Raw genomic sequence first — 461,373 nt, 5'->3', positions numbered from 1 at the left:
CGCCTTTTGAATCATTCAATTCTGCGAAATCTCGCGTTCTATGCGCTCATGTTCTTCGTCGTCTGGACGGTCGCCGACTACATGTCGGGCAGCCATCAGACGGCACAGGCAACGGCGCTGGGATACAGTGATTTTACCGAAAAAGTAACGGCTGGGGACGTGGACAAGGTCGTCATTGTCCAGAACAACATCCGCGGTACGCTGAAGGATGGGACGGAGTTCACGACGATTGCGCCGGATGCCCCGAGCAACGACCGCGACCTCTATACGCGCCTCTCAGAAAAGGGCGTGACGATCTCGGCGGAGAATCCGCCCGAGCCGCCGTGGTGGCAGACGCTCCTCACCTCGCTGATCCCGATTGCGCTCCTGATCGGCTTCTGGTTCTTCATCATGCAGCAGTCCCAGATGGGCGGCGGGCGTATGATGAACTTCGGCAAGTCGCGCGTGCGCCTCATGGTGAGCGATAAGAAAAAGGTGACCTTTGCCGATGTGGCAGGGGCGGACGAAGCGAAACAAGAGCTTGAGGAAGTCGTCGAGTTCCTCAAGACACCCGACAAGTTCAACGAACTCGGCGCACGCATCCCCAAGGGGGTACTGCTCTTCGGCCCTCCGGGCACGGGCAAGACGCTTCTCGCCAAGGCGGTCGCCGGTGAGGCGGGCGTTCAGTTCTTCACGATCAGCGGCTCCGACTTCGTCGAGATGTTCGTCGGCGTCGGCGCATCCCGTGTGCGTGACCTCTTTGAACAGGCAAAAAAGGCAGCTCCGTGCATCGTCTTTATCGACGAGATTGATGCCGTTGGGCGTCAGCGCGGCGCGGGGCTGGGCGGTGGACACGATGAGCGTGAACAGACGCTCAATCAGCTCCTTGTCGAGATGGATGGCTTTGCCTCAAATGAGGGGATCATCATCATCGCGGCGACCAACCGCCCCGATGTGCTAGACCCTGCGCTCCTGCGTCCCGGCCGCTTCGATCGTCAGATCGTGGTGGATAAGCCCGACGTGCGCGGGCGTGAGGCCATCCTGAAAGTACATACAAAGGGCAAGCCGGTCGCCGACGACGTTGATCTGGACGTCCTCGCGCGGCGCACGCCCGGCTTTACGGGAGCGGATCTGAGCAACCTCGTCAACGAGGCGGCACTCCTTGCCGCGCGCCGTGACAAGAAGAAGATCACGATGGCGGAGATGGAGGAGGCGATCGAGCGTGTCCTCGCAGGTCCGGAGCGCAAGTCTCATGTCATGACGGATGAGGAAAAGCGCCTCACGGCATATCATGAGGGCGGACATACGCTCGTAGGACTCCTGCTCGAGCACGCCGATCCCGTGCACAAGGTAACGATTATCCCGCGCGGACGTGCGGGCGGCTATATGCTCTCCCTGCCAAAGGAGGATCGTTCCTATCGGACGCGTTCCGAGCTCATCGACCGCATCAAGGTCGCACTCGGCGGACGCGTGGCCGAGGAGGTCGTGCTCGGCGAGATCAGCACGGGCGCATCCAGTGACATCCAGCAGGCGACGCGTATCATCCGCAGCATGATCATGGAATACGGCATGAGTGATGTGATCGGTCCGATTGCCTATGGCGAGGAGAACCACCAGGTCTTTCTCGGGCGCGATCTCAATCGCGAGCGCAACTACTCCGAAGAAATTGCGGGTGAGATCGACCGTGAGGTGCGCCGCTACATCGAGGAAGCGTATGAGGCTTGCCGTACGATCATCGTGGAGAATCGCGACAAACTCGATCTGATCGCAAAGGAACTTCTCGAGCGCGAGACGCTGAGTGCGGCAGAGCTTGAGGAACTGATGACGAAGGGCGCGATCAGCGAAAAGGACAAGCAGAACGACGATACGGATGATACGGGGAAACCCGCACCGATTCCCGTCGATGTTGTGATCGACGACTCTACACAGACCAGTGAGGAGGCAGAGCGCGCCGCTGAAAAGCGTCCCGCACCTGTCGCTGCGCCGGAACCGAAGTTCAACGTAACCCAGTGGGATAAATGATGGAAAGGCATTGCCGCGAGGAAAGATGAGCGGCAGTGCCTTTTTCTTTAGCTTATGTATGATTTTTCCGATAGTTATAATATAGGAAAAAGGGTTCAGCAGGGAGTCAGAGAGAGGTTTGTATGCAGTGGTATGAGGAGATCATGGACACAGCGCGGGAAGCTGTGGACTACATCGGCAGTATGCTTTCCACAGACGGCAGCATGGAAGAACCGACGCGTCAGGTGTTGACGGATTTTGCTGTGGCGATGAACGGTGTTGCGGAGCGTCTATCCCAGGAGAAGGGAACGCTCATGGAAAAGTGCCGTCGCTATGCGCTGAATGCTGCGTGGAGTGGACAGAAAGCGTTGACTGCGGAGGACGCGCGGGATGCGTGGAAGTATTTTTTCTACGAACTGCGGCCACTCTTTTTGGATCTGAGCTATCAGTTGGATCTGGAATACCTTGTCCTGCAGCATCCGGAAGTACAGGATGCCTATCTGGCGCAGACGATTGCGGCATTTGAGGCAGCGCGGAAGAGGCCGCGCCGGACGGACTTAAAGTACCGCGTGTCGATCATCGTCCCTGCCTACAACAAAGTGGAGTATTCGCGCTGTGCCATCGACAGCCTCCTTCGCCATACGGACTTTTCACATGGAGATATTGAACTCATTACGATCAACGATGGATCATCGGATGGGACAGAGGCATATTTTAACAGCCTGCCTCACGAGAAGAAAATCAATCTGAAGTACAACGTATACAATCACCTCGGGTGGGGAATTGCCCGTCATATCGCAGAGGGCGAGTACGTCGTCTATTTCTCCAACGATGCCGTCGCCACACCGCATTGGCTGGAAAATCTCCTCGCCGTACACCAGGCGGAGAAGGATGTCTTTTGGGTCGTTCCCACATGCAATGAGAACTGCATTTCCAATCGCCAAGGAATTCCGGTAGACTATGAAAATCGGTTTGAGGCAATGCCGGAAATGGAGGCGTTTGCCGCCGTGCATAATGTGTCGAACCCGCTCCTCTGGGAGGAACGGGCTGTTCTTATGCCCTTTGTGAGCGTTGTGCCGAATCTTTTTGATGTGCCTGAGATACGTGCGGACTATCGCTATGTCCTCTGTGATTTTGAGGACGATGATTTTTCTGCAACACTACGCCGGTCAGGTTTCCGCCAAATTCTCGCCAAGGATACCTTTGTCCATCATTTCGGGGGCGTAACACTGAATGAAGTCCGCACGACTCATGGGAATTATAAGACCATTATAGAAATGCGCCCTGTATTCCAGCATAAGTGGGGCATTGATCCATGGACATCACGTGGACATCTCGTGTTTTTAGATCAGATACTTAAAGATTTTTCCACCGGAGAAACTCCGTCACGCGTTTTGTTTATTGAACCGATGTTTGGGGAGGGGCTTCTGACGGTTCGCAATCATTTTCGACGTCTCCAAACACCTGTTATTATTGACGCCATTGTTACGCGTGAGCAATATATGATGGAAGCAGCGTACATGGCGGATTCTGTCATACGGTTGACGTCACTCGATCACTTGCCGGATCGAGTAAACGGGACGTATGATATGGTCATTTTAGGTGCGTTTCTTAATGTCGTGCCGATTTCGGATATTATCTCTTTTTTTAAGGAAACGTATGGCTTATTGAACGCCAAGGGGGTTCTCTATGTATCCTTACTGAATTACAATAGTTTCGAGCATGTGATGGAGAATCTTCCGAATGATGTTCCTCATTTAATATATGATAGCATTTTGCCGTTGAATGGAGAGCGTGTTTTTCCTGTTCCTCGTCTTGTTTATGCGCTGAAAAAAGAATTTTCTAATAAGAGCGTGTGGGTCGGGTACGGTGTCCAGTCACATTATTTCGGAGATATTTCTCTCTTCGAGCAGACCACGAACGAGATTCTTGGTGCATCCGATGATCTGCATTATCTTCTGTCAGGTGATATGGTCGCCTTATGTATTCGGTAATCTTAGGGAAGCATTGATAAATTCAGCACTGCCATCTTAACGCATCTTTTTCACGCGCACTTCGGTGTAAAATCTAGTTTGGAAAATATTCTTTGGTCGGTATAAATGGAGCTCTAAGAGCTTTTGTGAATAGGAGGAAGATTTTATATGAAGGTTGTAATCTTAGCCGGCGGCTATGGCACCCGTATTACTGAGGAGTCTGTATTTCGCCCAAAGCCCATGATCGAGATCGGCGGGCAGCCGATCCTCTGGCATATTATGAAGATTTACTCCCACTATGGCTTTCATGAGTTCGTTATTTGTCTCGGCTATAAGGGCTATATGATTAAGGAATACTTTGCTGACTACTATTTGCATACGTCGGACGTCACCTTTGATTTTACACAGGGAAATCGCATGACCGTGCACAACAATGTATCAGAGCCGTGGAAGGTAACGCTTGTCAATACGGGGCTGGATGCACAGACAGGTGCGCGTATCAAGCGGATTCAGAAGTATATTGACAATGAGGCCTTTATGCTGACCTATGGCGACGGGGTGAGCAATGTAAATCTTCAATCATTGCTTGATGCCCATCAGAATCACAAAAATGCCATTGTGACCATGACAGCGATTCAGCCAGGGGGAAGATTCGGTGTCCTCGATATCGATCATGGATCAAATGAGATCAATCGTTTTGTTGAAAAGGCGAAGGAGGATGGAGGCTGGATTAACGGCGGATTTATGGTTGTTGAGCCATCGGTGTTTGACTATCTACGTGATGACAATCAGTGCATCTTTGAGACGACGCCGCTTGAGAGTATTGCACGGGATGGCGGCTTATTTGCCTATAAGCATGACGGCTTTTGGCAGTGCATGGATACGCAGCGAGATAAAGTCCGATTGAACGATCTTTGGAGTCAGGGCGATGCACCGTGGAAGCTGTGGGCATAGCGGAGATTGTGAGGTAATCAGGTGGCAAAATTAAGCATTATCATTCCGGTTTACAACATGCGGGAAAAGCTGGAACGCTGCCTCTTTTCTGTACGAAATACGGTGCGTATTCCGTATGAAGTGATCATTGTCGATGATGGTTCGTCGGCAGATGAGCAGATTTTTACGTCTGATGCGATGGACCATGTTCGTATACTTCGCAGTGAGGAGCATCATGGCTATGCACATGCGGTGAATGAGGGGATTCGAGCCTCAGAGGGGGAGGTTCTTCTCTTCCTTCATGCAGATGTGATGCTCGCGCCGCATACGGTGGAGGATATGTTGGATGTGCTTATTGCAGACCCAAACGTTGGGGCAGTGACTGCCGTTGCCCCTGTGACATATCGGAGGGCGCAGCTGATTCCGCCGAACGACTATCTCTCATGGGATGACTATGTGCATGTGGCGGAGGAGATTCGTGCGCAGGCAGCGCTTCCTTGTCCGGAAATTCTTGCGGAGATGTTTGCACTGATGGCGAGGAGAGATGCCGTATCGGCGGCAGGAAAGCTCGATGAGCGATACTCTTTTCCCGCACTCGCGTCCTATGACTTTACGGTGCGTATGACACGGGCAGGCTATGGGGGAGCGACCTTGCCGAGCACCTATGTGCATCGTGATGGAGAAAATCCCGATACGACGTCGGACAGCTATCGACGGGAATGCGATTTCTTCCATGAAAAATGGGGCGTTTCACTGGACTATTCATTTTTCCCGCGCAGGGATATTATGTCTTTGATGGACTTCTCAAAAGCTGGTTTGCGTGTCCTAGAGATCGGCTGTGCCTGTGGGGTGACCTTGCGGGAAATCGGTGCACAAAATCCATCAGCACGACTTTATGGTGTGGAACTGAACGAAAAGGCGGCAGAAATTGCGGCGCCGTACGCAACGATTCTGTCGATGGATGTAGAGCGTCTTGATCCATCACAAGTTGCCGAACGTTTCGACTATATCGTCATGGGCGATGTCATTGAACACTTACAGAATCCATGGAAAGCAATTGAGAATATGCGGGAGCTGCTCGCTCCCGGCGGAGAAGTTATCGCGAGTATTCCAAATGTTGGACATATCAGCAACCTATATGAAGTTCTTTCAGGCAACTGGACGTACAAGAGTATGGGCTTATTAGATCGTACACATCTTCGTTTTTTTACGAAAAAAGAGATTATTAAACTCTTTCAGGAAGCCCAATTTGATATCCAGGACATGAGATACGTAACAGTTCCATATCCTGACATAGGAGAGCGGCTGCGCGAGGAACTTCTGTCACTCCAAACGATCTCTGTGGATGCGGAGGACCTCGATGCCTATCAGTGGCTTGTTCGGGCGAAGCGTGTTTAGAGATCGGATGTATCGTTCAATGTTTTTGTAGCGTGGAAAAGTGATCTGCTGTATAATGGGGCAGATCACTTTTTGTTTGGAGGTGCGGCGATGCGGAGCGATGTATTGGAACTGCTGCGTGAGGCAGGGGGCTGTGTTTCGGGGGAGAAGATTGCGGCACGGCTCGGTGTGACGCGCGCAGCAGTGTGGAAGAAGATTGCGGCACTGCGTGAGGCGGGCTATGACATTGCAAGTGCACCGCGCAGCGGATACATCCTGCGGGCTGCTCCGGATCGGCTGATTGAGGCGGAGATCGCAAAGGATCTGGGAACGGCACTCGTTGGGAAAAAGATCATCTGCTATGATGCTGTGGATTCGACGAATCTTGTCCTGAAACAGCTGGCACATGAGGGCGCAGAGGACGGCACGGTCGTTGTTGCCGACAGCCAGGGGACGGGACGCGGGCGTATGGAGCGGCATTTTTTCTCACCGCCGGGCAAAGGAATTTGGGTAAGTATTCTCCTGCGCCCGACGTTTCTGCCGCAGGATGCACCAAAGTGTACACTGATGGCGGCGGTTGCCGTCGCACGTGCGATGGAGCATTTCGGCCTGCGTGCCGCCATCAAGTGGCCGAACGATATTCTCCATGAAGGACGCAAGCTGGTCGGCATCCTGACGGAGATGAGCGCGGAGATGGATCGCGTGGACTATGTCGTGATCGGAATCGGCATCAACGTGAATATTGCACGTGAGGATTTTCCCGAGGAACTGCGGGACACGGCGACATCGCTGATGCAGATGAAGGGGACGCCGCTGCCGCGTGTGGCATTTTTGCAGGAGCTCCTGCGCGCGCTCGATGCACTCTACCGGGTGGTACAGAGCGACGGATTTGCTCCTGTGCTCGCGGCGTGGCGGACGTACGCCGTGACCCTTGGGCAGACGGTACGCGTCATCGGCCCGGCAGGTGAGGAGTTTGAGGGCGTTGCGGCGGATATTGACGCCGATGGTGCGCTCTTTGTCGATACGGCGACGGGACGGCGGCGCGTGCTCGCTGGGGATGTTTCGATTCGTCCGAAGAAATGAGTTTCGATATGGCTGCATGGAGCAGCCGATAATGAAATGACTGTATGGAGGAAAGAATTTGCTGCTTGTACTGGACATCGGAAACAGCAATATTGTGATGGGTGCCTATGAGGGGGCGAAGCTCCTGCGGCATTGGCGCATTTCGACAGATCGTCAGAAGACAGGAGATGAATATGGCATCCTGATCAATGAGCTCTTTCACTATCAGGGGCTCTCTCTGTCGGATATTCAGGCCGTCATTATCTCGTCGGTTGTACCGCCGCTGGTCGTCCCACTGCGCAAGATGTGCGAGCGATATTTCCACATCCGCCCGCTCATCGTCGGTCCCGGGATACGGACGGGGATTCGGCTGAACTACGAGAATCCGCGGTCCATCGGTGCAGACCGTATTGTGAATGTCATCGGTGCACATGAGCAGTACGGCGGCCCGCTGATCGTGATCGACATTGGAACGGCGACGACATTTGACATTGTGGCAGAGAACGGAGATTTTCTCGGCGGCGTGATTGCACCGGGACTTGGCTCAAGTGCCGAGGCGCTCTTTCAGCGGGCAGCGCAGCTCCCGCGCATCGAGCTCGTACCGCCCAAGACGGTGGTCTGCCACAGTACGATTCAGGGCATGCAGGCGGGCATCATCTATGGCTACGTGGGTCAGATTGATGCAATCGTGCGCCGCATCAAGGCGGAGCTCGCGATGGAGATGAAGGTCGTTGCCACGGGCGGGTTTGCTCGTATGGTAGCAAAGGAGTCCCAGACCATCGACAAGGTCGATCACTTTCTGACGCTGACGGGTCTGCGCGTCCTCTATGAGAGGAATCTGCCGTGAACCCGATGAAACTCGGCGCGTTTGCCTTTGACGATCCGATTTTTCTCGCGCCGATGGCGGGGGTCACGGATACTGCCTACCGCGTGATTGCGCATGGAATGGGCTGCCCGCTCGCCTTCGCGGAGATGGTCAGCAGTCAGGGGATCCACTATCGCAATGAGCACACGATGAACATGCTGCGTACGGAGCCGGATGAGCGTCCGATTGCGATGCAGATCTTTGCCAAGTCGGCGGCGATGGCAGCCGAGGCGGCGGCGTATATCGAGGAGCTTGGAACGGCGGATATCCTCGATTTCAATATGGGATGTCCCGCACCGAAGGTCGTCAGGAACGGCGAAGGATCAGCACTGATGCGTGACCCAAAGCGGGCGGAGGAGATTTTGACGGCGATCCGCCGTGCGACGCGTCTGCCGTTTACGGTGAAGATGCGGCTCGGCTGGGACGATGCCTCGCGCAACGCAGTGGAAATCGCACGCATGGCGGAGGCAGTCGGCGTGGACGCGGTCGCCGTGCATGGGCGGACGCGCGAGCAGTTCTACAGCGGCAGCGCGGACTATGCAGCGATTGCTGAGGTGAAGCGTGCGGTCGGGATTCCCGTCATCGTGAGCGGGGATGTCCGCCGTCCTGCCGATCTCAAACGTGCACTTGAGATCACGGGGGCAGATGCAGTGATGATTGGGCGCGGTGCGCAGGGAAATCCATGGATTTTCCCGCAGCTGATTCACTGGCTGCATACGGGGGAGGAGATGCCGCCGCCGACGCTGGCGGAGCGTGCGGCGGTGATTCTGCGCCATCTCGATCTCTTAGTCGGGTACAAGGGCGAGTACATTGGGATCCGCGAGATGCGCAAGCATGCGGCGTGGTACACGCGCGGTCTGAAGGGCAGCGCGGAGCTGCGTGAGCGATTCAACCGCGCGGCGTCGCGGACAGAGTTTGCAGAAATTCTCCATGGGGCATGGGGAGTATAGGTAGAAAGGAACCATTATGAGTGACGATAAGAAAAAGTCTGTTTGGACGGGCTATTCGGCAGAGGAACGCGCAGAGGTGGATGCGCTCGCACGCGGCTATATTGATTTCCTCTCGGACTGCAAGACGGAGCGTGAGAGTGTGCAGGAGGCGGTACGTGCTGCTGAGGCGGCGGGCTACCGCGATCTGGCGGACATTATCGCTGAGGGGACGCAGCTCCGCGCGGGGGACAAGGTCTACGCCGTCAATATGAAAAAGGCGATTGTGCTCTTTCATATCGGCACAGAGCCGATGGAACACGGCATGAATATCCTCGGTGCGCACATCGATACGTGCCGCCTCGATGTGAAGCAGAATCCGCTCTATGAGGACGGCGGACTGGCGTACTTTGATACGCATTACTACGGCGGCATCAAGAAGTATCAGTGGGTGACGATTCCGCTTGCCCTGCACGGTGTTGTCGTCAAGAAGGACGGCACAACGGTCACAATCACGCTCGGGGAGAAGGCGGACGACCCCGTGTTCTGCGTGACGGATCTGCTCGTCCATCTCTCGCAGGAGCAGCTGGAGAAAAAGGCGGCAAAGGTGATCGAGGGCGAGAAACTCGATGTGCTGATCGGCGGAATCCCTCTCGCAAAGGAGGAAAAGGAGTCCGTCAAGGATGGCGTGCTGGCGCTCATTCGTGAGACGTACGGCATTGCAGAGGAGGATTTCCAGTCGGCAGAGCTGACCCTCGTTCCGGCAGGCCGTGCGCGCGAGCTTGGCTTTGACCGCAGCATGGTGCTCGGCTACGGACAGGATGACCGCGTCTGCTCCTATACGGCACTCCGCTCCATGGTTGAGACGGCGGATGTGCGGCGTACGGCGTGCTGTCTCCTCGTTGACAAGGAGGAGATCGGCAGCGTTGGAGCGACGGGAATGCAGTCGCGCTTCTTTGAAAACATGGTCGCCGAGGTGCTCTCTGCCTGCGGCCAGTATACGGAGCTCGCGCTGCGCCGCACGCTCGCGCACTCGCGGATGCTCTCCTCGGATGTTTCGAGCGCCTATGACGCACTCTATGCAGACGCGTTCGAGAAGAAGAACGTCGCCTATCTCGGGCGCGGCATGGTGTTCAACAAGTTCACAGGCTCGCGCGGCAAGTCCGGCTCCAGTGATGCGAGTGCAGAGTATCTGGGCGAACTGCGCCGCATGATGGATGCGGGCGGCGTCCGCTATCAGCTCGCGGAGCTCGGGCGCGTCGATCTCGGCGGCGGCGGAACCATCGCCTACATTATGGCGCGCTACGGGATGAACGTGATCGACAACGGGGTTGCAGTGATGAGCATGCATGCACCGTGGGAGGTTACGAGCAAGGCGGACATCTATGAGATGAAAAAAGGGTATGACGTATTCCTGCGGAATGCGTAACTATCGCATATCGAGGCTGCCGCAGCGTGGGGAGACCATACTGCGGCAGCTTTTTTGTTTCCATGAAAGCTTTGTGAGAGTGCAACTCAATGTGTAGTATTTTTTTTCACAATATGATAGAATAGCATCTGTTTTCACTCACATAGGGGGAGGAGTACGATGGTCTCAGAGGAAATGTATGTGCTCGGGACGAAAAAGTCCACGATTCGCACGATTTTTGAGTTTGGACAGAAGCGCGCGGCAGAGGTCGGTGCGGAAAATGTCTTTGATTTCAGCCTCGGCAATCCGAATGTACCTGTGCCGGACTTTATTCGGGATGCGGCGGTCGACATCCTCATGCACGGCGACCCGACCGAGGTGCACGGCTACACGATTGCACCGGGAAAGCCTGCCGTGCGCGAGGTGCTTGCCGCCGATCTGAAGCATCGCTTCGGCATGGAGGTCACGGGGAAGAATCTCTTTATGACGGCGGGCGCGGCGGCGTCGGTGACGATCACGTTCAAGGCACTCACCGAGCCGGGGGACGAGTTCGTCACCTTTGCGCCATTCTTCCCGGAGTACCGCGTCTTTGTCGAGGCGTGCGGCGGTAAGCTCGTCGTCGTCCCGGCCAAGACGGACGATTTTCAGATTGACCTCACGGCACTTGAGCGGGCACTGACCCCACAGACCAAGGCGGTCATTGTCAACTCGCCGAACAATCCGAGCGGTGCGGTCTACCGTGAGACGACCATTCGACACCTTGCCGATCTTCTCCGCGCGAAGGAGCAGGAGTACGGGCATCCGATCTTCATCGTCGCAGATGAGCCATATCGTGAGATCGTCTATGACGGTGCCTCCGTCCCCTGCATTCCTCTCTTTTACGACAATACGATTGTCTGCTATTCCTACAGCAAGTCCTTCTCCCTGCCCGGGGAGCGCATCGGCTATATCGTCGTGCCGGATACAGCGGCGGACTTCGCTCGCATCTACGGCGCAATCGCGGGGGCAGCGCGTGTCCTCACCCACGTCAATGCGCCCTCACTCTGGCAGCTCGTCGTCGCACGCTGTGCCGGACGAGCCGCCGATCTCAGCACCTACGCGAGGAATGCAGCCCTCCTCTATGACGGCCTGACGGCACTCGGCTTTTCCTGCGTGCGCCCACAGGGGGCATTCTATCTCTTCCCGCAGGCGCTTGAGCCGGACGATGCGGCATTCTGTCGGCGCGCACAGGAATATGATCTCCTGCTTGTACCGGGGCGGGACTTCGGTTGTCCCGGCTACTTCCGTGCGGCATACTGTGTTCGTACGGAAATGATCGAGAAGTCACTGGCGCACTTCGAAGAACTTGCAAAATCATATAAATCAATAAGTGAATAAAATTCATTTAGATCACATTTATTGGAAAGAATATTGACAATCAGTTTCCTTAGAGATATACTGATAATCGATTTGAATATGGGATGGGTTTCATTCTCCATGTGGTAAAAATGGGATTTTCCCACGGCTTGAGAAGATAAGGATGGTGTTTTTGTGACCAGTGCAGAACTATTTGAAAAGGGCGGTCCGGTTATGTACCTGCTGCTCCTGTGCTCGCTGACGGTGGCGGCGATTGCGGTGGACCGCTTCCTGCTCTATCGGCGTGCATCGCAGGGTGCAAGGGAACTTGAGGCGACGGTTGCTGAGTCGCTCCGCAAGCATAAGATGGACGAGGTTGCCCCCGCCGTTGAGGGCAAGGACAACATGGTCGCCCATCTCGTGAAGAGTGCACTGGATGCCCGCAAGGCAGGGGAGGATGTCCCGATGACGCTCGAGGGTGTCTATGGCGAGGCGGCGATGCTCCTGCGTGCACGTCTCAACTATCTCTCGATGATCGTTACGCTCGCACCGCTCCTTGGACTTCTGGGAACGATCTCGGGCATGATCCAGTCGTTCAGCATCTTCAACCTGCAGGCAGGTCAGCCCATGGCAATCACGGGCGGCATCGGTGAGGCGCTGGTTGCGACGGCGACAGGACTTTTCGTCGCGATCTTCTCGCTCGTCGTGCATACCTACTTTGCACAGCGTCTGGATGTGATGCTGACGCTCCTCGAAAAGACGATGAATACCGTCTCGGCAGGGCTCGCGGCGGCGGACGGAGGGAAGGCTCATGCGTCGTAATTTTCATGATGTGCGCGAGCCGCTCGTCATGATCGTCCCGATGATCGACATCATGCTCTTCCTCTTGGTGTTCTTCATGCTGAGCACGATGTATATGGTGAACGCGAGCACGGTGCAGGTCAGCCTGCCGCAGGCGGCGAGCGCACAGCAGGACACACGTCCGCACATCGTCTCCATTACGGTGACGGAGGACGGCAAGGTGCTCTTCGACCGCGATGATGAGCCAACGCGTGAGCTGACCTCACGCGTCAAGGAACAGCTCAACAGCGATCCGGATACGGTGTTCGTCGTGCGCGGCGACAAGAAGGCGGACTATCAGTTTGTCGTCAGTGTCTTTGATGCACTGAAGGAAGCGGGGACGCGTCACGTGTCCATCGCGACGGAGACGGGGGGCGTCTGATGCGCTATCAGACACATTGGCGGCTTGCCTTCCTCGTCGCGTTCTTCTTCCACATCGTCGCTTGGCTCTTTCTGATGGTGCTGATCCCGCACGTCTTTAAGCACATCGAGCAGCCGCCGGACGAACCGATGGAGTGGGTGGAGCTCGCTGACGACGATGGGCCGCCCGAGGAGCAGCAGCCGGAGGAACCACCGCCTCCGCCGCCACCACCACCGCCTGAGCCTGCGGAGGCAGAGGAAGAGCCCGCCGTCGTTGAGGCGGAGATTCCTGAGGAGGCGACGACGACACTGCTGAAGGAAGCCGAGGATTCGGCGAATAAGCCCGAGGAAGAACATGTCCTGAAATCCGGCGACGGAAAGCAGATCGGGCAGCCCGGCAAGATCATCCATGCCGAGCAGCCTGCCTACGGTGTGATTCCGTTCACGGGGCGTATTGCCGTGTCAGCCCATATCGGCACGGACGGACGTGTCGTGTGGACGAAGATTCAGATCAGCTCGGGGAATCTCGTCTATGACCGTCTGGCGCGGCGTATTGTTGAGAAGCAGTGGAAGTTCGAACCGGCCAAGGACATGAATGGGCAGCCGATGGAATCGAATATGCAGTGCCCTGTGTACTTCAATATGAAACCGGCACGTAATATTAAATGATCGAGGAAAGGGGAACGCAGACAATCCAATGAGAAAGCTGTTTGCATTCATTACGGCACTCTTTCTGCTCCTGCCGTCGGCGTCGACGAACGCCGCACAGACATGGCAGCAGATTCACGACCATATCGCGACGGAGATGGACGGTGTCTATGCCATCTATCAGTCGGGGGATGCAGAAGGTGCAAAGGATGCCGTCAACAATATCTACTACGGCATCTACGAGAAAGACGGTCTGGAGAGCGCTGTGCGCAGCAGCATCTCCTCCAAGAGCGCGAACCTCACGGAGTATCAGTTCTACACGCTGAAAAAAGTCATCCGTTCGGGCGCTCCGCAGTCAGAGGTCGAGGCCGAGGGCGCAAAGCTCCTCGATATGGTTCAGACCGAGGTGACGCAGCTCGAGACGGCAGGTGCTCAGTCGGGCGGCTGGGGGATGTTCCTCCAGGCGTTCCTCATCCTCCTGCGTGAGGGTGTTGAGGCGATCCTCGTCCTTGTCGGCATCATTGCCTATCTCGGACGCGCCGGCCACGAGAAGGAGCTCTCGACCGTCTACAATTGGGCGATTGCAGGCATTATCTGCAGCTTTATCAGTGCCTATCTCTTTGCCGAGGTGCTCGACAGTACGACGACGACGGGCGCGAGCCGCGAGATGATCGAGGGCTTCACGGCGCTTTTCGCCGTCCTTGTCCTTCTCGGAACGTCGGCGTGGATGGGCGGCAAATCCAATGCAAAGGCATGGAAGAACTACATCGACAGCCAAGTCAAGATCACACTCTCGACGGGCAAGTCGCGTGCGCTCGGCTTTGCCGCATTCCTTGCGGTTTATCGCGAGGGCGCGGAGGTCATCCTCTTCTATCAGGCGCTCTTTAACAACGCCGTCGGCGATACCGACATGATCTGGGCGGGCTTCGTTGCCGCGTGTGCGGCACTCGCGGTTATCTTCTTCCTCATCCAGCGTGGTGCGCTGCGCATCCCCATCGGACCGTTCTTCAAGGTTACGAGTGCATTCATGTTTGTGCTCGCGGTTACCTTCCTTGGCGGCGGTCTGAAGGAGCTGCAGGAGTCAGATACCATCTCCACCACGATCATTGAGGCCATCCCCATTCCGAGCATCGATCTGCTCGGCCTTTATCCCACCTATGAAACCATTGTCCCGCAGATCCTCTTGGTTCTCGCGGCAGTTGCAATGGTATCATATAAAAAACGCTCTGCTGCGGCAGAGGCGTAAGTCAGGTTCATCTTTCAAAGGAGGATTTTCCCATGAAGAAATCTAGTCTCAGTATGCTCAAAAAGGCTCTCGCCGTCGGTGCAGTCGCGTTCTCTACCTTCGCGATCAACGCGCACGTCAGCGAAGCTGCGTTCGAGGAGTTCCCGATCGGCGATGAGATCGAGGATACGACGAACCACTTCAAGGCGGCGCTCGTCTACTTCCAGCCGGTGACGATGGAGCCTGCCGGTATGAGCCTTCCGGCAGACCAGGCAGATATCCACATCGAGACGGATATCCATGCAACCGAGGGCAATGAGTGCGGCTTCGGCGTCGGCGAGTGGATTCCGAACCTGACGGTGCACTACAAGTTCACGAAGCGTGAGACGGGCGAGAGCATCGAGGGTGTGTTCATGCCGATGAGCGCAGATGATGGCCCCCACTACGGCGCAAATGTCAAGATGCTCGGCGCAGGCACGTACGACTGCGACTTCTCGATCGACAGCCCTGCACGTCAGAACTACCTCCTCCACACGGACAAGGAGACGGGTGTCCGGGGTCATTTCTGGACGGAACCGGTCAAGCTGCACTGGGTGTTCAACTACGTTCCGCGTAAGTGGTAATTACAGCTGCGTATGGGCAGTGGGGATCTCAGCATGTCCTTCTGCCCTCCTAATCACAGAATGGCTGCCGCCCCGGGGGGGACGGCGGCTTTTCTCATAGGAAAGGGTATATCTCATGTTACAGGCATTTCTTCAACAGCTGGTACCGGCATTGGAGGAGAGCATCAAGCTCGCCGTGCCGCTCGGCATTTTGCTTGCAATCATCTTGCCATTGCCCGACCAGAGCATACGGCGTACCTTTACGCGTGTCCTCAAATGGGGCTTTTTCCTCTCGCTCTTTATGACAGCGGTGCGTGTCGGCACGAAGTCGGCAGTCAACCGCGAGATCTTCGAGAGTATGGCAATCACCGTCGATATCATCGGTGCGATTCTTCTCTGTGCAATTCTTTTGCGCAGTCTCCATCGGGAATGGTCGCCGCAGGAGGAGCGTGTCTTTCGTTTCGGCACGGGGGCATTGACGCTGGGGCTGTGCCTTTATCACGGGCTGGAACTCTGGCTGATTCCCGTCGGTACCGTACAGGTCGCGATGGGGAACTATTTAACGTTGACATTTCTCGTCAAGATGCTAGGCTTTTTCGGCGGTATATTCTTCGGCTTCCTCTCGGGCTATCTGGCGTATAAAGCGGCGGCGGCGCTCAATCACGGGCGCCTCGTCTTTGTGTTCACCGTGCAGGTCGTGGCGACCGCCATTCAGCAGGTGATCTTCGTCCTGACGGTGCTGATGGCGCGGCAGATGTTCGGCGCGGAGAACCTCATTCCGTATATGGCATGGTTTATTGACAATCAGGGCAAGGTCATCTATGCGATCTACTTTGTCTCTGTGCTCGTCCCTTTTACACTGTTTCTTCAGCCGCGGCCCGAGCGCCCTGTGTGGGCAAATCCTGCGCAGTACCGCCAGATCGTCTCGAGTGCGATCCGCCGCAAGCGTTGGGGCTCGGGGCTGCTCGCAATGCTCATTGTGACGATCCTCGTATCGAGTGTCGGCGGCTGGTATGCGAATAAAAAAGAGCAGCTGGTACCGGCGGTTGATGTCAAGGCGGAAAACGGGCTCGTGCAGATCCCGCTGGAGCAGGTCTCCGACGGCCACCTCCATCGTTATGCATTCCACGCCTCAGACGGAACAACGGTGCGCGTTATCATTGTGCAGAAGGGCGGTTCCGCATTTGGTGTCGGTCTCGATGCCTGCGATATCTGCGGTGCGACGGGCTACTACGAACGCGATGGGCAGATCGTCTGCCGTCTCTGCGATGTCGTCATGAACAAGGCGACAATTGGTCTGCCGGGCGGCTGCAATCCGATCCCCGTGGAGTACCACGTGCAGAATGGTGCGGTGCAGATTTCTGCTGACACGCTTGAGGCAGCGCGGATTCATTTCCGCTGACGGACAGGATGGCATGAGAGGAGGTAAGCCATGTTTTGGCAAATGGTAAAAGGGGCGCTTATCCGCCAGCGCGGGAGGTTCATCCTCATCGCGCTGACGGTCGCCCTTGGCGTCTCGCTTGCGACTGCCATGCTGAACGTCATGTTTGACATCGGCGAAAAGGTGAATCAGGAGCTCAAGGCATTTGGAGCAAATATTACAGTGACGCCGCGCAACTCGATGGTTCTGAAGGACCTTTACGGTGTGGAGACGTCGAAGAGCGGACATCGCGAGTATCTGGAAGAGGCAGATCTCGGCAATATCAAGACGATTTTCTGGACGAACAACATCGTTGCGTTTGCGCCGTCACTGACGACGCAGGTGACGCTCGGAGATGGTGAGAGTGTGCCGTTCTTTGGTACGTGGTTCGAGCACACGCTCAAGCTGCCGACGGATGAGGTCTACACGACAGGCGTGAAATTCATGAAGTCGTGGTGGCAGGTGGACGGCGACTGGGCGGACGACACGCACACGGATGAGGTGCTCGTCGGCATGAAGCTCGCACAGAAACTTGGCGTCTCTGCCGGAAGTACACTCACCTATCAGAAGCCGGACGGCACGCAGGGCGAGCTGCACGTCACGGGCACGGTCTCGGGCGGCGGCGACGAGGAGAACCAGCTGGTCGGTTCGCTCGCGCTCGCACAGGAACTCGCAGGCGTACAGGGCAAGATCGATCAGGTGGAGGTCAGTGCAATGACGACACCGGAGAACGATCTTGCCCGCAGGGCGGCGGAGAATCCGAAGTCGCTCTCGCAGGCGGAGTATGATATCTGGTACTGCACGAGCTACGTCGGATCGATTGCCTATCAGATCGAGGAGGTCATGCACAACGCGGCGGCGCACCCCGTGCGTCAGATCGCGGAGTCCGAGGGCAAAATCCTCGACAAGACGCAGCTCCTCATGCTGCTGATCACGGTGCTGTCCCTGCTCTCATCGAGCCTCGGTGTCAGCAACCTTATCAGCGCGAACATCATGGAGCGCAGCCGTGAGATCGGCCTTTTGAAGGCGCTCGGCGCGACCAATCTCGCCGTCGTTCTCTCTGTCCTCGCGGAGATCTTTATCGCGGGTATTCTCGGCGGCATCCTTGGCTATGTCGTGGGAATTGGGTTCGCCCAGCTCATTGGGGAGAACGTTTTCGGTTCCGGCATTGCGGTCAATCCGTATGTCATTCCGATTATTGCCGTTTTGATGTCGCTCGTGCTGATCATCGGGAGCGTGCCTGCGATTCGCATGCTGCTGTCGCTGCAGCCGGCAGAGGTTCTGTATGGCAGGTGATAAATGATGAGTCGCTATAAAATGTTTTTTATCATGGTCGCCAACTCTCTGCTGCGCCGCCGCGCACGCATGGCGATCGCTCTCCTCGCCGTCGCCGTCGGTGCGACGATTATCTCGGGGATGATTACCGTATATAAAGAAGTCCCGGAGCAGATGGGACGTGCGTTCCGTGCCTATGGCGCAAACCTCCTCATCCTGCCGGGGAAGGATGCAGGCGTGATTCACGAGGAAGATGTCAGTGCGGTCAGCAAGGCTCTCTCGGACTATGAGGTGATTGGCATTACGCCGTTCCTCTACGACACCCTGCTCATCAATCATCAGACCGTCATGGCGGGCGGCACGGACTTTGCCGTCCTGCAGGAGGTCAGCCCCTACTGGCAGGTGCGCGGCGCGTGGCCGACGCCGGGGGAGAAGGAGATCCTGCTCGGCGCGGAGTTCGCGTCGAAACTGCGCGTGAATCCAGGGGATACGATCAGTGTCTCGGGCGGTGAGGGCTCGATTGTGAGCGACTACCGCGTCTCCGGCATCGTCCGCACGGGCGGCAACGAGGAGAATTTCGTCTTTGTCAGCCTGCCCGATCTGCAGCGCATCAAGGGGCGCGCCGGCGAATTGAGTCTCGCGCAGGTCTCTGTTGTGGCGGGACAGGATGAGCTGGTGCGTGCAGAGACGAAAATCCACGCGCAGGTACCGACGGTGGAGCCGCAGCTCGTCAAGCAGATCGCGAAATCGGAGGGCACCGTGCTCGGCAAACTGCAGGCACTTGTCCTCATCGTGACCATTGTTGTACTCGTGCTGACGCTGATCTGCGTCTCGACGACGATGATGGCGATCGTGACGGAGCGCCGCCGTGAGATCGGCCTCAAGAAGGCTCTCGGCGCGGACAACCGTCACATTGTCGCAGAGTTCTTCGGCGAGGGCTGTCTCCTCGGCGCACTCGGCGGTATTCTCGGGTCGGGCTTCGGCTATCTCTTTGCCCAGAGCGTCAGTATGAACGTCTTTGGACGCGGCATCGAGTTCTCGCCGACGATTGTCGTCGTGGCTCTCGTCATGTCCATCTTGGTGACCGGACTGGCCTCGCTGCTGCCCGTACGTATTGCGACCAATGTAGATCCCGCGATCATCCTGCGCGGCGAATGAGAGGAGAACGAAGCAATGAGTTTGCTTGAACTGAAGCACGTCTCCAAGGCGTACAACGAAAAGGTGCTCGCCCTGGACGATGTCAACCTGAATGTTGAAAAAGGCGAGTGGCTCGCGGTCATGGGTCCCTCCGGCTCGGGCAAGTCGACGCTGATGAACATCATCGGCTGCATGGACAGCCCGACGAGCGGTGAGGTCATCCTCGACGGCGATGTGCTGACGAATGCTACGCGCGAGGAGCTGACGCGCTTCCGTCGCGACAAGATCGGCATCGTGTTCCAGCAGTTCCACATGATCCCCTATCTGACGGCGGTCGAGAACATCATGGTCGCACAGTACTACCACAGCATGCCCGACCGCAACGAGGCAATGGCGGCACTCGAACGCGTCGGCCTCGCCGACCGTGCGAGCCATCTGCCGAGTCAGCTCTCGGGTGGTGAGCAGCAGCGCGTCTGCATTGCGCGTGCGCTGATCAACTATCCCGTCCTCATCCTTGCGGATGAGCCGACGGGCAACCTCGATGAGAAGAACCAGAACCTCGTTATGAAGATCTTCCATGAACTCCACGACGAGGGACATACGATTCTGACGGTCACGCACTCCGCCGAAGTCGGCGACGAGGCGGAGCGCTGTGTTATCATTGAGCATGGACACATGCGGGAAAGGACGGCATAACGATGAAGAAAAAGCTCAGCCTCGGTATAGCACTCCTACTGGGTGTCTCTGTCCTCGCTGCGGGCTGCGGTGAGGAGAAACAGGCACCGAAGGAGCAGCCGCAGAAAACCGCCGCGCTCGATATGACGGGCGTCAAGGACGGCACCTATGCGGCGGACAGCAGTGAGAACGAAAAGCTCGGACATTCGCACGTGGAGCTCACGATCAAGAACGGTGCGATCGAGAAGGTCGTTCACACGAGCATTGACAAAGAGGGCAAGCAGAAGGACGAGCACTACGGCGAGGGGAAGGAGCCGGGCGCGCAGAAGAAGGCACAGAACGCCTACAAGGCGATTGTGTCCTACGGCGAGCAGCTCACCGCGTCCAAGGATCTCGCAAAGGTGGATGCTGTCTCAGGCGCGACCGTCAGCTATGACCAGTTCAAGGAAGCGGTCACGAAGGCGGTAGAGCAGGCGAAGAAGTAAAAGAGACGAATATGGCATAGGGGCTATTGCACGAAGTTTGTCACTTCATGCAGCAGCCCCATTTTTTACGGAATCACTGATAAAATGAGGTCTGCCAGATTGGCGTAGATTTTTTCGTCCGAACGAGGTGGAAAACCGGACGCAGAGTGGTGCTCTGTGGAGGATTTTCCGCCGAAGTGCGGGCAAAAAAGATGCGTCAAGATGGTTGTACCGAATTTATCAGTGCTTCCTTACATTCTGTGTTATAATAGGAAGGAATTTTGATGGGAGGAATTTATGATGGATGATGCAAAGCTGCTGGAAAAGGTCATTTCGGAGTTCGAGGCACTGACGCATATCCCGCGTCCTTCGGGGCACGAGAAGGCGGTCAGTGACTATCTGAAAAAACACTTTGAGGAGATTGGCTGCACGGTGACGCAGGATGAGCACTTCAATATTATCGCGGAGCTTCCTGCGACGAAGGGAAAGGAGAATGCGCCGCGCACGATCCTGCAGGGACACATGGACATGGTCTGCGTGGCTGAGCCGGGTGTTTCCTATGACCCGCTGACCGATCCGATCAAGATGCAGCGGACGACGGAGTATCTCACGGCGGATGGGACGAGCCTTGGCGGAGACGACGGCATCGGTGTGGCGGAGATCCTGACGGCGATGCAGTGCACAGAGGCTCATGGTCCGCTGCGCGCCATCATCACGGTGGATGAGGAACAGGGGATGACGGGGGCGCGGCATCTTTCGGCAGATCATCTGAAGAATGCACAGTATCTGATCAACTGCGACTCGGAGGACTATCACATCATGACGGTCGGCAGTGCGGGCAGTGTCAATCTCGACTATACGCGTGCGCTGACGCGAAAGGAATCCGATCTGCCCGCCTATCGCATTACGGCTGAGGGGCTGCGCGGCGGTCACTCGGGCGAGCGCATCGGCGACGGGCGCGGCAATGCGATCCGCACGCTGGCACTGGCACTTCATGCGCTGGCACAGGAGGGCGACGTGGAACTCGTTTCCCTCACGGGCGGGACGGCGCGCAACGCGATCCCCCCGACGGCAGAGGCAATCGTCCGCACGGCGATGGATGAGCGCAGCATTGCACGTCTGCTGGCGGCGGAGGAGAAACGCTTTCATGCCATCTATGGCGAGGCCGATCCCGCGATGAAATTTACGCTGCATCCTGCACATGCGGCGGGGCGCGTCATCAGCGCAGAGGAACAGCACACCCTCATCGACCTCCTTGTCCTCCTGCGCACGGGGGTTCATGCCATGACACACACGCAGACGGGCGGAGTGGAGACCTCGGCAAACCTCGGCGTTGTCCGCATGGATGAGAACGAGGTACACGTCGCGTTCTTCCCGCGCTCCTCGGTCAACGAGCGGCTGGACGAGATCGTCTGCGAGGCGGAGACGCTGGCGGCACTGACGGGCTTTTCCCTCGTCGTTGGAACGGCATCTCCTGCATGGCGTGAGAACCCCAAGAGCAAATTGCGGACGATCATGGCGGAGGTCTATGCAGCGCAGAACGGCGGTACACCGATGAAGATCGAGAGCATCCATGCGGGGCTTGAGACGAGCTGGCACGCATCGAAGAACCCTGCGCTCGACATGGTGTCCGTCGGCGTGACGGCACATGGCATCCATACGCCCGAGGAGCGCATCGAAATCGCGGCGATCGTTCCCGAGGCAAAACTCCTCATGGAGACGCTGCGCCGCATCGCGGAGTGAGGGCATATCTTCATCGTCTTGTCTGCGACATTTATCATAAAACCATATCTTCATAAACTATGGTAAAAACTTGTACACTGTGCTATACTATTCTCATTGATTGTGATAATACATTGTGACCCACTTGGTGGATCGAGGGGGAAGAGATATGGCAGAGACATATACCATGGAAGACCTGAAGAAGCGGCTGCAGGCGACACAGCGCAAGATGACGCCGCAGCGGCAGATTGTGCTGCAGGTCATTTTGGATCATCCGAGCGAGCATCTGAGCGCGGAGAAGATCTATGATATTTTGCGCGGGACGGAGTCGGAGATCGGGCTTGCGACGGTCTACCGCAGTCTGGAGATTCTGGTCTCGCTCGGCATTCTGCAGAAGATCGAGTTCGGCAAGGAGTTCGACAAGCGCAACAAGGGCTCGTATTCCTACGAGCTGAATCCGATCGACCCGAACCAGCACTTCCATCATCATCTCATCTGCACGGAGTGCAAGGAGATCTCAGAGTTCGAGGAGGATATGCTCGATCATCTGGAACAGGATATTCTCGAAAAGACGGGCTTCTTGGTGGAGAATCATCAGGCGAAGTTCTTCGGCATCTGCAAGAAGTGCCGGGAGAAGCAGAAAAAAGCGTGAAAATACGATCGCTCACCATCAATCATCCCAGCGAGGTCATCGTCAAGGTTGTGCATGAGGTGCTGAACCTCTTCAAGGTGGAGATCGTCGGAAAAGCAGGAGAGGCGGATTACGCCCAGCTGTCGGTGGTGAACCGGCCGTCGGGCAGTGAGCCGCCTTCTGTTATGACGGAGGTATGGCTCTATGCGCTGGACGGGCGCTGTGAGCGCCTTTCGTTCTCCTCTGCGGGGCGGACGGATGAACTGCCGCGTGCAGCGGTGCACCGCACGATCAAGCGGAATCTCTACGAGTTTTTCCGTGTTCGTTTTGGCCTGCCGCCTGCCCCGTGGGGCATCCTGCACGGGGTGCGTCCGACGAAGATTGTGCACCGCTGGCTGCGGGGCGGTATGACGCCCGACGCTGCCATGCAGCGATTGCAGGAGGATTATTTCTGCAGCGCGGAGAAGGCAGGTCTCATGACGGAGGTCGCCGTGCGTCAGCTGCCGTTTCTTGCGCATGAGGACGCGCAGACAGTGGGGGTCTACGTCGGCATTCCGTTCTGCCTTTCGCGCTGCCTCTACTGTTCCTTTCCTTCGCATCTCCTGCCGGGGGAGAATACGCTGCGTGCATTTATGGATGTGCTCGCGTGCGATCTTGCCGCTGCCGCAGAGGATGTGCGCACATTGGGGCTGACCGTCGGGTGCATCTACATCGGGGGAGGGACGCCGACGAGCCTGCCCGATGTTTTTTTTGCCGAAATGCTCAAAATGGTATATAATGCTTTCTATGGATCTTCTGTCCGTGAGTTCACGGTGGAGGCAGGACGTCCCGACAGCATGAGCGCGGCGAAGATCACAGCGATGAAGGCATATCGGGTGACGCGCGTCAGTGTCAATCCGCAGTCGATGCAGGAACGGACGCTTGAGCGCATCGGACGGCATCATACGCCGTCCGATATTGTGCGCATGGTGCAGGACATCCGTGCGTCGATGGACGTGCATATCAATATGGATGTGATCCTCGGTCTGCCGGGCGAAACGGCAGAGGATGTCCGTGCGACGATGACGGCGGTGACGGCCCTCCGCCCGGACGACATTACGCTCCACGCACTTGCGCTGAAGCGCGGCTCGCGGCTGCGCCTTATGATGGAGACGGAGCATGTCGCGCTGCCGTCTGATGCAGAGACGATGCGCATGAGTGCGGCGGCGACGGCTGCCGTCCGCGCGGCGGACTACCATCCCTACTATCTCTATCGGCAGGGCTATATGAGCGGCGATTTGGAGAACGTCGGCTATGCCCGCCCCGGTGCGGAGAGCATCTACAACATCCGCATCATGGAGGAGCGGCAGACGATCATCGGCATTGGCGGCGCTGCCGCGACAAAGGTGATCGGCGTGCGCAGCGGACGCCTGCACTCTGCCTTTCATGCAAAGGATCTCGTGACCTATCTGCGCGATATTGACGTCTATATTGAAAAACGCCGTGCGCTTCTGCGCGCGGAATACGAGGAGGAACAGCACTGATGCTGACGAATGCGCCGCGCGGCACGAAGGATATACTGCCTGACGCGGTCGGTGCGTGGACACATGTCGAGCATGTGATCCGCGATCTCTGTGCCCGCTATGGCTACGGTGAAATCCGCACGCCGATGTTCGAGCACACGGAGCTCTTTCAGCGTGGGATCGGCGATGGTACGGATGTCGTGGACAAGGAGATGTATACCTTCTCCGACCGCGGCGACCGCAGTCTGACGCTGCGTCCCGAGAACACGGCGTCTGCCGTGCGCGCCTATCTGCAAAACAAACTCTATGCGGACGGCGGCCTGCAAAAGCTCTTCTACATCGGCTCGATGTTTCGCTATGACCGCCCGCAGGCGGGGCGGATGCGTGAGTTTCATCAGTTCGGCGTGGAGGCACTCGGCGAGGAGAGCTCTGCGCTGGATGCCGAGGTCATTCTCCTCGCGTATGATTTTCTGACGGCACTTGGCTTGACGGGACTGACGCTGAAGCTGAACTCCGTCGGCTGCCCCGCCTGTCGCCCTGTCTATCGGGAGCGTTTGCAGGCGTACTTTAAGGAGTATCTGCCCACGCTCTGTGATGACTGCAAGGATCGCTATACACGCAGCCCGCTGCGGATCCTCGACTGCAAGCGGGATGCGGAGCAGCCGTTTATGGCGGGGGCTCCCGCGATTACGGACTGCCTGTGTCCTGCGTGTACCGAGCACTTTGCGCAGGTACAGCAGCATTTGACGGCGGCAGGGGTTTCCTATGAGCTCGATCCGCGCCTTGTGCGGGGGCTCGACTACTACACGCGGACGGCGTTCGAGATCGCCTATCCGCCGCTCGGTGCACAGAGTGCCGTGGCGGGGGGCGGACGCTATGACGGACTGGTCGAGGAGCTCGGAGGGAATCCCACCCCCGCCGTCGGTTTTGCGGCGGGATTGGAGCGCGTCCTGCTCGCACTGGAGCAGCAGAATCTCCTGCCGGCACAGCCGCCAGCAGCGGATGTATTCCTCATCGCGCTCGGCGATGCGGCGGCAAAAGCGGCGTTCCCCTTGCTGCATGAGCTGCGGTGCGGCAATGTGCGTGCCCTCATGGACTATGCGGGACGCAGCATGAAGGCACAGATGAAGCAGGCGAATCGATCCGGTGCGCGCTATGCTATCATTCTCGGCGAGGATGAGCTGGCAGCGCATACGGCGCTCGTGCGCGATATGGCGGAGAGTGCGCAGGAGACCTGTGCGCTTGACCGTTTGGTAGAAAAGATGATTTCTGAGGTGAAGGTCTGAGATGGAAACGATGCAGGGAATGAAACGGACACATGGCTGCGGCACACTGCGCAAGGAGCAGGTGGGGGCAGAGGTAACGCTGTGCGGCTGGGTGTCGCGCCGCCGTGACCACGGCGGGCTGATCTTTGTCGATATGCGTGACCGCTCGGGATTTGTGCAGATCGTCTTCGATGAGGCGGCAATGGCAGAGGGGACGTTCCACGAGGCGGAGACGCTGCGCTCGGAGTTCGTTCTCTGTGTGCGCGGCACGGTGCGCGCACGCAGTGCGGAGACGGTCAATCCGAACATGGCAACAGGGGAGATCGAGATCGTCGTCAGCGAGCTGCGGATTCTCAACAAGGCAAAGACGCCACCGTTCTATATTCAGGATGGTGTCGATGTGGACGAGATGATCCGTCTGCGCTATCGCTACCTCGATCTGCGTCGCCCCGAGATGCAGGCAAATATGATCCTGCGTCATCGCGTGACGAAGATCATGCGCGATTTCTTTGACCGCAACGGGTTCCTTGAGATCGAGACGCCGATGCTCTGTAAGAGTACGCCCGAGGGGGCACGTGACTTCCTCGTGCCGAGCCGTCTCAATCCGGGCGAGTTCTATGCGCTGCCGCAGTCCCCGCAGATCTTCAAGCAGCTGCTCATGGTCTCGGGCTTTGAGAAATACTTCCAGATCGTGCGCTGCTTCCGCGACGAGGATCTGCGCGCCGATCGTCAGCCTGAGTTCACGCAGCTCGATATCGAGATGTCCTTTATGGATCAGGACAGCATCCTCACGCTCATGGAGGGGATGGTCAAAGAGCTGTTTGAAAAGAGCATCGGCGCGAAGATCGAGACGCCCTTCCAGCGTATGTCGTGGGATGAGGCGATGGATCGCTTCGGCTCGGACAAGCCCGATCTGCGCTTCGGCATGGAGCTGCAGGACATTACGGACTATGTCGGCGGTTCGGACTTCAAGGTGTTCAACGCTGTCATGGAGGCGGGCGGCCGCGTGAAGGTCATCAACGTCGAGGGCTATGCGAATATCCCGCGCCGTGAGCTGGACGGTCTCGTCTCCTATGTGCAGGGCTACGGCGCAAAGGGACTGGCGTGGATTCAGTACACGGAGGAGGGCGTAAAGTCGCCCTTCAAGAAGTTCTACTCCGACGAGACCTTTGAGACGATCAAGAATGCCGTCGGGGCAAAGACAGGCGATCTGCTCCTCGTCGTCGCCGACCAGCCGCTCGTCGTGGCACAGGCACTCGGCGAGCTGCGCCTTGAGATGGGACGTCGCCGTGGATTGATCGATCCCGATGCGCTGCGGTTCCTCTGGGTCGTGGACTTCCCGATGTTCGAGTACAGTGCGGAGGAGAAGCGCTACAAGGCGATGCACCATCCGTTCACCGCGCCGCGTGATGAGGATGTGCCGTTCCTGAAGTCCGATCCCGGCCGCGTCAAGGCAAATGCCTATGACATGGTGCTGAATGGCGTCGAGATCGGCGGCGGCAGTCTGCGTATCTACAGCAGCGATCTGCAGGAACAGGTCTTTGAGGCACTCGGCTTCACGCCGGAGGAGGCACGTGCACGCTTTGGCTTTATGATGAATGCCTTTGAGTACGGCACGCCGCCGCACGGCGGACTCGCCTTCGGCCTCGATCGTCTCGTGATGTTGATGGCAAAGCGACGCTCCATCCGTGACGTGATTGCCTTCCCGAAGACGCAGAGCGCATCGGATGTGATGAGCGAAGCACCTGCGACCGTCGATGAGAAGCAGCTGCGTGAGCTCTATATCCGTACGGCTGTGCCGAAGAAGAAGGCAGACGAAGCTGCACGGTAAAACGGTACGACGAAGCATTTCGAGGGCGTCCCATGCGGACGCTCTCTTTTCGCGAGACAGAAGGAGGAGTTGCGCTTGGCAGAGCGGGTGAATATCCTGGGGGTCGATGTCGATGCCGTCACAATGGCGGAGGCTGTCGATGTCGTGCGCCGTGCCATGGACACGCGTGCGGGCGTTATGGTTGCGACGGCGAATGCCGAGATGCTGATGCGTGCGACGCATGATGAGGAGCTGCGCCGTATCCTGAATGCGTCGGCACTCGTTGTGCCCGATGGGGCAGGGACGGTCTGGGCGGCACGTCACCTCGGGCACGCGATGCCCGAGCGTGTCGCGGGCTACGATCTGGCGCAGGAGCTGCTGCGCTGTGCCCCTGCCGAGGGGCGGCGCGTTTACTTCTTCGGCTCAGCGCCCGGCGTTGCGGAGAAGGCAAAGGCGAAAGCGGAGCAGCTTTATCCCGGCATCGAGATCGTGGGGGTGCGCAACGGGTTCTTTTCCCCTGCGGACAATGCGGCGATCATCGCGGAGATTCGCGCGGCACGCCCGGATCTCCTGCTCGTCGCGCTCGGTGTGCCGAAGCAGGAGAAGTGGATCGCCGCGCATCTCGCAGAGCTCGACGTCCCCGTCGCCATCGGTGTCGGTGGGACGCTTGACGTCATGGCGGGCGTGATGAAGCGCGCACCGCACTGGATGCAGAAGGCAAAACTGGAATGGCTCTTCCGCGGCCTGATGCAGCCGAAACGTGCAGGCCGTCTGCTGGCACTGCCGAAATTCGTCCTGAAAGTGCACGCATCGCGAAAATAAGAGCCATATCTGTGGACAAAGAATAGGCTTTCCATTATAATGTGAGAGAAAAAGGAGGCGTGTCTGCGTGGTCATTGTCAGTGAGGGCTATAAGTTTATCGGCGCCGCACTCGTTTTGGCGGTTATTTTTGGATACTTTGCGCATCCGTATGCCGCGCTTCCGTTCGTCGTGCTGGCGTGTTATTTTGCCTATTTCTTCCGCAGCCCGACACGTACGATCGCCGCAAACGAACATCATATTCTGTCGCCTGCCGACGGCACGGTGACGGAGATCTCCTCTGTGGGCGTGGATGATTTCGTCGGGGAGCCGTGCAACAAGATCGTCATCTTCATGTCGGTCTTTAATGTGCACGTCAACCGCAGTCCGATCAATGGGGAAATCAAACTGCAGAAATATTACTGCGGCCGTTTTCGTCCCGCCTACAAGGACGAGGTCGGCTTTGAAAATGAACACCATCTGATCGGCATAGACCGCGGCGATCTGCGTATCACGGTAAAGCAGATCGCGGGAATCCTCGCGCGGCGCATCGTCTCGTGGGTAACGCTCGACGACCGCATGAAGCAGGGAGACATCTACGGCATGATCCGCTTCGGCTCCTGCCTTGAGATCGTGATGCCTGAGCGGGCGCAGATCCTCGTGCGGGAAGGCGAAAAGGTGCAGGGCGGCAGGACTGTCCTGGGGAGGCTTGAAGGCGAATGAATTACAGACGATTTCTGCCGAATCTGTGTACGGCGATGAATCTGTTCTTTGGTATGTGTTCCATCCTGTCAACGGCAGAAGGCCATCTTGACTGGGCGGCGATCTTCATTCTGCTCGCGCTGGTCGCGGACGGCATGGACGGACGCGTGGCGCGTGCGCTCGGCGTCTCCAGTGAGTTCGGCAAGGAGATGGACTCCCTCTGCGACCTCGGCTCATTCGGCATCGCCCCCGCGCTGCTCGCGTGGAAACTGGCTCTCTTCTCCTACGGGCTCGTCGGTGCAGCGGCGGCGATCTGCTTTGCTCTCTGCGGGATGTGGCGTCTCACGCGCTTCAATGTGAATGCCAATGTGGTGCACGGCTACTTTATGGGGCTCGCCATTCCTGCGGGCGGGAATCTCGTCGCCATGTCGGCATGGCTCTTTCTCTCGCTCGGCATTAACCCTGCCGACTATGGGCTTCTTTATCCCGCCGCGGTCGCCGTGACGGGCTATCTGATGGTCAGTCACGTCCACTACCCGGATTTTAAGGGCGGCGGGGAACGGATTTACTTTGTATCGAAGCTCGTCGCACTCATCGTGTTTGCCGGCATCCTCTACGTCGGACAGACGGCCGTTCTGCCCGCTGTATTTACGGCGATTTTTGCGGCGTATGCGCTCTTTGGCATCGTCAACCATGTGACTGCGCTGACGATGCGGACGAGGGAAAGCTGATATGACAGAGATCTTTCATGCACTCTCGCCCTATCTGCCGGCACATGTCTTTGACATCATCATGGTGCCAATGCAGATTCTCCTCCTGCTCTTCACGCTGTATTTTTTCTTCATCGGCTTCTGCTGTCTGTGGCGGCATGGGGAGAAAAAAATCCTGACGCCGGAGAAGACATTTGCTGTTGTCGTCGCCGCGCACAACGAGGCGGCGGTCATCGGGCAGCTCATCGAAAATCTGCAGCGGCTCGACTATCCCAAGGAACTGTACGACATCTATGTCATTGCCGACAACTGTACGGACAATACGGGGGAGATCGCGGAGAAGGCGGGCGCCATTGTCTGCACGCGCACGCATCCGACGAAGAAGAGCAAGGGGTTTGCCCTTGAGTGGATGTTTGAGCAGCTCTTTGCGATGGACAAGGAGTACGATGCCGTCGCTATCTTCGATGCGGACAACCTCGTACACCCGAATTTTCTCAAGGAGATGAACAACCGTCTCCTCAAGGGCGACAAGGTCATTCAGGGCTATTTGGATGCGAAGAATCCATACGATACATGGGTGGCAGGGACGTTTGCGATTGCGTTCTGGGTCATCGACCATATCTCGCATCTCGCAAAGACGAACATCGGTCTCTCGGCGTGCCTCGGCGGTACGGGCATGTGCATTACGACGGACGTGCTGAAGCGGCACGGCTGGCGCGCGACCTGCCTCACCGAGGACATGGAGTTCACGATGAAGCTGCTTGCCGAGGGCATCAAGACGACGTGGGCGCATGACGCCGTGGTCTACGATGAGAAGCCGCTCACGTTCAAGCAGGCGTGGAACCAGCGCAGACGCTGGGCGCAGGGACAGTTTGACGTGGCGCACCGCTTTATCCCGACGATGATCCGCGAGGGCTGGAAACGCCGCGACATACGCATCTGGGATGGCTGCATCTATCTTCTGCAGCCGCATTTCCTCATGATCTCGACGTTCTTCATCATCATCAGCTATGTGCAGCTGGCGTTCCCGCCGTTTTATACGAGTATCTACAAATTCCTGCCGTCGCAGCTGATGACGGCGATCATGATCGGGCAGTATCTTCTGCCCATGATTATCCTTATCAAGGTGCGTGCCAAGGTGAAGGCGTGGTTCTATTTGCTCCTCTATCCTGTGTTCATCTATTCGTGGATACCGATCATCTTCCTCGGGTTCATCCATCGAAATGAGCATGAGTGGAGCCATACGAAGCATACGCGCGCCATGAGCATGGACGAAGTGATGAGCGATGTGAAATAATGGCATCGAGAGAGGCTGCTGCACGTGTGCGGCAGCCTTTTGACAAACGAAGGAGAGCAGAATGTATACACTGCGCGTTGAAGGCGCATTCGAGGCGGCACACCGCGTTGTCGGGTATCCTGGGAAATGCGACCGCCTGCACGGGCATAACTGGGTCGTCGAGGCGGCGTTTCGCGGCACGGAGCTCGATGATCTCGGAATGATGATCGACTTTAAGACGGCAAAGGCAGCGCTGATGGCGGTATTGGATGAGTTCGACCATCGCTATGTCAATGAACTCCCGCCGTTTGATGCCGCGATGAATCCGACGGCGGAGAATCTGGCGCGAATCATTTTTGAGCGCCTTGCCGTGCGTCCTGAGGTTACGGCGACAGCGGCACATCTTGCTGCACTGACCGTCTGGGAGACGCCAAAATCATCTGTCACGTATGAGAGGGACTGAAATGAACGAGAATATCATCGAGATTTTCTCGACGGTTCAGGGCGAAGGGAAGTACGTCGGCTGCCGGCAGGTGTTCCTGCGCCTTGAGGGCTGCAATCTTCACTGCAGCTACTGCGATACGGACAGCGCGGTCGGGATGCACCCCGACTGTGTCGTGGAGGAGGGAGCGGGGACGTATCATCTCGTGCCCTACCCGAATCCAATCTCGCCGCAGCGTGCGGCAGAGCTGGTGGAGATCGCAGCGGCGGGCGTACCGCATCAGGCGCTCAGCATTACGGGGGGCGAGCCGCTGCTGCATGCAGCGTTCATCCGTGCACTGGCGCCGCATGTGCAGCTGCCGATTTATCTGGAGTCGAACGGAACGCTCCATGAGGAGCTGAAGAAGTGCATTGACTGTGTGGCAGGCATCAGTATGGACATCAAGCTGCCCTCTGCGACGACGCATCCCGTCTGGGATGCCCACGAGCGCTTTTTGGAGATCGCAAAGGCGAAGGATACGTGGGTCAAGATTGTCGTCGCGGCGGAGAGCCCTGACAGCGAAGTCGATACCGCCATTCGGCTCGTGGCGGATACCGCCCCGGAGTCGATGCTGATTCTGCAGCCCGTGACGCCCTACGGCGGATGTACGAAGCCCTCGCCCGAGCAGCTGCTCGCATGGCAGGAGAACGCGCTGCAGCGCCTTGCACATGTGCGTGTGATCCCGCAGACCCATCGGATGATGGATATGCTTTAGGGGCGCACGGATAAAGATCTTGGTGCATGATTCCCACAAAAACTATTGACGGATATGGTAAACTAAGGAAGCACTGATAAATTCGGTACAACCATCTTGACGCATCTTTTTTGCCCGCACTTCGGCGGAAAATCCTCCACAGAGCACCACTCTGCGTCCGGTTTTCCACCTCGTTCGGACGAAAAAATCTACGCCAATCTGGCAGACCTCATTTTATCAGTGATTCCCTAAAACAAAACGATCACAGAAATTGAGAGGCATTGAACGTATCAGTGATTCTTTTGAGGAAGAACAACAGACGATGAAGATTATTGACGCCCATCTGCACTATGGCAGAGGGGAGTATTTTGATACCGTCGCACGTGCGGCGGGACACGAGAATACGGAGGAGGCGCTGCGGCGCGACTGCCGTGCGGCGGGGATTGTCCACGGCGTTATCATGGGCAATCTCCCCGTGGAGGAGCTCGCGCCGAACTATCCCGATCTCTTTCACTACTGTGTCGGGATCGCGGGCGACGGCGGGCAGACGGAGATGAGTGCTGCGCGCATTGAGCAGCTCTTGCCTGCCCTTGAGCAGCATCTTCGGAGCGCGCGCTGCGTCGGCATTAAGCTCTATCCCGGCTACAATTATTTCTATATCTATGACGATATGCTTGCCCCCGTTTACGAACTGGCATCACGGTACGGAAAGCCCGTTGCCGTGCACACAGGACTGACAGCGACGGAGAAGGCGCTGCTGAAGTATGCGCATCCGAATGTCATGGATGAGGCGGCGACGAAGTTCCGTCAGGTGAATTTCGTCATGTGCCATCTGGGGGAGCCGTATTTCGTCGATGCCATTGCGGTGATGGAGAAGAATCCGAATGTCACCGCCGATCTCTCGGGGATGCTTGAGGGGAAAATTGTGGATTTTGACTGCTTCTGTGCGCGAAAGCATTTCTATATCGAGCAGCTGCGCGGCTGGCTCGCGTACCTGAATGCGTACGATCGGCTGATGTTCGGCACGGATTGGCCGCTGGCAAACTTCGGCGACTATGTTGCATTCACAAAGCTCCTCATTCCCGAGGAGCACTGGGATGCTGTGTTTTATGAGAATGCGGTGCGGATCTATCATCTGCACCTGACATGAGGAATACTATGGCGATACTTGACATCAAGAAGGCGGGGGATCCCGTCCTGAAACAGACGGCGGAGCCGATCGAACGCCTCACGAAGCGGCATCGGCAGCTGCTCGACGATATGGCGGAAACGATGTATGCTGCTGACGGCGTGGGTCTTGCTGCGCCGCAGGTGGGGAAGTCTCTGCGCATCGTGGTGATCGACGTGCAGGATGAGCACGGGCTCTTGGAGCTCGTCAATCCCGTCATCACCATGCGCGAGGGAAGCGTGACGGAGTCGGAGGGGTGCCTCTCCGTGCCGAAGGTCTACGGTGATGTGGAGCGCGCGGAGCGTGTGACGGTGGAGTATACCGACCGCCGCAGCCGCCGCCGTACATTGACAGCGGAGGGGCTTTTGGCGCGCTGCATTCAGCATGAGTGCGATCATCTTGAGGGGCGCCTCTTCATCGATATTGCCGTGCGCCTGCGCAAGGGGGAGGAAGAGGAATGACGCCGATGCGTACCGTCTTTATGGGGACGCCGGATTTCGCCGTGGCGATTCTTGCGGCGATGGCAGAGCGGCGCGATCTCACGGATATCGTCGCCGTTGTTACGCAGCCGGATCGCCCGCGCGGGCGCGGGAAGAAACTCAGCCCCTCTCCGGTCAAGGCGTGGGCCCTGTCACATGATATTCCCGTTCTCCAGCCTGCACGCGCACGTGATGCGGCATTTGCCGAAGCGCTGCGCGCCCTCCGTCCCGATGTGGCGGTGGTGGCGGCATTTGGGCAGATCCTGACGCAGGAGATTCTGGATATCCCCGTGCATGGCTGCATCAATGTGCACGCGTCCCTGCTCCCGCTCTATCGCGGTGCTGCACCGATTCAGCACGCGGTGATGGACGGTGCCGCAGTGACGGGGATTACGACCATGCAGATGGATGCGGGGCTCGACACGGGGGATATGCTCCTGCGGCGCGAGGTTCCCATCCATAGGGATACGACGTACGGAACGCTCCACGATGCTCTGATGGAGACGGGGGCGGCGCTCCTCGTGGAGACGCTGGAGCAGCTTGCCGCAGGGGTGCTCACGCGTACGCCGCAGACGGGGGAGAGCAGCTATGCCGCACGCATTACGCGCGAGACGGCACAGATCGACTGGTCGCGCACGGCACGGGAGCTCGATGCCCTCGTGCGCGGGCTGAACCCTGTGCCCTACGCAGAGACGCATCTGGGGGACGCACGGTATAAGATCGGTATGCTGTCCCTCACAGGCGAGCGGACCGATGCGCCGCACGGCACCATTCTCACGGCAGATCGGCGGGCAGGGCTGCGCGTCGCAGCAGGCGATGAGATCGTGCAGGTGACAGAGATTCAGGCACCCGGGAAACGGATGATGGCGGTATCCGACTTTTTGAATGGCTGTGTACTGACTGCAGGAGCACGTTTTACATCATGAGTACGGAGACATTGACGGTCAACGGCGGCAAGGCGGGGGAGAAGAAGACGATTCTCCTGCCCTCACGGCCAAAGAAGCGGCTCTTCATCGGGATGCTCCTGCTCGTGACACTGCTCGCCGCCGTGCTCCTCTTTGGCATATGGTACATTGGCGTGCCGGGGCTTGAGCGCATCCAACCGCTTCTGCCGTGGGCGATCGGCGCTCTGCTGACAGGCGCGGTACTCCTGTCCTTTTTCGGCATCTTCAACATGGTGCTTGCCGTTGCGGGACTGCCGTATCTCCCGTGGATGAAGCGGCAGACCTATGAGCTGATCAATCTGCTCTTTCCTGCTGCCGTGCGCCTTGGGGCGCTCTTTGGCGTCAAGCGTCGTCGGCTGGAGGGCTCGTTTATCGCGGTCAGCAATCTGCTCTTTCACCGCATGCACATCCGCGTGCCCGCCGACCGCCTGCTCGTCGTGACACCGCACTGCCTGCAGCTCGCGAGCTGCCCGCACAAGGTGACGCGCGATCCAAACAACTGCAAGCGCTGCGGCGGCTGCAACATCGGCGATCTCGTTACGCTCTCTGAGGAGATGGGGTTCCATTTCTTTGTCGCGACAGGCGGGACACTGGCGCGACAGGTCGTCTACAACACGCGGCCAAAGGCGGTGCTCGCGATTGCGTGTGAGCGCGATTTGATGAGTGGGATCCAAGACGTTTTTCCGCTTCCCGCCGTCGGAGTGCTCAACATCCGCCCGAACGGCCCCTGCTACAATACGAGTGTGGATATGGCGGAGGTACGCCGCCAGCTCGAAGAGATTATTGAACCCAACCCAAAGGACACATAGATGCCAAAGCAGTACGATGAGAAAAAGATCGACCGCATCCGCGAGCGTGCGATGCAGGTACTCCTGCGCGTGCACAGCGAGGGCGCATACGCGAATGTAGCTCTCGCCGATGCGCTGCGCGGTGCGGAGATGGCGGAGCGCGACCGCCGCTTTCTGACAGAACTGGTCTACGGCACGGTGAAGGCGGGCGAGACGCTCGACGTCATGATTCGCCGCTATGTCGCCGACCTCAAAAAGGCGCAGCCGCCCATACGAGAGCTTCTGCGCCTTGGCTTTTACCAGATCTTCTTCATGGATAAAATTCCGTCGTCCGCCGTTTGTCATACAGCGGTGGAGCTCGCGAAAAAACACGGCGGAAAGGGCGCGGCGTCCTTTGTCAACGGCGTCCTGCGGACGGCGCTGCGCGAGCCACAGCGTGCGGCTCTGCCAAAGGGGCGCGATGCACGCTCGCTTGCGCTGCGGATGCAGCATCCCGTGTGGATGGTGGAGCGGTGGCTGCGCGATTACGGCTATGAAGAGGCAGAGCGGCTGTGCCGCTGTGACAATGAGAGTGCGCCGCTCACGCTGCGGACGAATACCCTGCGCACGAGCCGCACTGCCCTCATGGAGCGACTGACGGCGGCAGGCGTTCACGCCACGGCGTCGCTGCGCGTTCCCGAGGGCATCCTCCTGCGCACGCACGGGGCACTCGATGCGCTTGCGCCGCTGCGTGAGGGCCTGGCGCAGGTGCAGGACGAGAGCTCGATGCTCGTGGCGTATATCCTTGGCGCAGAGCCCGGCATGACGGTGATCGATGCCTGCGCCGCCCCGGGCGGCAAGACGACGCATATCGCCCAGCGGATGGAAAATCGCGGGCGCATTTTGGCGTTTGACATCTATGAGGAAAAGCTGGGGCGCATCATGCGCAACGCAGAGCGGCTCGGCATCTCCATCATCGAGACGCAGCTCCTCGATGCGCGTGAGATCGGTGCGCACTATGGTGTGTGTGCTGACCGTGTCCTCGTGGATGCGCCGTGCTCAGGGCTCGGCGTCCTGCGGCGCAAACCCGATGCACGCTGGCGCAAAAGCCCGTCGGATGCGAAGACCTTGCCGCCGCTGCAGCTTGCGATTCTGGCGAGTGCGGCGCGGACGGTGAAGCAGGGCGGCGTCCTCGTCTACAGTACCTGCACGATGGAGCGCAGCGAGAATGCCGCCGTGGTGGAGGCATTTCTGCGCGGGCATGAGGACTTCGTCCTCGAGGAGACGGGGGCATTTTTGCCGGAGCAAAAAACAGCAGATCGCATGGTACAGATCATGCCGGAGACGGGCGGGCCGGACGGCTTCTTTATCGCCCGTATGAGACGTCGATGAATATTTTTGGATGGACGAAGACAGAGCTTGCCGATGCCCTCCGCGCCGAGGGGATTCCCCGCTTCCGCGCCGATCAGATCATCCGCTGGATGTATCAGCGCGGCGCGGTCTCTTTTGATGTCATGGACAATCTGCCGAAGGTGCTGCGCGCGCAGCTGGCGGAACGCTTTTCCATTGAGCGGCCACAGGTCGGTGCGCGCCTGACGTCGGCAGACGGCGCGACGATCAAGCTGCTCTATGCGTTTGCCGATGGGCAGACGGCGGAGACGGTGCTCATGCGTCATCCCTACGGCAACAGTGTCTGTGTCTCGACGCAGGCGGGCTGCCGCATGGGCTGTGCATTCTGCGCGTCGACGCTGCACGGTCTGGCGCGTAATTTGACCGTGGGGGAGATCGCCGCGCAGGTGATCGGCATGGCGGATTACCTGCGGCAGGAGGGCGTGCGCGTTGATACCATTGTCGTCATGGGCTCGGGCGAGCCGATGGAGAACTACGATAACGTGATCGGCGCGCTGCGCCTTTTGCATGCGGAGGAGACCATCGGGCTCAGCTATCGCGGGATGACGCTCTCGACCTCGGGGATTGTCCCGGGGATTTTGCGCCTCGCGGAGGAGGGGCTTCCGATCTCGCTCTCCATTTCGCTTCACGCGCCGACGGAGGAACTGCGTTCCTCGCTGATGCCCGTCAACCGCATGTACCCCATGGCGGAGGTGCTGCGGGCGGCAGAGCTCTATGCGGCGCAGACGAAGCGGCGTGTGACCTACGAGTACATCCTCATCCGTGATATAAATGACGGCGTGCGCGAGGCAGAGCAGCTCGCGCGCCTCCTGCGCGGACAGCTGGCAAGCGTCAATCTCATCCCGATCAACCCCGTTGCCGAGCGGCATCTCTTTCGCCCGCCGCGCGAGACAGTGCTCCGCTTTCAGCGAATTCTCGAGGCGCATCATGTCACGGCGACCGTGCGCCGCGAGATGGGGACGGATATTCAGGCGGCCTGCGGACAGCTGCGCAGCCGTCTCATGGAAGCAGGACTATAATTTTTTCAAGATTTATGCTATGATATAGAAGTTGTTTTGTATTTGTATGAAGCATGTGGATTTTCCTGTGCTTTGCGACCAAAGGAGAGCGATGCACGATGATGGATCGCGTGGAATCGTTTCTGGGGGATCACATCGAAGGTTTTTTTAACCGCAAGTTCAGCAGTCATCTGGAACCCGTGGAACTGATCAAGGGGCTGGAAAAAGAGGCGAAGCGCCAGAACAGCGCCTCTCTTGCCAATGCGTATATCATCTCTCTCGGGACGGAGGACTATCAGCGGCTCTGTTCCCACCGTGTGGTGGATGAGCTGGGAACGGCACTCAAGCGCTGTATCATCCGTGAGGATCTCTATATGGAAGGGCGGCTCAGCATTTCGTTTGACGTTGACGCGTCCCTGCGCGCGGGTTCATATCGTCTGGTGGGGCGGATGCAGCAGGATCACGTACCGGAGCCGAGCGACGCCGTTCCGCATGACACGCTCGCGCAGACCATCGTGCTTGAGCGGCCATCCCTGCGCGACGGACGTTGTCTCGATCTGCCGCCCGAGCATGAGCTCGCGGAGCTCACGGTACTCAGCGGGGCGGATGAGGGCGTTGTGATGCCGCTCGGCGAGCGCAAGATCTATATGGGGCGGATGCCGCGCAATGAGTTCATCTTGACGGACAGCAATATTTCCCGCGTGCATGCGTGGGTTTCCTACGAGCGGCATCGGCATGTGCTCTACGATGCGCAGAGCCGCAACGGTACATTTATCAACGGAGAGCGGAGAGAGATGCAGTGCCTGAGGAATGGAGATGAGATCCGCCTCGGGACGACGGCGCTCCGCTATGAGGTGCGCTGATGCCGGCACTGGTTCTGAAAGCACTGCGCGTTGTCCTAGAATACGGTGCGCTGCTCTGGCTCGCCTATGCCGTCCTGCATCTTGGGCGGCAGATGTTCACGGCGCTGCGTGCCGATATACGCGCATCGCACACGCCGGCGCAGACCGCCGGGGCGGCGGCACTTGTCGTGCTTGCCGACGAGGGGCTGGAGGGGCGGCGTTATCCCGTGGGGCATGAGCTGTCCATCGGGCGCAGTCCGGACAATGACATCGTTCTTGACGACAGCTTCGTCTCGCATCATCATGTCCTGATTTATCAGCGCGAGAACGCGTATATCGCAGAGGATCTCGGCAGTCGGAATCACACGTATCTGAACGACGGTCAGCTCAGCGGGCGCGCCTATCTGCGCGCGGGTGATGTCCTGCGCATCGGTGCTGTGTCGCTGCGGTTTGAGAGGTAAATACATGATCGAGGTTTCAAGCGCATCGGACATCGGACGCGTGCGCACATCGAACGAGGACAGCTGCGGCGTCTTTTCGCCCGCTGTCTACGTCGTGGCGGATGGGCTCGGCGGACACGCGGCAGGCGAGGTGGCAAGCCGCATCGTCGTCGCCGCTGTGCATGATATGGCAAATGCCGGAGAGCCCATTGACACGGCAGCGCTCAAGAGTGCCGTCCTGCGAGCCAATCAGCAGGTGCTGGATGCGGCCGCCAAGAACTCCTCCTATGAGGGGATGGGCTCGACGGCGACGGTGCTCCATATCGACGAGGAGGCGCAGACGGCGTGCTATGCACACGTCGGTGACAGCCGTCTCTATCTCCTGCGCGGCGGGGCGCTGCGCAGGATTTCGCGCGACCACTCCTACGTGGAGGAATTGGTTGCCCGTGGGGAACTGAGCGAGGCGGAGGCGCAGCATCATCCGCGCAAGAACTATCTGCTGCGTGCCGTCGGGGTCGAGGAGCGCCTGCACGTGGATGGAGATACGTTCCCCGTGATGGCAGGAGACCGCTTCCTCCTCGCCACGGACGGTCTGACCAATATGGTGGAGGATGCGGATCTGTGTGCGCTGCTCGGCGGTAATCCCGACGATGCAGCGCGGCAGATGGTGGAGCGTGCCCTCGATGCGGGCGGGACGGACAATGTGACGGCGATTGTCATCGCCTGTGATCCGTCATGATGCTCAAGATGAGACTCGCCCCGCTGGGCATCCTCCTCTGCGGGCTCGGTGTTCTCCTGCTGAAGCATGGGGCGGGACAGCCGGGGTGGCATTTTGACTGGCAGCGGGATCTGCCCTATCTGCCCGATCTCGGCTTCCTCGTTCTCTGCGGTGCGGCGGGGTACATCTTGGCGGCGCGGCGTCATCTGGACACGGTACCGCTTGCCCTTGCCTACACACTTCTCGCTGTGGGGCTCATCGAGGTGGCGCGGCTGAAGCCCGATCTCTTTGCCGCACAGCTGCGCTGGGCATGTGTCGGCACCGCCGCGTGGATGCTGGTGCTCCTCTTTTGGGCGCGGCTGCGTCGGATGCTCGCCTACCCCTATGTGCTCGGTGCAGCGACGACCATCGTTTTGCTTCTGCCGCTGCTCTTTGGCGTCTCCATTGGCGGCAATAAGAACTGGCTGGCATTCGGCGCATTCTCTGTGCAGCCCTCGGAGTTTGGAAAAATCCTTCTTGTATTCTTCCTCGCGGCGTATCTTGCCGATCATCATGCCGTGCTGACCCTGCCGGCGCGCCGCGTTGCCTTTCTTCATCTGCCGCCCGTGCGCTTTATCGCGCCGCTCGTGGCACTATGGGGGCTCTCGGTGCTGATGTTTGTCATTGCACATGACCTCGGCGCGGCGCTCTTCTTCTTCGGCATGGCGGTGGTCATGACCTATATGGGGACGGGGCGCAAGTCGTATGTGTTCCTCGCCGGCGTGTTCATTCTGGCTGCGGCGGCACTCAGCTATATGCTTTTTGGGCACGTGCGCGTGCGCTTTGATATCTGGATGCACCCGTGGGCAGATCCCAACGGGATGTCGTATCAGATCGTCCAGTCGCTCTTTGCCATCGGCAGCGGCGGCGTCTGGGGGACAGGGCTCTCCGAAGGACATCCCGGGCTCATCCCTGAGGTGCACACCGATTTTATCTTTTCGGCGATTGCCGAGGAATTTGGGCTGATCGGTGCTGTTTTTGTCCTCATGGCGTATGCGCTGCTCTTTTGGCGCGGCATTCAGATCGCGCTGCGGCAGGCGCGAATGGAGGAGACGCTGCTCGCTGCGGGGGCTGCGGTCGCGCTCCTGCTGCAGGCGTTCATCATCGTGGCGGGCGTCACGAAGCTCCTGCCCCTGACGGGCATTACCCTGCCGTTTGTCAGCTACGGGGGCAGCTCGATGGCGGCGAGTTTTGTCTTCCTCGGGATTCTGACTGCGCTCTCTGCCCCACGCAAGGAGGCGGCATCATGACGGATGGAAAAATGCGCCGCCATATCGCCGCGGCGGCAGCCTGCCTCCTCGTCCTCATCGCCGTCCAGATCCTCTATCTGGTCAAGATTTCCGTGTGGGACGGCGCGTCGCTCGCTGCGCATCCGCTCAATATGCGCTCTGCCCTCATGGAGGAGGATATACGGCGCGGGCGCATCCTCGATCATACGGGGCGCGTTCTCGCGGAGAGCGATGCCGCAGGAAACCGCTCCTATCCCTATGGCGCTGTGCTCGCCCCCGTGACGGGGTACCGCACGGATCGCCATGGGGCGACGGGCATCGAACAGACGGAGGGGACACCGCTCAGCGGTGTGACGAACGATGTCGCGGGCATGGGGCCGCTGCGCACCCTGCTCCGCGCCGATGCGGGCTATGATGTCCGCCTCACCGTCGATGCGGAGCTCTCACAGACCGCATACCGTGCCCTCGGCGAGCACCGTGGTGCCGTCGTCGTAATGGATGCGGAGACGGGGGCTCTCCTAGCGATGGTGAGTACGCCGTCCTTTGACCCGTCCGTGACCGAGCGCTCGTGGGATACGCTCTCGTCGCGTGCGGACAGCCCGCTCCTCAACCGTGCCGCGCAGGGGCTTTACCCGCCCGGCTCGACCTTCAAGACATTGGTCGCCGATGCGGCACTCGCCACGGGCGTCACGACGACGGACGAGATCTTCGACTGCACGGGTGAGCTCGCGATCGGCAGAGACTATGTCCTGCATGAGCCGCACGGCGAGGTACACGGGCGGCTGCGTCTGGCAGATGCCCTGCGCGAATCGTGCAACATCACCTTTGCGACCCTCGCCATGCGCATGGGGGACAAGGGGCTCGGCGATGCCTTTGACCGCTTCGGGATCGGGGCAGAGCTGAGCGCGCCGGAGGTTTCCATGGCGGCAGCACACGTTCCCTCCCTGCGCGGGCTGAGTGATGGGGAGATCGCTCAGCTCGGCTTCGGGCAGGGGCAGCTGCTCGTCACGCCGCTGCAGATGGCACTCGTTGCCGATGCGTTCGCAAACGGCGGGCGCATCATGCAGCCCTACCTCGTGGATGCCGTCCTGACGACGGGTGGAATCGCACTTGAGACATCCAGCCCGAAGGTATGGCGGACGGCGACGACACCCGAGCGTGCGGGCATCATCGACGGGGACATGGCGGGGGTTGTCGCTTCCGGAACGGGTACGGCGGCGGATGTCGCGGGCGTGCGTGTGACGGGCAAGACCGGTACGGCGGAGAACGCCACCGGTACGGATCATGCATGGTTCATCGGGTCGGCCGAGCGCGGCGGACGCAAGATCGTCCTCTCCGTCCTCGTGGAGGAGGGCGGCTTTGGCGGCAGAGCCGCAGCGGGCATCGCCCGTCAGATCATACGTACATATTTCGAGGGCTGACACCCTCATGAATCGAGCCTCCCCTACAGGCAGAGGCGATAGGAGGAACAAACATGGTCGAGCGTGTCTTGGATGGACGCTACGCACTGGAGATGCTCGTAGGCAGCGGCGGCATGGCAGATGTCTATCGGGCGAAAGATCAGCTCCTGGAGCGCACGGTTGCCGTAAAGATTCTGCACCAGCAGTATGAGCACGACACGGAGTTCATCGGACGCTTCCAGCGCGAGGCAAAGGCTGCCGCGCGCATTACGCATCCCAACATCGTCAATGTCTACGATGTCGGCGTCGCCGAAGGGCGTCACTACATCGTCATGGAATATGTGCCGGGGCGTACGCTGAAGGAACGCATCAAGGAAGAGGGCGCGCTGCCTGTGGCACAGGCACTCCATATAGCAAAACAGATTGCCGGTGCACTGGCACAGGCGCACGCGAACAATCTCGTGCACTGCGACATCAAGCCGCACAACATCCTCGTCATGCCCGACGGAAATGTCAAGGTGGCGGATTTCGGCATTGCGCGCGCGGTCACCGAGTCCACCATGACCTACAACGACAACATCATGGGCTCAGTGCACTACTTCTCCCCGGAGCAGGCACGCGGCACGATCATCACGCCGAAGTCCGATGTGTACTCCCTCGGCGTTGTCCTCTATGAGATGCTCTCTGGGCATATTCCCTTTGACGGCAATACGGCGGTGAGCATTGCGCGCAAACATCTTGAGGAGGAGCCGCAGCCGCTTCGCCGCCTCGTGCCCGGCATCCCCCCCGTCGTTGAGGCGCTCGTGGCACGCATGATGGCGAAGGATCCCGCACAGCGGCCGGACAGCAGCACCCTTGCGGCGGATATCGCCCATACGGAGCAGCTGCTGCGCGGCGATCAGACGACCGCCGTCCCCGCCTTTGATCCGGATGCGACGCGCGTCCTCAGCCCGCAGGAGGCACAGGAGATTCACGCCGCCGTGCCGGTGGAGGAGAATACGGAATCCGTACCGGTGAATGAGCGGCCGTTCTATCAGAAAAAGAAGTTTAAGTTCGGCATTGTCCTCGTTCTTCTCTTGGGCTTTTTCACCGGCTTTTTCCTCAGCTTCGGCAAGTTCTGGAGCTCAGTCGAGGTCACTGTGCCCGATGTGACGGGAAAACAGCTGACGCTCGCACGTCAGATCCTCGAGGATCAGCATCTGCGTGTCACCGTGGCGGAGACCTATGATGCGTCTGTGCCCGTCGGCATCGTCGTTTCACAGACACCCGAGGCGGGCATGACGGTCAAGGAAGAGCGCACAGTCACCATCTATGTCAGCAAGGGCGGCGAAGAGATTGAGATGCCGAACCTGCGCGGACTGAAAAAGGAAGACGCCATCAGCAAGCTCGAAAAGATGGGGCTGCGCCTCGGCTCGGCATACGAGACGTATTCGGATGAGGACAGCGGTACAGTCATTTCGCAGGATCCGCGCAGCGGGTCGCGCATCAGCAAGGGGCAGAGTGTTGATATCACCGTCAGCAAGGGGCAGAAGGTCAAGAAGGTCGCTGTTCCCGATGTGCAGGGCGTCCCGCTCGACCGCGCACGCGCGATGCTGGAGGGCAGCGGCCTGAAGATCGGCGGCACGTCGGAGGAAACGAGCACGCAGGCAGAGGGAACGGTCATCCGTCAGTCGCCTGCGGCGGGGGCCGAGACAGAGGCCGGTACAGCCGTGCGCCTGACCGTTTCAAGCGGCAAGGGCGCTGAGACGAAGAGCAGCGGGAAAAACAGCGAACCGAAGAAGGGCGATAAAGACCCTGCGGGACGACGCATCCAGACGGAAAAGACGGAGTAGGGAGGCGGCTGTGCATCAGTACGGACGGATTCTGAAGGTCTACAACAGTGTCGTCCACGTCTCTGTGGATGGTACGGAGATGCTCTGTAAGCTGCGCGGCAAGAGCATGCGCGGGCGGGATGCACTGCTTCCCGGCGATGTTGTGCGCGTAGTGTGCGGCACAGATGGTGAAGGCGTGATCGAGGGGGCGGAGCCGCGTACGTCCCTCCTCGCGCGCCCGCGCGTGGCGAACCTCACGCAGATCGTCATCACTGTGGCGGCGGCGTCACCCGACCCGCATCCGCTCGTCGTCAGCCGCTTTCTCGTGCTCGCCGAGCACAGCGGCATACGAAGCATCGTGCTCTGCATCAATAAGATCGACCTGATCGACGGGGAGGCAGCAGCGCAGCTCTGTGCACCGTACGAGGCGGCGGGGTATCCTGTCCTTCCTGTTTCGGCAGCGGAGGGGACGGGCATTGCGGCACTGCGGGAAAGACTGAGCGGTGAGATCACCGTCTTTGCGGGGCCGTCGGGCGCAGGAAAATCCTCCCTGCTCAATGCGATGGATTCGTCCCTCGGTCTGGCGGTGGGTGCGGTCAGTGAGAAAATCGGACGCGGGCGGCATACGACGCGCCGCGCCGAACTCCTTCCCTTTGTGGGCGGCTATGTCGTCGATACGCCGGGCTTTACGCAGCAGGAACTGACGGGTGTCGCAGCGGACGACCTCGCGGACTGCTTTCCTGAGTTCCTGCATTTTCTGGGATGCCGCTTTACGCCGTGCAGCCACAGTCATGAGCCGGACTGTGCCGTCAAGGCGGCGGCAGAGGAGGGGCGGCTCGCGTGTGAGCGGTACGATGCCTACGTCGCATTGCTCAAAGAAATTCGGTCGGCTAGAAAATAGGAGACAGATTCATGGCACATGAACACGAATACGAAGAAGAGATCATGGAGGAAGAGGAGCATATCCACGTTGAGCGTCCAACGATTGTTGCGCCGTCCATCCTCTCGGCGGATTTTGCGAATCTCGGGGCAGAGGTGCGCCGCGTCGAGGAGGCGGGGGCGGAGTACATCCACATCGATGTGATGGACGGGACGTTTGTGCCGAATATCACGATGGGTGCATGTGTGGTCGAGAGCCTGCGCAAGGTGTCCAAGGCGGTCTTTGACGTGCATCTGATGGTCGAGCACCCCGAGACGCACATCGAGAGCTTTGCGCGCGCGGGGGCGGACATCATTACCTTTCATGTCGAGGCGACGCGTCACGCGCACCGCGTCATCCAGCAGATCAAGGCGGCGGGCTGTCGTGCGGGCATCGCGCTGAATCCCGGCACCTCCATCTACACGCTCGAGGAGCTGATCGACGATGTCGACATGGTGCTGCTCATGACGGTGAATCCCGGCTTTGGCGGACAAAAGTTCATCGAGAACACGCTCGGGAAGATCCATGCCCTCTACCATACGATTGAGGGGAATGAGCTGGATGTCGACATCGAGGTCGACGGCGGCATCAATGCAGAGACGGCGGAGTCCGTCCGCTCTGCGGGAGCGAATGTGCTCGTCGCCGGATCGTATATCTACGGTGCGGCAGATGTATCTGCCGCCATCGCGTCGCTGCGCGGCTGATTGAGAGAGGGGAGGACAGTATGGGAGAACGCGCGGTCATTCTGCTCTCGGGCGGACTGGACAGCTGCACCTGCATGGCGATCGCCCATGCGGCGGGACAGGAGCTCTATCCGATCAGCTTTAACTACCATCAGCGCCACAGTCGTGAGATGGATGCGGCAAAGAGCATTGCCGCTCACTACCATGTGGCAGAGCATCTCATCATCGAAACGAATATGGACGCCATCGGCGGTTCGGCGCTGACCGACAGTGCCATTGATGTCCCTCAGGGCAACGCGGAGCGGACAGACATACCCGTTACGTACGTGCCCGCCCGCAACCTCATCTTCCTCAGCTATGCCGTCGGCTATGCGGAGCGCGTCGGTGCCACGCACGTCTACATCGGCGTGAACTCTGTGGACTACTCGGGCTATCCCGACTGCCGTCCCGCATTTATTGCGGCGTTTCAGCGCGCGGCCGATGCGGCGACGGCGGCATCGGCAGAGGACGGACGGCGCATCGTCATCGAGACACCGCTCCAGCATCTCTCCAAGGGGGAGATCATCCGCCGCGGCGATGAACTCGACGCGCCCTACGCCCTGACGACGAGCTGCTATCGGGGGGGAGATACGGCGTGCGGCGTCTGTGACAGCTGCCTTCTGCGGCTGCGCGGCTTTGCTGAGGCAGGCCTGCACGACCCCATTCCGTATGCTGCGGGGAAGAACTGATGCAGGACGTACAGAGCAGGGAGGACGGGCGCGGCATCGCCATTCAGCGCGTCGGGGTCAAGGACGTGCGCCTTCCCTTTCTCATAAAAAAACAGGCGGGCGGCTATCAGCAGGTGCTGGCAACGATTACCTTCACCGTCTCCCTGCCGATGGAGTTCAAGGGGACGCACATGAGCCGTTTCCTTGAGATCCTGCTTCCGTGGCGTGAGAAGCCTCTCGCCGAGGAGGAGATGGATGCGATGCTCACGGAGGCACTCGATCGCCTCCACGCCGAGGCGGCAGAGGTGCGGCTCGCATTTACCTACTTCCTCGAAAAGAGAGCACCCGTCAGCGGACGCACCTCCCTCCTCGGTGTCGATGCGTCCTTTACGGGGCGCAAAAGGCGCGGGATGCCGATGGAGTTTGAGCTGGGACTGTCCATGCCGTTCACCTCGCTCTGCCCGTGCAGCAAGGAGATCTCCTCCTATGGGGCACACAATCAGCGCTCGCGGGCACGCGTGCGGCTTCGCTTCCATGCGGGCGTGCCGTGCATCTACATCGAGGATCTGGCATCGCTTCTCGAACAGCAGGGCTCTGCGCCAATCTATCCGCTGCTGAAGCGTGCCGATGAGAAATACGTCACAGAGGAAGCGTACGAGCATCCGAAATTCGTCGAGGATATTCTGCGCGATACGGTTCTTGCGCTGCGGCAGCTGCCGGGGCTTGCGTATTTCTCTCTCGCCTGTGAGAACGAGGAGTCCATCCACAGCCACAATGCCTTTGCGGCACATGAAGAGCATTTGGATTAGAAGAAAGGGGAGGAGAGGCAGACGATGCGCAAATTCATACGACGCTTTCTCCTCCTTTTCATTCTCGTTGTCGGCATCTCCACCGCCGTCATCTACACGACGGTGGACATCAATACGCTGCAGAATCTGAACCAATTCCAGCCGTGGTCGCTCGCCCTCGCGCTCTGCGCCATCGCGCTCGGCATGTTCTTTGACGGCAGCCGCCTGATGCACCTCGTCCGCATCTCAAACGAACGGATTACGCTCTATCAGGCGGTGCAGGTGATCTTCGGCAACTATTTTCTCGCGCTTCTGACGCCCGGTGCGACGGGGGGCGCCGTGGCGCAGGTCATGTTCCTGCGCCATGCGGGCGTGCCCACGGGAAAGGCGGCCGTGCTCGTCATCGTACGCACGCTGCTCTCGATTTTCTTTCTGGCACTCTGCATGCCGCTGATCTTCCTGCACGATGAGGGTATTGTCCCGGGGATATCAAATGATGTTCTCATGGTGATTACCCTCACCGCGTTTGTCGGCATCATCCTCATCGTCGTCGGCGCACGGCGCGGCTATCTGGACTATCTCGTCGTACGCCTTGCACGCCGTCTGCGCGACCATCGCCGGCGCAAGCTCTTTGCCTTCTATCGCGACACGAAAAGCGCGATTTCTCTCCTGCTCGACGCGCCGCACCAGATGCTCGTGGTATTCGCCGAGTCAGGACTGAATCTCCTGTGCATCTACGCCGTCGTGCCATGTCTCTTGCTGGGGCTCGGCGTCACGAATGCCGATTGGTACACTGTCATGGGGCGCATGATCTTTCTCAATATGCTCCTCTACTTCAGTCCGACGCCGGGCGGCTCGGGCATCGCAGAGGGCGGATTCGTCCTCCTCTTTTCCTCCGTCGTCCCTGCGGGAACGGTCGGCATCGTTGCCGTCTGTTGGCGGCTCATCGCCGAGTATCTGCCGTTCCTCATCGGTTTTTACTACACCGTCACCGTCTTTGGCCGTGAGTTTTTGCGGCGATATTGAGTGTTCTTTGCTGCACGACATCCGCTCGTGCAGTTTTTTTGTGTTGTGAAATATGTGGGGGGATTCAGCTCGTGACGACCTCTTTTCTCCTATTCCTTTACGATTGCTTCAATAAAATTGACGAATCACATACCTTTCGCTTCAATCAAAAAAATCGCGTCAATCCAGAGACGGAGTTTCGATCTGCAATTCCATAAGAATAAAAATAAACATCTTTACAGCAGTATGAAATATGGATATACTATACTTAACTTACTATGTCGGCCATGGGAGCTGATATGGAAATCGACGGCTTCGGTGCTCTGACCGGAGAATGCTGCATCATTCCATCTTAAGGGGGAAGTATTCGAAATGGGACTTAGAACCAAATCTGTCTTGTTTTTTGATCTGTGTGTGGTGCTGATCTGTGTCTGCATGGCACTGATCGGATGGGAGAGTGCCAACAGCGGCTTTAACTCTGCCCTGCAGACACAGGCAGTATCAAATGTCAAGCTGATCTTTGAAAACATGGATGTCCGCTACCCGGGGGATTGGTCGCTGCAGGACGGAAAGCTCTATAAGGGCGATCACCATTTCGGCGACAATCAGGAGGTTGCCGACAAACTCGGCGAGATCTGTCAGGGCTACGTCACCTTCTTTGCAGAGGATGTCCGTGTTTCAACGAATCTCAGGAAGGCGAACGGCGAACGCAACGTCGGCACAAAGGCGAGTGCAGAGGTTGTCGATATTGTCATTAAAGGGAATAAGGAACACAGCGGTCTGGTGACGATCGACGGCGTCGACTATCTGGGGGCGTACGTACCTCTGCGGAATGCGAGCGGTCAGGCGATCGGAATGCTCTTCGTCGGCATCGGCTCGTATGTGATGGATGATGTGCGCCATCAGTTTCTCACGGTTACGGTCGTCGCCTCCATCCTCGTCATTCTCATCTTGAGTGTGCTCTCCTATGTGGCAATCGGCAGATCACTGAAGCCCATTGAGGAGCTCACTGAAGGGCTCAGCCAGATTGCGAAGGGGGATCTTCGTGTCGCCGATCTGGACGAATCCCGTGCGGATGAGCTTGGTATACTCGCACACAGCGCCAATGCGATGAAGAACCGATTGCGTGAAGTCATGTCGAATGTCTCCCGCTCGGCAGAGACTGTTGCGGCGTCATCGGAGCAGCTGACGGCGAGCACACAGGAGACCCTCGAATCCATTACGCATGTCGCACAGAACACCACCTCGCTTGCAGAGGGGGCGGCAGAACAGACAGATATGATCGATCGCCTCGCTGCTAATGCCGATGAAATGTCGGATAAAATGAATCAGCTCGCTGAGCAGACGGACAGTGTCTACAAGCTCTCACAGAATGGGCAGGAGAGTACGGCAAACGGGCAGAACCAGGTGAACGATGCTGTGAATCGGATTCAGGGCATCGCCGAGCAGGTCAGTGCAGCAGCAGGGCTTGTTGAGGCCCTTGGCAAGCGCTCCGATGAGATCGGATCGATCGTTGACACCATTTCAGGCATCTCTGAACAGACGAATCTTCTCGCGCTCAATGCAGCCATCGAGGCGGCACGCGCCGGTGAGGCAGGACGCGGATTCGCTGTTGTCGCAGAGGAAGTCCGCAAGCTCGCGGAGCAGTCGGGCGAGTCGGCAAAGAACATTGCCGACCTCATTCGCCTCATTCAGAAGGATACAGCAGATGCTGTTGCCGCCATCCGTCAAGGGAATGAGAACGTCGATGAGGGGGCCTCTGTCGTCGCGTCCTCGGGTGAGGCGTTCCGTACTGTGGCGGAGAATTTCACGGAACTTGGCAGGAATATTTGCCTTGCTTCGGACGCTGTTGGTGTTGTCAGTAAGGCAAGGGATGACATGATCGAATCTCTGAAGCGCGTCGAGGACATCTCGCGCAAGGCAGCGGATGATACGCAGACCATCTCGGCAGCTGCGGAGGAGCAGGCTGCTGCGATGCACGAGATGGCAGATGCAAGCAATACGCTTGCGACGCTTGCACAGGAACTCCAGAACGAGGTGCAGAAGTTCCACCTGTAAAAACTGATCGAGAGAGAAATGTGAATGCCGCAGGGCGTCAACGCTGACGCCCTGCGGTATTCGTGTTTTTAAGGAAACACTGATAAATTCAGCATCGCCGTCTTAGTACATCTTTTTCGCCCTGTCTGTGCCCGAGAATCCTCCACATAGCTTCTGCTATGCGTCCGGTTTGTCTCCTAGACAGGACAAAAAATCTGCACCAATCCGACGGAATTCATTTTATCAGCGATTCCTTGAGATATATTTGACAAAAATCAAAAAGTCAAATATAATAATATCAAATATGCAAAGAACACAAAGAAGGTGGTATGATGAGCAACATTGCCGATATGATAGAATCCTATATCCTGCGCCAGCTGGCCGCCCGTCAGGACGGGAAGGTCGAGCTGCGCAGGACGGATATTGCCGATGAGATTTCGTGTGCACCGTCTCAGATCAGCTATGTGCTCTCAACGCGGTTTACGCAGGATAAGGGCTTCGTGGTGGAGTCACGGCGCGGCCTGGGCGGATTCATCCGCATTGTGCAGGTGCCGCTGCGTGATCTGGTCTACCGCGATATGATGTCGAAGATCGACGAGAATACGGACTGCGAGTCCGTACAGTCCATGCTGCGCTATCTCATGCAGCATGGGATGATTGAGACGCGCGAGGCAGCATTGATGCTGCAGATGGTAACAGGGCTCTTTCATGCGGAGTCACTCGATGCGAAGGAGCGCGTCCAAATGTTAAAGACGATGTTTTTGACACTGGAGAAATTTACGTAGCCGTTCGATAACATAGATAGAAGACTGCGGAGAACATTGGGAAGGACACATTGATGATCTGTGAGGAATGCGGCCGCAACGAGGCGATTGTGCACATCGTGCAGATCGGGCCGGGCGGCAAGAGTGAAAAGAATATATGTATGAGCTGCGCCGCGCGCTACGGTGCGTCGATCCTTCGTGCGCAGCAGGAGAATGTTTCGGCGGATGACTTCCTGAAGGGACTGTTTGGCAGCAATCAGGAGGAGAACGCAGAGGAAGAGGATGCACCGCGCATTACCTGTCCGAACTGCGGGATGCACTTTGACGATCTCTCGAAGACGGGGCAGATCGGCTGCTCGGTCTGCTATGAGACGTTTCATCATGAGCTCGCGCCGCTCCTGCGGCGCATCCACGGAGCGAGCATTCACCGCGGAAAGATTCCGCGCCGCTCAGGCAGTGGGATCATGCTGCGCCGTGAGGCGGAGCAGCTCCGCACGCGCCTGAAGGAAGCCGTCGCCCATGAGGAGTATGAAAAGGCGGCAGAGCTGCGCGACCGGATTCGCTCGCTGGAGCAGCGAATGGAGGAGAGCAGTCATGGCGCTTGAGGATCTCCTGCGCGCGGAGCGGCTTCCGTGGTTTGCTGCGGGGGGACAGGATGCCGATGTCGTGCTCTCGAGCCGCGTACGCCTTGCCCGCAACCTCCTGCGCCTGCCGTTTCCGGGGCGTGCCGACGAGGCTCAGCTGGCGGAGATACGGCGCATCCTGGATGAGGCGTTGGCGGATATCAGCACGGCGTTCGGGCAGCCGTTTGAACGCATCGCTGTCGATGCGCTGACGGATGTGGAGCGGGCGGTGCTGATCGAGAAGCGGCTCATCAGTGAGAAGTTCGCTGCGGGGCAGCCGCAGCGCGCAGCCTACATCAGTGCCGATCTGGGGATCAGTATTCTCATCAATGAGGACGATCATCTCAAGATACAGGTGATGACGCCCGGTCTGTCCGTTGCGCAGGCATTTCGCACGGCGGCGAAGGTGGACGACTTTATTGAGGCGAAGCTGGATCTTGCCTTTGATGAGCGCATGGGCTATCTGACGGCGCAGCCGACGAACCTCGGCACGGGACTGCGCGCCTCGGTCGTCGTTCATCTGCCGGGGCTGGTCTACACGCGCAACATCGAGAACATCAGTCATTCGTTTCCACAGCTCGGCCTTGCCGTTCAGCCACTTTATGGGGGCGGTGAGGGCGCGCATCTCTATAAAATTTCCAATCAGCTCACGCTTGGTTATGCAGAGGCAGAGATCATCGAGAACCTGCGCGCTGCCGTGGGAGAGATCACCGCACATGAGCGGCGTGCACGCAAGGCACTTTCCTACGTCGGAAAGGACAGTGTTGAGGACGGCGTTTGGCGTGCATTCGGAATTCTTTCGTATGCAAGGTCACTGACAGAGGAGGAAACACTTGACCTGCTCTCGCGTGTGCGTTATGGTATAGACCGTGGGATCATCACCGGGGTGTCGGGGGACTGCTACGGTGAGATCATGGTTGCGGCGCGCGATGCCTATCTTCGGTATATGGCAGGCGGGGCGGAACAGTCCGCGGGGGAGATCGCTGGCATGCGCGCAGCGCGTGTACGCGCGATTTTAGATCGATACAGAACACAGGGGTAAGGAGGGGAACAGCTTGAACTACCGTCAATTTTTTACGCAGACGGCGATTAAGGCCGTGGAGTTTTCGCAGTATATTGCACAGCGGCGCGGCAAGGGGTATATCGGTACCGGCCAGCTGCTGCTCGGTATTCTGCACATGCGCGATACGATTGCCGCCGAGACGCTGGATAAATTCGGCGTGGACTACGACAGCGCAGAGCAGGTGATTCGGGAGGGGGACGGTTTTCAAGACGTCCTGACCCCAGAGGAGACGCCCTACTACACGCGGCGCGCACAGCGCGTCATGCAGGGGGCGATTGATACGGCGCGTGAAGCGCGCTCCTTCGTGACAACGGAGCATATTTTGCTCAGTCTGCTCTCCGAAGGTGAGGGGACGGCTGTCCGTACACTGGAGGATCTCGACGTCGATATCGAGGCTCTGCAGAGCGAGGTGAGTGCCAAGATGGACGACACGGAGGACGAGGTCAAAGAGAAATTCGCGCGCCGCAAGAGCGGCAAGGACACGCGCAAGGGGCTGCCCGCCTCACTGAAAAAGTTTGGCACGGATCTGACCGCAGCGGCCGGGGCAGGAAGTCTTGACCCCGTGATTGGCCGTACGGCGGAGATTGATCGCGTGATTCAGGTTCTGGCACGGCGGACGAAAAACAATCCGCTCCTGCTCGGTGAGGCGGGGGTCGGCAAGACGGCCATCGCCGAGGGACTGGCACGGCGCATTGCCGCCGGAGAGGTGCCCTTTCTGCTTGAGGACAAGCACATTGTGACGCTGTCGATGACGGCACTCGTCGCGGGTACGAAGTACCGCGGTGAGTTTGAGGAGCGTCTGAAAAATGTGGTGGATGATGTCATCAAGGCGAAGAACATCATTCTCTTCATCGATGAGATTCACACGCTCATCCGTGCGGGCGGTGCCGAGGGCGCACTCGATGCGGCAAACATCCTGAAGCCCGCTCTTGCGCGCGGTCAGATGCAGATTATCGGGGCAACGACGCTCAGCGAGTACAAGAAGTACTTTGCGAAAGACAGCGCGCTCGCACGGCGGTTTCAGTCGGTGACGGTCGATGAGCCGGATGCTGCGGATGCGGAGCAGATTCTCTTCGGTCTGCGCAGTCGCTATGAGGAGTTTCATCATGCGCGCATCGAGGATACGGCGATTACGGCGGCCGTGCGACTCTCGAAGCGGTACCTGACGGATCGCTTCCTGCCGGACAAGGCGATTGATCTGATGGATGAGGCATCCTCCCATGTGCGCATGAAGAGTGCGGGCGGGACGGATCGTCTGGTCGGCCTGCGCCGTGAGATCGCAGGGGTGGTCAAGGAGAAGGATGCCGCTGTCAGTAAGCAGGACTATGAGGCGGCAGCGCACCTGCGCGACCGCGAGAAGGATCTGCGCGCGAAGCTCGATGCATCCCGCAAGGGCGAGGATGCACGCATGGAGATCCGCGTGACGGAGGACGATATTGCGGCTGTGGTGGCTCAGTGGACGGGCATTCCCGTGCAGCGCATCGCGGTCAAGGAATCCGACCGCCTGTTGGCACTTGAGTCGCAGATCGGCCGCCGCGTTATCGGGCAGGACGAAGCGGTGCATGCCGTGGCGCGTGCTGTCCGCCGCGCGCGTGCCGGTGTCAAGGATCCGCGTCGTCCGATCGGCTCGTTCCTCTTCCTCGGGGCGACGGGCGTCGGCAAGACGGAACTGGCGCGGGCACTCGCTGAGTCGGTGTTCGGCACCGAGGATGCGATCATCCGCTTCGATATGTCTGAATACATGGAAAAGCATACGACGGCACGTCTGGTCGGCGCGCCTCCGGGCTATGTCGGCTACGAGGAGGGCGGCCAGCTGACCGACGCCGTGCGGCGCAAGCCTTTTTCCATCATTCTCTTCGATGAGGTGGAGAAAGCTCACCCCGATGTCTTCCACATGCTGCTGCAGGTACTGGAGGACGGCCGCCTGACGGACGGACAGGGGCGCGTTACGGATTTCCGCAATACCATCATCATCATGACCTCGAATGCGGGGGCAGATCATCTGCGCTCGACCCGCGGCACCATCGGCTTTGCCGTCGGCGGGACGGCAGGATCTGACGAGGAGCAGGCGAAAAAGCGCGTCCTCGATGAGGTGCGACAGATCTTCCGCCCCGAGTTCCTCAATCGCGTGGACGATATGATTGTATTCAATGCGCTCGGTGAGCCGGAACTGACGAAGATTGTGGACATTCTCCTACGCGATGTGAAGCTGCGTCTTGCGGAGCAGGAGATCAACATGGAGGTCAGCCCGTCGGCGAAGCGCGTACTCATCACAAAGGGGACGGATGTCAAGTTCGGCGCGCGTCCGCTGCGGCGCGCCATCCAGAAGAACCTCGAAGATGCACTGGCAGAGCGTTTGCTCGCCCGTGACTTTGCGGCGGGGGATGTCATCTCCGTGCGAAAGCTCGGTGATGGATTGGACTTCGTGAAGAAGGACAAGACGCACAATCGACGGACGAAGAAGAATAATAAGAAGGAACCATGCCATGAAACGTGAGGGACGCAACGTACTTGCGCCGCACTCGCGGATGGGATGTTGGGGGGACTTTCTCGTCAACTTCGCATGGTCGCTGTTCTGGCTCGCACGGTCAGTGCGGCGAATGATTTTACTGCGGTGAATGGGGGCTGTTGCACGAAGCGAGGGACTTCGTGCAACAGCCCCGTCTTTGTGCCCCTTCCACCGCTTGCGCGGTCCCCCTTGCTGACCTGTCCAAGAAGCAAGTCCACAAGACGAAGCTGATTGGGTAACAGGTCGTATGGGAAAACGTCCCAAGAACACGAGCGACAGCGATGTGTGATTGGCTGACGTTGACCGCTCCCCGTGATAACGGGGAAGGCTGGGATAACGCCATGTAGCTTCCCCCGCTTGCGGGAAAAGTGGCGAGCATAGCGAGCGATGGGGGGAACAGTCCCTTTTTCGTGTTCTTTCGATGGAGATCTTATGGCAAAGAAGAAAAAGACGATGTACGTTTGTCAGAACTGCGGCTACGACAATACGCGATGGATGGGAAAATGTCCGGGCTGCGGCGCATGGAATACGATGGTGGAGGAGGTCGTTGCTCCGCCGGCGGAGGAGCGGCGCGGTACCGCCTCGTCAGGTGAGCCGCCGCAGCCGATTGCGGAGATCCGCGCAGAGGATCTGCCGCGCTTTTCGACGGGCTCTGGGGAGCTCGACCGCGTTCTCGGCGGCGGTGTGATACCGGGAGCGATGGTGCTCGTCGTCGGTGATCCCGGCGTCGGGAAATCGAGCCTTACCCTGCGCGCATCGGCGGATATAGCGCGGGCAGGACGCCGTGTCCTCTACGTGACGGGCGAGGAAAGCGCACGGCAGATCCGCATGCGTGCCGATCGTCTGCAGGCCGTTGCCGATGAGCTGCTCGTCGTCAGCGAGACGAATCTTGATGCAATCTGCGCACACGTAGAAAATGTTAAGCCCGCGCTCTTTATCATCGACTCCATCCAGACGATGTACCGTCCCGACATCGAGAGTGCGCCCGGCAGCGTCTCGCAGGTGCGCGAGTGCGCCATGGAGCTGATGCGCGTCGCAAAGACGGCGGGGATTGCCGTCTTTGTCATCGGCCATGTAACGAAGGAGGGAAGCCTGGCGGGCCCGCGTGTCCTCGAGCATATCGTCGATACGGTGCTCTATTTTGAGGGAGAGCGAAATGCGGAGTATCGCGTACTGCGCGCCGTAAAAAATCGCTTTGGCAGCACGAACGAGCTGGGGCTCTTTGAAATGCGGGATGTCGGACTGGTCGATGTCCCCGATGCGTCGAAGCTGTTTCTCTCCGAGCGCGCCCCCGAGAGCGGCTCGGTCATTGTGCCGACGGTGGAGGGGACGCGTCCTCTGCTCGTCGAGGTGCAGGCGCTGGTCGCCCCGACACCCTATCAGCCGCCGCGTCGTACGGCGGACTCCGTGGATGTCAAGCGGATCCAGCTGCTGCTCGCCGTCCTCGAAAAGCGCGTACGTCTGTCGATCGGCGCCGCGGACGTCTATGTGAAAGTCGCGGGCGGTATCCGTCTCGATGAGCCGGCGGCGGATCTTGCCCTCTGTGTTGCCATGGCATCGAGCTTTGCAGGACGTCTGCCGCGCCCGCAGATGGTCGTCTGCGGCGAGGTGGGGCTTTCAGGGGAGGTGCGCGCCGTCTCACAGGCGGAGCAGAGAATCATCGAGGCGCAGCGGCTTGGTTTTCACGCCGCCGTGATCCCCATGAAGAACTACCGTCAGCTAAAAGGCAAGTTCGCAGGGATGGAACTCTTCGGTGCAGAGACGATTGGCGATGCCTTAAAGTGTGCGATGCCAAAAAATATTTAAGAAAAGATAAGATTTCCACGATAAAGAGATTGAAGAGGTGATGTGTAGATGAATGCCGGAAATCTTATGGCGGTATCGACCACGGACGGCGCATCGACGGCAGCGGGCGTGCAGGGAGCGCGCAGCGCAGCGGCGGGCAGTCGTACGCAGACAACCTCAGGGAAGAATACGTTCAGCGATACGATGGGCGCACTGCAGAAAAAGGGTATGAGTGCAGATGCGACCAAGATCCAGACCGGTGATTCCTCGCTGTCTGCCGTACAGGATAAGCCTGCGGCGACGGGGACGGACGGGATGGCGCAGAACGCACAGGATGTGAAAAAAACAGCGTCCATGCCTGCGGCAAAAGGGCAAAGCGACGCCTTGAAGGACGTGTCCGCCGAGGACACAGCCATAGCCTCCGCAGTGGCGGCAACCGTGCTCACAGCACTCCTGCCGGCAGATGTGGAGCAGGTTCCCGTGGAGAGCACCCCGGCGGAGGGGGAGTTGCCGCCGGCTCTGGCGGATATTCTCGAACGCTATGGGCTGACCGCTGAGCAGCTGCGTGATACGAAGCTGCAGACGGCGGTCGAGCATCTGCTGCAGCAGATGCCGCAGACCGATGAGAAGGGAAACGCGCTTCTCCGCGCCCTAGCCGGTGAACCGCTGACGCAGGAGACGGCGAATACCGCTGTCATGCTGGCACAGACGGATGCACCTGCCGCTGCGGCGGCGCGTCTCGCAGCGCTCGATGCGGCGATGCCCGCACAGCTGCGTGCGGCACTTCAGGCAGCAGCATTGCCGTCTGCGGAGGATGCAGCGACGGTACCGGCCGCGGTGACGGATGAGACCCCTGTATCGCAGCTCGTCGTGCAGGAGGACCCCGTTCCCGCAGCACCTGCGGAGCAGCCGACGGTTGTGCAGCAGCCCGCGGTACAGGCAGCGGCCGTTTCCGCGATGCAGGAGCAACAGACTCTGCCGCGGGAGAAGAGTGCGGCGGCGCTGGTCGGTGAGCATCTTACCGAGGAAACGCAGCCTGCACCGAGCCCGCTCGATGTTCTCGCACAGCGTACGATGCGCCACGATGCAATGCAGCGTGACATGAGCGGAGAAAACGCGGAGCAGAACCAGCAGCCGATGCAGAGCGGCATCCCCCAGCCAGCACCGACGCATGAGAACGTCTCCTTTGAGACGACAGTGCGCACGGCGGAGACGCCCGTTCAGCTGGCCTCTGTGCAGACGGGGACGCCTCCCGTCCAGACGGAGCAGGCAGCACCCGCCGCAGAAGTGCCGCAGCGCCCGCAGACCGACTACGAGATTCCGCGTCAGATTGTCGAGCAGGCACGGCTTCTGCGTACCCTGAACGACACGCAGATGATCATTCGCCTGAAGCCGGAGCATCTCGGCGAGCTGACACTGCGTGTTGCCGTCGGCTCGGACGGTGCGGTACAGGCGTCCTTCCACAGCGACAACGCCCACGTGCGCAGCGTGATCGAGAACTCGCTCGTCCAGCTGCGGCAGGAGCTGAACACGCAGGGGATCAAGGTGGATCGCGTCGGCGTCTATACGGGACTTGCCGATGGGCAGATGCCCCAGGGACAAGGGCAGGAAGCATGGCAGCAGCATCAGGCAGGGCACAGTGAGACACAGGTCTACGCACGCGGTGATGCCGACGACTATCTCGACGGGGAAATCGTCGATGATGGCGTTACCCCCGCATCGATACAGGAAAGCGTTGGCGGCGTAACGGCAGACGGTGTGGACTATCGCGTCTGACCATGTAAGGAGGAAAAAAAGTGGCAAGTACAAACCCACTGAATACCATCAATGTCGGCGGCGTCATCCAGAAGGTCTCCGACTATGAGGCGGCCCAGAACCAGGCAAAGGCCGGAAAGAAGGACAACAGCGCTCTCGGCAAGGATGCGTTCCTGCAGCTGCTCGTAACGCAGATGCGCTATCAGGATCCGCTTAATCCGCAGGACAATGCGGAGTATCTCTCGCAGCTGGCACAGTTCTCCGCGCTCGAGCAGATGACGAATGTCTCCAAGGGGCTGGAGAAGGTCAGCAAGATTGTTGACAATATCGATTCTTCGGTATTGATCGGACAGCTCAGTTCGATGATTGGACAGCCAATCCAGTGGATTACAGAGACGAAGGGAAAAGATGGTGCTGTAACGAAGCAGAACTTTGAAGGCAAGGTCATCGGGGTCAGCATCACAGACGGTGCACCGAGCATTATCGCCGATGTCAATGGACAGTCGCATAAGGTGCAGATCTCTGAAGTGGTGCGCGTCGGCCGTGTCACAGCCTCAGCAACGTAACCGGAAATACAGGGCAGTTGGCCAAAGATCGGTATCGTACCGCCCTTTTCTTGTTGCATAATGCGTATCCGTCGCTTATAATGGGGACGTAATATCCCAAGGGAATATGGGATGCAGAGAGGAAATGGAGGGATCCAATATGGCACTATCAGCCATAGGAGGGGGCTTCGGTTCAAGTCTTTTCCAACAGTCAAACCGTGAAATCCATCAACTTGGTGGTCGGGCGACACAGGCCAAGATGGACGAGGTTAAGGCGGTTATAGGCGACTCGAAGTTCGGTTCGAGCACGAAGGCAGGGACGAGTGAGTTCCAGCAAACGCAGCGGACCGTCATCCGCACGGGCGAGCAGAGCGCGTCGCGCGCCACACATCAGGCTGCGCAGAACATGGATCCTGCAATGCTGGGCACGAGTGCATTCCAGAAGTCGAACCGCTCGGCACAGCAGATGGGTGCCCAGGCGACGCAGGCCAAGATGGACGAGGTCAAGGCGGTTATAGGCGACTCGAAGTTCGGTTCGGGCACGAAGGCAGGGACGAGTGAGTTCCAGCAGACGCAGCGGACGGTTATCCGCACGGCGGAGCAGGTTACTTCACGCGCCACGCAGCAGGCGGCGCAGAATATGGATCCTGCGATGCTGGGCACGAGCCGCTTCCAGAAGTCCCTTCGTGAAGCACAGCAGTATGGCGCCCAGGCAACGAGCCAGCGCATGGAGCAGGCAAAGGCGGCCTATGCAATCAGCCCGCGTGCGCCACAGCATGTCGGAAGCAATCTCGACATCAAAGCATAAAATGATAAATGATAATGGACTGCCTACGGAATCCTGCGGCTTTGTATGGCAGTCCTTATTTTTGTCTTGACAAGCGTGAATCCATCTGTTAATATAACACCTGTCGCAGAGAAAGCGTGAAGTGAATATGGAGTGGTACTCAAGAGGCTGAAGAGGACGGTTTGCTAAATCGTTAGAGTGGGTAACCGCTGCGAGAGTTCGAATCTCTCCCACTCCGCCATTTTTTATTACCCGGTCTGCGTCGGGTTTTTTTAATTTAAGGAGATGCTTCTATGAAGATGCAGAGCACGCCGCCGTCCTTTGCCGAACGATTTTTTAAAGTGCGGGAAAAGGGCTCGACCGTGCGCACGGAATTACTCGCGGGCATGACGACGTTCATTGCCATGGCGTATATTCTCTTTGTCAATCCAAATATACTTGCGGACGCCGGTATCCCGAAGGAGGCGGCGATTGCCTCGACGATCTGGATCGCGGCACTCGCGTCGCTCGCCATGGGCATTTTTGCGAACTATCCCGTCGCGCTCGCACCGGGCATGGGGCTGAATGCGTTCTTTGCCTACTATGTCTGCGGCGTTCTCGGACTGCACTGGACTGTAGCGCTCGGTGCCGTGTTCTTCTCGGGCGTACTCTTCCTGATTTTGACGGTTAGCGGAATCCGACAGTCGATCATCAATGCTGTCCCGCGTGACCTGAAATACGCCATCAGCGTGGGCATCGGACTCTTTATTGCGTTCATCGGGCTGAAGGGGACGGGGCTGATCGTCGAGAACTCTGCGACCTATGTCTCCCTTGGTCACGTCACCGCGCCGACGACACTACTCTCTCTCTTCGGTCTGCTCCTCACGGCGGCGCTGATGGCGCGCAACGTGCATGGCTCGATCCTCATCGGCATCTTTGTGACGACCATCCTCGCCATGATCCTCGGGATGACGCCGGCACCGAAGGGAATCACGGATATCGTGAGCACCTCGCTCCCGCACATGGGGGAGACGTTCGGGCAGCTCGATCTCGCAGGCGCATGGCACTACGGCCTCGTTTCGATTATCTTCACGTTCACCGTGGTGGAACTATTCGATAATATGGGCACATTGATCGGTCTGACGACAAAGGCAAAGATGGTGCGCCCCGACGGACACATCGAGAACATCGACAAGGCACTGACCACGGATGCAGTCGGGACGATGGTCTCCGCCATATTCGGTACGTCGACGGTCACCTCCTACATCGAGAGCGCGGCTGGTATTGCCGCCGGTGGACGGACGGGGCTGACCGCCGTTGCGGCGGGCGTACTCTTCCTGGCGGCGCTGCTCTTTACGCCGCTGATCGGGCTCGTGCCGGCATTTGCTACCGCGCCTGCCCTCATCCTAGTCGGAGCGCTGCTCATGTCCGAGGTCGGAAAGATTGACTTCTCCGATTTCACGAATGCTCTGCCCGTCTTCCTTACGATCATCATGATGCCGCTCACGTCGAGTATCGCCAATGGCTTTGCCTTCGGCTTTATCAGCTACACGGTCATGAAGCTCTGTGCGGGGCAGTATAAAAAGGTCAGCTGGATCATGTATCTCGTCTCGATTGCCTTCCTGATCAATCTGGCACTTCGTTCGTAGGAGGCTGACGTGCAGATGAAACATCGCATGGCATTTCTCGTGAGCCTTTTGCTCCTGCTCTCCGCGCTCCTTGGCGGGTGTGCAGGAGCGTCGCATGAGACATCCTCGACTGCGCCTGCGCAGCAGCAGGCACTCACGGTCAAGATGCTCGATATTGGGCAGGGGGACGCCATCCTCATTCAGACCGCAGAGCAGAACGTCCTCATCGACACGGGCGATCTGGACGAGCGGGATAAGCTCCGTGCCGAACTGGACAAGGCGGGGGTCAAAAAACTCGATGCAGTGATCCTGACCCATCCCCACGCCGATCACATCGGCGGGATGGAGATGCTGATTGATAAATATCCGATTGGCATGGTCTATGACAACGGGATGCCGTCAACGTCACGTGTCTACATTGGCTATATGAAACAGCTGAAGGCGAAGGGGATTGCGCGCAAGGGGCTCTGTACGGGAGATCGCGTGGATCTCGGCGGCGGGGCAGTCTTTGAGGTGCTCGCCCCGTCGGCGGCACTTGTCCAGCAGGGCAGCGTCAAGGGCTACAAGCACGATCCGAACAACGAGTCCGTTGTCGGACGGCTGGTCTTTGGCGATTTCTCCATGATGTTTACGGGCGACGCAGAAAAGAAAGAGGAGCAGGATATCCTTGCGGGGGCGCAGGGAACGGTGCAGAGCACCGTCCTCAAGGCAGGCCATCATGGCAGCAAGACTTCCTCCTCGGCAGATTTCCTGCGCGCCGTCCATCCTGCGGCGGCTCTCATCTCCTGCGGTGTAAACAACGACTATGGACATCCGCATAAGGAGACGATGAAGAAGTACCATGCCATGAATCTGGACATCTATGTGACGGCGGAGAATGGCACGATTACCCTTACGAGTGATGGAAAGGACTACCATATCACACCGGAGAGAGGGGAAAAACAATGATTTCTGCGTACCTGGATCGATTTGAAGGAGATCTTGCCGTGCTTCTCCTCGGAGATGCCATGGTCAAGGTGAATTTTCCGCGCGTGTTCCTGCCCAAAGATGTGGCAGAGGGCGACTATCTGAAGCTGACGATAGAGCGCGATGCGGCGGCGACGGATGGCGCTGAGGATGAGGCACTGGAGCTGCTGAAAGGCTGAATGGGGGCGAGATTGGCATTGACGATCAAGAACAGGGTTCATCTGTGGATGCGACCGCTGCTTGCCGCAGCGGTTTTTGTCTGTCTGCTCCTTCTGCTCGATGGAGCAGGAGAAGCCGCAGGCAGCCTCCATCGTATTACGGGCATTGACAGCCATGCGGTGGAGGTGGACGGGCGTGCGGCGCAGCGCATAGAGATCACAGTTAAGAAGGCGGGGCTGCACTACGCTCTGTCGGAGCGGTATCATGCGGACAATCAGCTGCTGGTCGAGCTGGAGGATGTTGCGCTGGATGAGCATCTTCCCCATGAGATCGCTCTCGATGGAGCGGTGCTGCAGCGGCTTGTCGTTATTCCGCGCGAGAATCATCGTGCGGCACTGCGAATCTATGCAGGGCATGATCTTCGCAGTGCGGATGCCTATCGTATGTATACTGTCCCGGGGACGGGACGTGAGAAGAACACCGAGCGGCTCGTGATTGAGATCTTTGCGGATGCCGGAGACACGCTCAGCAAGGCGGTCATGGGGCATACGGTGGTCATTGATCCCGGGCATGGAGGCAGTGATACGGGGGCGATCGGTCCATCGGGCGCATGCGAAAAGGATGTCGCCCTTGCCGTCTCCCTGCGTACGCGTGATCTCCTGACCAAGGCGGGGGCGCATGTCGTCATGACGCGGACGGACGATGTGGACGTCGCGTATGCGGGTAGTTCGGCTTCCCGCGAACTGCAGGCGCGTGTGGATGCTGCGGCGGCACATGAGGAGGCGGAACTCTTCCTCTCCGTGCACTGCAATTCCTTTAGCAATCCGGATGCACACGGGATGGAGACCTACTATTATCCCAAGACGGATGCGGATGAACGCTTCGCCACGCTGCTGAACGAGGAACTTGCTGCGGCGGGCGGACTCTATAATCGCGGGGTCAAGTATGCGCACTTCTACGTCCTGAAGCATTCGGATATCCCTGCTTCCCTTGCGGAACTGGGGTTTATCTCGAATCCCGAGGAGGAGCAACTGCTCACGGACCCTGCCTATCAGGAGATACTGGCACAGGCACTCTTTCGTGCGATTGCACGCTATTTTGAGGAATGAGGAGAGAATTGGAAATGTTCCAACACGCGCAACATATTACACGTCTGCTGGGCGCACCGCTCTGCGCAGCACTTCTGCTTACGGCGGGCTGTGCAGAGGAAAAGACGTCTGCCCCGCCTGCCGCAGAGTCACAGCAGACACAGACGAAGGCGGCTGCTGTGGACGACACAGCGGCGAAGGACAAAGAGGTCAAGGTGAATGTCTACTATCCGAAGAATGACGGCATGGGTCTTGTGGCGGACAGCCGTACGGTAAAACTCGGCAGCGAGGATAAGTATACGGCAGCGCTGAAGTCCCTGCTCGCAGGCACGACGGAGAAGGGGCAGACGAATGTCTTCCCGAAACACGTGAAGCTGCGCAGCGTCAAGGTTCAGGACGGCGTCGCCACGGTGGATTTCTCCAAGGAGCTGCAGAAGAACTTCAACGGCGGGTCGACGGGGGAAGAGATGCTCGTCGGATCAATCGTCAACACGCTCACGGATTTCCCTGAGGTGAAAAAGGTGCGCATCCGCATTGAGGGAGAGGATGTGGAAACTCTCTCGGGGCACATGGATCTCTCTGAGCCGCTGCCGCGCATGACAGAGTTGCTGAAATAGCTGTGCTTGTCATTTTGGCTGTTTTGTGATAGGATACTAGTAAAATGGCGGGAATGCTCTCTTTGTATGCCCGCAAATCGGAGGGGGCAGCGCGCCCCCCAATGGAAAGAAGCAGGAGGTTGTTTCATACAATGAAGGTTACGGCAGAGCATGGGGAGAACCGTGAGGTCACTCTGACGATTGAAGTGGATCAGGACAAGCTGGAGCAGGCGACGGACGGCGCGGCAAAGCGTCTTGCGGGACGCGTGAATATCCCGGGCTTCCGCAAGGGAAAGGCACCGCGCAAGATTGTCGAGAATTTTGTCGGCAAGGAGGCCATTCTTCAGGAGGCATTCGAGAGCGTTGCACAGAAGGCGTTCGATGAAGCGCTGACCGAGCAGAACATGGAGCCTGTGACGCGCCCCGAGATCGACATCGTGACACTCGAGGAGGGCAAGGATGTCGTATTTACGGCAAAGTTCACGCAGCGTCCCGAGGTCACACTCGGCGAATATAAAGGGCTCAAGGTCGAGAAGCCTGCCGTCTCGGTTTCCGAGGAGGACATCGATCGTCAGATCGAGGGGATGCGCCAGCATCAGGGCACGCTCATCGACGCCCCTGCCGATGCCGCGGTCAAGAAGGACGACTTCATTACGCTTGATTTTGAGGGCTTTGTGGACGGAACACCGTTCGAGGGTGGCAAGGGCGAAGACTATCCGCTCCAGATCGGCTCGGGCTCGTTCATTCCGGGCTTTGAAGATCAGCTCATCGGTGCGAAGGTCGGCGAGGAGCGCGAGGTGAACGTCACGTTCCCCGAGGACTACCACGCGGAGAATCTTAAGGGAAAGGCGGCTGTCTTCAAGTGCACGGTGCGCAGTATCAAGTCGCGCGAGCTGCCTGAGCTGGACGATGCGTTTGCCAAGAAGGCAAGCAAGTTCGAGACGCTCGCAGAGCTGCGCGAGGACATCCGCAAGAACCTCCAGGAGGGGGCGGAGCGTCAGGCAGAGAATGAGCGCCGCACAAAGGCAATCGACATGGCGACGGACAACTGCACGATGGAGATTCCGCCCGTGATGGTCGAGAACCGCATTACGGCGATGATCCAGGAAATGGCGATGCGTCTTGAGCAGCAGGGAATGAGCCTTGAGCAGTACCTTCAGTACGCCGGGCTCGACATGGCGCGCATCCGCGACGAGTACCGCGAGACGGCGGAAAAGAACGTGCGCACCGATCTCATGCTCGAGGAGGTTGCCAAGGCAGAGGACATCAAGGTCGAGGGAAGGGATCTCGATCAGGAAGTCTACGCAATGGCTCTGTCCTATGGTGCGACGCCGAAGCAGGTTCAGAAGATCATCAAGGAGCAGGGGCGCGTCAGCGATCTTGCAGCGACGGTGTTGCGCAAGAAGACGGCGCAGTTCATCGTGGACAATATCACGGAGTAAGAAAGCTCCTGCGGGGAGGAACGTATGAGTTACTATGTACCGATGGTGGTGGAGACCTCCGGACGCGGGGAGCGTGCCTATGACATTTACTCCCGCCTGCTGAAAGAGCGCATCATCTTCCTCGGTGGACCGATTGACGACAGCGTCGCCAACGTCATTGTTGCGCAGATGCTCTTTTTGGAGTCAGAGGATCCCGATAAGGATATCCACCTCTATATCAACAGCCCCGGCGGTGTTGTGACGGCAGGACTTGCCATCTATGATACCATGCAGTACATCAAGCCGGATGTCTCCACGATCTGTGTTGGACAGGCGGCGAGCATGGGTTCGATTCTTTTGACGGCGGGTGCAAAGGGAAAACGCTATGCCCTCCCGCATGCCCGTATTATGATTCATCAGCCGCTTGGCGGCGCACAGGGACAGTCGACCGACATCCAGATCCAGGCGAAGGAGATCCTGCGCCTGCGTGAGGTCGGCAACGAAATCCTCGCGCATCACACGGGGCAGGATACAGAGAAGATCAACGTTGATACGGAACGCGACAACTTCATGTCGGCGGAGGAGGCAAAAGAATACGGCCTCATTGATGAGGTTGTCCTCCGACCAAAGGATACATCTGCTGACAGCAAGGCCTGAGGGGGTGTCATGCGATGAAATTTGGGGCGGACGACAAGGGTCAGCTCAAGTGCTCGTTCTGCGGTAAGACGCAGGAGCAGGTAAGGAAGCTCGTGGCGGGGCCCGGCGTCTATATCTGCGATGAGTGCATCGAACTCTGCAATGAGATCATTGCGGAGGAACTTGGCGACGATATTGATGTCGGACTCAAGGATATTCCGAAGCCAAAGGAGATCCGCCGCATTCTCGACCAATATGTCATTGGTCAGGATGAGGCGAAAAAATCGCTTTCCGTGGCGGTCTACAATCACTACAAGCGTATTCATGCCGGTCAGGGAAAGAACGAGGATGTGGAGCTGCGCAAGTCGAACGTCCTCATGATCGGTCCGACGGGCAGCGGCAAGACTCTGCTGGCGCAGACGCTGGCACGCATCCTGAATGTGCCGTTTGCCATCGCCGATGCGACCTCTCTCACGGAGGCCGGCTATGTCGGCGAGGATGTCGAGAACATCCTGCTGAAGCTGATTCAGGCGGCAGACTACGACATCGAGAAGGCACAGCGCGGCATCATCTACATCGACGAGATCGATAAGATTGCGCGCAAATCGGAGAACCCCTCCATCACGCGAGATGTCTCGGGAGAGGGCGTTCAGCAGGGACTGCTCAAGATCCTTGAGGGGACGACGGCCTCCGTACCGCCGCAGGGCGGGCGCAAGCATCCGCAGCAGGAACTCCTGCAGATCGATACGACGAACATTCTCTTTATCTGCGGCGGTTCGTTTGATGGCCTTGAGGAGATCATCGAATCGCGCCTCGGAAAGAAGCAGATGGGCTTCGGTGCCGAGGTGCGCTCAAAGCGCCGCGTTACCGTGGGGGCGTCGCTCAGCAAGATCATTCCCGAGGATTTGATGAAGAATGGGCTGATTCCCGAGTTCATCGGGCGTCTGCCTGTCGTAGTCACGCTGAACTCCCTCGATGAGGAGGCACTCGTTCGCATTCTGACAGAGCCGAAGAACGCTCTTGTCAAGCAGTTCCAAAAGCTGCTCGAACTGGACGGTGTGCGTCTGACGTTTGAGGAGGATGCACTGCACCTGATCGCGAAGGAAGCGCTGACGCATAAGACGGGCGCGCGTGGTCTGCGTGCCATCGTCGAGGGGATCATGCGCAACGTCATGTATGAGGTGCCGTCGATCCATGGCGTGACAGCATGTCAGGTCACGAAGGACGTCATTGTCAACCACAGTGACCCGATCCTCACCATCGACGGTGCGGGCGCACAGAAGATGGCAGCCGCCAATTAAAGGTCTCTGTGTTTCCTTTGACACATATCGACATACCAATGAAAGGAGCCTGCAGCGTGCGGTGCTCCTTTTTTCTATAGATGGAAGGAACGCGACCATGTCTGAAAAACAAACACTGCCGCTGCTTCCCCTGCGGGGACTTGTGGTCTATCCCCACATGATGGTCAACATCGACGTGGGACGCGATCGCTCCGTTGCCGCCATCGAGGCTGCGATTGCAGGAGACAGTCGGATTCTCGTCGTCTCACAGAAGGATCCGGAACTGGATGACCCGACGGCGGCAGACCTCTATGATGTCGGTGCAGTTGCGGAGATCCGTCAGTTTCTGCGCCTGCCCGAGGGCGTGCTGCGGATTCTCGTGGATGGACAGCAGCGTGCGGAGATCATGGAGATCCGCGAGGGGGAGACGTATGCGGAGGCGGATGTCCATGTGATTGACGAGGAGAGTGTGGAAACGCCCTCCACAAAGGATATGGAGGCACTCGTTCACGGGGTAACGAGCAAATTCGAGGAGTGGGTGAAGCTCTCTCATAAGATTCCGCCCGAGGCGCTGGTGTCGATCTCAATCATGGAGGACATGGGACGTCTGGCGGATATTATCGCGAGCCATTTGAGCCTGAAGCATGAGGTGCGGCAGGATATCCTTGCCACCATTGATGTGCGCGCACGCCTGCATCGTCTCTATGAGGTGCTCGTCTATGAGCTGGACATCATGGGGATCGAGCAGAAGATCAACCGTCGTGTACGTAAGCAGATGGACAAGGTTCAGCGCGATTTTTATCTGCGTGAGCAGATCAAGGCAATCCATAAGGAGCTCGGCGACGATGCGGATAAGTCCGCCGATGTGGATTGTTATCGCACGGCTCTCGCGGAGGGGGCGTACCCCGATGCCGTACGCGAGACCATCGAGCGTGAGATTCACCGCCTCGACGTCAGCCCTGCGATGAGTGCCGAGGTCGGTGTGATCCGCAGCTATCTGGACTGTCTGATCGAACTGCCGTGGATGCACACGACCAAAGAGACGGTCGATATGAATGCTGCGCGCGCTGTGCTCGAACGCGATCACTACGGACTCGAAAAGATCAAGGAGCGCATCCTCGACTATCTTGCCGTGCGTCAGCTGGCACCGGAGCAGAATGCCCCCATCCTCTGCCTCGTCGGTGCACCCGGTGTCGGCAAGACGTCGCTCGGAGCGTCGATTGCCCGTGCGATGGGGCGGGAGTTCATCCGTATCTCGCTCGGCGGCATCCGTGATGAGGCGGAGATACGCGGGCATCGCCGCACCTATGTCGGCGCGATGCCGGGCCGCATCATCGAGGGGATTCGCCGTGCCGGTACGAAGAACCCCGTTTTTCTCCTCGATGAGGTAGACAAGATTGCCATGGACTTTCATGGCGATCCTTCCGCTGCGCTTCTTGAGGTTCTTGACCCTGCACAGAACTGCACGTTCAGCGATCACTTCGTGGAGCTGCCGTTTGACCTCTCGCAGGTGTTCTGGATCGTCACGGCAAATCACCCCGCGCGCATTCCTGCGCCGCTGCGTGACCGCATGGAGATCCTGAACCTCTCGAGCTATACGGAGATGGAGAAGGTCGAGATCGCACGGCGGCATCTCCTGCCGCGTCAGCGCATACAGAACGGGCTGAAGGCAAAGGACATCCGCATCAGTGCAGGCGTCTATCCTGTGCTCATCCGCTCCTATACGCGCGAGGCGGGGGTGCGCGAGCTGGAGCGCGTCGTGGGTCAGCTCTGCCGCAAGACAGCGCGGCGCATCGTCGAAGGGGAGACGCCGCCCATCGCCGTGACGAAGGCGAATCTTACGGAGTTTCTGGAACGTCCGAAGTACCATCCGGCGCGGCAGGAGAAGAAGCCCCTCGTCGGTGTCGTCACGGGGCTTGCGTGGACGGAGGTCGGCGGCGACGTGCTGCGGACGGAGGTCAACATCCTGCGCGGGAAGGGCAAACTCATCCTCACGGGGCAGCTCGGCGACGTGATGCAGGAATCGGCACAGGCGGCACTCTCCTACGTGCGCAGCCGTGCGGATGCGCTCCATCTGGCAGAGAACTTCTACGAGACGGACGACATACACATCCATCTGCCCGAGGGGGCGATTCCGAAGGACGGCCCCTCGGCGGGCATCACCATGGCGACGGCGATGATCTCAGCACTCACGGGGCGCAAGGTGCGCGCCGATGTCGCTATGACGGGGGAGATCACGCTGCGCGGAAATGTGCTGCCGATCGGCGGGCTGAAGGAGAAGACGCTCGCTGCCTATCGCGAGGGTGTGCATACCATCGTCCTGCCGCAGGAAAACGAACGCGATATCGAGGATATTCCCGATGCGGTGCGTGCGTCACTTGAGTTTGTACCCGTAGCGCACATGGACGAGGTACTGAAGGTCGCGCTGTATAATTAGGAGGTGCAGCATGTCTGAGCCGGTTGTCATTACAAAGGCTGCCTATCTTGCCTCTGCGGTACGGCGCGATCAGTACCCCGAGGAACAGCGTCCCGCGGTCGCCTTCATCGGACGCTCCAATGTCGGGAAGTCGTCTCTCATCAACTCCCTGACACGCATTCGCCAACTCGCCCATGTCTCGGGGAAACCGGGGAAGACACAGACGATCAACTTCTATGAGCTGCTCATGCGCATCGACGGTGGGGAAGAGCGGCATCCTGTACACCTGGTCGATCTGCCGGGCTATGGTTATGCCAAGGCGGCGCGTGAGAGCCGAAAGACATGGGCAAAGTTTATCGAGGAGTACTTTCTCCATGCAGAGAATCTGCACTTTGTCTGTCTCCTGCTCGATATTCGTCATGCCCCCATGCCCTCCGACAGAAAGATGTTTGAGTGGCTCGTATCGCATGATATACCTGTGCTGGTCATCGCCACGAAGGCGGATAAGCTTGGGCGCACGGCACGGCAAAAACAGCTGTCCCTGATGCGCAGGACGCTCGATGTTCCCGATCTTTCGATTCTGCCATATTCCGTGCCGAAAAACGAAGGGCGTACGGAACTCCTTGACGTGATGAAGGAATATCTGTTAGAATAGGCACGTAAAGAAGTGAATCGCATTCATTTTTGTGCCTGTGTCCTATGATACGATTGTCCATGAGCAAGACGATCCGATACCGGTGCATGAAGATGGTGCACGGTATATGGGAGAGACTTCAATGGCAGAACTGACAGAATTTGACAAACGGCTGCTGAACCTCCTGCAGGGCAACCTGCCGGTGTGTTCGCGGCCGTTTGCGCGTCTCGCCGAGATGCTCGGAACGACGGAGGAGCATGTGCTTGAGCGGCTGGACGCCCTGAAGGCGGACGGATTTTTGCGGCGCATTGGGACATTTTTCAACTCGGAACGCCTTGGCTATCAGGGGACATTGATCGCGTTGTGTGTGACACCGGAGCAGCTTTCGTCCGTCGCACAGGCGGTCAATCGCTATACGGGCGTGACGCATAACTATGAGCGCGAGGGTAGGTATAACCTATGGTTTACGCTCATGACATCGTCGCAGGCGACGGAGGAGAAGATCATCGGAGAGATCAAGGCGCTGCCCGGGGTGGAGCGTCTGATGGACCTGAAAGCGAATAAGAAATATAAGATCAACGTGCAGTTTAAGCTGAACTGATGCAGGAAGGAAGGCATATCTATGAGCGAAGCAATCGAGGTCGATGCTCTCGACCGTAAGATCATCCGCCTCCTGCAGGGGCAGTTTCCGCTTGTCGCCGAGCCGTACAAGGCACTCGCGGTGGAAATCGGCATCAGCGAGGAGGAGTTTCTGCAGCGTGTGGAGCGTATGATTGCAGAAAAGAAGATCCGGAAGATGGGCGCGGTTCTCCGTCACCGCGAGGTCGGCTTTACGTCCAACTGCCTCTGTGTTTGGAATGTCCCCGACGCGCGCGTGGACGAAGTGGCGCGGCGGATGGCGCAGCACGAGCGCGTCTCCCATTGCTATGACCGCAATCGTACGGCGGATTGGCGCTATAATGTCTATACGATGATCCATGGTTTCAGCCGTGAGGAGTGCGAGAAGATTGCAGAAGAACTCGCAGCCGCGACGGGCATCGAGGATCGCGCGATGCTCTACACCAAGAAAGAGTGGAAGAAGACATCGATGCAGTACTTTGTGGAAGAGTGATATGGATAGAAAAAACCCGAAGGCTTTTATCTTGAGCCTTCGGGGGTTCTATGTTTTTTAGGGAATCACTGATAAAATGAGGTCTGCCAGATTGGCGTAGATTTTTTCGTCCGAACGAGGTGGAAAACCGGACGCAGAGTGGTGCTCTGTGGAGGATTTTCCGCCGAAGTGCGGGCAAAAAAGATGCGTCAAGATGGTTGTACCGAATTTATCAGTGCTTCCTTAGAGTGCAATCACCTGATCGTGGAGTGACTTGAGCTGCTCCTCGGAGGGGACGTAGAGGATACGCACCTTGTCCATGGCGATCTCGCAGCCGCCCGCCTTCAGCTCGTCCTCGATCTGCTGTATGCTCTGCCCGCCCCAGCCATAGGAGCCAAAGGCGAAAGCCTTACGTCCCTTCGGTGCGAGCCCCCGCATATAGCAGAGGAAACCGCCGATGGTCGGGAGCATCGTATTGTTGAGCGTCGGCGAACCAACGGCGAGATAGCGGCTCGTGAGGATATCCGTCATGATGTCCGCATGGGAGTTCTTCTTGATGTCGTAGTAGCCGACGGAGTAACCCTTGTCGATGAACGCCTCAGCAATCGTATGCGCCATCGCCTCGGTGGAGTGCCACATGCTGTCGAAAACGATGACGGCGCGCTCCTCTGTCTCGCCGCTCGACCACTGCTTATAGCGCTCGATGATCTCAGGGATATGGGAACGCCAGATAATGCCATGTCCCGTGGCGATCATCTCCATGTCGAGCCCGTGCAGTGCCTTGAGTGCCGCCTTTGCCTGTGCTCCGTATGGGAAGAGAATGTTGGCGTAGTATTTTTTTGCCTCCTCACAGAGGATAGCGAGGTCATTCTCGTCGTCGAAGCGCTTGCCCGATGCCAGATGCTGCCCGAACGCGTCGTTCGAGAAGAGAATCTTCTCCTCAGGGCAGTAGGTGACCATGCTGTCGGGCCAGTGCAGCATCGGGGTCGGGATGAACTGCAGGGTGCGCTTGCCGAGCGAGATGCTGTCGCCTGCCTTGACGGTCTCATAGGGGAGCTCTCCATAGTAGGCGCGCAGCCCCTTCAGTCCGTTCGGCGCACTCGTGACGATCTTTGCGCTCGGCGCGAGGGAGGAGATGAGGGAGACACCGTAGGAGTGATCTGGCTCCACGTGATTGGAGATGACGCAGTTGATCTGCGACGGATCGATCACGGAGGAAATGCGCGCGAGCATCTCCTCCTCAAAGCCGTGTTTGACCGTATCAATCAGAGTGATCGTATCGTCGATGATGAGGTAGGCGTTGTATGATGAGCCGCGCTGCGTATCGTAGCCGTGGAAGCTGCGCATGGACCAGTCGATGGCGCCGACCCAGTAGATATTGTCACGGAGTTTGATGGCGTTCATAAAAGACTCCTTTCAACCATAGGATGGATTAACAGAGAATAGACTTAAGCTATAGAAATAATCTATATATTATAAAAGTATTCTAGCGTAAAACCCATTCTTTTGCAACCGCAAATTGCCCTCAACCCTGTGATGATGGGCGTCTTGTGACGCGTTTTCTTGACAGATGATTCCGTCTGTTGTATAATAATCATGACGAAAGCTGTGTATAATTGGGATAAAACAACCAGAAGAAAGAGGACTTTTGATGCAAGAAAAGGTTCTAGTCTTTGATACGGAGACGACCGGCTTTCGCAGTGATGATGAAGTACTGACCCTCGCTGTTGTGAATGGCGTGGGTGAGACGATGGTCGACGGTATGTATGCGCCGGCGCGTAAGGCAGAGTGGCCGGATGCCGAGCGCATCAATCGCATATCGCCGGCGATGGTCGCGGGCTGTGACCCCATTCTCGCACATCGTGAGGAGCTGGAACGTCTCTTCAATGCGCCGGACACACTCCTTGTCGGCTATAACATCGAGTTCGATATTCGCCTTCTGGCGCAGTCGGGGATCCGCATTACGAACCCGAACCGTCATGATGTGATGCTTGCTTTTTCGGCGTTCCGCAAAGTCCCCGATGCACGGCGCGGCGGCTACCGATGGTGGAAGCTGACGGAGTGTGCGGACTACTACCGCTACGACTGGGGAAACACGGTGGCGCACGGCGCACTCGCGGACACACTCGCGACGCTCTTCTGCTACCAAAAGATGAAAGAGCCGGTCTATGAGGAACAGAGCCTGTTTGATTAATTTGATTAATATGCAGGGAGGCATGCTGTATGGCAAAGAAAAAGAGCCAAACGGAGACGCCGATGCAGTCGATGCGCGAGCGCAAACAGCAGGAGTTCGAGGCACGGCTTCAGCGCGTACGAAAAGCGCGCAGCACCTATCAGCGTAAGATCATCGGCGGTATCGTCGTTGCCTTTATCCTCCTCATCATTGTGTGTGCTCTGCTTCCGTCCGGCGATCGAGCCTATGATGGCCGATGGAATAAGGATATCAATGAAGGACAGGCGGGTATTTTGCAGAGTTTGCGGAACAGTTTTAAATAGGTCTTGCTATTTTCTCAAAACCGCGTATTCTTATAGGGTATACGCGGTTTTTTTGTTGGAGGGGTTGTTTGCATGAAATTTCAAGAGGTTATCCTCACACTGCAGGAGTTCTGGTCGGGGCAGGGCTGTATCCTCGCCCAGCCCTATGATGTAGAAAAGGGCGCAGGGACGATGAGCCCGTGGACGTTCCTGCGCGTTCTTGGGCCAGAGCCGTGGAATGTCGCCTATGTGGAGCCCTCGCGCCGCCCGGCGGACGGACGCTATGGAGACAACCCGAATCGTCTCTATCAGCATCATCAGTTCCAGGTGATCATGAAGCCGTCGCCGGACAATATCCAGGAACTTTACCTTGAGAGCCTTGCCCGCCTCGGCATTCACGCGGAGGAGCATGACATCCGCTTTGTCGAGGACAACTGGGAGTCGCCGACGCTGGGCGCGTGGGGACTTGGCTGGGAGGTCTGGCTGGACGGGATGGAGATCACGCAGTTCACGTACTTCCAGCAGGTTGGCGGTCAGGATGTAAAGCCCGTCTCCGTGGAGATCACCTATGGGCTTGAGCGTCTTGCCATGTATATTCAGGGCGTAGAGAACGTCTATGACATCGCGTGGACGGATGATGTGACCTATGGCGATGTGTTCCACCAGAATGAGTTTGAGCAGTCTTCGTATGCGTTCGATCTCTCGGACGAGAAGCTGCTCTTTGACCTGTTCGACAAGTACGAGGCGGAGGCGGTGCGCGTCATCGAGGCAGGCTATGTGCATCCGGCGCATGACTACGTGCTGAAATGCTCGCATACGTTCAATCTGCTCGACGCGCGCGGGGCGATCAGTGTCTCCCAGCGGACGGCGTTCATCGGGCGCGTGCGCAAACTCGCGCGTCTCTGCGCGGAGGCGTATCTCGCCCAGCGTGAGGAACTGGGGTATCCGCTGTTGAAAAAGGAGGGGAAGGCATGAAGCGGGATCTGTTATTTGAAATTGGAACGGAGGAGATTCCGGCACACGTGATGCCACACCTCCTGGAGGATTTGGCACAGCTGGCGGAGACGATGCTGAAGGAGCACCGCCTTTCCTATGAGAAGGTGCGCACGCTCGGCACGCCGCGCCGTGCCGCCCTCATTGTGACGGGGCTCGCAGAGCGGCAGGAAGACGTCAATACGGAGACGCGCGGCCCATCCGTCGCCATTGCCTTTGATGCGGACGGAAACCCGACGAAGGCGGGCGCGGGGTTTGCGCGCGGACAGGGCGTCGATCCGTCCGCCCTCATTCAGCGTGACGGCTATGTCTATGCCTCCGTGCATGAGAGCGGTGCAGCGACGGCCGAGCTTCTGACCTCGCTCCTGCCTGACCTTGTGCGTGCGATTCCGCTGCCGAACAGTATGCGCTGGGGGGATCTGGACTTCCGATTCATCCGCCCGATTCGCTGGTTCGTGGCACTCTACGGGACAGAGATCGTGCCCTTTACACTTGCCGGAGTGACGAGCGGGAATCACTCGCGCGGGCATCGGACGCTCGCACCGGCGGACTTCGTGATCACGTCGGCGGCGGACTACGAGGCGGCGTGCGAGAAGGCGTATATCATCGTCGATCCCGAGCGGCGGCGCGCCATGATCTGCGAACAGATCACAGAGACGGCAAAGGCGTGCGGCGGCACGGCGGAGATCACGCCCGACCTCCTCGAGGAGGTGCTCTATCTCGTGGAGTATCCGACGGCGCTCAGCGGCTCGTTCGAGGAGAAGTATCTGGCGCTCCCCGCCGAGGCGGTGATTACGCCGATGCGCGACCATCAACGCTATTTCCCCGTCAAGGCGGCGGACGGCAGCCTACTGCCCGCTTTTATCACGGTGCGCAACGGTGGGAAGGCACATCTTGATGTCGTGGCACACGGCAACGAGCGCGTGCTGCGGGCACGTCTTGCCGATGCGCAGTTCTTCTTCGATGAGGATCGCAGAAAATCCCTTGCAGAGCATCGGGAAAAGCTCAAGACGGTCGTGTTCCAGCGGGGGCTCGGATCGATGTACGAAAAGACGGAGCGTCTCACGGCGCTCACGACGGCGATTGTCGAGGAGATGGCGGCGGGTGATGCGGATGGCACCGCTCTCGCCGATGCGCGGCGTGCCGCCGAGCTCTCGAAGGCCGATCTCGTGACGGGCATGGTGACGGAGTTCACGGAGCTGCAGGGGATCATGGGACGTGAGTACGCCCTGCTCGATGGGGAGAGCCCTGCTGTTGCGCGTGCCATTGACGAGCAGTATATGCCGCGTTTTGCGGGGGACGAGCTGCCGCAGACGCCGCTCGGCGTTGCCCTCAGTGTAGCAGATAAGATCGACAATATTGTCGGGACGTTCAGCCAAGGCAGGATTCCGACGGGCTCGCAGGACCCCTTCGGGTTGCGCCGTCAGGCGCTCGGGCTCGTTCTCATGTTGATCGAGCAGGAGAGCACGATGCTCCTCTCCGACCTTGTCGATGAGGCGTGTGATCTCTACGACCTTGAAGAATTTCGGGATAAGATGCAGGTCTATGTGGCGGACTTTATCCGTCTGCGCCTGAAGAACGTCCTCAGTGAGCGCGGTGTGCGCTACGATGTGCAGGAGGCGGTGCTGGGCGATGTGGATCTTGTCGCAGATGTCCCCGTGCGCGCCGCCTATGTGGAGCGTCTGCTCGCATCGGAGGGGGGCGATGCGCTCGTGCAGTCCTTTGTCCGTGTCGGGAACATCGCCCGCGGCGTGACGGGCGGCGCAGTGGATCCCGCGCTGTTCCAGGCAGAGGAAGAGGGCGCGCTGCTCTCCGCCTATCAGGCCGCGGCGGCTGCACGCGCGGAGGGTGAGGACACGCTTCCCGCCGAGCAGGCACTCGGGAGGGCGATCGACACATTCTTCGATGCGGTCATGGTCATGGACAAGGATGTGCGCATCAAGGAAAATCGTCTGTCGCTCCTCAAGATGATCGACGACTATCTGCTGGAGATGGCAGACTACAGCAAGATCGTGCTGAACTAGGGAAGCACTGATAAATTCGGTACAACCATCTTGACGCATCTTTTTTGTCCGCACTTCGGCGGAAAATCCTCCACAGAGCACCACTCTGCGTCCGGTTTTCCACCTCGTTCAGACGAAAAAATCTACGCCAATCTGGCAGACCTCATTTTATCAGTGATTCCCTAACAAATAACGCTGCTGTACGAAGGTCTTTCTATCTTCGTACAGCAGTTTTTTATCGGAGGGGTGATGATGGTATGCGGGTGAAGATGTGCGGCATGCAGACCGCAGCAGCGGCACGCGCGGCAGAGGAGGCGGGAGCGGACTACATCGGGTTCATCTTCGCGCAGGGCAGTCGGCGTTATGTTGCGCCGGAGACGGCACATGAGATTGCGCGGGAGATGCAGCGCGTGAAGAAGGTCGGCGTCTTTGTCGATGCACCGATGGCGGAGGTGAACCAGATTACCGATGCCGTTGGGCTGGACTATGTGCAGCTGCACGGGCACGAGACGGCAGAGATGGCACGCATGGCAGAGCGCCCCGTGATCAAGGCGTACCGCTATGGAGACGACTTCGATGCAGAGGCAGCGAACGTCTATCCTGCGGAGATCATTCTCGTTGACAGCTACGTCAAAGGCGCAGCAGGCGGCACGGGACTGGCGTTCCATTGGCAGGAAGCGGCACGGGAGATTGCGCGCGTTACGAAGCCCGTGCTGATCGCAGGCGGCATCACGGCCGCGAATGTCAGGGAGGCCGTCGAGACCTTTCATCCATTCGGCATTGATGTATCGGGAGGTCTTGAGGAGGACGGCGTGAAATCCAAGGCGAAAATCACAGCGTTTATGGAGGCGGTGTGTGCGCTTCGGTAATCCGTTTGTCCCGCACGAACACGAACGGTACAAGTGATCGTGTGCGTCCTCGCATTGACAAATGCCGCATTCTCCTCTAAGATAGACAAATACGCCGAAAGGCGCAGAATGAATCATCTGAAGGAGGTGCACAATGCGCGACATACTTGCTGAAATCGTGGCGAAGAAGCGCGGCATTGTCGCGGCGGCGAAGGAGGCCATGCCGCTCGATGTACTGAAACGGGACCTGTCCTGTGGGACGTTCCGTATGGCGGAGCACTTCCGATGGCATGGGTGGGGGCTGATCGCTGAGTGCAAGCTGCAGTCGCCCGCCAAGGGACGGCTGACAACGGCGCACACGGTCACGGAGCTCGCCGATATCTATACGGCGGCAGGCGCAGCCGTGCTCTCCGTGCATACCGATCCGCATTTTCTCGGCAGCAACGCGGATTTTTCCGCCGTACGTGCACGTGTGGATACACCTCTCCTGCGCAAGGATTTTATCATCGATCCCTATCAGGTCTACGAGGCGCGTGCGTTGGGCGCGGATGCCGTTCTGCTGATTGTGCGCATCCTCACGCCGGAGCAGCTGAAAGAGCTGCTTTACCTGACGTGGAGTCTTGGGATGGACGCTCTTGTAGAGGTGCACGACCGCCATGATTTGGAAACTGCACAGGAAACGCCGGCAGAATTCATCGGCATCAACAACCGCAATCTCGTGACCTTTGAGACGAGCGTGGAGACGACGCTCGCCCTCCTGCCCTACGCAGACAAGAATCGTACGCTCATCAGCGAGAGCGGCATCTTTGCCCGTGCGGATGCGGAACGCGTTCGTGCGGCAGGGTGCAAAGGCGTGCTGGTCGGAGAGGGATTGGTGCGTGCGGCGGATGTCGGGGCGTTTGCAAGAGAACTGGTTGATGTTGAGACGAAGGAGCAATAATATATGAGCAAGAAGGGACGATTCGGCGACTATGGCGGGCAGTATGTGCCCGAGATTGTGATGCCGGCACTGAATGAGCTGGAAGAGGCATATCTGAAATACCGTGACGATGCGGCGTTTCAGGCGGAGTACCGCAGCTACCTCAAGGAGTATGCAGGGCGTCCGACGAATCTTTATTTTGCCGAGCGGCTGACGAAGCACTACGGCAAGGCGGACATCTATCTCAAGCGCGAGGATCTTCTTCATACGGGGGCGCATAAGATCAACAATGCGCTCGGCCAGGCACTCCTTGCACACCGCATGGGCAAGAAGCGCATTATCGCAGAGACGGGCGCGGGGCAGCATGGTGTGGCGACGGCGACGGTGGCGGCACTCTTTGGAATGGAATGCCGCATCTTCATGGGTGCACTTGACGTGGAGCGGCAGAAGCTCAACGTGTTCCGTATGCGTCTGCTCGGCGCGACGGTCGTCCCCGTATCGAGCGGTACAGGAACGCTGAAAGATGCAACGAGCGAGGCGATCCGTTACTGGGCGACAAACATCACGGATACTTACTACGTCATTGGCTCCGCTGTCGGGCCTCATCCCTATCCGATGATGGTGCGCGACTTCCAGAAGGTTATCGGTGAGGAGATTCGCGCACAGGCAGAGGAGAAATTCCACGCGAAACCCGACTATCTCGTCGCCTGTATCGGCGGCGGGAGCAACGCCATCGGTACGATCTATGATTTTCGCAATGATGCCGACGTGAAGAAGTTCTGCGTCGAGGGCGGCGGGCGCAGCGATGCGGACGGCGACAATGCCAAGACGCTCAGCGGCGGCGGTACGCCGGGCATCCTGCACGGAGCGTACAGCAACCTCCTGCAGAATGAGGACGGGCAGGTCATTGAGGCGTACAGCATCTCAGCAGGGCTCGACTACCCCGGCGTTGGTCCGGAGCATTCCTACTTTAAGGACGAGGGCATCGTCACCTATGTCTCCGTGACGGACAGAGAGGCACTCGACGCATTCCAGCGTCTCTCGCGCATCGAGGGGATCATTCCCGCGCTCGAGAGCTCGCATGCACTGGCGTATCTGGAGACGCTGATGCCCAAGACCAAGGCGGGCGAGCGCGTTGTCGTCTGTCTCTCAGGACGCGGCGACAAGGACGTGCAGATGGTGGCAAAGGAGCTGGGGGAGGACATCGCATGAGCAAGCGGATGAATGAAAAACTCGCAAAGCTCCGCGCCGACGGGCGGACAGGGCTTTACATCTACGTGACGGCAGGGTGCCCCAGTGCGGAGGCAACCGTGGACATCGTACGCCGTGCCGAGGAGGCGGGCGCCGATCTCATCGAGCTCGGCCTGCCGTTCTCCGATCCCATGGCGGATGGCCCCGTGATTCAGGCGGCAAGTGTCGAGGCACTGAAGAACGGCATGACGATGAAGAAGGCACTTGAGATCGTCAAGGAGATCCGCAGACACTCGGAGATCCCCATCGTCGGCATGGGCTACATCAACATGGTGAACCACTATGGGTTTGAGCGTTTTGTCACGGACTTCAAGGCAGCGGGGATGGACGGCGTGATCCTGCCCGATGTTCCGCACGAAGAGTCGGAGGAAATGCGCCGCATCTGCGATGTGCATGACTTTACACTGACGGAGTTCATCACGCCGGGAACGACGGAGGCGCGCATGGCGGAGACGTGCCGTCATGCGGCGGGCTTCGTCTACTGCGTCTCGAACTATGGTGTCACAGGCGTCAAGGAGATCGACTACAGCATCATCGGGAAGGTCTGCTCTGCCGCACGCCGCTATACGAATATCCCGCTTGCCATCGGCTTCGGCATCGGTACGCCCGAGGCTGCCGCACGCGCCGCAAAGCAGGCAGATGGTGTGATCGTCGGCAGTGCAGTCGTCAAGCACATTCTCGACGGTGATATCGACGGCGGCATCCAGCTGATCGCTGCGATGCGCAAGGCACTCGATGCTTAAGGGAACAATATTGCCCACCGCTGTGAAGTCGGTGGGCTTTGCCATGTGAAGGGAGATCCTATACCATGAAGTATCTGATTGATTCGGCAAATCTCGATGAGATTCGTGCGCTTTCGGAATATCTGCCGATCGCCGGTGTAACCAGCAACCCGAGCATCGTCAAGAAGGAGGGGAGTGTCCCGTTCTTTGCCCACATGCGTGAGATTCGCTCCATCATCGGAAAGCTTCGCCCCCTGCATATTCAAGTGACGGCGACGGACTATGACGGGATGATGCGCGACGCAGAGGCGGTGTTTCGCCATGTTGATGAGAAGGTATTCATCAAGGTTCCCGTCGACTTTGAAGGGGTCAAGGTCATCAAAGCCCTTCGCCGTCAGGGGGCAAACGTGACGGCGACGGCCGTCTACGGGATGGATCAGGCATTCATGGCTCTGGAGGCTGGCGCGGACTGCATTGCCCCGTACTATAACCGCATGGAGGCGCTTGGCGTCGATGCAGCGTCTGTGATCGGGAATATTGCCGGCATTATTGCCCACTACGGCTATGAGACAGAGATTCTTGCGGCGAGCTTCAAGCAGCCCGCCCAGATCGATCGTGCAATTCTCGCAGGTGCGCATTCCGTCACCGTGGCGCCTGATGTTCTGCGCGGCATCTTTGTCAAGCAGGTCGTTGCAGATGCGGTGCAGGCATTCTCCGACGATTGGACGGGGCTCTACGGCGGGAAGACACTCGCGGAGCTGGCAGACGAATGAGATCGTACCAATAAGGCAAAGAAGAGCGGCTGCACGCCCCCATCGGCTCGCTATGCTCGCCACTCCCTCAAAGTGCGGGGGAAGCTATATGCTGTTATTCCCAAAAGCCTTCCCCGTTATCACGGGGAAGGGGCACAAAGAATGGGCTGTTGTACGAAGTTTTCAGCTTCGTGCAACAGCCCATTGTCAAATTTGCCTGCTTACGCAGGCGGTTCATCGTATTTCTCATACTCCTCATACTGTGCCGCATGACGCAGCTCTGCGCGCGCGGTGGCGGCATGGAGGGTATTGAGCGCCGCAAATGGGGCGAACTGCCCCGCACGGTCGTGCCGTGACATGGGCGGATGGGTGCGGGAGATCGGCCGCGCAAGATGGATGATGTCATCGTAGTCATGGATATTTCGCTGCATGGTCGTGCCTCCTTTTATCCGTGCGTACGCTATGCTTTGTGTCCGCCGATCTGCCCGTTGCGCTGATGCATGGTTGCCCCGTCGATAAAGTTTGCCCCGCGCAGGATGGCATTCTTCCCATAGGCCTGCTTGATGGCAACAACGGCGGCATGAAGTGCCTTTTCCTTTTCCTGTGCACGACGCTCCTTCGCCGTCAACACAGTGCCTGCGGCCTCGTCGGCAGAGAATAGATCCAGCTGCTCCGCATCAGTACTGTGCTGCTCAAGCGTCCGAAGGTGCTGCGCAGAAATCGTGATGCGTCGGATGAGCAAATGCGGGTTCACAATCGTATCGTAGAGATGGGTCAATGCGTTCATCAATGCACGCGGCGGCGCACCGCGCTCCACGGTGCAGTGCCCATGTGACGGCCACGGGACACTGCGGCCGTATCGATCTGTCCGAATACGGCCGTGGTAGAGAGAACGGATCTCCGGGCGGGTGAGGGACTCCACATCGTAGCCGATGGTCAGCTCAATGCGGTCACAGGTGAGGTGCTTTACGGCGAGATCGTGCGCGAGCGCATCCGTCATCTCCCACACGACGAGACGCGCCTTGTCAGTGGCGTATGGCATTTGCAGCACCTGTCCGTGGTGGATGCTGCGCGACTTGGGGCGATAGTGCTTGATGTCCTCCATGCGCGTCGTCTCGATACCCCAAGCGTGGTCGATGAGTAGCTCTGCCTGTACCCCAAAGAGACGATAGAGCAGATCCTCGTTATAGTGCTCAGACGCCTTGCCGAGGGAACAGCGTGCAATATCGCCCATGGTATAGAGGCCGTTTGCCTCGAGCTTTGCAGCGTAGCCCCTGCCGATGCGCCAGAAGTCCGTGAGCGGGCGATGCGCCCAGAGCGCCTGCCGATAGCTCAGTTCATCCAGCTGTGCCACACGTACCCCGTCCGCATCGGGTTTCATGCGCTTGGCGACGATGTCCATGGCGATCTTTGCTAGGTAGAGATTCGTCCCGATGCCGGCGGTCGCGGTAACACCGGTCTCCTGCAGTACCTCGCGGATGAGGCGCAGGGCAAAGTCGTGTGCGGAGATATGCAGGGTGTCCAGATAGCTCGTCGCGTCGATGAACACCTCGTCGATGGAGTAGATGTGGATGTCCGCCGGCGCGATATGCCGCAGATAGACCTCATAGACGCGCACGCTGTATGCGACGTAGAGTGCCATGCGCGGCGGGGCGATGTGGTAGGCGATGCCGAGGTGCGGAGATGCGGCGAGCTCTGTCGCATCCGTTGTCTCACCCGTGAGCCTGTGCTGCGGCGCACGGTATTTCCGCTTGGCGTTTGCGTCCCGCACGGCGCGGACGACCTCAAAGAGGCGCGGGCGTCCGCCGATGCCGTGCATTTTGAGCGCAGGGGATACGGCAAGGCAGATCGTTTTCGTCGTGCGGCTTTCATCTGCGACGACGAGATGCGTCGTCAGCGGATTCAGACCGCGCTCGATGCATTCCACCGAGGCATAGAAGGATTTTAGATCGATTGCGATGTAGGTGCGGTTCGTCATGCGGTATCCCTCCTTAGTTCTATCATAGCACATGTGTTTGCTTCTTGTAAATCAGAAAAAGGGAAAACGTGAGGCGCGTCGAAAATAAAAGAGGATATAGAACGATGCGGAGGAATCAGCCATGAAGATGATCGTTACGGGCGGCGCAGGATTTATCGGCGCCAATTTTGTCTACTATGAACTGCGTGAGCATCCAGAGGATCAGATCGTCTGCTATGACGCTCTGACCTATGCGGGGAATATTGCGACTCTTGCCGAGGCAAGGAAGTCCTCGCAGTTCACCTTTGTGCGCGGCGACATTGCCGACCGCGCGGCGGTCTATGCACTCTTTGCGCGCGAGAAGCCCGATGTGGTCGTGAACTTCGCGGCGGAATCACATGTGGATCGCTCGATTGAGACGCCCGAGATTTTCCTTCAGACGAATATCATCGGCACGAGCATCCTGCTCGACGCATGCCGCAAATATGGCATCAAACGCTATCATCAGGTATCGACGGACGAGGTATATGGCGATCTTCCGCTGGATCGTCCCGATCTCCTCTTTACAGAGGAGACGCCGCTGCACACGTCCAGTCCCTACTCCTCCTCCAAGGCGTCGGCTGATCTGCTCGTGCAGGCGTATGCGCGTACCTATGGCGTTCCCGTGACGATCTCGCGCTGCTCCAATAACTACGGTGCGTTCCAGTTCCCCGAAAAATTGATTCCGCTCATGGTCATCCGCGCCATGAAGGGGGAACAGCTCCCTGTCTACGGCGATGGAAAGAACGTCCGTGACTGGCTGCATGTGGACGATCACTGCAGTGCCATTGATGCGATTGTGCGCCGTGGGGCGGAAGGCTCTGTCTATAACGTTGGCGGGCACAATGAGCGCTCCAATATCGATGTCGTCCGTACGATCCTGCGCGTTCTGGGCAGGGGAGAGGAACAGATCTCCTACGTCACGGATCGCAAGGGGCACGATCGCCGCTATGCCATCGATCCGACCAAGATCGGACGGGAACTCGGCTGGCAGCCGCAGACGAAGTTCGATGACGGCATTGAGGCGGTTGTTGCGTGGTATCGTGACCATACGTCGTGGTGGGAGGACATCCTCAGCGGTGTCTATGAGAAACGTAATGCCGAGGCATGACGCAGTGGCAGCTCCTCTGTGTGGATGCAGGTGTCATGCACGGCGTGCATAGGAGGAAAATGCGTGCTCTGTTTTAAGGATGTCTCTGTGGACTACGGGTGCGGAGACGATAAGGTCCATGCGCTCGCGGATGTGTCCGTACAGCTGGAGCGCAGCACGGTGCTCGCACTGATCGGGGCATCGGGCTGCGGCAAGTCGACGCTCCTGCGCGTTGGGGCAGGACTTCTTCATCCGACATCGGGGCAGGTGACCTGCGGCGGTGCACCCCTTGATCCGCGTGCCCTGCGGATCGGATTTCTCCCACAGAACTATGGGCTCCTTGCATGGAAAACCGTGCGCGAGAATATCCTGCTTGCGGCAGAGATCAAGGGCATTCGCCGCGATGAAGATGCGGAGCGGCTGGACGCATTGGTCGATGAGCTGGGCCTTAAAGACTTGCTGACGCGCTATCCACATGAGCTGTCGGGTGGACAGCAGCAGCGCGTCGGACTGGCGCGCGTATTCTTTCTCGCCCCCGACCTGCTCCTGATGGATGAGCCATTCTCCGCGCTCGACGCGATTACGCGCGAGGCGATGCAGGAGGTGTTCCTCTCCCTCCGCAGGAAGTATGCGGTGACAACCCTGCTCGTGACGCATTACGTGGAGGAAGCACTGATGCTGGCCGACCGGATTGCCGTCATGCGCGGAAAACCCGGCCGCATCGTCCAAGTGATCGACAACGCGTTTGTCGGCGATACCGCGCGCCGCGGATCTCCGGCGTTCTCCGCCATGGGGCAGACACTGCGCGAAAAGATTGCGGGGGAGGGGGCATGATGGAGAAACTCTCACTGCGGATGATCGCCGCCGGGATGCTCGCCTGTATTCTCCTTTGGGCGGGCGCGGCGGAGCTCTTTCAAAAGCCGGTGATCCCATCGCCCGTGCAGGTGTTTTTCCGATTGACAGCGACATTCACAGGGACGATTGCCATTCACGCGGCGTACAGCCTGATGCGGATTGCTGTGGGCGTGCTTGCCGCCGTTGCCGTCGGCTATCCGCTTGGCGTTCTGATGGGCTATTTTCGGCGCGTCAATCATCTCCTTGCCCCGATCCTCTATCTGACCTACCCCATCCCGAAGATCGCACTCCTGCCCGTCGTCATGCTGCTCTTTGGCGTCGGGGAGACGAGCAAGCTGCTGCTGGTCTTTCTCATCATCGTCTTTCAGGTGATCGTCACGGTGCGCGATGCCGTTGCCGCGATTCCGCCGGCCACGTATTTCCCGCTGCGCGTGCTCGGCGCGTCATTCGGACAGATGGTGCGCCACATCATCGTGCCTGCCTCGCTGCCGAAGTTCATCACGGCTGTGCGCGTGGCGATGGCAACGGCGATCTCCGTCCTCTTCTTTACGGAGACATTCGGCACACAGTACGGCATCGGCTACTACATCATGGACGCGTGGCTGCGCGTGAACTACCTCGATATGTACGCCGGCATCGTCGTGCTGAGTGCAATCGGACTGCTGCTCTTCATCCTGCTCGATCTGGCAGAGCGTCGGCTGTGTGCGTGGAATCGACAGTAGACGGTATTAGGGAATTATTAATCGTGTGAATACATTTCTCAATCGCTTTACAATCCACGCTGAAAAATGGTAAGATGGGCGCGTGGTTTTACTGCGTGGACGGGAGAACCCCTTCGATATCTTCTAGGAAAAGGATGGTATGCATGATGAATGAACTTCTCTACAAAATTCCTGCCCATACGCCGCGTGAGGAAATTGTCGCCCAAATGAAAGCACATCCCGAGGTGCGATTCGTCTCACTCGTCGGCATTGATATGGCGGGAAATGATACGGATGAGAAGATTCCGGTACAGATTTTTCTCGACGATATCGACGCTTTCTACAATGGTACGGCCGTGCAGACGGACGGCTCCTCGGTTGTTCTGCCGAAGATTGCAACGATCGAAAACGCCAAGGTGGATCTCCCTGTTGACCCCTCTGTCAATTGGTTTGTGGACTATAATCCTGAGAGCTCGGATGAGGATACGGGGCTGCCGATCGGCACGCTGCGCATCCCGTCCTTCGTCGTGCATGAGGGAAAGCGCGTCGATCCCCGCGCGGTGCTCACGGATACGCTTGTCTATGTAAAGAAGGAACTGCTGAAGTTCTTCCATGAGAATCCGGAAATCTCCGCAGCACCGAGCCTGAACGGTGCGGACATCGAGGATATCGTTTTCACCTCCGCGACGGAGCTTGAGTTCTGGGTCAAGACGCCGCTCGACGACAATGCCTCGATCGAGGAGATGTCGGCGTCGCAGGTGATGAACGAGCAGTATTGGGAGCGGACGCACGGTGCCGTGCGCTCGGCGCTTGAGGAGTGCCTGATCCAGCTCGAAAAATATGGGTTCCACATGGAGATGGGGCATAAAGAGGTCGGCGGCGTGAAGGCGCAGATCGACGATACCGGCCGCATGACCCATGTCTGCGAGCAGATCGAGATCGACTGGAAATATGACGATGCGGTACAGGCGGCGGACAACGAGCTCTTCATCCGTACCTTTGTCCGCGAGATCTTCCGTCTCTACGGGCTTGAGGTGAACTTCAAGGCAAAGCCGCTCATCGGTCTGGCGGGAAATGGCGAGCATACCCATCTGAGCCTCGCGGCCATCACGAAGGACGGCAAACGCCACAACCTCTTTGCAGCAGACGACCAGAATGCACACTATATGAGCGCCGTCGGCTATGGCGCACTCATGGGACTCCTGCGCAACTACGAGGTCATCAATCCGTTCGTATCGGCGACCAATGACGCATTCAACCGCCTGAAGCCGGGCTTTGAGGCGCCGGTCTGCATCGTTACGTCCTTTGGCGCGACGCCTGCGATCCCCGCGCGTAACCGCACGGTGCTCGTGAGCCTCATCCGCGATATCAAGAATCCACTGGCTACGCGCTTTGAGCTGCGTGCGACGAATCCGTACTCGAATACGTACTTCGTCCTCGCCGCCTCGTATCTCGCCATCCTCGACGGCGTTTTGCACACGAAGGGGCGCACGGCAGAGGAACTGCTCGCCGAGCTCTCCAAGCAGCCGGGTGAGCAGGGGCTCTACCTCGAGACAGACCGCGCCTATCGGAGCGAGGAGGATGTCTTTGAGCACTATACGGCGGAGGAGCGCGATGCACGCTTTGGTAAGCCGCCCGCGACGGTCTGGGAGAACATGCTCGGCTTTGAGCACAACGAGAAGAAGCTCGCGGTCATCACGGCGGGCGGAACGCTGACGCCGCGCATCATTGACTCGTTCCGTACCGGTGCTCTCCTGCGCTGGAAGATCGAGCTGATCAGCCGCATCATTCCGGAGAACCGCGATATCGTTCGCCGTATGACGGAGATCAAGAGCGATTTCGTGACGGATCAGGATGCCTATATGTGGAACAAAATTCGTGACCTGCGCGTCTACCTCGCAAAGGATACGATTGACGACAAGGCGCTCTTTACCCTGCTGATCAAGGCACTGAATGACGGCGATGATGCAACGGCATCGGCGCTGCAGCTCGAGATGTACGCGAAGATGGAGGAACTGAAGAGCCTCTACGACATCTACAAGAAGAATATGATCTAGGGAATCGCTGATAAAATGAGGTATGCCAGATTGGCGTAGATTTTTTGTCCGATTGAGGCAGCAAACCGGACGCATAGCAAGAGCTATGTGGAGGATTTGCTAACGAAAAGCGGGCGAAAAAGATGCGTCAAGATGGTCGTACCGAATTTATCAGTGCTTCCCTAAACATCTAAAAAATGGACTCTGCCGCACGTCGGCAGATTTTTTTGCATTAAATGTCAAAAAATCAAAATTTATATTTGACTTTTTGACTTTATCTGTTATAATAATAGACACATAAAATAAGAACAGTGGAGGGATACCTATGGAACAGGATAAATATACTGCACGGACGCTGGCTGCGCTCCAATCGGCACAGCAGATTGCGGCGATGCGCTATCATCAGGAAATCACGTCGGCACATGTGCTGCTCGCACTTGCCAAAGAGCCCGAGGGACTGCTCGCAACGATCTTTGAGGTCTGCGGTGTGGATCTGCCGATGCTCAAGGCTCGTCTGGAGAAGGAGCTCGCCTCTATCCCGAGCGTGCACGGATCAAACCGTCTCGGCATGGGGATGGATATGGTGCGCGTGCTCGGTCGTGCCGAGGAGCTCGCAAAGTCCATGAAGGACGACTACGTATCGACAGAGCATCTGCTGCTCGCCATCGTGACGGACGGCAGTGAGGAGGTGCAGGCGATTGCGTGTGAGTTCGGTCTGACGAAGAGCAGCGTGCAGGATGCCATCCAGACGAACCGCAAGCAAAACGTGACGAGTGACAACCCCGAGGAGGGCTATCAGTCGCTTGAGAAATACGGGCGCGACCTCACGGCAGCAGCGCGTGCGAACAAGCTCGACCCCGTGATCGGCCGCGACGAGGAGATTCGCCGCACGATCGAGATTCTCTCGCGCCGTACCAAGAACAACCCCGTACTCATCGGTGAGCCGGGCGTCGGTAAGACGGCGATTGTCGAAGGACTGGCACGCCGCATTGTGGCAGGCGATGTTCCCGAGTCGCTGAAGAACAAGACGCTCTACTCGCTCGACATGGGCGCACTGGTCGCGGGAGCGAAATTTCGCGGCGAGTTCGAGGAACGCCTGAAGGGCGTACTGAACGAAATCGCAAAGTCTGAGGGGCAGATTCTGCTCTTCATCGACGAGGTGCATACGGTTGTCGGTGCGGGCGCAGCCGAGGGTGCGATGGATGCGGGCAACCTGCTGAAGCCTCTTCTCGCGCGTGGTGAACTGCGCTGCATCGGTGCTACGACACTGAACGAGTACCGCAAGTACATCGAGAAGGATACGGCACTTGAGCGCCGCTTCCAGCCCGTTATGGTCGGCGAGCCGACGGTGGAGGACACCATCTCCATCCTGCGTGGACTGAAGGATCGCTACGAGGTGCATCACGGCGTGCGCATCCGCGACGCGGCCCTCGTCGCTGCGGCGACGCTCTCTGACCGCTATATTTCCGATCGATTCCTGCCCGACAAGGCGATTGACCTCGTCGATGAGGCAGCGGCAAAGCTGCGCACGGAGATTGAGTCCATGCCCGCGCCGCTCGATGAGATTCGGCGCAAGATTCTCCAGCTCGACATCGAGGAGGAGGCGCTGAAAAAGGAGACGGACGAGGACTCGAAGGAAAAACTCGCGGCACTTGTCGCCGAGAAGGAAAGCCTTCACGCGGAGGAGCAGAAGCTCCAAGAGAAGTGGGAAGGTGAAAAGCAGGCAATCCTGCGCGTACGTGCCATCAAAAAGGAGATGGACGAGGTGCGCGGTGAGATGGAGGCAGCCGAGCGCGCCCAGAACCTCGCCCGTGCATCGGAGCTGAAATACGGCAAGATGCCGGAGCTTGAGAAGAAGCTCGCCGACGAGGAAGCGGCACTCGCTGCAAAGGCGGACGGTGAACAGATGCTCAAGGAGGAGGTCGGCGAGGAGGATATTGCCCGCGTCGTCAGCCGCTGGACCGGCATCCCCGTCACGAAGATGATGACGGGCGAGCGCGAGAAGCTGCTCCGTTTGGAGGATGTACTCCATGAGCGCGTTGTCGGACAGGATGAGGCGGTGACTGCTGTCAGCGAGGCGATTCTGCGTGCACGTGCCGGAATCAAGGATCCGAACCGTCCGATCGGCTCGTTTATCTTCCTTGGCCCGACGGGTGTTGGCAAGACAGAGCTTGCCAAGACCCTTGCGGAGTCGCTCTTTGACGATGAGAGGAGCATGATCCGCATCGATATGAGCGAGTACATGGAGAAGCACAGTGTCTCGCGTCTCATCGGCGCGCCTCCGGGATACGTCGGCTATGACGAGGGCGGTCAGCTCACTGAGGCAGTGCGCCGTCGTCCGTACAGCGTCATTCTGCTCGATGAGATCGAAAAGGCGCATCGCGACGTGTTCAACGTGCTGCTTCAGATCCTCGACGACGGACGCCTGACGGACGGCAAGGGGCGTGTGGTGAACTTCAAGAACACTGTCATTATCATGACGAGCAATCTCGGCTCGCATGAGATCCTCAGCAAGGACTATGCGGAGGCAACGGCGGCAGTGAAGGCACTGCTCAAGGAATACTTCCGCCCCGAGTTCCTGAACCGCGTCGACGACACCATCGTCTTTAAGGGGCTCACGCAGGAGGATGTCAAGCGCATCGCGGCGATCATGCTGAAATCGCTCAGCAAACGCCTTGAGCGTCAGGTGGACATCGCGCTCGCGTGGACGGATGATGCTCTGGAGGCACTCGCGAAGGAGGGCTTTGATCCCGACTTTGGCGCACGCCCGCTGCGGCGTCTCCTCACGCATAAGATCGAGACGGCGCTCTCGAAGAAGATCATCGCAGGCGACGTGCGCGGCGGTGACACGGTCGAGCTTGGCTTCGACGGCACGGCGTTTACGTTTCAGGCGCTGTAAGCGAGAGCTGCAATCGGCTCGCTGCTTTCTTCGTTGCGACGGGGGAAGCGAATATGCCATAATCCAAAAGCCTGCCCCGCTTGCGGGGAAGGGGGACCGCGAAGCGGTGGAAGGGGCACAACAGGGAGCAACGTGAAGGAGTGTTTTCCTTCATGTTGCTCCCTATTTAATTTCCGTACCAACGGTTACAGCATTTCTTCACCGTCCTGCGTTATAATTGTCACATCAAGGTGAAAATTATAATTGATATAAAGGGGCTTTCATTATGGAAAAGACACTGGATCTGAAGAAGAGCGTTGCCGAACTGGTGGAGGAGTATCCAGAGGTGCGGGAGATCATGGCGGAGGTCGGCTTCAAGGAGATCACCAATCCCATCGCGCTCAACGTGATGGGGCGCATCATGACGATCCCGCGCGGTGCGGCGGTGAAGGGAATTGATCTCGCAAAGGTGATTGCCGCCTTTGAGGAGCACGGCTATACCGTGCTCAGTGACGATGCACAGTCGCGGCAGGGACGTCTGCGCGGCTTTATCGAGCGCCTGTCGGATGGGGAGGAACTGGACTCCGTCCGCAAGGATTTTGTCAAGGAGTTCAGCCACGTCGAGGCCCATGAGATCATGGATGCAGAGCAGTCCCTCATCAAGGAGGGCATGCCAGTCAGTGAGGTGCAGCGTCTCTGTGACGTGCATTCTGCACTCTTTCATGGGACGGCGTCTGCTCCGCCCGCAGGTGCGCTTTCGCATGATGAGATTCACGCGCAGGCAGCATCGGTCGACCCGAATGATATGGACGCACTGCCCGAGGGACATCCGCTGACGATTTTGCGCGCGGAGAATCACGCTCTTGAACAGCTGCTCGATACGATTACGGCGGAGCTGGACGGCGCGAAGCGCATGGATGTCATGCTGACGCACATGCTTTCCCTCGGCGATCTGCGGATGCACTACATCAAGAAGGAAGAGCTGCTGATGCCGGTGCTCTATGACTATGGCGTTACCGGGCCGTCGCAGGTGATGTGGGGCATTGACGATGAGATGAAGCGCGAGCTCAGCATGATCATCAAGGCGCTCAAGGCGGATGCAGAGACACTGCCGCTCTATGAGTCGCGCATTCGTGATCTTGTGCAGCGCGTGCGCGAGATGACCTTCAAGGAGGAGCGCATCCTGTTTCCTCTCAGCCTGCGGTATTTTACGCAGATGGAGTGGTACCGCGCCTACCACGATCTCGTGACGATGGGATCGTCCTTCGGCGTCGACCTTCCCGCGTGGCCGGAGGCACAGGCATGGCTCGATCAGGAGGCGGCGCGCGTTGCCGATGCGCCGTCTGGGGGAGCGCTTCAATTTCCAACAGGCACGCTTACGATGGAGCAGCTGACGGCGATCTTCAAGCTCCTGCCCGTCGATATCACCTTCATCGACAAGGACGATGTCGTCCGCTTCTTTACCAACGAGGGGCAGGTCTTCACACGCCCCATGTCCGCGCTCGGGCGTGACGTGATCAACTGCCATCCGCCCGAGATCATTCCCGTCGTGCGCAATCTGATTGCGGACTTCAAGGCGAAGAAGCGCACGCAGATGGTCGTCTATCGCCGCATCCGCGAGCAGCCAATCCGCGTGCAGTATCAGGCAATGTACGACGCGGCCGGCGAATATCTCGGCACGGTCGAGTTCGTGACCGATCACGCCGAGGCACTCGAGAAATTTCGCCGCTGAAATGCGACAAAAGGATATGACAATATAATAATGAAATCTTAGGCATGAACGGGAACGAAGCCGCTTCATGCCTTTTTTGATGGAACTTTCATTCTTGACATTGTTTGTCGAAGTAGATACTATTATGTTAGAATGAAATGAGGAGGGGCAGAAATGAACAAACGTGAAGCCTATGGAAATCTCGTAAAAGATGCGCGGAAGTTCTATCAGGAACAGGATGGATCTTCTTTTCTGATGCCGCTTGATGAGACGTTTGGTGTTTGTAAAGAAATCAATCTTTATACCTATTGGCAGGGCAGAGGATATGCCGAAACGACACCGGAAATCAAATACCTATTGGTTGGACAGGACTGGGGCAACCCACATTCTGCACCGAAGACGTTTCAAGATAGGATCAGACAGATTATCAGCGGAAAAGACTTACCGTATATCAGTGACGAAAAGAAAATGGACAGTGGGTTTCAAACGGATAAAAACTTGATTGAGCTCTTTCGTCATTTGGGTTATGAAATTGCACAACAGCAGTACGATGAACTTTTCTTTACGAATTTTTGCTTGGGCTACCGGCGTAAAGAAAGCAGCGGGGGCATGAAGAAGAAGCTCATGAATAAAGACAGGGAACGTTTTCGGGAGTTATGTATCATATTGCAGCCGAAGAATATTTTGTGCTTGGGACGCATGAGCTTTGAATGTGTTTATAAGGCACTTGTAAAAGGATCCAGAATACCATATAAGGGCTATATGAAATATATCGAAGAACATTCACAGATCAAAGCGGATCCTGCATATGGGGGCGGGGTGATCTATCCGCTGGCACATTGCGGCAGTCTTGGCATAAGGAATCGACCATTGGAGCAGCAAATTAAAGATTGGAAGTGGGTCGGGGAGACCTCCATGCAATGAGATGAAAAAGGAGGGGCGGTGATGTCTCGGCAGGAACGCAGACGAATTGCGGAAGAAACCATACAGATTACGCACCAAGGCAGGTATCAAAAGCATGGCAAAACAATACTTCTTCCCAAAGAGGACTATAGCGCAGCAATTCTCATAGATGCCAAAGAGGCAAGACGTTGTGGAGAAGTTGTAAAAAGTGGCTGCTCTATATCAGATACTCCTGATATCTATGTCTTGGATGCAGATTCTTTTGCCTGTGCCGAGGGAATGGAGAACGTCCTCGTAATGAATTTCGCCAATGCACATGTACCCGGCGGCGGATTTCGAAACGGTGCAAATGCACAGGAAGAATGTTTGTGCAGAGAGAGTACGCTCTATCACTCCATAGGCAGCGATGCGGCATACGAGATGTATAACTATAACAATCGCCGAAAAAATGCCTGTGCTTCCGACTACATGATACTATCACCCCATGTATGCGTCTTTCGGGATCTTCATGATGATTTTTTGGATGAGCCATTTCTGACTTCTGTCATTACGATTCCTGCGCCGAACCGCAACGGTGCGGCGCGGGAGGTTTCTCCTGCTGTGATGTCACGTGTAATGAAATCGAGGCTAAGGAAAATGTTTGCCGTTGCCGCAGCGCATGGATATTCGTCACTCGTTCTTGGCGCATGGGGATGCGGTGCATTTGGGCACGACCCGTATAGCGTTGCAAAGTATTTTTATGATATTCTTATGGATGAAGAATATCATAAATACTTTCGAACGATAGCATTCGCCATTATTGATAGAGGTGAAAAGAAAAATTTTCACGCATTTGCAGATGTGTTTCAGAATGTTGGAACAATATGCACCAATGATACATCTGAAACAGTGACATTAGTACCGGGATTTTATCAAACAAATCATCCGTTCATCACATACAACTTTTCACAGGAAAACATTTCTCCTGAGAATAAAGGGTATTCTTATGGCACAACGAAGAACGGAATTCCCTTTATGGCAGAAATCTGGGAGCAGACCGATGGCGATCGGGCTGTGGCATTCTATCTTCCTGTTACGGAAGACTTCATGAAGCTAGAGTGCGTGCCGCTTGTCAATGAAGCAACCGATACGAAGACCTTTTTTGTTCAAAAGCCGGTGAAGGCGTTTCATGCTTTGTGTGTCGGCATGGCGGACGGCGGCATGGTGGACGATTTAAGCGTCCTGTTTGCTTATGTCAGTTTTTTGGAAGAATGTAATTTGCTTGCATTTTCCACCGACCGCCAAAATGCATATGCATTTCTTTTGACGGATGTGACAGGGCATGATCTGATTGCGATTACGATATCGCTCACAATAGAGGGGGAGACGGTGGCTTCTACACCACTTTCATGGATTCCGTTCCACCATTCGTCCCCCAAGAGAACCCATCTGCGTTTGGTGTAGTGCATTCAAAAAGGCTCATGGAAGTATATTGAGCGAAGCCTGTCAAGAAAAATACTTGACAGGTTCTTTGTTTCCCGCTATACTTGCACAAGTGTCTCCCACAATAGCCTGCCTCGCCTGCGGGGAAGGGTGACCACGCAGCGCGTGGTGGAAGGGGAGGAACGAATTGGATCAGCTCTACTATCGCGCAAAGCTCTACGATTTCTATGGAGGCCTTCTGACGGGGAAGCAGAGGGAGTGCCTGCATTTACATATTGCAGAGGATTTCTCGCTCGCGGAGATCGGCGAGGAGCTCGGCATCACGCGGCAGGCGGCACATGACAATATCCGCCGTGCAGAGCGTGCACTGGCGGAGATGGAGGAGACGCTGGGGCTCTTTGCTCGTCAACAGGAGCAGGAGCGGGCGATCGCTGCCGTCTGTACGGAGCTGCGTGCGCTCCGCGAGCCGATTGGACGCGCGGATGTCCGACGCATCGCGGATGAACTGGAGCGATATACATCACAGAATGAGATATAAAGACCATGGATAAAAGGAGGTGAGGAAATGCTCTTTGAGAATCTGTCCGACCGCCTGCAGGGGATCTTCAAAAAGCTGCGCGGGCACGGAAAGCTGACCGAGGACGACGTGAACGAGGCGATGCGCGAGGTGCGCATGGCGCTGCTGGAAGCGGACGTCAACTTCAAGGTCGTCAAGGACTTCGTGAAGCGCGTCAAGGCGCGAGCGGTCGGGCAGGATGTGCTCGACACGCTCACGGCGGCTCAGGCCGTTGTCAAGATTGTCGATGAGGAACTCACCGCACTGATGGGCGGGACGGAGAGCCGTCTCAACATCAGCCCCAACCCACCGACCGTCATCATGCTCGTCGGACTGCAGGGCTCGGGCAAGACGACCTCGGCAGGCAAGCTCGCACTCATGCTGAAAAAGCAGGGCAAGCGTCCGCTGCTCGTTGCCGACGATATCTATCGTCCCGCTGCCATCAAGCAGCTTGAGGTCATTGGCAGCAAGGTCGATGTGCCCGTCTTTTCGCAGGGGCAGGAGGATGCCGTCGCCATTGCGCGTGCGGCAATCGCACATTCCGCGTCCCATGCCAACGACGTCGTTATCATTGATACGGCGGGGCGTCTGCAGATTGATGAGACCCTCATGCAGGAGCTGCGTGATATCAAGGCGGAAGTAAAGCCGCATGAGATTCTCCTCGTCGTGGATGCCATGACAGGACAGGAAGCCGTAAACGTCGCCGAGGCGTTCGACGCCTCGCTTGGTCTGGACGGCGTCATCATGACGAAGCTGGACGGCGATGCGCGCGGCGGCGCGGCCCTCTCCATCAAGGCGGTGACGGGCTGCCCGCTGAAATTCGTCGGTATGGGCGAGAAGCTCGAGCCACTTGAGGTGTTTCATCCCGACCGTATGGCGTCGCGTATCCTCGGCATGGGCGACGTGCTCTCTCTTGTGGAGAAGGCACAGGAGAACTTCGATCTCGAGAACGCGAAGAAGATGGAGGAGAAGCTCCGCCGCAACGACTTCACGCTCGATGATTTCCTCGATCAGATGCAGCAGGTCAAAAAGCTCGGCTCGCTCAGCAATATCCTCGGCATGCTTCCGGGAATGGGCGGTCTGAAGAAGAAACTCGGCGATCAGGAGTTTGACCTCGATGGAAAAGAGATGCGCCGGCTTGAAGCGATCATCCGCGCGATGACGCCGAAGGAGCGCGCAGACATCACGATCATCAACGGCAGTCGGCGCAAGCGCATTGCCGCCGGCAGCGGGACGCGCGTGCAGGACGTCAACAAACTGCTCAAGCAGTTCGGCGAAATGCGCAAGATGATGAAGAAGATGAAGAAAATGAAGGGGAAGGGTGGTATGCCCGCCATGCCGTCCATGGGCGGTATGGGACTCCCCAAGATGCCGTTCTTTCGGTAGTGCGGTACAATATCCAACGAAAGGTGGTGAAATTATGGCAGTCAAGATTCGTTTGAACCGTATGGGCGCGAAGAAGAATCCCTTCTATCGCATTGTGGTCGCTGATTCGCGTGCACCGCGCGATGGGCGATTCATCGAGATCCTTGGGAACTACGATCCGTCGAAGCAGCCCGCACTCGTCAACATCGACGAGGAGAAGGCGATCGATTGGATGAAGAAGGGCGCACAGCCGACGGATACCGTCAAGAACATTCTGAGCAAGAATGGCACGATGGCGAAGTTCGCTGAGGCAAAGCGTCAGAAGGACTGATGCGTGACGCGCGATTCGATGGGGGGATCTCCTCTCACGCAGAGGACTTCCCGTCGCGTGCGCACACGGCGATGAGGAGAGACGACGCGCATGAAAGAGATAGTCGAGGTTATTGCGAAATCCTTGGTAGATCATCCGGAAGCTGTCGTCGTTGACGAAACACAGGATGATCAGGAGATCATTTTAAGACTTCGCGTGGCGGAGGATGATATGGGAAAGGTCATTGGCAAGCAGGGGCGGATCGCAAAGGCGCTTCGCAGTGTTGTCAAGGCCGCTGCCACGAAGGAGAATAAGCGGGCGACAGTCGAGATTGGCTGAGCCGGGCGAGACGGCGTGCGTCATGGACGGTCGCCGTTTTTGTATAGGAGAGATATAGAGTGGATTCGATTTCAATCAAGGTGCCGGTCACCGTCAAGGCGAAGCTCACAGAGAAGCTGCGCGCAAAGATGCTCAAGGAGATGGAGGAAGGTCTCAGCCGTGCAGAGCTTGAACTGCAGCAGCTCGGTATCCAGGAGAAGCGTGTGATGCAGGAGGCAGAGCAGGGCGAGCTCACCCCGCAGGCGATCCAGCACATCAACACGATCCGTCAGGAGCGTCAGCGCCGCGTCGACTACGTCGAGGAGACGCGCGCCCATCAGGAGGAGCTGCAGAAGTTCGCCGAGGGGGCGGAGATCGTGCAGGGAACGCTCGAGCGTCAGGTTGAGGCGAAGGTCGGCGACGATATGCGTGAGCTGATGAACGTAGAGATCCTGGTGGAGGATGACAAGATTGTCGCAATCCGCTCCTGATGACCGCATCGTCATCGGCCGCATCGGCGCACCGCACGGCGTGCGCGGCGATCTGCGCATTATCCCCCTGACGGATTTCCCTGAGCGTTTTGCGCAGATGCGGGAGGTGATGGCAGGGGATGAACTCCTTCATATCACTGCCGTTAAGCCGCAGGGGCGAAATATTCTCATGCATTTTCGGGAATACGATGTGCGTGAGACGGCGCAGCGTCTCACGGGACGTGTGCTGACGGTGCCGCGTGCGGAAGCGGCACCGCTTGACGAGGGCGAGTATTATGTGTTCGACATCGTCGGGCTCACCGTTCGCGATGAGGACGGTAACGAACTCGGTACGGTGACGGATGTTCTGCGGACGGGCAGCAACGATGTCTATGCGGTACGGGATGCCGAGGGGCACGAACTCCTTGTACCCGCACTGCGCACCGTGGTGCAGAACATTGACATAGCGGGCGGCTGCATGACCGTGCGCCTGCCGGAATAGCGGACGGAGACGATCTCTGTCCGCGTTTTCTTTGCGCAATTTCCTGTGTCATGCTATAATAGTATGACTAGGGAAGCACTGATACATTCAGCGATTCCCTAAGTCGCTATTTTTTTCATAAGGGGACGAACTATGCTCACTTGTGTTACGCATTCACCGGAAGAGACGGCGCATTTAGCGGGGACAATCGGCAAAATCATCCGTGAGGGAACGGTCATCTGCCTCGATGGAGAACTCGGCGTAGGCAAGACCCTCTTTGTGCGTGCCCTCGCCCGCACCCTCGGCGTGGAGAGCGATGTGACCAGCCCGACCTTCAACCTCATGAACATCTATGAGGCAGCGTGCCCGATCGTGCACTTCGATCTCTATCGGATCACGTCGGAGGAGGAGCTGGAGGACATTGGCTTCTATGAGTACGCAGAGGCGACGGAGGGAATTGTGCTGATCGAGTGGGCGGAGAAGTTCCCCGATGCCATGCCCGCAGATCATCTCTCTGTGCGCATTGAAGCGCTGAACGATGAGGAGCGGCAGTTTACCTTCGTCGCCAAGGGGAAAAAGAGCAGGGCGCTCTTGGAGGAGTTGAAACGCATTGTTGATCGTGAGCCTTGATACGTCCTCGCAGGTATCGAGCGTAGCGGTGCTCTCTGCGGAGCGTGTCGCTGCTGAGGTGAGTATGCAGGGCGCATTGACGCACTCCGAGACACTCATGCCGCATATCGAGCTGGCTCTGCAGATGGCGCGTGCCAAGAAAACGGAACTCGATGGCATTGCCGTCAGTATCGGGCCGGGATCCTTCACGGGGCTGCGCATCGGCCTTGCGGCGGCAAAGATGATGGCGTACGCACTGAACATCCCCATGATCTGCGTTCCGACACTGGAGGCACTTGCCTGTCACTATGCGGGTTCTGTAGGGCTGCGCATTCTCCCGATGATGGATGCGCAGAAAGGCAACGTCTACGTGCAGGAATTCAGGTGGCGTCCCGAGGAGGAGGGCGTGCGCCTTTCTGAGGAACATCCCCTTTCCATCCTGCCGCTGACCAAGGTGCTCGACGCACTCGCGGGAACGGAGCTGCCCGCCGTTTTGCTTGGCGATGCCACGCGGCGGAACGATTTCCCTGCGCTTCCTGCCAATGTCGGGATTGCTCCCCTGCATCTGCGCATGCCGCGTGCGGCGTGTGTAGGACTGGCGGGGCTTGCGCGGCTGCAGCGGGGGGAGATGGACGACCCTGTGACAGCGGTACCGCTCTATCTGCGCCGCAGTGAGGCAGAGGTGCTGTGGGAGCAGCGGCATGGCGGAGCGGCGGCATCATGATCTCCTTTCGTCCGCTTGCTCCGGAGGATGCAGACGCCGTGGCGTGCATCGAGCGAGAGAGCTTTCCGACACCGTGGTCGCGCGAGGATTTTTGGCGCGAGGCGTCGAATGACTTTGCCTGCTATATCGTTGCGCTTGAGGGCACGGCAGTGATCGGCTTTGCCGGCTGCTGGATCTCCTTTGAGGAGGCACAGGTCACGAATATCGCGCTGACAGCGATGCAGCGAGGCAGGGGCTATGGACATCTGCTTATGTGCGCGTTGATGCGCACAGCAGCAGAGCGCGGCGTCGAGCGTATGACCCTCGAGGTGCGCCCGTCGAATCTGCCCGCCCGCCGTCTTTATGAGCGGCTGGGATTCGTGGAGATCGGTATCCGCAAGGGGTACTATCAGGACAACAACGAAGATGCCATTCTCATGTGGAATACGAAATTAAGGGATACACTGTCTGATGAAAGATGTGCAAGAGAGACTGACGCTCGGGATTGAGACAAGCTGCGATGAGACATCGGCAGCCGTACTTCGTGGGACACGCGAACTTCTGTCCTGCGTGATTTCAACGCAGATACCGATTCATCAGAAATACGGCGGCGTTGTTCCTGAGATTGCTTCGCGCAACCATATCCTGAGCATTCTGCCCGTCGTCCGGCAGGCACTCGACGAGGCGAAAGCGGAGCTTGCGGCGATGGATCAGATCGCTGTTACATACGGCCCCGGACTCGTGGGAGCGCTGCTTGTCGGTGTGTCGGCGGCAAAGGCATTGGCGTTTTCGCTCGACGTGCCGCTCATCGGTGTGAATCATCTCGAGGGGCATATCTTTGCGAATTTTCTTGAGACGCCCGATCTCGTGCCGCCATTTATCGCGCTTGTCGTCTCGGGTGGTCATACGGCACTCGTCGATGTAGCGGACTATGAGACGTTCCGCCTGATGGGCAGTACGCGCGATGATGCGGCAGGCGAAGCGTTTGATAAAGTTGCGCGCGTGCTCGGCCTTCCCTATCCGGGCGGCCCTGAGATCGATCGACTCGCACGCGCGGGAGATCCGCAGGCGATTGACTTTCCGCGTGCGCTCGCGCAGGAGGGCAACTATGAGTTCAGCTTCAGCGGGCTGAAATCCGCCGTGTTGAACTACATCAACGGTCAGCGCATGAAGGGGCGAGAACTCCACGCGGCGGATATCGCGGCATCGTTTCAGGCAGCCGTCACGGAGGTGCTCGTTCACAAGGCGTTCGAGGCGATTCATGCGGCGGGGCGGGATACCCTTGTCCTTGCCGGCGGCGTTGCGGCAAATGCTGCCCTCGAGCAGCAGCTGCGTGCGCGGGCGGAGCAGGAGGGCATCCGCTATCTCTATCCTTCGCTGCGTCTCTGTACGGATAACGCTGCCATGATTGCCTGCCGCGGTGCCTATCAGGCGGCGGCAGGGAAGTACAGCGATCTCTATCTGAACGCTGTACCAGGACTGGACTTTGTCTAATTTGTATTATTGGGGGAGCTGATGTGACATGGTGCATCGGCTCTTTTTATTTGTCCATAGCCCTTCATGACAAAGGGCAAGGTCTTTTCGTTGCAATGATGAATCCCATTCGTTATAATGAGGTCTATCAGGGGGCGAGAGGGGGGCGGTCACATGGAACTAACGGAACGTATGCGGACGATACTGTCTCTGCTTCTTGCCGCGTCCGGCTATGTGACTGCCGAACATATCGCCGCTGAGCTCGGTGTCAGCGCACGTACTGTGACGCGCGAGATGCACGGGATCGAGACGGCACTGGAGCCCTATGGCGTGATGCTTCTTCGGCGCACGGGTGCGGGATTCATGCTCAGTGGGGATGCCGCAGCGCTTGGGCATCTGCGTACGGAGCTCTCTTTGGCGGATGTGCACAGCACACTGACCCCCGATCAGCGGCGTTCCATCCTGATCACACGTCTCCTCATGGCGGATGAGCCGCTCAAGCTCTTTGCTCTGGCACATCTTCTGCACGTGACCGACAGTACCGTCAGTCATGATCTCGATCGTCTGCAGCCGTGGCTTGCCGCACAGCAGATCACGCTCGTGCGTCGTCCCGGACTCGGCGTCTACGTCGAAGGGGCGGAGCGGGATATCCGCCGTGCACTGGTTCGCATCATCCACGATTATGTGGATGAAAAGGAACTCCTTGCCCTCATCGGGGATGATGCGGCTGAGGAGGGACCGGCGTACGCGGCAGATCGTGCCCTGCTCGGCCTCGTTGATCCCGCGCAAATCCGCCGCATTGATGACGCTGTTGCAGCGGAGACGCAGGATCGTAACATCCCGGACAGCGCACGCGTCGGGCTTGTCGTCCACCTCGCGCTCGCCGTGCGGCGGCTGCAGCAGGGTGATACGATTACGATGGATGCGGGGACGCTGGAGGAGCTGCGGCAGACAGAAGAATTTTCTGTGGCAGAGACGATTGCGGCGCGGATGGGTGAGGTATTCTCCATTTCCATCCCTGCAGCGGAGATCGGCTATATCACCATGCATCTGCTCGGTGCACGCGGCATGACGCTCCCCTCGGGGGGCGGGCGCGTGGATAATTTCCGGCTGGTGCAGATCGCGCAGTCGATCATGCGGCGCGCCTCCGAAAAGAGCGGTGCGCCGCTCATGCGCAGCCGTACGCTGCTCACGGGCCTCGTGAATCACCTTGCCCCGGCACTGCATCGTCTGAAACTCCACATGGATATCCGCAATCCTCTGCTCGCGCAGATGGAGGAAGAACATCCGGAGCTCATGGAGATCGCACGGCATGCGATTCCCATGATGGAGGAGGAGGCAGGGATGCCGGTGCCCGATGATGAGGTTGCCTATATTGCCATTCACATCGGTGCGGCATTGACGGAGGCGGGCGGGGATCGCCCCGCCGCACGCGTTCTGGTCGCCTGTCCGACAGGTCTTGGGACGAGCCGCCTGCTTGCGAGCCGTCTGCGCCGATCCTACGAGCGGATTCGTGTGGTCGGTGCCGTCTCCTCGCTTGCCCTTACCGCGCAGGAGATTCTGCGGCGTTCGGCGGACTTTGTGGTCTCCACGGTACCGCTTTCGCCGCTTCCTGTTCCGGTCGTTGTTGTCAGTGTGTTTTTGACGGCAGCAGATCGGGCACAGATCGATGCCGTTCTTGCCGGCTGCAGCGTACATCATACGGAGGTGCCGGCGGATCCCGTACCGCTGCCGTTTCCCGCAGTGATGGCGGAGATTCATCGCCGCAGCGGATTGATCTGCGATCTGCTCACGGACTTTCACCTACAGGACAATGTATCGGCGGTATCCATTGAGCAGCTTGCTGATGCGGCGGCGCATCTTCTCCTCACAGAGTACGCGGCAGCGGAAGAGTTTGCTGCCGAGCTCCTGCGGCGGGAGAACATCGCTCCGACGTGGGCTGCACCGCAGATGATTCTCCTCCATGGGTGTTTTGCACGGCAGGAGAGAGCGCGCTTCGGCGTTATGCATCTTGCGCATCCGCTTCCTTACGGAGGAGATGCTGTGCAGACGGCGTTGGTCATGCTCGTGCCGGCGGGAGAGGCGGAGATGGAACGGGAGATACTTGGACATATTGCGGCACAGATCGCAGACCGCCCGACGTTTGCCGACATTCTCGCGCACGGAGATGCGGCGGGAATACGCCGCGAGCTCGAATACGTTTTGGAAGAGCATTTTCGGGAACATCTCGAACAGCTCTTGTAAAGAATCACTGATAAATTCAGTGATTCAACAAATAGCGGGGCTAAGATGCTCCATATTGTCTGTTTTTACAAAGGGGGATTTTTATGAGTCAGCAAGGCGGAGGAGCACAGGAGGCCATGCAGAAGTTTGGCCGCTTCCTGTCCGGCATGGTGATGCCGAACATCGGCGCATTTATCGCATGGGGGTTCTTAACGGCACTCTTTATTCCGACGGGATGGATGCCAAACGAGTATCTGGCACAGGTCGGCGGCCCGATGAGCAAGTGGCTTATCCCACTGCTGATCGGCTACAGCGGCGGTGCAGCGGTCTATGGACACCGTGGCGGCGTCATGGCAGCGATTGCCACATCGGGCATCATCGCGGGCTCGGAGATTCCGATGTTCCTCGGCGCCATGATTATGGGACCTCTGGGCGGCTATCTGATCAAGAAGTTTGACAATGCCGTGCGTGACAGCATCCCGGGCGGATTCGAGATGCTCGTCAACAACTTCTCGCTCGGCATCTTCGGCGGTATCCTCGCAATGATCGCCTTTGCTGTAGTCGGCCCAGTGGTCAGCGGCGCAAACAACATCCTGCGCAGCGGCGTGGAGGCGATTGTCGCGGCAGGACTTCTGCCGCTGGCATCCATCATCATTGAGCCCGCAAAGGTGCTCTTCCTCAACAATGCACTGAATCATGGCGTGCTCAGCCCGCTCGGCATTCAGCAGGCACAGGAATACGGCAAGTCCATGTTCTTCCTGCTCGAGGCGAACCCCGGGCCCGGCTTTGGTATTCTGCTTGCCTACTGGATGTTCGGCAAGGGCATGGCTAAGTCGTCCTCGCCGGGAGCCATGATTATCCACGTACTCGGCGGTATTCACGAGATCTACTTCCCGTACATCCTCATGAAGCCGATCCTCATCATCGCCGCGATCGCAGGTGGTATGTCCGGCGTCTTTACGCTTGGCCTCCTCGGCGGCGGCCTGATTGCTCCATCCTCACCGGGATCGATCTTCGCGATTATAGCGATGACTCCGAACACCTCGGCACTCGTTGCAAATCTTTCGGCATTTGCTGTAGCGACGGCGGTGTCCTGCGCGGTTGCTTCTGTCTTTATCAAGATGTCGAAGGACGTCGAAGATGAATCGCTCGAGTCGGCGCGTGAGGATATGGCAGAGCGCAAGAATCGCGGCAAGGAGCTGCCCGCAGAGAAGAAGGTTGCGGGCAAGGATCTGAAGGTCATCGTCTACGCCTGCGATGCGGGCATGGGCTCGTCAGCACTCGGTGCGGCAGCACTGCGCAAGAAACTCAAGAAGGACGGCTATAAGGATATCTCTGTGACGAACTGCGCCATCGGTGCAATCCCGCAGGAAGCACAGCTGGTCATCTCGCATGAAAAACTCGCAGAGCGTGCCCTTGCGGATTCGCCGCAGGCAGAGCATATCTGGGTGCGCGACTTTACGCAGAACAACGTCTATGAGATCGTTACGGCTCGCCTGAAAGAGGCGGCAGTGGAGACCTCTGCACCGGCCTCCGACGCACGGGAAGAGACAGCAGAGACGGTGAGCGCAGATGTTCTGCGTCAGGAAAACGTGAAGATCGGACTCCCGTCGGTCAGCCGCGAGGAAGCAATCACGGCGGCAGGCAAGATGCTCGTTGCGAGCGGCTACGTCGATGAGGGCTATGTACAGGGCATGCTCAACCGCGAGCATGATCTTTCCACCTACATCGGCAAGGGCATTGCCATCCCGCACGGAGAAAACGCAGTCAAGGATACGATCAAGAAGACGGGCATCGTCGTCTGTCAGTATCCCGACGGTGTGAAGTTCGGCGATGAGACGGCATATCTCGTGATCGGCATCGCGGGCGTCGGCAACGATCATCTTGCGATCCTTGCCAATATCGCAACGATGGTCGGCGACTACACGGACGAGCAGCTCGAGCAGCTCTTCAAGACGAAGAGTGCCGATGAACTCTATCACGTCTTTACGAAAGCGGATTGAAAGGACATGACCATGAAACAGGCAATCCATTTCGGCGGCGGCAACATTGGCCGCGGCTTTATCGGGGAACTGCTCGTGCGCTCGGGCTATGAGGTCACCTTCGTCGATGTGGCGGATGCACTGGTGGATGAGATCAATGCGCGCCGCTCTTACGACATCGAGGTGGTCGGCGATACGCCGAAAAAAATCCATGTCGAGCACGTCAAGGCGATCAACAGCAACAAAGATCTTGAGGCACTGCTCGATGCGTTCGTCACAGCGGACATTGTCACCACGGCGATCGGGCCGAATATCCTGAAATTCATTGCGCCGAACATTGCCAAGGGGATTGTGCGGCGCCTTGAAAAGACGGATGCACCGCTGAACATCATCGCGTGTGAGAATATGGTCGGCGGCTCGACGGTGCTGAAGAACTTTGTCTATGAGCATCTCGCTGACGATATCAAGGAGAAAGCCGCGCGCTGCATCGGATTCCCTGACGCGGCGGTTGACCGCATCGTGCCGATCCAGCACAACGAGGACCCGCTGCTTGTCAAGGTTGAGCCGTTCTGTGAATGGGACGTCGACCGCACGGGTGTCGTCGGCGACGAGCCGCAGATCGAGGGGCTGACGTGGGTCGATAACCTCGAAGCCTACATTGAGCGTAAGTTGTTCTCCGTCAATACGGGACACGCCTCCATTGCCTACATGGCATACCTCAACGGGATTGAGGACATTGCATCGGCGATGAAGAACGAGGAGATCGTCGCGTTCGTCCGCCGCGTCTGGGCAGAGACGAGTGAACTCCTGATCGAGAAATACGGCTTTGACCGTGAAGCGCATACGAAATACATCCATACGGCAGAGGAGCGGTTCAAGAATCCGCATCTCTCCGATGCTGTGACGCGCGTTGCACGCGGGCCGAAGCGCAAGCTCGGCGCGAAGGACCGCCTCGTCTCGCCCGCCAATCAGCTCGTCGCACGCGGGAAAAAACCCGAGGCGCTTGCGACGGTCATCGCCGCCGCCCTCCATTTCGACTACGCGGAGGATCCTGAGGCAGTCGAGGTGCAGACGTATCTCAAGGAGCACGGCTTCGAGAAAGCACTCACGTACTTCACGGAGATTCCGGCGGGCTCAGAGCTGTTCAAGCTCGTCGCAGAGAAGAATGCAGCGCTGAAAAAGTAAATTCCAAGGAGGGGCTGTTGCATGAAGTTGCAAACTTCGTGCAACATCCCCTCCTTTGTGCCCCTTCCACCGCTTGCGCGGTCCCCCTTGCTGACCTGTCCAAGAAGCAAGTCCACAGGACGAAGCTGATTGGGTAACAGGACGTATGGGAAAACGTCCCAAGAACACGAGCGACAGCGATGTGTGATTGGCTGACGTTGACCGCTCCCCGTGATAACGGGGAAGGCTTAGGATAACGGCATATTAGGATGGGGGGATATGCAACACCCCCTTTCTCATAGGGATGACGGTACAATCGACGTATCGTCATCCTTTTTTATATCCTGATTCCTGTGTTATAATGAAAGAAGTACTTCTTTTGTGATAGGGAGGATTTACATGAATTACCGTAAATTAGGGAATCTCACGGTCTCATCCGTTGGGCTTGGCTGTATGGGGATGAGCCAGAGCTATGGTGCGCCCGCCGACAAGAAGGAGATGCGTGAGCTGATCGCCGCCGCTGTGGATATGGGCATCACGTTCTTTGACACGGCGGAGGTATACGGTACGCCCGATGATCCACATGACAACGAGCGGTTGGTCGGCGCAGCCCTTGCGCCATATCGGGATAAGGTCGTCCTCGCGACGAAGTTCGGGATCCATTTCGATATGAGACTGCTGAAAGAGGGCAAAAGCCCCATCGTCCCCGACGCACGCCCTGCGGTGATCCGCGCATCGGTGGATGCCTCTCTGCAGCGGCTTGGGACAGATCACATCGATCTCTTCTATCAGCATCGCGTCGATCCAAAGATTCCTGCTGAGGAGGTCGCGGGTGTGATGGCAGAGCTGATAAAGGAAGGAAAAATTCTTCACTGGGGGATCTCGGAGGCCTCGGAGGAGGATATTCGCCGTGCGTACGCCGTTTGTCCACTGACTGCCGTGCAGAATCGTTACTCCATGATGGCGCGCACGCATGAGCGGATTTTCCCCGTTCTCGAGGAACTGGGAATCGGCTTTGTCGCGTTTTCGCCCTTTGCCAACGGCGTGCTGACCGGTGCGTATGACAGGACGTCGGCCTTTGCAGAGGGGGATATGCGTGCGCGTATGCCCCAGTTCAGCGCAGCGGCGATGGCGGAGAACGCAGAGCTTCTCGCTCTCCTGCGTACGCTCGCGGAGGAAAAGGAGGCGACGAGCGGACAGATTGCGCTCGCGTGGATGCTCTGTAAAAAGCCATACATTGTGCCGATCCCAGGAACGCGCAAGCGTGCGCGGCTGACGGAGAATGCAGGAGCCGCCGATATCCTGCTTTCGACAGGAGAGGTCGCCGCCATTGATGCGGAGCTTGACGGGATGCCAATGTCTGCCGTCTTTGGAGAAATTCGTATGAAAAAGCAAGGAGGTGTAAGGAAGATCACATAGGCGTGATAAATATTATATATCGTTAAAAATGAGGAGAAGTATTCGGAACGTGACGAGAAGCGTTCGGATACTTCTTTTTCTTCAATAATCACGCGATATGAAGTGAATTCATTTTTGAAATAGTCTACACACATAAAAATATTTTATACAAAAAAAGTATTTCATATTCTATTCAGATACGTGTTAAAATAAATCAAAGTTATGGAAGGAATGAATATGGTTGAAATCTCCTTTAATCAAGTCAGTCACAGCTTCGGATCCCATGAAATTCTGCGGCAGCTGACATGTTCCTTTCATGGCGGCGTCATTACCTCCGTTGCAGGGGGGAACGGGAGCGGCAAATCGACGCTGCTCCGTCTCGCCGGTCGTCTGATCCTTCCAACGAAAGGGAAGATTGAGACGACACTGGATGGCAAGTCGATCTGTGGAGCGGACTATCGCCGCATTCTCGCGATGGCGACACCCGAGATGGAGCTATATACCCGCCTTTCCGTACGTGAGAATCTGACCTTCTTTCTCTCCGCACGCGGGATCTGCCCAGCGGATGGATTGCTGGAGGGACTCTTGGAGCGTGTGGGACTGCCGTCCGAGGTGCTGCCGCGCATGGCGGGGGAACTCTCGACGGGCATGCGTCAGCGTGTACGACTCGCCGTTCTCCTCGGAGCAGACGCACCCATCTGGCTCCTCGACGAGCCGGGACTTGCCCTCGATGTGCACGGACGGGAACTGCTCACTGCGGAGGCGCGGCATGCAGCTGAGCGCGGACGCCTCATCCTGTGGGCGACGAATGAACCGGAGGAAAGGAAGGCGGCGGATGCGTGCATCGATCTTACCGATAGTTCTGCACGTTGCTGCTAAGGAACTGCGTGACGGCGTACGCCACCGTGCGGGCTATGTCACGATGGGGATGTTCGCACTCACGGTGATCGCGTTCATGAGTATGTCGCTTGCGTGGGGGACGATGGATGTCCGTCTTGCCGCAGCGCTGTTCTGGATTGTCCTGTTCTTTGCAGCGACGCTGCAGGGAGAACGGCTTTTTGCCGAGGAGGAGGCCGCGGGAACACTGCTTTTCCTTCGGATCTATGTTCCGGCACAGGCCGTGCTCTTCGGCAAGATGGCAGCGCATCTCGTCACACTCATCGTGCTTGCTGTCATTACCTTGCCTCTTGTGATCATTTTGATGGATGCACCGCTTGTCCTCAATGCCGTTTTTCTCGGGACACTGCTTCTGGGACTTTGGGGCATGGCGGCGGCGGATACGCTCCTCGCGGCGGTCGCCGCAGGGGCAAGCGTACGCGGTGGGCTCGTTCCCGTGCTCCTGCTTCCGTCGATGCTGCCGATTCTCCTGCCTGCGATCTCTCTCTCGGCGGGTGGAGGAGAGCCGGTACTCCTTGGCGGTATCGCACTCTACGATATGATGCTCACGGTGGGGGCATCGATGCTGTTTGATTCTCTCTGGATCGAGAGTTAGATAGGAGTCTTAATGCTTGTCGGAGTGATTGCCGTGCTGACACTCGCATCGCTCGGTGCTGTGTTCTTCATCGTTCCGCCCGCCGAAGGGCTGGGGAACTATGTGCGCATCGCATTCTTTCACATTCCAACGGCATGGGTCGCCGTCGTCGCATTTTTTGGTGCTGCCTACTGGGGCGCACGCTATCTGAAGACACGGGAGCTGCGCTATGACGCAAAGAGCGCCCGCTCTGCTATCCTCGGTCTGATCTTCACCCTCATGGCGACGGTGAGCGGAGCGGTTTTCTCTAAGCTGACATGGGGTGCCTACTGGAACTGGGATCCCCGGCAGACGACGATCTTCGTCCTCCTGCTGATCTACGCCGCATACGTGACACTGCGCATGACGATGCGGGACGAACGTGCCCGCGCATCCTCCTCTGCCGTGTATGCGCTCTTCTCCTTTATCGCTGTTCCTTTTCTGGTCTTTATCCTGCCGCGGATGTTCTTCTCTCTCCATCCATCACCCGTCCTCAATGAGACAGGACGCATCGACATGGATGCAGTGATGCTCGGGACACTCGTGCTTTCATTGATTGATATGACACTGATCTACATTTGGCTGATGAAACGGGGGGAACCCAATGCGTAAATATTTTTTCCTCATTCTGATTCTGGGATTTATCGGCTATGCCGGCTACTTCTTTGCCGACTCGGTCACGCCGTACGTCAGTGTAGCAGATGCGCGCGCCGCACAGCGCAATGTGCAGGTCAAGGGCATCCCCGACGACACGGTTGCCCCGCACATGGAGGACGGACATTTTGTCTTTTCCATCGCCGATGAGGAGACGGGAGAGACGATGCTCGTACGATATAAGGGCGCCAAGCCGGATACGTTCGACGACGCATATCACGTTGTCGCCATCGGAAAATATACGGGCGATGCCTTTGCAGCGGATAAGCTGCTCATCAAATGCCCGTCCAAATATGAGGAAGAAAAAGGAAAGGCTCGCGCATGATCGGTACGGTACTCTTAGGTTTTGTTCTTCTCTTTGCACTCAGTGCAGTGTTCTTTGATGCCAAGGGCAGTGATTGCGGCAGCCGCATCTCTGCCATCCTCGCAGGACTTGCTGCCGTCGGTGCGTCAGCTGTTCTCTTTGCCGTTATCCTGTCCAATGATTTCAGCTACTCGTATGTGGCGAGCTACTCCTCCATCGATCTCCCGCTGATCTACAAGATCTCGGCATTCTGGGCAGGGCAGCAGGGCTCGTTCCTCCTCTGGCTCCTCATTCACGCACTTGTTGGTACGTATATGGTCTGCACCAACCGTCTGACGGCGACGGGGCGGATCATCTATCATCTCCTGACGGCGATGCTCGTCATTCTCGTATTCATCAAGAGTCCCTTTACCCCCGCCGAGCATATCATGCCCGACGGGTACGGGATGAACCCGCTGCTGCAGGATCCGTGGATGGCCGTGCATCCGCCGATCATCTTTATCGGCTATGCGCTCCTCGCCGTTCCCTTTGTATACTCGCTTGAGAGTATGATGCGCAGCCCCGCAGACGGAAACTTTCTCGCACCGATGCGCCGCTGGACGCTCATCGCGTGGTCGTTTCTCGGCGCAGGCATCTTTATCGGCGGCTACTGGGCATACAAGGTGCTCGGCTGGGGTGGCTACTGGGGCTGGGATCCCGTGGAGAACTCCTCGCTCGTACCGTGGCTGCTCTCCTGTATTCTGCTCCATCTGATCGCCGTTGCACGTACGCGGCGCGGCGCATTCTATCTCGTCCATCTCGCGGCGGTCTTCTCCTATGCGTTCGTTCTCTATGGGACGTTCCTGACCCGCAGCGGTATCCTCGGAGACTTCTCCGTACACTCCTTTGCGGGATCGGACATCGGCTTTTACATTGCCCTTGCGAATGGCATCATCCTGCTCTTTGGACTCATCGTCCTTGTGCGTCAGATGGATCGTCTTCCACAGGGGGCAGTCTACAGCGAGCACCGCAGCCGCAGCTTCCTCATTCTGCTCGGCATGCTGCTCCTCGTCTTCATCACGGTTCTTGTCTTCTTCGGTATGTCGATGCCGCTGATCTCGGGGCTCATGGGTGAGAGTGCGGCGGTGGATACGAGCTACTACGTGCGGACGACCCTGCCGATTGCCATTGTGCTTGCCCTTTTGATGGGGCTCGGCTCGCTCATGTCGTGGAACGGAACGATGGGGAAGCGTCCCTACTGGATCTTCGCTCTCACCGTTCTTGGCGGTGTTGCAGCGGGGGCGGTCGGCGTCACGGACATCCCCTCCGTCCTTCTGGCATCCTTTGCGCTCTTTGCGGCAGCAGCGGCTGCTGAGACCTATCGTCGGCATCAGATCGGTGTTGGCGGACTGCTGGCTCACGTCGGTACAGGCATGGCGCTTCTCGCCTTTATCCTCTCGGGCAGTGGCAGTCAGACGACCTCCGTTGATCTGACGCCGGATGTTCCGCAGGAGGTCTACGGACACACGGTGGTCTATCGCGGACAGGATTTTGCCGAAAATGGCAAGGAAAAGTCCTATCGCTACGAGGTGGACGGAACGCCCACCGAAGCAGTCACGAAACTGCGCGGGAGCGGCGAGGATGCAGCACGTGAGCCCGCGATTGCCAGAAGTCTCGCCGGAGATATCTACATCGCTCCAACGCCGACGACGGCAGAGCATGACGAGATGATCCTGCGGCGCGGCAGGACGGTTATGGGCATCAACGACTATGCCTACCGCTATGAGGGGGTATCCTTTGAACCGCAGGGCGGCGGAAAGACCCTCGTCACAGCGCAGATCGAGCTGACGGACGGAGAGGCAGTGGATACGGTCGAACCAACGATACTTGCCACCGATACGGGAGGGACATCCCGCCCGATCGATGTGATGGATGGAAAATTCCGCATACGCCTCACAGGTGTATCTGCGGATGAGCGTGATATACGGCTGGAGATTCTGCCCTCCTTGGCGGAGGAGATGGCGATGCCGGTGACGGCTTCCATCAGCACGAAGCCCGGTATATCGCTCCTGTGGCTCGCCTGTGTGCTCGTGACAATCGGCGGTCTCGTTGCGGCACGGCAGACGGTAAGTCCTGCCAAAGGGGGTGACGCGGAAGATCCGCTCGGTAAGAAATCATAGAAGGGAGGAAGGACACATGAATTTGAAGGAGTTCGTGCAGCAGAACACACTCCGCTGCGTCATCGGCGCATTTGTTCTGGGCATCATCGTCGTTGCGGGCGGTATGGTCATGGACAAGGCGTCGGCATCACCGAAATTCTGCGGAACCTGTCACGCCATGAAGCACGAAGCGGCGACACATGCCATGTCGACCCATGCGAATGTTGCCTGTGTGGAGTGCCATCTGCCGCACGAGAATGTCGCCATTTACTACATTGAAAAAGGGCAGACCGGTATGCACGATACGCTGCATCAGGTGCTGAACGACTACCCCGTGCACATCAAGATCTCGGATCATGGGCGGGATATCGTCAACAGCAACTGCCTGCGCTGTCACAGCTCGACAATGGGCAATGTATGCGTGGATAAGGGCAAGGACGGAAGTGCGACCTGCACGAAGTGTCACAGCCGGATTCCACATGGTTCCAATCCTTTAGAAGGGGGGATAAGAGTTGAGTAACAGAAAGAAAATCATTGCGGGTGTTGCCGGCGTCTGTGCCCTGTTCTTTGGATTCGTTGCCGTTCGTATCGGTGCGCAGCCGAATGACGACAGCGTAAAGCTGGTCGCCATCCAAGGCGGAACGGAAGCCAAGATCGGCAAAGAGGCGTATAAGGATGCCTATCCGCTCCAGTACAATTCCTTCATGAAAAACAATGAGGAAACCCCGTCGCCCACGGGCTACGGCGGCAGCATGGAGGGCAACAGTCATCTGGAGCACCAGCCCGAGATGCTCGAGAACTTCAAGGGCTACAAATTTGCCCTTCAGTATGACGATGACCGCGGGCATACGTATGCGGGCTACGATCTCCTGCATACGAAGAGGCTTCCGGGACAGAAGGGGAGTTGTCTACAGTGCAAGGGTTCGTATGTTTATGATGTGTACTTCAAAGAAGGTGGATGGGCGTATGCATCGAAGCCGTTTGATGAAGTTGCGGCTCCCATCACCGACGATGAGTGGTTTGGCTGCTCCACCTGCCACGATCCCGATACGATGCAGCTGCGCGTCTATCAGCAGGGCTTCGTCGAGGCAATGGCACGCCGTGGTGTTGACGTCAATGCCGCATCACATAATGATATGCGCGCCTATGTCTGTGCGCAGTGCCATACGGAGTACTACTTCACCGCTGAGGACGGACGTGTGAACCACCCGTACGACAACGGCCTTGATGCCGAGTCCGAGTACAAGTTCTATCAGACCGGACAGGCAGGCGGATTCAAGGGTGACTGGATGCATCCCGACTCCAAGACGATGATGCTCAAGGCGCAGCATCCGGAATTCGAGACGTGGGCGACGAGCGTTCATGCCGACGCCGGTGTTACCTGCGTGGACTGCCACATGCCCTATATGCGTGACGGAGGCAAGAAGTACACATCGCACTGGATGTCGAGTCCGCTGAAGTACACGAAGGAAGCATGTCTGAAGTGTCATGATGAGAGCGAGGAGACCCTCGTCGCCCGCGTCAAGACCATCCATGACAATACCTTTAAGGTTCAGCGCATCGCGGGACAGTCGGTCGCAAAGGCACATCTCGCGGTCAAGGCTGCGATGGATGCGGGCGTGCCCGACGCATCGCTCGAAGATGCACGTGCGAAGCTCCGCGAAGCACAGTGGTATTGGGATTGGGTCGCTGCCGAGAACGGCATGGGTTTCCACAACCCCGATAAGATCATGCGCACCCTCGGGCTCTCGATTGACCTGGCACATCAGGCGGTCGAGTCCGCACAGGCTGCACAGTATGGAATCAAGCCAATCTGATCGAAATAGACAGAGCGGAAAAAAGAATCGCCTCACACCGAGGCGATTCTTTTTTGATGGATCGATCAGAGCATGCCGCTCATCCAGATCAAACGAAGTCCGAGTCCGAACATGGCGAGCGCAAGAAGAACGAGGATGACCTTGGATTTTGTCTTTTTCGAGAGGGCGGCTCCGATCTGCGCACCGATGGCAGCACCGATGGAGATGCAGATGGCGGGCGTCCAGATGACATGACCGAGCCAGACATGGCTGATGACGCCGAAAGTCGCCGAGCAGGCGAGGACGAAATGCGAGGTCGCTGTTGCGACGTGGACGGGGAAGCCAAGCAGGTAGACCATGAGGGGGACGTGAATCACGCCGCCGCCGATGCCGAAGATGCTCGAGATAAATCCAACACCTGCGCTTGCTCCAACGCCCAGAGAACGGTTGAAGGTGAAGTCTGCGGGCAGGGTGTGCACATCCGCGTGCTTCTTATTCATGGCGTTCCAGTACATCATAAGAGCCATGAGCAGGAGGAACGAGCCATAGGATATGTAGAGCATCGGACCCGTGAAGTCGTCGACGATGTATGAGCCGAGAAACGCGCCGGGCAGTGTCGCAAGAGCAAAAGGGACTGCTGCGGCGAAGTAGACGCGTTTTTGACGGATGTAGGCAAATGTCCCCGAGAGCGCATTGGCGCAGACGATGACGAGCGATGTGCCCGTGATCTGAGCCGCCGTGTGAAAGTATGGATAGATTCCACCGTCCGACAGAAAGAAGATGAAGATCGGCACGCAGATCAGTCCGCCGCCGATGCCGACCAGCGTGCCGAACGTGCCCACGAAGAGCCCCAGCAGAAGGAATAGAAGAATATCAAGTCCCATAGAAACCCCTCCCCTATAAGTAGAAACACATACACAGTGTATTCTTGATTATAGCACATCGAAAGGATTAGACAAGAGAAGAGAGTTATGATATGATAATTGCCAAGAAGCCGATAATTCTTTGGGACTGATTTTAAGGGGCTTCTTTATCATTGTACGGAAGGAGGGCAGACATGGGGGGGGCCGGTGCACACCGGCATATCATGTATTTATTTTAGGAAGAAGTGACAAGCAATGGTTACATTTCTTGGCGCGCTCGCAACGCTTATCGTTGGATACCTCGTCTATGGAGCGATCGTCGATCGGGCATTCGGGCGTACGGGGGAGGTAGCGCCTGCGATTCGTTTGGAGGACGGTGTGGACTATATCCCGCTGCCGACGTGGAAGGTGTTCCTCATCCAGCTCCTCAATATTGCAGGACTTGGTCCAATTTTCGGTGCGCTTGCAGGAGCGCTCTGGGGACCCAGCGTCTACCTCTGGATCGTCTTCGGTACGATCTTTGCGGGCGGTGTGCATGACTATCTTTCGGGCATGATTTCGTTCCGTGAGGACGGCAAGAGCCTTTCGGAGATTGTCGGTAAGAATCTGGGGCATATCATGCTTCAGATCATGCGTATCTTTTCGATTGTCCTCCTTGTTCTCGTCGGTGTTGTATTCATGACGGGACCCGCGATGCTGCTTTCCAAGCTGACGGGGCAGGCGGTGCTCTTCTGGCTTGCGGTCGTCTTCATCTATTATACGCTGGCAACCCTGCTCCCGATTGACAAGATCATCGCTCGGTTCTACCCACTTTTCGGCATTTGCCTTATCGTCATGGCACTCGGCATCATGGGCGGAATGCTCTTCGGAGTCGGCGGACATACGATGCCCGAGATGACGCTGGAGAACCTGCATCCGCAGCACCTCCCGATTTGGCCGCTGCTCTTCATCACCGTTGCCTGCGGTGCGGTTTCGGGATTCCACGCGACGCAGTCGCCGATTATGTCACGGTGTCTGAAGGACGAGCGAATGGGACGCCCCGTGTTTTACGGTGCAATGGTCGCTGAGGGCATCATCGCGCTCTGCTGGGCGGCGGCAGGTGCGACGTTCTACGATGGTACACCGGGACTTGGCGCGGCACTCAAGGAGGCCGGCCCCGGCGGCGTTGTCTACGAGGTCTGCAACGGCTTCATGGGGGCAATCGGTGTCGGCGGAGTCAGCATCGGTGCTATTCTCGCGATGTTGGGTGTTATCGCCTGCCCGATCACCTCGGGGGACACGGCCTTTCGTTCGGCGCGTCTGACGCTTGCCGACTGGATGGATATTCCACAGAAGAAAGCATCGAAGCGTCTCGTGATCGCTGTTCCGATGCTCGCCATCGGCTTGATTCTTTCGCAGATGGACTTCTCCATCATCTGGCGTTACTTCTCGTGGGCAAACCAGACACTCGCGATGATTATGCTTTGGACGGGCACGGCATACCTCTACCTCAATAAACCGGGCTCATATGCATACGTGATTGCACTCGTGCCTGCGATCTTTATGTCGGCGGTGACGACAACATACCTCCTGCAGGCACCGGAGGGGTTTGGTCTGCCGACGAACATTACCTATCCGGCGGGCATCGGCTTCGCTATACTCTTTACGGCACTCTTCGTGCGTGCGTTCATTCTGCGCAAAAGAACGGTCTGACATGAAATATACCGCTGCACACGGCTTTTGAAGAAATACCGCGTGACAGCGGTTTTTTCTTGCAAATAGATGAAAAACTATGGTAAAATAGTCACGGGATTATTTACTCATAACGGATAAGGGAGGCATATTTACATGGAAAAGAGCACGGAGAAAGAGCCGAAGCTCGAAAAGCAGGCAGAGAAGCTGATTGAGAAGAAGGAAGCCGCTGCCGCAGAGGATGCGACGAAGGCGGAGAAGTTCCAAGCATTCCTCAAGGAGAATGACATCAATTTCTTTGAGTCGCAGGCACTTTCCGATGAGTTCCACACGACGATCTTCCGTTCGCGCATCGAGGCGAAGGGGCAGACCTTGCCGATGGCAATCTTCATCGACGACAGCATCTTTACGATTATCCGCACACAGGTTGCGACAGGCATCAACGAGAAGAATATCGACAGCATCAAGAGCCACCTCAATATGCTCAATGCGGAGTACAAGATGTTCAAGTATTATCTCCGCGAAGATGGCAATATCTATCTCGATATTTGTGTCCCGTTCGTCGATGAGACCTTTGACAGCCGTATGATTCAGACCCTCCTGCCGATTCTCGTGCAGCAGCTCGAGACTGTGTATGAGGATCTCATGGCAGTGGTCTGGGCAAAAAAATAAATTTCAGTCATGCTGACTCGATACGTTTCCCGCATTTCGGCTGTATTGTGATTCTGAGCGACACTATGAAGACTGCCGGTCTGGCAGTCTTTTTTTTGTGCCCGTGTTGATTTCCCGTCAAAATCCAAGTACAATGATCAAGAGAATAATTTTCTGACGGGGGGATGGCGTGAACATAAAACAAATGATCGGCGGACGGCAGTTCTGGTCGCTGCTTGCTGTCCTTGCCATTCTTCTCGGCGTCCTGCTCATTATTGGACATCCGAAGGAAACGCCTGCGCCCTCACCTCCGCCGCCCCCCGAGGACGATGTGAAGGTGACCGTGCTCAACTACCACATGATCAACTCGCGGTTCCTCTCTCTTGCGGTTGAGCCATCGGATTTTGACTGGCAGATGAAGTATCTCGTCGATCATGGCTATCACACGATCAGCCCCGATGAGCTCTACGACTATCTGGCAGGCACGGGGTCTCTGCCCGAGCGTCCTGTGCTCATCACGTTTGACGATGGCTACGTCGATAACTATACCAATGCGTTTCCCATTCTGAAAAAGTATCACCTCAAGGCGACGGTCTTTGTCGTCACGGGTTTCCTGAGCAAGCGCAAGGGCTATCTCACATGGGATCAGGTGCGTGAGATGGAAAAGAGCGGTGTCACGATTGAGTCGCATACGGTGACGCACGCGGCTTTGCCGGAGCTGTCAGATGATCGTATTCGTGCGGAGCTTGTGGAGTCCAAGCGGCAGGCGGAGAGCGAATTGGGACATCCCGTCGAGTTCATCGCCTATCCGACGGGCGCCCACGATCTGCATATCGCAGAGCTTGCGAAGGAGGCAGGATACAAGGCAGGCTTTACGGTCAAGTACAGCAATGTGGACCGCAACAGCAATGTATTCGCCCTTGAGCGCGTGCCGATCTTCCGCACGGGTGCGACAAACGAGGATTTTGTCGACCGCCTGCACTATACCTCAAATCTCACGCAGTACGGCTGGGTGCGAAATTGAATGAGAAATAAATAGCCTATTGCACGAAACAATAAACTTCGTACCATAGGCTATTTTTGTGATTCTTTTGCTGCTTAGGGGGAAGGGGCGCTGCGAAGCGATAGGGAGACGTGCAGCAGTTCATTTTCTCACGCGTTCCTGCACGAATCGGATGAACGCATCCGTTTCCTCCTGATCGCGGAGTTTTGCCATATACATCTGATTGCCCATCTGTGGCCACATGACCTCGGGCAGACGCTCGCACATGACGATGCTGTCCGCGTAGCGGCTGAGGATTTCCTCGTGTGTGTGTACGTAGCGGTGGAAATCACGCCGTCCCGCGTAGGCACAGCAGCAGTGTACGCCGCAGTCGGGGAGGAGGCGGCGGTTTGCCGTAATCATGTCTGCCCAGATTTCATAGACATCGGTGGAGTGTGCGAAATTCGTCATGTCCGTCGTGTAGCCGCCCGCCGGGCGCATATTGACCTCGAGCCCGACGTAGTCGCCGACGGCGCCGAGCCCTGCTTTTGCCTCGGTCAGGCGGAAGAACTCAAAGTGGACGAAGCGGCTGTGTACGCGGAACGCCTTCAGTGCGGCGCGTCCCATCCGCTTTACCGTGTCTGGGACAGAGGGTACCGTATAGTAGGAGAGGTCGAGCTGATAGAGAACGATGTCCATGACGGTCGGCGGCCAGACGGTCATGGACTCGAAGATCGGGTTCGCATCCGCATCGACGATGGCGTCGTAGGAGCAGATATCGCCTGCGACAAATTCCTCGATGACATAGGGGACGTCGGGCTTTGACGCGAAGAAATGCCGCAGCTCGTCATGCGTGTCGATGCGGTAAGCGCCCGTCGCATCTGCACCGATATCCGGCTTGACGATGACGGGGTATCCGACAGTATCGAGAAACTCCTCGGCGGCAGAAAGGGTGGTCACACGAACGAGGCGTGCCGTCGGGATGCCCGCTTTTTGGTAGTATGCCTTCATGGCGGACTTGCTCTTGATGTGCTCCATGTCTGCACTCTGCCAGCCCGTGCGGATGTTGAAGTCCGTGCGCAGACGGGCGTCATTCATGAGCCAGTGCTCATTGTTGGACTCGAGCCAGTCAATGCGTCCGTACTTGAACGTGAAGAAGCCGACGGCGCGCAGCATCTGGTCATAGTCGTCGAGTGCGGGGACAAAGTAGTACTCGGTCAGTGCCTCGCGCATCTCACGCGTGAGCTGGTCGTAGGGCGTGTCGCCGATGCCGAGAACGTTTACCCCTTTTTTCTTTAAGCGGTCACAAAAGTTCCAGTAGACGTGTGGGAACTGCGGAGATACAAAGATAAAATTCATACCGTTACCCTCGTCCAATCACTGAAAAAATTATTATATGATAAGTATAGGCTATCGAATCTTTGACTTTTTGTCAAGTATATATTAGAAAAAGATAAAAAGTTATCATGATAAATGAAGGTCACTATCTGTTCGGCACGCGAAAGAGGAAGAAGAGAACGTGCGCCGTCCATACAACGCCGATGGCGATGCGTGCGTGCAGGTGATCGGTGAGAAGAAAGGAGATCCCCATGAGGGTGGTGACGGGGAGCATGATGCGGAGTTTTTCCATCGGCGTCATGCCGCGCCGCCCTTGGCGCATGAGAAGGAGTGTTGTGCGGTAGATGCGCGTCGTAGGCAGCCAGTTCTCGAGGCGGCGGGAGCTGCGCGCGAAGCAGTACGCAGCGAGCAGTATGAAAGGAACGGTCGGGAGAATGGGGAGAAATGCCCCGAGAATGCCGAGTCCAAAGCTGAGAAATCCGAGAATGGAGAAAAAGATTTTTTTCAGGATCATGGTGTAGTATCCCTATCAATGAAATGAATTCTCATGAGCAAGAGGATATCATGTGCGCGAGAAAAAGACAACGCAATATTTTGTGGTTTCTTCAATTTGTGCTATAATAAAAAATGTTTTTTTAGCGTATATGCTGGGATGCATGCGCTGGCATTGGAGAGGAATGAGACGAACCGCATGATTCGAATGAAAAATGTCTCGAAGGTATATGAGAATGGTGCTGTGGCACTGGACCATGTGAACATTGAGATTGTCAAGGGGGAGTTTGTCTTTGTCGTCGGGGTGAGCGGTGCGGGGAAATCCACGTTCATCAAGATGCTGTTTCGTGAGGAGCTGCCGACGGAGGGGGAGCTCTTCGTCAACGGGCACGATGTCGTGCACATGGATATGACTGACGTACCGTATCTGCGGCGCGGTCTGGGGGTCATCTTTCAGGACTACCGCCTTTTGTCGGATAAGACGGTCTATGAGAATGTGGCCTTCGCCATGCGTGTTATCGAGGCGCCGCGCCAGATGATCCAGCGGCGCGTCAACGCTGTGCTCGACGTGGTCGGACTGCGTGACAAGTATCGCGATTTCCCCTCACAGCTCTCGGGCGGTGAGCAGCAGCGCGTGGCGATTGCCCGCGCTATCGTCAACGATCCTGCAATCCTCATTGCCGATGAGCCAACAGGAAATCTTGACCCGGAGACGAGTTGGGATATTATGGATATTTTCAAGCGCATCAATGCGGCAGGGACGACGATTGTCATGGCAACGCACGATAAGAACATTGTCGATACGATGCAGCGCCGTGTTGTCGCCATTGAGGACGGCAAGATCGTGCGCGATGAGCAGCGCGGGGGGTACGGATATGAAAATTAGGACGGCGGAGTACTATGTGCAGGAGGTTCTGCGCTCCCTGCGCCGCAACAACTGGATGACGTTTGCGGCGGTCGGTACGGTCGCTGTCTCTCTTTTTATCCTAGGCGTATTCCTCATCCTTGCCCTCAATATGAACCGTGCGGCGTCGATGCTCGAGTCGCAGGTGCAGATCAGCGTCTATCTAAAGGACGATCTGAGCGAGGACGCAGAGCAGGATGTCGGTGCCAAGATCAAGGCGCTCCAGGGCATCGAGTCCGTGAAGTACGTCGGACGTGACGAGGCAAAGGAGCGTCTCTCCGAGCGGCTGGGAGAGCAGAAGTATCTGCTCGATGCGCTCGGTGACAAGAACCCGCTGCCGAATGCCTACGAGGTGACTGTGCGTCAGCCGGATATGGTAGAGACGGCGGCAAAGCAGATTGAGCGCATGGGTGGCGTCGAGTCCGCGAAATACGGGCAGGATGTGGTGGAGCATCTCTTTGATATCACGCGTCTGGTGCGTCTCTTCGGCGTTCTCCTGATCCTCCTGCTCGGCGGTGCGACGATCTTTATCATCGCGAATACGATCCGTCTGACGGTCTTTGCGCGGCGGCGCGAAATCGCCATCATGAAGTATGTCGGTGCGACGGATGAGTTCATCCGCTGGCCGTTCGTATTGGAGGGCATTGTGCTTGGCTTCATCGGCGGTGTGATTTCCGCTCTTGTCCTGCGCAGTTTCTACGCAGGCGTCGTCAACAAGGTATACGATACACTGGCGTTCTTCCCGCTCATTCCGCAGTCGCCGTTTATGACGTATGTGGGGATTGTGATCGTCCTGCTCGGCATGGCGATCGGCGCGGCAGGTGCGTGGGTGTCGCTGAAGCGTTTCCTGAAGGTGTAAGCGATGAATGCAGTGACAAAACGTATCCTCTGTGCCTCTCTTGCTGTCTCCGTCCTTACGGCGGGGCAGGGGTGGGCGGCGAGCCTCGAGGAGGAGCGCGACAGCTACGATGCACAGGCAGAGGATCTGGGACGCCAGAGCGATGAGCTGGCGGGAAAGATCAACTCGCTCTCGGAGCAGAAGCGAATTTTGGATGAGGAAGCAAATGCGGCAATCGCGACGCATAAAGAACGTCGTGCGGAGCTGAACAAGACGCTTGAACGCCTTGAGGAGAACGAGGAGAAACTCGCTGTCACAGAACGCGAGTATGACCGCAAGAGTGCGGCACTTGGGAAGCGTGTCCGCGATATCTACATCAACGGGCAGATTTCCTATATCGATGTGCTGTTCGGGGCAAAGGACTTCTCCGATTTCCTCACGCGCATGGATCTTCTGAAGCGTGTCATCAAGCAGGATTATGATCTCGTTCATGCCGTGCTTGCCGACCGCGATGCGATGCGTGCGCTCAAGGAGGAGCTGGAGAAGGATCGGGCGGCACAGGAGCCGCTCGAGAAGGAGGCGCGCGAGGCGCGCCTCGCGATGGAGGATAAGGTCGAGAAACAGCGTGCAATCATCGAGCAGATGAAGTACGATAAGGCGACCATCGAGCGCAAGCAGGACGAGGCACGCGCGGCGTCAGAGCGTATCACGCGGATGCTGCAGCGCAGCGGTCTGCGCAACCTCCCCGTGCAGGGCTCGGGCGCGATGATCTGGCCGCTGGGCGGACCGATCACGTCGGATTTTGGCTGGCGGGTTCATCCGATCACGGGCGCACAGCGCTTCCACAGCGGCATCGACATCGGCGGTGATTACGGCGATGCAATCTGTGCGGCACAGGCGGGAACAGTGGAGTATGCGGGCTGGATCTCGGGCTATGGCAACGCCGTCATCATCAATCACGGCGGCGGCATATCAACGCTGTATGGACACTGTCAGTCACTGAATGTCAGTGTGGGTGAAAGCGTTTCGCAGGGCGACGTGATCGCCTACTGCGGATCTACGGGCAACTCGACGGGTCCGCACTGCCACTTTGAGGTACGTGAAAACGGTGAGCCGGTCAATCCGCTGTCGTATTTGTAAGCAGGCGTAACGCCGCTCATCAATGAATTGAAGAGGATATGAGAAAAAAAAAGTTTGTTCTGACCGCCATGATCTCGGTTCTGTGCGGCAGTATGTTGACGGTGCTTGCGGCGGGGGGATTCCTGCGCTCGATGGGCATCTACGGCGATGATGTTATCCGTCTGTTCGGCGTGATGAAGTTCATCCAGTCGCGTTACGTGGACGCGCCCGACACCAGTACACTCGTGGATGGTGCCATCGACGGGATGGTTGCCTCTCTCGGCGATCCGCATTCGGTCTATATGCCGCCCGAGATGTTCCGGACGCTGCGTCAGCAGACGGAGGGCTCGTTTGGCGGGATCGGCGTGACGATGGGCTTTAAGGATGGGACGGTAAAGATCATCTCCGTGCTTGACGGAACGCCCGGTGAGGCCGCGGGACTGCGCGCGGGCGATGAGATCCTCGCTGTGGACGGTGTGCCGACGAGCGAGCTGCCGAGCGAGGAGGTCGCGCTCCGTATCCGCGGTGAGGTTGGGACGCAGGTGACACTGCGCATCCTGCATGACGGCGCAGAGCAGGATGTGACGATCACGCGCAATGTGATACAGGTACACTCCGTGCGCGGTGTGATGCTCGACGGGACGACGATTGGCTACATCCGCATCGCTTCATTTGCAGAGCACACGGGCGATGAGTTCGCCGCAGAGATGGCGCGTCTCGGTGAGGCGGGCATGACCTCGCTCATCATCGATCTGCGTGAGAATCCGGGCGGATTGATTACGAGCTGTGTTGCCGTCGCCGAGCAGATTGTACCGGCAGGGCCGATTGTCTCCGTCATCAACCGTGACGGAGATACGGAGGTTTACCGCTCGCATCTCGAAGCACGCAAGTATCCGATTGTTGTGCTCATCGATGAGAACAGTGCGAGCGCATCGGAGATTCTGGCGGGGGCATTGCAGGATACGGGCGCGGCGACCATCATCGGCACGACTTCCTATGGGAAAGGGTCAGTGCAGGCAGTGATGCCGCTCTTCCACGATGATGGGCTGAAACTGACGATTGCCAAGTACATTACGCCGAATGGGCGCTCCATCGACGGCACGGGCATTACGCCGGATATTGTCGTCGAGCGTTCGCCGCAGGACACGACGGATGTCCAGTTCGAGGCGGCAAAGAAATATCTGGAGGAGCATCCGAGTTTTTAATGAAGCACAAATAAATTCATCGTTATCATCTTGACGTATTTTTGCCCGCACTTCGGCGAAAAAGCTACGTCAATTCGATAGAGTTCATTTTATCTGTGATTCCTTAAGAAAAAACTAACCGTATGCTAAGCAGAATATAGCGCCCTTGCTGTAGCATGGGCGCATTCTTATCAGGATGAAAAGGGATTCTATACGTTGAGGTGGTTATGATGAAGAACAGGCGGCAGCACACTCTTGCCGCGCTTCTCGTGGGCGCAGTGCTGACATTTCCGCTGTCTGCAGATGCGATGCGGCTCAGCCTCGAAGATGCGATCGACACGGCACTTTCGGCGAATACAGGGCTGCGCATCACGCGTGAGGGAGAGCGCTCTGCCGATGCCGCCCTGCGTCAGGCGCGCGGGAAGAACAGCATTTCGGTTGGAGCGAGTGATAGTCTGCGCACGTCGAAGGCGAGCGATGCGAGTGAGCAGGTGAGCAACGGGATCAGCCTCTCGGCGAGTCTGCCGCTTTACAGCGGCGGAGCGAATGAGGCGCGGATTCGTGCGGGGGAGATCGGTGCACATGCGGCGCGCCTGACAACGGAGCGTGCGCGTGAGGAGCTGAAATACGAGGTGATTGCCGCCTACTGGAACGCGGCAGAGGCAGCGAAGAAGATCGACGTCCAACGCGACAGCGTGGACAAGTACGATGCTCATCTGCGGAATGTCAGCGCACTCTACGAGGCAGGAGCACAGGCCAAAATCGACGTGATCCGTTCCTCGGTGGAGCTGTCGAATGCACGGCAGGAGCTCATCCGTGCCGAGAGCAGCTACGAGGTGAACCTCGCGACCCTACGCAATCTGCTCAACATTGACCGATCCGAGCCACTGCAGTTGACGACAGAGGTCACCTACGAGCCATTTGGCACGGCACTGACGGACTGCATTTCCTACGCACAGCGCACGCGGCTGGATCTCGCGGCACAGCGTGAGACGCTGCAGCAGCGCGAGCTGGCGGTTGACATCGCGCGCGCGGGGAAGAAACCGACGGTGAATCTGACCCTCGGCACGGGATTGACGAGCCAGTTTCGTCCGCACAGCGATACGTCCTCTGATGTGTCTGCCTCGGTCGGTGTGAACTGGAACATCTTCGACAGTGGCGTGACGCGCGGTGCCATCGACGCGGCGGAGGCGGAGCGTGACATCGCCCTCTTGAATGTCAAGAAAACAGAGGAGAGCATCGATCTGAATCTGCGGCAGGCGTATCTCAATATGCGAGAGGCGGAGCAGCGCTTTACCTCGACGGGGGATGCCGTGCGTCAGGCAGAGGAGGATTACCGTATCGCCTCGGAACGCTATCGTGCGGGCGAGGGCATACTCCTTGATATTCTCGATGCGCAGACTGCGCTCACGACAGCGCGGCAAAATGCCCTCAGTGCACGATACGACTATGCACGCTATCGTGCACAGGTGGAGAGCCTGATGGGGAAGGAGCTCACAGCAGAGGAGCACAAAGCGGCAGAGGGACTGCCTGCTGTGACGGATGAGGAGCGTACGGCGGCACAGGCGGCTTACGCTGAGGGGACGGATACGGCAGCGAGGGGAGCACAGCCATGAGGAAACGAACGATCATCGGCATCGGTGCTTTGACAATGGCGTTGATTGCCGGCGGCAGTTACTGGTATTACACGCAGAGTGCAGCACAGGAAGCGGCGAAGGCGGTCTCGACCGTCGATGCCGCACGCATGAATATCAAGTCCACCGTCGAGGCGACAGGAACGATCCGCCCCGTGGACTCCGTTGAGGTCAGCTCGAAAATCACGGCGCGCATCAGCTCTGTGCTTGTCAAGGAGAACGATACCGTGACGGCGGGGCAGATCGTCGCCACCCTCGACGGCAAAGACTATGAGGCAAAGCGCGATCAGGCACAGTACCGCGTAACGAATACGCGTGCGAAGTACAACCGTATGAGCTATCTGGAGAGCATTGGCGCAAAGTCGAAATCCGATCTCGAGGATGCAGAGTACAACTATGATACGGCGCAGTCCACGCTCGAGGAGGCGAACTCCGACGCGAATGAGACGATCATCACCGCGCCGATCTCGGGCGTGGTCGTCGGCGAGCCGAAGAACGCAGGGACGATGGCAGTGCAGGGGTCGGATAATCCGACGGTCATCATGCGCATCGCAGACCTCTCAAAGAAGCAGATCAAGGCGAAGGTGGATGAGACGGACATCGGAAGCATCCGCATCGGACAGTCTGCGACATTCAGTGTGGACGCCTTTACGGATAAGACCTTTACGGCACGCGTCTCCAAAATCTCTCAGACGGATGTGACGAACAGCTGGGATACCAGCTCGTCAAGTTCTTCCTCCGCCACGTCGAGTGCGAGCGTCATCTACTACTATGTCACACTGGATGTGGATGATCCAGACAACCTCCTTCTCCCTGCCATGACGGCGCGCGTCGTCATCGACACGGCAGATAAGGATAACGCTCTCGTCGTGCCGCTCTCTGTGCTCAAGACAGATGCGGCAGGGCCGTATGTATTCGTGCTGAACGACGATGGGACACAGGAACAGCGGTATGTCGAAACGGGGATCTACAGCGACGAGTATGTCGAGATCCTGTCGGGGCTGAGCGAGGGCGAGCACGTCGTCAACAGCTATACGGCGAAGAAATCGACGAGCAGTACGAAGGATCATGGCGGACCGCCGCCGATGTGATCGGAGGTCATGATGCAGAGCAAAGAGACGAGCACCATTCGCCTGCGCGGCATCCGCAAGGTCTACCGTATCGGCGGTGAGATGCTGGCCGCACTGGACGGCATCGACCTCGATATCCGGCGCGGGGAGTTCGCTGCGCTTATGGGACCTTCCGGCTCGGGCAAATCCACGCTCATGAACATCCTCGGCTGCCTTGACCGTCCCTCGGAGGGATCGTATCGGCTCGATGGCGATGAGGTAGCGGGCCTCGACGACGATGCACTTGCCATGACACGCAACAAGAAGATTGGGTTCGTCTTTCAGAACTTCAACCTGCTGCCGCGCATCTCGGCACTCGACAATGTCGCTCTGCCGCTCGTCTATGCGGGCTGGGGACGGCACGAGCGGACGGAGCGCGCACAGGAGATGCTCGCCGCCGTGGGGCTTGGCGATCGCGGACAGCATCTGCCGAACGAGCTCTCGGGCGGACAGCGGCAGCGCGTCGCCATAGCCCGTGCTCTCGTCAACGATCCGCATATCATCATGGCGGATGAGCCGACGGGCAACCTCGACACGAAGTCCACGACGGAGATCATGGATATCTTTGAGCGAATGCACGAAAAGGGACATACGATCATCCTCGTCACCCATGAACCGGAGATCGCCCTGCGCGCGAGCCGGCAGCTTCTCGTACGTGATGGGAAGATCACGCGTGATGAGGGGAAGGGGGTCGTGATGGATGTTGTTTAAGGAATGCTTCGGCATGGCGGTGAACGCACTGCTCGCCAACAAGCTGCGCTCCCTCCTCACGATGCTCGGTATCATCATCGGCGTGGGTGCGGTCATCGCCATGGTCTCTATCGGCATGGGCGTGCGTACGAGCGTCTCGGACTCCTTCGCGAGTCTCGGGTCGAATATGCTCATCGTCATGCCGGGCTCATCCAACCATGGCGGTGTACGCGGGGCAGCAGGCTCGCGTAAATCGCTGAAATATGATGATGCAAAGGCAATTGCTGCGAAGATCAAGGGGATTGACTACGTTTCACCTACGGTCTCCACGTCGTATCAGGTCGTGAACGGCAACCTCAACTGGAATACGCAGGTGGAGGGAGTCACCCCGGAACTGATGCAGATCCGTTCCCTGAAGGTGGAGAACGGGACATTCATTACGACGAGTGATATGCAGAAACGCAGCCGCGTTGCCGTGATCGGCCCGACGGTTGCGTCCAATCTCTTTGGCACGGAGAATCCTGTCGGAAAGAATATCCGCATCAACAACCAGCCGTTCAAGGTCATCGGCATTACGGCGAGCAAGGGGCAGTCCATCGGACAGGATCAGGACGATGTGATCTACATTCCATTGACGACGGCGCAGGAGCGTATGCTCGCCATCACGCACGTGCACTCCATCAACATACAGGTCTCCTCGCCTGATAAAATGGATGAGGTACAGGCGGAAATTGAGACACTCCTGCGTCAGCGGCATCACATCCGCACGGGTGCGGAGGATGACTTCAACGTCCGCAACATGACCAGCCTCATGGAGAGCTTTACCGAAAATACGAATATGCTGACGCTCCTCCTCGGCTCGATCGCGGGCATCTCGCTCCTCGTCGGCGGCATCGGCATCATGAACATCATGATGGTCTCCGTCACGGAGCGCACACGCGAGATCGGCATCCGCAAGGCACTTGGCGCTACCTCGTCAAACGTCCTCATGCAGTTCATGATTGAGTCCATGGTCATCGGAATCGTCGGCGGCGTAATCGGCATTACGCTCGGCATTTCTCTCTCGAAGCTCATTGGCAGCTTTGGTGAACTCAAGACCTCCATTGAGATACTGCCGATCCTCGTCTCCTTTTCCTTTGCCGTCGGGATCGGCCTCTTCTTCGGCATCTATCCCGCCCGCAAAGCTGCGCGTCTCGATCCGATCGACGCCCTGCGGTATGAGTGAATCCATACAATACAAAAGCGACTGCTGTACGAAGGGGAACTACGTACAGCAGTCGCTTTTCTACGAAAATTACTTATTGATAATCAGCGCCATAAAGACGAGATCCTCGGTTTCGGAGGCGTTGGCGATGGCGTGTATCTCGCCGTCGCCGCAGAACGTCGTCGTGCCGGGACCAATCTCGATCTCATTGCCATTGTCGTTATAGCGGGCACGTCCCGAGAGGATGTGATACGTCTCCGTATTGCCCTCGTGCTTGTGTGCGCCCATCGACGCATGGGGCGGGATCGTCACACGCGCGAACATGGCGCACTTTCCGTCCAGTTCCTTTGGCGTGAGGAGCTTCTGAATGTGGATCGTACCGTTGCCGCCAAAGCGCTTCTCGGCATCAATGTGCTCTGATTCGATGATTGCCATGAGTGAATCTCTCCTTTGTCATTACACATAAAATTTGATACAATGAACGATAAAGCACGCAGAAGAACGTGCTATATTCTAAATATTCGCGGTGGAGGCGTGTTTTCCTTTTTATGATTTACATTTTAAAATTTGGGGCAGCATGGATTCTGCCGCCGGGGATTTTTGTTCTTGCTATGCTAGGGCTTGCTGTCTATCTATGGAAGAGACAGCATCAATCTCGTGCAGCTGTGCTGCTCTGTGCTCTGGCCGCCATGCTCTATCTCCTCTCCATCGGAGCCGTATCGGATCGCCTGATGGGGGAGCTCGAGCGGACGTATCCCGTGCCCGAGGCGCCGCAGGGCGATGTCATCATCATGCTTGGCGGCGGGGCAATCGCGGATGTGCAGGATGTGGACGGCACGGGGATGCTAGCACAGAGCCCGTCCTCGCGCCTTCTCGCGGTGTATCGCCTTCACCTGCGCACACATCTGCCGATCCTGCTCTCGGGCGGGCAGGTGTTCAGTGATACGGGCTCTGAGGCGGAGATCGCGCGGCGCGTCCTGCGCTCACTCGGCGTGCCGGACGATATGATCTATGTGGAGACACGCAGCCTTACGACGGGGCAGAACGCACGCTATACGGCGGAGATCCTGCGGCGTGAGGGCTTTGTGCATCCGATTCTCGTGACCTCGGCGTTCCACCTGCCGCGTGCCGTGCTCAACTTTGAAAAACAGGGCATCACGGTGACCCCGTACCCCACGGACTTCTGGGTGAGCGGTGATCCGCAGCTCTATCTCATCAAGTTTGCGCCAAACGCAGGGGTGCTCTATACGAATACTGTGTACTTTCAAGAGAAACTGCGTACCATTGTGACGAGGTATCTCGAATGATGAAGAATATGACAGCGGGTGACCCCGCACGGCTGATCTTTTTCTTTGCGCTGCCTCTGATTGCAGGAAATATGATGCAGCAGCTCTATTCCTTTGTCGATACTCTCATCGTCGGGCGATTCCTTGGGGTGAATGCACTTGCCGCCGTTGGCTGTACGGGCAGTCTCATGTTCCTCGCGCTCGGCTTCATTATGGGATTCTGCACGGGGATCACCATCTATACGGGACAGCGGTTCGGCGCGGACGATGCGGCGGGCGTGTGCCGCAGTGCGGCGACGTGTATCCTGCTCGGCATATTGACAGCGCTTCTCCTGACCGCATTCGTCTTTCCGCTGACGCGGCCACTGCTCATCCTTATGGAGACTCCGCCTGAGATTTTAGACGGAGCGGTGGACTTTCTCTCCATCATCTTTGCGGGGCTGATGATATTTCTTCTGCTCTATTTGCAGAACTGCCTTATCCGTGCCCTCGGGGACAGTACGACACCGACAGTTATTCTGGGCATCACCCTTGCCATCAATGTCGTCCTCGAGCCGATTGCCATACTGGTGCTGGATTTGGGCATCCCAGGCGCGGCGGGTGCGACGGTTGCCGCACAGGCGATCGGCATGATCGTCTTTTTCCTCTACATACGGCGGCGCATCCCTGCACTCTGCCCCGCCTGGCAGGATTGGAAGCCCAATGTCTCGCTCCTCGCTGCGCATCTGCGGCTGGGGCTTCCGATGGGGCTGCAGTCCTCCGTGATTGCTCTCGGAGCGATCATCCTCCAAGTTGCCCTCAACAACCTCGGTGCACTGCCCGTGGCGGCATACGCGGCAACGCAGAAGATCGACGCCGTTGCCGTCATGCCCATGCTCTCCTTCGGCTATGCCATGGCGGCGTATACGGCACAGAACTACGGCGCACAGCAGTATGCGCGCATCCGTGCGGGTGTGCACGCCTGTCTCAAGATGTCTGCCGCCTTTGCCGTCGCCATCGGTATTCTGCTTATCGTCTTTGGGACGCATCTGCTCGCACTCTTTGTCGGCGCAGATGCACAGGGGGCAGAGGAGGTCATTGCCTATGGGCAGACCTTCCTCACTGTCAACGGTTCGACGTACATTATTCTCGCCGTCCTGCTCGTCTACCGCAACGTCCTGCAGGGGCTTGGGCAGAGCGTTGTCCCGACGATCGCGGGGGCGATGGAGCTTGTCATGCGTGCCGGTGCGGCGATCTTCCTCTGCGCCCATCTCGGCTTTCTCGGCGCGTGTCTCGCCAATCCCCTCGCATGGATCGGTGCCGGTATTCCCGTCGCGATCGCGTACTTCTGGACGGAGAAGACGCTGCGAAGCACATAAGAGCAAAAGAATGGGACAGGTGCAGGAGTTCTTTCTGCATCTGTCCCATTCTTTTGCTCTTCATTTTTATAGTACTTCGCTCAGAATCCACGGGATGAGCGGTGTGCGGCAGGGGGGAGCAATGCGGTCTGCCGCCTCCTTTGCCACGTCGGCTGCATCCTCGGGAGCGATGCCGATGTCTGCCATGCGCAGCAGTTCGACGTCGTTCTCGTAGTCGCCGCAGGCGATAATGCGGCGTCCCGCATACGGCGGCATCGTCCGCAGCACCTCTGCCATCGCACCCTTACTCGTACCGGGCGGGACAAATTCGAGGTAGTTCGCCTCCGAGTAGAACGATGTAGAGCATTTGTCAATGCCGAGCTCTGCGGCGAGCCGCTCGACGAATTTGAGATTGATCGGTGCGTCGCAGATGAAGAACTTCAGCCATGCCTCGTCTTCCACAGCGCGAAGCTCCGTATGGTTGACGTTGTAGAACTCATCCGTGAGGCGCGGATCGTCGTTTTCCTCGGGGCTGATGATGTGGCAGTGTCCCTCCGTGTAGACTTCGACACAGGCACGCGGAAACTGGTAGAGGATGCGCGCGGCGAACGTGCGCCAGAGGTCGCCGTCCAAGGTGCGTACCTCGAGTACATGATTTTCCGTCAGATCTTTCAGCATTGCACCATTGAAAAAGATGCTCGGGGCGTTGACCATAATGCCGTCCAGATAGGGGAGTGCTGCCTCGGGCGTGCGTCCCGTTGCAGCGGCAAAGGCTCCGCCCGCCGCTGTAAACGTGCTGAGTGCCGCAAGATTCTCGTCGGCGATTGCCTCGTGACGCGGAATCAGTGTCCCATCGAGGTCGCTGATGAGGAGGATGTCGTCATATCGTTTTTCACTCATATTGCACCGATGTCTTTTAGATAGTTTCTCATCATCGCACGCCCATCAGGCGTAAGAATGGATTCGGGATGAAACTGGATGCCCTCGATGGGGAGCGTCTTGTGGCGTACGCCCATGATGGTGCCGTTATCCAGCTGACTCGTCACCTCCAGCACATCGGGCAGGCTTTCACGCTCGATAATGAGAGAGTGGTAGCGGGCGACTTGCGTATGTTCAGGAATACCTTGATAGAGCCCTGTGCCGCAGTGGCAGATGGGGGATGCCTTGCCGTGGACGATTTCTCCCGCACGGACGACGCGTCCGCCGAAGACCTCGCCGATGGCCTGATGCCCAAGGCAGATGCCGAGAATCGGGATCTCGCCGCCGAGCTGACGAATGACCTCCTCGGAGATGCCCGCGTCCTGCGGAATACCCGGACCAGGCGATATGATGACGCCGCGGTAGCCGTTCGCGCGAATCTCATCGATGGAAATTTTGTCGCTGCGGACGACCTCGACCTGCGCGCCGATGTCGCTGAACAGCTGATCGATGTTATAGGTAAAGGAGTCGTAGTTATCAAGCAAAAGCAGCATTGTTCTCGACCTCCTCTACCACCTCGAAGAGAGCCTTTGCCTTCTGCAGGATCTCGAGGTATTCCTTTTCGGGCACGGAATCCTTGACAATGCCCGCTCCCGCCTGGATGATTGCCGTGTCGTCGCTTTCGATGCACATGGTGCGCAGGGTGATGCACATATCCATGTTGCCCCGAAAGTCCATGTAGCCGACGGTTCCCGCGTAAAAGCCGCGTTCCTGCGGCTCGAGCTCGTGGATGATCTCCATGGCGCGCAGCTTCGGCGCACCACTGACTGTTCCTGCGGGAAAGGTGGCACGCAGGACGTCCATGGGTGCGTAATGCGGGGCGATTTCACCGACGACACTGCTTACCATGTGGGAGACGTGGGAGAACCGTTCGACCGCCATCAGCTTTGGCACACGCACCGTGCCCGGGACGCTGATGCGGCCGAGGTCGTTGCGTGCGAGGTCGACGAGCATGGCGTGCTCGGCACATTCCTTCTCGTCTGCACGCAGATCAGCTGCGAGACGCGCATCCTCCTCGTCGCTTGCACCGCGTTTTCGCGTTCCTGCGATGGGGTAGGTATAGACAGTGCTGCCCGCCACCTTGATCAGCATCTCAGGGGATGCTCCGACGAGTTTAACTGCGCCGAAGTTGTAGTAGAACATATAGGGGGAAGGGTTGACCTGCCGCAGACGCCGATAGAAGAGGAACGGCGGGCGCGTAATCTTGGCGCAGAAGCGGAAGGAGGGCACTGCCTGAAAGATGTCGCCGGCATAGATATGCTCCTTGACCGTTTTGACTGTCTCCAGAAATTCCGTCGGCGCCGTTCCGTACTGTGCCATAAAGTCAATGGGCGCTGACCGTTTGCTCGGCGGTGCTGCAGGCAGGGTACAGGGGGCGGCAAGGCGGCTGCGCATGGCAGAGAGGCGGTCGGCAATCACGTCATACAGATCGCCCGCATCATCCCCCTCCTTGATGTCGGCAAGGTAGTGCAGACGTGCACTGTTGCGCAGAGCATCGTAGACGACGAGATAGCGGCACATCATAAACTGCCCGAGCAGATGCTCACCGCCGAGATGAACGCCGCGTACGCGGTCGAACGTCGCAGCCGCCTCATAGGAGAAGTAGCCTGCCAGTCCGCCGTGGACGAGCGGCAGCTGTTCCTTGTCCTCCGCAGGGGTAAAGTGCGCCGCGTATTTCTTCATCGTATCATGCGGTGCACCCAAGATGCTCTTCATCAGGCCGTTTTCGTTGATGAGCAGCTTGTCAGCAAAGACCTGCACGCGCACGAATGGCTCGCCGCCGATGAAGGAGTAGCGCCCGAACTGCTGCTGTGTCGTATCGACGGACTCCATGATATAGCCTTTTTTTTCGCCGACCAGCTTATAGTAGATGGAGACGGGCGTGTCGAGATCCATTGTCAGCTCCGTAGAGACGGTGACGAGATTTGCTGTTTTTGCTGCTCTGATAAAATCCTCTTTGGTGTGGCTCAGCTTCATTGATTGATCTCCGTGACGACCTCGCGCTCCTTACGTCCGAGAATCCAGCCGAGCACCTTCAGCTCCGCGTAGAGCATCTGCTGCTGCTCGCGGTTGTTCTCGCGGCTGTGTTTCAGCTGCTTGTACTGCTTGCGGCCGAGATTATAGCGTGCGAGGATCTCCGCCTCACTGCGCATTTTGTGGCGTCCGCCTGCATGCATCCGCACCAGTTCCTCCACATCAGCATCGGTGTAGGTGGGGGGGGCGGGGGGCTTTGCCATCTGACGGACGAGGTCAGTGATCTCGTGATCGTTCATGCTCATGGCACTCTTCCTTTCTTTCCTCTTGGGGAAACACGGGCGTTCTTGGCGGTTACACGTTGGCTTCGCGCGCTTTCAGGTACCGGATCATGGCGTCGGCGGTATGTTTCGCCTCCTTGACGACCTGCACGACATTCCACGGGCCGAACACGACGTCGCCCGCCGAGAATACGCCGTCGCGGTCGGTCATGCCGTTCTCATCAACCTTGACCAGCCCCTTCTCGTTCAGATGAATGCCCGTCGTCGTGCGCACGATCTTATCCTTTGCCGCCTGACTTGCTGCGATGACCGTGCTGTCGGCAGGGATGAGATATGGCTCCCCCTCACTGATGAGCTTCTGGTTCTCGTCGAAGACGCGGTCGTACATCATGGGACCCTCGGGGGTGACGGAGTGAATGCCCTTTGCATACTGGATCTCACAGCCGTCCATGAGTGCGTATTCCAGCTCCCGTTCACTCGCGGAGATGCCGTTGCGCCGTGCGTAGATCGTGACATAGCGGCTCCCCTTGCGGATTGCCGTCCGCGCAACATCCATCGCGGAGTTGCCCGAGCCGATGACAGCGACGCGGTCGCCAAGATGGTATACGTCGGGGTTTTGGAGATAGTTGACGGCAAAGTGGCAGTTGCCGAGCGTCTCGCCATGAATGCCGAGACTCTTGGCGCGCCATGCGCCTGTGCCCATAAAGATTGCCTCATAGCCGTCGCGGAAGAGGTCATCCACGCTGATTGCACCGCCGATGGTTGTATTCGGGCGGATGTGGATGCCGAGCGTCAGGAGCTTCTCGGCATAGCGGTCAATCGTCGAGGGCGGCAGGCGAAAATCCGGAATGCCGTAGCGCAGCATGCCGCCGATTTTCTGCATCCGCTCGAAGATGGTGACACCGTATCCCTCCTGTGCCAGCTTGACCGCGACGACAATGCCTGCAGGTCCTGCCCCGATGACAGCGACATTGTGCCCATTGTAGGACTTGCGTGCGAGGACGAGCTTGTCCAGGTAGGTGTCTGAAATGTAGTGCTCGATGCTCGAGATCTGAATGGGTGCGCCGCGCCGCCCCTGAATGCAGTGCCCTTCACACTGGGCATCATGGTCGCAGACCAGTGAACAGAACACACTCATGGGGTTGTTGTCGTAGAGCATCGCACCCGCCTCGTTGATCTTCCCGTCGAGGAAGAGGCGGATCATCTCAGGAACATTCGTCTGTACGGGGCAGCCCTGCAGGCGGCACAGCGGCTTTTTGCACTGAAGGCAGCGCCGCGACTCGTTAATGACGTGAACAGCCATATAGCTAATCCTTTCGTTTCGTCGTATCGCTTCTTAAAAGGGAAAATACACGAGCACATTATAACACAACTCGCTCACTCTGTCATAGCAAGCCGAAAAGAAACCATTTTTTTCGTATAGGAGCACTTTTCCTCTGAAAAATGTTTGCAAAGGATTAAAGCTCGTGGTAATATTTCTATAGCGGGGTTATGAATTGGGAGGGGTCATTATGCAATTCAAATCAATTCGGACAAAGTTTTTAGTATCCATCTTGCCCGTGATGCTCATTGGATTTTTTGTGTTCTTCGGCGTCAGCTACAAGATGGCGAGCAATATGCTCGTGGATGATGCGGATACGATCGGCAAGGGCGTCGGCAAGCAGGCAGCGCTTGAGGTGCAGCGTCTCTTTGATACGAATGAGGCGTACCTTAAGATCGCGGCAAAGAGCGATGCTATGGTTCATGGTGACCGGGAAGCAAAGATTCGAGCGCTGCAGGATGTAAAGCAGAATACAGAAGTGTTTTCGAATCTCGCCTATACCGATGTCAACGGGATCGGCTTCGATTCCGACGGCAATGATTTGGACCGTTCCAGCCGTGCCTATCTCCCTCAAGTGGTGCAGTCGGGCAAGACGATTGTCTCTGAGCCGGTGATTTCAGATGTTACCGGTAAGGTTGTCAGCGTGATTGCTGTTCCTGTCATAGAAAACGGAGTCGTTACCGGTGTAGTTGGCGGCTCGATTGGGCTCTCACGTTTTGATGAAACCCTGTCGAAGATGGCGACGTACCGCACGGGGCAGCTCGTTGTCATGGATGAGACGGGGCTTGTCATCATTCATCCGAACGAGCCGGCGCAGGTCGGCAAGCTCGATTTCAGCAAGGAAGTATCGAGTGTTAAGATCTCGACGAGCCTCGTGGATGCCTTCAAATCTGTGATCGACAAGGATGAACCTGTGCTCGCGCACTATGAGCGTGAGTCAGGCGAGGAGATGACGGGTTCGCTTGTGCCGATTCACCTCGACGGACGGCGCTGGGTCATTATGTTGGAGGCGTCCGACAGTGAGATCCTTGAAGATGCCCATACACTGCTGATGGTGCTCGCGGGGCTGACGATCGTTATCCTCCTCGCCATCTCGGTGATTATTTTCTTCATTTCGAACAGTTTCGCGGCAAATGTTCAGAAGGCGGTACACGTCTGCGAGGTTATCAACAGCGGGGATCTGCGCGAAACGCCAAAGACAATTACCTCACAGGATGAGTTGGGGCAGCTCTCGGACGGCTTGGTCAAGATGCGCCATACACTCAATACGCTGATTCAGCGGATTCAGTCCAATGCGGCGGAACTTTCGACATCGGCAGAGGGCCTTACCGATGCTTCTCAGCAGTCTGCAGAGGCATCCAATCATGTTGCCATGTCGATCACCGAGATTGCAGAAGGCGTAGAGCGTCAGTCGGAGGCTTCCTCCTCTGTCGCAAATGCCACGGCGTCCATTTCGGGTCAGGCAGAAGAGATGTCGAAACAGGTCGGAACAGTCGCGGAGGTGACGAACAATACGGTAGAACGCGTCCGCGAGGGACGTCGCTCCATCGACGAGGTCGTCAAGTATATGGAGCAGATCAAGACCGGCTCGGAGACCGTGGATGCCGCAATCTCTGCGCTTGGCAAGAGCTCGGAGGAGATCAGCCACAGCGTCGAGGTCATCGGCAGCATTGCCGAGCAGACGAATCTGCTTGCTTTAAACGCTGCGATTGAGGCGGCTCGTGCAGGTGAGCACGGGCGCGGATTTGCCGTTGTTGCCGAAGAGGTCAGAAAGCTCGCCGAAGAGTCCGGTGAATTCTCGAAGAAGATCTCTGAGACGATGCAGTCCGTGCAGGCAGATATGGAACGTGCCATCGATGCAGGAAAGCACGGAGATGAGTACGTCGGGCATGGTCTGGACTCAGTCCGTACGGCGGATGAGGTGTTCCAGTCGATTGCAGAGTCAATTCAGCAGCTCGGCGACGGCGTGAAGGATATCACTGCAGGCATCCGAAAGATGGAGGATGATACGCAGACGGTACGTGCACAGATCGAGGAGATCCAGAAGGTCAGCACAGCGAATGCGGACGGCGCACAGAACGTATCGGCGGCGACGGAGGAACAGTCTGCCTCGATGCAGGAGATTGCGGCATCAACGCGCCGCCTCTCGGGGCTTGCAGACGAGCTTGCGGATGAGACGAAGAAGTTCAAGCTCTGAGAAGTACGGATAGAGTGAAGCGGTCCGTACTTCCTTAAAACGTAAACTTCAATAAGGGTCGCTGCTCTTGCAGTGACCCTTTTCCTGTTGTATGATAGAAACATCGATGAAGGAGGCGTTTTCATGGGAAAAGCGATGATTATCGGTGCGGGCGGTGTGGCGAGCGTCGCCGTGCATAAATGCTGTCAGAATCCCGAGGTGTTTGAGGAGATCCTCATCGCCTCTCGTACGAAGTCAAAATGCGATGCGCTGAAGGCAAAACTGGATGGCGGCAAAACGAAGATTCACACCGCTGCCGTCGATGCAGACGATGTGCCTGCCCTGACGGCACTCATCAAGGATTTTCAGCCCGACGTCGTGCTGAATCTGGCACTCCCGTATCAGGATCTGCACATCATGGATGCATGTCTTGCGGCGGGCGTTCACTATGTGGATACGGCGAACTACGAGCCGGAGGATACGGCAAAGTTTGAGTACAGCTGGCAGTGGGCGTATGCTGACCGCTTCCGTGCGGCAGGGCTGACGGCTCTCCTCGGCTCAGGCTTTGACCCCGGGGTGACGGGCGTTTTCAGCGCCTATGCGATGAAGCATGAATTCGACGAGATCAACTACATCGACATCCTCGACTGCAACGGAGGCGACCATGGCTACCCCTTTGCGACGAATTTCAATCCGGAGATCAACATCCGCGAGGTATCGGCAAACGGCAGCTATTGGGAGGACGGCGCGTGGGTCGAGACGAAGCCGATGGAGATTAAGCGCGTCTATGACTTTGCCGAGGTCGGCAAAAAGGATATGTACCTCCTCCATCACGAGGAGTTGGAGTCTCTCGCGAAGAACATCAAGGGGATCAAGCGCATCCGCTTCTTTATGACGTTCGGCGAGAGCTATCTGACGCATCTGCGCTGCCTCGAGAATGTCGGCATGACCTCGATCGATCCGATTGACTTTGAGGGAAAGAAGATCATCCCGCTCCAGTTCCTGAAGGCAGTGCTGCCCGATCCTGCGAGCCTTGGACCGCGGACGAAGGGCAAGACGAACATCGGTTGCATCTTCCGTGGGAAGAAGGACGATGCAGAGAAGAACTACTATCTTTACAATGTCTGCGACCATGAGAAATGCTACGCCGAGGTCGGCTCGCAGGCGGTCGCCTATACCACGGGCGTGCCTGCGATGATCGGCGCGATGATGGTCATGACAGGGAAGTGGCGGAAACCCGGCGTCTTTAACGTCGAGGAGTTCGATCCGGATCCGTTCATGGATGCGCTGAATCGGTGGGGGCTGCCGTGGCAGGAGAGCCATGACCCCGTGCTGGTGGACTGATGGCGGCGAATGCATGGCGTGCGGAGTGGAATGAGGTTCCCACGCCGTCCTATCTCGTCTATGAAGAGCTCTTGGAGAAGAACCTCAAAGTCCTTGCCGAGGTCGCAGAGGATACGGGAGCAACGATTCTCCTCGCACAAAAGTGCTTCTCCATGTATCACTACTATCCGCTGATTGGGCGCTATCTGGCAGGGACGACAGCAAGCGGCATCTATGAAGCGCGCCTCTCGCAGGAGGAGATGGGCAAAGAAAACCACGTTTTTAAGCCCGCCTATGAGGATGAGGAGATCGAGCAGCTCGCGTCGATCTGCGATCATATCATCTTTAATTCGTTTTCCCAGTGGGAACGGTTCGGCACAGCGGCGCGTCTGCACGGTGCGTCCTGCGGGATGCGCATCAACCCCGAGTGCTCGACGCAGGATCATGCCATCTACGATCCGTGTGCACCGGGGTCACGCCTCGGCGTAAAGACTGCGGACTTTCGCGAGGATCTCCTCGCGGGGCTCGACGGCCTGCACTTTCATACGCTCTGTGAGCAGGGGGCGGATGCACTTGAAAAGACGCTTGATGCCGTGGAGGAAAAGTTCGGAAAGTACCTCCATGGGATGAAGTGGCTGAACTTCGGCGGCGGTCACCATATCACGCGCGCGGGCTACGATATTTCCCTGCTCAAGAAACTGATTCGCCGCGTACAGGAAAAATATCATGTGGCGGTCTATCTCGAGCCGGGCGAGGCAGTCGCGCTGAACGCGGGATTTCTCGTCTCCGAGGTGCTCGACGTGCAGGGGGGCGGGAACGTGATTCTCAGCACCTCCGCCGCCTGTCACATGCCCGATGTCATCGAGATGCCCTACCGACCGCCTGTCGTCGGCGCGGGCGAAGCGGGGGAGAAGGCGCATACGTACACGCTGGCAGGGCCAACCTGTCTGGCGGGCGACACGATTGGAACCTACTCGTTTGATGCGCCGCTGCGCATCGGCGACCGCGTCGTATTCGGCGATATGGCAATCTATACGATGGTGAAGAACAATACGTTCAATGGGATGCCGCTGCCGCATATCATTGCCGTCTCTCCGCAGGGAGAATGGGAGACGGTACGCACATTCGGCTATGACGACTTTAAGATGAGACTTTGACCAAAGGAGAGAACTGCTGTGAGGGCAGATTCTCTCCTTTTGAATAGATATTGCCTATGACAAACTAACTTGTGTTTATTTCTGCGCCGCCTTATAATATTTCCATAGAAGGGAGCAGATCGTATGAAAGAGAACGCGGAACTGAGCCGCAGAAACTTTCTCAAAGGGAGCGCACTTGCATTGGGGGGACTCGTCGCCGCGCCGACACTGCTGACGGGCTGCGCCGCGAATCCCAACGATCACCTCATCCCGCCCAAGGCGCCGGAAGGAGCACCGCCGCCGCCCGCGTGGCTCGGGACAGCACCGGAGATTCCAGCGGAGAAAATCAGCGATACGTACAGTGCGGACATTGTCATCGTCGGCGCAGGCCTTGCGGGTCTGACGGCGGCGCGTGCGGCATCGGAGCACGGGGCGTCTGTTCTTGTCATGGAGCGGGCGAGTACATGGCAGTGCCGCAGCGGACAGTTCGGCACGATCGGCAACCGTTATCAGCGGGAGCTGGGCATCAGCTTTGACAAGAATGCCGCCATCCTCGAAAATATGAAGCAAATGGGCTACCGTGCCGATCAGCGCATGTGGAACTACTGGGCGGAGCACAGCGGCGAGGACTTTGACTGGATGCTCGACCTCGCGCCTGCCGTCCACGTGATGAAAGAGACGGATACAGAGCTCGACCGCACGAAGATCAACCTGCAGATGATGCACTATCCGCTCCCGTCGGGGTACAATCGCAGCGAGGAGAACAGCCCGACCTATCCGACGGTGATGACGCTCCTGCCGAGTCAGGAGCCGCTGCTGACGCTGGTCTATGAGAAATGCCTCGCGCAGGGCTGCAAGTTCATCTATGCAACGCGTGCCAAGAAGCTCGTCCGTGAGGAGGACGGCGGACGTGTGACGGCGGTGATCGGCGAGGACATTCACGGGAAGATCGTCCAGTGTACGGCACGCAAGGCCGTGATTCTGGCGACAGGGGACTACGGCAACAACAAGGAGATGATGTCGTATTTTGTTCCATGGGCAGTCGATTATCTGAACGTATTCCCGAATCGCGACGCATGGGATACGCCGACGAATACGGGCGATGGGCATCGGATGGCGGCATGGGTCGGCGGCAAGATCGAGGACGGTCCTCACGCGCCGATGATCCATACGCTCGGCGGTCCGCTCGGTGTCGATGCCTATCTCCTGCTCAACGACGACGGACAGCGGTTCGTCAACGAGGACATTGGCGGACAGCAGCTCTCCTGCGCCATTTATCGTCAGCGAGGCAGCTACGCATGGCAGATCTTTGATGACAACTGGCCGGAGCAGCTGGGCGCGATGGGCGTTTCCCACGGGAGCGTAAACCACTGCGTTCCTGCCGCCGAGAACCCGAAACTCCCGCCGGACTGTCAGTGGTCGCTCGGACGGACATCATATACCTCGCGCGAAGATCTGGATAAGACGCCGGGACTCATCAAGGCGGGCAGCATCGAGGAACTCGCGGCGGCACTCGCGCCGGACCGCCCTGCCGTACAGCGTACGATACTGGCGGAGATCGCACGCTATAACGAGCTTGCCAATGCGCATCAGGACCGGGATTTCGGTAAGGCCGCGAAGCGCCTCTTTCCCCTTGAGAAGCCGCCGTTCTATGCGGGCAAGATGCTTGGCGGGGCTCTCCTGGTCAATATGGGCGGACTGACGGTGAACCCCGAGGACGGCAACGTACTGGATGCAGAGTATCACGGCATTCCCGGACTGTATGCGGCCGGCAATACGCAGGGCGGACGCTTTGTCGGAGATTACCCTGTGGTGACGGCAGGCGTCAGCCATGCCTTTGCACTCGTCTATGGGCGGCTTGTCGGCAACGTTGCGGCGCAGCTCTGAGAAAGGCGGGACAATGAAGATGTTTCAGAAATTCAAAGAGCCGCGTACACTATTGGTGCTCGTGATCGTACTCGCAGCGTGCGGCTTTGGCGGACTCGCCATCCTCTCCCAGGTCAGTGCGAACCCTGCCTTCTGCGTAAGCTGTCACAATATGCAGCCCGAGTACGACAGTTATGCGCAGGGGAATCTGCTCGCGAAGCAGCATGCAGATGCGGGCGTGACCTGTCACGACTGTCACGAGCCGACGCTGCTCCAGCAGATGAATGAGGGCTGGCTCTTCGTAACGGGGAACTATGAGGACCCCATGCCGAAGTACGGCTATACGAATGAGCAGTGTCTCTCCTGCCACACCTTTGAGGGGATCAAACAGGCGACGGCACGCTATGGCAAGGAAAACCCGCATGATCCCGTCCATCTGGCGGGCAATGAGAATCCGCAGAACTGTGCGGACTGCCATTCGATGCATCATCCGCAGTCGGCAAAGAAATGTACGGCCTGTCATCCTGTGAGCTGGAAACTGGATTCCAGTTGGGAGAAATAGGGGAGAAGGCAAAGCACCTTGACAATATCCATGTAAACAAAAATAATTATTAAAAAGTATAAATTTCTATTGACATGGAAAATCTTCCGTGCTATGATGTGACCATCAAAAGAACAACGATGGTCGTGCAAATGATAGACGGCCATTTCCATCAACAAAGGAGGATATTCATGTCACTCATTAACAAGGAAATCAGCGATTTTAAAGCAGATGCTTTCCAGAAGAAGGCAGGCGCACAGGGCGAGTTCACGCAGTACACAAAGGCGGATCTCAAGGGTAAGTGGAGCGTGTTCTTCTTCTATCCCGCAGACTTCACGTTTGTCTGCCCGACGGAGCTTGCGGATCTGCAGGACGAGTATGCAGAGTTCCAGAAGCTCGGCTGCGAGATCTTCGGTGTCTCCTGCGACTCCCACTTCGTCCACAAGGCATGGCATGAGAGCTCCGAGCTCGTCGGCAAGATCACCTATCCGATGCTCGCTGACCCGACGGCAAAGCTTGCACGCGATTTCGACGTCTACATCGAGGATGACGGGCGCGCTGAGCGCGGCACGTTTGTCGTGAACCCCGAGGGCAAGATCGTCTCCTATGAGGTAAGTGCGGGCAACGTCGGACGCAACGCGAAGGAGCTCCTGCGCAAGGTGCAGGCACTGCAGTTCGTCGCAGAGCATGGCGATGAGGTCTGCCCCGCACGTTGGAAGCCGGGTGAAAAGACGCTGAAGCCCAGCTTTGATCTTGTTGGCAAACTCTAAGCGTATGGAGTGGGGCACTTCGCGAGAGCGCTCGTGAGGTGCTTTTTCCTATGAGATGGAAAAGAGGCGGTTTTGTGGAAAATATGTATGATGCCGTGATTGTCGGCGGCGGTCCCGCAGGACTGTCTGCCGCAATCTATCTGGCGCGCGCGAAGTGCAAGGTGCTTGTCATCGAAAAGGAGAAGATCGGCGGGCAGATCACCATCACTGCCGACGTGGTCAACTATCCCGGGACAGGACGTGTGAGCGGCACCGAGCTTGCAGCGCAGATGGAACATCAGGCGCGCGGCTTCGGGGCGGAGTTCGTCAGTGCCGAGGTCACGGGACTGAAGCTGGATCAGGACATCAAGGAAATAGAGACGACCGCCGGTGCCGTACAGGCGCTGAGTGTGATTCTCGCGACGGGCGCGAATCCGCGCCGGATTGGCTTTTCCGGTGAGGAGGAGTTCCGTGGGCGCGGAGTCGCCTACTGTGCGACCTGCGACGCAGAGTTCTTCACGGGGATGGATATCTTCGTTATCGGCGGCGGTCTTTCCGCCGTCGAGGAGAGCATCTTTCTGTCCCGTTACGGGCGTTCGGTCACGATCCTTGTGCGCGGCGATAAATTCCGAGCACCGCAGACGACAGTGGATGCGCTCGCGGATTACGAGAACATCAGCGTGCGTTTCAATACCGTGGTGGAGCGTGTCGGCGGCGATGCAATGATCTCCTATGCAGATTTTCGCAACAATGCGACAGGTGAAGTCGAGCATCACATGGCGGAAGAGGGCGAGACCTTTGGCGTCTTTGTCTTTGCCGGCTACGTACCGAATACGGAGCTGTTTCGTGGACGGATCGATCTCAATGAGCAAAACTACATCATCACGAACGAGGACAAGGAGACGAATATCAAGGGCGTCTTTGCCGCCGGCGATGTCTGCATCAAGTCTCTGCGTCAGGTGGTGACGGCGGTCTCTGACGGTGCTGTCAGTGCCGTCTCGGCGGAGCGTCACGCGGCAGCGGTCCATGACCGCCTGAAACTGCCCTCGTTTCCGCGCTCCGGTGTGGATCCGAAGCGTTTTGAGCAGCGCAAGGCCTCCATCGAGAAGAAGTCGGCTGTCGGTGATGAGGAGGAAGGTTTCATCTCCGAGGAGCTGCGCGAGCAGCTGCTGCCTGTCTTTGATAAATTTGCCTCCACGGTTCGCTTGGTCGGTCGTTTTGATAGCGGCGCACTTTCGGCCGAGCTGCGCGGCTTTATGGATGAGTTTGCGGAGCTGTCGCCCAAGGTGAGCTGCACGGAGATCGCGATAGGCTCCGGTGAAGAGCCGGGGATCGCCATCCTGTACGCAGACGGTACGCCGAGCGGGATCGTCTACCATGCCGTTCCGGGCGGCCATGAGTTCAACTCATTTATCCTCGCGCTCTACAATGTTGCAGGGCCGGGGCAGGAACTTCGCGCTGATACGCGCGAGAAGATTGCACAGATCGCAGCACCCGCCGATGTCAAGGTGCTCATGTCCCTCTCCTGCACGATGTGTCCTGATGTGGTCACTGCCGTGCAGCGCATTGCGGCGGAGCGTGCGGATGTGCGTGCTGATATTTATGACATTCGCCATTTCCCTGACCTGAAGAAAAAGTACAATGTCATGAGTGTTCCCTGCGTTATCGTAGGGGAGGAGGTTTTCTTCGGCAGGAAGCATATCGATGAGATTGCCGATATTTTGGTCAGTCGTGCCTAAGGGAAGCACTGATAAATTCAGCACCGCCGTCTTAGCCCATCTTTTTCGCCCTGTCTGTGTCGACAAATCCTCCACATAGCCTCTGCTATGCGTCCGGTTTGTCTCCTTGACAGGACAAAAAATCTGCACCAATTCGACGGACTTCATTTTATCAGCGATTCCCTAGGGAATCACTGATTCCCTAATATCTGTGCCTCTGAGCAGGGCGCAGAACGGCACTTTTGATAGATGTAATTATGTGTATTGTGTATTTGTGGAAGGAGAAACATGATGGAACTGAAGGGATCACAGACGGAAAAGAACCTCTGGGCAGCGTTTGCGGGTGAGTCGCAGGCACATACGAAGTATCTCTACTACGCTTCGCAGGCGCAGAAGGATGGCTATCAGCAGATCTCGGACATCTTTAATGAGACGGCGCGCAATGAGAAGGCGCATGCCAAGATTTGGTTTAAGCTTGTGCACGGTGTTGGCGACACGAAGGCAAATCTTGCCGATGCCGCTGCCGGCGAGCATGGCGAGTGGACGAGCATGTACCCCGAGTTTGCCCGTGTGGCGCGTGAAGAGGGCTTCGATAAGATTGCCCGCCTCTTCGACGCAGTTGGCAAGATCGAGAAAGAGCATGACGAGCGCTATAAGATCCTCCTCTCGAATGTGGAGGAGGGCAAGGTGTTCCGCCGCGATGAGAAGATCATCTGGCAGTGCCTGAACTGCGGCTATGTCTGCGAGAGCCCGCAGGCACCGGCAAAGTGCCCGGTCTGCGAGCATCCGCAGTCGTTCTTCCAGCAGCTTGTTCGTAACTACTGATTTCGATAGTAGGATACTGAAAAGGTGGTGTTGCACGCCCCCATCGGCTCGCTGTGCTCGCCACTCCCCCCGTAGACGGGGGAAGCTATTATGCCGTTATATCCCAAAGCCTTCCCCGTTATGACGGGGAAGGGGGACCGCGTGAGCGGTGGAAGGGGCACAAAGGCGGGGCTGTTGCACGAAAATTTTAGATTCGTGCAACAGCCCCTTTTTGCTGTCATTTTTAGGAAATAGCAGTAAGACCATTCCTTAAATCAGCCGGATATTTCGTTATTCATAGTACTTTAAGAGACTCTGTGTCCCCTCTGTACCACTGCCGCTCTCCTCCAGGGAGCGCGCCTCACGCAGGACCTGCTCGAGTACGGGGAGGTCGATGCCGTATTCCCGGCTCGTCTCAGCACCGATGTTCATATCCTTAACGAAATGCTTGATCATGAACCCGGGAGCAAAGTCTCCATCAAGTGCTTTGCGGATCATGTTGCTCATCTGAAAGCTCGCGGCCGCACCGCCTGAGATGGAGGAAAACACCTTCTCAGGATCAAGTCCTGCAGCACGCGCATAGGCAAATGCCTCACAGGCGCCTGCAAGCGTCCCCGCAATGGCAATCTGATTCGCTGCCTTGGTCTTTTGTCCCGCGCCAGCAGCACCCTCATAGACGATATTCTTGCCCATCGCGGCAAAGATGGGCCGCATGGCGCGGAATGCGGCCTCGTCGCCGCCGACCAGAATGTTCAGCGTGGCGTTTCGCGCCCCCATATCTCCTCCCGTGACAGGGGCATCAAGGGCGTGGATGCCGCGTTTCTTCGCCTCCTCATAGATGCGGACGGCGAGCGAGGGAGAGGAAGTCGTCATATCGGCAGTGTATGTGCCTGCGGAAAGGTTTGCGAGAATGCCGTCCGCGCCAAGATAGATCTCCTCCACATCCTTTGGATAGCCGACGATGGTGATGACGGCATCCTGCCCGGCCGCACATGCACCCGGGCTTTCGCAGTAGCGCGCGCCGCGTGCGGTGAGAGGTTCTGCCTTGCTCTTCGTGCGGTTGTAGACGCTGAGCTCATAGCCTGCATCGATGAGATGTCCTGCCATCGCTGCGCCCATGATACCAAGCCCGATGAATCCAATTTTTTTCATATCATTTCCTCCATTTTCCTTCATATACCTTCAGTGTAGCAGGATAAAGCAAAAAATCAAGGGAATCACGGATCATTGCAGGATTTTTTCAATGGATTCCGAATCTTATACATAAAGAATAGGAACGTTCAGATTTGAATTACAGTAGGAAGGACGGATGACGGATGCGATTGGAATTTTTAGGGGCAGCACATGTCGTTACGGGCTCGTGCTTTCTGATCCATACGGGTGACCATAAGTATCTGGTGGACTGCGGTATGTATCAGGGCACGCGGCGGCTGCGCGAGATGAACTATGAGCCATTCCCGTTCAACCCTGCTGAGATCGATGCGGTCTTTCTGACCCACGCGCACATCGATCACTGCGGGCGGATTCCGCGCCTCGTTCGTGAGGGCTTTGTGGGCAGAGTCTACGCCACGCGTGCTACCTGTGACCTCGTGCACATCATGCTGCCGGACTCGGCACATATCCAGGAGAGCGATGCGGAGATGCTGAACCGCAAGAACGCACGACGCAGCGAGGCGCCGATTACGCCGCTCTATACACAGGCAGATGTCTTTGCTGCATTGGAGCACTTTACGCCTGTACCCTATCAGGGGACGGTGGATCTGGGGCCTGTTTCTGTGACATTCCGTGATGCGGGGCATATTCTCGGCTCGGCGATCCTTGAGATCGTGGTGCGCGAGGGGATGCAGGAGTCCAAACTGGTTTTTTCGGGCGATCTTGGACAGCCGCATCAGCCGATCCTGCGCGACCCGGAGCCAATTGTGGGGGCGGACTTCCTCATTGTCGAGTCCACCTATGGCGATCGTATTCATCGCGACTATGACAAGGAGACGGCTCTGCTCGAGGTCATCCGCGATACGATGGACCGCGGCGGCAATGTTATCATTCCTTCCTTTGCCGTTGGGCGGACACAGACGCTCCTTTATTATTTCTACAATCTGTGGAAGGAGGGGCGTCTCGATGACGACATCCCGATCATCATCGACAGTCCTCTTGCGATTCAGGCGACGCGCGTCTTTCTCAAAAACTATGAGGAGTTTGACGAGGAGACGATTGCGTTCTTTGGGCATGAAGGCATGATTCCGGCGTTTCCGCAGGTACGTATCGCTGAGACGGCGGCAGAGTCGCGAGCACTCAACTCGGCAGAGGGCTCGGCGATCATCCTCTCCGCCTCGGGGATGGCGGACGCGGGGCGCGTGCTCCATCACCTGAAGCATAACCTCTGGCGGCCGGAGTCGACGGTGCTCTTCGTCGGTTACCAGGCGGAGGGGAGTCTTGGGCGGCGGCTGGTGGACGGCATCAAGCGCGTGCGCGTCCTCGGCGAGGAAATCGCCGTCAAGGCAAAGATCGAGGTACTCGACGGGTTCTCCGCCCATGCGGATGCAGCGCAGACCGTGGAGTGGATGCGTGCAGTCACCGCACCGCGTCCTGCAAAGGTATTTCTGGTACACGGCGAAGGGCAGGCACAGGAGGCTCTGAAGGAGCGCATCCAGGAGGAACTCGGGCTCGAAGTCTACGCGCCGTTCCTCGGCGATCTTGTAACGATTCAGGGGCGGAGTGCCGTTCTGATCCCGTCGAACAGTCCCGCCGTCTCCATCGAAGCGGAGATGGAGGATGCGCTGCGCGACTTCGACGCCGAGTATCGTCTTCTGCGCAAGTCGCTCATCCGTGCCGTCGTACGACAGCCGAAACTGATGGAGCCGCTCATCCGCGCCCTCCTGAAGGCGCGCACCTACTTCAAGAAACTCATCGCTCCGTACAACATCTGACGGGACAGCGCGGCAGAATGCCGTGAGCTGTGATGTCTGTGCTTGCATCTCTTTATGAAATACGTTAAAATAGGGAAGCCTTGAGAAGGGCTTTCCTATTTAATACAGAATGAAGGAAAGAGGGACATGTCCCTCGTTTTCCTATGGAAAATGATGGGTGGTGTAATAGTGGAATTACCATTTCGCGTCGGTGTAGATGTCGGCTCGACGACCATCAAGCTGGTCGTTATGGGGGAACAGCACGAAATTCTCTATAAGAATTACGCGCGGCATTTCTCAGAGATCGGCAAGGCGCTGCAGGAGAACCTGAGCCAGCTGCGCGATGTCGTCGGTGAGTCGAAGTTCTCGTTTGCTCTGACGGGGTCGGCAGGCATGGGCATTGCACAGCGCATCGGCCTGCCCTTTGTGCAGGAGGTTGTTGCGTGCGCCTCGGCAGTGCGGCGGCTCATTCCTGCGACTTCGACAGCCGTCGAGCTCGGCGGTGAGGACGCCAAGATCACGTACTTCGGCGATGCGCCGGAACAGCGTATGAACGGTGTCTGTGCAGGGGGGACGGGCTCCTTTATCGATCACATGGCATCCCTGCTCTCAACGGATCCAATCGGGCTGAATGCTCTTGCCGAAAAGGGAAAGCGCATCTATGCAATCGCCTCGCGCTGCGGCGTCTTTGCCAAGACGGATGTTCAGGCACTCATGAACGACGGTGCGGAGAAGGCGGACATTGCGCTTTCGATCTTTCAGGCGGTGGTCAATCAGACCATCGGCAACCTCGCACAGGGGCGTCCCATTGAGGGCAAGGTTGCCTTTCTCGGCGGACCGCTTCACTTTCTCCCGGAACTGAAAAGACGCTTTATTGAGACGTTGAAGCTTGACGAGGATCACGTCGTCAATGTGGATTACGGGAATTATTTCGTCGCGGTCGGCGCGGCGCTCTCCGATGATGCCAAGGCAACTGATATGCGGGAGATGGAGGCGTGTATTGCGCGTGCGGAGGCGGCTGCGGCAGCGGAAACGCGTACGGCGGACTTTGTGCTCTTTAAGGATGCAGCGGATTATGCCGCGTTCAAGGAGCGGCATGATCGGGATCGCGTACGGCGCGGTGACCTTTCGTCCTATCGCGGTCCGGTCTGGATCGGCATCGATGCCGGCTCGACGACGACGAAGCTCGTCGCCGTCGGAAAAGACAAGGAGCTGCTTCACACCTATTACGGCAGCAATCAGGGCTCGCCCCTGCGCTCGGTCATCGAGGCACTGCGGGACTTCTATGATGTGATGCCCGCGGGCTGTCACATCGCAGGCGCTGTGACGACAGGCTACGGCGAGGCGATTGTCAAGGCGGCACTTCATGCGGACGGCGGTGAGGTGGAGACCTTCGCCCACCTGCGCGCTGCACAGGAGTTCTGCCCCGAGGTGAGCTTTGTGCTCGATATCGGCGGACAGGACATGAAGTGCTTCTTCGTCCAGAACGGCAGTGTTGGCAATATCACGCTCAATGAGGCGTGTTCGGCAGGCTGCGGATCCTTCATCCAGAACTTTGCCGAGGGGCTGCACATGACGCCGGCGGAGTTCGCCGCCAAGGCGATCGACGCAAAGGCACCCGTTGACCTCGGCACGCGCTGTACCGTCTTTATGAATTCCAAGGTCAAGCAGGCGCAGAAGGAGGGGGCGGAGGTCGCCGACATTTCGGCGGGCATTGCTCTTTCTGTCGTAAAGAATGCTCTCTTTAAGGTCATGCAGCTGAAGGATGTTCATGCCCTCGGCGACCACATTGTCGTGCAGGGCGGGACGTTCTACAACGATGCCGTCCTGCGCTCCATCGAGAACCTGCTCGGCAAGCACGTTATCCGTCCCGACATCGCAGGGCTGATGGGCGCATACGGCGCGGCGATCCTTGCGATGGAGGCGGGGACGGAGCACTCCTCTCTGCTGGGCGCGGAGGAGCTGGGCGCGTTTTCCGCCAAGACGAGCACTTACCGCTGCGGAAAATGCGGCAACAAATGTCTCATCACGATGCAGCAGTTCCCCAATGGAGAGCGTTACTTTACGGGCAACCGCTGCGAGCGCGGCATCGGCGGCGAGAAGGCAGCGGATGAGACGCCGAATATCTATAAGTTCAAGTATCGCCGTCTCTTCAAGCACTATAAGTCGCCGGATGAACCGCGCCGCGGCCGCATCGGCATCCCGCGCACGCTCAATATGTATGAGGACTATCCGTTCTGGTTCACCTTCTTTGATCGGCTTGGTTACGGCGTCGTTCTTTCAGGAAAGTCCTCTCCTCAGCTGTTCTATAAGGGTATGGCGACCGTTCCGTCGGATTCCCTCTGCTACCCGGCAAAGCTTGCCCACGGGCATATTGCCGACCTCATCGAAAAGGGCGTCGATACGATCTTCTATCCATGCGAACCGCACAACATGGAGGACAAGACCGACTCGTCGGCGAACAACTACAACTGCCCGATTGTCGCATCCTATGCGGAGAACATCCGCATCAACATGGATGTCCTGCGCGAAAGGCACATCCGCTTCCTGCAGCCGTTCCTGCCCATCAATGACCGCAAGCGCATGATCGAGCGGTTGGTGGAGGAGTTTGGAACAGCCGAGGGCATTGGCAGGGCGGAGATTACCGCGGCAGTTGATGCCGGCTATGCCGAGATTGAGCAGTATCGTCAGGATGTCCGTGACTATGGGCAGAAGATCCTCGACCGTATTGAAAAGACGGGCGAGCACGCCATCCTGCTAGCGGGTCGTCCCTATCATATTGATCCCGAGATCAATCACGGCATCCCCGAGATGATCCAGTCCTATAAGCTGCCGATTCTCTCCGAGGATGCAGTATACCACATGCCGGTCAGCAAACGGCGTCTGCAGGTTGTCAATCAGTGGAGTTATCATGCACGTCTTTATCATGCGGCACAGTTCGTTGCGGAGCATCCGAATGTTACGCTGATCCAGCTGAGTTCCTTCGGCTGCGGTCTCGATGCACTCACGACGACAGAGGTACGCGAGATCCTCGAGTCGCATGAGCGCATTTACACGATGATCAAGCTCGATGAGGTGTCAAACCTCGGTGCAGCGCGCATTCGTCTGCGCTCGCTGATCGCGGCTCTCGCGCGCCGGGAGATGCCCGTCTACCATGACGCACCTGTCATCGAGCGCCCGCGTTTTACCGAGGACTGCCGAAAGACGCATACGATTCTCGCCCCACAGATGGCGCCGATTCACTTTGATCTGTTCCGTACGACGATGAGAAAGCACGGCTATAACGTCGTCATTCCGCCGATGCCGGACAAAGCAGCCATTGACCTTGGTCTGCGGTACGTACACAATGACATGTGCTACCCTGCCATCGTCGTCATCGGACAGCTCCTCGCCGCACTGAAGGCGGGACTATGCGATCCCGATCACACGAGCATTGCGCTCTTTCAGACCTGCGGTGCCTGCCGTGCGACCAACTACCTCGGTGTCCTGCGCAAGGCGCTGCGTGATGCGGGTTTCCCGAACGTTGCGGTCTTTGCCGTGCGCGGTCTTCCCGAGGAGACGGATTCCTTTGCATTCAACCGCGAGATGATGGTCGACGCCATCAAAGCGGCGATCTACGGCGATCTCCTGATGAACGTGCGCAACCGCATGATGCCGTACGAAATGGTCAAGGGGAGTACGCAGGCGGCGTATGAGAAATGGATGGCGCGCGCAAAGGAGGAGCTGCTGCACGGCAGCATCTTCAAGTTCCGCCGCATGGTGAAGGACATTGTGCGTGACTTTGACCATATCCCTATCGACGAGACCTTGTGGAAACCAAAGGTCGGCATCGTCGGCGAAATCCTCGTCAAGTACCACCCCGTCGCGAACAACGACATCGAAAAGGTACTGATGGGGGAGGGGGCAGAGGTCGTGATGCCCGACTTCGTCGACTTCTTTCTGTACTCCGCCTACGACCCGATCGCACAGCACAAGCTGCTCGCTGGCTCGTACAAGGATCGTCTCTATGGACGTATGTTTATCAAGGTGATCGAGTTCTTCCGCGCACCGATGCGCAAGGCACTGAAGGAAAGCCGTCACTTCCGTCCGCCGCAGTCCATCGACCATACGGCGGAGCTTGCGGCGCGCCACGTCAGCCTCGGCAACATGGCAGGGGAGGGGTGGTTCCTCACAGGTGAGATGGTAAAGCTCATCGAGGAGGGCGTCTCCAACGTCGTCTGCCTGCAGCCGTTCGGCTGTCTGCCGAACCATATTACGGGCAAGGGCGTTATGCACGACCTGCGTAAGGCGTATCACGGCGCGAACATCACGGCGATCGACTGCGATGCGGGCTCGAGTGAGGTCAACCAGCTCAATCGCCTGAAACTGATGCTTGCCGTGGCAAAGGAGCGTCGCCCGCAGGAAGCGGAGCATCCTGAGGCGCAAATGGATCGGGCGGTCAATTTGCCTAAATAGTACCGAGTTTATCAAAGAGATGTTGTACGATGTGCAGCATCTCTTTTTTTTACAAAAACTCGTTCTGCGAACAAATTTTTCGCAAAGATGCGTTCGAAAATACTTGACCGAACACTCTTTCTGTGTTATCTTATATACGAACAGAGGTTTTGAGAATATAGGAATCGCTGATAAAATGAAGTCCGTCGGATTGGTGCAGATTTTTTGTCCTGTCAAGGAGACAAACCGGACGCATAGCAGAGGCTATGTGGAGGATTTGTCGACACAGACAGGGCGAAAAAGATGTACTAAGACGGCGGTGCTGAATTTATCAGTGCTTCCTATATATGCGATATGAGTGTTCGGAGGTACGGATATGAAACGCAGAAAAACACGCAGAACAGTGAATAAGAAGCGCGTCGGACTTCTCTTCGGCGTGATCGCGCTCATCTGGATGGGAGTTTCTGCCCTGCATCTGACGAATCCCTATCTGCGCTCGGCGGACTTTGTTGAAGTGTCCGTAGCACATGGGGAGAGCGTCTGGTCGATTGCACAGACCTACTCGGCAAAAGAATCCACGGCAAAGGATCTTGAGGAAGCAATCATTGAGGTGAACGATCTGCCGCCCGACGGCACAATCCATGCGGGGAGACATCTTCGCATCCCCGTGATTGCCCCATCAGAGCAGCTGCAGGCGATGGCAGAACACAAATCCCTTGACACAGAGAATTGACCGCCTTATAATGACCTTACCGATTAGGGTGGAAACTTATGGGAGCACGAAATCACGGTGCTTCCTGTCGCCTTGTCCCCGAGAGGATGGATTTCCTATCCCACAGGGACAGGGCTTTTGTATATTTGGAAGGGAGAGCATTTTATGATAAAGCTGACACTGCCGGATGGCTCCGTTCGCGAGGCAGAGGCAGGAACGAGCATACTGGACGTCGTCAAGGGCATGAGCAACTCCTTGGCGAAAAAGGCACTTGCGGCGAGCCTCGACGGCGAGGTCGTCGATCTGACGACGCCGGTCACGAAGGATGCTGCACTGCGCGTGCTGACCTTTGATGATGAGGGCGGCCGCCACGCTCTGCGCCATACGGCGGCGCACGTCATGGCGCAGGCAGTGAAGCGCTTGTATCCGGAGAGCCATGTGCAGCTCGCGATCGGGCCTGCGATCGAGAACGGCTTCTACTACGATTTCGACATGGAGCACCAGCTGACGGATGCCGATCTTCGCGATATCGAAAAGGAAATGAAGAAGATCGTCAAAGAGAACCTGCCGCTTGTCCGCCGTGAGATTCCCCGTGCAGAGGCGATTGCACTCTTCCGTGAGAAGGGGGAGAACTATAAGGTGGAGCTGATTGAGGATCTGCCGGAGGACGAGGTAATCTCCCTCTATACGCAGGGCGAGTTCACCGACCTCTGCGCAGGCCCCCATGTCGTCTCGACCGGCAAGGTCAAGGCATTTAAGCTGCAGAGTGTCGCAGGTGCATACTGGCGCGGCAGTGAGAAGAATAAGATGCTGCAGCGCATCTATGGCACGGCGTTTGAGAAGCAGGAAGAACTCGATGCCTACCTGCACATGTTGGAGGAGGCGGCAAAGCGCGACCACCGAAAACTCGGTAGAGAGCTGGATCTCTTCAGCCTGCACGAGGAGGGACCGGGCTTCCCATTCTTCCATCCAAACGGCATGGCACTGCGCAACGCACTGCTCGACTATTGGCGCGAGGTGCATCGCCGCTACGGCTATCAGGAGATCAGCACGCCTGTGATCCTCAGCCGTAAGCTCTGGGAGACCTCGGGGCATTGGTTCCACTATCGCGAGAATATGTATACCACGGAGATCGACGAAGAGGACTACGCAATCAAGCCGATGAACTGCCCCGGCTGCATGCTCGTCTATCGTTCCCAGCTGCACAGCTATCGCGACCTGCCGCTGCGTCTTGCCGAGCTGGGACTTGTCCATCGTCATGAGCTTTCGGGTGCTCTGCACGGGCTCTTCCGCGTCCGCAACTTCACGCAGGATGATGCGCATCTCTTTGTGACCCCCGATCAGATCGAGGGCGAGATCCAGCACACGATTGACCTCTTCGACGAGGTCTACCGCACGTTCGGTCTGACGTACAAGGCGGAGCTCTCGACGCGCCCCGAGGACTCGATGGGCACGGACGAGATGTGGGAGATGGCGACGAATGGCCTGCAGAAGGCACTGGACAACCGTGGTCTGGACTATGTCGTCAACGAGGGAGACGGCGCATTTTACGGTCCGAAGATCGACTTCCACCTGCGCGACTCCATCGGGCGTACGTGGCAGTGCGGCACGATCCAGCTCGATATGAGTCTGCCCGAGAAGTTTGACCTCACCTATGTCGGCGAGGACGGCGAAAAGCATCGCCCTGTCATGCTGCACCGTGTGGTCTACGGATCGATTGAGCGTTTCATCGGCATCCTGATCGAGAACTATGCAGGTGCGTTCCCCGTATGGATGGCACCCGTGCAGGTACGTATCCTGCCGATCACGGAGCGTCATGCCGCATACGCGGAGGAACTGTATAAGAAGATGTTCGACCTTGGCCTCCGCGTCGAGGTGGATGCACGCAACGAAAAGACGGGCTACAAGATCCGTGAGAGCCAGGTCAAGAAGACGCCGTACACGCTGGTGGTCGGCGATCAGGAGATGGAGAGCGGAACAGTCGCCTTCCGCAAGTATGGAGAGAAGGACAGCACAGTCCTGCCTGTCGCGGACTTTATCGCGCTCGTACAGGAAAAAATTGCGACGCGTGCACTGGAGTATTGACAGGATACTCCGATCTGTGGTAATATATCTCACGTTGAAAGCAGAAGCCACCGCTTCTCACCTGCGGGCATAGATGTCTGACGGGTTGCATGAGAGAATGTATGAGGGTGGCTTTATGCCGCCCTTTTCTATTGCCGGATGGCGTAATCATGCGCATCCGTACCAGGAGGTGTTCTTGCCATAAGCAGGGAATCTTTGCGAATCAATGAGGAAATCCATATCCGTGAGGTGCGTGTCACCAGTGCGGAGGGGGAACAGCTTGGCATTATGCTGACGCGCGATGCCCTTCGCATGGCGGAGGAGCAGCATCTCGACCTGGTCGAGGTGGCGCCGAAGGCGAAGCCGCCCGTCTGCCGCATCATGGACTTTGGAAAGTTCCGCTATGAACAGCAGAAACGTGAGAAAGAAGCGAAGAAGAAGCAAAAGACCATCAGCATCAAGGAAGTCAAGCTGCGTCCGAACATCGACGAGCATGACTTTAATGTCAAGCTGAAGAATGCGCTCCGCTTCGTCGAAGAGGGCAACAAGGTCAAGGTGACGATCATGTTCCGTGGGCGTGAGCTCTCCCATCCGGAACTCGGGCGCGTGGTTCTCGACCGCGTCTCCGAACGGCTGGGCGATCTCGTGTCGATCGAACGCGGTGCGAAGCTCGAGGGAAAGAATATGACGATGATTCTTTCGCCGAAGGTGCAGAAGCCCGCCAAGGCGGCAAAACCCGCGAAGCAGGAAGATAAAGGAGGAAATGGCGATGCCGAAGATTAAAACGCGCCGCGCTGCAGCAAAGCGCTTCACCGTAACAGGGAGCGGAGAATTCCGCCGCAACAAGGCGTACAAGAGACATATTCTGGAGAAGAAGACGCCGAAGCGCAAGCGCAACCTGCGCAAGGCAGCACTTGCCGACAATTCGGACTACAAGCGCATCCGCAAGATGCTCCCCTACGCATAAACGGGGCAATGAAGAGAACCCTACGTGGGTAGGAAACAGGAGGAATTGCTATGCCAAGAGTAAAGAGCGGTGTTACGGCACACCGTCGTCATAAGAAGATTTTAAAGCTTGCCAAGGGCTATCGCGGCTCGCGCAGCAAGCAGTTCAAGAAGGCAAACGAGACCGTCATGAAGGCGCTTTACTATGCGCGCCGTGACCGTCGTGCAAAGAAGGGCACGTTCCGTCGTCTCTGGATCGCACGCATCAATGCAGCAGCGCGTGCGAACGGCATCTCGTACAGCCGCTTTATCGCGGGTCTGACGAATGCAGGGGTCGAGGTCAACCGCAAGATGCTTGCCGATCTCGCCATTGCCGATGCAGCGGCATTCACGCAGCTTGTGAACGCCGCAAAGGAAAATCAGTAAGATGGGAGCAGCCTGATGAGTCATCGGATTCATCAGGCTCTTTTTATACGATGAAAAAGATCGAGACAATCACGAGTGCGGAGAACCCACTCATCCGCCGCCTCTCCGTGCTGGTACGAAGTCCGCGCCGCGCCGCCAAGGAAAATGTATTCTTGGTGGAGGGACTGCGCCTTGCCGAGATGGCAGCGCGCTCAGACGGACAGATCCTACACGCCGTATTGACGGAGCGTGCCTTGGCAGCGGAGCGAGCTGCCATACTGGCAGAGCAGCTGCATCTGCGCGGCGTGCCGGTTAACTGTGTCCCGCCGCGGCTCTTTGCCGCCTGCGCGGAGACGGACGCGCCGCAGGGAATCCTGCTGCTGATGCAGCGTCCCCCCCGCAGATCATTGACCGATCTCGTACACGCGGCGGAGAAAGTACCGTTTTATCTGGCTCTTGATCGTGTGCAGGATCCCGGCAACGTCGGCATGATTCTGCGCACGGCAGATGCAGCGGGCACAGCGGGCGTGATACTCCTGCGCGGCTGTGCGGATGTATACAGCAGCAAGGTCGTCCGTGCAACGATGGGCTCTCTGTTTTACGTTCCCTTTATCAGCGGCGTCGATGATGAGGAACTCCTGCGTTTCGCACAGGAGCAAAGCCTATATCTCTATGCGGCTGCGTGCGACGCCGATGCTGTGACGCATTTTGCAGCGGATCTGTGCCGCCCCACGATTGTCGTCCTCGGCAACGAGGCAAACGGTGTATCGGAGCGCCTCTTGGGCGCGTGTCAGCACCTCTGCGTCCCAATGTGCGGGCAGGCGGAGTCGCTCAACGTCGCCTCGGCCGCCACAGCGATCCTCTATGAGTCGATGCGTCAGCGCAGCTACGCAGGGATATAATAGATATAGTTTTATCACATAGAACTATAAAAAGATTCTTTTATATTATTGACAAAATAAACTAATTTGTAATATCATAAGAGTGAAAAAATTCATATTGTAAGGAAACAGGTGTCGAAAGACTTAATAAGGAATTCGGTATAAGCCGAAGCGGTCCCGCCACTGTAAGAGGAGCCCCGTCATCGTATGCCACTGGAAGAAATTCTGGGAAGGTTTGACAGGGTGAGGAATCTGAGCCAGGAGAATTGCCTGCTTTAACATCACCGTCGATTCGGACGTTGTTCGGAATCGGTACCTACGAGCGATGGGAAGGGGATCATCTCTGCTTCTTTGTGAAGCAGAGTATCTTCGGCAGGATTTTCTGCCGCCTTTTTGAAATGATATGACCGCCTTCGTTCAGAAGGCGGTATTTTTTTGAAAGGAGAGTCCAGTATGTTCTATACTATTGATTGAATATAATGACGGGATTATTTATTTTGGTAATTCTACAGAAATGAGGATAATCTATGTTGTCTCGACGGAAACAAAGACGGCTTGTGTTGGGCGTTATGGGTATGCTGTTGTCTGGTGCGCTGCATCATCCGATGATTGCCGCAGCAAGAGGTACCGCAACGGATACTGGCGGGGAAGAAGAACAGGCATCTGCCATGGTTCAGATGGAGCCGACATCATCGAGTCCTCCGTTGAAATATAGCACTTCTGATATCACCGTCGAGGCGAAGCGTCCCACATGGGAAGATATTCTCTCCCCCGGCACCGTGACCATTATACGCCCGGAGGAGTTCAAGGGCGAACAAAAGACACTGCCTGACTTTCTCAAGATGGTTCCCGGCGTGCATGTACGCGAGGTGCAGGGCAAGGGGCAGTATACGACGGTCACCGTACGCGGCTCGACGGCAGCACAGGTCGGCGTATTCGTCGACGGCGTGCTGACGAACCTCGGCGGCGATGCGGCGGTCGATATCTCGACGATCCCCGTCAGCAATATCGAGCGCATCGAGGTCTACCGCGGCTACATCCCGGCTCGCTTTGCGGGCACCTTCATCGGCGGCATCATCAACGTCGTGACGAAGAAACCGACGGGCGCACATGGATCCGCCGAGATTGGACCGAGCTCCTTCGGCGGGAAAAAAGCCTCCGTTGAGATCACAGCCCCCCTAGGTGCCGGCAGCCTGCTTTTTGGCTACAATCACGAATCGCGTGATGGTGACTTCCCCTACCGCAGCTATGCGGCGGAGCAGTTCTATACAAACACCGACATTGGACGACAGATCGTTGCGACACGGACAGAACTCCAAGGCTACCTCGCTATGACACCGGCAGGGAAAGCCGCGTTTGATATCGCACATGGCGCCGGAGCATGGCAGCAGAATGTAGATGATTGCATCCAGTGGCTGGAGGACAATGGGGGGCGGTTGGTCACTGCTGCGGATGATCCGCACCGCCGGCGGCAATACAATGACTACAGCAATTCGGATCTGCTTGTCAAATGGCAGAATGACGATTGGATGATCAAGGGAACATACAAGACTGTCGATCGCCATCTGCCCGACAGTCTCTGGGTCGACTACCGAAGCTATTTTGATATGATTACACCTGGGCACCTCGTTGATGAATACGATCTCTATAAATATGACAAGCGGCATCAAAAAATCAGTGCAAAGGAGCTGCTCGTACAGCGCCGTTATATGGGGAAGAACTATGAATGGGGCTGGATGGTCGACTACCTCACCCAGAGCAAGGACTACCGCGCCGAGAATATTCACGACGGTCTGCGCTATATGATTAAGATTCCCATGCGGGAGTGGAGCCGCTATCGCTCGAAGAAATACAATGTACAGGTGGATGGCACCTATCAGCTCAGCAAGAACAATATGCTCGACTTCCAAATGAATTACTCTCACGAGCGCATGAATATTGACGGCGATGGGCTTAATGAGGTCATCGATGACGTGCAGGCGGGTATCGGCAATCTCTGGGCACAGATGCGCAACCAGTTCGATCAAAATATCTTTAACTTGCAGCTGCAGGATACAATTACGCTTGACAAGAAGCGTTCATGGCAGCTGACGCCTGCCATCCGCTACAATCGTTCACAGATTATAGGATACAGTCAGTTCGGTCGATTCAATCCACTCAAAACATATCGCTGGGTTCACCCGGAGGACAGTCAGGTGGATTCCAAGGTGACATGGCAGCTCGCATTAAAAAAAGAATTCAACAACCACTTTACGATGCGTATGACGGGCGGCACCTACTTCCGCCTGCTCAATATGTACGAAATCGCAGGTGACGGCGCAGGAATCATGCCGGCTCCAATGGATTACAAGGGGAGCGGCGCGAAATTTCCACAGCCCGAGTATGGCAAGCAGTTTGATCTCAGTGCCATTTGGGACGGCAAGTTCCTTGGGGCAGATAATCGAACGACGCTCACATATTTCTGGCGCGATACACAGCGCATGCTCTACCTCTACCGTGCAGGACTCAACTACAGCTCGTACTTCAACGATATGCGCGGGAAGGCGCACGGCATTGAGCTGCAGACGAATTTCCACTGGAAGAAATTCGATCTCGACCTCGAAGGCACGTACCTCAATATAGCGGCGCAGCGCAGGGACTCCTCCCCGGGCGTCCATTATGATTGGTTCGAGGTGCGTCCAACCTATCAACCGAAGTGGGAAGGCAATCTCCGACTGACCTATCGCCCGACGGAGAAGTGGCTCTTCTTCGGTGAGGGGCACTATGTTTCGCAGTACTACACGCACTATGCCATCCCGCAGGTCAGGGATCCTGTGGAAAAGGAACTTGCCGGCAGGCCGAGAGCGGCGTTGAAAACAATCAACTTGGGATTCAAGTGGTCGCCGCGCAAGGATATGACGCTGTCGATTGGCTGCAATGACGTGTTCGATGCAGCGTCGAAGCTAAAGGTGCACAGCGTGCAGCGTTACTTAAGCGAACCCAGTTGGGTAAATATCGAGTATCCGCTGCAGGGACGCACTTACTATATGAGCTTCCGCTATGAGTTCTAAAGAATCACCGATAAAAGGAGGAGCATTATGAAATCGCATTTTGGTAAAGTGCAGCGTATGCGGCTTTCTGTTCTCATTATGGGCGGACTGCTCTGTGCTTCGACTGCAAGTGCGGCAAACCTCGTCTCGACCGTCCCATCGGACTACGGAAACAGCGAGATGGGGACCGTGACTGGTTCCCGAGTGACGACGCAGGTGGATGCCGATCCCCAGGTCGGCGTGCTGAAAAACCTCAACCGCGATCCCGCATCCTTTGGCTTCCATCAGAAAGGCAAGAGTATGGTCTTGCTGCGTCAATACACCTATAGCACGACGGAACTGGAAGGGACGAAGCTCATCGATCCAAATTCTGCTGGTGCGGCGGCGAGCGTGGCGAGCGGAAAGACGGCAGATGTACCGAATATGCATGCGGCGGCAGGCAGCGATGAATATATTTATATGACCGGCTATGATCTCGGGCAGATCGGTGTCGTGCGCCAAAACGGCAAGCGATTGATGGAAAACAAAAGAGCTGTTGTCAACCTCAAGAATGACATCAAGCAGTACTGCGGCTACAACTTCACCGAGACGTTCAAAAACCTCGACGAAGATTCAAAGGGCGAGAAAGGCAAAACCTACACGGGTGACCCTGCAAAAGCACAGGTGCACGGTGAGGCGCTGCTCGTCGAGGGGCGCAGGCTCTATGTGGCGGCGTCCGTCAATCCGCTTGGGGGCTATGATCCCTACGATGACGGCTTCCTGATGCAGTACGACATCCAGGACGACGGCACCCTGAAGTTCGGCAGCTATACGCGCATCAGCCGCAACATCGATCAGGGCAGACTCAATAAGTTCAACGACCATATCCTCATTTCCTGCATCGGCGGCTATCAGCACTATAACGGGACGGGCAATACCCACTATACGGCGCTCAACATCGCCAAGATCGATCAGAATACGGGGCGCATCCTGGGCACGGAGCAGCGCCGCGCTTCTATTCCAGAGCATGTCAAGGGAACCGGCGAGGATATGCGCGATCTGAAGATCCTGCCGAACGGCACTGCCTACGTCATGACGTACAATCTCAGCCCAAGCGGCAGCCAGATCAATGCGCATGTCTACCAGACGACCATGTCCAATCTGATGTCGGAACATCCCGACGATTGGACGGAGATTGCCGTTGCGCACGAACAAGAGGGATGGTTCGGCAAGCTCAACGCCGAATACTATACGAAGCGTCTCTGGCTGGAGCTTGGCGATACTCTGCAGGCCTATACGGACGGCGATGATGCGGCGAAACATATATGGCAGGCGAAGGATTTCTCCGAGAACAAGGCATTCAGCCGCTTCAACAAGATCACGATGATCGAGCCGGACTGGGTCTACGGCACGACGGCATCCGTCGTCATGACGCTGCCGCCGGAACTGGGCGGAACGACGACCGCAGCGACACGCAATGAGAATGCCGTCTGGAAAGACAATGCCGTATACACCGATACGGTCACGACGCGGCAGAGCTGGGACGGTGATACCGTTGTCAGCATCGGGCAGGATAAGCTCGGCGACAAGTCGACGAATGTGCTTGCGGCGATTTCTGCAGCCGGAGGTAAGCGCCTTAATATCAGCGCAAAGAAAAACCTCCTGCAGCTGCAGGTGGAAAACACGGTGGGAAATCCGACGGGAATCTATGCCAGGGGAACGGATCTCACGGTAAGTGCGGCAAAGGGCATCAATATCCTCACGCGAGGGCTTGACGGCGGCAATACCCTGACAAATGCCGTTCAGCTTGATGCGATGAAAAACAAGGCGGCGCAGCTTACCATCAACGGACCGCTCAGTATCTCGATGACAGGCGGCCTTGGCGGCAACGGCGTCGCGATCCAAAAGAGTGACCGTTTTGGAGAAAAATCTTATGAAGCGGGCACCGCATCGGGGATCCGCATCAACGGCAATCTGAAGATCGCAGGTGAACAGACGGATCAGTGGGGTATTCCGCTCAATCGTGAGAATGTATTCTCGCGCTTCAACAATGCAGGCATTCTTACGCAGGTCGAAAAGAGCAATGTGACCGTAAACGGCGATGTGGATATGACCGTCTACGGCAACGGCGTGACGACGAATGCGAAGGACAGCAGCGTACGCATCGCAGGCGGCGGCTCCATCCAAGTGCCTGCCGCTATGAAGTACAGCTACTATGCGCTTGCTGCCTATCAGGGCGCGATTTCCATGAATATGGGCGATGACGGGACGAAACTCGGCAACGGCAAAAAAATAAATGGAATTGCTGATGTAAAGCTCGACGGCGACCTATTTGTGCTGCCCAAGGGCAGACTCGACGTCGCCCTCATGACAGACAAGTCCTACCTGCACGGCCTTGTGGATAACGGCGGTACGGCGAATCTCTATCTGCAGAACGGTGCAGCATGGCTGAATGAGGGGCGCAATGCGCGCTACTATCAGGACAACGAAGACATCGGCGCGGGCGCGCTCACTGATGTCGCAGGAAAGAAGATCTATGTCGGCAGAAGCCGTGTCACCAATTTCTATGGCGGGACGACAGAGGCCACACGCGGCATCATCTACCAAAAGGATTCGGATGCAATGACGCTTGATAATTACAGCGGCCATACAGCAGCTGTTTATCGGCATGATGAAGCAACACCAACAGCCTTTAAGGGAGGTGATATTGTCATCGGCAAGGCTGTGGGAACTGAGAATGTTTTCACACTCTTTACCGACGCAAACGGGGTGACAGCAGCCAATCAAGACACCGTATTGAATGCGCTTGCCAATAAGCTGACGTACAAGAATTTCGCCGACGGGAAACTCAAAGGCAAACTCGCGATCGGTGAGGGACTGACGGCCTCCTCCATCAATAAAAACATTACCTTTGCGACGGAACGCGGCAGCTACGTCAGTGGAGGTCCTACACCTCCGCCGCCAAGCACGGAACAGACAAAGACGGAGTTCACCTCGCAGCTTACACAGAAGGAAGTTGCCGAGTACAAGGCGGCCAATGTCGAGCCGTCGCCCGGCAATTACAAGTTCACGAAGGACACGACGATTCGCAGAAGCTCCTATGACGGCATCATCGCAGCAGCAACCTATCCAAAACAGCTGCTCTATGTCGATGCAAGGGAGCATAAGCTGACCTTGATCGGCGACGGCAGCAACTTTATCCTCGGTGTGGACAACAACAGCAAGGATGGCATAAAGATCACGGCGGATACGCTGAAGATTGATGTAAAGAGCAGCGACGGTCGTGCTTTTGGCATACGCAATAATCAGGACGGCTCTGTCATCACAATCAAGGGTGATCTCGATATCAAGGCGCAGAGCAACCAGACTGCGCAGGGGCTCGTTACGAGTCGAGGCGCAGCGATTGAAACGGATGGGCTGCATGTAGAGCTGAACAAGGATTCGGTGGGCGGCGCTTGGGCCATCAGCAACAGCAATGGCACGGTTACGGTCAACAGCGACGGCAGCCATGAGGTGGTCATCAACGGCAATGTCCAGACGGGTGAGGAAGGAAACACCAATATCTCGCTGACGACAGGGCAGTCCGCCCTGAACGGCGTCATCCAAAAGGTGGCGCCGAGCGACGGCGAGGATGAAGAAGAGGATGAAGCATTCAGTCTCCCGGTCATTCTTCAGCAAAACGGCGCAGCAAAAGGCAATGTGCTGACCCTGCAGAACGGTGCAGTTTGGGCGAATGGGGACTACAACACGCAGAAGAGTGCACTCACTGCAGCGAAATTCACAGGGAGTTGGCTGCGTTTCCTCAAGGGCGGCGATGATGCTGCTCATGCGGGCGTGATCTTCCAGAGAGACAGCAAGGATATCATGGTCGACAACTACAGCGGCAATACGCGTGTATTCTATGCGCATGACGCTGCAGCGCCGACGACGATCATCGGCGCTGCGCTGAAGATTGGCAAGGCGTCTGAGGGCAGCAGCATTACGCTGACGACGGACAACAGCGGTTTGAATACGGAGGCAGCATCGGGCGCCGATAAGAAGCTGGTGGATAATACACTCAATGCGCTCGCCAACAAGCTCTGGTACACGGCCTATACGATGGGCGAAAGAAATCTCTCCGGCAAGGCGGAGATCGCTGAAGGACTAACCACTTCTGCTGCCAGCAAGCGCATTGAGAATATCACATTCGATATGGCGAGCGGACAAGGCAGCTATACATCGGTCCCGCCAACTCCTCCGCCTCCGCCGAGCGGGGAGCAGACGAAGACGGAGTTCACTGAGCAGCTCACGCAGAAGGAAGTTGCCGAGTACAAGGATGCCAATGTTGAACCTAGTCCGGGAAACTATAAGTTCACGAAGGATACGACCATATCCAAGACATCTTATGCCGGAGCCATTTCCAACACGGGATTTCCCAAAAATCCGCTGACGATTGATGCTGGCGGACATGTGCTGACGGTCAAGGGAGAAGGAAATAACGGACTTGTCACGGGGATTAAAAACAGTGGGGAAAAGGGCATTGCGATTGCTGCAGATACGGTAAAGATCAATGTCAAGAGTGGCACGGGAAAGGCATATGGTGTTTGGAATGCTAAGAACGGCTCAACAATCAAAATAACAGGGAATTTGGATATATCTGCCACGAGCGGTGATGCGGCAAAGGGACTTTCCGTGAGTAAGGATGCTGCAATCGAGACGGACGGTCTGGATGTCACACTGAACAAAGCCTCTTTGGATGGTTGGTCTATCGACAACAATGGGACCATTAAGGTAAACAAGGGAGGCACGCATAAAGTAATCTTGCGTGGAAATATTCATTCAGGAGCCAATGGCAGTACAGATCTGTCACTGACTACAGCGGAGTCCGCTTTGAACGGTGTTGTTCATAAGGAGGGTGAGGCAGCAAATGGAGTGAGCCTCTTATTGACGAACGGTGCCGTGTGGAACAATCAAGATTGGAATCAGTCCTCTGCTGTTCTCGAAAAGATCTCTTTTGCCGGCAGCCATCTCGCCTCTTTGAAAGGCGGCAGCAATGCCAGCAATGCGGGGGTGATCTTCCAGAAGAACGATAAGGACATCTCGATCGACAACTACAGCGGCTATACGCGGGTATTCTACGCGCATGAGGCGGCAACGCCGACGACGATGAAGGGCGGCGACTTCCGCATCAAGAACGCAGCGGCAGACAGCGCCATCACGCTGACGACGGACAGCACGGGCCTCAATACGGAGTCGACGAAAGCGGCGGACAAGAACCTTGTCAGCGCGACGCTCAATGCACTCGCCAACAAGCTCTGGTACACGGCCTATACGACGCACGAACGCAATCTCACAGGTAAAGCGGAGATCGCCGAAGGCCTGACAACATCGGCGGCCAGCAAACGCATCGAAGATATTACGTTCGATGGAACGACGGGGCAGGGCAGTTATGTCTATACGCCGCAGTCCGAGGTGACGACCGATCCGATTAAGGAATCGGAGACGCTGACCTATGACCGCCAGGCACTTGCTGCACAGCCAAATACCAAGGGAAACCGCGTCGTCTCGGCGCTCTATACAGAAAACAGTGCCTATGACAAGCAGCATCCGATGGTCGTCGATATGAACGGGCACAGCCTGCGCATTGAGGCAAACAGTAAGAACCAGATTGCCAGTGCGATCTACGGCGGCAACAACAAGAGCATTCGGATTGTGAACAGTGGTGAGAAAAAGGCGCTGACCATTAAGGCGTCGAATACGGATACACGTGCGGCGAACGGCATCCAGACGGATGCGAATGCCCATATCTATATTCAAGGACCTGTTACGATCGAAGACGTTCATGCGAAGGGATACAATGCGACGGCTATTCAGACCTCCGGTACCATCGGCTCTCCGAGCGATGTTACGATTGACGGTGATCTCACCGTGCAGTCCGTGCGTGCTGACCGCGTGGATACGAAAAATAAGGGCGCAGATGACGGACGCAATCTGGCTGCACTCCAAACAACGGCCGATGAGTCCAAGATTACAGTCAAGAGCAATGTCGATATTCAGAATATCAAGGGCAGTGTGCTGAAGACCGTCGGCGCAGACAGCGTGATCGATGTCGGCGGCGGTACGATGTCGGCTGCCGAGGACGTCGATCAAACGAAGCAGTATCGTGCCGTACATGTCCAAAAGGGCACGGTGAACATCAATACGCCAGAGGGCATCAGCGGCAGCAGACAGACAAACATCACAGGCGATATGTATGTTACGCGTGAGTATGGAAAGAAGACAGTCGAATACACCGGTGGACAACTTGTCGATTTTGACTCGAATGGTGTACTGAATGTTTCTTTGACAACGGCAGATTCTTCGTGGATGGGCGCCGCGACGTATGACGTCAATCGGGCGGATTTCCAGAAGGGCGGCTTCACGGCACACGATGTGGGGCAGTTCAATTTGACCTTGCAAAATGGTGCCCACTGGACGAATGAACGAAAATCCGGTGTTACAAACAAGTGGCTGGGCAGTCATCTTGCCTCGTTTACGGGCGGCAGTGACGCCTCCCATGCGGGTGTGATCTTCCAGAAGAACGCCAATGACATCACGATCGACAACTACAGTGGTTATGCGCGCGTATTCTACGAGCACGATGCCGCGACGCCGACGGTGATGACGGGCGGCGACTTCCGCATCAAAAACGCAGCGGGCGGCAGCGTCATCACCCTGACGACGGACAATGCGGGACTCAATACGGAATCCGCACAGGCAGCCGACAGGAATCTCGTGAGCGCAGCGCTCGACGCTCTGGCAAAGAAGCTCTACTACACCGCATATACGAGCGGTCAGCGCAGCCTCTCAGGCAAGGTGGAAATTGCCGAAGGTCTGACTACATCGTCTGTAAGCAAACGCCTTGAGAACATCACGTTCGACACGGCGAGCGGCCAGGGCAGCTATGTCTATACCCCCGCTGTGGAGCCGCCGGACGCTCAGACACAGACGGAGTTCACCACCGCCATCACAGGCGATGAGGTGCATGATGCTCCGTATGTGAATACCGGTGTCCGCAAGGCCGACGGCAGGTATATCTTCACGAAAGACTCCACCATTACGACCGGCAAGGATCTGATTTCGGCCGGCGCGTGGATGAGCAATATCAGCGCGGCGATATCCAGTGCCAATAATGGAAAGACACTCGATATCGATCTGAGCGGAAAGAACCTCGCCGTCAATACAAAGACGGATGTCAGCACGACTGGCATCTCGTCCATTGGGAAGAACTCGAAAGTCAATATCAAGAATGCCGGAGCCATCTCTATTGATGCAGAGAGCACGGCAGGCGGACAGACTGCGGCGCTCTTTGTCAACGGCGGCGGCGCGATCCACATTCAGAACGGCGGCAGCAACCTTGAGGATAAGGTGCTGAAGGTGCGTTCCAACGGAACCGCAAAGACGAACGTTGCCGTCATCAAGTCGATGAACGGCGTGAACGGTGTCGAGTCGAACATCACGATCGATGGTCTTGTCGATGTGCTGGCAGACGGAAATGATGCGGCAAACGGCAAGGGCGCAAATGAAGCGGTGAGTGCTGTCGCCTCGAAGATTGACATCGGCGGCGGTTCCATCCGTGCCATCAATGGTGCATGGGCAGCGATCCGCGCCTATGGCGAATTTGTCACGCAGAACTACGGTACCGTCAACTTCAACGTCACGAAGGGAGCGGACGGTCTCGCGAACGGTGCCGGTACGAACCGCGCCGTTGTCGAGGGCGATATCGTCACGAACGGCGGCATGGGCACGAAAGGCCGCGTGAGCGTTGGTCTTGCGACCGCGGATTCACACTGGATCGGCAACTATGCCGATACGCGCGGCTACGGCGTGACGCCGGGCCAGCTCGGTGCAGTCAACCTCTTTATGAAGAACGGTGCCTATTGGAAGGGATTCTCCAACGGCTCCATGAAGGTGGAGATGAGCGGTGCGGGCACGAACTGGACAGGCTTCAATATTGGAGACAATTTGCAGCTTAAACTTTCCGACGGTGCGATCTGGCACAACGCCATCACGCCGGAGCAGAAAGACCAGGACAACAACGCCGCAATCAGCAAAGTTAAGTATTTCACGGGCGAAGGCGGCTTCATCGACATGACGGGAACGAACCGTTTCCTCGCGTCGAGTCAAAGCCTCAGCGGCGCCCCCGTAAAGACGGGTTCTTCCTCCATTGAGGAGAAGGGACTTGGCGAAACGGGCGATCTCATGATCGATGAGTTCAACGGTTCGACGACGATGCTCTATCGCCATGACGCAGCGACGCCGACGACGATCTACGGCGGAAAGGTCACGATCGGGAAAGCGGCGGCAGGCAGTCTCGTCAAGATGGTGACAGACAATGTCGGCCTCAATACGGAATCCACAAAGGCAGCAGACAAGAATCTCGTGAGCGCAGCGCTCAACGCACTCGCGAACAAGCTCTACTATACGGCCTATACGACGGGAGAGAGGAATCTCACGGGTAAGGCTGAGATCGCTGAGGGCCTCACGACATCGTCTGCAAGCAAGCGTATCGAGAACATCACATTCGATGCGGCGAGCGGCCAGGGCGGCTACGTCTACACGCCGGCAACAGAACCGAACCCGAATCCCAACCCGAACCCCAATCCAAACCCGAATCCGAATCCCAATCCAAACCCGAATCCGAATCCCAATCCAAACCCGAATCCGAACCCGAACCCCAATCCGAATCCCAATCCAAATACGCAGATCGAATACGGTGACTATGAGACAAAGCTCATGAGCGGCGTCAAATCCGCGATGACCGCATCCGCGATGGCTTGGCGGGCTGAGGCGAACGACCTCATGAAGCGTATGGGCGACCTCCGCCTCTCTCCGCAGGATACCGGCATCTGGGCACGTGCCTACCGCGGCAAGGCCACCAGCAACAAGGACAACGCCAACTTCCGCATGAACTACTCCACCATTCAGGTCGGCTATGACAAGAAGGTTGGAAATGACTGGCGCGTTGGTATTGCAGGAAGCTACATGAAGGGCTCCTCCACCTACGCAGCCGGCAGCGGCAAGAACAAAGAGGGCAACCTCGGCATCTACGGCACATGGACGGGCAAATCCGGACAGTATGTCGATCTCATCGCAAAGGTCGGCCGCCTGAACAACGAGTACACCGTCTACAACGACTTCGGCCACTATGTGAAGGGTGATTACAGCACATGGGGCGGTTCGCTTTCGGCAGAGTACGGCAAGCGCATCGCGATGAAGGGAGGAACCTTCATTGAGCCGCAGGTTGAGCTGATTTACAGCCATCTGAACGGTGTAAGCTATACCGGCAGCACAGACTACATCGGCATGAACATGTATGTGCACCAGAAGCCGTTTGACAGCTTCATTGGGCGTCTCGGCCTTGGCTTTGGCAAGGAGACCGAGCGCAGCACGTACTATGCGAGAGTCTCGCTCTACCACGAGTTTGCAGGCGACCTGCATACGGACTACTCGGACGGCTTTACACCGAAGAGCACGATGCAGAACGGCAGCGATACGTGGGTCGGCGTACAGCTCGGCGGCACGGTGAAACTCAACGACCGCACGAACCTGTACGGCAACTTCGAGAAGACCTTCGGCGGCGACATCAAAACCGCATGGCGTATGGATGCCGGTATGCGCTGGAGCTTCTAGGGAATTGCTGATAAGATGAAGTTTGTCGGGGCAGCGTAGATTGATAAAAAAGCGCAGGAAAGTTTTTCTGCGCTTTTTTTGTGCGTGTACAGGAAAAAAGGATATTTCGATTGGTGAATTTATATCGATGGCGGTGGCTTGCGCAGGGGATATCATATAAAAAATGCTGCACGCAGTGAAACACCATCATGCAGCAGAGCGACTATTCTATTTGTTCTTTCTAGGGAATTGCTGATAAAATGAAGTCCGTCAGATCGGCGGTGCTGAATGATCAGCACTTCTCCAGCATGGCGAGCAGTTCATCCTTCGTGATGAGCCCGACGGACTCATCGACGGGTTCTCCGTTCTTGAAGAAGATGAGGATCGGCATGCTCATCACGCCGTATCGCTCGGCAATGTCCTGTGCATCATCCACATTGATCTTGCAGAACTTGACATCGCTGCGTGCGGTGGAGGCTTCCTCCAGCACGGGAATGAGCATACGGCACGGCATACAGTATGTCGCCCAAAAATCGACGACGACCATACGCTTTTCCGCTAGGACTTCGGAGGAAAATGTTTCTCTTGTTAATTCAATGACAGCCACAGCCTGAATCTCCTTTGCCGTAGTATGGGATGTACGGAGAACGCCACATCAATGATGACGAATTTTCGTTTATCCGCATTTTTATGAACGCTGTCTATTATCATAAAAAAAAACAAGAGATTTTTCAATAGGTATAGGAAAAAAGTCATTGAAACTTTTTTCCTAATAAAATGAGCTCTTCCTAGCGTCCGTCGGTTGCATGTGCCGGAGAAAAAGTATATAATAATAGAAATGGAAGTTTAATTTATTTGCCATAGAGTGATGGAGAAGAGGGGAACGGAAGATGGCAGGGAAGAAAAGAGCACCGCTGAGCCCGATACTCAGGCAGAACAAGCGGATCTTTGATTTGATGAAAAACACGACCTCCGACTATGCCTTCATGATGGATCCGGCTGCCGATGTGTTTCTTGCTTCACCCACGTTTGTCCGTGATTATGCGCTGCCATCGGAGACGCTGACTCATGTCGCCGACGTGCTGCATCCCTTGATCTGCGTACAGGATCGCCGCGCCTTTGATGCGATATTTTCCTCGCTGATGGACGTGACGGAGGGGCGGGAACGGCAGCTGGACTTTCGTATTACGAATGCGAAGGGCGATCTCACATGGCTGCGCCTGAAGGGGAAGATCGGACTGTCCGAGGATGGACATCCGAATCTCTTCGTTGGGACGATCAGCCAGCTTGCACGCCGTAATGCAGCAGACTCGGTGACGGGACTGCTGAACCGCTATCAGTTCACTGAGGATCTTGGCGAGGCACTGCGCGCAGCACGTGAGACGGGGAAGGGCGGCGGTCTCCTCGTCATGGGCATCGATAATTTCCGCACGGTGAACGAGGCGTTTAACCATGAGATCGGTGACGTGATTCTGCGGGAGATTTCGGAGTGTATCCTGCAGAATGTGCCGCGGCGTCTTTCACTCTATCGCCTGGATGGTGATGAGTTCGGACTCATCTATCCGGAGGCAGATGAGGAGATGCTGCGGGAGTTTTTCATCCGCGTTCAGCGTGAGTTCGCGCACCCGCAGGTATATGACGGACGGCAGTATCTTGTCACCATGTCGGCGGGCATGGTGTTCTATCCACAGGCGGCGCGTGATCCTCTTGTTCTGCATAAATACGCGCAGGCGGCACTGGATACGGCGAAAGCCGGCGGAAAGAACCGACTGAATGCGTTCTCAAAGGAGGTCTATAACCGCTGGCTGCGGTCGCTGACGATTCAGGAGCAAATTCTTGAGGATGTCAAGGCTGGCTGCCGCAATTTCGAGCTTTACTTCCAGCCGCAGGTCGCAGGCGACGACCAGCATATTGTCGGTGCGGAGACGCTGCTCCGCTGGAAGAACGAAAAGGGGCACATGGTCGCGCCCATGGAATTCATCCGCATCCTTGAGGAGACTAAGACCATTGTGCCCGTCGGGCGATGGATCTTTGAGCAGGCACTGCGCGTCTGCAAGGAGTGGCGGAAGAAGATTCCGAACTTCTGCATGAGTGTTAACATGAGCTATGAGCAGATCAAGGATCTCTCGTTCCTTAAGTTTGTCGAGGACTGCCTGCATCGGCATGATATGCCGCCGGATGCCGTCGTCCTCGAACTGACGGAGAGCAAGATCGTCAGCGATCTGAAATTTGTCAATGCGCAGTTCGATGCATTTCGGCTGCATGGCATCAAAATTGCCATGGATGATTTCGGTACGGGGTATTCTTCGCTGTCCTCACTCAAGAATCTGAACTGTGATATCATCAAGATCGACCGTGCGTTTGTCATGCGGATTCTGGACAATCATTTCGATCAGAAGCTCGTCGAGTATACGGTGGAGCTCTGCCACAGCATCGGCAAGACCACCTGCATCGAGGGGGTAGAGAGTCAGGACGAGTACGACTGCCTCGTCAAGATCTGCAAGACCGATACGATTCAGGGCTATCTCTTTGGACGCCCTGAACCGCAGGATGTATTTGAACAAAAGTTTTTGGGGATGTAATGGGAAGAGAAAAAGCAGAGGAGGGGCTGACCTCACTCGGCGCGCAGCGGACGGACTACGGATATGACTATGCGCCTGAGGCATTGGAGACCTTTCAAAATCAGCATACGGATCATGACTACTGGGTACGCTTCAACTGCCCCGAGTTTACGACACTCTGTCCGATCACGGGGCAGCCGGACTACGGAACGATCTATATTTCCTATATGCCGGCGGAGCGCATGGTCGAGAGCAAATCACTGAAGCTCTATCTGGTGAGCTTTCGCAACCACGGCGACTTTCACGAGGATGTTGTCAATGTCATCATGCGTGATTTGATCCGCCTGATGGCACCGAAGTACATCGAAGTACAGGGAAAATTCCTGCCGCGCGGCGGTATCTCGATCGACCCCTATGCAAACTACGGCATCCCGGGGACGAGGTATGAGGCACTGGCGTGGGAGCGCCTCGCACAGCACGACCGTGTACCAGAACGGGTGGACAACCGTTGACGGCACGGCAAAAACGGATCGCTCTCATCAATGACATCACGGGTTTTGGCCGCTGCTCAGTGGCAGTCCAGCTCCCGCTGATCTCTGCGATGCGCGTGCAGGCGTGTCCGCTCCCAACGGCGATTCTTTCCGTACATACGGGCTTTCCGAACCACTATCTCGACGATTACACGGCGCGTATGCGCCCGTACATGGAGAACTGGGCGGAGAACGATCTCGATTTCGATGCGATCCTCACGGGCTTTCTCGGCTCGGAGGAGCAGATCGAGGTCGTGCTCGATGCGGTGCATACGTTTAAGGGCAAGGACACGCTGGTCATTGTCGATCCCGTGATGGGAGATCATGGAAAGCTCTACTCCTCGTATACGCCCGCACTCTGTGCGAAGATGCGTCAGCTTATGCCGTACGCAGACGTCGTGACGCCGAACCTCACGGAGGCGTGTCAGCTCCTCGATCTGCCGTATCCGCCGGGCGGCGCAGTGACCGATGCAGCGCTGTCTCACATGGCATACCAGCTCGCAGCGATGGGGCCGCGTGCTGTTGTCATTACCGGCCTTCACGCGGGTGACTGCGTGCGCACGTACCTCTATGAGGATGGAGAGAGCCGCTGCTACGACCATGTGAAGATCGGGCGTGACCGTTCCGGTTCGGGTGATGTGTTTGCGGCGATTGTCGCGGCGTCCCTCGTGCGCGGTGTCCCACTTGCGGACGGGGTGAAATGTGCCGCCGACTTCATCGGGCACTGTCTTGCTTATGCGGAGGAGCTGGGGCTGCCGTGGAATTACGGGCTGCCCTTTGAGGAATTTATGGGTGAGTTGACCAAACTGTAAGGCTGTGCAACAAAAAAGCTGCCGTAAGGGCAGCTTTTCTCATTTCTGTGTATGATTAGGAGCATATTATGATTGTCTACGCGACCCATGCGGGCGGACGTTATTTGCCGATGGAGGAGAGTCTGCGCGAGCAGCCTGAGGGCAAGCGTGCCATTTATGTCAATATCACGAATTCCTGTAACTGTGACTGCGTTTTCTGTCTGCGCAGCATGAAGGAGATGGCAAAGGAATCCTCGCTCTGGATTGATCATGATCCAACACTTGCTGAAATCACGGAACAGCTCGACCGCCTGCCGTGGGAATACATTTCCGAAGTCGTGTGCTGCGGCTTCGGCGAGCCCCTGATGCGCCTTGACACGGTGCTCGGTGTCCTGCGCCATGTCAAGACGCATCATCCGCAGGTGCCGACGCGCGTCAATACGAACGGACTGGGCGAGCTGGAGCATGGCACCGTCTTTGCGCAGCGCTTTGCAGGGCTGCTCGACACCATCTCCATCAGTCTCAATGCATCGAATGCCGAGCGTTATCTTGCGCTCACGCGCTCGAAGTTCGGCATCGGTTCCTATGAGGCGATGCTCACCTTTGCCGAGCACTGCAAGCCCTACATTCCCCATGTTGTTCTCACCGTCGTGGAGAAGGTGGAGAACGAAGAGGAGATCGCCCGCTGCCGCAGGATCTGTGCGGAGCGCGGGCTGACCCTGCGCGTACGCACGTACGAGGACAGCTAAGGACTCACTGCTTTCAGATCACCGTCATTCCCTAAGCCATTACAGCGTCAGCTTCGCTCCATAGAGCGGCGTTTGCCGATCCATCGCGCCGAGGAGGCGCGGCACGGGGAGTACGCGCAGTAGGATGAAGCAGATCACCGCCTCGGGGACGAGGTAGGTCGCGTTGAACACGAGGGAATACAGATAGGGCGACATTCCCTCCGGTGCGTACGAGCCGAAGAACACAGCGCCAGAGATAAAATGGCAGGCGAAGCGCGCCGCAAAGGCGAGTGCAGCCCCCGCAAAGATGCGCCCCGGCACGGCAGCGGCAATCGCGAGTGCCATATAGGGCAGCGGGTAGTCGAAGAGTACCTGCAGGGGGTGCAGGATAAATGCATCCTGCATGAGGTTGATCATGCCGTAGAGGAAGCCCGCGAGGCAGCCGATGCCCGCTCCGTACCGATAGGTGAGAAAGAGGAGGGGAATCATCCCGCCGATGGTGATGCTCCCGCCCTGCGGCATGTGAAAGATGCGCAGCTGATGCAGCACGATCGTGAGCGCGAGCATCAGTGCAACATTGATGAGCATGTGGGTCGTGAAGTGAATGCGCCGCATCTGCAGATAGCCTAGAATCAGGATGAGTACGGCGAGCAGCGCAAAGAGACTGGTCGGCTGCGCGATCAGATCGGCAGTACTTTTCATGAGTGTATCCATGGAGACCTCCTGTGGGGATACAATTTGTGTGGGGGACATCGGTGTCCGGTACTTCGTATAGAATACTATAAAAACGATGTTTGTTCAAATTGAAAATGTGCTCTTTGCAGACATTCCCTTCATCTTATCCGCATGTCCATAGATTTTTTGGCGTGAATATGGTAAACTGAGAATTGTTGTTTGAATCGTATTGTGTCGTGACGACGTGCACATACAGGAGGACGTTATGGACGAAAAGATCAGAGAACTCAAGGCGCGTGCCCGAGCTGCGATTGCAGAGACGGCGGGCTCGCTGAGTGAGCTTAACGATATACGTGTCAAGATTCTGGGGAAAAAGGGAGAGCTGACGACCCTCATGCGCAGCATGGGCGCAGTTGCGCAGGAGGAACGCCCGCGCATCGGCAAGATCGTCAACGAGGCGCGTGCCGAGCTCGAGGCGCTCCTCGCGAAGAAGTCCGAGGAACTTGCCCAGCGTGAACTGGCGGCCAAGATCGACGCCGAGCAGATCGACGTCACGCTGCCCGGCCGCACGATGAAAATCGGACATCTGCACCCGCTCACAATCACGCTGAACCGCATTAAGAAGATCTTTCTGCAGATGGGCTTTACGGTAGAGGAAGGCCCTGAGATCGAGACGGACTACTACAACTTTGAGGCGCTCAACCTGCCGAAGGATCACCCCGCGCGCGATATGCAGGACTCCTTCTACATCACGGAGGATATTCTGCTGCGCTCTCAGACCTCGCCCGTGCAGGCACGTACGATGCAGAAGAACGAGCCGAATGCTCCGATCCGCATGATCGCGCCCGGGCGCGTCTATCGCCGCGACTCCTACGATGCGACGCACTCGCCGATGTTCACACAGGTGGAGGGGCTCGTCATCGACAAGGACATCTCCTTTGCCGATCTCAAGGGAACGCTTGAGCTGTGCCTGCATGAGCTCTTCGACGTCGACGCCAAGGTGCGTTTTCGCCCGAGTTTCTTCCCGTTCACCGAGCCGTCCACCGAGGTCGATATATCCTGCTCCGCCTGCCATGGTGCGGGCTGCCGCGTGTGCAAGGGCACGGGCTGGCTCGAAATCCTCGGCGCGGGCATGGTGCATCCGAACGTCCTGCGCATGAGCGGCTACGATCCCGATGCAGTGTCGGGCTTCGCATTCGGCATGGGCGTGGAGCGCATCGCAATGCTCGCGTACGGCGTGGATGATCTGCGTCTGTTCTACGACAACGACGTGCGTTTCTTACATCAATTCTAAGGAGGCGGGACTATGCAGGTTTCCATCAAATGGCTGAAGGACTATGTGGAGATAGATGAGCCGGTGGAGAAGGTTGCCGATCGCCTGACGATGGCAGGCGTGCCTGTCGAGCGTATTGTGCGTGCCGACGAGGGGCTTGAAAAGGTCATCACCGGGCGTATCGAGAAGATCACACCGCATCCGGACTCCGATCATCTGCTCGTCTGTCAGCTGAACATGGGCAGTGCGGAGCTGACGCAGATCGTGACGGGCGCATCCAATGTGCGCGAGGGACATATCGTTCCGGTCGCCACGGTCGGGGCAGTGCTCCCCGGCGGCAAGAAGATCTCGAAGGGCAAGCTGCGCGGGATTCCCTCGAACGGCATGATGTGCTCGGCGGGAGAGCTTGCCATTGATACCGAGGGGCTGCCCGACGAGCAGGTGAACGGCATTTACATTCTGCCGCCCGATACACCCATCGGTGTGCCGGCGGCGCAGGTACTCGGCCTCGACGATGTGATCCTCGAGTTCGAGCTGACGGCAAACCGCGCCGACTGCTTCAGTGTCATCGGGATTGCGCGGGAGGTCGCCGCGCTGACGGGCAAATCGCTTCGTATGCCGACGATTAAGGTGAAGGAGACGGCGGGCGTGCGCGCTGCGGATCTTGTCTCCATTCACATCGACGATGAGGAGCTGTGCCGCCGTTTCTCCGCGCGTGTTCTGCGCGATGTGAAGGTCGCTCCTACGCCCGCATGGATGGTGGATCGTCTGCGCGGTGCGGGCATCCGCTCGATCAACAATGTTGTCGATGTGACGAACTTCGTTATGCTGGAGCTGGGACAGCCCCTCCACGCATACGACTATGACCGTATCGCAGGACATACGCTGACGGCGCGGCATGCTCGTGCAGGGGAGCAGCTTCATACGCTGGATGATTCCAACCGCATCGCCGTCGGAGATGAGCTCGTCATTGCCGACAGCGAGAAGCCCGCAGGGCTTGCCGGCATCATGGGCGGGCTCGATTCCGAGGTGACGGACAAAACGACGACGGTCGTCCTTGAGGCGGCCTCCTTCCATGGGCCGACCATCCGCCGCACGGCGCGGCGCATCGGCCTCCGCTCCGAGGCATCGGGACGGTTTGAGCGCGGTGTGGATGAGACGGAGACCATTCGTGCTGTGACGCGTGCCGCACAGCTCCTCACGGAGATGGATGCCTGCACCGTGGCAGAGGGGGCGATTGACGTCAATCCAACGCCGCGCGTCCCGACGGTACTCACGTTTCGTGCACGCACCGTCGCGGAGCGCATCGGTGCGAACATCCCGGGCGAGTGGATGGCGTCGGCACTGCGCTCTCTCGGCTTTATCGTCGAGGAGGAGGGGATTGAGACCTATCGCGTCGTCGTTCCCTCATGGCGCGGCGACGTGACGCTGATGGAGGACATTTCGGAGGAGGTTGCGCGGCTCTACGGCTTTGACAACATCGCATCGAAGATGCCGTCGGGGGCAGTCCTGCAGGGATCGGTCAGTGAGATGCAGGCGTTTGTCGATACCATGCGTGAAACACTTGCCTCCCTCGGCATGACGGAGGAGCTTTCGTTCAGCTTTACGAGCACAGCGGCACTCGACAAGCTCTGCGTGCCCGAGGACAGCGTCCTCCGCCGTGCGATTCCCATCATGAATCCACTCATGGAGGAGTATCCGCTCGTCCGCACGACCCTTCTGACGAGCATTCTTGAGAATGCGGCGCGCAATGTCGCCCGTCGGAACCTCGATCTTCGGTTATTTGACATTGCGCCTGTTTTCTTCCCGAGGGCATTGCCTGTCACGGAACTCGTCGAGGAAAAGCGCAAGGTGGCAGGACTCCTAACAGGGCGGCGCAATCCTATCGCATGGGATACGGATAATGCGATGGTCGATTTCTACGATGCAAAGGGCGTACTGGAGCGCTTCCTCTCTGCCATCGGCGTACAAAAATACACGGTGGAGCGTGGCGAGCACTTTGCGATGCACCCCGGCAAGACGGCATTTTTCAAAAAGGGACGCGACGTGATCGCCATTCTCGGTGAGATTCATCCGACGGTCGCCGCGAACTTTGGCATCGGACAGAGTGTCTACGTCTTCGAGATGGATGCTGAGACACTGCTGCGCTACCGCAAGAAAAAGGCTGCCATTAAGCCCCTGCCGAAGTACCCCGCATCGACGCGTGACCTCGCAATCCTCGTGGATGCTGGCCTTACGACGGCGGAGATCGAGCGCGTCATTGCGAAGAAGGGCGGCAGTTACTTCCGTGGTGCGACCCTCTTTGATGTCTACGAGGGCAAACAGGTGGGCAAGGGAAAGAAGAGCATGGCGTTCCACCTGCATTTCCAGTCCGATGACAAGACCCTGACCGATGAGGAAGTGGATGCGGCATTCGCCGCAATCCTGCAGGCAGCGGAGGAGCAGCTTCACGCACAGCTTCGCGGATAAAAGGCGGTGAGAGCCATGGCAGAGGAAAAACAGACGACACAGCGCGTTGTCGTCGAGATGTTTGGGCAGAGCTACCAGCTCAAGACCGATGAACCAGATCGCCTCAAGCGTCTGGCGGCAGAGAGTGACCGCCGCATCAAGGAGATGTCGAAGAAGGTGCGCAGCTTCGATGTGCAGCGCATCGCAGTGCTCTCCGTGCTCCAGCTGATGGATGAATATGATCAGCTGCGGCGCGACTATGATGAGCTCGTACAGCTCCTTGAGGAAAAGTAAAAAAGAAGCTATGATGCACACACATCATAGCTTCTTTTTTTTACTGAATGTTAAATCGTACGTTCGTATCTACGGTTACCGTTTTGCCGGTGGGATTGGGATAGCTGCCGACCGCATACGCTGCGGCGACAGCCGCCTCATCCAGAACGCTGTGTCCGGAGGGGGAGGAGACGGAGACACTTGTGATTGCTCCCGAGGCGCTGATCGTTGTGGTGATCGTCGTCGTTCCCTCCAGGTGGCGCTTGAGTGCCATATAGGGGTACTCCTTATTCGCATCGACCGCGGCACGGAATCCTGCCACATCAAATGGTGCGGTGCCTGTACCGGGGGCCGTACTGTCCCCTGATCCCTGACTTGCCCCCGCTCCGGCACCGGCACCTTTTCCATCACCCGTGCTGTCGCCGCTGCCGTTTCCTAATCCCGAACCTGTGCCGCTTTCTCCGCCGCCGCTGGTGCCTGAGACAGAGCCGCTTGGGGAGGATGATGGTGCCGCGGAGGAATCTGTCGCTGATGCAGCAGGTGATGCCGCATCCGGTATGGTCACTGCATCCGGGGATGGGACGGCAGCTGTGGACGGCGTTATGGGCACCGGCATCTGCTGTACCGTCTCGACGCGCTTTGCGACCTCCTCCGCCTTCAGCGGTTCCGGGAAAAGACTTTCGGCACTGCCGCCGCCCTCATGCCCGCTGCCCTGACTGAAATCCGATGCCTGCAGATCGATCTCATAGACCTGCTGCTCCTGCTTTGCAACGACGGCAGCAAGTCCGACGGCGAGCAGGAGAAAGATGACGACGTGAATGGCGGCAGAAACGATATATGCTTTTCTCCATGAGAGATGTTGCTCCATCGATCTATCCCTTCTGCTCTGCTGCGATCGAGAGCCGTTTGACCCCCGCTCCTTTGAGCATGTCCATCACGGCGACGACCTGACCGTGTGCCGTGCGCTTGTCTGCCTGCAGGACGACCGCCGCATTCGGGTTCTCCTCCATGTGACGTTTCATGATTGCCGCGGACTCCGTGATGCTCACAGGATTGTTGTCAATCGTGATATGCCCCTGCTCGTCGATCGTCATAATGATCGGGAGCTGTGCCGGAGCAGTCGCGGTCTGCGCCTGCGGCAGCTGAACGGCGAGCGCCTTCTGCGCGACCGTCTGCAGGCTGTTCATCATGAAGAAAACAAGCAGGAAGAAGATGATGTCGATCATCGGGATAATCATGAACTCCGGCTTTTTCTTCATGCGGTGATTGCTAAAATTCATTACGCATCCCAGCTTTCTTTCTTTGCCGTGACAATCGTCGCGCACAGACGCTCCGTATCCGTCACAATCGTGTCGAGCTGATGGCTGAAATAGGTGTAGACGCAGAACGCGATGATCGCCACGCAAAGACCGGTTGCTGTCGCGACCAGTGCCTCCCCGACACCGCCCGTAATGGCAGCTGCGCCGCCGCCCGCATCGAGCACGCTGAACGTCTGGATCATACCCGTGACCGTGCCCAAGAGACCGAGCAGCGGCGCAATCGTGACAATCGCGCTCAGATAGTCGAGATAGCGGCGGAAGTTGATCGCCTCCATCGACATACGGTCGGAGAACGAGCCCTTCATCGACGTCTCCGTGGATGCGTTCTCCATACCGCTCTCGATGATGCGGGCAATCGCGGAGGGGAACTCCTTGCAGAGTTTGCCGACCGTGTCAAAGTCCTTCTGCACAGCGGCATGATAGACTCCGTGGAAGAACACACGCGAACCCTTGCGGTTGATGCGGTAGTAGTAGAACCGCTCCACCGCAATCGCGAGCGTGATGAGCGAGAGAATCAGAAGGGGATACATGACGAATCCGCCGCTGTGAAAGAGGTGAACTGCGCTTTCAAAACCTGACATAAGTTGAGCTCCTTTGTTATAGATTAGAACATCATGCGCATACCGAGGCGGTAGATGCGCCCGCCCATTCCGAGGAACGGGTCATAATGGTTGAACAGATTCGTGATGCCGGCGTAGAACGTGAGGAAGTGGTGGTAGTCCTTCTCGATCATCAGATTCCACAGGCCGTAGTTCTTCTCACGGGTGACTTTCTCGCGGGTGTAGCCGTGCTCAAAGTCACCTCTCATGAGCCTATTCGCCTCCGTCTCGTTCTGAACCAGATGATACACCTCACCTGTGTTCGGATTTGTGAAATCAACATGCTCCAGATTCTGAACACCATTGGCACCGATGATGCGTCCCGTTGCGATGCGGTCACGGATATCGAGGTAGTTGCGCGTGTAGTCACCCCAGAGGGTCGCGCGCCAGCCGTTCTTCGGATCGCTGTAGCTCATCGTGAGGTTGAGCATGTGGCGTCCGCGTCCTTCGAGGCGTTTACCCGTCTGACGGTCATAGGCATCAAGATAAGTATAGCCTGCCTTGACCGTAAAGTCACGCGATACTTTATGCGTCACCTCTGCCTCAATGCCCTGTGTGCGCGCCTTGGAAATATTTTCGTACGAATAGACATCATCTGTTGCGGGAACGCCCTGTGCATAAGTTGATTCACCAAGCACATCGTTTTCGATATCGTTCCAATTTGACGCAGCGTTCAATGCATTCACAAGATCGTTATAGCTGCTGAATCCCCATGGATCCGGATAGCGTATATGCGTATCAAAATATGTGCGCCCGTAGAGATTCTTGCTGTCCTTTTCCCCTTTATACATGATCTGCATATAGTCCTTATAGTCATTGCGGAAGAGGGTGAGCTTTGCACTGGTCTTCTTGTCGAAATCCTTTTCGACAGAGATGTCCATATTGAGGGCTTTTTCTGGCTTCAGCTCGGGATTGCCCTCGAACAGCCAGCCGTTTCGGATGGGCGGTGAGGCGTTCAGTGACGGCTCGTACATCTCCCAGTCGTGGTAGAGCTCGGCAATACCGCCCGTGGCGAAGCTCGTGCCAATGTTCGCCTTAATGCGGACGTTATTGCGTGGCTTGTACGTCGCGCCGATGGACGGGGAGACGTTCACGCCGAAGTGGCTGTGATTCGTATAGCGCAGGGAGGGGATGACAAGCAGTTTCTTGCCGACCTGCCAATCGTCCGAGATATAGGCGCTGTAGTAGTTCAGGGATGTCTCATAGATATTACCGGTATAGGAGCGTTTATTCGGATTGGATGGATCCGAGGGGTTCGGGAATGTGTAGATGCGTGTCTCTTCGTGAGGCGTCTGTCCCGGTACCGTGATGCGTGTTCCCTCGCCGTATTCGTCATGATAGTCTGCACCGACAGTGACATAGTGCTTGTCATGTGCCATCACACCGACCGATGCCTCGATCACATTGTCCTTGCGATTGAAATTATCGAAATAGAAATGACGATAAGGTACCCCTTTGCCAAAAACATGATAGTTCACGTCGGAATCATGCTCCGTCTGATAGAGGCGCACGCGGTAGTCCGCATGACTCGTTTGCTTCTTCCAGTCGATGCTGAAATTATTGCGCCATGCATCCTCCGACGCTACCATGGCGATCCCTTTTCCCGCCGTAAATTTTCCGAGCGTCGTATCCTTTTTCAGATCCTCCGTCTGGCGATCTGCCGAGAGGGTGAGGGTTTCATCTTTGCCGAGTGTAAATTCGGCGCGCAGGCTCATCGGATTGCGCTTGCCGTAGTACTGCATCGATGTGCCGTCATTGTCGTAGAGGAAGGGCGCAGTCTTGCTCCAGCCATAGGAGAAGTCCATGTACGTGCCGCCGCCGAGGTCGCCCGTAGAGTAGCCGATGCTGTGGTTATACTGGCTGCCGCCCGCCTCGATCAGCGAGCCCTCGGTCGTCAGGCGAATGCGCTTCTTATGGGAGATCTTCGTGACGATGTTGATGACGCCGCCGATGGCATCCCCACCGTAGCGTGCCGTACCCGAGCCGCGGATGATCTCGATGTGATCCACATCGTCGAGTCCGAGACGGTTCACCTCGTCCGTTGCACCGTAGAACTTGCTGAGACCTCCCGCCAGTCTGCGCCCGTCGACGAGGATGAGCGCGTGACGCGCATCCGCGCCGCGGATGCTGACGGTCTTTCGTCCCATATTGTCCGTGCCCATCTGGATATCCTGCTCCGCTGCGAGTGCGTCCGAGAGCGTACGTGCACCCTTGCGGTCAAGATCGGCACGGGAGATGATCGTCTTCGTTTCAGGGGCTTCCTTCAGCATCTCCTTATCGAAATCCGCATCCACATGGATATCGTCAGTTGATACGTGGGTTCCCTCATCCTCCGCTGGTGCAGCGTACGTGATACTGCTGCCCATACAGGCGAGTATGGCAGCGGTCACCATCACATACCTTCCGTGTCGTAGTTTAGCATGAAATGACATTGTTCATCTCTTCCTCCTTCTTGCCATTTATGAATGTGATTATCATTATAGACAAAATAATGTAAGTGTCAATAGAAAAATTCATATTTTTAAATTTTATCTTGGGCATCATGAATAAAACTTGTCAGATACGCGCAGATTTTTACAGGAACAAGGCGGCGAGCAGGATGCAGAGCGAGACTCTGCCTAGGACTTTTTGCTGACGTGCGAGAAAAAGATATATTAAGGAATCGCTGATAAAACGGTCTCTCAGATTGGCGTAGATTTTACCCAATTGAGGCAGTAAACCGGACGCATAGCAGGGGCTTGTGGAGGATTTACTAACGATAAGCGGGCGAAAAAGATGGACTAAGACGACGGTGCTAAGTTTATCATTGCTTTCTTAAGACCGAGCGACCGAAAATCTCCGTGCTTCCTTTGTTCACTCTGTTTTGACAATGGGATTTTTTTTTATTATACTGGGCATGTTGGGGAGATTGTGTTTATGGCATTTTCCCAATCTTTCGGATGAGAAGGGAGGTGAATGTTTGTTATTCGAACGAATTTTACGCTTTTTCATCGTACTCATTACGGCAGTTGTCGGTGCGACTGTCTTTGAGCTTGCCGTTCCGACGGCGAACGCCTATTTTTCTGCGCCGCTCTGGCATACGGAGCTGGGGATCTTCGACCTGTCGCTTGCGGGACTGCTCTGCATTCTGTGCGGGACGGTGCTCGGCGGGCTGATCGGCTATCCATTGGCTCCATTTTTTACCGGACGGCTGCGCAGTCTCTCCATCTGGGTGGAGGGGCAGCTCGCGAAGATGCCAACACGCGATGTGATTGCCGGGGCAATTGGGCTTTTTATCGGACTTATCATAGCACGCCTCCTAAGCGATGCGTTTTCTACGATTCCCATTGTCGGTGACTACATCCCCATCGTGTTCAGCATTGTGATCGGGTATCTCGGTGTGCATATCATGGTGCAGAAACAGCAGGAGATCGCCGAGGTCTTTGACTTCGTTCCGCGCTTTTTGCGCGAGGTGATCCGCATGCGCCCCGATGTGCGTACCTCCATGCCGCTGGCGGTGCGAGATGGGCAGGAGGACAGGCAGTACAAGCTGCTCGATACGAGCGTCATCATCGACGGCCGCATTGCGGATATCTGTGAGACGGGCTTTCTTGAGGGGACGCTGCTCATCCCCGTCTTTGTGCTGGAGGAGCTGCAGCATATCGCCGACTCGCCGGATGCCCTGAAACGCGTGCGCGGACGTCGCGGGCTCGATATCCTGCAAAAGATCCGCAAGGAGTCGCGCATGAAGGTGGAGATCACGGAGGTGGACTTTGAGGATATCGCTGAGGTGGATTCCAAACTCCTCCAGCTCGCACAGGAGGTCGGCGGGAAGATCATCACGAACGACTTCAACCTCAACAAGGTGGCGCAGCTGCGCGGTGTCCCCGTGCTCAATATCAATGCGCTCTCGAATGCGGTCAAGCCCGTGGCGATTCCGGGCGACCTGATGTCCGTACAGATTGTCCGACCGGGTAAGGAACATGGACAGGGGCTTGCCTATCTCGATGATGGTACGATGATCGTTGTGGACGGTGGATTCCGCTGCATGAATGAGGTCGTCTCCGTGGAGGTGACTTCGGCACTCCAGACGGCAGCGGGACGGATGATTTTTGCCAAAATGGCACGATGATGGAGTGCATTGGGAGGAATGTATGGTAAGTGTAGTTTTTCCGGCGGCAGGGCAGGCGCATCGGATGCGGGTCGGTCTCAACAAGGTCTTTCTGACCCTCGCGGGAAAGCCAATGCTGTTGCGGACGCTGCTGACCTTTTCAAAGGTTCCAGCGGTCGGCGAGCTGATTATCGCGGTCGGTGCCGATGAGGTGACGGCGGTCAAGGGGCTGCTCAGTCGTGTTAAGGGACTTGCTCCGTGGCGCGTGGTCGAGGGCGGCACGGAGCGGCAGTATTCGATCCGCAACGGGCTTGCCGTCGTATCGGAGGAGGCGGACATCGTCCTCGTCCACGATGCGGCGCGGCCGCTCATCCGCCGCGAGACGATCGAGGAGCTGATCCGCGTCGTGCGCGCAGAGGGCGCGGGCATCGTCGCCGTGCCGGAGAAGAATACGATCAAGATTGCCGCCGCGGACGGTACGGTCGCTGCGACGCCGCCGCGCCAGACGCTCTGGCAGGTGCAGACCCCGCAGGGCTTTCGCAAGGAGATCCTGCTCGAGGCGAACCGCAGGGCGGAGGCGGATGGTTTTCTCGGGACGGATGATGCGAGCCTGGTGGAGCGTATCGGCGTTCCCGTTCGCATTGTGCAGGGGGAGTACAGCAACATCAAGGTGACAACGCCAGAGGATATGGTGGTCGCGGAGGCGATCCTGCGCAATGACATGGGCGCGGGAGAGCTGATGAAGACCGCCGTTCACGAGGCAAAGCGCCTACTTGGCGGTGTCGTCCGTCGGCGTAAGGAGGACAGCGTATGACGAGAGTGGGTATCGGCTACGACGTGCATCGACTGGTGGAGGGACGCAAGCTCATCCTCGGCGGCGTGGATATACCGTATGAAAAGGGGCTGCTGGGGCACTCGGATGCGGATGTGCTGCTGCACGCCATTTCCGACGCACTCCTCGGAGCAGCGGCGCTCGGCGACATCGGGCAGCATTTTCCCGATACCGACCCGCACTATGCGGGCGCAGACAGCGGGAAGCTCCTTGCCGAGACGGCACGGCTCGTCCGCGCGGCAGGGTTTTCCATCGGCAACGTGGACGCTGTCATCGTGGCGCAGGCACCGAAACTGCAGCCGCACATTCCGGCGATGCGTGAGAACATCGCCGATTGGCTCGGCATCGACTTTCGCGATGTCAGCGTCAAGGCAACGACGGAGGAACGACTTGGGTTCACCGGAGCGGGCGACGGGATGTCCGCCCATGCCATAGCAGGCATAGAACGTATATAGGAGGGATTTACATGGCAAATCAGTTGAAGGAACTCTTGGGACTCGATGTACCCATTCTGCAGGGAGGTATGGCGTGGATTTCGGAGGCAAACCTCGCGTCTGCCGTATCCAATGCGGGCGGCGCAGGCATCATCTCAACCGGAGGACGCACGACGAAGTATACGCGTGATGAGATTTGCCGCTGCCGCAGCCTGACGGATCGTCCGTTCGGGGTCAACATCATGCTCATGGCGCCCAACAAGGAAGAGATCGTGGATGTAATCTGCGAGGAAAAACCTGCATTCGTCACGCTCGGGGCAGGCAACCCTGTCCCGTACTTTGAGAAACTCCATGCGGCAGGAGTCAAGGTCATTCCCGTCGTGCCGAGCGTGAAGCTCGCAAAGCGCGTCGAGGAAAAGGGCGCCGATGCCATCGTGGTCGAGGGCATGGAGGCGGGCGGCCACATCGGCGTTCTCTCCACGATGCCGCTGATGGAGCAGGTCATCCCCGAGGTCTCGCTGCCCGTGATCATGGCGGGCGGCTTTGGTGATGGGCGCGGACTCGCCGCTGCACTCCTCATGGGCGCGGCCGGCGTTCAGATGGGCACGCGCTTCCTCGTTGCGCAGGAGTGTGTCGTCCATCCGAATATGAAGGAAAAGCTGATCGCAGCGGTGGACACGGATACCATCGTGACAGGCATCACCATCGGCGGTGCAGTGCGCGGCATCAAAAATAAGTTCGCCGAGGACTTCGTCGCGCTCGAGTACTCGGGCAAGGCGACGAAGCAGGAGCTCCTCGACCGTGCGACAGGTACCAATAAGCTGGCGGCGGTCGAAGGCGATGTCGTCAACGGCATGATGCAGGCGGGTGAGACACTGACGCTGCTGCGCAAGGTCGAGCCGGTCAAGACCATCATCGACGACATTGTACGTGAGGCGCGTGAGACGCTTGCCCACGCACAGTCGATCACAGTCTGAGAGGTAAGATGGGGGAATGGGAACCGACGAACTGACACGGATTCATGAACTCGCGAAACGTGTCACGCTGCTCGAGAAGATGGTGCTGCGTCAGCAAAGCCGTATCGACGAACTGACGCAGGCTCTTGAGGCGCAGCACGTCACAGGGACGTCAACACGCCCTGCACAGGAGAGGGAAGATGCGAAGGAACGCGCCGCACAGGAAGAGGCGGCACGCTCCGTTCCATCGGTAAGCGATCTCCTCGATGAGGAGATGAAGCGCGAGCTGGCGCGTGCCTATACGGGTGCACAGCCCGCAAAGCCACCCGAGAAAAAAATGGAAAAACCGCCGAATGCCATGCAGCGTGCGGCCGGCAGCTATGCGCGCGCCGGCGGCGGCAGGGAGCCGGCGGTCAACGATCAGGCAAAGCAGACGGAAGCCGCACGCAAAAAAACCGCCGAGGCAACGCTGGCGGGGATTCCGCAGCATGAGCTGCGCGAGCGAACTCCTGAGGAGCGGACGGCGGACTTTGTGCGGGACTATAATGCCCTCTATGATGTGCCGGGAACAATGTTCCAGAAGAAGAAGGCACAGGACGATTTCATCCGAGACTATGAGGTGCAGGGGATGCGCTGTACGAATATGCAGCTGCGTCACAGCCGCCCCGAGCTTGAGCCGCGCTTTGTCGCTGTGACGCCGACGCGGGATGCGGACTACTGGGGCATGCCGCTCGGCAATAATCTCTTTGCCGTTGTGCCGAATCCCTTTCTCGTTTACGGAGAGGAGATGCATACGGCGGGCGGGATGCGCGAGGCATTCAACTCGAACTATCGTCTGGGGAATACCTATGGACGGTTCACGATCAAAGAGGCGGCGATCTTCCAGTTCGGTACGATCGGCAAGGTGTTTCGGCGCGGTCAGTTAGAGGCGGAACAATAAAAAACGGCAGATCACTGCCGTTTTTTATTCCCGTACCTGCCGTCCTGCCCCTGCTCCGTCGATGGCGACCGCAACTTTTGCCTCGGTAAAGGTCTTCATATCGTTCATGATATGGAGGGCGGCGTGGACGATCTCAAGACCGAGGATGCCGACGATGCCGGCGGGGGCATCGATCTCCGCTGTGATCATCTCTGGCAGGAGATGGAGCACATAGTGGGTAAGGGCTGGGCTTATCACACAGTACTCCCGCACAATGTGGTCGGTCGCCGCATCCCCCGGGAGAACGAGTGCACCGCCCTCTGCCGCTGCACAAAGTGCCGTACGGACAGCTGGTGCGTCACTCCCCATGCTGCCGATGATGAGGAGCGGATGGTCGGCGGCGACGGCGTGCATGGCGGCATGACACTCCGCGTTTTCCATCGCTGTAGGGAACAGGTATACGTCAATATCACGCGCTGCTGTCATGGCGGAGATGATGGCGTGGCGTTCGGCGGGCAGTTCCTCTCCGCCAGAGAGAAGGCAGAGTGCTGCCCTGCTGTTTGACGGCAGACGAATTTTCCCCGTGATTCCTGCAAGCTGTACCGCGATGTGCTCAAGGAACCCGAGACTGTGAATCGGCTTTGCGAGATTGTCGAGACGGTACTGTGCCGCATCCATCACCGTGCGGTTTGGCGCGGGGATGTCGTATGTATTTTCCCCAGTTGCTGAGGAGGCAGGGAGTGTCCTGTGCGGCGGCAGGAGAAAGGGCTCGCAGCAACGCGGTGAAGCGTCCGTCGCCGCCCATGCCATGAGCATCAGCTCCAGCATCCGCAGGGCAATCGACGATCCCGCCGCCTCGCTCAGGCGGATGTCGAGCCGCAGCATTGGGGTGAGTCCCAGATGGCGCAGTGTGTGGGGCTGAGAGTGCTCCGTCAGTGATGCGTGGGATGCGAGCAGCGCGTGCACGCAGTTCGGTGCAATGGCGTGCGCGATGAGTGCCGCTGATGTCGTATTTGCGCCGTCCAGAACAACCAGAATGTGATGTGCGGCGGCACCGAGGATGATGCCCGCGATACAGCCAAGCTCAAAGCCGCCAACCTTGGCGAGTACGTCGATGCCGTCCTGCGGATCGGGCTGATTGACGGCGAGCGCACGCCGCACAATCTCCACTTTGTGATGCAGACGCTCATCCGAGATATTTGCCCCGCGCCCTGTGACCTCCTCAGGGGTGAGGCGGAGGATGGCGGCGGTGATGGCGGCACTCGATGTTGTGTTCGAGATTCCCATCTCGCCGGGCAGAATGCAGCGGTCGCCGCGTGCAGCACAGTCCGCCGCGAGACCGATCCCTGTCTCGATTGCCTGTATTGCCAGTGCGTGCGTCATGGCGGCACCCTTGGTCATGTTTGCCGTCCCGCGTGCAATGCTGCGGTAAAGCAGGTCGGGGATTCCCGCCGTGTCGGCATTGACGCCGAGATCGGCAACGCAGAGACGGGCGGGGACGTAGTTGGCGACGGCGTTTGCCGCGCCGCCTCGTGCCATCAGATAGTTGCACATCATGTTCAGCGTCGTCTCAGGCGGGTACGCACTGACGCTCTCTGCGGCAACACCGTGATCGGCACAGGAGATGACGACACTCGTCTGCGGTGGGGCAGGATGACGTTCACCTGTCAGTGCAATATAGCGTGCGAGGGCATCGCCCAGCTGCCCGAAATGAATCCCGCTGCGCGTGCAGAGCGCAGCGGTCACGCGGCTGGCGAGCGCAGCATCGGGCACAGTGATAGCGGCGATGGTCTTTTGCAGGAGATTCATGCGTTCTTTTTCTCCTTTTCCATGCGCTTCAGGGAGAGCCCGATGCGGCCGCGCTCTTCATCGAGGCTGATAACCATGACGTCGAGCGTGTCTCCGACGGACAGCACATCGAGCGGATGCTTAACACGGCGGCGGCTCATCTCCGAGATGTGGAGCAGTCCCGCCTGCTTCAGGCCAATGTCGATGAATGCGCCGAAGTCCGTGATGTTGCGCACGGTTCCGCGCATGATCGTGCCGACGGCGAGGTCGGAGAGCTTGACGATATTCTGCCGCATCAGCGGCGCGGGCAGGTCCTCGCGCGGGTCGCGCCCGGGTCGTGCAATCGCTTTCAGAATGTCGGTGACGGTCGGGATGCCCGCGTGTAGTTTTTCCGCCAGTGCCTGTGGGCTGGTGTGGGCGGTCTTTTGGGCGAGTGCAGGCAGCTTTGTGCGGTCGCTGAGATCACTCTCTGATGCGCCGAGTTCGGTGAGGATGCTGCGCGCAAGCGTGTAGGACTCGGGATGGATCGCCGTGCCGTCGAGCGGCGTTTCCCCGTCATGGATGCGCAGGAACCCTGCGCATTGGGTAAACGCAGCATCGCCCAGACGAGCCACATCGTGCAGAGCACTGCGGCTTTTGAAACGGCCATGCTTGTTGCGGTAGGCGACGATGTTCTTGGCAACCGCGGTATTGATGCCCGCAATACGACCGAGGAGTGCCGGGGAGGCGGTGTTGAGATCCACACCGACATGGTTGACGGCGTCCTCGACGGTCGCATCGAGCGTTTCCTTCAGTTCCTTCTGACTCACGTCATGCTGATACTGTCCGACACCGATCGCCTGTGGGTCGATCTTAACGAGCTCTGCCAGCGGATCCTGCACGCGGCGCGCGATGGATACTGCGCCGCGAATCGTCACATCGTAGTCCGGCAGCTCTTCCTTGGCGAGTGCGGAGGCGGAGTAGACCGATGCGCCTGCTTCGTTTGTGATGAGATAATGCACGTTCTTCCACTTATTCGTGCGGATCAGTGCCGCAACGAATTGCTCCGTCTCATAGGATGCCGTGCCGTTGCCGATGGAGATGAGCGTAATGCCGTGTTCTGCCACGAGCTTCTCCACCGACTTTGCGGCTGCCGCGCGCGCGCTGTCGCTCTGTGTCACCTGAATGACGCCGCTCGCGCAGACGTTACCCGTCGCGTCGACGACCGCCATCTTGCATCCCGTGCGGTAGCCGGGATCAAGCCCGAGTACCGTATGCCCTGCAAGTGGAGGCTGCAGGAGCAGCTGGCGCAGATTGTGTCCAAAGATGCGGATTGCCTTTTCCTCCGCCTGTGCCGTCAGGTCGGCACGCAGTTCGCGTTCCAGTGCAGGAACGAGGAGACGCTTGTAGCCGTCCTCCACGGCAGCGCGCAGCTCCTCGGTGAAAATTGACGGACGCCGATGGATACGCCGACTGATCCATGCAATGTTTTCCTCGTGATCTATGCTGATGTGTACGGTGAGACAGCCCTTCTTCTCACCGCGGTTAATGGCGAGGATACGGTGAGAGGGGAGGGTACGGGCGGGCTCACGGTAGCCGTCATACATCGCAAAGGTATCCGCTCCCTCCGCCGTGTGGTCAAGGGATGTCTCGAGGATGGCGGTGCGCCGGTATACGTCGCGCAGGGTGCGGCGCACCTCTGCTTCGTCCATGATCTGCTCGGCAAGAATGTCGCGTGCCCCTGCCAATGCGTCGGCAGGGGAGGGGACGTCTGCTGCCGAATTGACAAAGGCAGCGGCGTATTCCTCGGCATTGCCCTTCGTCTCGCGCTGTAGGAGGATCGCGTCGGCGAGCGGTGCGAGCCCACGCTCGCGTGCCATCGAAGCACGCGTGCGTTTTTTTTGCTTGTAGGGGCGGTAAAGATCCTCTAGGGTCTGCAGCTTTTCGGTCGCCTCGATTGCCGTGCGCAGCTCCTCGTTCAGCTTGCCCTGCTCCTCAATGCGCGTGAGAATCTCCTCCTGCCGCTTGACGAGACTGCGCAGATAGGTCAGTCGCTCCTCCACGCGGCGCAGCACTTCATCCTCGAGTGAGCCCGTCGCCTCCTTGCGATAGCGTGCAATAAACGGGATCGTATTGCCCTCGTCGAGGAGGGAAATGACGGACTCTACTTGTTTCGGCCGAATGGAGAGCTCCTTGGCAATTGACGCAGGAATATCGGAAATACGCATGACATCCAACCTTTCTCTTGTGATTCTTTCATCATTATAACATGAATTTTTTTTGGTGCAAAAGAGACAGCCGATCAATCGGTATTAGGACTATTGACAGAAACCCGTGGATAGAGTATTATAATACATAAATAATAATGATTTTAGATTTATAGGAATTAGGGATTACTATGCGCGAACGTACATTATTAACGCCGAGCGAAGTGACAGACATCCTTCGCCGGAACAAGAAAAAAGTGACACCACAGCGGCTTGCCGTCTATGCGGCTCTCGCCGATACGACAGAGCATCCGACGGCGGAGACGCTCTATAAGGAGCTGCGCGCCGACTATCCGACCATGAGCCTGGCGACGGTCTATAAGTCCCTCGACGCGTTCTGTGAGATCGGCATTGTCCGCGAGCTGAATGTGGGCGAGGAGGCATTTCGTTACGATGCGGATATTTCGCCACATCCTCACATCCGCTGTATGTCCTGTGACAGGGTGGCAGACGTCCCGATTACAGCGCTTCCGGCACTGGACAAGAATGTTGCCTCGGTGACGGGGTACCGCATCGTCTCTCAACAGATGTATTTCTTCGGGTACTGCCCCGAATGCCAAAAAAAGAAAGCAGGAGCATGAGCTTGTAAATAGGGAAATACTGTGCGCCGCGCATGAGCGTTATTGGCAACACTCATACGAACTGAAATACGGTATCGTATGGGTGTTTTTTGTGTGCCGAATTTATCAGTGCTTCCTTAAGTTGCACTTGACTTGATAATTCGACGCGTAAAATAGAGGCGGGATTGCTGATCTTCTGAAATGATCCGTACTAAAGCAAAAGGGACTGTTGTACGAAGCTGTAAACTTCGTGCAGCAGTCCCTTTGAATTATACCGGTCAGCGGCGATTTCTGCGTGCGAGAATGCGAATGACCTTTGCGCCCGTGCTCTTGATCTTGCGGATGGGGGCGACGCGCGTCGTCGTCTTGGGGCGAATCTCCGTCGGTGTACGGAAATCACCGCGCCGCAGATGCGTGCTCTTAATCTTGTCCGGTTGGAAAAATTTGCGCAGGACGTGGGCGATGGGGTCGAGTGGCACGTTTTCCCGACAGAGGTAGACGTCGAGGGAGACGTGGCGCATGGCCGGGTGCACATGGAGGGCAACATGTCCACCCGGCACGAGTGCCAGCAGCGAGAGCACGCCGCTCTCCTGTCCGCTGCTGATGATCTCGATGGGTGACAGCCCTACCGTGCGCAGTGCATCAGAGACTTGATCGCGCAGGGCTTCTTCCGTGCTGCACCGATCGCCTTTACAATCATAAAAATCCACGGTCAGCAGCCTTGATTGAATCTCCATCTGCTTCAGTCTCCTTCTTACATGTATAATCTTACACTCATTATAGAGGAAGAATGGTGCTCCCGTCAAGGCATATCGCAGAAGGCTCGAATATGTATGGATAGCAAGAGAATGGACGCGATGTTGTTTCTATAAAATAAAATCTTGATAAAATCTCGTGTCACATGGAAAAAAATCACTTCTTATGTTATACTGATTCTGCACGTCCATTGACAGATGGCAGGGAGTATATCTTCTTAATTTAGAAATTCTGCCAATGCGCGAATGCATATCATGCTACACATATTGCGGAAGGAGACTCCATTAACAATGTTTGGTCTTTTTGGTGGACACGATATGGGGATTGATCTCGGTACGGCAAACACGCTCGTTCACGTCAAAGGACGTGGAATTGTGCTGCGTGAGCCGTCCGTGGTTGCGATAAAAAGTGATACAGGGGACGTTCTCGCGGTGGGCGAGGAAGCAAAGCAGATGATCGGCCGCACACCGGGCAACATTGTGGCCATTCGCCCGATGAAGGACGGTGTCATTGCGGACTTCGACGTGACGCAGGCGATGCTGAAGTACTTCATCCGCAAGGCGATGCGTTCCAAGTCGTTCGTTCGTCCGCGCGTGGTGGTCGGTGTGCCCTCGGGGGTCACCGAGGTGGAGAAGCGTGCCGTCATTGATGCTGCACAGCAGGCGGGCGCGCGCGAGGCGTATCTCATCGAGGAGCCGATGGCAGCAGCAATCGGTGCGGGACTTCCCGTCGAAGAAGCGACGGGGAGCATGGTCGTCGATATCGGCGGCGGTACGACGGAGATCGCCGTGATCTCGCTCGGCGGCATCGTTACGAGCCGCTCCATCCGCATCGGCGGCGATGAGATGGACTCCTCCATCGTCCAGTATATTAAGCGCATGTATAACCTCATGATCGGCGAGCGTACGGCAGAGGAGATCAAGATCTCTGTCGGTACGGCGATTGTGACGCCCGATACGGATCGTACGATGGACATCCGCGGACGCGACCTCGTGAGCGGTCTGCCGAAGACGCTGACGATCCATGCCAAGGAGATCCGCGAAGCACTCAACGAGCCAATCTACAAGATCATCGATGCAGTGAAGAACACGCTTGAGAAGACACCGCCGGAACTCGCGGCGGACGTCATGGATCACGGCATTATGATGACGGGCGGCGGCGCACTCCTCATGAACCTCGACAAGCTGCTCTCGCATGAGACGGGGATGCCCGTGCTTGTCTCGGAGGATGCGCTCTCCTGTGTTGGTGAGGGGACGGGGCGCACACTTGAGAACATCGGGCTGCTCAAGAATGTCGTCATGTCCTCGAAGAAATTGAAACAATGATTGACCGACTTGAACGGGCACGGCAGTCCGGACGCAAGATCTGGGCGCTGCTCTTTGTTCTGCTTGCCCTCTTCTGCATTATTTTCTTTGCGGCACGCGGTCGATTTCAGGTTACAGCATCGACGGGGACGGTGGGCACGGTGCTCGCGCCCTTTGAGATGGCGGCGTCCTTCATTGGACAGCAGATCCAGACCGTTACGGCGAACGTATGGGAAATTGCGACGGTACATGAGCAGAACAAGATGCTCAAAAACGAAGTCGAGCAGCTGCGGCAGGAGAATACGACAGCGGCGGAGTACGCCGCTGAGAATGAACGCCTGCGCGAGCTCTTGGCCTACAAGCAGGGAGCGCATCAGTTCGATCTCCTCGCTGCACGCGTGATCGGCAGAGATGCGGAGCTGTGGACGAGTACGATTGTCGTCGACCGTGGCTCGAAGGACGGTGTGCGGGAGAATATGCCTGTGGTCACGGGCAAGGGGCTCGTCGGTCACGTGACCGAGGTCGGCCCGGTCTCCTCCAAGGTGCAGCTCATCCTCGATGCGCGCTCCTCGGTCGGTACGATCATTCAGCGGCCTGAGTCGCGTGTGACGGGCATCCTCACGGGAACGATGGATAATCCCTATATGCCGCAGATGGTCGATATCCCGCGAAATGCAGACGTAGAGGATGGCGATGCAGTCGTCACATCGGGGTTCGGCGGCATCTATCCCAAGGGGATTGCCGTTGGGCATGTCGCTGCACAGCACAGCGACGACAGCGGCCTTTTGAAGGTCGCTGTCATTGAAACGGCGGTGGACTTCCAGCGGCTTGAGGACGTCGCGATCATTACAGCGTCGCGCGAAGCGCCTCCGACGCCAATCCAGCCGACGCCCCTCAGCCCGGGGGCTGAGGCAGCGGCACAGATCTCAGCAGCACAGACAAAGGCGGCAGCACAGTGAAGAAATATCGGCTTTTTGTCCTGTTTTTCCTCGTCCTCTTTGTCCTGCAGTTTTCCTTTCTCCCGCTGATTTCCATCTACGGTGTGGTTCCTGATCTCCTCGTTTTGGCAACCGTCTCCTTCTCCTTTTTGCGCGGCAGCGCATGGGGGGCTCTGATCGGCTTTTCGCTCGGTCTCATGCAGGATCTCAGTGCGGGCGCATTCTTTGGACTGAACGCATTTTTGCTGACACTGATCGGACTCTTCTTTGGTCGCTTTTCGGATCGCGTACTGCAGGAACAGTTCTTCTTGCCGCTCGCGGCGTCGGTTGCAGCAACACTGGCAAAGTATCTGTGCTCGGCACTGATTGTCTATTTGCTCGGCTATCGCTTCAATCTCTTCCTGCACATGGAGCGCGTGCTCTTTGTCCTACTCGTATTCCAGGTGGTCTTTGCCTATCCGATTCACTGGGCAACCTTTTACATCAGCCGGCGCATACATGAACCACAATAAGGGAGTGTATCATTGATCCCTCAGACAGTTTTCTCGGAGTGTAATTTTGAACGAACATGAAGATTTCAGCGGACGTCTGCAAGTCCTCGGCGGTGTGATCGTTCTCATCATCGCCGTTCTCATCGGGCGTGCGGCGTATCTCCAGATTTACGATGGGGAACTCTATGCACGGCTGGCGGAGGGCAACCGCATCCGCATCATTCCGGCGGAGGCGGCGCGCGGAACATTCTTCGACCGAAACGGAGAGCTGCTGGTCACGAACCGCCCCGGCTTTACGGTATCACTCCTGCCGCTGACCGAGCCGATTTCCCCCGAGGTGATCGCGCGCGTCTCAAAGCTCATCAATGTTCCCGTTGCCGAGATTCAAAAAAAGATCGATGCTCACGTCGGCTTTGACCCCATTCGCATCAAGAATGATGTTCTGCCCGATATCGTTACCATTATCGAGGAGCAGAAGGACGCCTATCCCGGTGTCGTCATCGAGGTTCTCCCCGTGCGTGACTACATATACGGCGAGTATGCGGCACACGTCTTTGGCTATGTGAGCGAGATCAATGAGATGGAGCTTGAAAAGCGAAAGGATGAGGGGTATAAATCCGGTGACATCATCGGAAAGTTCGGGCTGGAGCGTGTCTACGACAAGGAGATCCGCGGCGTCAAGGGCGGAGATCAGGTGGAGGTCGATGTATCGGGACGCCCCGTGCAGATCCTCGGACGTCAGTCCCCTGTGCCGGGCAATGACCTTGTTCTCACCATCGACAAGCACATCCAGGAGGCAGCGGAGCGCGCCGTCGATGAGCAGCTAGCCATCGTCCATGCGAATGCGGCAGCCGCCGTCGTCATGAACCCGCAGACGGGCGAGGTGCTCGCCATGGTCAGCCGCCCCGCGTTCAACCCAAATCTCTTTGCGGGCGGCATCTCCACGCAGAACTGGAATGTCCTGAACAACAACCCGTTTCACCCTATGGACAACAAGGCGATTACGGGAGAGTACCCGCCGGGCTCGACCTTTAAGATTGTCACGGGCACGGCGGCGCTCGCAGAGCACAAGGTGACGCCGCAGGAAAAGATCTTCGACTCCGGCCGCCACTGGATTATCCCCAAGACGAACGCGGGCGGCGAGGCACTTGGCTGGATCAACTTCCAGCAGGCGATGGCGCACTCGGACAACGTCTACTTCTATGAGATGGGCAACCGTCTCGGTGTCGATACACTCGAACGCTATGCGCGGATGTTCGGTCTCGGACAGCGCACGGGCATTGATCTCCCCTTTGAGGCGGAGGGACTAGTGCCGAACCGTCAGTATAAAAAGGACAACTACGAGGACGGTGACTGGTATCTCTCTGAGACCTTCGATGCGGCGATCGGACAGGGGTTTAACCTTGTAACCCCGCTTCAAGCAGCGATGGTCATGGGGGAGATTGCGGCGAACGGCAGACGCTATCAGCCGCATCTCGTTCAGCGTATTGTCGATGTCAACGGCAATACGGTGCGTGACTTTCAGCCCGTCCTGCTCTCCGAATTGGATGTCAATCCAGGGGTTATTCGTCAGGTGCAGGAGGGACTGCACGAGGTGACGAAGTTCGGTACGGCAGCCGGCGTGTTCGCCGGATTTTCGATTGATATTGCCGGTAAAACAGGGACAGCGGAGAACTCGCAGGGGCGCGACCACGGCTGGTTCGTGGCGTACGGGCCGTTTGCGAATCCGAATATTGTGGTTGCCGTGATTGTGGAGCAGGGTGGTTTTGGCTCTATGTCAGCTGTGCCGATCGGGCGCAGGATTATGGAAGCCGCCTTTGGTCTGGATCGTGAGCAGCCCGCAGGGAGCAAGTGAGGGATGGAAATGAGTGAGGAAAAGATCAAGATCAAAGGGGAGAACGGCGGCCTGTCGCTTGCCTTTCCCGCCGCCATGCCCTTTTCGGAGATCATGGAGGAACTGGGGAAGAAACTGGACTCGGGGGCTGGGTTCTTTCTGCGCGGCACGCTCGTTCGTGTTCCGCGTGATCGCTTCTCGCAGGGAGAACTCGCCAATGTGCAGGAGCTCTTTCGGACGCACGGGCTGATCTGCCGGCTGGCAAAGCCTGCGGCAGAGTCCGCGCCTGTCGCATCACCGCAGACATCTGCCCCGCAGCCGTCCGCCAAAGGGAAGGGCGAGCCAGAGCTGCAGCAGATGGTCGTTGTCGATAAGACGCTGCGCGGCGGTCAGGCGATTGAGACCGAGGGCTCAGTCATCGTTTTTGGCAACGTCAACCCCGGGGCGCAGATCACGGCGGGGGGGAGCATTGATGTGCGCGGCACATGCCGCGGCGTGATCCATGCCGGAGCAGCAGGGGACTCGACGGCATTCATCATCGCGGATCGGCTGATGCCGACCCAGATTCGCATCGCAAACTATGTGGCGCGCTCCCCGGATGAGCCCGAAGACAGCGGCAAGGCAGAGCGCGCCTATGTAAAAGACGGTCAAATCGTCATTGAACCAATAGAGAGGTAGGTTCTAAGGTATGAGTGAAATCTATGTGGTGACGTCGGGTAAGGGAGGCGTCGGAAAAACGACGACGACAGCGAACATCGGCGTCGGATTTGCCATGCGCGGCAAGAGTGTCGTGCTCATTGATACCGACACGGGGCTGCGCAATCTGGATCTCCTGCTCGGACTCGAGAATCGTATCATGTACGATCTCGTCGATGTGACATCGGGGCATGTGCCGTACAAAAAGGCACTTGTCCGCCACAAAAAATACGATTCACTCTACCTGCTGCCGACCTCGCAGGTCAAGGACAAGAGTGCCGTGAATCCCGAGGAGCTCGCGGCGCTCTGTGAGGATTTGCGTCGTTCCTACGATGTCATCATCATCGACTGCCCCGCAGGGATCGAGCAGGGATTCAAGACGGCGATTGCCGCCGCCGATACGGCGATCGTCGTTACCATGCCGGAGATCTCGGCGGTGCGTGATGCGGACAAGATCATCGGCGAGCTCGGACGCGCGGACAAGGAGGATATCCGCCTCGTCGTCAATCGCATCCGTCCGAAGATGATCGAAAAGGGCGATATGCTCGATATGGACGACATCGACGAGATCCTCTCGGTCACGTGCATCGGGCAGATTCCCGATGATGAGATGGTCGTGACGAGCACGAACCGTGGCGAGCCATGTGTTACGATGAAGGACTCTCCGGCGGGGCAGGCGTACCTCGATGTCGTTGCACGGCTCTGCGGCGAGGATGTTCCCTTCCGTGAGTTGGCGAAAGAGAGTCTTTGGGAAACAATCAAGGGAAAACTCTTTGGGAAGAAGTAAGGAGGCGTTGGCGTGATTGAAGCACTGAGAAAACTTCTTGGAAAGAAAGAGAGCTCAGGCGATGTGGCACGCCGTCGTCTGCAGCTGGTGATCATCAATGACCGCGCAAATGTCTCGCCTGAGATCATGGACAGCATGAGGGCAGAGATCGTGCAGGTCATTTCAAAGTATATGTATATCGACACGCGCGAGATGGAGTTCGCGCTTGAGAACGAGAATGATGCCATGGCACTCGTTGTCAACATCCCCGTTGTCAGCGTACAGCATGGCGGCGCGCATAGGCATCGGAGATGATCCTCTCAAAACGGCTTCTGCGCCGTACGGATGTCACGCTGATTCTCGCGGCTGCGGCGATTGTCGTCATGAGTCTCGTCATCATCGGCAGTGCGACCCATGTCAATACGCTGAGTGAGGAACGCTACTGGTTCGTTCAGCGGCAGGGTATCTCGATCATCGTCGATATTGCCCTCGCAGCGTTCTTGATGAACTTTGACTATAAGATCTTGCAGCGCTATGGGAATCACTTCTACGTGTTCAATCTCGTGCTGCTCATCCTCGTCATGCTCGTCGGACAGACGGCACTCGGTGCGCAGCGATGGATTGCGCTCGGTCCGATCAGCATACAGCCGTCGGAGTTCTCCAAACTCATCATGATCATCGCGCTTGCCGCCATGATCGAAAAACGCGATAAGATTGACTCCATCGTGGACCTCGTCCCCGTGGCAGCGTATGTCGGCGTTCCGTTCCTTCTCGTTCTGAAGCAGCCGGATCTCGGTACGTCGCTCGTCTTTCTGGCGATCTTTTTCGGCATGGTCTTTGCGGCGGGGATACGACTGCGCCTTTTCTTTGGCATCTTTGCCGCGGGACTTGCGGCGATGCCCGTGCTCTGGCATTTTCTCAAGGACTACCAGAAAATGCGCATCATGGTGTTCATGGATCCGAACGTCGATCCGCTCGGCGCGGGCTATCACATCATCCAATCGAAGATTGCGATTGGCTCGGGCATGCTCTTTGGAAAGGGGCTTTTCGGCGGCACACAGAGTCAGCTGAACTTCCTGCCCGAGAACCATACGGACTTTATCTTCTCCGTTGTGGGCGAGGAACTCGGCTTCGTTGGCTGCACGGTTCTGCTCCTCCTCTATCTCATCGTCCTCTGGCGCGGGATACGGATCGCGCAGAATGCGAGCGATACCTTCGGACGGCTGCTCGCGGTCGGCATCACATCGATGATCGCCTTCCATGTCCTCGTCAACGTGGGCATGACGATGGGCATTATGCCCGTCACGGGCATACCGCTGCCGCTCATGAGCTACGGTGTCAGCTCATTGACGACCAACATCATGGCGATTGCCATCCTGCTGAACATCCAGCTGCGGCGACAAAAGCTACTCTTTTAAGGAATCGCTGATAAAATGAGGTCTGCCAGATTGACGTAGATTTTTTGTCTGATTGAGGCAGCAAACCGGACGCATAGCAAAGGCTATGTGGAGGATTTGCTAACGAAAAGCGGGCGAAAAAGATGCGTTAAGATGGTAGTGCCGAATTTATCAGTGCTTCCTTAAGGAGTTATTGACTCTGTAGACACTTCGGGGCTGTCTGCCTTCGTGCAGCGCAGCCCCCTTTTCTTGTGAACGACACAATGTGGGGGATAGGAAATGGTACATCTCGATCACAGCATGCTCCAGTCGGTGCTGAAGCCTGCGCGCTATACGGGGGGCGAATGGAACGCCGTCCACAAGGACTGGGACAGCGTTCGCTGCAAATTTGCCTTGGCTCTGCCCGACGTCTACGAGGTCGGCATGAGCAATCTCGGACTCGCCATTCTCTACGAGATTCTAAATCGCCGTGCGGATCTTGCGGCAGAACGTGTCTACGCTCCGTGGATCGATATGGAGGAGGAGATGCGTGCACGCGGGATACCTCTCTTTTCACTGGAATCTCGCCATGCGGTTCGTGCCTTTGACTTCATCGGCTTCTCTCTCCAATACGAGATGATCTACTCGAATGTGCTGAATATGCTCGATCTGGCGGGTATTCCACTGTATGCAGAGGAGCGCGGTGAGGACATGCCGTTCATCGTCGGCGGCGGTCCATGCGTTTACAACGTCGAGCCGATTGCCGACTTCTTCGACTTCTTCGTCATTGGCGAGGGGGAAGAGGTACTGCCCGAGATCTGCGAAACCTTTATCCGGTGGAATGCAGCGGGCAGACCGAGCGGACGGCGTGGGTTCTTGACCCAGCTGCTTCGTGTGGACGGCATCTATGTGCCGTCGTTCTATGCACCCGTCTACGATGCACGAGGGGATTTCGTGCGCATGGATGCGCTTCACCCCGATGCGCGCCCCGTAATCTACAAGCGCGTCGTGAAGGATATGAACGATGCGGTCTCGGCAGAACATCCCATCGTCCCCTACATGGACATCGTGCACAACCGTGCCATGCTTGAGCTCTTTCGTGGGTGTTCACGCGGCTGTCGCTTTTGTCAGGCAGGCATCGCCTATCGCCCCGCGCGTGAGCGCACGGAGAAACGACTGCGGAATATGGCGCATGGGATGATTTCCTCCAGTGGCTACGATGAGATGAGCCTAACCTCGCTCTCTTCGGCGGACTACTCGGGGCTTGGATGTCTGGTGGATGATCTCATCGGTGACTATCGGGACGAGAAGGTCAGCGTCTCCCTTCCGTCCCTGCGCATTGACAGCTTTTCCGTGGAGCTTGCCCAGAAAGTACAGCGCGTGCGCAAGTCCGGACTGACCTTCGCGCCTGAGGCGGGGACGCAGCGTCTGCGCGATGTCATCAATAAAGGGGTGACGGAGGAGGATCTGCTCACGGCGTGTGGGGCGGCATTCCGCCACGGGTGGAAGCAGGTGAAGCTCTACTTTATGATGGGACTGCCGACGGAGACGGATGAGGACATCATCGGAATCGCCCGCCTCGCGAAGAAGGTCGTCGATCTCTATACGGAGATTCGCGGACGGCGTGGGTGCAAGGTCACCGTCTCCGTCTCCTGTTTCGTGCCGAAACCGTACACACCATTTCAGTGGTTCGGGCAGCTCTCGATGGAGGAGTTTCAGCGCCGTCAGCAGCTTCTGAAGGAGAATATCGCGGATCGAGCGATCACATTTCACTATCATGATGCGCGCCTTTCCGTGATCGAGGGAGTCTTTGCACGCGGTGACCGCCGCCTTGCGCCGGCACTTCTTACCGCGTGGAAAAATGGGGCGAAGTTTGACGGCTGGTCGGATCTCTTCGACGATGCACGTTATTTCGCTGCCTTTGCGGACTGCGGCGTCGACTGGACGTATTACAGCCGCCGCACACGCACGATCGGAGAACCACTGCCGTGGACACACACCTCACCCGGCGTGCTCGAACGCTATCTGAAAACGGAGTGGCAGAAGGCACTTACGGCATCTCTTACGGAGGACTGCCGACGCACGCACTGTACGGGCTGCGGGATTTGTCCGACGCTCGGCGTCGATGTGATCGACTATGCCGGCGAGGAAGAACGGCGGGAAAAGCATGGGGAAACGGGTGTGACTGCCGATCCTGCACTGCAGGAGAGTACGTCGCAGGAACGCACGACCGTACGCTATCGCGGACTCATCACGAAGGGGGAGGAGCTGCGCTACGTCTCCCATCTCGACTATGCAAACCTCTTTGTCCGCGCGTGCAAGCGCGCAGGGCTTCCCATGGCATACTCAGAGGGCTTTAACCCACACATGAAGGTCGCCTTTGCCTCGGCGCTCTCGTTGGGCGCAGCGAGCGATGCGGAGTATGTGGACTTTGAGATGACCGAGGAACTGCCGCCCCATGAGGTCATGCAGCGGCTGCGTGCTCAGCTCCCGCGCGGGGCGGAGATCATCCGCCTGCGCCTTCAGGAGGGGAAACACCGCGCCCTGATGGCGGACGTGGATGAGGCCCGCTATCGGCTCAAGATCCCCTACGAAGGAGAGCTCGCACCCGTACGTGAGAGCGTACGCCGCTACAACAGTGCCGCGCACGCCGTATGGGAGCGTGTGACCCCGAAGAAGCGCCGCAGCATTGAGACGAAGGAATACATAAAGGCACCCATTTCGTTTCAGTACGAAAATGGATGCCTCATTCTCTGGATGAATCTTCTTGTCACTCCTGCGGGCAGTGTAAAGCCCATCGAGGTGCTCAGCGTGATGGCGCGGGACTTTGCTCTGCCCATCGATCCTGCCAAGGCATACGTGACGCGCACGGGACTCTTTGCGGAGGGAGCAGCGCTCATCGACCGCTAAGACGGCAGTGCTGAGTTTATCCGTACTTCCACTTCCCTATACCTCCTAATGGCGCGGGCGCAGGATAAGAGCCTGCATCTTCGCATCCTCCGCCGTCCGCACGTCAATCATTCCCTGTGCCTGCATTGTGTCCAGCACGATGGCCTGTCGCTTCTTCGCTGCGATGAAGTTCACGAACGGCGAGACCTCGGACGGTGCATTCGGAACGCCTGCGAGCATGGATGCCTCGGGCAGATCGAGTGCCGCGGGAGATTTTCCAAAGTACCCGTCAGATGCCGCCTGTACGCCGTAAAATCCGCCGCCGTAGTAGACGACATTCAGATACATCTCGAGGATCTCCTCCTTTGAGCAGGCGATCTCGATGTCGAGAGCAAGCAGAAGCTCCTCGGCTTTACGTGCAAAGGTCTGCTCGCTGCCGAAGAAAAGGTTCTTCACCAGCTGCTGTGTGATCGTGCTCGCCCCCTCTTCGATGCGCCCGTGTTGGATGTTGACGAGGGTCGCGCGTGCCACCCCCGTCATGTCGAATCCATGATGCTCATAGAAACGGCGATCCTCTACGGCGACGATGGCGTGCTGCAGATCGGGGGCAATGTGTCCGATGGGGACGTAGTCCGCACGGTCAAGACGCGCATCGATGGCGCGTCGTACAAAGAGCACGCGCAGAATCCGATCGGCCGCATCCGGCTCGCGGATCTCATGCAGCTGATTCGCAGGCTTTTGATGTTCCGCCTCGGGCAGCAGCGCACCGAGCTCCTGCCATGTATGTGGAGCGAAGAAGAACGTCCCCGCGCAGACGAGAAGCAGTATAGGAATCAGTATCATGAAAAAACGCCCGATGGAAAGGGGCGTTTTTTTTCTGCGCGATGGCTTCTTTCGCGCGCTGCTTCTGCGCCGCGTTTTCCTGCGGCGCGGCATTTCCTCAATCGTGTCGTTCATGTCCTGCATTTGGTATGGTCGCTTTCGAAATATATGGTTCGGATCTCATCCCGCATCTCCTCGAGATTCGATGGGAGCAGACGGATATCGTAGCCGATAAAGACGGGGGAGGTGGCAAAGCGCGGCAGAATCTTGATAAAGACATCCGCACCGTCGTGATAAAAGAAGATATTATAGCTGTTGTTGCGTCGTCGGATAAAATCCACGGCAATCTGGATGTAGTCGGCGATCACATTGGTCGCGCGCGCATCCCGCGGGATAATATTGAGCTCGCGAAAGCCGACGCGTGGATGCGTGGATAGCGTGAATGTCACGCCGTCCGTTTCGTCAATCGTCAGTCCCTCAAACTCCTCGCGGGAGAAGGCGAGCTCCGGGCGAAAATGAGGAAAACCGACGAGCTGCATGTGCGGATGGCGGATGGTACCGCCCGAATATGGCCCGTAGTTCTTAAAAAAGAGTACCATATCGTATGTGCCGCTTATGCGCATACGCTGCCAATGCCGCATGCCGAAATCGATGAGGCGACGGATATGTTCCTTGGAATAATCGGGAATATCGGCGTGGCAGTCTGCCCCCTCGATGAGGACAAATTGGTCGGCTTCCTCGATGACGTTGTATTTATTTTTGAGCAGGATGATGTTGCCGTCTCTCTCGATGATCCCCGTCAACTTTGACGTGTCGCAGAACGGGCAGGGGACATCACTGTGGAGAATATTCTCGGGCTTTTGCCGTCCGATGCTGACATTGAAATGTGCAAGATTGATTTCCATGGTATTGCTCCGAATCACTGCCATTGTCTTCCCCCTATATTATATATCAAAGTGGAGGTTTTCTGAATATATTTATCAAATATTTTGCAGAGACGGCACAATTTGCCTACGTCTTCATGCTATAATGGGGAGGATATGCAGAAAGTAGGATGAAGCAGCTATGAGAATTGACCTTGTGACGCTCTTTCCCGCGATGTTTGCGGGCGTGTTCGGCAGCAGCATCATCGGCCGCGCAGTACAGCGTGGGCTCATCGACATCCACTATACAAATTTTCGCGACTACGCGACGGATAAGCATCATCATGTGGACGATACACCGTGCGGCGGCGGGGCAGGCATGGTGCTGAAGCCCGAGCCCCTGTACGCCGCCGTGCGCGACCTATATGGGAAGACCGCTGCCTATGCGGAGCACCGCTGCACGATCATCTTTGACCCTGCAGGCGAGGTGTTCACCCAGCGGACGACAAAGGAACTCGCATCCTATGAGCAGCTGGTGCTCATCTGCGGGCACTACGAGGGCTTTGATGCGCGGATCTATGACCTCGCAGATCGTCTGATCTCCGTTGGCGATTTTGTCCTGACGGGCGGGGAGATTCCCGCCATGCTGACCGTAGACGCCACAGCGCGGATGCTGCCGGGCGTGCTCGGTGATGCCGCATCCGCCGCAACAGACTCCTTCTTTGATGGGCTGCTCGGCTATCCGCAGTACACACGCCCACGTGACTTCGAGGGCAAGGCTGTACCCGACGTCCTTCTCTCGGGCAATCATGCAGAGATCGCCCGCTGGCGGCGCGAACAGGCACTTCTCACGACACTGCGGCATCGCCCTGAGCTCCTCGCACGCGTCACGCTATCACAGGCAGATCGTGATTTTTTAGAGCAGCAGAAGAAAACAAAAGAAAATAAAGAATTTTTGCGTGAATCTCCAGAAAATGCTATAATGGATTCAATTTGATCTGTCTTGTTTCTATGCCCGATAGGGGGAATGCGTTGTGACACAGTTTGATAAACGAAATCTATCCATGATGATGGATTTCTACGAAATGACCATGTCCTATGGATATTTTCATCAGCCGAACCGCGATGTTCGCGTGGCGTTCGATCTCTTTTTCCGCTCCGTCCCCGACAAGGGGGGCTACGCCATCTTTGCGGGGCTTCAGCACGTCATCGAGTTCGTGGAGAATCTCTCCTTCTCCGATGCGGACATTGCCTATTTCCGCAAACAGAACCTCTTCTCCAAGGAATTCCTGGACTTCTTGCGCGGTTTCCGTTTTCGCGGCGACATCTACGCTATGCCTGAGGGAACGATCATCTATCCGAATGAGCCGCTCCTGACGATTGTTGCACCGATCATCGACGCACAGCTTGTGGAGACGGCGATCCTCGCGCAGATCAACCATCAGTCCCTCGTCGCGACAAAGGCGTCGCGCATCGTGCGTGCCGCCGAGGGGCGCAAAGTTGCGGACTTCGGTGCGCGGCGCGCGCATAATATGGACGCGGCAACCTATGGGGCACGCGCGGCGTACATCGGCGGCATCGACATGACGGCGACGGTCTCGGCAGGGCAGCAGTTTAATATTCCCATCTCGGGCACTATGGCGCACAGCTGGGTCATGTTCTTCAAGGATGAGTACACGGCGTTCAAACAATATGCAGAGATCTACCCACAAGCCACCGTCCTCCTCGTCGACACCTACGATGTGCTTCACTCGGGTATCCCAAACGCCATCCGTATCGCCCGTGAGGTTCTCGCGCCGCAGGGACATCGTCTCGCAGGCGTGCGTGTGGACTCGGGCGACCTCGCCTATCTCTCGAAGCGCATTCGACAAATGCTCGATAAGGCGGGTCTTGAGGACTGCAAGATTATCCTCTCGAACAGCCTCGATGAGTTCACCATCTCATCCCTCCTCCTGCAGGGCGCACGCGTGGACAGTTTCGGTGTCGGCGAACGGCTCATCACGGCAAAGTCCGATCCTGTCTTCGGCGCCGTGTATAAGCTCGTCGCTGTGGAGGAGAACGGCATCTTTCAGCCGCGCATCAAGATGTCGGAGAATGTCGAGAAACTGACGAATCCGGGACTGAAGGATCTCTACCGCATCTATGACCGTCACGGCAAGGCGGTCGCGGACATGATTGCAGTGCAGGGCGAACAGGTCGACCTCACGCAGCCGTTCCGCTATGTTGATCCGCGTAAGCCATGGAAAAACCGCTTCTTCGAGGGTGGTTCGGCGGTGAACCTGCGCCGTCTCTATGTCAGGGATGGGGAGCGGGTCGAGGAGCTGCCGCCCTTGGAGGAGATTCGCGCATATGTGCGCCGTCAGCTGGCGGAGGAGATCTGGCCGGAGGAACAGCGGTTTGAGAATCCGCATCGGCACTATCTCGATACGACGCCGAATTACTACGAGCTGAAGATGGGACTGCTCGAAGAGGTGCGCGGGAAGCACAGCTGACGGGAAAGATAAGAGGGATGCACGTGATTACGGGGAAAACAAAAATACTGGGTGTGATCGGTGCGCCGATTGCACACAGTTTGTCGCCGATCATACAGAATGCGGCACTGCATGAGGCAGGATTGGACTATGTTTATACGGCGTTTCCCGTGCACCGCGAGGCACTCGCCTCGGCGGTATGCGGACTGCGCGACGCGGGTGTGGCAGGGTTCAACGTTACGATTCCGTTCAAGACAGAGATTATGCCACTCCTCGATGTGCTGAGCGAGGATGCACAGCGGATTCGGGCGGTCAATACCGTCGTGATTGCATCAGACGGGACAATGACAGGGCACAATACGGATGTAACAGGCTTTATGGCAGGCTTTGCCGCGTGTGGGATTGGGCTTGCGGGAAAACGCACTGTCCTCATCGGCGCGGGCGGTGCAGCACGTGCCGCCCTCTGGGGACTCCTGCGCAGCGGCGTATCCTCTGTGTGCATCGGTGTGCGGAATCTCGCAAAAGGCAAGGCGCTCTGCACCGACTTTGCGGCAGACGGCACACTTGCCGTGTACTGCTTTGACGATCCGCACTTTCGGGATGTGCTTTGTACGGCAGACATTGTCGTGCAGACCACGCCGATCGGCATGAGCCCGCAGACGGATGCAATGCCGCCTGTGGATCCTGCGGCAATCAGCCCGTCTGCCGCCGTCTACGATCTCATCTATACCCCCGCCGAGACTGCATTTCTCCGTGCGGCGGCGGCGCATGGCTGCACGACGATCAACGGTGAGACCATGCTCGTCATGCAGGGCGCGGAGGCATTCTATCTCTGGACGGGCGTCCGCCCGAACACCGATCTCATGCAGCGCGCTTTGAGCGAGGAACTTGCACGGAGGGAAGGTGCATGAAGCTCTTCTGTCGTTGCAGAGGACTGTTTGCAGCTTTTTCGGTCACTGCCGCTGACGGTACGAGTCGGCATGCGGTCGGATGTCAGCGGTATTTCAACATTCTCTTGATTTAATGCAATTCTCATACTATACTAAGTAAGCAATTTACGCGCTATGTTTTTCAAACCGCCGTACCTGTGGCATACGCTATGGTACGGCGGTCTGATTGTGGCATGCAGTTACGGGGGAGCAGGCGGAAACGCCGCTCCCTGCCCGCAGAGATACTCTGCACTGCAAAGGAAAAACGGCAGAATGGCTGCTCTTTTTGTGTGCAAATTCTCGGATTTCCGGGGATTTTTTGTTGTATAAAAGAAAAGCTGCGGTACGGGGATATACCTCGTACCGCAGTCTTTTTGCATTTGTACTGATCTATACCATCTCTTTTTCCCAGTCGCGGATGATGTCAAAGTCGAGCTTGTCCGCCGTGCTCTCGAGGAGGGTGATCTCCTCAGCAGTGAGTGTGATCTCTGTCGCGCGCAGTGCATCGGTGACGTGATGTTCCTTGGTCACGCCGATGATAGGGACCGTGCCCTTGCCGATCGCCCATGCGATGGAGATCTGGGCGATGTTCGCCTTGTATTTGTCTGCAAGCAGCTTGAGCGAGAGGTTCAGTGTGTCGATCTTGTCCATGATCGGGTTGTAGACTGCTGCGCGCGCCGCGTCCGCCGGCATCGGATACAACGTGCTGTAGTGACCTGTGAGCGCGCCCTGTTCGAGCACCATGTAGGAGAAAAAGGGGATATCCTTCTTGCGGCAGTAGTCAAGGATGCCAGCCTCCTCGGAGAAGCGGTTGATCAGGCTGAAGTGGTTCTGTACCGCGCCGAGTTTCAGTCCATGATGTTGGAGGACTGTATCGGCCTCCTCGATCTGTCCTATGTTGTGGTTCGATACGCCGATGATGGGCGTATGTTCCGCTTTCTCGAAGAATGCGGCAAGGCGCTCGATCCACTGTGGTGCCTCGGCTGCGTTGTGCACCCAGTAGATGTCGATGCTGTCTGTACCGAGCAGCTTTTTCTGCACGGCCCACATATCCGCGACAGGATTGGCGAATGACTCATCCATGCACTGCGGTGTGAGCTTATCCGAGAGGAGGAAGGAGTCGCGTGCATGCCCTTTGAGAAATGCGCCGAGTGTCTTCTCCGCTGTGCCGATCCCGTATGCATAAGCCGTGTCCCAGAGGGTCAGCCCATGCTGCATAGCGGAATCAAAGACGGGGCGCAGCTGATCCTCCGTGTATGCCGTGCCGAACGTGCCGTCGTTGCCCCATGCCCATGTGCCGAGTGCGATCTTTGGCAGTTTTGTCATTGTGAGTCCTCCCATTCCCATTGTGCTGCATTCTTTCTCTGTGTTGTTCTATCGATAGTATACCATAAGTTGTCGGTGTTCGGCAAAATGATGGAGCATTATATCCATGGGCGGATGGCGCAAAACGCACAGAATTTTTCGTGCCGTTGTGGTATTCTATATGAAAAGACAGTAAGGAGAGATGAGCTTGAAACAAATTGCGTTCCGGCAGATGCTTATCGCCTATGCTCCTGATTCCATACAGGCGCAGGGTGATCGAAAGCTGGCGGAGGACATTGATCGGAACGAACCATTCAGCGTCGTCGAGGAGCTGGAGGACAGGGTGGAGCAGTATGGGGATTGAGGTAAAGCGCGCCGGTGTGCGGCGTGCCCAGTGCAGCTGCAGTATGCCTGCCGTCTGGTGGGCGCTGTCGTACGCGCGCGGCGCGTTGGTGATCTTTCACAGTCCGCGTTCCTGTGCTCATGTCGTGCGCGAAAAGGATGTCGGGACGTTTCATCGCATGGTCGGGGCGGAGACGTATGCGCCGCCGTCGCCCGTGCCGCTTCTCACGAGCGGAATCGGCGAGAACGATGCGGTGTTCGGTGCGGTGGAGCGCCTGCGCGCGTGCGTGCGTTATGCTGCAGAGAAATATCATCCGCGTGCGGTCTTTATCGGCGGATCGTGCGTGAGCGGCATCATCGGAGATGATACGCGTGCAGCGGCGGAGGGGATGGAGGCGGAGCTCGGTCTGCCCATCATCGCCATTCCGACGGGCGGCTTTTTGGATGATGTGTCCTTCGATGGCTACCTGTCCGTTGGCCGTGTGCTGGTGGAACGCTTTATGCAGCCGCCCAAGGAGACGCGCAGGGGGACGGTCGTGTTCCTCGGTGACTACGGCGGGCTCTACAGTGCCTATGTGCAGGAGCTGAAGCGGCTGCTCGAAGGGATCGGGCTGCATCTTGCGGGGCAGTTCCCAACCTACATGCCGCTCGATGAGATGCAGGCGGTGCCGGAGGCAGAGCTGCTCGTTGTGCTCGGGAGTGCGATGTCGGATGAGAAACAGGAAATGCTGATTTCCTTTGCACAGGAGATCCATGCGCGTTTTGGCACGCCGTACTTTGCCGATGCGTTTGCGGGCGGTGCGGAGGAGACTGCGCATTGGCTGCGCGCCATCGCGGCATGCTGTGGGCGTACGGCAGCGGCAGAGAAGGTCATAGAGCGCGAGAAAAAGGCATTTGATCGCGTGCTCGTCCGTGCGCGGGAGATGCTCAACGGGCGGCGCACCGTGCTCGTCGTCGGGCGGGAACTGCACTGGCTGCAGCCAGAGATCCTCCTGCGGCTGATCGAAAAGGCAGGAGTGCGTCTCGCGGGCATCATCCTCCTCGATCTTTTTACTGCCGAACAGCGGACGGGGGTAGAGGACGGACTGCACCAATGTACCGACGCGCCGATTCTCGACGCAGACGATCCCACAAGCGAGGAGCTGCTGCACGCAGTGGATTTTGCCTTTACGACACATGAACTCGTGGATGTGCAGCTGCGTCAGATTCTGCTCGGCAAGCTGCCCACGGTCGGCTGGGCGATGGAGCGCCAGCTGATTGAGGATATGGAGCACGTACTCTATCGGCATATTGAGAGGGGAGGGCTGATCTATGGATGAGGGCAATCTCAGTTTTGACGATATGTCCATGTGGATGGAGAGCTGCGCGCTGACGGGGGCGGCGGCGTTCTTTGCTGGTATGAAGGGCTGTGCGGTCATCGTCAATGGGCCGCTCTGGTGCTATCTCTTTACACAGCGGCATATCGAACAGACGCAGAGCGATATCTCGCATCGAATGCAATGCACACAGCTCGATAACGATGCGATTGTGTTCGGTGCAGAGGCGTATCTGCGCGAGGCGCTTCAGCCGTATATTGCGCATCCGCCTGCGCTGCTTGCTGTCATCAGCGGCAGTTCGGCGAGCCTAATCGGTGACGATGTCGGCGCGATTGTACGTGCCGCAGGGGTGACCTGTCCCATTGTTTCCCTTGACAGCGGCGGACTGATCGGGAACTTTGCGGATGGATGGCGGCGCGCTTCCTGTGCGGCGCTTGAGGTGCTGCTTCGGGCGACGGAGCCATCCGTGCGCCGGGGCGTCAACCTCATCGGCATGACCTCCTCCTACTACAACGGGGAGAACGATGCACGGGAACTCGTGTGCCTCTTGACGAGGGCAGGCTATGAAGTCCGCCATGTATTCGGCTGCGGCATGCGCCCCGAGGATGTCGATTCTCTCGCTCAGGCGGAGCTGAACATCGTCGTGCATGACGAGCTCGGATTGGCGGCGGCAGAGTACCTCGAGGAACGCTGCGGTATGCCCTATATTGCTCCGCTGCCTCCCTACGGACGAGCAGGAACGCGGCGATGGCTGGAGGAGATCTGTGCCGTACTGCCGCCTCCGCAGATGGCGGCGGCGATGGCGGAGATCCATGCGGCGGAGCGCAGGGATTTCCTGCGGATTAACGATCTCAAGAATACGTGGGGAGAGCTGTGCTTTGATACAGTGCTCATTCGTGCGCCGCGTACGACGGCGTGGGGGATGGCGCAGGCACTGCGTACAGAGTGGGCGGATGTACGCCACCTTGCTGTTGCAGCAGTATTACGAGCAGATGAGGCTGGTGCAGCAATCGCCGATGAGCGGCTGGCGGAGACGGATACGGCGCGGGCGCAGGAACTCCTTGCGGCGATGGAGCACGGGCTGCTCATGGGCAGCAGCAGCGAGTCCGTGTACGCCGACCCTCGCCGAATGCTCTATCTGCCCGTCGCCTATCCTGTTGTGGATCGCCTGTTGCTCTCCGATCTTCCCTTTATGGGGCTGCGCGGCGCACGCTGTATGGAGGACGCGCTTTGGAACGGGAGCGTCCTGCGGCGTGAACTGTCTGTCCGCGCATGGAAGAACCAATGACGATACCGCGCTAGTCAGGAGAGCATTATGACGGAATCCATTGTGACACCAAAGGAGAATCCGCTTGCCATTGCGCCCGTGGGCGGATTGATTCGAAAGTTTGCCCTGCCCGCCATCGTCAGTATGCTCGTCAATACGATTTACAACATCACGGATCAGATCTTCATCGGGCATACGGTCGGCATCTTGGGAAATGCCGCGACGAATACCGCCTTTCCCATCGTGATTCTCTCCACGGGACTGGCGCAGCTCGTGGGCATCGGGACGGCGGCAAATTTCAACCTCTTTATGGGGGAAAAGGCGCAGGACGCTGCACGCAGCTACGTCGGCACGGGGCTCGTCATGTCCGCCGTGCTCGGTATCCTGCTCGGCGGTCTTATTTTCATCTTCCAGACACCTGTGCTCCTGCTCTGCGGAGCGACGGAGAACGTTCTGCCGTATGCACAGCGTTACCTCGGAATTACGGCATGCGGACTGCCGTTTCTCCTCTTTTTCACGGCGAACAGTATGCTCATCCGCGCGGATGGCGCGCCGTCCTATGCGATGCGGTGTATGGTCAGCGGAGCCGTTCTGAACATTTTGCTGGATGCACTCTTCATGCTCGGATTCGGCTGGGGAATGGAGGGGGCGGCGCTCGCTACCGTCATGGCGCAGATCGTCTCATTCCTCGTATGTATTCGTTATTTTTCCCGCTTTCAGGCGTTTCTGATCGTGCGCTCCATGCTGCGGATGCGGAGGCATGAGATGCTCCGTATCGCCAAACTGGGGCTGTCGAACTTTTTGAATCAGATCATCATGATGACCGTCGGCATTACGCTCAACAATATCCTCACGCACTACGGTGCGCCGAGCGTCTACGGTGCGGATATTCCGCTCGCTGTGGCGGGGATTGTCACGAAACTCAACAGTGTGCTGATCGCCTTTACCGTCGGCCTGGCGCAGGGGTGTCAGCCGATCTTCAGCTTTAATATGGGGGCGGAGAACTACGGGCGCATCAAAGAGACCTATCGCAAGGGGCTTGTTTTTGCGTTGCTTTTAAGTATAGCGATTTTTTTGGTCTTTCAGCTCTTTCCACGCCAAATCACCGCCATCTTCGGCGGCGGGTCGGAGCTCTATTTTGACTTTGCCGAAAAATATCTGCGCATCTATCTGATGATGGTCTGCATCAGCGGCGTCCAGCCGCTCACCGTCAACTATTTCACGGCGATCGGCAGCGTGCGAACGGGGCTCACACTCTCCCTCTCGCGGCAGGGTCTCTTCCTCCTGCCGCTGCTCATCCTCCTGCCGCGCATCTTTGGGCTGGACGGCGCACTGTACGCGGGCCCCATCGCCGAGATCCTCGCCTTCGTCCTCGCTATGTCAACGATGTACCGGCATTGGCAGCAGCTGACACGCATGGAGCGGGGGGAAGTGCTGGAACAGAGATAAAAGTATCGTATGCGATTACTGTGTTTTGGGGATTGCGTTTACAATCTAAGAACACAATGCCCCCGCGATTTTTCCATTGCTTTTTTTGTCATGACCTCGTATAATGATAAAAAAGAAAGTGAGTGCTGATGCACTCTTCTCTATATTGCCTTTTAAGAGGTCCTGTGAGGCCTTAAGGGAGTTTTCAATGAAATATTCGACGCGGTCATTCGAGTTTATTTTGGATGCAAAGCTTTCTTATGCCTTTCTTTCGGCGTGAGAAGGCTTTTTTGTTGAAAGGGGATGCACATGGGACAGGAGTTGTCGCTCAAAGGACGGGATGTGCTCGGTCTGGAGGATTTTTCCGCCGAGGAGATCCGTCTGGTTCTCAGTACGGCACGCGAGATGAAGAATATCGTCGGGCGTGACATTAAGAAGGTGCCCGCACTGCGCGGGAAGGCGATTGTGACGCTTTTTTACGAGCCGAGCACGCGGACGCGGACGTCATTTGAACTGGCGGGAAAGTATCTGGGCGCCGATGTGGTGAACATCACGGCGAGCGCATCGAGCATCGTGAAGGGGGAGAGCCTGCGCGACACGCTTTATACGATCGAGGCGATGGGCGTGGATGCCATTGTCATGCGGCATAAAGCTGAGGGCGCAGCTGCCTACGCCGCCAAGGCGGTCTCTCCCGTCATCATCAATGCGGGGGACGGCGCGCATGCGCATCCCTCACAGGGCCTGCTTAATCTCTATACGATTGAGGAAAACAAGGGGAAACTCGCAGGGCTGAAGGTTGCCATTCTCGGTGATGTTCTGCACAGCCGTGTGGCGCGTTCTGACATTCAGGGCATGCGAAAGATGGGGATGGATGTCCATATCGCGGGACCGCGCACCCTCCTGCCGCGCTTTCTGTGTGAGGAGGAGGGCGTCACGATCCATGACCGCGTGGAGGATGCTCTTGAGGGGGCTGACGTAGTCGAGGTGCTGCGCATACAGCTCGAGCGCATGAAGGGCGGGCTGTTCCCGTCGACGCGTGAGTACGCGCGCATCTACGGGCTCAGTGAGGAGCGGCTCGCACTGGCGAAGGAGGATGCTCTCGTGCTGCATCCCGGCCCGATGAATAAGGGATGGGAGATCTCCGAGTCCGTCGCCTACGGCGTACAGTCGCGGATCCAGGAGGAGGTTAAAAACGGGGTCGCCGTACGGATGGCGCTCTTTACACTGGTACTGATGGGAGGGAAGGCCTGAATGCGTGCGTTGCTGCTGAAAGGGGGACGGGTGATTGATCCCGCCTCCAAACGAAATGAAGTTGCCGATGTCCTCGTCGAGGACGGTGTGATCCGCGCCGTTGGCGCAAATCTTTCCGCCGACGGCGCGGAGATTTACGATGCTGTGGGAAAGGTCGTTGTGCCCGGTCTGATCGATATGCACACGCATTTCCGCGAGCCCGGTCAGGAGGCAAAGGAGGATTTTGCTTCCGGCTCGCGCGCCGCAGCGGCAGGGGGATATACGACGATTGCGACGATGCCGAACACGCGCCCTGTCGTCGATACGGCGGCACTGGTGACGAGTCTGCAGAAGCGCGCCGAAGAGACGGCGGTCATGCACATCCGCATCATCGGTGCCGTGACGAAGAACCAGGAGGGCAAGGAGCTGGCGGAGCTCGGCGATATGGTTGAGGCGGGAGCGGTCGCCTTCTCAGACGATGGTCACTTCGATCCGTCGGCAAAGGTTCTCCTCAGTGCATACGACTATCTTGCGCCGTTTGATAAGGCAATCATCAATCATGAGGAAGATACCTCTCTCGTAGAGGAGGGAGCCATGAATGAGGGGCATCGCAGTGCGATGCTCGGCATCAAGGGGCGTCCGATTGTCGCCGAGGATATTGCCGTCGCGCGCGACATCATGCTCGCCGAGTATGCGGGTGCGCATGTCCATGTTGCTCACATCAGCTCGGCGCGTGCCGTCCAGCTGGTACGCGAGGCGAAGGCGCGCGGTGTGCACGTGACGACAGAGGTCACACCGCATCATCTCACGATGACGGAGGACTGCGTCGATCCATCGGATAGCTCGACAAAGGTCAATCCGCCGCTGCGGACGGAAAAAGACACCGCGGCCATGCTGGCGGGTCTGCTTGACGGGACGATTGATATGGTCGTAACGGATCATTCACCGCACGCACGTGAGGAGAAGGATCGCGAGTACATCTATGCGCCGAGCGGCTTCCCTGGGCTTGAGACGGCACTCGGCGTGCTCATGACGGAGCTGGTCCACACGGGGAGGCTCCCGCTCGAGACGCTGATCGAGCGCATGACCTATGCGCCTGCGCGCATCTTTCATCTCGATGCAGGGACGCTGCGCGAGGGGGCACCGGCGGATGTGACAGTCATTGATCCGAACTGCGTCTGGACGGTGGACGAGAAAAAGTTCTACACGCGGGGAAGTCACTCGCCGTTTGTCGGACGGGAACTTCGAGGAAAGGCTGTGCTGACGGTCGTGGACGGGAATATTGTAATGAAGGGCGGAGTCATAACAATATGAGAGGAAAACTGATTTTGGAGGACGGTTCGTCCTATGCGGGAGAGCTTCTGGACGGCAGCGCAAAGACGGTGGGGGAGGTTGTCTTTACGACGACCATGACGGGGTATCAGGAAAGTCTGACCGACCCGTCGTTCTGCGGACAGATTCTCACGATGACCTACCCGCTGATTGGGAACTATGGTACGGCAGAGAAATTTATGCAGTCCCGCCGCCCCTTTGTGCGCGGCTTTGTCATCGGTGAGCTCTGCGATGCACCGAATAATTGGCAGTCTGAGAAGAGCTTGATTGACTTTCTTACGCAGAGCAAGGTTCCGTGCCTTTATAACGTAGACACGCGAGCAGTGACGCGACATATCCGCGCTGCGGGCTCGATGAAGGGCGTGATCGTCCCCGACGGCACGGAGCCGGATGAGATCGCTGCACTGCAGGCGGAGGAGCTGCCGCGCGATCTCGTGGCGATGGTCACAACGCCCGAAGTCTATGTCATGGAGACGGATCAGGAGGACGCGCCGCATATTGCCGCGCTGGACTTCGGTGTCAAGCGCAGCATCTTGGAAAATATCAACCGCCTTGGTGCGAAGATCACGGTACTGCCTGCGTATACGAGTGCCGAGGAGGTGCTTGCGTTGAATCCCGACGGCATCTTTCTGTCCAACGGACCGGGAGACCCGCAGGATGTGCCTGAGATCGTCGCGGAGATTCAGAAGATGGCGGGAAAGAAGCCGATCTTCGGCATCTGCCTCGGGCATCAGCTGCTCGCGCTCGCCTTTGGCGCAAAGACCTATAAGATGAAGTTCGGTCATCGCGGCGGCAATCAGCCCGTCAAGAATCTGCGGATGAACCGCGTGCATATCTCGGCGCAGAATCACGGCTATGCGGTTGACCCCGCCTCGCTTGAGGGGACACCGCTCGTCATTACGCATACGAACGTCAACGATGATACCGTCGAGGGACTGCGGCACACGTCGCTGCCGATCTTCTCGGTGCAGTACCATCCCGAGGCTGCGCCGGGACCCGACGACAATATGTATCTCTTTGATGAGTTCTGGGCACTGATGAAGGGGGAGTGAGAGGATGCCGCGTAAGGAAAATCTCAATAAAGTCATGGTGATCGGCTCCGGCCCCATCATTATCGGGCAAGCCGCAGAGTTTGACTATGCCGGCTCGCAGGCCTGCCGTGCATTGAAGGAAGACGGGCTGGAGGTTGTCCTCGTCAACAGCAATCCCGCCACCATCATGACGGACACCAATATCGCCGACCGTGTTTACATCGAGCCGCTGACGGTGGAGTTTCTGACGGAGATTATTGCCAAGGAAAAGCCGGATGGCCTTCTCGCCACGCTCGGCGGACAGGCGGGGCTGAACCTTGCCGTTCAGCTTGCGGAGAAGGGCATCCTGGCGGAGTACGGTGTGGAGCTCCTCGGCACGTCTCTCGATGCCATCGAGAAGGCGGAGGATCGTGAGCGCTTTAAGGAGACAATGGAGAAACTCGGGGAGCCAATCCCCGAGAGCCTGATTGTCGAGGATGTCCACGCAGCTGTGGATTTTGCCAACACGATCGGCTACCCTGTCATCGTTCGCCCTGCCTATACCATGGGAGGTACGGGCGGCGGCATTGCTGAGAATGAGGAAGAACTCATCGCCATCGTCATCAAGGGGCTGAACTACTCCATGATCGGGCAGGTGCTCATCGAGCGCAGTGTCGCGGGATGGAAGGAGATCGAGTTCGAAGTCATCCGTGACGGGAACGACAACTGCATTACCGTCTGCAGTATGGAGAATTTTGACCCTGTCGGTGTCCATACGGGAGACAGTATCGTTGTTGCGCCCGCGCAGACCCTGACCGACCACGAGTATCAGATGCTGCGCAGTGCCAGTCTGCGGATCATCCGCGAGCTCGGCATTGAGGGCGGCTGCAACGCACAGTACGCGCTCGATACGAAGAGCGATCAGTACTACGTCATCGAGGTGAACCCGCGCGTCAGCCGTTCCTCGGCACTCGCGTCGAAGGCAACGGGCTACCCGATTGCCAAGGTGTCGTCGAAGATCGCCATCGGCTATACGCTGGATGAGATCGTCAACTCGGTAACGAAGAAGACGAAGGCGTGCTTTGAGCCTGCCATTGACTACTGCGTGGTGAAGTTCCCGCGCTGGCCGTTCGATAAGTTCGTCTATGCGGACCATACGCTCGGCACGCAGATGAAGGCGACGGGCGAGGTCATGTCCATTGACCGCAGTTTTGAGGGCGCCATTCTCAAGGCGGCTCGTTCCCTCGAGATCGGCGTGAACCGTCTCTATCTGGAACGTTTTGCCGACTGGGATGATGAACGTCTGGAAAAACAGCTTGCCCTCATCAACGATGAGCGCATCTTTGTCATGGCGGAGGTGCTGCGCCGCGGCAAGCTGTCCGTGGACGACATCTCGCGCATCACAAAGGTGGACAAGTGGTTCATCCATAAGCTGAAGCATATCGCCGATGTTGAGCGTCAGCTCGCGGAGGAGCCACTCACACCGGAACTTCTCGCTGCTGCAAAGTGGGTCGGTCTTGCCGATGTTTCCATTGCCGAGATCACCCATAAGACGCGCGATGAGATCCGCACGATGCGCCGCAGCAACAATATTCTGCCGTGCTATAAGATGGTGGATACCTGTGCCGCTGAGTTCGAGGCGATGACGCCGTACTACTACTCCACTTTCCGCGGGACGGAGGACGAGGTCGCCGTATCGAACAAGAAAAAGGTGATTGTGCTCGGCTCGGGGCCGATCCGCATTGGTCAGGGTGTGGAGTTTGACTATTGCTCGGTGCATTCCGTGTGGGCGCTGCGCGAGATGGGCATCGAAGCCATCATCATCAACAACAATCCGGAGACGGTCAGTACGGACTTCGACATCTCCGACCGTCTCTACTTCGAGCCGCTGACGGTGGAGGATGTGCTGAACATTGCCGACAAGGAGAAACCGGACGGCATCATTGTCCAGTTCGGCGGACAGACGGCCATCAACCTCGCGGCTGAACTTGAACGCGCCGGCCTGCATGTCTATGGCACGTCCGTTGACGATATTGACCGCTCCGAGGATCGTGAGCGATTCGAAGAGGTGCTGACAGAGACGGAGATTTCACGTCCTGAAGGCATCAGCGTGACGAATCTCGACGATGCTGTCACAGGTGCTGCGCGCATCGGCTATCCCGTCATGGTTCGCCCCTCCTATGTCCTCGGCGGCCGTGCGATGGAGATCGTCTACAATGAGGATGAGCTGCGCGACTATATGAGCCGTGCCGTCAAGGTGACGCCGGATCATCCCGTGCTCGTGGATCGCTATATGCAGGGCACCGAGGTCGAGGTTGATGCCATTTCCGATGGTGTGGATGTTGTGATTCCGGGCATCATGGAGCACATCGAGCGCGCCGGCGTCCACTCGGGCGACAGTATCGCGGTCTATCCGCCGCAGACGCTGTCTGCACGCGTGATCTACACGATCATCGACTATACGAAGCGTCTTGCCGTTGCCCTGCATGTCAAAGGGCTGCTCAACATTCAATTCGTCGTGGCGCATGACGAGGTGTTCATCATCGAAGTGAATCCGCGTTCGAGCCGTACCGTTCCATTCCTTTCGAAGATCACGAACGTCAATATGGTTCACGTTGCGACGCAGGTTGCGATGGGGCATACGCTGAAGGAACTCGGCTTCCACTCGGGGCTCGTTCCGCCGCGTCCCTATGTCGCTGTCAAAGCCCCCGTATTCTCCTTTGCCAAGATGACGGATGTCGATATCTCGCTTGGCCCTGAGATGAAGTCCACGGGTGAGGTCATGGGCATTGACTATCACTATGCCCGTGCGCTCTACAAGGCGATTATCGGGTCGGGGCTCAATGTGCCGACCAAGGGGTGCCTGCTCTTTACGGTGGCGGATAAGGATAAGGACGAGCTCAAGCAGCTTGCAAAGGCGTTCTCTGAGTTCGATTTTGAGATCGCGGCGACAGAGGGGACGGCGAAGGTCATCGCGTCGCTCGGCATCGACGTTGAGATCGTCGGCAAGGTGCATGAGCGCAGCACGGACATCATCGAGATGATCAAGAGCGGGCGCATCAGCATGGTCATCAACACGTTGACGCAGGGAAAGCACTCGGCACGCGACGGCTTTAAGATTCGCCGCGCCACGGTTGAACACGGAATTGCGTGTCTCACTTCTCTCGATACGGCTTGGGAGGTGCTCCGCGTCCTCGAGTTTATGCAGAAGCGGCGTCTTGTCTATGCACTCGCACTGCAGGACTATGTCGGCGGAGGGGATGATCTTGCCTAAGATATGTGAGGATGCCCGCGTCCTGCATCAGCGGAGCCCGATGGCGGGGATCTATGATCTGACGCTGTCTGCCCCGACGATTGCCCGCAGTGCACGGCCGGGACAGTTCGTTGAAGTCACTGTCCCGCATGGCGGAGCACTACTGCGGCGTCCGCTCGGCATCGCAGAGACCTCTGCAGAGGAGGGGGCGATCCGCATCATCTATCGCGTTGTCGGGCGTGGGACAGAGCTCCTCGCTGCGGCGGGTGCGGGGGAGATGATCTCCGTGCTCGGCCCTCTGGGGCATGGCTTTAACGTCACGTATCGACATCCACTGCTTGTTGGAGGAGGTATGGGGCTGGCGCCCCTTCTCTTTTTTGCGACGGCGCATGGCAGTTCCTCCATACTGATGGGGGGGCGCACGAAGGCGGAACTCTTCTGGGAGGCTCTGTTTCGTCCCCATGTCCGCGCCGTTCACGCGACGACGGATGACGGTTCATACGGGACGGAGGGCTTTGTGACAACGCTTCTGCCGGAGCTTTTGCAGGAGGGGGACTATGATGCTGTCGCCGTCTGCGGCCCGCCGATCATGATGGAGCGCGTCGCTCAGATGGCGGCGTCCTTTGGGCTGCCCTGTGAGGTGTCGTTGGAGCGCCGCATGGCGTGCGGCCTCGGGGCGTGTCTTTCCTGTGCCGTGGATACGCGCAGCGGACGCCGCAAGGTCTGTAAGGACGGCCCCGTGTTCTCTGCCGAGGAGGTGTACGGAAATGTCTCATAGCGCTGCGACGCGGTATGACGTGCTGCTCTGCACCAATGTCGCAGGCATTGCGATGCGGACGCCTGTGCTTGCGGCGTCCGGGACATTCGGCTTCGGCGAAGAGTTCGCGGACTTTGTCGATCTCGCGCGTCTCGGCGGCGTGATGGTCAAGGGGACGACGCTCCTCCCGCGACGTGGAAATGACGGGGTACGGATTGCGGAGACGCCGCAGGGGATGCTCAACTGCATCGGCCTCGAGAACCCCGGGGCAGACGTATTCCTCCATGAAACACTGCCGCGCATCGCAGACTATGGCATGAACGTCATTGTCAATATCTCAGGCAGCTCCGTGGAGGACTATGCGGCACTCGCCGCACGGCTAAATGTCACGGGTGTCGCGGCGCTCGAAGTCAACATCTCCTGTCCGAACGTCAGGGAGGGCGGGATTGTCTTTGGCACGGATCCGCGTGCGGCGGCAGAGGTCGTGCGTGCGGTCTGCGCGGAGAGCACGCATCCCGTCATCGCCAAGCTGTCTCCGAACGTGACCAGCATCACGGAGATGGCTCTCGCTGTAGAAGATGCGGGGGCGGATGCCATATCGCTCATCAATACGCTCATCGGGATGCAGATTGATATACACCGCTGGCAGCCTGTTCTCGGCAATCGGACGGGCGGACTTTCCGGCCCTGCCGTGAAGCCGGTTGCCGTCCGTATGGTGTGGGAGGTGGCTCATGCCGTCCGTGTTCCCGTGATCGGTATGGGCGGGATTGCCTCGTGGCAGGATGCGGTGGAGTTCTTTCTCGCGGGAGCGTCTGCCGTCGCTGTCGGCACGGCGAACTTTGCTGATCCCGAAATTACGATGAAAATCTGTGACGGTCTTGGACAGTATCTGCACGATAAACAGCTATCGAATATACAGGAAATTGTCGGAAAAGCATGGTAATCGATGTATTTTTCCAATAATTTTTAGAGAAATTTGATCCAAAATCGTCACTTTGTTCCTATAAAATCGTTTCTTTCCGCATCCTACAAGGCGTTGGGGCGTTTTTGACACCTCTCCCCCAGATGTGGTATAATCTCCCCGTTGGTATGAGAGACCAAGACAATCGCGTCTGTGTTTCAGCAGATGAGGAAAGTCCGAGCTCCATAGGGCAGTGTGCTGGATAACGTCCAGCGAGGGTGACCTCAGGGACAGTGCCATAGAAATTTAAACCGCCGACATTGTCGGTAAGGGTGGAAAGGTGCGGTAAGAGCGCACCAGCGGTCGGGTGACCGGCCGGCTTCGGTAAACCCCACATGGAGCAAGACCAAATAGGGAAGGATTTCCGGCGGCCCGTCGGCCTTCCGGGTAGTGTCGCTTGAGATGCCTGGCAACAGGTGTCCCAGATAAATGATTGTCACCGCCTTTTTGGGGGCGGAACAGAACTCGGCTTATTGGTTTCTCGTAGCCAATGTAATTGTGCACTTGTGGAAGGAAGTGTTTGCTTGCGAAAGAAAATCAAGATTCTTGCGTTATCCGCTATGCTTCTCTGCTCCGCATCAATCGCGAGCGCAGAGTCATTCCAGATCGGTGATCAGGGAACGGATGTTGCCGAGATTCAAGGTCAGCTTTCTAATTATGGTTATGATGTTGCCGCTGATGGTGATTTCGGCCCGGCAACGGCGGAGGCAGTCAAGGAGTTCCAAGCAGCACACGGCCTTGCTGTGGATGGTCTTGTGGGACCGTCAACCTATGAGGCTCTTCTCGGAAAGGCGATGCCGCAGGTTAGCCGCGGCTCGAACTATTTCGTGCGCCGCATTGTTTCGGACTCCATGCAGTACCTCGGTGTGCCGTATTCGTTCGGCGGAACGACACCGGCAGGGTTCGACTGCTCCGGCTTTGTCCGCTACGTCTTTGCCAATGCAGGGATCTATCTCCCGCGTACGGCAGATGCGCAGTATGAGGTCGGCTATCCAGTCTCGTCAGCAGAGATGGTTCCCGGCGATCTCGTCTTTTTCTCCACGTATGACTATGGTCCGTCGCACGTCGGCATCTACCTCGGTGATGGCAACTTCATCAATGCCTCGTCGAGCCGTGGAGTCGCAATTGATAACCTGTACGGCGGCTATTGGGGCGCATGCTATATCGGTGCACGTCGCGTGATGTGATGATGCAGAATCTGAGAGGGGCTCAGCCCCTCTTTTTTGATAGGAGCGGTTCGGATGGCGGATATTTTCTTACTTCTGCTTATCTTTCTGATGGTCTACTATGTCTTTGGCGATGAGCTGTTTCCACGATAATAATATAGAAGATAGTTGCATTCTTTCCTAAATTTAGGTAAGATGAGGAGCGTGTAGAAGGTGGAAGATCGGTGGTATCTGGCGGCGCTTCTGCGCTGTCCTCAGGTGGGCAGCGTTCGTATGCAGCGGCTGCAAAAGGTATGTCCTGCGGCAAAGGATGTATGGTCGATGACCGCCGCAGAACTGCGTGCGACAGGAGCCCTCACGGATGCTGCTGCCGACGCACTTGCACGGCACATACAGGGGGATCCTAATCTGCCGGAACGCATCGCGGAGGACTGCCGACGCGCTGATGTGTCGATGGTGACGATGGAGGATGAATGTTATCCGCTCGTTCTGCGAGAGATCTTTGATCCGCCGCTCGTGCTCTACTATCGCGGCACACTTCTGCCCGACGCACGGCGCATCAGCATCGTCGGTGCGCGCAAATTCTCAGGCTATGGGGAGGCTGCCGCGCTCGAGTTTGCGGAGCATCTCGCGGCGGCGGGAGTCACTGTAGTCAGCGGTGCGGCGCGCGGGATCGACACGCGTGCGCATCGCGGTGCACTGCGCGGCGGACGGACGGTTGCGGTCCTTGGCTGTGGCGTGGATATTGCCTATCCGCCCGAGAACCGCCGCCTGTTGACGGAGATCGCTGCGGCGGGCGGGGCAGTCCTCTCCGAGTATGCCCCCGGGACACAGCCGCTACCCATGTTCTTCCCTGCGCGTAACCGCATCATCAGCGGACTCGCGGAGGGGGTGCTTGTCGTTGAGGCGGCACGGCGCAGCGGCTCTCTGATCACCGCTGAGATGGCACTCAGCGAGGGACGTGAAGTCTATGCGATTCCCGGCAGCATCTATTCGCCGCAGAGCGGCGGCTGCCATAACCTCATCCGTGCAGGGGCACGTCTGGTAGAATCTCCGCGTGAAATTCTCGAAGAGATGCATCTCGCCGCACCACAGCGGCGCTCTACCCGCGCACAGCTGACACCGGAAGAGGCACACGTCTATCAGGTGCTCTCCTTCGATCATGCGCTGACCATGGACGAAATCATCGACAGTCTGCCCGTGAGCACGACAACGAGCCTCCCGCTCCTTCTCCTGCAAATGCAGCTGAAGGGCGTTATCATAGAGAATGAAATGCACGCCTATCGGCGTGCCGAAAGGAACTGACGGATTGGCGACGCAAGCATCTGCCCGCAAGGCGAAAGCCGGCACAGCGAAGAAAACGAAGACAGCGAAAACGGCAGGGAAAAAACCACAGAAAAAAATTCTGGTGATTGTGGAGTCTCCTGCAAAGGCAAAGACCATCGAGCGGCACCTTGGCAAACAGTATACCGTTCGTGCGTCGATGGGACATCTGCGCGATCTGCCGAAAAGTCAGTTCGGCATTGATGTGGAACATAACTTTGAGCCGAAATACATCAATGTGCGCGGCAAGGGGGACCTGATCCGTGCGCTCAAAAAAGAGGCAAAGGATGCCGATAAAATCTATCTGGCAAGCGATCCTGACCGCGAGGGGGAAGCAATCGCTTGGCATTTGGCACACATTCTCGGCGTTGACCCTGCGACGGACTGCCGCATCGTCTTTCACGAGATTACGAAGCCCGCGATTGAGGAGGCTGTGCATCATCCGCGTCCCATTCACATGGCGCAGGTCGATGCCCAGCAGGCACGACGCATGCTGGACCGCATTGTCGGCTATCAGCTCTCACCGCTCCTCTGGCGCAAGGTGCGCAAGGGGCTTTCTGCCGGACGCGTCCAGTCGGTCACGGTACGCCTGATCTGCGATCGTGAGCGCGAGATCGAGGCCTTTCAGTCCGAGGAGTACTGGACGGTCGAGGCGAAGCTGAAAAAGGATAAGCACGCCTTTATCGCCGAGGTGACCCATGCGCACGGCAAGAAACTCGCCCTGCACAGCGAGGCAGAGACGAAGGCACTGACGGATGATCTGGCACAGCAGAAATTTTCCGTGCAGGAGGTCAAACGCAGTGAGCGCAGGAAGAAAGCTGCGCCGCCCTTTACGACCAGTTCCCTGCAGCAGGATGCGGCGCGCAAGCTTGGATTTACGTCGGGACGCACGATGATGATCGCCCAGCAGCTCTATGAGGGCGTCGTTCTGGGGCGTCACGGTGCGACCGGTCTTATCACCTATATGCGTACCGACTCGACGCGCATTTCAAATCTCGCCGTGGATGAGGCCCGCAGTTTTCTCAGTGAGGAGTACGGAAAGGAGTATGTTCCATCTCGTCCCAATGTCTACGCGATGGGGAAGAAGGCGCAGGACGCACATGAGGCAATCCGTCCGACGAGTATCCTGCGTACGCCCGCAGAGGTGGAGAACTACCTGAACCGCGATCAGCTCCGTCTCTATACGCTCATCTGGCAGCGGTTCGCCGCCAGTCAGATGTCTGCCGCCGTTTACGACACCATCGCGGCACAGATTGCAGCAGGGGACTATCGCCTCCGCGCGCATGGATCAAAGCTGAAGTTCAAGGGCTATACCGCTGTCTATGTCGGGGCGGAAACAGCAAAGAAGGAGAAGGACACGCTCCTGCCCGACCTTGTGGATGGTGATCCTCTGACGCTGGGGGCGTTGAATCCCGAGCAGCACTTTACCGAGCCGCCGCCGCGCTACAACGACGCGTCGATCGTCAAGACCCTCGAGGAACTGGGGATTGGGCGTCCGAGCACGTACGCGCCCATCATCGAGACCATCCAGAAGCGCGGCTACGTGGAGCGGCGGGAAAAGCAGTTCCGTCCGACGGAGCTGGGCTTTATCGTCACGGATATGCTCGAGGAGCATTTCAAGAACATTGTCGATGTCAAGTTCACGGCGAATCTGGAGGGAGAACTCGACGGTGTCGCTGATGGGACGCTCGACAAGAATGAGCTGCTCGGCAGCTTTTACAAACCGTTTGAACAGACGCTGAAAAAGGCGGAGGATGCCATCGGTACGGTGGAACTCCCCGAGGAGGTCACCGATATCCCCTGCGATAAGTGTGGCCGCATGATGGTCGTCAAACAGGGGCGTTTTGGCAAGTTCCTTGCGTGTCCCGGCTTCCCTGAGTGCCGCAACGCAAAGCCGCTCCTGCGCGACACGGGTGTCGCGTGTCCCAAGTGCGGCGGGCGGATCGTCGAGCGAAAGAGTCGACACGGGCGCGCGTTCTTCGGATGCGACCGCTATCCCGAATGTGACTATACAACGTGGGATGAGCCCCAGAAGGAGACCTGCAAGACCTGCGGTGCCTTTATGCAGAAGCATCGCTACCGTACGGGGCGCGCCATTCTCTACTGCAGCAACGGGGCATGCCCTTCGCGTATCGGCAGCCCCATCGAAAAGGAACTGGCGCGCCAGAAAAAGCGTGCACAGGAAGCCCTTGAAAAGACGAAGGAGACTGATGCTGCGGCAAAGGAGCCGGCAACGAAACGAAAGACAAGTGCGCGTAAGGGGACACGCTCGTGAGCGGCGTACGCATCATCGGGGCCGGACTTGCTGGTGCCGAGGCAGCATGGCAGGCGGCTGAAGCAGGAATTGCCGTGGAGCTTTTTGAGATGCGTCCGCTGCGCCGTTCGCCGGCACATAAGACGGATGCCTTTGCGGAACTCGTCTGCAGCAACTCCCTGCGGGCGGCGGGGCTGATGAATGCCGTCGGCGTGCTCAAAGAGGAGATGCGCCGCATGAACTCCATCATCATGCAGGCGGCAGATCATACGGCTGTTCCTGCCGGCGGCGCACTGGCGGTGGATCGCGAGGCGTTCAGCGCCTATGTGACGGAGCGCATTGTGCAGCATCCACTGATCCATGTGCATCACGAGGAGATCACGGAGCTGCCCTCCACGGATGACAGCGTCCTCATCGTCGCCTCCGGACCACTGACCGATGGGCAGCTTGCGGAGGCGATACGTCGCCTGCTTGGCGATGATGGGCTGTACTTCTATGATGCAGCGGCACCGCTCGTCAGCTTCTCCAGCATTGATATGAATGTGGCGTACCGCGCCTCGCGCTATGGGAAGGGCGAGCCCGCCTACATCAACTGCCCCATGAATGAAGCGGAATACGATGCCTTCTGGCAGGCACTGACGACGGCGGAGGCGGCAGAGACACATAATTTTGAAAAAGCAATTTTCTTCGAGGGCTGCATGCCGGTCGAGGTCATGGCAGCGCGCGGGCGCGATACACTCCTCTACGGTCCGCTGAAGCCCGTCGGCCTTGAGCATCCCGTGACGGGGGAGCGTCCATACGCTGTGGTGCAGCTGCGGCAGGACAACGCAGCGGGATCGATCTACAACATCGTCGGATTCCAGACCCATCTCAAGTGGCCGGAGCAACGGCGTGTTTTTCAGATGATTCCGGGGCTGGCAGCGGCGGAGTTCCTCCGCTACGGTGTGATGCACCGCAACAGCTTTATCAGTGCACCACGGCATCTGCGTCCGACGTTCCAGTACACGGGAGATGACCGCCTGCTGTTTGCGGGGCAGATGACCGGTGTGGAGGGCTATGTCGAGTCCGCCGCATCGGGGCTTGTCGCGGGGAAAAATGCCGCGCGGCTGGTACAGGGGGAATCACCTGTCGTATTTCCCGTCAGTACCTGCCACGGCGCACTCGCACACTATATCACGACCTGTGATCCAGAACACTTTCAGCCCATGAACATCAACTTCGGGCTGCTCCCACCGCTCGCGGACTTGCCGCGCCGCACGCGTAAACCGGAGAAAAAAAGGATGCTGGCAGAGCGTGCATTGGAGGACTTGGAGCACTTTCTGGAAGGAGAGACACTGTGACATTTCATGCAACAACCATTGTGGCGGTCAAAAAGGATGGCAAGGTTGCCATCGCGGGCGACGGTCAGGTGACCTTCGGCGAGCGTGCGATCATGAAGGCGAACGCGCGCAAGGTGCGGCGTCTCTATCATGGAAAAATCCTCGCGGGATTCGCGGGCTCGGTCGCAGACGCGTTTACTCTTTTTGAAAAGTTCGAGGTCAAGCTGGAGTCGTACAGCGGCAATCTCCAACGCGCTGCCGTGGAGCTGGCGAAGGACTGGCGTACGGACAAGGTACTGCGCAAACTGGAGGCACTTCTCCTCGTTGCGGATCAGGACAGCATCCTCATGATCTCCGGCAACGGCGAGGTCATTGAGCCGGATGGTGACTGCACGGCGATTGGTTCAGGCGGGTTCTTTGCCCTTGCGGCGGCACGTGCTCTCGTGGCGCATTCGGCGCTGGATGCACCCGCAATAGCAAAGGAGTCTCTCTCGATCGCTGCGGATATCTGCGTCTATACGAATCATCACATCACGGTGGAGGTACTGGAATCATGAGTCAGATCGGAGTCAACGAACAGACACCGCGCGAGATCGTCGCCGAGCTCGACAAGTATATTGTCGGTCAGCATGAGGCGAAGCGCTCGGTCGCGATCGCTCTGCGCAACCGCTGGCGGAGCCGTCAGCTCGATGCGGATATGCGCGAGGACATCATTCCGAAAAACATCCTCATGATCGGCTCGACCGGTGTCGGCAAGACGGAGATTGCCCGCCGTCTGGCGCGCCTCGTGCGTGCGCCATTTCTGAAGGTGGAGGCGACCAAGTTCACCGAGGTTGGTTACGTCGGACGCGACGTGGAGTCCATCGTGCGTGATCTCGTCGAGACCTCCGTGCGGATGGTGCGTCAGCAGAAGATTGAGGAAGTGGAGGACAAGGCAAAGGAGAATGCAGAGGAGCGTCTCATTGATGTCTTTGTTCCACCGCCAAAGAAGTCGACAAATCCGCTCGGCAGCCTGTTCTCCTCGCAGGAGGATGAGCCGGAGGAGAAAAAGGAAGAGCCGCCGAAGTATCAGGCGGGACGTGAGTGGATGCGCAAGCGGCTGCGCTCCGGTGAGCTCGAAAATGATGTCATCGAAGTCGAGGTGGAGGAATCCGCGCGCCCGATGGGCAATATGTTTGCCGGCTCCTCCTTGGAGGGGATGAGCGACAACCTCCAGTCCATGATCGGGAAGCTCGTGCCGAAAAACCGTCACAAGCGCAAGGTGACAGTCGCACAGGCACGCAAGATCTTCGCGGCCGAGGAGGCGGACAAACTCGTCGATATGGATGTCGTCGCCGAGGAGGCGGTGCGCGCTGCCGAATACAGCGGCATCGTATTCCTCGATGAGATTGATAAGGTCGCCGTGAGTAATGGACGCAGTGCGGGTGCCGACATCTCGCGTGAGGGCGTTCAGCGTGACATCCTGCCGATTGTGGAGGGCTCTACGGTCGTTACGAAGTATGGCCCCGTCAAGACCGATCATGTGCTCTTCATTGCGGCGGGGGCATTTCATACGGCGAAGCCGTCGGACCTCATTCCAGAGCTGCAGGGGCGTTTTCCGATTCGCGTCGAGCTGAAGTCGCTCGTCAAGGAGGACTTCGAGCGCATCCTCACCGAGCCGCGCAACGCACTCATCAAGCAGTACAGTGCGCTGCTCGGCGTGGAGGGCGTCTCTCTGCGCTTTGCAGATGATGCCGTCAGCCGCCTTGCGCAGCTGGCGGAGACCGTCAATGAGCAGACGGAGGACATCGGCGCACGACGCCTCTACACGCTGCTTGAAAAACTCTTGGAGGAGCTTTCCTTTGACGCGCCCGATCTCACGGAGAAGGAGGTCGTCATCGACGCGGCGTATGTTGACCGTTGTCTCGCGGACATCGCCGGCGACCACGACGTATCGCGATTTATTCTCTGACAACAGGAAGCACGGATAAACTCAGCCACGCCATCACGATTGACGGACTTCACTTTATCCGTGCTTCCGATAAGAACGGTTTGGATGAGTCCAGGCCGTTTTTTCTATTGCCTAAGTGTGCATTTTATGAGATAATTCAGAGTGAAAGAATCTGTGCAGGAGGTATGGCTATGGACGAACAGGGGGGGCTCTTTGCACGGGCGGCGTATCAGCCGCTCGCGGAGCGCGTTCGTCCACGCACGCTTGACGACTTTGTCGGGCAGGAGCATCTCCTGGGGCAGGGGAAGATACTGCGCCGCCTCATTGAGAGTGACCGCATCACCTCGATGATTTTCTGGGGACCGCCCGGCGTCGGCAAGACAACGCTGGCGCAGATCATCGCCGCGCGTACGAAGGCGGAGTTCATCACGTTCTCTGCCGTGACGAGCGGGATCAAGGAGATCCGCACGGTGATGCAGGAGGCGGATCGGCGCCGTATGTACGGGGAGCGCATCGTTGTCTTTGTCGATGAGATTCATCGCTTTAACAAGGCACAGCAGGATGCGTTTCTGCCGTTTGTGGAGAAGGGAAGCATTGTCCTCATCGGCGCGACCACGGAAAATCCCTCCTTTGAGATCAACAACGCTCTGCTCTCGCGCTGTCGTGTCTTTGTCCTGCAGGGGTTGACGGAGGCCGACATCGAACACCTCCTCCGCCATGCGATCGCAACGGATAGAGAGCTGTCGCAGATGCATATCCATCTGTCCGATGATGGGATTACTGCCGTTGCCGCCTTTGCCAACGGTGATGCACGTAGTGCGCTCTCGACGCTCGAGATGCTCGTCCTCAATGCGGATGAGCGGGATGGCGAGTTATACATCACGGAGGAGAATCTCGCACAGTGCATTACGCGAAAATCCCTGCTCTATGACAAGAACGGCGAGGAGCACTATAATCTCATCTCAGCACTTCACAAGTCCATGCGTAACTCAGACCCGGATGCGGCAGTTTATTGGCTCGCGCGGATGCTGGAGGCGGGGGAGGATCCACTCTATGTGGCACGCCGTGTGACGCGTTTTGCTGCGGAGGATGTTGGCCTTGCCGACCCGCGTGCGCTGGAGCTTGCCGTCGCCGCCTATCAGGCATGTCACTACATCGGGTATCCCGAGTGCAACGTCCATCTGACGCAGGCTGTCGTCTATCTTTCGCTCGCACCAAAATCGAACGCCATGGAGACGGCATATCTCGCGGCGGCGGCCGATGCCCGCATGATGCTCGCCGAGCCTGTGCCGCTGGTGATACGGAATGCACCGACGCGGCTGATGAAGGATCTGGATTATGGCAAGGGCTATCAGTATGCGCATGATGCAGAGGAGCACATCACCAATATGCAGTGTCTTCCGGACGCGTTGGTGGGACGCGCGTACTATCAGCCGACGGATCAGGGAATGGAGAGCCGTTTTCGGGAGCGGCTGGAGTGGATCAAGGCGTGGAAGGCAGAGCATGCCCCCAAGAAGAATAATGGATAAATATGTATGACGAGGAAGGAGCTCCTGCGTTGGATGGGAAGCTGAAACTGTACGGGTTTAACAACCTGACGAAGGCGCTGAGTTTCAATATTTATGATATTTGCTATGCGAAGTCGGCGCGTGAGCAGCGGGATTACATCAAGTACATTGATGAGCAGTACAACTCCGACCGTCTCACGAAGATTCTTTCGCAGGTGACCGATATGATCGGTGCGCGGATCCTGAATATTGCAAAGCAGGACTACGAGCCGCAGGGAGCGAGCGTGACGATGCTCATCGCCGAGGAGGCAGCGGTCATCTCGGGAAGCAAGAAGCCCGTCAACGGAACAGCACTGACGGGGGAGACGATACTTGCCCATCTAGACAAGAGCCACGTCACCGTACATACCTATCCTGAGTTTCATCCCGATACGAGCATTGCAACCTTTCGCGTGGATATCGACGTCGCGACCTGCGGAGAGATTACACCGCTGCAGACGCTGGACTATCTCATCAGTCAGTTCGACTCGGACATCATCACGATGGACTATCGTGTACGCGGCTTTACGCGCGATCTGCAGGGACGCAAGCTGTTTATGGACAGCAAGATGACCTCCATCCAGGAGTTTATCAAACAGGAGACGCTGGATGAGTATGATGCCGTGGACATCAACCTCTATCAGGCAAGCCTTTTCCATACGCGGATGCTGATCAAGGAGCCGCAGCTCCAAAACTACCTCTTCAATACGGATGTCGATGAGATCCCGCCCAAGACACGGCTCCTCATCAGTACGAGTCTGCGCCGCGAGATGATCGAGATCTTCAGCGGGAGAAACGTGTACTAGGTATTTGTGTGCTGGGAGATGATCGGATGCCGCTCTATAAAAAATCGCTTTTGATTCTCCTGGCGCTGCTTGGTGCTGTCCTGATCGGTGCGACCTACGGCTACTATCGAGAGCAGGATGCCATCGCGCTCGACGCGGCGACGACTGAGCACGTCGAGCCCCTGCGCAAGGTTACCGTCTATGTCTCGGGTGAGGTAAAGAAGCCCGGGCTGGTCACGCTGGATGAGGACAAACGCGTCGCCGATGCGGTGAATGCTGCCGGCGGTGTGATCGAGACAGCAGATGTTGACCATATCAATATGGCGGCACATCTTGAGGACGGAATGCAGGTTCGCGTGCCCATGCGTCTGCGCGATGCAGGAGAAAAGGGAGCGGCGGCATCTCCCGGCAGGCAGGCAGACGGAAAGATCAATCTCAACACGGCGACCGAGAAGGAGCTGCAGGAGCTGCCCGGCATCGGTCCCGCCATGTCTGCGCGTATCGTGGAGTATCGTGAGAGCAATGGCGCATTTCAGTCCATCGACGATATCAAGAAGGTGCGCGGCATTGGTGCGGCTAAATTTGAAAAACTGAAAGATCGTGTGACGCTATGAAAACGGGACAGCACCCGCTGCGCTTCCTCATGGGGCTGCTGGCGGTGTTTTGTCTCGGCATTGTCTGTGGTGCCTGCTGCGGTATCTCTCTTTCCGTGCATCGTATCTATCTTATCGCCGCCATCCTGATCTTTTTTTCAGCCTCCGTTATCCTCGTTCTGAAACAGCATGAACGAACATGGATCGCGTTTGTGGGGCTTTTTTTCGTTGCGGGGATGTTTCGATTTGCGGGGGCGTATGAGCTGCCGGCGCAGGATATATCTCGTGCGGCAGGAGAGGAGACTGTTGTCTCTGGGATCATCACGGAGATGCCGCGCGTCACGGAGCGCACGGACGGGTCGCGGCAGATTCGCTATACTGCAGCGGTATACGCTCTGGGGCAAGGCAATGCAGAGCGTACGGCGAATGGACAGCTGCTCCTCTATGAACGGGAGGAGGATACGTCACCGCATGTGGGGCGCATTGGAGACAGGATCACGGCAGAGGGGAAGATTCGCCGCCCCCATGGATATCAAAATCCTGGGCAGATAGACACGGCGCTCCTCCTCCGCACGCAGGGGATCACGGCCTCTCTGTCGGCACATCGGGGGAGTGTATCCATCGAGTCCCGTGATGATATCTCTCTATGGGAGCAGTGGATGCGCCGCGCGGCAGAGATTCGTACGCACTATCTTGAGCACATGCGTGCGGTCATGCCGCATACAGATGCGGCGGCAATCTTTGCGATGCTGTTCGGCGGCTATGAGGGAATCGACCCCGCCCTGCTAGAGGCGTATACAACAACGGGGATCGTTCACATTCTGTCCGTGTCCGGTTCTCATATTAGTCTGATTGCCGCCGTGATTGCGTGGATTGCTGTGATCCTGCGTCTGCCGCGAGGGCTCAGTGCCGCTGCTGTACTTTCTGCGATTTTTTTCTATGTTCTGTTGGCGGGTATGGTACCGCCTGCCGTACGCTCCGGCATCATGGGCGGGGCCGCCTTTATCGGACTGGTGCTCGGGCGCGAGCGCGACGCAAAGTATCTGCTCCTTTTGACAGGGCTGTTCATGCTTATGGTGTCGCCACTGCTCCTCTTTCACATCAGTTTTCAGCTGTCTTTTTTGGCGACGGCAGGGCTTCTCTTCCTCGCCCCTGTCCTCGCAGGAAAGGTGCATCGTCTGCCGCGCCTCGTTTCTATGGCTTTTTCCATTACGATTGCCGCGCAACTCATGGTGCTTCCCGTACTGGCATGGTATTTCAATCAGGTGTCGATCTCCGCGCTCCTCGCCAATCTTATCGTTGTGCCCATCGTTGAACTCATCATCATCATGGGACTCTTTGCCGGTATTGTCACCTATCTCCTGCCGCTCCTCGGCAGCATTCTCTTTGCCGCTGACAGCGTCTTGCTCGGCATATCGTTTGAGCTGACACGCGCCCTAGCAGCTCTTCCCCTGTCCAAGGTATGGCTGCCGTCGATGGGGCTTTTCCCATCGGTCTGCTATTATGTGGTGATCCTGATCCTCTGTGCACCATCCGAGATGCGCAGGAAGATCCTATCGCGTCTCTTGGCATATCGCCATATTGTCGCTGTGTTGTGTCTCGCCCTCCTTGTCGGTGTGTGTGCGTGGCGGATGATCATGCCGCGCGAGATGGCCGTACACTTCATCGATGTGGGGCAGGGGGACTGTGCCCTCGTTGTGACGCCGCACGGACATGCGATGCTCTTTGATACGGGCGGAACGCGAGACGGTGCGTTTGATGTTGGCGCACGCGTCGATGTTCCCTATCTTCTCCACTACGGTGTGCGCGAGGTGGACTACATCTTTCTCTCGCATGCCCACGAAGACCATGCGGCAGGCGCGGGGGCGATTCTCTCCCGTCTGCCGGTAAAACACGTCTATACGGCGGATGAGGGACGCCATGCCTACGCCATGAGCATGCGCCTCGGTGATGCAAATCCTCTGCTGTCGAAACTCAGCCGGGCGGAGGCGGGGGAGACCTTTGTCCTGGACGGAGTTACCGTGGAGGTGATCTATGCACCGGCACGTGACCCATCGGACAATGCGACGGGCAACGAGGTGTCGAACGTCTACCGTATCCGCTACGGTGATGCGTCCTTCCTATTTACGGGCGATCTCGTTCGGGAACATGAGCTGAAGATGCTCAGTGCGGGCACGGATGCCTCTGCAACCGTTCTAAAAATCCCGCATCATGGCTCGCATACATCCAGTTCAGAGGAATTTATCCGTGCCGTTCATCCCATGTATGCCGTCTACTGTGTCGGTGCAGGGAACAGCTTCGGACATCCGCATGCCGACGTGGTGGAGCGCTATGATCGGATGGGCATAAAAACGCTCCGAACGGATGAGGACGGCGCGATTGTCTTTCATACCGACGGGCATCATCTCTCGGTGGAAACCTTTGCCGAGGGGCGACTGATACGTGAAATGAACGAAAAGTAGCATCCTATGGTTTCCCTTTTGTCTCCCACTCATGGGATTTTGCTTTGGATTACCACAGCACTGGAAACGTACTTCCGCAGGACATCCGAGTGAGACTTGACGCATTCACAGAATGGCTGATAGAATAAACTATAGTTGAGGACAGAATTCACGTAGAGACAATATCCGCACTGTCACAGGGCATCCTGCCAGCCAAATGAGCGGGATGGATGTGTCAGCTTCTTGGGAGAAGAAAACATGGCAAGCTGGAGCGGAATCCGAAAAAAACTCGAAAAGGACTATCTGGCGCTGAGCCTCAGAGGGCATATTCAGTATTATGCGACATCGTATAGCAGGAGCCCGGATCACGAGGGACGTGCCGCTATACGATACAATGGAAAAGAAATCATCAAGGGCTGTTACTACAATAATTGGCTGAAAGCAGATTGTTTTCCACAAGATGAAACTTACGAAAAACGCATGAAAGAAGAATTTGCGTTTATGGATGACACTGCCTTACGGTTGGGCGTGTTCGATCAACGCTCATTCTATCGCGCCTTTACGGAATTTGAGCAGCAATGTATCGAAGCGAGCCTCAAGAGCGAAAACTTGCTCGTACGCATATTTGCCGTATTGGATCGGCGCGTTGGGAAAAGGAGACTGCTTGCAATGAAAGAATCCATCACAGAAGAACCAGCAGTGTTTCAGGAGTTTTATGCCATCCGTGCGAAGGCAGAAGAATTGGAGTAGAGAGGAATAAATCCGTTTTTTGTGCATGTATCTTCGCGTGGCATATTTCAAAGAGGGCAGGATGAAAAATATGATGCAAAACGACAACATAATCGACATTCCCAGTCTCCAGTGGTACCCGGGGCACATGCGGAAGGCGGAGCGTCTGGTTCAGGAGAATCTAAAGTCGGTGGATGTGGTGGTAGAGCTCCTCGATGCGCGCATTCCGATGAGTTCTGCAAATCCTGTTCTGCGAGAGATTGTGGGCGGGAAGCCGCGCCTCATCGTGCTGAACAAGGCGGATCTTGCGGATGAATATGTGACACGTGCGTGGGTCAAGTATTATGCCGCAGAAGGGCTTTCTGCGGTTCCCGTGGACGCCGTGAAGGGGAAGGGAACGAAGGAACTCGTACAGGCGATTGCGCGCTGCGCAAAGCCAAAAACGGATAAATTGGTGCAGCATGGGGCGAAACCACGTGCCGCACGCTGTATGATTCTCGGCATTCCGAATGTCGGCAAGTCGTCACTGATCAATCGGCTGTCGGGCGGCACGAAGACAAAGGTAGAGAACCGTCCCGGTGTGACTCGTGCAAAGCAGTGGATTCGCCTTGGTGCACAGCTCGAGCTGCTGGATATGCCCGGCATCCTCTGGCCGAAATTTGAGGATCAGCAGGCGGCGCTTCATCTTGCATTTACAGGGGCAATCAATGACAATGTTTACGATGTAGGAAGTGTGGTGCTGCTTCTCCTGAATCGTTTGAGAGAGGACACTCCGCAGTCGTTGTGTACGCGTTATCAACTGGATGAACCTCTGCCTGAGGGGATTGATCTGCTTGATGCCATTGGACGAAAGCGCGGATGCCTCCGCGCTGGCGGCAAAATTGATTACGAAAAGGCAGAGCAGGTAATTTTGTCGGATTTTCGGAGTGGCAGACTAGGGCGGATTTCTCTAGATGCAGTGCCGTGCATCCCATCAGTATAAGCAGTGCGGTGAAGGAATCAGAGAAAATGACGATAAAAGAGATAGAAGACGTTTTTCGTCGCGGAGATGTGACGGAGGATTTCCTCAATACCTGCAAATGTGACGCGCGAAAAACCGTCCAAGCGATTCTTCGCCGTTACGAACGTACACAGCAGGAGCGTGCGCGTCTCTATGCAATGTATGCGTATGAGCGTTGTGCCGCCGAGCGCGGGCACTGTATCGTCGCCGGTGTGGATGAGGCTGGGCGTGGTCCTCTGGCGGGTCCCGTCGCAGTAGCGGCGGTGATTCTGCCGCAGGAGTACCTGCTTCTGCGCCTGAACGACTCAAAGAAGCTGTCTGAAAAAGTGCGGAAAGAGCTTTACGAAAGAATCGTTTCGGATGCTGTTTCCTATCATGTCGAGCTCATTGACGCTGAGACGATTGACCGAATGAACATCTTGGAGGCGACACGTAAAGGGATGTATGATGCTGTCGCTGCGCTTCTGCCGACACCGCAGGAGGTTCTGATTGACGCTGTGGCGCTTCCACATCTGAGAATGGCATCACAGTCGATTGTCAAAGGGGATGCCAAATCCGCATCAATCGCGGCGGCGTCGGTTTTGGCAAAAGTGACACGAGATCGCCTGATGCTGACGTATGACGAGGCGTATCCAGTGTATGGCTTTGCTAAGCACAAGGGCTATGGAACACAGGAACATATCGACGCGATCCGCAACTATGGGATCTGTCCATTGCATCGTAAAACGTTCGAGCCCATTCGCTCGATGATAACTAACAGAAAAGGCTGTGAATACTGTGCCGATTGAAGCAAATGCAACTGCAGCAGCGGCTGCCGTCTCCGCACCACAGCGGATTTCATCGGAACGCCCGACCGAAGGAGTACAAGGCCGCGGCGATCAGGAGAATGCCTCAGCGGCATTCAGTCAGCGTACCAACGTGTCCATTGAGACTGCGATTGACCGTATGGCGGATGTTCTGTCCAAAATCAGCGGACGTCAGCAGACGAATGTTGAGCAGATTCCGCAGGAGCTCAAAGAGGTCATACGGAATATCATTCGGCAGTCTTTTTCGATTGAGTCCACACTTGCACAGGGGCTTGGCAGTACGGCGGCAAGTCAGCGCTTTTCGACGGATCAGCTGACGACGCTGGCGCGGATGTTGAATCAGATGGGAACGATGGCGGAGACAAACGAAGTTCCCCGTGTCAGCGACGACGTGGCGACCCTGCTTGCGGCGTTGAAAAGTGCCATTGCCAAGGATGCGGGCGGAACATTTGAGCCGATCATGCTGACGAAAGCCGCGTTTCAGCTGATTGATACAGGAAACGCCGAACTCCTCCCGAAGGATTTACAGACCGTCCTCTCTCAGCTGAATGCAAGTGCAGGTGCTGCACCCGCTGCGGCAAACGGCGGCGGTACATCCTCCATGACGTTTCTAAATCAGCTGGTTCAGCTGCTGATGCCACGTGACGCGGGAGCGGCGACGCAGCAGACAATGCCGCAGCAGGGAGGGACGCAGTCACCGGTGCAGACAGGAGAGGCACAGGCAACACCGCAGCAGGGAAGCGCAGCACTCTCCGTAGAAGAGGGCGCGGCGCAGATGCCGGCAAGTGGACAGACTGTACGCATGACAGCACCCGCAGCGGGAGCTATGCAAAATCCTGCGCCTGCTGCCACAGCTGCATCGGATACAGCGGCTGCCCCAGAGGAACTTCCCGCCGACAACATTACACAGGGGGCAAAACAGGGGGAGGGCTCCTCTGCACCATCGGCAAAGGGAATGGAAGCCCCTGCACTTCGTCAGGCAGATACTGCCGCAGTCGGTATCGGCACGAAAGGCAATGCCACGCCCTCTCTATCTGCGGCAGAGGCACAGCGCGGGCAGGGCACGGAGATGGTGCAGGAAAACGCTGCGCAGCAGGGGAAGACTACCGTGCAGCAGGAGACTCCTCTCCCGCAGGGCAGTGCACCAGTGCGTCAGGACGGCACGGGCGGGACACTGAATCCTGCTCGTCAGCCCGTTGGCGAAGAGGCGCGGACAGGAACCGCAGAAGCCGCAAAGCAAACGCCTCAGAGCACGGAGCAGGTCGCCCGTTCACAAGCGGGACGGGCGGAGACAGCGGCGGCACAGCCGCCAGCTTCCACGATGCAGGGCTCAGATGCTGTAAAGACGGCCGAGACGCCGACGCTCATTCCGAAGTTCATCACACGCCCCATGGAGAATGTACCGCAGATGATGAGCACGCTTCGCGACATGGCACGCGTGCTCCTGCAAAATGAAAATCTCAGCCAGCGCGAGACACTTTTGCTCCAGAACTTCGTCAGCGGACGCACGCAGACACTGAGTGAAGGTGATGCGAAGCAGCTCCAGCAACTCATCCAGCTGACGCAGCAGAACATTCCGGGAACCGTCCGCCAAGCGGCGTTTGAACAGCAGATGCCGGATCTTCCGCGCCTATGGGCTTTTATGCAGATGGCCGATCTAGTCAAGGTGCGCAAGATGACGGCGGAGCAATACAGACGTGCGGGGCGGGATGTCGCGGCACTGGCTCTGACCATGCGTCACTCACTGGAGGGGGAGAATGCGGCACCGCAGCCGGGACAGCGCTCTATGAGCTATGTGATGCCGCTCTTTATGGGAGAGACCGAGTATCCCGCCTACATTCATGTCTATGATGAGTCCCACAAGGATGAGGCGACGGATCAGGTCAAGAAAGAGACGTGGCTTAGAATCTGTGTTCTCACGGATCACATCGGCACTGTCGAACTCATCAATCGCATCTACGAAGAGAATCATGTCGATATGCGTCTCTATTTTTCTGATGCAGATGCCGCATGGGAGTTCCGTAACGAACTCGACAGTATACGTGAGTCCGCTGACGGAACCTCTTTGGTGATCGAGGGCATACAGATCGGCGCGATAGGTGAGCGTCGTTTCTTCACGAACTGATGATGACAGTCATGGTATAGCCTATTGACGATCATGAGATCGCCTCATATAATGTTGCTGAGGGATCGCGGGACGAAAAGACAAGGATGGTGAGATATGCCGGATCACGCGGACAGGGAAGAGGAGCAGCGCGAAGAAGAACCGCGTGCTGTTGCCATCAAATATGATGCAAAGTCGGATCGTGCGCCGCGCGTGACGGCAAAAGGCCGTTCCCTTGTTGCTGACCGCATTTTGGCGGAGGCACGCAAAAACGGCATACCAGTCTATCAGAACAAATCGCTCGTCAATATGCTGATGGCGCTTGAGATTGACCGCGAGATCCCTCCCGAGCTCTATCGTACGATCGCTGAAGTGCTCGCCCATGTCTATCGGATTGATCGTCACATGGGGAGCAGGAAATCGCCATGAGCAATAAGGTGCTGGGAGATCGAGGAGAGTCCTGTGCTGCCCGCTATCTCGGTGCGCAGGGATATCGAATTCTGGCACAGAAGTATCGCACAAAGATAGGGGAGATTGATCTGATCGCAAAGGATCGTGATACATTGGTCTTTGTCGAGGTAAAGACACGACGAAGCGTCCGTTGCGGACTTCCAGCAGAAGCGGTAAACTACCGAAAGCAGCGCAGAATCATACAGACGGCGATGTGGTATCTGCGCGAAAAACAGATGGATCAAACACCTTGCCGTTTTGACATCGTTGAGGTCTATGCCGCGGGAAACGAGTGGGGGATTCATCACCTCAAGGGGGCTTTTGAGGTGTGAGGCGGATACAAAGGATGCAGGTGCGGTTCATGTCCTGCATCTTTTCTTTTGCTTATCGAATCTCTTTTGCTTATGGAATCGAATCAGTGAATATGCTATAATAACAACGATGTATGCGGTGGATAGAACCGTAATAGGAGGTACTATTTTGAACGTTGCGAAGCCAATTTATGTCATTGGGCATCGTAATCCGGACACGGATTCGATCTGCTCCGCGATCGGCTATGCCCATCTGAAACAGGCCATGGGCGTCAATGCCATTGCCGCACGCGCCGGCAAAGTGAATAAGGAAACGCGGTTTGCACTGGAGTACTTCCATGTCGAAAAGCCGCTCTTGATCCCCGATCTCTATCCGCGTGTCAAGGATATTGCGATGGACTGCAAGATCGTTGTGCGCCAGCATGATACCCTACGCAATCTGGGGGAGGTTCTGCGCGAGAATGATCTGCGGTCGATTCCCGTGACGGACAGCCAGGGACTTCTCGTTGGCATCGTTTCGGTCAGTGATCTTGCGAAGCGGTATTTTCAGGAGCTCGGCATGACGAATCTCGCAGACATGCGCGTACGCTATCGCGACATCATTCATGCCACCGACAGTCAGGTGCTTGTCTCCGGTGATGAGTCGGAGACAATCAAGGGACAGATCCGCATCGCTGCCGGAAGTATCGCAACGATTAAGAAGATCATCAAAGGGAACGACATCGTGCTCGTGGGCGACAGAAAGCCCGAGACGATTCTGACCTGCATTAACCAGGGGATTTCCTGCCTTGTCGTGACCGGGGACGGCCGTGTTCCGGCTGAGGCTCTGGAGGAAGCGGAGACGCGTGGTATCTTCGTCCTCTCGACGCCGTATGATACCTATACAGTGGCGCGGCTCATCAACCAGTGTGTGCCCATTCGGCGCATCATGCACGATAATCCCGTCTGCTTCAAGCCGCTCGATCTCCTGTCTGATATCAAGGGAATCATGGAGGAGACCAACTACCGTAATTATCCCGTATTGGAGAACGGCCGCATCGTCGGTCTCGTGAGCCGTGACCGACTGGGGGTCTCCGACCCGGCGCAGGTGATTCTTGTCGATCACAACGAGCGCAATCAGGCGGTCGAGGGCATCGAGGAGGCGAAGATCATCGAGATCATCGATCATCATCGCTTCGGTGGGATCAGTACGAGCGAACCAATCTACACTCACGCCGAGCCAGTCGGGTGCACGGCAACGATTGTCTCTAATATGCACTGGCAGAACGACATCGACATTCCTCCGTCGATTGCAGGTCTCTTGCTCTCCGCCATCATCTCTGATACGGTGCTGTTCAAATCTCCGACCTGCACGCCAAAGGATAAACAGGCGGCGGAGCGTCTCGCTGAGATCGCAGACGTGGATATGAACGCGTACGGCCTCGAGATGCTGAAGGCGGGCTCCAGTGTCGGCAATATGACGCCGATGGAGATTGTACGTAACGACCTCAAGGAGTTCACCATTGGTGCCTATCGTGTGGTCGTCAGTCAGACCTCGGTGATGGACACGAAGGAAATCATGGCAAAGGAGGATGAGCTCCTCGCAGCGATGAAGTCCATCTGCGACACGGAGGGGTTTGATCTCAGTCTCGTTATGATTACGGATATTCTCGAGGAGGCAACCTATCTGCTCTTTACGGGTTCGCCGCGTACGCTGATCGGAGAGGCGTTCCGCAAGGATACGAGCGGAACACATCTCTATCTGCCGGGTGTCATGTCGCGCAAGAAGCAGATCATTCCGCCGCTCTCGGAAGCGGTCAAGCGAATCAAGACATAAGGGATACTGTATATGGGAGGGGCGGAGTTGCCGTGGCGGCGGCCCCGCCTTTCTTATTTGGAGTGAAAGGGACGATTCTATGGATTTGATGCAAGGGCTGAACGAACCCCAGCAGCGCGCTGTCGCGTGCCTGCAGGGACCTCTCCTCATCGTTGCCGGAGCGGGCTCCGGAAAGACCCGTGTGCTGACATTTCGCATCGCCAATTTGTTGGAACATGGTGTTCCGCCCTACCGCATCCTTGCCATTACATTTACCAATAAGGCTGCCCGCGAGATGCGCGAACGCGTGGATGCACTGATCGGAGATGCGGCGCAGGACGTTTGGCTGAGCACATTCCATTCGTTCTGTGCCCGCTTTCTGCGCATGGAGCTCGAGCACTATGGGCGCTATGCGAAGAACTTCGTCATCTACGATGCTGCGGACAGCAAGGGGCTGCTCCGTGAGTGCCTGAAAGAGCTCAATATCGACGAGAAGCATACCGCTCCCGGCGCGGTGCAGGCGCATATTTCCGATGCGAAGAACCGTCTGCTCGATGTCGCGGCATTTACGGCGCAGGCAACGGATTTCTTTGCTGAACAGGTCGCCAAGATCTATGCCCTCTATCAGTCCAAGCTGCAGGAGAACAATGCACTGGATTTTGATGATCTGCTGATGCTGACGGTGGAACTCCTTACGAAGAATGAGGAACTGCGGACGAAGTACCAAAAGAAGTTCCAGTACATTCTTGTGGATGAGTATCAGGATACGAACGGCGCACAGTATGCGATCACCAAGCTGCTTGCCGCAGAGCACCGCAATATTTGCGTCGTCGGCGATGCAGACCAGTCAATTTACGGCTGGCGCGGCGCAGATATGCGGAACATCATGAACTTTGAGCAGGACTACCCGGAGGCGACGGTTATCCTGCTTGAGCAGAACTACCGCTCGACGAAGAATATTCTTGCAGCGGCGAATGCTGTGATCGAGAACAACCTGACGCGCAAGAAGAAGGAGCTCTGGACGGATAATCCGACCGGCGACCGCATTACGATCTATGAGGGAGCAACGGAAAAGAATGAGGCCTCCTATATCGTGCGGGAGGTAGAGCGTCTGCACACGATGTTCCATGTCAAGTATGGCGATATTGCCGTGCTCTACCGTACTAATGCGCAGTCACGCAATATTGAGGAGGCTTTTTACGCGACAGGTGTCCCGTATGCAATGGTTGGTTCGGTGCGTTTCTATGATCGGCGTGAGATTAAAGACATTATCGCCTATCTGCGTGTGATCTACAATCCTCGCGATACACTGAGTCTTCTGCGCATCATCAATGTCCCGCGCCGTGGTCTTGGCCCTACGTCCATCGCTCGCATGATGGAGACGGCGGAGGAGTACCGCATCTCTCTCTTTGAGGTGATTACGGATGCTCAGCTGCTCTCCATGATTCCCAAACTCTCCGCCAAGGTAAAGCTGGCGCTGGAGGAGTTCGCTGCCATGGTCTTTACCTTTATGGGACAGCTCGGAACGCGTCCCATCCATGAGATTGTCGAGGATGTGATCGAGACGTCCGGCTATGCCGCTGCGCTTGAGGAGGAGAAGAAGGAAGACAACCGTGACCGTCTCGAAAACCTGCGTGAGTTCATCAGTGTGGCGAAGAACTTTGATGATGGTGCAGCGGAGGGGGAGAACGGACTTGCGGATTTCCTCGCACAGATTGCGCTGATTTCCGATGTCGACCAGACGGAGCAGTCGGACGGGACAGTGACGCTCATGACGTTTCACGCGGCGAAGGGGCTGGAGTTTCCCGCCGTCTTTATGGCGGGGATGGAGGAAGGGCTCTTTCCGCATTCCCGCACGCTGCTCGATGATACGGAGATCGAGGAGGAGCGGCGTACGTGCTATGTCGGCATCACGCGCGCCGAGCGTCGGCTCTACCTCACCTATGCAAGGCAGCGGACGATCTACGGGCGTACGGAGATGTCGCGGCCTTCGCGCTTTCTGGCAGAGATTCCGGAGGAGCTGGTCGAGCATAAGGAGGCGGACTTTTTAGGCGGGACTGATCTGCGTGCACCATCCAATATATGGAGTGAGCGCAGTACCCGCACAGAGCGAAAACGCTATATGACGCCGCCGCAGCATACGGCGGAGGACGGCAGTGTGATCCGCCCCGACGCATCGGCAGCCTTTAAGGCGGGGGATGCCGTACGCCACAGCAAGTGGGGGGACGGGCGCATTGTCGCCATCAGCGGATCAGGTGAGGATGCCGAGCTGTCCATTGCATTCCCGGGGGAAGGAATCAAGAAGTTCGTGCAAAAGTATGCACCGATTTTGAAGCTGTGAGGAGATCATGAGCAAGATTGATGAGGTAAAGACAGAGCTGTCAGAGCTGCGGCGTAAAATACGGAAGTATTCCAAGCAGTATTATGACGATAATGAATCTGAGATTTCGGATTATGACTTCGATATGCTGATGATGCGCCTGAAAAAACTTGAGGCAGCGTATCCGGAGCTCATTACGAAGAACTCGCCGACACGCACCGTGGGAGGCTCAGCACAGCGCGAAGTCGGCTTACTCGTTCCTCATGATGTTCCGATGCTCTCCCTGCAGGATGTATTCTCCGAGGAAGAGATTCATGCGTTTGTCGATAATGTCCTTGCGCATTTTCCTGCGGCGGAATTTGTCGTCGAGGAAAAGATCGACGGATTGTCTCTGGCGCTTCGCTACGAGAACGGTGTGCTTGCACGTGCGATCACACGAGGTGACGGCATTGTGCAGGGAGAAGACGTGACAGCGAATGCACGCGTGATCGACGATGTTGTACAGAAGCTGCATGATGCCCTGCCATATTTTGAGGTGCGCGGCGAGGTCTATATGAAGCGCGCCGCATTTGCCGAGGTCAACGAGCGACAGGAACTTCTCGGGCTGAAGCCCTTTGCCAATCCGCGCAACTGTGCTGCAGGAACTCTGCGGCAGCTGGATTCACGCATCACGAAGGAGCGCAGGCTGTCTATGTTCGTATTCAATTTGCAGCGCAGTGACGGCCGTGTATTTTCCTCTCATACCGAGGCGTATGTATTCATGCAGTCTCAGGGGATCAAGACGATTGCGAATTACCGCGTCTGCCGTACGGCAGAGGAGGTCTGGGCCGCCATCGAGGAGATCGGTGTGCGGCGCGGCAGCCTGCCCTATGACATCGATGGAGCCGTGGTTAAGGTGAACTCCTTTGCCATGCGTGAGGAACTTGGTGTAACGGCAAAGGCGCCGCGTTGGGCGATTGCCTATAAGTATCCGCCGGAGGAGAAGGAGACGGTACTTCGCGATATTGAGCTTTCCGTCGGACGGACTGGGCGCATCACGCCGACGGCCGTGTTCGATCCCGTGGGGCTCTGCGGAACACGCGTCGAGCGGGCAACCCTGCACAATCAGGACTATATTGACAGCCTGGACATCCGTATCGGTGATACCATTCTCGTCTATAAGTCAGGGGAAATCATCCCGCGCGTCAAGGCGGTGCTGAAGGACAAACGACCGCAGAACAGTCGCCCCTATGTGATACCGGATGTCTGTCCCGTCTGTGGCGCACATGCCGTACGCGAAGCAGATACGGCGGATATGCGCTGCCAAAATCCTGTATGTCCGGCACAGATCGAGAACCATCTTCTGAACTTCGTCAGCCGCAGTGCGATGGACATCAAGGGGCTAGGAGCGGCTGCCGTTATTGCCCTTGTCCATGCAGGATATATCCATGATGTTGCGGAGATCTTTTCTTTGCATGAGCATCGAGAGGAGCTCGTTGCTTCTGGACTGATCGGCCGCGCAAAGAGTGTCGATCAGCGTCTTGCGGCAATTGAAGCGAGTAAGCAAAACCCTCCCGAGCGTCTATTGACGGGGCTGGGAATTGCTGGCATCGGACGCGCGGCAGCGGCTGCGCTGATGCAGGAATTTTCATCCATTGATGCCCTGCAGGAGGCGGCGCGTGAATCCCCAGAACGCATTCTCGCTGTTCCGGATATGGGTGAGATTACGGTACAGAAGCTGACGGAGTTCTTCTCGTCTGCATCCGCCTGTGCCCTGTTAGATCGCCTGCGTGCAGCCGGGGTAAACTTTGCGGGAACACGAACGGAGCGTGTGGGGACGGCACTCGCCGGAAAGAGTTTTGTCATCACGGGGACACTGCCGACTCTGTCCCGTGAGGAATGCAGTGCCCTTATCACGGCGCATGGGGGCTTGGTGAAGGGCTCTGTTTCAAAGAAGACCGATTATCTTGTCGCGGGAGAAGCGGCAGGAAGCAAGCTGAAAAAGGCGGAGGATCTCGGCATCCCCGTCTTGGACGAGGCAGCTCTTTGCGCCATGATTTCGGAAGAAAAGGACGGCTTGTAAACCGCGAGAAAGCTATCGACGATCGCACGAATGAAATCAGGCATTTGTCATGTAGTATGAGGGACTATTATGCGCTTTATCCATACAGCAGACTGGCATCTGGGGAAACTCTTCGGACAGCAGCACATGACGGAAGATCAGGCGTATGTGCTGGAAGAACTTTTGGCACTGTGCCGCGATGTCCGACCGGATGCGCTTGTTCTCGCGGGCGATATTTATGATCGGGCAGTGCCGCCGCCCGAAGCCGTAGCGTTGTTTAATACAGTGCTGACACGACTGGCAGAGCAGGGGATCAAGGTTCTCTGTATTGCAGGCAATCATGACAGTGCTGTTCGTCTGGCATTTGGGGCACAGCTGCTGCAATCGTCCGGCGTGTATATTGCAGGCACTCTTGATGCGGAGGCAGCTCCCGTCGTGTTGTCCGATGCATTCGGGGACGTCTACTTCTCGCTGCTTCCCTATGGCGATCCGCCGCATGTCCGCGAGGCTTTTTCACTGGACGAAACACCGTCCTTCGATACGGCATTGGATGTTCAGATTGCCGCCTCGCGGGCGATGATACCGCAGGGCGCACGCAGCGTCGCCATTGCCCATGCCTTTGTGATTGGCGGTCAGACCTCCGAATCCGAGCACACCCTCTCCGTGGGCGGCAGTGATCAGGTGCATGCAGATAAATTTAGACCATACAACTACACTGCTCTCGGACACCTGCACGCGCCCCAGCGCGCGGGAGCGGAGCAGGTTCGCTATGCCGGATCTCTGCTCAAGTATTCCTTTGATGAGTCACATCAGAAAAAGGGGATCACACTGGTCGATATCGATGCAGCAGGGGCTGTCTCCCACACATTCTATCCGCTGACACCGCGGCATGATGTGCGGATTGTGAGAGGAAAAATGACTGAGATCATGTCCGATGGATTCGATCCTCTTTCTCATGAGGACTATATCTGCGTGGAGCTTACCGACACAGATGCCGTACTCGCCGCCCATGAAAAGCTGCGTCGCGTCTATCCAAATCTTTTTCTCATCACGCGCCCGAACATTCACATGGGACATTCCTCCAGCGAAGTACGAAACTATGAGCGCGGCAAGTCAGATCTCCATCTCTTTGCGGATTTCTATGCGGAGATGACCACGGAGAAGATGACGCAGGAGGAGACCGAGGAACTTACGCATGTCATCGATGCGTTGGAACGGGAGGAGAGAATGCAATGAGACCGCTGAAACTCCGCATCCAGGCGTTCGGTTCCTATGTGGACGAGCAGATTTTGGACTTTGAGACAGCCCTTGCCGATGCCCCATTCCTTTTGATCCATGGAGCGACGGGCTCCGGAAAGACCACTATTTTGGACGCGATCGTATTCGCCCTCTACGGAGAGTCCAGCGGGGATATACGCGAGGGAGCAATGCTGCGTTCCTCCACAGCACCGCCGGATCGGGCGACGGAGGTGGAGTATGTATTCGCGCTCGGGCGCCGCCGCTACCGTGTGCTGCGTTCACCGGCCTATTCTCGCATGTCACGCGGTAAGATGACGCGGCGGGCAGCAACGGGACAGCTATTTCGTCTGCCCGATGTTGGCGAGACGGGCGAGGAAAAACTGCTTGCCGCGAACATCACGGATGTCTCGGAACGCATCAGTCAGCTGATCGGCTTCGATGCCGACCAGTTTCGTCAGGTCGTTCTCCTCCCACAGGGACAGTTTCAGCGGTTTTTGTTGGCAGAAGTCAAGGATCGTAGTGCCATTATGCAGCGTATTTTCCGTACAGAGCGATATCAACGCATTGAAGAAGCACTGACAAAAGAGGCACAGCAGCTTGAGCGGACGGCACAGGCGGAGCGTGAGCGCGCGGAAGGCATTCTGCGTGCCGAAGGAATGGCGTCATCGGACGAACTCCGCACGCGTCTCTCTGAACTTTCGGAGGAGATACGCCGTCAGGACGAAATCTTGCGGGAGCTCGAAAAGGCGCAGAAGAGTGCGCGGCGGGCGCGCGAAGAGGGGGCTGCTGCGCAGCAGAAACTCAGCGCACGGGATGCGGCACAAAGTGATTTGGAGAAAAAGCGCGAACAGGCAGAGTCTGTCCGCGACTTTCGTGTACGCCTGTCACGTGCACAGCATGCACAACCGGTGCTCTACAAGGAGCGCAGCTACATCGAAGCGTTGAACACGGAACGCACCCGCAGAGAGGCATACGCATCCGCAGCAAAGGACTGCGCTGCTGCGAAGACGGAACATGATGCATCCATAGAATGCCTGAAGAAGGTGGAAGCCCATGCAGATGAGCATACGCAAAATATGGAGCAGCTGCGCCGCATGAGGGATTACGCTCCGCTGGCGAACCGTTACCAGGAATGTACTTCTGCCCTGCGCGATCTTCGCGTCCGTGCCGCAGAGGGAGAAGAAAAATATAAAAGCGGCGCAGCGGAGATTGAACGTCTCACCGAGGCACAGAAGAAGTACGAAGAAGAACGCGCAAGACTACATCAGATCCTGGTCGGGAGTGAGATCGTTCAGCAGGAGAAGAAACAGCTTGAACACTGCCAAAAGGCGTCGGACCACATACGTGAACTAGAAGATGCACTGACATCAGCACGCACACATGTCAAAAAATCGCAGAAAAAACTGCAGACGGCAGAGGAGGCATTATCCGACGTGCGGACGACGCAGCGCCGTCTGCGCACCCTCTACGACATGGGCAGTGCCGCACGTCTGGCGCAGACACTGCAGGCAGATACACCTTGTCCGGTCTGCGGATCTCTCGCACATCCAAGTCCTGCCGTCCATGCGGAGGAGATCCCGTCCGCACAAGAGATGGATGTATGCATGCAGCATGTGGAAACAGCAGAAAAGGAGCTGCAGAAATGCACTGCTCAGGCAGAGCAGGAAAAGGCAGCGTGCCTTCGGCTTGAGCAGGAGCTTCTCCATGAGCAAAAACGCATAAAAGAGCTTCTCGCGGATGAAACCATGGAGGCGTTCTGTGCGCGTGTCGCGGAACGGGAAAAGCAGCTCCGCCGTGCACAGAATGCGTGCAAAGCCCTTGAGAAAACGTATGCCGAAGAGCAGCAGCTGCTCTTTGCGCGGAAAGAGCAGCAGAAAGAGCAGGAAGCCCTGCTTCAAAAGAATCGTAATCTCATAGGGCTTCATGAGGGGGAGAAGAATGCATTGGAGCGTCAGCTGCCCGAGGAGTATCGTGATGCAGAGGCAGTACGGGAAGCGGCGGCACTTCTGGAACGGGAAGTAAAAACAGCGGAAACCGCCCGCGCTGAAGCAGAGAAGCGTGAGAAGGCGGCGGCGCAGAAATGTGCTCGTACGGAGAGTGCTAAGGCGGCGGCGCAGCGCGTTCTGAAGGAAGCGGAAGAAGTGCGGCAAGCGGCGCAGGAAGCGTATACGGCTGCATATTGTGCAGCAGATTTTCTGACCGAGGAAGAATACCATCATGCGATCGTGGGAGACTGGGCAAAGAGCGACTATCTGGAAAAAGTACGTGAACGTATCACCGCGTATGATACGGCGTTTCAGGCGGCAGAGGAGCTGGTGAAGGCGGCCGAGGCAGCAGCAGAGGGGCTTTGTCCGCCGGACATGGAGGCACTGACCGAAGCGGAGCGCATCGCCGATCAGCGTGTGCAGGACAGCGCGCGAGCACAGGGCGTCCGCATGGAGCGCAGGGCTCTCTATACGCGCATGACCAAGGAAATGGATGCGCTGGAACGGGCGGGAGCAGCCCGCGATAAGCGTTACCGTGTGATCGGGAAACTCGCGAATGTCGCTGCGGCAAAACCACCCTATCAGATCCATTTTCAGACCTATGTTCTTCGCTCGATTCTGTCGGATGTCATCGATGCCGCGAACGAGCGGCTGATGATGATGAGCCGGGGACGTTACCGCTTTATCCACGGGGAGGGCGGACAAAAGAAGAAGTGGTGGGGGCTTGAGATCGATGTCTTTGATGAGTATACGGGTTTCCCGCGTCTCGCACGCACCCTCTCCGGCGGAGAGACATTCCTCGCCTCCCTGTCACTGGCACTTGGACTTTCGGATGTTGTGCAGCATTATGCGGGCGGAATGCATCTCGATATGATTTTCATCGACGAAGGCTTCGGATCTCTGGACAGTGAGACGCTTGACGTTGCCATTCGCGCGCTTCTCGATGTGCAGCGTGAGGGCGGTCGGCTGGTTGGCATCATTTCTCACATCGAGGAACTGCGTGCACGGATTCCCGTCCATCTGGAAGTGTGCCGCGGGCAGAACGGCAGCTATGCATCCTTTACGCAAAGCGGGGGATTGGCATTATGACGGCACGGCTGGAGTTTATCATTGGGCGGTCGGGTACGGGCAAAACATATGACTGTCTCACGGCGATGAAGGATGTGCTGCGGGAGGAGCCGCTCGGGCGTCAGCGCATCCTTCTCGTTCCCGAGCACATGACCTATGCGGCGGAGCGGGCACTGGCCGAGGCTCTGACGCATGGAGCGGGATTCCTTCAAGTGTATGTCTTTGGGTTTCGTCGCCTTGGTCGGCAGGTGTTGCTTGAGACCGGCGGGGAACATCTGCCGCGCATCAGCGATATCGGCAGGCGTATCCTGCTCAAGGATATTCTGCTACAGCACAGCAGAGAACTCTCCGTCTTTCAGCGCTCCGTGCACAAGCGTGGGTTTACGGAGGTGCTTGGGCATACGATCGCAGAACTGAAGCGTGATCGGCTCAGCTCCGATCATCTGCGTCAGGCAGCAGATGTCAGTACAGGAAAGCATGCACGACTGTCAGCGAAGCTGACAGAACTTGCCACGATCATGGACGAACTCGCTGCCCGCATGGAGGGACGACTGACCGATCACACCGATCGGATGGAGCGGCTCGCCGCACAGCTCATTGATGCACCATTTCTGCGCGGCGCCGAACTGTGGGTGGACGGATTCGATTTTTTCAATCCGCAGGAACTTGCGGTCTTTCGCGCGCTGTTTCGCGTTGTTGATACCGTTCATGTCAGCCTCACGATGGACGGACGTGATGATGGAACGCATATATTTACCAATTTGCCGGAAAATATCTATGATACGGGGCTGTTTGCGCGCAGTTATCAGACGATGCACCTCCTGCAGCAGATCTTTACGGAGGAGCAGCCATCGGCGGAGATTGGAATTCGACTGATGCCAGTGCAGCATCGGGCGCGGACGGAAGGGCTTCGTCTGCTGGAAGCACAGCTGTTCGGCCACGGACATATCACGCCCGCGAAGGATGATTCCATACGTATCGTCGAGGCAGCCAATCCGCGTCTTGAGGTGGAGACGGCGGCGGCAGACATCCTCCGCCTCGCACGCGACAATGGGTATCGCTACCGCGAGATCGCCGTGCTTATGCGTGATGTCGATCTCTACGGCGATCTGCTCTCACTTGCTTTTGCGGATTGCGGCATTCCATTTTATCTGGATGTCAAACGCCCGAGTGCGCATCATCCACTTGCTGAGCTCCTGCGTGCTGTTGCACAGATGACGTGGCGTGGGTGGGCGTATGAGACTGTCTTCCGTGCGCTGCGCACAGGCTTCTTTCCGCTGCTCGGAACGGAGGAGGACGAAGATGCTCCTCCACTCTGTGCGGATTGGCAGGAGGCTGTCGATCGTCTGGAAAACTACTGCCTTGCCTACGGGATTCGCAGTGAATCACAGTGGACGGCGACAGAGCCGTGGGACTTTGTCCAGCGGCGGGTCACAGAACATGAGCTACATTTGGACGAGGAGGAAGAACGCCTCAGGGAAGAGCAGTGGCTGGATCATCTGCGCCGTCGGATTGCAGAACCGCTTTCCCTGCTGACCGGGCACCTGCGACGGCATGAGAGCACGGCGCGTGCGCGTACGAAGGCACTATACGACTTCCTCGATGAGTTATGTGTTCCGCAGACACTCCGCCTGTGGAGCGAAACGGCAGATCGGGAAGGTCGATTGGCGGATGCTGCCGCCCATCGCCAGATCTGGAGTTCCTGCATGGCACTTTTTGATCAGCTGGTCGAGGTGCGCGGAGACGACCCGCTATCGAGCCGTGACTATGAGGAGCTCTTGAGCGATGGACTTGACGCCATGTCCATTGCCCTGATTCCGCCGGGGCTGGATCATGTCACCGTTGCCTCCTTTGATCAGAACAGCATCGCGGGAGCGCGTGCTGTTTTTGTCATTGGGGCGAATGCCGGCATCATGCCGCGCGCGGGAAGGACGAGCGGCGTATTTTCCGATACAGAACTCCTCTTCATCGGTGAGTCTCTTCAGACGTCGGGAGCGGATTCCGGGCATACCGTCTTTGGGGGGCGCACGCAGCAGAGCTTTTTGGAACGGTATCAGCTCTACCGCGGGTTTACGGAGGCACGCGACTACCTCTGGGTGTCGTATGCGCTTTCTTCGGTGGATGGTTCGACACTTGCTCCGTCGCCGCTGATCGCACGGCTGCGCCGAATCAGCAGTTCCTTTTTCTCCATCCCGCTTGCCTTGGCTGGGCGAGATGATCCGCTGCTCCTCTCTGCACCGTATCCTGCACTCTCGCATCTGACTGCTGCGCTGCGTGAAAAGAAAGAGCGCGGGGAAATGCCCGCCATGTGGGGGGATGTCTACAACTGGATGCTGCAGGATGCTGTGATGCAGCCGCTCCTGCGGCGTATGCTCCATGGACTTTTTCTCCCGCCGCGCGAAGTGTCCATCCCTGCTCCCGTGGCAGCTCGGCTGTTTACGCGCGACCGTCGGCTCAGCGGAAGTACCACACGGCTGGAGACGTTTCGCCAGTGCCCGTTCCGCCACTTTGCTATGTACGGGCTGCGGCTGCAGCAGCGGGATCGCTACGAATTTCAGAGCAATGACTTCGGGACACTTCTGCACGGCATCCTGCGCGGCTACGGTGAGTGGGTGTGCAGTGCATACGGCAACGATTGGTGCTCGGCATTGGCAGAAGCTCCAGAGAAGATCGAGGAACTGCTGCAGGAACTGATCCCGCAGGTGCACAGTACCGTGCTGATGAGTCGTGCCAGCTATCGGCACCGCATCGAACGGATCCGCTGTACAGCACAACAGACAATACAGCATCTTACGTCATGGGCGGCGGCATCTTCCTTTCATCCCTATGGGTTTGAGATCAGCTTCGGGCGCAGGAATGACGGCGTCCGCCTGGCGGATTTTCCGCTTGCGGACGGCATGACACTCTCTCTGCGCGGGCAGATCGACCGTCTGGATGTGATGGATCATCATGCCTACTATCTGGTTCTCGACTATAAAACGGGGGCGACGTCCCTCCTCCTGCCTGAGATTCGGCACGGACTGAAGATGCAGCTTCTCCTGTATCTCTTCGTCGTGCGCTCCATCCTGGATACGGGGGAGGCGTTTCCCGCAGGGATGCTCTATGCTCCGGTGAAAAACCCCATTGTCCCTTGTAACGTGCGCCTGGATGAGACGGCTCTCCGACGCCGGGTGATGAAGGGTATGGCACTCACGGGGATGCTGCTCGACGATGCGGATATCATGAAGCAGCTCGATCAGGCGGCGGATCATATCTGCATCTCGTTCAACAAAGATAACAGTCTCTCCAAATCTTCGGCAAAATTTGTGCGTTCGCGCGAGGAATTTCAGCAGCTGCTTTCCTTTTTGCCGCAGCTGATCCGCGCGACGGCGGAGGACATTCTGCACGGAGATATCCGTGTCTACCCCTATCGCTTTCAGGATCGCAATGCGTGTACGTATTGTGACTATCATACCATCTGCGCTTTCGATCCTACACTTCGGCAGGGGGACGTATATCATGATATCGCCGATAATGCGCAGGAGGCGATGGAAGAAATTGCACGGATCGTAGAGGAGGTGGATCGCGATGGCGGATCGGCTGACATTCACAGCAGACCAACAGCGCGCGATTGATGCGAGAGGACACAATATTCTCGTGGCGGCAGCAGCAGGATCCGGGAAGACGCGCGTACTGGTGGAACGCATTATTTCGCAGGTGCGGAATGAGGAGCTGTCCCTGGATCGTATTCTGGTTCTTACCTTTACGAAGGCCGCCGCTCTTGAAATGCGCGAGCGTATCGAGGCGGCACTCAATGCGGAGATCGATGCCATTGCCGGGGACGCCGGCATCAGCAAGGAAATTGACCGCCTTGAGCGTCAGCGCATTCTGCTGACAGACGCAGACATTTCCACGTTTCATTCATTCTGCCAGCGACTTCTGCAGGCGCATATCGACGCGACCGACATTCCTCCGACATTTCGTCTGGCAAGTGAGCAGGAATTACGTCTGCTCAAACGCGATGTCATGGATGAACTCCTTGAGCGAAAATATGAGGAGGCAGTACAGGGGGGCAGCGATGAATTTCTTGCCTTTGCCGATGCCTATGGAGGTGTCAAGGGGGACGATGAGAAACTCAAGGAAGAGGTGCTCGCACTCTATGACTTCGCGCTCAGTCAGCCTTCGCCTGCGGTATGGCTCAGCCGGCAGGGACAGGAAGAAGATGATGTGCCGTACTGGAAGCGGCGTGGGTTTGATGTGCTGGCGCGAGAGCTGCATGAGAAACTGTCCGATCTATGTGCCGGATACCACAGCACAATGGACGTTCTGATGCAGGGGGATGCGGAACTGCACACGGCAGCTGAGAAATACATGGCAGTCATCCATCATAATCTGGATCTCTATGAGGAACTGCAGGGCGGGCTGCAGCTCCTCATAAGCGGCGCAGAAGATCAGGCATGGGAACGCTTTCGTGTGGATGCAGCTGCTGCAAAGAAACAGCGGAAAAGCATCCCGCACAAGTCCATCGAGAACTATGATCCAGAGCTTGGCAGTGCGTTGAAAAAAAAGATAACGAATATTTACAAGGCATGGGACGCCGCTGTCGATCAGCTGCCCGCCACAGCAGAGGAGCTCTGTGCCGCGGAGAATAGAGCGAATACCGCCATTCGCCAATATGCCCGTCTGGCATTGGATTTTCATCATGCCTTTCAAAAGGAGAAATTGGAACATTCTCTTTTGGACTTCAGTGATCTGGAGCATCGTGCGTTGGCACTCCTGTGTCGGCATCCAGAGCAGCTGCAGGATGATCTGAATTCCGTTGATCCGACGGATATCGCAGACGAGCTTCGTGCATACTATGCAGCGATCATGGTGGATGAATATCAGGATACGAATGGGCTTCAAGAGGGCATCCTGCGGCAGATCGCGCGTGATGACAACCGCTTTATTGTCGGCGACGTGAAGCAGAGTATCTATCGTTTTCGGCTGGCGGATCCGAGTCTTTTCCAACATACCTATCGTGCCTATCGTCAGGGCAGCTCTGCCGGTGAACTGATCACCATGTCAGAGAACTTCCGCAGCCGCGCCGAGGTGCTGCAGCCCATCAATGAGATATTCTCGCAGATCATGACGGAGTCGGCGGTCGAGATCGCCTACGATCAGAGTGCACGCCTGAATCCGGGACGCACCTTTGACGACGATCCTGCGGGGAAATCTTTGGCATCGCCGCTGGAGATCGATCTCCTGGATGCGGATTACTCCGCAGAGGAAGCGGACGATGAGGGCGAAGAGCTGGCTGCCTTTGCGGTGGAGTCACACTATATCGCGCGTCGCATCAAAGAGCTGGTCGATGCAGGATATACTGTCCAGAGCGGAAAAGCTCTGCGCTGGAGCGATATTGTCGTCCTGCTGCGCGGCGCAAAGGAACGGGCAGTTATCCTGATGGATGCCCTGCGAGAAGCGGGCATTCCGTCCTATGCAGATGATACGGCAGGGTATTTTGAGGCAAGCGAAATACGCATGATGCTTTCCCTTCTCGCTGTCCTGGACAATGCACGGCAGGATACTCCGCTGACGGCCGTCCTCACATCGCCGATGATCGGGATGTCGATGGAGGAACTTGCCCTGCTGCGCATTCACACACCTGTTGGCTCGATCTACGATGCTCTGAAGGGAGCAGACGCAGAGGAGGTTCCGCCTGCTGTACGAAATAAGGCAAAGGAGGCACTGCAGACGATAAGGTGCTGGCGACGTGATGCATTGCTGCACAGTGTGCCTGAGCTACTCTGGCATCTATACCGTACATCGGGGTACTATGACTATGTCGGCGCACTTCCCGACGGCATTCTGCGGCAGGCAAATTTGCGAATGCTCATCGATCGTGCGGGCGATTTTGAGCGTACGAATGAACGAGGTCTGTTTCGTTTCCTGCGCTATATGGATGCTCTGCGGCGGCGCAGTACCGATCTCTCTGCCGCGCGGACATTGGGTGAGAGCGAAGATGTCGTGCGGATCATGACCATTCACCGCAGTAAAGGTCTGGAGTTTCCCGTCGTTTTTCTCGCGAATATAGCCGGTGCGTTTAATACGCAGGATATATCAGGAGACGTGCTCTATCATGCACATGCTGGGATCGGCGTGCGTGTATATGAGAACACGGAAATCGGGCGGCAGAAATATGATACGCTGGGTCGGCGAAGCGTCAAAGAGGTGATCCGCCGCGAGACGATCGCGGAGGAAATGCGTATCCTCTATGTTGCGATGACACGCGCGCAGGAAAAACTCATCCTGACGGGGACACTGCGCACCTCTCGGAGCGGCTTGAGCCGCTTGGCGCAGCTGCGGGATTTCTGCCAGCAATACGCGAGGGAGGAGGGAGAGACGTTTCCGGATGCCGCCATTCTCGGTGCATCCTGCTATCTGGACTGGATTGCCCTGGCACTGATGCGGCATCCCGATGGACAGGCGTTGATGGAGGGAGTTGAGGGCATCGAGCTGCGGGAATGGAGCGATGAAAAAGCGCGATTCGCCGTGCGGATTGAGAAAGCAGATGTACGTACGTCACGCAGTGAGGAGGAGAGGGCGGAAGATGCCGAACTTTCTGCCATTCGCAGCGGAGAGCCGCTTTCGCCGGGAGTACGTGCACCGTATGTCGACTCTATTCTCAGTTGGACGTATGACAGCAGGGGCACGGAACAGATCCACGCAAAGACCAGCGTAACGGAACTCAAGCGTGAGAACTTCCCCGATGAGGAGGTTCTGCCGTCCTTTGCGCCTGCTGTTGGCGCGGGGGCAGGCGGGCAGGAATGGGAAGTTCCGCGTTTTCTGCGCACGGCAAAGCGTGCTGCATTGAGTCCGATGGAGCGCGGCACAGCCATGCATGCACTCATGCAGCATCTTGATTTCGCGGAGGTGCCTGACATTGCGGCTATTGAGCGTCAGGCACGATCCCTTTTCGATCAGGGAATTCTGACCGAAGAAGCATATCAGAGCCTCGATGTCCGCAATGTGTGGCGGTTCGTTTCCTCGGCGCTCGGACGCCGTCTGCGTGAGGCGAAGCGTGTATATCGTGAGCTGCCGTTCGGGCGGCTCCTGCCGGCGAAGAAATACTATAAGGAGGCACAGGACGAGGCAGATCGCATTTTCCTGCAGGGTATCATCGACGTCCTCTTTGAGGAAGAAAACGGCGATTATATTCTTCTCGACTATAAGACGGATCGTCATATTTCCCCGCAGGATGCACGCACACGCTATCAGTTTCAGATTGACCTATACTGTGATGCCGTAGAGACGATCCTTGGGCGACCAGTGAAGGAATGCTACCTGTTTTTGCTGGATACAGGTCGTGAAGTACGCATGGAGCGTCAGGCGGCCAGTGCATAGGAGGAAAATTCTTCCTTGCGTCGAATTCTGTTGATATCAGTGATTCCTTGAAAGGAAGTGAATTACATGGCAGATTGTATTTTTTGCAAGATTGCACAGGGAGAGATTCCGTCGACCAAAGTCTATGAAGACGATACGGTGCTTGCCTTTCGCGACCTAGACCCGCAGGCACCGGAGCATGTACTCATCATACCGAAGAAGCATATCCGCAGCGTTCTGGACTTTGGCGCGGAAGATGGAGTTCTGGCAGCACATATTCTTACAGAGGTCGTTCCGCAGCTTGCCCGCAGCCTTGGCGTGGATGGTGACGGATTCCGTCTCGTCACCAATACAGGGGAAGACGGGGGACAGACTGTCGGGCATCTGCACTTTCACCTTCTCGGCGGACGTGCATTTGCATGGCCACCCGGCTGAGAAGTGTATGTATTTTACCATTAAATGAAAAGTGGATGGGAAAACCCGCTATAGATAAGGGGCTAGCACCTTATCTATAGCGGGTTTTCTACAAAAATCATTTGTCTACAAGCCTGCTAAAGATGCGTGCCGTCTTCTTCTTTATCTCCTCCGTGTCGTGCGTGTAGAGCTTCTGCAAGTCCCTGCCTGCACAATGGGAACATAAAAGGGCTGTTGCACGAAGGTGAATGACCTGACCCCCAAAAGTTAGTTCCTCTAAGTCTAACATTTGGGGGGCAGGTCAGACGAACGGGATCCATCCTTCTTGATTTTGTACAAAATTGAGGCTGCTGCACGTTTGTTTCGTGCAACAGCCCCTTTTTATGTCCTCCATCCCTTCGAAAGGAGCAGCGCACATATTGGCTTCAGCTTCGAGGATTCTGTAGCTTGATTTTTGTATAAAGAAAACCACGCGATAGTCGCGTGGTTGGTGATGTTGTATAAATAAAGTTGACAACTTCTCTGCAAGGATTTTAGATAAAGTCAAAGAGGAGAAGGAGAGATCAAAATGGCAACAAACAGACAATACGATCACGAATTTAAGGTGCAGGCAATCAAGCTGGCGCAGGAAATCGGTCAGGCGAAAGCCGCCAAAGAGCTGGGAATTTCCAAGAACACAATGTATACATGGATGCGTGCTCATCGGCTTGGATATTTGGATCTTGGGTGTGGCACGCAAACACCGCAGAGTGCCCTAAGTCTGCACGAGGAACTCGTACAGCTTCGTGCACAACTCAAAGCACAGGAGAAGGAAATTCGACGGCTAAAGAAAGAGAATGACTTTCTGGAGGAAGCAAGCGCTTTTTTCGCCGCGAGCCGTCTGAAGTCAACAAAAACGAACGCATGAAGTTGATTGCGTTCAAGACCTCAGATGGCGCCCTCAAAGGAAATATCAGCTTCTGCTGCAAGATGCTCCATGTCACGAGACAGGGATTTTATCAGTATTTGACGAGCAAAGACCGCCCATGGAAATATCAGGAACTTGCCGACGCCATGATGCAGATTCATGCAGAGGACGAATGCAACGACACCTACGGAAGAATCCGCATGTATCAGGCACTCAAGATCAAACAGCCGGAAGGCGTCCGTATTCCGAGTGAACGAACTGTTTACCGTGTTATGGAAGAGATTGGCTTAAGTCATCGCCCCAATCATAGACCGAACGGTATCACCAAAACAGATCATAAGGCACAGATGTCAGAGGATCTCATGGGGCGCGATTTTACTGCCGACACACCTCTTTCCAAGTGTGTCACTGACATGACAAAGATTCCGGCGTATGACGGAAAACTCTACATTTCAGCACTCTTTGACTGTTATGATGCCAGCGTGCTCGGACTGTCTATGGACACGAACATGAAGGCTTCTCTATGCGTAAGGATGCTGGATAACGCTATGCTCTCCTACCCAAAGCTCAGGGGAGCAATCCTGCACTCGGATCGCGGCAGCCAGTATACGAGTCAGCTGTATCGGGAGGCAATTCATACCTATGGGATTCGTCAAAGCATGAACAGTGCCGGTGGACGCTGTCATGACAATGCGCGCTGTGAGAGTATGTGGGCGCGCATGAAGTCCGAGCTGCTCTATGGACGCTATGACACAAAGAAGATGACAATCGAAGAGTTGAAGGTACTGGTTTGGCGATACTTCATGAGCTATTGGAACAACCGTCGGATTTGTTCAACAAACGGGGGGCTTCCTCCGATGGTGAAGCGGCGTCAGTTCTATGACTCTATTGCCGCAGCTACTTAAGCGTTCATTCCCTTGTGAGAAATTTGTCAACTGTTCTTGACAATATCATCCGTTGTGGTAGAATGGGGGTAATCCATAGTGCTCCTTTGCTGATGTTTTGTAGCAGAACCATTATAGCACGGGATGTCACTATGGATTTTGTTTTTGTTTAGCTGTTCAACTTCATTTTACAACGAACCGAATTATAATAACATGGAATATTTCAACCAATGATTGTACGAGAGGAGAAAACGTGATGAGCAAGGCGATTACAAACGATTTCGAGACACGCCGTTATCGTCTCGCCGAAGTGGCGAAATCGGGCGATGTCGCGACGCGCACACCGATCTACGCGACGGAGTCGACGAGCGGGGTTGTTTGGGTGCTAAAGCCGGGGCAAACAATCAAGCCGCACGGACACGCCAAAGCGGACGATATCTGGATCTGCATTCAAGGTGAGGGCGTTTTCTATCCAGCAATCGGCGAGGAACGCCCTATCGAAAAGGGGGATGTCATCGTCTCTGCAAAGGGGATGTGCCACGGCATGAAGAACACGGGCACAGAGGACTTCATTTTCGTTGGCATCCTTGCCCCCGTTCCGGCAGACTACTTTCCTATCGAAAAATAGCTATTATTTTAATCGCTTAATTTTCTGTGGAAAATTCTCCAGTGGGAGTAGTAGAGCGTTCAAATAGCAAGGTTGAACTTTATTATCAGTATTTTACTAAGATTTCTCACCACAGAGATTCCATTCGCTCTACCTGGACGTCTGGAATCTCTCTTTTTTGTTGCAAAGAATCATTAGCCATCTTCCCCTATCCTGTGTTATAATTTTCTTATATTTGAAACGTGGGAGGGAAGGCCGTTGTTTGCAAAGACCTATGGTGCGACGACCCTCGGGATAGATGGACGGATTATCGACGTGGAGGTGGATGTATCGCCGGGGCTGCCGGGCTTTGAACTGGTGGGGCTTCCCGATACGTCGGTGAAGGAGTCGAAGGAGCGGGTGCGGACTGCCATTCGCAACTCCGGTATTCAGCTGCGGCAGGAGCGTGTGACGGTGAATCTTGCGCCCGCCGATGTGCGAAAGGACAGTTCCGGGCTTGATCTGCCGATTGCCGTCGGACTTCTTGCATCCTACGGCATTGTTCCGGAGGCGGCGGTGCAGAGCGCACTCTTCTCTGCGGAACTCTCCCTTGATGGAAACTGCCGTCCGATCAGCGGCATTCTCCCGATGGCAATCACGGCGCGTGAGCGGGGACTTACGGAGTTTTACGTTGCTCCCTCCAATGCAGATGAGGCACTCCTGATTGACGGGCTGAAGGTCTATGCGGTCGAGAATCTGGCGCAGCTTGTGCGCCATCTGACCGGCACAGAGGTGCTGACTCCTGCCGTGCCACATGCAACAGAACAGAAAAAGGATGCGGCCTTCACCGATGACTTTGCGGACGTACAGGGGCAGTATCAGGCGAAACGTGCGCTTGAGATTGCAGCGGCTGGCGGACATAATGTCCTCATGGTTGGCGTACCCGGTTCGGGCAAGACGATGCTGGCACGTCGGATGAGTTCGATCCTGCCGGAACTGACGAAGCAAGAAGCCATCGAGATCACGAAGATTTACAGCATCTCGGGGCTGCTCGGCAAGGATACGGGGCTTGTAACCACGCGCCCCTTCCGCAGTCCGCATCATACATCCTCGACGGTGGCGATGATCGGCGGCGGGAGCATCCCGCGTCCGGGCGAGGTGACACTTGCGCATCACGGCGTGCTCTTTCTCGACGAGCTGCCGGAGTTCAGCAAGAAGACGCTTGAGGTGCTGCGCGAACCGATTGAGGATCGCCAGATTACCGTCTCGCGTGCGAACGCAACACTGACGTTTCCCTCTAGTATCATTTTGGTAGCGGCAATGAACGAAGTAACGTCAATAACGATACAATGTAATGATAGACGAAATGCCGCCTAACTTTTCAGGATGAAGCAAGAGTGTCCTGATCGTGGTTCTTGCCAGCATCGTATGGAAATCAGAGGAAAAGGGGAAGAGCTGCGCGGTTATGTGATATAATGATATGAGTAAACAGGAGGGATTATGATGCATAAGCCTGTATTTACAATGGAACATATCGTTGCGAAGGTAAAACCACTTGCTGATAAATACCGTGTGAAAGAAATTTATTTGTTTGGCTCGTATGCGAGAGGTGAAGCAGACGAAAATAGTGATTTGGATTTTTTGGTTTACGGTGGAGAAAAGTTTAAGCGAACGATGATTTTTGCTCTGGCAGAGGATTTGCGAGAGACGTTAGAGAAAAAAGTAGATGTTTTTGAGATCGGTGAAGTGAACCCGGACAGTAATTTCTACAAAACAATCATGAAAGAAAAGGTTTTGGTGGCATGAAGTATTCCGATCGACAAAGAGTTCAAAAGATATATGACTATGCCGCTCACCTGCAGGAATATATCCTAAAAAATAGCATTGAAAAAGAAGCACTGATGACACAGCTGCCGTTGCAGTGGCTTGTCACAACGCCGCTATATAATATGGGGGAGCATAGCCATAATTTGACCCCGGAGTATAAAGCGAAACATAGTGAGATTCCATGGGCGATGATCGCAGGCTTGCGGCATCGTCTTGTGCATGATTATGATGGAACAAACTGGAATATTATAGCGGAAGTCGTTTTTGAAGAATTACCAATTTTGATAAGACAGTTAGAGGCGTGCTTGACGGAAAATGAGAATACGGATGCTGTATGACAGCAAATGACGATTCTCTAGGAAATTGTATCATCACATAAAAATGACTGCTGCATAAGGAAATGTACCTTGTGCAGCAGTCATTTTCTTCATGGAATCACCCATGTGCAGAGCTCTCTTCTGCAGATTCTGCATCCGCTTCATTCGGGAGAAGATTGCTGATGTAGGGCGTGCGCCCTGAGAGCACATCGTCATAGAATCCCTGCTTCCAGTCGATGTAGTCGATGGATGCTTGGACAGCAGTGAGTCGATCGACGAGTTCCGCGCGCTTGCCTGCGAGGATTTCTTTGCGCTCGGGGATGGTGGGGACACCGCCGAGACAGAGTGCGAGGTATTCCTTCATTTCGGCGAGACTCATGCCGCAGTTTCTGAGGCAGGTAAGGCTTTTCAGCCATCCAATATCGTGATTGTCGAAAATACGGTGATTGTGTGCATCACGCTTGACGTTCGGCAGAAGCCCCTGATTGCAGTAGAATTTCAGCGTCTCATAGCTCATTCCTGTCGCTTCACAGGCTCCCTTCATTGTATACATGATTTTCCTCCAAAAAACTTCAAAAAGGGCTTGCACGGTAGCTGCTACCGCCTGTTATGATAGCATTGTACTACGGATGGCAGGGCAGGGCAAGTCCTCTCCGAGGAGATCTGTTTTAGGAGGATGATATCATGCGAACACAGTATGCTTTGACGGCAGCACTTTTGGTCAGTCTATTTATGGGGAGTGTCGAGGCACTGAGCCGTCCCGTGACAATCGAGGATCAAGGCAGCTTTATGGCGGGCGGCGTGACAATTACCGCGCCCGGCGTATACAAGGACAGCGAACCGACGAACTACGACGGTGAGACACTGCACGGCGATGCTGCCTATGTGTTCTGGCAGCGTCCCGTAAAGGCGAAGAAGAACGCGCTCATTTTCCTGCACGGCTACGGACAGTCGGGCAAGACGTGGGAGACGACACCCGACGGGCGCGACGGCTTCCAGAACATCTTCCTCGCAAAGGGGTGGGCGACCTACATCGTGGATGAACCGCGCCGCGGGCGTGCAGGACAGTCGACCGTGCCCGCAGAGCTCAAAGCACAGCCGCAGGATCAACTCTGGTTCAACAACTTCCGCATCGGGCAGTACCCGATGATCTTCGATGGCATGGCGTTCCCGCGCGACGAGGAGTCGCTGCGGCAGTTCTTCCATCAGATGACACCCGACACGGGAAAATTCGATGTGGAGGTTGTCGCAAAGGCAATGGAGGCGGTCATTGACCATACGGGCGATAATGTCCTCATCACGCACTCGGCGGGCGGCGGTCCGGGGTGGCTCGCGGCGATTCGCAGTCCCAAAGTGAAGGGCGTGATCGCTCTCGAACCGGGTACGTTCCCGTTCCCGCCGGGCGAGGTGCCTGTGGTTGAGGAGACAACAAGCCCGTTCCCCGCGCGCGGAATGGAGGTGACGGCGGAGGAGTTCGAGGCTCTTCTGAAAACGCCGATGGTCGTCTATTTCGGCGACAAGATCCCGACGGGCGATAAGCCGCACGAAATCTGGGGGCTCGACAACTGGCGCACGCGGCTGAACCTCGCAAGCCGCTGGGCGGAGGTCGTGCGGACACATGGCGGCGATGCGGAGATTATCGTTCTGCCCGATGTTGGCATCAAAGGAAACACGCACTTCCTCATGTCCGACCTCAACAACGCAGAGGTCGCGGCGGAGATGGAGCGATGGATGCACGAGAAGGGCTTGGATAAAAAGTAATAATCATTTGGGGATTTGGGAAAGGAAGTTTTACCAATGAAAAAATCAATCATGAAATCAGCACTTTTGATGTCTCTCGGACTCTTTGCATTCGGGGGCGGCGGTGCCTCGGCGAGCGAGAGCAAGCGTCCGAACGAGAATCCGTTCGGGCTCGTCTATCAGGGCGCACTGACGGAGAATGTCACGGGCAAGGTGAACATCCGCCCCGTAACGTACGAAGTGGAGGGCATCGAGGTTGCCGCGAATCTCTACCTTCCCGCAGACTACGATGAAACGAGCGACAAGAAATATGCTGCCGTGACCGTGGCGCATCCCAACGGCGCGAGCAAGGAGCAGGTGGCAGGGCTGTATGCACAGCGACTGGCGGAGCTTGGATACATCGCCCTTGCCTGCGATGCACGCTATCAGGGCGCGAGCGGCGGCACGCCGAGACTGAGGGACTATCCCTCGAACCGCATCGAGGATGTCAGCGGCATGGTGGACTATCTGTCTCAGCTGCCGAAGGTGGACAAGACCCGCATCGGTGCGCTCGGCATTTGCGGCGGCGGCGGCTATACACTCGCGGCGGCGCAGACCGACAAGCGCATCAAGGCGGTTGCCGCGCTGTCGATGTTCAACTCCGGCAGGGTGCGTCGGAACGGTTTCCAGGATGCGGACATCAAGGGCATCCAGACACGTCTGCAAAAGGCAGCGGATGCACGGGAGAAGGAGCTCGCAGGGGAAATTGTCTATGAGGGATTCCTCCCGCCGAACGCCACCGATGAACAGCTCCGCGCCAAGATGGCGGAGCTTCCCGAAAACACGCTCTATCGCGACGGCATCGAATACTACGGCCTCTCCCACCGTCATCCGAACGCTACGGGAATCTACACCACCGAATCCTTTATGAAGCTCATGGCGTTTGATGTGGAGGATCGTATGGAGCTGATCAATCAGCCCCTCCTGATGATTGCAGGCGAGAAGGCGGACACCCTCTATATGACGAAGGATGCCTTTGCCAAGGCGACCGGCACGGAAAACAAAGAGCTTTTCCTGATTCCGAGCGCGAGCCACATCCGTACCTACTGGGTGCCTGAGTACGTGGATCAGGCGGTGGCGCAGCTCCAGATGTTCTACGCAAAGAATCTTTGATGGAATGAGATGATGTCAATGAAAAAGGGCAAGAGCTTTATCGCGGCGGCGACTATGTCGCTCGGCCTCACTGTCGGCTCCGCATGGGCAATGCCGCTTCCCCTCGGCACAGATATATCGGATCGCTTTCATGGGACGGTACACAAAAATGACCTCATTGCCACCGATGAGACATATGTCCTACCACACGGCAGAGATTCCCTTTGTATTTCACAACATTGACCGCGCGGAGAAAAGCATCGGCACAAGCGCGGAGGCAAAGAAAATCGAAGCGCAGATGAGCCGCGCTTGGATTAATTTCGCCCGCACGGGAAAACCCGAAGCGCCCGGCATGCCGAATTGGGATGCCTATACACTGCAAGGAGGCGCAACCATGATGTTTGACGCTGATACGAAGCTCGTACATCACCACGATGCAGAATTATTGAAACTGCTCGCACCTGCGCAATAGATTTGGCAAAGTAAACATATGGGAATCGAATGAAATGGAGGTCATGACATGAGAACCCTATTGACAATCCTGATGACGACGATGATGCTGCTGCTGACAGCGTGCGGCGGAGGCAATGCGCAAACGGGCGCAGATACTTCTGCACAGAAAGAAACACAGACGACAGCATCTGCACGAAGCGATCAGCGTGTCCTTGTCGTGTACTTCTCGCGCGCCGACGAAAACACAGGCGGTGTCGGCTACATCGAGAAGGGAAACACAAAGATTCTTGCAGAGATGATCGCCGAACGCACGCACGGTGACATCTTTGAAATCAAGACCGTCAAGCCGTATCCGAAGGAATACCGTCCCGCGACGGAAGCCGCCAAGCAAGAGAAGGAAGAAAACGCCCGTCCTGAAATCGTCGGCGAGCTGCCCGATCTCAGCAAGTACGATGTCGTCTTTCTCGGTTATCCGATCTGGTGGAGCGACATGCCGATGCCTGTCTACACCTTCCTCGATCGGGAGAATTTCGCGGGCAAGATCATCCTGCCGTTCTGCACACATGAAGGGAGCGGGCTCTCTGATACGCAGCGGTCGATTGCGGACGTGACAAAGGCGGATGTCAGGGAGGGCTTTGCACTCCAGGGACATATCGCGCAGAAGTCGCCCGAGGAGGCGCGGACGGCACTCTATGAATGGATGTCGAAACAAGGATATTAAGGAGGATTTCAAATGGCAGTGGAAAATGTAAAACTCAATAATGGTGTAATGATGCCGCTTGAGGGCTTCGGCGTGTTCCAGATTCCCGACCTTGCAGAGTGTGAGCGCGTGACCATCGAGGCGATTCGGCAGGGCTACCGCCTGATCGACACGGCGGCAGCATATCAGAACGAGGAGGCGGTGGGTGCGGCGATTGCAAAGTCGGGTGTGCCGCGTGAGGAACTGTTCATCACAACGAAGCTCTGGGTGCAGGATATCTCCTATGAGGCGGCGGGTACGGCGTTTGAGCGTTCCCTGCAAAAACTCGGGTTGGACTATCTCGATCTCTACCTCATTCATCAGCCGATGGGGGATTTCTTCGGCGCGTGGCGGCGGCTCGAGGAGCTGCACCGCGCGGGGAAGATTCGGGCGATCGGCGTGTCGAACTTCTATCCTGCCGTGCTTGCGAACTTCTGTGAGACGGTGGAGATAAAGCCAATGGTGAATCAGGTGGAGCTGCATCCGTTCTTTCAGCAGGAGGCGGCACTCGCGACGATGAAGGAGTACGGTGTCGTGCCGCAGGCATGGGGACCGCTCGCCGAGGGCAAACACGGCATCTTTACGCATCCCGTACTGACGAAGATCGGGGAGAAGTACGGAAAGACGGCGGCGCAGGTGGCACTCCGCTGGAATACGCAGCGTGGCGTGTCGATCCTGCCGAAGTCCGTGCGTGCTGAGCGCATCGCGGTAAATCTCGATATCTGGGACTTTGCGCTGAATGAGGCGGAGATGGCAGAGATCGCAAAACTCGACCTCGGGCACAGCGAGATCGTCAACCACGACGACCCTGCGTTTGTGAAATGGCTGCACGAGCGCAGGATTCACGATTGAGGCATAGCGAAGAATAGAAATGAGGGAACGTAGTGGTGACGGTATGCGGCTTTTCGTCTGCGGCATCATTGCAGCAGCGGCGGCTATGCTGTGCTTCGGCAGCTGTTTATCCTTTGCGCGGGAGGCAGAAAACATACAGACCGGCACCGATGCAGAGGAGGAGATGAGCGTGTTTTCAGCAGAGTCCTGCGTGGAGGATGTGGCAAGGGCACTCCTGTTTGCACCGTACGGTCGGCTGCTCTTTCCCGTACAGAGCGGGTACATGGATGGCGATACGCTCGGCAGTCTGCGCCTGGCATGGTATTCTCACATCTCGCCTGCGCGAACCGTGGCAGTTGTGAATCGGCTTGCGGCAGACGCAGCGGCGGGGCATCGGATTTTCTATCCGATCTACACAGAGGAGGAGATGCGGCGCGACCCCGCGAAGCGTGATACAGGGCTGTTTTTCTTTCGTGGGCGAACGGGAGCGCCTGTCGCCGTCGTGAGTGCGGGCGGCGGATTTGCCTATGTGGGGGCGATGCAGGACAGTTTTCCACATGCGCTCGTCCTCTCTGAGCGCGGAGTGAACGCCTTTGCACTGATCTATCGACCGCGTGCGCAGACGGCGTGCGAAGATCTTTCACGCGCGGTTGCCTTTCTCCACGAACATGCGGCAGAACTGGGCGTTGACATGCGTGGTTACTCCCTCTGGGGCGGCTCGGCGGGAGCGCGTATGGCAGCGTGGGTCGGTTCGCATGGAACGGAGGCGTTTGGACAGCGTTCATATCCGCGTCCTGCCGCCGTCATTATGCAGTATACGGACTTGTCGGAGGTCTATGGTACAGAGCCGCCGACATACAGCTGTGTCGGGACGGCCGATGGCATTGCCTCATGGCAGACGATGCAGCGGCGTACACAGGCGATCCGCAGAAACGGACAGGCGGCAGAGATCGAAGTGTTTAAAGGTCTGCCGCATGGCTTCGGGCTTGGTGAGGGCACTGCTGCCGAAGGATGGCTGAACCGTGCCGCAGATTTTTGGATAGCACAAAGATAAAATGAGGAGGCAACGGTATGAATATACTGTTTATCAACGGCAGTCCGAACAGAGACGGAAATACGGCAGCTCTTGCAGCGAGGTTTCTGCAAGGGCACACCTATGAGACGCTGAATCTTACGGACTATCGGATCAATGTTTATGGACAGGAGCTGCCAGGCGATCAATTCTCTGAGGTGCTTGAAAAAGTGCGGGCGGCGGATTTTATCGTCATCGGTTCGCCGCTTTATTGGCACAATATCTGTGGCGCTGTGCGCAATCTGCTGGATCGATTCTACGGTCCTGTCGAGGCGGGGAGTCTTCACGGGCAGATTGCCTTCCTTTTCCAAGGTGCAGCACCTGAGAAGTGGATGCTGGAGGCGGGCGAATACACAATGCGCCGTTTTGCTGATCTCTACGGATTGACGTATCTCGGCATGGTGACATCGGTACGCGAGGCAGATGTGCTTGCGGCGAAGATCGGCTAAGAATATTTTAGAATCAAAAACCTCGGACTGAGAATAGGCAGTCCGAGGTTTTTACATAAGAACTCCGTTGCGGTGCTCCATTTCATGTTGACTGATTTATGTCGTAAAGCTGAAGAGAAATGTCAACTTTATTTGCATAACAGCAGTTTTTTGATGAATGTGAGTAGGAATATTATTTATAGGAGTATCCTGGATGATAATATAGAAAATGTTGTAGAGTTAATCATGTGACAAAGTCTGTTGACGAAAATATAAAATCAATAAAAACAGTTGACGAGTACATAAATATCTGATAAAATGAGATCACAATTGAAAGAGGTGACAAAAATGCCAACAGATTTCGATAGAACTTTGTTTTTTGACAATATCTCCTATTTGATAAAGAAGCATGATCTAAAAATAGGTGAGATTGAGAACAGTGCAGGAGTTAGTGCCGGATATATTTCTCGTGCCAGCAAGGACGAAAAGTCAAAGCCGGGGGTCGAGTTTGTAATGAAGATCGCAGAGTTGCTGCAGATCAATGTCGACACTTTACTGCGGGCAGATTTGACAAACGCTACGCCGACCGAGAAGTATCTTATGTCGTTTTTGGGCAAGCTAAATAGTGACACTGTATCAGATAGTCTTAACTGGGTACGGGAATCGAAAGAGGAATTAAATCGACTGCAGGAAGATCAATATGGTGATACTGGGCATCCATTATTCAAATTACGTACGTACGATGCATCAAATGATTACGATGAATCAGTCGGAGAAGTTACTCAGGTTGTCTTCGCGTCTCATAACTTTGATTGCAATACGGGGATACATAAGGATTGTTATTCCTTACGAATGAAGAACGGTACACTTTTACATCTAATGAATATCTGTAAAACATACTCATCTTTTTCAGATCCTGATACCTTTGCCATAGAAATCTGGATGACCTCGCCGGGACAGGAACCTCAGTTCCTTTGCGATAATAAGGGAGAAGCTACGATTTCTCGCCTTATTGATGGCTTATATACAACCGTCAGTGAGAACATGAGACATCCAAAAATTGACAAGAACATACGATACGTCATTGATGCATTCATGCAGAATGACTTGGAAGATGATCCCCCAGTGTTCGACGAAGATGATATCCCCTTTTGAGGAGGTTCGTAGTGTATGAAGATACAAATTCGTAGCCTATGCAGCGACTGTGCCAATCCTCCACGCTTCTGCGATGCAATCCTTGAAGAGGATGAGCAAATTTATCTGGTTCGCAAGGATCAGAAAACAAATCGGTATGTCAAAATCCTTTGGGAGGATGTCGTTTACCAAGTGAATAAATTGAAACCACGAAACATGAAGCTACCGCAACATGCCCCGTAAATAACGTGGAGCTAACCGCCGGAGTTATCTGATTCAGCCATAAGGCTAAATGGATAACTCCGGCGGTTTTTTATTTGTCAAAAACTCGCGGCCTTCAATTGTAATTAAGGTAGGAGAGGGGAAGTCTTTTTGAGGAGGAGAGAATAATGAGGTCGTAAATTCTTATATCAAGTGATTCAGTTTAAAACCTCAAAGCCTTGAGATGGCCATTAAAGGCGGCGGGAACATACGAAGACCACATTGCAAAAAAATGCAATGAATACGGCACTTCGATGTCCCACCGTTTACCGCTATGTCCATTTTTAGGTAATTGCGGCCGGTGTACGTCAAGTGCATCGGCCTTCGTTGTATCCCGCTGACCTTGTCTTGTCAGAAAGGATACGACGATGAAAGAATTTATTTTAATGGAAGTCACTGCTGAGACAATTCGTGATTATGGTATTTTCCGCAATGAAGTTGAGTGGTGTCGGATCGGTAATCGTAGGGTACAGGCCGTGAAAGTCTTAGCTACATACGAGGTCTTCACGTTCTATAAACGTTCAGTATTACGTGAACAACAGCAAGAATGTCGAGCAAAGTATTCGTGTATATACAAGAATCGCAAGAATATGTGCGACCACAACTGCGAGAGTTGTACACATCCTGTGTACCGAGAATCGTGGGTTGGTGTTGTGAAAGAAGAAATATTCATTTCAGAGTCGCTGGAGACTACTTGCATAAAGAGGCTGCTGATTGAAGCACTCATCACTGAAGTCAATAAGCTTGCTCCGATGGATCAGCTCCTCCTTAAATTAATTGGCGAAGCTGTGTCGGAACGTGAGATTGCAAGAATTATGGGTGGGAGATCAAAGACGGCTATCCACAAGAGGAAAGAAAAACTCTTCGTGATGCTCCGAAAAAAACTTGAAAATACGGTGACCATTAAGCCCCGTTCTGTCTGCACCCTAGTGAAAGGGGGAAAGCAGAATGTGAGGTAAAACTCACAGTTGATTTTCCGGCGATTAGACAGATTGCCGTCAATTCCGAGAAACGGAATCAGTTGAAAGGTGGTACTGAAAGCAAACATCTGAGATTTTCAAAAAATATTTTGAAATAAGGTGACCAAATGATCACATTCTGTCTGCACCCTAGTGAAAGGGGGGAAGCAGAATGTGAGTTAAAATTCACAGCTAATCTTCTGGCAATCAGACAGATTGCCAAACTGCCGAAAGAAATTCTGTTTATGAAAGGGACTAATGAATATGATTCATGTGAACGAAATCTCCAAAATGCTGCGTGAGGCAGCAGATGCACTTGAAGCTGCAATCCCGCAGCTTGAAAAACCAAACGAAGGTGTGCGGCTCGAAGATGTCCGTATTGTTCTCGTCCGTAAGAGTACGGAGGGAAAACGCGAGGCGGTCAAGGATCTTATCACAAAGTATGGAGCGGAGCGTCTGAGCGACATCTCGCCCGATGCCTTCGTTGCTCTTCTCCGGGAAGCGGAGGCACTCTGATGGGGGCGCACGCACTGCTCTCACCGTCGGCGGCGCATCGGTGGATACGCTGTCCACCGTCTGCTTGCCTTGAGCGCGAGTTTCCATCTTCGTGGAGCGAAGCCGCCGCTGAAGGGACAGCGGCGCATGCGCTCTGTGAGCACAAGCTGCGTAAGTTTCTAAAACTGCGCAGCAAACGACCGCACTCGGATTTCGAGGACGATGAGATGGACCGCTGTTCCGATGCGTATGTTTCATTCGTGCAGGAGCAGATGGGAGACATCCCGTCCCCGATGGTGCTGGTTGAGCAGCGGCTCGATCTCACACGCTATGTCCCGGAAGCATTCGGGACGGCGGACTGCATCATTGTCGGCGGGGATATGCTCCATGTCATTGACTTCAAGTATGGCATGGGCATGCTTGTGGAGGCGGAGCACAATCCGCAGATGATGCTCTACGCGCTCGGTGCATTGGAACTTCTCGACGGAATCTATGATATCCAGACGATCTCCATGAGCATCTTCCAACCACGCAGGGAGAATGTATGCACATGGTCACTCCCCAAAGAAGAGCTTCTGCGTTGGGCGAGGGACGATCTTGTGGAGAAAGCGCGTCTCGCCTATATGGGTGAGGGAGAATACCGCGCCGGCGAATGGTGTACATTCTGCCGTGCAGCTGTTCGGTGCAGGGCGCGTGCGGAGGAGAAACTACGGCTTGCCAAAGAGGAGTTCAAGTATCCACCGCTTATTACGGACGAGGAGATTGAGGACGTTCTCGGAGAAATCCCGGAACTCATCAAGTGGGCAAATGCCATCCTCGCCTATGCGACGGATGCGGCGGTCAACCACGGCAAGGTGTGGATGGGCTTCAAGATTGTGGAGGGGCGTTCCGTCCGCAGGTATAAGGATGAGGATGTCGTTGCAAGGGAGGCAGAATCGGCAGGGTATACGGACATCTTCGATAAGAAACTCATTTCACTGACCCAGATGGAAAGGTTGATGGGAAAGAAAGCATTTACAGATATTCTTGACGGTCTTATCGAAAAGCCGCCCGGAAAGCCGACCCTCGTCCCGATATCGGACAAGCGTCCGGCGATTCATACAGGCAGTGCTCAGTCAGAATTCACAGCGATTACGGAGGTACATTAACATGACAATGAAAAACAACAACACGAAGGTTATCACGGGCAAGGTTCGTCTCTCCTATGCACATGTGTGGGAGCCGGTATCCATCAATGGCGGCGAGGAGAAATACTCCGTCAGCCTTATCATTCCGAAATCGGACACCAAGACGATCAAGGACATTCAAGCGGCGGTGGATGCTGCCATCGACGCAGGACTCGGCAAGTTCGGTGGAAAGAAGCCGAACAAGGCCTCGATCAAGCTGCCGCTGCGCGACGGCGATGTTGAGCGTCCCGATGACGAAAACTACAAGGATGCATACTTCATCAATGCAAATGCGCGGACGGCTCCGCAGATCGTGAACCGGAAGGTGCAGCCAATTTTGGATCGTGATGAGGTATACTCCGGGTGCTATGCACGTGTGAGCATTACGCTCTATGCATTCAACTCCAACGGGAACAAGGGCATCGCCTGCGGACTCGGGAACATCCAGAAACTCGAGGATGGCGACCCCCTCGGCGGGCGTTCATCGGCAGCATCGGATTTTGAGAGCCTTGACGGCGATGACGAGGATTTCCTCAGCTGACCAATCGGATTTTGCAGGAATGGGCGGCGGCGTAAGCCGCTGCCTGTTTTTATGGGAGAAGATAGATGAAATCCATCAGTATCGATATTGAGACATTTTCAAGCGTACCGCTTGCCAAGGCGGGCGTATATAAGTATGCGGAATCGGAGGATTTTGAAATCCTGTTGTTCGGATATTCTGTGGATAGAGGAGAAGTGCAGATTGTGGATCTTGCGAATGGGGAAGAGATCCCGAAAGAGATTCTTGCGGCACTGACGGATGAGTTTGTAAGGAAATGGACATTCAATGCCATGTTTGAGCGTGTGTGCCTTTCACGACATCTAGGCATTCACCTGAAACCAAACGCATGGCGTTGCTCGATGATCTGGGCGGCGACACTTGGATTGCCGTTATCTCTAAAAGACGTAGGGGCTGTGCTGCGGCTTGATCGGCAGAAGTTGGAGGAGGGGAAAGACCTCATACGGTATTTCTGTGTCCCGTGCAAGGCGACCAAGAGCAACGGCGGCAGGACACGCAATCTTCCTATGGACGCCTCGGAAAAGTGGGAACTGTTTAAGGCATACAACAAACGAGACGTGGAAACGGAGATGGAAATTCAAGCACGGCTACAGAAATTTCCCGTATCGGAGAGTGAGTGGGAGAACTACGTCATCGACCAAGAAATCAATGACCGTGGGATTTTGGTAGACACCACATTTGTCACACAGGCGATCTGCTGCGATGAGCGGAGCAAGGCGGTCTGCCTTGAACGGGCGCAGAATCTCACGGATCTTGAGAACCCGAACTCTCCGCTTCAGCTTATGGACTGGCTGCACGGGAAAGGACTCTCGGTGGAATCTCTTGCAAAGAGTGAAGTGACCAAAATGCTTAAAACAGCAACGGGAAATGTGCGGGAGGTATTGGAACTGCGGCAGCAACTATCCAAGACAAGCGTCAAGAAGTATATGGCAATGGAAGCGGTCACGGGAGCGGATCACCGTGCGCGTGGATTGTTCCAGTTTTACGGTGCAAACAGAACGGGGCGCTTCGCGGGGCGACTCATTCAATTACAGAATCTGCCCCAAAACCATCTCACGCAGCTGAAGGAGGTTCGCACACTTGTCAAAGACGGTGATTTCGACCTTCTGGATATGCTCTATGACAGTACCTCGGATGTGCTCTCTCAGCTTATTCGTACCTCATTTGTTCCACGGTCCGGTTGCCGCTTCATTGTCGCCGACTACGCTGCCATCGAAGCAAGAGTCCTCGCATGGCTTGCGGGGGAGCAGTGGGTGCTCGACGTGTTTCGAGAGAATGGGGACATTTACTGCGAAACGGCATCTCGGATGTTTCACTGCAAGGTTGAAAAGCATGGCGAGAATGGAGATCTGCGCCAGAAAGGGAAACAGGCGGTTTTGAGTTGTGGATACGGCGGCTCCGTTGGCGCTCTTATTGCGATGGGTGCAGTCGAGTCCGGCATGAAGGAGGAGGAGCTTCAGCCTCTTGTGGATTTGTGGCGTGCATCGAATCCACATATCGTGCAATTCTGGTGGGATGTGGATCGTGCCGTCAAGACCTGTGTGAAACGACGCGTTGAAGTAGAAACACATGGCATTCGTTGTGCATATAAGAGCGGCGTTTTGTTTATACGATTGCCGAGTGGAAGAGAGCTTTCGTATGCAAAGCCGCGCATCGGAGCAAACAGATTCGGTGGAGAATCCGTCACCTATGAAGGTCTCGGTATGACGAAGAAGTGGGAGCGGATTGAAACTTTCGGTGGGAAACTCGTTGAGAACATCACACAGGCGACGGCGCGAGATCTGCTTGTTTTTGCAATGAAACAGCTTCGAAACAGGGGATTTGACATTGTGATGCACATTCATGATGAAATCGTGCTCGAAGTGCCGCATGGAGTCTCCTCGGTTGAAGAGATATGCTCCATCATGGCAGAGAATCCACCGTGGGCGAAGGGGCTGCCGCTCAAAGCGGACGGGTATGAGTGTGAGTACTATCGGAAAGACTGAAAAAGCGGTATCTGCCTGACTGACAGATGCCGCTTGCTTTTCGGTTCAACGAAGTGAATCCATAATCTTGATAATGGTTTCGCAGGCCGAGGAAAATTCGACTTCTCTCGCATATTCATAATCGCGCTGATATGTTTTCCAGTGTTGCTGCATTGCACTGCTCTTTACAATCTGCCCCATGATACTGTGATACTGCGGGATTAGGTCACCGGAATTGCGCTTTTGCGCAGTTTCGGACAGTGCTTTATGTAAAGTGTCACGATCAATCTCATGTCCTTTCAGCTTGCTGAGGATGAAAATGTCATAGTAATCTCTTGGACGTGTGTTTTGGTCGCCGCGAGAGATTACCGTCTCCAATTTTTCGGCGAGAATCGTCTCAAGATTGTACGCAAAAATCTCCAACGTATCGTCGCTGAACATCATCGGATAGTTGTATTCGATTGCTTCAGGGGTGATCTTATCGCCGGTTGTAATGTCCAGTTTCAGTGGAACTCTCATAGGGGGGAAGTTTGCGGTCAGTGAGATGCGGTATCCACCGTAGGCATCGTTTTTTCGGATTTTTCCTACACCTTGGAAGCTGAAGCTTATATTATCGTCGATGGGGATGGAGATGATTTCCTCGAACATTGTTTTTATGCTGTTCTCGTTCATGGGATGATTTCGGATGGTGGCGTCCATATCCATTGTGGCACGCGAATGAAGACCAACCATTGAGGCGATCAACAGTCCGCCTTTGAGGATGAAGTTCCCTTGATATTTTGAACGAGAGATGCGCTCCAACAGGCGTTCCAACATATAGTTTTGCATCACAAGCTGGGCAGGAATGTGCTTTTCCTTTGCCATTTTGCTGATGGCCGCTTTTAACTGCATGGCATTCTTCAAAGCAGGACCTCCAAATACGTCCGTATTTTTTTCTCTACGCCGAGACGCTGCGCATACTCGGAGAGCAGAGGAATTTTTTTTTGCGGACTGTCCATGTAGCGTTTGAACGCCTCTGCGGTGATCTGAATATCAGCAGCGTGGTGTGGGCGCAGAATGTCGCAGAGTGTCCGTTCTATCGAGTAGCAGTGCACCGAATTGCCGGCAGGAGATTTTATCTCTGTTATGCCGAGTGCATACCGTTCCGCCTTCACCTGTGCGCAGTGAACGCCTTCCTTTTTCGGATTCGCCAGATTGTAGTTCGTTGGGAAGGTCATATGGTAGGCGATCGGCGTTCGATCCGTCAGATCCCAGAGGAAGAGAGCTGTTTCGTGTGAAAAGATGCCACGTTTGAATCGTGTTTGCAAATTGAGAAACTCATCCTCCCATATCTCGGGCAGTGTGTATACCCCACGGGCGGGACGGAGCAACTGTCCCCGTTTGACGAGATGCGCCAACATGCTGCGGGATATGCCGGAAGACACAGCTTTTGCTGTTGTCAGCATACCATTATTTTGATGGATGAGGTTCATAATAGTCGTTTGCTGCGTCATGTGAACCACCTCCTATAAACTTTCTTGCTTGTATTATATATATAAACAAGCAAGAAAGTCAATAAAGTATCAATGAAGCTGAAACCCTCGGACTGCCATAAACGCAGCCCGAGGGTTTCATATCAAGACGCCATTGCAGTGGTCAATCTCATGTTGAATAATCTGTGCCGTAAATCCTGAGAACTTGTTTTTCTGTTTGCGGAACTTTATATCACGGTATACGACTTCAACCCATTCATGCCGCAGCGTTTTTCTCTGTCCAGGGAGGGACAGGCATCCTTCCTCTGCTTCATATTGCTCCGAGGAGGATTTTACAATCTCCGGATTCAGCATAACAAGATGAGATTTTCCAACGCATACAGCGATGATGCGTTTCTTCTCTCCGATCATGTTGGCAGCAAGTCCGACGCAATGTCCGACGTGGGCTTTGAGTGTGTCGAGCAGATCGTTTGCAATAGAAAGATCGGATTTCACAGCTTCCTCCGATGGCTGCCCGAGAAACATGGCATCTTTGACGATAGGTCGTACCATCTGTCTCCTCCTTTATTCGTTTTAATATTCGCGTACATAAACAAGTTTTCCTGCAAACATCTATGAAGGAATCCGAAGCATATGTATTTATCAAAATAAATTTGATTGAAAAAACTTTTAAGAAATGGTGACCACTTCCCCTTTTTCTGTCTGCACTCTTATGAAAAGGGGATGTGATTTCCCCGTGATTAAAAAGGAGAAATTTATGCAGCATTTCAACGAATCACACTATCTGGATCCGACGGCGGGGGCGGCAATGAGGACTCTCGAGAGGGAGATGAATGCCGCTTTCCCAATCATCTACATCTGTTCGGCATATCGCAACAATCCGCGCGTCAATGTCATGCGGGCACGGGAGTATTGCCGCTTTGCCGTAAGGCGTGGGGGCATTCCACTTGCTCCGCATCTTCTGTTTCCGCAGTTTATGTCCGAAACGCAGGATCGCGAACTTGTCATCCGCATGAACTTTGCCCTCCTGCGTCAGTGCAAGGAACTCTGGGCGTTCGGTACGGAAATTACCGAGGGAATGCAGATGGAGATTGCAAAGGCAAGATCACTCTGCATTCCGGTGCGCTACTACAACACCAAGTGCGAGGAGGTCGTATGGGGATGACCATCGACGAACTCAAAGCTCAGAAAATCTGGATCTGCTGGAACTATGCCATGCAGAATGGCAATCGCACAAAGAAGCCCTGTGCCGCAGACGGCGGTATCACGGGATCGAATCATGCATTTCGGGCAAGTTGGGTGACGTTCGAGGAAGCTCAATGTGCGGCAGAGGCATCGTCCTACGGTGGTGTCGGCTTCATTATCCCCAAGGGAATGTACTTCTTGGACATTGACCACAGGGACGAAGCGGATGCGATGGTGCAGCTGCAGATCCGCAGACATGACACCTATGCCGAGAAGTCCGTCAGCGGAAACGGCATCCACATCTATGGCTGCTGTGATTATGACCGCATCCCGAAAACAAAGGACAAGGACGGCAAGGAAAAACTCGATCCGAAATTCTACGTCAAAAATCCGCACAACAAAATGGAACTCTACGTCGGAGGGCTGACCAACCGTTTTGCGGTATTCACGGGTGATGTATTCCACGATGCACCTCTTAACGATGGGACGGAAGCCGTACTTACCACACTCAGGAAGGATATGCTGCGCAAGCAGCCTGTGAACTACCGTCCAAATGAGGACGGCGACCGTGCCATCTTCGACATTGTTTGTTCTTTGCGAAAAGCGAAGAATGGTGGGAAGTTTGCGCGGCTCTTTGACCGTGGCGACATCTCGGAGTACGGCAGTGCCTCGGAAGCGGATGCCGCCCTCTGTGCTCTGATTGCTTTCCGGACGGGTGATGATGCAGCTCTGATTGATGCCGTCTTTCGCCAATCCGCGCTTTACCGCCGTAAGTGGGAGCGCGAGGACTACAAGGCAGCAACGATCCGCGTCGGCGTGGAAGCCTGTCACGGCGTGTTTCATGCATCGGTGATGGATCACCCGGATTTTATTCACTTCAACACCAAAGGACAGCCGGTCATCAGCTGTCCGGCTCTTGCGGATTACATTCGGCAGCACCTCCATTACATTTTCGTTCGGGACAGTGCACGGCACGGCGTGCTGCGCTATGTCTACGAGGGCGGCGTGTACCGCCTATACGCCGACGATATGCTCAAAGGACTCATCAAGAACTGCATCGCATCCTACGATCCTGAGATGATCGAGATGCGTAAGGTAGACGAGACGTTCCGCATTCTCACAACGGATCTGGACTACATCAAGGATTCCGACCTCAATGCCGACGAGGACATCATCAATTTTCAGAACGGGGTTTTGCACCTTTCGACAATGGAGCTGACCGAGCACAGCGCAGACATTCTATCTACTATACAAATCCCATGCGAATGGCCTCGTGAGGAGATTGCGACACCTGTGTTCGATGCATTCATGCAGACACTCACGGATGGGGAGACCGAGATTGAGCATCTCTTGCTTGAATTTATTGGTGCCTGTCTGTCCAACGTCAAAGGCTGGCGTATGAAGAAGGCGCTCTTTATGTACGGCGCAGGGGATACGGGAAAATCCCGCCTCAAATGTCTGGTGGAGCAGCTGCTTGGCAGGGGGAACTATGTCGGCATTGATCTTCGTGAGATTGAGGCACGGTTCGGCACGGGGTTGATCTACGGAATGCGCCTTGCGGGCAGCTCGGATATGAGCTTCATCACCGTGGATGAACTCAAGACCTTCAAGAAATGCACGGGCGGAGACAGCATCTTCGCGGAATTCAAGGGACAGAACGGATTCGAGTTCACTTTCAACGGACTGTTCTGGTTCTGCATGAATCAGCTGCCGCGCTTCGGCGGCGATGACGGGCAGTGGGTGCATGACCGTATCATGCAGGTACATTGCAAAAATGCCATTCCCATCGACAAGCAGGACAGATTTCTCGGAGAAAAACTCTATGCCGAGCGCGACGGGATCGTCCGCAAAGCCGTCCATGCGCTACGTTCGGTCATCCAAAACGGCTACCGCTTTACGGAACCGCAGTCGGTTCTGTCGGCAAGAGAGGAATACATGGTCGAGAACAACTCCGTACTTGCCTTCCATGCAGAGTGCATGATGAAACGTCCCGAGGGTGCAAAATGCAGCGAGGTCACAACGGGCAAGGTCTATCGCATCTATCAGGCATGGTGCAGGGACAACAACAACGGCTTTGCCAAGACTGCACGGGAGTTCAGAACCACACTGGCTCGGTATTACAAGACAGATTTCAGCTCAATGACCATACGTCGAAGTTACGGAAATGTCTATCGGGATCTCCTGCTGACCCCGGAAGCACTTCAGGAATATACAGGCTTTTGGAGTTCACCCGAAGATGATTTTTTTAAAGACTAAGATGCAGGTTGTGGCAGTGCGGTGAGTAAAAACCCACAAGGGTATCACCGTACTCCGCCCTTGTGGTTTTTGGGGATACAGACCTTTGGTGACAGAAGTGATACTTCTTATACCCTTTATATAGAGGGACAGAGAAAAGAGTGAAGAGTATAGGATATATAAATATATATTATATATATAGTATAGGCGGTGACACACACCACTATCACATGAAATCGGGAAAGCGAGGAATCTCAATGCGTGAATCGGATTTGGAGAAATTCACTAGGTTATACATAAAATTACACGGCGGACTTGCACTGAAGTTCATATCTCCGGGACATGCGGGTGTACCGGATCGGCTTGTGCTCATGCCGGGCGGCAAGATGTGCTTTATGGAACTTAAGGCTCCGGGCAGGAAAACGCGTCCATTGCAGGTGAGACGTATCGAGCAGCTGCGTGCGCTCGGATTCAAGGTCTATGTGGTCGATGGGAAAGAAGAAATCGGAGGAATTATCAATGCGCTATGAACCGCATTTTTATCAGACATACGCCAAGGATTTTATCCTGCATCACAAGGAAGCCGCGATTTTCTTGGATTGTGGGCTTGGGAAGACAGTCGTCACGCTTACGGCAATCGAAGAACTCCTGCATGACTTCTTTGAGATCGGTAAAGTGCTCGTTATCGCTCCGCTGCGCGTAGCACGTGACACATGGCCGTCGGAGATCGCAAAATGGGAGCATACGAGAAACATCTGCGTCTCTGTGGTTATGGGAACACCGAGGGAACGGACGGCGGCACTCATGCAGCATGCGGATGTGTATATTATCAACCGAGAAAATGTAAAGTGGTTGATCGAAGAGAGCGGCGCGGTGTTGGATTTTGATATGATCGTCATTGATGAACTCTCATCGTTCAAATCTCATCAGGCGAAAAGGTTCCGTGCACTCTTGAAGCTGCGTCCCTCGGTTAAGCGGATTGTGGGGCTGACGGGAACACCGTCGGCAAACGGACTCATGGATCTCTGGGCTGAGTTTCGTCTTCTGGATATGGGCAAGCGGCTCGGCAGATTCATCTCCCATTACCGCAATGACTTCTTCCTTCCCGACAAACGGAATCAACAGATGGTGTTCAGCTACAAGCCGCGCGAGGGTGCAGAGGATGAAATCTACCGCCGGATTGAGGACATTACGATTTCCATGCGTTCCAAGGATTATCTCAAAATGCCGCAGCTCATTTCAAATAGCATGCGTGTCTCTATGGATGAGCATGAGCGGGAACTCTATGACCGAATGAAGCGGGACATGGTGGTTTCCCTTGGTACTGCGGAGATTGATGCCGTCAGTGCGGCGGCACTTTCCGGGAAACTCCTCCAGATGGCGAACGGAGCGGTCTATACGGAGGACGGAAAATCCGTCCACCTGCACGACCGTAAAATGGATGCGCTAGAGGATCTTGTCGAGAGTGCGAACGGGAAGCCCGTACTCGTCGCGTATTGGTATCGCCATGACCTTGAGCGAATCAAGGATAGACTGTCCGTTCGAGAGATTCGGTTGAGTGCAGATATTGCGGAATGGAATACGGGCAAAATCCCAATCGCAGTGATTCATCCCGCAAGTGCGGGACATGGACTCAACCTTCAGTTCGGCGGTTCGACGCTCATCTGGTTTGGTCTGACGTGGAGTTTGGAACTCTACCAACAGACCAATGCGCGTCTCTATCGGCAGGGACAGACGGGGACTGTGGTTATCCACCATATCATCACGGCAGGGACGATTGATGAGAATGTTATGCAGGCACTTGAACGCAAGGACAAGACTCAGACGGCTCTGATTGATGCCGTCAAAGCGAATCTGGAGGTGGCATCCCATGATGAACTGTGAGGTTCTTGCCAATGCAATCATCGAACAGGCGGCAAAGGATTATCGCTGGGCGCGGACGGTTCTTCGCAAAGCGGCAGAGAATGTCGAGGCGATAACGATGCGCAGCGACACGGAGCGGTTCTTCCGTTCGGCATGGTTTGGTCAGTTGACGAGTATAAACAGAGAGTGGCTTCTCCAACAGTTAGAGGGGGAATTTGTGTGACAGGAAAGGAATATCTCAGTCAGGCATGGAACATTGACAATGAAATCCAGAGTATGTTGGAGGAGGTCTCAGTTCTTCGCAGTATGGCAGAAAAGACTACTGCCGTCATTACGGGAATGCCGAGCAATGCAACGAGGAACACGTCGCAGCTTTCCGATACCATTGCAAAAATCATCGAACGTGAAGAAAAGATTGACGCTGAAATTGATCGGCTCGTCGATCTGCGCTCCGAAATCTACGAAACGATACAGCAGGTGGAGGACAAAGAAGCACGGCGTGTCCTGTATCTCCGTTATATGGGTTACCGTTCGTGGGCGGAGATTGCGACGGAGATGAAACTTGGTCTTCGTCAAATCTACCGTCTGCATGGCGTTGGACTGAAAAATATTTCTCCGATGTCACTAAATGTCACTAAATGGCAGTCGATGTCGTCTTGATGTCACTACCTTGACAGTGATATGATAGACTCAGCAAGAATAGGATATGGAATCAGCCTTCTCGGAGAAGCAATTCTCTGTGAGGGCTTTTTTGATGGAGAAACGCAATGCCGAGAAAGCCGAAACGTCCCTGCCGAATGACGGGCTGTCCGAACCTTACGGATCGAAAGAGCTGTTACTGTGAGGCGCACGAAAAAGTTATGCAGCGACACTATGACCACTTCACACGCGGCTACGATCAGCACGCGAGATATGGCAGCGCGTGGCGCAGGATTCGTGACCGATATTTGGCAGGGCATCCGCTCTGTGAGCAGTGCAAGGAGCAAGGCAGATATGTCCTTGCGACGCTTGTGCATCACATTCAATCGATTTCGGAGGGCGGCACACATGACGAGAGCAATTTGATGTCGCTCTGCGTATCGTGTCATGAGCGGATTCACCGGCGGAGAACACCAAAATAAAAAGCCGACTCCAATGAATCGGCTAGAAGAGATCGATATGCGAGCCCGTGCGGGAAGCGGTCAGAATCAGTTTCCCTTTGTCGATGGCGTACACAAGTAACCAGTCCGGCATGATGTGGCATTCACGAAAACCAATGTAATCGCCAACCAGAGCATGATCCCGATACCTTTCGGAGAGTTGTTTTTCCGCGCAGAGCATTTGCAGGACATCATCCAGCTTTTGCATATCTGCTCCACGTTTACGCAGCTTCTTTAAATCCTTGCGGAACTGCGTGGTGGTGACGAGATCAAGCATGAGCATCCTCCGCATCCAGATCATCCATCAGTGCGGACAGCGACGGATAACGCTTCGGCTCGATTTTGCCATCCATGATGTCGCGCGCTTCCTGCATGGCAAGAAGCGTTTCCCTGTTATAACGGGGCTGTTTCGGTTGGAAGGGGAAGCCTCCCTCCATGATGGATGCGTGCAGAAAGATGTTAATGGCGTCGGTAATGGAGATACCGAAACTGGAAAAAACGGTTTCAGCTTGCGCTTTGATTGTCGGCTCAATGCGCATATTGATTGTTGCAGTCTTGGACATGATGCATAACCTCCTTTTGCTTATTGTAACGCGAAAGTGAAGCAAATGCAATACGTTCTTATCCCCCATAGGGGGCGGTCAAATCTCTAAAACCGCGCCATTACTGGACCGGGGAGGGGGCGCACGCACAAAAACGTCGGTTCAAACAGGGTATTAATGGAAAGGGGGCAAGAAGATGGCGCGTGATGGAACAAATCGCGGAGGACGGCGCATCCGCGCGGGAGATAAACCCGAACCACTCGCAGACAAGATTGCGGGCGGGCGCACGGCGCACATCATGGAGTTTCCCATGACAGAACTGGATGGAACAGACCTTGTGGATGTCGCCGATCTCTACGGCGAGGAAATGCCAACCCCGAGTGAGTTCCTGTCGGCACGGCAGCGCAACGGCAAGCCGCTCGGTGCAGATGAGATTTTCCGTGAGACATGGCTGTGGCTGAAAGAGCGCGGCTGTGAGCGGCTCGTGAATCCACGGCTCATTGAAAGCTACGCGCAGGCATTTGCCCGCTTCATCCAGTGCGAGGAGGCAATGAGTCAATACGGGCTCATCGGCAAGCATCCGACCACAGGAGGGGCGATTGCAAGCCCCTTTGTCCAGATGGGGCAGGCATTCCAGAAGCAGTCCAATCTGCTCTGGTATGAGATATTCGACATCGTAAAGCAGAACTGCACCACCACATTCGTCGGTTCTCCGCAGGAGGATCGGATGGAACGGCTTCTGCGTTCGAGGAAGTAAGGAGGAAAGTCATTTGAATAAAACAACATCGGAGATGAAGCTAGTTCCAATCAGCAAGCTCGTCCCGTATGCCAACAATGCACGGACGCACTCGCCCGAACAGATCAACAAGCTGCGCGGAAGTCTACGCGAGTTCGGATTCGTCAGTCCCGTCATCATCGACAAGGACTATGGCATTCTCGCAGGACACGGACGTGTTGCGGCAGCGCGGGCGGAGGGGATAGAGAGCGTTCCCTGTGTCTTTGTCGATCATCTGACCGAGGCTCAGAAGAAAGCGTACATCCTCGCAGACAACCGCTTCGCACTTGACGCGGGCTGGGATGAAGATATGCTGCGCGTTGAGATGGAAGCCCTGCAGGGGATGGACTACGACATCTCACTCACAGGCTTCGACGAAGCCGAGATTGCCGACCTGCTCTCACTGGATGACGGTGATGCGCAGGAAGATGACTTCGACGTGGATGCAGAACTCGCAAAGCCTTGTGTCGCTCGGTCGGGTGATGTGTGGCATCTCGGCAAGCACCGTGTTATCTGTGGCGATTCCACACTGCCGGAGACATATGAGCGGCTGCTCGGCAGTGAGAAAGTCAACCTTGTCTGCACGGACCCGCCGTACATGATCCAGCTTGAAAGCACGTCCGGGAAGATCAAGAACGATGATCTGAATGACAAGGACGCCTACGAGTTCCTCAAATCTGCCTTTATCGCCTTTCACTCGGCGATGGCGACGGACGCATCCATCTACGTTTTCTACGCAACAGCAAAAGCCCGCATCTTTCATGACGCTTATGAGGATGCGGGCTTTAAAGTTGGTGCGGGACTCGTTTGGAAGAAAGACCGCCTTGTCCTCACACGGACGGACTGGAAATACATCCACGAGCCAATCATCTGGGGATGGAGGAAGGACGGACGGCATAGGTGGTACGGCGATCAGAAGCAGACCACTGTCTTTGCATTCGATCGCATCAAGGACTCGAAGAAGGACGGATGCGGACATCCGTCCTCGAAGCCCGTTCCGCTCATCGCGTATCTCGTCAAGCAGTGTACACAGACGAATGGTATCGTTCTCGACGGATTCCTTGGTTCGGCATCGACACTGATTGCCTGTGAGCAGTTGAACCGTATCTGCTACGGCGTGGAACTTGAGCCGAAATTCGTGGATGTCGCTGTCGAGCGATACATTCAGAGCAAAGGCGGGAATGCCGAAGATGTGTTTTTGGAACGTGACGGTGAGCGCATTCCGTATGCGGATGTGTTAAAAGCGAAGGAGGAATCGTGATGCGTGTGTTTTTGAATCCGGGTCATGCACCGAACGGGAATCCAGATCCCGGTGCGTTTGGGTATGGGCTGCGAGAGTGTGATGTGGCAAAGAACGTCGCTGACCTTGTTGCGGGCTATCTGAGTGCCGCAGGTGTCGAGGTGGTCGGCAACTTGCAGTCCGATAGTCTGCATGAGGTCGTATCGGCCTCCAACCGTGTGGATGCCGATGTGTTTGTCTCCATTCACTGCAACGCCTGTAACGGCACGGCAAACGGAACGGAGGTCTGGCACTACTACGGAAGCGGAGAGGGAGAGAAACTGGCACAGTGCATCCAGAATCAGATTGTGGATGCACTCGGAACCGTGGATCGCGGCGTGAAGGGGGCAAAGCCCGGTGTCAACGGTCTGTACGTTCTGAGCAACACCGATGCGGTCGCTGTGCTCGTGGAACTTGCGTTTATCGACCATGCGGGTGACGCAGAGCTTCTGCGTTCGCAGCAGGATGAATTTGCCCGCGCCATTGCGCGTGGGGTAACGGACTATGAAGGAGAGTGTTGAAGATGAAACTGGAACACATTCAAAACGAACTGAAGAATCATGTGGGAGATTTCGTGCGGACGGAGGCGAAGGAAGCGACCGTCCTATGGCTGCATGAGAAGGGGCTTCCTGCGGCGCGTGAAGTGTCGGCGGCGTATACGGCGGCACTGAAAGAGAGTGCCGAGAAGGAGTCAGGATGGTGCAGATTCCGTGACCGCATCTTCCTGCCGCTTGTCATTGACGGGGCGATCTGGATGACGGGCAAGATGCTCGAGCGGATGACTGCTCCTCATTCTGTGAAATGATAATACTCTGTGGTTTATCTCACTGAGGCTATGGTGTATACAACACAATCCGCTTGCTAATTCTTCCCATACGAGTGATGAATGTAATGACCAAAGTTCATAAAGGAGGTTTTCAAAATGAAGGTCAATTACGACATCCAGAAGGAAGAGCGCAAGGCGATGGTCGGGATTGTGGGAAAAGTGCTCGAGATGAAGCCCACCTACTGCGGCGCACCGAGCTTTTCCTACAAGGTCGGCGCATTTGAGATCACAAAGGCGGGCATCCTTTGCTTCGACGATGCCGCAGACGAAGCGACTGTTACGCGTGTGCGCACGGCACTACGCGAGGCGGGTTTCACGTCCAAGGACGGCGAGAACGAGGCTTTCTGCGGGGACACAGGGGCGAATGAGCCGAGCCGACCGGAAGCGGCGGTGGAAGAGCCTAGCGAAGTTGATCCGGCAGAGGATAAGCTGACACCAACAGAAACGCCGGCAGAAGTTACTGCGATGGAGGAAGCTGTCGCAGCAACCGATGAGGACTGCCTTTCGATCAGCCTCCCGCGCACCCTTTTCACGGAGACGGCGCTGCAGAATCTGGACGCGCTCCTCCTGAGCAAGGGGCGCCTGATTCGGCACGCCTTCGACATCAGGGAAGCGACCTACACGCTGATCGATGACCGCATCACCTTTGCATGGCTGCACGGCACGGTCACCGACGAGACGGCAAAGGCATACGCCGAGTTCATCAGCAAACTCTGCCAGATGGCACGGATGCAAAAGCGCGTCACGGCAAAGGAGAAGATTGTGGACAACGAGAAATACGCATTCCGCTGCTTTCTCCTGCGCCTTGGCATGATCGGAAACGCCTACAAAGAGTCGCGCAAGATTCTCCTGCAGAACCTCACGGGCAGCAGCGCGTTTAAGAGCAGACATCGGAAGGAGGATGAGGATCATGCGGTTTCCGAGTAAGGAACAGATCACCGTGCTTCGAGAGCGGTATCCGCGCGGGACGAGAGTGGAACTCCTTGGAATGGACGATCCGCAAGCCCCTCCGATGGGAACACGGGGCGAGGTCATGGGCGTTGATGATGCGGGACAGCTTCTCGTCCGATGGGCGACAGGATCGTCACTCAGCCTGATCCCCAACGTGGATTCCTTCCGCATCGTGCAGAAAGGCGGCAGATTATGAACGAGAAGATTGTTTCCCAGATCATGCACATCCGCGACTCCGGGCGGGTGAATATGCTCGACGTTCCCGCCGTGCAGCGCATGGCATTCGAGATGGGATTCTACGAACTCGTCTGCTTCATCGAGAGAGATCGCGCCGCATATATTCGCTTCATTCTCACGGGTGAAAAATAGTCAACGATTTCAGGGATTCCGCACAGCCTTTCGGGGCTGTGTTTCTCTCGAAAAATAAGTGTAGTTTATCCGAAATATGACTTGCTATATTCTGCGTTTAGAGTGATATATACACATGACGAAGGGAACAACCTACACAAAGGAGGAAACGAAAATGAGAAACGCAGAAGCAAGATGGCCGAAGACCACCACGATGGAGCACCTCGATGAGATGCGGTTCGGGACGAGCGGCGCGATCCTTCGCTACGGCGAGCAGATCCTTGTGGTCGGAATGGAGTGCTGGGGATTCCACGCAGCCATCTACGAGATGGTCGAAACGCCGGAGGAGACGGGCTTCGCGGACATCGAATGCCGCCTGAACCTCGTCGAATCCGCCACGGAGCTTTTCGAGGACGGCGGGCACGCGATGGCTTGGTGCATGAAGCGCATCTAAGCCACGCCGAACAACAAAACAGCCCTTCGGGGCTGCTTCTCGTTTCAGATATTGTGAGTCGCTGACGGCGGCTCTTTTTTGATGGGGGTGATTGCTTGCGGAAACTGACGGACTACAAGCCGACAAAGTTCATGGCAGAGGACGCACACTATGACAAAGCCGCTGCGGACTACGCTGTGGGATTCATCGAGTGCCTATGCCATACGAAGGGGACGTGGGCAGGAAAGCCCTTTGAACTCATCGACTGGCAGGAGCGCATTATCCGAGATATTTTCGGAATTTTGAAGCCGAATGGGTATCGCCAGTTCAACACGGCGTATATCGAGATAGGGAAGAAGAACGGGAAGAGCGAGCTTGCGGCTGCTGTTGCACTTCTTCTTTGCTGCGGCGATGGGGAGGAGCGAGCCGAGGTGTATGGCTGTGCTGCTGATCGTCAGCAAGCAAGTATCGTATTCGAGGTCGCAGCAGACATGGTGCGTATGTGTCCTGCACTCAGCAAGCGGGTGAAGATCCTCGCCTCCCAGAAGCGGATGGTATATCTGCCGACGAACAGTTTCTATCAGGTGCTTTCGGCAGAAGCCTATTCAAAGCATGGTTTCAATATCCACGGCGTTGTGTTTGACGAGCTGCACACGCAGCCGAACCGCAAGCTCTTTGACGTTATGACGAAAGGCTCCGGCGATGCGCGAATGCAGCCGCTTTACTTCCTCATCACCACGGCGGGGACGGATACACAGTCCATCTGCTACGAGACGCACCAGAAAGCGAAAGACATTCTGGAAGGTCGAAAGATTGACCCGACCTTCTATCCCGTGATCTATGGAGCGAAGGAAGATGAGGATTGGACAGATCCCGAGGTCTGGAAACGGTCGAATCCGTCCCTCGGCATCACGGTCGGCATCGACAAGGTACAGGCGGCGTGTGACTCTGCACGGCAGAATCCCGCCGAGGAGAACAGCTTCCGTCAGCTGCGTTTGAATCAGTGGGTGAAGCAGTCTGTACGGTGGATGCCGATGGATAAGTGGGATGCGTGCGCCACACCTGTGGATGCCGAGTCCTTGGAGGGGCGCGTCTGCTACGGCGGTCTTGACCTTTCCTCCACGATGGATATTACGGCATTTGTTCTTGTATTCCCTCCGACGGAGGAAAATGAGCCGTTTGCCGTGCTTCCGTATTTCTGGATTCCCGAGGAGAACATTGACCTGCGTGTGCGGCGTGATCATGTGCCGTATGACGTGTGGGAGAGGCAAGGTTTCCTGCAAACGACAGAGGGAAATGTGGTTCACTACGGATTCATCGAGATGTTCATCGAGAAACTGGGTGAGAAGTACAATATCCGCGAGATTGCCTTCGACCGATGGGGCGCGGTGCAGATGGTGCAGAACCTTGAGGGCATGGGATTCACCGTTGTTCCATTCGGGCAGGGCTTCAAGGATATGAGCCCGCCGACCAAGGAACTGATGAAGCTGACCTTGGAAAAGACAATAGCGCACGGCGGGCATCCCGTCATGCGCTGGATGGCAGACAACATCTTCATTCGCACCGACCCTGCGGGGAACATCAAGGCAGATAAGGAGAAATCTATGGAGAAGATCGACGGTGTGATCGCACTTATCATGGCACTGGATCGTGCGATCCGTTGCGGGAATGATACGTCGGAATCGGTGTATGAGAGCCGTGGTGTGTGGGTGTTTTAGGGCGATCGTATACACTCTTTATCTTCACATATGGCCTTGCTATTTTGCCGATAGTACGGGAATATACACATACCGAAAGGGAAAACCGAAGAACCAAGAAACGGAGGAAAAGAAAATGACGAAGAAGGAAATTGCCGAGATCATCGAGAGCAAGGCTGCCGAGTACGGACTCAAGCTGCAGGAAAACACGATGGGCTGGGCAAACGAGAGCAACCACGACACCTGCATCCGCATCGAGATTCGCAAAGAAACGGATTACGAGAAGACGGATTGGGAAGCCCGCAAGGTTTTCCGAGACATCAAAGCCAACGCCGGCATTTGCCAGATGGGCGGAAATCCAACGCCGGAGGAACTTTTGAAAGCCGCCGACGAGATTGCGCGGGGGGCAAGATTCACAGCCGCAATCAACAGCATGGAGCTTTCCTGCATCGAAAACTTCTAAACCGAAATGAGGGAGCGCCGCTCGGAAGGGCGGCGCTTCTGCTATCATCTTTTGAAATGGAGGTTTCCATGAACCTATTCAGCAAACTCTTCCGTTCGCGGGACAAGCCCAAGAATCATCTTGGCGGCTTGTCCTTTTTGTTTGGGCAGACGGCGGCGGGCAAGGCGGTCAACGAACGGACGGCAATGCAGACAACGGCGGTCTATGCCTGTGTGCGTATTCTCGCCGAATCCATCGCGGGACTGCCGCTTCACGTCTACATCTACAAAGGACAGGGCAAGGAGCGCGTGCCGGAGCATCCGTTGTACTTCCTGCTCCATGATGCGCCGAATCCCGAGATGACCTCCTTTATATTTCGCGAAACAATGATGAGTCACCTTCTTCTGTGGGGGAATGCTTACGCACAAATTTTGCGGGATGGCAGGGGGCGTGTTCTCGGACTTTATCCTCTGCTCCCAGACAAGATGGAGGTCAGCCGTGACAGTCGGACAGGTGAACTCTACTACACCTACACCAGAAGCACGGAGGAGAATCCGAATTTTGCGGACAAGGGGCAGATTCGGCTACGGCGTGAGGATGTGCTGCATATTCCGGGACTTGGATTTGACGGCTTGGTCGGCTATTCTCCCATTGCTATGGCAAAGAATGCCATCGGGATTGCACTTGCGACCGAGGAATACGGTGCGGCATTCTTCAAGAACGGAGCGCGTCCGGGTGGCGTACTCGAACATCCGGGTGTCCTCAAAGACCCGTCGAAGCTCCGTGAGAGTTGGCACGCCGTTTACGGCGGCACGATGAACACGGGCAGGATCGCCGTCCTCGAGGAGGGCGTGAAGTATCAGCAGATTGCCATACCGCCCGAGGAGGCGCAGTTCCTTGAAACGAGGAAGTTCCAGATTGACGAGATTGCACGGCTCTACCGTGTACCGCCGCATATGGTCGGAGACTTGGAGAAATCCTCGTTTTCGAACATCGAGCAGCAGTCCTTGGAGTTCGTCAAATACACCTTGAATCCGTGGGTAATGCGATGGGAGCAGTCGCTTCAAAAAGCATTGCTGACGGAGAAGGAGCGGAAGGATTACTTCATTCGTTTCAATGTGGATGGGTTGCTGCGCGGGGATTACAAGAGCCGTATGGAAGGCTATGCCATCGGGCGGCAGAACGGATGGCTCTCGGCGAACGACATCCGCAGTCTTGAGGACATGAACCCCATCGAAGCGGACGAGGGTGGCGATCTCTATCTCATCAACGGGAATATGACGAAACTGAGGGACGCAGGGCTGTTTGCCGCTAGGCAGAAGGGAGTAAGTGATGAAACGTAAATTTTGGAACTGGGTACGGAACGAAGGAGAGAAGCGAATCTTGCTTCTTGATGGTGAAATCTCGGACGAAACGTGGTGGGGCGATGAAGTCACACCTCAGATGTTCCGCTCCGAGCTTCACGCTGCCGAGGGAGATGTTGACCTTTGGATCAACTCACCGGGCGGGGATTGTTATGCGGCAGCACAGATCTACAATATGCTCATGGAGTATAAGGGGAATGTCGCCGTCAAGATTGACGGGATTGCCGCCTCTGCTGCTTCCGTCGTTGCGATGGCAGGATCAACGGTTGAGATGTCGCCCGTAGCCACCATTATGATTCACAATCCGATGACCGTTTCCATCGGAGACACACATGAGATGGAGCGGACAATCACGTTCCTCTCTGAAATCAAGGAGAGTATCATCAACGCCTACGAACTCAAGACGGGACTTTCCCGTGCGAAGATTTCACGGCTGATGGATGCCGAGACGTGGATGAACGCAAAGAAAGCAGTGGAGCTTGGATTTGCAGATTCTGTTCTCTATGCGGACGTTCAGCGTCCTATGACGGATACGGCAGACGGACTGATCTTCTCCCGTGCCGCCGTCACGAACTCTCTGCTCTCGAAATTCGGGCAGGGAACGCAAAATACTAATGTCGATGCAGAGCCGTTTAAGAAGCGGCTCTTTTCTATTTCGCATTAACGGAGGAAAAAGAACATGGATAAGATCATGGCAATGCGCGAGAAGCGTGCGGAAATGTGGGAACAGGCAAAGCAGTTTCTGGATTCTCACGAAAAGGACGGTCGTCTTACGGCAGAGGATGCCAAAGCGTACGAGCAGATGGAGAATGAGGTGCTTGCGCTCGGGAAGGACATCGAGCGCATGGAGCGTCAGGCGATTCTCGACGCGCAGCTTGCAAAGCCCGTGACGGCGGCAATCACCAACATTCCGGGGGCTGCGCTCAATGCAGAAAGAACGGGACGTGCAAGCGAGGCATACCGTGCGGCAATGCTCAAGGCACTCCGTACGAACTTCCGGCAGGTGGAGAACGTCCTGCAGGAGGGTGTGGATGCAAACGGCGGTTATCTCGTTCCCACGGAATACGATCAGCGTCTCATTGACGTACTGAATGAAGAGAACGTCCTGCGTCCGCTTGCGACGGTTATCACCACGAGCGGGGAGCATAAGATCAACATTGCCGCCACAAAGCCCGCCGCATCGTGGGTTGAGGAGGGCGCACCTCTGACTTTCGGTGAGGCGACCTTCGACCAGATCGTCCTCGACGCGCACAAGCTCCACGTTGCGGTCAAGGTGACGGAGGAGCTGCTCTATGACAACGCCTTCAAGCTTGAAAACTATCTCATCGAACAGTTCGGCAAAGCACTCGGCAACGCCGAGGAGGACGCGTTCCTGAATGGCGACGGGACGCACAAGCCGAAGGGACTCCTTGCCTCCGCAAAGACATCCGTCACCACAGCGGCGGCAGACCTCAAAGCGGATGAACTTGTGACACTCGTCTACAGCCTCAAGCGTCCCTACCGCAAGAATGCGGCGTTCATCGTCAACGACCAGACGCTTGCAAGCATCCGCAAACTCAAGGATGCCAACGGAGCGTATTTCTGGCAGCCATCCTACCAGATGGGCGAACCGGACCGTCTGCTCGGCTATCCCGTGTACTCTTCGGCATATATGCCTGCTGTCGAGGCGGGCAAGACTGTCATCGCATTCGGAGACTACTCCTACTACAACATCGGCGACCGTGGGACACGTTCCCTGCAGGAACTCAAGGAGCTGTTTGCAGGCAACGGCATGGTCGGCTACGTCATGAAGGAGCGCGTGGACGGCAAACTCGTTCTTGAGGAAGCCGTGCAGACGCTCAAGATGAAGGGGTGATGTATGGAATCCCTGATAAATTCAGCAACAATTTGACGGAATTTCGTTTTTGCGGCAAAGAGGGGAGGTGGTTCTATGCTTGTGCCGCTTGCAGCAGTCAAGCAGTATCTTAGGATTGACGGCGATGAGGAAGATGATCTCCTCACACACTTTACGGAGACAGCAGAACAGATTTGTACTGCATTACTGCGCGTGAAGAAACTGTCCAAGGTCGAAGATCAGGCGATTGTGCGCGTTGCAATCCTCTATGCCGTATCCTATCTCTATGAACACAGAGAGGAAGCGGATCACAGAGGGCTTGCGCTGACACTGCGCTCTCTGCTCTTCGGTGTGCGGAAGGAGGTCTTTTAGGTGAGAGTGTCGATGAGTGAACTGCGTCATCGAATCTCCATCCTGCGCCCTGTGACAGATACGGATGATGAGGGGAATATCTGCTCCTCTTCTGTGCAGGAGATTTCAAAGGCCTGGGCACTCGTTCTGCCCTTTGCGGAAAAAATCTCCGATGGCTATGCGGAGAAGGTGCAGGAGGTGGATTACCGCATTGTGATCCGCTACCGCACGGATGTCCGAGTGACGGATCGTATCCATTGGGATGATAAAACGCTCATACCTATCGCGCCGCCGTATCCGCTTGGTGGAAAGAAACGGTGGCTTGTCATAGAATGCAGGGAGTTGGTGGAAGATGGCTAGATACCGAGGATTCGTCTCTGCCGAGAAGATATTGTCCGAGCTTGGCGCAGAGGCGACGGCTGCAGCAAAGGCAGCACTCGCACATGGCGCGGATGATGTGGTCGCGGAGGCAAAGAACCGCTGTCCCGTCTATACGGGAACAGATAAGCGCGTGGTCAAAGGTGCGCTGCGCGACTCCATCCATAAGCGACTGCGACGCAAGGATGGCTCTGTTTGGAGGATCGCAGCAGATGCGGAATCCAGTGACGGCGTATTCTACGGTACACTCGTTGAGTTCAGCCCACGCATCAACCGTCCGTTTCTCTATCCCGCGCTTGATGCCAAGAAGGACGGGATCCGTTCTGCTATCGTCGATGCCGTAAGGTCTGCCATTCGGAGGAGGGGGAAATGAGTACGGCACGGATGGTGTATCAGGCACTTGTGCGCTCGAAGGAGCTGACACAGCTTCTCGCACACGGGAAGAAGGGCATCTACCACGGACGCAGCCCCGATGCTGGGACATATCCGATCATCGTCTATTCGGTGATCTCCGATGTCCCAGCACTCTCGGCAGACGGCACGGAACTGGAGCGGCGCGTGACAGTGCGTATCCACATTCTGACAAAGGATGGACGCTTTCCGGAGATTCATAAAGCCGTGCAGAATGTGCTTCTGCCGCTCGGATTTGTCCGTGCGCAGACACAGGAGCTTGTTGAGAAAGATATTTTTGTGGAAATTACGGATTACAGAACAGCAATGGAGGGAGAATAATATGCCAAGTCCAACACCAACAGGAAAGCCCGCAGGGAATCTTACGAGCGGGCAATTCATCAACATCCAGAAACTTCATATCGCAAAAATGCTCACCGACGAGTCGGGCGGCACGGCGACCTACGAGAAGCCCATCCCACTTGGGAAGCTCTTACGCAAGGTGGACATCAAGCCGCAGACGAATCAGGCGGAGCTTTTTGCCGACGGGCAGTCCGTGGATACGGCATCCAATACCGCATCTTACGACCTTACCTTCGACACTGCCGCATTGCCGCTCGAATATACGGCTTACCTTCTGGGGCACAGTATCGAGAACGGCGTGATGAAGGCGGGCAAGGACGATGTCGCTCCGTACTTCGCCGTCCTCTTCCAGTCGGATAAGAGGAACGGGAAGAAACGCTTCACTAAATTCTACAAAGTCCAATTCACGGAACCCTCCGAGAGCGGCAACTCGAAGCAGGAGAGCATTCAGTTCGACACACCGACGCTGACGGCAAAGGCGATCTACCGTCTCTCGGACGGGCTGTCCTACGCCAAGGCAGACGAAGAGGCGGCAGGCTTTGCCGCTGAGACTGGGACGAAGTGGTACGAGCAGGTCTGAGGGAGGACACGATGGAAACGCCGAAACTGCATATTGCGGGCAGGGAGATAACGCCGAACCCTCCGAAGATGAAGGTCTGGCGTGAGTTCCTTGCCTTTTTTGATGCCGACAAACAGGACATGAATCTTGAGGCCTTTTTGGACGAGCACGTCCGACTGATTGTCCTTGGATTCGGACGGGAGGAAGTGACGAAGGAAGTCATCGACGAAAACGTGGACGTTGCGGACATCGTACCGTTGACGCGCTCCCTTTTTCGATGGATTCAGTCGTTGACGTTCTCCAAACTGGTGAACCTCCCAAACGAGGAGACGGGGAAAGAGGCGTAGTTCTTTCTCCGTACCAGAATCTACTGCGCTACTACGAGCGACTGCAGTCCGCCTACGGATGGACGATGCAGGAAATCGACAGGCACGAGATTGCGTTCCTGCTCGATCAGCTTGTGGTAACGGCACTGTGCGAACAGCAGCAATGTGAACGCTTTATTGACGACGTGATGTAGGGAGGGAGATGGAGTGGCAAAGCGCGGACAGAAGATCGACGAACTCTATCTCGACATCGGTCTCAACATCGCACAGCTGCAGTTGGATTTCGACACGGCGGGGAAAACTGTCTCGGATTCCATTGCGCGGCTCAACAGCAAGGCAAACAACATCCATCTGAAATTGGATGCTGATCTTGCCAAACTCGACGGTGTGGGGACGGAACTCGACAAGATCAGGGTACGCCATCAGGCGATCAATCGCGAACTGGATATTCAGCGGCAGAAAGAACAGATTCTTGCCGCTGTCCTCCAATCCGCAAAGAAGAATGACGGCGCGGATAGTGCGTCCTATCGGCGTGCTGAAAGTAACCTGTTACGTCAGCAACGGACAGTTGCGCAGACCGAAGCCGAGGTGCGAAAGCTGAATAACCGCCTAAAAGAAAGTGCCGTTCTCTCAGGCACGCTCGGCGGGCGTATCACTGCAGGGATGACGGCGGCACAGGCAGGTGTCAAGAATCTCACGAGCGGATTCAATGTGCTGTCTGCAAAGATGGCCGCAGTTATGGCAGTTGCAGCGACGGGTGCGGGGCTGTTCAATATCACGAAAGATGCGATGCTTGCGGGCGAGAATGTCTATAAGCTGACGCAGAGGCTTCACGTCTCTGCGGGTGAGGCGGCGACGCTCAATCGGGTGTTTCAGCTTGCGGATACGGATATCAAGAGCGTCATACCTCTGATCGCACGTCTCGACAAGCAGGTATCTGCAGCGGGCAATTCTGGCAATGACACGTCTCGCGCACTCTCACGCTTCGGCATCGTACTCAAGGATCAGCAGGGCAATCTCCTGCCGCTCAATGAGCAGCTGGCGCAGCTTGCCAAGGGATACAAGACGGCAAGCGAAGCAGGAATGGAGGAAGCATATACCGCCGAAGTCCTCGGTGTGCGTGGTGCGGCGCTTATCCCGATTCTCGAACAGTATGACGATTTAATGACGATTTCCTCTCGCGTCAAGACCACGGGACTGCTCGACCCCGAACAGGCGCATGAGACATACCTCAAATGGCGCGAAATGGAGATGGAAGCAGGGCAGCTGAAACTTGCTCTCGGTGCGGCACTCCTTCCTGCCGCCGAGGAGCTGATGCCGGAGATCAACGATGGGTTTGAATCTCTGGTTGAAACGATTCGGGACAACAAGGACGAAATCAAGGATGCCGTCCTCGGATGGGGCGAAGCACTCAAGACCGTCGCGGAGCTTGCAGGTTTTGTCGGGGAGCAAATTCATAAGGTCAATGAACACGCCGAGGCGAACAGCTGGCTTGTGAAAAATCACCCCGTGGCATCTCCGCTGATTGCTGTTCCGTTCCTCGGCGGCAGCGTTCTCGATGCTCTCTACGGGGACGAATACAAGCAATACCAAGAACAGCAGAAGATTGCCAAAGAGAAAGCAGCGGCAGAGGAGAGCGCCCGTGTCGAGGCGGAGCAGAATGCCAAGGCGCAGGAGCAGAATGCCAAAGCTGCGGCGATCCGTGCAGCTGCGGAAAAGGATGCCGCAAAGACGGTCAGCGAATCTGCAAAAGCGACCACACAGCTGACGGACAGTTTATATACACTGACGCATACGGACATCCAGAACAGCCTTCACAGTCTGGATCGCGAATCCTTCGATTTCTTCCAGAAAGGCGCAGATCCGCATCTGATCGACGAATACCGTCTGGCGAAGGAAGCGAAGATATATTCCGACTTTCAGCGCGACGTTGTGGATAAGGCGAATGCACTCTACAAAACTGACCTGCAGAACAAGTTGGACTCCATCGCCCGTGAAGCTGATGCATTTCGTCAGAAGGGCTTGGACGAGGTACAGACGCAGAACTGGCTCAGTGAGAGCAAGGCGCGGGTAATGGAGCAGTGGGAGCGGGATGTCGCTTCTAACATCAGTGCCATCTGGAAGACCGAACTCGAAAATCGCCTTGCGGAGATTGAGCGTGAGAAGGAAGCGTGGGTGCAGAAGGGATTGGACGAGGTCGAGGCGACGCGGTGGGCAGAGAAGCAGAAACTCGATGTCAAGCGCAACGCCGCCTTGGAAGTTCTCCGCTCCCAGAAAGAGGAACTGAAGGTATTCAAGGAGTCCGGGCAGGTCGGATTGATGCAGTACCTTCGCAAAAAGAACAAGTTTACGGCAGAGGACTTGGGGCTGACACCGGAGCTTCTCCAACAGTTTCAGTCCGGGCGTAAATGGGCGATGGAGAATCTCCTGCCGAATTTTGCCCCCGAGAAGCGTGAGGACAATTCACGCATTCGTGTCAATGGACAGGAATTCTCGTATGTGCAGATGATGGCAGGATTGGGGAAACAGGCGCAGAGCATTCAAACTGCGGGGCAGGGCGCAAATGCTTCGTCGGGAGCTGCTCAGTCCGCTCCCTCCATGACGGACAATCGCCAGATTCACATACAGGTGCAAATCGAGAACGCCGTTACGGAGGACAACGAGGGAATGCGTATGCTTGCCGATCATGTCGCCGACCGCATTCGCCCCGCCGTTGAAAATGCCCTTGGAGGTGATTCCAATTCATATTCACATTGGTGAGGTACGGACATTATCCGTTGAAAACTGGCAGACCGTTCCCGACGATCGTCAGCAAATCATCGAAATTGTCGGCGGCGCGGTCGTGCAGGATTTCGGACACATCACGGAGGGCGACCGTATTTCCTGTACGGTCACAATCACTGCCGCCGACTGGGAAAAGATCAAGAGCTACTGGGACAGCCGGGCAAGGGTGTCCGTGACCGATGAGGGCGGGAACATCCTGCCCTCTATGCGTGTCGTGGTGAAATCCTACGAGTATATGGCTCATTTTCCGAAGGTATATAAACTGTCTCTGGAATTTTGGAGGGTGTGATAATGGCAGAACTGCTGCATATCTATATGAACAATCCGACTGAGGGCGGCAAGGACGGGACGGAGGTGAGCTCAGGCACGGAACTTGCACCGATCTCCGTTTTGCTCGATGCGGGCAAGGGCGAAGAGAAAGCCGTCAAATGTGCAGTACGCTGCGAGAGCGGCTTCCATATCGACGGAACACTTACGGTCAAGTTCGTCGGTGATCATGCGGACAAGTGGAAAGCCGCGACGGATAACAAATACACTGCCGAAACGGCATTGGAGTCTGCCGAGTGGAAAGACAGTATCTCATTATCCAATATTGCCGATAAGAATACGATTTTCTGGGTCAAGGCTCTGAGTACGACAGATGAGCCGCCACAGCAGGATTCGAGTGTGGACATTCAGGCAGAGGGGCTGCTTGTGTCGGACTGAGGAGGTTCGTATGGCTTTCAAATACATCAATCCAGGCTATGCGGAGCTGCTCTCAGTTCGTGGCGGCACGACGGTAACAGGGGAGCAGTACAGCAAAACAGGCATATCCTTCTGGCAGCCGACCAGTGACAAAGGGCTGACGATTTCAGAATTCCCTGCAGAGCTTTACGGGAAACTGGATCTGTACTTCAAAGCACCGGAGAATGCAGACCGTGCCAAACTTACCCTTGCAATTGGTGGCTACATCATCGTTAGTGCGGAAACGTCCTGGAGCAGGTGGCGCATGAAGGGAGACAACAATAACGATACCATTGCCACTTCCGACAGCATTCGCGTAAATGCAGTCAATACCTTGTGGTTCCACGTCAAACCGGGGCAGAACAATGACGGTATCTTTCGGGCACTCCTGAACGAACGCGAGGTTTATAACAAGCAGGACTGCTCTTTTTGGTACGCCTACAGTTCCAGTGAAAAGACCATTACGGTTTACAGTAGAACCGAGGACATTCTCGTCTCGAACCTCATCCTCTCGGATGAGGAAATCAGCCCACGGGAGCAGGTTATCATGCTGCCCGTCCAAGCGACACAGACGGATATGACCGATTGCGGTGATGGAAGCTATGAGGCGACGGCTACGAATCAGGAGATTCTGCAATCTGTGGATACCGCATCACTTATTACGCAGTATGGCGCAGACTCGCGTGTGACGGGGATTTCCCTCATCGGGAATCCTGCCTACCGCACGGCAGAAGGGCTGTGTGCTTTGACGGCGATTGAAAAGAGCGGTGGGACGGTCACTGAATATGGAAGGCATATCGTCGAGCAGAATCTAACTTCCACCGTTATGGACACGCGCACTGTCTCCATGACGATTGCAGAACTCACGGGGCGGCAGTTCGGATGGAGAGCGGGAACATGAGCATCAAGCTGAAACCTGGCATTTGTATTGCGTGGCTGCCGATGGGACGTATTCACCTCAAACCAATCATATATGCCACGGTGATTCCCGTATTTCGTCAGCCCGTGCAGGTGCGCGGAGATACGTCGCGCTGTCTCAACACATCCATCGCCATGCGTGCAGATACCCTGCGCGATATTCGGATCGTCAAGAAAATCCGAGTGACAGGGGATGCGCTTCGGCGTATCGGTCATTGCAAAGCAGCGTTGGTATATACGAAACGGACTCTTATCAAACAGTCGCGTATTGTTGCAGATACGAAAATCGAGATTCCGCACACGCTTACCTACGCAGAGTTCAGAGAGCGCGGCATTCGTTCGTTCTCCGTGACGCTCGGCGAGCTTACGCTTTCCGACACAATCCAACTCGAAACCGTCCGGCCGCTTTCCATTGACGCGTGTGTTGAGGGGCGCGTGTTGGATTATGCCTTCCGTTTTCTCGTCGAGGAAACGAGTCAGCGCGGCATCGTGCAGTCCGTCAAGGGAACATACAGTAAGGACACGCTCCTCTACACGCCCATTCATATCTATGTGGAGCGGGCAAAGGTGTCGCGCTATGCGACCGAGATCGCGGCGGCACTCGGGCTTCGGCTTCATCGTTTGACCGATGATTTCATACCGTCGCAGAACTTCGAGGACAGCGGTATGACGTACCACGACTTCATCTCTGCACTGTTCGGATGGACGGCAAAACTGCCGCAGCGTCAGATCAACGTCTTTATTCGCGGAGATACGCTCCATATCATTCAGCGCGGCATGGAGGAATCTGTCATAGACATTACGAACTGGCCGCACGTACAGCCGACTATCGAGCGGAAACTTCTGCGTTCCGTCTGGCACAGCTCACACAACGATTCCACGGGGGCGCACAACGAGGAGGACACTGTACCCGTTCCCTTCACGGGTACGATTTCCTTCAAAGAGATCAGCCGCACTTACTCCAACGGCTTTCTCGTGCGCGAGACGAATGAGAACGGCTACAGCACCTATACCTACGATGGGGAATACCTCGCGGAGAAGCGCACGCACAACGTGGACGGCTCGACCAGCCGCACGGATTACGCATACGCCTCCACAGGTCGCGACGTTTACCTCTTCAAGGAATGGGAGCGTACAACAGAGGCGGTCAATGACGGAAAGAAACATACGGAATATGACTGGGAGGATTGGAGCCGTGAGAAGGGGACAGAGCGCATCACCTACCACGCGCCGCTCGGCTACGGATGGTATGCGACCACCGTCTATGTGGACGGTGTGCTTGAAGGAAGCTCGTTGTCGCAGGGAAAGCCCGGCGGCAAGGCAAGTCAGTTCACCGTCGAGCAGTCGAATCTCAGTCTTGGTGCAAGTTACGCCAGTGACGATACGCTTCCGTATTCCTCGCTCATCGATACCGAGTTTCCCGTTGTGGGTACGGACTATCTGCGTGCCTTGACACGAGAAATAGAGTGGCTCAACCGCAAAACGCAGGAAACAGTTACGGTGGAGATTCATGCACGGATTCAAAACGGCGTTCCCGACATTGACCACATCGTTGATTTCACCGAGCGCATCCGCTTCGAGGGGTACGAGTATTTCCTTCAGTCCAATACGGTGGAACTCACGCCGCGTCTTTTGCGGCAGACAATCAAGATGGTGAGGTGGTTTTGATGCACGGCGTTATGGGGCTCGCAGCGGCGATACGGGCAGGGATAAAGAACTCGAAGGTGGTTGAGTCACAGGCTCAGCGCGGAAGGATTCAGAATGGGCGTGTTCATATCGGTGAGCGGTCGTATCCCTTCCGTGCGGCAGTGGACTGCAACACCAGTGACGGAAGTCTTGTGTGGGTACAGATTTCAAAGGGCGGCACAGCCGTTATCGTGGGAGCGTGAACTTATGCACAGGGCTAGAGCAAAAGCAGTGAGCGGGAATCGGGTGCTTGCCGATGGCGTGTGGCTTACCTGCATAGGGAATCGTTCTGTTTATCCGGGTGAATGGATCTGGACGGATGGTCGCTGCGTCTACGGGCATGAAGCCGAGGGTGGCGGCAGCTACATTCCGACGAATGACCTTTCCGGCATACCGCTCCTCCAGATAAAGTGGAAGGATCAAAAAAACCAGATGCTCCATTCGTACTATGCGAAAGGAAAGATTCATCCGCTCGGTTTTTCCCAAGAGGATATATGGATGGTCAACAGCAGTCGCCACTTCGCGTATGTTACAGGCTATGGAATGCTTGATGCCGAAATGGACGAGCAAGGGAATCTCTATACCCTCGAAGCTGTGAATGTCCTCGTGTTCCCGCTCATCGGGGCAGATCAGCGTGACAGTATTCTCTCTGTCAAATGCAACGGAGAGATCATCGCCGCATACGATCTTGTGCAGATGTTTGGTGCTCCCGCCGTATCCGGTCCTACTGACCTCTATAGCTGTCAAACAGAAGGCGGGCGGGTGGATAAAACAGGAAAATTCAAAGTGATGATATGGCACTCCATATCAGAGCATGGGGAAAACGGAAGCCATGTCAGCACAGACCGTTATGTGTTCTTCGATGGCAGCAATCTTGAGCCTTGGATGGAGAAAACCAAAACAACGTCAAGAGACTCTGTTACAGGGGAATCCCATAATTCGGAAAGCAGATGGAGCGCACCGGATTACAGCATCCGCTATCCTCTCCATGATGGAATGTATATGCGCTTTCCTGCAAATCTGGATTATCTTATCTCCGGGAAAAGGTATATTTCAAAGATTTACAGCGCAAAGGACGAGCTGCTTATGGAACTGGAAACGAATCCGACTGCCCGTACAAGTCTCTGCCCTCTGGGACAGGGGAAATATCTTGTCAGCACGGGATCGCCCTTATATTTATGGAAAGACGGTCAGTTTACGGAACTAATGCGTGGATGCTATAACTACCGTCTGCGCAGGATGAATCATCTCGGGAAATGGAAAAAGGCAGGAGGTTTTCGATGATGGATCATATTCTTACCATACGTCTTTATGCGGCGGGCATTGGCATCGTGGTTGGTGAGTTCCTTGGCAGCTTCGACGATCTGCTCTATGCCCTTGTTGTGTTTGTGGCAACGGATTACATCACGGGTGTTCTCCGTGCGATTGTGGAGAAGAAGCTCTCGAGTACCATCGGCTTTAAGGGAATCTGCAAGAAAGTCTGCATCTTCACCCTTGTCGGCGTGGCGAATGTCCTCGATACGCACATCATCGGGAGCGGTTGCGTCCTGCGCTCTGCCGTGATCTTCTTCTACATCTCGAATGAGGGAATCTCCATCATCGAGAACGCAGCACGGATGGGGCTTCCCGTTCCGCAGAAATTGCAGGACATGATGCACAGCCTTAAAAATCAGTAGGATACACAACAACTTCAACGCCCGGCGGCTTACCGTCGGGCGTTTTATATTGGCGTAATTGTGTTTCATACAGAAATTTTGCCCATAAGGGTGACCAAAAGTGCCGTTTTTGTCCGCTGTTTCATGAAGGGAGATGTTGAGATGAGCAAGGAAGAAGGTCTTCGGGAAATGACGTATCAGATGGTGATGCGTGCTTCATGGAAAATGCTGCAGAGCGGGCTTTTGTCAGAGGACGAGTATCTTGCGTTTGAAGCGAAAATGCGCGAGAAATATCGTCCCGTCATCGGACTTCTATTTTCAGATATTGACTTGCTATCGTGCGGATAGTACGGGAATATGGGACTGGAAAGGAGGGAGCACCATGAAGATACGAAGAGTTCAACCAAGCCCTATATTGCAGAAAAAGCTGCGTGTGGCTGCCTATGCCCGCGTCTCTGTGGATACGCTTCACCACTCCCTTGCAGCGCAGGTCAGTTACTACAGCAGTCTCATCCAGAAAAATCCCGCATGGGAATACGCAGGCGTGTACGCAGATGAAGGCATCACAGGCACGAGTACCACTCATCGGACGGAGTTCAAGCGGCTGATCGCCGACTGCAACGCCGGAAAGATTGATCTGGTACTCGTCAAAAGTATCAGCCGTTTTGCCAGAGATACCGTGGATTGCCTTCATACCGTCCGACGGTTGAAAGAGAAGGGGATTGCCGTCCGCTTCGAGCGAGAGAACATTGATTCCACATCCGAGGACGGAGAGCTGCTCTTGACGCTGCTCGCATCCTTTGCCCAAGAAGAGAGCAGAAGCATCGGCGACAACATTCGGTGGGGCGTGCGGCGACGGTTCGCAGAGGGGATTCCGAACGGGCATAAAGCACCGTACGGCTACACTTGGGATGGAGAGATGTTCCGCATTATCCAAGCAGAGGGCGAGATTGTAAAGGAGATTTACCAAAGATACCTTGCCGGAGAATCCGCCTACGCCATCGCAAAGAGTCTCGCAGGGCGCGGAATCACAGGACGGCAGGGGAGACCCATTGAGCAGACCACGGTAAAGGACATCCTCTCCAACATCTCCTATACGGGCACGATGGCACTGCAGAAGAACTACATCAACGAGGGGCGTGTCCGCAAACGGAATAAAGGTGAACTTCCCATGTATCTTGTGGATGGCGTGTTCGAGCCTCTGGTGTCAAAGACAGACTTCGACAAGGCACAGGAGATGCGGAGGTTACGAGCCAAACGGGCTGTGAATCGGAATCCTGTTCTTCTTCCATTTTCCGGAATGGTGAAATGCGGATGTTGCGGAGGCGGCTTCAGCAGAAGAACCGCAGGGAAATACAGACGCTGGGCATGCAACACGAGAGAGCGGAAAGGCAGAGAATCCTGTGACAGCCGTCCAATCAAGGAAGAGGAGCTTGTGGCTGCGGTCAGAGCCGTCATGGAGAAGGACGATTTCGATGCTGCAGAACTCAGGCATAAGGTGTCCAAGATTGTCATTCACGGTGATCGAATCGACTTCCATCTCGTCAACGGTCGCATAAAAAAGACTGCCCGAATCTACACCGGGCAGCGCGGCAGCAATCCCTTCACCAGCAAAGTGTACTGCGCCTCCTGCGGCAGCAAGTGTGAGCGCGATACATGGACGAAGGGCACTAAGGTGTGGGCTTGCAGTCAGCCATGCACGAAATGCGGATTGAAACGGCTGCCCGAATCCGAACTCAAGGAAGCGGCAGAATCCTTGTTCGGTGACTGCTACGAGGGCAAGATCGTACAGAATGTCGAGCGGATTGTCATATCCGATGATGAAGTCATATTTCAACTCAAAGAAGGAGGCGCATACCGATGGCAAAGACAGTGAGGGTCATCCCTGCAAGCCCTAAAATCTTTCGTTCTGAGGTTACGGCAGAACCAAGGCGGCGCAGAACGGCAGGATATGCTAGAGTTTCGACCGATCATGAAGAACAGGCTTCCAGTTACGAAATGCAGATGGCGCATTACAAGAACTACATCGAGAGTCGTGCAGACTGGGATTTCGTCGGCATGTATTCGGATGAGGGAATAAGTGGAACCAACACTAAGAAGCGTGACGGCTTCAACCAGATGATCGAGGATGCCCTTGCCGGCAAGATTGACCTTATCATCACAAAATCCGTCAGCCGCTTTGCAAGAAACACTGTGGATTCACTGCAGAACGTCCGCAAACTCAAGGAAAACGGTGTAGAGATTTACTTCGAGAAAGAGAACATCTGGACATTCGATACAAAAGGCGAGCTTTTAATAACAATTATGTCCAGCCTAGCGCAGGAGGAGAGCCGCAGTATTTCGGAAAATACCACATGGGGCAAACGGAAGCAGTTCGCCGAGGGCAAGACCAGTGTGGGCTACAGTGTATTTCTCGGCTATGACAAGGATTTCCAAATCAACGAAGAACAGGCAAAAATCGTGAGACTCATCTACAAACTCTTCCTTGGCGGGCGATCCTTTTATGCTATCACCAAGGAACTGGAGAAGCGCGGTATCAAATCTCCGTCGGGAAAGGACAAGTGGTACATCTCCACAGTGCGATCCATCCTTACAAATGAGAAGTACCGTGGCGATGCACTGATCCAGAAAGAGTATACGGCGGACTTCCTCGATAAGACGCGACGGAAAAACACGGGCGAGATTCCGCAGTATTATGTGGAGGAGCATCACGAGGCGATTATCCCGCCGGACTTATTCGACTTTGTGCAAGCGGAGATAAAACGCAGAGAACAGAACGGCAAGCACAGCGGTGTGAGCATCTTCGCGAACAAAATCAAATGCGGATGCTGTGGAGGTTGGTACGGAGCGAAGGTCTGGCATTCGACGGACAAGTACCGCAGAGTCATCTACCGCTGCAACAAGAAATATGCCCACAAGGGCAAACCGTGTAGCACGAAGCATCTGACAGAGGAGGAGATCAAACAGACTTTCGTCAAGGCACTGAACTCCTTGGTGGAAGTCAAAGAGAACGTGATTGCAGAACTCCGAACTCTGATAGACAGCATTTGTCAGACGGAGGAGGTGCCGGAGGAGCGGGATAAAGTAGAGCAGGAACTCGGTGTTTTGGCAGAACGTCTTGAAACACTGATTCGTGAGAATGCGCGGGTGGCACAGAATCAGAACGCATATCTGAAACAGGAAAATGAGATTCGCGCACGCTATCTGGACAAGCAGGGGCATTTGGAGAAGTTGGACGAGCAAATTGCCGAGAGGGAGGGCAAGAGAAAGACCTTGGAGGGCATGATTCAAGTGGTATGTGGTATCAACGGGGAACAAGTCGAGTTTGACGAGGAGCTATGGAGTGGGCTGCTCGAGCACATTGTGGTTAAGGAGGGCGGAGCGGCAGTCGTTGTTTTCAAGGGTGGGATTGAAATTGGTGTTTATGGATGAAGATATAAATTCAAGAGATCACCTTTCACGCAAAAGATTCCATTTACCAGAAGCAGCCTCGCAACAGACACAGCAAAAAGGACGACCTTTCAGTCGCCCTAAGAAAGATGCCCTTCAATCATCGGTATGGGGCAGCAAGACTCAAATCGTCACCGTTCCACTGTGTTCCATATCGACGGTCACTGTCGCAGTGGGAAATGTGATCTCGTAGACAATGAGTGCGTCACCGACCGCAGCAATTGTTTCGTCGTAGCCCGGAATCTTTGCTGTGAAGGTATCGGCGAGGTCGAAGATACTGCGCTTGCTCTTCGCGGCAGTGCCGACGGCACGGACGTGTGCCGTTCCCCCGTCATGAGGGATCGTGGTGAACGAAACTGTATGGTTTGCGTCGATTTCACTAACCTTTGCATTGTCTGGAAAGGTTGCGAAGTAGACGAGCTTTTTCTCCTCTGCATAGACAAAATTCACAATGCGCACATGGGGCGTATTGTCCACCGATGTTGCAAGTGCGAGGTCTTGATGTGCTGCCATCAGGCGCAGAAATTCGTTACTCATGTTCATATCCATACTCCTTTTCTTTGTGTAATAGTTGTAGTATAGTATAAAAAGGTGTCAATTTGCGGCACCTTTATGGAGGATGTGTATGAATAAATCCGAGCGTCTGAACGATATGATACGTTATCTTTCGGGAAAGAACTCTTTTCGACTGCGTGATCTGATGGAGCGATACAGTATTTCGCGCAGTTCCGCTCTGCGCGATGTGCGTGCACTTGAGGAGTTGGGACTGCCAATTTTCACACGCGTAGGACGTGGCGGGTCATATGGGATTCTACCGAATCATCTACTTACGCCGATCCTTTTTACAGTAGATGAAATGTATGCGCTCTACGTTGCCATGCGTACGCTCGACTCATATCAGACCACACCGTTTCATCTGGATGTGGTGCGTCTGCGGGAGAAATTTGAGGAGTGCGCTCCTCTCCACAGGACATCCCTGCATCGTATCGCGGATATTTTACGCCTTGATGTAACGAAGCACGCGAATGAGAGTGCATGTTTGCGGGATATTTTACAGTTTGCTGTAAAGGAGCAGCCCTGCGTGATTTATTATCAAAAGAAAGAACTGCGCCGCTATACAGTGCAGTTCTTCGAGATTCGCGCAGCGTATGGGCAGTGGTATGGGACGGCACACGATTTCGAGATGGGGCAGGCGCGTGTCTTTCGGTGTGACCGCATCACTGCGGTGGAGGAGTGTATGGATGTGGCGGGGATGCCTCTCTCGTCCTTTGCACGCCCCTCAGAGGAACTTTATCGCCGTGCAGATGCTCTCTCCTTTGTTGTCGAAATTACAGCAAAAGGACGAGATTTTTTTTATAAAGAACACTATCCATCCATGCGACTTGTGGAGGAGAATGGGCGGTACTATATCCATGGATTTTACAATGTGGGCGAGGAGGGGTTTATCGCGGATTACTTTATCCACTATGGAGATGAAGTTCAAACGGTCGAGTCTATGGCACTCAGAGAGGTGATCCGTACACGGCTACGTACGTTGACGATGCATTATAAGGAGATGGCTTAATTACTCATCGACTACATTTTGATTATGTGCAGAACCTCCCGCATAGGGAAACTGTGGCAGGCACAAACGAAATGCGAAGGTCTCGCGATCAACGATACCGATTGTCTGGTCGCTATCGTATAGGGCGAGAAGGAACTCTGCCATTTGGTTGCTTGTGTGATAGGTGCCGAACGCCTTGTCATAGTCATAGGCGGCGTTGTTGTTCGCGACTGCGCCGAACTCGGTCTGCGTTGCAGCGGGGGCAAGGAGCTTTGCACGGAGCTTCGCGCCGCGTGCTATGAGTTCATGTGCGAGTCCCTCGGTGAATGCACTGACATAGAATTTTGTCGCGCAGTAGGTGACAGCAGTTGGGACAATGGTGTAGCCGCCGACGGAGGAAATGTTGATCAGCTGCGTATCTTCTATCTCAGCGAAGTCTCGTACGAAGAGTGTGGAAAAGACGGTCAGTGCCTCGATGTTTAGATGAAGCATTTGTCTGATTTTGTCAAGGTCGGATGTGCCGACTGCGCCATAGCTTCCAAAGCCCGCATTGTTGATCCATGTCCCAATAGGTAAGGCTTTTATTGTATCATAGACTTGTGTGACGTTCTCGACAGAAGAGAGATCGGCAGTTTTGATAATGATGTCCAGTGCCGGATGTGCGGCAAGAATCTCTTCCTTTAGGGCATTTAGTCGCTCTGTGCGCCGTGCAATAAGGATGAGGTTGTGTCCACGCCCGGCGAATGCCTTTGCTGTCGCCGCTCCGATGCCGGAGCTTGCCCCCGTGATCACGGTGTATCTGCTGTTTTGTTTGTTCATGATGAAATCCTCCTTTTGGCACTACTTTACAATGTAGAGTATACTCTATGTCAAGGAGAGGATTTTATGGAATATAGTATTGGTGAATTTTCACGGAAAACGGGGCTGGGAATTCATACGCTGCGTTACTATGAGCATGAGGGACTGCTCCTGCCGGAGCGTACGGCGGCGAATCGGCGGTGCTACTCTGAACGAGATGTTGCGTGGGCAGCATTCATCCTGCGACTCAAGGAGACGGGGATGCCAATTCGGGAGATTCGGCGCTATGCTGCGTTGCGGGCAGAGGGCGACGATACTCTTTCAGCGCGGATGGAAATGCTCATAGGGCACCGTGCCAATCTTGCGGCAGAGGTGGAGAAGCTGCACGCACATATGGAGGCACTCGATGCCAAGATCGCATTTTATTGTGAGGCAATCGTGGAGCGTGATAAAGCGTGATTTGATGCGGAGAGGTCTATGTCATATCATCTGCATAGAAAAAGTGTTGCAGTGATACATGGGGGCACACATGTTTTGTAAAGAATCATTAGCCATCTTCCTTCATCCTGTGTTATAATTTTCTTATATTTGAAACGTAGGAGGGGAGAGCCGTTGTTTGCAAAGGCCTATGGTGCGACGACCCTCGGGATAGACGGACGGATTATTGATGTAGAAGAGCATGAACTTTTTCTTGATTATCAAATTCCCCATTTCTATGGGGAAATGGCTATGTAGGAGGAGATAAGAATGGCAACGGTGATTTTTTGCAATATTGCATGGATGGAATACTATATGGGAATCACTGATTCGGATAAACCGCATAACGGTGGCTCTTGGGTGGGAGAAAATAACGATGCAATGGAATCGCGTAATTTTCAGCCATACCAGGATGATAATTGCTATGGATATGTGCAGCAAAAGGGGGACACACTTAAGCTTGAGCGATTGGATAAGACGGCAGCAAAGGCTGATGTGTTGGATGATGTGACCGTTGTTTGGGTCGCTAAAGGGGAAGAAGGGAGTCGGATAGTAGGTTGGTATGAAAAAGCCGAGATGTATCGGGAGTGTCAGAAAATTGATGATAGTTCCTGCTACTATTTTATCACCAAAGCAATCAATGCTTATCTTATCCCGGTGAAAAAGAGAGATTTTCGCATGCCTCGCGCTTCTCAAGCAGGCAAGGGTAGAGGGATGGGGCAATCCAATGTCTGGTATGCGGATTCGGATTATGCCAAGAGCGAATATATTCCCCAGGTGCTGGAGTATTTGAAAAAAATTAGAAAAGACTGTTGTAATCACAGGTCTTAGCAACGAGGATAACGGAGACATTTGCAAGCACTTCAAATAAATTAGAGATGCTGAAATCTTACACATAGAGATTCCATTCGTCACCGTTGGCGTTTGGAATCTCTTTTCTTTTGCAAAGAATCATTAGGCAACAAGCCCTCTCTTGTGTTATAATTTTCTTATATTTGAAACGTGGGAGGGAAGGCCGTTGTTTGCAAAGACCTATGGTGCGACGACCCTCGGGATTGACGGACGGATTATCGACGTGGAGGTGGATGTGTCGCCCGGGCTGCCGGGCTTTGAACTGGTGGGGCTTCCCGATACGTCGGTGAAGGAGTCGAAGGAGCGGGTACGGACGGCGATTCGCAACTCGGGCATTCAGCTGCGGCAGGAGCGGGTGACGGTGAATCTTGCACCCGCCGATGTGCGAAAGGACAGTTCGGGGCTTGATCTGCCGATTGCGGTCGGACTCCTTGCATCCTACGGTATGGTTCCGGAGGCGGCGGTGCAGAGTGCACTCTTCTCTGCGGAACTCTCCCTTGATGGAAACTGCCGTCCGATCAGCGGCATTCTCCCGATGGCAATCACGGCGCGTGAGCGGGGACTTACGGAGTTTTACGTTGCTCCCTCCAATGCAGATGAGGCACTCCTGATTGACGGGCTGAAGGTCTATGCGGTCGAGAATCTGGCGCAGCTTGTGCGCCATCTGACCGGCACAGAGGTGCTGACTCCTGCCGTGCCACATGCAACAGAACAGAAAAAGGATGCGGCCTTCACCGATGACTTTGCGGACGTACAGGGGCAGTATCAGGCGAAACGTGCGCTTGAGATTGCAGCGGCTGGCGGACATAATGTCCTCATGGTTGGCGTACCCGGTTCGGGCAAGACGATGCTGGCACGTCGGATGAGTTCGATCCTGCCGGAACTGACGAAGCAAGAAGCCATCGAGATCACGAAGATTTACAGCATCTCGGGGCTGCTCGGCAAGGATACGGGGCTTGTAACCACGCGCCCCTTCCGCAGTCCGCATCATACATCCTCGACGGTGGCGATGATCGGCGGCGGGAGCATCCCGCGTCCGGGCGAGGTGACACTTGCGCATCACGGCGTGCTCTTTCTCGACGAGCTGCCGGAGTTCAGCAAGAAGACGCTTGAGGTGCTGCGCGAACCGATTGAGGATCGCCAGATTACCGTCTCGCGTGCGAACGCAACACTGACGTTTCCCTCTAGTATCATTTTGGTAGCGGCAATGAATCCATGCCCCTGTGGATTTTTGGGCGATAAAGATCATACCTGTGAATGTTCTGCAGGGGAGATCAAACGTTACACACGCAAGCTGTCGGGACCGTTATTAGACCGTATTGATCTTCATATTCGTGTATCGCGTGTGGATTATGCGGATTTGCATACGACGCAGCGGGCCGAGTCATCTGCAGCGATACGTGCCCGCGTGGTGCGGGCACGTACGATCGAGCGGGATCGCCTAGAACGTCACGGGCTTTTTTGTAATGCACAGATGAATCACAGCATGATCAAGAAGTACTGTACGATGGAGAAGGATGCAGAGCATCTGCTGGAAGCAGCATTTCACCGTATCCAGCTGTCGGCACGTTCGCATGACCGCATCATTAAGGTGGCGAGGACGATTGCCGATCTTGACGGAAAACCGATCATCGGAGCATCTCATATTGCTGAGGCGATACAGCTGCGCAGTGATGTCGGACTGAGCATCGAGTGACTTCTTGACACGAAGAAATAATAGGTGTTTGCGCCCATGAAGTATGTAAAGATGGAAATATTTATTCCGCGAACACATCTTCCTGCACTCCAAAAGGCACTACAAGTGGTGGATGCCGGACATATCGGGAACTATGACTCCTGCCTTGCCTATAGTCCTGTGATGGGGACATGGCGAACTCTTGCTGGAACAGAGCCTTATGAGGGAGAAGTGAGCGAGATTACCGAGGCGGAGGAACTAAAGGTCGAGGTACGTGTTGAAGAACGGCGAATTGATGAGACGATGCGTGCGATTCGGAAGATCCATCCATATGAGATGCCGGTTGTCTTTGTTTTGCCGCTGCTTGACGGTACTGCGTTTGATGAATAATATGGATACAACTTCTTTGCGGACTGTGTTATAATGATTTCGATATATACCTAGGGAAGCACTGATAAATTCAGCACCGCCATCTTAGCGCATCTTTTTTGCCCGCTTTTTGTCGGCAAATCCTCCACATAGCTTTGGCTATGCGTTCGGTTTGCCTCCTCAATCGGGCGAAAAATCTACGCCAATCTGACGGACTTCATTTTATCAGCGATTCCCTAACGGCAAAGCGGGGGAGGACATTGTTTGGCTGAAAAGATTCGATCAGAGCTCCTTTCCTTTCTTGTACCTGATGCTGCTCCGCTGCGTGTACTTATCATTGAAAGCCTTGAATATCTGCCACAGCTGCGGGATATGTTTCCTAATGCGGAGCTTCATGCACTTGCCGCTGAATGCGATCCGACAGACATTCCCACAGGTGTTCATTGGCAGGAACTCGATTACGTTACAACCCCTCTGCCGTATGGACGAAAATGTTTTGACTATATTATTTCCGATCTGGCATTGGAAAATGTGGATAATCCGCAGGATATCGCGGCAGGGTTTTCCCTGTTCCTAAAAGATACAGGGGCACTCCTGACGAGTTTTCGCAATATACGTCATTGGTCTGTCCTGCAAAATCTGATGGACGGGCACTATTATTCCATTGTTTCGCGTCTTTATGCACGTGCAGAGTTTGAGAAGCTGCTGTATGCTTCCTTTTATAAGAGTGTGCGCTGTCTAGCACAGCAAAGGAAGGCACCGCCCGGTATGATTGACCGGCTCGTCGCAGCCGGGTTTGAGAATCATGACGATGATCTGGAGGCAGAGTTCTACTTGATCCGTGCAGATCGGTCGATGCCGGAGCTCTCCCTGATCAAGTCGATGTATACAGCCGAACAACGTAGGCATATCGTGCGTCTCCTTCATCGCATCGAGTATGATGTTGTACGAGTAGAGTCTACGCGCTCGCTGTGGGATGAAGTAGCACAGCTGAATATTTTTCCTGCCTATCTTGCGGCATTGATTCATGAGACTGTGGTGCACACTGAGCGATTCTATCGTGCCCTTTTTGCATACTCACAAGGGCATGATCTATATATCCAGCAACTGCTGCATGAGAGTGCAGCAGAGAGCATCGACCCTGCTCAGCAGGAGCTGTATCTGAGTTTACAGAGAGAATGTACGCATGAAGAGTAAGCCGATCGTGTGCGTGGATGAACATAAAATAGCCTTTATCACCTGTGTCAATGATGAAGATATGTACCGAGAATGCCTTCTCTATCTCAAGGCACTCTCCGTTCCCGTAGGGATAACTGTCGAGTATATCCCCGTGCGCGGTGCGCAATCCATGTGTTCAGGGTACAACGAGGGGGCGCGTGCAACCAATGCGCGCTATATGGTGTATCTGCACCAGGATGTCCTTGTGGTCAATAAGAATGTGATTGCCGACCTGCTCTCTATTTTTCGTGATGAGACCATCGGCCTTGTCGGTGTGATCGGATGCCGAAGCCTGCCGCAGTCGGGTGTTTGGTGGGACGGACTTCGCACCTATGGGCGTGTTCTTCATCACTGTGAAACAGAGAGTGTTATTGACTCACATTGTATGGAGCCCAATGGACCACACATTGACGTTGAGGCGGCAGACGGCCTCTTTCTGGCGATACAGTATGGCGTTCGCTGGCGGGAGGATCTCTTCAGGGGTTGGCATTTCTATGATACATCGATGTGTATGGAGATGCGGCGTCACGAGTTCAGATGTGTTGTCCCAAATCAGGAGGAAGATTTTTGGTGCATTCACTGTCCGCAGGAAAAGCCGCTTGCACCAGAGTATAAGCACGATCAGAAAATCTTTTTACAGGAGTACGGGAAAGAACTGCAGCCAGAGATCTGAGTCAAAGGGGAAAGGGGGATGAAGATGCAGGAACAGGTGCCGCTGGAGGAACATGCTGCCGAGGAGAAGCTGAACTGGCTGCGCCTTGCAACAAAATTTTCCTCCGATGGAGATCTAAAGGGGATGCGTGCATGCGCGCAGGAGGTCGAGCGTCTGAAAGCCGGCGATGTCGATGCTGTCGCTGTAAATGCCGAGGTGGCACTCTACAGCGGCCGTACAGACGAGGCAGAGACACTTGCTGATCAGGTTCTTCGTGTTCAGCCGCGTCATCCTCGTGCCCGTATAGTGAAAGCAGGGCTTGCCGCACTCGATTTTCGACTGGATGATGAGATTGCTCTTTTGGCGGATCTCATTGAAGAATTGTCCTATAAGGAGAAACTGCTCGGTGCAGAGGATCTCTCATACACAATCTACCATCGGATCCTAAGACGTGCGCGCGGCTGGCTTGCCGATGCCCTCTATCTCGTCGGCGAAGCAAAAGGAGCGGCGCATGAATTACTCATGTCGAGCCGTCTCGCTGATGATGATTCCGTTGCAGCTGAGCTTTACAGCAAGTATCTTTTCATGCGAAACTATCGTCAACTCGGAGCGCAAGAGGGGCGACAGAAGGCAGAGCACTATGAAGAGCTGCTCCATGTGACACCATATACACATGCACATATTGCGCGCTCATCTCAGCGAAAGCTGCGCATCGGCTATATATCTCCAGACTTTCGGGAGCATGCTGTTTCCTATTTTATCCCTCCATTGCTCCGTCATTTTGACGGCGAACATTTCATGGTATTCTGCTATGCGCTTGGCAGGAGTGATGCAGTGACCGAGCGATTCCGCACGCGTCGTGTGACGTGGCGCGACTTGCGCGGGCGCCCGCCACGGACAGCAGCACGGCTCATTGCAGAGGATAAAATTGATATTCTGGTCGATCTGTCGGGACACTCACAGGACAATGCACTTCCGATTATGGCGTATCGCCCGGCACCGGTGCAGGTGTCAGGAATTGGTTACACCAATACGACAGGGCTTCATACGGTAGACTATTTTCTCTCCGACGAGGTATGCATTCCAAAGGGAGATACGCTTGCAGAGAAGGGCTTTACAGAGAAGATTCTCCGCCTGCCGCATTCCCATCTCTGCTATATGCCGGATGTAATTCGTGCGATGCCTGAGGCGGAATATGAGGCTCCGGTACGAAAAAATGGATATGTTACATTTGGCAGTTTTAATAATTTTGCCAAAGTGACGGATGAGATGCTGCTCTTATGGCGCGGCATCTTGGAGACCGTCAATAATTCACGACTCATCATCAAGGGGAAGATTGCGAGCATTGACGCGGGGCTCCAGTTTGCAAAAAAACGACTTGCTTTGCTAAACTTCGATCTTGACCGGATCGAGTTTCGCCCGTTCAGTCCCGATTATTTGGAGCAGTACCGCGATATCGATATCGCACTGGACACAGCCCCCTATAATGGTGGCTTGACGACGTGTGAGGCGCTTTATATGGGCGTCCCTGTGATTTCCATGCGTGGACGTACGCATGGTGCCCGCTTTGGTGCGTCCATTCTGACCAATGCGGGCGTACGTGAGTTGATTGCAGAGAACGACATCAACTATGTTCGTCGTGCCGTTCAGCTCGCAGAGTCACCTAAGCTGATCGCGGGCTACCATGCAGGGCTGCGTGCGAATATGAAGCAAGCTCCACTCATGAATGCGCAGGAATATATGCATGGGTTGGAAACGGCCTATCGAGAGATATGGGATACATTCCTGCATGCCCGTATCCGTAATGGCGGTGAACAGACCTAAGGAGGGAAAGACATCAATGGCCTTTGCGCATCTGCACGTACATACAGAGTATAGTCTGCTGGATGGTGCGAGCCGCATCAAAGATCTTGTGCGACGAACCAAAGAGCTCGGCATGGATGCAGTCGCCATGACCGATCACGGTGTTATGTACGGTGCAGTCGCCTTCTATAAAGAGGCAAAGGCTCAAGGGCTTCATCCGATCATTGGATGTGAGGTCTATCTCGCTCCACGTCAGCGGCAGGAACGTGCAGAGGTGAATGGGACACGATATTATCATTTGATTCTGCTTGCCGAAAATGAGTGCGGTTACCGTAATCTGGTTCAGCTAATATCCCTCGCCAACATCGAGGGATATTATTATAAGCCCCGTATTGACAAGGAGCTACTCCATCGCTTTCATGACGGGCTGATCGCCCTGTCCGCCTGTGTGGCAGGCGAGATACCACAGGCCATCCTGCGTGGAGATATGGAACTTGCTGATCAGCTTGTACGCGAGTATCGGGATATCTTTGGCAAGGATAATTTTTTCTTGGAGGTTCAAAATCATGGCCTCCCGGAGGAAATGACCGTCAATCGTGCACTCCGGGATCTTGCAAAAAAATATGATATCGGGCTAACTGCCACCAATGATGTGCACTATGTCCATGCAGAAGACAGCGAGTTTCATGATATTCTTCTTTGCGTGCAGACGGGGCGCACACTCAACGATCCCGATCGAATGCGTTTTTCGGGCCCTGACTATTATCTGAAATCCGAGGAAGAGATGTCCGATCTCTTCACCGACTATCCAGGTGCGATAGAGAATACGGCAAAAATCGCAGCGCGCTGTCAGGTGGACTTTACCTTCGGGGAACTGCAGCTGCCGTACTATCCGCTCCCCGATGGATATACAACAGATGATGCCTATCTCCGTGCACTTTGTATAGAGCGTCTTCCTGCACGATATCCTACGGCAAGGGACGAAGTGCGTCAACGTCTGGACTACGAACTCGGTGTCATTCATAAGATGGGATACGCCAGTTACTTTCTCATTGTGTGGGACTTTATTAACTATGCGCGCGGGCATGGCGTCGCGGTCGGGCCGGGACGTGGCTCTGCGGCAGGAAGTATCGTTGCCTACTTACTTGGCATTACGAATATTGATCCCTTACAGTATGCACTTCTTTTTGAGCGTTTTCTCAACCCAGAACGCGTGTCGATGCCAGATATTGATATCGACTTCGACGATATCAATCGTGGTCGCGTTATTTCGTATGTCAAAGAACGCTATGGGGAGGATCATGTCGCCCAGATTGCTACCTTTGGCACGATGGGGGCAAAAGGTGCAATTCGCGATGTCGCTCGTGTGCTGGAAATGCCATTTGGCGAAGTGTCAACCATTACAAAACTCGTCCCCGCCGAGCTGAATATCACGCTAGACCGCGCGCTTGAGGAGTCCGCCGACTTTCGCAAGCGGTATGAGGAGGATGAGAAGACGCATCGCGTCATTGATCTCGCACGTAAGATAGAGGGGTTGCCGCGCAACACCTCGATTCACGCTGCCGGCGTTGTGATTGCAAAGTCGCCGTTGACGAGACAAGTGCCCGTGTGGGTCTCTGACGGTACGCTGGTCACAGAATATGACAAGGATGACGTGGAGGCACTAGGCCTTCTCAAAATGGATTTTCTGGGACTGCGCACACTCACCATCATCGACGATGCCGTGAAGAATATACGACAGTCGCACGGTATTGAGCTGGATGTGGACAAGATCCCTCTCGTTGATGAGAAGACATCACGAATGCTATGCGCTGGAGATACAGGTGCTGTCTTTCAGATGGAATCGACAGGCATGACGAATCTCGTCAAGGATCTTCAGCCCAAAGGGTTTGTCGACCTCATTCCGACAGTTGCCCTCTATCGTCCAGGGCCTCTGGGGAGCGGTATGGTGACCGATTTTATCGATGGCCTGCATGGAAAAAAAGAGGTCGTTTATCTGCATCCGCTTCTTGAGCCGATTCTCAAGGAGACATTTGGCGTCGTCCTCTACCAGGAGCAGGTCATGCAGATCGTCCAGGTTCTGGCGGGCTTTACCCTTGGACAGGCGGATCTCCTACGACGTGCCATGGGGAAAAAGAAACATGAGCTTTTGATGGCGCAGAAAGAGATTTTCCTCCAGGGATGCGAAAAAAATGGAATAGAGGCGGCACTTGCCAATCGTATCTTCGATCTCCTGACACATTTTGCTGATTATGGATTTAACAAATCCCACAGTGCCGCGTATGGTCTCTTGGCATGGCAGACGGCGTATCTCAAGGCACACTATCCTGTGGAGTTCATGGCAGGGGTATTAACGAGTATCATGGATAAAACGGATAAAATTCCCGTCTATATTCAGCTATGCCATCAGATGAACATCAAAATTCTGCCGCCGGACATCAATGCAAGCACAGCGGGATTCAGTATTGAAAGCGGTGCCATACGATTCGGACTCGCGGCAGTGCGCAACGTTGGAGAGACAGCGATCGAAAGTATGGAACAGGTACGCTCAGCAAATGGGAGTTTTCGTTCGTTGATAGATTTTTGTGCACGCATTGATGTGCGCATTTTGAATAAGCGTGCGATAGAGAGCCTGATTAAATGCGGTGCCTTTGACAGCCTTGGCACCGAACGGAATCAATTGCTCTCTTCTCTGGACTCTGCGATGCAGGATGCTGCGCGAACCCAGCGGGATCGTATCAGCGGACAGATGGGGCTGTTTGGACAGGATACGATGGAATCCATCCATCAAGTTCAGAATGCTGTAGAAGTTCCTCCAAGTACGCCTCGCGAACGTCTGATGTGGGAGAAAGAGGCTACGGGATTCTACATCACCGGACATCCGCTCGATGACTACCGTGATACCCTTTCCTGTCTCCTGCCAATTTCAGATATTTTAACGGGACTGTGTAAAGATCGTCAACTTGTTCGAATCGGAGGCATATTGACCAATACGAAACGCTACACGACAAAAAAAGGCGACACGATGCTTTTTGCTGAGATGGAGGATTACAGCGGACACATCGAGCTCACAGTATTTCCGCGAGTGTTCTACGCTCACGTGTCCGATCTTGAACCAGATTGTGTGCTTGTGGTGCAGGGGCATGTCGACATGTCGGGAGAAGAACCGAAAGTGCTGGCGGATGAGATCTGGCCGATGCACGAATACAGCACATCGTTCTATCTTGTTCCGCCGCCCGATGCGGACCGGCATGTCCTATGGACGAGGATGAAAGAATTGTTTACGAAGTATGCAGGCACGCATCCCGTCTATGTAAAGAGTGATGGAAGCTGGCGTCAGCTGGCGTCCTCGTATTGGATCGACGGGTCGCACGAAATCCGTGAGGAACTCATTACATTGATGGGGGCACAGGCCGTGAGAGTGCGGTAGAGACAGTATGGAAGAACGATTGCAAAAAATTCTCAGCCATGCCGGGATAGCTTCCCGACGGGCGGCAGAGGCGTTGATACGAGACGGCCGCGTTACGGTGGATGGTGTGCCCGTCACGATGCTTGGCAGCAAGTACGATCCATCGCTCCATAAAATCGCCGTCGATGGTACACCTGTTCAGGGGAGTGAGGAGAAGCTGTATATTCTTCTCCATAAACCACGAGGCTGTCTCTCGACGGCGCACGATGATCGGGGACGCAGAACAGTACTGGATCTCCTGCCGCATTTTCCTGTACGTCTCTATCCTGTCGGGCGACTCGATGCGGATACCGAGGGACTTCTGATTATTACAAACGATGGTGCTATGACACAGGGGCTCCTTCATCCGCGCTTTGAGATCGACAAGGTATACCATGCAGAGGTAACAGGAACCGTCACTGAGGACAAGCTCTCAAAGCTTCGACAGGGAATTCTTCTGGATGATGGGAAAACAGCTCCAGCGCAGCTGAGCATTATGCACCGGGAGGGAGGACGCACGCTCGTCGAGACGATTATTCATGAGGGACGGAACCGACAGGTGCGGCGTATGTTTGCCGCCGTCGGCTGCCGTGTGCAAAGACTCCGCCGCGTCCGCTTTGCTATGTTGACGCTGGATGGGCTGCCCTGCGGAGCATTTCGTCATCTGACTTTGGATGAGATACATGAACTGCAAAAAATAGCGGGAGGGATACATAGTGAGGAAGGTTCTCGTCATAGGCGCAGGACCAGCGGGGATGATGGCGGCGGCAGCGGCAGCGGAACACGGCGGGAACGTAACGCTGCTCGAAAAGATGCCGCGCGTCGGCCGCAAGATGATGATCACGGGAAAAGGCCGCTGCAACGTGACAAGCGCAGATGATGTCCCGGAGATTATCAAAAATGTGGTAGGGAATGGACGATTCCTCAACAGCTGCCTTCGTGCTTTTGATAATGCCGATGTTATCAACTTCTTTGATAAACTGGGGGTGCCGCTCAAAACAGAACGCGGCAATCGCGTTTTCCCACAGAGTGATCACGCCGTCGATGTCGTCGATGCGATGCTGCATCATCTGCGTGACTGCGGTGCAGAGGTTTGTACAAATACAGCAGTGCGCAAACTCATCCTTGAAGATGGTTCTGTGCACGGCGTCTATCTCCTGGACGGCTCATGTCTTGCGGCAGACGCCGTGATTCTTGCCACGGGTGGTGCATCCTATCCTGCGACGGGATCCACAGGAGATGGTTATGCGCTCGCACGTGCAGCAGGCCACACGGTTACACCAATCTTTCCCGCACTTGTCCCGCTTGTAACACGGGAGGCATGGGTGAAGGATGTGCAGGGCCTATCCCTGCGCAATGTGTGTGCGTCACTCTGCCATAACGGCAAAAAGGAGCAGCATTTCTTTGGCGAAATGCTTTTCACTCATTTTGGTGTTACGGGACCGATTATCCTCCAGCTGAGCCGCCGTGCGTCTGAACTGCTTGCAGAGGGCGTACAGGAACTGTCGCTTCATCTGAACCTGAAACCTGCGCTGACCCATGAGAAATTACGTGACCGACTGGATCGGGATTTTGCAAAATATGAACAGAAGCACCTTCACAATGGGATGATGGATCTCCTGCCAAAGCGTCTGATTGACATTGTACTGAGCGCAGCGCAGCTTTCTCCCGACAGCATCGCTGGCCATATATCTTCGAAGCAGCGTGAATGTCTCGTTCGTACACTGCAGGCACTTCCGCTGACCGTCGTGGGGACGCGTCCTCTTTCCGAGGCGATCGTGACCGCAGGGGGCGTTGCAACACGTGAGATCGACCCGCGCACCATGGCATCAAAGCTGGTGCATGGACTTTACTTTGCCGGAGAATTGGTTGATGTGGATGCGTATACGGGTGGATATAATCTTCAGGCAGCATTTTCGATGGGACACGCTGCTGGAACTCACAGCGTATTGATGGAAGGTGGTTAAATAATGGCTGATATTAAGACAATCACTGCTCCAACACACGGATGGCAGGGAACAATTGATATTCCAGGAGATAAGTCGATCTCGCATCGCAGCGTGATATTTGCGGGACTTGGGAATACGCCGGTGCACATCAAAAATTTTCTCCATGCGGCAGATTGTCTCTCAACCGTCGGCGTGATGCGGGCACTCGGCGTCAATGTTGAGTTTCTGAACGAAAAGGAACTCATTGTTACGGGCAGGGGCCTGTATGGCCTCTCTGAGCCATTGACCGTGCTCGATGCAGGCAACTCGGGGACGACGCTGCGCCTGATGATGGGCCTCCTTTCCCCGCAGTCCTTTCTTTCGGTGTTCAGCGGCGATGCTTCGTTGACACGCCGCCCGATGGGACGCGTACGCCGTCCGCTCTCAACGATGGGCGCACGAATTTATGGACGGAACGAGAACAATAACCTCCCGCTTACCATTGTTCCGGCAGAGAAGAAGATGCACGGCATCCACTATGACAGCCCTGTTGCGAGTGCACAGGTAAAGTCCGCCATTCTGCTTGCGGGACTTTATGCGGATGCACCGACCACTGTCACGGAGCCGTACATCTCACGCGACCATACCGAGCAGATGCTCACGGGGTTCGGTGTCCATCTTGAGCGCAGTGGAACGAGCGTTACCGTCTTTCCCGTGGAGGAGGACAGCTTCCATGCGCCGAGCGAGATCACGGTGCCAGGGGACATCAGTTCGGCGGCGTACTTCCTTGTCGCTGGGACGATCATTGCAGGCAGTCGTCTGCGCCTGAATAACGTCGGAATCAACCCCACACGTACGGGGATACTGGATGTGCTGAGAGATATGGGGGCGCATATCTCCGTGCACAATGAGCGTGAGAGCGGCGGAGAACGCGTTGCTGATCTCCTTGTTGAGGCAGCGCCACTGCACGGCGTTTCTTTTGGCGCAGAGATTATGCCGCGGCTGATCGATGAGATTCCTGTACTCGCCGTCGCTGCACTATTTGCCGAGGGCGATACAATCATTACAGGAGCGGGTGAACTCCGCGTCAAGGAGACCGACCGCCTCCATGCCATCGCGACGGAGCTGCAGAAGTTATCTCCCGGCAGCGTCGAGGAGCGCGAGGACGGCCTCGTGATTCACGGAAAATCCGAGATACGACGGGCGCAGGTCAAGAGCTATGACGATCATCGCATGGTGATGTCGCTCGCTGTGCTTGGTGCAGCAGGGGAGGGAGTTCTCATTGAGAATCCCGAAAGCGTGAATATTTCCTATCCGACATTTTTTTCCGAGATCGAGCGGCTGTGAATGAGGAGGATTTCGTATGAAGCGTGTCATAGCAATTGATGGACCGGCAGGCGCCGGAAAAAGTACCGTTGCCAAAATTGTGGCAGAAAAGCTTGGCTATACCTACATTGATACGGGCGCGATGTATCGCGGTGTGGCATGGAAAACGCTGCAGCAGTCGAAGGAAGCGTCCGATGCGGACATCCTGCAGGCTGTCCATGACATTGATGTACGGCTCGCCTGCACAGAGGGCGGGACACGCGTCACCGTTGATGGGACGGATGTGACGCATGAGATCCGCACACCCGAAGTCACGCATATCGTCTCGCGTGTCGCTGCCCTCGGTCCGGTACGGGAAAAAATGGTCGAGCTCCAGCGTGCGATGGCAGCAGATGGTGCCGTCGTGATGGATGGGCGTGATATTGGGACGAACGTGCTCCCCCATGCTGATGTGAAGGTATTTCTCACGGCATCTGTGGAGGAGCGGGCACGCCGCCGTTATGATGAGATGAAGGAAAAGGGCTATGCAGTGGATTTTGACGAGCTGAAACAGGAGATCGCCGCACGTGACAAGCAGGACAGTGAGCGTGCCATCTCGCCGCTGCGTCAAGCAGATGATGCCGTTTTGCTTGACTCGACCACACTCTCCATCGACGAAGTTGCCACACGGATTATGGAACTCGCAGAATAGGCAGGCACATATATGTTTTATGGATTTTTGCAGCATCTCTTTCGGTTGATTTTCTATGTTGTCTTTCGCACGCGTGTCTATGGCCGCGAGAACATCCCAGCAGAGGGAGCCGTGATTCTTGCGGCCAACCATGCAAGTAATATCGACCCACCGCTGATGGCAAGTCTCATCGATCGTCCCGTCAGCTACATGGCAAAGATCGAACTCTTTGAGAATCCCATCTTCGGTGCGGCGATTCGCCGCTGTCATGCCTTTCCCGTGAAACGCGGCGCATCTGACCGCGGCGCGATCAAGGCGGCAGTTAATGTCCTAAAGGAAGGACGCATTCTTGGACTCTTCCCCGAGGGGACACGCAGCAAAACTGGAGAACTCCAAAAGGCAGAAGCAGGCGTCGCGTTCATCGCCGCCATGACTGGGGCTCCGATCGTGCCCGTTGCCATCCTCAATTCTCATCGTATTTTTTCCAATGGCGGACTGATTCCACAGCTACGGATCATGTACGGCGCACCGATCATGTTTTACGGCGACCGCAAGAGCAAGGAGGAGCTGGAGGCCTTCTCCGAGGAGATCATGGCACATATTGAACGGATGAAGGATGAACTCGTAAAAAAGTGAGGCGATCTCATGGAGCTATTCGATGTCTTACCGGAGCGCTTCTTCGGGCTTCTCGCGGGGAAATGTCGCCGTATCTATGCGGAAGCTGGGCTTTGTCTCTATGAACAGTACCGCCTTGCCCAGTTTGGTATCGAGCAGGAGATTCTACGGGACAAGTTTCAGGAACTCATCGAGAGCTGGGCAGAGGCGGGCGTAGTCTATGAGGACGATGTTTTTTCGGAAAAGGACAATGCCATAGAGGAGTCGCGTGCCAAAGCTAACCACATGATTCGCCGTATGAAGGAATTCGGTTGGCTGGATTACGAACAGCGCGAAAACTTCAAAATCTTTATTTTGCTCCCACACTACAGCAGTCGTTTGTGGGGGCTTTTTGCGAATCTGTGCGAAGGCCGAGCCGTTGAATACCAACGCTTTGCCTTCACGACATATCAGGTGCTTTCAGGTGATGGAGCAAAGGTACAGCCAAGCATGGCAGTACTCGAAGCGGAGCGCTTGGCAGAAGAGTTTGTTGAAGAGTTGCGCATCCTGCTGAACAATATTAAAAGTAAAATGGAGCAGGTATCTTCCCAAACGAGTCTACAGGATGTACTCTCTCATCATTTTGTCGAATATCGGGCGGATATTGTCGATCGAAGTTATCACCGCCTTAAGACCTCGGATCACGTTTCCCGCTACCGTATCCGTATCCTGCATGAGGTGCAGGACATACGGCAGAATAAGGAGCGTTTTCGCTCGCTTTGCGATGATGCTGTGCGACGTCAGCTTGCCGACTCGATGGATGCGGCAGAATATCGTATGAAAGCCTCACTTCAGGCAATCGAGGAAATCTATCGAGGACTTGATGATATGTTCGCGCAGATCGACCGACGACACAATCAGTATGTTCGTGCATCCTATGAACGTGCACTCTATTTGCAGCAGGAGGGAAGCGCTCGCACAGAGAGTATGATCGCGGGGATTCTCATGGCAGTCGCTGAGGCACGCGATCAGAGATGGGATATTGATGAGCTTCCATGTATTTTTCGTCTGCAAACAACGAATATGCTTCTTCCGTCATCACGTTACGTGCCGCGCAAAAAACGCGTCCTGCGCCCAAATACGGACACACCCGTACGCAGTGTCGATGAAACACTGCGTGAGCGGGTACGCCGCGAAAGTGCAGAGCGTGTCGCACGCAGTATATCACGGCAGAAAATTGAAACGTGGATTTTGAATGTTCTTGGGCAACGGAGTTCCATGGAGATTGGCGAATTGCTCGCGCTGCTGAGGGAAACTGAATCTCCGGATCTCCTCCAACTGCTCTACGTTTATCTCTATGGATATGATGATTGGGCAAAGTACCGGCTAGGCAAAAATAAGGAGATCGAGGAGCAAGATACGGTACGATACAGCAATCGCACCGTCAGGCGCAAGGGGAAAATAAAATGAGACTTGAGCTGCTGAACGAGGAAGAACGTACTCGTATTCGGAGTGTCATACAGGCATTGTTGTCGTGCAATTTTTTGACACGCGAACACGATACTGCACTTTATATTGCAGCACGTCGCTATCGGGAAGAGCTTGCGGAGTACTTTAAGGTCATCGGCTGGGAGTTTCGTGTAGACGAACGTTATGAGATCGTATGGCTGCTCTCCACGGGCATGGCGCACAGACGGGCTCTGACCATGGAGGAAAGTATATGGCTGCTTGTACTGCGCCTCATCTACGAGGAAAAGCGGACGAGTCTAAACCTGAGCGCGTTTCCAATGACGACGCTCGCAGAGATCCGCGCCAAGTATTTGGCACTTCATCTGCCCGATCTCAAGAAAACGGCGATACAGCGCCTGACCCAGCTCACGAAGCAATATCGTCTCGCGGATGTGTTGGATCGGGATCTCTCCGAAGAGTCACGTATTCGCCTTTTCCATACACTCGCCCTTGCCGTAGACGGGGAAGAGCTTTCAGACCTATATAACAGACTTTACATCTATCGACAGAGGAAGGAGGAGGACAATGAAGACGCTGCGGAAAATGAAGGTGATTAACTGGCATTATTTTGATGAGGAAGAGATCGCCTTCGGCGCGGCAACAATGCTGTCAGGACACAGCGGTGCAGGTAAGTCCACATTGCTGGATGCGCTGCAGTATCTCTTTATCGGAAGTCAGACACAGACGCGCTTCAACGCTGCAGCGACGCAGGAGGCACGGAGGACTCTGCTGCACTACCTGCGAGGCAAAATTAAGGCAGAGGGCGTACAGTATCTGCGTGCGGACGAATTCACCTCCTATATTGCACTTGAGTTTTATGATGACGTCAAGAAAAACTCCTTCATTGTCGGATATGTGGTCGATGTCTTTCATGATGACAGGATGCAGGAGGAATTCTTTCTCATCGATCAGCATACGCTCTCGGATCTTGACTTTCGCAATACGGACGGCACACTCTATACGCAGGAGATATTCCATCGCAGGTATGCGCACGGCAACAGTGTGTTTGAGACGGGAAAGAAACAATGGCAAAAACGATTGATGAACCGGCTTGGGCAGCTGTCCTCGCGTTTTTTGCCGGCGTTCTCTCGTGCGATTGCCTTCCGCCCCATCGACCATGTGCGCGATTTTATCTATGAATATGTCCTTCTTCCCCGCGATTTGAAGCTAGATGTTCTGCGCGAGGTGTTCTATTCCTATCAGAAATTCGAGCGTGATCTGCAGGATCTGCGTGCTCGAAAGCATGAACTGGAGATGCTGAAAGATCACTACGATACCTACTGTAAATTGCGGGATACGGTGTATGAGCAGGAATTCGTATTACTGTCTTTTCGGCATAAGAACGCCGAGGAGAAACTGGATGTGGGACGCCAGCAGAGACAGACCTGTCGTGATCGATTGGACGATTTACAGACGAAACTGCATGCACAGGAACGCCTCTCAAAACGCAGAAACCAGGAACAGCAGGAGGCGTATGCTGCCTGGCAGGGAAATGACGAAAAGCGCAGACGGGATGAGCTGCTGGAGACACAAAAGGAACGGGTGGAAAAATACCGTTCGCTCACAGACGCACGACAGCTCATGCGTAAGAAACTCATGTGTGAGTTCGAGGAAGTATCCGCACTCGGCGCATATCCCGCAGGAGAGTTTTTTCGTCTGCCAGAGGGAATGCCACAGGCGTTGGAGGAACTCGCGCGGACTCTCAAGTATGCGGCAGAAGATACCATCCAGACAACACAAATCGAACAGATCCAGGAGCAGCTGAAGGCGGGCGGCGAAATACTTGCTGCTGTCAGCGATCTATGGCAGCGCGGCAATTTTCTCTTGGAGCAGGCACAGAGTGCAGCTATCCAGCGGCGGGAGGAACTGTGCTCGGAGATTGAAGGTCTGAAACGGAGGCAACGCAGATATCGTCCGGAGATGTTGCGTCTTAAGGCTTTGCTTGAAGAGCGACTTGCGGGTCGCTCTAAGGTCTATGTGCTCTGTGAGGAGATTGAGATTTTGGACGAAGAATGGCGTGATACGTTGGAGGGGTATCTGAATACCCGGAGATTTGACCTCCTTGTGGAACGAGAATTTTTTCGCGAAGCACTGCACATCTATGAAACAGAAAAAAGAGAACGCAACATAGAGGGCGTCGGTCTTGTGAATACGGAGGCGGAAAAAAAGTATCTCGGCCAACAGGAAAACAAATCCCTCGCCGCACTCCTGCTGACACAGAACCCCCTCGCACAGGCGTGTATCGACCACCTGCTCGGAAACGTGATGCAGGCGGACAATGAGCAGGATATGCTCAGGTATAGAAGCGCGGCGACAAAAAGCTGTATGTCCTACAAGGGCTTGGTTGCGCGTCAGATACCACGACGGTTCTACGAGATTCCATACATCGGTGCAGGTGCTATAGACCGCCAGCTTGAAATTCGTGAGCGAGAACTTGCGGAAGTAAGGCAGCGCCTAGTCGTACTTGCTGAAGGGGCAGGCTACATGAAGCAGATCTCCTCTGTTCTTCATGAACCGCTGCATCGATACGCAAACGCTGCGAAGAGAATGAACGTTCTTGCCGAACTTGACGCCTGCAAAGCAGACCTTGAGCGCATTTCTGGAGAATTGAATGCGATGGATCTCAGTGAGGCAGTGCGCCTGAAATCCGTCTATGAGGAATCCAAACGACGTGCCGAAGAGGCAGCGCATGATTGCGCAGAGACGATGCGGGCACAGGCACACGCTGAATCCGAGCTAGATCAAGCAGAACGGTCTATACCAATCCTAGAGCGTACGGCAGCTGCTGCGGCCGAGGCCGTCGAGTCATGGCGAGAGACTTATCCTGATCTCTGTACTGGCGCAGAAGCACGTCTTGCCTCACTCATGCAGGAGGCGCGTGGAGGACGGAGCATGGAGGAACGTCTGCAGAGCTATGAGATCAGCCGACGAGGGAATGAGACCCGGCGCGACAACATGTGGCAAAAACTTCTCGTTGCGCGAGAGCATTATGGGCTCGCGCATGGAGATACGGGACATGTCTATGATCCAGATCACAGTTATTACACAGAGATCCTAGAGCGACTCTCTGGGACGGATATACCTTCCTTTGAGGAGAAGGCACGTGAGGCTCTCGCTCAGTCGGAGATGGAGTTTAAGGCTCATTTCATCTTCAGTATGCGCGAGGCGATTGAAAGTGCACGTTATGAATTTCGTGAGTTGAACTATGCCTTGAATCAGTTTCAGTTCCACAAAGATAAATATAGCTTTCTTGTTACGCCAAGTGCGAAGTACAAGCCGCTCTATGATGCAGTGATGATGGCGGATTGGGAGACGGCAGGCGGGCTCTTTGCCGATGCGGACACCGCGGCAAACGAACAGGCAATGGAGCTGTTTGACAAGCTAGTCAAAGGAACACCCGAGGAGCAGGAAGAGTTTTCAGATTATCGGCGATATCTGGACTATGACATCCGTATCACAGATACGGCAGGTCAGAATTATCTTTACTCTAGAGTCCTCCGGCAAACGTCGGGCGGAGAGACGCAGACTCCTTTTTACATTGCAATTCTCGCCGCTTTTCAACAGATTTACAATGATAAAACAATACGCCTGACTGTCTTTGATGAAGCATTCAACAAGATGGATGAAGAGCGCATTAAATCATGCATCGAACTGATAAAACGGATGAAAATGCAGCTGATTGTTGCTGTTCCCGATGAGAAGTTGGCAGCAATCGCCCCGCTGATGGATCAGTCAATTATTGTCACCAATGTGGGAAATCATTGCTTTACTGACGAATTAGGGGATGTAGCAACGTGGGAGAAAGGACTGAATCATGGAGCTGATGCCTCTGCAGATGCACTATGAGGATATTATTCTAACAACTTTATTGGAAAAGTACGAAAATAGTAAAGCAGCAGTTGGGGAGCTGGGGCGTCGTCCACAGTTTCGTATCCTGAAATCAGCACTTTCCGCTGACTATACCGATGAAATGGATGTCGATAAGCGGGAAGCGATACATGCAGCAGCGTGTGAACTTGAGCGTCAAAGACTGATTCTCGTCGTCTGGGAACGCCACGGGGCAGGACGGATAGAGCGTATCCTTCTTTCTGCAAATGTATCTACTCTGTATCAACGGATGGGGAAAGTCATGCCTTTGATACGGGTGAATGAATATCAGACAAAGCTTTTAGCTCTTGCAAATGTACGTACACCGTGGGTGCAGAATTTTTATGCCACGATGATGGAATCACTTGCAGATAATGTGATTCCCGCGATCTTACCTAAAGAACAGGTTCTTTACGCGAATTTGATACGCGCTATCCTTGCTCTTCCAGCCGAAGGCGAGAGCGCCATACCAAGACGTGTATTTAGCCAGCGTATTTTCCGCAACAGCAAGTATTTTGAACAACACATAGAGCTGCCGCTGCTCCGTCTCTTACGTCGATTTGTCGATGAGCCATGTGCGTCGGCCGCAGAGTATATGGATGCAGCAGGGATTGCCGTGACGCAAGGAAAGGTGTGGATCGCAGGAAATCTAACTTTTCTGCTTGGTGATCGACGATATTTCCTCGCAGATTTTCCGGGTGGATTGATGCTTACCTATGATACAATCACTGCCATGAAAATAGATGTGCTTCCCCCTGAAATTCTGACCATTGAGAATCTGACAAATGCAGAAACTCTGACACGAATGGTAGATACCAATCACCTCCTCATCTATACGGCAGGATTCCCAAACCGTACGGTACAAGCTCTTCTTTTAAAAATTGCCCCCCTCCATCGGACTTTCCATATACGCCACTGGGGAGACATCGATTACGGAGGTATCCGTATCTTTGAATTCCTGCGAAGACGGTATTTTCCGACACTCAGCCAATATCGCATGGACGTAGAGACATTTCGTGCATATTTACCATTTGCACAGAGCCTCACCCCTGCGCAGAGAAAACCTCTTTTGGGGCTACTCGAGCAGAAAGATTTTTCAACGTGGCATAGCCTCATTCGCGTGATGTTGGACGAGGGGAAGTGGGTCGAACAGGAAGTCATGTTATGGCAGGATTCGTCTGGGATGGATTCCCTGAACGAAGAGTAATGTTCTGTGAAGGATTGCAGCCAAGATCTGGAAACATCGTCAAGAGATATCACCGGACTTTATCGGTGCTTCATTAACGCAGTCCATAGAAATTATGCAGAAAATTTACAGACAGAAAGAATAAGATGTGTTCACTGGAGGGGATATAGTTTGCAGGTAACTGTGTTAGCGAGTGGAAGCAAGGGAAATTCCGTCTATATAGAGCTGGACGGGGTGCGTCTTCTGATCGATGCCGGCATCAGTGCGGCACGGATCACGAAAGCACTCAGAGCCAATGAAATCGATCCGCAAACCATTGACGCCATACTCCTTACCCATGAGCATATCGACCATGTACGAGGTCTGAAGACTCTGTCGAAGCAATACCACCTGCCAATCCTTGCGACCCGGGGGACTCTTGCTGGAATTGACGGGGGTGCCGTGTTCGCGGAGGATATGCATTGTATCTCTGGGGATTTTTGCGTCGGTGATGTTACCATACACCCATTCCCTATTTCCCATGATGCGGCAGATCCCTGCGGATTCCGCGTAGAGGGCTCATATTGCTGTACACTTGCTACCGATCTTGGCGTTGTGACAGATACCGTACAGGAGGCGATGGAGGGGGCTGATGTGCTCGTCTTCGAGGCCAACCACGATACAAATTTGCTCCGTAAAGGAAAATACCCTTGGCCGCTCAAACGGCGAATCCTCTCCAACCGTGGACATCTTGCCAATGCCGAAGCGGGATGGGCACTGACGCGCATGAAGAAGATACCGCACAAGGTTTTTCTGGCGCACCTTTCGGAGGAAAACAATGGCCCCGATCTTGCTTTCAATACGATCAAGGATATTCTCGCAACGCGCGGTATGACGATGGATGTCGAATCCTGTCTTCCTGAGGGCGGAGCGGAAGTTAAGCTGTAAAGAGGAGCTGTTATGATGAATTTACATTTCAAATGCCATCGGCGCAAGGGCGTTGTTTTGACCGCCGCCGCAGTATTGGCATCCCTTGCAATTTTGGGTGGTTGTTCCATGGGCACGGCTGCCGACACCCGAACGACAGGGACAAAACCCGCACAGACCGTGGATGTTTCTAATATCTCCGATGCGCGTAATACACCCGTAGTGCGTGCGGCAAAAGCTGTAGGTCCTGCTGTCGTTGGGATTACGAACAAGGCTGTGGCACGCGACTGGTTCAATAATCCGGTGCAGACAGAGGGCGTCGGCTCCGGTGTTATTTTTCGCAGCGACGGCTATATCGTCACGAACAATCACGTAATCAGTGGGGCAAAGGAAATCATCGTTTCTCTCGCAGATGGACGATCACTGAAGGGAAAATTGATCGGTCAGGATGAGTTTACCGACCTTGCTGTGGTGAAGGTGGATGAGGACAATCTTCCGACAGCCGTATTCGGTGATTCGGACGGCGTGGTTGTCGGAGAGCCTGCTATTGCTATTGGCAATCCCATGGGGCTTGAGTTTCAGGGCAGCGTTACGGCAGGTGTGATCAGTGCCTTGAACCGAACCCTTGACATCAGTGACAAACGCGTCAAGCTCTTTCAGACGGATGCGGCAATCAGTCCGGGCAACTCCGGCGGGGCATTGGTCAATGCTGATGGAGAGGTCATTGGCATCAACAGTGCGAAGGTCGCAGCGAGCGGCGTAGAGGGAATGGGCTTTTCCATTCCGATCAATACTGTACAGACAATCGTCAACGAACTGATCGAAAAAGGTTATGTGGCACGCCCCTATCTCGGTGTATCCGTCTTCGATCCGGACACGGCAGCTCGCTACGGCTACCAGCTGAACATCGATAAGGGGGTCTATATCTTCCGTCTGACACTCGACGGTCCATGCGGTAAAGCGGGCTTCCAACGCGGAGACATCATTCTTGAGATTAACGGAGAGGAAGTCAACAGTGTTGCTGACCTGCGAAATAAGATTGCCTCCTATAAGGTCGGTGACAAGGTGACGGTAACCTATGAACGAAACAGTACGAAGAACAAAGCAGAAGTCGTTCTGGAAGAGATGCCGCAGGAGGATCGTTGAAAATTACGATTGTCTGCGCGGGGAAGCTAAAGGAGAAATATTTACGCGACGGTATTGCAGAGTATAAAAAACGTCTCCGCCATTATACCGATCTGCGTACGATCGAGATCATCGAAGAACGCATGAAGGATCGACCTTCTCCCGCGGAAAAGGAGGAAGTTCTTCGCCACGAGGGCGAACGGCTGTCTTCGCAAATCCCACAGGGGGCTTACCTGATCGTTTTGGATGTGGGCGGCGAGGAGATGTCTTCCGAGAAATTTTCCGCGCGGATTGATCGTCTGATGCTCATGGGAGAAAGCCATATTGCATTTCTAATTGGTGGTCCCTTTGGACTGTCCGATGAATTGCGCCAACGAGCAGATCTGCGTCTGTCCTTCTCACAATTTACCCTGCCGCATCAACTGATACGGCTGTTCTTAATGGAACAGATCTATCGCTCGTTCAAGATCAGCCGTCATGAACCATATCATCTATAACTTGAGAAGAGTGTTCCTTTCTCCTCATTGAACGGAGGAGGGGAACACTCTTTGTATTTGTAAATGCATATTGTATTCATGCCCACAACCGCTATACAAAACTTCATCCTCTATGCTATACTCATTCTCGTTCACTGGATAATCTCCAGGAAGGATAAGAGGGAGGAATTATTATGTCGAACATGAAACAGTACGTGGATGATATTTTGGATCTGGTATCGAAGCGCGATCCCGATCAAAGCCATTTTAAAAACACCGTCAGTGAGGTGCTGACCTCGGTTGTCCCTCTCTTGGAAAAGCATCCTGAGTATAAGGAGCACAAGATTTTGGAGCGCCTGATCGAGCCGGACCGCATCATCTCCTTCCGAGTCCCTTGGGTAGACGACAAGGGGGAAATTCAGGTCAACCGCGGCTTTCGCGTCCAGATGTCCAGCACCTTGGGCCCCTATAAGGGAGGTCTTCGCTTCCATCCAAGTGTTACGCTTGATATCCTGAAATTCCTTGCTTTCGAGCAGGTCTTCAAGAATGCTCTGACCGGCCTTCCCATCGGCGGCGGCAAGGGGGGCTCAGATTTTGATCCGCACGGCCGCTCAGATAACGAAGTGATGAAGTTCTGCCAGAGCTTCATGACGGAGCTCTATCGTCATATCGGTCCGAATGTGGATGTGCCGGCAGGCGATATTGGCGTCGGCGGGCGTGAAATCGGTTATCTTTTTGGACAGTACAAGCGCATTCGTGACTCCTACGATGCGGGTGTTCTGACAGGCAAACGTACGGACTACTGGGGAAGTCTTGCGCGTACTGAAGCGACGGGCTATGGTCTTCTCTACTTCGTGCAGGATATGCTTGCGGCAAAAGGAATCGACCTCGCAGGCAAAACAATCGTTGTCTCCGGCGCTGGAAATGTCGCTACATATGCCATTGAGAAGGCGCAGGAATTTGGTGCGAAGGTTGTGACGTGCTCCGATTCGAACGGCTATATCTATGATCCGGACGGCATTGACCTTGCCGCACTCAAGGAGATCAAGGAAGTGCGTCGTGCACGGATCAAAGAATATGCAGATACGCACCCTAATGCAGAGTATCACGAAGGATGCAGCGGCGTCTGGTCGGTGAAGTGTGATATTGCACTTCCGTGCGCGACACAGAGTGAAATCGATCTGGATTCTGCCAAGCTGCTGGTCGCCAATGGAGTGCAAGCAGTCGGCGAAGGTGCAAATATGCCGTCTACGCTTGACGCCATTGCTTATTTCCAGAGCCACAAGGTACTCTTTGCCCCGGCAAAGGCGGCCAATGCGGGCGGTGTGGCCGTATCCGCCCTTGAGATGTCGCAGAACTCTGAGCGCCGCCAGTGGACTTTTGAGAAGGTGGATAAGCGCCTTCGCAAGATCATGAGCCATATCTACCGTGATGCAAAGAAAAATGCAGAGCTTTATGCTGACTCCGATGATCTCGTTGCGGGCGCAAATATCACTGCATTCTCCAAGGTGGCAGACGTCATGCTTGCACATGGTTTGGTCTAAAAGAAATCGTTTGAACGAGGGCTGCTTCGGCAGCCTTTTTTCTATGCATATCGTTCATAAGCCTGACAAGTGAGCTATCATGGGCGAGATTTTAGTGGTACCACGCAGGCGTATGCGTATATGGTATGCTTCTGCTGGATGAATTTTATGATGGCGTGAAAAGAAATTCTCGCTGAAATATATGTTATAATGGCAGCAGAGAAGTCGAGGTGGATGTATGGAGAAATACGACGAGATCGTCTTGGCGTGGAAGAATCAAAAGCTCAGGAGTGCTGCCGAACTCGAGACTGCACTCAATGGGTACGTGATTCAGTTCGCCTATCATTCCGGGAAGATCGAGAACCCGCAGATCACCTATAACGACACGCAGGAGATTTTCGATCATGACGGCGTGACGAACTATACAGAGGATGTACGCACCATCTTTGAATAGAGCTTGTCAAAACATGGGATCATCCGCGATTTTGCGTCACGCCCATGATGCGGCCGTTCGTTGAGGAAAGGAAAGTCCATGCGCAACGAGAATGCAGCGGATATTTACGCAGAAGAGCAGATGCCGCAGGAAATTCGGGAGAAAATCACTGCCCTTGAATCTGTGGGACAGGCCGCGCTGATCCCCAAGGCGCAACACGAGCTGAAAGGCAGTATCGAATGCACCCTCGATACGGGAAAGATATCATCTGGAACGTGCGCATATCTTAAAGCGCATTATCTTCACGAGGCGTTTCTTCCTGCGCGGATCACGCAGCGACAAATTATTCTCTTTCACGGCGCTCGTGATGCCATCGGTTGGCCAAGCCTGTCGAAGTGCCGTGAGGCAAACGATTTCGGCAAGTGCTTTTACTGTACAGAGGATATGGAACTTGCGAAAGAGTGGTCTTGCCAGCGTGGGGGGAGCGGTGTCGTCTCAGGCTACACATTAAAAATAGATGGGCTGCACATTGTCAACTTAAATTCAGAGCAGTACCATACGCTTAACTGGATTGGGACACTATTGCAGCACCGCCAGCCGAACAATCTGGACGATGACAGTGACGATGCGCGGGAGTATCTCATCCAAAACTTTGCGGTAGACCTGTCACGGGCTGATGTTGTGGTTGGGTATCGTGCGGACGATTCATACTTTCAGTATGCAACGGATTTTTTGCAGAACCGCATCAGTCTGGACAAACTCAGTGCAGCAATGCATCTCGGAAAACTGGGGGAGCAGGTTGCGATAAAATCGGAGCAGGCATTTGAGCGGCTTACATTCAAACGTGCCTACCGGACAGCGCAGAAATACATCCGTTTATATATGGAGCGTGATGTACGTGCGCGTGACGACTACCGACGTTCTCTCAGGGGACAGATCCGCGTTCCCAACAAGCTGACCATCGAGCGTATCATTCAGGAGGGCATCAGGAATGACGACGAGATCCTACTCAGACCTCTATATCGCGGACGCACAGGTGAATCTTGGCAACATGTTTGACTACGCCGTCAACACCTGCCATATCCCCATCGGGAAGGCGGCAGAGTACTTCGTGGACTCCGGTGTGGCCGATCAATTTAGCAAAGGGAACCCCCGCTATGTTGCCGGGCGCACCGGCTGCGAACTGCTTTGGGACTGCCTGTGGGAGTTGGACATAGAAAAACCTCCCTATCCGGCGGCTCTCTATGCGGAGAAAACACCCGCATATTGGGCAGGATGGGCACTTGCCTATTATCAGTGGCTGCGCTGCATCCCTTTTGAGACAATTCTCGCTGCCGTCCCGATGGAGCGGATTGAGCGCAGCTACTATCCGCTACATGAAGCCGACATCCGCAAATTCGTCGAGATCATGGACGAATGGATGTGCTAAAAGGGCGCGCATCCGCAAACAAAGAACCATACGCATACACCACAAGCAGCGTACACACGCTGACCGCAGTATAGATACATAAAAAGAACTTGTCATGACGGCAAGTTCTTTTTATGTGTGCAAAAGAGCGGATTTTTTCCCTTTCCTGTCGTTTATACTAAAAAGAACAGACGAGGAAGGAGAATGCTATGCACTATATCAGATTATTTGTCCTTTGTGCGCTCTCACTGAGCGTCCTCCTGCCGGGCAGGGGAGAAGCCGCCGACCTCTACAGCGTCATCTATACCGATGCCAGCTTCTATAATGGTGACACGGCGCAGTGCGACTGGATCACGAATGCCATCTTGTACGCTTCGGCAAGCTACAACGTCGATCCACTCCTCATCACGGCCGTCATGGAGACGGAATCCCACTTCTACCTGGGAGCGGGCAGCCCTGCCGGTGCGATTGGACTCATGCAGCTCATGCCCGCTACGGCGGCCGGCATCGGTGTGAATCCCTATGATCCGCTCGGCAACATCCTCGGCGGAACGATCTACCTGCGCACACAGCTCGACAACTTCGGCGGGCTCGGCGAATACGGCGTAAGTACGGCCGTCGCCGCCTACAACGCCGGCAGTGCTGCCGTCTACCAGTACGGTGGAGTACCGCCGTACCAGGAGACGATTGACTATGTGGCCAAAGTACATCGTGCCTACATGAACCTCTATCAGATGTATCAATACGGGTGAGGGAGGGAGCTATGAATCTAATCCAAACCGCAGGTATTTCCCTGCTTGTCCTCATCATCGGCGGCTGGATCTACACGCGCTGCCACGGCGATGGCGTGCGGACACTCACAAAACTGCTGCTTCTCGTCAATGCACTGCTTCTATTCGTCACGCTCAACCTCTATTATGCAGCAAAAAACGAAATTGCCGTCAAGGAAGTGATCGAAACGTACAGTGTCGCGTCCACCGTCGACCTCCTCTCGCTGATGCACGAGCCGGGGCACAGCGTTGAGATGCAGGAGAATCGTCTACTGATCGACAAGGGAAGTGACCATGAGCGCATTTTCATCCTGATGCGTGAGCCGTTTTTTCACATCATCGACCAGGGAAAAATGATGCAGATGACAAAAGAACTGCCCAATTAACTTCAAAATACAAAAAGATAGGATTTTTCGGCAAAAATTTCCATTACCATAGATTATGGAGGAGAATTGTCAAAAAGGAGTGTTTACCATGACCATCAGAAAAACAGCTGTTGCCGTCGGTGTCGCATTCGGCATCTCTGCCTCGCTGCTCGCCATGATCCCGGCAGGGCATCACAGCGAGGCGGCGATTGCAGTCATTGACCAAAAGAACATCGAGGAAGCGATCAAAACGGCCATCCAGACGGCTAAGATCCTCTCGACCGAGGAGAAGGAACTGGCACTCATGATCCTCAACTCCAAGAAGATCAGCAGCGCAGAGATCGAAAAGTATGCACAGATGCAGGGTGCACAGCAGAAACAGATCTTTGACGAGAAGATGGGGCAGGAGGGCGTGCTCGGCAAGATTTGGGGCGACAAAAAGGGCAGGACGAATCCGAATCCTCTCGATACCGTCTGGCGTGAGCGTCTTGGCGATCTGCAGTCCATCCTCAACGGCAACACGACTGTCGCCACAGGCATCCTGAACGAACGCCGACGGGAGGAGACACTCGCGGCCACATTCAAGGATGCAGCACAGTCCGCCCAGAACACGCAGCAGGCAAACCTCGAGATCGCAAAGTCCACGCAGGAAGCCCTGAATGCGTCGAATCAGGCGGAGGGAACCATGCAGGTCATGCAGTCGGGCAACGCCATCAACGCCAACAGCGTGCTGGCACTGCTCCAGATGACGAAGATGTATAGCAACGCCGTTGCCGCTGAGGCATCGCACTACCAGGCAGAGAACCTGCGCCGCGCGACCATTGAGTCGAATGAGCAACAGGCGGCACAGCGCAATCTTGCCGCAGGTAAGGCGGCTCTTGCAAGCATCAAGGCACAGCAATGAATGGAGTGGTGGATATGCACCGATGCACTGAGACGCTGCGGCATGTTCTGCCGCTCGGCATCTTTGTCCTCGTCGCCGTTCTCGTCCTGGCGGACAGCACAACAGCGTCCGCCGCCGCGAGCTTTAGCTCGGACATCGGTCTAAAGGGCGGCGACAACGCCTTCCAGAACAACCTCACTACCATGGCGAACGGAATGTTTACCGTTGCGCGGATCATATCGACCATCATGATTGCACTCGCGGGCATCATGATTGCCTTTAACGTCGAGACGGCCAACAAGACCACATGGAACATCATCCTCGGCATCGGGCTTGCGCTCAACTTCGGCACGGTGCTCATGAGTGCGTTCGGCGGGAACTTCGGCGGCGCAGATCAGACACCGTTCGAGTACCGGATGCACGTCACTGCGAACGAGGACAGCAAATGGTATGACTTCCTCCAGCCATTTACACGCACCTATATCGACTATACGAAGTCCGGCGCAGTCAGCATCATGCCTGTCGCTGCGAAACTTCTCATCGTCTTGACGGCAATCTCCGCCTCCGTGAAGATCTCCCTCGATCTCATCAGCGGCGATAAGATGAAATTCCTCGTCCAGACACTCCTCGAGACAGGGCTCTATCTCTTCCTCATCCTGAACTGGTACGGCCACGGGATTGATATTATGGGCAGCCTGTGCAGCGGCTTCCAGGCGATCGGGTATCACGCGGGTGGCTACAGTGAGGGGATGGGCTCCGGCTCACTCATTGCAAATGCGGTCACGATGTTCACAACGGGGTACGGTGCAGCACAGGAGGCATTCTCGATCTGGTCGCCGATCTCCGGGCTGTTTACCATCCTCTGCCTTGTCATCATGTTCATCCTGCTCGTCCTGGCAGGGATTGAGATGCTCATGGCAAAGATTGAGTTCTTCACCATGGCGATGATCACTATTCCACTGATTCCGTTCGCTGCGCTTCCGCAGACGAAGTTCCTCTTTGAACGGGCTCTGGGTGCCATGTTCAACCTAGCGATCAAGGTCGCTGTCATCTCCTTTCTCACGGCAATGAGCAGCAGGATCCTCACGGACTACTGTGATGAATTTGCAAAGATCGCACAGGATCCCTCTAAGGGCGGTATCATCGGCAATATGCCCGTCCTCATACAGGCCGTTGTCGTGAGTCTTCTGCTGTATCTCCTCATCAAGAAGATCCCCGACTTGGTGCAGGGGCTTCTCAGCGGCTCTCCCTCGCTCAACGGTGCGAGCATGACACAGACCGCGAAGAATGTGACCTCCGCCGGTGTCGCTGCCGGTGCAGCGATCGCATCTGGCGGAACAAGTGTTGCGGGCAATATGGCAAAATCTGCGGTGTCGGGATATGGACAAGGTGGCGGTGGCATAGCTGGTCTCGCACGCGCTGGCGCGAATGCCATGAATACTGGGGCTGGCATGATGATGTCTGCTGCCGGACGAGGTATGGGGCACTATGCAAGAGACTCTATGGTTGGCAAGTCCACGAAGGCGGGAATTGAGGCAGCACAAAAATACTTTGGAGTAGGCGCCAATCAACAAGCACCTACGGCAACGGGACTTGCCGTAAGCGGTGGGAAAAGCATCGCACAGAGCGCAAAGAACGGGGTAAAAAGCGCGGGCAGCGGCATAGCAACAGTGGCACGCGGTGCGGCAACTGTCGCGAATGATGTTGCAAGAGATATTTCGAAAATCTCACCGATCAAATAAAAAAATGCTTCTCGATCCAGTTGGTGGATGGAGAAGCATTTTTTATCTCGTTAGAGGGGCGCTCTTCCTTGCAATTTCTGCAATGAGTTCGCTTTGCCTATCGTATTCTTTTTTGAGCTCGTCATACCGCTCTTTTAGTTCCTCATATCGTCCTTCCAGTTCGTGTAAACGCGAAACATCGGCTTGATTGCGGTAGATTTCTCCGAGCATTGCGGATATTTTAGGGGCTTGCCCTTTAATGAGTATATCTAAGTCGCATTCAGCGAATACATCGAGTAGATGCTTGATAACGTGTGCTGTATTGGGATAGCTGTCGATATAATCCTCTATTTCCTGTTTCCACTTCAGGCGACGTTTTTCAGCCTCTTGCTGTTCAATGATTTTTCCCCGTTCGTTGCACTCATCGTTCCACTGTTTCAGGCTGGACAAAATTCCCATGGAAATCACTCTCCTTATCGTATTGATGTATCCTTTGGTGACTCATAGAGCGGCTCATAGGCCGTGAGGATATTCTCAACCAGATGGTTTAGGCTCAACCCTGTTTGTGCAGCGTGGAGCGCAAGTGCTCGGTGGAGTGCAGGTGTGATACGGATATTAAAGGTACCCTTATACGGAATCTCCGGCGTATCGTTTTCCCGTGCACAGCGGTCAAGATACGCATCGATCTCTGCACGAAACCGTCTGACCAGTTCGTCCGCGCGTTCTGCCCGGTATGTGAGCTTCTCCTGGATCCCAAGCACACGCCCATAGAGGAAGCCCTCGTGTTCGTTGATCTCTATCGAGCCGACATACTCTCTGTACCGTAATATATTCTTCATTGTCCACCTCACTCCTTCTTTCATTATACCGCGCCCTATACAAAAAGCAACTGTATATAGTTGCTTTTCCGTTGAAGTGTAAAAAAGATAGGAAAAATTCACAGATGTTCTGGGGTACTATGAATATATATCTGTATGAGAGGATTCCGCGCATGAGATCGAGATACATTTTGCTGCTGCTTGTCCTTTTCCTATTGGCATCATCCACATCCGTGAGTGCGGCCGCGCTCTTAATGATGGATGCGCCGCTGCACGGCCACGAGATCCAGGTGACCAGTCCCTTTAGTGCGGGGCGTACACATCCCATCACGGGGGTAGTGCGCCGACATAACGGCATCGACATCGGCGGCGAGGCACATGAGCCTGTCTATGCTGTTGCGGATGGAGAAGTTGTTCTCGCAGTGCAGGACGACTCATTTGATGGATATGTCATCCTACAGCATACCGCGCCTGACGGAAGCAAGTTCCAGACATGGTATGGCGATCTCGACCCGAATGATGGGTATCTACCGGCTGCTGCCATCAAGGAGAGCATTGACAATCATGTGCAGCGCGGGCAGCTGATCGGGTATCTGGGGCCAGCATGGGCGACCAGCGTATCGACGGGACCGCATCTGCATTTTGAGGTACGGATCAATGACTCGCCGATCAGTCCGGCGCTCTATCATCCGTATGCGCCGTGGCTTCCGGACAATGCGACAGATGACGGCCTTGCAGCGAGCCGCCAGGGAAAGCGCATGGTCTGGGATGCGGCATTTGCCTTTATGGAGCCCGTCAAGAAAGCGATAGATACCATTGCCCTCGCATGCACCAAGGCAGTGGATCTCCTCAAGGACATCATCAAGTACGTGATCGGCATCCTCATGACGATTGATCTCGCGCTCACCTACATCCTGATGAGCGTCGATCGGGAGAAAGGACAAGAGCCGAGCTTCAGCATCTTTAAGCTGCTGGCACTCAAGATGCTGCTCTATCTTCTGCTCTTTTATACCATCACCTACTGGGGCGCGTTCCTTATCAACGGATCACGCGACCTCTTCCTCAGCCTGGGCGCAGCCACGGGCGGTGTAGATCTCACTCAGACAAAGGCGATGCTCGTCGATCCGACAGCACTCGTGACAAAGGGCGCACAGATCATCGAGCCGATTTTTACCGTTCTCAACGAAACGGATTCGAGCGGATTTGACTGGCTCAACAAAATCGTCACGGGACTGTTCGGGAGCATCTTCCTCCTCATCATCTTTGGCTCGTTCCTGCTCTTTGCGTTTGAGATCATCCTGGCGTACCTCGAGTTTTACTTCGTTGCCGTGTTCAGCCTAGCGAACTTTATGTTTGCGGGACACAAGTGGTCACGTCGTTATGCAGAGAACGGCATGAACGGCATCTTCAGCGCCTCGATCAAACTGTTTTTCTTCTGCTTCTTTGCTCTGATGCTCCAGTCCGTCATGTCGAACATGGTGGTGGATGATCTCATCCATGTGCAGACCGTCCCCGTGGAAGAGGCGATGAAGAACAGCAATGGGAACTTCGGCGGGCGCGAGGGCATCGATGAGGTACTCGAGGCAATCCGCCGTGTCGAGACCGGCGGACAGGAGCATCCATTCCAGACCCCTTCACAGGATGGATGGGGCTACGGTGCGTATCAGATCAGCTACGAGTACTGGAATGTCTGGTGCGAAAGATCAGGATTCGAGCCGCCGCCGATGCCATGGGCAGATGATTCGGAGGCCTGGAGTGTTCCGGGGTATCAGTCGAGACCCTACAGCGGCGCATGGGAAGATCAATTCCCGCCGGCAACGACGCCGTGGCCGGAGAATGTGCAGACCGCCGTGGCGCGTCATCACCTTCTGGAGCTCTATGATGCAAACGGCAGCTGGGAAAAAGCAGCGGGGGCATGGAATGGTGACCGCAGCGGCGGATATTGGCGCAAGGTCGTGACGGCATCAAACTCCATCCAAAAGACCAAGCACGTCCTTCAGGTCGCTATTTTGCTGAAACTCGCACTGGTCTGCTTCCTGTTCGTCATGATGGGTGACAAGCTCTCCCAGCTGGTCATCAAGCAGTTTGGCATAGGCAACGGATTCAAATTCCTGCCTGGCACATAATAGAGAGGAGATTGAATATGAAACGATGGAAAAGGTCAAAGAAAGTGACCGCAGCACTCTGCGTATGCTTTATGGGAGCTGCCGGCATCGGTTATGCGTGGTCAATTCCAGGCGTAACACGTCCTTTTGACCCACCGAACTATTACAGCCCCACAAGCATCTCCTGGGCGGACAGTGCACCGTCCCCCTTTGCCCTAAAAGACCTCGCCGCGAACGGAGGCAATGTCTATGACTACACGCGGCATATTAAGAGCATCCTCTATGGGACGAAGTTCGTTTCCTGGCTCGAAAAACTGACGGCCAAACTCGGCATCGAGGAGGAAAACGCCCGAAAGCTCCCGGCGGAGAGCAGAGAGCAGGGGATGAAGGACATCAAGATCCTTTATCACTCCATGGCAGAAAATCGCACGAACATCGACCTCCATCCGGAAGCCTTTGAGCGGGACTATGACGATGGTGTTGCGGGCAAGGCGATCGACTACCGCAAGACGAGCAAATTCATATCGGACAGCTACACAGCGGCAACGCAGAACACCATCAACCGCTACCAGGACATGGATCAGATCATGACGGCACTCCAAACGGCACTGGAAAACTCGAATCAGGCGGTCGGAGAGACACAGGTACGTCAGGCAGGAGCGCAGATCGAAGCGATCAAGCAGATGGCCATCATGCAGCTCTCAAATGCCATGGGGGATCAAATCCAGATCCGCAACGTTCGCCAGATGCAGGATACGGCAGACAAACAGCGGCAGGAAGAGCAGCAGATGAACGGCTCCTATCACTTCTTTAATCCCGGTGATCCCGGAGATCGGGTCATGCTCGAATCCTACGAGGCGGATACAGGGCGAAAATTCTATCAGTCACAGCCAATGCCTGATTTTTGATGCAGAGGAGGTGCGCGTATGCCAAAAGAACATGACAATATAAATGAAGACGCTGCAGGAGCGGGAGGATTTTGCCTACGGGAAGGATTATACAAGCCTGTATGATCCTGTCATATATGCGCCGCAGAAAGAAGGGGAGCGCGATGTTGAGGCGCACGAAGCAAAGGAAATGCGTCCATCCGCGCGTGAGCAAAGGAGGAACAACATGCAGAGCGAATGGTTTGTCTCAAGCAACACGATCGATCCGGCTGCGGGTCTGATGATATATCAGGCACAACGCAGGAAGGACGCGGATGTTGCCGACTATAGTGGAAACCGCGAAGAAGCGGGCGCGTGGTTTAAGGACAAAGACAAGGCGCAGGAAATCGTCGACAAGCTGAATGCGGCGGAGAAGGAACGCGGGGAGGCACTGACGGCACAGGAAGCACAGGCAATCGCCGACAAGCTGAACGCGGAGGAACATCGCAAGGAAGCGCAGGAGGAGGCAAAACCAATGGCAGAGCAGGAGGAAAAGCGGCCGGAGAAGGAAACCCAGGCAAAAAAGCCGCAGGAAAAGAAGACGACAAAAGAGCTGGTCAGCGAGGCAAGCAAAGCCTTTAGTGACCGTATGCAGGAAGCCCACGCCAGTGGGAATGCCGTCTGGCAGAAACCGTACGAAGAGCGGCAAAATATCCATGTGCCTGTCCTGATCTATCAGGGCAGGGATGGAGAACATAAGTCGTTCTATCCGCCTGTTGCGAATATGCTGCCCGCCGTTCAGCATCAGCTGGATATTGGCAGTCAGGATAATCGCTGGATTCCTGCAAAGGAGGCGGGAGCGAACCCCGACATCACCATCCGTAAGGATGCGAAAGCCGTTACCTTTGTGCTCTTTACCAAAGACAAGCAGCCGTATACGAAGAAATTCTTCAATATGGCCGACGTGTCAGGGAAAGGCGTTCCCGCACTCGCGCCGACACCGGAACTGCGGCGGGATGCCTATCTGCACGATATGATCGACTATCTTGCACGACGCACCGAGCGCGGCACGTTCAAGGGGGACAACTACTTCCTGATGGTCATGGACGCAAAGGAAGCGGCCAACAAGAGCTATCAGGCGAAAAAGGAAGTCTACGACTTCCAGAACCTCGACTACGGTACATACATGAAGGCACGCCTTGAAGCCAATCGACGGCTGGACGCGATCCTGGGCGCGGATGTCCAGGAAGTCGTTCCCGCGAAGGACTATGAAAAGACCTTCATCCAGCTGCTGGCAAAAGAGATCCGCGAGCCGTCCAAAGAGACGAACTATGTCATTCGTGCGGCACGTAAGGCACTGAATGAGCTGAAATGGCAGCAGAGCCACGTAAAAGCGGCGATGAAGGCTCTTGTCCCAGAGGCGGCGTTCGATTCGCTGGCACGCAGCGGGAAGATGCCGTCGCAGACACTCTTTATCATCGCAGTCAAGGGTGTGGAGCAGAATAAGGCACAGGAGGCCGCCCGCTGAAGGAGGTGAACACAATGACGGATGAAGAAATCTACGAAATGTACTGCGGAGATGTTGACGACATGCCCGCAGACGATGCGCTGATGGAAGACTGAGCGCACCTGCAGCAAGTGAATCATGAACGAAAGTCGGATGTTTTGCATCCGGCTTTTGTGTTTCTCATCAAGTTCTAACAGGAAAGTAAAAAAGATAGGAATTTTTTCCATTTCCTGTCACATATACTAAATATGAAATGGATGTGAAAGATTTACGTGAACATCCGCATGTGTTTATGCGGCACATCGCATAGAAATCATATCTGTTTCTGAATGAATGGTAAGAGTATAGGAACGACGAGGAGGAACGGTCATGCAGTTTTTGGTGGCAAATGACAATGGAAACGCCGAACAGGATCTGGTGATTAACGGCCAGCGGATCAGTGCACCGAATGTTTTTGCGCGTGTCGGAAAACTGGTGAATTTGGACGAACTGAACCCGGAGTATGTGCTGAAGCACATCCACGACAACCTCATTGTCTCCGTGGAAGGAGCAATCTACTACGTCGGCGCGTATGCACTCTCGAGCGGGCAGCGGTGCCGGTCGATCACCGTCGGCGTAGATAATGACAAGGTGTCCAGCGATATTGTCTATGTGAATACGCTCGCACATATCGCCGGAGAGGCAGTCGCTGCGTGCTATCGGGAGAGCGGGGCTGTTCCTGATACGGGAGACGCGATCAAGGTGCATGTGGATATGGCGACAGCGATTCCCGTGTCCTATTACACGAAGGCAAAGGCGGCCGCATTCGCCGAGAAGTTCATGCACAAGCAGCATAAGGTTACCGTGTATGTCGGGGCAAAGGAGTATGTCGTTTTTATTCAGTTTGATTTCGTCAAGGCGATCCCCGAGGGCGTCACGGCCGCACACGCCTTTATGCATCGTCCGACACTGATTCATCAGCCCGAGAACCTTTCCGCCGGGAAGTTCAAGACGCTGCGTGTCCTTCATATCGCCATCGGTGAGGGCACGACGGAGTTTCCCATCACGACGGGAATCTCCTTTAAGCCCGACTTTATCATGGGGACGCATAACGGAAACGGCCACGCGATTGAGCGGGTGCTGGATCCCTTTAAGAGGGACTTCGGATTGCAGAGTGTGACACGGCAGGATTTCTCCCGCTATCTGCGTGATGCTTCACACAAGTATTATGATGCGGCCATGTCCTATTTCATGCTGGCACTCGAAGATGAGGCGGAGGAAATTCTGACGATGGCCGAGCAGGTCATCTCAAGAGCCAACAACGAAGTGGATGTTGTTGCTGTCTATGGAGGCGGCTCTATCCTGATGCGTGAGGCACTGGAAAAGCGACTCATGGCATTCTGCACGCGGGCGAAGATTGAGCTCGCCTACATCGACGATCCAAGCGATGCCGTGTTCCTCGAGGCAGAGGGGCTGAACGCATTTATCAACAGCCCGCTCTTTCAGCTGCTGGGCGATAAGGCGCGTAGTGGAGAGAAAGGATAACGGAAATGGCAGAGAAGAATGTGATTACAAAGTCTGTCTGCTTCCCACGGACAGCGGAATTTGAGGAGTTTGTCGCAAAACAGAAGAATTTCAGTCGGACAATGTGCATCCTGGTTCAGCAGTCCATCTTTCAGCACGGCGGTAAGATCGTTGATGTGCTGGAGGAGTATGAAAGCGTGAGCAGGGACATCGTGTTCCGACGTCAAATCAGCGCGCTCTCAAAAACAATGGAGGAGAGCGAAGGGGGACTGTTCCTCGTCGATGAAAATCCGACGATTCCTGCCGAGGAGGAGCACCGGAGGGAAGAACCAACGGCATCACAGGGAGATGACAGCATCCCCGAGGGGTACCAGTAAGAAGCTGTTGTCGCGGCATCCGCTCTGCGGTATAATTGAGGTAGGAGGCGAGGCGCATGGAGCAGTACAAATATAATCCGAGTGACTACGTTGATTATCTCTGTGAGAGCATGACGAATTTTTACGCGGCACTTCCAACGGCGAATGCTATTGACTTATCTTGTATCTGGCAACGGATTTTTTTCGACACGAAACAGGCGATGAAGGAGCGCTTTATATCTCCTGATGAACGTGATGATATCCTTGATTATTTTGGGGCGTTGATACCGGAGGATTGAGCTTTATCATGAGGCGCAATCAGGCTTATGAATCCTATAGGAGGCGATAATGATGGAGTACAAATATAATCCGGAAGACTATGAAGAGGTGCTTTGTGAATATATGACGGCATTCTACCGGGCGTATGAGGAGAAGAACCGTGCTTTCATGATTTCTGAAATGAGCCATCTTTTTTCCGAGACGAAATATGCTATGAAGGAAGGAGATATTACATCTGCTGACCGTGAGGAAATGTTGATGTATTTTGGAGGGCTGATAGATGATTGACATTACAAATGCAACATGGCGCAGCAATCGCTTTGGCGGTTCAGAACGAAAACGCACATTGATCTATGACGGGAACACCTACATGGTGAAATTTCCTGATCCCGTTCGTTCGACAAAGAAAACATCACTTAGCTATATTAACAACCAGTTTTCCGAACACATCGGATGCAGCATCTTTCGCCATCTAGGTATCCCGGCACAGGAGACATTCCTCGCAACGTGCATAGACCCTATGAATAAGATGGAAAAGATTGTTGTTGCCTGTAAGCTCTTTTGTCAAAATGGCGAAGGGAATTTGGTTGAATTCAGCAAGTTCCTTCTCAACGACACAGACAGTACCTCCCGCAGGACAACAACCGTTGAAGATGTGATGGATGTTCTCGACCATTCACCGCTGCGCCTAGATCGAGAAAAGATCAAAGACTACTTCTGGGATATGTTCGTTGTAGATGCGTTCATTGGCAACGGAGATCGTCATCTGGATAACTGGGGACTCATTGAGATGACAGATGGGACATTATCCCCTGCACCGATTTACGATTGTGGGTCATCCCTTTCACCACTTAAATCAGATAATGAAAAGGCATATTTATTGGAAAATGGAACGGCATTTAAGCGGGAAGAGTACAATCTGAACTCGGTTTATCGAATGAATAACGAGCGTGTTCTTTACCACGAAATCTTCAAGAATCCGCCGGAAGACCTGCATCGTGCGATCCAGCGCATCGTGCCGAGAATCAAGACGGCATCCGCACAGATCGACAGGCTGATTGACAGCACGGAAGGACTATCGGACATCTCCAAAGAGTATATGAAAAAGTCCCTGCTGCTCAGAAGGGAGCTGATCCTGCTTCCAGCTCTTAAAAAATGCAACAAGAGAGACGAGTCGCGGGGCTTTGCCCGGTAATATGGGGATGCAGCTGCGCACAGAAATGTGTGCAGCTTTTTCAAAAGGTATACTTTTTAGGAGAGTGGCAGCTGGCATGAAAAAGTATCTCAAAATATCATGTATATCATTTTGAAACATCTCAAAAGTAACATAGAGGTTTTGAAACAGATTGATCGAATGATGAAGGGAAGGAGGGCAAGATGAACATAGGATACATTCGTGTCTCCGACAAAAGTCAGAATCCTGATCGGCAGATTGAAAAGATGAAAGAGATCGGAATCGAGGAGCGGTTTATCTTTGTGGATCGACAGAGCGGAAAAGACTTTTCACGGCCGGCCTACCAATCCATGAAGCGGGTTCTCCGCGCAGGGGATCTGCTCTACCTGGATGCGCTTGATCGCTTGGGGCGCGATTACGACGGGATCATCGATGAGTGGAAAGATATGACACGAAACATCGGTGCCGATATTGTCGTTCTGGAGCAGGAATCACTGTTTGACAGCCGCAAGTTTCGAGAGATGGGGGAACTGGGAAAACTGATGGAAGACCAGTTTCTCAGTCTGCTCAGTTACGTTGCTGCGCAGGAGCGTAAAAAAATACGCACGCGGCAGCGGGAGGGGATTGATCTCGCACGTCGGAAAGGCGTGCGTTTTGGCCGGCCACGGGTCGAAACGACAAAGGATTTCAGAGAGACCATAGAACGATGGAGGAACGGGGAAGTGACGGCAAGGGAAGCGATGCGCATTTGCCGTATGAGCCCGTCGACCTTCTATCGCCGCGTAGAAGAATGGAAGGAAGAGTTACGATGAAGCGATTGTTGTTGTTGCTCCTCTGTATGCTGGCCTATACGCCGGCGGCGTTTGCCTCGACATGGCAGGAGGACGTGGAGGCCGTTACAAGCCATCCGGAGAAAGTCTATGAAGTGTATTGCGGAATGCCTTATGAAGACTTTGAACAGACATGGGAAAATGTACCGAACTGGAGCTGTAAGGATAAAAAGCCGCGTCGGCAGATATTTGAGAAGATCATGGAAGGAACGCCGCCGCTGCGGGAGACGTTCACCGTGCTCGGTGAACGTACGAGCGTCATACACATGGAGGTTTCCTTCCTGACTGATGACAAGAAGCTGATGGACTGGATCTTTAACTATACGCGAAACCGGTTGGCCATCAAATTTGGCAATCCGGGAGAAGTTGAAGGGTGCCAAGTCATCGACATGAATTATCCGACGTTTATCACATGGCCGGGACATCCTGTAATGCTGACACGCGGTTCCGTCGAACGGGGCGGAAAGACGTATCGGGTTACGATTATGCTTTAGCACACATAACGATGATAAATAGGGACTGCACCAACTTGGTGCAGTCCCTATTATCATCTCAATTATTCCTCGTCGTAATATTCCATAGCCCATACCTTGTACTTTTCGAATCGCGGGAGCAGTTCCTTTTCAATATGCAGTGAATCGAAGGATTCTCCATTGGAAAAGTACACGTCGGCCAGGCTCTCTTGTATCACTTGGTTGTCGCCATCAGCACGTAAAAGATCATTGATGGTTTGATTCACAGTTGTGCATAGAAGGCCATTGCGCCGCTCATAGTCTACCGTATCGAAGGATGGGATTATATGCTCCCGCGTTCCCTTCAAGTTCAATGGCGATAGTACGTAGATGTCGGCCGCCTCATGAAAACTGCTTCCGTTGGATAGACCTAAGTAGTCCGCAGCGGTGTCGTATGCCAAGATGCAGGGAGCATCCTTCAGCAGATCGCGCAGATAGTCATTATATGTGTATATTGCCATTGTCCTCATCCCTCCTTCTATGTCTTAGTCATATCTTATCGGAAAATGATGCTTGCTGTCAACGAATGAGCGTCTATAGATCACGATACATCCGCTTATTTGCCTCTTCCTCTTTTGCTGCATCAGACATGAGTGTCTATGTTTTGAGTGCAGAATTATCGTCCCGCATGGTGGCGACAAGGCTCGCATAATGTTCATTTCCAGAGACAGCCTCGGCGATAATACCGGGCCTGTCTTTTACTTTTTCCGGCGCAGCGATCTTGTAGCGTCTCACGTCGTTCCGATCTGTTTTTACCGCTTTGGCGAGCGCATCCATTTGCACTTTGGCACGGTTCATTCTTTTCGCTGCACGATCCAGCCGTGCTTTTAGTGCATCGTATCGTTTCTGATACGGCGCATTTTTCCGTATGATGCCGAGGGCGATTTCTTTGATTTTTTCCTTTCCCTGTGGGGCGTCAATCTGTGCGGGCAGACGTTTTTGCCATGCGGCCAGTTTTGCTTTCTGCTCGGCCAGTTCCTGTGCTTTTTTCGTCAGCGCATCACTTCGTTCGTCGAGTGCACGCTTGCGATCCTGATACTCCGCATAGGCATCCCGATCATCAGGAGATGGGATCGGCCGCCTTTGAAAAGCTACGATTTCCTGATCCAGTTTTGTCCGATCATTTTGCAGATAACCTTCTTTCTTCTTCCAAGCACGAAGAGCTTCTCGCAGCTTTTTGAGTCCTCCCTTTGTGTAGATATTTGCCCCCATCTGCAAGGCGCGATCCATGGAAAATCGACGACATTTGGGGGATTGGTTTCGGAAGCATCTGTGCATGAAAATGCCGAGGGAAATCCTTCTGGTAACGTGAGTCAAGCGACCACACCGGAGGAGACATTCCGTTCCGAATCTGCTGTGCAGTGACTTTGACAGAGATACGACGAGGATGGTAGTATATGGATAAGCGACAGCTTTCTATGGACGAGATACAACGCGCGTTAAAGGAACATCAGCGATGGTTGGACACAAATCATCAGTCTGGTACTCAGGCAGATTTCTCCAACTGCGATTTTCGCAGCTTCGATTTTTATTATGAGAAACGCGGGGAGCTACATGAGTTTCGTTCCATGAATTTTCGTGGAGCTGATTATGTCAGATGATGGAGGTATTACGATGCAGTATTGGGTAGATGCAAAACGATTGAATGACTTCATCACACTCCGTGGAATGACGATTGATGATGTCGAAGCGGAATGCAGTACGAAAGGACGACATGACGTTTTCCAACGTTTGGTAACAGAGGGGGGACCGACGCGTGAGTTCTTTTTGATCGGTGAGATTGGTCGGGCAATCAACGTCCCCAGTCCAGAATTTGTGAAATGCAAGATGGAAGAAGGCGATGGGACAGATGATCTTGCTGCAATAAAGAAAAAACAACTGATGCCGCTCGATTATGATGAAAGTCATTACATTGATCAGAGCATGGGCATTGAGCGTTTGAAGGAACGCGGTATAATCTGATGGATCACTAATGTGCAGGGTAGTACAAAAGATAGGTTTTTTCCTCGTTTCAAGATATAGGTATGTCTTGAAAGGAGGCTTTATCTATGCGACCTGTCTGCCAAGACTGGGGTAAAGTGATGCGGCTGCGCAAGGGGAAGTAAGGGAACTTCTGGGCATGCGCCGGTCATCCTTTGCCAATCACAAAGACGCTCTGCCTTTTTGAATACCCGCTGCATGAAAAAAGACGAGTTGTGCAAATCGCAGGGCTCGTCTTTTGACTGTAATCTCGTTGTTGGTTGATCCGTCACTACGATCTATTCTCTTCTATTTTTGCCCCTAATTTGCCCCCTAAGAGATTGAAAAAGACGTAGAATATGTGTAATATGGAGAACTGAGAGAAAAAGAGTAGGCGAAATACACAGTTTGAGATATAATGTTAAACTGCTGTAGTTTTGCTGATATGGTCGAAGGAGGATTTAAATACTGTGGAAATATCATTGGCGGAGATGCTAAAGGTCGTTATTCTGGGAATTGTTGAGGGACTCACCGAGTGGCTTCCTGTGTCCAGCACAGGGCACATGATCCTCGTTGATGAATTCATTCGACTGAATGTATCAACTGCCTTTATGGATATGTTTTTGGTGGTCATCCAGCTCGGCGCCATTCTTGCTGTTGTGGTACTGAATGCAAAGAAGCTGAATCCGTTCCTTGGAAGTAAGTCTAGAGCAGAGCGTCGTGAGACATTGGATCTATGGGGGAAGGTCATCGTTGCCTGTCTTCCTGCTGCGGTGGTCGGGCTCGCGTTCAACAAATATATGGAAGAACATTTCATGAACGCGCCTGTTGTCGCTTCCATGCTAATTCTATACGGTATTCTTTTCATCGTCGTGGAGCGTTGGAATAAACGTCGGACGCCGCGTGTCGAGAGTCTTGCCGCACTGGACTATCGTACGGCATTCATCATTGGCGTCTTTCAGGTGCTTTCTCTCGTTCCGGGGACGAGCCGCTCGGGGGCAACAATACTTGGCGGTATTATCTTTGGGGCCAGCCGCTATGTTGCAACGGAATTCACCTTCTTTCTCGCCATTCCTGTCATGTTTGGCGCATCCTTTCTGAAACTTGTCAAATTTGGCTGGCACTACACGGGAGCAGAGCTGTTTATTCTCGCCGTTGGCATGGTCACTGCATTCGTCGTGTCGATTCTCTCGATTCAGTTCCTCTTACGATACATAAAGCGCAACGACTTTACCGCGTTCGGCTGGTATCGTATTGCTCTTGGCATCTTAGTACTTGCCTATCTCTTTATGGTTGGTGATCCGACGAAGGAGTAGTGAATGAAACTTATTGCGGGGCTTGGGAATCCCGGAGCAGAGTATGCCAATACCAAGCACAATGTCGGCTTCATGCTGATCGATGCTCTGGCAGAGCATCTAAACGCTTCTGCATGGAAAGAAGATTTCTCTTCATCTGTTGCAGAAGCACGTATCGGCGGAGAAAAAATTTTCCTTGTCAAACCATTGACTTATATGAATAACAGCGGGGAAGCGATCGGGCCCATGCTTTCCTACTACAAACTGAGCAGTGAAGATTTGATCGTTGTCCACGATGATATGGATATTCCTGTTGGGACGGTACGTATTCGAAAGAAAGGGAGCTCAGGCGGCCATAACGGGATTAAATCCATCCTTTCTCATGTTGGCAGCGAGGCATTTGCTCGTGTCCGTATTGGTATCGGGCGTCCGCCAGTCGGACGGACCGTCATCAACCACGTTCTCGCTTCATTTGCACCGGAGGATCTGCCAAAGATTCGCGAGGCGATAGCATATCTTTTGCCCGCAGTGACGTGTATCGTAACGGAGGGGATAGATTTTGCAATGAACCGCTATAATCTACATAGAAAGAAGAAAGATCGTCAAGAGGGCAATCATGAAACGAACGAGAACGACGACACTTCTGCATGAGAAGAAAGATAGGATTACCGCAGTCTATGCCGACCATCACGGCAACATCTGTGAGGCAGTGAATCTGCAGGGGTTAGGTCGGGTTGGCACATCAAATGTTTTACTTCATCCCGATGAACTCATTCCGCTTCCTGACAGTGCTGATCTTATGTTTATGCCTTCGCATAAGGCAGTGGGTCTGCGTGTGGATGGATGTGAGGAAGAGATCAATGGCACTGCCGTAGCTGCCATTCTTCCACAGGGCTACACGCGAACCCATCTTCCTGCTTTTCATCGCAAAGATGATGCATCTCTACTCCCATTATATGGCTATACTGCCGTATTGTCCTATCGCGGACAGCTGTGGGTGGCTGCCGTATATACGGACGAAAATGACAAATGGGATCCATCCAACTATAATAGCACTGGACTCAAGAAGCTGGTGCGCCGCACGATGAAAGAGCTCCCCCATAACCGCATTGTAGAGCAGGTGGGGAACTGCTCGCTGAACTATCATTGTCTCACGGCACAGAACCTGTTCTACCGGCGCTGGGAATGCGGTGTGCCGACATCACCCGTCTGTAATGCCAACTGTCTCGGCTGCATATCCCTACAGAGCTCAGAATGCTGTCCGTCTCCGCAAGAACGAATTACATTCGCACCGACAGCAGATGAAATCGCTGAGGTCGGCATCTATCATCTCTCGCTCGCCCCGGATGGAATCATCAGCTTTGGACAGGGCTGTGAAGGTGAACCGTCACTTGCCGCGGATCGGATTTCTGATGGAATCCGTAAAATACGCAGCGTTACCACGCGCGGTCAAATCAATATGAACTCCAACGCCGGATATCCGGAAGGCATGAGAAAAATTGTCGATGCAGGGCTTGATTCTTTGCGTGTATCCATGATTAGCGCACGGCCTGAAAGCTACAATGCATACTATCGCGCAAGCTATCAGCTGGACTCTGTTAAGGAGTCCATCCATTATGCATTGAAACACCAAGTATATGTCTCCATCAACTTGCTGCATTTTCCGGGATTTACCGATCGCCCCGAGGAACTCCATGCGTGGCAGCAATTTTTCCGCGAGCTTCCGGTTCAGATGATTCAGATGAGAAATCTCAATATTGATCCGACACAATTTCTGCAAGTCATGCCGGGGGCGGAAGGGATGCCCGTTGGGACGAAAAATTTTATGCATCTTCTTCATGAAGAATTTCCGCAGCTCGTCATTGGGAGTTTCAGTCACTATGTTGCCAAGATGCCATGAATCAACAGTATTTTTTTGCTCGCAGATATGAACGATTGACTTATTGCGCTATATCGGATAGAATGTCCCCATGCATCATCTGATGCATGGGGGATTTCATTTATAAAAAAGAATTAATCTTAGCGCTGGCTCTGGGAAGATGTTTTCTCAGAGGACGAGGAGAAGGTTGTCGAGCCGTCAGCGGATGCCTTCCGGCATACTCTGCCGATAGGCTGTGGTCAAATCATGCGGGTGACCGCGTGGACAAAGCTGCAGTCAGAGTGAAATCCCTGAGCGATGTTTTACTCGATCAGGAGGTATTTTTATGTGTGGAATTGTTGGTTATGTCGGTGATCGTCAGGCAGCAAAGTTCCTGCTGGATGGTCTGTCCAAACTGGAGTATCGTGGTTATGACTCAGCCGGAATCGCTGTTTACGACAACGGAAGCATTCGTGTCGAGAAGAGCGTTGGACGCCTATCTGCACTTCGTGACAAGATCAAGGGAAACGTCCCCGTTGGCAACATCGGTATCGGTCATACACGTTGGGCGACGCACGGTCGTCCGTCGGATGTGAATGCACATCCCCATGTGGATTGTCACAACGATTTTGCCATTGTCCATAACGGCATTATCGAAAATTATCTTTCACTGAAGGAAGAGCTCATCGAAAAAGGTCATGTATTTAAGTCCGAAACGGATACAGAGGTAGTTGTTCATCTTCTGGAGGACGTATATCAAGGCGATTTCGTTGCAGCTGTTCGCGAGGTTCTGCGTCGTATCGAAGGGTCTTATGCTCTGGCATTTATGAGCCGCAAACACCCGGATATGCTTGTCTGCACAAAGCAGGACAACCCACTGATCATTGGCCTCGGCGAAGGGGAGAACTATATCGCCTCGGATATCCCCGCGATTATCTCCCGTACACGCCGCACCTACATCATGGGGGACGGCGAACTTGCCATTGTACACAAGGACAGTGTCGAGATCACTGACCGCAAGGGCGAGCCCGTTGCCAAGAAGGTATTTGAAGTCACATGGAATGCTGAGGCAGCAGAAAAGGGCGGCTATGAGCATTTCATGCTCAAGGAAATTCATGAACAGCCGAAAGCCGTTCGTGACACGATGAGCCAGCGTATTACGAGTGACAAAAAAAGTATTTCTTTTGAAGAACTTTCTTGGACCCCCGAGTATCTCAATTCCTTCAACAAGATCTATATTGTCGCCTGTGGTACGGCATATCATGCAGGACTCGTTGGGAAATACTATATTGAGAAAATGGCTCGCGTCATGGTCGAAGTGGATGTCGCATCAGAGTTCCGTTATCGTGACCCAATTGTCGATGACAAGACGCTGCTGATCGTTGTATCGCAGTCCGGCGAGACAAGTGACACTCTTGCAGCACTCAAGGAGTCCAAGCGTCGTGGAGCGAAGACACTTGCGATTACGAACGTGGTCGGATCCTCCATCGCACGCGAGGCAGATCAGGTCGTTTACACATGGGCAGGACCTGAGATTGCCGTCGCATCGACGAAAGCATACACAACACAGCTTGTTCTCTTCTTCATGCTTGCACTCTATATGGCAGAGATCAAGGGAATGATTGCGCCAAAGCGTACGGCGGAATTGGTAGAGCATCTGCAGGAGATTCCCTCGCAGATTTCAGAGATCTTGTCTGATGTTGATCCCATCAAGACCTTTGCCAAGCAGTACGGGTTCAATGAGGATGTTTTCTACATTGGCCGTGGTCTTGACTATTCCGTATCCCTCGAGGGAGCACTCAAACTCAAGGAGATTTCGTACATTCATGCGGAAGCCTATGCTGCGGGCGAGCTGAAGCATGGTACGCTTGCTCTGATTGTAGAAGGCGTTCCGGTCATCGCACTGGCAACCCAGCGGAATGTCTACGAGAAAACGCTCTCCAACATCAAGGAGGTCAAGGCGCGTGATGCTGTTGTTATCGGTATCGCCGCCGAAGGGGATACCGAATTGAAAAAGTACGTGGATCATGTGATGCACGTACCGGCATCCGACGAGTTCATTATGCCGATTCTCTCGGTTATCCCGCTTCAGCTGCTTGCCTACTATGCTGCAATCACACGCGGCTGCGATGTAGATAAGCCGCGGAATCTCGCAAAGTCTGTTACCGTAGAATAATATTGTACATGGTGTATGCAGCAGGACTGTGAAAACGGTTCTGCTGTTTTTCTTTGAAAAAGCGTGACATAGCAATAAAGACATGTTATAACTATGTTCATTATGATAAACGAAACAGCACGAATTAACATCAACAAGATTCTGGAACGTGCCATCGATATTGGACAGCGCATGCTCGTAACGGGTGCGGAGGTAAGCCGCGTAGAGCGAACGATCAAATTTATATGTCGCGCCTACGGAGTTCGCCATGTGGATGTCATGGTCATTACCTCCAGCATTGTTGTGACGATACGTGGGGAGGACATCGGCGTCATTACACAGATGCGTCGTGTTCCGGGCCAGAACTTTGATTTTCAGCGATTGATCGCATTAAATCAACTTTCACGAGAAATTTGTGCACGTCCCATCACTTCGGATGAAATAAAGGCGCGTATACGCGACATTGATACGATGGGTGAGATTTCTCTCAAAGCGTCTGTATTTTATTGGGCCATTATCGCGGGCAGTTTTTCTGCTTTTTTCGGTGGGCGTTTAGAAGATGCCGTATGTGCCGGGATCGTTGGTGTTTTTCTTCGGCTCATTCAATATTTGCTTGGCAGAACAAAACTGAATCCATACTGTGCCCTCGTTTTGCTTAGTTTTATCGGTGGTGTTTTTGCCAACTCATTCATGTGGATGGGGATGGATATTCATCCAGCTGCGATAAATATGGGCAACATTATGCCGGTGATCCCAGGGCTTGCCCTCATGAACTCGATTCGCGATATGTTCAGTCAGGAAACGATTTCCGGGCTGCTCAAGAGTGCAGAGGCATTTATTCTGAGCCTGCTGATCGCTACCGGCTTTGCGTTTAGTTCATCAGGAACCATCATCGCTTTTCAAACAACGTGGTGGGTCTATCTCCTCACGTCTCTCATCGGTGGATTCTTTTTTCATCTGCTTTGGCATGGGCATATCAAAGATGCCTGTGTAGGAGCTGTAGTCTGTATGATTGCCTGGGGATTCACCATCCTGTTCATAGCACTCGATTGGAATGAGTATGCCGGTTACTTTGCTGGAGCTGTATTTGCGACACTTGCCGCAGAAATTCTGGCACGTTTTTATAAATGCCCCGCAACAATTTTTTTGATCATCGGTGTTATTGCCATGGTTCCCGGTGGTTCGCTCTACCGAACAATGTTCTATGCGGTTGCTGCTGACTGGGATAAATTTGGTACGCAGGGGATAAAGACCTTTCTCTATGCGGCATCCATCGCAGCGGGAATCGTCATCGCAACTGCAATATGGGAAACGATAAAAGCATGGCTGATGAGCCGCGGAAAGAAATCAACTGCTGCAAACGCTGCTTGAAACAATTGGTACATACAGCAAACGAGGATCAGGGAGAAATACAATGGACATGAATGCGCGTACGCGGCTTTGGCTGACCATATTCCTTGGTGTTATGACGGCAATTGCACCGCTCTCAACGGATATGTATCTCCCGGCACTGCCTGAGGTGCAGGAAGCCTTTTCTGTCCCAACGTCATTGGTACAGATGACGCTTACTATGACAACGCTGGGCATGGCACTTGGACAGATTCTTGCTGGTCCATTGAGTGATCTCTGGGGACGCCGCAGGCCTCTTCTGATCGGAATGCTTGTCTTTGTCGGTGCAACGCTCGGCTGCGTACTCGCGCAGAATATATATCTTTTCCTCTTCTTTCGCTTCTTTGCCGGTTTCGCTGGGGCGAGCGGAATTGTTATCTCACGTGCAATCGCACGTGATGTTTGCGAAGGCTCAGAGCTCACACGGTTCTTTTCTGTACTCATGATGGTCAACGGATTTGCCCCCATTATTGCGCCTGTGATCGGCGGACAGATTCTTCTTTTTGCAAATTGGCGCGCCACTTTCATTTTATTGACACTCATCGGCGTAGTGCTGGCTGGTGCAACTCTCGCTTATCAAGAGACGCTCCCCAAAGAACAGCGCAGCAAGAACGTGATGGATTCTCTGAAGAAATTCCCCATCCTTTTACATGATCGTTATTTTCTCGGACATTGTCTGTTGCAGTGCTTCGTATTTGGTGGTTTCTTTTCCTACCTCTCTGGCTCTTCATTCGTCTTTCAGAATATCTATGGTGTCTCTCCACAGGGATTTAGTATGATTTTTGCCGTAATTGGAGCGGGGCTTCTCCTTGCCGGAATTTTACCGGCCCGTTTTGCCGGACGTGTGCCGGATATCGTTATGTTGAAATATGCCGTACTTGTTCCACTGATCGGGAGCAGCTTGCTTCTGATTGGATTTTTTGTTTCCGCACCGCTTCCTGTGATCTTTATTCTACTCTTTATTACCATCATACCACTCTCGGTGATGGGTGCGGCGAGCTTTTCTCTCGCGCTTTCACGACAGGGGAAAAATGCGGGCAGTGCTTCTGCATTGATCGGGTGTTTCTCGATGCTGCTGGGAGCCTGCATGATGCCTGTGGTAGGCATCGCAGGTGATTATACTGCCATTCCGATGGGAGTCATTATGCTGACTTGCTACGGGCTTGGGATGTTTGTCTTTTATCGCATGATTGCATCAGTGCACATAGCGATGCGTTAGCTCCTTTTTCAGCTATCTTTCACCCCCCTTATCTATAATTCTATTCGATATAGCAGGGAGATGGTATTATGCGTGTGCTTTTGGCAGAAGATGATCTGCGCCTTGGCAAGCTCATCCAATATATGCTTGAACAAAACGACATCAGTGTTGAGTGGGTGACAGACGGCAGTGATATTTATGCGTATGCAACCTACACAGAGTACGATATTCTGATCTTGGACTGGATGATGCCGGGCGAGTCAGGAGTCGATGCCTGTGCACGCCTGCGCCGAAACGGCTATGATCGTGCCATTCTCATGCTGACAGCACGGGACTCTGTGGAGGATCGAGTGAAGGGACTCGATGCTGGTGCGGATGATTATCTCGTAAAGCCATTCGAGTTTTCTGAGCTTTTGGCGCGCCTGCGTGCACTTGGCAGACGATCAACGCAGCGTATACAGCATGAGGTTGATGAAATCGGCGGTTTTAAGTTGAATCGTACGGCAAATATTCTCGAAAAGAATGGAAAGATCATTCAACTCTCTCCACGAGAATTTCAGCTGTTTGATCTCCTAGCACAGAATATCGGAATCGTGGTTCCGCGCGATATCATCCTCGATCGAATCTGGGGCTTGGAGGCAGACGTCAGCTCGAATAATATCGACTCCTATATGAAAATGCTGCGAAAGAAGTTAGACGCAGCGGGAGAGGGGGCCTCCATCAAAACGATACGTGGTGTCGGATATAAGCTGGAGGCACCGAATTGAGCGAACAGAATCTGTTTGGACGCAGCCGCTTGCTGTTGATGCTGCGCTATGCACTGGTTATGGGAGGGCTAGTTATTGTCCTCCTTTTTGCTATGCACAAGACGATGCAGTGGGCGATTACTTCTGAGCAGGCGCGGGAACTTTTGGATACAGCGAACAGCGTCGCAGAGTCTCAGGTGTATCATGAACTACATACGGGAACAGATGCAGATGAGGCACAGCTGTATCGCAGTACCAATGATCGTCTCTTTTATTATGTGTTTGATGATCGTGGACGTCTCATAAATTTTTCGCGTGCCTCATCCCGTATCGAATCCTTTGTCTTGGACATCGTCGGCACATGGAATCCGTCTGACCGTGAGGTACGCGTATTTACAAAGACGAGTGAGCGCGGCGTTCAGACGAAAGTGATGATGATCTCACAAACGGTATCCAGCCCCCCCATGCCAATGCAAACGGTATACGTAGGAAAAGACGTTACCGCCATGTATAATGGACTAGAAAAAGCAACATCAGCACTAGCGGCATTGGGCGTTATCGCCATCATCTTTGCCGCTGCAATCGGCTATATTCTTTCGGGTGGCGCCATGCAGCCAATCCGTGAGGCGTATGAGCGCCAACGTCAATTTGCAGCAGACGCTTCCCATGAACTGCGCACCCCTCTCGCTGTTGTCCTAGCTTCTGCTGATCTTCTTCACAGTGATCCAACAATAACATCACCATTTTTAAAACAAGTCATTGAAGATGTACGTGATGAAGTAAAAAAAATGACAAAACTCGTAAGTGATCTGCTTACAGTTGCGCGCACAGATGGACGGGCAACACAGTTCAAACCGGTACGCATGGATATCGCTGCAGCAGCCAGACAGACGGTACGCATGATGCGCCCGTTTGCCGAGAAGAAAGATATTGCGATCCAAGAGCTCCTGCCCAAACGTGCAGAGATATATGCGGATGAACAGAAAATACGTCAACTTATACTGATTCTCGTCGACAATGCAGTGAAATATACACCGGAGCATGGTCACATTGAAGTTTCCCTGAGCACAGAGGAACGCGGCACGGTATGCCTTTCTGTCACAGATTCGGGAATCGGTATTGCAAAAGAACATCAGGAACGCATCTTTGATCGATTTTATCGTGTTGATAAAGCGCGTTCGCGCCGTATGGGCGGCAATGGGCTCGGCCTCGCCATTGCACGCGAGATAGTTGAGGCACACCACGGTTCAATTACACTCAACAGCGAACTTGGCAAAGGTACGACATTCCATGTTCGCCTGAAAACAAAGTCGAAAAACATACGGGATGATAAAGACTAATGGAAGCACAATCTTTTTTTTCACTTGACCATGTGACGCATATCTATCAAGGCACGGATAACGAAAACCACGAGGCACTCCGTGATGTATCTCTGGAAATTCCGACCGGTGCGTTTATCGCTATCCTTGGCGCTAACGGCTCAGGGAAGTCTACACTAGCACGTCATCTGAATGCACTTCTTCTGCCATCATCAGGAATCTGTCTCGTCGATGGCATGGATACGCGGGACGAATCCCAATGGTGGAAGATACGCCAAAAAGTCAGTATGGTATTTCAGAATCCTGACAATCAACTGATCGCCGCTGTCGTTGAAGACGATGTAGCATTTGGCCCAGAAAACCTTGGTATTTCCCCATGCGAAATACGGACACGCGTCGAGGATTCGCTTGCATTGGTCGGGATGAGTAATCATGCGACGGATGCGCCGCATCTGCTTTCCGGAGGACAGAAGCAGCGTATTGCTATCGCGGGTGCTATCGCTATGCAAACGCAGTGTATTGTCCTGGACGAGCCCACAGCTATGCTGGACCCGCGCGGACGCTCGGAAGTTCTTTCTGCCGTGAAAAAACTGCACGAAGAGCAAGGGACAACGATCATCTATATCACGCACTTCATGGAGGAGGCAATTGCTGCGGATCGCATTATTCTGATGGATCAGGGGAAGATTGTCATGGATGGAACGCCGCATTACGTATTCTCTCACACGGAACGTATACAGCAGCTGGGACTCGATCTCCCCCTTGCTGCCGATATTGCACAACACTTGCGTCGTGCTGGAGAGCATCTATCGGAAAATATCTTAACAGACGAGGAGTTGATCCATTGTCTATCGAAATAGGTTCTGTTTCCTATACCTATATGGAGAACACACCTCTCTCCCATACAGCACTTTACGACGTTTCACTTGTCATTAACGAGGGAGAATTTACTGCAATAGCAGGGGAAACAGGCGCGGGAAAATCTACGCTTATGCAGCTGATCGGCGGGCTGATTCAGCCCACTTCCGGCACAGTCTCCGTAGATGGCGTGCCTCTTGGGAAGCGAACTCCCAAAAACAATATGAAGGATCGTTCCGCTCGCTTTCGCGTAGGCATGGTTTTTCAGTACCCTGAGCATCAGCTTTTTGAAGAAACTGTCTACGAGGATATTGCCTTTGGTCCGCACAACCAGGGCTTGTCCGAAGCCGAGGTTGAGCAACGTGTGCAAGAGTCAATGGAGCTTGTCCATCTCCCACAGATCTATCGGGAGCGTTCTCCATTTGCGCTCTCCGGAGGAGAGCGCAGACGTACGGCGATTGCCGGTGTATTGGCTCTTGCACCACGCTATCTCGTTTTGGACGAACCGGCAGCCGGTCTTGATCCACGTGGTCGCGAAGAACTATTGTCGATGCTCTCGACACTTCACCGTGAGCGCGGTATGTCCATTGTTCTCGTCTCACACAGCATGGAGGATATCCTTCGTTCTGCCGAGCGTTTAATCCTGCTGGCGAATGGTCGTGTCATCGGAGAAGGTGCTCCATGTGATATATTTCGCAATACAGAACTGTTGGAGCAAGCCTCGCTTACAGCACCGCATCTCCTGCTGCTTGGAAAGCAAATCGAAGAGATCGGCTATCCCGTCGGTCGTTGCAATACAGTAAGAGAGATGGCCGATGTAATCCTGAGAACGCAAAGATAAGCAACAAAAGTCCATTAGTGTATGATAGATGCACGAGATCTACCATACGCTAACGGACTTCGTTTTATATTAATTCAACTTCGCACGCGGTGCCATCGACACACCGGAGGATTTTATCCCAGCGGCCGCATCCTTTTTTCGTTCCTCTTCGAGGTAGTAAGATGGGTCGACGCCTAGTTCATGGATGAAGTGATAGAGCTCATTTCCTGTAGGAACGACCTGTATGGATTTTGCTCCATTTGGTGTCTCATAGAGATCGATGACACTTCGCTCATTCAATAATTTTCCGTTTGTATCGGCAAAAAGAATGATGATCGGCGTTGTTGTGCGTCCGAACCTACTCTCTTTCACAACGGCAAAGCCAAATGTTGTCTTTAACACGGCACCTTCTGGATAGAGTGCGACGTTGTTGAAAAATGTATCCAGCAAATCTTGGTCAAATTGTCCCTTGTTGATATTATGCATGATATTGTAGGCGATATTTGGCATGTACGCCTTTTTGTAAGGACGTTCACTGGTTAGTGCATCATAGACATCGGCGATTGCCGTGATCTTTGCATAATGATGCATCTCATTGCCTGTAATCCCATTGGGGTAGCCTGATCCATCAATGTGTTCGTGATGCTGCGCAGCAATGGCTGCCAGAATACTTTTCTTGGGAAGGTCACTGACATTGAGGATGCGGCGAGACCCATCGAGTGGATGGTTTTTCATAATCTTGAACTCACGGTCAGAGAGTCCTCGATTTTTTGTCAGGATAGCTGAGCTCACGTCTACTTTGCCAAGATCGTGCAAGAGACCGCCGAGTGTAATCAGAGAGATTTCATCCCTTGGCATATGACAGAGCATGCCCATCATGGCAGAGAGTACGGCCACATTGACGCTGTGCGCGAAAGTATAAGCATCATGGGCGCGTATATCGGTCAGCTGGACGAGGTTATTCCGGTTTTCAAAGAGATCAAAGACAATGGAGTCTGTCACCCTCTGCAATGCCGTCGTATCAAGTGTTCCGTTCTCTTCAATGGATTGAAACGTATTGTAGACCGTACTGATTGCATTGATTCGTGTCTTTTCTTCAATGACATCGGGAGGAGGCGGCAGTTTATGTGCCGGATCCATGGAGGTAACCGTTACAGATTGAATGCCAATCTGACGCAGTTTCCGAATATAGTCAATGGTTACCGGCTGTCCCTTGACAAGATAGCTTCCTCCTGCCGTATTGAACAAGCTTTGCCCAAGAACCATCCCGTCTTTTAATTTCGATACAGGAAGTCGAAGCATAATTCCCTCTCCCTTGCAGCATTAGGCAACATCCCCATCTGTATTGCACTATGCCGATATACCGTTACAAATCCATATGTAAGTATAAATCATAGTTTACATGATATGTCTTTTTTTGTAAAGAAGGATTAAAACAGCATGGTTGTAGAAGGTATGTTTTATTGCAAGCATTATATTGCTCCCACTTATTCATACGTAGAGAATTTGCGCGGAACGCCTGTTTTTGCTATACTGGAGCCGATTGGTATAAGCGGAGAGGGAGATTTACGAATCGATGGCACAAGAACCAGAAATAACTCCATCAGACAAGAAAACAACAGATCGTATGTTCATTAAGTATGCGGGAATTATATTTACGTTTTCATTTGTACTGGTGTGTGTGATTTATTATGCAGGAGGATATTTTTTTTCCAGTTCATTAAAGGATGCAGATGTCGGCACCAGTGTTTCCGACGATCTCGGTTATGTGCTGCTCATGGGAGTAGATCGCAGAGATAACGATATTGGACGAAGTGATACGCTGATGCTTGCCGCCGTCGATGAAAAAAAAGATCGGATATCACTGCTGTCCATCCCTCGCGACACACGCGTTGAAATTGGAAACTATGGATATGATAAAATCAACCATGCGTATGCATTTGGCGGTCATGATCTGACAATTGCCTCCATTCGCAAGCTGCTTGGTGTTCCTGTCTCGCACTATATTTTGATTGACACGTCAGCGTTTGAGCGTATTGTCGATGCCGTCGGCGGTGTCGATATCGACGTAGAGAAACGAATGTATTATGAAGATCCTTGGGACGACAATGGCGGTCTTATCATTGACCTTCAGCCTGGCATACAGCACATGGATGGTGCTCATGCCATTCAGTATGTGCGTTATCGAGATGGGGAAGGGGATATTGGGCGCATTTCACGCCAACAACGCTTTATGCGGGCTTTTTTTACGCGTCTTATATCCCCTGAGATTCTTCCCCGCATCTCTGCCATCATAGGGGAAGTAAAGAATGCTGTTCAGACCGATCTTTCTCTGCGTCAGTTGATTGCGCTGGCAAAACGGTTTAAAACCATTGATGCAGATGGACTTTCGATGGCTATGGCTGCAGGAACCCCTGCATATCTTGGCGATGTGAGCTATTGGATTCCAGACATTGTCACGTCAAGATCACTGCTCATGGAAGGCGTTGGCAGAGAGCTGTCAGCCCCCATGCGCGAAGAAGCCGAACGGGATGCCGATAAATACCGTGCCGATATGCCGGAACGGCTGCGCAGGATGATGGAGAACAACGCAAAAGTCAATTTTCCTTCTGCTGATGAACTGCTGGCGGAGGGCGATCGCGTGATCGGCGCACATCGTACAGCCGAAAAAAAAGAATCAAAAGAATCTGGCGCGGAAAAGCGCCAAGATTCAACGGATCGTATTTCCGTCCTCATCGTCAATTCCAGCGGAATTGACGGGGCAGGGGCAGATGTAGCAGATATTCTGCAGGCAAAAGGGTTTCGGATTTCAAGTGTCGAGACGGGACGATCGTCAGATCGCCCAAAAACTGCAGTCATGACGGCGAATTCGCATGTCAATCTTTTTTATGGCATGCCGTTTCCATGCGTTATTATGCCGGTGGAGGGAGCCGGAGAACAGCAGGCAATCATATACATTGGGCGTGACTATCAGTCAACGCCAAAACACAAGGACGGAGAAACGTAATATGGGGAGTTTTAAGGCGGTCGGGCTGGAAAAATCGTATGGGATACATACACTTTTTTCTCATGTGAACCTTGAAATTATGCGCGGTAATAAAATAGGTCTTGTTGGCGCCAACGGAAGCGGTAAAACAACACTGATGCGTGTTCTCCTTGGACGGGAAGAAGCGGATGATGGTACAGTGTCTGTCGATCCGACCGATACTATCGGCTACGTTGAGCAGCAGGCAGTATTTTCTTCGGAAACACTGTATAATGAATTATACAGTGCCTTCTCTGATATCATTTTACTTCGTGAAGAAAAAGAACGGATGGAACGTCGTATCTCCTCCGGACAGAGCAGCGAAGAAGATCTCAAAGCCTATGGAAATCTTGTAAATCGATTTGAGTCCATGAATGGTTATGATTTTGAACGACATATTCGGCGCGTTGCATTTGGTCTTGGTTTTTCAGAACCGGATTTGACTAAGGATGTTCATCATTTTTCCGGTGGTCAGACAACACGTATATGTCTTGCCAAAGCACTTTTGCGTGAACCAGATTTTCTTTTTTTAGACGAGCCGACCAATCATCTGGATATCGGCATGATCGAATGGCTGGAGGAATTTATCCGCTCCTACAGAGGCGGTGTTCTTTTAATTTCTCACGATCGTTATTTTCTTGATCGTGTCGCCTCACATATTCTCGAGCTCGAACATCAGACTATTACGTCGTATACAGGAAATTATACACATTACATACGCATAAAAAATGAGCGCCGCACAGCACTTCAGCATGCTTATGAAAAACAACAGGACCATATCCGTAAGACAGAAGAATTCATTCGCAAGTATAAAGCAGGGATAAAAGCCAAACAGGCACGCGGCAGACAGAGTCAGCTCAATCGGTTGGAACGCATCATACTTCCGCCTGAAGCAGCACAGTTTCAATTCTTTTCCTTTGCTCCCCCGGAGGAGTGCGCACAGCGTGTTGCGGAACTTGAGGATGTCTCGTTTTCCTATCAGGATGGGCATCGTATTCTTGATCACATCTCCCTTTTGATACGAAAAGGAGACGGTGTGGCACTAATCGGAGAAAATGGTGCAGGGAAGACGACACTCCTTCAAATTCTGGTGGGAGAACGTGAAGCAGAAGGCCGTGTCAAGATCGGCAGCCGTGTCAAGATCGGATATTTTTCCCAGCAGCACGAAGGCCTTAACCCTAATAATACGATACTAGATGAAATCAGCTATACCTACGGATTAAGTGAGGAGACTGCACGTAGCTATCTCGGTGCATTTCTCTTTCACGGAGATGATGTGCTCCGGCGTATTGGGGAATTGTCCGGCGGTGAACAGGCGCGCGTCGCATTTCTGAAACTGATGCTGACAGGCGCTAATTTTCTCGTTCTGGATGAGCCGACGAACCATCTGGATATCCCGGCACGTGAGGCAGTAGAGGAGGCTCTTATGGCCTTCCCTGGAACATTCATTGCCGTATCTCACGATCGTTATTTTTTGGATAAGACAGCAAACTGCACATTGGTATTGAACCAAGGAACGATCACAGAGTATCTCGGTGGATACAGTTACTATTTGATGAAAAAAGAAGAGGAGTCTTCACGGCCACAAGAGCAAGAACATGTCTCCCAAAAGAAGAAAGCAGAACAACCTCCTGCGCAAAAAAACAATTCCCATAGACAGTCGTCAGCAAGCACGCTGCCTACGGGCCGCCGTCAGGAAATGATTGAACGTGCTGAAGCAGAGATCGCTATGGCGGAGGCAGAGCTAAAAGGGTTGGAGTATGAGATGAATTTGCCGGAAACACAATGTGACCCCGAACGCAGCCGTACTGTTGCTGCAGCGTATGCAGAAAAGGAGCAGGAAATTATACAGCGTTATGCTAAGTGGGAGCAGCTGACGGAGGTCGATGATGCAGCTTCAGCAAGATCTTGATTTCAATAACAAGGAAGAACGACTAACCGGTATTGTAGATCATATCATTTTTTCGGCTGCAAATGATGAATTTTCTGTTTTTCGCCTGCGGCTGCAAGGTCAGTCAAAATGTACGGCAACGGTGAACCTTCCCGCACCGCTTCTCGGACAGGAAGTGCATTTAAGCGGAACATGGTTTGTACATCCTCGCTTTGGGAGACAGTTTCGAGCTGTGCAAATGCACGTTAGTGCACCGACGACAACACATGGCATCGAACGGTTTTTGTCTTCCGGCGTGATCGAAGGAATCGGCTCGGCGATGGCACGTCGCATCGTTGAACGTTTTGGTACAGACACACTAAAGGTCATAGAGAGCACACCACGTCGTCTAACGGAAGTTACCGGAATTGGACCTAAAACGGCAGAAAAAATTACAGCATCCTATCTTAGGCAAAGCGAACTGCGTGATATTATGCTTTGGCTGGAAGAGCACGGTGTGACTGGGGGCTATGCCGCCCGTATCTTCAAAAAATATGGCTCACTCTCTCTGAAGGTGATGGAGACAAATCCATATCAGCTGGCACAAGAAGTGGATGGTATTGGGTTTATCACGGCGGATACGATTGCTGCAGCATGTGGGTGGGAAAAAAACTCAACGGAACGGATTGCAGCAGGCATCCTTTTTGAACTGGCACAAATTGCATCCAATGGGCATTGCTGCATTCCGGAGGCTCTGCTGATTGAGCATACCACCAAGCGCCTCGGTGTTGAGCATGTTGAGATTATGGATGTACTCCGACGCGAAGTGAAAATGCATCGCGTCTATGCCGTGGACGAAATGGGAGAGCGTCTGATTTATTTGCCTCAATTGTATCATGCAGAGGTGGAAACCGCGGATCTTCTCCGCATGCTCAAGCATAAGGCAGAACCAATTCACGTTCACAACCCTGCAGCACTTGTCAGAAAATGGGAGGAAGAGCATGAGGTAACACTCGCACAGCAGCAGCGAGATGCCGTGATTGCATCCCTGCTTCATGGCGTTGTCATACTTACCGGCGGCCCTGGCACAGGAAAGACAACAGTAATTCGAAGCATGATTGATATAATGGGAAAGCAAGGGCTGGAAATCCTTCTCGCTGCGCCAACAGGCCGTGCGGCAAAACGTCTTTCAGAAGCGACTGGGGCTCCCGCAGCCACTGTACATCGTATGCTCGAAGCACAAGGACGTGAAGACGGCAATATGCATTTTGCACGTGATGCGGAATGTATGCTTGAGGCAGATGTTGTCATCATCGATGAGGTATCCATGATGGATATTGTGCTTATGCAGCATCTGCTTTCCGCTGTCCTTCCAGGCTCACACATCGTCTTCGTTGGAGATGCAGATCAACTTCCGGCAGTCGGGCCAGGATCGGTATTAAAAGATATTCTTCGTTCGGGCGTTTTTCCATGTGTGCGTCTGACACAGATTTTTCGTCAGAATAACAGAGGAACGATCGCGCTCAATGCACACGCAATCAACACAGGATCTATGCCGACATTTACAGGAAACGATTTCTCCTTTGTTTCGGCAGTATCCGCCGAGGAAGCTGCAAAACAAGTCCTATCAATTTGCCAATCGTTGATCGAAGCGGGGCACTCTGTGATGGACATGCAAGTGCTTTCGCCCATGCGTCGCGAAGCATGTGGCGTAGATGCACTAAACCGCACACTGCAGGAAGCACTCAACCCAGAAACGGAAGACAATGCGTCAATCGCCGGATTTCACAGCGGCGATAAGGTCATGCAGATACGAAACGACTATACTAAAAATGTTTTCAACGGTGATGTTGGCCGTATTGTATGGATTGATACAGAGAAACTTATCGTACAATACACAGATGATGTGGATGTTACGTATACACGGGATGAGTTCGCATCGCTTACACTCGCCTATGTGATGAGTGTACACAAGAGTCAGGGCAGCGAATATAGTACTGTCATTTTACCGCTTGTACGTGCGCATCATATTATGCTGCAGCGTAACCTCCTCTATACGGCTGTCACACGCGCAAAGAAACGTGTGATTCTTGTAGGAGATCGCATAGCACTCTTTACCGCTGTAAGCAATGATCGAACAAGACGACGCTATACACTCCTCGCGGAGCGACTCGCCGAAAGGATTTGAGTACAGTCAAATTTTGGCTTGCTGTCAATCTGAAATAATGATATTATTGGGGTGTGATTTTTCTGTATGTACCTCCAAGTAAATGTATTCCTGGGGAGGATCTGGATTTATGTTTAATTTCAAACAGAAGGATGATGAGTTCTTTGATCTATTCCTTGAAAGTGCGAAATTCTTTCATGCAGGAGCTTTGATTCTGGACGAGGTCATCCAGGATTACAAAACGACGGCGGTTAAGGTAGAAGAAATCAATAAAATTGAACACGAAGCAGATACTATCAACGACCGTATTATTGACAAGCTGAACCTCACTTTCATTACACCGATTGATCGTGAAGACATATACGCATTGGCAAATAACCTCGATGACGGCGTTGATCTCCTCCAAGGAATACTACAGCGATACGACATGTACCATATGGGGGAACCAATGACGGGAGCAGTAAACCTGACCAAGTTATTGCTCTCTGCAACGGAGGAGATCGTTCGTGCGGTATCCTTTTTGGGGAACATCCGCAAAAATCAAGTGGGTATATTGGACGCATCGCACAAGATTGAACGCTTTGAAAGTGAAGGCGATCTCATCTACCGTCGTGAAGTTGCCTACCTGTTTGAACACGAGAAGGATCCGATTGAGCTCATTCGCTGGAAAGATGTTCTGGAGCAGCTGGAAGACACGCTGGATCATTGTGAACATATTGCTGATATGCTGCGAGGAGTGGTAATGAAGTATGCCTGATTTGCAGCTATTGATCTTTCTGGTCATTCTGTTGGCCTTGATATTTGACTTTATCAATGGTTTTCATGATACAGCGAATGCAATTGCCACTTCCGTTTCCACGAGAGCGATTCATCCGCAGCATGCCATTATTATGGCCGCGGTCCTTAATTTTTTCGGTGCAATGTACAGCACCGGTGTGGCAAAGACCATCGGTTCAGATATCGTAAAATCAGCCTCTCATGTAGATGAACACGTTCTTATTGCTGCGCTCTTCGGCTCTATCGTATGGAATGTGATTACATGGAAGTTTTCGATGCCTTCCAGTAGTTCACATGCACTTGTCGGTGGGGTGATCGGTGCTGTTCTGATGACGTCCTCGGGCGTCGACGGATTAAACTTCACGGGAATCGGAAAAATTGTTCTCTCGTTGATTTTATCCCCTTTGGTTGGTATGGTTTCTGGATGCATCATCATGTTGCTTCTATTCCGCGTGTTTGGGCATTCGCGTCCGACATCCATCAATGGGAAGTTCAAGAAGATGCAGATCCTATCAGCTGCTACAATGGCATTTTCTCACGGCTCCAACGATGCACAGAAGTCTATGGGCATCATTACACTCGCCTTATTGGCCGGTGGATACATTGATGCGTTCGAGGTTCCCACTTATGTCAAAATCCTTGCCGCAACTGCAATGGCTTGTGGAACGGCCGTCGGCGGTTGGCGCATTATTAAGACAATCGGAGGTAAGATATTTAAGTTACAGCCGATTTCAGGCTTTTCGGCGGATTTGAACTCATCCATTATTATATTTGGTGCAACTTTGCTGCATCTTCCTGTGAGTACAACACATGTCGTCTCCGGCTCCATTATGGGGGTAGGAGCGGCAAAACGCATTAACGCCGTTCGATGGGGTGTCGCACAGCAAATGGTAGTAGCGTGGGTGCTGACAATCCCATGCACAGCCGCCATGGGGGCAATCACCTACAAAATTGTTACATTCTTTATCTGATGATAACCTGCTCGCAATGGGCAGGTTTTTCTGTAAAGAGAGAAGAGGGTTCTGATGAAAAAAACATTGATGCAGCTTGCACAAGAGGAAGAGCAGAATTACTCTAGTCCGATTGTTGCAGCTAAAATCAACGGTGAAGTACGAGATATACAGTCAGAATATGATCATGATGATGAAATTTCATTTATCGAGCTAAATACTGCCCTTGGATGGAGAATCTATCAGCGCTCCATCCTCTTTCTCTTTATCGTGGCCGTATCCAATATGAACAAAGAAGCAGAGGTCGTCGCCGAGTTTACGGTCAATAAAGGCCTATATTGTGAAGTTAAAATCCCAGGACAATCCATCAATCCTCGATTAATTCAAGACATCGAACAAGAGATGCGGGGGATGATTGCAAACAACGTGCCTATTCTTAAACACGGTATTCCGCGTCAAGAAGCAATTGAACTCTTTCAGGCGCGCGGTAATAGGGGAAAAGCTGCACTGATTGCGTCACTTCCACACCCTATGATCAGTATATATACGTGCTGTAACTACCCGGATTATCTGTATGGAGCGATGCTCCCAGAGACAAAACTCCTCGGACAGTTTGCATTAGATGTGGAACAATCCGGTGTATTGATACGTACGCCAGATGAAATGACAGACGGGAAAATAAGAACACGTGTAGAACAGCCGAAGTTTGGACACATTCTTTCTGAAGCGAAGGAATGGGCGAGGATCTTGGAGTGCCCATATATCTCGAGTCTGAATCAGATCAATACAGAACATCGTATGGGAGAACTTATACGCGTATCTGAAGCATTGCAGGAGAAACGTATCGGACAAATTGCGGATCACATCGCTTCACATCGAAACAATATACGGCTTATTTTGATTGCCGGACCATCATCTTCCGGGAAGACATCGTTTGCTCAGAGACTGCGGATACAGCTTCGCGTCAATGGGCTGCATCCCATCATGATCTCATTGGATGATTATTTTTTGAATCGTGAGGATACGCCTCGAAATGAAAAAGGACAGTATGACTATGAGTCGATTGACGCCATCGATACGGCTCTCTTCAATCGAAATATGCTGGAACTCTTAAATGGACATAGGGTACAAATCCCTTACTACAATTTTATTACAGGAAAGAGGGAATGGCATGACGATAATTTCTTGTTGATGAAAGAAGATCAACCAATTATTATTGAAGGAATTCATGGCCTGAATGAACGGCTTACGGCCGATATAGCACGAAAAAACAAATACAAAATATATATTAGTGCATTAACACAACTGAATATTGATGCGCATAATCGTATTCCGACTACAGATGTGCGGTTTCTTCGCAGATTGGTTCGAGATCATCAATTTCGTGGTGCGAAGGCCATTAAGACGATTAAGCAGTGGCCGGACGTCAGGGCGGGGGAGGAAAAATATATTTTCCCATTTCAGGAAGAAGCCGATGTTTTGTTCAATTCCGCGCTGATCTATGAAATTGGTGTGTTAAAAAAATATGCAGTACCTCTTTTAGAGGCGATAGGCAGAGGGGAAGAGGGATATACAGAAGCGCGATTGATTCTGCGTTTTCTTCAATATGTCGATGAAATTCATGACATCGATGATATCCCCAATAATTCCATCTTTCGAGAATTTATTGGAAAATCGGTATTCTTCAAGGAAAAATAAAAGAAGGTGGAACGCGAGGAGTCGCGTTCCACCTTCTTTTATGTCTGAGCTTATTCTTTTACGTATGCTGTAATCGGCTTGTAGTGTGCCTTGAAGAACTCCTCTGCAACTTGCGGGAAGAGGGCATAGGAGAGAACATCCTCATCGGTCGGATTGAGATATCCCTTTCCTTTCAGTTCTTCCTTAAACTCGGCGAATGTCTTTGCCTTTGCATCTTCGATCGAGCAGTCTTCGATGATATCTTCCGGAGCAATCCCAAGTGTATCGGTCAGGAACTTACGATCGACCTCAACGGGGGTTCTGCCGAATTTTCCGCGAGCAAGATCCTTGAACTCATTCGGCACCATCTTGTAACGCTGGCCGCTCATAACGTTAAACGTTGCCATGGTTCCAACGATCTGCGAAGAGGGTGTAACGAGCGGCGGATAGCCGACATCTTTGCGTACGCGCGGCATCTCGTCGAGAAGATCCTGGTACTTGTCTTCCATGCCGGCTTCTTTGAGCTGGTTCGCAAGATTGGAAAGCATACCGCCAGGAATCTGGAAATCCAACACGTTCGGATTGACGTCAAAGTATCCCTTAAGGTTGAACGTCTTAATGAGATCCTGCTTTACCTTGAGGAAGTACTTGGAGATCGGCGTCATTGCCTGACGGTCAAGTCCGGTATCACGCTCTTCTCCTTCCAGCATCGCAACCATCGTTTCAGTACACGGCTGAGATGTGTCGCTGGAGAAGGGAGCCAGTGCTGTATCGATGATATCAACACCCGCCTCGATGGCTTTCAGATACGTTGCATGACCAAATCCAGAGGTGCAGTGTGTATGGAGATCGATGGGGATCTTCACCGCTGCTTTGAGCTTCTTGACCAGATCCTCAGCAACATATGGCTTCAGCAGGCCTGACATGTCCTTGATGCAGACGGAATGACATCCCATCTTCTCGAGCTCGACAGCCAATTCAACAAAGCTTTCGTTTGTGTGAACCGGGCTGATCGTATATACAAGGCAACCCTGGACATGCGGTTTCTCCGGGCATTTCAGAGCCGAATCAATAGCAACCCTCAGGTTGCGGATATCGTTCAATGCATCAAAGATGCGGAAGACACCGACGCCGTGTGCAGATGCTTTCTGGACAAATTTCTCAACAACATCGTTGGAATAATGATTGTATCCAAGCAGGTTCTGGCCACGAAGGAGCATCTGAATTGGCGTCTTAAGATTCTTCTTCAGAATATCCAAGCGCTCCCACGGGTCCTCATCGAGGAAGCGAAGGCATGTGTCAAATGTGGCACCGCCCCATGCCTCAAGAGCATTGTAGCCGATGGCATCAAGCGCCGCAAGCTGCGGAAGCATGTCCGAAATGCGCATGCGCGTTGCTACCAACGACTGATGTCCGTCGCGGAGGACAGTCTCGGTAATTTTGACCGGATTCTTTGCCATAAAAGAACACTCTCCTTGATTAAAACTATAATCTATAGTTATATAACCCAATATCTAAATTATAGTTTCAAATTGCGTTATTGTCAATGACAAGTTATAAGATTCACATATCTTTTGCTCCAGTTTTTCTTTATTTCACCAGCTATCCATAATTACCATTATGGATAGCTGGTGAAAAACAGAGGGATCACATATCTGGACGTATGCCTGTCTTGCCGGCAAATTTATGATATTTTCCTCCGCTGTTTCTCCGCTTCAATTCTTCCAGCAGATCTTCCGGCGTCATGTTGTGATACGCCAACAAGACGAGACAGTGATACCACAAATCTCCCATCTCATAGAGGACATCTTCGCGAATGTTATTCTTGGAGGCAATGATCGTCTCTGCCGTTTCTTCGGCGAGTTTCTTCAGGATCTTATCCTGTCCTTTATCAAATAGATAGTTGGTATAGGATCCTTCGACTGGATGCAGGCGTCGGCTCTGAATGACCTGATAAAGGGACGCCAAAACTTCAGTCAATGGATGCTCTTCTTTTTCTGTTAGAGGGATAATACTCTTACTGTCTGCGTCATAGAGTTTACGGCCGCTAAAACATGAGTAGGTGCCTGTATGACACGCTACGCCTGACTGCTTGACACGCAGCAATATGGTGTCACCGTCACAATCGTAAGAGATTTCTTTTACGCGTTGGACATTACCTGATGTTTCGCCTTTTTTCCATAGTTTTTGGCGGCTGCGGCTGTAATACCATGCAAATCCGGTCTCTATTGTTTTTTCAAGCGATTCCCGATTCATATATGCCAGCATCAGGACTTGATTGTTTTCTTCCTGTACAATTGCCGGCACCAGCCCTCGGTCGTCAAATTGAATCATTGACATATCTACATTCATCATAATCGAACCCCCAGTCCATGTGACCTAAGATATGTTTTTACCTCTTCTATCGTGAACTCACCATAGTGGAACAGCGACGCAGCAAGAACAGCATCCGCTTTTCCTTTTGTGAGAACATCGTAAAAATGCTGCAGTGTTCCTGCTCCTCCGGAAGCAATCACAGGAACGTTGACGCTTTCTGATACAGCACGTGTAAGTTCTATATCATAGCCGTTTTTTGTCCCATCTGCATCCATGCTCGTCAGCAGAATTTCACCGGCTCCAAGACGTACTGCATCCTTTGCCCACGCTACACAGTCAAGTCCCGTTGCCGTACGCCCACCATTGATATACACTTCCCATGTATCTCTTCCGGTACGACGTGCATCGATTGCGGCGACAATACACTGACGGCCAAATCGTAAAGCACCCTCTCGGATCAATTCTGGATTTTTTACGCCGGCGGTATTGACTGCGGTCTTATCGGCTCCCGCCTTGAGTATATGCTGCATATCATCTAGGGTGCTTATTCCGCCGCCAACGGTGAGCGGAATGAATACCTCGGACGCACAGCTAGAGACGACGTGATCCATCGTCTTCCGTTTTTCATGAGATGCTGTGATGTCCAGAAATACAATTTCATCAGCACCTTCTTCATCGTATCGTTTGGCTAATTCGACAGGATCTCCTGCATCCCTTAGTCCAACAAAATTTGTTCCTTTGACAACTCGTCCGTCTTTGACATCCAGACATGGGATGACACGTTTTGCAAAGGTTGTTTGCATGATGAAATCAATCCTTTCGAAAGATACACGTATATGTCAGCGCGATGCTGCAATTGCTTCAGTGAGCGATAGTGTTCCTTCATAAATGGATTTTCCGACAATCACCCCGATGATGCCATCACATTCCCTTTTCTTGAGTTTCTCAATATCGCTGATGGATTTCACTCCGCCCGAGGCAATCACCTTGATCCCGGAGGAACGAGCCAAATGTGCCGTTTCTGTGACGTTCACACCGGAAAGTGTCCCATCACGTGATATATCAGTATAGATGATCGTCTCCAGACCAAATGCGCCGAGTTTTTTCGCAAGCTCTACTGCCGATATGCCGCCTGATTTTTTCCATCCATCCGTTGCGACAATTCCCTTCTTCGCATCAATGCCAACGACGATACGATTTCCGTATGAGCTGCATGCCTCCTGTACCAGTTCCTCTTTATGCACGGCAACAGAGCCTAAGATAACACGCGAAACGCCGATGGAAAGGAGACGATCAATCGATTCCATTGACCGTATGCCGCCTCCGACCTCAACGGGTATTGTCACCGCCTGAAGAATACGCTTTATCGCGTCCATATTCTGCGGCTCTCCAGCAAGAGCTCCATCCAAGTCGACGACGTGAAGAAATTCTGCACCTTCTCCTTCCAAGTGAAGAGCAATTTCTTCGGGATGTTCACTGTAGATCGTTTCTTGTTTGAAATCTCCTTTAACAAGGCGGACACAGTTCCCGCCGCGTAAATCAATAGCAGGGAGAATCAGCATAAAAACCCTTCCTATCAACAGTTTGCAAAATTTCTTATCATCGCCAACCCGATTTTCCCGGATTTTTCCGGATGAAACTGCGTTGCCATGATGTGGTTGGAAGCAATCGATGCGGTGATCTTCTCTCCATAGCAACATGTCGATGAAATCATCGAAGGATCTGAAGGAACCGCATGGTAGCTGTGTACAAAATAAACATAAGAGGCATCCGGGATGTTTTTGAGCAGTCCACTCCTCCTATAATTCTCTTCGATATGCACGGCATTCCAGCCCATATGCGGTATTTTCTCATTTTTTGCACAGATTTTTTTCACATGTCCGCGCAGTAGTCCCAGCCCCTGCACATCCGGTGATTCCTCACTGCCCTCAAATAGGATCTGAAGCCCAACACATATTCCAAGGAGCGGTACTCCTTCGGCAATACGCTCTTTTAGCAAAGGAACCAGTCCCGACGCATTGAGTCTTGTCATGCAGTCTCCAAATGCACCCACGCCTGGCAGGACAATTTTATCTGCAGATGTAAGATCCTCTGCTCTTTCGCTTACACATACCTCTGCTCCGATTGCCGAAAATGCTTTTTCGACACTAAATAAATTACCTGCCCCATAATCTATTACGGTAATCATGTACTCTCCTTACAGAAGCCCCTTCGTGGAAGGAATCTCGTCACCTGCTCGTGCGTCCTTCTCTATGGCAATACGCAGTGCATGTGCAAGTGCTTTGAACACGGCTTCTACACGGTGATGTGAATTTTTTCCGTATAAAATTTTCACATGAAGTGTGATTCCTGCATGGAAGGAAAAAGCACGCAGAAACTCCTCGGTGAGTTCTGTGTCATAGGTTCCGATCATCGGCGTCATTGGCTCAGTTCCCGGGTCATAACACAAAAACGGACGTCCACTGATGTCCAAGGAGACCATTGCCAACGTTTCGTCCATTGGCAGGAAGAAGGTACCGTATCTGGAAATACCACGCTTTTCTCCAATGGCTGTCCGAAATGCATCGCCTATGCTGATGCCGATATCCTCCACCGTATGATGTCCATCGACCTCGATATCCCCATGACACGTAACAGTCAAATCGACACGAGCATGTGCAGCAAACAGCGTGAGCATGTGATCAAAAAATCCAATCCCCGTATCAATATGAGATGTTCCGCTGCCGTCGAGCTCCATGGATACAACGACATCGGTCTCCGCTGTTGTCCGATGAATCTCTGCGTGTCGTGTACTCATGTACGTGCCTCCACATAATCTTTTATTGCGCGAAAAATGGCGTCATTTTCATCGGGCCTTCCCATGGAAATGCGCAGCGTATCCTCCAGCCGAGGTGCATTGTGAAAACTACGCACGCCAATTCCCTGATGGATCAATTCATCATTTAGCGCGCATGCTCCTGCATAATGAATCAGGATAAAATTAGTATATGACGGATATACCGTTACACCGCGCAGATGTTTGTATTTTTCCTGCATACGATCACGTTCTCCGCAGATCATTTGGATCTGTGGTTCAAATTCAACGCGCATTTGAAAGACTGTGTCTGCCGTGGTCAAGGATAACGTATTGATATGATACGGCATATATGTTTTCGCAGCCATGTCAATGATATCGCGATGTGCCAACATATAGCCGACACGACACGAAGCCAAGGAATAGGCCTTGGAGAAGGTACGTGCAATCATCAAGTGGTCATATTTTTTTAGAAGCGAAACGGCACTCTGATCACAGAATTCTGTGTATGCCTCATCAATGAGAAAAGCGCAGCGAATTCGCCCGGCAATATAATCTATGGTTTCAATCGACAGGGCATTGCCGGTGGGGTTGTTTGGATTACAAAGAACGGCAAGGGATGCATTGTTTTGATTTACGGCCTGAATGAATGCATCTGCATCAAGAGAATAATCCTCTTGCAGCGGGACAACAACATCCTGCGCCCCGGATGCAGCTGCATAGATTTTATACATAGAAAAGGAAGGAGCCGGGTAAACGATCTTATGCGTGGCATCACCACCAAAGGCATTGAATATCTTTTCGATGATCTCACTGGATCCATTCCCAAGAATAACGTTTTCTTTCCCCCATCCGTAGGCGCATCCTATCTGTTCACATAACATATCGTATTCCAGATTTGGATAGCGTTGGAATGCAACGCGTGATAATCGGGAAAGCACACGTTCCTCGACCAATGGAGGAAGTCCAAGGTTCGATTCATTGGCATTTACTTTGATCTTCCAATCCTGTTCTGTCGTGTCATAGGATGGCATGCGATCCAATCCGTTTCGGTAGTTCAACATATATTGTCTCTCCTTGTCCGAATGGCTCTTGCATGGGCTTCCAGCCCCTCTGTTTCTGCCAGACGGATGATGTCATCACTCACTTCATCAAGCGCTTTTTTCGTATAAGATATGATGCTGGTTCGCTTCATAAAGGTTTCTACATTGAGGACGGAATAAAACCGCGCTGTTCCTCCTGTCGGAAGGACATGATTCGGTCCTGCGAAATAATCCCCCAATGGCTCCGGAGAATACGCGCCAACAAAGACGGCACCTGCACATCGGATCTCTGGAAGTAAGTGAAAGGCATCCTTTACGAGAAGTTCAATATGTTCAGGTCCAGAATAGTTCGCAAGATGAACGGATTGCTGAATATTTTCCGTCACGATGATGCGTCCGTTACGTTCCAGTGAGGCAGAAGCGGTCTCCCTTCGCGGCAGACTCTGCAGCTGATCTTGTATTTCACAGTGAACGTTCGATGCCAAGTCCGCGCTATCGGTGATTAAGATGCTGGATGCCAGAGGGTCATGTTCGGCCTGGCTGAGCATATCTGCCGCAATATATTTTGGAGAAGCCTCCGCATCCGCTAGAATCAGAATTTCACTGGGGCCCGCGAGCATATCGATATCTACATGCCCGTATACTTCTTTCTTCGCCAAGGTGACAAAAAGATTCCCAGGCCCCGTGATTTTATCGACACGAGGGATACTTTCTGTTCCGTATGCCATAGCGGCAATGGCTTGTGCGCCGCCAACTCTGAATATTTTCTTGATGCCAAGCATGTGTGCTGCGGCCAATACATATGGATTGAGAATGCCGCCTTTGGTCGGAACTGACATAATAATGTCATCAACGCCAGCGACAATGGCAGGTATGGCGTTCATGAGCACAGATGACGGATACGCCGCCGTCCCTCCCGGAACATAAATTCCAACACGCGAGAGTGGAATCACTTCCTGCCCCAAGATCGATCCATGGGCGCGATAGGTCATCCACGATTTCGGCTTTTGTTCTTCGTGAAAGGCGAAGATATTCTTTGCTGCCCGCTCCAGTGAAGCAAGAACGGCTGCATCCACCTGATCCGCTGCCGCCTGTAACTCTGATTCAGACACCATAATGTCCTTGCTGTTTAGGTCAAGACCATCCAGTAATTTAGTATAACGAAGAAGTGTTTGATCCCCCCCACTACGTACATCACGAACAATGCGATGAACCAATTCACTTGCGGTCAGGTCTTCGCCGAAAATCTCTTGATTCTTCGCCCGCATGGACGCCCCCAGCTCAATTTCGTCAAAGGCTTTTTTCGTGAGCTGTAATTCAGCCTCTTTTATTCCGACATCAGCAACAGAAATTATCTTCATAGGATTTCCCCACTCTCTATGATTGGTCTCAGGTTATTGACAATCTCATTGATTCGATGAAATTTCAGTTTGAAGCTCACGCGGTTGACAATAAGGCGTGCACTCACATCCAAGATGTGTGCGATCTCTTCCAGATCGTTTTCTGCCAGCGTCGTTCCCGTTTCAACAATATCTACGATGCTCTCGGACAGCCCAACAATGGGACCGAGTTCAATGGAGCCGTTTAACTTGATGTACTCCATCTGCATCCCCTGCCTTGCAAAAAAACTTTCTGCAATATGAGGGTATTTGGTTGCGACTCTTGTATAGGAGTAATCGAGCAAACGTCGACGCTTTTCCTTTTGGGGAACAGCCATCATCAAATGACATTTTCCAAAGCCAAGATCCAAAATTTCATACACATCTTTTTGGGATTCCAGCAGAACATCCTTCCCTATGATTCCGATATCCGCAGCGCCATATTCGACATAGGTCGGAACATCCGATGTTTTGGCAATGATAAATCGTACCTTTAGATCTTCGTTTTCGATGACAAGTTTACGAGATTTTTCACTCAGGTGATCCGCTGAAAGTCCAACACGATGAAGAAGATTCTTAGAGATGGTAAACAATTTCCCTTTTGGCAAAGCTATCGTCAAATAATCATTCATGTAATTTTCCATAGAAAACAGCTCCAATCCTTTAGTCCATTAAAGAACTAATATGAGCACATACTAGCACTTAAATTCATGATGGTCAATGCCTAAAAAAGGATTTTTCCGGGGAATCTAGAATAATCCCTATGCAAAGGATTCATTTTATGAGAAGGAGATGCAGATGACGCTTCAGATATTATCATTTATCCAATTAAGTGATTCACAAAAGGATCTCATCCATAAAAGCGGCGACTGCCATATTAACTGTCTGCGCCCCAAAGAAGCTGCTGTTCATTTTGGACAAATCGACGTCCTCTTGGGATATGATGCGCAGATGGATATGGACGCATTTCTTCCACAAATGCCCAATTTAAAGTGGATCCATACATACAGTGCTGGTGTAGAGCGTCTTCTTTCCAACGAGAACTTCCGACGTTCCGATATTTTATTGACCAACTCACGCGGGATTCACGGTATTCCCATGGCTGAACACATCCTAGGGACGATGCTCTCGTTCAGTCGCTGTCTCATCGAAGCGTGGGAGAATCAAAAAGCACACCAGTGGAAGAGGCTCACAGCCCCTGATGAGCTCTATGGGAAGACTGCTGCTGTCGTTGGCCTAGGAAGCATTGGTCGAGAGGTGGCAAAGCATCTAAAGAACGTTGGAATGCGTGTCGTTGCCGTCAAGCGAAAGAAAACGACCGAGCCCTTTGTAGATGAACTGTTCGACACGGAGCATCTGGGAGAGGCGTTGTCCAAGGCAGATTATGTGATCGTTGCACTTCCTCTGACTCCACAGACACATCAGCTCTTTGACTGCAGAGCATTCAATATGATGAAGGAGACTGCATTCTTTATCAACGTATCCAGAGGTGACGTGGTCAATGAAGATGACCTTGTTGATGCCCTGTCCTCAAAGCGGATTCGTGGGGCTTCCTTAGACGTATTTGCAGAGGAACCACTGCCGGAGGATTCACCGCTATGGGATGTGGAAAATCTTTATATCACTCCACACCACTCATCAATCTCCCCCATGTATCTGGATCGTTCTCTCAAAATTTTCCGCAACAATTTGCAAATCTTTCCGCAGCGAATTGGAATGCTCAATGTCGTAGATAAGATGCGCGGATATTAATGGCATGATCCTCCATGGCGCACATCCCTGCGTCCCGTTTTTTACCTTGTTATGATCAAACGAACTGATAGCATACTCTCAGTTCTCTCCATCTGCTTCCTTCAGAATAGCCAGCACCAGTGAATCCTCCGGTGCTGGTTTTTTTTGATGCTGTGAGATGATTTCTGCTTCTTTTATCGCTCCTATTTTCCGCAATTTATTTGCCCCAAGGATGGGATGGTATTGGCAGATATACAGCGCTGTACCAATTCTTCCGCGATGTCCGTTCGTTTCCCGGATGAAGTATTCAACGAGATGTGGTAGGAAACGATATACAAGGACGGACAGTACCTTCCCCCATACATCAGCCATCCCCTTTTCGCGCCCGATATCATGCAATAGAGCACATCGCGTCAACAGGATATACGCATCGGAATGGACGACGTCATATTGCAGATATTTTTTTTGCGCACTACGTGCGACACGCCATGCATGAAATTGATCCGCTTCGTGCATGGCATAAAACAACGTCTGCTCTTCTTTGGATAAGTAGCAACGAACGAATGTGTTTGCCTCTGCATCCAAACGTCCGAATACAGCATATAGAAACTGCCGTATACGCTGTATCATGCGAAATACTCAAAAGCAACGTATCCCTTTTGTTTTCCTGAGGATGCCGCTTCATTCTTTGTCTGCGGAACGACAGCAAGCTCTACGACATTGCCATCATTTCGGAGGGCTTTTGCACGTGTGATCGCCGACTGGATCTGTCCTTCCCCATATCCGATATATACGTCCTTCTGTGCCATTTGTGCATTGACGTTCTGTCGCTTTCGTGCCAGTATAACACGTTCCATCCCAAGGGCGAATCCGGTCGCAGGCATTGGAGCTCCATATTTCCCCAACAGATCATCATAGCGACCGCCCCCGCACAAAGGAAAGCCAAGTCCCGGGGAATATCCTTCAAAGACCATGCCCGTATAATAGTGAAAATCACGAATGACGCCAAAATCAAAATGCACGTAGTCTGCCAAGTGATAGTCTTTCAAAATCGAGTATATTTCCACCAAATTATTCGTTGCATGTTGACTTTCTTGGTTCAATGGGAGTTTGTAAATATGTTCAATGACATCCTCCTTTCCATTCAAAAGAGGAATACTCTTTAGGAGCTCTTTAGAGGCAGAAGAGATAGCGAGTGTGTCAATGAGCTGATTCGTTTGCACAATGTCGTGAGATTCCATCGCATTCTTTAATGCTTCACGATGCGCATCATCGATCCCAAAGGCCGTCATCATTCCTTTGAGGAAGTTCACCTGCCCAATATGAATCTGGAATTCCTTGATTCCACATGCCAGAACAGCCTCGATGGCAAGCGCAATGATCTCTGCATCTGCTGCCGCAGTATTGCATCCCATCAGCTCTACACCTGCTTGATGGAACTCGCATTGACGACCTTCCTGCGTCTGCTCAATGCGAAATACGTTGCCGATATACGATAATTTAAGCGGTGCAGGAAAATCTTTTAATCGACTGCTGACCAAACGCGCAATCGGCGTCGTCATTTCATTGCGCAAGGCGAGAAGTCTATTTTTATTTCCAGAAAGAATAAAGAGGTCATTCTCTTCCTGAATGCGCGAAACAAGAGTTTCCAAATGCTCGATTGTCGGCGTAGCGATCTCGTCATATCCCCATGAGGAAAAGATCTGCGATAGGATTTGATCGAGGTAACGCATTTCAATGACATCAGCAGGAAGCAGATCTCTTGTCCCATATGGGGTTTCTAGGATAGCGTTTTTAGCATTCATCTGTATCTCCTCCGTCCGCATTCACCGAAAGACATCCATTCTTCAGAACGAGTGTGTATCCATCTGCACCGTAATTTAGGCAGCGCTTCACACGACTGATTGTTGCCGTGCTTGCACCTGTATGGGCAACAACCTCATCATAGGTATTCCCCCCGTATAACATACGGGCAACATCAAGTCTTTGTGCCATGGCACGAAGTTCGCCAATGGTGCACAGATCTTCAAAAAATTGATAGCATTCATCAACGGTCTGCAGAGAGAGAACCGCACGAAACAACTGATCAGTGGAAGGATCCTTTCGTCTTTGATCTATCATTTGCCGTTTCCTTTCATAGTATGTTCAGCAACAGTATAGCATAGATTCATGCTCACGAAAAGAATGAACAAAACATACATTCCCTACAAAGAAAAGTATAATTCGATTTGATCCGTCTGATGAAGATCAGACCAATCCGTGTTCGGCATAGAGACGGAAATTAAGACAGGGACATCTTCCTCTCCTGAATCATCTGCAGGGGTGATATCTTCTACCGTACCTTCCCTCTTTATTCCATCGAGTGAATAAGTAACGATTTGCCCGAGATAGATTTGTTTTGCCGTATCGGAGGAGACTTCTGCTTCGATTCGTATACGATCCGTGCATTCTACTTCCATAATGTTGCTGTCCGGTTCGAGGACATCTCCATTCTGAACATATAATTGAGAAACGACGCCATCCCATTTTGCATAGATATCAGTGGATGAAGATGGTTCTTTTGCTTTTTTTAACAGTGTTTCTGCCTGGTTTAATTGATCTTCTGCTCCTTTTAGGGCAGCAGAGTTGAACGCTATCGATGAAGTTCCCCTATTTTCTTGCACGGAAGACTGTATTTCCTCATACTCCCGAATCGCTTCCTCTTTTTTTGCTGCACTGACTGCCCCCATCTCATATAACGCAGACATACGTTCCACTTTACTACGTGCAGCATCAACAGCTTCGTTGGAAATCGGTGAAATCTCTGGCTGATCAGAAACAGCTGCACCAGCGCGAAGCTGGTTAACATTGTTTTGAGCGAGTGTCACGCTCTGCTGTAATCGTTGGATGTCCTCGTCAGAAAAAGTCTTTTGTACTGTTACTAGGAGATCTCCTTGTTTTACATGATCTCCGGTGCTGACATGGAGTTCCTGTACCATCATGCGATCCGAAGACTGCAGGTATTTTTTTTCGTAGGAAATATACGCTTGAGAAACATGAAAGCCACTGCTCGTACTTTTTGCATAAATCAATATGCCAGAGGCCAAAAGGATCATGCAGATAAATACAATAAGATAACGAATACTTTTGCCCTTGATTTTTTGTGTTATATCCTGTTCCATGTCTCTGCCTTCTAAAAAAAGGGCTGTCAGCACGTGACAGCCCGATCATCATGGTTGTATTATTTTCCTGCCTGCTGACGTATGACAAGAACTGCCTCGTCAAAGGCCTGCGGCAAGTTCTGCGGTATTTTCCCCCCTGCCTGTGCCATGTCGGGGCGTCCACCACCGCCGCCGCCAACAGCTTTAGCAGCCGCCTTAATGATGTTGCCGGCATGGGCACCATAGGCTACAGCATCTTGGTCTGCCTTAACGACAAGATTCACCTTATCGTTGGCCGCCATACCAAGAACGACAATGCCCGCACTGAGCTTTTCACAGGCGAGATCTGCAATATTGCGAAGTTCCTCCATGGAATCCACATTTAATTTTCCAACAATGACGTGGAATTTTCCAATTTCCTGGACATCTGACAGCAGTTTTTGTGCGTCTGCTTGATCGCGGGAGTCTGCGAACGCACGTAACTGCTCCTGCATATTCTTCTTCTCGTCGATCAGTTTATCGACTTGCGTGGGCAGGTCTCCCGCCTTTACTTTCAGCCGTTGAGAAAGTGTACGGATCAGCACATCCGTTTCTGACACATACTGATATGCTGCTCGGCCGGTAATTGCTTCGATACGGCGTACGCCTGCAGCAACACCAGATTCGCCAATGATCTTAAAAAGACCGATCTGTCCTGTGTTGGATACATGAGAACCGCCACACAGCTCGATGCTGAAATTCGGAACCTCAACCACACGGACAATATCACCGTACTTCTCTCCAAAGAGAGCCATTGCACCGCGTTCTTTCGCCACTGCAATTGGCATCGTCGAAATATCGAGATCGATTGAGCTAAGAATTTCTTCGTTGACCAAATCCTCGATATCCTGCACCTGCTGCTGTGTCAAAGGTTCAAAGTTCGTAAAATCGAAGCGAAGTCGCTCAGGTGTCACCAAAGACCCTGCCTGATGCACATGATCTCCGACAATTCTCTGAAGTGCTGCCTGAAGAAGATGTGTTGCTGTATGATTACGTGCGGATGATAGCTTATGCACCTCATCCAGCTGAATTTGAACTGTCTCTCCTCGCTGAATCTGACCTTCCTCAACATACGCCAGATGATAAACTGTCCCATCAGGAAGTCTTTTCGTATTACGGATAACAATTCGTCCGACATCACTGAGGAGAAGCCCAGCATCTCCCACCTGTCCGCCGCCCTCCGCGTGGAACGGCGTGGTGCTCAGGATGATTCCGGCGCTTTCTCCATCATGCAGCATGTCGACCAGAGCCCCATCACGCCAAATGGCGACAACGTTGGCCTCGCGCACCTCTGCATTTTCGGTCAGGGCTGATGTATCCAATCCGGAAAGATCCGGAACAGCCACAGCCTGGTTCTCAGCCCGTGCACTTCTTGCCCGGTTGCGCTGTTTTTCCATCTCTTGCGCAAATCCAGCATCGTCCAACTTGAGGCCATTCTCATGAAGAATTTCCTCAGTAAGTTCACGGGGAAACCCATAGGTATCATAGAGTTTGAATCCGACTTCTCCGGGAAGTATCTGCTGTGCATTCGCTTTCAGCGAGTCAATCTCTTCATTCAGGAGATCAATGCCCTGGACGAGCGTCGCAGCAAACCGTTCTTCTTCAATGCGTATGACACGCTTAATGTATTCCTCTTTCGATACGAGTTCGCTAAAGTCTTTTACATCACCAAAAATTTCGATGACAGCATCAACCGCTCCGTCCAGGAATGGCTTTGTGATTCCCAACATTCGTCCATGACGGATCGCACGCCGTATCGTACGGCGCAATACATATCCTCTTCCCTCATTGGATGGCAGAATTCCGTCCATGATCATAATGACAACAGAACGCGCATGATCGGCGATGACCTTGAGGGATATATCTTTTTGTGGATCAGCGCCATACTCCGTCTGAGATACATTGGCAGCATACTCGATAACAGGATAGAGCAAATCTGTCTCGAAATTCGTCTTCTTATTTTGTACGACAGAAGCAAGACGCTCAAGTCCGCAGCCTGTATCGATGTTTTTATGGGCAAGGAGGTTATACTCACCATCCTCGGTGCGGTCATATTGCGTAAAGACGAGATTCCAGATTTCGAGGAATCGATCACAATCGCATCCTACACTGCAGGTCGGACTGCCACAGCCACGTTCCGCTCCGAGATCAATATATATCTCAGAATCAGGACCACATGGCCCCGGGCCGATCTCCCAGAAATTATCTTCCAACGGGACAATATGATCCGGGGAAAGACCAGGCTGCTCCAACCAAATCTGTCGTGCTTCGTCATCGTTTGGATAGATGGTTACCCAAAGCTTCTCTTTGGGCAGTTCGATGACTTCGGTCAGAAACTCCCATGCCCAAGGAATCGCTTCTTTCTTGAAATAGTCTCCAAAGGAGAAGTTTCCAAGCATCTCAAAAAATGTCTGATGCCGCGCTGTACGTCCGACGTTTTCGATATCTCCTGTACGCACACAGCGCTGACAGGTAACGATGCGATGACGCGGCGGCTTTACCTTACCGGTAAAAAAGGGCTTGAGTGGGGCCATGCCGGCACCGATCAAAAGCAACGTCGGATCATTCTCCGGGACAAGAGAATAGCTTGGCAAACGAAGATGCCCCTTTTTCTCTGCAAAAAAATTAAGATATGCTTCCCGCAGTTCTTTTCCCGTCATATATTTCAATTCAATCGCCCTCCCAGCATCAATTCGTTTGTAAGTATAGCACATTTCATCGGAAAAATATATTACATCAGACTTTTAACCAATTCCATGGCCTGTTCCTGTGACATGAGGATTTCTCTCGGTTTATTCCCTCCCCCGCTCGGGCCAATGATACGCAGTTCCTCCATCGTATCCACCAGTCGTGCCGCTCTGGAGTACCCAACACGAAATCTCCTCTGTATACTGGATGATGAGGCCTGCCCCGTGGACATGACTAGCTCTACGGCATCTGGGAGCAGTTTGTCCTGCTTGACGAGGAATTCATCCTCTTCGGAAGAATCTTCTTCTTTGGAGTCATTCTCAATAAAATCAATGAGCTCTTCGTTTTCACTGACCTCTTGTCCTTGTGCGCGGATGTAGTCCAGAAGCATTTCAACTTCTTCGTCACTGATGAACGCTCCCTGCACACGAATCGGTTTCGGGGCTCCCTGTGGAGAAAAGAGCATATCCCCCTTACCAAGCAAGGTTTCTGCGCCACCGCGGTCCAAAATCGTACGAGAGTCGACCTGTGAGGAGACTGCAAACGAGATGCGAGAAGGAAGATTCGCCTTGATGATGCCCGTAATGACATTGACGGACGGCCGCTGTGTCGCTAGAATCATGTGAATTCCAGCGGCACGCGCTTTCTGTAGGATTCTGCAAATGGAATCTTCCACATCGCGTGGGGATACCATCATAAGATCCGCCAACTCATCAATCACGATGACGATGAGCGGCATCTTTTCTTCGACATAACGACGATTGAACGACTTGATGTCACGCACACTGTGTGATGCAAAGACAGCGTATCGCTTCTCCATCTCCTGCACGGCCCAGTTCAGTACGGACGACGCCTTCTTAGGATCCGTCACAACGGGAACCATGAGGTGTGGGATTCCATTGTAATTAGAAAGCTCGACCATTTTCGGATCGATGAGGATGAACTTAACTTCATCCGGAGCAGCTTTGAACAGAATACTGGAAATCAGCGTATTGATGCATACCGATTTACCTGAACCAGTAGCCCCGGCGACCAATAGATGAGGCATTTTCCCAATATCTGCAAAGATCGCCTGCCCACTGATATCCATGCCAAGACCAACGGTCAGCTTTGACTGCGCCTCTTGGAAGGCAGGATTCTCCAAAACATCACGCAGCTGAACACTTTCCAGGATACGGTTAGGAATCTCAATACCAATGGCGGCTTTTCCCGGCACTGGTTCAATACGAACCGATGTGGTGGCAAGCTGTAAAGCGATATCTTCAGCTAAATTCGTGATTTTGCTAACCTTCACGCCGGGAGCAGGTTCCAAATCATAACGCGTTACAGCAGGACCGTGACATGCACTAACCACCTTTGCATTCACATGAAAGCTCTCCAGTGTATGTTGGAGGGTATGTGCATTTTCTTCGATTTCTTGGTCAAGTGACTCATTCTCTTTCTTCACATGCTTAGAAAGTATATGTGTGACTTTAGGAATTATATAAGCTGTTTGCCCTGCTGTCTCAGCGTCCGGGGAGCTAATCTGCTCAGAATGCAGTGCCGTAGCTGTCTCAGTATCGTCCTGTCGCTCCTCTTCGTCTGACGCTTCCTGTTCCTCTGCGTCGGATATCGTATCGTCTGTTTCCTCGATTTCATCTGGCGCAATTCTTAGCACCTCAATGACCTGCTCGTGCGGCACAGATGGAATTTCCTCTGGTAAATTCTCTTCGCTTTTTTGTATGGAGAATTGAATGGGGGTGTTCTCGTTTTCTTGTTTCAGCGTTGTCAAATAGGCGTCGGAACTTATCTCCTTCTCTGCCACCATGCTTTCTATGGGAGGAGCGACAGGAACAGATTCCTCCTCGGCGATAGGAGTATGTATTTCCAGATCCGCTGATACGCTATCCTGTATCTTTTCTTCGGTGTCATCTGGATGATATTTCGGATCCTCCATCTGACTGTGCTGCTCTACAAAGAGTGGGTCTTTTTCCTGATTGTACGGCATCGTGTCGGTCATCTGATGGACCATCTGTGTTGTCCGCTGCTCAAATTTTTCTGCGACTGTTTCAATTGTCTCACGTGTCGTATGAAGGGCAGCCCCCGCCGCCTGAGCACTTTTCTTTGCCTGTTCACGCGTTTTCATGTAGCCGGATGCCAACGACCATGTCGTCGATAGGAGTATCGAGCCGACGACGAATGTACCCAATAGAATGACCGCACCGTCTACGCCGAAGAGAGCGCGCAACACAAATAAAACCCCACCGCCAAGAAGTCCACCACCTTCCGAAAGGCTTTGCGGAAGGATTTCTTCACCCACAGGAATGACAAAATGATGCCATATTGCCAAAAGGGAGATGAATAAACTGATCACACCGAAGAACTTTTTGGTGTACTGTACGCCACGATGATGCGTGATATATTGTGTACTGATCAGCAGAACGATAAGGATGGCAAAGAATGCCCCCCAGCCAAATAGATAACGAAATATATCAGCAAAAAAGAATCCAACGAACCCCACGTTAAGACCGAGCAGCCCTATGCCGGAGATCAGTGCGAAGGAAAGCAGGATAAGACCGATGAGTTCGTATTTCCGTCCTGATCCATTGGTCGTCGTATTTCCACGTTTTGCAGAAACAGATTTAGACGGTCGCCGACCAGAACTTTTCTTTTTCAAAAAGAATCCCCCCATATCATATTATGCCTCCGTTCTTGACAGAACGGAGGCATAATGCATACCCCATTGATCTGGGAAACAGTATACTATTTTGTCAGGCGATCTGCAACCCTTTGCGCCTCATAGAGAATACGCTCTTCATCGAGTGTTGTCAGAGCGCCCTTTTCCATCAGAAGTGAGCCATTGACCATCACTGTGTCAATCGATGAGGACTTTGCCGAATAGGCAAGAAGGGAAGCCGGATGATAACATGGCGTCCACTCTGCACCGTGCATCGAGAAGAGCACGATATCTGCTTTATACCCCTTTTGAAGCTTTCCAACGCGAGGAAGGGAGAGTGCTTGAGCACCATATTCCGTCCCCATTTTTATGGCGGTCAATGCCGGGACAGCCAATGGATCTAATGTATTTACCTTATGAAGGAGCGCTGCCAGCTGGATCTCATCGAGCATATCCAGATTATTGTTGCTGGATGCGCCATCTGTGCCGAGTGCAACGCAGACACCCTCTACTAGAAGCCGTGGAACAGGTGCCGTTCCACTCGCCAGCTTCATATTGCTGCCCGGGTTGTGTGCCACACGAATGTGATACTTTTTGATGATATCAATGTCCTCATCATCCAAATGCACACAATGTGCTGCCAGTGTTCCATTTTCAAAGAGACCGGTAGAAGCCACATGGGCAAACGGGCGTTTCCCGTATTTCTTCATGCAATCTTCAACTTCTCCGATGGTCTCTGACATGTGGATGTGAACCTCAGCACCGAGAGACTGTGCTTTTTCAGCAACTTTTTTTAGATAGTCCGGCGGACATGTATAAAGCGCATGAGGACCAAACATGACCGTGATGCGTCCATCTGCTGTGCCGTGAAAATTTTCGTAGAGATGCGCGTTTTCATCGAGTTTTTGCTCAGCATCGGGAGCAAGCCCGATGAGCCCTCTGGATAGTACGCCGCGCAAGCCGGAAATCTCAACGACTTCAGCAACACGTTCCATATCCGGACCATACATATCGGCAAACGTCGTTGTTCCGCTGCGAATCATCTCGACAGCAGCAAGCATCGCGCCCCAGTATATATCATCTGAGCAAAGCTTCGCCTCTATTGGCCATATCATCTGCTGCAGCCAGTCCATTAGCTTCATGTCATCTGCGTAACTGCGGAGCAGTGTCATCGAAGCATGTGTATGGGCATTGACAAATCCTGGAACGGCAAAGTGTTTCGTTCCATCGATCACTTTCTGTACGCTGAAGTCATCAGGAACATCACCGACAGAAAAGATTTCATCGTTGGCGACGGCAATATTGACAACATCCGTTGTCCCATCCGGGAGAAGTGCCGTTACATTCTGAATCAGCGTATTCAAGGTATATCTCCTTATGCCAGGCCAAGATAGCTCTTCTGGTCTGCACTGAGTTCATCGATTGCGATACCAAGCGATTTCAGTTTGATATTTGCAATCTCCACGTTGATCTCCTCCGGCATGAGATGAACGCCTTTTTCCATTTCCCGTCCATGACGAATCAAATGAAGGGCTGAGAAAAATTGAACGCCGAAGGAAAGATCCATGATCTCTGCCGGGTGTCCATCCCCTGCTGCGAGGTTGACCAGGCGCCCTTCTGCCAAGAGGTAGAGGCGTCGACCATCCTTCTGAACAAATTCGCGGATATTTTCACGCACAACAGCATTCGATACAGAGGCTTCGGTCAGTTCCGGAATGTTGATTTCAACATCAAAATGACCTGAATTTGCCATCATCGCGCCATCCTTCATCACATCAAAGTGATGCTTTCTAAGAATGTCTTTATTGCCTGTCAGTGTTAAGAAGATATCGCCAACCTTTGCCGCCTCATCCATCGGCATGACTCTGAATCCATCGAATACGGCTTCAATTGCTTTGATTGGATCGACTTCCGTAATGATAACGTCTGCCCCTAGGCCGCGTGCACGCATTGCACCGCCTTTGCCGCACCATCCGTAACCCGCGATGACCACAGTCTTTCCAGCAATGACCAAATTTGTCGTACGCATGATGCCGTCCCAAGTGGACTGCCCCGTTCCATATCGGTTGTCAAACAAGTATTTGCAGTATGCATCATTAGCAGCAATCATCGGGAACTCAAGTTTTCCCTGTCGCGCCAATGCATGAAGGCGATGAACGCCCGTCGTGGTTTCCTCTGATCCGCCAATCAGCGACGGAAGCAGTTCGCGCCGTGTGGTATGAAGCATATCGACCAAATCACCGCCGTCGTCGATGACAATATCCGGGTGTATATCGAGCGCCTTGTTCAGGAATTCGGCATACTCCTCATCGGTACAGCCATGCCATGCAAATACGTGGATACCTTCCTCAACCAGCGCTGCAGCAACGTCATCCTGCGTGGACAGAGGGTTGCTCCCCGTCACGGCAACGTCTGCTCCGGCATGCTTAAAGATCGTGGCCATGTATGCCGTCTTTGCCTCTAAGTGCAGCGTGATAACCATCTTAATCCCTGCAAACGGCTTCGTCACGGAATACTCTTTATCTGCAGCCGCCATGACAGGCATAAAGCGCTTTACCCAGTCAATTTTTGCATGACCGGACGGTGCCAATTTAATATCACGAATCATGGATGTCATTACATTCATCTCCTCTAGTTTTCAATTCCCTTACGCGCGTCAACACCATGTCGGTAGTAGTGCCGCACCTCTTCCATATTGGTGATCAGATCTGCCCGATCCTGAAGCCATGAAGGAGCATTTCGCCCCGTGCAGACGACCTCTGTCTCCACAGGAACAATATCCAACAGTGCTTCCATTTGCTCTCGCTGAATCAGTCCAAACGAGAGTGCCACATTGATCTCATCCAAAATGACGAGATCAAAGACCTGTTTGCGCAGGAGTTCGGTGACATGCTCCATGCCGTCAACCATCATAGCAAGATAGTCATGTGGTGGTTGTCCGTGTGGAAAAATGACGAGATCATCCCCAAAAGCAAGCCTCGTCTTTTCGTCCACCATCCCTTCCTCAGCAATAAAGAAGGGCTTTCCCGTTGTCTCCAGCATCATATTCGCTAAGTCCTTTAGAATATGCTGCTCTGCGTATGCAAGGCTTTTCATAAACTGCATCATGTATACACGATGCCCAGCCCCTAAAGAACGAATTGCCAATCCAATTGCAGCGGTCGTCTTCCCCTTACCGTTTCCGGTGTAAACTTGAAGCATTAGAGCAGTACCTTGTGACTGACGTTGATACGCCCTTTTTCATCGATTTCGACGACCTTGACTTCAAGTTGATCGCCAATATGAACAACATCCTCAATGTTTTCAACGCGGTGCTTGGCAAGCTGAGAAATATGACAGAGGCCTTCCTTTCCAGGGAGGAGTTCGACAAATGCCCCAAACTTCAAGAAACGCGTCACACGACCGGTGTATACCTCTCCCACCTGTACTTCACGGACGATATCCTCAATCATCTTGCGTGCGAGATTCATGGCCTCTGTGTTGGGAGATGTAATAAAGATATTCCCATCTTCATGGATGTCGATATCTACCCCAGTCTCATCGATGATTTTGCGTACGACCTTGCCGCCGGTACCGATGACATCGCGTATTTTCTCAATGTCGATGCTAATTGTTTCTACACGCGGTGCATAAGGCGAGAGCTCTTCTGCCGGCTTATCGATACACTCAAGCATTTTGGAGAGGATAAAGGCTCTTCCCTGCTTTGCCTGCTCAAGGGCTGAGGCAAGAATATCTCGCGTGATCCCGGCAATCTTAATATCCATCTGAATGGCTGTAATCCCCTTCGATGTGCCAGCCACCTTAAAGTCCATATCTCCGAGAGCATCTTCCATCCCCTGTATATCCGTCAGGATGGAATAGTCATCACCATCGCGCACCAAGCCCATCGCCACGCCGGAGACCGGACGCTTAATGGGGACACCGGCACACATAAGGGAGAGTGTGCTTCCACACACGCTGCCCATCGAACTGGAGCCATTGGATTCCAATATTTCTGAGACCAGCCGTATGGTATAGGGGAAATCCTCAATCGATGGAATCATCGGAAAAAGAGCGCGTTCCGCCAACGCTCCATGACCGATCTCACGGCGTCCGGGACTTCGCATGGGGCGTGCTTCTCCAACACTGTAGCCTGGGAAATTATAATGATGCAGGTAGTGTTTGGTTGTCTCAGGGCCAAGTCCGTCGATGATCTGCTCATCGCCAATAGCCCCCAATGTCGTTACCGTGAGCACTTGCGTCTGACCTCTTGTGAAAAGGCCTGAGCCATGGACACGCGGCAGAATGCCTACTTCGCAGCTGACCGGACGAACTTCATCCAAGGCGCGCCCGTCCGGACGTATCTTCTCGTGCGTAATCATATGGCGCACGATTCCCTTCTCGATATGGTACAGGATCTGGGCAATTTCCTTCACAGCATCCGGGTATTCCTCAGCGAAATGGGCTATGGTCTCTTCCTTGATGGCAGAAATATCTGCATCACGGGAAAGTTTATCGCTGTTTCGTGTTGCAGTGTCGAGACGGGCTTCTGCATAGGAGCGCACTTTTTCTTCGAGTTCTTCGGATACTTTGAATACCGAAGGAATCTGTTTCTCTTTCCCACAGGTCTGTTGTATGTTCTGCTGGAACTCGACCAGTCGCCGGATCTCTGCATGTCCAAAAAGGATAGCATCCAAAACGATTTCTTCCGACAGCTCATTTGCTCCGGCTTCTACCATCATGACAGCATCGTATGAACCCGCGACGGTTAAGTTCAAGTCAGAGTCAGCGCGCTGCTCCTCTGTCGGATTGATGACAAATTCACCATTGATATAACCAACACGTACCCCGGCAATCGGCCCCATAAAGGGGATGTCAGACACCGTCAGAGCACAGGAGGCTCCGAACATCGCTGCGATTTCAGGAGGATTGTCCTGTTCCACGGAAAGAACCGTGGCTACAATCTGTACGTCATTGCGAAATCCATCCGGAAACAGCGGACGGATGGGACGGTCAATCAAACGCGCACAAAGGACAGCATCGCTGCTGGGACGTCCTTCCCGCTTGATAAAGCCACCGGGAATCTTTCCTGCGGCATACATTTTTTCTTCGTAGTCTACGGTTAATGGGAAAAAATCAACACCTTCCCTTGGTGCTTTTGATGCTGTGGCTGTTACTAATACAACCGTATCACCATATCGAACTAAAACAGCACCGTTTGCCTGCTTCGCCATTTTTCCATGTTCGACCGTCAGTTTACGTCCGCCCAGGTCGATCTCGAAACTCTGCATAGTACCCTCCTCGGATTCTCACATACGCGTACAGTTAATCCATTCGACAAAACATTGCAGAATCCTTGTTTTCACAATAAAAAAGGACGGGAATCCCCCGTCCTGTATTTTTGCTCCGCTAAGAAGTTACTTGCGAAGATTAAGTTTCGTGATGATGGAGCGATACCGCTCAATATCCGTCTGATAGAGATATCCAAGAAGACGACGACGATGTCCGACCATCTTCAGTAGACCACGGCGTGAATGATGATCCTTCTTATGCTCTTTCAGATGCTCAGTGAGATACTGAATGCGGGCAGTTAAAACAGCGATCTGTACTTCAGGAGAGCCCGTATCCCCCTCGTGCACTGCATATTTCTTGATAATGTCTTGCTTCTGTTCCTGTGTGATCATAAAAAATCCTCCTCATAAAATAAATAACCAATAACCAAGAAAACGTCGGATTACTCGCTATCTGAGTCATGGATACAACTGCGTTATTCATATTACCATAGAAATTTTTTCTTGTAAATGAAAAGTTTTCTGAAATACGCATTCCGCGCATTCTTTATCAGATTTAATTTGTGAAATAAGCGCCTCAACGGAATCAAATCGCGTCTCACTCCGTATCCTTTTATGAAACGATACAAGAATCTTCTTTCCGTAAAGATCTCCGTCAAAGTCCATAATGTGAACTTCCATGCGCCGATCACATAGCCCAAACGTTGGATTATTTCCTATATTGGCAACGGCTGAATAGATACGGTGATGATATACAACCGTTACCGCGTATACGCCGTTCGGCAGAATCTCATAGGATTCGCGGAGTGCAATATTGGCTGTGGGAAAGCCAAGCAGCCGTCCACGTGCCTGCCCGTGTATTACCGTCCCAATCATCGTAAAAGGGTATCCAAGAAGCTCATTTACGTGCGTTATATCCCCCTGTTCGATATAGGTCCGAATGCGCGTACTGCTGATTGGTTCCCCATCGTACAAAACGGATGAACACACAATGGTCTCTATGGTATACCGTTTTCCCATATCGTGCAGGAGCTGTGGTGTTCCTGCACCTTTTTTTCCAAACGTATAGTTTTCACCGACAACAATGTATCGCGGTGAAAAATGGCGGTACAGCAGGTGAATAAATTCCTCGGGCGACGTGTCAGCAAAATCATGTGTGAAAGGAATTTCAACCAAGACATCGACACCCAAATTTCGCAGAATCCGCAGACTTACCTGTTCGCTGCTGATGCGGCGTGGGGCTCCCAAGGAATCAACGATGGTCCGCGGATGATTCGTAAAGGAAAAAACAAACGTAGTGCCATGAATCCTGCTTGCCTGTTCAGCTGCTGTGCGGATGATCTTTTGGTGTCCGATATGCAGTCCGTCAAACATGCCAAGTGCAACGACGATATTTTTGTATTTTGACGCAAAATCAACCAGCTGATGGTATGTTTTCATGGGGGAAAACATTCTCCTTATGGTTCTCCAATGATGCGAAGCTCCGGAAACAGTCTTACGTGATGCTTAGCATATACACGATTCTGTACAGAGTGTATGAGCTGCTGTACATCACGCGCTGTCGCACCGCCTATATTGATAATAAAGCCGGCATGTTTCTGTGAGACCTGTGCCCCCCCGTATGTAAGCCCCTTAAGGCCTGTCTGGTCAATCAGCGTGCCGGCAAAATATCCGGGCGGTCGTTTAAACGTACTGCCGGCGCTGGGATAGGAAAGCGGCTGTTTACTTTCACGACGCTGATTGAGGTCAGACATTCTCTCCAAGATAGACGATGGATCATCCGTACGAAGACACAGGTGGGCTTCGCAAATCGCCTCATTATTCGTGTGAAAAACACTGTGACGATAGCCGAAGTCCAGCTCATCCGCAGAATACCGCCGTACCTCTCCATCTGGTGAAATGGTCTTGACTGCCATGACGACAGATTTCACTTCACCGTCGTAGGCGCCTGCATTCATAAAGATAGCACCGCCGATACTTCCTGGTATCCCACAAGCAAACTCCAAGCCAGAGAGGCCCTTCTTTTGTGCAAATGATGCAATATCTTTCAGAAGAGCTCCAGAGCAGACAATAAGCGTTGTCCCCTCCTGCGTGATAGCTGACATCTGACGACTAAAACGAATCACCAGGCCTCGTATACCGCCGTCTCGGATCAGCAGATTGGACCCATTGCCAAGTACGGTGACCGGAATATCATAGTGTTTCGCTTTCTGTATAATCGCGCGCACTTCTTCTGTGTTATGCGGATAAAATAGAAGATCCGCAGGTCCGCCGATACGAAACGTTGTATGGAAGCGCATGGGAGCGTTTTCAAAGAGTCTTGTCCGTTCAAACTCCTGATAACAGGAATGAATGAATGCTTCATTCATATCTGTGTGCTCCTTCCGTGGCAGCCGTTTCCGTATATACGCAAGTCGGCAAATCGATGCTGCCGCAGAGCTTCAAACGCCACGACGGCAACAGCATTGGATAAATTTAACGAGCGTGCTTCTTCCCGCATCGGAATGCGGATAGTATTGGCTTCGTAATCTGTCAATAAAGACTCCGGCAGTCCCGCACTTTCCTTCCCAAAAACGAGAAAATCGTCTATTTTGTAGGATATGTCACAGTAGCTGTGGCGCGCTTTTGTACTGCAGAAGTAAAATGTATGCTCATGATATTGTTGGTGGAGCGCCGCAAAGGAATCGTGATAGTGAACGCGGACAAGATGCCAATAATCGAGCCCGGCGCGCTTTAAGTGCTTATCATCGGTTGAAAATCCGAGTGGCTGTACCAGATGCAGCTCCATTCCTGTCCCCGCGCACAGCCGTGCAATATTTCCGGTATTTCCAGGGATCTCGGGCTCGACGAGAACAATATGCATATTGTTCGCTTCTCCATTCTTTTCCTGAACAACGCAACGACATTATATCGAATCGGCATCATAAAAACAACCCATAGGAGGAGAATCTCCCATGGGTCGAATCAAAATCACTGCAGAATTGCGCCGGTGTTGGCCGATGTTGTTAACTTAGCATAACGCGCAAGGTATCCCGTTTTGATTTTTTGTTCTGGTTTTACCCAATTCTTACGCCGTTTTTCAAGTTCTTCATCACTGACTTCGAGTTCAAGTCTGCGATTCGGAATGTCGATGGTAATCATATCCCCATCTTCGATCAGTGCGATAGGACCACCTGACATAGCTTCGGGAGACACATGCCCTACACAGGCACCCTGACTTGCACCACTGAAACGTCCGTCAGTGATGAGCCCAACCTTGAGCCCCATGCCTGTAATCACGGCAGTTGGATTCAGCATTTCCTGCATCCCGGGTCCGCCTTTTGGGCCCTCGTAGCGTATGACAACGACATCACCATCATGGATCTTCCCCTCCATGATGGCATTTACTCCCTCTTCTTCGGAGTTAAAGCATTTCGCCGATCCGCGATAGGTAAGCATATCATCTGACACGGCAGATGCTTTCACGACAGCATAGTCCGGTGCAAGATTACCGCTCAGTATGGCAAGACCGCCCTCAGTGCGATAGGGATGATCAACGCTGTGGATGACCGTGGGATCCAGGACTTCTGCGTGTGCAATCCGCTCGCGTACAGTCCCCGTCACTGTCAATGCGTCCAGATGAAGCAAATTCTTCTTGGACAGTTCCTTCATCACCGCAGAGATGCCTCCCGCCTCGTTCAGATCCTGCATGTGATGTGTACCGGCAGGGCTCAACTTCGTAATGTACGGAGTGCGTCGGCTGATCTCATCAAAGAGAGGCGTAGGAAGCTCAATACCTGCTTCGTGTGCGATTGCCGTAAGGTGGAGGACGGTGTTGGACGATCCGCCAATCCCCATATCAACGGTGATGGCATTCTCGAATGCATCACGTGTCATTATATCGCGCGGGCAAATATTCTTTCGAACGAGATCGAGAATAATGGTACCTGCCATCTTGGCGAGCAGACGACGTTCTCCGGTATACGGTGCAGGTATTGTCCCGTTCCCGGGAAGCCCCATGCCGAGCACCTCGGTCAAAGAGTTCATGGTGTTTGCGGTAAAAAGCCCAGAGCAAGAGCCACAGCTGGGACAGGCATGTTCCTCGATCGCCGTCATTTCCTCTGCGTCCATCTTGCCGGCGGCAAACATGCCGGCGGCCTCGAATGCCTGACTGACACTGATGTTACGCCCGTGATGGCGACCTGCCAGCATCGGTCCGCCGCTGACCAAAATGGCTGGAATGTTCAAACGCGCTGCCGCCATCAACATTCCCGGAACAACTTTGTCGCAGTTTGGGATCAGAACAAGTCCATCAAAGCCGGATGCCATGGTAACGGCCTCTATCGAATCGGCGATCAGCTCACGGCTGGCAAGGGAGTATTTCATCCCTGTATGCCCCATTGCAATTCCATCACACACACCGATGGACGGAAATTCAATCGGTGTGCCGCCGGCTGCAGCCACGCCGAGTTTTACGGCTTCCGCAATCGTATTGAGATGAAAATGACCGGGAATAATCTCGTTGAATGAATTGCAGACACCAATCAGTGGCTTTGCAAGATCTTCCTTTCCATATCCATTGGCATGAAAAAGTGAACGATGCGCACAGCGCGTCGCTCCTTTTTTTACAACATCGCTTCTCATAAGGATTCTCCCCCACTTCCACTTCGCTCATGCAGGAAGAATTTTTTCAGCACAAGTGAAGATAACAAATACATGACAGAGATTTTAGCGCATTCCTCCATTTTTTTCAACCGAATATTGCTGCAGTATGTATATCTTTCATAGCACGCTGTTGTCAAATATGCTATAATCGGATTAGAATTCGATCCCTTCTTGCGCCTTGATTCCCTGTTGATAAGGATGTTTGATCAGCTTCATCTCTGTGACAAGATCCGCCCGCTCAATGAGTTCCTGTGCGGCATTCCTGCCTGTGAAAATAAGGTGCATACAGGAAGGTCGTGCGGCGATCAGATCATCCAATTCATTTCGTTGGATAAATCCAAAGGAATATGCATAATTGAATTCGTCGAGGATGACCATATCCCACATTCCCCGTTGGATTTCATTCTTTGCCGTATGGAGAAGCTCCTGCGCGGCCTGACGATGCTTTTCCTCCCTATTGTCTCCGCGCTGAGAAAAGCCAAGGCCCCCTTGTCGAATCTCAATCCGCCCCTGCAGCGAATGAAGTGCCTTGATCGCCTCCAATTCACCGTAGGTTCGGCTTCCTTTAATGAATTGGAGGATCAATACGCGCATGCCATTTCCCCACGCACGCATCGCCATTCCAAGGGCTGCCGTTGTCTTTCCCTTACCGTCACCGGTGTGAACGATAATTAGACCTTTTTTTTTCATATTGACCCCTGCCTTTCTAAGGAGTTTTCTATCATATCATCTTTGGGTGAATCTATGAAGCAATATTTGTTTTTTACAAGTCTCATCTTTTTTATCGTTATCGGATGCATTTTTTTTCTTGAGAAAACCGATTTCCTGCATTTTCGTGAACTTGACATTTCTGCCAAGGTATACGAGGAAGACGGCATCGTCACATTGCGTTGGGAACGCCCTGCATATCCATGCTACTATCGTGTGGATACCTATATCAAGACAACGGGAATGGGCACAGACAAAGCTGAATTTGAGCTTGTTAAGACGGAATTTACAACAACACCTTCCTACCGGATCTCCTCGGCGCCGATTCCCTTTTATTATCGGATCACCGCATACGGTATGTTCGGTGCTCTGACATCTCCATCGACGGAGATTGCTTCCCCCTATTTCGCTGCACAGGCACCTATTCCAATCTACCATTATACAAAAGAACATCCAGCAAGTCTTATGCCCTTTCTCGTTTGGCACAGCATTCCTAACGCGGTTCTCTACGAAGTGGAGCTGCTCTCTGCTCCCCCGGAGCAAGAAGGCGGCATCGTACTTTCCACGAAATACCATTTGACCAGCACTCGCGATGTATTCACGAATGGTTGGCAGGCAGACCTGCGGAAGTTTTCCTCCCATAAAACAATCTATTGGAGAGTCCGTGCCTTGGGATTAAAGCAGGAACCCATCGGCGAGTTTTCTTCCGCTGAGCCGCTTGTCATCGATCAAAATGCAGCGATTCCCGATCGTCCCCTACCGAATATTTTCGATCAGGTCATGAATTTCCATCAGCCAATCTACCCAGTCTACCAATGGATTCCGATGAATGGCGTCCATACGTACGAGGTTGAACTTCTGACGGAAAAACCAAAGCACGACCACGGAACAAAACCTGATCCACACCGTGCCTGGGCACAAACCATCTCCGATGTTAATGCCATTTACGATGAATACGCACGCCCCTATGCCGGTACCTACTACTGGCGTGTACGCGGGCTGGATGCCAAAGGTCATACCGTTGGAACATGGTCGGATGTGGCATCATTTACAGTGAATCCAGCTCCATCGGGACATGTTTACGCTGCGGCACTCGGAGACAGCATCACTCATGGAGGCGGTGCGATATCGAGCTCCCCCGCATTCCTAGAGTACAGCTATACGACATATCTGTCCTTTGAATGTCTCAACCTTGGCCGCAGCGGGGATACATCGCACACGACACTGGAGCGCTTTGACCAAGACGTGCTCCCCCTACACCCGGCCAATCTTTTGATTCTCACAGGCTCCAACAGTCTGCGTGCGGATACGCCTGCACAGGAAATTATAAAGGATCTGGATGCCATCCGAAAGAAATGTTCTCTGCATGGTATACGTCCTATTTTCTTAACGCTGCTGCCGCTGAATCCGGAACGTATCCAGCTGGCATTTCATACTGAAACGGATCCCACGTGGAAAATGAAGTTAAGTCTCATCAATGCGTGGATTCGATCACAGGAGTATTACATTGACATAGAGCCATATTTCTATGATGCAAAGTGGAGTGTCCTAAATCCACTTCTGTCAACCGACGGACTGCATCCGGATGTCAACGGTAAGAGAATGATGGCCGATTTGATCAATCAGCACCATGACCTCCTGAGCGAGCTTCCGGAAAAGTAAGGGACAGTCATACGAAGAGCAACACCTTCGTATGACTGTCCTTTCTTTATGCTCGTGATTGAATCAGCATGGCATCGCCGAATGAAAAGAATCGGTAGTTCTCCTCGACGGCTGTTCGGTACGCCTTCAGGGTAAATTCTCGTCCGGCAAATGCACTGACCAACATAATCAGTGTGGATTTTGGAAGATGAAAGTTTGTAATCACAGCATCAACGATTTTGAACTGGTACCCCGGATAGATGAAAATATTCGTCCATCCCTGCTTTGCTTCGATCATTCCATGGTCGACCGCCGCAGACTCCAGTGTTCGGATGGAGGTCGTCCCCACTGCAATTACTCGTCGGCCTTCCTGCTTTGCCATACGGATCAGGTCCGCTGTCTCGGTCGGTATGGAATAAAATTCACTGTGCATTACATGATCTTCGACCTCATCGACTTGAACCGGACGAAATGTACCGAGACCCACATGTAGCGTGACGAAGCCAAGGTGCACCCCCTTTTTCCGCAGCCGATCCATAAGAGACTCCGTAAAATGCAGCCCTGCCGTCGGTGCTGCCGCAGAGCCTTTCTCTCGGCTGTAAATCGTTTGGTAACGCTCTGGGTCCTGCAGTGTCTCATGAATGTAAGGTGGAAGAGGCATCGTTCCCAAACGATCCAGAATCTCCTCAAAGATTCCCTCATAGGAGAATTTCACAATTCGTCCGCCAAAATTCGTATGTGCAAGCACCTCGCAGGACAGCTCATGACCAAACGTAGTCACAGAGCCGACACGCATTTTTTTGCCGGGCTTCACAAGAACTTCCCATTGATCCCGTTCCAGTTGGCGCAGTAAAAACACCTCAGCCTTTCCCCCCGTAGGCTGTCTTACACCAATGAGGCGCGCTGGGATTACTCGGGTATCATTGAATATCAGAACATCTCCATCCGTCAGATATTCATCCAGCTCATAAAAGTGCCGATGTTCGATGGTCTGTTTTTGGGGGGACAGCACCATCAATCGTGAAGAGTCCCGCGGGTCTGCCGGAACTTGTGCAATTTGCTCCTCTGGAAGAAAGTAATCGAAATCAGAAATATTCATAGATCTCACCTTATATGACTACGGACTGCATAATACAATGTGTGGCTCGGTGTATCCGTAGTTCATTTAGTATATTTTCTCGATGGTTATATCCGTATAGTAGTGCGATAGGATCTCTCGGTCGGTCTTCCCCCGGTCGGCAAATGCCTTGGCCCCCCACTGCGAGAGACCGAGACCATGCCCTCCGCCATAGCCGTGAAAGACAATATCGGACGATTCACGCTGCACGTCAAATAGTGTGCTTGGCAGAGCAAACAGCCTGCGCAAGTCACTTCCTGAAACAACACAATTTCCTTTGTCACCAAGAACTTCAATAAACTGGACGCGGCCGCTCGGACTCCGATCTTTGCTCCCCTTGCCGATACTGAGAGGAGAAAGATGAATCGACTTCATACGACCAATCTTTTTTCCGTTCTCCTCCATTTTTTTCATGAACAGTGCCGTTGAAACACGTTGCGTCCACGGCTTGGTTTTCGTCTGCAGTTCGGATACGGCACGCAGATAAGGTACATAGCTCCCCCACACCTGTTCGGCGGACTCAGTCATACCGCCGGAATCCGTATGAAATACAGCATCAATGATGGCGCCGTGATAAAACATCACTTCTCCGCACGTACGATCAACAGCTTCCGTCGTTTCCTTCGTCTCTGCCGAACTTCCTTCATAAACTTGACAATGCGCAGTATTACACAGATCGAATCCTTGCTCGCTATGGCGATTTCTGTTCTTCAGGGCAAACGTTCGTGCTGCAATACTCTGCGCACGTAAAGCGCCCATCGGCCACGTCGAAGGCATTTCTTTGGGCACAACTCCGTACAAATAATCCTCCGTCAAAACATGGTTGATAACAGTCATACCGTTTTGTTTCAGCAATGTAACATAACCACGATATGGCATATCGTTGATGTAAATGGATTCATCTTCGCCTGCCTGAATGTATAACTGCTTAGCCTCATACAATTTTCCATTGAGTTCAAATGTATTATGAAGGAATCGAACCCGCAGTTTTTCCTTTTGTGGAATCGTCAGAATGGGGCTCTTTTGCTGCTCGTCTGTGTATACATAAAGCGGTGCATTCCTTCCGGAAAATTCTGCTTCCGCGACACCCTGGCTGATTCCTACCGTAATTTCCGGCTGCCACGATGCGGACACAATGCCAGGAACAACGAACAGAAATGTACTGATGACAAGAATACTGCACCGCAAATACAATTTCATTGCTGCACTCCCTTTTCATACGGAAAGCATTTGGCGTTGTCGTTTCTTCTCCCGATTTTCCTTTCGACGAATTTTTTGCAGTTCCTTGCTGTATCGTTCTTCTTCACTAAAAATACATCCACAGTAGGATTGACGGTAGAGCTCCATATCCTTGCTCATATCAATACCTTCCTGCCATCCGATACGAAAGTCTTCGTAGTAGAACGTGATGCAGTACTGATCTGCAAAATATTCTGCAACAGAGCGCATGAGATCATGCTGTTGGTAGATACTGTAGAACAGGGTTGATGTAAAGGCATCGAATCCGTTCTGTGCCGCATAGGCGGCAGTTTCCTGCAGGCGCCATGTATAGCACATACGGCATCGTCCACCGCGCGTATCCTCTGCAGGAAGAGCTTTTTTCAGGAATGAACGCATCTGATATTCCCGATCAATGACAATCGGCATCTGCACCATTTCCGCAAACTGTGCTGCCCCCTGCATCCGTGCTTTCCACTCCTGATATGGATGGATGTTCGGGTTAAAGAAATACCCGGTCGGCTCTATGCCGTCGCTGCGTAATTTTTTTACCGGATAGCAGGAACATGGACCGCAGCACATATGCAAAAGCATTTTCATGTTAGAGTAACTCTCCCTGTCTGTCATCACCGCGTGGATACGGTGCCCCGATGTGTTCATACCCACCCTGTGTCACAACACGTCCGCGCGCAGTACGAGCGATAAAGCCAAGCTGGATCAAATACGGCTCATAGACATCCTCTATGGTCTCTGTCATCTCACTCAGTGCCGCCGCAAGGGTCTTGAGTCCGACGGGGCCACCGGAGAATTTCTGAATCATGACTTCAAGCATATAACGGTCTTTGTTCTCTAGACCACATTCGTCGACTTCCAATGCATCCAGTGCATCGATGGTAACGGAACGCGAAATAATTTCCTCGCCTGCCACTTGTGCAATATCACGCACGCGCTTTAGAATACGGTTGGCAACGCGCGGCGTTCCACGCGAGCGACGTGCAATCTCAAGTGCACCGTCTCGTTCAATATGAACGGAAAGAATCTCAGCGGTACGTTCGATGATGAGCAGGAGAGCGTCGGTCGTATAGTACTCTAACCGCGCCTGTATCCCAAATCGGTCGCGCAGCGGTGCCGATAGAGATCCGGTCTTCGTCGTTGCCCCAACCAGCGTAAACGGTGCGAGGTCTAAACGGATGGATCGCGCACTTGGCCCTTTTCCTATGATAATATCAATGGCGTGATCTTCCATGGCAGAATAGAGTATTTCCTCAACATGATGGGAAAGACGATGGATCTCATCGATGAAGAGAACATCGTGTTCTTGTAAATTGGTCAACAGGGAGGCGAGATCTCCCTGCCGTTCGATGGCAGGCGCCGATGTCTGGCGAAAATTAGCCCCCATCTCATTGGCAATAATGGCCGCGAGCGTCGTCTTTCCAAGTCCCGGCGGGCCACAAAGGAGGACATGGTCGAGCGCTTCTCCCCGCGACAGCGCCGCTTGTATAAATTTGGATAAATTGGACTTTACTCTATCCTGTCCGATGTATTCACTGAGCCGCCGCGGCCGCAGACTATACTGCCAGCCATCGGTGGACTGCTCTTCATAGGAAATGATTTCTTCATCTTCCCCCATCTCAGGCATTGTGTTCCCTCCTCTCCTGGATCAGAGTCGCTGTAGTTCTGCCAATGCATACCGGATCAGCTCCTCCGTATTTTGGCAGGAATGCCTCTGTCGGAATACACGCTGAATCTCACTATCTTGAAAACCAAGCGTGAGAAGCGCTTCTGTCGCTTCAGCGATCATACTATTTTCGGTCTTTGTTCCGACGTTGTTGTCACCTTCCGGCAGATCTGCAACCGAGACATCTGATAGCTTGTCTTTCAGCTCCAATAGAATACGCTCAGCCGTCTTCTTTCCAATACCGGGAAGTTTTGTGATACCTTTTACGTCCTTTTGCTGCACCATACGGTAGAAATCATTTACTGTTGCCGAAGAGAGGATTCCCTGAGCGACTTTTGGTCCGATGCCTGAAATGCCGATCAAATGGAGGAACAGATCATATTCTTCCCGCGAAAAGAAACCATAGAGAAGAATGGCGTCCTCTCGTACATTTGTATGAATGTAAAGCATGACTTCCGCACTTGGACTGATATGTGCACGCGTCTGATTGGAAATGAATACGCGATAACCTACATCATGCACATCAAGAAGGCAATAGTCGGATGTGATATGCGTTGCTTTTCCTTTTAGAAATCCGATCATAAATCTACTCTGCTCCTGTCAAAACAAATCCTCGCGAAGTTCAGCCTTCATTTCATCTCGGTCAACATGAGCCTACAATCGATTGCGCAAGGCAATTGTGTCCATGCAGTGTGCAGCACTGATCGCGACAGCGAGAGCATCCGCCGTGTCATCAGGATGAGGAGCCTCGGGCAGATGGAGGAGTTTTGTCACCATGTAGATGACCTGCTCCTTTGTTGCCTTTCCGTATCCCGTAACGGATTGTTTCACCTGAAGCGGCGTTCTCTCAATCAACAGAAGGTTATTTTTTGCCGCGGCGAGAAGTACGACCCCACGCGCCTGTCCGACCGGTATGGCTGTCGTAACATTGCGATTGAAGAAGAGCTGTTCCACGCCCATTGCATCGGGGCGATATTTTTGGATGAGTCCATCGAGCACTGTATGGATTTTTAACAAGCGCTGTTCCACAGGCATTTTTGATGGTGTTGTAACAGCTCCATAGGCATGTGCATGTAAACGCGACCCATTTTGCTCTACAAATCCGTAGCCGCAAATAGCTGTTCCTGGATCAATACCAAGTACTAACATTGTATATTCCTATGCGATTCCTAAAAAAGTGCAGACACGATGTCTGCACTCAAGGAAGGTTGTCGTCTACTCATCCATTTCATAGTTGCTGTAGACGTTTTGAACATCGTCATTGTCTTCCAGCGCATCAATCAGCGTCTGCATTTTCTCCGCATCTTTGTCAACGAGGTGAACCGTCGTGTCAGGAACCATCGTCACCTCTGCTGATGCCGTTTCAATCCCCTTTTCGCCCAATACAGTCTCAATGGCATCGTAGGCATCCGGCTCAGCGACGATCTCAAAGACATCGTCCTCGGAGCGCATGTCCTCAGCACCCGCCTCCAAAACGAGCTCCAGAAGTGCGTCCTCATCATCAAAGGTATCTCGTTCGACCACGAAAACAGCTTTCTTTTTGAACATCCATGAGACACAACCATCCTGTCCAAGGTTTCCGCCATACTTCGAAAAAAGATGACGCACATCCGCAGCAGTGCGGTTACGGTTGTCGGTCAGAATATCGAGCATTACCGCTGTACCACCCGGACCGTAACCCTCGTAGATCACCTCTTCGTAATTGCTGCCCTCGGTTGCTCCGAGTCCTTTTTGAATGGCGCGATTGATATTGTCCTTCGGAATATTATTGGCCTTTGCCTTGGAAAGCGCCAATTTCAGACGCATATTTCCCGTTGGATCCGCGCCACCCATACGGACAGCAATCGTGATTTCGCGCCCAATCTTCGTCGTGATTTTTCCGCGGATTGCATCATTTGCACCTTTTTTACGCTTGATATTTGCCCATTTTGAATGCCCGGACATTATTTATCTCCTTCCCATCGTCAACGTAGTATTCAGCAAACCAACTGATAGTGCTTCTTTTTTCCTTTTTTCAGCAGTGCTTTCCCCTCTGAAAAAACATCTGCCTGTAAGACATAATGTTCATCCGAGACGCGCGTCTCATTGAGCGTGACACCGCCCTGCTGAATCAAGCGGCGCGCCTCTCCTTTGGAAGAAAAGACGCCCTCGCGCGTCAGTGCATCAATCAGCTTCTCTCCACATGTCACATGGATCTGTGGAACCTGTTCAGAGACACCACCACCGAACAGAGCCCGCGCCATCTCCTGTGCCTTATGTGCTTCCTGCTCTCCATGAACGATCTTCGTCACCTCGTAGGCAAGCACTTCCTTCGAGTGATTCATCTCCTGCCCTTCAACGGACGTCAGACGATGCACTTCCTCCATGGGGAGGAATGTGAGCAGAGAGAGACAGGTCAAAACATCCGTATCATCGACGTTCCGCCAATACTGATAGAAATCATAGGGAGAAGTCTTCTTCGGGTCAAGCCAAAGTGCTCCGCCCGCCGTTTTGCCCATTTTCTTTCCATCGCTTTTGGTCAGCAGCTTATTGGTTAGGCCAAATACGGTAATATTCTTCTTGCGACGGCAGAGTTCGACACCGGCGATAATATTCGACCACTGGTCGTCGCCGCCCATTTCAAGGCGACAGCCGTAGCGTCGGTTGAGCTCTAGGAAATCATACGCCTGCATAATCATGTAGTTGAACTCAAGGAAGGTAAGCCCTTTCTCCCACCGCTGTTTATAGCTTTCTGCAGCAAGCATACGATTTACTGTAAAGTGTGCTCCAACATCGCGGAGCAGATCAATATAATTGAGCTTGCGCAGCCAGTCGCCGTTATCGACCATGATGGCACGTCCATCCGTAAAATCGATAAAGTGCGAGATCTGTGCCCGAAAACAATCGCAATTATGCGCAATGGTTTCATCAGTCATGACCTTGCGCATATCTGTTCGTCCTGAAGGATCACCTACTGTCCCCGTGCCGCCACCGACAAGACAAATGGGACGATGTCCTGCACGCTGCATGTGGGACATGGCCATAAGTGCAATCAAATGTCCTGCGTGGAGGCTGTCTGCCGTCGGATCGAATCCTGTGTAGAATGTCACCTGTTCATGATCGAGCAGGTCGCGCAGTGCAGCTTCGTCTGTGCACTGTGCAAGAAACCCGCGCTCCTTTAAAATATCAACAGCATTCAATGAATGATCCTCTCTTCTCTAGTTTTGTCCTTTTTCTATCCCCATGCCAGGTTCAGGCGCAGCTCCTTGAGACTCGACCGGTGCAGAACGTACGGGTTCCGCAGGAGCAGTATTTCCCCCGCCCTTGGAAGTGCTTCCAGAGGTCTTTCCCTGCTCCTTCTTTTTTTCATCCGCTGCCTTTTTCTCACCAGAGGACTTCTCATGATCGACTGCCGTCTCCTCTTTGGCAGACGTGTCAGAATGGGCCGAACTCCCAGCGAAGCTTCGTATGGGCATCTGAGCCAATGCTTTCTGCATAAATGCCTGCCAAATAACGGCGGGGGTCATACCACCGGACATGCCGTGCAAGTCACTGACACTGTCATTTCCGATCCACACGCCGGCAACCAGATCCGGTATATAACCGACGAACCATGCATCATGATAGTCGCTCGTTGTGCCGGTCTTTCCTGCGGCCGGGCGTCCGATGTTGGCGCGCGTACCCGTCCCGCGCCGAATGACATCTTCAAGCATCGCCGTCAGTGCCGCCGCATTGTCCGCTGACATAACACTCTTTTCTTTGCGCTCTGCTTCTTCGAGTACCTTCCCGGTACGCGATACGACACGCAGAATAGCAACGGGTTTGACGTGGATGCCACGGTTGGCAAATGTACCATAGGCGCTGGTCAGTTCCAGCGGGGTTACACCGCGCGTCATTCCGCCCAGGGCTGTTGCCAGATTACGGTCATTCGTCGCACCATCCAGGACAAATGTGGAAATTCCCATCTCCTGCGCGTAAAAAATTGCTTTATCGATGCCAATATCCTGTGCGATACGAACGGTTGGAACATTGAGCGACCAGCGTACAACATCGCGCAGGCGAACCTTGCCGGAGAAGTTGCGGCTGTAGTTTTGCGGCTCCCAAGAACCGACCTTCAGCGGCTTGTCTTCGATGATGGATTCCGGCGTATACTTGTTCTCGAGAGCAGCGGCAAAAACGAAGGGCTTAAACGCTGAGCCAGGCTGTCTGACTGCCTGTGTCGCACGATTGAACTGATCCGTTCCACGTCCGCCAACCATCGCTTTAATATAGCCCGTATGCGGATCGATGGCGACCAATGCTCCCTGTGGCTGAACGATCCCATTAACATCCGTAAAGTAGGTCGGCAGATTCTTCATCGCCGTCTCTGCCGCGGCCTGCATATCCATGTCGATGGTTGTATATATCTTCAGACCGTCCTTGTAGATCGCATCATCTCCATATTTCTCTGCCAGCTGCTGGAGAACGTAGTCCACAAAATAGGAGGCACTCTTGCCGCCATCATTTGTATTTTTTGCAATATGCAGCGGCTCCTTCTTTGCCGCTGCGGCTTCACTGTCACTGATATAGCCGTACTTAACCATCTGATCGAGCACGACAGCCTTGCGCTCTGTCGCCGCATCCATATTGTTGACCGGCGAGTAATAGTTCGGACTCTTTGGAATCCCCGCAAGCATGGCACACTCATTGAGTGTCAAATCCTTGGCATCCTTGCCAAAATAGGTGCGTGCCGCTGCCTGAACACCGTAGGCTCCCTGTCCAAAGTAGATCTGGTTCATGTAGAGCTCAAGAATTTCCTGCTTCGTATACTGCCGTTCCAGCTGCAGCGCGAGGAATACTTCCTGTACCTTGCGCTTCAGTGTGCGATCCTGTGTCAGGTAGGCATTCTTCGCAAGCTGCTGCGTAATCGTAGAGCCGCCTTCCGTGACAGTCCGGCCGCGAATATTTGCCCAGATCGCACGTACAATGCCACGTGGGTCAATACCGATATGATCATAGAATCGATTGTCCTCCACCGCAATAAAAGCATTTTGGAGGTTTTTGGGGATTTCATTGATGCCAATCGGACGACGATTCTCCGCCGCATGGATATTCGCAATCTCATTTCCATGAATATCGTAGATCTGCGACGATGCCGGCGGAACAATGTCCTCTGCAAGATTTGATCTGGTATTCAGACTCGCCGTCAGGAAACCACAACCGACGCCGATGACCATGACGAACAAAACCAGTCCTACGACGAGGAGCATCTTTCCCAGGGAAAACCCTGACGACTTCTTCGTTGCTTTCTTTTCGCTCTTCTGCATGGATACCTTCCTAACCTAGGGAAGCACGATAATTTTAGTGCCATCATCTTGACGCATCTTTATCGCCCGTACTTTGGGGGGGGGGGGGAATCTAGTGCAGAGTCTCACTCTGCGTCCGGTTTTCCACCTCGTTCGGACGAAAAAATACGCCAATCTGACAGATTTCATTTTGTCAGTGATTCCCAAGATGTGTCCATTGGAGGCGCTTTGTGCACTCAATTTCTCTATTGTAACACAAAGTTTGTATTTTGTAAGGAGATTTTCTCAAAAAGCGCGCGTCAAGAGGAGTTTTTCACTTCTATTTCAGTGTAACAACGGTTGCACCCGTACCACCCTCAGCAATATCAGCAAAGGAGAACGAGCGGATGGATTTATTTCGCTTAAAGTAATCACGCAGCCCAAGGCGCAGCGCGCCTGTCCCCTTTCCATGAATGACCAGCACAGTGGAAAGCCCTGCAAAGACAGCATCGTCGATGAATTTCTCAAGAACTGCCTCAGCCTCCAATACGGTCATGCCACGCACATCAATCTGTGGGCGAACCTCTGCCGATTTTTGCGCCAATGAACCGCCGATGCGTATCTTGTTGATCTTTTTTTTACGCTTTGGGTGTCCGACAAATGTGCACGCATCCATCTTGACCATGGTACGCAGACCGCCAACTTGAACACTGAGCTCCTTGCCCTGCACGGAAAGCACTGTACCCTCCTGGGCAAGCGTACGGATGTAAACCGTATCCCCGCTTTGGATCTCACCGGGGCGAACGGGTCTCCCCTCCGCAGGAATTTTCGGCGATATATTGTGCACATAGGCCTCATTCAGTCTTGACCGTGCTGCTTGAATCGCTTTTTGACGTTCCTTGATGCCATGGTCATCAAACTGTTCCTTGAGCGACTGAATGGTCTCCTCGGCACTTCGTCTTGCCTCACGTACAATGTTGTTGGCTTCTTCGCGTGCCTTATGGAGGAGTTCCTGCTTCGACTGCTCAAATGCAGCACGTTCTGCACGAAGGCGTGACTCAGCCCTGCAAACATCCGTTTCTTTTTTATAAAGGAGCTGATTTTTTTCCTCATAAATCGTCTTGGCACGTTCCAAATCGTGAACAACGGTTTCAAACTGGGCATGATCCTCGCTTACATATTCTTCCGCCCGTGCAACGATCTCCTCCGGCAGACCGAGTTGGCGGCTGATGGAAAAGGCGTTGCTTGCCCCCGGTATACCGATGAGCAAACGATAGGTCGGACGGAGCGTCTTGATGTCAAATTCAACCGATGCATTTTCAACGCCTTGCTGTGTATATGCATACGTTTTGAGATCGGCATAATGCGTTGTCGCAACAGTAGCAATGCGATTCATAAGGAAGTGTTCGATGATACTCCGCGCAAGAGCAGCGCCCTCATCAGGATCAGTTCCCGCGCCGACCTCATCTAGGAGCACCAGGTCGCCAAATGTCGCTCGATCGATGATGCGTACAATATTGCGGGTATGCGCGGAAAACGTGGATAAACTCTGCTCGATGCTCTGCTCATCTCCAATGTCCGCAAAAATATTTTGATAGATCGGTATCTCCGAGCCTGACTCAGCCGGAAGAAAACAGCCGGACTGGGACATCAGCGCAAGAATGCCGAGGGTCTTCATGCTAACCGTCTTACCGCCGGTATTCGGCCCCGTGATCAGCAGTGTGGAAAAAGTTTTCCCCAGCTCTATATCAATTGGAACGACCTTGTCCGGAGGGAGCAGCGGATGCCGCACTCTTCGCAGATGCACATACCCGTCTCTGTTCAAAATCGGTGGATAGGCGCTCATCTCACGCGCCAAAGAAGCACGAGCAAAAATGAGATCGAGATCGGACAAAATCGTGCAGTTGGCAGACAAAACATCAGCAGAACGGGCAATTTCACCGGTCAATCGCTGCATAATACGCAGGATTTCCTGCTCGCGTGCAATCCCCATCTGACGCACAGTGTTATTCAGCTCGACAATGGCGAGTGGTTCGATAAACAGTGTCGCGCCGCTTGCAGATTGATCGTGAATGACACCTGGAAATTGGCTGCGATATTCCTGCTTGACCGGGATGACATAGCGTTCATCGCGCACGGTGACAATAGCTTCCTGAAACATTTTTTGATAGGCTGCATCGTGAAGAATGGAAGAAAGCCGCTCCTTTACCCGCGACTGCGCCGTACGCAGCTCATTCGCGATGCGACGAAGGACGGGGCTGGCATCATCGCGAAAATTTCCGTATTCGTCAATCGCTGCCTTAAGATTCCGTTCCAACATGCCCAAGATTTCAATGCGCCGTGCCAAGTCTTTCAGCAGCTCTGCATCAGCAGACAGATCGCGGAAAAAACACTTCACGTCTCTCATGCCGCCAATGGTGCTCTTGACCAAGCGCAGCTCATCCAGCTCCAGCAGAATACCACGACCTGCCCTTTTAAGAATCTCCTGCAGATGATGGATGTCATCAAATGGAGGCGGCTGAATCTGCGCAACCCGCACTGCCTCTTCGGTCTCCCTCTGAAGCCGTGCAACGTGATCATAGTCGGAAGATGGCATGATACTTCTGCATCGTTCTTTCCCATAGGCTGTGGCGGCATACGATGCGAGTCTGGTTTTTATTTTTTCGTATTCTAAAACCTTAAATGACTCCGTGTCCATAAGTACCTCTTTTTATCGAGAATGCGTCAAAATAATGCGACAGAACTAATCGGTGCTTCTACAAGATTCCACGAAAGTAATGACCGCGTGTAATGTCATTTCCTTCCTGCATTTGCAGGCGCTTTTCTTCTTCCTCAGTTAATGGCAGAGATAATTTCATCGCATCCCTGTAGGCAGAAACCGTACGCCGCAGCTCATCCGGTGCCGTGCCGCGTCCCTCGATGCGCAGGGTCGTAATCCCCGCACGTAAAATCTTCGGAACATGTGGGAGGAGCGACAGCTTCTTGCTGTTCAATATATGCATACGACAGAATTGATCGGTTACAATGGGAAAATCGATCCCCTTGCGGTCATGCAAAGAATATCTTCCTTTTCGGCATGGCATCGTGCACTGTCCCTTATCTAAATCGCCGAGAAAACTTCCGAGCACACAGTATTCCGATACCATCAACGGCAAGCGGCCGCTGACCATCATGCTGAGCGGGATGGCAGAGTCATGGGCGAGCCGCGCTGCCTGTTTTTCGTTTAACTCTGGCGAAATCGTTGCTTCCTTAAAGCCATAAGACTGCAAAAACTCAATGGTTGCCCTATTGTAGCTGATCATTGATGCATCTGCATGAAGAGCAGCAGAACAATGCTCCTGCGCGAGATGGGCAGTTCCAATATTATGGACATGAAGAGCAGCAGGCAATTTGTTTTCAAAATGTGCCAGAAGATCTACTAACGCAGAACACTCACCTTCATGAACGATACGTGGCGTGTTATAGTCAATGCGTACGTGATGCGCCTGTGCATAGTCCCAGACAGTATCATAATCACGCGGCTGCAGATGGCGCCCCTCATAGGACTCACCGCCGTAGAGAAGCCCATCTGCACCGCCGGAAATTGCCGCTTCGGCAGCCGCTAGGGAATCCACAGAGACCATCAATTTTGCAGGAGGTGCAGGCGGCACATTCTCTCGCACAGGAACTGTGATTCGACATATCTTTTTTTTCGCCTGAAAACGGCTAGTGCGTACCTCTTCTAGTGCGGCAATAGCTGCTCTGCGAAGTTTATTCAGTTCGCTGACGGGAACCATTACTTCCGGATCGATCTCGCAGGTGAGTTCTTTCATGACAAACGCCGTTGTTCCCAGGCGTTCCATCTGTGCTTTTGCTATCTCGTCGGTGAGAGGACGCTTTGTCGCGCGCACTGGCAGGTACTCACTTTTTTCATCGACACAATTTCCTGCATCATCTTCAATATGGAGGGTCAGCGGAGCTTGTACTTTGGCATGAAGGTGCATGGCGACAGGAATCTTAGCAAGAGCATCCGCTGCATAGGAACGACGCGCTGCCTCCATCAGTTTTGCATCATAGACCTTGAAGGCTCGGTCATGCATACGTACACGTCCACGGATCCGGAAGGAGACAATATCCCCCGCGGATGCTGCCGGACACTCGCGCCCCTCTTTATCATAGAGATGTTCGATCTCCGCAGAAACGCGTCCTCCGACTTTGACCCAGAAATCCAGCTGATCGCCAACAGCAAGATCACGGGCAAGTTTCAGCGACACCATTTCCGTACGGGCATCATAATCGACGACACGGCCGACCAAGAGCCCCCGATTGTTCGGACGGCGGTCACTCATCATCTGCTTTCCTTGGTATCTTTCCATGTATGCTGTTGTGAAGTCCCGATTAAACACCTGCGCCAGATGATCGCGATCATCATCGTCGATCGGTGGATTTTTTTCAGCTAGATAGTGATCGATCGCCTTTCGGTACGTGCGGACAATGGTCGCAACATACTCAGGACGTTTCATCCGCCCCTCAATCTTCAGCGAATATATTCCTGCGTCGAGCAGCTGTGGAATCAGATCAACGGCATTCAGATCGCGCGGAGAGAGCAAGAAATTCCCGGCAGAATCGCCGAGCACATCTCGTCCTGCCTCATCGATCAGTGTATATGGAAGGCGGCAGGGCTGTGCACAGCGGCCACGATTTCCACTGCGCCCGCCGATCATGCTGCTCATCAGACATTGTCCTGAGTAACAGACACAGAGTGCGCCATGCACAAAGCATTCGATCTCAACACTGCTCTCACGGCATATCTTCTGTATCTCAGGAATGGACAATTCCCGTGCGAGAACGACGCGGGAAAACCCAAGCGCTGCAAGAGCCTTTACCCCTTCACTGTTGTGGATGGTCATCTGCGTACTCGCATGCAGCGGAAGAGACGGTGCGATTTGCTGTGCCAGACGTGCCGCGCCGAGATCCTGTACCAATACAGCATCTGCTCCAACCGAGGAAAGAAAGGATAGGTATTCCTTTAACTTAGGGAGTTCCTCATTGTCGATGATCGTATTGACAGCGACGTGTACCTGAACGTTCTTCAGATGCGCATAGCGGATGACATCGCTCAGTTCCTGCTCGTCAAAATTGGCCGCATAGGCACGCGCACCAAACATTTTTCCCGCGAGATAGACGGCATTCGCTCCATTTTCAACAGCAGCATAAAAAGCCTCTTTCGTTCCCGCAGGCGCGAGCAGTTCTACCAATGATTCCACCCCTTTATTTCGCATAAGCTAAGTTATTCTTCTTCCGTAGAATCCGATGCCCCCTGCATCTCCTCAAATAGACGCAGCTGGTCATCATCCAGCGTCTTCTTTATATCGTCGATGTTCGGTAAGGCAGGAAGATCCTCTATCCGCGCTAGGCCAAAGGAGCGCAAAAACAAATCTGTCGTTCCATACAGAATGGGACGCCCGACGACGGGTTTACGTCCCATTTCACAGATAAGTTCCAGCTCCATCAACCGTCCAATGGAGCGTTCGGCGCGCACCCCGCGGATGTGTTCTACCTCCTGCTTGGTGATGGGCTGCCGATAGGCAATAATGGAAAGGGTTTCCATCGCAGACGAGGACAGTGTCGGCTGTATTTTTTCAGCGAGCTTCTGCACCCACGGAAAGGCACTGGGGTGCGTCACGAGCTGATAGCCGCCTGCCGATCTGCGCAAAAATATTCCGCGCCCCTGCGCAGCGATATCGCGTTCGAGGACGGTCAGCGCCTCCTGCACCTCCCACTCCGGAACCTCGATGATCTCTGCCAGTTTTGAGAGTGGAAGCGGTGCACCTGCGGCAAACAGAACGGCTTCAAGAATACTCGAGCGGCTAAGAGACTGCACTGCTGCCCTCCTTTGTTGAAATCGTAATCACATGATACAGACATTCCTGCGTAACGAGTACCGTCTGCATCTTGACGAGCTCCAGCAGTGCCAAAAAGGCAGAGAGCAGCTCTTCCCGCGTTCCGCTGGGAAACGCGTCGCTCAGTTTCATGCGGCCATGATGTGTATGGAGAAGAGACAGAATATCCGCCATCTTATCCTGCACACGATACTCCTCCGCTGAAATGACAACCGTCGGGATGCGTGGCTTCTCCTGCGCGCGCAGGACATCCGAAAAAGCCCGCAACAGCGCATCAGGAGAAAGACCAAGCAGCGGCATGCGATGCGCAGGGAGCGGCATGGGAGAGCGTTCCACATAGGGACTTTGTGCATCGTTCATCGTTGCGAGAAGCAACGCGATTTCTTTAAATCGACGATACTCCAATAGACGTTCGACAAGTTCCCTGCGCGGATCTTCTTCCTGCTCCTCATCCGTTTCGGCTGGAGGAAGCAGCATACGGGCTTTAATCCGCAGCAATGTTGCCGCCATGACCAAGAACTCGCTGGCATATTCAATATCGAACTGGTAGAGCTTGTCAATATGATCTAGATACTGGCGCGTCAAATCGGCAATTGGAATATCGTAGAGATCGATCTTATTCTTTTCAATAAGATGCATGAGCAGATCCATGGGTCCTTCAAACGCATCTAATTTGACCAGATAGTCGTCCTTCATGACACAACCTAAAATAGGAGTGCCGACCCAAGCACTTTATAGAATCCGTAAACCAATCGAAAAAGCGGCATCAGTACAACGCTCAGAATCGGTGTGGCAATAAATACGATCAAGATGAGAATACTGTATCGTTCTATCGACTGATAACGATAAGCAAGATCCGGCGGCAGCAGGTTGCGGAGAATATGCGAGCCATCGAGCGGCGGAATAGGAAGCATATTGAAAATGGCGAAGTTCACGTTGTAGACAAAGATCATCTGTATGATCGTATAGGTGATCTGCGAGACATCAAGGCGGTGTGCATTGATCAGCAGCATAACGTAAAAAGCCACAAAGCCGAGGAACAAATTCATCATCGGCCCCGCGAGTGATACGAGGATATCGTCACGTTTGGGTTGACGAAAATTGCTTGGATTGATCATGACCGGCTTTGCCCATCCGAATCGTACCAAGAAGAGCATCAGGAGACCAATGGGGTCGATATGGGCCGTTGGGTTCAACGTCAACCGCCCCATGAGACGCGGGGTAAAGTCCCCCAGAGAGACGGCGGCACGCGCATGCGCATACTCGTGAAAGGTCATTGCAATGACAAGCCCGGGAATGCCGAGCAGCATTTCCTGTAAATCAAATCCGAACATCAATATCTCCTATGACTCGATGGGACAATGCGGCGCTGCCATCATCAGCGAGATGATGGTTTTGGCATCGATGATTTCTCCTGTATTGACCAGATGCAGTGCTTCTTTTAGCGGCATTTGTACCACATTGACAAACTCATCTTCATCCGTATGCTGTCGTCCGGAGGAAAGCTGACGTGCGAGGTACAGATGAATGTACTCATTCGAAAAGCCGACGGTGGTTGCAATCGTCGTCAGTTTATCGTACTGCTCCGCCGTGTAGCCCGTCTCCTCCGACAGCTCCCGCCGCGCACAGTGCAGTGGATCTTCCCCTTCGGCATCAAGCTTTCCGGCAGGGACTTCCAAGGTAACCTTGCCGATCGGGTGGCGATACTGCCGCACGAGAATAACATTTCCATCGGGGAGGAGCGGAAGTACGGCCGCAGCCCCCGGATGGCGAATCCACTCGCGCACCCCCTCTTTTCCGTTCGGCAGACGCACTATGTCGCGGCGCACATGAAGCAGCGTGCCGTCAAATATATCCTCGCTGCGAACGGTATGTTCGATCAGATCTTCATCCATCGACGATCCCTTCTTTCGTTACAGATACCTGTCTCTATTATGCTTCTGCATCTTCGCGTTTGGCAAACAGTGCGTTGACGAAATCCTCCGCATGGAAGGGACGTAAGTCGTCAATGCCCTCGCCTACGCCAATCCACTTGATGGGAATGTCGAGCTGCGCTGTGATGCCGATCGTGACGCCGCCCTTCGCCGTTCCGTCCAGCTTGGTGAGGACGACACCGGTGACAGGGGCTACCTGTGAAAACAATTCTGCCTGGCTAATCGCGTTCTGCCCCGTCCCTGCATCGAGAACAAGCAGTGTCTCATGGGGAGCCCCCGGGACCTCGCGTCCGATCACACGGTAGATCTTCTCCAGTTCCTGCATGAGATTGGACTTTGTCTGAAGGCGCCCCGCCGTATCCACGATGACAAGCTCCGTTCTGCGTGCCTTTGCCGCCTGAAGCGCATCAAAGACAACGGCGGCGGGATCCGATCCTTCGCCGTGTTTAATGACCTGAACATCCGCTCGCTTGCCCCAGACCTCAAGCTGCTCGATGGCGGCCGCGCGAAACGTATCTGCCGCCGCCAGCAAAACACTTTTGCCCTGATGACGATAGTAGGCACTCAACTTCCCGATGGTCGTCGTCTTGCCGACACCATTTGTCCCAACCACCAAGATCACCGTTGGAGGTTGATCCGCCATGGGCGTATCACTCTCTCCACGATCCAAGATGCGAACAATTTCTTTTTCCAGAAAAGGAATCAAGTCATCCGGCGTCTGAATTTCCTTATTTCTGATCCCCTTTCGTACAGATGCAATCAGCATCTCCGTCGTCTTGACGCCTACATCGGCCATCAAAAGGGTTTCTTCCAGCTCATCGATGAGATCGTCATCAATATCAGCATAGCCAATAATCAAGCGTTCAATGCTATGGGTAAAATTCTCCCGCGTCTTCGTTAAGCCTTTTTTCAGGCGATCAAAGAATCCCACGACAACTCCTTTCTCTGAGGAAGCACTGATTAGGCGCTCTGCTCTGCCTCATAATCCTTCAGGCGGATTGACAGCACCTTGGAGACGCCGGCATCCTCCACGGTAACGCCGTACATCGTATCCGCTGCCCGCATGGTTCCCTTTCGATGCGTGACCACAATAAACTGCGTGTGTTTTGCAAACTCCTGCAGGAAGTCACCGAAGCGCAACACATTTGCCTCATCCAGCGGCGCATCGATCTCGTCGAGAATAGAAAATGGAGACGGCCGATAGCGAAGAAAGGAAAACAACAAGGCGATCACCGTGAGTGCACGCTCACCACCAGATAGAGCAGACAGATTCTGCCGTTTCTTATCCGGCAGAGTAACGAGAATCTCAACACCGCTGTTCAGAATATCTTCCTTGTCCGTCAGCCGCAATTCTGCGATTCCTCCGCCAAAGAGCCGCACAAATATCTTGTTGAAATACTCCTGAATCTGACGGAACGCTTCGCGGAATGTCCGGGTCATATCCTGGTCTATCTTTTGAATGATCTGCTCGATATCCTGTTTGGCCGACTTCAGATCCTCTACTTGACGTTCTTCTTCCTCGTATCGCGCTTTCTTTTCTTCGTACTCCTCTATGGCATTCGGATTGACTGTGCCAAGCGATTGGATGGCGGATTCGAGTTCGTGCAGATAGGCGCTGACTACCTGCGGCTCTGCATGCTTTGCCTGGACAGATGCTGATTCGGGCGTGAGGCCAAAGTCGCTCAGTAAACGCTCACGACAGTCCTCCATGCGCAGCTGAATCCGTTCCACGAGCTTATCGCACTCATGCCGTTTGGAGCGGATCTCTTCCAAATTTAAGAGACATTTCTTCAGTGCCTCATCCAAAATGCGCACGTCTGCTTCGTGGGCAAGACGTGCATCCCGGAGATCACTGCTGTTTTTCCTGCTCTCACGAAGGAGTTTCTCCTGTGCAGATATCTCCTCTGAGAGCGATGCGATCCGCGCTGTCCCCTCTGTCAGTTCCTCAGACAGCTGTTTCTCTTGGGCAGTAATATCACTTTGTGTCTTACGGGCATCCTGCTCTTCCAATACGCGGGACTTACGATGCATTTCCTCCGTATCAATGGAGGTTCGAAGTGAGGCAAGCTCCACTTCGAGTGCATGGATGGCGTCCGCTGTCTTTTTTAATGCAGCACCGTACTCCCTGCCAGCCTGATTCAGCTTCTCCTGTTCATGGATAAAGCGAGACTCATGTGCCTCACACTGCGCAATATGACGCTCCAACTGCACACGTTTCTTGGCGAGCTGTGCGGAGTATATGGCACGTTCCTGCTCAGCATGCTCCATCTTTTGAACGGCCTCTGCATGATCCAGTGCGCGCGCCTGCAGCAGTTCACGATTTCCATTGTTTTTTAATAGTTCACCCGACAGTTGCTCGATTCGCTTCGTACAACGCTGAACGTCACGATCTTTTATTTGCCACGCATTCTGATGCGCTTCTCGTGCAGCACGATATTCGCCGCATAGTTTGCTTTTCGCTGCAAGATTCGCCTCAGTTGTCTCGATCTCCGCATGGCGATTGAGCAGCATTGTCTGCTGTTTCCTTCGCCCTCCACCCGAAAGTGACCCGCCGGGATTCAGCAACTCTCCGGTAAGTGTGACGATGCGAAGACGATATCCTTCCTTCTTCGCTGTCACAAGAGCATCGTCAAGGGTTTCCATCACCAGTGTCTGTCCAAGGAGATGATCCACGACCCTCTGGAATCGTCCATCCGCCTGAACAAGTGTATTCGCCCAGCCGATAATGCCTTTATGCTGCTTGGTATCTATATCCCGTGGAGGGCGCACCGTAATCGTCGTCAGTGGGAGAAAGGTGACGCGTCCGCCATGATTCCGTTTCAGATAGCCGATCGCTTCCTTTGCCGTCTGTGCATCTTCGGTGACAATATTGCGCACACTCCCACCGAGCGCTGCCTCCATTGCCGCAAGGAAGCGCTGCGGAATACGTATGAGATCGGCGACGGTTCCCGCCACGTGGCTTCGCCACGGCTCCTGGGCACGGAGGACGATCTGTACGTCCTTGCCAAATCCCTCATAGCTCTCCTGCATACGCCGAAGAAACTCCAGACTCTGCTGTGCACGGAGCATCTCGCCCTCAGTCTGTCTGATCTGCCGTTCATCATTCTCCTGTGCGCGGCGAAGTTCTTCCATCTCTTGTTGGATGCGGCTGCATTTTTCTTTCACCCCGCACAATTCTTCTTCGATACGGCGGGCCGCATCCTCTGCTGCTGTAATTTCAGACTGTGTCTCTATCAAAAGTGACCTTCTTCGGGCAAGCTCCTCCTGTGCCGATGCCGCATGGTCGCTGTCTTGATGCGCCCCCGATACGGCAGCAAGTTTTTCACGCAGGCGTGCCAACACACGCTGCACGGCGTGCCGTGCATGCGCATTACGCTCCTGTTCCTTTTCCTCTGTATGCACGAGAGCCTGCACGCGTTCAAGTTCAGCACATGCCTCATGCAGCGCATGTTCTTTTCCGGTACATTCCTCTCTTTTCCGTACGAGGAGAGCATCAATCTGAGCAATTTCCTGTAGTGTCGTCTGAATCTTAACTTCGGCAGACTGGCGTTGTTGCTCAATATATGCTTTTCGTTTCTCTCCTTCATCCCGGCGCCCTTCCAGGAGAGCAGCTTCTCTGGTTAAATGATCCAGCTTAGATTGAAGCTCTGTACTCTTTTGCTCCTGTTCTCCCATACGGAGATCAATGGCAGCCATTTTCTCTTCGAGTGCAGTCTTCTGATCTTCTTTTTCTTTCCTCTCCTGCATCGCACGTATCTCTGCCTCTTCGTGCACATGCAGATCTCGATCAGCGGATTCTTGCTCTTTTTGCAGGCTTTCGTGCTGGTGGACAAGGGCAGTCAGCTGGTAGCTCCGTCGCTCTGAATCCAGTCCACGGAACTGTTTGGTCTTTTCCGCCTGTTGGGACAACGGCTGAAGCTCTGTGGCCTGCGCGTGCATAATGTCACTCAAGCGCACGAGGTCAGCATCATTGTCACGCAGCTTGCGGAGTGCCTCCTGTTTGCGCGTGCGGTATTTTGTGATCCCCGCAGTTTCCTCGAAAAAAACGCGCCGATCTTCCGGACGGCTGTCAAGGATATCGTTCAGGCGATTCTGTCCGATGATGCTCATACCATCGTGTCCAATCCCTGTGTCGGCAAACAACTGATATATATCCTTGATACGACAGCGGGAGTCATTCAGGTATATTTCACTGTCCCCATTGCGATACAGTCGGCGCTTGACCACAACCTCCTCGTAGTCAATGGGCAGCGTCTTATCCGTATTGTCAAATACAAGAATTACCTCTGCCACACTCAACGCACGCCGTGCAGAAGAGCCGGCAAAGATGATGTCCTCGGCACGCAGCCCACGCAGCATACGGATATTCTGTTCCCCCAGAACCCAGCGCACTGCGTCGGTAATATTGCTTTTTCCACTGCCATTCGGACCCACAACCGCTGTGATTCCCTGATCAAACTGGACGACAATTCGCTCGGCGAATGACTTGAATCCATAAGCCTCCAAGCGCTTTAACTGCACGCGATGCACCCGCCTTTACCGATTAGTGTTCCCATTATAGCAGAACCGATGGGAAATTTCAAAAAGCGGTATCTTCACTCAATAATCTATGCTATAATTAAGACATTCGATGAATCATTGTTAATCTGTTTAGGGGGTAATCACATGCCACTCGTCGGAACAAAAGAAATGTTTAAGAAAGCCTACGACGGCGGATATGCCATCGGCGCTTTCAACGTCAACAACATGGAGATTGTCCAGGGGATTACGGATGCCGCCGGAGAGTTAAAGTCTCCGCTGATTCTGCAGGTCTCCGCAGGTGCACGCAAGTATGCCCGTCATGAGTACCTTGTTCATCTCGTCAAGGCAGCACTCGAAATCAACGATATTCCCATTGCGCTTCACCTCGATCACGGCGCAGATTTTGACATCTGCAAGGCGTGCATCGATGGCGGTTTCACCTCCGTCATGATCGACGGCTCGCATCTCCCCTACACAGAAAACGTGGCACTTGCTAAGCGCGTTGCCGAGTATGCACATGCGCACGGCGTTGTTGTCGAGGCGGAGCTTGGTCAGCTGGCAGGGATCGAAGACGATGTCAACGTCTCGGCAGAAAATGCGTCCTACACGAAGCCGGAGGAAGTCCAGGACTTCGTCGAGAAGACGGGCGTTGACTCCCTCGCCATCGCGATCGGCACCTCGCACGGCGCATTTAAGTTCACGCCGGATCAGTGCACGCGCAATGCGGATGGCGTTCTTGTCCCGCCGCCGCTCCGTTTCGACATCCTTGCGGATATCGAGACGCGCATCCCCGGGTTCCCCATCGTGCTCCATGGTGCATCCTCTGTTATTCCGAAGTACGTCAAGATCATCAACGAGAACGGTGGCCACATGCCGGATGCGGTCGGCATTCCCGAGGATCAGCTCCGCCGTGCCGCAAAGTCGGCTGTCTGCAAGATCAACATCGATTCTGATCTGCGTCTTGCGATGACGGCAGGCATCCGCGAGCACTTCAAGAAGGAGCCGTCGCACTTCGACCCGCGTCAGTACCTGTCCGATGGTCGTAACTACATCAAGGAGCTCGTTGCTCACAAGATCAAGGAAGTCCTCGGCTCGGATGGAAAGGCACCCGAAGTTCAGGCTCTCATCGACCAGAATAAGTAATTCTGCGACTTAAGCAGTACAAAATAGCTCATCCATAAGGATGAGCTATTTTTATGTTATTTCAGGTTTCAGGAATCACTGATAAATGCTGTTCAAATCATCCGCGCACGGCTTTCACAACGACCGAAAGCAATTTATCCTCGGACGAAACCTCGGTGAATGACAGACCCGCAGCATCCGTCGGCACGGCACGATCACGACGATTGTACCAAACAGCACTCCAGCCTGCCTCTATCGCACCTTTCACATCCATCTCAAACGCATCACCGACATAGAGAAGCCCTGCTTTATCCAGATCCATACGTTCCTCCATCAGTTGGAAAATGCGGGGGTCTGGTTTACGAAACTTGTGGTCACCTGATACGATCATCGTCTCTTCCGGTATCCATTTTGAGAGACCGAGGGAGGCTATCTTTTTTCTCTGGTGTGCAGATTCGCCATTGGTAATCACACCGAGTTTGGCGCGCGGACGAAGCTCGTTGAACATACGGATCATCATCGGCGAGAGCCGAATCTGATACTGGAGCCCCATATAGACGCGCTGAAAGGCCAACGCCTGCGCATCCGTCGTCTGAACGTCAGCTTCTTCTAGCGTTTTTTGGATGCGATAAATATAGAATTGCTCCATACTGATTTTCCCTGTTTGTGACTCCTCAAACCGCTCATCGCTATGGCGGCGAAAGGATAGAAAGAGAGATGGCAAGTCGAACTCACTGCGCTCTCCATAGAGCCTTCGTAATGCAGCATAGAATGGCTGAGCCATATCATACAGCGTGTCATCAACGTCAAACACTACGCCCTGTGTTCTCATAACATCCTCATTTCATATAACTCTTATGACTCTTATTCCTATTATAAGGGAAAAAGGAATATCGCGCAATCTAGGAAAGCACGGATAAAACAAAAGATGTTCTCCAATGAAAGAGAACATCTTCTGCATGGATATTATTTTTCCGCCAGCGTGCGTGCCGCCTCGGCAATATGGTCTGCAGTCAGACCAAACTCCTTCAGGAGCTCGGCCGCAGGGCCAGAGTGTCCGAACGCATCATTGACACCGACACGGCGGACAGGAACGGGGCATCCTTCCGCAAGCGTAGCGCAGACCGCTTCGCCAAGTCCGCCGATGATGTTATGTTCCTCTACCGTGACAATCTTCCCGCATTCACGCGCTGCACGGAGAACGATCTCTGTATCGAGCGGCTTGATCGTCGCCATGTTGATCACACGTGTGCTGATGCCCTCGGCCGCAAGACGTTTTCCTGCCTCGATCGCCTCCGGCACGAGAATCCCCGTGGCAATGACCGCGATATCCGTGCCATCCTGCAGCACCTCTCCCTTGCCAACAACAAAAGGAAAATCCTCTGCATGGTAGACCGGCGTTGCTGCACGGCCAAAGCGGATGTAGACAGGACCATCCATCTCGTAGGCAGCATGCAGCATTTTGCGCGCCTCCACATCATCCGAAGGGCACATGACCGTCATGCCGGGGATCGTACGCATGAGAGCAAAATCCTCACAGCACTGATGCGATGCACCGTCTTCGCCAACGGAGATACCGCCGTGCGTGGCACAGATCTTAACGTTCAGATGAGGGTATCCGATTGTATTGCGCACCTGCTCATAGGCACGCCCCGCCGCAAACATGGCAAATGTCGAGACAAACGGCACGAGTCCCATGGTCGACAGACCTGCGCCGACATCTACCAGGTTGCACTCCGCAATACCGCAGTTAAAGTGACGATCGGGGAATGCCTTCTTAAAGATTGCCGTCTTGGTTGCACCGGCAAGATCCGCATCCAGCACGACGACGTTATCGTGTTCTTTTCCTAGCTCCACCAATCCGTTGCCGTAGCTCTCACGGGTTGCGATTTTCTTTACCTCTGCCATGCTCATGCCTCCTCGATGCTCTTTCGAACCGCAGCCAAGTCCTCCAGCCCCCGAGCAAGTTCGGCATCATTGGGCGCTTTGCCATGCCAGCCCGCCTGATTCTCCATAAAGGAGACATCCTTGCCCTTGACCGTCTTCATCAGAATCACCGTTGGTTTCTTGCGGCCCTGATTCTCATGGAAGGTGTGGAAAGCCGATGCAAGAGCAGTGAAATCATGTCCATCAATCCACTGAACGGCACAGCCGAACGCCTCGAATTTCTTATCTACGGGGGCGCTATTCATGACATCTGCTGTTTTTCCGTCGATCTGAAGTCCGTTGACATCCACAGCGATGCAGAGATTGTCGAGCCCATAGTGCGCGGCGAACATCGTCGCCTCCCAGATCTGTCCTTCGGCAAGCTCGCCGTCGCCGAGCAGCGTGTAGACGTTGATATCCTTGCCAAGATACTTCGCGCCCTTGGCCATGCCCGCAGCCGTCGAAAGTCCCTGACCAAGAGAGCCTGTAGACATATCGATGCCGGGCGTGAGGTTCATATTCGGATGTCCCTGCAGGCGCGAGCCGATATGACGGAGGGTCAGCAGTTCCTCCACGGGGAAAAATCCACAGTTCGCCAGTGTCGCATAGAGCCCCGGTGCAACGTGTCCCTTGGAAAGAACGAAGCGGTCGCGGTTTGGATCATGCGGATTTTTCGGATCGACACGAATTTCCTTCTTGTAGAGATAGGTGAAATAATCCGCTGACGAAAGTGATCCACCCGGATGTCCACTTTTCGCCGCATGCGTGCCGCGCAGAATCCCCTCGCGCACCTTTACCGCAAAGAGCCGCAGCTCTTTCTGTTCAGCCGCCGTCATAAAACTCCTCCTCATCCACATCAAAAAGACGATAAACCACGATTATTCTATCTCATTTTGTGAACAACTGCAAGCTGCCAATACAGCAATATCATCAAAATATTAGCGAATGAAATCTCTATTACACACGATACCAATCACAGCTCAGACATGAGGGGGTGTTGAAAGAAATACGCAAATGGGGCCGTTATACGAAGTTCGCTTCTTCGCATAACAACCCCATATAATAGATATTAAACATCCATAATGATCGGGAGGATCATCGGACGGCGGCGCGTCTTATCAAAGAGATAACGGCTGAGCGCATCGCGTACATTCGACTTGATCGCCGACCACTCACGCACATTCTCGTCCTCACAGCGGTCAAGCGCCTGCTGAACACGAGCTCGTGCCTCATCCATCAGGGCTTCCGACTCGCGTACGTAGACAAAGCCACGCGAGACGATGTCAGGCCCCGAAACAACACGATTGCTCTGACGGTTCATTGCCACAACAACGATGAGGATGCCATCCTGTGAGAGCTGACGGCGATCCCGCAGAACAATGTTGCCGACATCGCCGACGCCAAGGCCATCGACCATAACCATGCCAGACTGCACGCGCCCGACAACCTGGCCTTTCTCCTTCGTAAACTCGAGCACCTGCCCGTTCTCACTGATGAAGATATTTTCCTTCGGCATTCCGAGCTCGCGGGCAAGACCTGCATGCTGAACGAGATGATGATACTCACCGTGTACGGGCATGAAGAACTTCGGTCGTACGAGGTTGTGCATCAGCTTCAGTTCCTCACGGCTGCCATGCCCTGAGACATGGATCCCTTTATCGCGCCCATAGATGACGTTTGCACCGAGCTTCATCAGATTATCCACCGTCTTGGAGACCAGCTTCTCATTCCCCGGGATCGGCGTTGCCGAGATAATGACTGTATCGCCCGGTACAATCGTGATTTTACGATGATCGGATGCAGCCATGCGTGAGAGTGCAGACATCGGCTCACCCTGACTGCCCGTTGTCACGATGACGATCTGTTCCGGACGGTAGTTATTGACCTCATCGATACCGATGATCGTCCCCTCAGGAGCAGTCAGATAGCCAAGCTCAAGTGAGATACCGACGACGTTTTCCATACTGCGTCCGAGAACGGCAACGCGCCGCTTGTACTTGACCGCCGTATCAATGACCTGCTGAATGCGGTGCACATTCGAGGAAAATGTGGCGACAATAATGCGCCCACGCACATTGTGGAACGCCTTATCAAACGCGGCTCCCACCGTACGTTCACTTGCCGTATGTCCCTCGCGCTCGGCGTTCGTACTGTCGGCGAGCAGAAGGAGCACACCCTTATTGCCAAGATCGGAGAAACGGCGGAAATCCGTCATCTGCCCATCTACCGGCGTATAGTCGAGTTTGAAGTCGCCCGTATGGACGATCATTCCTACAGGGGTCTTGATCGAAAGTCCGACCGCATCGGGAATGGAGTGGTTCACGCGGATAAATCCGACGCTGAAACAGCCAATATTGATGATGTCCCCCGCCATGACGGAGTGCAGATTGGTCGAGTCTACCCCATTCTCCTTCAGGCGTCCCTCCAGTATGCCGAGCGTCAGACGTGTACCATACACGGGGCACGGAATCTGCTTCATCACATACGGGAGAGCACCGATATGATCCTCATGTCCGTGCGTCAGCACGATTGCTTTGACCATATCACGGTTCTCGATGAGATAGGTAATATCCGGGATAACAAGATCAATCCCCAGCATATCTTCCTCCGGGAACATCAGCCCAGAGTCTACCACGAGGATTTCATCATCCACGCGGATGGCCGTCATATTCTTTCCGATCTCACCCAATCCGCCCAACGGGATAACCTGTACCTTTTGTCCGCCTTTTCCATGGTTGCCATTACGATTGAACGACAAAAAACACACCTCCATAAATCCTTCGGGAAAAATCCCCTTCCTATATTTTTCTCAGTCTTTCGATCATGAAATCAGAATTCATCCGCACGAAAACACAGCGACCACACGTCCTATACGCCTGTCGCTATACGGAAAAGAGCCATTTTCGATGTCATTGCCGTGAAAATACGTCCGCACAGCAAATACGAAAATCGCAAAAAAATAATCCGATCCAGTCACTTGGTGCTATTGTACCATCTGTACAGTGACAATGCAAATAAAATTTAAGGACTTGCTGATAAAAAAACAATCAGCAAGTCCTTCTCATTGAAATTACGACAATATATTCTGTTTTTCCGTCAGTACGGAGACGATGCGCTTCTCCTCCGTCATGAGGTTTTTCGCAGCCTCAAGCTGCATTTCTGCCTGCTCGTACGATGTACCGCCGTAAGAGTTGCGGCAGGAAACGCAAGTCTCAGGAGAAATGGCATCATAGATATCCTCCGCAAAGAGCGGTGAGAGCTGCTGATAGTCCGCGATCGGCAGATCCGCGAGATAGATCCCGCGTGCGATGCACTGTGCTACTGCCTGCCCCGCGACGGCGTGTGCCTTACGGAACGGCAATCCCTTGCGCACAAGGTAGTCCGCGAGATCCGTGGCATTCGAGTAGTCCGCTTCGACCGCATGACGCATGACGTCCTCACGCAGTTTCATGCCCCGTATCAACTGTGCATATACCGCAAGGCTGAATTTCACCGTGTCGATGGTGTCAAACAGCCCCTCCTTATCCTCCTGCAAGTCCTTGTTATAGGCAAGAGGAAGCCCCTTGACCGCCATGAGTATCGCCATGAGATGTCCGACAACGCGGCCGGTCTTTCCACGCACAAGCTCGGAGACATCAGGATTTTTCTTCTGCGGCATCATCGACGATCCCGTACAGTGCGCGTCGTCCAACTCGACAAACGAGAACTCTCGTGAGCACCAGAGGATGATCTCCTCTGAGAGGCGCGAGAGATGCACCATGAGAATTGATGCGGCAGAGAGGAACTCGATGATATAGTCACGGTCGCTGACAGCATCCAGACTATTTGTGTAGATGCGTTCGAAGTGCAGCCGCTGTGCCACGAACTGTCGATCGATCGGCAGTGTCGTCCCCGCAAGTGCTCCGGCACCGAGCGGCATGATATCCGTACGCGCATAGACGCCCTGAAACCGCTCAAAGTCGCGTGCGAGCATTCCAAAATACGCCATGAGATGGTGGGAAAAGAGGATGGGCTGCGCACGCTGGAGATGCGTATAGCCTGGCATAATCACATCCCGATACTGTGCGGCGGACTCCGTGAGGGCCTGCTGCAGCGCGCGAATATGTGCCATCACGTCCACGACAGCATGGCGTACAAAGAGATGCGTATCGAGTGCCACCTGATCGTTGCGGCTGCGTGCCGTGTGCAGGCGGCTGCCCGCATCGCCGATTGCGTCCGTGAGACGCTTTTCGATATTCATGTGAATATCTTCAAGTGCTACACTGAAATCAAAATCTCCGTGCTCGATCTGAGCAAGGATGTCCTTCAGCCCCTTCTCGATTGCCGCGTGATCCTCCTCTGAGAGAATGCCGACCTTGGCGAGCATGGCAGCATGGGCAAGAGATCCCGCAATATCCTCGCGGTACATACGGCGGTCAAATCCGATGGATGCCTGAAACTCATTGATCATCTCATCGGTCGTCTTGGAGAAGCGGCCGCCCCAGAGCTTTTCGCTCATTATTTCTGCCCCTCCTGCATGAGTGCACGCACCTTGAGCGGCAGGCCGAAGAGGTTGATAAAGCCCGTTGCATCCGCCTGATCGTAAACGTCATCATGTTCGAAGGTAACGAACTCCTGACTATAGAGGGAGTATGGAGACTTCGCACCGGCAGAGATGATGTTGCCCTTGTAGAGCTTCAGGCGTACCTCACCCGTCACGGTCTCCTGCGTGCTGTCCACGAAGGCGGCGAGTGCCTCGCGCAGCTGACAGAACCACATGCCGTCATAGACCAGCTCGCCATAACGGATGGCAAGTCCCTCCTTGTAGTGGAAGGTAGAGCGGTCGAGGCAGAGGTATTCCAGCTCACGATGCGCATAGTAGAGAATCGATCCGCCCGGGTTCTCATAGACACCGCGCGACTTCATGCCGACGAGGCGGTTCTCGCAGATATCGACAATGCCGACACCATTGCGTGCACCGACCTCATTGAGTTTCGTCAGCAATTCGACTGCCCCCATCTTCTCACCGTTGACAGCGACGGGGATCCCTTTCTCAAAGGAAATGGAGACATACTCCGGCGCATCCGGTGCATCCTCAGGCGCACAGGAGATGAGGAACATGGAGTTCTTCGGTTCGTTCGCAGGATCCTCGAGGTCTGAGCCCTCATGCGAGAGATGCCAGATGTTGCGGTCCATGCTGTACGTCTTATTCTCCGTCGCGACAGGGATTCCGTGTTTCTTCGCATAGGCGATCTCTGCCGTACGCGAGTCAAGATCCCATTCACGCCACGGTGCGATGATCTGGAGATTGGGAGCAAGTGCCTTGACCGTCAGCTCAAAGCGCACCTGATCGTTGCCCTTGCCTGTCGCGCCGTGAGCAATGGCATCCGCCCCCTCACGCTTCGCGATGTCAACGAGTGCCTTGGCAATCACAGGGCGGGCAAAGGAGGTACCGAGCAGATACTTGCCCTCGTAGACCGCACCAGCCTTCAGTGTCGGCCAGACATACTCCTCAAGGAACTCCTTCGTAAGATCGACGATGAACACCTTCGATGCACCAGAGGCGAGTGCTTTGTCGTGAACGACACTCAGCTCATCGCCCTGTCCGACATCGGCACAGGCAGCGATAACCTCACAGCCATCATAGTGCTCTTTCAGCCAAGGAATGATCACCGACGTATCAAGACCGCCGGAATAGGCAAGAACGACTTTTTTGATCTGTTTAGCCATAATAAAACAACTCCTTAATTTCCCATGGTGAGTGCCATGATTGCCTTCTGAACATGGAGACGGTTCTCCGCCTCGTCAAAGATCACATCGGCAAATTCTTCAAAGACATCCTCCGCGATCTCCTCTCCTCGGTAGGCGGGCAGACAGTGCATAACGATGCAGCGCGCATCGCCCGACTCGGCAACGAGCTCCCAATTCACCTGATAGGGCCGGAATACCGCTGTGCGTGCGTCGTGCTCCGCCTCCTGGCCCATGCTCGCCCACGTGTCCGTGACGATGACATCTGCGCCCACAACCGCTTCCATCGGATTGTGCGTGATCGTAACAGTCGCACCCGTCGCTGCAGCATCAGCCTTGGCGTTTGCCACAACTTCGGCATTCGGCTCATATCCCTCGGGGGTCGCTGCCGCGAAGTTCATGCCGACCTTTGCCGCCGCATACATAAGCGAGTGCGTCATATTATTTCCGTCGCCAACGTATGCCATCTTCAGCCCCGTGAGATTCTTGCCCTTATACTCACGGATCGTGAGGAGATCGGTAAGCGCCTGGCACGGATGCAGGAGGTCACTGAGCGCGTTGATCACGGGAACATCCGCCCACTCCGCAAGTTCCTCGATACGGTCATGTCCATACGTACGGATCATAATTCCGTCAAGGTAGCGTGAGAGCACGCGCGCCGTATCCTTGATCGGCTCACCGCGCCCGAGCTGCAGATCACGGCTGCTGAGGAACAGTGCCTGGCCGCCAAGCTGATACATCCCCACCTCGAAGGACACGCGTGTCCGCGTTGAGGACTTCTCAAAGATCATGCCGAGCGACTTGCCCTCCAGAAGGCGGTGCGGTATCCCCGCCTTCTGCTTTTCCTTGAGCTCTTGCGCGAGGGAGAGAATCTCCTCGACCTCATCTCGACTGAGTTCATGAATGGACAATAAGTCCTTCCCTTTCAGCATATAACCCCTCCCATTTCTGTATTATATCGTATTACAGCATCGCCGTAAAGAAAACAGCACATCACGCATAGTGCGAGATCACATCATCAAGAACACTGACGACCTCGTCGATCTGCGGCTCGGTGATGATGAGCGGCGGCAGGAAACGCAGCACCTTCCCCACCGTACAATTGATGATGATTCCCTTTTCAAGACACACATTCACAATATCACGTCCATGTGCATCCGATGCGAGTTCCGCGCCAAGTATCAGCCCCGTGCCGCGCACGTCGACGATGAAAGCCGGATACTTCTTCTGCAGCTCTACGAGCTTCTGCTTGAAGTACGCGCCGAGTACCGCGACACGTGCCAAGAACTCCTTTTTCGGGACTGTATCGAGGACAACGTTCGCCGCCGCACAGGCAAGGGGGTTGCCGCCAAATGTCGTGCCGTGATCCCCTGCATGGAACGCAGCTGCGACTTCATTCGTGACAGCAAAGGCACCGATCGGCACGCCGCCAGCAAGACCTTTTGCAAGCGTCACAATATCGGGCTTTATGCCGTATTTCTCATAGGCGAAGAACATCCCCGCGCGCCCGATGCCCGCCTGAATCTCATCGAGGATGAGGAGCGCACCATGCTGGTCGCAGAGGGCACGAACTTTTTTCAAATAGTTGTCCTCCGGCGGATAGACGCCACCCTCCCCCTGAATCGTCTCGAGCATGACCGCTGCCGTCTTATCGCTGATCTTCGTCTTGAGATCTGCAATATCATTGTAGCGGATATAGTCAAAGCCTGCCGGTAGTGGCCCAAGACCCTCGTGATACTTCGGCTGCCCCGTCGCGGTCAGTGTCGCAAGCGTACGACCATGAAAACTGTCCCACGCCGTGAGAATCTGCGATTTCCCGGGATGGATTTGGCAGGCGTACTTACGTGCAATCTTTATTGCCCCCTCATTTGCCTCTGCTCCCGAGTTGCAGAAGAATACTTTGCCGAGCCCGCTGAGTGCCGTGAGTTTTGCCGCTGCGTCCGCCTGCGGCTTCGTGTAGTAAAGGTTCGAGGCATGGATGATCTTTGCCGCCTGCGATGCAATTGCCTCGACAAGCGGCGGATAATGATGCCCGAGAACATTGACAGCGATGCCGCCGAGAAAGTCAAGATACTTTCTGCCCGCAACATCCCAAACATAAACGCCCTCACCATGATCGAGCACGATTTTATAGCGATTGAATACGGGGAGATAGTCTTTCTCATCGATTTCAAAAATTTTCTTCTCTGCTTCGCTCATATATACTCCCTATCGTACAACCTGTGTACCAACACCAGTCGACGTAAAAATCTCAAGGATAATGGCGTGCGGCAGACGTCCATCGATAATGTGCGTCTTTGCCGCGCCGCGCTCCAGTGCCGTCAGACACGCCTCTACCTTGGGAATCATCCCGCCCGAGATGATGCCGTCGCGGATGTAGTCGCGCGCCTCCTGCAGATGGATGGTCGAGAGAAACGAACTCTTGTCGTTAAAATCTTTATAGATGCCCTCGATGTCCGTCAGGAGAAGCAGCTTCTCCGCCGCAAGGGCCCCTGCGATCTCCGCCGCAACGTAGTCGGCGTTGATGTTGTAGCTCTCGCCGTCCATCCCTACGCCGATTGGCGCAATAACCGGCACATAGCCGTGATCCAGCAGATCTTCAATTACAGAGACATCGATTGTTTCCACTGCGCCCACGAAGCCAATGTCCACCTCATGCACCGTATCGTTCTTGTATACGGTCGCCATCTTCTTGCGCGCACGGATCAGCCCTGCATCCTTTCCCGAGAGGCCGACGGCACGAACGCCGCGCTGGTTCAGGAGATTGACAATCTCCGAGTTGATCTTGCCGTCGAGCACCATCTCGGCGATCTCAACGGTCTCCTCATCCGTCACGCGGAGCCCGGCGACGAAAGAGGACTCCTTTCCGACCTTTTCCAAAAAGCCCGTGATCTCCGGTCCCCCGCCATGGATGATGACAGGACGGATGCCGACATACTTCATCAGTGCCACGTCGCGCATGACGTTTTCCTTCAGCACATCGCTCACCATCGCGTTGCCGCCGTACTTTATGACGACCGTCGTGCCCGAGAACTCCTGGATGTACGGGAGGGCATCAACCAAGATCTCTGCCTTGTCCTTATCGCTATACATAGCCCTCACCTCAGGTATGATACTCGCCATTGATCTTGACGTACTCATAGGAGAAATCACAGGTCCAGACAGTTGCTTCCTGTGCGCCCATCCCCATGTCGATGTCAATCACAATATCATGTTCGCCCATGACCTTCTTGAGCGCTGCCTCATCGTAGTCTGCACCGACACCGTGCGCGTAGACGGGGATGCCGCCGAACTTCACAACGGTTGTCTCGGGATTCATCGGAACACCTGCATAGCCGACCGCACAGATCACGCGACCCCAGTTCGGATCCTCACCGAAGAACGCCGTCTTGACGAGCGGACTCTTTGCCACGCTCATCGCAATTGTCTTGGCATCGGCAAAGCTCTTCGTCCCCGCCACATGAACCGTCAGGAACTTCGTTGCACCTTCACCGTCGGAGGCGATGCGCTGTGAAAGACCTTTGCAGATCTCTGCGAGCGTTGCCTTGAATGTCTCGTAGTCCGCCCCCTCTGCCGTGATCTTCGCATTTCCTGCCGCACCGTTGGCGAGCACAACGGCCATATCGTTCGTGCTCATATCGCCATCAATCGAAATCATGTTGAACGAAATTTCAACGACCTCGGAGAGTGCCTTTTGGAGAAGCTTGCCGTCAATCGCTGCATCTGTCGTGATGAAGGCGAGCATCGTCGCCATATTCGGCTGAATCATCCCCGAGCCCTTTGCGATTGCACCAAACCGTACCTGCTTGCCGCCGAGTGTCACCTCCGTGGCACACGACTTGGAGTAGGTATCCGTCGTGATAATGGCGTTGCCCGCACTGGCACTGCCGTCCGTCGAAAGTGCGGCAACTGCGGCTTTCAGTCCCGCCTCCATCTTGTCCATCGGAAGATTTATGCCAATCACACCCGTTGAGGCGACGAGAACGTCCTCCGGCGTGCAGCCGAGTGCTGCCGCCGTGATCTCCTGCATCGCGCGCGCATCCTTTTCCCCTTGTGCACCGGTGCAGGCATTCGCACAGCCTGCATTTGCTGCAATCGCATGCGCTGCCCCCGTAGCAACGACCTTCTTCGAGGCGAATACCGGTGCAGCGGCAACGGCATTCTGCGTAAATACACCTGCAACAGCCGCCTCCCGCTCTGTATAGATCACAGCAACATCGAGATTGCCGCTCTTCTTGATGCCCGCCTTTACCCCCGCTGCCTTAAATCCCTGCGGGAATGTAACCCCGGCTTTTGCATTCTGCTCGCTGAACATATCAATATCCTCCATTCCCGTTTATGGATACATCGGCACAAGGTCGAGTCCTGTGCGCTCATCCAAATCAAGCGCGATGTTCATGTTCTGAATCGCCTGCCCTGCCGCTCCCTTGACGAGATTGTCAATCGCGGAAAAAACAATAACACGATGCGTACGCGGATCAATATGCCATGCGATATCGCAGTAATTTGTTCCGCGCACATACTTCGTCGATGGATACGCGCCACGCCCAAGCAGACGGATGAAAAACTCATCTGCATACTGAGCCGCAAACGCCGCGTCGACATCCTCTTCCGTTACGCCATCCGCAAGGCGTGCATAGCACGTGGCAAGGATACCGCGTACTATCGGGGCAAGATGTGGCGTAAAGTTAATCGTAACCGGCTCACCTGCCTGCTCGGAGAGCGCTTGCTCGATTTCTGGGGTGTGTCGATGACTGACTGCGCCATACGCCGTGAAGCTGTCATAGAACTCCGGGAAATGCGTGCTCTCCTTCGGTGTACGCCCTGCGCCGGAGGCACCGGAAACCGCATCGACGAGAATTGAATCCATCTGTACGAGATGCTCCTGCACGAGCGGGGTCAGTGCGAGAATGCCTGCCGTCGTATAGCAGCCTGCATTGCCGATGAGATGCGCCCCACGGATTGCATCGCGGTACAGCTCGGCAAGTCCATAGACCCGCTCTGCCTCCGGATCCGTGTGCGGGACATGATACCATGCCTCATAGACCGATGTGTCGGCAAAGCGATAATCTGCCCCGAGATCAATGATACGCACCGGCAGATCAGCAATCGCCTTGACCAATTTCATTGCATGTCCATGCGGAAGTGCGATAAAGAGAACATCGCTGTCCTCTGCCATACGGTGGATATCCTCCATCGAGTCCAGTATATTGTCATAAATATGCGTTAAATGTGGATAAAGTTTCGATATTCGCTCGCCCGTATGGCGCTCCGATGTCAGATGTACAATCTCGGCATGCGGGTGGCCATGAAGAAGTCGGATGAGTTCTTCCCCTGCATAGCCAGATGCACCGATGATACTGACCTTCATGACTGTTCCCCCATCTCCCTAAAAAGATGTTTATGATTATACATCCTTTATGCATATTCTTGCAAGTATTTTTTTAAATATTATGCCCCCACTTCCTCTATTGCATGGAGTGGGGGCATATACTACGGGAATCACTGATAAATTCGGCACAATCATCTTGACGCATCTCTTTTGCCCGCACTTCGGCGGAAAATCCTCCACAGAGCACCACTCTGCGTCCGGTTTTCCACCTCGTTCGGACGAAAAAATCTACGCCAATCCGGCAGACCTCATTTTATCAGTGATTCCTATGATTTTACATTCGCATTCCTGCGATGGAGGACACGCGCTCCCTTCGTATCGAGACGAAGCTGCAGGGGACGTGCTTCGATCTCGTGCGAACGGAATGCCTCGCGCATCGCATGGGCAACATCCTCGGTGCAGTTCCGTTTCTCCGGAACAAAGGCGATGAGACAGGGACCCGCTCCGCTGAGCGCCGCGCCGCATGCCCCCGCCTTATTTGCAGCGGCAAAGACATCGAACATCCCCGGGATGAGCGGCGCACGGTAGTTTTGATGCAGTGCATCCGCAAAGGCGTTGCACAGATGCTTCTCAGATCCGCGCGACAGAGCCGCCACAAGCATGGCCGCATGGCTGATGTTAAAGACAGCATCCTTCATCGGCACCTCGGCAGGGAGCACCTCACGCGCCGACTTCGTCGAGAGGTAAAAGTCCGGCACCATGACGACGAACCGCAGAAAAATACGCGGCAGGAAGGAAAAGCATTCCACCGTTCCATCCGTCACGGTATTTACCGTAAAGCCGCCATAGATCGCTGGTGCCACATTGTCCGGGTGCCCCTCAATGTCCGTCGCAAACTGCAGCAGCGCATGACGGTCAAACGGACTGCCAATGAGCGCATTTGCTGCTGTCAGTCCTGCGACAATCGCTGTCGCACTGCTGCCAAGCCCACGCGAGAGCGGAATACGGTTGCTCATGCGGATCTGTGCACCGCGAAATTCCTCCGCACGCCCCGCTTTATCCAAGAGATAGCGGATGGACTTCCAGACGATATTGCGCTCGTCGCCCGGAATGTAGGCGGCGCCCTCACCGCGTGCCACGATCAAAAGCCCCGGCTCACGCGTAAGCGTCAGGGTCATTTCGTTATACAGCGTGCAGGCAAGGCCGAGCGCATCAAAGCCGGGGCCGAGATTCGCGCTCGTCGCAGGGACACGTACGCGTACACTGCGCTCTGTCATAGTGTATCCTCCTGCCCGTCCGCCACACGGATCAGGCTGCGCACCTCGCGTACGACAGGAAGTGCCTGCAGTGATGCAGCAGCGGCAGAGGCAGCCGCATGTGTCACAACGTGTGTCACAGCAACGATCTCCGCATCTCCGCTCACCGTCGACCTTGCCTGAATGACCGACCGCAGACTGACCCCCGCGCGTCCAAATGTCGTGGCGATCTCACCGAGTACGCCCGGCTCATCGGCGACGACAAGGCGCAGATAATAAGAGGAGCGCGTCTTCTCCACAGGGCAGAGTTTTTTCTTCGCACCAATCCGATACTTCATGCGCCCCGTCGTCCCTGCAACGATATCGCGCGCAACCTCAATGACATCCGCGACCACAGCAGATGCCGTAGGAAGCGAGCCTGCACCGCGGCCGTAGAACATCGCCTCACCGATCACATTGCCGCGCACAAAGACCGCATTGAATACGCCGTTGATTGAGGCGAGCGGATGCGTCTTTGGGAGGAACACGGGATGCACACGCACATCGATTCCCTCCTCCGTATTGCGTCCCACTGCGAGGAGTTTGATGACGTAGCCAAGGTTCAGCCCGTACTCAATGTCATCTTCCGTAATATGTGAGATTCCCTCGACGGAGACATCCTCGAACTCGACGATGGTATCAAAGGCAAGTGACGCCAGAATCGCCGCCTTACGCGCGGCATCCAAGCCGTCTACATCCGCCGACGGATTTGCCTCAGCATAGCCCTTTTCCTGTGCACGTCGCAGTACAGCATCGTAGCTGATATGCTTCTCCGTCATCTTCGTCAGCATATAGTTCGTCGTTCCGTTGATGACGCCCATGACCTCGGAGATTTCGTTCGCCGTCAGACATTCCTTCAACGGCTTGATGATCGGGATGCCGCCGCCGACACTGCCCTCATAGAGGAAATCGACGTGATGCTTATCCGCTATACCATAGAGCTCCCGCAAATGTTCGGCAATGACATCCTTGTTGGCGGTGACGACATGTTTGCCCGCACGCATGGCACGCAGCATGTAGTCCTTTGCCGGCATGAGCCCGCCCATCACCTCGACGACAATCGAGATCTCCGGGTCGTTCAGGATCTCCTCAAAGTTGTCCGTGAGGGCAATTCCCTCTGCCTCCGGACGATATTTCTTCGCATCGCGGACGAGAATCTTCTTGATCTCGATGCGTGCGCCACAGCGTCCTGCAATCGTCTCCCCGTTCATAGACAGGGTGCGGATAACGCCGGAGCCGACTGTCCCCGCACCCAAAAGAGCTATCTTGACTGTATTCACAGAATCCCATCCTCCCTGACCACTGCTGCTGATGCACTATCTCAGTCCAAGTATATCATACCATACACACCCAGTATCACAAACGATAGCGTCAGATTTTATTTTCGGTTCCGTGCATCAGCCGTCCGATGTTCTCACGGTGACGGAGAATAACGAGAATCGCCGCCACAGCCGTAAAGAGAACGTACTCTGTCGGATACCCGTAAAGTGCCGCAAGAAACGGTGCAAGAAATGCCGCGACGACAGAGCCGAGGGAGACATAGCGTGACACATAGACGATTGTCAGCCAGATGACAAAGATGATAAACGTCACCTGCCCCATCAGCATCGTCAGAACGCCAAGTGAAGTTGCAACGCCTTTGCCGCCGTGAAAGCGGAGAAAGAGCGAAAAGCTGTGCCCGAGAATGGCACACAATCCTCCGACGACTGCAGCGAGCGGCGTACTGACAAGGAGCAGTCCAAGCATAACGCCCGCCTGCCCTTTCAGGCTGTCCGCAACAAATACGGCAATGCCCGCGCCCTTTCCGAGCGTGCGCCACGCATTCGTCGCACCGATATTGTGACTGCCATAGTCGCGCAGATCCTTATGCCAGATCAGTTTTCCAAGAATCAGTCCACTCGGAATCGATCCGATGAGATAGGCGGCGATGGCTGCGGCGAGATACATCATTGTTCTTCCTCCTTGCGCGCGCGCACCACGAGGCGGATCGGCGTTCCCTCGAAACCGAAGCTCTCGCGCAGACGATTTTCGATAAAGCGCAGATAGGAGAAGTGCATGAGTTCGGGGTCATTGACGAAAATAATGAACGTCGGCGGGACAATACTCACCTGCGTGACAAACAGAATCTTGAGCTGCTTGCCCTTCTTCGTCGGCGGCGGATTGACCGATACCGCATCGCGAATTAGCTCATTGAGTACACTCGTCTTGATGCGCATCGACTGCTGCTCCGCCACATATTTCACGAGCTCCGTCACACGCTCCACACGCTGTCCCGTCAAGGCCGACGTATAGAGGACAGGGGCATACTGGAGGAAGCCAAGCTTTTCGCGCAGATCATCTGTAAAGCGCAGCGTCGACTTGTCGTTCTTCTCTGGGAAAATATCCCATTTATTCACGACGATGATGACACCCTTGCCCGACTCGTGCACATAGCCCGCAATCTTCGTATCCTGTTCCAGAATCCCCTCGGCAGCGTTGATGACCATGAGGACAACCCCCGCACGGTCGATCGCGCGCAGGGAGCGCATCACGCTGTACCGCTCCACAGGCAGAGTGATCTTTCCCTTGCGCCGCATCCCTGCCGTATCAATGAGAAGATACTTTGCACCGTCTTTGGTAAAATGTGTGTCAATCGCATCGCGGGTCGTCCCCGGCACATCACTGACGATCACGCGCTCCTCACCGAGCAGACGATTCACGAGCGATGATTTGCCGACATTTGGACGACCGACGACGGCAATAGCGATCTCATCCGTCTCCTGTGACTCCGCCGGCTCTTCCGGGAACGCCGCGACGACGGCATCCAGCAGATCGCCGAGATTCATCGCATTGGAGGCAGAGATGGGAATCGGGTCACCGAGCCCAAGCGAATAGAAATCGTAGATCAGCGCCTCACGCTCAAAACTGTCGATCTTGTTGACCGCCAGAATCACGGGTTTTTTCGTCCGCCGCAGAAGACGTGCGACCTCCTCATCCGAAGTTGTCAGTCCTGCCCGCCCATCGACGAGAAAGAGGATAACATCTGCCTCCTCCATCGCCAGCTCTGCCTGAGAACGCATCGAACGCAGGATATGGTCGCTCTCATCGAACTCTATGCCGCCGGTGTCAATGATCGTAAACTCATGGTTCAGCCACTCCGCATCCAGATAGATGCGGTCACGCGTCACGCCCGGCATATCATCGACAATGGAGACACGCTTTTTGCCGATCTGATTGAACAGCGTTGACTTCCCGACATTGGGCCGCCCGACCACTGCCACAATAGGTTTGCTCATGATCCCTCACTCCTCTCCCTGCATCCTCAGCGATTTCCTGCCACAGGCTTTGTATAGCCCGCGTTGCTCTGCCATGTATAACCACCGCTCGCACGTGTGCGATGATAATGTGCCCAATCCGAAAGTGCCGCATAGTAGTCCGCGCCCGTCGCTACCGGCTCGATGCGCAGGGCAGGAAATTCCGTCCGTAGGGCATCAAGAGTCATATCATCCAGAAAGACATCCTCCCCCTCACGCAATGCCGATGCGGGAATGAGTACACCGTCAACGTCACGGGGCATCTTTCGCAGGGCCGCTGCAATATCTGCACCGATGAGGAGGCCCGACACATTGACCATCGCACCGAAATGACGATTTTCAACGGGCAAGACGAAAATATTCTGCTCCAGAGGATCAAGCTCCCGCGCCTTTGCCGCCAGAACGGGAGCAACCGCCGTTCCGCTCACGACGGCGAGGTGAGCGTCGCATGCGGCGCCGCGCTCCTTTGCCGCATCCCACTCCCCGATGAAGCTGCGCGTCAGCCCAATCCCATTGTCGAGCTGGGGAAAGCCATCGTACATTGCGGCAGGCGGAACCTCGCGCCCTGCCAGAAAGTAAAATTCATCGGCAAGGTAGATGAAGGTACGCCCTTCTTCTGCACGCATTTTTTCCTGCCACGGCTCGACCTGGTCGATCACGCGCGCTGCACCGTCCCGATCAAACTGAACGAGCGGGAACGGATCCGTTCGATGCTTTGTCAGTCCAACGGGTACGATGGCGAGCGAAAGTGCATGAGGACGCCGCGCCGTAATGTCACGAATCGTCCGCTCGAGTTCCTCTCCGTCATTCAGCCCGGCACAGAGCACCACCTGCGTATGATACTCCACGCCCGCCTCTTCGAGCCGCGCGAGCTGCCCAAGAATATCCCCTGCCCACGAACATCGCAGTATCTCCGCACGCAGGACGGGATTCGTACACTGCACCGATACGTAGAGAGGAGAGAGATGCAGCCGTGCAATACGCGCGTAATCCGCCTCCCCCATGTTGGTCAGTGTCACAAAATTACCATAGAGAAAGGACAGGCGGTAATCGTCATCCTTCACAGAAAGGCTGTGGCGCATGTGCGGGGCAATCATATCGACAAAGCAGAAATAGCAGTGATTCGCACATTCACGAATCCCGTCGAATACGGCGCTCTCAAACTCCACGCCGAGCTCCTCGTCATAGTCCTTGTCGAATGCAATGCACTCCTGCGTCCCATCGGCATGTTCAACGAGAAGCTCAATCTCCTCGTCCGCCATCGCAAAGCTGACGTCAATAATATCGCGCAGCGGCATATCGTTGATCGCAAGGATCTTATCCCCCGCCACAAGCCCCAGCTCATCGGCAAGGCTTCCCTCCGGCACGCGAAGAATTACTCCTGGATATGCCTTTGCCACATTCCCCTCCCCTTCTCGAAGCAGCTATTTCAAAGTACTGCCAGCATATCCTTCACGCCCTTCAGGTACGTATCCCGCGCAAAGTTCACGAGTTCACCGGATTGGCGGATCTTCACCTCAATCGTTCCATTTTCTATGGTCTTGGGTCCGATCGCAATGCGCACAGGATAACCGATGAGATCACAGTCGTTGAACTTCACGCCCGCACGCTCACGACGGTCATCGAGCAGTACATCGACACCTGCAGCACGCAGCTCCTCGTAAATCTCCTCAGCGTATGCGAGCTGTTCCTCCACCTTGGCGTTTACTGCCACGACGACGACTTCGTACGGTGCAATCGCACGCGGCCAAATGATGCCATGTGCATCGTGGTTCTGTTCGATTGCCGCCGCCATCGTGCGCCCGACACCGATACCATAGCAGCCCATCTGTAGGGGCTGCGTCTTCCCAGACTCATCGAGGAACGTCGCCCCCATTGCCTCACTGTACTTCGTGCCGAGCGCAAAGATCTGTCCTGCCTCAATGCCCCGTCCGATATGAAGATGTCCTACTCCGCAGGAAGGGCACAGATCGCCCTCTGCAACAAGGCGAATATCCGTCACGGTCACTGACCCAAAGTCGCGCTGCGGGTTGACGTTAATATAGTGAAAGTCCTGTTCATTGGCGCCAGAGACCGCATTGTGCATCCGCATGGCCGTCTCATCAACCACGATACACGTGCCCTCTTTGATGCCAATCGGGCTCATAAAGCCCGGGCACCCGCCAGCCGCGCGAATGGCCGCCTCATCCGCCATACACAGCTCCTGTGCCCCAACGGCATTCGCAAGCTTCACTTCATTGACTTCGTGGTCGCCGCGCAGGAATGCGAGGACGAGTACATCCTCCTCGGTCTGATAGGCGACTGCCTTGATCGTCTTCTCGACAGGAATCCTGAGATACTCAGCAAGCATGGCAATCGTATGAGCATCGGGCGTTGCCACTTTTTCAAGCGGCAGTGCTTCCTCCGCAGCGGCATCGATGGGACGCAGTGCCGCCTTCTCGTCACTCGCAGCATAGCTGCACGCATCACAGCAGGCAATACGCGACTCCCCCTCAGGGGCAAGAACGGTAAACTCCTCCGAGTGCCCGCCGCCGATTGCACCGCTGTCGGCCTCCACCGCACGGAAGTTCAGTCCGCAGCGCGTGAAAATATTCGTATAGGCCACGGCCATCTTGCGATAGGACTCGTTCATCCCCGCGATATCCTTGTCAAAGGAATAGAGATCCTTCATGATGAACTCACGGCTGCGCATCACTCCAAAACGTGGGCGACGCTCATCACGGAACTTGTCCTGAATCTGATAGAGCATGAGCGGGAGCTGCTTGTACGAGCGCACCTCATCACGCACGAGCGCCGTAATCATCTCCTCATGCGTCGGTCCCATGCAGAACTCGCGGCCATGGCGATCCTTCACGCGAATCATCTCCGCGCCGTATGCTCCCCAGCGGCCGCTCTCCTCCCAGAGTTCGGACGGCTGCAGGATTGGCATCATGATCTCCTGTCCGCCTGCGGCATCCATCTCCTCACGGATGATCTGCTCAATCTTTCGGATGGTGCGCCACGCGAGCGGCAGATAGGTATACATCCCGCCGGCAGACTTGCGAATGAGACCAGCGCGGTACATGAGCTGATGGCTCGCAATCTCCGCCTCCGCAGGCGTATTTCTAAGGGTAGGCGCGTACAGATTCGTTGCTCTCATGACCGTTTCCGTTCCTCCAATATCGCATCAATCTCCCGAAAAAGTTCGGGCAGCAGTTCTTCTTCCTTTACCTTGCGAATGACCTCTCCCTTGCGGAAGATCAGCCCCTCGCCATTGCCGCCGGCAATACCGACATCCGCACCGCGTGCCTCACCGGGACCATTGACGACACAGCCCATCACAGCCACCTCGATGGGATCCTCCATGCCGCGCAGACGTTCCTCGACCTTCTCCGCGATGGAGGCGAGATCGATGCTCGTCCGCCCGCACGTAGGACAAGCGACGAGCGTTGGCCCATACTCCTTCAGACCGAGCGCCTTCAGAATCTCATTTGCCGTACGAACTTCGACGACGGGATCACCTGTCAGCGAGATGCGTATCGTATCGCCAATTCCCTCGGCGAGGAGAGCCCCGACACCGACAGCAGACTTAATGATGCCCGTCCCCGCCGTGCCCGCTTCCGTGATACCGAGATGCAGCGGGTAGTCTGTGCGTTCACTCATCAGACGGTAGGCCGCAAGTGTCAGCGGGACATCATGTGCCTTGAGCGAAATCTTCATGTCATGAAAATCCAGCTCCTCCAGAATGCGCACGTGTTCCATGGCAGATTCAACCAAGGCCTCCGCCGTGACGCCACCATACTTCTTGAGCATTTTATGGTCAAGTGAGCCGGCATTCACGCCGATGCGAATGGGGATCCCCCCCTCACGTGCCGCCGCTACGACCTTTTTCACGCGCTCCGTCCCACCGATATTGCCGGGATTGATGCGCAGAGCCGCAATCCCCTGTGCCATCGCCTCAAGCGCAAGCTTGTAGTCAAAGTGGATATCGGCGACAAGCGGAGTTTTCACCTGGCGAATGATATTGCCGAGGTTCTTTGCCGCCGCCATATCTGGCACAGCGAGGCGTACGATATCACAGCCTGCCGCCGCGAGTTCGCGGATCTGCCTTACTGTAGCCTCCGTATCCGTCGTCTTCGTGTTGCACATGGACTGCACGGAGATCGGTGCACCACCCCCGATGGGGATATTCCCAATATGAATCTGCCGCGTGCGGCGGCGTTCAAGTGTTGACATGACGCGGGTCAGCCTCCTGCAAAAATACGTACGACATCATTCTTCATCGCGAGCAGCATCAACAGAATAATCAGCCCCACACCCGCATTTTGGATATAGTGCATGACCTTCGGGCTCAGGGGCTTGCCACGCACCGCCTCAACACAGAGCGTCAGAAAGTGTCCGCCGTCCAGTGCCGGTACAGGCAGAAGATTGATGATCGCAAGATTGAGACTGAGGAGTGCGGCGAAATTGAGGAGCGGGACAATGCCCATCTCTGCGACTTCTCCCGCCATCTGTGCCACACCGATTGGCCCCGCAAGTTCCGAGCCGGAGAGCTCCAGAATGATCCGATAGAGCGCATCGAGCATCATCACGACAATCATCGCCGTCCGCTCAAATGCCATCGAGATGGACTGGAAGAAGCCAGGATAGGTGCTGGTATAGGCATTCACAATGCCGATGTATCCACGCTGCTGTGAGGCATCATAATGTGGGGTCACACTGACCGTCAGCTCCTGCTCATTGCGCTCCACCTGCATCGTCATCGGAACTGTTCCGTGGTTTGTGCGAATGGCGTCCACCATCTCCTGCCACGTCTCGATGGGCTTACCATCGATCGCAATGATGCGGTCATTCGCCATGAGCCCCGCCTGTGCAGCAGGATTATCGGCAAGCACCTTGCCAAGAACAGGCGCAGGATTCGGCGTCTGCACCCCGGCAAAGAAAAAGATCCCGAAAAAAAGAACGATCGGCAGGATAAAATTCATCGCCGATCCAGCAAGAATCACAATCATGCGGGAGAGAATCGGCTTGCGGCAATAGCCGCGATCACCGGCATCGTTGTCATCTGCTGCCATGCCGGCAATATCATTGAATCCGCCCAGCGGAACCAGACGGATCGAATAGACTGTCTCTCCATAGCGAAAATGCACAAGACGCGGTCCAAAGCCGATGGCAAATTCATCCACGCGCATCCCAGTCAGTTTTGCCGTGATAAAATGCCCCAGCTCGTGCACAAAGACGAGCAGTCCGAAGACAAAGACTGTCGCAGCAATTTTCTCTAACATCCAAGCTCCTTTTGCCCCACTCAGCGCAGGACAATGTATACCGTATAGTAATAGACCAGCGGCGCCGTAAAGAGGACACTGTCAAAGCGATCCCATACACCGCCGTGCCCCGGGATAATCGCGCCCGAGTCCTTGATGCCCGTCTGTCGCTTCATCATGGACTCGACAAGATCACCAAGCGTACCGAGCACGGCAATCGCTGCGCCCAGTGCAGCCATCTGCGGCAGCGGCATTGCGAGAAGCCAGCCAAGCCCCACAATGACAGCAATCGTACCGATCAGGCCGCCAAAGAATCCCTCGATCGTCTTATTCGGGCTAATAGCAGGTGCCAGCTTGTGCGAGCCAAACGCACGCCCGGCAAAATAGGCGAAACTGTCACTCGCCCATGTCCCGATAAACATCACCCAGACCATCGCTGCTCCGCAGGAAAACGTCTCAATCGGCGTCGTATAGACAGGCCCCGTCATATTCCGCAGGAGAATAAGCAGTGCAAATGGCATGCCGATGTAGCAGATCCCCGCCACAGAAACAGTCGCATCGTGAACTGACACATCGCCGCGCAGGAGGACGCAGGTCATCAGGGCTAGCGTCGAGGATGCGATCAAGGCAAGCAGAATCACGCTCTCCTGCCCGATGAACGCGCCATACAGCATCCCCCCGATGCCAAGAATACCGGAGAATAAGGCAGGACTACCTCCACGGTGCGAAAATGCACGTGTATACTCAAACCACGCGAGAGCTGCGAGCACCGCTGCGGCAACCGTAAACGTTGTTCCGCCCATCTGTATAACATATCCTGCAATACCAATGCCGATAATGCCGGAGATAATGCGTGTAATCAAAGACAGCCTCCATCTTTATTCTTCTGTAGTAAGCCCGCCAAAGCGCCGACTTCGTCCTGCAAAGTCCTCAATGGCACGCTTAAGTTCTTCCGGTGTGAAATCCGGCCAATGCGTCTCCGTAAAATATAGCTCTGCATAGGCAGACTGCCATAGGAGGAAGTTGCTCAAGCGAAGATCGCCGCTCGTACGGATGAAGAGATCCACGGGCGGATCGCCCGCCGTATCGAGTGCATTGGAAAAGAGTGCCTCGTCGATTTCCTCGGGGCGAAGCTCCCCTTCTGCGACACGCGTGGCCAACTTGCGAACAGCACGCACGATCTCATCCTGGCTGCCATAATTCGCCGCCAAATTAAAATGCACGCCGGTATTATGCGCCGTACGCTGCTCTGCATCCTCCATACGGGCAAGGAAACGATCAGAGAAGCGATCCCGCCGACCGATGAAGCTCATACGGACATTTTGCTCATGCATCTCCGTGATCTCCTTCTCCAGGAAAGAATCGAAGAGATTGAGCAGAAAATCGACTTCCCGATGAGGGCGCTTCCAATTCTCTGTTGAAAAGGCATAGACGGTCAGCACCTCTATGCCTATATGCGAAGCGGCACGAACAATACGCTTCAAGGTACGCGCCCCCGCCTCATGGCCTGCCGAGCGTGATTTTCCTTTCCCTTCTGCCCATCTTCCATTGCCATCCATCACGATGGCAACATGACGTGGCAGACTGGCACGATCGAGTGCAAGATTGGAAAGGCTGTGATCGCTGTCGATGTCCGGCGTATCATTTTTTTTGCCGAATATTCTCTTCCACATATCAAATCTTTCCCCTTCTCCTATGCCTTTACTCTTCTACCAAAACACCCCTTCGGCGGATGCCGAAAGGGGTGTCGCGCATTCAGCGGAAATGTTCTTCGTAGGCGGCGACAGTCGGACTGCACAGCGGAAGTTCCGTGAGCGTGACCTGATGCACAGCCCCATTCTGGTGAACACGAATGACATAGGACTGCGTCTCATCGACGGGAAAAAAAGGACGTGATGCACGCGATACCGATATCGTGTAGGATGCGCCTTCGGCATCCAGCTCCCGTCGCACCTCATCCCATGGACGTGCCGAAAAGGAATCCTCCATCAGATCTCCATGACCTCTTTTTCCTTTGCTGCACGCATCTCGTCCATCTGCTTGACGAACTTATCGACGAGCTTTTGCACAGAGTCCTGACCGCGCTTGGACTCGTCCTCATTGATCTCCTTGTCCTTCTCGAGCTTTTTGATCGCCTCGTTTGCATCGCGTCGGATATTGCGCAGAGCGACCTTCGCCTCTTCCGTCTTCTTGCCGACCGTCTTGATCAGCTCCTTGCGGCGCTCCTGCGTCGGCTGAGGGATCGCAAGGCGAATCACATTCCCGTCAGAGTTCGGCGAAAGACCGAGATCAGACTTTGAGATGGCGATTTCGATCTCATGCAGAATAGACTTCTCCCACGGCGTAATGACGATCATGTGCGGCTCCGGCACCGTCACCTTGGCAAGCTGGTTGACCGAGGTCGGTGTCCCATAGTAGGGCACCATGATCTTATCCAAGAGATTCGGCGTTGCGCGTCCTGCGCGCAGCGAAGAGAACTCGCGGCGAAGCGCCTCGATCGCCTTACTCATACTCTCCTCATGCTTTGACAGAATATCCTTGATCATACTGCTTCGCCTCCTACTGTTGTGCCAATCGGCTCGCCAAATGCTGCCCGTGCAATATTTTCATGCACATCAATATTAAACACCACCATGGGGATGTTATTCTCCATGCAGAGACTAGTCGCCGTCGCGTCCATGACCGCGAGTCCCTTGTTCAGAATATCAATATACGCCAGTTTCTCAAAACGCTTGGCATTGGGGTTCTTATTCGGGTCGGAATCGTAGATGCCGTCCGTTCCCTTCTTCGCCATGAGAATAACGTCCGCCTCGATCTCCGCAGCGCGCAGAGCGGCCGTCGTATCCGTGGAAAAATAGGGATTCCCCGTACCTGCACCGAAGATCACCACGCGCCCCTTCTCCATGTGACGGATGGCACGGCGGCGAATATACGGTTCTGCCACCTGACGCATCTCAATGGCACTCTGGACACGCGTGTCAACGTCCTGATTTTCGAGAGCATCCTGCAGGGCGAGTGCGTTCATCACAGTCGCCATCATCCCCATATAGTCTGCCGTCGTGCGGTCCATCCCCTTCGCACTGCCCGCGAGTCCGCGCCAGATATTTCCTCCGCCGACCACAATGGCGACATCGATACCGTGATCGCGTACCTTCTTAATCTGCGCGGCAATTGCCTCGACAACCTGTGGATTGATCCCGAATCCCTGATCTCCCGCGAGCGCTTCTCCGCTCAGCTTCAACACGACGCGACGATATTTCGTTTCCAAGACGACTCCTCCTGTCACGCACATTCTCTGCGCCATTATAGCACATTTTTCCAAAAAAATCCGCAGACCATCTGCAAAAAAGAGCTGCCGTCGGGCAGCTCTCCTCTCTTCATATCATCTTACTTCATCTGAGCAGCGACCTCTGCAGCGAAGTCCTCCTGCTTCTTCTCGATGCCTTCGCCCAGCTGATAGCGCGTAAACGCCTTGATCTCTACCGAGCCGAGCACATCTGCAATCTTCTTCTCCGGATCCTTGACGAATTTCTGCTCAAGCAGGCAGACTTCCTCATAGAACTTATTGATACGCCCCTCAACCATCTTCTCGATGATCTTCTCGGGCTTGCCCTCCTCAAGCGCCTGTTTACGGAGGACTTCCTTCTCATGCTCGATATGATCAGCCGTCACGCCGGCACGATCAATCGCGAGCGGCGCCGCTGCCGCAATCTGCATCGCAATATCCTTGCCGAGCTGCTCATCCCCACCGGAAAGCTCAACGAGGACGCCGATCTTACCGCCCATGTGGATGTACGTTGCCACACGGCCTGCATCCTCATAGCGGGCGAAGCGGCGAAGGGAAATCTTCTCCCCGATCGTTGCCGTTGCCTCGGTAATGAGGGAGGCAACATCCTTGCCATCCAGCGTGCTTGCATTCAGTGCATCGAGATCTGCCGGGTTCGTCTCTGCAATGTGCTTTGCGACCTTCGCACTGAGCTCACGGAACTGTTCATTGCTGGCAGCAAAGTCCGTCTCGCAGTTGATCTCGACAATGACACCGACCTTCGCGTCGGACGAGAGATATGCTGTCACCGCGCCCTCAGCAGCGATGCGTCCCGCCTTCTTCTCGGCCTTTGCAATCCCCTTCTCGCGCAGATAGTCGATTGCCTGCTGCATATCGCCGTTCGTCTCTGCGAGAGCCTTCTTGCAGTCCATCATACCTGCGCCCGTGCGCTCACGCAGTTCCTTTACCATCGCTGCACTAATTGCCATTATCGTTCCTCCTATGATCGTTCCATAAAAAAGGGGTAAGGGGATAATGCTCCCTTACCCCACTGTCTTTGATTACTCAGCCGCTTCCTGTGCGCCGCCCTGATTTCCCTCGAGCACAGCGTCTGCCATGCAGCCCGTGAGAAGCTTCACGGCACGGATCGCATCGTCGTTGCCCGGGATCACATAGTCGATCTCATCCGGGTCACAGTTCGTGTCGACAATCGCGACGATGGGAATGTTCAGCTTGCGTGCCTCGGCAACCGCAATACGCTCCTTGCGCGGGTCAACGACAAAGAGTGCACCCGGCAGACGGTTCATATCCTTAATACCGCCCAGATAACGCTCGAGCTTCTCCTTCTCGTGGCGCAGCCCCTGCACTTCCTTCTTCGTGAGAACCTCGAACGTGCCGTTCTCCTCCATCTCCTCAAGTGCCTTGAGACGATGAATACGACGCTGAATCGTCTGGAAGTTCGTCAGCATGCCGCCGAGCCAACGCTCGTTGACGTAGTACATATTCGCACGGAGCGCCTCCTCGCGGATGGCCTCCTGTGCCTGCTTCTTCGTGCCGATGAAGAGCACGGACTTCCCTTCCTGCGCAACGCTGCGAAGGAAATTGTACGCCTCATCCACCTTGCGCACCGTCTTCTGCAGATCAATGATGTAGATACCATTGCGCTCTGTGAAGATGTAACGTGCCATCTTCGGGTTCCAGCGACGCGTCTGATGTCCGAAATGGACACCTGCCTCCAGAAGCTGCTTCATAGAAATGACTGCCATAAAATACCTCCTGTTGTTCTTCCGCGCTTCTCATCCGCTGTACCACCGCATAAATACGGCACAGAACAGCTATCGAAAACGCGTGTTTTTTACACTAGGGCGTATTATAGCATACCATAGGCGCCAAAACAACGCCCTGCAGAATTTTTTTACAAAAAAAAGAGCTCCAGCACGAAGACGTTGGTCTTCGCGTAGAGCTCCTCTGCCTATCATTCAATTGGTCTTCGTCGCTGCAAGTGGATCCGTCACATCAACACCCTTCGGTGCATAGAGTATGATCGTACTCGACACGACATGTGCCGTGCCATGCATCACATAGCAGGCACCATTCAGGAAGTCACAGACACGACGGCGTTCCGGCTCGCTCATGCAGTCAAAATTCACGGCGATCGCAATCCCCTGTTTCAGCTGGACCACCGCCGGGGCCGCATCATCGTAACGACGCGGACGATGAATCCGCACGCGCAGTTCCGATACCTTCGTCGTATGTACCGTCAGCGGCGTCGAACTCCCCTCCCCTGTCACAGGCGTACGCGGAGATTGAAAGGAACTGGTGTTGCCATAGGAAGGCGATGAGAATGACGACACCGTTCCCCCATTGGCAACGCGTCGCTGGGAAGCAAAACTCTGCTGTGCTGCCTGCGTCGTCTGAGCAGTCTGTGACGCCTGCTGTGCGCGAATCGCCTCTTCCTCTTCTTCGTCCTCAGCAATCGGTATAAATGAGTCCACAACGTGTGAAACCATATCTTTCACACGTGAAAACAAAGATTCCGCCCCCATATACCTCTTCCTTCCTTGATCTGTATCATCCGCCGAAAATTGGCGACAAATTCTCATCCTGCTAACGCAGACATACTATCATATTTCTTTCAGAAAAGCAAGTGCACCGACAAGAAAGTTGATGAAAAAACTTTTCGGTTTATTGTAAAATGAAATCGGACACATAAAAAAGTAGAACATACAGAATCAATCTGGTAAAATATCTTTGCACAAACACTACCAGGAGGTTCTGTATGTCCCACACTCATTCTACCACAAAACGCCGCACATTCAAGCACTTAAACGCCTATCAGCGCGGGCAGATCGAAGCGATGCTGCGTCTCGGTGTCCCCAAGG

At 54.7% G+C, this 461,373-nt stretch carries 425 protein-coding genes, 1 tRNA gene, 1 other RNA gene, 1 pseudogene and 2 riboswitches; of the genes and pseudogenes, 319 read left to right on the top strand and 109 right to left on the bottom strand.

The window, feature by feature from the left end; all coding sequences use genetic code 11:
- The first annotated feature begins 6 nt into the window (after positions 1-6).
- From ftsH to ahbB, 70 genes are all read left to right on the top strand, one after another.
- The gene (gene ftsH, locus C1713_RS09585) at positions 7-2,001 is read left to right on the top strand and encodes an ATP-dependent zinc metalloprotease FtsH (RefSeq protein WP_102493772.1); all 1,995 of its coding nucleotides are present in this window, start codon (positions 7-9) and stop codon (positions 1,999-2,001) included.
- A gap of 122 nt (positions 2,002-2,123) precedes the next feature.
- Positions 2,124-3,974, top strand: coding sequence for a glycosyltransferase family 2 protein (locus C1713_RS09580; RefSeq protein ID WP_102493771.1), 1,851 nt, complete (start codon positions 2,124-2,126; stop codon positions 3,972-3,974).
- A gap of 147 nt (positions 3,975-4,121) precedes the next feature.
- On the top strand, positions 4,122-4,907 hold the full coding sequence (rfbF, locus tag C1713_RS09575) for a glucose-1-phosphate cytidylyltransferase (RefSeq protein WP_009442756.1): 786 nt from the start codon (positions 4,122-4,124) through the stop codon (positions 4,905-4,907).
- A 21-nt stretch (positions 4,908-4,928) separates the two neighbouring features.
- The gene (locus tag C1713_RS09570) at positions 4,929-6,284 is read left to right on the top strand and encodes a bifunctional glycosyltransferase/class I SAM-dependent methyltransferase (protein ID WP_102493770.1); all 1,356 of its coding nucleotides are present in this window, start codon (positions 4,929-4,931) and stop codon (positions 6,282-6,284) included.
- A 90-nt stretch (positions 6,285-6,374) separates the two neighbouring features.
- Positions 6,375-7,346: a biotin--[acetyl-CoA-carboxylase] ligase gene (locus tag C1713_RS09565; RefSeq protein ID WP_102493769.1), complete on the top strand. Its 972-nt coding sequence runs from the start codon at positions 6,375-6,377 to the stop codon at positions 7,344-7,346.
- Between the two features lie 58 nt (positions 7,347-7,404).
- Positions 7,405-8,172 carry a type III pantothenate kinase gene (locus tag C1713_RS09560; protein WP_009442753.1) on the top strand — a complete coding sequence of 256 codons (768 nt, stop codon included), beginning with the start codon at positions 7,405-7,407 and terminating at the stop codon, positions 8,170-8,172.
- A gap of 5 nt (positions 8,173-8,177) precedes the next feature.
- Complete coding sequence (gene dusB / locus C1713_RS09555; protein WP_170950832.1) at positions 8,178-9,140, top strand: tRNA dihydrouridine synthase DusB; 963 nt, start codon at positions 8,178-8,180, stop codon at positions 9,138-9,140.
- A 16-nt stretch (positions 9,141-9,156) separates the two neighbouring features.
- On the top strand, positions 9,157-10,545 hold the full coding sequence (locus C1713_RS09550) for an aminopeptidase (RefSeq protein WP_102493767.1): 1,389 nt from the start codon (positions 9,157-9,159) through the stop codon (positions 10,543-10,545).
- Between the two features lie 159 nt (positions 10,546-10,704).
- The gene (locus C1713_RS09545) at positions 10,705-11,901 is read left to right on the top strand and encodes a pyridoxal phosphate-dependent aminotransferase (RefSeq protein ID WP_102493766.1); all 1,197 of its coding nucleotides are present in this window, start codon (positions 10,705-10,707) and stop codon (positions 11,899-11,901) included.
- 192 nt (positions 11,902-12,093) lie between these two features.
- Positions 12,094-12,681 (top strand): MotA/TolQ/ExbB proton channel family protein, encoded by a 588-nt coding sequence (locus C1713_RS09540; RefSeq protein WP_102494067.1) that lies wholly within the window; start codon positions 12,094-12,096, stop codon positions 12,679-12,681.
- Positions 12,671-13,081, top strand: a complete 411-nt coding sequence (locus C1713_RS09535) for an ExbD/TolR family protein (RefSeq protein ID WP_102493765.1) — start codon at positions 12,671-12,673, stop codon at positions 13,079-13,081. Before C1713_RS09540 ends, C1713_RS09535 begins: the two co-directional genes overlap by 11 nt.
- Positions 13,081-13,728 carry an energy transducer TonB gene (locus C1713_RS09530; protein ID WP_102493764.1) on the top strand — a complete coding sequence of 216 codons (648 nt, stop codon included), beginning with the start codon at positions 13,081-13,083 and terminating at the stop codon, positions 13,726-13,728. Before C1713_RS09535 ends, C1713_RS09530 begins: the two co-directional genes overlap by 1 nt.
- A gap of 28 nt (positions 13,729-13,756) precedes the next feature.
- Positions 13,757-14,953: an FTR1 family iron permease gene (locus tag C1713_RS09525; protein WP_102493763.1), complete on the top strand. Its 1,197-nt coding sequence runs from the start codon at positions 13,757-13,759 to the stop codon at positions 14,951-14,953.
- 32 nt (positions 14,954-14,985) lie between these two features.
- Positions 14,986-15,555, top strand: a complete 570-nt coding sequence (locus C1713_RS09520) for an iron transporter (protein ID WP_009442745.1) — start codon at positions 14,986-14,988, stop codon at positions 15,553-15,555.
- Positions 15,556-15,670: 115 nt separating this feature from the next.
- Complete coding sequence (locus tag C1713_RS09515; RefSeq protein WP_102493762.1) at positions 15,671-16,936, top strand: DUF2318 domain-containing protein; 1,266 nt, start codon at positions 15,671-15,673, stop codon at positions 16,934-16,936.
- Between the two features lie 30 nt (positions 16,937-16,966).
- The gene (locus C1713_RS09510; protein WP_102493761.1) at positions 16,967-18,250 is read left to right on the top strand and encodes an ABC transporter permease; all 1,284 of its coding nucleotides are present in this window, start codon (positions 16,967-16,969) and stop codon (positions 18,248-18,250) included.
- Between the two features lie 3 nt (positions 18,251-18,253).
- The gene (locus tag C1713_RS09505; protein ID WP_102493760.1) at positions 18,254-19,387 is read left to right on the top strand and encodes an ABC transporter permease; all 1,134 of its coding nucleotides are present in this window, start codon (positions 18,254-18,256) and stop codon (positions 19,385-19,387) included.
- Between the two features lie 15 nt (positions 19,388-19,402).
- Entirely contained in the window at positions 19,403-20,062 is a 660-nt protein-coding gene (locus C1713_RS09500) for an ABC transporter ATP-binding protein (protein ID WP_102493759.1), read from the top strand.
- Between the two features lie 2 nt (positions 20,063-20,064).
- Positions 20,065-20,526: an FMN-binding protein gene (locus C1713_RS09495; RefSeq protein WP_102493758.1), complete on the top strand. Its 462-nt coding sequence runs from the start codon at positions 20,065-20,067 to the stop codon at positions 20,524-20,526.
- A 276-nt stretch (positions 20,527-20,802) separates the two neighbouring features.
- Entirely contained in the window at positions 20,803-22,248 is a 1,446-nt protein-coding gene (pepD, locus tag C1713_RS09485; RefSeq protein ID WP_102493757.1) for a beta-Ala-His dipeptidase, read from the top strand.
- A 148-nt stretch (positions 22,249-22,396) separates the two neighbouring features.
- A complete protein-coding gene (locus tag C1713_RS09480) occupies positions 22,397-22,879 on the top strand; it encodes a Fur family transcriptional regulator (protein ID WP_006691428.1) in 483 nt (160 codons plus the stop codon).
- Positions 22,876-24,381: a coproporphyrinogen dehydrogenase HemZ gene (gene hemZ / locus C1713_RS09475; protein ID WP_102493756.1), complete on the top strand. Its 1,506-nt coding sequence runs from the start codon at positions 22,876-22,878 to the stop codon at positions 24,379-24,381. Before C1713_RS09480 ends, hemZ begins: the two co-directional genes overlap by 4 nt.
- A complete protein-coding gene (hisS, locus tag C1713_RS09470; protein WP_102493755.1) occupies positions 24,381-25,646 on the top strand; it encodes a histidine--tRNA ligase in 1,266 nt (421 codons plus the stop codon). Before hemZ ends, hisS begins: the two co-directional genes overlap by 1 nt.
- Before the next feature lies 1 nt (position 25,647).
- Positions 25,648-27,456, top strand: a complete 1,809-nt coding sequence (gene aspS / locus C1713_RS09465) for an aspartate--tRNA ligase (protein WP_102493754.1) — start codon at positions 25,648-25,650, stop codon at positions 27,454-27,456.
- A 75-nt stretch (positions 27,457-27,531) separates the two neighbouring features.
- Complete coding sequence (locus C1713_RS09460) at positions 27,532-28,257, top strand: WecB/TagA/CpsF family glycosyltransferase (protein ID WP_050343331.1); 726 nt, start codon at positions 27,532-27,534, stop codon at positions 28,255-28,257.
- A 67-nt stretch (positions 28,258-28,324) separates the two neighbouring features.
- Positions 28,325-28,957, top strand: a complete 633-nt coding sequence (locus C1713_RS09455) for a phosphatidylserine decarboxylase (protein WP_009442736.1) — start codon at positions 28,325-28,327, stop codon at positions 28,955-28,957.
- A complete protein-coding gene (gene pssA / locus C1713_RS09450; RefSeq protein WP_102493753.1) occupies positions 28,954-29,667 on the top strand; it encodes a CDP-diacylglycerol--serine O-phosphatidyltransferase in 714 nt (237 codons plus the stop codon). Before C1713_RS09455 ends, pssA begins: the two co-directional genes overlap by 4 nt.
- 1 nt (position 29,668) lies before the next feature.
- The gene (locus C1713_RS09445) at positions 29,669-30,943 is read left to right on the top strand and encodes a glycosyltransferase family 2 protein (RefSeq protein ID WP_102493752.1); all 1,275 of its coding nucleotides are present in this window, start codon (positions 29,669-29,671) and stop codon (positions 30,941-30,943) included.
- A gap of 61 nt (positions 30,944-31,004) precedes the next feature.
- Positions 31,005-31,385, top strand: a complete 381-nt coding sequence (queD, locus tag C1713_RS09440) for a 6-carboxytetrahydropterin synthase QueD (protein WP_102493751.1) — start codon at positions 31,005-31,007, stop codon at positions 31,383-31,385.
- Between the two features lies 1 nt (position 31,386).
- On the top strand, positions 31,387-32,118 hold the full coding sequence (locus tag C1713_RS09435) for a 7-carboxy-7-deazaguanine synthase QueE (RefSeq protein ID WP_102493750.1): 732 nt from the start codon (positions 31,387-31,389) through the stop codon (positions 32,116-32,118).
- Positions 32,119-32,419: 301 nt separating this feature from the next.
- Positions 32,420-33,247, top strand: coding sequence for an amidohydrolase family protein (locus C1713_RS09425; protein ID WP_102493749.1), 828 nt, complete (start codon positions 32,420-32,422; stop codon positions 33,245-33,247).
- 8 nt (positions 33,248-33,255) lie between these two features.
- Entirely contained in the window at positions 33,256-33,726 is a 471-nt protein-coding gene (gene def / locus C1713_RS09420; protein ID WP_039980968.1) for a peptide deformylase, read from the top strand.
- A 5-nt stretch (positions 33,727-33,731) separates the two neighbouring features.
- Positions 33,732-34,670 (top strand): methionyl-tRNA formyltransferase, encoded by a 939-nt coding sequence (fmt, locus tag C1713_RS09415; RefSeq protein WP_170950831.1) that lies wholly within the window; start codon positions 33,732-33,734, stop codon positions 34,668-34,670.
- Complete coding sequence (locus C1713_RS09410; protein WP_102493747.1) at positions 34,667-35,497, top strand: DUF116 domain-containing protein; 831 nt, start codon at positions 34,667-34,669, stop codon at positions 35,495-35,497. The genes fmt and C1713_RS09410 overlap by 4 nt, the downstream gene beginning before the upstream one ends.
- Positions 35,498-36,847, top strand: a complete 1,350-nt coding sequence (gene rsmB / locus C1713_RS09405; protein WP_102493746.1) for a 16S rRNA (cytosine(967)-C(5))-methyltransferase RsmB — start codon at positions 35,498-35,500, stop codon at positions 36,845-36,847.
- Entirely contained in the window at positions 36,844-37,884 is a 1,041-nt protein-coding gene (gene rlmN, locus C1713_RS09400) for a dual-specificity RNA methyltransferase RlmN (RefSeq protein WP_102493745.1), read from the top strand. The genes rsmB and rlmN overlap by 4 nt, the downstream gene beginning before the upstream one ends.
- Before the next feature lie 98 nt (positions 37,885-37,982).
- Positions 37,983-38,726 (top strand): FhaA domain-containing protein, encoded by a 744-nt coding sequence (locus tag C1713_RS09395; RefSeq protein WP_039981583.1) that lies wholly within the window; start codon positions 37,983-37,985, stop codon positions 38,724-38,726.
- Complete coding sequence (locus C1713_RS09390) at positions 38,726-39,166, top strand: FHA domain-containing protein (protein WP_102493744.1); 441 nt, start codon at positions 38,726-38,728, stop codon at positions 39,164-39,166. Before C1713_RS09395 ends, C1713_RS09390 begins: the two co-directional genes overlap by 1 nt.
- 4 nt (positions 39,167-39,170) lie before the next feature.
- Positions 39,171-39,884, top strand: a complete 714-nt coding sequence (locus C1713_RS09385; RefSeq protein ID WP_102493743.1) for a Stp1/IreP family PP2C-type Ser/Thr phosphatase — start codon at positions 39,171-39,173, stop codon at positions 39,882-39,884.
- Complete coding sequence (locus C1713_RS09380) at positions 39,881-41,152, top strand: FtsW/RodA/SpoVE family cell cycle protein (RefSeq protein WP_102493742.1); 1,272 nt, start codon at positions 39,881-39,883, stop codon at positions 41,150-41,152. The genes C1713_RS09385 and C1713_RS09380 overlap by 4 nt, the downstream gene beginning before the upstream one ends.
- Positions 41,149-42,552: a peptidoglycan D,D-transpeptidase FtsI family protein gene (locus C1713_RS09375; protein ID WP_102493741.1), complete on the top strand. Its 1,404-nt coding sequence runs from the start codon at positions 41,149-41,151 to the stop codon at positions 42,550-42,552. The genes C1713_RS09380 and C1713_RS09375 overlap by 4 nt, the downstream gene beginning before the upstream one ends.
- A gap of 53 nt (positions 42,553-42,605) precedes the next feature.
- Positions 42,606-44,363 carry a Stk1 family PASTA domain-containing Ser/Thr kinase gene (pknB, locus tag C1713_RS09370; protein WP_102493740.1) on the top strand — a complete coding sequence of 586 codons (1,758 nt, stop codon included), beginning with the start codon at positions 42,606-42,608 and terminating at the stop codon, positions 44,361-44,363.
- Positions 44,364-44,373: 10 nt separating this feature from the next.
- On the top strand, positions 44,374-45,243 hold the full coding sequence (rsgA, locus tag C1713_RS09365) for a ribosome small subunit-dependent GTPase A (RefSeq protein WP_102493739.1): 870 nt from the start codon (positions 44,374-44,376) through the stop codon (positions 45,241-45,243).
- A gap of 11 nt (positions 45,244-45,254) precedes the next feature.
- Positions 45,255-45,965 (top strand): ribulose-phosphate 3-epimerase, encoded by a 711-nt coding sequence (gene rpe, locus C1713_RS09360; protein ID WP_102493738.1) that lies wholly within the window; start codon positions 45,255-45,257, stop codon positions 45,963-45,965.
- Between the two features lie 20 nt (positions 45,966-45,985).
- Positions 45,986-46,672, top strand: coding sequence for a 7-cyano-7-deazaguanine synthase QueC (gene queC, locus C1713_RS09355; RefSeq protein WP_102493737.1), 687 nt, complete (start codon positions 45,986-45,988; stop codon positions 46,670-46,672).
- Complete coding sequence (folE2, locus tag C1713_RS09350) at positions 46,672-47,460, top strand: GTP cyclohydrolase FolE2 (RefSeq protein ID WP_102493736.1); 789 nt, start codon at positions 46,672-46,674, stop codon at positions 47,458-47,460. Before queC ends, folE2 begins: the two co-directional genes overlap by 1 nt.
- A 24-nt stretch (positions 47,461-47,484) precedes the next feature.
- Entirely contained in the window at positions 47,485-48,465 is a 981-nt protein-coding gene (locus C1713_RS09345) for a lysylphosphatidylglycerol synthase transmembrane domain-containing protein (protein WP_102493735.1), read from the top strand.
- A 375-nt stretch (positions 48,466-48,840) separates the two neighbouring features.
- A complete protein-coding gene (locus tag C1713_RS09340) occupies positions 48,841-50,502 on the top strand; it encodes a methyl-accepting chemotaxis protein (RefSeq protein ID WP_245871090.1) in 1,662 nt (553 codons plus the stop codon).
- Between the two features lie 311 nt (positions 50,503-50,813).
- Positions 50,814-51,266, top strand: a complete 453-nt coding sequence (locus C1713_RS09330) for a CtsR family transcriptional regulator (protein WP_102493733.1) — start codon at positions 50,814-50,816, stop codon at positions 51,264-51,266.
- A gap of 53 nt (positions 51,267-51,319) precedes the next feature.
- On the top strand, positions 51,320-51,850 hold the full coding sequence (locus C1713_RS09325) for a UvrB/UvrC motif-containing protein (RefSeq protein WP_009442711.1): 531 nt from the start codon (positions 51,320-51,322) through the stop codon (positions 51,848-51,850).
- A complete protein-coding gene (locus tag C1713_RS09320; RefSeq protein WP_102493732.1) occupies positions 51,840-52,910 on the top strand; it encodes an ATP--guanido phosphotransferase in 1,071 nt (356 codons plus the stop codon). The genes C1713_RS09325 and C1713_RS09320 overlap by 11 nt, the downstream gene beginning before the upstream one ends.
- A gap of 13 nt (positions 52,911-52,923) precedes the next feature.
- Positions 52,924-55,428 carry an ATP-dependent Clp protease ATP-binding subunit gene (locus C1713_RS09315; protein WP_061943876.1) on the top strand — a complete coding sequence of 835 codons (2,505 nt, stop codon included), beginning with the start codon at positions 52,924-52,926 and terminating at the stop codon, positions 55,426-55,428.
- A complete protein-coding gene (locus C1713_RS12585) occupies positions 55,418-55,549 on the top strand; it encodes a hypothetical protein (RefSeq protein ID WP_009442708.1) in 132 nt (43 codons plus the stop codon). The genes C1713_RS09315 and C1713_RS12585 overlap by 11 nt, the downstream gene beginning before the upstream one ends.
- A 323-nt stretch (positions 55,550-55,872) precedes the next feature.
- The gene (gene radA, locus C1713_RS09310; RefSeq protein ID WP_061943873.1) at positions 55,873-57,246 is read left to right on the top strand and encodes a DNA repair protein RadA; all 1,374 of its coding nucleotides are present in this window, start codon (positions 55,873-55,875) and stop codon (positions 57,244-57,246) included.
- Between the two features lie 48 nt (positions 57,247-57,294).
- Positions 57,295-59,001 (top strand): flagellar hook-length control protein FliK, encoded by a 1,707-nt coding sequence (locus C1713_RS09305; protein ID WP_102493731.1) that lies wholly within the window; start codon positions 57,295-57,297, stop codon positions 58,999-59,001.
- 20 nt (positions 59,002-59,021) lie between these two features.
- Positions 59,022-59,546, top strand: a complete 525-nt coding sequence (locus tag C1713_RS09300; RefSeq protein WP_009442705.1) for a flagellar hook assembly protein FlgD — start codon at positions 59,022-59,024, stop codon at positions 59,544-59,546.
- A 139-nt stretch (positions 59,547-59,685) separates the two neighbouring features.
- Complete coding sequence (locus C1713_RS09295; protein WP_245871087.1) at positions 59,686-60,333, top strand: hypothetical protein; 648 nt, start codon at positions 59,686-59,688, stop codon at positions 60,331-60,333.
- Positions 60,334-60,462: 129 nt separating this feature from the next.
- A tRNA-Ser gene (locus C1713_RS09290) sits at positions 60,463-60,553 on the top strand.
- A gap of 52 nt (positions 60,554-60,605) precedes the next feature.
- Positions 60,606-61,940, top strand: a complete 1,335-nt coding sequence (locus tag C1713_RS09285) for an NCS2 family permease (RefSeq protein ID WP_102493730.1) — start codon at positions 60,606-60,608, stop codon at positions 61,938-61,940.
- Between the two features lie 15 nt (positions 61,941-61,955).
- Complete coding sequence (locus tag C1713_RS09280) at positions 61,956-62,867, top strand: ComEC/Rec2 family competence protein (protein ID WP_170950829.1); 912 nt, start codon at positions 61,956-61,958, stop codon at positions 62,865-62,867.
- Entirely contained in the window at positions 62,864-63,064 is a 201-nt protein-coding gene (locus C1713_RS09275) for a DUF3006 domain-containing protein (RefSeq protein ID WP_102493728.1), read from the top strand. The genes C1713_RS09280 and C1713_RS09275 overlap by 4 nt, the downstream gene beginning before the upstream one ends.
- Complete coding sequence (locus tag C1713_RS09270) at positions 63,065-64,153, top strand: N-acetylmuramoyl-L-alanine amidase family protein (protein WP_102493727.1); 1,089 nt, start codon at positions 63,065-63,067, stop codon at positions 64,151-64,153.
- A gap of 14 nt (positions 64,154-64,167) precedes the next feature.
- Positions 64,168-64,749 carry a GerMN domain-containing protein gene (locus C1713_RS09265; protein WP_170950809.1) on the top strand — a complete coding sequence of 194 codons (582 nt, stop codon included), beginning with the start codon at positions 64,168-64,170 and terminating at the stop codon, positions 64,747-64,749.
- A 131-nt stretch (positions 64,750-64,880) separates the two neighbouring features.
- Positions 64,881-66,170 carry a trigger factor gene (gene tig / locus C1713_RS09260; protein ID WP_061943856.1) on the top strand — a complete coding sequence of 430 codons (1,290 nt, stop codon included), beginning with the start codon at positions 64,881-64,883 and terminating at the stop codon, positions 66,168-66,170.
- A gap of 24 nt (positions 66,171-66,194) precedes the next feature.
- Positions 66,195-66,806, top strand: coding sequence for an ATP-dependent Clp endopeptidase proteolytic subunit ClpP (gene clpP, locus C1713_RS09255; protein ID WP_009442697.1), 612 nt, complete (start codon positions 66,195-66,197; stop codon positions 66,804-66,806).
- Positions 66,807-66,820: 14 nt separating this feature from the next.
- Complete coding sequence (clpX, locus tag C1713_RS09250) at positions 66,821-68,086, top strand: ATP-dependent Clp protease ATP-binding subunit ClpX (protein ID WP_050343407.1); 1,266 nt, start codon at positions 66,821-66,823, stop codon at positions 68,084-68,086.
- 97 nt (positions 68,087-68,183) lie between these two features.
- Positions 68,184-70,502 carry an endopeptidase La gene (gene lon / locus C1713_RS09245; RefSeq protein WP_009442695.1) on the top strand — a complete coding sequence of 773 codons (2,319 nt, stop codon included), beginning with the start codon at positions 68,184-68,186 and terminating at the stop codon, positions 70,500-70,502.
- A 10-nt stretch (positions 70,503-70,512) separates the two neighbouring features.
- Positions 70,513-71,136, top strand: coding sequence for a ribosome biogenesis GTP-binding protein YihA/YsxC (gene yihA, locus C1713_RS09240; protein WP_009442694.1), 624 nt, complete (start codon positions 70,513-70,515; stop codon positions 71,134-71,136).
- Between the two features lie 121 nt (positions 71,137-71,257).
- Positions 71,258-71,716, top strand: a complete 459-nt coding sequence (ahbA, locus tag C1713_RS09235) for a siroheme decarboxylase subunit alpha (protein WP_245871085.1) — start codon at positions 71,258-71,260, stop codon at positions 71,714-71,716.
- A gap of 21 nt (positions 71,717-71,737) precedes the next feature.
- The gene (ahbB, locus tag C1713_RS09230; RefSeq protein WP_102493725.1) at positions 71,738-72,226 is read left to right on the top strand and encodes a siroheme decarboxylase subunit beta; all 489 of its coding nucleotides are present in this window, start codon (positions 71,738-71,740) and stop codon (positions 72,224-72,226) included.
- Between the two features lie 222 nt (positions 72,227-72,448).
- Here ahbB and C1713_RS09220 read toward each other — a convergent pair whose 3' ends face one another.
- The gene (locus tag C1713_RS09220; RefSeq protein ID WP_050343412.1) at positions 72,449-73,609 is read right to left on the bottom strand and encodes an FprA family A-type flavoprotein; all 1,161 of its coding nucleotides are present in this window, start codon (positions 73,607-73,609) and stop codon (positions 72,449-72,451) included.
- A gap of 247 nt (positions 73,610-73,856) precedes the next feature.
- On the opposite strand from C1713_RS09220, the gene C1713_RS09215 reads away from it, so the two are divergent.
- The 9 genes from C1713_RS09215 to C1713_RS09170 all read left to right on the top strand — a co-directional run bounded on the left by C1713_RS09215 (position 73,857) and on the right by C1713_RS09170 (position 82,189).
- A complete protein-coding gene (locus C1713_RS09215; protein ID WP_050343414.1) occupies positions 73,857-74,399 on the top strand; it encodes a 3'-5' exonuclease in 543 nt (180 codons plus the stop codon).
- 29 nt (positions 74,400-74,428) lie between these two features.
- Positions 74,429-74,701: a cell-division initiation protein gene (locus tag C1713_RS09210; RefSeq protein WP_102493724.1), complete on the top strand. Its 273-nt coding sequence runs from the start codon at positions 74,429-74,431 to the stop codon at positions 74,699-74,701.
- Between the two features lie 72 nt (positions 74,702-74,773).
- On the top strand, positions 74,774-75,655 hold the full coding sequence (gene glyQ / locus C1713_RS09205; protein ID WP_006691372.1) for a glycine--tRNA ligase subunit alpha: 882 nt from the start codon (positions 74,774-74,776) through the stop codon (positions 75,653-75,655).
- Positions 75,652-77,697, top strand: coding sequence for a glycine--tRNA ligase subunit beta (gene glyS, locus C1713_RS09200; RefSeq protein WP_102493723.1), 2,046 nt, complete (start codon positions 75,652-75,654; stop codon positions 77,695-77,697). Before glyQ ends, glyS begins: the two co-directional genes overlap by 4 nt.
- A 236-nt stretch (positions 77,698-77,933) precedes the next feature.
- Positions 77,934-78,545 carry a phosphoribosylanthranilate isomerase gene (locus C1713_RS09190; protein ID WP_102493722.1) on the top strand — a complete coding sequence of 204 codons (612 nt, stop codon included), beginning with the start codon at positions 77,934-77,936 and terminating at the stop codon, positions 78,543-78,545.
- 133 nt (positions 78,546-78,678) lie between these two features.
- Complete coding sequence (trpC, locus tag C1713_RS09185) at positions 78,679-79,464, top strand: indole-3-glycerol phosphate synthase TrpC (protein WP_102493721.1); 786 nt, start codon at positions 78,679-78,681, stop codon at positions 79,462-79,464.
- A 3-nt stretch (positions 79,465-79,467) separates the two neighbouring features.
- Positions 79,468-80,655, top strand: coding sequence for a tryptophan synthase subunit beta (trpB, locus tag C1713_RS09180; protein ID WP_009442685.1), 1,188 nt, complete (start codon positions 79,468-79,470; stop codon positions 80,653-80,655).
- Positions 80,652-81,437, top strand: coding sequence for a tryptophan synthase subunit alpha (gene trpA, locus C1713_RS09175; protein WP_009442684.1), 786 nt, complete (start codon positions 80,652-80,654; stop codon positions 81,435-81,437). The genes trpB and trpA overlap by 4 nt, the downstream gene beginning before the upstream one ends.
- A 65-nt stretch (positions 81,438-81,502) precedes the next feature.
- Positions 81,503-82,189 carry a fructose-6-phosphate aldolase gene (locus tag C1713_RS09170; RefSeq protein ID WP_009442683.1) on the top strand — a complete coding sequence of 229 codons (687 nt, stop codon included), beginning with the start codon at positions 81,503-81,505 and terminating at the stop codon, positions 82,187-82,189.
- Between the two features lie 200 nt (positions 82,190-82,389).
- On the opposite strand, the gene C1713_RS09165 is transcribed toward C1713_RS09170, so the two are convergent.
- Complete coding sequence (locus tag C1713_RS09165) at positions 82,390-82,599, bottom strand: hypothetical protein (RefSeq protein ID WP_009442682.1); 210 nt, start codon at positions 82,597-82,599, stop codon at positions 82,390-82,392.
- A gap of 29 nt (positions 82,600-82,628) precedes the next feature.
- Positions 82,629-84,146, bottom strand: a complete 1,518-nt coding sequence (locus tag C1713_RS09160) for a Y-family DNA polymerase (RefSeq protein WP_102493720.1) — start codon at positions 84,144-84,146, stop codon at positions 82,629-82,631.
- Positions 84,147-84,267: 121 nt separating this feature from the next.
- Between C1713_RS09160 and rfbB the strand changes: the two genes are divergently transcribed.
- The 30 genes from rfbB to C1713_RS09010 all read left to right on the top strand — a co-directional run bounded on the left by rfbB (position 84,268) and on the right by C1713_RS09010 (position 115,235).
- The gene (gene rfbB / locus C1713_RS09155; protein ID WP_050343428.1) at positions 84,268-85,275 is read left to right on the top strand and encodes a dTDP-glucose 4,6-dehydratase; all 1,008 of its coding nucleotides are present in this window, start codon (positions 84,268-84,270) and stop codon (positions 85,273-85,275) included.
- 24 nt (positions 85,276-85,299) lie between these two features.
- Positions 85,300-86,088, top strand: coding sequence for an ABC transporter ATP-binding protein (locus C1713_RS09150; RefSeq protein ID WP_102494065.1), 789 nt, complete (start codon positions 85,300-85,302; stop codon positions 86,086-86,088).
- Positions 86,085-86,831 (top strand): ABC transporter permease, encoded by a 747-nt coding sequence (locus tag C1713_RS09145; RefSeq protein ID WP_102493719.1) that lies wholly within the window; start codon positions 86,085-86,087, stop codon positions 86,829-86,831. Before C1713_RS09150 ends, C1713_RS09145 begins: the two co-directional genes overlap by 4 nt.
- A gap of 146 nt (positions 86,832-86,977) precedes the next feature.
- Complete coding sequence (locus C1713_RS09140) at positions 86,978-88,867, top strand: type I glutamate--ammonia ligase (protein ID WP_102494064.1); 1,890 nt, start codon at positions 86,978-86,980, stop codon at positions 88,865-88,867.
- 39 nt (positions 88,868-88,906) lie between these two features.
- Positions 88,907-89,032, top strand: a complete 126-nt coding sequence (locus tag C1713_RS12470) for a secretion protein HlyD (protein WP_071884734.1) — start codon at positions 88,907-88,909, stop codon at positions 89,030-89,032.
- 139 nt (positions 89,033-89,171) lie between these two features.
- Positions 89,172-91,745, top strand: a complete 2,574-nt coding sequence (gene clpB / locus C1713_RS09130; protein ID WP_102493718.1) for an ATP-dependent chaperone ClpB — start codon at positions 89,172-89,174, stop codon at positions 91,743-91,745.
- Positions 91,746-92,010: 265 nt separating this feature from the next.
- The gene (locus C1713_RS09125) at positions 92,011-93,456 is read left to right on the top strand and encodes a DUF438 domain-containing protein (RefSeq protein ID WP_102493717.1); all 1,446 of its coding nucleotides are present in this window, start codon (positions 92,011-92,013) and stop codon (positions 93,454-93,456) included.
- A 153-nt stretch (positions 93,457-93,609) separates the two neighbouring features.
- Positions 93,610-94,359, top strand: a complete 750-nt coding sequence (locus C1713_RS09120; RefSeq protein WP_102493716.1) for a hypothetical protein — start codon at positions 93,610-93,612, stop codon at positions 94,357-94,359.
- A gap of 21 nt (positions 94,360-94,380) precedes the next feature.
- Positions 94,381-95,781 (top strand): TIGR02452 family protein, encoded by a 1,401-nt coding sequence (locus C1713_RS09115; RefSeq protein ID WP_102493715.1) that lies wholly within the window; start codon positions 94,381-94,383, stop codon positions 95,779-95,781.
- Positions 95,782-95,947: 166 nt separating this feature from the next.
- Positions 95,948-96,298, top strand: a complete 351-nt coding sequence (ylxM, locus tag C1713_RS09110) for a YlxM family DNA-binding protein (RefSeq protein WP_102493714.1) — start codon at positions 95,948-95,950, stop codon at positions 96,296-96,298.
- Positions 96,299-96,325: 27 nt separating this feature from the next.
- On the top strand, positions 96,326-97,702 hold the full coding sequence (ffh, locus tag C1713_RS09105) for a signal recognition particle protein (RefSeq protein ID WP_102493713.1): 1,377 nt from the start codon (positions 96,326-96,328) through the stop codon (positions 97,700-97,702).
- A 34-nt stretch (positions 97,703-97,736) separates the two neighbouring features.
- Positions 97,737-98,012, top strand: a complete 276-nt coding sequence (rpsP, locus tag C1713_RS09100; protein ID WP_006691291.1) for a 30S ribosomal protein S16 — start codon at positions 97,737-97,739, stop codon at positions 98,010-98,012.
- 90 nt (positions 98,013-98,102) lie between these two features.
- Positions 98,103-98,330, top strand: coding sequence for a KH domain-containing protein (locus tag C1713_RS09095; RefSeq protein ID WP_006306836.1), 228 nt, complete (start codon positions 98,103-98,105; stop codon positions 98,328-98,330).
- 59 nt (positions 98,331-98,389) lie between these two features.
- Complete coding sequence (locus C1713_RS09090) at positions 98,390-98,800, top strand: YlqD family protein (protein WP_102493712.1); 411 nt, start codon at positions 98,390-98,392, stop codon at positions 98,798-98,800.
- Positions 98,772-99,281, top strand: coding sequence for a ribosome maturation factor RimM (gene rimM / locus C1713_RS09085; protein WP_102493711.1), 510 nt, complete (start codon positions 98,772-98,774; stop codon positions 99,279-99,281). Before C1713_RS09090 ends, rimM begins: the two co-directional genes overlap by 29 nt.
- A 132-nt stretch (positions 99,282-99,413) precedes the next feature.
- On the top strand, positions 99,414-99,890 hold the full coding sequence (gene tsaE / locus C1713_RS09080) for a tRNA (adenosine(37)-N6)-threonylcarbamoyltransferase complex ATPase subunit type 1 TsaE (RefSeq protein WP_061943799.1): 477 nt from the start codon (positions 99,414-99,416) through the stop codon (positions 99,888-99,890).
- On the top strand, positions 99,871-100,593 hold the full coding sequence (gene tsaB, locus C1713_RS09075; protein WP_102493710.1) for a tRNA (adenosine(37)-N6)-threonylcarbamoyltransferase complex dimerization subunit type 1 TsaB: 723 nt from the start codon (positions 99,871-99,873) through the stop codon (positions 100,591-100,593). Before tsaE ends, tsaB begins: the two co-directional genes overlap by 20 nt.
- The gene (gene rimI, locus C1713_RS09070) at positions 100,590-101,081 is read left to right on the top strand and encodes a ribosomal protein S18-alanine N-acetyltransferase (RefSeq protein ID WP_102493709.1); all 492 of its coding nucleotides are present in this window, start codon (positions 100,590-100,592) and stop codon (positions 101,079-101,081) included. The genes tsaB and rimI overlap by 4 nt, the downstream gene beginning before the upstream one ends.
- Positions 101,044-102,066, top strand: a complete 1,023-nt coding sequence (tsaD, locus tag C1713_RS09065; protein WP_102493708.1) for a tRNA (adenosine(37)-N6)-threonylcarbamoyltransferase complex transferase subunit TsaD — start codon at positions 101,044-101,046, stop codon at positions 102,064-102,066. Before rimI ends, tsaD begins: the two co-directional genes overlap by 38 nt.
- Before the next feature lie 153 nt (positions 102,067-102,219).
- Positions 102,220-104,289, top strand: coding sequence for a BglG family transcription antiterminator (locus C1713_RS09060; RefSeq protein WP_102493707.1), 2,070 nt, complete (start codon positions 102,220-102,222; stop codon positions 104,287-104,289).
- Positions 104,290-104,372: 83 nt separating this feature from the next.
- Complete coding sequence (locus C1713_RS09055) at positions 104,373-106,271, top strand: PTS mannitol transporter subunit IICBA (RefSeq protein ID WP_102493706.1); 1,899 nt, start codon at positions 104,373-104,375, stop codon at positions 106,269-106,271.
- A 12-nt stretch (positions 106,272-106,283) separates the two neighbouring features.
- On the top strand, positions 106,284-107,435 hold the full coding sequence (locus C1713_RS09050) for a mannitol-1-phosphate 5-dehydrogenase (protein ID WP_102493705.1): 1,152 nt from the start codon (positions 106,284-106,286) through the stop codon (positions 107,433-107,435).
- Between the two features lie 378 nt (positions 107,436-107,813).
- Positions 107,814-108,833 (top strand): aldo/keto reductase, encoded by a 1,020-nt coding sequence (locus C1713_RS09045; RefSeq protein WP_102493704.1) that lies wholly within the window; start codon positions 107,814-107,816, stop codon positions 108,831-108,833.
- A gap of 216 nt (positions 108,834-109,049) precedes the next feature.
- Positions 109,050-109,691: an ABC transporter ATP-binding protein gene (locus tag C1713_RS09040; RefSeq protein ID WP_170950828.1), complete on the top strand. Its 642-nt coding sequence runs from the start codon at positions 109,050-109,052 to the stop codon at positions 109,689-109,691.
- Complete coding sequence (locus C1713_RS09035; protein ID WP_040572706.1) at positions 109,648-110,304, top strand: heme exporter protein CcmB; 657 nt, start codon at positions 109,648-109,650, stop codon at positions 110,302-110,304. Before C1713_RS09040 ends, C1713_RS09035 begins: the two co-directional genes overlap by 44 nt.
- A 12-nt stretch (positions 110,305-110,316) precedes the next feature.
- Complete coding sequence (ccsA, locus tag C1713_RS09030) at positions 110,317-110,934, top strand: cytochrome c biogenesis protein CcsA (protein WP_006691276.1); 618 nt, start codon at positions 110,317-110,319, stop codon at positions 110,932-110,934.
- On the top strand, positions 110,927-111,301 hold the full coding sequence (locus C1713_RS09025; protein ID WP_006691275.1) for a cytochrome c maturation protein CcmE domain-containing protein: 375 nt from the start codon (positions 110,927-110,929) through the stop codon (positions 111,299-111,301). The genes ccsA (C1713_RS09030) and C1713_RS09025 overlap by 8 nt, the downstream gene beginning before the upstream one ends.
- On the top strand, positions 111,298-113,439 hold the full coding sequence (ccsA, locus tag C1713_RS09020; RefSeq protein WP_006691274.1) for a cytochrome c biogenesis protein CcsA: 2,142 nt from the start codon (positions 111,298-111,300) through the stop codon (positions 113,437-113,439). The genes C1713_RS09025 and ccsA (C1713_RS09020) overlap by 4 nt, the downstream gene beginning before the upstream one ends.
- 16 nt (positions 113,440-113,455) lie before the next feature.
- Positions 113,456-113,938: a cytochrome c3 family protein gene (locus C1713_RS09015; protein ID WP_006691273.1), complete on the top strand. Its 483-nt coding sequence runs from the start codon at positions 113,456-113,458 to the stop codon at positions 113,936-113,938.
- Complete coding sequence (locus tag C1713_RS09010; RefSeq protein WP_006691272.1) at positions 113,931-115,235, top strand: ammonia-forming cytochrome c nitrite reductase subunit c552; 1,305 nt, start codon at positions 113,931-113,933, stop codon at positions 115,233-115,235. Before C1713_RS09015 ends, C1713_RS09010 begins: the two co-directional genes overlap by 8 nt.
- Positions 115,236-115,300: 65 nt before the next feature.
- Here C1713_RS09010 and C1713_RS09005 read toward each other — a convergent pair whose 3' ends face one another.
- Positions 115,301-116,098, bottom strand: coding sequence for a sulfite exporter TauE/SafE family protein (locus tag C1713_RS09005; protein ID WP_009442659.1), 798 nt, complete (start codon positions 116,096-116,098; stop codon positions 115,301-115,303).
- 234 nt (positions 116,099-116,332) lie between these two features.
- Between C1713_RS09005 and C1713_RS09000 the strand changes: the two genes are divergently transcribed.
- The 3 genes from C1713_RS09000 (at position 116,333) to C1713_RS08990 (ending at position 119,423) form a co-directional block, all read left to right on the top strand.
- Positions 116,333-117,769: a carbon starvation CstA family protein gene (locus C1713_RS09000; RefSeq protein WP_102493702.1), complete on the top strand. Its 1,437-nt coding sequence runs from the start codon at positions 116,333-116,335 to the stop codon at positions 117,767-117,769.
- Between the two features lie 135 nt (positions 117,770-117,904).
- On the top strand, positions 117,905-118,420 hold the full coding sequence (locus C1713_RS08995) for a hypothetical protein (protein WP_102493701.1): 516 nt from the start codon (positions 117,905-117,907) through the stop codon (positions 118,418-118,420).
- Between the two features lie 169 nt (positions 118,421-118,589).
- Positions 118,590-119,423 (top strand): polysaccharide deacetylase family protein, encoded by an 834-nt coding sequence (locus tag C1713_RS08990; protein ID WP_102493700.1) that lies wholly within the window; start codon positions 118,590-118,592, stop codon positions 119,421-119,423.
- Positions 119,424-119,543: 120 nt separating this feature from the next.
- On the opposite strand, the gene C1713_RS08985 is transcribed toward C1713_RS08990, so the two are convergent.
- Together C1713_RS08985 and C1713_RS08980 are read right to left on the bottom strand one after the other, a co-directional pair.
- On the bottom strand, positions 119,544-120,740 hold the full coding sequence (locus C1713_RS08985; protein WP_050343481.1) for an ATP-grasp domain-containing protein: 1,197 nt from the start codon (positions 120,738-120,740) through the stop codon (positions 119,544-119,546).
- A 124-nt stretch (positions 120,741-120,864) separates the two neighbouring features.
- Complete coding sequence (locus tag C1713_RS08980; protein ID WP_009442652.1) at positions 120,865-121,233, bottom strand: YbaN family protein; 369 nt, start codon at positions 121,231-121,233, stop codon at positions 120,865-120,867.
- 177 nt (positions 121,234-121,410) lie between these two features.
- Here C1713_RS08980 and ftsE point away from each other — a divergent pair, with 177 nt between their 5' ends.
- From ftsE to C1713_RS08940, 8 genes are all read left to right on the top strand, one after another.
- A complete protein-coding gene (ftsE, locus tag C1713_RS08975) occupies positions 121,411-122,097 on the top strand; it encodes a cell division ATP-binding protein FtsE (RefSeq protein ID WP_039980925.1) in 687 nt (228 codons plus the stop codon).
- Positions 122,087-122,974, top strand: coding sequence for a permease-like cell division protein FtsX (gene ftsX, locus C1713_RS08970; protein ID WP_009442650.1), 888 nt, complete (start codon positions 122,087-122,089; stop codon positions 122,972-122,974). Before ftsE ends, ftsX begins: the two co-directional genes overlap by 11 nt.
- Positions 122,975-122,977: 3 nt before the next feature.
- On the top strand, positions 122,978-124,093 hold the full coding sequence (locus C1713_RS08965; RefSeq protein ID WP_102493699.1) for a murein hydrolase activator EnvC family protein: 1,116 nt from the start codon (positions 122,978-122,980) through the stop codon (positions 124,091-124,093).
- A 38-nt stretch (positions 124,094-124,131) separates the two neighbouring features.
- The gene (locus tag C1713_RS08960) at positions 124,132-125,277 is read left to right on the top strand and encodes a S41 family peptidase (protein ID WP_102493698.1); all 1,146 of its coding nucleotides are present in this window, start codon (positions 124,132-124,134) and stop codon (positions 125,275-125,277) included.
- Positions 125,278-125,483: 206 nt separating this feature from the next.
- Positions 125,484-126,872, top strand: a complete 1,389-nt coding sequence (locus C1713_RS08955; RefSeq protein ID WP_102493697.1) for a TolC family protein — start codon at positions 125,484-125,486, stop codon at positions 126,870-126,872.
- Positions 126,869-127,981, top strand: coding sequence for an efflux RND transporter periplasmic adaptor subunit (locus C1713_RS08950; RefSeq protein ID WP_102493696.1), 1,113 nt, complete (start codon positions 126,869-126,871; stop codon positions 127,979-127,981). Before C1713_RS08955 ends, C1713_RS08950 begins: the two co-directional genes overlap by 4 nt.
- A gap of 12 nt (positions 127,982-127,993) precedes the next feature.
- Positions 127,994-128,710: an ABC transporter ATP-binding protein gene (locus C1713_RS08945; RefSeq protein ID WP_040572634.1), complete on the top strand. Its 717-nt coding sequence runs from the start codon at positions 127,994-127,996 to the stop codon at positions 128,708-128,710.
- The gene (locus C1713_RS08940; protein WP_102493695.1) at positions 128,700-129,914 is read left to right on the top strand and encodes an ABC transporter permease; all 1,215 of its coding nucleotides are present in this window, start codon (positions 128,700-128,702) and stop codon (positions 129,912-129,914) included. The genes C1713_RS08945 and C1713_RS08940 overlap by 11 nt, the downstream gene beginning before the upstream one ends.
- 69 nt (positions 129,915-129,983) lie before the next feature.
- Here the strand turns inward: C1713_RS08940 and C1713_RS08935 are convergent, their stop codons facing one another.
- On the bottom strand, positions 129,984-130,328 hold the full coding sequence (locus tag C1713_RS08935) for a cupin domain-containing protein (protein WP_102493694.1): 345 nt from the start codon (positions 130,326-130,328) through the stop codon (positions 129,984-129,986).
- A 113-nt stretch (positions 130,329-130,441) separates the two neighbouring features.
- On the opposite strand from C1713_RS08935, the gene C1713_RS08930 reads away from it, so the two are divergent.
- Together C1713_RS08930 and C1713_RS08925 are read left to right on the top strand one after the other, a co-directional pair.
- Positions 130,442-131,200, top strand: coding sequence for a YdcF family protein (locus C1713_RS08930; RefSeq protein WP_009442642.1), 759 nt, complete (start codon positions 130,442-130,444; stop codon positions 131,198-131,200).
- Positions 131,197-132,537, top strand: coding sequence for an MATE family efflux transporter (locus C1713_RS08925; RefSeq protein ID WP_102493693.1), 1,341 nt, complete (start codon positions 131,197-131,199; stop codon positions 132,535-132,537). Before C1713_RS08930 ends, C1713_RS08925 begins: the two co-directional genes overlap by 4 nt.
- Positions 132,538-132,603: 66 nt before the next feature.
- On the opposite strand, the gene C1713_RS08920 is transcribed toward C1713_RS08925, so the two are convergent.
- The 5 genes from C1713_RS08920 to C1713_RS08900 are packed head-to-tail and all read right to left on the bottom strand — an operon-like array spanning position 132,604 to position 137,052.
- Complete coding sequence (locus C1713_RS08920; RefSeq protein WP_102493692.1) at positions 132,604-133,416, bottom strand: HAD-IIB family hydrolase; 813 nt, start codon at positions 133,414-133,416, stop codon at positions 132,604-132,606.
- Positions 133,413-133,988, bottom strand: a complete 576-nt coding sequence (locus tag C1713_RS08915; RefSeq protein ID WP_102493691.1) for an anthranilate synthase component II — start codon at positions 133,986-133,988, stop codon at positions 133,413-133,415. The genes C1713_RS08920 and C1713_RS08915 overlap by 4 nt, the downstream gene beginning before the upstream one ends.
- Positions 133,972-135,471 (bottom strand): anthranilate synthase component I family protein, encoded by a 1,500-nt coding sequence (locus C1713_RS08910; protein WP_102493690.1) that lies wholly within the window; start codon positions 135,469-135,471, stop codon positions 133,972-133,974. The genes C1713_RS08915 and C1713_RS08910 overlap by 17 nt, the downstream gene beginning before the upstream one ends.
- Entirely contained in the window at positions 135,468-135,773 is a 306-nt protein-coding gene (locus C1713_RS08905) for a hypothetical protein (RefSeq protein ID WP_061943728.1), read from the bottom strand. The genes C1713_RS08910 and C1713_RS08905 overlap by 4 nt, the downstream gene beginning before the upstream one ends.
- Before the next feature lie 49 nt (positions 135,774-135,822).
- Complete coding sequence (locus tag C1713_RS08900) at positions 135,823-137,052, bottom strand: FAD-dependent oxidoreductase (protein WP_009442636.1); 1,230 nt, start codon at positions 137,050-137,052, stop codon at positions 135,823-135,825.
- A gap of 208 nt (positions 137,053-137,260) precedes the next feature.
- On the opposite strand from C1713_RS08900, the gene C1713_RS08895 reads away from it, so the two are divergent.
- The 8 genes from C1713_RS08895 (at position 137,261) to rbr (ending at position 147,404) form a co-directional block, all read left to right on the top strand.
- Positions 137,261-139,267: a methyl-accepting chemotaxis protein gene (locus tag C1713_RS08895; protein ID WP_102493689.1), complete on the top strand. Its 2,007-nt coding sequence runs from the start codon at positions 137,261-137,263 to the stop codon at positions 139,265-139,267.
- A 123-nt stretch (positions 139,268-139,390) separates the two neighbouring features.
- Positions 139,391-140,590 carry a saccharopine dehydrogenase family protein gene (locus C1713_RS08890; RefSeq protein WP_102493688.1) on the top strand — a complete coding sequence of 400 codons (1,200 nt, stop codon included), beginning with the start codon at positions 139,391-139,393 and terminating at the stop codon, positions 140,588-140,590.
- Positions 140,590-141,726, top strand: a complete 1,137-nt coding sequence (gene nspC, locus C1713_RS08885) for a carboxynorspermidine decarboxylase (RefSeq protein ID WP_102493687.1) — start codon at positions 140,590-140,592, stop codon at positions 141,724-141,726. The genes C1713_RS08890 and nspC overlap by 1 nt, the downstream gene beginning before the upstream one ends.
- A 123-nt stretch (positions 141,727-141,849) precedes the next feature.
- Positions 141,850-143,592, top strand: coding sequence for an FAD-dependent oxidoreductase (locus tag C1713_RS08880; RefSeq protein ID WP_102493686.1), 1,743 nt, complete (start codon positions 141,850-141,852; stop codon positions 143,590-143,592).
- Between the two features lie 13 nt (positions 143,593-143,605).
- Complete coding sequence (locus C1713_RS08875; protein ID WP_102493685.1) at positions 143,606-144,133, top strand: NapC/NirT family cytochrome c; 528 nt, start codon at positions 143,606-143,608, stop codon at positions 144,131-144,133.
- A 170-nt stretch (positions 144,134-144,303) separates the two neighbouring features.
- A complete protein-coding gene (gene ahpC / locus C1713_RS08870) occupies positions 144,304-144,882 on the top strand; it encodes an alkyl hydroperoxide reductase subunit C (protein ID WP_050343517.1) in 579 nt (192 codons plus the stop codon).
- Between the two features lie 83 nt (positions 144,883-144,965).
- Complete coding sequence (locus tag C1713_RS08865) at positions 144,966-146,600, top strand: FAD-dependent oxidoreductase (protein WP_170950827.1); 1,635 nt, start codon at positions 144,966-144,968, stop codon at positions 146,598-146,600.
- 270 nt (positions 146,601-146,870) lie between these two features.
- Positions 146,871-147,404 (top strand): rubrerythrin, encoded by a 534-nt coding sequence (gene rbr, locus C1713_RS08855; RefSeq protein ID WP_102493683.1) that lies wholly within the window; start codon positions 146,871-146,873, stop codon positions 147,402-147,404.
- 270 nt (positions 147,405-147,674) lie between these two features.
- Here the strand turns inward: rbr and C1713_RS08845 are convergent, their stop codons facing one another.
- Entirely contained in the window at positions 147,675-148,535 is an 861-nt protein-coding gene (locus tag C1713_RS08845) for an NAD(P)-dependent oxidoreductase (protein ID WP_102493682.1), read from the bottom strand.
- A 164-nt stretch (positions 148,536-148,699) separates the two neighbouring features.
- Here C1713_RS08845 and C1713_RS08840 point away from each other — a divergent pair, with 164 nt between their 5' ends.
- The 11 genes from C1713_RS08840 (at position 148,700) to C1713_RS08790 (ending at position 172,389) form a co-directional block, all read left to right on the top strand.
- Positions 148,700-150,310 carry an MBL fold metallo-hydrolase RNA specificity domain-containing protein gene (locus tag C1713_RS08840; RefSeq protein WP_009442626.1) on the top strand — a complete coding sequence of 537 codons (1,611 nt, stop codon included), beginning with the start codon at positions 148,700-148,702 and terminating at the stop codon, positions 150,308-150,310.
- 126 nt (positions 150,311-150,436) lie between these two features.
- Complete coding sequence (locus tag C1713_RS08835; protein ID WP_102493681.1) at positions 150,437-154,744, top strand: 2-hydroxyacyl-CoA dehydratase; 4,308 nt, start codon at positions 150,437-150,439, stop codon at positions 154,742-154,744.
- A 175-nt stretch (positions 154,745-154,919) separates the two neighbouring features.
- On the top strand, positions 154,920-155,081 hold the full coding sequence (locus tag C1713_RS12465) for a secretion protein HlyD (protein WP_245871122.1): 162 nt from the start codon (positions 154,920-154,922) through the stop codon (positions 155,079-155,081).
- A gap of 18 nt (positions 155,082-155,099) precedes the next feature.
- A complete protein-coding gene (locus C1713_RS08825; RefSeq protein WP_102493680.1) occupies positions 155,100-155,456 on the top strand; it encodes a LysM peptidoglycan-binding domain-containing protein in 357 nt (118 codons plus the stop codon).
- Between the two features lie 144 nt (positions 155,457-155,600).
- Positions 155,601-157,520: a threonine--tRNA ligase gene (thrS, locus tag C1713_RS08820; protein ID WP_102493679.1), complete on the top strand. Its 1,920-nt coding sequence runs from the start codon at positions 155,601-155,603 to the stop codon at positions 157,518-157,520.
- 195 nt (positions 157,521-157,715) lie between these two features.
- Positions 157,716-158,282 carry a translation initiation factor IF-3 gene (gene infC, locus C1713_RS08815; protein WP_009442622.1) on the top strand — a complete coding sequence of 189 codons (567 nt, stop codon included), beginning with the start codon at positions 157,716-157,718 and terminating at the stop codon, positions 158,280-158,282.
- Positions 158,269-158,466 (top strand): 50S ribosomal protein L35, encoded by a 198-nt coding sequence (rpmI, locus tag C1713_RS08810; RefSeq protein WP_039980908.1) that lies wholly within the window; start codon positions 158,269-158,271, stop codon positions 158,464-158,466. Before infC ends, rpmI begins: the two co-directional genes overlap by 14 nt.
- 50 nt (positions 158,467-158,516) lie before the next feature.
- Positions 158,517-158,870, top strand: coding sequence for a 50S ribosomal protein L20 (gene rplT, locus C1713_RS08805; protein ID WP_102493678.1), 354 nt, complete (start codon positions 158,517-158,519; stop codon positions 158,868-158,870).
- A 50-nt stretch (positions 158,871-158,920) separates the two neighbouring features.
- A complete protein-coding gene (locus C1713_RS08800) occupies positions 158,921-159,751 on the top strand; it encodes a TrmH family RNA methyltransferase (protein WP_102493677.1) in 831 nt (276 codons plus the stop codon).
- Between the two features lie 92 nt (positions 159,752-159,843).
- A riboswitch (cobalamin riboswitch) is annotated at positions 159,844-160,018 on the top strand.
- A 281-nt stretch (positions 160,019-160,299) separates the two neighbouring features.
- Positions 160,300-162,780: a TonB-dependent receptor gene (locus C1713_RS08795; RefSeq protein WP_245871077.1), complete on the top strand. Its 2,481-nt coding sequence runs from the start codon at positions 160,300-160,302 to the stop codon at positions 162,778-162,780.
- Between the two features lie 27 nt (positions 162,781-162,807).
- Positions 162,808-172,389: an autotransporter outer membrane beta-barrel domain-containing protein gene (locus C1713_RS08790; protein ID WP_102493675.1), complete on the top strand. Its 9,582-nt coding sequence runs from the start codon at positions 162,808-162,810 to the stop codon at positions 172,387-172,389.
- A gap of 271 nt (positions 172,390-172,660) precedes the next feature.
- Here the strand turns inward: C1713_RS08790 and trxA are convergent, their stop codons facing one another.
- Positions 172,661-172,975, bottom strand: a complete 315-nt coding sequence (gene trxA / locus C1713_RS08785; RefSeq protein ID WP_102493674.1) for a thioredoxin — start codon at positions 172,973-172,975, stop codon at positions 172,661-172,663.
- 283 nt (positions 172,976-173,258) lie between these two features.
- On the opposite strand from trxA, the gene C1713_RS08780 reads away from it, so the two are divergent.
- From C1713_RS08780 to C1713_RS08765, 4 genes are all read left to right on the top strand, one after another.
- Positions 173,259-174,950, top strand: a complete 1,692-nt coding sequence (locus tag C1713_RS08780) for a sensor domain-containing protein (protein WP_102493673.1) — start codon at positions 173,259-173,261, stop codon at positions 174,948-174,950.
- Complete coding sequence (gene queF, locus C1713_RS08775; RefSeq protein WP_102493672.1) at positions 174,950-175,441, top strand: preQ(1) synthase; 492 nt, start codon at positions 174,950-174,952, stop codon at positions 175,439-175,441. The genes C1713_RS08780 and queF overlap by 1 nt, the downstream gene beginning before the upstream one ends.
- Positions 175,438-176,271 carry a pyridoxamine kinase gene (locus C1713_RS08770; RefSeq protein ID WP_102493671.1) on the top strand — a complete coding sequence of 278 codons (834 nt, stop codon included), beginning with the start codon at positions 175,438-175,440 and terminating at the stop codon, positions 176,269-176,271. Before queF ends, C1713_RS08770 begins: the two co-directional genes overlap by 4 nt.
- A gap of 68 nt (positions 176,272-176,339) precedes the next feature.
- Positions 176,340-176,999, top strand: coding sequence for a TatD family nuclease-associated radical SAM protein (locus C1713_RS08765; RefSeq protein WP_102493670.1), 660 nt, complete (start codon positions 176,340-176,342; stop codon positions 176,997-176,999).
- A 39-nt stretch (positions 177,000-177,038) separates the two neighbouring features.
- Here C1713_RS08765 and thiT read toward each other — a convergent pair whose 3' ends face one another.
- Positions 177,039-177,692 carry an energy-coupled thiamine transporter ThiT gene (gene thiT / locus C1713_RS08760; RefSeq protein ID WP_102493669.1) on the bottom strand — a complete coding sequence of 218 codons (654 nt, stop codon included), beginning with the start codon at positions 177,690-177,692 and terminating at the stop codon, positions 177,039-177,041.
- Positions 177,693-177,918: 226 nt separating this feature from the next.
- On the opposite strand from thiT, the gene pheS reads away from it, so the two are divergent.
- The 3 genes from pheS to C1713_RS08745 are packed head-to-tail and all read left to right on the top strand — an operon-like array spanning position 177,919 to position 181,668.
- Positions 177,919-178,947 carry a phenylalanine--tRNA ligase subunit alpha gene (pheS, locus tag C1713_RS08755; protein ID WP_102493668.1) on the top strand — a complete coding sequence of 343 codons (1,029 nt, stop codon included), beginning with the start codon at positions 177,919-177,921 and terminating at the stop codon, positions 178,945-178,947.
- Positions 178,948-178,959: 12 nt separating this feature from the next.
- Positions 178,960-181,395: a phenylalanine--tRNA ligase subunit beta gene (pheT, locus tag C1713_RS08750; protein ID WP_102493667.1), complete on the top strand. Its 2,436-nt coding sequence runs from the start codon at positions 178,960-178,962 to the stop codon at positions 181,393-181,395.
- Positions 181,396-181,410: 15 nt separating this feature from the next.
- The gene (locus C1713_RS08745) at positions 181,411-181,668 is read left to right on the top strand and encodes a cell division protein ZapA (protein ID WP_102493666.1); all 258 of its coding nucleotides are present in this window, start codon (positions 181,411-181,413) and stop codon (positions 181,666-181,668) included.
- 40 nt (positions 181,669-181,708) lie between these two features.
- Here C1713_RS08745 and C1713_RS08740 read toward each other — a convergent pair whose 3' ends face one another.
- The 4 genes from C1713_RS08740 to C1713_RS08725 are packed head-to-tail and all read right to left on the bottom strand — an operon-like array spanning position 181,709 to position 185,997.
- Positions 181,709-182,515, bottom strand: coding sequence for a TonB family protein (locus C1713_RS08740; RefSeq protein WP_009442605.1), 807 nt, complete (start codon positions 182,513-182,515; stop codon positions 181,709-181,711).
- 4 nt (positions 182,516-182,519) lie between these two features.
- Positions 182,520-182,927, bottom strand: a complete 408-nt coding sequence (locus C1713_RS08735; RefSeq protein WP_102493665.1) for an ExbD/TolR family protein — start codon at positions 182,925-182,927, stop codon at positions 182,520-182,522.
- Positions 182,927-183,547, bottom strand: coding sequence for a MotA/TolQ/ExbB proton channel family protein (locus C1713_RS08730; RefSeq protein WP_102493664.1), 621 nt, complete (start codon positions 183,545-183,547; stop codon positions 182,927-182,929). The genes C1713_RS08735 and C1713_RS08730 overlap by 1 nt, the downstream gene beginning before the upstream one ends.
- Positions 183,548-183,570: 23 nt before the next feature.
- Positions 183,571-185,997: a TonB-dependent receptor plug domain-containing protein gene (locus C1713_RS08725; RefSeq protein WP_102493663.1), complete on the bottom strand. Its 2,427-nt coding sequence runs from the start codon at positions 185,995-185,997 to the stop codon at positions 183,571-183,573.
- Positions 185,998-186,524: 527 nt separating this feature from the next.
- Between C1713_RS08725 and C1713_RS08720 the strand changes: the two genes are divergently transcribed.
- From C1713_RS08720 to C1713_RS08700, 5 genes are read left to right on the top strand one after another with little or no spacing between them, the layout of a single operon-like run.
- Positions 186,525-187,676, top strand: a complete 1,152-nt coding sequence (locus C1713_RS08720) for a PIN/TRAM domain-containing protein (RefSeq protein WP_039980903.1) — start codon at positions 186,525-186,527, stop codon at positions 187,674-187,676.
- Positions 187,677-187,698: 22 nt separating this feature from the next.
- The gene (ispD, locus tag C1713_RS08715; RefSeq protein ID WP_061943650.1) at positions 187,699-188,469 is read left to right on the top strand and encodes a 2-C-methyl-D-erythritol 4-phosphate cytidylyltransferase; all 771 of its coding nucleotides are present in this window, start codon (positions 187,699-187,701) and stop codon (positions 188,467-188,469) included.
- Positions 188,466-188,942, top strand: coding sequence for a 2-C-methyl-D-erythritol 2,4-cyclodiphosphate synthase (ispF, locus tag C1713_RS08710; protein WP_102493662.1), 477 nt, complete (start codon positions 188,466-188,468; stop codon positions 188,940-188,942). Before ispD ends, ispF begins: the two co-directional genes overlap by 4 nt.
- 11 nt (positions 188,943-188,953) lie before the next feature.
- The gene (locus tag C1713_RS08705; protein ID WP_102493661.1) at positions 188,954-189,898 is read left to right on the top strand and encodes a nitronate monooxygenase; all 945 of its coding nucleotides are present in this window, start codon (positions 188,954-188,956) and stop codon (positions 189,896-189,898) included.
- Positions 189,899-189,914: 16 nt separating this feature from the next.
- On the top strand, positions 189,915-190,817 hold the full coding sequence (locus tag C1713_RS08700) for a hypothetical protein (protein WP_050343560.1): 903 nt from the start codon (positions 189,915-189,917) through the stop codon (positions 190,815-190,817).
- A 24-nt stretch (positions 190,818-190,841) separates the two neighbouring features.
- Here the strand turns inward: C1713_RS08700 and C1713_RS08695 are convergent, their stop codons facing one another.
- Both C1713_RS08695 and C1713_RS08690 read right to left on the bottom strand, forming a co-directional pair.
- Positions 190,842-192,605 (bottom strand): nicotinate-nucleotide--dimethylbenzimidazole phosphoribosyltransferase, encoded by a 1,764-nt coding sequence (locus C1713_RS08695; protein WP_102493660.1) that lies wholly within the window; start codon positions 192,603-192,605, stop codon positions 190,842-190,844.
- Entirely contained in the window at positions 192,602-194,791 is a 2,190-nt protein-coding gene (locus C1713_RS08690; protein ID WP_102494063.1) for a Tex family protein, read from the bottom strand. The genes C1713_RS08695 and C1713_RS08690 overlap by 4 nt, the downstream gene beginning before the upstream one ends.
- A 170-nt stretch (positions 194,792-194,961) precedes the next feature.
- On the opposite strand from C1713_RS08690, the gene perR reads away from it, so the two are divergent.
- Positions 194,962-195,411, top strand: coding sequence for a transcriptional regulator PerR (gene perR, locus C1713_RS08685; RefSeq protein WP_009442592.1), 450 nt, complete (start codon positions 194,962-194,964; stop codon positions 195,409-195,411).
- A 257-nt stretch (positions 195,412-195,668) separates the two neighbouring features.
- On the opposite strand, the gene C1713_RS08680 is transcribed toward perR, so the two are convergent.
- Complete coding sequence (locus tag C1713_RS08680; RefSeq protein ID WP_009442591.1) at positions 195,669-196,127, bottom strand: S-adenosylmethionine decarboxylase family protein; 459 nt, start codon at positions 196,125-196,127, stop codon at positions 195,669-195,671.
- Positions 196,128-196,436: 309 nt separating this feature from the next.
- On the opposite strand from C1713_RS08680, the gene C1713_RS08675 reads away from it, so the two are divergent.
- The 10 genes from C1713_RS08675 to C1713_RS08630 all read left to right on the top strand — a co-directional run bounded on the left by C1713_RS08675 (position 196,437) and on the right by C1713_RS08630 (position 206,461).
- On the top strand, positions 196,437-197,471 hold the full coding sequence (locus C1713_RS08675; RefSeq protein WP_039980900.1) for a rod shape-determining protein: 1,035 nt from the start codon (positions 196,437-196,439) through the stop codon (positions 197,469-197,471).
- A complete protein-coding gene (gene mreC / locus C1713_RS08670; RefSeq protein ID WP_061943629.1) occupies positions 197,468-198,409 on the top strand; it encodes a rod shape-determining protein MreC in 942 nt (313 codons plus the stop codon). The genes C1713_RS08675 and mreC overlap by 4 nt, the downstream gene beginning before the upstream one ends.
- On the top strand, positions 198,406-198,900 hold the full coding sequence (gene mreD, locus C1713_RS08665; protein WP_009442588.1) for a rod shape-determining protein MreD: 495 nt from the start codon (positions 198,406-198,408) through the stop codon (positions 198,898-198,900). The genes mreC and mreD overlap by 4 nt, the downstream gene beginning before the upstream one ends.
- 46 nt (positions 198,901-198,946) lie before the next feature.
- Positions 198,947-200,734: a penicillin-binding protein 2 gene (gene mrdA / locus C1713_RS08660; protein ID WP_009442587.1), complete on the top strand. Its 1,788-nt coding sequence runs from the start codon at positions 198,947-198,949 to the stop codon at positions 200,732-200,734.
- 9 nt (positions 200,735-200,743) lie between these two features.
- Positions 200,744-201,391, top strand: a complete 648-nt coding sequence (minC, locus tag C1713_RS08655) for a septum site-determining protein MinC (protein WP_039981575.1) — start codon at positions 200,744-200,746, stop codon at positions 201,389-201,391.
- A 10-nt stretch (positions 201,392-201,401) separates the two neighbouring features.
- Positions 201,402-202,196, top strand: coding sequence for a septum site-determining protein MinD (gene minD / locus C1713_RS08650; RefSeq protein WP_009442585.1), 795 nt, complete (start codon positions 201,402-201,404; stop codon positions 202,194-202,196).
- A 12-nt stretch (positions 202,197-202,208) separates the two neighbouring features.
- Positions 202,209-202,490: a cell division topological specificity factor MinE gene (minE, locus tag C1713_RS08645; protein ID WP_050343571.1), complete on the top strand. Its 282-nt coding sequence runs from the start codon at positions 202,209-202,211 to the stop codon at positions 202,488-202,490.
- Positions 202,487-203,593: a rod shape-determining protein RodA gene (gene rodA / locus C1713_RS08640; RefSeq protein ID WP_009442583.1), complete on the top strand. Its 1,107-nt coding sequence runs from the start codon at positions 202,487-202,489 to the stop codon at positions 203,591-203,593. The genes minE and rodA overlap by 4 nt, the downstream gene beginning before the upstream one ends.
- A 39-nt stretch (positions 203,594-203,632) precedes the next feature.
- A complete protein-coding gene (locus C1713_RS12460) occupies positions 203,633-203,758 on the top strand; it encodes a secretion protein HlyD (protein ID WP_245871120.1) in 126 nt (41 codons plus the stop codon).
- Positions 203,759-203,851: 93 nt separating this feature from the next.
- Positions 203,852-206,461, top strand: coding sequence for a TIGR03960 family B12-binding radical SAM protein (locus tag C1713_RS08630; RefSeq protein WP_102493659.1), 2,610 nt, complete (start codon positions 203,852-203,854; stop codon positions 206,459-206,461).
- A 45-nt stretch (positions 206,462-206,506) separates the two neighbouring features.
- Here the strand turns inward: C1713_RS08630 and C1713_RS08625 are convergent, their stop codons facing one another.
- Together C1713_RS08625 and C1713_RS08620 are read right to left on the bottom strand one after the other, a co-directional pair.
- The gene (locus C1713_RS08625; protein ID WP_084708974.1) at positions 206,507-207,406 is read right to left on the bottom strand and encodes a transglycosylase domain-containing protein; all 900 of its coding nucleotides are present in this window, start codon (positions 207,404-207,406) and stop codon (positions 206,507-206,509) included.
- Entirely contained in the window at positions 207,394-208,167 is a 774-nt protein-coding gene (locus tag C1713_RS08620; protein WP_102494062.1) for a DUF4931 domain-containing protein, read from the bottom strand. Before C1713_RS08620 ends, C1713_RS08625 begins: the two co-directional genes overlap by 13 nt.
- Positions 208,168-208,327: 160 nt before the next feature.
- On the opposite strand from C1713_RS08620, the gene trmD reads away from it, so the two are divergent.
- From trmD to C1713_RS08605, 3 genes are read left to right on the top strand one after another with little or no spacing between them, the layout of a single operon-like run.
- A complete protein-coding gene (trmD, locus tag C1713_RS08615) occupies positions 208,328-209,122 on the top strand; it encodes a tRNA (guanosine(37)-N1)-methyltransferase TrmD (RefSeq protein ID WP_009442579.1) in 795 nt (264 codons plus the stop codon).
- Between the two features lie 37 nt (positions 209,123-209,159).
- On the top strand, positions 209,160-210,617 hold the full coding sequence (locus C1713_RS08610) for a nicotinate phosphoribosyltransferase (protein ID WP_102493658.1): 1,458 nt from the start codon (positions 209,160-209,162) through the stop codon (positions 210,615-210,617).
- A gap of 17 nt (positions 210,618-210,634) precedes the next feature.
- On the top strand, positions 210,635-211,507 hold the full coding sequence (locus C1713_RS08605) for a shikimate dehydrogenase (RefSeq protein ID WP_102493657.1): 873 nt from the start codon (positions 210,635-210,637) through the stop codon (positions 211,505-211,507).
- A gap of 146 nt (positions 211,508-211,653) precedes the next feature.
- Positions 211,654-211,804, top strand: a riboswitch (molybdenum cofactor riboswitch).
- Positions 211,805-211,915: 111 nt separating this feature from the next.
- On the opposite strand, the gene C1713_RS08600 is transcribed toward C1713_RS08605, so the two are convergent.
- Positions 211,916-212,851 carry an aldo/keto reductase gene (locus tag C1713_RS08600; protein WP_245871076.1) on the bottom strand — a complete coding sequence of 312 codons (936 nt, stop codon included), beginning with the start codon at positions 212,849-212,851 and terminating at the stop codon, positions 211,916-211,918.
- Positions 212,852-213,038: 187 nt separating this feature from the next.
- Here C1713_RS08600 and C1713_RS12080 point away from each other — a divergent pair, with 187 nt between their 5' ends.
- From C1713_RS12080 to C1713_RS08400, 41 genes are all read left to right on the top strand, one after another.
- Positions 213,039-213,194, top strand: a complete 156-nt coding sequence (locus C1713_RS12080; protein WP_157040604.1) for a hypothetical protein — start codon at positions 213,039-213,041, stop codon at positions 213,192-213,194.
- Positions 213,184-214,491 carry a nitrogenase component 1 gene (locus C1713_RS08595; RefSeq protein WP_102493655.1) on the top strand — a complete coding sequence of 436 codons (1,308 nt, stop codon included), beginning with the start codon at positions 213,184-213,186 and terminating at the stop codon, positions 214,489-214,491. Before C1713_RS12080 ends, C1713_RS08595 begins: the two co-directional genes overlap by 11 nt.
- Positions 214,484-215,776 (top strand): nitrogenase component 1, encoded by a 1,293-nt coding sequence (locus C1713_RS08590; protein ID WP_102493654.1) that lies wholly within the window; start codon positions 214,484-214,486, stop codon positions 215,774-215,776. Before C1713_RS08595 ends, C1713_RS08590 begins: the two co-directional genes overlap by 8 nt.
- Positions 215,777-215,803: 27 nt before the next feature.
- The gene (locus C1713_RS08585) at positions 215,804-217,204 is read left to right on the top strand and encodes an MATE family efflux transporter (RefSeq protein ID WP_102493653.1); all 1,401 of its coding nucleotides are present in this window, start codon (positions 215,804-215,806) and stop codon (positions 217,202-217,204) included.
- A 282-nt stretch (positions 217,205-217,486) separates the two neighbouring features.
- Complete coding sequence (locus tag C1713_RS08580) at positions 217,487-218,434, top strand: aspartate carbamoyltransferase catalytic subunit (protein ID WP_061943561.1); 948 nt, start codon at positions 217,487-217,489, stop codon at positions 218,432-218,434.
- Entirely contained in the window at positions 218,435-219,727 is a 1,293-nt protein-coding gene (locus tag C1713_RS08575) for a dihydroorotase (protein WP_102493652.1), read from the top strand.
- Positions 219,724-220,797, top strand: a complete 1,074-nt coding sequence (carA, locus tag C1713_RS08570) for a glutamine-hydrolyzing carbamoyl-phosphate synthase small subunit (RefSeq protein ID WP_061943555.1) — start codon at positions 219,724-219,726, stop codon at positions 220,795-220,797. The genes C1713_RS08575 and carA overlap by 4 nt, the downstream gene beginning before the upstream one ends.
- A 4-nt stretch (positions 220,798-220,801) precedes the next feature.
- The gene (gene carB / locus C1713_RS08565) at positions 220,802-224,029 is read left to right on the top strand and encodes a carbamoyl-phosphate synthase large subunit (RefSeq protein ID WP_102493651.1); all 3,228 of its coding nucleotides are present in this window, start codon (positions 220,802-220,804) and stop codon (positions 224,027-224,029) included.
- Complete coding sequence (locus C1713_RS08560) at positions 224,001-224,786, top strand: dihydroorotate dehydrogenase electron transfer subunit (RefSeq protein WP_102493650.1); 786 nt, start codon at positions 224,001-224,003, stop codon at positions 224,784-224,786. The genes carB and C1713_RS08560 overlap by 29 nt, the downstream gene beginning before the upstream one ends.
- Positions 224,776-225,708 (top strand): dihydroorotate dehydrogenase, encoded by a 933-nt coding sequence (locus C1713_RS08555; protein WP_009442566.1) that lies wholly within the window; start codon positions 224,776-224,778, stop codon positions 225,706-225,708. The genes C1713_RS08560 and C1713_RS08555 overlap by 11 nt, the downstream gene beginning before the upstream one ends.
- Before the next feature lie 147 nt (positions 225,709-225,855).
- Positions 225,856-226,214, top strand: an RNA gene (gene rnpB, locus C1713_RS08550) — RNase P RNA component class A.
- A gap of 36 nt (positions 226,215-226,250) precedes the next feature.
- Positions 226,251-226,913, top strand: coding sequence for a C40 family peptidase (locus C1713_RS08545; RefSeq protein ID WP_009442565.1), 663 nt, complete (start codon positions 226,251-226,253; stop codon positions 226,911-226,913).
- A gap of 192 nt (positions 226,914-227,105) precedes the next feature.
- Entirely contained in the window at positions 227,106-228,197 is a 1,092-nt protein-coding gene (gene dprA / locus C1713_RS08540; RefSeq protein ID WP_102493649.1) for a DNA-processing protein DprA, read from the top strand.
- Positions 228,160-230,490, top strand: coding sequence for a type I DNA topoisomerase (topA, locus tag C1713_RS08535; protein WP_170950808.1), 2,331 nt, complete (start codon positions 228,160-228,162; stop codon positions 230,488-230,490). Before dprA ends, topA begins: the two co-directional genes overlap by 38 nt.
- Entirely contained in the window at positions 230,487-231,809 is a 1,323-nt protein-coding gene (gene trmFO, locus C1713_RS08530) for a methylenetetrahydrofolate--tRNA-(uracil(54)-C(5))-methyltransferase (FADH(2)-oxidizing) TrmFO (protein ID WP_009442562.1), read from the top strand. The genes topA and trmFO overlap by 4 nt, the downstream gene beginning before the upstream one ends.
- A complete protein-coding gene (hslV, locus tag C1713_RS08525) occupies positions 231,806-232,345 on the top strand; it encodes an ATP-dependent protease subunit HslV (protein ID WP_061943534.1) in 540 nt (179 codons plus the stop codon). Before trmFO ends, hslV begins: the two co-directional genes overlap by 4 nt.
- Positions 232,342-233,739, top strand: coding sequence for an ATP-dependent protease ATPase subunit HslU (gene hslU / locus C1713_RS08520; RefSeq protein WP_009442560.1), 1,398 nt, complete (start codon positions 232,342-232,344; stop codon positions 233,737-233,739). The genes hslV and hslU overlap by 4 nt, the downstream gene beginning before the upstream one ends.
- Before the next feature lie 170 nt (positions 233,740-233,909).
- Positions 233,910-235,247 (top strand): replication-associated recombination protein A, encoded by a 1,338-nt coding sequence (locus C1713_RS08515; protein WP_102493647.1) that lies wholly within the window; start codon positions 233,910-233,912, stop codon positions 235,245-235,247.
- Between the two features lie 29 nt (positions 235,248-235,276).
- Complete coding sequence (speD, locus tag C1713_RS08510) at positions 235,277-236,071, top strand: adenosylmethionine decarboxylase (protein WP_039980890.1); 795 nt, start codon at positions 235,277-235,279, stop codon at positions 236,069-236,071.
- A 26-nt stretch (positions 236,072-236,097) separates the two neighbouring features.
- Positions 236,098-236,664: a helix-hairpin-helix domain-containing protein gene (locus tag C1713_RS08505; RefSeq protein ID WP_102493646.1), complete on the top strand. Its 567-nt coding sequence runs from the start codon at positions 236,098-236,100 to the stop codon at positions 236,662-236,664.
- Entirely contained in the window at positions 236,661-239,105 is a 2,445-nt protein-coding gene (locus C1713_RS08500) for a DNA internalization-related competence protein ComEC/Rec2 (protein WP_102493645.1), read from the top strand. The genes C1713_RS08505 and C1713_RS08500 overlap by 4 nt, the downstream gene beginning before the upstream one ends.
- A 237-nt stretch (positions 239,106-239,342) precedes the next feature.
- Entirely contained in the window at positions 239,343-239,834 is a 492-nt protein-coding gene (locus C1713_RS08495) for an SF0329 family protein (protein WP_102493644.1), read from the top strand.
- Between the two features lie 70 nt (positions 239,835-239,904).
- Positions 239,905-240,795, top strand: coding sequence for a ribosome biogenesis GTPase YlqF (gene ylqF / locus C1713_RS08490; RefSeq protein WP_102494061.1), 891 nt, complete (start codon positions 239,905-239,907; stop codon positions 240,793-240,795).
- Between the two features lie 26 nt (positions 240,796-240,821).
- Positions 240,822-241,601, top strand: a complete 780-nt coding sequence (locus C1713_RS08485) for a ribonuclease HII (RefSeq protein ID WP_102493643.1) — start codon at positions 240,822-240,824, stop codon at positions 241,599-241,601.
- Entirely contained in the window at positions 241,591-243,744 is a 2,154-nt protein-coding gene (locus C1713_RS08480) for a hypothetical protein (RefSeq protein WP_102493642.1), read from the top strand. Before C1713_RS08485 ends, C1713_RS08480 begins: the two co-directional genes overlap by 11 nt.
- A gap of 96 nt (positions 243,745-243,840) precedes the next feature.
- Positions 243,841-244,152 carry an EscU/YscU/HrcU family type III secretion system export apparatus switch protein gene (locus C1713_RS08475; protein ID WP_009442488.1) on the top strand — a complete coding sequence of 104 codons (312 nt, stop codon included), beginning with the start codon at positions 243,841-243,843 and terminating at the stop codon, positions 244,150-244,152.
- A complete protein-coding gene (locus C1713_RS08470; protein WP_050343623.1) occupies positions 244,149-244,505 on the top strand; it encodes a YraN family protein in 357 nt (118 codons plus the stop codon). The genes C1713_RS08475 and C1713_RS08470 overlap by 4 nt, the downstream gene beginning before the upstream one ends.
- 148 nt (positions 244,506-244,653) lie before the next feature.
- On the top strand, positions 244,654-246,300 hold the full coding sequence (locus C1713_RS08465; RefSeq protein WP_039980876.1) for a putative manganese-dependent inorganic diphosphatase: 1,647 nt from the start codon (positions 244,654-244,656) through the stop codon (positions 246,298-246,300).
- A 79-nt stretch (positions 246,301-246,379) separates the two neighbouring features.
- Positions 246,380-248,620, top strand: coding sequence for a DNA helicase PcrA (gene pcrA / locus C1713_RS08460; RefSeq protein ID WP_102493641.1), 2,241 nt, complete (start codon positions 246,380-246,382; stop codon positions 248,618-248,620).
- Between the two features lie 7 nt (positions 248,621-248,627).
- Positions 248,628-250,661 (top strand): NAD-dependent DNA ligase LigA, encoded by a 2,034-nt coding sequence (gene ligA, locus C1713_RS08455; RefSeq protein ID WP_102493640.1) that lies wholly within the window; start codon positions 248,628-248,630, stop codon positions 250,659-250,661.
- A 69-nt stretch (positions 250,662-250,730) separates the two neighbouring features.
- Positions 250,731-251,876, top strand: a complete 1,146-nt coding sequence (locus tag C1713_RS08450; RefSeq protein ID WP_102493639.1) for an exonuclease SbcCD subunit D — start codon at positions 250,731-250,733, stop codon at positions 251,874-251,876.
- Entirely contained in the window at positions 251,873-254,953 is a 3,081-nt protein-coding gene (locus C1713_RS08445) for an AAA family ATPase (protein WP_102493638.1), read from the top strand. The genes C1713_RS08450 and C1713_RS08445 overlap by 4 nt, the downstream gene beginning before the upstream one ends.
- A complete protein-coding gene (locus C1713_RS08440; protein WP_102493637.1) occupies positions 254,950-258,546 on the top strand; it encodes a PD-(D/E)XK nuclease family protein in 3,597 nt (1,198 codons plus the stop codon). The genes C1713_RS08445 and C1713_RS08440 overlap by 4 nt, the downstream gene beginning before the upstream one ends.
- Positions 258,500-262,294, top strand: coding sequence for a helicase-exonuclease AddAB subunit AddA (gene addA, locus C1713_RS08435; RefSeq protein WP_102493636.1), 3,795 nt, complete (start codon positions 258,500-258,502; stop codon positions 262,292-262,294). The genes C1713_RS08440 and addA overlap by 47 nt, the downstream gene beginning before the upstream one ends.
- Before the next feature lie 66 nt (positions 262,295-262,360).
- Complete coding sequence (locus C1713_RS08430) at positions 262,361-262,708, top strand: histidine triad nucleotide-binding protein (protein WP_102493635.1); 348 nt, start codon at positions 262,361-262,363, stop codon at positions 262,706-262,708.
- A gap of 547 nt (positions 262,709-263,255) precedes the next feature.
- A complete protein-coding gene (locus tag C1713_RS08425; protein WP_006696190.1) occupies positions 263,256-263,594 on the top strand; it encodes a transposase in 339 nt (112 codons plus the stop codon).
- Entirely contained in the window at positions 263,591-264,499 is a 909-nt protein-coding gene (locus C1713_RS08420; protein ID WP_006696189.1) for an IS3 family transposase, read from the top strand. The genes C1713_RS08425 and C1713_RS08420 overlap by 4 nt, the downstream gene beginning before the upstream one ends.
- A gap of 235 nt (positions 264,500-264,734) precedes the next feature.
- Positions 264,735-265,106 carry a cupin domain-containing protein gene (locus C1713_RS08415; protein ID WP_006696188.1) on the top strand — a complete coding sequence of 124 codons (372 nt, stop codon included), beginning with the start codon at positions 264,735-264,737 and terminating at the stop codon, positions 265,104-265,106.
- A 237-nt stretch (positions 265,107-265,343) separates the two neighbouring features.
- Complete coding sequence (locus C1713_RS08410) at positions 265,344-266,441, top strand: YifB family Mg chelatase-like AAA ATPase (protein WP_102493634.1); 1,098 nt, start codon at positions 265,344-265,346, stop codon at positions 266,439-266,441.
- A gap of 123 nt (positions 266,442-266,564) precedes the next feature.
- Entirely contained in the window at positions 266,565-266,870 is a 306-nt protein-coding gene (locus tag C1713_RS08405; RefSeq protein WP_102493633.1) for a nucleotidyltransferase family protein, read from the top strand.
- Positions 266,867-267,229: a HepT-like ribonuclease domain-containing protein gene (locus C1713_RS08400; RefSeq protein WP_102493632.1), complete on the top strand. Its 363-nt coding sequence runs from the start codon at positions 266,867-266,869 to the stop codon at positions 267,227-267,229. Before C1713_RS08405 ends, C1713_RS08400 begins: the two co-directional genes overlap by 4 nt.
- A gap of 97 nt (positions 267,230-267,326) precedes the next feature.
- On the opposite strand, the gene C1713_RS08395 is transcribed toward C1713_RS08400, so the two are convergent.
- Positions 267,327-267,761: a MerR family transcriptional regulator gene (locus tag C1713_RS08395; RefSeq protein ID WP_102493631.1), complete on the bottom strand. Its 435-nt coding sequence runs from the start codon at positions 267,759-267,761 to the stop codon at positions 267,327-267,329.
- Between the two features lie 131 nt (positions 267,762-267,892).
- Here C1713_RS08395 and C1713_RS08390 point away from each other — a divergent pair, with 131 nt between their 5' ends.
- The 14 genes from C1713_RS08390 (at position 267,893) to C1713_RS08325 (ending at position 280,161) form a co-directional block, all read left to right on the top strand.
- Positions 267,893-268,969 carry an alpha/beta hydrolase gene (locus tag C1713_RS08390; protein WP_009442352.1) on the top strand — a complete coding sequence of 359 codons (1,077 nt, stop codon included), beginning with the start codon at positions 267,893-267,895 and terminating at the stop codon, positions 268,967-268,969.
- Positions 268,970-269,005: 36 nt separating this feature from the next.
- Entirely contained in the window at positions 269,006-270,100 is a 1,095-nt protein-coding gene (locus tag C1713_RS08385; protein ID WP_009442351.1) for an alpha/beta hydrolase, read from the top strand.
- A 70-nt stretch (positions 270,101-270,170) separates the two neighbouring features.
- Entirely contained in the window at positions 270,171-270,551 is a 381-nt protein-coding gene (locus C1713_RS08380; protein WP_338063645.1) for a carboxylesterase family protein, read from the top strand.
- A 48-nt stretch (positions 270,552-270,599) separates the two neighbouring features.
- Complete coding sequence (locus C1713_RS08375) at positions 270,600-271,253, top strand: flavodoxin (protein ID WP_006689646.1); 654 nt, start codon at positions 270,600-270,602, stop codon at positions 271,251-271,253.
- A 12-nt stretch (positions 271,254-271,265) separates the two neighbouring features.
- Complete coding sequence (locus C1713_RS08370) at positions 271,266-272,123, top strand: aldo/keto reductase (protein WP_006689645.1); 858 nt, start codon at positions 271,266-271,268, stop codon at positions 272,121-272,123.
- Positions 272,124-272,142: 19 nt separating this feature from the next.
- Positions 272,143-273,156, top strand: coding sequence for an alpha/beta hydrolase (locus tag C1713_RS08365; RefSeq protein WP_170950807.1), 1,014 nt, complete (start codon positions 272,143-272,145; stop codon positions 273,154-273,156).
- Between the two features lie 17 nt (positions 273,157-273,173).
- Positions 273,174-273,623 carry a flavodoxin family protein gene (locus tag C1713_RS08360; RefSeq protein WP_006689641.1) on the top strand — a complete coding sequence of 150 codons (450 nt, stop codon included), beginning with the start codon at positions 273,174-273,176 and terminating at the stop codon, positions 273,621-273,623.
- A 309-nt stretch (positions 273,624-273,932) separates the two neighbouring features.
- On the top strand, positions 273,933-274,757 hold the full coding sequence (locus C1713_RS08355; protein ID WP_138774483.1) for a helix-turn-helix domain-containing protein: 825 nt from the start codon (positions 273,933-273,935) through the stop codon (positions 274,755-274,757).
- Between the two features lie 15 nt (positions 274,758-274,772).
- Entirely contained in the window at positions 274,773-274,979 is a 207-nt protein-coding gene (locus C1713_RS08350) for a hypothetical protein (protein WP_037349552.1), read from the top strand.
- Positions 274,980-275,365: 386 nt separating this feature from the next.
- Positions 275,366-275,956, top strand: coding sequence for a hypothetical protein (locus tag C1713_RS08345; protein WP_102493628.1), 591 nt, complete (start codon positions 275,366-275,368; stop codon positions 275,954-275,956).
- A gap of 258 nt (positions 275,957-276,214) precedes the next feature.
- Positions 276,215-276,472 (top strand): hypothetical protein, encoded by a 258-nt coding sequence (locus C1713_RS08340; RefSeq protein ID WP_245871067.1) that lies wholly within the window; start codon positions 276,215-276,217, stop codon positions 276,470-276,472.
- The gene (locus C1713_RS08335; RefSeq protein WP_102493627.1) at positions 276,472-277,599 is read left to right on the top strand and encodes a DUF2800 domain-containing protein; all 1,128 of its coding nucleotides are present in this window, start codon (positions 276,472-276,474) and stop codon (positions 277,597-277,599) included. The genes C1713_RS08340 and C1713_RS08335 overlap by 1 nt, the downstream gene beginning before the upstream one ends.
- A gap of 1 nt (position 277,600) precedes the next feature.
- On the top strand, positions 277,601-278,158 hold the full coding sequence (locus C1713_RS08330; protein WP_102493626.1) for an ssDNA-binding protein: 558 nt from the start codon (positions 277,601-277,603) through the stop codon (positions 278,156-278,158).
- Positions 278,159-278,223: 65 nt separating this feature from the next.
- Positions 278,224-280,161 (top strand): DNA polymerase, encoded by a 1,938-nt coding sequence (locus C1713_RS08325; protein WP_102493625.1) that lies wholly within the window; start codon positions 278,224-278,226, stop codon positions 280,159-280,161.
- Between the two features lie 45 nt (positions 280,162-280,206).
- Here C1713_RS08325 and C1713_RS08320 read toward each other — a convergent pair whose 3' ends face one another.
- The 3 genes from C1713_RS08320 to C1713_RS08310 all read right to left on the bottom strand — a co-directional run bounded on the left by C1713_RS08320 (position 280,207) and on the right by C1713_RS08310 (position 282,164).
- Positions 280,207-281,043, bottom strand: coding sequence for a nucleotidyl transferase AbiEii/AbiGii toxin family protein (locus C1713_RS08320; RefSeq protein WP_245871065.1), 837 nt, complete (start codon positions 281,041-281,043; stop codon positions 280,207-280,209).
- A complete protein-coding gene (locus C1713_RS08315; protein ID WP_102493624.1) occupies positions 281,040-281,633 on the bottom strand; it encodes a type IV toxin-antitoxin system AbiEi family antitoxin domain-containing protein in 594 nt (197 codons plus the stop codon). Before C1713_RS08315 ends, C1713_RS08320 begins: the two co-directional genes overlap by 4 nt.
- A 117-nt stretch (positions 281,634-281,750) precedes the next feature.
- Positions 281,751-282,164, bottom strand: a complete 414-nt coding sequence (locus C1713_RS08310; RefSeq protein ID WP_102493623.1) for a peptide deformylase — start codon at positions 282,162-282,164, stop codon at positions 281,751-281,753.
- Between the two features lie 205 nt (positions 282,165-282,369).
- Between C1713_RS08310 and C1713_RS08305 the strand changes: the two genes are divergently transcribed.
- The 7 genes from C1713_RS08305 (at position 282,370) to C1713_RS08275 (ending at position 288,016) form a co-directional block, all read left to right on the top strand.
- Entirely contained in the window at positions 282,370-282,777 is a 408-nt protein-coding gene (locus C1713_RS08305; RefSeq protein ID WP_102493622.1) for a DUF7768 domain-containing protein, read from the top strand.
- Complete coding sequence (locus C1713_RS08300) at positions 282,774-285,053, top strand: DNA primase family protein (RefSeq protein WP_245871063.1); 2,280 nt, start codon at positions 282,774-282,776, stop codon at positions 285,051-285,053. The genes C1713_RS08305 and C1713_RS08300 overlap by 4 nt, the downstream gene beginning before the upstream one ends.
- Before the next feature lie 236 nt (positions 285,054-285,289).
- Positions 285,290-285,562: a VRR-NUC domain-containing protein gene (locus C1713_RS08295; RefSeq protein ID WP_102493620.1), complete on the top strand. Its 273-nt coding sequence runs from the start codon at positions 285,290-285,292 to the stop codon at positions 285,560-285,562.
- Positions 285,552-286,916, top strand: coding sequence for a DEAD/DEAH box helicase (locus tag C1713_RS08290; protein WP_102493619.1), 1,365 nt, complete (start codon positions 285,552-285,554; stop codon positions 286,914-286,916). Before C1713_RS08295 ends, C1713_RS08290 begins: the two co-directional genes overlap by 11 nt.
- Positions 286,906-287,118, top strand: coding sequence for a hypothetical protein (locus C1713_RS08285; RefSeq protein WP_102494056.1), 213 nt, complete (start codon positions 286,906-286,908; stop codon positions 287,116-287,118). The genes C1713_RS08290 and C1713_RS08285 overlap by 11 nt, the downstream gene beginning before the upstream one ends.
- Positions 287,115-287,555 carry a hypothetical protein gene (locus tag C1713_RS08280; RefSeq protein WP_245871060.1) on the top strand — a complete coding sequence of 147 codons (441 nt, stop codon included), beginning with the start codon at positions 287,115-287,117 and terminating at the stop codon, positions 287,553-287,555. The genes C1713_RS08285 and C1713_RS08280 overlap by 4 nt, the downstream gene beginning before the upstream one ends.
- 107 nt (positions 287,556-287,662) lie before the next feature.
- A complete protein-coding gene (locus tag C1713_RS08275; protein WP_102493618.1) occupies positions 287,663-288,016 on the top strand; it encodes an HNH endonuclease signature motif containing protein in 354 nt (117 codons plus the stop codon).
- A 22-nt stretch (positions 288,017-288,038) separates the two neighbouring features.
- On the opposite strand, the gene C1713_RS08270 is transcribed toward C1713_RS08275, so the two are convergent.
- Together C1713_RS08270 and C1713_RS08265 are read right to left on the bottom strand one after the other, a co-directional pair.
- The gene (locus C1713_RS08270; RefSeq protein WP_102493617.1) at positions 288,039-288,311 is read right to left on the bottom strand and encodes a type II toxin-antitoxin system RelE/ParE family toxin; all 273 of its coding nucleotides are present in this window, start codon (positions 288,309-288,311) and stop codon (positions 288,039-288,041) included.
- On the bottom strand, positions 288,304-288,597 hold the full coding sequence (locus C1713_RS08265) for a type II toxin-antitoxin system RelB/DinJ family antitoxin (protein ID WP_102493616.1): 294 nt from the start codon (positions 288,595-288,597) through the stop codon (positions 288,304-288,306). The genes C1713_RS08270 and C1713_RS08265 overlap by 8 nt, the downstream gene beginning before the upstream one ends.
- A gap of 175 nt (positions 288,598-288,772) precedes the next feature.
- Between C1713_RS08265 and C1713_RS08260 the strand changes: the two genes are divergently transcribed.
- The 19 genes from C1713_RS08260 to C1713_RS08170 all read left to right on the top strand — a co-directional run bounded on the left by C1713_RS08260 (position 288,773) and on the right by C1713_RS08170 (position 300,913).
- Positions 288,773-289,333, top strand: a complete 561-nt coding sequence (locus C1713_RS08260; RefSeq protein ID WP_102493615.1) for a P27 family phage terminase small subunit — start codon at positions 288,773-288,775, stop codon at positions 289,331-289,333.
- A gap of 13 nt (positions 289,334-289,346) precedes the next feature.
- The gene (locus tag C1713_RS08255; protein WP_102493614.1) at positions 289,347-290,612 is read left to right on the top strand and encodes a site-specific DNA-methyltransferase; all 1,266 of its coding nucleotides are present in this window, start codon (positions 289,347-289,349) and stop codon (positions 290,610-290,612) included.
- The gene (locus C1713_RS08250; protein WP_009438400.1) at positions 290,612-291,151 is read left to right on the top strand and encodes an N-acetylmuramoyl-L-alanine amidase family protein; all 540 of its coding nucleotides are present in this window, start codon (positions 290,612-290,614) and stop codon (positions 291,149-291,151) included. Before C1713_RS08255 ends, C1713_RS08250 begins: the two co-directional genes overlap by 1 nt.
- Positions 291,152-291,153: 2 nt before the next feature.
- Positions 291,154-291,435 carry a hypothetical protein gene (locus C1713_RS08245; RefSeq protein ID WP_009438578.1) on the top strand — a complete coding sequence of 94 codons (282 nt, stop codon included), beginning with the start codon at positions 291,154-291,156 and terminating at the stop codon, positions 291,433-291,435.
- A gap of 117 nt (positions 291,436-291,552) precedes the next feature.
- Positions 291,553-292,383 carry a virulence protein gene (locus C1713_RS08240; RefSeq protein WP_102493613.1) on the top strand — a complete coding sequence of 277 codons (831 nt, stop codon included), beginning with the start codon at positions 291,553-291,555 and terminating at the stop codon, positions 292,381-292,383.
- The gene (locus tag C1713_RS08235) at positions 292,367-292,603 is read left to right on the top strand and encodes a DUF4314 domain-containing protein (RefSeq protein WP_102493612.1); all 237 of its coding nucleotides are present in this window, start codon (positions 292,367-292,369) and stop codon (positions 292,601-292,603) included. Before C1713_RS08240 ends, C1713_RS08235 begins: the two co-directional genes overlap by 17 nt.
- On the top strand, positions 292,600-292,776 hold the full coding sequence (locus C1713_RS08230) for a DUF5049 domain-containing protein (protein WP_102493611.1): 177 nt from the start codon (positions 292,600-292,602) through the stop codon (positions 292,774-292,776). Before C1713_RS08235 ends, C1713_RS08230 begins: the two co-directional genes overlap by 4 nt.
- Before the next feature lie 154 nt (positions 292,777-292,930).
- Positions 292,931-293,209, top strand: a complete 279-nt coding sequence (locus tag C1713_RS08225) for an Nmad4 family putative nucleotide modification protein (RefSeq protein WP_102493610.1) — start codon at positions 292,931-292,933, stop codon at positions 293,207-293,209.
- 95 nt (positions 293,210-293,304) lie between these two features.
- Positions 293,305-294,906, top strand: a complete 1,602-nt coding sequence (locus C1713_RS08220; RefSeq protein WP_102493609.1) for a terminase large subunit — start codon at positions 293,305-293,307, stop codon at positions 294,904-294,906.
- Between the two features lie 115 nt (positions 294,907-295,021).
- A complete protein-coding gene (locus C1713_RS08215; RefSeq protein ID WP_102493608.1) occupies positions 295,022-295,348 on the top strand; it encodes a hypothetical protein in 327 nt (108 codons plus the stop codon).
- Between the two features lie 68 nt (positions 295,349-295,416).
- The gene (locus C1713_RS08210; protein ID WP_102493607.1) at positions 295,417-296,670 is read left to right on the top strand and encodes a phage portal protein; all 1,254 of its coding nucleotides are present in this window, start codon (positions 295,417-295,419) and stop codon (positions 296,668-296,670) included.
- A complete protein-coding gene (locus C1713_RS08205; RefSeq protein ID WP_102493606.1) occupies positions 296,660-297,355 on the top strand; it encodes a head maturation protease, ClpP-related in 696 nt (231 codons plus the stop codon). Before C1713_RS08210 ends, C1713_RS08205 begins: the two co-directional genes overlap by 11 nt.
- 15 nt (positions 297,356-297,370) lie before the next feature.
- Positions 297,371-298,546, top strand: a complete 1,176-nt coding sequence (locus tag C1713_RS08200; protein ID WP_102493605.1) for a phage major capsid protein — start codon at positions 297,371-297,373, stop codon at positions 298,544-298,546.
- 75 nt (positions 298,547-298,621) lie between these two features.
- The gene (locus C1713_RS08195) at positions 298,622-298,897 is read left to right on the top strand and encodes a head-tail connector protein (RefSeq protein WP_006306686.1); all 276 of its coding nucleotides are present in this window, start codon (positions 298,622-298,624) and stop codon (positions 298,895-298,897) included.
- On the top strand, positions 298,898-299,236 hold the full coding sequence (locus C1713_RS08190; RefSeq protein ID WP_009438503.1) for a phage head closure protein: 339 nt from the start codon (positions 298,898-298,900) through the stop codon (positions 299,234-299,236). It abuts the gene before it with no gap.
- The gene (locus C1713_RS08185; RefSeq protein WP_037350244.1) at positions 299,229-299,627 is read left to right on the top strand and encodes an HK97 gp10 family phage protein; all 399 of its coding nucleotides are present in this window, start codon (positions 299,229-299,231) and stop codon (positions 299,625-299,627) included. Before C1713_RS08190 ends, C1713_RS08185 begins: the two co-directional genes overlap by 8 nt.
- Complete coding sequence (gene gp17 / locus C1713_RS08180; RefSeq protein ID WP_009438352.1) at positions 299,624-299,986, top strand: tail completion protein gp17; 363 nt, start codon at positions 299,624-299,626, stop codon at positions 299,984-299,986. Before C1713_RS08185 ends, gp17 begins: the two co-directional genes overlap by 4 nt.
- A 1-nt stretch (position 299,987) precedes the next feature.
- A complete protein-coding gene (locus tag C1713_RS08175) occupies positions 299,988-300,587 on the top strand; it encodes a major tail protein (protein ID WP_102493604.1) in 600 nt (199 codons plus the stop codon).
- Between the two features lie 11 nt (positions 300,588-300,598).
- Positions 300,599-300,913, top strand: a complete 315-nt coding sequence (locus C1713_RS08170) for a hypothetical protein (protein WP_009438328.1) — start codon at positions 300,599-300,601, stop codon at positions 300,911-300,913.
- A gap of 20 nt (positions 300,914-300,933) precedes the next feature.
- On the opposite strand, the gene C1713_RS12580 is transcribed toward C1713_RS08170, so the two are convergent.
- Entirely contained in the window at positions 300,934-301,056 is a 123-nt protein-coding gene (locus tag C1713_RS12580; protein ID WP_256359070.1) for a hypothetical protein, read from the bottom strand.
- A gap of 43 nt (positions 301,057-301,099) precedes the next feature.
- On the opposite strand from C1713_RS12580, the gene C1713_RS08165 reads away from it, so the two are divergent.
- The 11 genes from C1713_RS08165 (at position 301,100) to C1713_RS08115 (ending at position 312,090) form a co-directional block, all read left to right on the top strand.
- Positions 301,100-303,652 (top strand): hypothetical protein, encoded by a 2,553-nt coding sequence (locus C1713_RS08165; protein WP_102493603.1) that lies wholly within the window; start codon positions 301,100-301,102, stop codon positions 303,650-303,652.
- Positions 303,624-303,965, top strand: a complete 342-nt coding sequence (locus C1713_RS08160) for a phosphoribosylformylglycinamidine cyclo-ligase (protein WP_420852647.1) — start codon at positions 303,624-303,626, stop codon at positions 303,963-303,965. The genes C1713_RS08165 and C1713_RS08160 overlap by 29 nt, the downstream gene beginning before the upstream one ends.
- Positions 303,966-303,967: 2 nt before the next feature.
- A complete protein-coding gene (locus tag C1713_RS08155; protein ID WP_102492972.1) occupies positions 303,968-304,381 on the top strand; it encodes a hypothetical protein in 414 nt (137 codons plus the stop codon).
- 10 nt (positions 304,382-304,391) lie between these two features.
- A complete protein-coding gene (locus C1713_RS08150) occupies positions 304,392-305,300 on the top strand; it encodes a hypothetical protein (protein WP_102492971.1) in 909 nt (302 codons plus the stop codon).
- A complete protein-coding gene (locus tag C1713_RS08145; protein WP_102493602.1) occupies positions 305,297-306,985 on the top strand; it encodes a hypothetical protein in 1,689 nt (562 codons plus the stop codon). Before C1713_RS08150 ends, C1713_RS08145 begins: the two co-directional genes overlap by 4 nt.
- Positions 306,985-307,206 carry a hypothetical protein gene (locus C1713_RS08140; protein WP_102493601.1) on the top strand — a complete coding sequence of 74 codons (222 nt, stop codon included), beginning with the start codon at positions 306,985-306,987 and terminating at the stop codon, positions 307,204-307,206. The genes C1713_RS08145 and C1713_RS08140 overlap by 1 nt, the downstream gene beginning before the upstream one ends.
- Before the next feature lie 4 nt (positions 307,207-307,210).
- Complete coding sequence (locus tag C1713_RS08135) at positions 307,211-308,287, top strand: hypothetical protein (RefSeq protein ID WP_102493600.1); 1,077 nt, start codon at positions 307,211-307,213, stop codon at positions 308,285-308,287.
- On the top strand, positions 308,287-308,679 hold the full coding sequence (locus C1713_RS08130; RefSeq protein ID WP_102494055.1) for a phage holin family protein: 393 nt from the start codon (positions 308,287-308,289) through the stop codon (positions 308,677-308,679). Before C1713_RS08135 ends, C1713_RS08130 begins: the two co-directional genes overlap by 1 nt.
- Before the next feature lie 141 nt (positions 308,680-308,820).
- Entirely contained in the window at positions 308,821-309,006 is a 186-nt protein-coding gene (locus C1713_RS08125) for an SHOCT domain-containing protein (protein WP_009438368.1), read from the top strand.
- 34 nt (positions 309,007-309,040) lie between these two features.
- The gene (locus C1713_RS08120) at positions 309,041-310,534 is read left to right on the top strand and encodes a recombinase family protein (RefSeq protein ID WP_102493599.1); all 1,494 of its coding nucleotides are present in this window, start codon (positions 309,041-309,043) and stop codon (positions 310,532-310,534) included.
- Entirely contained in the window at positions 310,519-312,090 is a 1,572-nt protein-coding gene (locus C1713_RS08115) for a recombinase family protein (protein ID WP_102493598.1), read from the top strand. Before C1713_RS08120 ends, C1713_RS08115 begins: the two co-directional genes overlap by 16 nt.
- Positions 312,091-312,231: 141 nt before the next feature.
- On the opposite strand, the gene C1713_RS08110 is transcribed toward C1713_RS08115, so the two are convergent.
- On the bottom strand, positions 312,232-312,651 hold the full coding sequence (locus C1713_RS08110) for a pyridoxamine 5'-phosphate oxidase family protein (RefSeq protein WP_102493597.1): 420 nt from the start codon (positions 312,649-312,651) through the stop codon (positions 312,232-312,234).
- A gap of 82 nt (positions 312,652-312,733) precedes the next feature.
- On the opposite strand from C1713_RS08110, the gene C1713_RS08105 reads away from it, so the two are divergent.
- The gene (locus C1713_RS08105; RefSeq protein WP_102493596.1) at positions 312,734-313,672 is read left to right on the top strand and encodes a helix-turn-helix transcriptional regulator; all 939 of its coding nucleotides are present in this window, start codon (positions 312,734-312,736) and stop codon (positions 313,670-313,672) included.
- Here the strand turns inward: C1713_RS08105 and C1713_RS08100 are convergent, their stop codons facing one another.
- Complete coding sequence (locus tag C1713_RS08100) at positions 313,673-314,470, bottom strand: SDR family NAD(P)-dependent oxidoreductase (RefSeq protein WP_009440460.1); 798 nt, start codon at positions 314,468-314,470, stop codon at positions 313,673-313,675.
- A 66-nt stretch (positions 314,471-314,536) separates the two neighbouring features.
- Between C1713_RS08100 and C1713_RS08095 the strand changes: the two genes are divergently transcribed.
- The 5 genes from C1713_RS08095 to cutA all read left to right on the top strand — a co-directional run bounded on the left by C1713_RS08095 (position 314,537) and on the right by cutA (position 317,843).
- On the top strand, positions 314,537-314,908 hold the full coding sequence (locus C1713_RS08095; protein WP_102493595.1) for a MerR family transcriptional regulator: 372 nt from the start codon (positions 314,537-314,539) through the stop codon (positions 314,906-314,908).
- 153 nt (positions 314,909-315,061) lie between these two features.
- Positions 315,062-315,184 carry a hypothetical protein gene (locus C1713_RS12575; protein WP_276329532.1) on the top strand — a complete coding sequence of 41 codons (123 nt, stop codon included), beginning with the start codon at positions 315,062-315,064 and terminating at the stop codon, positions 315,182-315,184.
- 12 nt (positions 315,185-315,196) lie between these two features.
- On the top strand, positions 315,197-315,757 hold the full coding sequence (locus C1713_RS08090) for a hypothetical protein (protein ID WP_102493594.1): 561 nt from the start codon (positions 315,197-315,199) through the stop codon (positions 315,755-315,757).
- A gap of 187 nt (positions 315,758-315,944) precedes the next feature.
- Entirely contained in the window at positions 315,945-317,474 is a 1,530-nt protein-coding gene (locus C1713_RS08085; protein ID WP_102493593.1) for a YifB family Mg chelatase-like AAA ATPase, read from the top strand.
- A gap of 36 nt (positions 317,475-317,510) precedes the next feature.
- The gene (gene cutA, locus C1713_RS08080; protein WP_009442092.1) at positions 317,511-317,843 is read left to right on the top strand and encodes a divalent cation tolerance protein CutA; all 333 of its coding nucleotides are present in this window, start codon (positions 317,511-317,513) and stop codon (positions 317,841-317,843) included.
- Between the two features lie 50 nt (positions 317,844-317,893).
- Here cutA and C1713_RS12455 read toward each other — a convergent pair whose 3' ends face one another.
- A complete protein-coding gene (locus C1713_RS12455) occupies positions 317,894-318,019 on the bottom strand; it encodes a secretion protein HlyD (protein WP_071586095.1) in 126 nt (41 codons plus the stop codon).
- A 67-nt stretch (positions 318,020-318,086) separates the two neighbouring features.
- On the opposite strand from C1713_RS12455, the gene C1713_RS08070 reads away from it, so the two are divergent.
- The 24 genes and pseudogenes from C1713_RS08070 (at position 318,087) to C1713_RS07955 (ending at position 345,654) form a co-directional block, all read left to right on the top strand.
- Positions 318,087-319,019, top strand: coding sequence for a hypothetical protein (locus tag C1713_RS08070; protein WP_102493592.1), 933 nt, complete (start codon positions 318,087-318,089; stop codon positions 319,017-319,019).
- Positions 319,009-319,713 carry a glycosyltransferase family protein gene (locus tag C1713_RS08065; RefSeq protein ID WP_009442095.1) on the top strand — a complete coding sequence of 235 codons (705 nt, stop codon included), beginning with the start codon at positions 319,009-319,011 and terminating at the stop codon, positions 319,711-319,713. The genes C1713_RS08070 and C1713_RS08065 overlap by 11 nt, the downstream gene beginning before the upstream one ends.
- 24 nt (positions 319,714-319,737) lie before the next feature.
- On the top strand, positions 319,738-321,516 hold the full coding sequence (locus C1713_RS08060; RefSeq protein WP_102494054.1) for an O-linked N-acetylglucosamine transferase, SPINDLY family protein: 1,779 nt from the start codon (positions 319,738-319,740) through the stop codon (positions 321,514-321,516).
- 16 nt (positions 321,517-321,532) lie between these two features.
- Entirely contained in the window at positions 321,533-324,925 is a 3,393-nt protein-coding gene (locus C1713_RS08055) for a DNA polymerase III subunit alpha (protein ID WP_102493591.1), read from the top strand.
- Positions 324,926-324,932: 7 nt separating this feature from the next.
- Positions 324,933-325,601, top strand: a pseudogene (locus tag C1713_RS08050) (pseudouridine synthase); the annotation flags it as partial.
- A gap of 97 nt (positions 325,602-325,698) precedes the next feature.
- Positions 325,699-326,910: a BaiN/RdsA family NAD(P)/FAD-dependent oxidoreductase gene (locus C1713_RS08045; protein ID WP_420852652.1), complete on the top strand. Its 1,212-nt coding sequence runs from the start codon at positions 325,699-325,701 to the stop codon at positions 326,908-326,910.
- A 3-nt stretch (positions 326,911-326,913) separates the two neighbouring features.
- Entirely contained in the window at positions 326,914-328,218 is a 1,305-nt protein-coding gene (gene aroA / locus C1713_RS08040) for a 3-phosphoshikimate 1-carboxyvinyltransferase (RefSeq protein WP_102493589.1), read from the top strand.
- 16 nt (positions 328,219-328,234) lie between these two features.
- Complete coding sequence (gene cmk, locus C1713_RS08035; protein ID WP_102493588.1) at positions 328,235-328,888, top strand: (d)CMP kinase; 654 nt, start codon at positions 328,235-328,237, stop codon at positions 328,886-328,888.
- A gap of 12 nt (positions 328,889-328,900) precedes the next feature.
- Positions 328,901-329,503: a lysophospholipid acyltransferase family protein gene (locus tag C1713_RS08030; protein WP_102493587.1), complete on the top strand. Its 603-nt coding sequence runs from the start codon at positions 328,901-328,903 to the stop codon at positions 329,501-329,503.
- Between the two features lie 9 nt (positions 329,504-329,512).
- Positions 329,513-330,931 carry a Wadjet anti-phage system protein JetA family protein gene (locus C1713_RS08025; protein ID WP_102493586.1) on the top strand — a complete coding sequence of 473 codons (1,419 nt, stop codon included), beginning with the start codon at positions 329,513-329,515 and terminating at the stop codon, positions 330,929-330,931.
- Positions 330,928-331,527 (top strand): DUF4194 domain-containing protein, encoded by a 600-nt coding sequence (locus C1713_RS08020; protein ID WP_102493585.1) that lies wholly within the window; start codon positions 330,928-330,930, stop codon positions 331,525-331,527. Before C1713_RS08025 ends, C1713_RS08020 begins: the two co-directional genes overlap by 4 nt.
- Entirely contained in the window at positions 331,496-334,816 is a 3,321-nt protein-coding gene (locus C1713_RS08015; RefSeq protein ID WP_102493584.1) for an ATP-binding protein, read from the top strand. Before C1713_RS08020 ends, C1713_RS08015 begins: the two co-directional genes overlap by 32 nt.
- Entirely contained in the window at positions 334,785-336,044 is a 1,260-nt protein-coding gene (locus C1713_RS08010; protein WP_102493583.1) for a Wadjet anti-phage system protein JetD domain-containing protein, read from the top strand. Before C1713_RS08015 ends, C1713_RS08010 begins: the two co-directional genes overlap by 32 nt.
- Positions 336,045-336,194: 150 nt before the next feature.
- Positions 336,195-336,950, top strand: coding sequence for an MBL fold metallo-hydrolase (locus tag C1713_RS08005; protein WP_102493582.1), 756 nt, complete (start codon positions 336,195-336,197; stop codon positions 336,948-336,950).
- Between the two features lie 12 nt (positions 336,951-336,962).
- Positions 336,963-338,075, top strand: a complete 1,113-nt coding sequence (locus tag C1713_RS08000; RefSeq protein ID WP_009442108.1) for a S1C family serine protease — start codon at positions 336,963-336,965, stop codon at positions 338,073-338,075.
- Positions 338,072-338,551, top strand: coding sequence for a 23S rRNA (pseudouridine(1915)-N(3))-methyltransferase RlmH (rlmH, locus tag C1713_RS07995; protein WP_102493581.1), 480 nt, complete (start codon positions 338,072-338,074; stop codon positions 338,549-338,551). The genes C1713_RS08000 and rlmH overlap by 4 nt, the downstream gene beginning before the upstream one ends.
- 173 nt (positions 338,552-338,724) lie before the next feature.
- The gene (gene gdhA / locus C1713_RS07990) at positions 338,725-340,074 is read left to right on the top strand and encodes an NADP-specific glutamate dehydrogenase (RefSeq protein WP_102493580.1); all 1,350 of its coding nucleotides are present in this window, start codon (positions 338,725-338,727) and stop codon (positions 340,072-340,074) included.
- Between the two features lie 217 nt (positions 340,075-340,291).
- Positions 340,292-340,507 (top strand): hypothetical protein, encoded by a 216-nt coding sequence (locus C1713_RS07985; protein WP_245871058.1) that lies wholly within the window; start codon positions 340,292-340,294, stop codon positions 340,505-340,507.
- A 120-nt stretch (positions 340,508-340,627) separates the two neighbouring features.
- Entirely contained in the window at positions 340,628-341,545 is a 918-nt protein-coding gene (locus C1713_RS07980; protein ID WP_245871056.1) for a DUF3990 domain-containing protein, read from the top strand.
- Positions 341,478-341,915 carry a transcriptional regulator gene (locus C1713_RS07975; RefSeq protein WP_102493578.1) on the top strand — a complete coding sequence of 146 codons (438 nt, stop codon included), beginning with the start codon at positions 341,478-341,480 and terminating at the stop codon, positions 341,913-341,915. The genes C1713_RS07980 and C1713_RS07975 overlap by 68 nt, the downstream gene beginning before the upstream one ends.
- A gap of 188 nt (positions 341,916-342,103) precedes the next feature.
- Positions 342,104-342,646 carry a lytic transglycosylase domain-containing protein gene (locus tag C1713_RS07970; RefSeq protein WP_102493577.1) on the top strand — a complete coding sequence of 181 codons (543 nt, stop codon included), beginning with the start codon at positions 342,104-342,106 and terminating at the stop codon, positions 342,644-342,646.
- 11 nt (positions 342,647-342,657) lie between these two features.
- Positions 342,658-343,050 (top strand): hypothetical protein, encoded by a 393-nt coding sequence (locus C1713_RS07965; protein WP_102493576.1) that lies wholly within the window; start codon positions 342,658-342,660, stop codon positions 343,048-343,050.
- Positions 343,051-343,138: 88 nt separating this feature from the next.
- Positions 343,139-343,933 (top strand): hypothetical protein, encoded by a 795-nt coding sequence (locus C1713_RS07960; protein ID WP_102493575.1) that lies wholly within the window; start codon positions 343,139-343,141, stop codon positions 343,931-343,933.
- A 14-nt stretch (positions 343,934-343,947) separates the two neighbouring features.
- Positions 343,948-345,654, top strand: a complete 1,707-nt coding sequence (locus C1713_RS07955) for a type IV secretion system protein (RefSeq protein ID WP_102493574.1) — start codon at positions 343,948-343,950, stop codon at positions 345,652-345,654.
- Between the two features lie 42 nt (positions 345,655-345,696).
- Here the strand turns inward: C1713_RS07955 and C1713_RS07950 are convergent, their stop codons facing one another.
- Entirely contained in the window at positions 345,697-346,092 is a 396-nt protein-coding gene (locus C1713_RS07950; protein WP_050343840.1) for a hypothetical protein, read from the bottom strand.
- Positions 346,093-346,106: 14 nt separating this feature from the next.
- A complete protein-coding gene (locus tag C1713_RS07945; protein ID WP_102493573.1) occupies positions 346,107-346,472 on the bottom strand; it encodes a type II toxin-antitoxin system HicB family antitoxin in 366 nt (121 codons plus the stop codon).
- Between the two features lie 152 nt (positions 346,473-346,624).
- On the opposite strand from C1713_RS07945, the gene C1713_RS07940 reads away from it, so the two are divergent.
- The 10 genes from C1713_RS07940 to C1713_RS07895 all read left to right on the top strand — a co-directional run bounded on the left by C1713_RS07940 (position 346,625) and on the right by C1713_RS07895 (position 355,565).
- Positions 346,625-348,577, top strand: a complete 1,953-nt coding sequence (locus C1713_RS07940) for a peptidoglycan DD-metalloendopeptidase family protein (protein WP_102494053.1) — start codon at positions 346,625-346,627, stop codon at positions 348,575-348,577.
- 17 nt (positions 348,578-348,594) lie between these two features.
- A complete protein-coding gene (locus C1713_RS07935) occupies positions 348,595-349,464 on the top strand; it encodes a hypothetical protein (RefSeq protein ID WP_245871054.1) in 870 nt (289 codons plus the stop codon).
- Between the two features lie 43 nt (positions 349,465-349,507).
- A complete protein-coding gene (locus C1713_RS12175; RefSeq protein ID WP_212669102.1) occupies positions 349,508-350,950 on the top strand; it encodes a hypothetical protein in 1,443 nt (480 codons plus the stop codon).
- A gap of 348 nt (positions 350,951-351,298) precedes the next feature.
- The gene (locus C1713_RS07925) at positions 351,299-352,453 is read left to right on the top strand and encodes a ParM/StbA family protein (protein WP_102493572.1); all 1,155 of its coding nucleotides are present in this window, start codon (positions 351,299-351,301) and stop codon (positions 352,451-352,453) included.
- A gap of 5 nt (positions 352,454-352,458) precedes the next feature.
- Positions 352,459-352,809 carry a hypothetical protein gene (locus C1713_RS07920; RefSeq protein WP_102493571.1) on the top strand — a complete coding sequence of 117 codons (351 nt, stop codon included), beginning with the start codon at positions 352,459-352,461 and terminating at the stop codon, positions 352,807-352,809.
- A gap of 56 nt (positions 352,810-352,865) precedes the next feature.
- Positions 352,866-353,087, top strand: coding sequence for an imidazolonepropionase (locus C1713_RS07915; protein WP_102493570.1), 222 nt, complete (start codon positions 352,866-352,868; stop codon positions 353,085-353,087).
- Between the two features lie 52 nt (positions 353,088-353,139).
- A complete protein-coding gene (locus C1713_RS07910) occupies positions 353,140-353,355 on the top strand; it encodes a hypothetical protein (protein ID WP_061946806.1) in 216 nt (71 codons plus the stop codon).
- A complete protein-coding gene (locus C1713_RS07905) occupies positions 353,348-354,262 on the top strand; it encodes a HipA domain-containing protein (protein WP_102493568.1) in 915 nt (304 codons plus the stop codon). Before C1713_RS07910 ends, C1713_RS07905 begins: the two co-directional genes overlap by 8 nt.
- 182 nt (positions 354,263-354,444) lie before the next feature.
- Complete coding sequence (locus C1713_RS07900) at positions 354,445-355,053, top strand: recombinase family protein (protein WP_102493567.1); 609 nt, start codon at positions 354,445-354,447, stop codon at positions 355,051-355,053.
- The gene (locus C1713_RS07895) at positions 355,050-355,565 is read left to right on the top strand and encodes a hypothetical protein (RefSeq protein WP_102493566.1); all 516 of its coding nucleotides are present in this window, start codon (positions 355,050-355,052) and stop codon (positions 355,563-355,565) included. Before C1713_RS07900 ends, C1713_RS07895 begins: the two co-directional genes overlap by 4 nt.
- A 62-nt stretch (positions 355,566-355,627) precedes the next feature.
- Here the strand turns inward: C1713_RS07895 and C1713_RS07890 are convergent, their stop codons facing one another.
- Both C1713_RS07890 and C1713_RS07885 read right to left on the bottom strand, forming a co-directional pair.
- Entirely contained in the window at positions 355,628-356,044 is a 417-nt protein-coding gene (locus C1713_RS07890) for a hypothetical protein (RefSeq protein ID WP_050343858.1), read from the bottom strand.
- Positions 356,045-356,180: 136 nt separating this feature from the next.
- Positions 356,181-356,813, bottom strand: coding sequence for a hypothetical protein (locus tag C1713_RS07885; protein WP_138774482.1), 633 nt, complete (start codon positions 356,811-356,813; stop codon positions 356,181-356,183).
- A gap of 348 nt (positions 356,814-357,161) precedes the next feature.
- Here C1713_RS07885 and C1713_RS07880 point away from each other — a divergent pair, with 348 nt between their 5' ends.
- From C1713_RS07880 to C1713_RS07830, 11 genes are all read left to right on the top strand, one after another.
- Positions 357,162-357,545 carry a hypothetical protein gene (locus C1713_RS07880; RefSeq protein WP_102493564.1) on the top strand — a complete coding sequence of 128 codons (384 nt, stop codon included), beginning with the start codon at positions 357,162-357,164 and terminating at the stop codon, positions 357,543-357,545.
- Positions 357,546-358,012: 467 nt separating this feature from the next.
- Complete coding sequence (locus C1713_RS07875; RefSeq protein WP_102493563.1) at positions 358,013-358,858, top strand: undecaprenyl-diphosphate phosphatase; 846 nt, start codon at positions 358,013-358,015, stop codon at positions 358,856-358,858.
- Positions 358,859-358,861: 3 nt separating this feature from the next.
- Positions 358,862-359,488, top strand: a complete 627-nt coding sequence (pth, locus tag C1713_RS07870) for an aminoacyl-tRNA hydrolase (protein ID WP_102493562.1) — start codon at positions 358,862-358,864, stop codon at positions 359,486-359,488.
- Positions 359,454-360,737, top strand: a complete 1,284-nt coding sequence (locus C1713_RS07865) for a radical SAM family protein (protein WP_102493561.1) — start codon at positions 359,454-359,456, stop codon at positions 360,735-360,737. The genes pth and C1713_RS07865 overlap by 35 nt, the downstream gene beginning before the upstream one ends.
- A gap of 304 nt (positions 360,738-361,041) precedes the next feature.
- The gene (gene glmS, locus C1713_RS07860; RefSeq protein WP_102493560.1) at positions 361,042-362,871 is read left to right on the top strand and encodes a glutamine--fructose-6-phosphate transaminase (isomerizing); all 1,830 of its coding nucleotides are present in this window, start codon (positions 361,042-361,044) and stop codon (positions 362,869-362,871) included.
- 93 nt (positions 362,872-362,964) lie between these two features.
- On the top strand, positions 362,965-364,221 hold the full coding sequence (locus tag C1713_RS07855; RefSeq protein WP_009442139.1) for a threonine/serine exporter family protein: 1,257 nt from the start codon (positions 362,965-362,967) through the stop codon (positions 364,219-364,221).
- 43 nt (positions 364,222-364,264) lie between these two features.
- A complete protein-coding gene (locus tag C1713_RS07850; protein ID WP_102493559.1) occupies positions 364,265-365,458 on the top strand; it encodes a multidrug effflux MFS transporter in 1,194 nt (397 codons plus the stop codon).
- Between the two features lie 68 nt (positions 365,459-365,526).
- The gene (locus C1713_RS07845) at positions 365,527-366,204 is read left to right on the top strand and encodes a response regulator transcription factor (protein WP_009442141.1); all 678 of its coding nucleotides are present in this window, start codon (positions 365,527-365,529) and stop codon (positions 366,202-366,204) included.
- Positions 366,201-367,523 carry a sensor histidine kinase gene (locus tag C1713_RS07840; protein WP_102493558.1) on the top strand — a complete coding sequence of 441 codons (1,323 nt, stop codon included), beginning with the start codon at positions 366,201-366,203 and terminating at the stop codon, positions 367,521-367,523. Before C1713_RS07845 ends, C1713_RS07840 begins: the two co-directional genes overlap by 4 nt.
- Positions 367,523-368,362, top strand: a complete 840-nt coding sequence (locus C1713_RS07835) for an energy-coupling factor transporter ATPase (RefSeq protein ID WP_009442143.1) — start codon at positions 367,523-367,525, stop codon at positions 368,360-368,362. Before C1713_RS07840 ends, C1713_RS07835 begins: the two co-directional genes overlap by 1 nt.
- Complete coding sequence (locus C1713_RS07830; RefSeq protein WP_102493557.1) at positions 368,347-369,201, top strand: energy-coupling factor transporter ATPase; 855 nt, start codon at positions 368,347-368,349, stop codon at positions 369,199-369,201. Before C1713_RS07835 ends, C1713_RS07830 begins: the two co-directional genes overlap by 16 nt.
- A gap of 69 nt (positions 369,202-369,270) precedes the next feature.
- Here C1713_RS07830 and C1713_RS07825 read toward each other — a convergent pair whose 3' ends face one another.
- A complete protein-coding gene (locus C1713_RS07825) occupies positions 369,271-370,482 on the bottom strand; it encodes an HD-GYP domain-containing protein (protein ID WP_009442145.1) in 1,212 nt (403 codons plus the stop codon).
- A gap of 274 nt (positions 370,483-370,756) precedes the next feature.
- Between C1713_RS07825 and C1713_RS07820 the strand changes: the two genes are divergently transcribed.
- The 6 genes from C1713_RS07820 (at position 370,757) to C1713_RS07795 (ending at position 379,667) form a co-directional block, all read left to right on the top strand.
- Complete coding sequence (locus C1713_RS07820) at positions 370,757-372,187, top strand: LCP family protein (protein ID WP_102493556.1); 1,431 nt, start codon at positions 370,757-370,759, stop codon at positions 372,185-372,187.
- Position 372,188: 1 nt separating this feature from the next.
- The gene (locus C1713_RS07815) at positions 372,189-374,117 is read left to right on the top strand and encodes an ABC transporter ATP-binding protein (protein WP_102493555.1); all 1,929 of its coding nucleotides are present in this window, start codon (positions 372,189-372,191) and stop codon (positions 374,115-374,117) included.
- The gene (recD2, locus tag C1713_RS07810) at positions 374,095-376,263 is read left to right on the top strand and encodes an SF1B family DNA helicase RecD2 (RefSeq protein ID WP_102493554.1); all 2,169 of its coding nucleotides are present in this window, start codon (positions 374,095-374,097) and stop codon (positions 376,261-376,263) included. The genes C1713_RS07815 and recD2 overlap by 23 nt, the downstream gene beginning before the upstream one ends.
- Positions 376,264-376,372: 109 nt before the next feature.
- Complete coding sequence (locus tag C1713_RS07805; RefSeq protein WP_009442149.1) at positions 376,373-376,999, top strand: DUF47 domain-containing protein; 627 nt, start codon at positions 376,373-376,375, stop codon at positions 376,997-376,999.
- Complete coding sequence (locus C1713_RS07800) at positions 376,992-377,990, top strand: inorganic phosphate transporter (RefSeq protein WP_009442150.1); 999 nt, start codon at positions 376,992-376,994, stop codon at positions 377,988-377,990. Before C1713_RS07805 ends, C1713_RS07800 begins: the two co-directional genes overlap by 8 nt.
- Before the next feature lie 54 nt (positions 377,991-378,044).
- Entirely contained in the window at positions 378,045-379,667 is a 1,623-nt protein-coding gene (locus tag C1713_RS07795; RefSeq protein ID WP_102493553.1) for a nucleoside kinase, read from the top strand.
- Between the two features lie 50 nt (positions 379,668-379,717).
- On the opposite strand, the gene C1713_RS07790 is transcribed toward C1713_RS07795, so the two are convergent.
- The 9 genes from C1713_RS07790 to hisG all read right to left on the bottom strand — a co-directional run bounded on the left by C1713_RS07790 (position 379,718) and on the right by hisG (position 387,822).
- Positions 379,718-381,106, bottom strand: coding sequence for a pyruvate carboxylase subunit B (locus tag C1713_RS07790; RefSeq protein WP_006689472.1), 1,389 nt, complete (start codon positions 381,104-381,106; stop codon positions 379,718-379,720).
- A gap of 187 nt (positions 381,107-381,293) precedes the next feature.
- Complete coding sequence (hisIE, locus tag C1713_RS07785; RefSeq protein WP_039981499.1) at positions 381,294-381,998, bottom strand: bifunctional phosphoribosyl-AMP cyclohydrolase/phosphoribosyl-ATP diphosphatase HisIE; 705 nt, start codon at positions 381,996-381,998, stop codon at positions 381,294-381,296.
- Positions 381,998-382,765 carry an imidazole glycerol phosphate synthase subunit HisF gene (gene hisF / locus C1713_RS07780; RefSeq protein WP_009442153.1) on the bottom strand — a complete coding sequence of 256 codons (768 nt, stop codon included), beginning with the start codon at positions 382,763-382,765 and terminating at the stop codon, positions 381,998-382,000. Before hisF ends, hisIE begins: the two co-directional genes overlap by 1 nt.
- A gap of 36 nt (positions 382,766-382,801) precedes the next feature.
- Positions 382,802-383,524 carry a 1-(5-phosphoribosyl)-5-[(5-phosphoribosylamino)methylideneamino]imidazole-4-carboxamide isomerase gene (hisA, locus tag C1713_RS07775; RefSeq protein WP_102493552.1) on the bottom strand — a complete coding sequence of 241 codons (723 nt, stop codon included), beginning with the start codon at positions 383,522-383,524 and terminating at the stop codon, positions 382,802-382,804.
- A gap of 14 nt (positions 383,525-383,538) precedes the next feature.
- Positions 383,539-384,150: an imidazole glycerol phosphate synthase subunit HisH gene (gene hisH, locus C1713_RS07770; protein ID WP_009442155.1), complete on the bottom strand. Its 612-nt coding sequence runs from the start codon at positions 384,148-384,150 to the stop codon at positions 383,539-383,541.
- 9 nt (positions 384,151-384,159) lie between these two features.
- Positions 384,160-384,759 carry an imidazoleglycerol-phosphate dehydratase HisB gene (gene hisB, locus C1713_RS07765; RefSeq protein WP_102493551.1) on the bottom strand — a complete coding sequence of 200 codons (600 nt, stop codon included), beginning with the start codon at positions 384,757-384,759 and terminating at the stop codon, positions 384,160-384,162.
- A complete protein-coding gene (gene hisC / locus C1713_RS07760; RefSeq protein WP_102493550.1) occupies positions 384,756-385,820 on the bottom strand; it encodes a histidinol-phosphate transaminase in 1,065 nt (354 codons plus the stop codon). The genes hisB and hisC overlap by 4 nt, the downstream gene beginning before the upstream one ends.
- The gene (gene hisD, locus C1713_RS07755; RefSeq protein WP_009442158.1) at positions 385,814-387,160 is read right to left on the bottom strand and encodes a histidinol dehydrogenase; all 1,347 of its coding nucleotides are present in this window, start codon (positions 387,158-387,160) and stop codon (positions 385,814-385,816) included. The genes hisC and hisD overlap by 7 nt, the downstream gene beginning before the upstream one ends.
- Positions 387,157-387,822, bottom strand: a complete 666-nt coding sequence (hisG, locus tag C1713_RS07750; protein WP_102493549.1) for an ATP phosphoribosyltransferase — start codon at positions 387,820-387,822, stop codon at positions 387,157-387,159. Before hisG ends, hisD begins: the two co-directional genes overlap by 4 nt.
- 154 nt (positions 387,823-387,976) lie before the next feature.
- On the opposite strand from hisG, the gene C1713_RS07745 reads away from it, so the two are divergent.
- Entirely contained in the window at positions 387,977-388,930 is a 954-nt protein-coding gene (locus C1713_RS07745; protein WP_170950805.1) for a D-2-hydroxyacid dehydrogenase, read from the top strand.
- A 78-nt stretch (positions 388,931-389,008) separates the two neighbouring features.
- Here C1713_RS07745 and C1713_RS07740 read toward each other — a convergent pair whose 3' ends face one another.
- The 16 genes from C1713_RS07740 to cobO all read right to left on the bottom strand — a co-directional run bounded on the left by C1713_RS07740 (position 389,009) and on the right by cobO (position 408,036).
- Positions 389,009-389,539: a phosphohydrolase gene (locus C1713_RS07740; protein WP_102493547.1), complete on the bottom strand. Its 531-nt coding sequence runs from the start codon at positions 389,537-389,539 to the stop codon at positions 389,009-389,011.
- Complete coding sequence (gene hisZ / locus C1713_RS07735; protein WP_102493546.1) at positions 389,536-390,735, bottom strand: ATP phosphoribosyltransferase regulatory subunit; 1,200 nt, start codon at positions 390,733-390,735, stop codon at positions 389,536-389,538. Before hisZ ends, C1713_RS07740 begins: the two co-directional genes overlap by 4 nt.
- Positions 390,704-391,030, bottom strand: a complete 327-nt coding sequence (locus C1713_RS07730) for a YerC/YecD family TrpR-related protein (protein WP_009442163.1) — start codon at positions 391,028-391,030, stop codon at positions 390,704-390,706. The genes hisZ and C1713_RS07730 overlap by 32 nt, the downstream gene beginning before the upstream one ends.
- A gap of 83 nt (positions 391,031-391,113) precedes the next feature.
- Complete coding sequence (locus C1713_RS07725) at positions 391,114-392,070, bottom strand: HlyD family secretion protein (RefSeq protein WP_245871052.1); 957 nt, start codon at positions 392,068-392,070, stop codon at positions 391,114-391,116.
- A gap of 59 nt (positions 392,071-392,129) precedes the next feature.
- A complete protein-coding gene (gene alaS / locus C1713_RS07720) occupies positions 392,130-394,748 on the bottom strand; it encodes an alanine--tRNA ligase (RefSeq protein WP_245871119.1) in 2,619 nt (872 codons plus the stop codon).
- A 71-nt stretch (positions 394,749-394,819) separates the two neighbouring features.
- Positions 394,820-397,447, bottom strand: a complete 2,628-nt coding sequence (locus C1713_RS07715) for an FtsK/SpoIIIE family DNA translocase (protein WP_102493544.1) — start codon at positions 397,445-397,447, stop codon at positions 394,820-394,822.
- Positions 397,448-397,518: 71 nt separating this feature from the next.
- A complete protein-coding gene (locus tag C1713_RS07710) occupies positions 397,519-398,796 on the bottom strand; it encodes an amidohydrolase (RefSeq protein ID WP_102493543.1) in 1,278 nt (425 codons plus the stop codon).
- Between the two features lie 11 nt (positions 398,797-398,807).
- Complete coding sequence (locus C1713_RS07705; protein WP_039980784.1) at positions 398,808-400,049, bottom strand: adenosylhomocysteinase; 1,242 nt, start codon at positions 400,047-400,049, stop codon at positions 398,808-398,810.
- A gap of 14 nt (positions 400,050-400,063) precedes the next feature.
- Entirely contained in the window at positions 400,064-400,633 is a 570-nt protein-coding gene (locus C1713_RS07700) for a cob(I)yrinic acid a,c-diamide adenosyltransferase (protein ID WP_009442169.1), read from the bottom strand.
- Entirely contained in the window at positions 400,633-402,702 is a 2,070-nt protein-coding gene (locus C1713_RS07695) for a polyribonucleotide nucleotidyltransferase (RefSeq protein WP_102493542.1), read from the bottom strand. Before C1713_RS07695 ends, C1713_RS07700 begins: the two co-directional genes overlap by 1 nt.
- Positions 402,703-402,828: 126 nt before the next feature.
- Complete coding sequence (gene rpsO / locus C1713_RS07690; RefSeq protein ID WP_009442171.1) at positions 402,829-403,095, bottom strand: 30S ribosomal protein S15; 267 nt, start codon at positions 403,093-403,095, stop codon at positions 402,829-402,831.
- 87 nt (positions 403,096-403,182) lie between these two features.
- Positions 403,183-404,142, bottom strand: a complete 960-nt coding sequence (locus C1713_RS07685) for a bifunctional riboflavin kinase/FAD synthetase (protein WP_170950804.1) — start codon at positions 404,140-404,142, stop codon at positions 403,183-403,185.
- Positions 404,143-404,159: 17 nt separating this feature from the next.
- Positions 404,160-405,071 carry a UDP-N-acetylmuramate dehydrogenase gene (murB, locus tag C1713_RS07680; RefSeq protein WP_102493540.1) on the bottom strand — a complete coding sequence of 304 codons (912 nt, stop codon included), beginning with the start codon at positions 405,069-405,071 and terminating at the stop codon, positions 404,160-404,162.
- Positions 405,068-405,565, bottom strand: a complete 498-nt coding sequence (trmL, locus tag C1713_RS07675; RefSeq protein WP_009442174.1) for a tRNA (uridine(34)/cytosine(34)/5-carboxymethylaminomethyluridine(34)-2'-O)-methyltransferase TrmL — start codon at positions 405,563-405,565, stop codon at positions 405,068-405,070. Before trmL ends, murB begins: the two co-directional genes overlap by 4 nt.
- A 107-nt stretch (positions 405,566-405,672) precedes the next feature.
- A complete protein-coding gene (gene ilvD / locus C1713_RS07670; protein ID WP_009442175.1) occupies positions 405,673-407,325 on the bottom strand; it encodes a dihydroxy-acid dehydratase in 1,653 nt (550 codons plus the stop codon).
- A gap of 174 nt (positions 407,326-407,499) precedes the next feature.
- Positions 407,500-408,036, bottom strand: coding sequence for a cob(I)yrinic acid a,c-diamide adenosyltransferase (gene cobO / locus C1713_RS07665; RefSeq protein WP_009442176.1), 537 nt, complete (start codon positions 408,034-408,036; stop codon positions 407,500-407,502).
- A 54-nt stretch (positions 408,037-408,090) separates the two neighbouring features.
- Here cobO and C1713_RS07660 point away from each other — a divergent pair, with 54 nt between their 5' ends.
- Positions 408,091-409,716, top strand: a complete 1,626-nt coding sequence (locus C1713_RS07660) for a GDSL-type esterase/lipase family protein (RefSeq protein ID WP_102493539.1) — start codon at positions 408,091-408,093, stop codon at positions 409,714-409,716.
- 46 nt (positions 409,717-409,762) lie between these two features.
- Here C1713_RS07660 and queA read toward each other — a convergent pair whose 3' ends face one another.
- From queA to smc, 17 genes are all read right to left on the bottom strand, one after another.
- Entirely contained in the window at positions 409,763-410,794 is a 1,032-nt protein-coding gene (gene queA, locus C1713_RS07655; RefSeq protein WP_102493538.1) for a tRNA preQ1(34) S-adenosylmethionine ribosyltransferase-isomerase QueA, read from the bottom strand.
- Positions 410,795-410,860: 66 nt separating this feature from the next.
- Positions 410,861-412,012, bottom strand: a complete 1,152-nt coding sequence (locus tag C1713_RS07650; RefSeq protein WP_102493537.1) for a SpoIID/LytB domain-containing protein — start codon at positions 412,010-412,012, stop codon at positions 410,861-410,863.
- 15 nt (positions 412,013-412,027) lie between these two features.
- A complete protein-coding gene (locus C1713_RS07645; protein ID WP_061946847.1) occupies positions 412,028-412,630 on the bottom strand; it encodes an epoxyqueuosine reductase QueH in 603 nt (200 codons plus the stop codon).
- Position 412,631: 1 nt separating this feature from the next.
- Positions 412,632-413,669, bottom strand: coding sequence for a Holliday junction branch migration DNA helicase RuvB (ruvB, locus tag C1713_RS07640; protein ID WP_009442182.1), 1,038 nt, complete (start codon positions 413,667-413,669; stop codon positions 412,632-412,634).
- A 21-nt stretch (positions 413,670-413,690) separates the two neighbouring features.
- Positions 413,691-414,290 carry a Holliday junction branch migration protein RuvA gene (gene ruvA / locus C1713_RS07635; RefSeq protein ID WP_009442183.1) on the bottom strand — a complete coding sequence of 200 codons (600 nt, stop codon included), beginning with the start codon at positions 414,288-414,290 and terminating at the stop codon, positions 413,691-413,693.
- Positions 414,291-414,362: 72 nt separating this feature from the next.
- Positions 414,363-414,857, bottom strand: a complete 495-nt coding sequence (gene ruvC / locus C1713_RS07630) for a crossover junction endodeoxyribonuclease RuvC (RefSeq protein ID WP_102493536.1) — start codon at positions 414,855-414,857, stop codon at positions 414,363-414,365.
- Positions 414,858-414,923: 66 nt separating this feature from the next.
- Positions 414,924-415,652: a YebC/PmpR family DNA-binding transcriptional regulator gene (locus tag C1713_RS07625; protein WP_009442185.1), complete on the bottom strand. Its 729-nt coding sequence runs from the start codon at positions 415,650-415,652 to the stop codon at positions 414,924-414,926.
- Between the two features lie 32 nt (positions 415,653-415,684).
- Positions 415,685-416,887 carry a tyrosine--tRNA ligase gene (gene tyrS / locus C1713_RS07620; RefSeq protein WP_102493535.1) on the bottom strand — a complete coding sequence of 401 codons (1,203 nt, stop codon included), beginning with the start codon at positions 416,885-416,887 and terminating at the stop codon, positions 415,685-415,687.
- Positions 416,888-416,905: 18 nt separating this feature from the next.
- The gene (locus C1713_RS07615; protein WP_102493534.1) at positions 416,906-418,993 is read right to left on the bottom strand and encodes a transglycosylase domain-containing protein; all 2,088 of its coding nucleotides are present in this window, start codon (positions 418,991-418,993) and stop codon (positions 416,906-416,908) included.
- Between the two features lie 298 nt (positions 418,994-419,291).
- On the bottom strand, positions 419,292-421,649 hold the full coding sequence (locus C1713_RS07605; RefSeq protein WP_102493533.1) for an endonuclease MutS2: 2,358 nt from the start codon (positions 421,647-421,649) through the stop codon (positions 419,292-419,294).
- 58 nt (positions 421,650-421,707) lie between these two features.
- The gene (locus tag C1713_RS07600) at positions 421,708-424,212 is read right to left on the bottom strand and encodes a U32 family peptidase (RefSeq protein ID WP_170950803.1); all 2,505 of its coding nucleotides are present in this window, start codon (positions 424,210-424,212) and stop codon (positions 421,708-421,710) included.
- A gap of 8 nt (positions 424,213-424,220) precedes the next feature.
- On the bottom strand, positions 424,221-424,814 hold the full coding sequence (gene scpB, locus C1713_RS07595) for an SMC-Scp complex subunit ScpB (RefSeq protein WP_050343960.1): 594 nt from the start codon (positions 424,812-424,814) through the stop codon (positions 424,221-424,223).
- A complete protein-coding gene (locus C1713_RS07590; RefSeq protein WP_102493531.1) occupies positions 424,801-425,529 on the bottom strand; it encodes a segregation and condensation protein A in 729 nt (242 codons plus the stop codon). The genes scpB and C1713_RS07590 overlap by 14 nt, the downstream gene beginning before the upstream one ends.
- Positions 425,530-425,537: 8 nt before the next feature.
- A complete protein-coding gene (locus tag C1713_RS07585; protein WP_102493530.1) occupies positions 425,538-426,167 on the bottom strand; it encodes a site-2 protease family protein in 630 nt (209 codons plus the stop codon).
- A 9-nt stretch (positions 426,168-426,176) separates the two neighbouring features.
- A complete protein-coding gene (locus tag C1713_RS07580; RefSeq protein WP_009442193.1) occupies positions 426,177-426,728 on the bottom strand; it encodes an NUDIX domain-containing protein in 552 nt (183 codons plus the stop codon).
- Positions 426,729-426,765: 37 nt separating this feature from the next.
- Positions 426,766-427,698, bottom strand: a complete 933-nt coding sequence (gene ftsY / locus C1713_RS07575) for a signal recognition particle-docking protein FtsY (RefSeq protein WP_009442194.1) — start codon at positions 427,696-427,698, stop codon at positions 426,766-426,768.
- 29 nt (positions 427,699-427,727) lie between these two features.
- Positions 427,728-431,288, bottom strand: coding sequence for a chromosome segregation protein SMC (gene smc / locus C1713_RS07570; protein WP_102493529.1), 3,561 nt, complete (start codon positions 431,286-431,288; stop codon positions 427,728-427,730).
- 144 nt (positions 431,289-431,432) lie between these two features.
- Between smc and fba the strand changes: the two genes are divergently transcribed.
- Positions 431,433-432,431: a class II fructose-1,6-bisphosphate aldolase gene (gene fba / locus C1713_RS07565; RefSeq protein ID WP_061946858.1), complete on the top strand. Its 999-nt coding sequence runs from the start codon at positions 431,433-431,435 to the stop codon at positions 432,429-432,431.
- A gap of 97 nt (positions 432,432-432,528) precedes the next feature.
- On the opposite strand, the gene C1713_RS07560 is transcribed toward fba, so the two are convergent.
- From C1713_RS07560 to sepF, 27 genes are all read right to left on the bottom strand, one after another.
- Positions 432,529-433,242 carry an HAD family hydrolase gene (locus C1713_RS07560; protein WP_102493528.1) on the bottom strand — a complete coding sequence of 238 codons (714 nt, stop codon included), beginning with the start codon at positions 433,240-433,242 and terminating at the stop codon, positions 432,529-432,531.
- A gap of 134 nt (positions 433,243-433,376) precedes the next feature.
- Complete coding sequence (locus C1713_RS07555; protein ID WP_170950802.1) at positions 433,377-434,324, bottom strand: transketolase family protein; 948 nt, start codon at positions 434,322-434,324, stop codon at positions 433,377-433,379.
- On the bottom strand, positions 434,321-435,172 hold the full coding sequence (locus C1713_RS07550; RefSeq protein ID WP_050343973.1) for a transketolase: 852 nt from the start codon (positions 435,170-435,172) through the stop codon (positions 434,321-434,323). Before C1713_RS07550 ends, C1713_RS07555 begins: the two co-directional genes overlap by 4 nt.
- A gap of 233 nt (positions 435,173-435,405) precedes the next feature.
- Positions 435,406-437,109: a ribonuclease J gene (locus C1713_RS07545; RefSeq protein WP_102493526.1), complete on the bottom strand. Its 1,704-nt coding sequence runs from the start codon at positions 437,107-437,109 to the stop codon at positions 435,406-435,408.
- Between the two features lie 297 nt (positions 437,110-437,406).
- Positions 437,407-438,834, bottom strand: a complete 1,428-nt coding sequence (argH, locus tag C1713_RS07540; protein ID WP_102493525.1) for an argininosuccinate lyase — start codon at positions 438,832-438,834, stop codon at positions 437,407-437,409.
- Positions 438,834-440,045, bottom strand: coding sequence for an argininosuccinate synthase (locus C1713_RS07535; protein WP_009442201.1), 1,212 nt, complete (start codon positions 440,043-440,045; stop codon positions 438,834-438,836). Before C1713_RS07535 ends, argH begins: the two co-directional genes overlap by 1 nt.
- A gap of 14 nt (positions 440,046-440,059) precedes the next feature.
- Positions 440,060-440,995 carry an ornithine carbamoyltransferase gene (argF, locus tag C1713_RS07530; protein WP_061946865.1) on the bottom strand — a complete coding sequence of 312 codons (936 nt, stop codon included), beginning with the start codon at positions 440,993-440,995 and terminating at the stop codon, positions 440,060-440,062.
- A 61-nt stretch (positions 440,996-441,056) separates the two neighbouring features.
- Positions 441,057-442,262, bottom strand: coding sequence for an acetylornithine transaminase (locus C1713_RS07525; protein WP_102493524.1), 1,206 nt, complete (start codon positions 442,260-442,262; stop codon positions 441,057-441,059).
- A gap of 9 nt (positions 442,263-442,271) precedes the next feature.
- Positions 442,272-443,156, bottom strand: coding sequence for an acetylglutamate kinase (gene argB, locus C1713_RS07520; RefSeq protein WP_102493523.1), 885 nt, complete (start codon positions 443,154-443,156; stop codon positions 442,272-442,274).
- Positions 443,157-443,166: 10 nt separating this feature from the next.
- Complete coding sequence (argJ, locus tag C1713_RS07515) at positions 443,167-444,378, bottom strand: bifunctional glutamate N-acetyltransferase/amino-acid acetyltransferase ArgJ (RefSeq protein ID WP_039980800.1); 1,212 nt, start codon at positions 444,376-444,378, stop codon at positions 443,167-443,169.
- Between the two features lie 21 nt (positions 444,379-444,399).
- Positions 444,400-445,434, bottom strand: coding sequence for an N-acetyl-gamma-glutamyl-phosphate reductase (gene argC, locus C1713_RS07510; RefSeq protein ID WP_102493522.1), 1,035 nt, complete (start codon positions 445,432-445,434; stop codon positions 444,400-444,402).
- Positions 445,435-445,721: 287 nt separating this feature from the next.
- The gene (gene thrB, locus C1713_RS07500; protein WP_102493521.1) at positions 445,722-446,672 is read right to left on the bottom strand and encodes a homoserine kinase; all 951 of its coding nucleotides are present in this window, start codon (positions 446,670-446,672) and stop codon (positions 445,722-445,724) included.
- On the bottom strand, positions 446,669-447,970 hold the full coding sequence (locus tag C1713_RS07495) for a homoserine dehydrogenase (protein ID WP_009442208.1): 1,302 nt from the start codon (positions 447,968-447,970) through the stop codon (positions 446,669-446,671). Before C1713_RS07495 ends, thrB begins: the two co-directional genes overlap by 4 nt.
- 91 nt (positions 447,971-448,061) lie before the next feature.
- Positions 448,062-448,640 (bottom strand): glycerol-3-phosphate 1-O-acyltransferase PlsY, encoded by a 579-nt coding sequence (gene plsY / locus C1713_RS07490; protein ID WP_009442209.1) that lies wholly within the window; start codon positions 448,638-448,640, stop codon positions 448,062-448,064.
- Positions 448,637-449,965: a ribosome biogenesis GTPase Der gene (der, locus tag C1713_RS07485; RefSeq protein WP_009442210.1), complete on the bottom strand. Its 1,329-nt coding sequence runs from the start codon at positions 449,963-449,965 to the stop codon at positions 448,637-448,639. Before der ends, plsY begins: the two co-directional genes overlap by 4 nt.
- A 26-nt stretch (positions 449,966-449,991) precedes the next feature.
- Positions 449,992-451,383, bottom strand: coding sequence for a DUF512 domain-containing protein (locus tag C1713_RS07480; RefSeq protein WP_102493520.1), 1,392 nt, complete (start codon positions 451,381-451,383; stop codon positions 449,992-449,994).
- Positions 451,384-451,412: 29 nt separating this feature from the next.
- Positions 451,413-453,122, bottom strand: coding sequence for a proline--tRNA ligase (locus C1713_RS07475; protein WP_102493519.1), 1,710 nt, complete (start codon positions 453,120-453,122; stop codon positions 451,413-451,415).
- Positions 453,119-454,198 (bottom strand): flavodoxin-dependent (E)-4-hydroxy-3-methylbut-2-enyl-diphosphate synthase, encoded by a 1,080-nt coding sequence (gene ispG, locus C1713_RS07470; RefSeq protein WP_102493518.1) that lies wholly within the window; start codon positions 454,196-454,198, stop codon positions 453,119-453,121. Before ispG ends, C1713_RS07475 begins: the two co-directional genes overlap by 4 nt.
- Before the next feature lie 8 nt (positions 454,199-454,206).
- Positions 454,207-455,247: an RIP metalloprotease RseP gene (rseP, locus tag C1713_RS07465; protein ID WP_009442214.1), complete on the bottom strand. Its 1,041-nt coding sequence runs from the start codon at positions 455,245-455,247 to the stop codon at positions 454,207-454,209.
- Between the two features lie 20 nt (positions 455,248-455,267).
- The gene (locus tag C1713_RS07460) at positions 455,268-456,089 is read right to left on the bottom strand and encodes a phosphatidate cytidylyltransferase (protein ID WP_102493517.1); all 822 of its coding nucleotides are present in this window, start codon (positions 456,087-456,089) and stop codon (positions 455,268-455,270) included.
- Positions 456,090-456,104: 15 nt separating this feature from the next.
- Positions 456,105-456,899, bottom strand: a complete 795-nt coding sequence (locus tag C1713_RS07455; RefSeq protein ID WP_009442216.1) for an isoprenyl transferase — start codon at positions 456,897-456,899, stop codon at positions 456,105-456,107.
- 82 nt (positions 456,900-456,981) lie between these two features.
- The gene (locus C1713_RS07450) at positions 456,982-457,215 is read right to left on the bottom strand and encodes a hypothetical protein (RefSeq protein ID WP_009442217.1); all 234 of its coding nucleotides are present in this window, start codon (positions 457,213-457,215) and stop codon (positions 456,982-456,984) included.
- Positions 457,215-457,772, bottom strand: coding sequence for a ribosome recycling factor (gene frr / locus C1713_RS07445; RefSeq protein WP_009442218.1), 558 nt, complete (start codon positions 457,770-457,772; stop codon positions 457,215-457,217). The genes C1713_RS07450 and frr overlap by 1 nt, the downstream gene beginning before the upstream one ends.
- Complete coding sequence (gene pyrH, locus C1713_RS07440; protein WP_039980801.1) at positions 457,769-458,494, bottom strand: UMP kinase; 726 nt, start codon at positions 458,492-458,494, stop codon at positions 457,769-457,771. Before pyrH ends, frr begins: the two co-directional genes overlap by 4 nt.
- Positions 458,495-458,613: 119 nt before the next feature.
- Complete coding sequence (tsf, locus tag C1713_RS07435) at positions 458,614-459,480, bottom strand: translation elongation factor Ts (protein ID WP_102493516.1); 867 nt, start codon at positions 459,478-459,480, stop codon at positions 458,614-458,616.
- Between the two features lie 72 nt (positions 459,481-459,552).
- Positions 459,553-460,257: a 30S ribosomal protein S2 gene (gene rpsB / locus C1713_RS07430; RefSeq protein ID WP_009442221.1), complete on the bottom strand. Its 705-nt coding sequence runs from the start codon at positions 460,255-460,257 to the stop codon at positions 459,553-459,555.
- 213 nt (positions 460,258-460,470) lie between these two features.
- Complete coding sequence (sepF, locus tag C1713_RS07425; protein ID WP_102493515.1) at positions 460,471-461,037, bottom strand: cell division protein SepF; 567 nt, start codon at positions 461,035-461,037, stop codon at positions 460,471-460,473.
- Positions 461,038-461,373: the final 336 nt, after the last annotated feature.

Origin of the sequence: Centipeda felix (assembly GCF_900186465.1) — a bacterium.
Classification (GTDB): domain Bacteria; phylum Bacillota; class Negativicutes; order Selenomonadales; family Selenomonadaceae; genus Centipeda; species Centipeda felix.
This window is presented reverse-complemented; position numbering and strand designations above follow the sequence as displayed.

Excerpts from the sequence above, each read along its gene's own strand:
- C1713_RS08195 (WP_006306686.1), top strand. The coding sequence starts at position 298,622 with ATGCTTGTGCCGCTTGCAGCAGTCAAGCAGTATCTTAGGATTGACGGC.
- C1713_RS09525 (WP_102493763.1), top strand. The coding sequence starts at position 13,757 with ATGAGAAAGCTGTTTGCATTCATTACGGCACTCTTTCTGCTCCTGCCG.
- C1713_RS07835 (WP_009442143.1), top strand. The coding sequence starts at position 367,523 with ATGGAAGCACAATCTTTTTTTTCACTTGACCATGTGACGCATATCTAT.
- C1713_RS09505 (WP_102493760.1), top strand. The coding sequence starts at position 18,254 with ATGATGAGTCGCTATAAAATGTTTTTTATCATGGTCGCCAACTCTCTG.
- C1713_RS09545 (WP_102493766.1), top strand. The coding sequence starts at position 10,705 with ATGGTCTCAGAGGAAATGTATGTGCTCGGGACGAAAAAGTCCACGATT.
- aroA (WP_102493589.1), top strand. The coding sequence starts at position 326,914 with ATGGCTGATATTAAGACAATCACTGCTCCAACACACGGATGGCAGGGA.
- cobO (WP_009442176.1), bottom strand. The coding sequence starts at position 408,036 with ATGAAAAAAAAAGGTCTAATTATCGTTCACACCGGTGACGGTAAGGGA.
- argB (WP_102493523.1), bottom strand. The coding sequence starts at position 443,156 with ATGTATAGCGATAAGGACAAGGCAGAGATCTTGGTTGATGCCCTCCCG.
- C1713_RS07820 (WP_102493556.1), top strand. The coding sequence starts at position 370,757 with ATGGCACAAGAACCAGAAATAACTCCATCAGACAAGAAAACAACAGAT.
- pth (WP_102493562.1), top strand. The coding sequence starts at position 358,862 with ATGAAACTTATTGCGGGGCTTGGGAATCCCGGAGCAGAGTATGCCAAT.
- rpsB (WP_009442221.1), bottom strand. The coding sequence starts at position 460,257 with ATGGCAGTCATTTCTATGAAGCAGCTTCTGGAGGCAGGTGTCCATTTC.
- gdhA (WP_102493580.1), top strand. The coding sequence starts at position 338,725 with ATGTCGAACATGAAACAGTACGTGGATGATATTTTGGATCTGGTATCG.
- trmD (WP_009442579.1), top strand. The coding sequence starts at position 208,328 with ATGAGAATTGACCTTGTGACGCTCTTTCCCGCGATGTTTGCGGGCGTG.
- thrB (WP_102493521.1), bottom strand. The coding sequence starts at position 446,672 with ATGACAGAGCGCAGTGTACGCGTACGTGTCCCTGCGACGAGCGCGAAT.
- C1713_RS08385 (WP_009442351.1), top strand. The coding sequence starts at position 269,006 with ATGAAAAAATCAATCATGAAATCAGCACTTTTGATGTCTCTCGGACTC.
- C1713_RS08740 (WP_009442605.1), bottom strand. The coding sequence starts at position 182,515 with ATGGAGCAACATCTCTCATGGAGAAAAGCATATATCGTTTCTGCCGCC.
- C1713_RS07545 (WP_102493526.1), bottom strand. The coding sequence starts at position 437,109 with ATGGAGGTGTGTTTTTTGTCGTTCAATCGTAATGGCAACCATGGAAAA.
- argF (WP_061946865.1), bottom strand. The coding sequence starts at position 440,995 with ATGCTGAAAGGGAAGGACTTATTGTCCATTCATGAACTCAGTCGAGAT.
- hisC (WP_102493550.1), bottom strand. The coding sequence starts at position 385,820 with ATGTTGAACTACCGAAACGGATTGGATCGCATGCCATCCTATGACACG.
- C1713_RS08555 (WP_009442566.1), top strand. The coding sequence starts at position 224,776 with ATGTCTCATAGCGCTGCGACGCGGTATGACGTGCTGCTCTGCACCAAT.
- yihA (WP_009442694.1), top strand. The coding sequence starts at position 70,513 with ATGTCTGAGCCGGTTGTCATTACAAAGGCTGCCTATCTTGCCTCTGCG.
- C1713_RS12585 (WP_009442708.1), top strand. The coding sequence starts at position 55,418 with ATGAAACGTGAGGGACGCAACGTACTTGCGCCGCACTCGCGGATGGGA.
- radA (WP_061943873.1), top strand. The coding sequence starts at position 55,873 with ATGGCAAAGAAGAAAAAGACGATGTACGTTTGTCAGAACTGCGGCTAC.
- C1713_RS08910 (WP_102493690.1), bottom strand. The coding sequence starts at position 135,471 with ATGAAGCTGAGCCACACCAAAGAGGATTTTATCAGAGCAGCAAAAACA.
- tsaE (WP_061943799.1), top strand. The coding sequence starts at position 99,414 with ATGCTCACTTGTGTTACGCATTCACCGGAAGAGACGGCGCATTTAGCG.
- rpmI (WP_039980908.1), top strand. The coding sequence starts at position 158,269 with ATGCCGAAGATTAAAACGCGCCGCGCTGCAGCAAAGCGCTTCACCGTA.
- C1713_RS09550 (WP_102493767.1), top strand. The coding sequence starts at position 9,157 with ATGAGTGACGATAAGAAAAAGTCTGTTTGGACGGGCTATTCGGCAGAG.
- C1713_RS08105 (WP_102493596.1), top strand. The coding sequence starts at position 312,734 with ATGAATAAATCCGAGCGTCTGAACGATATGATACGTTATCTTTCGGGA.
- mreC (WP_061943629.1), top strand. The coding sequence starts at position 197,468 with ATGATTGACCGACTTGAACGGGCACGGCAGTCCGGACGCAAGATCTGG.
- C1713_RS08600 (WP_245871076.1), bottom strand. The coding sequence starts at position 212,851 with ATGACAAAACTGCCAAAGATCGCACTCGGCACATGGGCATGGGGCAAC.
- C1713_RS08705 (WP_102493661.1), top strand. The coding sequence starts at position 188,954 with ATGGCAAATCAGTTGAAGGAACTCTTGGGACTCGATGTACCCATTCTG.
- C1713_RS07975 (WP_102493578.1), top strand. The coding sequence starts at position 341,478 with ATGACGACGAGATCCTACTCAGACCTCTATATCGCGGACGCACAGGTG.
- glmS (WP_102493560.1), top strand. The coding sequence starts at position 361,042 with ATGTGTGGAATTGTTGGTTATGTCGGTGATCGTCAGGCAGCAAAGTTC.
- C1713_RS07940 (WP_102494053.1), top strand. The coding sequence starts at position 346,625 with ATGAGATCGAGATACATTTTGCTGCTGCTTGTCCTTTTCCTATTGGCA.
- C1713_RS08315 (WP_102493624.1), bottom strand. The coding sequence starts at position 281,633 with ATGACGCAGCAAACGACTATTATGAACCTCATCCATCAAAATAATGGT.
- pheT (WP_102493667.1), top strand. The coding sequence starts at position 178,960 with ATGCAGGTTTCCATCAAATGGCTGAAGGACTATGTGGAGATAGATGAG.
- C1713_RS08240 (WP_102493613.1), top strand. The coding sequence starts at position 291,553 with ATGAAGGTCAATTACGACATCCAGAAGGAAGAGCGCAAGGCGATGGTC.
- C1713_RS08840 (WP_009442626.1), top strand. The coding sequence starts at position 148,700 with ATGCGATTGGAATTTTTAGGGGCAGCACATGTCGTTACGGGCTCGTGC.
- C1713_RS08505 (WP_102493646.1), top strand. The coding sequence starts at position 236,098 with ATGCCGCTCTATAAAAAATCGCTTTTGATTCTCCTGGCGCTGCTTGGT.
- C1713_RS08025 (WP_102493586.1), top strand. The coding sequence starts at position 329,513 with ATGGAGCTATTCGATGTCTTACCGGAGCGCTTCTTCGGGCTTCTCGCG.
- hisH (WP_009442155.1), bottom strand. The coding sequence starts at position 384,150 with ATGATTACCGTAATAGATTATGGGGCAGGTAATTTATTTAGTGTCGAA.
- C1713_RS07725 (WP_245871052.1), bottom strand. The coding sequence starts at position 392,070 with ATGGAACAGGATATAACACAAAAAATCAAGGGCAAAAGTATTCGTTAT.
- C1713_RS09510 (WP_102493761.1), top strand. The coding sequence starts at position 16,967 with ATGTTTTGGCAAATGGTAAAAGGGGCGCTTATCCGCCAGCGCGGGAGG.
- C1713_RS08425 (WP_006696190.1), top strand. The coding sequence starts at position 263,256 with ATGGCAACAAACAGACAATACGATCACGAATTTAAGGTGCAGGCAATC.
- C1713_RS08325 (WP_102493625.1), top strand. The coding sequence starts at position 278,224 with ATGAAATCCATCAGTATCGATATTGAGACATTTTCAAGCGTACCGCTT.
- rsmB (WP_102493746.1), top strand. The coding sequence starts at position 35,498 with ATGCCAAAGCAGTACGATGAGAAAAAGATCGACCGCATCCGCGAGCGT.
- C1713_RS08330 (WP_102493626.1), top strand. The coding sequence starts at position 277,601 with ATGACAATGAAAAACAACAACACGAAGGTTATCACGGGCAAGGTTCGT.
- C1713_RS08030 (WP_102493587.1), top strand. The coding sequence starts at position 328,901 with ATGTTTTATGGATTTTTGCAGCATCTCTTTCGGTTGATTTTCTATGTT.
- C1713_RS07925 (WP_102493572.1), top strand. The coding sequence starts at position 351,299 with ATGCAGTTTTTGGTGGCAAATGACAATGGAAACGCCGAACAGGATCTG.
- C1713_RS09055 (WP_102493706.1), top strand. The coding sequence starts at position 104,373 with ATGAGTCAGCAAGGCGGAGGAGCACAGGAGGCCATGCAGAAGTTTGGC.
- folE2 (WP_102493736.1), top strand. The coding sequence starts at position 46,672 with ATGCAGGACGTACAGAGCAGGGAGGACGGGCGCGGCATCGCCATTCAG.
- C1713_RS09270 (WP_102493727.1), top strand. The coding sequence starts at position 63,065 with ATGGGGGCGAGATTGGCATTGACGATCAAGAACAGGGTTCATCTGTGG.
- C1713_RS08605 (WP_102493657.1), top strand. The coding sequence starts at position 210,635 with ATGCACGTGATTACGGGGAAAACAAAAATACTGGGTGTGATCGGTGCG.
- C1713_RS09540 (WP_102494067.1), top strand. The coding sequence starts at position 12,094 with ATGTACCTGCTGCTCCTGTGCTCGCTGACGGTGGCGGCGATTGCGGTG.
- ruvA (WP_009442183.1), bottom strand. The coding sequence starts at position 414,290 with ATGATCGGATTTCTAAAAGGAAAAGCAACGCATATCACATCCGACTAT.
- def (WP_039980968.1), top strand. The coding sequence starts at position 33,256 with ATGGCGATACTTGACATCAAGAAGGCGGGGGATCCCGTCCTGAAACAG.
- C1713_RS09095 (WP_006306836.1), top strand. The coding sequence starts at position 98,103 with ATGAAAGAGATAGTCGAGGTTATTGCGAAATCCTTGGTAGATCATCCG.
- C1713_RS07730 (WP_009442163.1), bottom strand. The coding sequence starts at position 391,030 with ATGATAGATCAAAGACGAAAGGATCCTTCCACTGATCAGTTGTTTCGT.
- C1713_RS09045 (WP_102493704.1), top strand. The coding sequence starts at position 107,814 with ATGAATTACCGTAAATTAGGGAATCTCACGGTCTCATCCGTTGGGCTT.
- queF (WP_102493672.1), top strand. The coding sequence starts at position 174,950 with ATGGGAAGAGAAAAAGCAGAGGAGGGGCTGACCTCACTCGGCGCGCAG.
- C1713_RS08305 (WP_102493622.1), top strand. The coding sequence starts at position 282,370 with ATGCAGCATTTCAACGAATCACACTATCTGGATCCGACGGCGGGGGCG.
- perR (WP_009442592.1), top strand. The coding sequence starts at position 194,962 with ATGCGCGAACGTACATTATTAACGCCGAGCGAAGTGACAGACATCCTT.
- queD (WP_102493751.1), top strand. The coding sequence starts at position 31,005 with ATGTATACACTGCGCGTTGAAGGCGCATTCGAGGCGGCACACCGCGTT.
- C1713_RS08060 (WP_102494054.1), top strand. The coding sequence starts at position 319,738 with ATGCAGGAACAGGTGCCGCTGGAGGAACATGCTGCCGAGGAGAAGCTG.
- C1713_RS08265 (WP_102493616.1), bottom strand. The coding sequence starts at position 288,597 with ATGTCCAAGACTGCAACAATCAATATGCGCATTGAGCCGACAATCAAA.
- tsaD (WP_102493708.1), top strand. The coding sequence starts at position 101,044 with ATGAAAGATGTGCAAGAGAGACTGACGCTCGGGATTGAGACAAGCTGC.
- tig (WP_061943856.1), top strand. The coding sequence starts at position 64,881 with ATGAAGGTTACGGCAGAGCATGGGGAGAACCGTGAGGTCACTCTGACG.
- murB (WP_102493540.1), bottom strand. The coding sequence starts at position 405,071 with ATGAATGAAGCATTCATTCATTCCTGTTATCAGGAGTTTGAACGGACA.
- tsf (WP_102493516.1), bottom strand. The coding sequence starts at position 459,480 with ATGGCAATTAGTGCAGCGATGGTAAAGGAACTGCGTGAGCGCACGGGC.
- C1713_RS08405 (WP_102493633.1), top strand. The coding sequence starts at position 266,565 with ATGATGCATAAGCCTGTATTTACAATGGAACATATCGTTGCGAAGGTA.
- argH (WP_102493525.1), bottom strand. The coding sequence starts at position 438,834 with ATGAGCGAAAAGCTCTGGGGCGGCCGCTTCTCCAAGACGACCGATGAG.
- C1713_RS09275 (WP_102493728.1), top strand. The coding sequence starts at position 62,864 with ATGATTTCTGCGTACCTGGATCGATTTGAAGGAGATCTTGCCGTGCTT.
- C1713_RS08955 (WP_102493697.1), top strand. The coding sequence starts at position 125,484 with ATGATGAAGAACAGGCGGCAGCACACTCTTGCCGCGCTTCTCGTGGGC.
- ahpC (WP_050343517.1), top strand. The coding sequence starts at position 144,304 with ATGTCACTCATTAACAAGGAAATCAGCGATTTTAAAGCAGATGCTTTC.
- C1713_RS09165 (WP_009442682.1), bottom strand. The coding sequence starts at position 82,599 with ATGCAGCGAAATATCCATGACTACGATGACATCATCCATCTTGCGCGG.
- trpB (WP_009442685.1), top strand. The coding sequence starts at position 79,468 with ATGAGCAAGAAGGGACGATTCGGCGACTATGGCGGGCAGTATGTGCCC.
- der (WP_009442210.1), bottom strand. The coding sequence starts at position 449,965 with ATGAGCAAACCTATTGTGGCAGTGGTCGGGCGGCCCAATGTCGGGAAG.
- C1713_RS07615 (WP_102493534.1), bottom strand. The coding sequence starts at position 418,993 with ATGCAGAAGAGCGAAAAGAAAGCAACGAAGAAGTCGTCAGGGTTTTCC.
- C1713_RS08300 (WP_245871063.1), top strand. The coding sequence starts at position 282,774 with ATGACCATCGACGAACTCAAAGCTCAGAAAATCTGGATCTGCTGGAAC.
- C1713_RS08010 (WP_102493583.1), top strand. The coding sequence starts at position 334,785 with ATGGAGCTGATGCCTCTGCAGATGCACTATGAGGATATTATTCTAACA.
- lon (WP_009442695.1), top strand. The coding sequence starts at position 68,184 with ATGTCTGAAAAACAAACACTGCCGCTGCTTCCCCTGCGGGGACTTGTG.
- C1713_RS07585 (WP_102493530.1), bottom strand. The coding sequence starts at position 426,167 with ATGTTCGGATTTGATTTACAGGAAATGCTGCTCGGCATTCCCGGGCTT.
- C1713_RS07475 (WP_102493519.1), bottom strand. The coding sequence starts at position 453,122 with ATGAGAGCAACGAATCTGTACGCGCCTACCCTTAGAAATACGCCTGCG.
- C1713_RS08110 (WP_102493597.1), bottom strand. The coding sequence starts at position 312,651 with ATGAACATGAGTAACGAATTTCTGCGCCTGATGGCAGCACATCAAGAC.
- C1713_RS07525 (WP_102493524.1), bottom strand. The coding sequence starts at position 442,262 with ATGAGCGAAGCAGAGAAGAAAATTTTTGAAATCGATGAGAAAGACTAT.
- C1713_RS08560 (WP_102493650.1), top strand. The coding sequence starts at position 224,001 with ATGTCGGCGGAGGGGATGATCTTGCCTAAGATATGTGAGGATGCCCGC.
- C1713_RS08370 (WP_006689645.1), top strand. The coding sequence starts at position 271,266 with ATGGCAGTGGAAAATGTAAAACTCAATAATGGTGTAATGATGCCGCTT.
- C1713_RS08790 (WP_102493675.1), top strand. The coding sequence starts at position 162,808 with ATGAAATCGCATTTTGGTAAAGTGCAGCGTATGCGGCTTTCTGTTCTC.
- C1713_RS08140 (WP_102493601.1), top strand. The coding sequence starts at position 306,985 with ATGCACGGCGTTATGGGGCTCGCAGCGGCGATACGGGCAGGGATAAAG.
- C1713_RS09375 (WP_102493741.1), top strand. The coding sequence starts at position 41,149 with ATGACGGATGGAAAAATGCGCCGCCATATCGCCGCGGCGGCAGCCTGC.
- C1713_RS07700 (WP_009442169.1), bottom strand. The coding sequence starts at position 400,633 with ATGCTTCAAGTTTACACCGGAAACGGTAAGGGGAAGACGACCGCTGCA.
- rpsP (WP_006691291.1), top strand. The coding sequence starts at position 97,737 with ATGGCAGTCAAGATTCGTTTGAACCGTATGGGCGCGAAGAAGAATCCC.
- C1713_RS08835 (WP_102493681.1), top strand. The coding sequence starts at position 150,437 with ATGTCCCTCGTTTTCCTATGGAAAATGATGGGTGGTGTAATAGTGGAA.
- rplT (WP_102493678.1), top strand. The coding sequence starts at position 158,517 with ATGCCAAGAGTAAAGAGCGGTGTTACGGCACACCGTCGTCATAAGAAG.
- C1713_RS08145 (WP_102493602.1), top strand. The coding sequence starts at position 305,297 with ATGAGCATCAAGCTGAAACCTGGCATTTGTATTGCGTGGCTGCCGATG.
- C1713_RS09480 (WP_006691428.1), top strand. The coding sequence starts at position 22,397 with ATGGCAGAGACATATACCATGGAAGACCTGAAGAAGCGGCTGCAGGCG.
- C1713_RS09280 (WP_170950829.1), top strand. The coding sequence starts at position 61,956 with ATGAAACATCGCATGGCATTTCTCGTGAGCCTTTTGCTCCTGCTCTCC.
- C1713_RS08730 (WP_102493664.1), bottom strand. The coding sequence starts at position 183,547 with ATGTCAGGTTTTGAAAGCGCAGTTCACCTCTTTCACAGCGGCGGATTC.
- C1713_RS08800 (WP_102493677.1), top strand. The coding sequence starts at position 158,921 with ATGAAAAAGATCGAGACAATCACGAGTGCGGAGAACCCACTCATCCGC.
- C1713_RS07645 (WP_061946847.1), bottom strand. The coding sequence starts at position 412,630 with ATGAAAATGCTTTTGCATATGTGCTGCGGTCCATGTTCCTGCTATCCG.
- C1713_RS08285 (WP_102494056.1), top strand. The coding sequence starts at position 286,906 with ATGAACTGTGAGGTTCTTGCCAATGCAATCATCGAACAGGCGGCAAAG.
- C1713_RS08470 (WP_050343623.1), top strand. The coding sequence starts at position 244,149 with ATGAGCAATAAGGTGCTGGGAGATCGAGGAGAGTCCTGTGCTGCCCGC.
- cutA (WP_009442092.1), top strand. The coding sequence starts at position 317,511 with ATGAAGTATGTAAAGATGGAAATATTTATTCCGCGAACACATCTTCCT.
- aspS (WP_102493754.1), top strand. The coding sequence starts at position 25,648 with ATGGAAACGATGCAGGGAATGAAACGGACACATGGCTGCGGCACACTG.
- C1713_RS08965 (WP_102493699.1), top strand. The coding sequence starts at position 122,978 with ATGAATGCAGTGACAAAACGTATCCTCTGTGCCTCTCTTGCTGTCTCC.
- C1713_RS08270 (WP_102493617.1), bottom strand. The coding sequence starts at position 288,311 with ATGCTTGATCTCGTCACCACCACGCAGTTCCGCAAGGATTTAAAGAAG.
- argJ (WP_039980800.1), bottom strand. The coding sequence starts at position 444,378 with ATGTTCAGCGAGCAGAATGCAAAAGCCGGGGTTACATTCCCGCAGGGA.
- argC (WP_102493522.1), bottom strand. The coding sequence starts at position 445,434 with ATGAAGGTCAGTATCATCGGTGCATCTGGCTATGCAGGGGAAGAACTC.
- C1713_RS08450 (WP_102493639.1), top strand. The coding sequence starts at position 250,731 with ATGCGCTTTATCCATACAGCAGACTGGCATCTGGGGAAACTCTTCGGA.
- C1713_RS08985 (WP_050343481.1), bottom strand. The coding sequence starts at position 120,740 with ATGAATTTTATCTTTGTATCTCCGCAGTTCCCACACGTCTACTGGAAC.
- C1713_RS08310 (WP_102493623.1), bottom strand. The coding sequence starts at position 282,164 with ATGGTACGACCTATCGTCAAAGATGCCATGTTTCTCGGGCAGCCATCG.
- queC (WP_102493737.1), top strand. The coding sequence starts at position 45,986 with ATGGGAGAACGCGCGGTCATTCTGCTCTCGGGCGGACTGGACAGCTGC.
- C1713_RS07920 (WP_102493571.1), top strand. The coding sequence starts at position 352,459 with ATGGCAGAGAAGAATGTGATTACAAAGTCTGTCTGCTTCCCACGGACA.
- C1713_RS08360 (WP_006689641.1), top strand. The coding sequence starts at position 273,174 with ATGAATATACTGTTTATCAACGGCAGTCCGAACAGAGACGGAAATACG.
- C1713_RS07600 (WP_170950803.1), bottom strand. The coding sequence starts at position 424,212 with ATGCGAAATAAAGGGGTGGAATCATTGGTAGAACTGCTCGCGCCTGCG.
- C1713_RS07895 (WP_102493566.1), top strand. The coding sequence starts at position 355,050 with ATGAAGCGATTGTTGTTGTTGCTCCTCTGTATGCTGGCCTATACGCCG.
- rseP (WP_009442214.1), bottom strand. The coding sequence starts at position 455,247 with ATGTTAGAGAAAATTGCTGCGACAGTCTTTGTCTTCGGACTGCTCGTC.
- C1713_RS08915 (WP_102493691.1), bottom strand. The coding sequence starts at position 133,988 with ATGCTGCTTTTGCTTGATAACTACGACTCCTTTACCTATAACATCGAT.
- C1713_RS07745 (WP_170950805.1), top strand. The coding sequence starts at position 387,977 with ATGACGCTTCAGATATTATCATTTATCCAATTAAGTGATTCACAAAAG.
- C1713_RS08055 (WP_102493591.1), top strand. The coding sequence starts at position 321,533 with ATGGCCTTTGCGCATCTGCACGTACATACAGAGTATAGTCTGCTGGAT.
- C1713_RS07855 (WP_009442139.1), top strand. The coding sequence starts at position 362,965 with ATGTTCATTATGATAAACGAAACAGCACGAATTAACATCAACAAGATT.
- C1713_RS08420 (WP_006696189.1), top strand. The coding sequence starts at position 263,591 with ATGAAGTTGATTGCGTTCAAGACCTCAGATGGCGCCCTCAAAGGAAAT.
- hisS (WP_102493755.1), top strand. The coding sequence starts at position 24,381 with ATGCTGACGAATGCGCCGCGCGGCACGAAGGATATACTGCCTGACGCG.
- minD (WP_009442585.1), top strand. The coding sequence starts at position 201,402 with ATGAGTGAAATCTATGTGGTGACGTCGGGTAAGGGAGGCGTCGGAAAA.
- C1713_RS07605 (WP_102493533.1), bottom strand. The coding sequence starts at position 421,649 with ATGGACACGGAGTCATTTAAGGTTTTAGAATACGAAAAAATAAAAACC.
- addA (WP_102493636.1), top strand. The coding sequence starts at position 258,500 with ATGGCGGATCGGCTGACATTCACAGCAGACCAACAGCGCGCGATTGAT.
- C1713_RS07790 (WP_006689472.1), bottom strand. The coding sequence starts at position 381,106 with ATGGCAAAGAATCCGGTCAAAATTACCGAGACTGTCCTCCGCGACGGA.
- gp17 (WP_009438352.1), top strand. The coding sequence starts at position 299,624 with ATGAGTACGGCACGGATGGTGTATCAGGCACTTGTGCGCTCGAAGGAG.
- C1713_RS08245 (WP_009438578.1), top strand. The coding sequence starts at position 291,154 with ATGAAACTGGAACACATTCAAAACGAACTGAAGAATCATGTGGGAGAT.
- C1713_RS08945 (WP_040572634.1), top strand. The coding sequence starts at position 127,994 with ATGCAGAGCAAAGAGACGAGCACCATTCGCCTGCGCGGCATCCGCAAG.
- C1713_RS09345 (WP_102493735.1), top strand. The coding sequence starts at position 47,485 with ATGCGCAAATTCATACGACGCTTTCTCCTCCTTTTCATTCTCGTTGTC.
- ftsX (WP_009442650.1), top strand. The coding sequence starts at position 122,087 with ATGAAAATTAGGACGGCGGAGTACTATGTGCAGGAGGTTCTGCGCTCC.
- C1713_RS08015 (WP_102493584.1), top strand. The coding sequence starts at position 331,496 with ATGAAGACGCTGCGGAAAATGAAGGTGATTAACTGGCATTATTTTGAT.
- C1713_RS08475 (WP_009442488.1), top strand. The coding sequence starts at position 243,841 with ATGCCGGATCACGCGGACAGGGAAGAGGAGCAGCGCGAAGAAGAACCG.
- C1713_RS08725 (WP_102493663.1), bottom strand. The coding sequence starts at position 185,997 with ATGTCATTTCATGCTAAACTACGACACGGAAGGTATGTGATGGTGACC.
- trmL (WP_009442174.1), bottom strand. The coding sequence starts at position 405,565 with ATGCATATTGTTCTCGTCGAGCCCGAGATCCCTGGAAATACCGGAAAT.
- ccsA (WP_006691274.1), top strand. The coding sequence starts at position 111,298 with ATGATCGGTACGGTACTCTTAGGTTTTGTTCTTCTCTTTGCACTCAGT.
- C1713_RS08880 (WP_102493686.1), top strand. The coding sequence starts at position 141,850 with ATGAAAGAGAACGCGGAACTGAGCCGCAGAAACTTTCTCAAAGGGAGC.
- sepF (WP_102493515.1), bottom strand. The coding sequence starts at position 461,037 with ATGGGGGCGGAATCTTTGTTTTCACGTGTGAAAGATATGGTTTCACAC.
- C1713_RS09190 (WP_102493722.1), top strand. The coding sequence starts at position 77,934 with ATGCGGGTGAAGATGTGCGGCATGCAGACCGCAGCAGCGGCACGCGCG.
- C1713_RS07945 (WP_102493573.1), bottom strand. The coding sequence starts at position 346,472 with ATGAAGAATATATTACGGTACAGAGAGTATGTCGGCTCGATAGAGATC.
- C1713_RS08495 (WP_102493644.1), top strand. The coding sequence starts at position 239,343 with ATGGCAAGCTGGAGCGGAATCCGAAAAAAACTCGAAAAGGACTATCTG.
- frr (WP_009442218.1), bottom strand. The coding sequence starts at position 457,772 with ATGATCAAGGATATTCTGTCAAAGCATGAGGAGAGTATGAGTAAGGCG.
- C1713_RS08205 (WP_102493606.1), top strand. The coding sequence starts at position 296,660 with ATGAAACGTAAATTTTGGAACTGGGTACGGAACGAAGGAGAGAAGCGA.
- C1713_RS08045 (WP_420852652.1), top strand. The coding sequence starts at position 325,699 with ATGATGGCGGCGGCAGCGGCAGCGGAACACGGCGGGAACGTAACGCTG.
- C1713_RS08340 (WP_245871067.1), top strand. The coding sequence starts at position 276,215 with ATGAATATGATTCATGTGAACGAAATCTCCAAAATGCTGCGTGAGGCA.
- C1713_RS07590 (WP_102493531.1), bottom strand. The coding sequence starts at position 425,529 with ATGAAGGACGACTATCTGGTCAAATTAGATGCGTTTGAAGGACCCATG.
- C1713_RS07685 (WP_170950804.1), bottom strand. The coding sequence starts at position 404,142 with ATGAAAACATACCATCAGCTGGTTGATTTTGCGTCAAAATACAAAAAT.
- ispF (WP_102493662.1), top strand. The coding sequence starts at position 188,466 with ATGACGAGAGTGGGTATCGGCTACGACGTGCATCGACTGGTGGAGGGA.
- ilvD (WP_009442175.1), bottom strand. The coding sequence starts at position 407,325 with ATGAGAAGCGATGTTGTAAAAAAAGGAGCGACGCGCTGTGCGCATCGT.
- C1713_RS09220 (WP_050343412.1), bottom strand. The coding sequence starts at position 73,609 with ATGAACGCCATCAAACTCCGTGACAATATCTACTGGGTCGGCGCCATC.
- C1713_RS09495 (WP_102493758.1), top strand. The coding sequence starts at position 20,065 with ATGAAGAAAAAGCTCAGCCTCGGTATAGCACTCCTACTGGGTGTCTCT.
- C1713_RS07950 (WP_050343840.1), bottom strand. The coding sequence starts at position 346,092 with ATGGGAATTTTGTCCAGCCTGAAACAGTGGAACGATGAGTGCAACGAA.
- C1713_RS09515 (WP_102493762.1), top strand. The coding sequence starts at position 15,671 with ATGTTACAGGCATTTCTTCAACAGCTGGTACCGGCATTGGAGGAGAGC.
- C1713_RS08930 (WP_009442642.1), top strand. The coding sequence starts at position 130,442 with ATGATTTACATTTTAAAATTTGGGGCAGCATGGATTCTGCCGCCGGGG.
- C1713_RS07825 (WP_009442145.1), bottom strand. The coding sequence starts at position 370,482 with ATGCTTCGACTTCCTGTATCGAAATTAAAAGACGGGATGGTTCTTGGG.
- C1713_RS08065 (WP_009442095.1), top strand. The coding sequence starts at position 319,009 with ATGAAGAGTAAGCCGATCGTGTGCGTGGATGAACATAAAATAGCCTTT.
- C1713_RS08940 (WP_102493695.1), top strand. The coding sequence starts at position 128,700 with ATGTTGTTTAAGGAATGCTTCGGCATGGCGGTGAACGCACTGCTCGCC.
- ruvC (WP_102493536.1), bottom strand. The coding sequence starts at position 414,857 with ATGTTAGTACTTGGTATTGATCCAGGAACAGCTATTTGCGGCTACGGA.
- glyQ (WP_006691372.1), top strand. The coding sequence starts at position 74,774 with ATGAAATTTCAAGAGGTTATCCTCACACTGCAGGAGTTCTGGTCGGGG.
- alaS (WP_245871119.1), bottom strand. The coding sequence starts at position 394,748 with ATGACGGGAAAAGAACTGCGGGAAGCATATCTTAATTTTTTTGCAGAG.
- carB (WP_102493651.1), top strand. The coding sequence starts at position 220,802 with ATGCCGCGTAAGGAAAATCTCAATAAAGTCATGGTGATCGGCTCCGGC.
- C1713_RS09060 (WP_102493707.1), top strand. The coding sequence starts at position 102,220 with ATGGAACTAACGGAACGTATGCGGACGATACTGTCTCTGCTTCTTGCC.
- rlmN (WP_102493745.1), top strand. The coding sequence starts at position 36,844 with ATGAATATTTTTGGATGGACGAAGACAGAGCTTGCCGATGCCCTCCGC.
- C1713_RS07980 (WP_245871056.1), top strand. The coding sequence starts at position 340,628 with ATGCCGCAGGAAATTCGGGAGAAAATCACTGCCCTTGAATCTGTGGGA.
- minC (WP_039981575.1), top strand. The coding sequence starts at position 200,744 with ATGAGTGAGGAAAAGATCAAGATCAAAGGGGAGAACGGCGGCCTGTCG.
- C1713_RS07740 (WP_102493547.1), bottom strand. The coding sequence starts at position 389,539 with ATGATACAGCGTATACGGCAGTTTCTATATGCTGTATTCGGACGTTTG.
- C1713_RS09425 (WP_102493749.1), top strand. The coding sequence starts at position 32,420 with ATGAAGATTATTGACGCCCATCTGCACTATGGCAGAGGGGAGTATTTT.
- topA (WP_170950808.1), top strand. The coding sequence starts at position 228,160 with ATGAAATGCACGCCTATCGGCGTGCCGAAAGGAACTGACGGATTGGCG.
- C1713_RS07455 (WP_009442216.1), bottom strand. The coding sequence starts at position 456,899 with ATGTGGAAGAGAATATTCGGCAAAAAAAATGATACGCCGGACATCGAC.
- C1713_RS08250 (WP_009438400.1), top strand. The coding sequence starts at position 290,612 with ATGCGTGTGTTTTTGAATCCGGGTCATGCACCGAACGGGAATCCAGAT.
- pknB (WP_102493740.1), top strand. The coding sequence starts at position 42,606 with ATGGTCGAGCGTGTCTTGGATGGACGCTACGCACTGGAGATGCTCGTA.
- C1713_RS08680 (WP_009442591.1), bottom strand. The coding sequence starts at position 196,127 with ATGGAGATTCAATCAAGGCTGCTGACCGTGGATTTTTATGATTGTAAA.
- C1713_RS09500 (WP_102493759.1), top strand. The coding sequence starts at position 19,403 with ATGAGTTTGCTTGAACTGAAGCACGTCTCCAAGGCGTACAACGAAAAG.
- C1713_RS08210 (WP_102493607.1), top strand. The coding sequence starts at position 295,417 with ATGAACCTATTCAGCAAACTCTTCCGTTCGCGGGACAAGCCCAAGAAT.
- fmt (WP_170950831.1), top strand. The coding sequence starts at position 33,732 with ATGCGTACCGTCTTTATGGGGACGCCGGATTTCGCCGTGGCGATTCTT.
- C1713_RS07625 (WP_009442185.1), bottom strand. The coding sequence starts at position 415,652 with ATGTCCGGGCATTCAAAATGGGCAAATATCAAGCGTAAAAAAGGTGCA.
- C1713_RS08580 (WP_061943561.1), top strand. The coding sequence starts at position 217,487 with ATGCACATGGGACAGGAGTTGTCGCTCAAAGGACGGGATGTGCTCGGT.
- C1713_RS08825 (WP_102493680.1), top strand. The coding sequence starts at position 155,100 with ATGAAACGCAGAAAAACACGCAGAACAGTGAATAAGAAGCGCGTCGGA.
- C1713_RS08690 (WP_102494063.1), bottom strand. The coding sequence starts at position 194,791 with ATGCGTATTTCCGATATTCCTGCGTCAATTGCCAAGGAGCTCTCCATT.
- C1713_RS08390 (WP_009442352.1), top strand. The coding sequence starts at position 267,893 with ATGCGAACACAGTATGCTTTGACGGCAGCACTTTTGGTCAGTCTATTT.
- plsY (WP_009442209.1), bottom strand. The coding sequence starts at position 448,640 with ATGATGTATCTCGCCGCAGCCATCGCCGCCTATCTCATCGGATCGATT.
- C1713_RS07890 (WP_050343858.1), bottom strand. The coding sequence starts at position 356,044 with ATGGCAATATACACATATAATGACTATCTGCGCGATCTGCTGAAGGAT.
- hisIE (WP_039981499.1), bottom strand. The coding sequence starts at position 381,998 with ATGAATGTAGATATGTCAATGATTCAATTTGACGACCGAGGGCTGGTG.
- C1713_RS08215 (WP_102493608.1), top strand. The coding sequence starts at position 295,022 with ATGACGAAGAAGGAAATTGCCGAGATCATCGAGAGCAAGGCTGCCGAG.
- C1713_RS08345 (WP_102493628.1), top strand. The coding sequence starts at position 275,366 with ATGAAAGAATTTATTTTAATGGAAGTCACTGCTGAGACAATTCGTGAT.
- hslU (WP_009442560.1), top strand. The coding sequence starts at position 232,342 with ATGAGTCAGATCGGAGTCAACGAACAGACACCGCGCGAGATCGTCGCC.
- C1713_RS08000 (WP_009442108.1), top strand. The coding sequence starts at position 336,963 with ATGATGAATTTACATTTCAAATGCCATCGGCGCAAGGGCGTTGTTTTG.
- C1713_RS08745 (WP_102493666.1), top strand. The coding sequence starts at position 181,411 with ATGGCAGAGGAAAAACAGACGACACAGCGCGTTGTCGTCGAGATGTTT.
- dusB (WP_170950832.1), top strand. The coding sequence starts at position 8,178 with ATGAAACTCGGCGCGTTTGCCTTTGACGATCCGATTTTTCTCGCGCCG.
- C1713_RS07905 (WP_102493568.1), top strand. The coding sequence starts at position 353,348 with ATGATTGACATTACAAATGCAACATGGCGCAGCAATCGCTTTGGCGGT.
- C1713_RS08630 (WP_102493659.1), top strand. The coding sequence starts at position 203,852 with ATGGTACATCTCGATCACAGCATGCTCCAGTCGGTGCTGAAGCCTGCG.
- C1713_RS08735 (WP_102493665.1), bottom strand. The coding sequence starts at position 182,927 with ATGAATTTTAGCAATCACCGCATGAAGAAAAAGCCGGAGTTCATGATT.
- C1713_RS08700 (WP_050343560.1), top strand. The coding sequence starts at position 189,915 with ATGGGAACCGACGAACTGACACGGATTCATGAACTCGCGAAACGTGTC.
- recD2 (WP_102493554.1), top strand. The coding sequence starts at position 374,095 with ATGCAGCTTCAGCAAGATCTTGATTTCAATAACAAGGAAGAACGACTA.
- C1713_RS08445 (WP_102493638.1), top strand. The coding sequence starts at position 251,873 with ATGAGACCGCTGAAACTCCGCATCCAGGCGTTCGGTTCCTATGTGGAC.
- C1713_RS07985 (WP_245871058.1), top strand. The coding sequence starts at position 340,292 with ATGGAGAAATACGACGAGATCGTCTTGGCGTGGAAGAATCAAAAGCTC.
- C1713_RS08290 (WP_102493619.1), top strand. The coding sequence starts at position 285,552 with ATGCGCTATGAACCGCATTTTTATCAGACATACGCCAAGGATTTTATC.
- rimI (WP_102493709.1), top strand. The coding sequence starts at position 100,590 with ATGATCTCCTTTCGTCCGCTTGCTCCGGAGGATGCAGACGCCGTGGCG.
- hisB (WP_102493551.1), bottom strand. The coding sequence starts at position 384,759 with ATGAGTACACGACACGCAGAGATTCATCGGACAACAGCGGAGACCGAT.
- C1713_RS07815 (WP_102493555.1), top strand. The coding sequence starts at position 372,189 with ATGGGGAGTTTTAAGGCGGTCGGGCTGGAAAAATCGTATGGGATACAT.
- C1713_RS07965 (WP_102493576.1), top strand. The coding sequence starts at position 342,658 with ATGAATCTAATCCAAACCGCAGGTATTTCCCTGCTTGTCCTCATCATC.
- C1713_RS08515 (WP_102493647.1), top strand. The coding sequence starts at position 233,910 with ATGGACGAACAGGGGGGGCTCTTTGCACGGGCGGCGTATCAGCCGCTC.
- ligA (WP_102493640.1), top strand. The coding sequence starts at position 248,628 with ATGAGCAAGATTGATGAGGTAAAGACAGAGCTGTCAGAGCTGCGGCGT.
- C1713_RS09160 (WP_102493720.1), bottom strand. The coding sequence starts at position 84,146 with ATGACGAACCGCACCTACATCGCAATCGATCTAAAATCCTTCTATGCC.
- ffh (WP_102493713.1), top strand. The coding sequence starts at position 96,326 with ATGCTCTTTGAGAATCTGTCCGACCGCCTGCAGGGGATCTTCAAAAAG.
- hisA (WP_102493552.1), bottom strand. The coding sequence starts at position 383,524 with ATGCTGATTCTCCCTGCTATTGATTTACGCGGCGGGAACTGTGTCCGC.
- clpX (WP_050343407.1), top strand. The coding sequence starts at position 66,821 with ATGAAATTTGGGGCGGACGACAAGGGTCAGCTCAAGTGCTCGTTCTGC.
- C1713_RS08185 (WP_037350244.1), top strand. The coding sequence starts at position 299,229 with ATGGCTAGATACCGAGGATTCGTCTCTGCCGAGAAGATATTGTCCGAG.
- C1713_RS07970 (WP_102493577.1), top strand. The coding sequence starts at position 342,104 with ATGCACTATATCAGATTATTTGTCCTTTGTGCGCTCTCACTGAGCGTC.
- C1713_RS08905 (WP_061943728.1), bottom strand. The coding sequence starts at position 135,773 with ATGAGCATGAACGATCACGAGATCACTGACCTCGTCCGTCAGATGGCA.
- ccsA (WP_006691276.1), top strand. The coding sequence starts at position 110,317 with ATGCTTGTCGGAGTGATTGCCGTGCTGACACTCGCATCGCTCGGTGCT.
- C1713_RS09530 (WP_102493764.1), top strand. The coding sequence starts at position 13,081 with ATGCGCTATCAGACACATTGGCGGCTTGCCTTCCTCGTCGCGTTCTTC.
- rfbF (WP_009442756.1), top strand. The coding sequence starts at position 4,122 with ATGAAGGTTGTAATCTTAGCCGGCGGCTATGGCACCCGTATTACTGAG.
- C1713_RS08100 (WP_009440460.1), bottom strand. The coding sequence starts at position 314,470 with ATGAACAAACAAAACAGCAGATACACCGTGATCACGGGGGCAAGCTCC.
- C1713_RS09215 (WP_050343414.1), top strand. The coding sequence starts at position 73,857 with ATGCAAGAAAAGGTTCTAGTCTTTGATACGGAGACGACCGGCTTTCGC.
- pheS (WP_102493668.1), top strand. The coding sequence starts at position 177,919 with ATGGACGAAAAGATCAGAGAACTCAAGGCGCGTGCCCGAGCTGCGATT.
- C1713_RS08980 (WP_009442652.1), bottom strand. The coding sequence starts at position 121,233 with ATGATCCTGAAAAAAATCTTTTTCTCCATTCTCGGATTTCTCAGCTTT.
- C1713_RS08375 (WP_006689646.1), top strand. The coding sequence starts at position 270,600 with ATGAGAACCCTATTGACAATCCTGATGACGACGATGATGCTGCTGCTG.
- C1713_RS08150 (WP_102492971.1), top strand. The coding sequence starts at position 304,392 with ATGGCTTTCAAATACATCAATCCAGGCTATGCGGAGCTGCTCTCAGTT.
- pcrA (WP_102493641.1), top strand. The coding sequence starts at position 246,380 with ATGGATTTGATGCAAGGGCTGAACGAACCCCAGCAGCGCGCTGTCGCG.
- C1713_RS09305 (WP_102493731.1), top strand. The coding sequence starts at position 57,295 with ATGAATGCCGGAAATCTTATGGCGGTATCGACCACGGACGGCGCATCG.
- C1713_RS08400 (WP_102493632.1), top strand. The coding sequence starts at position 266,867 with ATGAAGTATTCCGATCGACAAAGAGTTCAAAAGATATATGACTATGCC.
- C1713_RS09380 (WP_102493742.1), top strand. The coding sequence starts at position 39,881 with ATGATGCTCAAGATGAGACTCGCCCCGCTGGGCATCCTCCTCTGCGGG.
- C1713_RS08130 (WP_102494055.1), top strand. The coding sequence starts at position 308,287 with ATGGATCATATTCTTACCATACGTCTTTATGCGGCGGGCATTGGCATC.
- C1713_RS08795 (WP_245871077.1), top strand. The coding sequence starts at position 160,300 with ATGGGTATGCTGTTGTCTGGTGCGCTGCATCATCCGATGATTGCCGCA.
- C1713_RS08575 (WP_102493652.1), top strand. The coding sequence starts at position 218,435 with ATGCGTGCGTTGCTGCTGAAAGGGGGACGGGTGATTGATCCCGCCTCC.
- C1713_RS09140 (WP_102494064.1), top strand. The coding sequence starts at position 86,978 with ATGAATGAACTTCTCTACAAAATTCCTGCCCATACGCCGCGTGAGGAA.
- C1713_RS09385 (WP_102493743.1), top strand. The coding sequence starts at position 39,171 with ATGATCGAGGTTTCAAGCGCATCGGACATCGGACGCGTGCGCACATCG.
- C1713_RS09170 (WP_009442683.1), top strand. The coding sequence starts at position 81,503 with ATGAAGTATCTGATTGATTCGGCAAATCTCGATGAGATTCGTGCGCTT.
- C1713_RS08365 (WP_170950807.1), top strand. The coding sequence starts at position 272,143 with ATGAGGGAACGTAGTGGTGACGGTATGCGGCTTTTCGTCTGCGGCATC.
- rpe (WP_102493738.1), top strand. The coding sequence starts at position 45,255 with ATGGCACATGAACACGAATACGAAGAAGAGATCATGGAGGAAGAGGAG.
- C1713_RS08155 (WP_102492972.1), top strand. The coding sequence starts at position 303,968 with ATGGCAGAACTGCTGCATATCTATATGAACAATCCGACTGAGGGCGGC.
- C1713_RS09390 (WP_102493744.1), top strand. The coding sequence starts at position 38,726 with ATGCCGGCACTGGTTCTGAAAGCACTGCGCGTTGTCCTAGAATACGGT.
- C1713_RS09145 (WP_102493719.1), top strand. The coding sequence starts at position 86,085 with ATGATGGAGAAACTCTCACTGCGGATGATCGCCGCCGGGATGCTCGCC.
- C1713_RS08235 (WP_102493612.1), top strand. The coding sequence starts at position 292,367 with ATGCGGTTTCCGAGTAAGGAACAGATCACCGTGCTTCGAGAGCGGTAT.
- ftsE (WP_039980925.1), top strand. The coding sequence starts at position 121,411 with ATGATTCGAATGAAAAATGTCTCGAAGGTATATGAGAATGGTGCTGTG.
- C1713_RS07695 (WP_102493542.1), bottom strand. The coding sequence starts at position 402,702 with ATGCAGAGTTTCGAGATCGACCTGGGCGGACGTAAACTGACGGTCGAA.
- C1713_RS08780 (WP_102493673.1), top strand. The coding sequence starts at position 173,259 with ATGGCAGGGAAGAAAAGAGCACCGCTGAGCCCGATACTCAGGCAGAAC.
- ahbA (WP_245871085.1), top strand. The coding sequence starts at position 71,258 with ATGGCAGAACTGACAGAATTTGACAAACGGCTGCTGAACCTCCTGCAG.
- C1713_RS08485 (WP_102493643.1), top strand. The coding sequence starts at position 240,822 with ATGACGATAAAAGAGATAGAAGACGTTTTTCGTCGCGGAGATGTGACG.
- C1713_RS08895 (WP_102493689.1), top strand. The coding sequence starts at position 137,261 with ATGCAATTCAAATCAATTCGGACAAAGTTTTTAGTATCCATCTTGCCC.
- C1713_RS07845 (WP_009442141.1), top strand. The coding sequence starts at position 365,527 with ATGCGTGTGCTTTTGGCAGAAGATGATCTGCGCCTTGGCAAGCTCATC.
- C1713_RS07580 (WP_009442193.1), bottom strand. The coding sequence starts at position 426,728 with ATGGATGAAGATCTGATCGAACATACCGTTCGCAGCGAGGATATATTT.
- C1713_RS07795 (WP_102493553.1), top strand. The coding sequence starts at position 378,045 with ATGAAAAAAACATTGATGCAGCTTGCACAAGAGGAAGAGCAGAATTAC.
- glyS (WP_102493723.1), top strand. The coding sequence starts at position 75,652 with ATGAAGCGGGATCTGTTATTTGAAATTGGAACGGAGGAGATTCCGGCA.
- fba (WP_061946858.1), top strand. The coding sequence starts at position 431,433 with ATGCCACTCGTCGGAACAAAAGAAATGTTTAAGAAAGCCTACGACGGC.
- C1713_RS08620 (WP_102494062.1), bottom strand. The coding sequence starts at position 208,167 with ATGGAAATCAATCTTGCACATTTCAATGTCAGCATCGGACGGCAAAAG.
- C1713_RS08960 (WP_102493698.1), top strand. The coding sequence starts at position 124,132 with ATGAGAAAAAAAAAGTTTGTTCTGACCGCCATGATCTCGGTTCTGTGC.
- C1713_RS09210 (WP_102493724.1), top strand. The coding sequence starts at position 74,429 with ATGGCAAAGAAAAAGAGCCAAACGGAGACGCCGATGCAGTCGATGCGC.
- C1713_RS09040 (WP_170950828.1), top strand. The coding sequence starts at position 109,050 with ATGGTTGAAATCTCCTTTAATCAAGTCAGTCACAGCTTCGGATCCCAT.
- C1713_RS08875 (WP_102493685.1), top strand. The coding sequence starts at position 143,606 with ATGAAGATGTTTCAGAAATTCAAAGAGCCGCGTACACTATTGGTGCTC.
- C1713_RS08120 (WP_102493599.1), top strand. The coding sequence starts at position 309,041 with ATGAAGATACGAAGAGTTCAACCAAGCCCTATATTGCAGAAAAAGCTG.
- C1713_RS08500 (WP_102493645.1), top strand. The coding sequence starts at position 236,661 with ATGAAAACGGGACAGCACCCGCTGCGCTTCCTCATGGGGCTGCTGGCG.
- rpsO (WP_009442171.1), bottom strand. The coding sequence starts at position 403,095 with ATGATCACACAGGAACAGAAGCAAGACATTATCAAGAAATATGCAGTG.
- nspC (WP_102493687.1), top strand. The coding sequence starts at position 140,590 with ATGGCGGCGAATGCATGGCGTGCGGAGTGGAATGAGGTTCCCACGCCG.
- C1713_RS08925 (WP_102493693.1), top strand. The coding sequence starts at position 131,197 with ATGATGAAGAATATGACAGCGGGTGACCCCGCACGGCTGATCTTTTTC.
- C1713_RS09115 (WP_102493715.1), top strand. The coding sequence starts at position 94,381 with ATGTCTCGGCAGGAACGCAGACGAATTGCGGAAGAAACCATACAGATT.
- trpA (WP_009442684.1), top strand. The coding sequence starts at position 80,652 with ATGAGCAAGCGGATGAATGAAAAACTCGCAAAGCTCCGCGCCGACGGG.
- C1713_RS09295 (WP_245871087.1), top strand. The coding sequence starts at position 59,686 with ATGGCACTATCAGCCATAGGAGGGGGCTTCGGTTCAAGTCTTTTCCAA.
- C1713_RS09265 (WP_170950809.1), top strand. The coding sequence starts at position 64,168 with ATGTTCCAACACGCGCAACATATTACACGTCTGCTGGGCGCACCGCTC.
- C1713_RS08675 (WP_039980900.1), top strand. The coding sequence starts at position 196,437 with ATGTTTGGTCTTTTTGGTGGACACGATATGGGGATTGATCTCGGTACG.
- thrS (WP_102493679.1), top strand. The coding sequence starts at position 155,601 with ATGATAAAGCTGACACTGCCGGATGGCTCCGTTCGCGAGGCAGAGGCA.
- rimM (WP_102493711.1), top strand. The coding sequence starts at position 98,772 with ATGACAAGATTGTCGCAATCCGCTCCTGATGACCGCATCGTCATCGGC.
- C1713_RS07650 (WP_102493537.1), bottom strand. The coding sequence starts at position 412,012 with ATGAAATTGTATTTGCGGTGCAGTATTCTTGTCATCAGTACATTTCTG.
- C1713_RS07560 (WP_102493528.1), bottom strand. The coding sequence starts at position 433,242 with ATGAGAACACAGGGCGTAGTGTTTGACGTTGATGACACGCTGTATGAT.
- C1713_RS08935 (WP_102493694.1), bottom strand. The coding sequence starts at position 130,328 with ATGGCAATCATCGAATCAGAGCACATTGATGCCGAGAAGCGCTTTGGC.
- ispG (WP_102493518.1), bottom strand. The coding sequence starts at position 454,198 with ATGTCAACACTTGAACGCCGCCGCACGCGGCAGATTCATATTGGGAAT.
- ispD (WP_061943650.1), top strand. The coding sequence starts at position 187,699 with ATGGTAAGTGTAGTTTTTCCGGCGGCAGGGCAGGCGCATCGGATGCGG.
- C1713_RS08260 (WP_102493615.1), top strand. The coding sequence starts at position 288,773 with ATGGCGCGTGATGGAACAAATCGCGGAGGACGGCGCATCCGCGCGGGA.
- C1713_RS08275 (WP_102493618.1), top strand. The coding sequence starts at position 287,663 with ATGCCGAGAAAGCCGAAACGTCCCTGCCGAATGACGGGCTGTCCGAAC.
- trpC (WP_102493721.1), top strand. The coding sequence starts at position 78,679 with ATGCGCGACATACTTGCTGAAATCGTGGCGAAGAAGCGCGGCATTGTC.
- C1713_RS08430 (WP_102493635.1), top strand. The coding sequence starts at position 262,361 with ATGGCAGATTGTATTTTTTGCAAGATTGCACAGGGAGAGATTCCGTCG.
- C1713_RS08440 (WP_102493637.1), top strand. The coding sequence starts at position 254,950 with ATGACGGCACGGCTGGAGTTTATCATTGGGCGGTCGGGTACGGGCAAA.
- C1713_RS07715 (WP_102493544.1), bottom strand. The coding sequence starts at position 397,447 with ATGGGGGGATTCTTTTTGAAAAAGAAAAGTTCTGGTCGGCGACCGTCT.
- C1713_RS08890 (WP_102493688.1), top strand. The coding sequence starts at position 139,391 with ATGGGAAAAGCGATGATTATCGGTGCGGGCGGTGTGGCGAGCGTCGCC.
- hisZ (WP_102493546.1), bottom strand. The coding sequence starts at position 390,735 with ATGCGGACGGAGGAGATACAGATGAATGCTAAAAACGCTATCCTAGAA.
- C1713_RS08020 (WP_102493585.1), top strand. The coding sequence starts at position 330,928 with ATGAGACTTGAGCTGCTGAACGAGGAAGAACGTACTCGTATTCGGAGT.
- C1713_RS08225 (WP_102493610.1), top strand. The coding sequence starts at position 292,931 with ATGAGAAACGCAGAAGCAAGATGGCCGAAGACCACCACGATGGAGCAC.
- C1713_RS07915 (WP_102493570.1), top strand. The coding sequence starts at position 352,866 with ATGGAGCAGTACAAATATAATCCGAGTGACTACGTTGATTATCTCTGT.
- C1713_RS09325 (WP_009442711.1), top strand. The coding sequence starts at position 51,320 with ATGATCTGTGAGGAATGCGGCCGCAACGAGGCGATTGTGCACATCGTG.
- ylqF (WP_102494061.1), top strand. The coding sequence starts at position 239,905 with ATGATGCAAAACGACAACATAATCGACATTCCCAGTCTCCAGTGGTAC.
- C1713_RS07935 (WP_245871054.1), top strand. The coding sequence starts at position 348,595 with ATGAAACGATGGAAAAGGTCAAAGAAAGTGACCGCAGCACTCTGCGTA.
- C1713_RS09520 (WP_009442745.1), top strand. The coding sequence starts at position 14,986 with ATGAAGAAATCTAGTCTCAGTATGCTCAAAAAGGCTCTCGCCGTCGGT.
- C1713_RS09000 (WP_102493702.1), top strand. The coding sequence starts at position 116,333 with ATGGTTACATTTCTTGGCGCGCTCGCAACGCTTATCGTTGGATACCTC.
- C1713_RS08230 (WP_102493611.1), top strand. The coding sequence starts at position 292,600 with ATGAACGAGAAGATTGTTTCCCAGATCATGCACATCCGCGACTCCGGG.
- C1713_RS07450 (WP_009442217.1), bottom strand. The coding sequence starts at position 457,215 with ATGGAGGATTCCTTTTCGGCACGTCCATGGGATGAGGTGCGACGGGAG.
- C1713_RS08950 (WP_102493696.1), top strand. The coding sequence starts at position 126,869 with ATGAGGAAACGAACGATCATCGGCATCGGTGCTTTGACAATGGCGTTG.
- C1713_RS08095 (WP_102493595.1), top strand. The coding sequence starts at position 314,537 with ATGGAATATAGTATTGGTGAATTTTCACGGAAAACGGGGCTGGGAATT.
- C1713_RS08995 (WP_102493701.1), top strand. The coding sequence starts at position 117,905 with ATGGAAAAGAGCACGGAGAAAGAGCCGAAGCTCGAAAAGCAGGCAGAG.
- C1713_RS08845 (WP_102493682.1), bottom strand. The coding sequence starts at position 148,535 with ATGAAAAAAATTGGATTCATCGGGCTTGGTATCATGGGCGCAGCGATG.
- C1713_RS09565 (WP_102493769.1), top strand. The coding sequence starts at position 6,375 with ATGCGGAGCGATGTATTGGAACTGCTGCGTGAGGCAGGGGGCTGTGTT.
- C1713_RS07535 (WP_009442201.1), bottom strand. The coding sequence starts at position 440,045 with ATGGCTAAACAGATCAAAAAAGTCGTTCTTGCCTATTCCGGCGGTCTT.
- C1713_RS08200 (WP_102493605.1), top strand. The coding sequence starts at position 297,371 with ATGGATAAGATCATGGCAATGCGCGAGAAGCGTGCGGAAATGTGGGAA.
- clpP (WP_009442697.1), top strand. The coding sequence starts at position 66,195 with ATGAGTTACTATGTACCGATGGTGGTGGAGACCTCCGGACGCGGGGAG.
- C1713_RS08415 (WP_006696188.1), top strand. The coding sequence starts at position 264,735 with ATGAGCAAGGCGATTACAAACGATTTCGAGACACGCCGTTATCGTCTC.
- C1713_RS09150 (WP_102494065.1), top strand. The coding sequence starts at position 85,300 with ATGCAGGTGTCATGCACGGCGTGCATAGGAGGAAAATGCGTGCTCTGT.
- C1713_RS08170 (WP_009438328.1), top strand. The coding sequence starts at position 300,599 with ATGGAAACGCCGAAACTGCATATTGCGGGCAGGGAGATAACGCCGAAC.
- C1713_RS08595 (WP_102493655.1), top strand. The coding sequence starts at position 213,184 with ATGGGGATTGAGGTAAAGCGCGCCGGTGTGCGGCGTGCCCAGTGCAGC.
- clpB (WP_102493718.1), top strand. The coding sequence starts at position 89,172 with ATGGAACAGGATAAATATACTGCACGGACGCTGGCTGCGCTCCAATCG.
- C1713_RS09125 (WP_102493717.1), top strand. The coding sequence starts at position 92,011 with ATGGAAAAGACACTGGATCTGAAGAAGAGCGTTGCCGAACTGGTGGAG.
- pssA (WP_102493753.1), top strand. The coding sequence starts at position 28,954 with ATGAATTACAGACGATTTCTGCCGAATCTGTGTACGGCGATGAATCTG.
- C1713_RS09580 (WP_102493771.1), top strand. The coding sequence starts at position 2,124 with ATGCAGTGGTATGAGGAGATCATGGACACAGCGCGGGAAGCTGTGGAC.
- thiT (WP_102493669.1), bottom strand. The coding sequence starts at position 177,692 with ATGGATACACTCATGAAAAGTACTGCCGATCTGATCGCGCAGCCGACC.
- pepD (WP_102493757.1), top strand. The coding sequence starts at position 20,803 with ATGATGGATGATGCAAAGCTGCTGGAAAAGGTCATTTCGGAGTTCGAG.
- C1713_RS07660 (WP_102493539.1), top strand. The coding sequence starts at position 408,091 with ATGAAGCAATATTTGTTTTTTACAAGTCTCATCTTTTTTATCGTTATC.
- C1713_RS08900 (WP_009442636.1), bottom strand. The coding sequence starts at position 137,052 with ATGGCTGTTCACGTCATTAACGAGTCGCGGCGCTGCCTTCAGTGCAAA.
- queA (WP_102493538.1), bottom strand. The coding sequence starts at position 410,794 with ATGAATATTTCTGATTTCGATTACTTTCTTCCAGAGGAGCAAATTGCA.
- C1713_RS08395 (WP_102493631.1), bottom strand. The coding sequence starts at position 267,761 with ATGTATACAATGAAGGGAGCCTGTGAAGCGACAGGAATGAGCTATGAG.
- C1713_RS09025 (WP_006691275.1), top strand. The coding sequence starts at position 110,927 with ATGCGTAAATATTTTTTCCTCATTCTGATTCTGGGATTTATCGGCTAT.
- C1713_RS07955 (WP_102493574.1), top strand. The coding sequence starts at position 343,948 with ATGCACCGATGCACTGAGACGCTGCGGCATGTTCTGCCGCTCGGCATC.
- C1713_RS08175 (WP_102493604.1), top strand. The coding sequence starts at position 299,988 with ATGCCAAGTCCAACACCAACAGGAAAGCCCGCAGGGAATCTTACGAGC.
- C1713_RS08335 (WP_102493627.1), top strand. The coding sequence starts at position 276,472 with ATGGGGGCGCACGCACTGCTCTCACCGTCGGCGGCGCATCGGTGGATA.
- C1713_RS07805 (WP_009442149.1), top strand. The coding sequence starts at position 376,373 with ATGTTTAATTTCAAACAGAAGGATGATGAGTTCTTTGATCTATTCCTT.
- C1713_RS09395 (WP_039981583.1), top strand. The coding sequence starts at position 37,983 with ATGATGGATCGCGTGGAATCGTTTCTGGGGGATCACATCGAAGGTTTT.
- C1713_RS07885 (WP_138774482.1), bottom strand. The coding sequence starts at position 356,813 with ATGGATCGCGCCTTGCAGATGGGGGCAAATATCTACACAAAGGGAGGA.
- hisG (WP_102493549.1), bottom strand. The coding sequence starts at position 387,822 with ATGGAAAATTACATGAATGATTATTTGACGATAGCTTTGCCAAAAGGG.
- C1713_RS09120 (WP_102493716.1), top strand. The coding sequence starts at position 93,610 with ATGAACAAACGTGAAGCCTATGGAAATCTCGTAAAAGATGCGCGGAAG.
- C1713_RS07960 (WP_102493575.1), top strand. The coding sequence starts at position 343,139 with ATGACCATCAGAAAAACAGCTGTTGCCGTCGGTGTCGCATTCGGCATC.
- C1713_RS09015 (WP_006691273.1), top strand. The coding sequence starts at position 113,456 with ATGAATTTGAAGGAGTTCGTGCAGCAGAACACACTCCGCTGCGTCATC.
- rfbB (WP_050343428.1), top strand. The coding sequence starts at position 84,268 with ATGAAGATGATCGTTACGGGCGGCGCAGGATTTATCGGCGCCAATTTT.
- C1713_RS08625 (WP_084708974.1), bottom strand. The coding sequence starts at position 207,406 with ATGCAGGACATGAACGACACGATTGAGGAAATGCCGCGCCGCAGGAAA.
- C1713_RS09535 (WP_102493765.1), top strand. The coding sequence starts at position 12,671 with ATGCGTCGTAATTTTCATGATGTGCGCGAGCCGCTCGTCATGATCGTC.
- C1713_RS07705 (WP_039980784.1), bottom strand. The coding sequence starts at position 400,049 with ATGACATCCATGATTCGTGATATTAAATTGGCACCGTCCGGTCATGCA.
- ahbB (WP_102493725.1), top strand. The coding sequence starts at position 71,738 with ATGAGCGAAGCAATCGAGGTCGATGCTCTCGACCGTAAGATCATCCGC.
- C1713_RS08765 (WP_102493670.1), top strand. The coding sequence starts at position 176,340 with ATGATTGTCTACGCGACCCATGCGGGCGGACGTTATTTGCCGATGGAG.
- C1713_RS08135 (WP_102493600.1), top strand. The coding sequence starts at position 307,211 with ATGCACAGGGCTAGAGCAAAAGCAGTGAGCGGGAATCGGGTGCTTGCC.
- C1713_RS07800 (WP_009442150.1), top strand. The coding sequence starts at position 376,992 with ATGCCTGATTTGCAGCTATTGATCTTTCTGGTCATTCTGTTGGCCTTG.
- C1713_RS12175 (WP_212669102.1), top strand. The coding sequence starts at position 349,508 with ATGAAGACGCTGCAGGAGCGGGAGGATTTTGCCTACGGGAAGGATTAT.
- C1713_RS07850 (WP_102493559.1), top strand. The coding sequence starts at position 364,265 with ATGGACATGAATGCGCGTACGCGGCTTTGGCTGACCATATTCCTTGGT.
- C1713_RS08585 (WP_102493653.1), top strand. The coding sequence starts at position 215,804 with ATGACGGAATCCATTGTGACACCAAAGGAGAATCCGCTTGCCATTGCG.
- C1713_RS09445 (WP_102493752.1), top strand. The coding sequence starts at position 29,669 with ATGACAGAGATCTTTCATGCACTCTCGCCCTATCTGCCGGCACATGTC.
- rodA (WP_009442583.1), top strand. The coding sequence starts at position 202,487 with ATGATCCTCTCAAAACGGCTTCTGCGCCGTACGGATGTCACGCTGATT.
- ruvB (WP_009442182.1), bottom strand. The coding sequence starts at position 413,669 with ATGCCTGAGATGGGGGAAGATGAAGAAATCATTTCCTATGAAGAGCAG.
- C1713_RS07910 (WP_061946806.1), top strand. The coding sequence starts at position 353,140 with ATGGAGTACAAATATAATCCGGAAGACTATGAAGAGGTGCTTTGTGAA.
- C1713_RS07865 (WP_102493561.1), top strand. The coding sequence starts at position 359,454 with ATGAAACGAACGAGAACGACGACACTTCTGCATGAGAAGAAAGATAGG.
- C1713_RS09320 (WP_102493732.1), top strand. The coding sequence starts at position 51,840 with ATGGCGCTTGAGGATCTCCTGCGCGCGGAGCGGCTTCCGTGGTTTGCT.
- C1713_RS08115 (WP_102493598.1), top strand. The coding sequence starts at position 310,519 with ATGGCAAAGACAGTGAGGGTCATCCCTGCAAGCCCTAAAATCTTTCGT.
- hisF (WP_009442153.1), bottom strand. The coding sequence starts at position 382,765 with ATGCAAACAACCTTTGCAAAACGTGTCATCCCATGTCTGGATGTCAAA.
- C1713_RS12465 (WP_245871122.1), top strand. The coding sequence starts at position 154,920 with ATGAAGTCCGTCGGATTGGTGCAGATTTTTTGTCCTGTCAAGGAGACA.
- C1713_RS08090 (WP_102493594.1), top strand. The coding sequence starts at position 315,197 with ATGGCAACGGTGATTTTTTGCAATATTGCATGGATGGAATACTATATG.
- rbr (WP_102493683.1), top strand. The coding sequence starts at position 146,871 with ATGGAACTGAAGGGATCACAGACGGAAAAGAACCTCTGGGCAGCGTTT.
- C1713_RS08695 (WP_102493660.1), bottom strand. The coding sequence starts at position 192,605 with ATGAATCTCCTGCAAAAGACCATCGCCGCTATCACTGTGCCCGATGCT.
- C1713_RS08295 (WP_102493620.1), top strand. The coding sequence starts at position 285,290 with ATGCGTGAATCGGATTTGGAGAAATTCACTAGGTTATACATAAAATTA.
- C1713_RS09410 (WP_102493747.1), top strand. The coding sequence starts at position 34,667 with ATGAGTACGGAGACATTGACGGTCAACGGCGGCAAGGCGGGGGAGAAG.
- carA (WP_061943555.1), top strand. The coding sequence starts at position 219,724 with ATGAGAGGAAAACTGATTTTGGAGGACGGTTCGTCCTATGCGGGAGAG.
- C1713_RS08350 (WP_037349552.1), top strand. The coding sequence starts at position 274,773 with ATGAAGATACAAATTCGTAGCCTATGCAGCGACTGTGCCAATCCTCCA.
- C1713_RS09050 (WP_102493705.1), top strand. The coding sequence starts at position 106,284 with ATGAAACAGGCAATCCATTTCGGCGGCGGCAACATTGGCCGCGGCTTT.
- C1713_RS07550 (WP_050343973.1), bottom strand. The coding sequence starts at position 435,172 with ATGACGGCGGCTGAACAGAAAGAGCTGCGGCTCTTTGCGGTAAAGGTG.
- C1713_RS08865 (WP_170950827.1), top strand. The coding sequence starts at position 144,966 with ATGTATGATGCCGTGATTGTCGGCGGCGGTCCCGCAGGACTGTCTGCC.
- C1713_RS08125 (WP_009438368.1), top strand. The coding sequence starts at position 308,821 with ATGAGCAAGGAAGAAGGTCTTCGGGAAATGACGTATCAGATGGTGATG.
- C1713_RS09035 (WP_040572706.1), top strand. The coding sequence starts at position 109,648 with ATGCGTGCATCGATCTTACCGATAGTTCTGCACGTTGCTGCTAAGGAA.
- C1713_RS09285 (WP_102493730.1), top strand. The coding sequence starts at position 60,606 with ATGAAGATGCAGAGCACGCCGCCGTCCTTTGCCGAACGATTTTTTAAA.
- C1713_RS07900 (WP_102493567.1), top strand. The coding sequence starts at position 354,445 with ATGAACATAGGATACATTCGTGTCTCCGACAAAAGTCAGAATCCTGAT.
- C1713_RS08920 (WP_102493692.1), bottom strand. The coding sequence starts at position 133,416 with ATGAGTGAAAAACGATATGACGACATCCTCCTCATCAGCGACCTCGAT.
- C1713_RS08590 (WP_102493654.1), top strand. The coding sequence starts at position 214,484 with ATGGATGAGGGCAATCTCAGTTTTGACGATATGTCCATGTGGATGGAG.
- cmk (WP_102493588.1), top strand. The coding sequence starts at position 328,235 with ATGAAGCGTGTCATAGCAATTGATGGACCGGCAGGCGCCGGAAAAAGT.
- C1713_RS09005 (WP_009442659.1), bottom strand. The coding sequence starts at position 116,098 with ATGGGACTTGATATTCTTCTATTCCTTCTGCTGGGGCTCTTCGTGGGC.
- hisD (WP_009442158.1), bottom strand. The coding sequence starts at position 387,160 with ATGAAGATAATTTCTGTTGCTGATGTCGGAATAAAAGAGGCTGAATTA.
- C1713_RS07555 (WP_170950802.1), bottom strand. The coding sequence starts at position 434,324 with ATGAGCATGGCAGAGGTAAAGAAAATCGCAACCCGTGAGAGCTACGGC.
- C1713_RS09330 (WP_102493733.1), top strand. The coding sequence starts at position 50,814 with ATGAGCAACATTGCCGATATGATAGAATCCTATATCCTGCGCCAGCTG.
- C1713_RS09435 (WP_102493750.1), top strand. The coding sequence starts at position 31,387 with ATGAACGAGAATATCATCGAGATTTTCTCGACGGTTCAGGGCGAAGGG.